This is a genomic window from Delftia sp. GW456-R20 (genome assembly GCF_001622915.1).
Taxonomy (GTDB): Bacteria; Pseudomonadota; Gammaproteobacteria; order Burkholderiales; family Burkholderiaceae_C; genus Comamonas; species Comamonas acidovorans.
In genome coordinates this window covers 2,638,096-3,091,687 of record NZ_LWCN01000004.1, presented here as the reverse complement: position 1 = coordinate 3,091,687, position 453,592 = coordinate 2,638,096, and the positions used below count along the sequence as shown (strand labels likewise).

Below are 453,592 nucleotides of genomic sequence, written 5' to 3'. Positions count from 1 at the left end.
CAACGAAAAAGAGAGCCGAAGCTCTCTTTTGCGGGGAAAGGCGCGCGGGGCCGGGCTACGGCAGGCCGTCAGGCCGTCAGGCGCTGCAGGGCTTCGCGGTACTTGGCGGCCGTCTTCTCGGTCACTTCCTGGGGCAGGCGCGGGGCCGGAGCCTTCTTGTCCCAGGGCTTGCCGTTGACCTGGGCCTGCTCCAGCCAGTCGCGCACGAACTGCTTGTCGTAGCTGGGCGGGTTCTCGCCATTGGCCAGTGCCTGGGCATAGCCCTCCACGGGCCAGTAGCGCGAGCTGTCGGGCGTGAGGACTTCGTCCATCAGCACCAGTTCGCCGTTCTCGTCCAGGCCGAATTCGAACTTGGTGTCGGCAATGATCATGCCCTTTTCGAGGGCGATGGCCGCAGCTTCCTTGTAGATGCGGATGGCCGTATCGCGGATCTGGGAGGCCAGCTTCTCGCCGACCATCTCCACCGTGCGCTCGTAGGTGATGTTCTCGTCATGGTCGCCCATCTCGGCCTTGGCGGCCGGGGTGTAGATGGGCTCGGGCAGCTTGGCGGCGTTGGTCAGGCCTTCGGGCAGGGGCACGCCGCAGACCGAACGCGATTCCTGGTATTCCTTCCAGCCGCTGCCGGCCAGGTAGCCGCGCACCACGGCCTCGATCAGCACGGGCTTGAGGCGCTTGACCAGCATGGAGCGGCCCGTGACCTGGGGCACTTCGGCGGGCGTGACCACGGACTCGGGCGCTTCGCCGGTCAGGTGGTTGGGGCAGATGTGGCCGAGCTTGTCGAACCAGAACAGCGCCATTTGCGTCAGCAGCTCGCCCTTGCCGGGGATGGGCTCGCCCATGATCACGTCGAAGGCCGACAGGCGGTCCGAAGCCACCATCAGGATGCGGTCATCGCCCACGGCATAGTTGTCGCGCACCTTGCCGCGCGCGAGCAGCGGCAGCGAGGCAATGTTGGAAGTGTGCAGGGCGGAGGGGCGGGACTGGGTGGTCATGTGAGGCAAGGGGCAATCTGGCAAAGAGGCTGCAGCGGCCGGATGGCTGCAAGCGGCACGCGCAGGAGCGCGATTCTAACCAACGGCGCCTCACGGTGACGGGCGGCCGTTGGCAAGCCCCACCCCAGGGGCGCAGCCTGGCAAACCCGCCGATTGTGCGCCCAATTGCATGGCGCGCAAAACCCGCCTCCAAGGCCCTGCACCGTCCTGCGCTATCGGCTTGCGGCGTTGCTTTTGGGCAGACCCCGGCGCATAGTGGATTCGCAAGCAAACGAATGCGCATTCCGGCCTGCAAGCACCTGTCCCTGCGGATCGTCTCCCTGTGGACCGGGCTGTTTTCATCCAGAGCAAGGAGTGTTTAGATATGAATCTGACGATTAGTGGGCATCACCTGGAGGTCACTCCCTCGCTGCGCAGTTACGTCATGGCCAAGCTCGAACGCATTCTTCGACACTTTGACCAGGTGGTGGATGTAAAGGTCTTGCTGACCGTTCATAACCAAAAGGAGAAGGAAAAGCGCCAACGTGCCGGTTGCACGCTGCGCGTCAAGGGCCAGGATCTTTTTGTCGAGACCTCTCACTTCGATCTCTACGCCGCCGTCGATGCGCTGGCTGACAAGCTGGACCGCGTGGTGGTGCGCTACAAGACCCGCCAGCAGGGCAGCCGCTATGGTTCGGCCAAGCGACTCGATGATGCTGGGCTGACCTTGGCGTCAGTCGGGTGACAGGTAAGGCGCCAGCCCTGTGCGGGCGCTTACAATACCTGCGCTTATGTGGCTGATGAGCCACGCACGACCACCGCCCTTCGGGGCGGTTTTTGATGGGGGTCAGGGTTTCCCCACGGTTTCCGGCACTGCGGTGCATAATTGTTTCCCGAACCATGAACCGTCTTGCCTCCATCCTGCCCGCCGCTCAAGTGCTCGTGAGCGTCGACGTCACCAGCAAAAAGCGCGCTTTCGAAGAAGCAGGTCTGCTCTTCGAGAGCCTGCATGGCCTGTCCCGCGCACTCATCACCGACAGCCTGTTTGCACGCGAACGCCTGGGCTCGACGGGGCTCGGCCACGGCGTGGCCATTCCCCATGGGCGCATCAAGGGCCTGACCGCTCCCATGGCGGCCGTGTTCCAACTGGACAATCCCATTGGTTTCGATGCCCCCGATGAGCAGCCCGTGGGCCTGCTGATCTTTCTGCTGGTGCCCGAAGCGGCCACCCAGAAGCATCTGGAAATCCTGTCCGAAATCGCCGAGCTTCTCAGCGACAGCCAGCTGCGCGAGCGCCTGAAGTCCTGCGCCGATGCGGCCCGGCTGCATGGAATGATTGCCGGCTGGCAGTCCTCCGCTGCGCCCCTGGTCTAGTCTTCCAGACTTTTTCCTTCCCCTTTTCACGGGCCTTGCCATGAGACCCAGTGCCATCAGCGCCGATGTCCTGTTCGAGGAGTTCCGCTCCAGCCTGCGCTGGGAGTGGGTGGCGGGCCTGGGAGCCTCGGAGCGCCGTTTCGACGAGATGGCCGTGCGCTCGGCGCGCTCCGGCGCGGACCTCGTCGGCTACCTGAACTACATCCATCCCTACCGGCTGCAGGTGCTGGGCGAGCGCGAGATCGCCTATCTGAGCAATGCCACGCCGCAGGACTGCCAGCGCCGCGTGGCACGCATCGTCACGCTGGAGCCGCCCGTGCTGGTGCTGGCCGACGGGCAGACGGCGCCCGAGGCGCTGCTGTCCATGTGCGAGCGCGCCCACATTCCCATGTTCTCCACGCGCGAGCAGTCGGCCTTCGTGATCGATGTGCTGCGCGCCTACCTGGCCAAGCATTTCGCCGACCGCACCACCATGCACGGCGTGTTCATGGACATCCTGGGCATGGGCGTGCTGATCACGGGCGAGTCGGGCCTGGGCAAGAGCGAGCTGGGACTGGAACTGGTGACGCGCGGCAACGGCCTGGTGGCCGATGACGCGGTGGACCTGTACCGCATCAACCAGACCACGATCGAGGGCAAGTGCCCCGAGCTGCTGCAGAACCTGCTGGAGGTGCGCGGCATCGGCCTGCTGGACATCCGCGCGATCTTTGGCGAGACGGCCGTGCGCCGCAAGATGCGCCTCAAGCTCATCGTGCACCTGGTGCGCAAGGAAACCATGGAGCGCGAGTACGAGCGCCTGCCGGCAGAGCCGCTGACGCAGGATGTGCTCGGCGTGCCCGTGCGCAAGGTGGTGATCCAGGTGGTGGCGGGCCGCAACATCGCCGTGCTGGTCGAGGCCGCCGTGCGCAATGCCATCTTGCAGCTGCGCGGCATCGACACCTACCAGGAATTCGTGCAGCGCCACCGCCGCGCCATGGAGCGCGGCGACACCTTCTAGCGGCCGCTGGCGTCGCCGAGGCCGGGCCGCCTGTTGCCTGGCCCCCACTGTTTTCAACGCGATTGTTTGCTGGCCGTGCGCCCATGTTTGCGCGCGGTGCGTTGTTGTTGCTTTCTTAATAAGAATAATTCTCATTTTCTATAATTCGGGCAGATGCCGTATCCGGCCTGTGTCCGAGTGGCTCCGGGCTGGATGCGGCGCATTTCCTTCCGTCTCGAAAGCCCTCCCGGATGCCTTCCCGTACCCGCATCGGCCTGCCGCGCACAGGCGCCGTCAGCCCCTTCACCCCTGTTTGCCCCCCTGTTTGCACGCTCCACCGCCTGGGCACCATTGCCCGTGTCTGCGCCATGGTGGCTGCCGCGGCGCTGCCCGCCGGCGCCTGGGCCGCTGACGCCGAGCTGGGCGAGGTCACGGTGCGCGGCACCACCGATCCCCAGACCCTTCCCGCGGTGGCCCCGGGCGGCCAGGTGGCCAAGGGTGCGGGCCTGGGCGTGCTGGGCCAGCGCGATGTGATGGACACGCCGTTCAACATTACCTCCTACACGGCCGAAGGCATTGCCAACCAGAACGCGGCCACGCTGATGTCGGTGCTGGAAAACGATCCTTCGGTGCGCTTCACCACCAACACCGGCCATGCCTACGAGAACTTCACCATCCGCGGCCTGGGTGTGAATGCCTCGGAGCTGGGCTTCAACGGCCTGTATGGACTGGCGCCCGACGGCCACGTGCCCGTCGAGATGATCGAGCGCGTGGAGGTGCTCAAGGGCCCCGGTGCGCTGATGAGCGGCATGACGCCCGGCGGCGCCGTGGGCGGCACCATCAACCTGGTGACCAAGCGCCCGCTGGCCCAGGATCTCACGCGCGTGACCACCATGTTCAGCAGCGGCTCGCAGCTGGGCCTGCAGGCCGATGTCTCGCGCCGCTTCGGCCCCGAGCGCCGCCTGGGCATACGCGTCAACGGCAGCACCTCGAGCGGCGACACCGAGATCGACGGCCAGAACCGCCGCCACGGCCTGGGCGCGCTGGCGCTGGACTACCAGGGCGACGGATTCACGCTCGGCCTGGATGCCTACAGCTACCGCTCCACCATCCGCGACGGCAGCCCGATGATGGTCAGCATGCAGAACCTCAAGCAGGTCATCGCGGCGCCCGACGCCACGACCAACCTGTTTCCCGGCATACACGCCAAGCAGCAAAGCGATGCGCTGATGCTGCGCGGCTCGGTGGACCTGGGCGCGGACTGGACGCTGTTCGGCTCCGCAGGCACGGCGCAGCATGCCTACGACGGCATGCTCAACGGCACGCGCGTGGTGCTGCGCGCCCAGGGCGACGGCTCGGCCGTGGGCCAGACCTACAACCAGTACGGCTATACCGACAGCACCGCGGCCGAGTTCGGCGTGCGCGGGCGCCTGCGCACGGGCGGCGTGAACCACCTGCTGGTGGCCTCCCTGAACTGGATGAACCAGAAGGGCGGACGCGCGGCCGTGGCCACCAGCGCCAGCTACATCACCAACATCTACAACCCCGCGCCCATCACGCTGGCCGGCCCCTACGGCGCCATCAAGCAGGAGCGCGACGACGTGCTCAGCAGCCTGGCCCTGGCCGACACGCTGAGCTGGGGTGGCGATGCCGTGCAACTGACCGTGGGCGCACGCCTGCAGCGCGTGAACCAGAAGATGGCGGGCTACAACGAGCAGGCCGTCTCGCCCGCGCTGGGCCTGGTGGTCAAGCCCTGGGGCGATGCGGTCTCGCTGTACGCCAACCATGTGCAGGGCCTGAGCGCGGGCTCCATCGTCGGCGCCACCTATGCCAATGCGGGCGAAGTGTTCGCGCCCTACAAGACCAAACAGTTCGAGATTGGCGCCAAGTGGCGCACGGGTGATTTCACGCAGACGGTCTCGCTGTTCCAGATCGAGCGGCCCTCGTCCGTGGTGGAGACCGCGACCAACCGCCTGCTGATGGATGGCGAGCAGCGCAACCGGGGCCTGGAGTGGAATGTGTTCGGCGAGCCGCTGCGCGGCACGCGCGTGCTGGGCGGCCTGGCCTACACCCAGGCCATCCAGAGCAAGACCCAGGGCGGCGCGCGCGATGGCTTCGGCGTCTACGGCGTGCCGCGCTGGACGGCCAACCTGGGCGGCGAATGGGACGTGCCCGCGCTGCCGGGCGCCACGCTCACCGGCCGCCTGATCTATACGGGCGCGCAATGGGTGAATTCGGCCAACACGCTGAAGATGCCCAGCTGGACCCGCGTGGACGTGGGCGCGCGCTATGCCACCCGCATCGCGGCCAAACCCGTCACCTTCCGCGCCACGGTGGAGAACCTGTTCGACAAGTCCTACTGGGCCGGCAGCTTCAACGACAACTTCGCCACCACGGGCGGCCCGCGCACGGTGCGTGTCTCGGCCACGGTGGACTTCTGACGCCATGGCGCAAGCTGCACGACAAGGCCTGTGCCTGGCCGCCTCGCTGCTGTGCCTGCTGGGCGCAGCCGTCCATGCCGGTGAAGACATGACGGCAGCCGCATCGCGGCAAGCCCTGGCCGCACGGCCGGGCACGCTGGCGCCGGGCCAGGCGGCCACAGGGGTCCTGGCTGCCGGTGGGCGCGAGTCCTGGCGCGTCGATCTGCCCGCCGGCCACGTGGTCCAGGGTGAATTCGAAGGGCAGGGCGTGGCCCTGGACCTGGAGGATGCCCAGGGCCGGCACCTGCGCCGCCTGGCGCGGCCCGATGGCGGCGCGCAGTCGCTGATGTGGGTCACGGAGGGAGCCGGCAGGCAAAGGCTGGTGGCGCGCCACATCGCAACGGACGCGCTGATGGCCGGCGAGGTGAAATCCGCAGCCGGCCGCTTTGCGCTGCGGTTGACCTCCAGTCTTGCGCCGTTGGGCGCCAAGGCTGTGCAGGCCCTGGAGCTGCCTGCGCTGGAAAGCCCTCGCCTGCAGGCCCTGGCGCAGGCCATCCAGCGCGGCGCGGGTTCGGGCGTGGCGGCAGACGCCTTCTGGCGGCGCGTGCAGGAGGAGGGCGCGCCGATGGTGGAGCCGCTGCCCGGCGGCCAGTCCCTGGTCACCTTCCTGTGGCGTGGCCAGCCGCGCGCCGGCATGCAGGGGGTTCGCCTGTTCGGCAGCCCGGCCGGCAACCATGATCCGCTGCAGCATTTGGCCGGCAGCGATGTCTGGTGGGCCAGCTTCCGCATGGCCGACAACGCGCGGCTCAGTTACCGCCTGGCGCCCGATGTGCCGCTGATCGCAGGCTCGGCCATGGAGCAGCGCCGCGCCCTGCTGGCCACGGCGCAGCGCGACCCGCTCAATCCCAAGGTGTTTCCGCAGCCCCCCGAGGGCGGCTTCATCGACGCCTTCCAGGGCGCCTCCGTGCTGGAGCTGCCCAAGGCACCGCCCCAGCCCTGGGTGGCGCCGCGCGCGGGCGTGGCCCAGGGGGCGCTGGTGCAGCACCGCCTGTCCAGCCGCGTGCTGGGCAACAGCCGCGATGTCTGGACCTACCGCCCGGCGGGCGGCCAGGCGCCCGAGGCGCTGCTGGTGCTGTTCGACGGCAACGCCTATGCGAAGCAGGTGTCCACGCCCACCCTCATCGACAACCTCATGGCCGACGGCCTGATCCCGCCCACGGCCGTGGTGCTGGTGGACAACGCCAGCCCGCAGGCGCGCGGCAGGGAGTTGCCGCCCAACACTGCTTTCGCACGCTTTCTGGATGAGGATCTGATGCCCTGGGTGGGTGAACAGGGCCTGGGCCAGCCTGCGGCGCGCACGGTGATCGGCGGCTCCAGCTTTGGCGGCCTGGCCTCGGCCTATGCAGGTCTGGTCAATGCGCGCTGGTTCGGCAACGTGCTGAGCATGTCGGGATCGTTCTGGTGGTCGCCGGCCGGCGAGGTGCCGGGCTGGGTGCAGCGCCGCTATGCCCATGAGCCACGCCAGCCCGTGCGCTTTTATCTGGATGCGGGCCGCTACGAGCGCGCACGCGGCGGGCAGGACGGCATCCTGGAAACCAACCGCCACCTGGCCGATGTGCTGCGCGCCAAGGGCTACGAGGTCACCCAGGCCGAGCACGAGACCAGCCATGACTACCTGCAGTGGCAGGGCTCGCTGGCCTGCGGCCTGGTGGCCCTGCTCAACCCCGGGCGCTTTGCCCAGGGCCTGCCGGCCTGCGAGCGCATGCCCGACGGCACGCCTGCACTTCCCTGATGCCGCAAAGGCCAATGTTTGAACTTCCTGGCAATACAGCAATCACTGTAAAGATGAACACCATGAATGCAAATCATTCCCGTCGCCGGATCCTGGCGAAGATGGGCCAGGGCCTGGGCGTGCTGGTCACGCTGCCGCTGGCGGCGCAGATGTCCCATGCCCAGACGGCAGCGGCTGGCAAGACCGTGACCGTGCCGCATGCCAAGGGCGAGATCCAGGTGCCCTTCAAGCCCGTGCGCGTGCTGGTGTTCGAGCTGGCGGCGCTGGACACGCTGCAGGCGCTGGGCGGCGAGGTGCGGGGAGTGCCCGAGTTCAAGATGCCGCCGCTGCTGGCCCGCTATGCCGATGCGAAATACGCACGCATCGGCAGCCTGTTCGAGCCTGACTACGAATCCATCAAGGCGCTGTCGCCCGACCTCATCATCGTGGGCGGCCGCTCCGAAGCCAAGTACAAGGAGCTGTCACGCTTCGCGCCCGTGCTGGACCTCAGTGTCAGCGACCAGCACCAGATGGCCGACATCTACCGCAACATCCGCACGCTGGGCGCCGTCTACGGCCTGCAGGACAAGGCCGAGGCCGAGGTCCGGTCGGTGGAGCAGGCCATCACCGCATTGCATGGCAAGGCGCAGGACGCCGGCAAGGGGCTGGTGCTGCTGACCTCGGGCGGCAAGCTCAGTGCCTATGGGCCGGGTTCGCGCTTCGGCATGCTGCACGATGTGTTCGGCGTGAAGCCGGCCATCGACAACCTCACGGTGGCGCGCCATGGGCAGGTGGTCTCCTTCGAGTTCCTGCTCAAGACCAATCCCGACTGGCTGTTCGTCATCGACCGCGACGTGGCCATCGGCCAGGATGGCAAGACCGCCCAGCAACTGCTGGACAACCCGCTGGTGCGTGCCACCAAGGCATGGCGCGGCAAGCAGGTGGTCTATCTGAATGCGGCCAACTGGTACACCCTGTCCAACGCCGGGCCGGGCGCGCTGAAGGCCAATATCCAGCAACTGTCGGATGCCTTTGCCCGCACATGACCTCAAAGCATTGAGCCCGCCTGTCACCACCGCGCACGCCGCGCCCATGTCACGCCCCTCTCGCCAGGCCCTTGCCTGGCTTTTCGCGCTGGGCCTGTTGCTGGCGCTGTCGCTGGCCAGCCTGATGGTGGGCGCGGGCGACATGCACTGGAGCGTGCTGTGGTCGCGCAGCGAGGACGACCTGGCCAGCCAGGTGCTGGTCTACAGCCGCGTGCCGCGCACGCTGGCCCTGGTGCTGGCCGGCGCATCAATGGCGGTCTGCGGACTGCTCATGCAGATGCTGGCGCGCAACCATTTCGTGGAGCCTTCCACCGTGGGCACGGTGGAGTCGGCCAGCCTGGGCATGCTGGCGGCGTTTGTCTGGGTACCGCATTGGCCGGTGATGGCCAAGATGGGGATTTCGGCCGTGGCGGCACTGCTGGGCACGGCGCTGTTCCTGGCCGTGCTCTCGCGCATCCGGCTGCGTTCGTCGTGGATGGTGCCCCTGGTCGGCCTGGTGCTGGCCGGCGTGCTGGAGGCAGCCGCCAGCTTTCTGGCGCTGCAGTTCGACATGATGCAGGCGCTCAAGTCCTGGTCCAACGGCGATTTCTCGCTGGTGGTCCAGGGCCGCTACGAGTTGCTGTGGCTGTCGCTGGGCGTCACGGCCCTGGCCTGCCTGGCGGCCGACCGTTTCACCGTGGCGGGCCTGGGCGAGAGCTTTGCCACCAACCTGGGCCTGAACTACCGGCGCCTGGTGTGGCAAGGGCTGGTGGTGGTGGCCGTGGCCACCTCGGCCGTGGTGGTCACGGCCGGCAGCCTGCCCTTTGTGGGCTTGATCGTGCCCAATGTGGTGCGCCTGGTTCTGGGCGACAACGTGCGCCGCAGCGTGCTGTGGGTGGCGCTGATCGGCGCGGGCCTGACCGTGCTGTGCGACCTGGTCGGGCGGCTGCTGATCGCTCCCTATGAAATCCCCGTGGGCACCGTGCTGGGCGTGCTGGGCAGTGCCCTGTTCCTGGCGCTGATCCTGCGCCGCCGCAAGGACCGTGCATGAGCAGCGTGCCGCAATCCGTTGCTTCCGATGGGCCTGCAGCTCGCAGCTGGGGCCATGGCGCGCGCCTGGCGCTGCTGGGCGCGCTGGCCCTGCTGTGCCTGCTGGCCTTCATGACCGTGGGCGTCAAGACCGACTGGGCCTTCGTGCTGGAGCACCGGGGCGCCAAGGTCCTGACCATGGCGCTGGTGGCCTGTGCCATCGGCCTGTCCACCGTGGTGTTCCAGACCGTGTCGCACAACACCATCCTCACGCCTTCCGTCATGGGGCTGGATGCGCTGTACCTGTTCGTGCAGGCGTCCATGGTGCTGATGCTGGGCGCGGCGGGCGTGTCCGCCATGGGCGAGGTCGGGCGCTATGCGCTCAACATCGTGCTGATGATGGGCTTCAGCGTGCTGCTGATGCGCTGGCTGTTCGTGGGCCATGCCAGCAGCCTGCACCTGATGCTGCTGGTGGGCATGGTGGGCGGCATCTTCTTTCGCAGCCTGGCCGGGCTGGCCATGCGCGTGCTCGATCCCAATGAGTTCACGGCGCTGCAGGACCGCATGTTCGCCAATTTCAACGCGGTGAACCTGCAGCTGCTGCTGCCGTCGCTGCTGCTGATCGCCCTGGGCAGCGCCTGGATCTGGCGCCAGCGCCGCGTGCTGGACGTGATCTCGCTGGGGCGCGATGCCGCCGTCAGCCTGGGCCTGGACTACGAGGGCCGCGTGCTGCGGCTGCTCGCCGTGGTGGCCTGCATGGTGGCCGTGTCCACGGCCCTGGTCGGCCCGGTGATCTTCTTCGGCCTGCTGGTCAGCAACATGGCCTATCACGCCATGGGCACGCGCCGCCATGCCTGGGTGCTGCCTGCGGCCGTGCTCTGGGGCTGCGTGCTGCTCATGGGTGGGCAGGTGCTGCTGGAGCAGCTTTTTCAATTCAATACCGTGCTGAGCATCGTGGTGGAGTTCCTGGGTGGAATCGTCTTCATCGTGCTGCTCATGCGCAAGGGGACCCAATGATCGAGGTGCGTGATCTGCTCAAGCGCCATGGCGGCACGGCAGTGCTGCAGGAGCTCAATTTCGATGTGCCCGAGCGGGCGCTGACGGCCATCATCGGGCCCAACGGTGCGGGCAAGTCCACGCTGCTGTCCCTGGTCAGCCGCCTCATGCCCATCACGGCGGGCAAGGTGCGGGTGGCCGGCCTCGACGTGGCCACCACGCCCACCGAGGCGCTGGCGCGCATCATGGCCATCCTGCGCCAGGACAACCAGAGCACGCTGCGCCTGACGGTGCGCGACCTGGTGGGCTTTGGCCGCTTTCCGCACAGCAAGGGCCGGCTGGGCCCCGAAGACCTGCGCCATGTGGACGAGGCGCTGGAGTACCTGCAGCTCACGCCGCTGGCCGAGCGATTTCTCGACGAACTGTCAGGCGGCCAGCGCCAGCGCGCCTACATCGCCATGGTGCTGTGCCAGGACACGCCCTTCATCCTGCTGGACGAGCCGCTGAACAACCTGGACATGGCCCACGCCGTCAGCATGATGGGCCTGCTGCGCCGCGCCGTCACCGAGCGCGGCAAGACCGTGGTCATGGTGCTGCACGACATCAACTTCGCCTCGTGCTACGCCGACCACATCATCGCGCTCAAGGACGGCCGCCTGGCCGTGGCGGGCACGCCGGCCGAGGTTGTGCAGGACGAGGTCCTCAGCAGCCTCTACGGCATCCCTGTCAGCGTGCATGAGGTCAAGGGCCGCAGGCTTTGCCATTACTTTGGTTGAACATGCGGCGTTTCGGGCTTGGCGCTTGAACCTGGCGCGGCCTGAGGCGAGGGACACCAAGCAAGGGCCTAAGCCGGCCGCGCCGCCCCGCCGCGAGGGTGTCGCCGGCTGACCGTATGCCCCCTCCCTCGCGAAGCGAGTAGAGAGGCGCCGTGCAACGGGGGAAGGCGCGAAGCGACTCAGGGGGTGCTTTTCTTCTTCAACAGCATGGAATCGCCGTAGCTGAAGAAGCGGTACTCCTGCGCAATCGCATGGCGGTACAGTGCCATCACCTGCTCATAGCCCGCGAAGGCGCTGACCAGCATCATCAGCGTGCTCTTGGGCAGGTGGAAGTTGGTGATCAGCAGATCGACCACCTGGTACTCGAAGCCGGGCGTGATGAAGATGCGCGTGTCGCCGGAGAACTGGCCCGTCTGGGCCCAGGACTCCAGCGTGCGCACCGTGGTCGTGCCCACGGCGACGACGCGGCCGCCGCGCTGGCGGCAGCGTTCCAGCGCAGCCAGCGTGGCCAGCGGGATCTCGTACCACTCGCTGTGCATCTGGTGGTCGGCCAGGTTCTCGGTCTTCACGGGCTGGAAGGTGCCGGCGCCCACGTGCAGCGTGACGCTGGCGCGCTCGATGCCGCGCTCGGCCAGGCGGGCCAGCACGGCGTCGTCAAAGTGCAGGGCGGCCGTGGGCGCGGCCACGGCGCCGGGACGGGCCGCGAAGACGGTCTGGTAGCGCTCGCTGTCTTCGGCGGCATCGGGGTCGTTGCCGGTGTCCTGGTGGCGCTCGATATAGGGCGGCAGCGGCAGGTGGCCGAAGCGCTCCATCAGCTCGTGCGGCGTCTCGCCGCGCGGGCCTTCGAAGCTCAGGTGGAACAGCGGGCCGTTCTCGTCGGGCCAGCGGCCGCGCAGCACGGCGTCGAAGCCGCCGCGGTTCTTGCCGCCGCACAGGTGGATGCGTGAGCCGGGCAGGGGCTTCTTGCTGACGCGCATGTGGGCCACGACATCGTTGCCTTCGAGCACGCGCTCGACCAGCAGCTCCAGCCGGCCGCCGCTGGCCTTCTCGCCGAAGATGCGCGCCTTGAGCACGCGCGTGTCGTTGAACACCAGCAGGTCGCCGGGCTGCAGCAGGTCGGGCAGCTCGTGGAAGATGCGGTCGGTGGGCGGGGTGGCATCGTCGCGGCCGTCGAGCAGGCGCGAGGCGCTGCGCTGGGCGGCAGGATGCTGGGCGATCAGGTTCTCAGGAAGCTCGAAGTCGAAATCGCTGAGCGAAAACACACGGGACAGGGAGGACATGCAGTGCTTGAGGGCCGGACATGGCCCGTTCCAAGTTCGTTGAACGGAAGTCCGCCATTGTCGCAAACCCTGGGGTCATCCCCGGAATTTCGCGGCGGTCACTTGGCCATCTGGGCCTGTGTCTGGGGCTGGCGCTCGAACTCCAGCCACAGCGTCTCCAGATCCGGGAAGTCCCAGTTCACCGGGTCCTCGCGCGCGATGATGCGGTCGTTGCCCTGGCTCTCGGACAGGTCCTCGATCTCGGGCGTGATGCGGCAGGCCTGGCGCAGCGAATAGAACACCTTGACGCGCGGCGCCAGCAGGCTGCCCGGCGAGGCATCGACCACGACGGCCAGGCGCTGCGAATGCAGGCGCACCAGCGAGCCCAGCGGATAGATGCCCACGGTCTGCACGAACTGCTCGAACAGCCGCTTGTCGAAATGGCGGGGGCTCCACTCGGCCATGCGCCGCAGCGCCTCCGAGGGCGGCCAGCCCTTCTTGTAGGGCCGGTCCGAGGTGATGGCGTCGTAGACATCGCAGATCGCCGTCATGCGCGCCAGCAGGCCGATGTCGCCCTGCTGCAGTCCGTCGGGGTAGCCGCTGCCGTCCACCTTTTCGTGGTGGTGCAGGCAGGCATCGATGACCTCGTCGTCCAGGCCCAGCGGGCGCAGCAGCTGCTCGCCATGGCGTGGGTGAGCACGCATCAGCGCCCATTCCGCATCGTCCAGCGGCCCGGGCTTGTTGAGCACGGCGACCGGGATCGCGGTCTTGCCCAGGTCATGCATGAGACCGGCCATGCCTGCCTTGCGCAGGCTGTGGTCGTCCAGGCCCATGCGCTTGGCCAGGGCCACCATCAGCGCGCACACGGCCAAGCTGTGCATGTAGGTGTAGTCGTCGGCCGTCTTCAGCCGTGCCAGGCCGATCAGGGCATGGGGATTGCGCGCCACGGAGGCCGTCACATCGTCCACCAGCTGCCCGGCGGCGGTGGCGTCCACGGGCCGGCCCAGCCGCGCGTCGCTGAACAGGCGGCTGAGCAATTGCTTGGCCTGCACGCAGGTCTGCGCGGCGCGGCGCAGCTCGGTGGCGGTGGAAATGGGGGCCGTGCTCTGCTCGGAGACAGGGCGGGCGCTGTCCGGGATCTGGTGGCGAAGCTCGTCCTGCGGGTCAAAGCGCAGGCAAGGCACCTGGACACCCACGTCCAGGCCCTTGCGCACGTCGATCCAGACCTCCTGGATGGAGGTGGAGCGCAGGCGCTGGAGGTCGGCCTCGGAGCGGAGCAGGAAACGGGTTCGCCAAAAAGGATGCTCCATCCAGGAGCCGCAGAACTCGTGCAGGAACATGCCCAGAGTGACATGCTGGACATTGATACGCTTCAACATGGCATTCGGTGGCGGGGTAACACTACGTAACGTCAGCGTGCATGGTAGCGGCTTCCCCAGAGACCCGGGGCCTCAAGGGTGCTTTGGGCAAGGGCATCCGGCATGAACGTGGCGTGTTGCCTACACCTGTATATTCATACACTATGCTGCATGCCCGCCCATGTCCATGCGCATGCTCTGAAACAGGATAGCCCATGCCCTTGAACGTCTCCTCTGCCTTCCCAGATCTGGGGCGCGACGCCCCCGGCGGCAAGGCCGCGCGTGCCGGCAAGGGAAAGGCCGCAGGCAAGGGCGGCAAGGCAGCGGGCAAGGCAGGAGACAAGCCCGCAGCGCCCGCCAAGCCCGCAGCCAGCGCCGCGCAGAAGGCGCTGCAGAAGATGGGCCTGGTGCGCGACATCGATCTGGCCCTGCACCTGCCGCTGCGCTATGAGGACGAGACGCGCATCACTGCGCTGCGCAATGCCCGCGAGGGCGACACGGTGCAAATCGAGGCCACGGTGACCCACAGCGAGGTGCAACTGCGCCCGCGCCGCATGCTCAAGGTCACGGTGGACGATGGCACGGCCGAGTGCGTGCTGACCTTCTTCAGCTTCTACCCCTCGCACCAGAAAACCCTGTCTGTGGGCGCGCGGCTGCGCATCCGCGGCGAGGTCAAGGGCGGCTTCTGGGGCCGGCAGATGCTGCACCCGGCGTTTCGCACGGCGGGCGGCGACCTGCCCACGGCGCTCACGCCCGTCTATCCCACGGTGGCGGGCCTGCCCCAGGCCTACATCCGCCGCGCGGCGGTCACCGCCATGCTGCGCGCCGATCTCTCCGATACCCTGCCCCAGGGCGAGCATCCGCCCGTGGCGCAGTTCCATGGCAACGGCGGGCTGCCGCCGCTGTTCAGCCTGCGCGATGCGCTGCAGTTCCTGCACCACCCCACGCCCGATGTGGCCCTGGCCACGCTGGAAGACCATTCGCACCCGGCCTGGCAGCGCCTGAAGGCTGAGGAGCTGCTGGCCCAGCAACTGTCCCAATACGAGGCCAAGCGCGAACGCGCGCGGCTCAGGGCACCCGTGCTGCGCGCCCAGCCCATGGACAGCGCCCAGGGCCTGGCGCGCCAGTTCCTGGACCAATTGCCCTTTGGCCTGACCGGCGCCCAGCAGCGCGTGGTGGCCGAGATCCTTGCCGACATGGAGCGCCGCATGCCCATGCACCGGCTGCTGCAGGGCGATGTGGGATCGGGCAAGACCGTGGTGGCGGCGCTGTCGGCCGTGGCCTGCATCGAGGCCGGCTGGCAGTGCGCGCTGATGGCGCCCACCGAAATCCTGGCCGAGCAGCATTTCGGCAAGCTGGTCGGCTGGCTGGAGCCGCTGCTGGCCCCGCTGGGCAAGCGCGTGGCCTGGCTGGCCGGCGCGCAGAAGAAGAAGGAACGCACCGCCATGCTGGAGCTGGTCCACAGCGGCGAGGCGGCCCTGGTCGTGGGCACGCACGCCGTCATCCAGGACCAAGTGCAGTTCAAGAACCTGGCGCTGGCCGTCATCGATGAGCAGCACCGCTTCGGCGTGGCCCAGCGGCTGGCGCTGCGCCAGAAGCTCGCGGCCTCGGGCATGGAGCCCCATCTGCTGATGATGAGCGCAACGCCCATCCCGCGCACCCTGGCCATGAGCTACTACGCCGACCTGGATGTGTCCACCATCGACGAGCTGCCGCCGGGCCGCACGCCCATCGTCACCAAGCTCATTGCCGACAGCCGCAAGGACGAGGTCATCGAGCGCATAGGCGCCCAGGTCGCGGAAGGGCGCCAGGTCTACTGGGTCTGCCCGCTGATCGAGGAAAGCGAGGCGCTGGACCTGTCCAACGCCACGGCCACCCATGCCTATCTGAGCGAGATGCTGCCCGACGTCATGGTCGGCCTGCTGCACTCGCGCATGCCCACGGCCGAGAAGAAGGCCGTGATGGAGCTGTTCTCCGCCGGGGTCATGGGCGTGCTGGTCTCCACCACGGTGATCGAAGTGGGCGTGGACGTGCCCAACGCCTCGCTCATGGTCATCGAGCATGCGGAGCGCTTTGGCCTGTCGCAGCTGCACCAGCTGCGCGGGCGCGTGGGGCGGGGTGCGGCGGCCTCGGCCTGCGTGCTGCTGTACTCGGTGGGAGACAGTGGGCGCCTGGGCGAGACGGCCAAGGACCGGCTGCGCGCCATGGCCGAGACCAATGACGGCTTCGAGATTGCGCGGCGCGACCTGGAGATCCGCGGCCCCGGCGAATTCCTGGGCGCGCGCCAGTCCGGCGCGCCTATGCTGCGCTTCGCCGACCTGGAGCAGGACCTGATGCTGCTCGACTGGGCCCGCGAACTGGCGCCGCGCATGCTGGAGCAGCACCCGCAACTGGCGCAGCGCCATGTGGGCCGCTGGCTGGGCGGCAAGGCCGAATTCCTCAAGGCCTGATCGGTTCGTTCCATTCCTGCCGGGTGGTTGTGTTACGTATTTTTACGAGTCCAGGCGCTGCCTGGCAACGTCATCTTCCGCAGGCCTGCAGCCCGCGCCAGACATGGTTTCCACGCGCGTTGTAGCCATCGAAATGGAGCGCTTCACGCCGTCCTGGCGGTGACAGTGCCGTCCCGTTACGGCATTGAATATTTGTGACCTTTTGGTACATTGAGTCACAAAAAACAGGGTAGCTCCATCCGGGAGGGGATGGCCTGCCAAGCCTCCCCCACGGGGAGGACGGCCGCGATCACTCTTGTGTTGTCCCATTTTTCTGCGAATGAGGAGCTGCCAACATGAATGAAGCCGTTCAAGCGAATGAGATCGTCGAGACCTCCTGGCGCATGGGCCTGGTGGTCCTGTCGTATGGCATTGCCGTATTGGGCTCCTTCGTGGCCCTGACTGCGGCGCAGCGCATCCGGGGACGCGAGGGCATCAGCTGGCTGAACCTGCTGGCGGCAGGCACGGCGCTGGGCGGCATCGGCGTGTGGTCCATGCATTTCACGGGCATGCTGGCGCTGAACCTGGGCATGGGTTCGGGCTACTCCATGGTCGAAACCCTGCTGTCCCTGTGCGCCGCCGTTGCCGCCACCTCGGTGGCGCTGGCCTTTGTCGCGCGGCGGCCCGAAAGCGGGGCGCGCGTGCTGGGCGCGGGCACCCTGCTGGGCCTGGGCGTGGCCTTCATGCATTACCTGGGCATGTATGGCATGCGCTTTCCGGGCTTCATCGTCTGGTCCGTTCCCACCGTGCTGCTGTCCGTGGGCATCGCCGTGGCGGCTGCCAGCGCCGCGCTGTGGCTGTCGTTTCGCACCAGCTCGCCGGGCATGCGTGCGCTGGCCGCCGCCGTCATGGGCGCGGCGGTCTGTTCCATGCACTACACCGGCATGGCCGCAGCGGACTTCGTATGCATTTCAGAGACACAGCGTTATGCTAGGCCGCAAGGCTTTGCCGTGATCAGCGCCCTGGACCTTCCGGTCTTTACCGTGATCGTGGCCATAGGCCTGGCTGCATTGATAGGCATGGACCAGCTCATGCAGCAACGCGACCGGATGCGCCGGCCGTTGCACTAGGTGGATAAATACAAAAAGCCGGCGGGTCGGGGAGCGCGCAGTGGTCATGCGCGGACGAGGACTGGCACAATCGAATTAGGACAAATCCTAGAACCTGTGCAGGAACTTTTGAGGGGAGCACCCCGGCAAGCCGGCCGCAAGGCCTGATTGCACAAAGGTTCCGGCACAGGTTCTTGGTGTAAGACCATCGTATTTTCCGAGGCTCCCTCCCAGACACAGCTCGCCAATGACACTTACCGAACTCAAATACATCGTGGCCGTGGCACGTGAAAAGCATTTTGGCCGCGCCGCCGAAGCCTGTTATGTGTCCCAGCCCACGTTGTCCGTGGCGATCAAGAAGCTGGAGGAGGAGCTCGATGTCAAGCTCTTCGAGCGCAGTGCCGGCGAAGTGTCGGTCACGTCGCTGGGCGAGGAGATCATCCGTCAGGCGCAAAGCGTGCTGGAGCAGGCCGCCGAGATCAAGGAAATCGCCAAGCGCGGCAAGGACCCGCTGTCCGGCGTGCTCACCCTGGGTGTGATCTACACCATCGGCCCCTACCTGCTGCCTGACCTGGTGCGCAACTCCATCATGCGCACGCCGCAGATGCCGCTGATGCTGCAGGAGAACTACACCATCAAGCTGCTGGAGATGCTGCGCACCGGCGAAATCGACTGCGCCATCGTCGCCGAGCCCTTCCCCGACACCGGCCTGGCGCTGGCGCCGCTGTACGACGAGCCCTTCATGGCCGCCGTTCCCAGCACCCATGCGCTGGCCCAGAAGGACCACGTCTCCACCAGCGATCTCAAGAACGAGACCATGCTGCTGCTGGGCTCGGGCCACTGCTTCCGCGACCATGTGCTCCAGGTCTGCCCCGAGTTCGCACGCTATGCCAGCAATGCCGAAGGCATTCGCCGCACCTTCGAAGGCTCGTCGCTGGAGACCATCAAGCACATGGTGGCCGCTGGCATGGGCGTGACCCTGGTGCCGCGCCTGTCCGTGCCCGCCGATGCGCTGGAGACCACGGCGCGCCGCCGCAAGACCGACGAGCCGCACATCCGCTACCTGCCCATCCTCGAGGACGACGGCTCGGCCCCGCCGACACGCCGCGTGGTCCTGGCCTGGCGCCGCAGCTTCACGCGCTACGAGGCCATCGCCGCCCTGCGCAACGCCGTCTACGCCTGCGCCTTGCCCGGCGTCAAACGCCTGTCCTGATGACCGCACCGGCGTGCGAGTCGGGCCTGTGGGGCCGCTGCGCTTGCGTTATCGTTGCAACTGGCTCCCGGGCGACCTGCCGGGAGCATCTTCCGTTTGTACGAAGCTGAAAGGGATCCCATGGCCAAAAATGCCAGCAAAGACAAGTCCGGTGCAAAGAAGCCAGAGGCCGTGCAGGCCGACAAGGCAGTGCAGCCTGCAAAGGCCGCACTGGCCGACGTGGCACCGGCGTCCGTGCGCTCCTCCGCCATCCATATCGGCATCAGCGACAAGGACCGCGCGGCCATCGCCAAGGGCCTGTCGGCCCTGCTGGCCGACACCTACACGCTGTATCTGACCACGCACAATTTCCACTGGAACGTCACCGGCCCGATGTTCAACACGCTGCACACCATGTTCATGGGGCAGTACACGGAGCTGTGGAACGCCGTCGACCCCATCGCCGAGCGCATCCGTGCGCTGGGCCATTTCGCGCCGGGCTCCTATGCCGACTTCGGCAAGCTCACCAGCCTGGCCGACGTGCCCCACGACCCGCCCAAGGCCCTGGAGATGGTGCGCATCCTGGTCGCCGGCCACGAGGCCGTGGCCCGCACGGCGCGCAGCCTGTTCCCCCTGGCCGACAAGGCCAGCGACGAACCCACGGCCGACCTGCTGACCCAGCGCCTGACCGTGCACGAGCAGACCGCCTGGATGCTGCGCGCCCTGCTCGAAGACTGATGCTGCGCAAACCCCAGTCTTCCCGCGTACCCACCCTGGCCCGGGAGTGATGCCACCGCATGCTCTGGACCTGGATTGACGCACACGCCGCCACGGGCGGCCTGTGCCTGGTACTGGCCGCCTTGGGCGGCCTTTTTTTCTATCTGCGCCTGCCTGCCACGGCCCGGCTGCGCCACGCAGGCCTGCCCATGCCGCGGTCCGCATGGCTGGGCCTGGCTGCCGCCGGCGTGCTGGCCTTGCTGGCACTGGCCGTGATGGTGCGCGACATGCTGGGCCTGGCCCAGCCCGCAGGCTGCGCCATCTGCACCGACTGGCCGGTGCTCGACGAGGCCCTGCACCTGTGGCTGGCCGGCCATGCCACCGATGCCTGGGTGCGCCCCGTGGTCGCCTTCACCCAACTGGGCAATGTGGCCTGGATGGTGTCGCTGTCGGCCGCCGTGCTGGCGCTGCTGCTGTGGCGGCGCGACTGGCTGCATGCGGCCGCCTGGGTGGTGGCCACGGCTGGCGTGGGCCTGTGGATACGCGCCATCAAGACCAGCGTGGGCCGTCCGCGCCCCGTGGGTGGCTGGGTGCCTGAAGGCGGCTTCAGTTTCCCCAGCGGCCACAGCGCGGGCACCTTCGTGCTCTATCTGATGCTGGCCTGGCTGCTGCTGCCGTACCTGCGCCCGGCCTGGCGCTGGCCCGTGGGCCTGGCGGCCCTGGCTGTCGCCCTGGGCGTGGGCGCCAGCCGCGTGGTGCTGCGCGTGCACTATGCCAGCGATGTGCTGGCCGGCTGGCTGCTGGGCCTGGCCTGGATGGCGCTGGTGATCTGTGCCGTGGAGTGGGCGCAAACCCGCGTTGCCGGCAGGCGCTGCTGAGGCGCGCCGCCGAGCCTGCCCGCCCAGCGGCGACAATGCGGGCATTTCGAATGTGATGCGTGCGATGGTCGGCCCACGGCCGCCATCGGCGCCCAGACGCCATGCCCACCACCTCCTCCACGCCCATGCCTGCGCCCCGGCGCAGCAAACTGTCGCTCTATCTGGACCTGGTCCGCTTCAACCGGCCGGCCGGCTGGCTGGTCCTGGTCTGGCCCACGCTGGCCGCACTGTGGGTGGCAGCGGGCGGGTTTCCGGGCTGGCATCTGCTGGTGGTCTTCGTGCTGGGAACGGTGCTGATGCGCAGCGCCGGCTGCTGCATCAACGACATCGCCGACCGCGATTTCGACCGCCACGTCAAGCGCACCACGCAGCGGCCCATCACCTCGGGGCAGGTCTCGGTCAAGGAGGCCGCGCTGCTGGGCGCGGCCCTGGCCCTGGTCTCGCTGGGCCTGGTGCTGACCACGCGCTGGGAGGCCGTGGCCTGGTCCGTGCCCGCCGTGCTGTTCACCATCCTCTACCCGTTCACCAAGCGCTTCTTCGCCATGCCCCAGGCCTTCCTGGGCATTGCCTTCAACTTCGGCATCGTCATCGCCTTCGCCGCCGTGCAGGGCCAGGTGCCGGCCACGGCCTGGATTCTGTGGCTCGCCAACATGTTCTTGGTGCTGGCCTATGACACCGAATACGCCATGGTGGACCGCGACGACGACCTCAGGATCGGCATGAAGACCTCGGCCATCACCCTGGGCCGCTTCGACGTGGTGGCCGTCATGGGCTTTTTCGTGCTCTGCGGCCTGCTCACCGTCTGGGCGCTGGCGCCCTATGGCCTGGCCTGGCCTTTCTGGCTGGGCCTGGCCGTGGCCGCGGCCCAGGTGATCTGGCACTTCACCCTGATCCGCCACCGCACGCGCGAGGGCTGCTTCGTCGCCTTCAGCAAGAGCCACTGGATCGGTGCCGCCCTGTTCGCAGGCGTGGCGCTGGGATTTGCCTTGCGCTGAAGACGCCACGCCGCCGCAGTGCGTGCGCACCGAAGCCTGCCGCCATGGCACCCAGCAGCGCCAGCGGCCAGGCGCCGAGTGCGGGAATGGGCGCCGGAGCGGGCGGCGGCACGGGTGGAGTCACAGGTGGGTCTACAGGTGGATCCACAGGAGGATCTACAGGAGGATCTACGGGGAGCGGCAGGGTAGGCGGCACCACCGCAGTCAGCGCGATGTCCTGCGCCACCTCGGTGGCCGGCATCCACCGCGCATCGCCGGGCTGGCTGGCGGTCACCGTGCAGATGCCTTCGCCCGCCATCGTGACCCTGTTGCCCGAGACCGTGCAGATGCCTGGGGTCGTGCTGGCGTATTCCACCGGCAGGCCGGAGCTGGCCGTGGCGGGCGGGTCGATTGTAAAGATCGTTCCCGCCTCGAAGGACCGGCTGGCCTGTGCCGGGAAGCGGATGGCCTGTGCTCTGCGGATGCGGACATCGGCGCTTGCGTCGGCGGGCAGCCAGTGGGCATTGCCCGCCTGGCGGGCCACCAGGGTGCAGATGCCGCCATCGATCATCGTGACCGTGGTGCCCGAGACGGTGCAGACGGCCGGGGTGGCGCTGCCGTAGTCCACCGGCAGGCCGGAGCTGGCCGTGGCGGGAGGGTCTATGGTGAAGGTGGAGCCAGGGCTGCCGAGGACCTGGCTGGCCTGTGGCCCAAAGGTGATGGTCTGGGGGGAGAGGGCGCGCAGGTCCACGGTCATGAGTGAGACAAAGGCATCAGGGTTCGTGAACAGTGCTCCGGAGTAGCCCCCGGCCAGAAGCTCGCCAGAAGCAGTGATGTGCAGCGCGGTGACACCATCCAGGCCCCTTGCGCCCAGGTAGGTGCTTTGCTCCAAGGTGCGCAGATCGTCCGACAGGCGTGCCACGTAGCCGGTTTGCAATCCGCCACCGTAGACAGGCTCAATGGCGCCCGCCATGCCGGGAAAATTGTCGGATGAGGTGTTGCCGGCCACCAGGATCTCGCCCGAAGGAGCGATGGCCAGGGCAGCGATCCAGTCTGGGTTTGCGCCGCCCAGATAGGTGCTCTGCAACAGGGTGCGCAGATCGGCGGACAGCCTTGTGATGTAGCCGGGGTAGTTGCCATTGCTGGCAGGCTGCGCACCACCGCTCGTGCCAGGAAAGGCAGAGGACGATGTTTGCCCGGCTGCCACGATCTCTCCCGAGGGGTGGAAGGCCAATGCCGAGAGTGTCTCCCAGCCGTTCCCCCCCAGGTAGGAGCTGCGCACCAGGGTGCGCAGATCGCCTGAAAGCAATGCGATGAAGCCGTCGGCATCGCCGCTGATGTCTGGCTGGGCTGCGTGCGCCGTGGCAGGCAGATCGGGGGACTGGGTCTGCCCGCCGGCGAGTATCTCTCCTGAAGGTCCGATGGCGATATTGGAGATACTCTCCGCTCCCGTCCCGCCCAGATAGGTGCTTTGCACCACGGTGCGCAGGTCGGCGGACAGGCGCATGACGAAGCCGTCACGATCGGCGCTGAGGGCGGGCTGGGCTCCGTTGGCCGCGCGGGGCAGGTCCTTGGCAAGGGTGTCCCCGGCCACCACGACCTCCCCCGAGGCAGGAAGGGCCAGGGCAGTGGCGACCACCCAGCCGTCTCCGGTCAGATAGGTGCTCTGCTCCAGGGTGCGCAGGTCGCCGGAAAGCCGGGCGACGAAGCCCGCAGGAACGCTGAGCGACACAGGCTGTGCTCCCCCGGCCGTGCCGGGAAAATCGCTGGTCATCGTCTCGCCGCTTACCACCACGTCACCCGACGCTGTGACGGCCAGTGCGTGGATCTGGCTGCCCCACGACCCGCTCAGGTAGGTGCTCTGTATCAGGCGGCTCAGATCACTGGACAGCCGGGCGACGAAGCCATGCAATGCAAATATGCCAGGGGGGCTCGCAGGCTGCGCTCCACCCGCAGTGCCGGGGAATCGGTTGGAAAGGGTAGTGCCGGCCAGCAGCACGTCGCCTGAAGGGGCGGCTGTGGCTATGGCCTCTATCCAGGAACTCTCGGGGCTGCCCAGATAGATGCTCTGCAGCAGTGGATCGATCACCAGCGGCAGCGCCCGGTCATACGCTCCCAGTGCGAACCCGTAGCCATCGCCCTGGCTGTTGAGGGCGTACTGCACAGGCACCTCCACGCGCTGCCCAGCAACTTCCTGGAAGGCCACGGGCGCGGTATAGGCCACATCGCCATGGCCTGTGGCGGCCACCAGTTCGCCGCCTTCGCCCAGGCGCAGGGACAGCGCGCCGTCCACGCGCACCTGGATCTGCCCGGGGTCGGCCTGCGGCGCCACGTGAAAGAGCTTTTCCACATTGGTGCCGCGCACGGCCAGCTCCACCTGCACGCCGGTCCAGGCCTGGCCCAGGTGGAGGTTGCGGTAGGTGGCCGGCTGGTAGCGGTGCGGGCCGCTGAAGCGGGTGATCTGGGTGCCGGCTGCCTCGCCGCCCGAGGGCGACAGCGGCAGCGCGCCGACCAGGGTTTCCGTGAGACTCCAGCCGGGCCGCAGGATGGGGGCGCTCTTGGGCGCACCGCCGGCCGCTTTGCTTCTTGCCCAGTCCGCCAGCCGTCCCGTGTCGGGCCCGGGCAGGCCGTACACGATCTGCCCCTGGTGCGTGACATGGACGGCGCCCGCGAAGGTCCGGCCCATGAAGGCCACGGCCGGGTCGAACTGGCCGCTGTTGGCTTCGAAGGGCATGGACAGGCCCTGCAGGGCCTGCTTCGCATGCTGCAACTGCGCCGCACCGGGTCTCTCACCCGGCGCTGCATGGGCGGTGCTGGCGGCCATGCATGCGGCTGCTGCCATGGCGAGCCAGAGGAGGGCTGTGCGGCTTGTGCTGCGCCACCGGAGCCAGGGCGCAGGCTGAAGAAAGATGCTCATGGGGTCTCCCTGAATGCGGCCGCCCCGAGGCAAGCCTGCCTCCGGGCGTGAGCCCCGCAGGCGGAGGCCTGGCGGGGCCGGGTTCCTGGGGCGTGACCGGCACGGGGGCTACCCCCTCCTGCCCGGCCACGCGTGCGTTGCTAGCGAGCGCTGCTATGGCGCGCCCGGCGGCGCAGCGAGATGGCGCCAAGGCCTGCCGCCAGCGTGCCCAGCCAGGCCAGGTCCCAGGGGCCCAGGGTGGGCACGGGCAAGGGGGACGCAGCGCCGGGTCCCGGGCCGGGTGCGGGAGGAGGAGGCGGCGGGAGTGGCGACGGAGGTGAAACGGTGCTGGCCACCAGTTCGATGTCCTGCGACACGTCAGTGGCCGCCAGCCACAGCGTGTTGCCCGGCTGGCTGGCTGTGACCCTGCAGATGCCTGCGCTGACCATGGTCACCGTGGCGCCCGAGACCGTGCAAACGCCGGGCGTGGTGCTGGCGTAGTCCACCGGCAGGTTCGAAGTGGCCGTGGCGGGCGGGCCGAGGTCGAAGCTGGCGCCGGCCGTGAAGGGCTGGTCGGCCTGGGCCGGGAAGGAGATCACCTGCGGCCTGCGGATCTGCAGGGTCACGAAGATGCCGTTGGCTGCCAGCCACTGGCCGGGCACGCTGGGCAGCCAGGCCTCCAGCATGCAGGGGCCCGCATCCACCATGGTGACCGTGGTGCCCGAGACGGTGCACACGGCCGGCGTATGGGCGGTGTAGTTCACGGCCAGGCCGGAATTGGCCGTGGCGATCGGGCTGATCTGGAAGGTGTCGCCGGTCGCGGTAAGCACCTGATCGGCCTGGGGCGGGAAGGTGATGGCCTGGGGGGAGACGGCGCGCAGGTCGGCGGACAGTCGTGTGATGAAGCCGTCTGCAGTGCCTGCATTGGTCTCCTGTGCGCCACCGGCCATGCCCGGCAGGTTGCGGGATTGGGTATAGCCGCCCACCACCACTTCCCCGGAGGGCGTGGTGGCCAATGCGGTGATGTGATCATCGGACTCGCCGCTCAGGAAGGTGCTTTGCTCCAGCGTGCGCAGGTCGGCAGACAGGCGTGTGACAAAGCCGCTCTGGAAGCCGAAGCTGACGCGAACCGGCTGTGCACCGCCTTCTGTGCCCGGAAAGCCGGAGAATCGGGTATGGCCGCCCACCACCACCTCCCCGGAGGGCGTGATGGCCAATGCGGTGATGGCGTCAGAGTCCGCGGCACCCAGGTAGGTGCTCTGCCCCAGCGTGCGCAGGTCTCCGGACAGAAGTGTGACGAAGCCGTCGCTGGGGTTGCCGCGGATGAAGTAGTAATCCGGCTGTGCGCCGCCTGCCGTGCCCGGCAGGTCGTTTGAACCGGTAAATCCGCCCACCACCACTTCCCCGGAGGGCGTGATGGCCAATGCTGTGATGGCGTCATTGGCCGCTCCACCCAGGTAGGTGCTCTGTTTCAGCGTGCGCAGATCGGCGGACAGGCGTGTGATGAAGCCGTCCTCCAGTCCGCGGAGGTTGTTGTCCGACCCAGGCTTGGGCTGGGCGCTGCCGGTGGTGGCAGGCAGGTTGGGGGAAGTTGTGGATCCGGCGACCAGTACGTGCCCTGAAGGCGTGACGGCCAGTGCCGTAGGCGAGTCTGCTCCGGTGATATAGGTGCTGCGCACCAGCGTGCGCAGGTCCGCCGAGAGCAGGGCTGCAAAGCCGTTGCGGGTATTTGGCGCTACGTCCGCAATGGCGCCCTGTGCCGTACCGGGGAAATCGGAGGACTCCGTAGATCCGCCCACCACGATGTCGCCCGAGGGGGCGATGACCAGGGCTGTCAGGTGGTCCTCATCGCCGCCCCCCAGATAGGTGCTCTGCACCAGGGTGCGCAGATCGGCCGACAGGCGGGTGACAAAGCCAGAGCCGCTTGCTGGCTTTGCCGGTTGCGCTCCGTTCTCCGTGCCAGGAAGATTTCCGCTCCAGATGGTGCCCCCCACCACCACATCGCCCGAGGGCAAGATGGCCATGCTGCGGGGGATGCCTCCATCGCCCAAATAAGTGCTTTGCTCCAGGGTGCGCAGGTCGCCGGACAAGCGTGCCACAAAGAGGTTGCTCGTGCCGCTGGAGGGCTGGGCACCGCCGGCGGTGCCTGGGAAATCGCTGGACTCGGTTCTGCCGGCCACCAGCACCTGCCCCGAAGGGGTCACGACCAGGGCGGTAATGACATCGTAGTTAGACCCGCCCAGGTAGGTGCTCTGCAGGAAGGGGTCGATTACCAGCGGCAGCGCCCGGTCATACGCCCCCAGTGCGAAACCGTAGCCATCGCCCTGGCTGTTGAGCGCGTACTGCACAGGCACCTCCACGCGCCGCCCCGCAACTTCCTGGAAGGCCACGGGCGCCGTATAGGCCACGTCGCCATGGCCTGTGGCGGCCACCAGTTCGCCACCTTCGCCCAGGCGCAGGGACAGCGCGCCGTCCACGCGCACCTGGATCTGCCCGGGGTCGGCCTGCGGGGCCACGTGGAAGAGCTTTTCCACATTGGCACCGCGCACGGCCAGCTCCACCTGCACGCCGGGCCAGGCCTGGCCCAGGTGCAGGTTGCGGTAGGTGGCTGGCTGGTAGCTGTGGGGGCCGCTGCAGCGGGTGATCTGGGTGGCGGCGGCCTCGCCGCCCGTGGGCGACAGCGGCAGCGCGCCGGCCAGGGTTTCGGTGAGGCTCCAGCCGGACAGGGGCTGGGTGGCCGGAGGGGTCTGGGGCGGTGCCTGGGGTTTGGTACCTGCGGGCGTCCTGGGCGGCTTCTTGGGAGGTGCTTGGGGAGGCATCTCGGGCGGGGGGGCCGAGGTCACGCCCTGCTGCTGCGTGGGCGCGGCCAGGCTGTAGACGATCTGGCCCTGGCGGGTGACGTGGATCGCGCCCGCGAAGGTGCGGCCCGTGAAGGCCACGGCAGGGTCGAATTGGCCGCTGTTGGCCTCGAACGGCACGGACAGGCCCTGCAGGGCCTGCTGCGCGTGCGGTATCTGCCGGGCCTGGGCGGAGCCATGTGCTGGGGCATGGGCTGGTGAGTGCGCTGGTGTGTGCGCGCGGTGGTGGGCAGGACTTTGGGAGGGGCCGGGTACTGCGTGGGCCAGGCCGGTCGATGCCCAGAGCAGGCATGCCGCCAAGGCCGGCTTGCTGCGGCGCCGCCTGGGCACGGAAGGGGGATGGAAACGCATGCTTTCTCCTTGAATGCAGCGAATCCAAGGCAAGCCATGGACAGGGGCGGGCAGGCGATGCACGTCCCGCCGAGGCGAATGCTTGGTGGAAACTGCGGTGGCAGGTCATGACCGGCGCGGGGCTTTCCGCGCTGCCGGTCAATTGCCGATTTCTACCGAGTGCCGCTTGCTTCCACCATCAGAACTATCTGGTTTTTGCAGGAATCTGGCGCACCGTCCCCTTGCCACCACAAAGAGGGGCGCGCGCGGGCGTGTCCTACCTGCCGAATTCGGCGGCCAGCTCCTTGGCCCGTGTTTCCGCTGCCCGCATGGCGGCCACGAAATGCTCGGGCACCTGTTGCGCCTGCATGTGGGTGATGGCGGCGTGGGTGGTGCCGCCCTTGCTGGTCACGCGCTGGCGCAGCACGTCGGCGCTTTCGGTGGAGCGGGCGGCCAGTTCCGATGCGCCCTGGAAGGTGGCCACGCCCAGGCGGTAGGACTGCTCGGCCGTGAGGCCCATGTCCACGCCGGCCTGTGTCATGGCTTCGAGGAACAGGAAGACATAGGCCGGGCCCGAGCCCGACAGGGCGGTCACGGCGTCCAGGTGCGCTTCCTGGTCGACCCAGACGAACTGGCCCGTGGTGGCCACCACCTGCTCGACGGCGCTCTTGCCTGCGGCATCGACCTGGGCGCGGGCGAACAGGCCCGTCATGCCCTTGCCCACCAGGGCCGGCGTGTTGGGCATGGCGCGCACGATGCGGCCCGTGCCCAGCCACTGGGCGATGGAGTCCGTGGGAATGCCGGCGGCAACGCTCAGGTGCAGGGCCTGGGCGGTGTGCGGCGCCACGGCCTGGGCGGCTTCCTTGAAGGTCTGGGGCTTGACGGCCCAGACCACGATGCTGGCACCGTCCAGCGCGCTGGCGGCGGCCGCGGCATCGGCATGCGCCGTGATGCCGAAGTTCGTGCGCAGCGCGTCGCGCGCAGCCTCGAAGGGTTCGACGACGACGATGCGGTCTGCGGATTGGCCCTGGCCGATCAGTCCGCCGATGATGGCGCTGGCCATGTTGCCGCCACCGATGAAGGCGATGACAGGGGAGGCTGTGGAAACGGTGTTCATGCTGGTGGCGGTGGAGAAGGAAAACGAAGAGTTTAGAGCGTGTTCCCACCGTGCCAGCGCATGTCCACGCCATGGCTGGCGGCCAGGTCCAGAGGCTGTGCCGGGGCGCCGGGCCGCTGGCGCAGGGTGAGTGCGCAAGGGCCCTCTCCGCGCGTGGCAAGGCGCTGGCGCAGTGCGTCGGAGGCCGCCAGTGCCTGCGCGCCTTGCAGCAGCAGATCGAACCCCGGCAATGCCAGCCGCGCGCCCTGGTCGTCCAGCCTCTCCAGCTGCAGGCCCGGGCCCAGCAGCGCCCGGTAGCGGTCCAGGCTGGCGTCCAGGTCGTGCACGGCGACGGTCAGCGAGGCCACGCCCAGCGCGCCGTTGGGATGCTCCCGCACGCTGCCTTCGGGCACGCGCAGGGCGCGCGGCGTGACGTCGCCGCACAGGAAGGGCAGGTCGGGCGTGGCGTGGCGCGCCGTCTGCCACAGCAGTTGCGCGCCATCGGGGCGCACGCGGCCTCCGTCCACGGGGCCGACCAGGGTATCCAGCCCCCGCCCGCGTGCCTCGGCCAGCGCCTGGGAGGTGCTTTGGGGCAGCAGGGCGAAGTCCACCAGCCCTTCGCCATGGTCGCGCAGTGTGCGGTACCAGCGCTCTTCGGGCGCCGGGGCGGTCCAGGCAATGATCTCCAGGTAGGCGCCGTCGGCAAACACGACCAGTGCGTTGTGCGAGGTGCGGCCCGGATGGCGGCCGCCGATGGCGACCTGAAAACCCAGCGCGCGGTAGTCCGCCACGGCGGCCTCGAGGTCCTGCACAGCGATGACGATGTGGTCCAGCGGAAGTGCCATGAATGCTCCTGTGTGGTGTAAGGGGGTGCCGTCCGGATTCTCAGTCTTCGAGCTGGACCTTGTTGTCGCGCACGAAGCGGCCCCAGCGCTCATATTCCTGGCGCACCCAGCGGTCGAGGGCGGGTCCGTCCGTGGCCATGACTTCAAAGCCCGACTGCACGAGCTTGCTGCGGATGTCGGGCGTGTTCAGCGTGGCCTGGAAGTCTTCGGTGAGCTTGTGCACCGTGGCTGCCGGCGTGGCGGAAGGTGCGAACACGCCGATCCACGAGTAGGCCTCGAAGCCCGGGAAGCCTGACTCGGCCACGGTGGGCACGTCGGGCAGCTCGGGCAGGCGCTTGAGGCCGGTCACCGCCAGCGGCTTGATCTTGCCTGCCGAAATCTGGCCGCGCAGCGCCGCGTAGCTGAGCAGGGTGAGGTCGGACACATTGCCGAGCACGGCCTGCACGGCCGGGCCGCCGCCGCCGTAGGGCACGTGCAGCACGTAGGTGCCCGAGCGGCGCTTGATGTCCTCCATCACCAGGTGGTTCATGGACCCCAGGCCGGTCGATGCGTAGCTGTATTTGCCCGGGTTGCGGCGCGCCAGTTCCAGGAAGCCGGCCAGGTCCCTGGCGGGCACCGAGGCCGAGGCGCCGATCACCAGCGGGAAGCGCAGCGCCAGCGACACGCCCGTGAAGTCCTTGAAGGTGTCGTAGGGCAGCCGGGACTTGGCGATGGGATTGATGGCATGGGTGTCGAAGCTGAACAGCAGGGTGTTGCCGTCCGGGGCGGACTTGGCCACGTACTGGGTGGCGATCTGGCTGGCGGCGCCGGGGCGGTTCTCCACGATCACCGGGCGCCCGGCCACCTCACCCAGGCGCGGCTGCAGTATGCGGGCGGCGATGTCGGTGCTGCCCCCCGGCGGGAAGGTGATGACCAGCTTGAGCGGGGCGGCGCCCTGCGCGGATGCCGTGCCGGCCGGCCCCAGCAGGCATGCGGCGGCCATGGCCAGCAGCAGCTGGCGGCGGGAGGGTGGATGGGGCATGGGAAGGCTCCTTTTCAAGCGCATTGGCGGGCAGGAATTCGGGAATCTGTGCGTGGGGCCTGGCGTCAACCCATCCACTGGCTCACCGGCACGGCCGTGTCCTGGAGCTCTTGCGAGATCACATCCACCAGCGCCGGGCCGTCGTGCATCAGCGCGGCCTTGAGCGCGGCTTCGAGATCTGCCGGGTCATGCACCTGCCAGGCCTTGACGCCGAAGGCCTCGGCCACGCGGGCATGGTGGGTGCGGTTGAAGTCGACTGAAAAGTAGCGTTCATCGTAGCCGGACTTCTGGCTGGCCTTGATCCAGCCGAACACGCTGTTGGAGAACACGATCATCTTCAGCGGCACGTTGCGGCGCACAATGGTTTCCAGCTCGCCGCAGGTGAAGCCGAAGCTGCCGTCGCCCATGACCGCGACCACCACGGAATCGGGCTGGCCGATGGCGGCGCCAAAGCCGGCGGACATGGCAAAGCCCAGCGCCCCGTGCGCGCGGTTGGTGATGAAGTGCCGGCCGGCCTGGGGCGCGTCGAAATAGGCCGTGAAGTAGGGGCAGGGCGTGCCGGGGTCGGCCACCACGATGGCGCGCGCGGGCAGCAGGCGGTTGAGCGTGTCCACCACGCGCTCGGGCTTGATGGGGCGCTCCAGCGAGGCCGCCAGCGGCGCGAAGAAGGCCTGCTTGGCGGCGCGCGCGGTGGCCGCCAGCGCGGCGCCGTCTGCGGCATCGGCGGGGCGGCGGGCGATGCGCTGCTGCACGGCCGCGTGCAGCGCCTGCAGGCCCAGCAGGGCGTCGCCCACCAGGGCCACGTCGGTGCGGTAGTTGGTGCCTATGGTCATGGCGTCCACGTCCAGATGGACGATCGTCACCTTGCGCGAGGGCATCTGCCAGTGCTCGGTGGTGGTGGAGCCGGCCCGGGCGCCGATGAACATCACCAGGTCCGCCTGCGCCACCACGGCGCGCGTGGCCTCGACGCCGCCATTGGTGCCCACCACGCCGGCATTGAGCGGATGGCTGCCCGCCAGGCTGCCCTGGCCGCTGACGCTGGAGCACACGGGCGCATTGAGCAAGGTGGCCAGCGCATCCAGTGCGGCGCTGGCGCCTGCGATCAGCACGCCGCCACCGCAGATCAGCACGGGGCAGCGTGCCGCCACCAGGCGGTCGGCAGCCTCGGCTACCGACGTCGGATCGGGCGCGGACCGGTAGGCCGGATAGTGGTCATGCCCTGGCTGGGCCCAGACATCGGCCGGATCCAGCGTGTGCTTTTGCACGTCATAGGGCAGGCAGATATGGGTGGCGCCGGGCCGGCCCGTGGTCATGGCGCGAAAGGCGCTGCGCACGGCGTGCGGAATCTGGTCCACGCGGTCGATGGTGGTATTCCACTTGGTCAGGGGCCTGTACAGCGCCTGCTGGTCCAGTTCGGTCAGCGGGAACTTGCCGCGCGCGCCCACGGAAACGTCCGAGGTGATGCCCAGCACGGGCACCGAGGATTCGTTGGCCTCGGCCAGGCCGGGCAGCAGGTAGGTGGCACCGCCGCCGCTGGGGCCTTCGCACACGCCCACCTTGCCGGTGACGCGCGCATAGGCGTCGGCCATGTAGCCGGCGCTGCGCTCGTCCCGCGTGAGGATGTGGTCCATGCCGTGGTCCAGCCGCGCCATGGCGTCGTAGAAGGGCAGGCTGGTGTCGCCGCACAGGCCGAAGATGTGCTTGACGCCATTGAGCTGCAGCATGCGGACCATGGCGTCGGCGCCATTGAAAGCGGTGGTCATGTCGGGAGTCTCCAGGCAGGTTGGGTGACGGGATTTTTAAGAATCCATTTCAGTATACTTAAAAGAATGCGCAGCGCCAAAGGGCACAATGGCGCCATGAAAATCTCCAACATCCGCCATGAACGGGGCTCCAGCGTCTACAGCACGCTGCGTGACATGGCCATCTCCTACGAATTCAAGCCGGGCGAGCGCCTGAGCGAAAGCGAACTGGCCTTGCGCCTGGGCGTGAGCCGCACGCCCGTGCGCGAGGCACTGACGCGGCTGGTGGCCGATGGCTTTTTGCTGCCGGCCAGCCGCGGCTACATGCGGCGCGAATTGGACGTGAAGGAGTCGCTGGACCTGTACGAGGCCCGCGTGGCCGTGGAGCGCGAATGCGTGCGCTTGGCCGTGGAGCGCGCCACCGATGCCCAGCTTGACGAGGCCCTGGCCTACCTGGAGCAGAGCCAGCGCGTGGCCTCCGATACGCCGATCCGGCAGCTGGTGGACCTGGACGAGGGATTCCACCTGCGCATTGCCGACATGGCCGGCAACGCCGAGCTGCGGCGCATGCTGGCGAGCCTGAACGAGCGCATCCGCTTCATCCGCTGGATCGACATGGAGAGCGTGGGGCGCGCCTCCACCCAGCACGAGCACCTGGAAATCCTGCGGGCCCTGCGCGCGCGCGACGCCCAGGCCAGCGAGCGCCTGATGGCCGAGCACATCGGCCTGCGGCGCGAACAGATCGTGGAGGCCATTGCGCGCGGGCTGACGCGCATCTACCTGCCGCAGGAGCAGGTGCAGGCCACGCCCTGAAGCGCCTTCAGGGTGCGCAGGGCGGCGAGGGCCGGTAGGCGGTGATCAGGATCTGGTTGGCCTGCGCCGGGTTGAAGTTGTCGTCGCTGGCGAACACCAGCACGCGGGTGCCATCGGGCAGTGGCGGGCCCCAGGACATGGCTTCCATGTTGTCCAGCCGGCCGGGTTGCACGGTGGACAGATCGGCCACCAGTTGCTTGACCGCCACTTGTGGCGGCGTTTGCGCGAAGCTGGCCAGGGCCAGCGTGTCAGGCGCATCCAGGCCGATGCGGTACAGCCGCGCGCCAAAGCCGTGGCCCGGGCTGTAGGAGCGCTCCAGCACCAGCAGGTGGCCGGGGCCGTCCAGCAGGATCTCGCTGATGCCGTTGACCTCGCGCTGGGGCAGGGCCCAACTGGCGGCCGGCACGGCATCGGGCTGGTAGGCGATCTGGCGCAGCAGCCGGCCATCGTCCAGGCTGACGAGGCTGATGCGCACGGGCGAGCCTGCCGTGGCGGCGCTGGCGCGCGGGCCGTCCTGGCGCAGCGGCGCCTCCAGGGCCAGCCAGGCCTGTTGGCCGTCCGGCGTCACGGCCAGCCCTTCGAAGCCGAAATTCGAGCGCAGGCCCGGCACGCCGGCCTCGTCCTTGAATGCGTAGAACCACCGCGCGATCTGGCGGCCCGTGGCGTCGGTCCTCACCAGCGAGGTGCCAAAGCCCCGGCCCGGGTCGCCTTCATCGGTCCACAGCAGGCCGCCGTCCGGCAGCAGGCGGATGGCTTCGGGGTCGGGCACGGGCTGGGTGGCGGGCGCGGCATGGCGCGGGCGCAGCCAGCGGCCCTCGGCATCCAGCAGCGGATGCACTTCGGTGACCTGCGCCTGCCAGGGGTTGGGGCCGGCCCGCTGGCCCGCGTCCAGCGGCTCTATGCGCAGGCGCATCCAGCGCGCGGGGCCGCGCGCCGCGCGGTCATCGCTGATGGCCACGTAGTCGCCGTGCCGCGCGTCGTAGTTCAGGCCCGAGATGCCGCCGGTGGTGGCGCCATGGATGGGTTCATCGCGCGCAATCGTGGTGCTGCCCAGCCATTGCAGGCGCGCACATGCCGTGGGCTGCGGGGCCGGCAGGGCCTGGGGCGGCGCGGCGCAGCCGGCCAGCAGCAGGCCGGAAAGCACCAGGCTGGCCGCCTTGAACAAGGCCGTGGGCCCGTTGTCAGGCCGCCAGCGCGGTCTGGGCCACCGCATGCTCCCAGCGCGCCATCAGCTCGTCGGCGCGGTGCTTGTCCAGCGTGGGCACGAAGCGCCGCTCGGCCTTCCACAGCGCCGACAGTTCCTCGGTGCTCTGGTACACGCCCGAGGACAGGCCTGCCAGGTAGGCAGCGCCCAGGGCCGTGGTCTCCACGCAGGCCGGGCGCACGACGGGAATGCCCAGCAGGTCGGCCTGGAACTGCATGAGCAGGTTGTTGACGCAGGCGCCGCCGTCCACGCGCAGTTCGCTGACCGGCGCGCCGCCGCTGGCCACCGCGTCGCGGCTCATGGCCAGCAGCAGGGCGGCGCTCTGGAAGGCGATGGATTCAAGCGCGGCCCGCGCGATGTGGGCGATGGTGGTGCCGCGCGTCAGGCCCGTGATGGTGCCGCGCGCATCGGGCTTCCAGTAGGGGGCGCCCAGTCCGGTGAAGGCCGGCACCATCATCACGCCGCCCGAATCGGGCACGCTCTCGGCCAGTTGCTGTACCTGGCCGCTGTGCTCGATGGCGCGCAGCCCGTCGCGCAGCCACTGGACCACGGCGCCGCCCACGAAGACGCTGCCTTCCAGCGCATAGGCCGGCGCAGCGGTGGGCTGTGCCGCAGCGGTGGTCAGCAGGCCGTTGGCGGAGGTCTGGAACACGCCGCCCGTGTGCATGAGCATGAAGCAGCCCGTGCCATAGGTGTTCTTGGCCATGCCGGCCGAAAAGCAGGCCTGGCCGAAGAGGGCGCTTTGCTGGTCGCCGGCCACGCCGCCGATGGCGATCTCGCCGCCCAGCACCTCGGCTGCCGTGCGGCCGAAATCGGCGGCGGAAGGCAGCACCTCGGGCATCAGCGCGCGCGGAATCTCCAGCAGCGCCAGCAGATCGTCGTCCCACTGGTTGGTGTGGACGTTGAACAGCATGGTGCGGCTGGCGTTGGAGACATCGGTCACATGGCGGCGTCCGCCCGTGAGCTGCCAGATCAGCCAGCTGTCCACGGTGCCGAAGGCCAGTTCGCCGCGCTCGGCGGCGGCGCGCGCGCCGTTGACGTTGTCCAGGATCCAGCGCAGCTTGGTGCCCGAGAAATAGGCGTCGATCAGCAGGCCGGTCTTGCGCTGGATGGTGTCGGCATGGCCGGCCTCGCGCAGCTGGGCGCACAGCGGCTCGGCGCGGCGGTCCTGCCAGACGATGGCGTGGTGTATGGGCTGGCCCGTGGCGCGGTTCCAGACCACGGTGGTCTCGCGCTGGTTGGTGATGCCCAGGGCGCGGATGTCGGCCGCCGCCAGCCCGGCCTTGGCCAGGGCCTCGCGCGCCGTGGCCAGCTGGGTGCGCCAGATCTCGCGCGGATCGTGCTCGACCCAGCCGGGCCGGGGATAGATCTGCGGCAGCTCCAGCTGGGCCGAGGCCACGATGCGGCCCTGGGTGTCGAAGACGATGCTGCGCGAGCTGGAGGTGCCCTGGTCCAGGGCAAGCAGATAGGTCATGGTGCGGTATCCAGGAAAAGCAGGGCCGGTGCGCGTGTCCTGTGCGGGCGGTGGCGCAGCGGCTGCGGAAAACTTATTGCGCCACCACGCATTGCACTTCTGCTTCGCGCAGAAGGGCATCGAACGGGGCCGGGGGCGCGGTATCGGTAAACAGGCGGTCGATCTGGTCCAGGCGTGCCAGCTCCACCATGGCCTGGCGGTGGAACTTGCTGTGGTCGGCGGCCAGCCAGACCTCGCGCGACTGGGCAATGATGGTCTGGGCCACCTTGACTTCGCGCATGTCGAAGTCGCGCAGGCTGCCATCGGGCTCGATGGCCGAGATGCCGATCAGGGCGATGTCCACCTTGAACTGGCGGATGAAGTCCACGGCCGCCTCGCCCACGATGCCCCGGTCGCGTGTGCGCACCACGCCGCCGGCCACGATGACTTCGCAGTCCGCGTTGGAGCTGAGGATGGCCGCCACGTTGAGGTTGTTGGTGATCACGCGCAGGCCCCGGTGCTTGAGCAGGGCCTGGGCCACGGCCTCGGTGGTGGTGCCGATGTTCAGGATCAGCGAGCAGCCGTTGGGAATGGCGTCGGCCACGGCGCGCGCAATGCGCGACTTGCCTTCGGCATGCAGCACCTGGCGCTGGGTGTGGCCCAGGTTCTCCACCGTGGCGCTGGGCACGCGCACGCCGCCGTGAAAGCGCACCATCAGGCCCGCATCGGCCAGCTTCTGTATGTCGCGGCGCACGGTCTGCAGGGTCACGCCCAGGATCTCGGCCAGCTGCTCCACCGAAGTGGACTGGCGGCTGCGCACTTCGTCGAGCAGCTGTAGTTGTCGGGGATTGGTGTTCACGGCGGCGATTCCAGATCTGGTGCGTTCTCAGGCAAACAAGGCGGGGCGACCGGGTTATAGCGCATTTGCCCCTGGTCGGCCGTGGGTTGGGGAACTTTAAAACGAAGAAAAAAGAACAGCACCTAGGGTATGTGTTGATGGGCTGCGATCTGGAAAGAACAAAAATGATCACGTTCTTGCTTTCGGATGGCGCGCAATCGCCGCCTTGAGCGAGATGTTTCTCCTTGTTCAATCGCTGCCCCCGAGGCGGCCTCGTCAGTGAGGGCGGTCGTGGAACTGGTGTTGGAGAGAATCAGCAAACGCGTGGGCGGCCAGACCTGGCTGCACCCCATGCACCTTGAACTGGAAAGCGGCGCGGTGACCGTGCTGCTGGGTGCCACGCAGGCCGGCAAGACCAGCCTGATGCGCATCATGGCCGGCCTGGACGTGCCCACCGAAGGCCGTGTGCGCGCCGATGGCGTCGATGTGACCGGCATGCCCGTGCGCGAGCGCAACGTGGCCATGGTCTACCAGCAATTCATCAACTATCCCTCGCTCACGGTGGCGGACAACATCGCCTCGCCGCTCAAGCTGCGCGGCGACCGCGACGTGGCGCAGCGCGTGCGTGCCCTGGCCGAGCGGCTGCACATCGAGATGTTCCTGGACCGCTACCCGGCCGAGCTGTCGGGCGGCCAGCAGCAGCGGGTGGCGCTGGCGCGCGCCCTGGCCAAGGGCGCTCCGCTGATGCTGCTGGACGAGCCCCTGGTCAACCTCGACTACAAGCTGCGCGAGGAACTGCGCGAGGAACTGACCCAGCTGTTCGCCACGGGCGACTCCACCGTGGTCTATGCCACCACCGAGCCCGGCGAGGCCCTGCTGCTGGGTGGCTACACGGCGGTGCTGCATGAGGGCGAACTGCTGCAGTACGGCCCCACGGCCGAGGTCTTCCATCAGCCGAATTCGCTGCGCGTGGCGCGCGCCTTCAGCGATCCGCCCATGAACCTGATCGCGGCCAGTGCCGTGGAGGGCGGGCTGCAACTGCCGGGCGGCGCGCGGCTGCCCGTGGCGCTGCCTGCGGACCTGGCCGCGTCCGGCCAACTGACCCTGGGCCTGCGCGCCAGCGCCCTGCGCCTGCAGTCCCGGCCCGGCGATCTGGCACTGCAGGGCGTGGTGGAACTGGCCGAGATTTCGGGCTCCGACACCTTCGTGCATGCCACCACGCCCTGGGGCGAGCTGGTGGCCCAGGTCACGGGCGTGCACCACCTGGACCTGGGCAGCGCGGTCACGCTGCACCTGGATCCGTCCCATGCCTATGTGTTCGGCGCGGACGGCGCGCTGCTGCTGGCGCCGGCGCGGCCCGGAGGACGATGAGATGGCCCGCATAGAACTCGATCTGGCCCACTCCTACAAGCCGAACCCGCAGCAGGACAGCGACTACGCGCTGCTGCCGCTGAGCATGGTCTTCGAGGACGGCGGCGCCTATGCGCTGCTCGGCCCCTCGGGCTGCGGCAAGACCACCATGCTCAACATCATGTCGGGCCTGCTGGTCCCCTCGCAGGGCAAGGTGCTGTTCGACGGCCGCGACATGACGCGCGCCACGCCCCAGGAACGCAACATCGCCCAGGTGTTCCAGTTCCCGGTGATCTACGACACCATGACCGTGGCCGAGAACCTGGCCTTCCCGCTGAAGAACCGCCGCATGCCCGAGGAGCGCATCCGCGCGCGGGTCGGCCAGATCGCCGAGATGCTGGAGATGAGCGGCCAGCTCGACCAGCGCGCGGCCGGCCTGTCGGCCGATGCCAAGCAGAAGATCTCGCTGGGCCGGGGCCTGGTGCGGCCCGATGTGTCGGCCGTGCTGTTCGACGAGCCGCTCACGGTGATCGACCCCCAGCTCAAGTGGCAGCTGCGCCGCAAGCTCAAGCAGATCCATCATGAACTGCGGCTCACGCTGATCTATGTGACGCACGACCAGGTGGAGGCCCTGACCTTTGCCGAGCACGTTGTGGTCATGACGCGCGGGCGCGCCGTGCAGGTGGGCACGCCCGCCCAGCTTTTCGAGCGGCCCAGCCACGCCTTCGTCGGCCACTTCATCGGCTCGCCGGGCATGAACTTCGTGCCGCTGCAGCAGGACGGCGGCCGGCTGCTGGCCGAGGGCCAGTACCTGCCCCTGCCCGAAGCGCTGGCCGGCGTGGCGCCCGGCCTGCCGCTGAGCCTGGGCATACGCCCCGAGTACCTGGCACTGGCCTCGGCCGACGCGCCCGGCGCCGTGGCCTGCACGGTGGAGCGCGTGCAGGACGTGGGCACGCACCAGTTGCTGGTGGCGCGCCTGGGCGAGCGGCTGCTCAAGCTGCGCTGCGGCGCCGATGCCTTCCTGCCCGCCGCGGGTGAAACGGTATGGGTACAGCTGCAGGGCCCCCACACCTGCTACTACGTCAACGAGGAGTTGGTATGAGGCTCCCCCTGAGCGGCTGCGCCGCTTCCCCCTCTCTCGCGACGCGGGAGGGGGACGACACCCTTGCGGCGGGGCGGCCCTTGCTCGGTGTCCCTGAGCTGGGTAGGTCCAGTCTCGTAGGCCGCGGTTTGTGCATTAGCGTGAGGGGGGCCTGAGATGAGTTCAATCAAGCCCGTCAACCAGAAGGCCTGGCTGCTGATCCTGCCGGTCATCATCTGCGTGGCCTTCTCGGCCATCATCCCGCTGATGACGGTGGTGAATTACTCGGTGCAGGACATCATCAGTCCCGACCGGCGCGTGTTCGTGGGCACGGAGTGGTTTGCCCAGGTCATGCGCGACGAGGAACTGCACTCGGCCCTGCTGCGCCAGATCGGCTTTTCGCTGGCCGTGCTGCTGGTGGAGATCCCGCTGGGCATCGCCCTGGCCCTGTCCATGCCGGCCCAGGGCTGGAAGGCCTCGGCCGTGCTGGTCGTGGTCTCGCTGTCGCTGCTGATTCCGTGGAACGTGGTCGGCACCATCTGGCAGATCTACGGCCGCGCCGACATCGGCTTGCTGGGCGCGGCGCTCAACGCGCTGGGCGTGGACTACAACTACACGGGCAATGCCACCCATGCCTGGCTCACCGTGCTGGTGATGGATGTCTGGCACTGGACGCCGCTGGTGGCCCTGCTGTGCTACGCGGGCCTGCGCTCCATTCCCGACGCCTACTACCAGGCCGCGCGCATCGACGGCGCCAGCAAGTTCGCGGTGTTCCGCTACATCCAGCTGCCCAAGATGCGCGGCGTGCTGATGATCGCCGTGCTGCTGCGCTTCATGGACAGCTTCATGATCTACACCGAGCCCTTCGTGCTCACGGGCGGCGGGCCCGGCAATGCGACCACCTTCCTGTCGCAGTACCTGACGCAAAAGGCCGTGGGCCAGTTCGACCTGGGGCCGGCGGCTGCCTTCTCGCTGATCTATTTCCTCATCATCCTGCTGCTGTGCTTCATCCTCTACAACTGGATGCAGCGCGTGGGCACGGCAGACAAGGAAGGGGCAAGAGAATGACCCCCACGCTCCCTTCGTTCACTGCCCCCCGAGGGGGCTCGGCCTGCCTTGGGGCGGCCCTGCGGGAGGCCGGACATGACTGAAGACCGCCGTTTCCACAAGCGCACGCTGTTCCTCGTCGCCTACCTGCTGTTCGCCGTGCTGCCCATCTACTGGATGGTCAACATGAGCTTCAAGACCAACGAGGAGATCCTGTCGAGCTTCTCGCTGTGGCCCCAGCATTTCACCTGGGCCAACTACCAAACCATCTTCACCGACGCCTCCTGGTATTCGGGCTACATCAACAGCCTGATCTACGTGGCCATCAACACCGTGATCTCGCTCACGGTGGCGCTGCCGGCGGCCTATGCGTTCTCGCGCTACCAGTTCCTGGGCGACAAGCATGTGTTCTTCTGGCTGCTGACCAACCGCATGACGCCGCCGGCCGTCTTCCTGCTGCCCTTCTTCCAGCTCTACACCACGGTGGGCCTGATGGACACGCACATCGCCGTGGCCCTGGCCCACCTGCTGTTCAACGTGCCGCTGGCCGTCTGGATCCTGGAGGGCTTCATGAGCGGCATCCCGCGCGAGATCGACGAGACGGCCTATATCGACGGCTACTCCTTCCCGCGCTTTTTCCTCACCATCTTCCTGCCGCTGATCAAGGCCGGCGTGGGCGTGGCGGCCTTCTTCTGCTTCATGTTCAGCTGGGTGGAGCTGCTGCTGGCGCGCACGCTGACCAGCGTGAACGCCAAGCCCATCGTGGCGACCATGACGCGCACCGTCTCGGCCTCGGGCATGGACTGGGCGACGCTGGCGGCGGCGGGCGTGCTGACCATCGTGCCGGGCGCCATCGTGATCTGGTTCGTGCGGCATTACATCGCCAAGGGGTTCGCAATGGGGAGAGTGTGAAGCACCCCCTGAGGCGCTTGCGCGCCTTCCCCCTCTCTACCCGCTTCGCGGGGAAGGGGGACGACAGCCTCGCGGCGGGGCGGCCCTTGCTTGCTGTCCCTCGCTTGGGGTCGCTCCAGTTTCGACGGGCAGTGGTTTTTGTTTCTGAAAGGACTCGTCAATGTTTTCCTGGATGGCCTGGACGCTGCCGGTGGCGGTGTTCTTCAGTTGCATCGTGCTGATGCTGGTGGGCATGACGCTGTGGGAGCTGCGCAGCCCGACCGTGATGCGCAAGGGCTGGCTGCCGATGGCGACGACGCGCGGGGACCGGCTGTTCATCGGGTTGCTGCTGGCGGCCTATGTCAATCTGGCCTGGGTGGGCCTGGGCGAGAGGATGGTGCAGTGGTTCTCGCTGGAGGCCGAGCCTTCGGTGTGGATCAGCCTGGTGCTGTCCATGCTCGTGCTGGCCGTCGTGATGCGCAAAGGCTGATCACTTCATTCCATTTATCGACAGCCGGGTCCGAAGCTCCCCCGGGGCCCGCTGGTGCATGTGCATGTCGGGGAGACAGCAAGAATCTAGGAGACGGCAGATGAAACAACGACTTCATACCATCGCCCTCGCGGCGGCCCTGCTGGCGGCGGGGCAGGCGTCCTGGGCCGGAGAGGCGGAAGCCAAGAAGTGGATCGACGCGGAGTTCCAGCCCAGCACGCTGTCCAAGGACCAGCAGATGGCCGAGATGAAGTGGTTCATCGAGGCGGCCAAGAAGCTGCAGGCCAAGGGCGTCAAGGAGATCGCCGTGGTCTCCGAGACCATCACCACGCACGAGTACGAGAGCAAGACGCTGGCCAAGGCCTTCACCGAGATCACGGGCATCACCGTCAAGCACGACCTGATCCAGGAAGGCGACGTGGTCGAGAAGCTGCAGACCTCGATGCAGTCGGGCAAGTCCATCTATGACGGCTGGATCTCCGACTCCGACCTGATCGGCACGCACTACCGCTACGGCCGCATCATGAGCCTGACCGACTACATGGCCGGCGCCGGCAAGGACTTCACCAATCCGGGCCTGGACATCAAGGACTTCATCGGCACCAGCTTCACCACCGCGCCCGACGGCAAGCTCTACCAGCTGCCCGACCAGCAGTTCGCCAACCTCTACTGGTTCCGCGCCGACCTGTTCGAGCGCAAGGACCTCAAGGACAAGTTCAAGGCCAAGTACGGCTACGAGCTGGGCGTGCCGCTGAACTGGAGCGCCTACGAGGACATCGCCGAGTTCTTCACCAACGACGTCAAGCAGATCGACGGCAAGCCCATCTACGGCCACATGGACTACGGCAAGAAGGACCCGTCGCTGGGCTGGCGCTTCACCGATGCCTGGCTGTCCATGGCCGGCGCGGCCGACAAGGGCATTCCCAACGGCATGCCCGTCGATGAATGGGGCATCCGCGTGGCCGACGACAAGTGCACGCCCGTGGGCGCATCGGTCTCGCGCGGGGGCGCCACCAACTCGCCAGCCGCCGTGTTCGCGCTCACCAAGTACGTGGACTGGATGAAGAAATACGCGCCCAAGGAAGCCATGGGCATGACCTTCGGCGAGTCCGGCCCCGTGCCGGCCCAGGGCCATATCGCGCAGCAGATCTTCTGGTACACCGCCTTCACGGCCGACATGACCAAGCCCGGCCTGCCCGTGGTCAATGCCGACGGCACGCCCAAATGGCGCATGGCGCCCGGCCCCAACGGCCCGTACTGGAAGGACGGCATGCAAAACGGCTACCAGGACGTGGGCAGCTGGACCTTCTTCAAGGACCATGACGCCAACCGCACGGCCGCCGCCTGGCTCTACGCGCAGTTCGTCACCGCCAAGACCACCAGCCTCAAGAAGACCATCGTCGGCCTGACGCCCATCCGCGAAAGCGACATCCGCTCCAAGGCCATGACCGACATGGCGCCCAAGCTCGGCGGCCTGGTCGAGTTCTACCGCAGCCCCGCCCGCGTGGCCTGGACGCCCACCGGCAACAACGTGCCCGACTACCCCAAGCTGGCCCAGCTGTGGTGGAAGAACGTGGCCCAGGCCGTCACCGGCGAGAAGACGCCCCAGGGCGCCATGGACAACTTGGCCGAGGAAATGGACCAGGTCATGTCCCGCCTGCAGCGTGCCGGCATGGCGCACTGCGCTCCCAAGCTCAACCCCAAGGGCGACCCGGCCAAGTGGCTCAGCGACAAGCAGGCGCCGTGGAAGAAGCTGGCCAATGAAAAGCCCAAGGGCGAGACGATTGCGTATGACACGCTGCTCAATGCCTGGAAAAACGGCAAGGTGAGGTGACACCCCCTGAGCCGCTGCGCGGCTTCCCCCCGTGGCACGGCGCCTCTCTACCCGCTTCGCGGGGGAGGGGGACGACGCCCTCGCCGCGAGGCGGCTCTTGCTCGGCGTCCCTGAGTTGGGCCGTGTCGGTTTTGGACGGCATGCGCTGTGCTGGCATCGCAGTCCATCGTTGGGGCTTCCTGGGTCGCCAAAAACACGAAACGAAAGATAGCGAAGAAAAAAATACAAAAACGAGCGAAAATAGCGGAAAACCCGATTCCGTCCCCTTCGCATTGGGCGCAGGCGTGGCGTCCCGGGTGCTGACATGGCGGCTACATGGCGCCCTGTTAACTTGCCCCACATTCCTTCGTCGAAGATCCATGTCCCTCGCTGCTTCCCCTCTGCCCACCGGCCGCGCCGCCCTGCTGGAACGCCTGGCCCAGCCTGAAACCTACGATCTGGCCATCATCGGCGGCGGTGCCACCGGCCTGGGCGTAGCCCTGGACGCGGCGGCGCGCGGGTTCAAGGTCGTGCTGGTGGAGTCGCATGACTTCGCCAAGGGCACGTCCTCGCGCGCAACCAAGCTGGTCCATGGTGGCGTGCGTTACCTGGCCCAGGGCAACATCGCCCTGGTTCGCGAAGCGCTGCATGAGCGCACCACGCTGCTGCACAACGCGCCCCACCTGGCGCAGCCGCTGGCCTTTGTCATGCCGTCCTACAAGCTGCTGGACACGCCGTTCTATGGCATCGGCCTCAAGATGTATGACGCGCTGGCCGGCAAGGCAGGCCTGGGCGCCACCGAATTCCTCTCGCGCTCCAGCACCGTCAAGTGTTTGCCCACCGTGCGCCAGCAAGGCCTCAAGGGCGGCGTCAAATACTGGGACGGCCAGTTCGACGATGCCCGCCTGGCGCTGGCGCTGGCCCGCACGGCCGCCGCCAAGGGCGCGCTGCTGGTCAACTACTGCCCCGCGCTTGAACTGCTGCATGAAGGCGGCAAGGTCGCCGGCCTGGTCTGCGAAGACACGGAATCGGGCCGGCGCTTCACGCTGCGCGCCAAGTGCGTGGTCAACGCCACCGGCCCCTGGGTGGACCTGTTCCGCCAGCAGGATGCCGAGGCCCAGGGCCGTCCCGTCAAGCCCATGGTCGCGCCCAGCCAGGGCGTGCACGTGGTGGTGGACCGCGACTTCCTGCCCAGCGACCACGCCCTGCTCGTGCCCAAGACGGCCGATGGCCGCGTGCTCTTTGCCGTGCCCTGGCTGGGCAAGGTCATCCTGGGCACCACCGACACCCCGCGCAACGACCTGGCACGCGAGCCCCTGCCGTTCCCCGAGGAGCTGGACTTCATCCTCACCGAGGCCGGACGCTACCTCACGCGCCAGCCCACGCTGGCCGACGTGCGCAGCATGTGGGTCGGCCTGCGCCCGCTGGTCAAGCCCCAGGACGACGACGGCGAGAACACCAAGAAGATCAGCCGCGAGCACACGGTCATGTCCAGCCGCACCGGCCTGGTCACCGTCACGGGCGGCAAATGGACCACCTACCGCGCCATGGCCGAAGACGTGCTCTCCGAGTGCTTTGCCATCGGCCGCCTGCCGCACCGCCCCGGTGGCGTCACGGCCCGCCTGCCGCTGGCCGGCGCCCCGGCCGAATCCGCCGTGCACCACCGCATGAACCAGGTCCAGGGCCTGCACTCCTATGGCACGGAAGCCCCGGCGGTGGAGGCGTTGCCGGGCAACGACGAATGGCTGGCAGACGGCCTGAACGAAGCCATGGTGCGCTTTGCCGCGCGCTTCGAATACGCGCGCACCGTGGAAGACGTGCTGGCGCGCCGCAGCCGCCTGCTGTTCCTCGATGCGCGCAAGGCCGCCGAGGTGGCGCCGCGCGTGGCAGCCATCCTCCAGGAGGAGCTGGGGCAGGACGCCGGCCTGGCGGACTTCATGCCGCTGGCGGCCCAGTACCTGCCGGCCTGATCGCGGCTGAAGCCCCTCTCAAGCAAAACGCCCTGCACTGCAGGGCGTTTTGCTTTTGGAGGCAGATGCAAGCCAAGGAAAGATTGTCAAAATTGATGGATATCTATCTTTGATTGTTTTTATGAATCAGAATGCTGCCCATGGCATCTCGTGACGGTGCCGGCGAACAGCAGCCAGCACAAGGCTGACGAGGGAGGGGGAATGATGAAGAAAGCGCTTGAAAGTCCGTTTTCCGCAGGGTCAGGGCCGTGCCCGAGCCCAACGCGGTGGCCCCAAGCCGCTGCGATGTCTGCGCCGCCGTAGTACGCGCGGCCAGCCCGCAGCAGACGATTGCGTTGAGTCTGCCACCCTTTGCCGAGCCCGCCAGGCTCGGCTTTTTTATGGGCGTTTCCGATGGTGTGCGGCCATCGGCAGGCCCAGCTTGCTCCTGGGTTGATAGCGCTCTTGTGGGGGTTGCGCAACGCTGCCGGCCAGGGGTGGAAAAGGCAGCTAAGGGTTTGACGCGCAAAGGAATTTCTGGGACAATCCCATGCTTCACGTGAAAATCGTGAAGTTATCTGCCCAGTGGAAGCGCCGAGAAATGGTTTTCGGCGTGGACGACGGGCCCAAGACTGACTGGCTGCTCGCGGCCCTTGAGAAGACTCTGGGGCTGTCGAGTGTTTGCTGGAGCAAGTTGGGAATATTGAAATGATCCAAACAGAATCTCGGTTAGAGGTTGCCGACAACACCGGCGCGAAGTCTGTTCAGTGCATCAAAGTGCTGGGCGGTTCTCATCGTCGCTATGCGAGTGTTGGTGACATCATCAAGGTGACCATCAAGGAAGCTGCACCGCGTGGACGCGTCAAAAAAGGCGAGGTCTACAGCGCGGTCGTGGTGCGTACGGCGAAGGGTATTCGCCGTGCTGATGGCTCGCTCGTCAAGTTCGACGGCAACGCCGCCGTTCTGCTGAACGCCAAGCTGGAGCCTATCGGCACCCGCATCTTTGGCCCCGTGACTCGTGAACTGCGCAACGAAAAGTTCATGAAGATCGTGTCCCTGGCACCTGAAGTTCTCTAAAGGAAGCACCATGAACAAGATTCGCAAGGGCGACCAAATCATCGTGCTGACCGGCCGTGACAAGGGCAAGCAAGGCGTGGTCTCGGCTCGCAAGGACGACTCCCACCTGTTGATCGATGGCATCAACATGGTGAAGAAGCACGTCAAGCCGAACCCCATGAAGGGCACCACCGGCGGTATCGTGGAAAAGGCCATGCCTATCCACCAATCCAACGTGGCCATCTTCAATGCAGCGACCGGCAAGGCTGATCGCGTGGGCATCAAGGTGCAGGCCGACGGCACACGCGTTCGCGTGTTCAAGTCCAGCGGCGCCGAAATCAAGGCGGCCTAAGGGGTAACACATGGCACGACTGCAAAAACTGTATCGCGAAAAGATCGCGGCTGAACTCAAGGAAAAGTTCGGCTACACCTCCTCCATGGAAGTGCCCCGTCTGACCAAGATCACCCTGAACATGGGTGTGAGCGAAGCCGTGGCCGACAAGAAGGTGATGGACAACGCCGTGGCTGACCTGACCAAGATTGCTGGTCAGAAGCCCGTGGTGACCAAGGCCAAGAAGGCTATCGCCGGCTTCAAGATCCGTGAAGGCCAGGCCATTGGCTGCATGGTGACCCTGCGTGGCGTTCAGATGTATGAATTCCTGGACCGTTTCGTCACCGTGGCTCTGCCCCGCGTGCGTGACTTCCGTGGTATCTCCGGCCGTTCTTTCGACGGTCGCGGCAACTACAACGTCGGCGTCAAGGAACAGATCATCTTCCCCGAAATCGAGTACGACAAGGTGGACGCTCTGCGTGGTCTGAACATCAGCATCACGACGACAGCTCGGACCGACGATGAGTGCAAGGCACTGCTCGCCGCTTTCCGTTTCCCCTTCAAGAACTGAGGTGGCGCATGGCTAAAGTTGCATTGATCCAGCGCGAACTCAAGCGCGAAAAGCTGGCAGCCAAGTACGCTGCCAAATACGCAGAACTGAAGGCAATCGCCGCTGACGCAAAGCGCAGCGACGAAGAGCGCGACGCCGCTCGCCTGGGCCTGCAGAAGCTGCCCCGTAACGCGAACCCCACTCGCCAGCGCAACCGCTGCGAGATCACGGGTCGTCCCCGTGGCACCTTCCGTCAATTCGGTCTGGGCCGCGCCAAGATCCGTGAACTGGCCTTCGCTGGCGACATCCCCGGTGTCACCAAGGCCAGCTGGTAAGCAAGCAGGAGAGATTAAACATGAGCATGAGTGATCCCATCGCTGACTTGCTGACCCGCATCCGCAATGCACAAATGGTCTCCAAGACCACCGTGACGGCTCCTTCCTCCAAGGTCAAGGTTGCCATCGCCCAGGTGCTGAAGGATGAAGGCTACATCGACGGCTTCCAAGTGAAGACCGACGCTGGCAAGTCCGAACTCGAAATTACCCTGAAGTACTACGCCGGCCGTCCGGTGATCGAGCGCATCGAGCGCGTGAGCCGTCCCGGCCTGCGCGTGTACAAGGGCCGTGACGCAATCCCCCAGGTCATGAACGGTATGGGCGTTGCCATCGTCACCACTCCCAAGGGCGTGATGACGGATCGCAAGGCACGCGCCACTGGCGTGGGCGGCGAAGTGCTGTGCTACGTGGCCTAACGGACATTAAGGAGAAATACTGAAATGTCTCGCGTAGCAAAGACTCCCGTGGCCATCCCCGCAGGCGTGGATGTGTCCATCAAAGACGACCAGATCAATGTGAAGGGCACCGGCGGCACGCTGTCGCAAGCCCAGAACGTTCTGGTGAAGATCTCCAACAACGAAGGCAAGCTGTCTTTCGAGCCCGTCAATGACTCGCGCGAAGCCAACGCCATGAGCGGCACCATGCGTCAGCTGGTGAACAACATGGTGGTGGGCGTGAGCAAGGGCTTCGAGAAGAAGCTGTCGCTGGTTGGCGTGGGTTTCAAGGCTTCGGCCTCGGGCTCCAAGCTGAACCTGGCGATCGGCTTTTCGCACCCGGTGAACTTCGAAATGCCGGCCGGCATCACTGTCACCACCCCCACACCGACCGAAATCTTGGTCAAGGGTGCTGACCGCCAGGCCGTTGGCCAAATGGCTGCTGAGATCCGTGCCGTTCGTCCTCCCGAGCCCTACAAGGGCAAGGGCATCCGTTACTCGGATGAGAAGGTCGTGATCAAAGAGACCAAGAAGAAGTAAGGAGCTGCATTATGTTGACCAAGAAAGAGCAGCGTCTCCGTCGTGCCCGCCAGACCCGCATCCGCATTGCACAGCAAGGCGTGGCACGTCTGAGCGTGAACCGTACGAACCTCCACATCTACGCAAGCGTGGTGTCGGAAGACGGCACCAAGGTGCTGGCTTCGGCCTCCACCGCCGAAGCCGAAGTGCGCACCCAACTGGGCGCCATCGGCAAGGGTGGCAACGTGGCTGCCGCTACGCTGATTGGCAAGCGCATTGCCGAGAAGGCGAAGGCTGCCGGCGTGGAGAAAGTGGCTTTCGATCGCGCTGGTTTCGCATACCACGGCCGCGTGAAGGCTTTGGCAGAAGCCGCTCGTGAAGCCGGCCTGCAGTTCTAAGCGGAGCGGATAGAAATGGCAAAGTTTTCTCCCAAGGTGCAAGACGAAGGTCGTGACGACGGTCTGCGCGAAAAAATGATCGCGGTGAACCGCGTCACCAAGGTTGTGAAGGGCGGTCGTATCCTCGGCTTCGCTGCACTGACCGTGGTTGGCGATGGTGATGGCCGCGTTGGCATGGGCAAGGGCAAGTCGAAGGAAGTGCCTGCAGCCGTGCAAAAGGCGATGGAAGAGTCCCGTCGCAACATGATCAAGGTGTCTTTGAAGCACGGCACGATCCATCACACCGTGATGGGTCAGCATGGCGCAGCATCCGTGATGCTGAACCCCGCTCCCAAGGGTACCGGCATCATCGCCGGCGGCCCGATGCGCGCCGTTTTCGAAGTGCTGGGCATCACCGACATCGTGGCCAAGAGCCATGGTTCGTCGAATCCCTACAACATGGTCCGCGCGACTTTTGACGCTCTGAAGCACTCCACGACCCCTTCGGAAGTGGCAGCCAAGCGCGGCAAGTCGGTTGAAGACATCTTCACCGCCTGATCGGAGTCAATCACATGACAACGCAACAAACCGTGAAGGTGCAACTGGTGCGCAGCCCCATTGGCACCAAGGAATCGCACCGCGCCACCGTCCGTGGCCTGGGCCTGCGCAAGCTGAACAGCATCAGCGAACTGCAGGACACGCCTGCCGTGCGCGGCATGATCAACAAGATCAGCTACCTGGTCAAAGTTCTCTGAAAGGATTGATGATGGAACTCAATAGCATCAAGCCTGCAGAGGGCTCCAAGCACGCCAAGCGCCGTGTCGGTCGCGGCATCGGCTCCGGCCTGGGCAAGACTGCCGGCCGTGGTCACAAGGGTCAGAAGTCGCGTTCGGGTGGCTACCACAAGGTGGGCTTCGAAGGCGGTCAAATGCCTCTGCAGCGCCGTCTGCCCAAGCGTGGCTTCAAGTCGCATCTGCTGAAGTTCAATGCAGAAGTGACCCTGTCCGCTCTGGAACAGCTGGGCCTGGCCGAAGTCGATCTGGCAGCTCTGAAGCAAGCCGGTCTGGTTGGTGAAATCGCAAAGGTGGTCAAGATCATCAAGAGCGGTGAAATCAGCAAGGCTGTCAAGCTCAACGGCATCGGCGCTACCGCCGGCGCCAAGGCTGCCATCGAAGCTGCCGGTGGCAGCATCGCCTGATTAATGATCTGAAAGAAGACATCCGTGGCTACTAGCGCAGCTCAAATTGCAAAAACCGGAAAATTCGGCGATCTTCGCCGCCGTCTGGTTTTTCTGTTGCTCGCGCTGGTCGTTTACCGGATCGGGGCTCATATCCCCGTGCCGGGCATCGATCCAGCGCAGCTGCAGCAGCTGTTCAATGGCCAGCAGGGCGGCATTCTCAATCTGTTCAACATGTTCTCGGGTGGGGCGCTCTCGCGCTTCACGGTGTTCGCACTGGGGATCATGCCGTACATCTCGGCATCGATCATCATGCAGCTCATGACCTACGTGGTCCCTACATTCGAGCAGCTGAAAAAGGAAGGTGAATCGGGTCGTCGCAAGATCACCCAGTACACCCGCTACGGCACATTGGGCCTGGCGATTTTTCAGTCCCTGGGAATTGCCGTGGCTCTGGAAAGCTCCGCAGGTCTGGTTCTGAGCCCTGGCTTCGGCTTCCGCCTCACGGCGGTGGTCAGCCTGACGGCCGGCACCATGTTCCTGATGTGGCTCGGTGAACAGATCACGGAACGTGGTCTGGGCAACGGCATCTCGATCCTCATCTTTGGAGGTATCGCCGCAGGTCTGCCGAGCTCCATCGGTGGTCTGCTGGAGCTGGTGCGCACCGGTGCCATGAGCATCCTGGCCGCGATCTTCATCGTTCTCGTGGTGGCAGCCGTGACGTACTTCGTCGTGTTTGTCGAGCGGGGACAACGCAAGATCCTGGTGAACTATGCGCGTCGTCAGGTGGGTAACAAGGTGTATGGTGGCCAGTCTTCGCACTTGCCGCTGAAGCTGAACATGGCGGGGGTCATTCCTCCCATCTTCGCTTCCTCGATCATCTTGCTGCCGGCGACCGTTGTGAACTGGTTCAGTGCAGGGGAATCCATGCGCTGGCTGAAGGACATTGCTAGCACGCTGACCCCCGGTCAGCCGATCTATGTGATGCTCTACGCCACTGCCATCATCTTCTTCTGCTTCTTCTACACGGCCCTGGTGTTCAACAGCCGGGAAACCGCCGACAACCTGAAGAAGAGTGGTGCCTTCATCCCCGGGATCCGTCCCGGTGACCAGACGGCCCGCTACATTGACAAGATCCTGGTTCGCCTGACCCTGGCTGGCGCGGTGTACATCACATTCGTGTGCTTGTTGCCCGAGTTCCTGATCCTGAAGTACAACGTTCCGTTCTACTTCGGTGGCACATCACTGCTGATTATTGTGGTGGTGACCATGGACTTCATGGCCCAGGTGCAGAACTACATGATGTCGCAACAGTACGAATCGCTCCTCAAAAAGGCGAACTTCAAAGCGACACTTGGCAATTGAACTAAGTGATGGGCCTGGCCGGCGGCGCCGGCGGGTCCAGTAAGAGTTAGTAGACGCCCACTCGATCTATCCATCGCGGGCATGTTTCCCGGTCGATAGGCCGTAACGGATGTAGAGTTTTAGGAGAATGAAATGAGAGTTTCGGCTTCGGTCAAAAAAATCTGCCGTAACTGCAAGATCATCCGCCGCAAAGGTGTGGTGCGAGTGATCTGCACGGACCAGCGCCACAAGCAGCGCCAGGGTTGATAGGAAAGTTTGAGGACGAATAATGGCACGTATCGCTGGCATTAACATCCCGCCGCATCAGCACGCTGAAATCGGCCTGACCGCTATCTATGGGATCGGTCGCACCACTGCACGCAAGATCTGCGAAGCCGCTGGCATCGCATATTCCAAGAAAATCAAGGAACTGACTGACGGTGATCTGGAAAAGATCCGTGATCAGCTGACTTCCCTGACTCTGGAAGGTGATCTGCGTCGCGAAACAACGATGAACATCAAGCGTTTGATGGACATCGGTTGCTATCGCGGTTTCCGTCATCGTCGTGGCCTGCCCATGCGTGGTCAACGTACCCGCACGAATGCACGTACCCGCAAGGGTCCGCGCAAGGGTGCCGCGGCTTTGAAGAAATAAAGAGATTGAAAGATCACTATGGCTAAGTCTCCCGCAAACAACGCTGCACAGCGCGTTCGCAAGAAAGTCCGTAAGAACATTTCGGACGGCATTGCCCACGTGCACGCTTCGTTCAACAACACGATCATCACCATCACCGACCGCCAAGGCAACGCTCTGTCGTGGGCCTCGTCGGGTGGCCAGGGCTTCAAGGGTTCGCGCAAGTCGACTCCCTTCGCTGCCCAGGTGGCTTCGGAAGTGGCTGGTCGTGCTGCCATCGAACAGGGCATCAAGAACCTGGACGTCGAAATCAAGGGTCCCGGTCCTGGCCGTGAATCCTCGGTTCGCGCCCTGGGCGCCCTGGGCATCCGCATCACTTCCATCGCGGACGTGACGCCGGTTCCCCACAACGGCTGCCGCCCTCAAAAGCGCCGTCGTATCTAAGCTTTTTCACCAAGCCCACCGCCGCCCAGATGTGTAACATCGCGGGCGGCTCCCGTGCTTGTGCACGGCAGATGACACAAAGGAAATCAAGTGGCACGCTATATCGGCCCCAAGGCCAAACTCTCCCGCCGTGAAGGCACTGACCTGTTCCTGAAGAGCGCACGTCGCTCGATCGCCGACAAGTCCAAGTTCGACACCAAGCCCGGCCAGCACGGCCGCACTTCCGGTCAGCGTACTTCCGACTTCGGCCTGCAGCTGCGTGAAAAGCAGAAGGTCAAGCGCATGTACGGCGTGCTGGAAAAGCAATTCCGCCGCTACTTCGAAGCCGCCGACAAGAAGAAGGGCAACACCGGTGCCAATCTGCTGTCGCTGCTGGAGTCGCGTCTGGACAACGTGGTGTACCGCATGGGCTTCGGCTCGACCCGCTCGGAAGCGCGTCAGCTGGTGTCGCACAAGGCCATCACGGTCAACGGCCAATCCGTCAACATCCCTTCCTACATGGTGAAGGTGGGTGACGTGGTCGCCGTGCGTGAAAAGTCCAAGAAGCAGGCCCGCATCGTCGAAGCCCTGCAACTGGCTGGTCAAGTCGGTTTCCCCGCATGGGTGGAAGTGTCTGCCGACAAGGCTGAAGGCACGTTCAAGAAGTCGCCTGACCGCGACGAGTTCGGTGCAGACATCAACGAATCCCTGATCGTTGAGTTGTACTCGCGTTAATTCCGCGCAGCGACATTTCTGTAAAACCGTCCCCCAGCCGCGAGGCATCGCGCTGGGGTGCTTCACCAGCCTTACCGGTGTAACGAGCCGGGGGTATTGAGAGGAAGTCTGCATGCAAACCAATTTGCTGAAGCCCAAGACGATCAATGTCGAGCAGCTTGGCCACAATCGCGCCAAAGTTGTTCTGGAGCCGTTTGAGCGTGGCTACGGCCATACGCTGGGCAACGCCCTGCGCCGTGTCCTGCTCTCGTCCATGGTGGGTTACGCAGCGACGGAAGTGACGATTGCTGGTGTGTTGCACGAGTACTCGTCCATCGACGGTGTCCAGGAAGATGTGGTCAACATCCTGCTGAACCTCAAGGGTGTGGTGTTCAAGCTGCACAACCGCGATGAGGTCACGCTCTCGCTGCGCAAGGATGGCGAAGGCGTCGTGACGGCGCGCGACATCCAGACGCCCCACGACGTGGAAATCATCAACCCTGATCATGTCATCGCCAACCTGTCGCAAGGCGGCAAGCTGGACATGCAGATCAAGGTGGAGAAGGGCCGCGGCTATGTGCCCGGCAACGTGCGCCGCTATGGCGACGAGTCCACGAAGTCGATCGGCCGCATTGTGCTGGACGCTTCGTTCTCGCCCGTCAAGCGCGTGAGCTACGCCGTCGAATCGGCCCGCGTTGAACAACGCACCGACCTCGACAAGCTGGTGGTGGAGATCGAAACCAATGGTGCGATCACTGCCGAGGACGCCGTGCGCGCATCCGCCAAGATCCTGGTGGAACAGCTCGCCGTGTTCGCTCAGCTGGACGGCGGCGATATCGCCAGCGTCTTCGATGCTCCGGCCGGTGGCCGTGGTGCCGCAACCGCCTTTGATCCCATCTTGCTGCGTCCCGTGGACGAGCTGGAACTCACCGTGCGTTCGGCCAACTGCCTCAAGGCAGAGAACATCTACTACATCGGCGACCTGATCCAGCGTACCGAAAACGAGCTGCTCAAGACCCCCAACCTGGGTCGCAAGTCGCTCAACGAGATCAAGGAAGTCCTGGCTTCCCGCGGTCTGACGCTGGGCATGAAGCTCGAGAACTGGCCGCCTGCTGGCCTGGAAAAGCGCTAAGCACTATAATTGCTGGCTCTCCTTTTTGGAGAGCCTCAGTGCCTCGGGCAGTACCTGATACGGCTGCTCGAATTAATCAACAACTTGCGCAAATTCGGTTGAGGCAAGCTGCAGATCCGGTAACGGGTCCAGGCTTGCATCCTTGTTTGCGCAAGCCCTAATTACATATTTTAGGAATAAAGCACCATGCGTCACGGTCACGGCCTCCGCAAACTCAATCGCACCTCTTCGCACCGCCTGGCGATGCTGAAGAACATGATGAATTCGCTCATCGAGCACGAAGCCATCAAGACCACCGTTCCCAAGGCCAAGGAACTGCGCCGCGTGATCGAGCCCATGATCACCCTGGCCAAGGTCGACACCGTTGCCAACCGCCGTCTGGCATTCGACCGCCTGCGCGACCGCGACAGCGTGACCAAGCTCTTCAACGAGCTGGGCCCCCGCTTCGCAAAGCGTCCTGGTGGCTACACCCGTATCCTGAAGATGGGCTTCCGCGTGGGCGACAACGCCCCCATGGCCTTCGTGGAACTGGTCGAGCGCGCTGAAGAAGGCGCCGCCGAAGCCAAGGCAGCTGAATAATCTGCTATAATTTTGGAATACCGCGCGATGGAGCAGTCTGGTAGCTCGTTGGGCTCATAACCCAAAGGTCGGAGGTTCAAATCCTTCTCGCGCAACCAAATTGAAAAGGGCTACGACAACTGTCGTAGCCCTTTTTCATGCCCTCGCGCCAGGGCAAAGGCCAGGCAGACAGCGCGGCATCAGCCGCCCAGCTGGTTGCCGATGCGCTGGCCCAGCCGCAGGCGCACGCGGTGGGCGATTTCCTGGGCGACCTCGGGGCTGAGCACTTCGCTGATGTGCAGCAGCTCGGTGTAGTGCATGTACAGAAGGCCGCGCAGGGTCTTGAATGCGGCCTCGTGCTCGGCGCCGCAGACGCTGGCGTCATTGGCCAGCACGCGCTCCACCACACCGGCCTGCAGCAGCGGGATCTTGCATATGACGGCGTGGCGGGCGATCTCCAGGTCGATCTCCTGGAGCCGGCATTCCCATTCCTCGGGCAAGAATCGGTTGGCTGGCATGTCGGCTTTTCTCCTTTTTTCACTGCATGGGTACACCGGGGCGAAAGGCACCCGGTCTGGGGATGCTGTCATGTGAGCGGGGCTCGGTGGCCTGGGTCGCCAGGTTTACTGGCCTGGCCTTGATGCCTGTCAAACTTCGGTGGCGCAGGCGCCCGCTGGAAGCCGGGCTCATGCTGCACTGCATCATGATGTCAGTCATGCGGCGCGGCCGCCAGTGCCCGTGCAGGCTGGTGGGCTTTTGCTCCCGGCAGGCCATGCTCTCTCGGCGCCGCTCCGGCAACGCAAAGGATCCACATGCTCGAGAAGATCGCCTCGCTGTTCCGCTATTTCAAGGCGGCCGTGCCGTTCCGGCTGGTGCCGGCACTGATTGCCACCGCCGTGCTGTTCGGCCTGCTGCTGATGCCCGTGCCCGAGGGGCTGACGCCCAAGGGCTGGCAGCTGGTCGCCATTTTCCTGACCACCATCGTGGCCATCATCCTCAAGGTCATGCCCATCGGCGTGATGGCCTTGATGGCCATCGTCATCGTCTCGCTGTCCCAGGTCACCTCCGGCTCGTCCAAGGGTGCCATCACCGATGCGCTGAGCAGCTTTTCCAGCCCGCTGATCTGGCTGATCGTGGTGGCCATCCTGATCTCGCGCGGCCTCAAGAAGACGGGGCTGGGCAGCCGCATCGGCCTGATGTTCATCGCCCTGCTGGGCAAGCGCACCATCGGCATCGGCTACGGCCTGGCGATCTGCGAGCTGGTGCTGGCACCGTTCACGCCCAGCAACACGGCGCGCGGCGGCGGCATCGTGCACCCGATCATGAAGTCCATCGCCAATGCCTTCGAGTCGGACCCGGCCAAGGGCACGCAGGGCAAGGTGGGCACCTACCTGGCCCTGGTCAACTACCACGCCAATCCCATCACCTCGGCCATGTTCCTGACCGCCACCGCGCCCAACCCGCTGGTGGTGGATTTCGTGGCCAAGGCCACGGGCCAGGCCCTGCACCTGAGCTGGACCACCTGGGCGCTGTACATGCTGCTGCCGGGCCTGCTGTGCCTGCTGCTGATGCCGCTGGTGATCTACCTGCTGTCGCCGCCCGAGCTCAAGGCCACGCCCAATGCCGTGGAGTACGCCCGCAGCGAGATGGCGCGCATGGGGCCGCTGTCGGGCAAGGAGCGCGTGATGCTGGGCACCTTCGGCCTGATGCTGCTGCTGTGGGCCAACGTGCCGCAGATGCTGTTCGGCCCGGCCTTCGTGCTGGACCCCACGGTGGTCGCCTTCCTGGGCCTGTTCGTGCTGATCATCACGGGCACCATCGACTGGGATGACGTGCTGTCCGAGAAAAGCGCCTGGGATACCCTGGTATGGTTCGGCGCCCTGGTCATGCTGGCCGAGCAGCTCAACAAGCTCGGCGTGGTGTCCTGGTTTGCCGTGGGCATGAAGAACGCCATCGTCGCCAGCGGCCTGGACTGGCTGCCGGTGGCGGCCATCCTGGTGGGCGTGTTCGTGTTCTCGCATTACCTGTTCGCCAGCACCACGGCCCACATCAGCGCGATGATGCTGGCCTTCCTGACCGTGGGTGCGCAGCTGATTCCGGCCGACTATGTCGTGCCCTTCATGCTGATGATGACGGCCGGCTCGGCCATCATGATGACGCTGACCCACTACGCCACCGGCACTTCGCCCATCATCTTCGGCAGCGGCTACGTCACGCTGGGCAACTGGTGGCGCGTGGGCGCGGCCATGTGCGTGATCGAGCTGCTGATCTTTGCCGTGGTCGGCAGTGTCTGGTGGAAGCTGCTGGGCCTGTGGTGAGGGCGGGCGCCCTCAAGCCGTGGTCCGTGGCTCGCCCAGCGACAGCATGAGCCGGTTGGCCCAGTTGAAGAAGGCCGTGCCGTGCAGCACATCGGAGATGGCGGCATCGTCCAGGCCTGCGGTGCGCAGCGCATCGATGTGGGCGGGCTCCAGCGCAGGCGGCGTCTGGGTCAGCGCCACGGCCGCCGTGACGATGGCATTCCAGCGCGGCCCCAGGTCCGTGCCCGGGCCTTCGTCGAGCAGGCGCTGCACGTCGCCGCCCCGGCGCGAGAAGTGCGTGGCAAAGCGTGCGTGCACCGAGGCGCAGTAGATGCAGCCATTGGCGCGCGAGGTGGCCGCAGCGGCCAGCTCGCGCTCGGCGCGCGGCAGGCCGGCGTCGGGGTTGTAGAAGATGTCCTTGTCGGTGCGCGTGCGTGCGCCCAGCGTGTCGGGGTCGCGCGCCAGCAGGCGGAAGTAGGGCGACTGCGCGCGTGAGGCATCGACCAGGCCTGCATGGTGGCGTTCGGTCAGCTCGCTTTCTTCCAGCGGCTCAATCCATGGCAGCCAGTCGAGTTGTTCCTGGGTGAAGACCTGGGGAGCGGCGGAGTTCGTTGAGGTCATGGCTGGGCTTGCAGGGTGGTGGGTTGATGGGCTGCCTGGGGCGCGGGGCGTGCAGCCAGCACGCGCAACCCCGCCACCACGCGGATCTGGAAGGACAGGAAGGACGCCAGCTGGGACAGGATGACGATGTCCGTCTCGCTCCAGCCCGCCTGTTGCAGCGCCCGCAGGGCCCCGGCGCTGGCGTCGCGCGGGTGGTAGGCCAGCAGGTGGGCATGGGCCAGCGCCGCGGACAGGCGCGGGCCCAGCAGTGCGGCGTGGGCCGGGTCCACGGCATAGGCGGGGCCGGGCTGGTCCTCGCGGCTCAGCGGGCCTGCCGGGTAGCTGCCGTAGGGGCCGTGCGGGCCGCTGCCGGCCTGCAGGCTCTGGGCGCGGCCACGCACCACTTCGGACGCCACCACGGCGGCCAGTTCCGCATCCTCGGTGGCCAGTGCGCGTGTATAGAAGACGGCGCTGCGCGGCTCGCCATGCAGCCCGGCCGTGAAGGCGGCCAGGGCCAGCCGCTCGGGCAGCGAGACCGTGCCGGGCACGGGCTCGGCGGGCGTGAACAGGGCGGCAAAGCTTTGCTGGGCCTGCGTGCGTGCCTCGGTGCGGTGGCGGCGCACGCGGTCCAGTGCGCTGCCGGGGGTGATGTCGGCGAGGTGGTCGATCACGTCGCCGGGAAAGCGGGGCGTTGCGGTGGTGTTCATGGTCATGCGGCTTGCAGCAGTCCGGCCCGGACTGCGGGGAGGGAAGAGGGCGCTGGGGTGGACGTGGATGTGGACTCATCGGCACGGCGCCAGCCCAGGGCCGGTGCCACATGGGCGGCCGTCAGCTCGATGGAGCGCAGGATGGCGTCGTGCGGAGGGTCGATGGAATGCACCTGGAAGACGATGTCGCTCACGTGCGCCAGCGCCGTGTCGGCGCGCAGCGAGGCAATGACCTCGTCGGGCGTGCCCACATGCACGTCGTAGGCGGCGATGAGATCGGCCAGCGGCGCCTGCGGATCGACGCGGGCCGCCCATTGCGAGGGCTGGGTCGCATGGCGCAGGGCCACGCGGCGCAGGCCGGCCTCGGCCCAGCGCAGCGCATCGTCTCGGCGGTCGGCCACGAACAGCGTGCGCGAGCCCAGGATGCGCGGCGCCCGCCCTGCGGGCAGGCGGGCGAGGTAGGCGTCGATGATGGGGTTCTGGATCTCGGACAGCGTGGCCTGCGGCGCGCCTTGGGGCCGTGGCTGGGTGCGCGACAGCATCAGGCCGTCGCCGTTGGCCCCGGCCCGCGCGCCGCCCTCGGCCGAGAACGTGGCCTGCCAGACGCGCTCCAGCAGCTGCGGCGCGGCCGGGTACAGGCGCACGCCGCCGGCCAGCGCACGCCCGGCCCAGGCGTCCTGCAGCACGCCGAAGTTGCGTGCGAAGACGGCGCCGCGCTCTGCGCCCTGCACGCCAAAGGCCTCGAAGGATTCGGCCGTGCCGCCCGTGCCCAGGCCCACCTCCAGGCGGCCGCCGGTCAGCAGGTCCAGCACGGCCGCGTCCTCGGCCACGCGCAGCGCGTTTTCCAGCGGCAGCGTGATCACGCCCGTGCCGATGCGGATGCGCCGCGTGCGCGCCGCCACATGGGCCAGGAAGACGAAGGGCGAGGGCAGGCCGCCCTCGCTTTCATGGAAATGGTGCTGGGCCACCCAGGCCGAGTCGAAGCCGTGGGCCTCGGCATGGGCGATCTGCTCGGCCACCAGGCGGTAGCGCTCGCCGGCCGGCGCGTCGTCGAGCAGGCGGCTGAAAAAGCCCAGGCGCGGGCCGCTGCGGGGGGCGGCGCCAGCGTGTGTGTCAGGCGGTATGAGGGACAAAATCAATGCTCCTTTTGCCGGGAATGGCGTCCATGAGTTCGCGCGTGTAGTCGCTGGTTGGGCGCTGGAACACCTCCTCCACGCTGCCCGCGTCCACCACCCGGCCCGCGCGCAGCACCGACACCGTGTCGGCGATCTGGCGCACCACGGCAAGGTCGTGCGAGATGAAGAGATAGGTCAGCCCCAGGTCCTGCTGCAGCTGGGCGAGCAGGGCCAGGATCTGCGCCTGCACGGTCACGTCCAGGGCCGATACGGCCTCGTCCAGCACCAGCACCTGCGGCTGCAGCACGAGGGCGCGCGCAATCGCCACGCGCTGGCGCTGGCCGCCCGACAGCGCATGCGGGCGCCGCTGCAGCACGCCGGGCGGCAGGCCCACGCGCTCCAGCATGTCGTGCACGCGCCGGCGGCGCTCATCGGCCGGCAGCGGGTCGAAGTTCAGCAGGGGCTCCTCGATGATGTCGAACACGCTCTGGCGCGGGTCCAGAGAGCTGAACGGGTTCTGGTAGACCAGCTGCACGCGGCGGCGCAGCTGGCGCAGGGCCTCGCCGCGCAGGCCCGTGACCTCGGTGCCTTCGATGCGGATGCGGCCCGCCGTGGGCCGGCCCAGGCCCACGATGGCGCGGATGGTGGTGGTCTTGCCCGAGCCCGACTCGCCCACGATGGCATGTGTGCTGCCCCGGCGCACGCGCAGCGACACGCCGTCCACGGCGCGGAAGATGCCGCGCCCGTGGGCCGAGGCATGGCCGGGCGCCGCGAACTCGTGCACCAGGTCCTCGACCTCGATGGCCCAGTCATCGGCCGTGGCGGGCCTGGGCGTGCGGCGCGGCGCGGGCGCCAGCGAAGGCGCATCGGCCAGCAGCCGCCGCGTATAGGCGCTTTGCGGATTGCGCAGCAGCTCCAGCGTGGGGCCCTGCTCCTGGATGCGGCCGCCCTGCATGACGACCAGGCGGTGCGAACGGTCGGCCGCCACGCCCAGGTCATGCGTGACCAGCAGCACGGCCGTGCCGGTCTCGCGGCGCAGCGCGTCGATCAGGTCCAGGATGCGCCGCTGCACGGTCACGTCCAGCGCGCTGGTGGGCTCGTCGGCAATGATGAGGGCGGGCCGCAGCGCAATCGCAATGGCGATCAGCACGCGCTGGCGCATGCCGCCCGACAGTTCGTGCGGATACTGGCGTGCGCGCAGCGCGGGCTGGGACAGGCCCACGCGGGCCAGCAGCTCCAGCACGCGCGCCTCCACGGCCGTGCGGTCGCGCAGTCCGTGGATGCGCAGGATCTCACCCACCTGGTCGCCCACCGTGCGCACGGGATTCAGCGACATGGTGGGGTCCTGCGGCACCAGGCTGACCACGCGGCCGCGGATGGCGTTCCAGCGTGCGGCCGGCCAGCCCGAGACCTCGGTGCCCTGCAGGCGGATGCTGCCGTGCTCGCGGTGGCCGTTGTCGGCCAAAAGGCCGATCACGGCCTGGGCCGTGGTGGTCTTGCCCGAGCCCGATTCGCCGACCAGGGCCACCACCTCGCCCGGCGCCACGGAAAACGACACGCCGTGCACCACGCGCTGCGCCTGGCCTGCGGCATCGCGGTAGGCCACGGCCAGGTCCTGCACTTCGAGCACGGGAGCGGTCGTTGCCACCGCTGGTGCGGCGTGGATGCGTTCCTCGATGGCGGCGCTCATGCAGGCCTCCGTGCGAAGGCCGTGGCGATGCGGTTGGCCGCCAGCACCACGGCCACCACGATCAGGCCCGGCGCCGTGGTCAGCCACCAGGCGGTGGCGATGTAGTTGCGGCCCTCGGCGATCAGCAGCCCCCATTCGGGCGTGGGCGGCGGCGCGCCGTAGCCCAGAAAACCCAGCGTGGAAATCGCAAGGATCGCCGAGCCGAACTGCAGCGCCGCCATGGCGATGACCGAGGTCAGCGAGTTGGGCAGCACATGGCGCCACAGCACGGCGGCAAAGCGCCCGCCGCTGCCAAAGGCGGCCTCCACGTAGTCGGAGCGGCGCACGCGCACCACCTCCGAGCGCACCAGGCGCGCGAAGCTGGCCACCGAGACCACGCCCACGGCAATGGCCGCGTTGATGGTGCCAAAGCCCAGCACGATGATGATGGTCAGCGACAGCAGCAGCGAAGGCACGGCCAGCAGCACATCGACCAGGCGCATCAGCGCATCTTCCGTGCGCCCGCCCGTGGCCCCGGCCAGCAGGCCGATCAGCGTGCCCACGGCCAGGCCCACGCCCACGGCCACGAAGGCGCCCGACAGAGAATGCACGGCGCCATGCACCACGCGCGCCCACAGGTCGCGCCCCAGCGCGTCCGTGCCCAGCCAGTGTGCGGCGCCGGGCGCCAGCAGCTGCTGGCCGGCCTGGCCCGCGAGCGGGTTCTGGTGGGCGAACCAGCCGGGCGCCAGTGCCCACAGCGCGGCCACGGCAATCACCAGCCAGGCCAGGGCTAGCGTGGGCGGCAGGCGTTTCAGGGATTGCAGGCGGGCCGGCAAGGCGAAGCTGCGGCGCGGGGCGGCTGGCGCAGGGGCCAGGGACGACGCTGGCAGCGCCGTGGGAATGGGAGTGGGAGTGGCGGGCGCGGCCTGGGCATCCAGGGCCGGGGAAAGAGCGCTTGAGACGGCAGTGTTCATGGCCGGTTCTCCACGGAATGGCGCAGGCGCGGATCAAGCAGCGGGTACAGCAGATCCACGGCGAGGTTGATGAGTACGAAGGCGGCGGCCGAGACGACCACCACGGCCTGGAGCACGGCCGTGTCCTGGTTGCCCACGGCCTGCTGGGTCAGCGTGCCCAGGCCATTGAGGCCGAACACGGCCTCCGTCACCACGGCGCCGGCCAGCAGCTCGCCGAACAGCACGCCGGCAATGGTCAGCGTGGGCAGCAGGGCATTGCGTGCCACATGGCGCAGCAGCACCCAGCGGCGCGAGGCGCCCTTGGCCCGTGCCACGGCCACGAAGGGCTGGGCCAGCACGGCGTCGATATTGCGCAGCAGCACCTGGGCCAGCGGCGCCGAGATCGGCACGGCCAGGGTCAGCGTGGGCAGCACCAGTCCTTCCCAGGGGCCGGGATTGATCACGGCGATCCAGCCCAGGCGGAACGACACCACTTGGATCAGCATGATCCCCAGCCAGAACACGGGCACCGAGACAAAGACCGAAGGCAGCGAATACAGCGCGTTGCGCAGCCAGGCAAAGGGCGCCAGGCTGGCAGCCGCCGCCAGCGCCACGGCCAGCAGCGCGGCTGCGGCAAAGCCCAGGGCCGCGAGCTTGAGCGTGGGTGGCAGGCTGGTGGCCAGGCCCTGGCTCACCGGCACGCCGGCCTGCAGCGAATAGCCGAAGTGGCCCGTGAGGAACTGGCCCAGCGTGTGCAGGTACTGCTGCCACACGGGCTGGTCCGAGCCGTAGGCGGCGCGGATGTCGGCGATCTCCTGCGGGCCCAGGCCCAGCTCGGGGTTCAGGAACTTGATCAGCACGGCGTCGCCCGGCAGCAGCTGCAGCAGGATGAACGAGACCGTGAAGGCCGCCCACAGCACCAGGGCGGCCTGGGCGATGCGGCTGAGCAGATAGCGGCGCGGCATGGGAGTGGTTCCTCAGAAAGCGTTCCGGTCAGCGCCTGGCCAGCCAGGTGCTGTAGAAGCTGGGCCGGCCCACGGCCTCGAAGCCCACGTCACGCACCCAGCCTGCGCCCGCAAAGGCCTGGGGTTCCTCGAAGATGGGGATCACATAGGCCTGGTCGATCAGGTAGTTCTGCACCTCGCCGGCCAGCGCCAGGCGCCTGGCGGCATCGGTCTCGGCCGCGATGGCGTCGAACAGGCCGTTGAGCTTGGTGTCCTCGAAGGACTTGACCTTCTGGCTCACGCCGCCCTTTTGCAGCAGCACGTTGCGGTTGGTCGGGTAGTAGTTGCTCTTGATCACGTCGGGATCGGCGCGGCCCACCATGCCGGGCAGCACGCCGGTCTTGTCGGGGTCCAGCGTGTCCACCGCGCGGCTGCCCGCGTCGCCCGACAACACGTTGAGCTTGACGCCGATGCGCGCCCACTGCTGGGCCACGAGCTGCAGCGTCTCCTTGTTCTGCGGCTGGGGCAGGGACTCGTAGGTGGAGAGCACGAAATCGCGGCCGTCCTTCTGGCGCAGGCCGTTGGCGCCCAGCGTCCAGCCGGCCTCGTCCAGCAGCTGTTTCGCCTTGGCCTCGTCATAGGCCAGCTTGGCCGACAGGTCCACGAAGCCGGCCGCCGTGGAGGCAATCACCGAGCGCGCCTGCGGATAGCGCGGCGAGAACAGCGTCTCCACGATCTCCTTGGCATTGGTGCCGTGCAGCAGGGCCTGGCGCACCTTGAGATCGGCCACCAGGGCGTTGTCCGGGCGGATGGCCACGCTGTTGTTCACGCCGCGCGTGGGCGGGGCGTAGATGCTGAACTTCTGGTCCTCGACGCGCTTTTCGTCGTAGGCCTGGATCTGGCGGATCAGCCCGGCCTGCCCGGCCAGCAGCGCGCCGATGCGCACGCTGTCCTCGGGCGTGACGATGAACTTCACCTCGTCCAGCCGCGCGCGGCCCTGGTGGGCCAGCTTGGCGGGACCCCAGGCATAGTCCTTGCGCACCTTGAGCACCAGCTCCTTGCCCAGCGTCTCGCTGGCCACCACGAAGGGGCCGGAGCCGATGATGCGCGTGGCGTCGCCCAGCTCCTCGAAGGGGCGGTCCAGCGTGGCCGGCGAGACCAGGCCCGAGCCGATCACCGAAGTGCCCTGCAGAAAGCCCGGCGAAGGCTTCCTGAAGAAGAACTTCACCGTCAGCGGGTCGACCACCTCGCTGCGCTCGTAGTTGTTGATCACCTCGGACACCGGCTGCTTGAGCGCCTTGTTGCCCAGGCCATAGGTGTCGAAGTTGCGCGCCACGGCCGCCGCGTCCAGCGGCGCGCCGTCGGAGAAGGTGACGCCGGGCCGCAGCTTGAAGCGGTACTCGGTGGCATCGGCATTCACGGTCCAGGACTCGGCGATCCAGGGCTGGATCTCCAGCGTCTTCGGGTCCTGGTAGGTCAGCTTGTCGGTGATCTGGTTGAGCACGCCGCCGTTGGGATAGAAGCCCCCGGCCGGCGGATAGAGGTTGGTATGGGCCTGCTGCTCCAGGTAGACCAGGGTGCCGCCTTCCACGGGGCCAGCAGCCGCGCCCGCCTGGGCCGTATCGGCCTGCTTGGAGCACGCCGCCAGCAGCAGGCTGCTGCCCGCCAATACCGCTATCGCGGCCTTCCATGCCACCTGACCCGCCTTCGATTGGGAAAACACGTTCGTACCTCGCCGCCGCTGGGGCGCTGAAAAACAAGACTGCCGGCCACAGGACCGGCTCCATGTTTTTCATGCTATCGATGCCAAATATTTGCGCTCATATATCGAGTTGCATCGTTATTTGGAAAACGACTAAGGGATGGGAGCCCCCGCATATCTGCCCAGTGCATAAGCGCAGACGGATTCGTTTGTTTGCCGCGCATGCGGCAGTCCCAACAATGGGCTGGTACTTCCTTCACCGAAAGCCCGTCCATGAGCCATCTCAACGAATACCTCGCCGAAAAGCGCGCCGCCGTGCTCGCACGCAGCGCCGCCGTCGCGGCCGGCACGGCACAGCCCGCCCACCTCAAGGCCCATGTGCGCGCCGAGGGCCGCAGCGGCGTGCGCCGCCTGCGCATCCGCGAGCACCAGGTCATCAGCGACAGCCCGCCCGACTTCGCGGGCTACAACCTCGGCCCCAGCTCGCCCGAGCTGCAGCTGGGCGTGCTGGGCACCTGCGTGACCCACATCTTTCTGATCCAGGCGGCCGAGCGCCAGGTGCCCGTGGAGAGCCTGGAGGTCGAGGTCACGGGCATCATCGATCCGCGCGGCGGCAAGCCCGGCCACGAGGCCACGCCCATCTGGCCGCATGAGATCGGCTACACCGTGCACATCGACTCGCCCGCCAGCCGCGCCGAGATCGATGCGCTGTTCGAGGCCGTGGAGCGCACCTGCCCCATCCTCAACCTGCTGCGCAATCCGCAGAACATCCGCGCCGAAGTGCGCCACACCGACTCCAGCGCCGCCGCGCGCCTGGCAGCCTGAACACCGTGCGGAAAGCACCCCTGCCATGACCCTGCCACTCGACCACATCGTCATCGCGGTCCAGGACCTGGAACGCACCATTGCCGACTACACCGCGCTGGGCTTCAACGTGCTGCGCGGCGGCGAGCATCCGGGCCGCTCCACGCACAACGCCCTGGTGGTGTTTGCGGACGGCGCCTATTTCGAACTCATCGCCTGGCGCGCACCCGCGCCCGAGGAGCGCTGGTGGCAGCAGCTGCAGCGCCATGGCGAGGGCATTGTCGATTTCGCGCTGCTGCCCACCGAGACCGGCGCCGTGGTTGCCGCCGCCCAGGCGCGCGGCCTGGACTACGAGGCGCCCTACGAAGGCGGCCGCCTGCGCCCCGACGGCGCGCAGCTGCGCTGGCGCAATGCACGCGCCCGCAGCCAGGACCTGCCCTTTCTCTGCGGCGACCTCACGCCGCGCGCCCTGCGTGTGCCCGAAGGGGAGGCGCGCGTGCACCCCAACGGCGCCACCGGCGTGGCCCGGCTGTACGTGGCCGTGCATGACCTGCGCGCCAGCCTGGCACGCTGGCGCGCGCTGCTGGGCGAGGGCGCCGACATTGGCGAGGCCCGGCTGTCGGACGACGGCAGCGCCTACCGCGCATCGCTGAGGCTGGGCGCTACCGAGCTGGGCGCCACTGCGCTGGTGCTGGCTGCGCCTGCCCAGGGCGTTGCCACGGGCACCCTGGGCCACCGTCTGGCCACGCGCGGTGAAGGCCCTTATGCCATCGAGCTGCAGGTACGCCAGCCCGCGTCTGCGCTGGCGCTGGACGAGACCGCCACGCATGGCGCGCGCATCGTGCTGGCCCAGGTTTCCCCGGCCAGGGAAACCGCCGCCGCCTAGGCGAAATGCGTGGGCGCTAGAATGGCGCCCCGCTGACACCCATGCCCACCCCGGTGGGCGTTTTCGTTGCGGCCGCGGCCTTCCTTGAGGGGCGCCGTGGCGCGGCGCTGCTTGCCATGACGACTGCTTCCACTCCTGCCACGCTGGGCATAGATTTCGGTACCTCCAACTCCGCCATGGCCTGGCGCGCCCCCGGCCAGACCGCACGCCTGCTGCCACTGGAGGGCGATGCCTGCGGCATGCCCACGGCGCTGTTCTTCCATACGGACGAGCACAGCACCCATTTCGGGCGCGACGCCATGGCCCAGTACCTGGACGGCGAGCCGGGCCGGCTCATGCGCTCCCTCAAAAGCCTGCTGGGCAGTGCGCTGCTGCAGGAAAAGACGGCGGTGCACGACCAGTTCGTGAGCTATCAGGACATCATCGGCCTATTCCTGCGCCGCGTGGCCGACCGGGCGCGTGCCTCGCTGGACGGCCGCCTGCCCGAGCGCGTGGTGCTGGGCCGGCCCGTGCATTTCGTGGACGACCATCCCGAGCGCGACCGCCAGGCCCAGCAGGCTCTGGCCGATGCCGCGCGCGCCGCAGGCCTGGGCGAAGTGGATTTCCAGATGGAGCCTATTGCCGCCGCGCTGGACTACGAGCAGCGCCTCACGCAGGAATCCGTGGTGCTGGTGGTGGACATCGGCGGCGGTACCTCCGACTTCACCGTCGTGCGCCTGGGCCCTGAGCAGGCCGGCCGCAGCGATCGCCGCGACGACATCCTGGCCACCAGCGGCGTGCACATCGGCGGCACGGACTTCGACCACCGGCTCAACCTGGCCCAGCTCATGCCGCTGCTGGGCTACCGGCACATCGGCCCCAGCGGCCGCGAAGTGCCCAGCCGCGTGTTCTTCGACCTCTCGACCTGGCACCTGATCCAGTGGCTGTACTCGCCCAAGGCCCTGGCCGAGGCGCGCAACCTGCGCACCGACTACAGCGACCAGCGCCTGCACAAGCGCCTGATGGAAGTGCTGGAACTGCGCGAAGGCCACCGCCTGGCCGCCGTGGTGGAGCAGGCCAAGATCGAGGCCTCCACGCGCCATGCCGAAGCGGCCATCGAGCTGGGCTGGCTGGAATCGGGCCTGTCCGCCGCCATCTCGCCCGAGGTGCTGCACGAGCAGCTGCAAGGCCCGCTGCAACAGGTCGTGGCCTGCGCCCAGGACTGCCTGCGCCTGGCCGGCGTGGCGCCCCAGGCGCTGGACGCCATCTACCTCACGGGCGGCTCATCGGCCCTGCGCACGCTGCGCGATGCGCTGCGCGAGGCCTTCCCGGGCGTGCCGCAGGTCGAAGGCGACCTGTTCGGTGGCGTGGCCACCGGCCTGGCGTATGCCTGATCAATCCGCGTCGCCGTCCTCCTCGGCGGCCTGCTTGATCGCCAGCGCGGCGTCATAGAGGCGGTTGCGTGGTGCGCCCGTGATCTCGGCGGCCAGGCGCACGGCGGTCTTGGTGGGCAGCTCGGCCAGCAGCAGGCGCAGCACGCGCAGGGCGTCGGCGTCGGCCTCATCGCCACCCAGGGCCACCGGGTGCAGCACCACGGCGAATTCGCCCTTGCTGCGCTGGGGTACGGCCTGCAGCCAGGCCGGCAGCGCGCTGGCGGGCATGGTGGCAATGTCCTCGAACTGCTTGGTGATCTCGCGTGCCAGCGTCACCGTGCGCTCGCCCAGCGTGGCCAGGGCGGCGGCCAGGTCGGCAATGCGGTGGGGCGCCTCCAGCAGCACGGTGCAGCGCGGCTGCAGGGCCAATTGCTGCACGGCGGCCAGGCGCTCGGCCGACTTGGTGGGCAGAAAGCCTGCGAAGACGAAACCTCCCTCGCCCTGTGAAGGGGTGACCGCGCCGGCCACGCTGATGGCGGCCGTGATGCTGCTGGCGCCGGGCAGCGGAATGCAGCGCAGGCCCGCGGCCTGCACGGCTGCGCACAGGCGTGCGCCGGGGTCGCTGACGCCGGGCGTGCCCGCATCGCTGACATAGGCGATGCGCTGGCCCTGCTGCAGCCGCGCCACGATCTGCTGGGCCGCCTCGGCCTCGTTGTGCTGGTGCACGGCCAGCAGCTGGCTGCCGGGCCGGTCCAGTCCATAGGAGCGCAGCAGGCCCTGAGTGTGGCGCGTGTCCTCGCAGGCCACGCAGTCCACCAGCTGCAGCACATGCAGGGCGCGCAGGCTGATGTCGGCCAGGTTGCCGATGGGAGTGGCCACCACGTAGAGGGCGCCCTGCGGATAATGCTGGGATGCCGCAGCATCCTTGGCTGCGCCCAGCGCGGTGGCGAAAGAGGTAGTCAATGGGTTTCCTTGCGAAAAAGCCGGCAGGCGCGGGGCCGTCTGCCCTCACGACCCGGCACCGGGGCCAGCAGGCCGAGGATGCGGCGCTGGCCCATCTGCAGGCGGCCGGCCTGCGTCTGGTCGAGCGCAATTATCGGACGCCGGGCCGCGGCGGCGGCGAGATCGACCTCATCGTGCAGGCGCGCGACGGCACCGTGGTCTTCGTCGAGGTGCGCAGCCGCGGCACGCGCGCCTTCGGCGGTGCCGGCGCCAGCATCGGTGCCACCAAGCAGCGGCGCATCGTATTTGCGGCGCGCCACTACCTGATGCGCTGGTCCGCGCCGCCGCCTTGCCGCTTCGACGTGGTGCTGGTCGAGCCCGGCGCCGGGTCCGCCGTGCAGTGGCTGCAGGCCGCCTTTGACGCCGAAGGCGCCTGATCCGTTACCGCTGCAGCACAAATAACGCCTGGCTACGAAAGACTTCAAGGGCGGCAGTTATCATCGGGCCTCCATGCTTGAGCAACGTATCCAACAGCATTTCATCGACAGCGCCGACCTGAAATACCAGGCCGCCCAGGCGCTGAGCCAGCCCATTGCGGCGGCAGTGCAGGCCATGCTGGCCTGCGTGACCAGTGGCGGCAAGGTTCTGGCCTGCGGCGCAGGCGCCTCTGCCAGCGATGCCCAACTCTTCGCCGCCCTGTGCGTGGCCGGCTTCGAACGCGACCGGCCCGAGCTGGCTGCCGTGGCCCTGGTCTCCGACGGCGGCCTGCTGGGCACCGTGGGCGCCACGGGCTCGGGCGGCAACGCCACCCAGTACCTGGCGCGCCAGATACGCGCCCTGGGCCAGCCCGGCGACCTGCTGCTGGTGCTGTCCGCCACGGGCAACGACGTGGCCGTGCTGGAGGCGTTGGATGCCGCCCATGAGCGCGACATGATGGCCGTGGTGCTGACCGGCCGCACGGGCGGCTCCCTGGCCGGCCGCGTGCGCGAGACCGATGTTCTGATCTGCGTGCCGCACGACCGTGCGGCGCGCGTGCGCGAAACCCATACGCTGGTGCTGCACTGCCTGTGCGACGGCGTGGATGCCCAGTTACTTGGTGAACAGGAGATGCCTCTATGAAGTTCCGTTGGTCCCGCGCCGCCTGCGGTGTGCTCGCCGTCGCGTCCCTGGGCGCCGCCCTGTCGGGCTGCGTCGCCCTGGTGGGCGGCAGCGCCGTGATGGCCGGCATGTCGGTGGCGGATCGCCGCACCACCGGCACCCAGGTGGAAGACCAGGGCATCGAGCTGCGCGCCAACAACCGCATCGCCGAAGTGCTGGGCGACAAGGCCCATGTCAACGTCACCAGCTACAACCGCCAGGTGCTGCTGACCGGCGAGGCCGGCAATGAGGCCGACCGCCAGACCATCGAGAAGCTCGTGCGCGAGCAGCCCACGGTGCGCAATGTCTTCAACGAAGTGGTGGTGGCTCCCTTCACCTCCACGCTGAGCCAGCGCTCCAAGGACACGCTGATCACCACCCAGGTCAAGGCCAGCCTGCTGGACGCCAAGGACATCCAGGCCTCGGCCTTCAAGGTCGTGACCGAGAACAAGGTCGTCTTCCTGATGGGCATCGTCACCCCGCGCGAAGCCAAGCGCGGCGCCGAGATTGCACGCGGCATCAACGACGTGACCAAGGTCGTGCGCGTGGTGGAAGTCATCTCCGAGGACGAACTGGCCCGCATGCAGCCCCAGTCCGCCCCCGTGGTCACCGACGACTCCGGCAAGGCCGCCGCAGCCAGCGCTCCCACCAGCCTCTCGGAAAGCAGCCTGTCCACCCCCGCAGGCGCCACCGCCACCCCGGTGAAGTGATCACCGCCGCCTGAAAGCAAAAGCCGGAACATGTTCCGGCTTTTTTCATTGCTTACTGAGTCAGCCACTGCAACCGACCTTTGAAACCGGCGCGACCAAAAAGCCAGGGACGCCGAGCAAGAGCCGCCTCGCGGCGGGGGCGCCTAGCCGAGGGCGTCGTCCCCCTCCCCCGCGAAGCGGGTAGAGAGGCGCCGTGCAACGAGGGGGAAGCGGCGTAAGCCGCTCAGGGGGTGAGCCTCTTGATCAGGCTGGAGGTATCCCAGCGCCTGCCGCCCATCTGCTGCACATCGGCATAGAACTGGTCCACCAGGGCCGTGACGGGCAAACGGGCGCCATTGCGCTGGGCTTCGGCCAGCACCAGGCCCAAGTCCTTGCGCATCCAGTCCACGGCAAAGCCGAAGTCGAACTTGCCTTCGGCCATGGTGCGGCCACGGTTGTCCATCTGCCAGCTCTGGGCGGCGCCCTTGCCGATGACATCGAGCACGCTGGGAATGTCCAGGCCCGCGCGCTGGCCGAAGGCGATGGCCTCGGACAGGCCCTGGACCAGGCCCGCGATGCAGATCTGGTTGACCATCTTGGTGAGCTGGCCGGCGCCGCTGTCGCCCATCAGCGTGCAGGCGCGCGAGAAGGCCATGGCCACGGGCTGCATGGTGGCGAAGGCGGCCTCGTCACCGCCGCACATCACGGTGAGCTGGCCGTTCTGGGCGCCGGCCTGGCCGCCCGAGACGGGTGCGTCGATGAACTGCAGGCCCAGCTCCAGCCCGGCCGCATGCAGCTCGCGCGCGACTTCGGCCGATGCCGTCGTGTGGTCGGCGAAGATGGCGCCGCGGCGCATGCCCGCGAAGGCGCCGTCCGGCCCCAGCACGACCGAGCGCAGGTCATCGTCATTGCCCACGCAGCTGAACACGATGTCGGCGCCGGCCACGGCCTCGCGCGGCGTGGCCGCATGGCCGCCGTTGAACTCCTCGCACCAGGCGCGGGCCTTGGCCGGCGTGCGGTTGTAGACCGTGACGCGGTGGCCCGCCGTGGCCAGGTGGCCGGCCATGGGGTAGCCCATGACGCCCAGCCCGAGGAAGGCCACGGAAAGAGGGGCGGTGTCCGCATAGCTGCGGGCGGCGATGGAGGAGTCGGACATGGAAGCAATCCTGAGAGGTGGTGGGAGGCGGGTGGCGCAGGGCCGCGTCCGGCGCGGCCCTGGAAGGAGCCGGCATGCCGGCTCAGCGCACTGAAGGCGCGGTCAGGGCGTGCATGGCACGCCCCTCAGACGATGGCGAAATGCTCGGTGCCCGCCGCCAGGTCCAGCGACTTGGCGCGCTGGCTGCCCAGCTTGATCTGCAGCCGCAGGTCGTTGACCGAGTCGGCATTGCGCAGTGCATCCTCGTAGGTGACCAGGTTGGACTCGAACAGGTCGAACAGCGCCTGGTCGAAGGTCTGCATGCCCAGGTTGCGGCTTTTCTTCATGATCTCCTTGATCTCGGTGACCTCGCCCTTGAAGATCAGGTCGGAGATCAGCGGCGAGTTGAGCATCACCTCGATGGCGGCCACGCGGCCCTTGCTGTCCTGCTTGGGCAGCAGGCGCTGGGAGACCATGGCGCGCAGGTTCAGCGACAGGTCCATCAACAGCTGCGGGCGGCGGTCCTCGGGGAAGAAGTTGACGATGCGGTCCAGCGCCTGGTTGGCGCTGTTGGCGTGCAGCGTGGCCAGACACAGGTGGCCGGTTTCCGAGAAGGCGATGGCGTGCTCCATGGTCTCGCGGTCGCGGATTTCGCCCATCAGGATCACGTCCGGCGCCTGGCGCAGGGAGTTCTTGAGCGCCGCGTCCCAGCTGTCCGTGTCCAGGCCCACTTCGCGCTGCGTGACCACGCAGTTCTTGTGCGGGTGCACGAATTCGATGGGATCCTCGATGGTCACGATGTGGCCGTAGGAGCTCTCGTTGCGCCAGTCCACCATGGCGGCCAGCGTGGTGGACTTGCCCGAGCCCGTGGCGCCGACCAGGATGCACAGGCCGCGCTTGGTCATGGCCACCTCCTTGAGCACCTGGGGCACGCCCAGGCTGTCGATGGTGGGCAGGGCCAGCGGAATCGTCCGCATCACCATGCCCACGCGGCCCTGCTGGATGAAGGCGTTGACGCGAAAGCGCCCTATGCCCGGCGGCGAGATGGCGAAGTTGCACTCCTTGGTGCGCTCGAAATCGGCGATCTGCTTGTCGCTCATGACCGAGCGCGCCAGCGTCAGCGTGTGCACGGGCGACAGCGGCTGCGGCGACACCTTGGTGATGCGCCCGTCGATCTTGATCGCCGGCGGGAATTCCGCCGTGATGAACAAGTCGCTGCCGTTGCGGCTGACCATGAGCTTGAGCAGGTCGTTGATGAACTTGGTGGCCTGATCTCTTTCCATTGCCGTATTCCCCCGGGCATTGCGCGCCGTTGTGGCGCACAGGTTGTTTTGTTATTTGCAGGTAGGCCGGTCCGGCCCGCAGGGGCCAGGCGTCCTCATATTCAACTCACTCACTCACTCACTGTCTATGTGTGCTGCTCTTCGCCCAGGCGCACGCTGATGGCGCGCAGCCGGAACGAGAGCTTGCGCGCCAGCAGCGCCATCAGCTTGGCGGCCAGCGCGGCGTCCTTGGCCATCATCTCGTCCAGCGCCTCGGCGCTGAGCACGCCGATCTCGCAGTCGGTCAGCGTGGTGCAGCTGGAAAAGCGCGGCCCGCCGTCCAGCAGGGACATCTCGCCCAGGATGTCGCCGGGCCGCGTCTGCGCCAGGCGCATGCGCTCGCCCCAGGGCTGCTGGCGCTCCACGGCGATCTGGCCGGACAGCACCACGGCCATGAAGCTGCCGTTCTCTTCCTGGCGGATCACGTCGCGTTGCGGTGCCACGGCCGCGTAGATGAAATATTCGCTCAGCCGCTGCAGACTGGCCGCATCCAGCTGGCCCAGGTAGCGGTCGCGCGACCACAGCTGCTCCAGCTGGCCCCCGCCGCCGCGCGGCAGCCGCGTGGCGCCGACCTCGATGGCGCGCGCCTCCCAGGGAACGGGAGGAGTGTGCGGGTCCATGAAGCCATGCGCCGCCAGCGTGGTCGTGAAGAAGGCCGACTCGGAGGCCGGGGCCGAAGGCTCCTGGCCGCTTCGCAGCTTGCGGAAAATGCTTTTCATGGCGCGTGGCGAGAGGCTGGGCGGGTGGCGGTCAGCCCGGGAAGTTGTCCGGTATCTTGGCCTTGGCGCGGGCTTCCGCGGGGCTGATCAGGTTGCGCCGCACCAGATCGGTCAGGTTCTGGTCCAGCGTCTGCATGCCCACATTCTGACTCGTCTGGATGGTGGAGTACATCTGGGCCACCTTGGCCTCGCGGATCAGGTTGCGGATGGCGCTGGTGCCCAGCATGATTTCGTGGGCGGCGATGCGGCCCTGGCCGTCCTTGGTCTTGCACAGCGTCTGCGAGATCACGGCCTGCAGCGATTCGGAGAGCATGGCGCGCACCATCTCCTTTTCCTCGGCGGGGAAGACGTCGATGATGCGGTCGATGGTCTTGGCGGCGCTGGAGGTGTGCAGGGTGCCGAAGACCAGGTGGCCCGTCTCGGCCGCGGTCATGGCCAGGCGGATGGTTTCCAGGTCACGCATTTCGCCCACCAGGATGGCGTCCGGGTCCTCGCGCAGCGCCGAGCGCAGTGCGGCCGAGAACGACTGCGTCATCGGCCCGACTTCGCGCTGGTTGATCAGGCACTTCTTGGAGTCGTGCACGAATTCGATGGGGTCCTCCACCGTCAGGATGTGCCCGTACTCGGTCTCGTTGAGGTGGTTGACCATGCCGGCCAGCGTGGTGGACTTGCCCGAGCCCGTGGGGCCGGTCACCAGCACCAGGCCGCGCGGCTTCAGGGCCAGGTCGCCGAAGATGCGCGGCGCGTTGAGCTGCTCCAGCGTCAGGATCTTGCTGGGAATGGTCCGGAAGACGGCGGCCGCGCCCCGGTACTGGTTGAAGGCGTTGACACGAAAGCGCGCCAGGCCCTCGATCTCGAACGAGAAGTCCACCTCCAGGAACTCCTCGTAGGCCTTGCGCTGGGAGTCGCTCATGATGTCGTAGACCATGGCGTGGACCGTCTTGTGGTCCAGCGGATCGACATTGATGCGGCGCACATCGCCGTGCACACGGATCATCGGCGGCAGCCCCGCGGACAGGTGCAGGTCGGAGGCCTTGTTCTTGACGCTGAATGCCAGCAATTGGGTGATGTCCACGGAGTTCGCTCCCTCGTTTGGTACGCTGGCGGCAATTATGACGACGATTGAAAACAAGCTTCAACAGATTCACGAACGGATTGCCTCGGCCTGCGCGCAGGCGGGCAGGGCGTCCGGCTCGGTGCAATTGCTGTCCGTCTCCAAGACCTTCGGCGCCGACGCCGTGCGCGAGGCCGTGCTGGCCGGCGAGCGCAGCTTCGGCGAGAACTACATCCAGGAGGGCGTGGAAAAGATCGCCGCCGTGCGCGCCATGGGCCTGCCGGGCGGCGAGGCCCTGCAATGGCATTGCATAGGCCCCATACAGAGCAACAAGACGCGCCTGGTGGCCGAGCATTTCGATTGGGCCCAGACCGTGGACCGCCTGAAGATCGCCGAGCGCCTGTCGGCCCAGCGCCCCGAGGGCCTGGCGCCGCTGCAGGTCTGCATCCAGCTGAACGTGGATGGCGGCGAGACCAAGGCCGGCGTGGCGCCGCAGCAGGCGCTGGAGCTGGCCGCCGCCATCGTGCAGCTGCCGCGCCTGGCGCTGCGCGGCGTGATGAGCATTCCCGACGATGCGGCGGGCTTCGAGGCCCAGCGCGAGGTGCATGCCCGCGCCACCGCCGTCTTCGAACAGATCCGCGCCAGCGGCCTGCCGGGGCTGGAGCGCTTCGACACGGTTTCCATGGGAATGACCGGCGACCTGGAAGCGGCCGTGGCCGCAGGCAGCACGATGGTGCGCGTGGGCAGCGGCATCTTTGGCCAACGAAACTACGCCCCGCATTGAGCGAGGCGTAGCTGGCTTGGCTGGCGGGGCAGGCCGCCTCAGCGCCCGCCAGGGCGCTTCATCTGGCAGTCCGTGGGCAATTCCACCTGCTCGGGCGTGTAGACGGCATCGGTGCGAAAGCCGTAGTTCGTGCCTTCCCAACCGGCCTTGACCAGCTTGCCGTCCACGGGCGCGATGGTGTTGACCACCTGGGGCAGCAGCAGCTGGTGGTCCTTGCCGCGCATGCGCACGGGGCCGACCACGGTGTCCATCTGCAAATCCTCCATGGCCAGCGCGATCTTCACGGGTTCGGTGGACTGTGCCTTGGCCATGGCGGCGGCCAGCATGCGCGGCACCAGGTCCATGCGCGGTGCCAGGAAGTCCTTGCCCATGCGGGCCTTGTATTCCTGGGCGCGGGCGTCGGCCAGCGGGCGGCCGGTCTGGCCCGGGTGCCATTCGGCCACCCAGGTCAGCTGGCCGATGCGGGTCTGGGCGAAGGATGTCACCGTGCCCGGCATGCCGCCCGCGCTGTGGTTGAAGTAGCGCAGGTCATAGCCCGAGTCGGCGGCCGACTTGAGCAGCAGGGTCAGGTCCTGGCCCCAGTTGCCCGTGATCACCGAGTCCGCGCCCGTTTCCTTGATCTTGGCCACATAGGGCGCGAAGTCCTTGACCCGGCCTATGGGGTGGAGCATCTCGCCCGTGAACTGGATGTCGGGCCGGGCCGCGCTCACCATCTGGCGCCCGTAGGCCGCCCACTGCTTGCCGTGGGCGTAGTCCTGGTTGAGCAGGTAGACCTTGCGGATGCCCGGCTGGGTCTTGATGTAGCTGGCAATCGCCTGCATGCGCATGGCGGTGTTGGCATCGAACATGAAGTGCCAGAAGCTGCAGGCCTTGCCCGTCAGCTCGGGGTCGATGGAGGAGTGGTTGAGCACCAGCACCTCCTTGCCCGGATTGCGCTGGTTGTGGCGCGATGCCGCCTGCACCAGGGCCGCCACCACCGAAGAGCCCGATCCTCCCGTCACCACCACGCGCGCGCCCTGGTCGATGGCCGCCTGCAGCGCGGCCTGGCTTTCCTGGGCCGAGAGCTTGCTGTCGAACTGCAGCAGCTGCAGCTTCGCGCCGTTGAACAGCCCGCCCTTGGCGTTCACATCCTCGACCGCGTACTGCACGTGGTCGCGCATCAGCTCGCCCGTGCTGACGAAGGGGCCGGACAGCGGGTCGATGAAGGCGATCTTGAAGGTCTCGCCGCCCTGGGCGTGGGCGGCCGTGGCGCACAGCAGGGCGGCGGCGAGAACGATGGATGGCCGGGAAAAGCGGCGTACGGGCATGTCTTGTCTCCTCGAAGGAATGGTCGTCAGTCCTTGCCGGGCGGCTCGGCGCGGGGCCGGCTGCGCCGTGCAGGCGTCTTTTTCGCGGGGGATGCGGCAATGGCTTCGGGCGCGGTGGCTGGCGCCGTGCGCAGGCCCAGCACGCGGCTGGCCAGCTCGGTCAGCTCGGCCACCATCTCGGCCGTGCCCAGGCGGCCGCCGGGGCGGTACCAGTTGTAGAGAAAGCCCGGCAGGCTGCAGGCGGCCTGGGCGGTGATGCGTGTCTCGCGGAAATCGAGATGGCCGCTGGCGCGGCCATCTTCGAGCAGCGCGCAGAACTGGCGGTAGAACTGGCGCGCCAGCGTGCGCGAGGCCTTCATGTACGCAGGGCTGAAGGCCTGGGGCTCGCGGTAGGGAAAGAAGGCCGCCGGATAGTGGGCAATGGTGGCCGCAATCAGGCGCTGCAGGCCGTCCACGGCCTTCTCGTGCGCGGCGCGCGGATCGTCGGCCGCGAAGTCCAGCACCGTGAAGCAGGCCTCGGTGGGCGCCCAGCACAGGGTCTCGAAGATCTCCTGCTTGTTGCGAAAGTAGTAGTAGACGAAGGGCTTGGTCACGCCCAGGGCCTGGACGATCTGCTCCATCGTGGTGTTGGCGTAGCCGTTGCGGTCGAACAGGGCCTCGGCCGCCTTGAGGATGCGTTCGCGCTTTTCATCGGAGCCAGCCGTGGGAAGGCGCTGGCGGCCGCGCGGGGTGACAGGGGGCTTGGGCATGCGGGAAATATCGTGTCGCGTCGGTGGCTGCGATGGTTATACCGATGGGTAGCAATGTTCTACCAGCGGGTATATATTGGCAAGCCGCTGGACCCCAAAACAAATCAAGGCTATCCCTTAGGACTGGTTCCGGGATGGCCAGACACCCAGGAGACAAGCATGGCGGATTCCGAGACCCTCATTCCCCTGCATGAGGCCCTGCGCCGCAATGCGCGCAACCACCCCGGCCGCGACGCCTACATCTGGTATGGCCGCCACATCAGCTGGGCCGAGGTGGATGCGGCCAGCGACGCCTTTGCCGCGCGGCTGCAGGCGCTGGGCGTGGGCCGGGGCGAGCCCGTGGCGCTGTTCATGAACAACTGCCCGCAGTACATCGTGGCGCACTACGGCATCCAGAAGGTCGGCGCCATCGTCTGCCCCTGCGGGCCGCTGAACAAGGAGCATGAGCTGCAGTACCAGCTCGATGACCCCAAGGCCCGCGTGATCGTCGCGGCCGATGTGCTGCTGCCCGTGGTGGACAAGGTGCGCGCCAGCACGGCGCTCAGGCATGTGCTGGCCGTGCGTTATGGCGACTGGCTTCCTGAATCGGCCACGCTGGCGCTGCCGCCCGAACTGCAGGTCCCCGTGCAGCCGCTGCCCGAGGGCGTGGAATCGTTCTGGGATGTCATGCACAGCGGCGCCAAGCCCGTGCCCGTCGATGTCGCCATGGACGATGTCTCGCTGATGACCTATACCTCGGGCACCACGGGCCTGCCCAAGGGCGCCATGCTCAGCTACGGCAACGCGGCCAGCAAGACGGCCGGCGCCTCCAGCGCCACGGGCGTGAACGCCGGGGACATGCTGCTGGCCGTGGCGCCGCTCTATCACATTGCCGGCATGTCCATGGGCGTGAACATGCCCGTGCACAGCGGCGCCACCTGCGTGCTGCTGCACCGCTTCGACCCGCTGGCCGTGGCCCAGGCGCTGGAGCGCTACCGCGTGACCTGGTGGTACAGCATCGCGCCCATGAACGTGGCCGTGATGCAGCTGCCGGGCGTGGAGACCATGGACTTTTCCGCGCTGCGCCGCAACACGGTGACCAGCTTCGGCATTGCCTACACCGAGGAGCTGGCGCGGCAGTGGAAGCGCTTCACCCCGAACTGCATCTCCAGCGAGGCGGCCTATGGCCTGAGCGAGACCCACACCATGGACACCTCCATGCCGGGCGACGCCATCCGCTGGGGCACGCACGGCAAGCCGCTGCCCGGCAACGAGGTGCGCATCATCGACCCCGAGACCGGCGAGCCGCTGCCGGCAGGCGAAGTGGGCGAGATCACCATCCGCGGCCCCGGCAACTTCAAGGGCTACTGGAACAAGCCCGAGGCCACGGCCAGGACCCTGAAGAACGGCTGGGTGCACACGGGCGACATGGGCCGCATCGACGCCGATGGCTACCTGACCTTCATCGGCCGCTTCAAGGAAATGATCAAGGTCTCTGGCTACAGCGTCTTCCCCGAGGAGGTGGAAGCCATCCTCATCAAGCATCCGGCCGTGGCCCAGGCCGCCGTGATCGGTGTGCCCGACCCGCAAAAGGGCGAGGTCGTGCGCGCCTTCATCGTCACGCGGCCGGGCCAGCAGATCGCGGCCGAGGACCTGGTGCAGTGGTCGCGCGAGAACATGGCCAGCTACAAGGCGCCGCGCGAGGTGCGTTTCATCGAGGCGCTGCCCGCCACCGGCGCGGGCAAAGTGCTGCGCAGGATGTTGAAAGACACCCCCTGAGTCGCTTCGCGCCTTCCCCCTCTCTACCCGCTTCGCGGTGGAGGGGGACGACACCTTCGGTGCGGGGCGGCCCTTCCTCGGTGCCCCTTGCATTTGAGGGCGCCAGTTGCAAACGCTGTTGACCATTGATACCGGACCTTTTACCCATGTTCCAGAAGATCCTGATTGCCAACCGCGGCGAGATCGCGCTGCGCATCGTGCGTGCGCTGCGCGAGCTGGATGTGCCGAGCCTGGCCGTCTTTGCCGCAGACGATGCGCAGGCGCCCCATGTATCCGCTGCCGATGCAGCCGTGCCCCTGGACGCCAGCGGTCCCTCGGCCTACCTGGACGGCGCCCACCTGCTGCGCATTGCGCGCGAGCACGGCTGCGACGGCATCCATCCGGGCTACGGCTTTCTCAGCGAGAACGCGGGCTTTGCGCAGGCCTGCGCCGATGCGGGACTGCGCTTCATCGGCCCTGCACCCGCCCATCTGGCGCTGCTGGGCGACAAGGCCCGCGCGCGCGATCTGGCACGCCGCTGCGGCGTGCCGCTGATGCCGGGCAGCAGCGAGGCTGTCACGCTGGAACAGGCCCAGGCCTTCTTCGAGGCGCAGCAGGCCGGGGGCGCCAGCGGCATCATGGTCAAGGCCATCGGCGGCGGCGGCGGGCGCGGCATGCGTGCCGTGGCGCGCGCCGAGGACCTGCCTGCCGCCTATGAGCGCTGCCGCAGCGAGGCGCGCGCCGCCTTCGGCGTGGACGGCGTCTATGTGGAGCGGCTGATGACGGGCGCACGCCATATCGAGGTGCAGATCCTGGGCGACGGCGGCGCAGGCCCCATCGCGCTGGGCGAACGGGAATGCACGCTGCAGCGGCGCTTCCAGAAGCTGGTCGAGATCGCGCCCAGCCCCTGCCTGGCGCAGCCGCTGCGCGAGCGCATCACGCGCGACGCGCTGCGCATGGCCGCCGAGATCGGCTACGAGAGCCTGGGCACCTTCGAATTCCTGGTCGATGCCGCCTCCGACTCCCTGCCCTATGTCTTCATCGAGGCCAACCCGCGCCTGCAGGTGGAGCACACCATCACCGAGGAAGTCTTCGGCATCGACCTGGTGCAGGCCCAGATCCGCATTGCGGCCGGCGATCACCTGGGCGAGCTGGGCCTGGATGCCAGGACACCGCCCGCGCCGCGCGGCTATGCCATGCAGTGGCGCATCAATGCCGAGACGCTGGATGCCGCAGGCCAGTCGCGCCCCGGCAGCGGGCGCATAGGAGCACTGCAGTGGCCGGCCGGGCCCGGCATCCGCATCGACACGCATGCAGTGGCGGGCGCCAGCCCCTCGCCGCACTACGACACGCTGCTGGCCAAGCTCATCGTGCACAGCAGCGGGCCGCGCTTTGAAGACGTGCTTCGCCGCGCACGTCGCGCACTGGACGAATGCCGCATCGACGGGCTGGCCACCAACCTGCCGCTGCTGCAGGCGCTGGCCCGGCGGCCCGAGATGGCATCGCAGGCCGTGCACACACGCTGGCTTGAAGAGGCACTTCCCGAATTGGTGGCGGACGCCCAGGCGCTGGCCGAAGGCGCGCGCCGCACGGCTGTGGCCGCCGATGTGCCGATGTCGGCCGAGGCTACTGGCGCGCCCGTCCCCCAAGGCGCCATCACGGCCCCCATGCCTGCACGCATCGTGCAGTGGAGCGTGGCCGTGGGCGATGCCGTGGCTGCAGGCGCCGAGCTGGGCGTGCTCGAAGCCATGAAGATGGAGCATGTTCTGCTGGCGCCGCAGGCCGGCACCATCACCCGACTGCTGGCCGAGGCTGGTGCCTATGTGGCCCAGGACCAACCCCTGCTGGTGCTGGCCGCCGCCGAAGGCGTGCAGGCCGGCGCACGCGCGCAGCAGATCGCCCAGGACCCGGACCACATCCGCGCCGACCTGCAGCGCGTCATCGACCGCCATGCCTTCACGCGCGATGCTGCCCGGCCCGAGGCCATGGCCAAACGCCATGCCCAGGGCAGCCGCAGCGCGCGCGAGAACATCGCCGATCTTTGCGATGAGGGCAGCTTCATCGAATACGGTGCGCTGGCCATTGCCGCGCAGACGCGCCGGCGCAGCATGGACGACCTGATCGCCAACACGCCGGCCGACGGCATGGTCACGGGCATGGGCTCCATCAACGGCGCGCAGTTCGGCCAGGAGCGCTCGCGCGCCGTCGTCATGTCTTACGACGCCACCGTGCTGGCGGGCACCCAGGGCGCGCGCAACCATGCCAAGACCGACCGCATGCTGGGCATTGCGCTGGCCCAGAAGCTGCCCGTGGTGCTGTTCGCCGAAGGCGGCGGCGGGCGGCCCGGCGACACCGACACGCCCGTGGTCGCGGGCCTGCATGTGCACACCTTTGCGGCCTATGCGGCGCTGTCGGGCCAGGTGCCCGTGATCGGCATCACCCATGGCCGCTGCTTCGCGGGCAACGCGGCCTTGCTGGGCTGCAGCGACGTGATCATCGCCACGCGCGCCAGCTGCATCGGCATGGGAGGGCCGGCCATGATCGAGGGCGGCGGGCTGGGCGTCTTCCGGCCCGAGCAGATCGGTTCCAGCAGCGTGCAGCATGCCAATGGCGTGATCGACGTGCTGGTCGAGGACGAGGCCGAAGCCGTGGCCGCCGCGCGCCACTACCTGTCCTTCTTCCAGGGCCGCACCACGGAGTGGACCGCGCCCGACACGCGCGCCCTGCGCCATGTGGTGCCCGAGAACCGGCTGCGTGCCTACGACACGCGTGCGGCCATGGCTCATCTGGTGGACGAAGGCAGCCTGCTGATGCTGCGCACGGGCTTTGGCGCAGGCATCCACACGGCGCTGGCGCGCATCGAAGGCCGGCCCGTGGGGCTGATGGCCAACAACCCCTCCCACCTGGGCGGCGCCATCGACGCCGATGCGGCCGACAAGGCCGCGCGCTTCATGCAGCTGTGCAATGCCCATGGCCTGCCCATCGTGAGCCTGGTGGACACGCCCGGCTTCATGGTCGGCCCCGAGATCGAGAAGACGGCCCAGGTGCGCCATGTCAGCCGCCTGTTCGTCACGGCGGCCAAGCTGCGCGTGCCGTATTTCAGCGTGGTGCTGCGCAAGGGCTACGGCCTGGGGGCCATGGGCATGACGGCCGGCAGCTTCCATGCGCCGGTGTTCAACGTGGCCTGGCCCACGGGCGAGTTCGGTGCCATGGGCCTGGAAGGCGCCGTGCGCCTGGGCTTTCGCAAGGAACTGGAGGCCCTGCCCGAGGGCGCCGAACGCAACGCCCTGTTCGACCGGCTGCTGGCCCAGCAGTACGCCCACGGCGAGGCCATGCACATGGCCGGCACGCTGGAGATCGACGCCGTCATCGACCCCGCCGACACGCGCGCCTGGCTGTCGCGCGGCCTGGCAGGGGCGCGCGTTGCGCCTGCCCAAGCCGGCTTCGTGGACACCTGGTAGGCCCTGAAAACGCCACGGACGGCATGCTAAGCTGGCCGCCTTTCCGACGAACATGATGGCGGGCCTGCCGTGCAGGCCCCGCTGCCTCTGGAGACTCCCCATGCCCGGACTTCTGCCCGATATCGATCCCGACGGCCTGCTCGAATTCTCGGTGGTCTACACCGACCGCGCGCTCAACCACATGTCCAAGCGCTTCGCGGGCGTGATGCAGGACATCCTCACCACGCTGCAGGAGGTCTACCACGCCCACACGGCCGTGCTGGTGCCGGGCAGCGGCACCTTCGGCATGGAGGCCGTGGCGCGCCAGTTCGCCAACCGCGAAAAGGTGCTCATCGTGCGCAACGGCTGGTTCAGCTACCGCTGGACCCAGATCTTCGAGGAAGGCGGCCTGGGCGGTGGCGCCGTGGTCTGCAAGGCGCGTCGCCAGGGACCGGGCAGCCAGGACCCCTGGGCGCCCTGCGCGGCCGAGGACGTGGCCGCCGCCATCCGCACTGAAAAACCCAAGGTCGTGTTCGCGCCCCATGTGGAGACGGCCAGCGGCATCATCCTCAGCGACAGCTACCTGCGCGCCGTGGCCGATGCCGCGCACGAGGTGGGCGCGCTCTTCGTGCTGGACTGCGTGGCCTCGGGCGCCATGTGGGTGGACATGGAAAAGACCGGCGTGGACGTACTGATCAGCGCGCCGCAAAAGGGCTGGAGCAGCTCGCCGTGCTGCGCCATGGTCATGCTCTCGCAGCGTGCGCGCGAAGCCATCGAGCACACGCAAAGCTCCAGCTTCTCCTGCGACCTCAAGAAGTGGATGCAGATCGCCGAGGGCTACGAAAAAGGCCAGCACGCCTACCACACCACCATGCCCACCGACGCCCTGGTCCGCCTGCGCGACGTGATGCTGGAGACGCGTGCCTACGGCTTCGCCAAGGTGCGCGACGAGCAGATCGCCCTGGGCGCCAAGGTGCGCGCCCTGCTGGAGTCGCGCGGCTTTCCCAGCGTGGCGGCCGAAGGCTGGAAGGCCCCCGGCGTGGTCGTCAGCTACACCACCGACCCTGGCATCCAGAGCGGCAAGAAGTTCATGGAGGCCGGCCTGCAGACCGCCTCGGGCGTGCCCCTGCAGTGCGACGAAGGCCCGGACTTCAAGACCTTCCGCATCGGCCTGTTCGGCCTGGAAAAATGGCACAACGTGGACCGCACCGTCGGCCACATCGCCAAGGCCCTTGACGACATTGGTGTCCCCGCCAAGGCGTGAACCCGCTGCAAACATTGCATTGAAAGAACCCTCATGAACAAGACCCTCACCACCCTGGCCGCCTCCTGCGGCCTGATGCTCGCCGCACTGACCGGCGTGGCGGCCCATGCGGCCGAGCCCGTCACCACGGCCAGCGGCCTGGTCTATGAAAGCCTCAAGGAAGGCACGGGCGCCAGCCCCAAGGCCAGCGACACGGTGCGCGTGCACTACCGCGGCTACTTCCCCGACACGGGCAAGGACTTCGACAGCTCCATCACGCGCGGCCAGCCCATCGAGTTCCCCTTGACCGGCGTGATTCCCTGCTGGACCGAAGGCGTGCAGAAGATGAAGGTCGGCGGCAAGGCCAAGCTGACCTGCCCGCCCTCCATCGCCTACGGCAGCCGTGGCGCGGGCAGCGTGATCCCGCCCAACGCCACGCTGAATTTCGAGGTGGAACTGCTGGGCATCAAGTGATGGCCGGCCCGCTGGCCGGGCCAGCCCCCGCTTGATGCAAAGCCGGCCTGCGGGCCGGCTTTTTTACGGTCGTTGAAAGGGATATGCCGTGGATTCACGCAAACCGCTGGACGCGCGCGCCGCCGCGCTGATGCTCATGCTGTGCTTGATCTGGAGCCTGCAGCAGATCCTGCTCAAGGCCACGGCCGATGCCATTGCGCCCACGCTGCAGATCGCGCTGCGCTCGGGCGTGGGCGCCGTGCTGGTGTGGCTGTTCATGCGCTGGCGCGGCATGCGCGTGCAGTGGGGCGACGGCAGCTGGCGCCCGGGCCTGGCCGTGGGCACGCTGTTTGCGCTGGAATTCCTGCTGGTGGGCGAGAGCATCAACCACACCTCGGCCGCCCATGTGGTGGTCTTCCTGTATTCCGCTCCCGTGTTCGCGGCGCTGGGCCTGCACTGGAAGCTGCCCTCGGAGCGCCTGGCGCCGCTGCAATGGCTGGGCATCGCACTGGCCTTTGCCGGCATAGCGCTGGCCTTCCTGGGCGGCGGCAAGCCTTCGAAGGCAGCAGGCGCCGCCATGCTGCTGGGCGACCTGCTGGCGCTGGCCGCCGGCGTGGCCTGGGGCGCCACCACGGTGGCCATCCGCACCACGCGGCTGGCATCGCTGCCCGCCGCGCAGACCCTGCTCTACCAACTGGCCACCGGCTTTGCGCTGCTGCTGCCCGCCGCCTTCCTGCTGGGCCAGACCCGCTTCGAGCCCACGCCGCTGGCCTGGGCCGGCCTGGCCTTCCAGTCCGTGCTGGTCTGCTTCGTTAGCTTCCTGGTCTGGTTCTGGCTGCTCACGCAATACCTGGCCTCGCGCCTGGGCGTGTTCTCCTTCATGACGCCCATCTTCGGCGTGGTCTTCGGTGCCTGGCTGCTCAGCGAGCCCATCGAGCCCAACTTCCTGGCCGGGGCACTGATGGTGCTGGCCGGGGTGTTGCTGGTGAGCGGGTATGGGTGGCTGATGTCGCTCAGGCGTCCTGCCTGACCAGTCCCAGCCGCCGCGCCAGCCGCTGCAGGTTGGCGCGGTCCATCTGCAGCTCGCGTGCGGCGGCGGCCCAGCTGCCGTGGTGGCGCTGCAGGCTGGCGTCGATCAGATGGCGCTCGTAGCTCTCCACGGCTTCGCGCAGGCCTTGGGGGCTGGCGCCGGGCGATGCGGCCTGTGGGACAGTCAGGGACGGGGTGGCCGTCGCCGGGGGCTGCGCGTCATCCCGGAGATCGGCCTGGCCCAGCGTGACCATGCGAGCCCGGCCACCGGCTGGAGCGGCGGAGGGCGCACGGCTCAGCGCCCGCAGCACGCCGCGGCTGATGAGGTGCTCCAGCTCCCGGACATTGCCGGGCCAGTCCTGGGCCAGCAAGGCCGATTGCGCGGCCGGGTGCAGGCGTAGGCCGCCAAGGCCCAGGCGCGAACGGTTTTCCTCGAGGAAGAAGCCGGCCAGCATCAGCACGTCGCTGTCGCGCTCGCGCAGCGCGGGCACGCGCAGCGGGTAGACGCTCAGGCGGTGGAAGAAATCGGCGCGCATGCGGCCCGCCGCCACCTCGGCGGCCAGGTCGCGGTTGGTGGCGGCGATCACGCGCACGTCCACATGGTGCTCGCGGTCCGAGCCCAGGCGCTGCAGCTGGCCGCTTTGCAGCACGCGCAGCAGCTTGGCCTGCACGGGCAGGGACAGCTCGCCCACCTCGTCCAGGAACAGCGTGCCCTGGTCGGCCTGCTCGAACTTGCCGCTGCGCTCGGACAGCGCACCCGTGAAGGCGCCGCGCACATGGCCGAACAGCTCGCTTTCGACCAGGTTGTCGGGCAGGGCCGCGCAGTTGATGCTGACCAGCGCCCGGCCTGCACGCGCCGACTGCGCATGCACGGCCTGGGCCACCAGTTCCTTGCCCGTGCCGGTCTCGCCCGTGATCAGCACATTGAGGTCGCTGGCCGCGACCAGGGCGATGTCCTTTTGCAGCGCGCGCATGGCCGGGCTCTGGCCGATCAGCGGACGCGATGAATCGCCCCCCGGGGCGGCGCCGGACGCGGGCAGGGCGCGCGCACTGCGTGCCAACCGGCGCAGCCGCTCGGCCGTGGTCACGGTGGCCGCCGCCAGGTTGCTGAAGGCCTGCAGCGCCGCCAGCGCGGCCGGGTCGGCAAAGCGCCCGGGGTCCAGCGCGTCCAGCGTGAGAAGGCCCCAGGGCAGGCCGCCCGTCTGCAGCACGCAGCCCATGCAGTCGTGGACCTCCAGCGGCCCGTGGCCCTGGGCCACCAGGCCGTCATAGGGATCGGGCAGCGGGCTGTCGGGCGCAAAGCGCATGGCCTGGCCCGCCGCCAGCAGCTGGGCGAAGCGCGGGTGCTCGGCAATGCGAAAGCGCCGGCCCAGCGCATCGGGCACCAGGCCATCGATGGCCACGGGCCGCAGCCACTCGCCCTCCAGCCGCAGCAGGGCGGCGGCATCGGCCGGCAGCACGGCGCGCAGCGCTGCCAGCAGGCGGCGAAAGCGCTCGCGCTCGGGCAGGTCCTGGGCCAGGTCGGCCACCAGAGGGGTCAGGGCATGCAGGGCGGTGGAGGTGGTCATAAAGACTGCGATCGCTGTCAAAAAGACTCGTTTTGACGAAGGTCATATTGACGCATGAAACGCCAAACCCTTGTTCTGAAAGGGCTGCAGCCCTGGCACGGCACTTGCCTTTGTCAAGGCATGCCCAGCATCGCACCGGGCATGCCCGTCCCCGTACCCAAGGAGTTTCCCGTGCTGACCGACCGCCAACGTGCCATCGTCCAATCCACCGTCCCGCTGCTTGAAACCGGCGGCGAGGCTTTGATCACCCACTTCTACCAGACCATGCTGGGCGAGTACCCGGAGGTGCGCGCCCTGTTCAACATGGCCCACCAGCAAAGCGGTGCCCAGCCGCGTGCCCTGGCCTATAGCGTGCTGATGTATGCCAAGCACATCGACCGGCTCGAAGCCCTGGGCGATCTGCCCGCGCAGATCATCAACAAGCATGTTGCGCTGCAGGTGCAGCCCGAGCACTACCCCATCGTCGGCACCTGCCTGCTGCGCGCCATCCGCGAAGTGCTGGGCGCCGAGATCGCCACCGACGAGGTCATCGATGCCTGGGGCGCCGCCTACCAGCAGCTGGCCGACATCCTGATCGGCGCCGAACGCCAGGCCTATGACCGCACGGCGGCGACCGAAGGCGGCTGGCGCGGCGAGCGTGCCTTCGTGGTCGAGGACAAGGTGGCGGAAAGCGCCGAGATCACCTCGTTCTACCTGGTGCCGGCCGATGGCGGCCCCGTGATCGCCCACCAGCCCGGCCAGTACATCGGCCTGCGCCTGGTGGTAGACGGCCAGGAGCAGCGGCGCAACTACTCGCTGTCCGCGCCCGCCGATGGCCGCAGCCTGCGCATCAGCGTCAAGCGCGAGGCAGGTGGCAAGGTCTCCAGCTTCCTGCACGACCGGGTCCGCGTCGGCGACACGCTGCAGCTGTTCCCGCCCGCAGGCCACTTCACGCTGCAGCCCGGCGAGCGTCCGCTGGTGCTGATCAGCGGCGGCGTGGGCATCACGCCGACCCTGCCCATGCTGGATGCGGCCTTGCCCAGCAAGCGTCCCGTGGTCTTCATCCACTGCGCGCGTGAGCGCGGTGTTCATGCCTTCCGTGAACGTGTGGATGCGCTGGCCGCAGTGCATCCGCAGCTCAGCCGGTACTACTGCTATGACCGGGTGGAGGAGGGCGATGAGGCCGATGCGCAGGGACTGCTGACCGCCCGGCAGTTGGGTGAGTGGCTGCCTTCAGTGGATGCCGATGTGTATTTCCTGGGACCGCGGCCGTTCATGCGGTCGGTGAAGGAGTCGCTGCGGGTGTTGGGGGTGCCGGAAGGGCAGGTCCGCTATGAATTCTTTGGGCCGGCGGAGGCGTTGGCCTGAGTTGCCGTCGATCCGCCCGGGTCCCCTGGCCTGAGTGGTGGAGCAGGGGCCGGGCCTTGGCCCGCCGTGCATCGGGCGATCAGCCCTGCACGGCCCACATGCCCTGGTTGTCCGACACCCACTCCCCAAACGCCTGTGCGGGCAAGGGCTTGCTGCACAGATAGCCCTGGAAGAAGTCGCACCCCTTGCCGCGCAGGAATGCCAGTTGCTCGGCCGTCTCCACGCCCTCGGCCAGAACCTTGAGCCCCATGGCATGCCCCAGCGCGATCACCGATCCGCTGATGGCCATGTCGTCCGCGCTGTGCGGGATATCGCGGATGAAGCCCTGGTCGATCTTGAGCAGGTCCAGCGGAAAGCGCTTGAGGTGGGCCAGCGAGGAATAGCCGGTGCCGAAGTCGTCGATGGCCAGCCGCAGGCCCTGGGCGCGCAGGCGGCGCATGACGGCCAGGGCCTCCTCGGGGCGCTCGGCCAGGGCGCTTTCGGTGATCTCCAGTTCCAGGCAGTGCGGGGCGAAGCCCGTGGCGGCCAGTGCGTCGGCGGTGGCGCCGGCAATGTCGGTCAGCAGGAACTGGTGCAGCGAGACATTGACCGCGATGGTCATCTCGGGCAGGCCCTGATCGCGCCAGCGCTGGCCCTGGGCGCAGGCCTCGCGCAGCACCCACAGGCCCAGCGCGCCGATGACGCCCGAGCTTTCGGCCACGGGAATGAAGCGTGCCGGGGAGATGAGGCCCTCGTCCGGGTCCAGCCAGCGCACCAGGGCCTCGGCGCCCACCAGGCGGCCCGTGGCCAGGTCGATCTGGGGCTGGAAGTACAGGCGCAGGTGGCCCAGGTCTATGGCCTGCCGCAGCCGTGCCTCCATGGCCAGCCGCTCGCGCGCGGCCGAGGTCATGTCTTCCTCGAAGAAGCACCAGGCACGGCCGCTGCGCGACTTGGCGCCGTAGACGGCGGCATGCGCGCCCTGCAGCAGGTCCTGGGCATTGCCGGCGTGGGAGGGATACATGCAGATGCCCACGCTGACACCGGCCATGACGGACAGGCCGTCCGGCGAGCTCCAGGGCTGGCCGGCCGCCGCGATCAGTTGCCGTGCGCGGGCGATGGCGTCGCCGCGCTCGCTCATGCCCTTGCACAGCACGGCCAGTTCGTCACCGGCCATGCGGCCTATGAGGTCCTGGGGTCCCAGGGAGTCGTGCACGCGGGCGGCGATGTGGCGCAGCACCTGGTCGCCAATGGCGTGGCCGTAGCTGTCGTTGACGTCCTTGAAGCGATCGATGTTCAGCAGCATCACGGCCAGCGTGCCCTGCTCGGCGGCCGCCTCGGCCACGGCGTCTTCCAGCAGCGCTGTGAAGCGCACGCTGTTGGGCAGGCCGGTGAGCATGTCGCGGTGGGCCAGGAATTCGAGCTGGGCCTCGCGCGCCTTCTCGGCCGAGATGTCGGTGAACATGCACACGTAGTGCGTGACCTTGCCCTGTGCGTCCTTGACGGCGCTGAGCGACATGCGCTCGGGGAAGACCTCGCCGTTCTTGCGGCGGTTCCAGATCTCGCCCTGCCAGTGGCCCGTGGCCTGCATGCTGTCCCACATGGCCTCGTAGAAGGCCTTGTCATGGCGGCCGGACTTGAACATGCGCGGGGTCTTGCCCAGCATCTCCTGCTCGGTATAGCCCAGCAGCCGCGTGAAGGCGCTGTTGACCGAGAGGATGCGGCTGCGCGCGTCGGTGACGACCACGCCCTCCATGGTGTTGTCCACCACGGCGGTGGCCAGGCGCTGGCGTTCGTCGGCCTCCCGCCCGGCGGCCATCGCGGCATGGGCAGTGCGCTCTCCACGGCGCATGCGCCACAGCAGCCAGCCGCCGCCCACTGCCGTGACCAGCACCAGGGTCACCGAGGACAGCATGCGCCGCTGCGCCGCCGCCTCGGGCGGAATCTGCAGGTGCGCCAGCAGCCATTCCACGCCCCAGAGCCACAGCAGACCTGCGCACACGTACAGGGTCATTGCGCCCCAGAGCGGTATTCGGGGCTGCTCTCCCTGATCTTGCATGTGGTTCCTCAGAACGTTCCCAGAACGTGTGACTTGCGCAGGGTCGTGTCCATGCTGCGACAATTGCGCCGCTATGACCCAAGCCTATATTCTTACCCTTTCGTGCCCCGACCGGCTCGGTCTGGTACATGCCGTCTCGGGCTTTCTGCTCGAGCAAGGCGGCAACATCGAAGAGGCCGCGCAGTATAACGACCCGGCCACCGGACTGTTCTTCATGCGCGTGCAATTTGCCTGCAACGGCTGCGATCCCGCGGCTCTGAGGGCGGCCCTGGCCGACCTGGGCGGCCAGTACCAGATGAAGTGGCGCCTGCACACCAAGGCCGAAGCCATGAAGACCGTGCTCATGGTCAGCAAGGAAGGCCACTGCCTCAACGACCTGCTGTTTCGCTGGAAGAGCGGCCTGCTGCCGGTGGACATCCGCGCCATCATCAGCAACCACCGCGAGTTCTACCAGCTGGCGGCCAGCTACAACATCCCCTTCCACCACATCCCCGTCACGGCTGCCACCAAGGCCCAGGCCGAGGCAAAGCAGTTCGAGATCATCGAGGCCGAAGGCGCCGAGCTCGTGGTGCTGGCGCGCTACATGCAGGTGCTGTCCAACGACCTGTGCACCAAGCTGGCGGGCCGCGCGATCAATATCCACCACAGCTTCCTGCCCAGCTTCAAGGGCGCCAAGCCCTACTACCAGGCCCATGACCGCGGCGTGAAGCTGATCGGCGCCACGGCCCACTATGTGACGGCCGACCTGGACGAAGGCCCGATCATCGAGCAGGACGTGGCCCGCGCCGACCACACCGACACCGTGGAGGACCTCACGGCCCGCGGCCGCGACACCGAGAGCCAGGTGCTGGCCCGCGCCGTCAAGTGGCACAGCGAGCACCGCGTCATCCTCAACGGTCACAAGACCGTGGTCTTCCGCTGAAGCCGGCTCCCGGCCGCCCATGGCGAACGTGACCCTTGCCGCCGGCAGCGGCTTTGCCCCGCCCGGCAGCGGCGCCCGCCGCATCCCGCCCATACAGTGCCTGCTCACTTTCGAGGCGCTGGCGCGGCTGCGCAGCGTGACGCAGACGGCCGAGGAGCTGTGCGTCACGCCCAGCGCCGTCAGCCACCGCGTGCGCCAGCTCGAGCAGATCCTGGGCACGCGGCTGTTTGGCCGCTCGGACTTTTCGCTCACCACCGAAGGCAGCGCCTATCTGTCCCACGTGCGCGAGGGCCTGGGCGCGCTGCAGCGCTTTCCGGGCGAGGTGACGGCGCCGGGCCGTCGCAGGCTCAAGCTCGCCGTCACGCCCACGTTTGCGCGCGTGATCCTGATCCCGCGCCTGCGCCAGTTCACGGAAACCTATCCCGAGATCGACATCGCCCTGCAGGTCTCCATCCCGCTGCTGGACGTGGTGGCCGAGGATGCCGACCTGATGGTGCGCTTCGGCCCCGGCCACTATGCCGATGTGGAGCACATCGAGCTGGCGCGCGACGTGGTCACGCCGCTGGCCTCGCCGGCCTTCATCCGCGAGCACGGCCCCTTCGAGCAGCCCCAGGACCTGGAAGGCATGCCCCTGCTGCGCAGCCCGCTGGAGCCCTGGCGCACCTGGTTCGGCGCCACCGGCCTGGACTGGCCCGAGCCGCACGAGGGCTCGCAGTTCAACGACATCGGCCTGATGTGCGACGCGGCCTCGGCCGGCATGGGCATCGCCCTGGTGCGCCACAAGCTGGGCGCGCCCTGGCTGGACAACGGCACCCTGGTGCGTCTGTTCGACGTGGACACGGCCAGCCCCCATGCCCACTACCTGTGCTGGCGCACCGGAACGATGGACCGCTGGGAATGCGCGGCCTTTGCTGAATGGTTGAAGAGGGCGATGGCCTGCTGAGGCGCCCATAACTGATTTCGCGGATTTCACGGATTTCACGCGCCGTTGCAATAAACATCAGCGCAGCCCCGCTGCACAAAGACGGCGGCATCGCCTAAAGTCAGGCTCCATGACTCCCGCCAGCTCCCCAGCCAGCCCCGCTCCCGGCGCCATGGCGTCGGCCGCCGCCGATGCCGCCCATCGACAGCCTGCAACCTCCGAGCGCGCACGGCGCCAGGCCGAGGTCGTGGCCGCGCTGGCCCGCCATGTGCCCGCCCACGCCCTGCTGTGGAATGCCGAGGACACCACACCCTATGAATGCGACGGCCTCACGGCCTACCGCCAGCGCCCGCTGGTGGTCTGCCTGCCCGAGACCGAGGTCCAGGTCCAGGCCGTGCTGCGAGCCTGCCACGCCATCCAGGTGCCCGTGATCGCGCGTGGCGCGGGCACCGGGCTGTCGGGCGGTGCCTTGCCCCATCCCATGGGCGTGACGCTGTCGCTGGCCAAGTTCAACAAGATCCTGCAGGTCGATGCGGCCAGCCGGACGGCCGTGGTGCAGTGCGGCGTGCGCAACCTGGCCATCAGCGAAGCCGCCGCGCCCTTCGGCCTGTACTACGCGCCCGATCCCAGCAGCCAGATCGCCTGCACCATCGGCGGCAACGTGGCCGAGAACTCGGGCGGCGTGCACTGCCTCAAGTACGGGCTGACGGTGCACAACGTGCTCAAGGTGCGCGGCTTCACCGTGGAGGGCGAGCCGGTGGAGTTCGGCTCCACGGCGCTGGACACGCCGGGCTTCGACCTGCTGGCCATCCTGGTCGGCAGCGAGGGCATGCTGGCCGTGACCACCGAAGTCACCGTGCGCCTGATCCCCAAGCCCCAGCTGGCGCGCTGCATCATGGCCAGCTTCGACGACGTGCGCAAGGCCGGCGACGCCGTGGCCGCCGTGATCGCGGCCGGCATCATCCCGGCCGGGCTGGAGATGATGGACAAGCCCATGACGGCCGCCGTCGAGGACTTCGTCAAGGCCGGCTACGACCTCACGGCCGAGGCCATCCTGCTGTGCGAGAGCGACGGCACGCCCGAGGAAGTCGAGGAAGAGATCGCCCACATGAGCGAGGTGCTGCGCGGCGCCGGGGCCACGGCCATCACGGTGAGCGAAAGCGAGGCCGAGCGCCTGCGCTTCTGGAGCGGGCGCAAGAACGCCTTTCCCGCCAGCGGGCGCATCAGCCCCGACTACATGTGCATGGACTCCACCATCCCGCGCAAGCGCCTGGCCGACATCCTGCTGGCCATCCAGGAGATGGAAAAGAAATACGGCCTGCGCTGCGCCAACGTCTTCCACGCGGGCGACGGCAACCTGCACCCGCTGATCCTGTTCGATGCCAACGACCCCGACGAGCTGCACCGCTGCGAGCTGTTCGGCGCCGACATCCTGGAGACCAGCGTGGCCATGGGCGGCACGGTCACGGGCGAGCATGGCGTGGGCGTGGAAAAGCTCAACTCCATGTGCACCCAGTTCACCACGGCCGAGAACGACCAGATGTTCGCGCTCAAGGCCGCCTTCGACCCGCAGGCCCTGCTCAACCCCGGCAAGGTGATTCCCACGCTCAACCGCTGCGCCGAGTACGGAAAGATGCTGGTGCGCGGCGGCCAGATCTCACACCCGGAACTGCCGAGATTCTGAGGCGCCGTGCAACGGGCGACGTGCAACGGGCGCGGTGCAACCCGCTGGTCACGGCTGCTGCAGGCAGCGCAGCCACAGCCCATCGAGCGCGCGGGCCAGCGCAGCCTCCTGCCGGGGCACGGCCAGGTCCTCCGCCAGGTCTTCGATCATGGCCTCCAGTGGTACGGCATGGGACAGGGTGCGCATGCCGCATTCCATCGCCAAGGCGGTGTCCAGGTAGGCCACGCGCGCGCCGGCCACGCCCCAGCGCGTGAGTTCGCGCACACGGCCGACCTGGTTCAGCCGCAGGCGCATTGCCTCCAGCCGCTCGGCCAGGGATCTGCGGATGCGCTCCCCTGTCTCGGGCCGGTCCTCCTCCAGTCTGCGCAGCGCCGCCTCCTGCTGCTCTAGCGTGCGCTCCAGTGCCCGCAGAGCCGCCTCGCGCCCCAGCCGGGCTTCGTCGTAGCGCGGCAGGGCTGCGCGCATGCGCTCCAGCGTCTGCTTGCGTTCGCGTGCGTAGACCGGCTCGGCGGGGCGCCCGGAACGCACGCAAGCGTCGGCGGCCAGCACCAGCCGCTGCGGAGCTGCTTCGGCGCCCAGCCCTTGCGGACGGAAGCTGCGGCAGTCTGTCATTTCCTCCAGCATGCGCAGGTCTTCCAGGTGCAGGCGCATGCGTTCCGTGTCCTTCTGCGCCTCAAGCCGATGGCGGCCCAGCATCTCCTGGCGCTGGCGCTCCAGCATCAGCAATTCGCGCCAGCCGCCGCGCAGCCGGGCCTCGAACCGCGCCTGCTCGCCATCGGCCGCTTGCTGCAGCTGCTCGGCATCCTGGCGCAGACGCAGCTGCAGGTATCCATGCGTGCCTGATCTCTCGCAGGTGTACTCGACGATGCGCCCGCCGCTTCCATCGCCCACGCTGCGCCATGCACTGCGCGCGCATGCGTTCCTCTCCTGCAGCACCTGGCCTATCGAGACCCCCGATGCACCGCCCCAGGATGCGGCCTGGACCGCCAGCACATCACCGTCGTCACCGCCGCAACCGCCCAGCACCAGTACAAGGCTCGAGGGCAGCAGCCACACTCGTTGCCAACGCATTTGCTCCCCCGTGCATGTGATTTCCAGATCGATGGTTGATATTAACTATCAATCAAAAAGAGATGTGATTTTTATCAATACTCACATCTCAATCAGACCAATCCCATAGCGTTCGCGCATGCAGGATGCAAAGCAGCGGTTTGCTCAAAAATTACGTGATTCAATGCAGGCCCAGGGCTATGAAGCCAGGCCTGCCGTGCTGGAGCACGAGTTCAATTCCCGTTTCTGGGGCAAGCCCATGTCCCAGCACGGCGTGCGCCTTTGGCTGGTCGGCAAGACCATGCCCAACGCCAAGAAACTCGCTGCGCTGGCCGACTGGCTGCAGGTGCCGCTGGAGGAGTTCCTGCGCTCGCCGCAGCAGGTTCGCGAGGTGCGCGAACCCAAGAGCACCTGGTCCGCAGGCCTGGGCTACGAGGACAACGAGCTGTTCAAGATCTACCTGCGCCTTCCCGTGCCCAAGCGCCGGCTGGCGCGCGACGTGATCCTGGCCATTGCGCGCGCCCATGATGCCGAGGAAGCGGAACGCGCCGCAGGCTCGTAGCCAGGCGGCGCGTCGGGTTTGCATTGATCCGGCACCTGCGGGGCACGGGCCCCGCCTGCGCATCAGCCACCCATGGCGCGCTGGCGTGCATCGCGCTGGGCGGGCGTTTCGTTGATCAGTTCATTGATCACTTCCTGGCGTGTCTTGCCCGCGCCGGTCTGCGGTGCGGGAGCCGGATAGACGCTGGCATTGAAGCGCGAGGTGCCGCCCTGGCGCACGGCTGCCTCGGCGTCGGCAATCACCTGGGCGCGTGTCTTGCTGCTCTTGAAATGCTCGGGGTGGACGACGGCGCCCGCCTCGTTGTTGGCCGGGTGGATGTATCCGGCCGCCGATGCCATGCCGGGCAGCAGCAGCGCTGCCGATGCGGCCAGGCCGGCGATGAGGGTGGCGGGGGTGAAGCGGCGTTGCGACATGATGTGATTCCTTTCAGGCACGTTGGTAATTCGTTCTCCCCACGCCCCGCGATGCGGAACGCCGAGGAGAGGACTCCAATGTAGAAATCACGTGCCCACACCAGCCCCACAGGATGGTGACATTGCTGTCATACAACCGACACAGATGACCGCGATGACCGAGACACTGCGGCGCCTCGGCGCTCGTCACCCCTGGTACTGCGCACGCGCGCGGCCGGGCGCCAGAGGGTCCAGGCGCACGTCCAGCAGGCCCTCGGCATCGCCCGCGATGCGCGCCAGCGTCTGGCCGAAGGGATCGGCGAACTGGCTTTCGCCGCAGAAGGCGTAGCTGTCGCCGGGACCGGCGCGGTTGGCCATGGCGATGTAGCACTGGTTGTCCATGGCGCGCACGGGCACGGCGTGGCGATGGATGTGGCCGTAGGGGTGCATCATCCCGTCCATCAGCACGATCAGGTCCACGCCCTGCACGCCCAGGGCGCGGGCCGGCACCGGAAACTCGATGTCGAAGCAGATCAGCAGTCCTACTCGCAGGCCGCGCCATGTGCAGACGGGCTGGCGATCCCCGGCCTCGAAGACCCCGTGGTCCGAGTCGTAGAGCATGGTCTTGCGGTAGTGCAGCAGCACCTGGCCATCGGCATCGATCAGCAGGCCTGCGTTGAAGTGACGGCCCTGGTCCGCTTCGGCCAGGCCGATGGCGACGGCCACGCCGGCTTGCCGCGCGGCCTCGCGCAGCGCGGTGGCCGAGGGGCCGTCCAGCGGCTCGGCCAGCTGCGCCACGTTGTCGGGCCGGGGAAATCCGCTGATGCAGGTTTCGGGAAAGACCAGCAGGTCGGCCTGACCCGCGCTGGCCCTGATCGTCTTCAGCGTCATCGCCAGGTTGCCGGCAATGTCGCCGTCGCGCAGACGGGGCTGGATGATGCGGATGCGGTGCTCCGTCATGGTGTGCGCTCCTTGAGATGCAAAGGGTGGCTGTCCTGCCGCGGCTGGCAACTGGCGGCCTCCTCGGCCTGCAGATCCAGGTTGCGGGCCAGCACCCAGTAAAGGCTGCCGGCCACGAGAATGCCCGGCAGCCAGGCGAAGTCCACGCCGCCGAGCCGCTGCGCAGCCCAGCCAACGAAGACCGCATGGCCGTCCGTGGCGTCGTGGACGTGGAAGAAAGGCACCATGGCCGCAAAGCCGCCCAGATAGGCGCAGATGCCGCGCCAGCCCCAGGCGCCGTAGATGCCTTGTGGCGTGAAGAAATCGGCGATGGCGTAGCGGCCCTTGCGCACCAGGAAATAGTCCACGAGGTTGACCGCCGTCCATGGCACCAGGAAATACAGCAGCAGCGCCAGGAAGGAGTGCAGCAATGCCACGCCGCTGCCCTGGATGGACAGCACGCACGCGAGGATGGTGGCGCTGATGGCGGCGATGGCGCCGATGCGTGCACCGAGTGTACTGCGTGCGCTGCGTGTGGGGCGCAGGCCGCCCAGCGAATCCGCCGCCGTGAGCACGGTCAGCGCCGCGCTGTAGGTGTTGAGGGCGATGATGGGCACGAAGGCCACGACGGCCAGGGCAGGCAGCAGCCGGTCCGCGCCCGGGAACATGCCGGTGCCGATCCGTCCCAGCGCCGCCAGCGCGTCGCCGGCCTGCAGCCGCTGCGCCATCCACGCGCCCAGCCCGATCATCCAGGCCCCGGACAGCGAGGCGCCCAGGAAGATGGCCGCGATCAGGCGCCGGGGCGCGGTATGGCCCGGCAGGTAGCGCGAATAGTCGGACACATAGGGCGCATAGGAGATGTTGTAGCTGGCCGCGATGGTGAACTGCGCGGCAAAGGCGCTCCATGCGAATCCTGGCAATGGCTCCGGCCGAACGTGCAAGGCGGGCTCGCCCACGCCTGCCAGCAACGCCAGCGTGGCCAGCGCATACAGCGGCAGCGCCAGCATCAGCGCGCAGCGGAAGGCCCTGTGCATCACATCGTGGCCGCAGACCGCCAGCAAGGCGCCTACCGCCACGGCCACGCAGGCCGTGGGCGCTGGCGGCAGGCCGAACACGGCCTGCATGCCCTGCATGATGAGCGAGACGTTGACGACGTTGAACCCCGTGAACACCAGCAGCGTGGCGCACAGCGGCAGGGTGACGCCGCGAAAGCCGAACTGCGCGCGCGACTGGATCATCTGCGGCAGCCCCAGCTGCGGCCCCTGCGCGCCGTGCAGCGCCATGAACAGCGTGCCGAACATGATGCCCAGCGTCCCGGCCAGGGCGCTCCAGGGCGCCGAAAGCCCCAGCGACGGGCCGACGAAGCCGATGGAAAGCGTGAAGAAGTGGAAGTTGCCCAGGAACCAGAACGGCCCCTGGTCGGCGAGCCGCGCATGGCGCTCGCTGTCGGGAATGCAGTCGATGGACCGGCTCTCCACGGCGATGCGGGCACGGCCGTGCTGTCCGCTGGCGGGGCTGTTCATGGCCTTGTCTCCCTCCCGTTGTCCTTGCTGTTGTGGGACAAATTCTAGGCAGGAGCCTGCCGCCGCTCCATGCCTGATGCGCGACGTTCACATCGACTGGAAAAGATGTTTGGCCAGCCGGCCAGCCCCTGGTGCCGAGGCGGCCGGGCATGAAGAAAACCCCGCGCCGCCTGGCTGCCACAGGGCCTGCCAGGCGGCTTGGGGGGGCGTGGGTGGCGTGGGTGGCGTGCTAAGCGGCTGGTGCCGATGCCGTGGGCACTGCGCCTGCGGCGTCCGCTTCCGACGGGTCGTTGCGGTGTACCAGCCGGTACAGCAGCGGCAGCACCAGCAAGGTCAGCAGCGTGGACGACAGGATGCCGCCGATCACCACCGTGGCCAGCGGACGCTGCACCTCGGCGCCCGTGCCCGTGGCAATGGCCATGGGAACGAAGCCCAGCGAGGCGACAAGGGCCGTCATCAGCACGGGGCGCAGCCGGGTGAGCGCGCCCTCGGTCACGGCGTCGGGCACGCTGGCACCCTGTTCGCGCAAGGTTCTGATCCAGGAGATCATGACCAGGCCGTTGAGCACGGCCACGCCCGACAGCGCGATGAAGCCCACCGCCGCCGAGATGGACAGCGGTATGTCGCGCAGCCACAGCGCCAGGATGCCGCCCGTGAGCGCGAACGGAATGCCCGTGAAGACCACCAGCCCGTCGCGCACATTGCCGAACATGGCGAACAGCAGCACGAAGACCATGAGCAGGGCCACGGGCACCACGATCTGCAGGCGGCGCGTGGCCGACTCCAGGTTCTCGAAGGTGCCGCCCCAGCGCGTCCAGTAGCCGGGCGGCAGCGTCAGGCCTTGCAGCTTTTGCTGTGCCTCGCCCACGAAGGAGCCCATGTCGCGCCCGCGCACATTGGCGCTGACCACGATGCGGCGCTTGCCGTCTTCGCGGCTGACCTGGTTGGGGCCGGGCGCGGTCTCGAACGTGGCCACGGCCGACAGCGGCACGAAGCCGATGCGCCCGTCCGCCCCGCGCGGCAGGGCGATGGGCAGGCGGCTCAGGGCCTGCAGGTCGTTGCGCACGGCGTCCGGCAGGCGCACCTGGATGTCGAAGCGCCGGTCGCCCTGGAATACCGTGCCCGCCTCGGTGCCGCCCATGGCGGTGCTGATGGCGTCCTGCACATCGCCCATGTTCAGGCCGTAGCGCGAGGCCTTTTCGCGGTCGATCTGCACGGTGAGCATGGGCAGGCCCGTGGTCTGCTCGACCTTGACCTCGGAGGCGCCCGCAATCTGCTGCAGCATGCCGGCCACGGTCTGGGCGCTTTTCTCCAGCACGGCCATGTCGTCGCCGAAGATCTTCACGGCCACGTCGCTGCGCACGCCCGAGATCAGCTCGTTGAAGCGCAGCTGGATGGGCTGGGAGAACTCGTAGTTGTTGCCCGGGATGCGGTCCACCGACGCCTGCACGGCGGCCAGCAGCTCATCGCGCGGGCGCGCCGGGTCGGGCCACTCGCTGCGGGCTTTCAGCATGATGTAGCCGTCGGAGATGTTGGGCGGCATGGGGTCGGAGGCGATCTCGGCCGTGCCGGTGCGCGCGAACACGCGGTCGATCTCGGGGAACTCCTTCTTGAGCGCCTTCTCGATCTGCATCTGCATTTCCAGCGACTGCGTAAGGCTGGTGCCGGGGATGCGCAGCGCCTGGATGGCGAAGTCCCCCTCGTTGAGGTTGGGCGCGAACTCGCTGCCCAGGCGCGTGGCCAGCAGCAGGCTCAGCGCCACGGCCACGGCGGCGGCCGTGAGCACCACGGCGGGCGCGGCCATGACGCGCGCCAGCACGGGCGCATAGCCGCGGCGTGCCCAGCCCATGAGGCGGTTTTCCTTCTCGGCCACCTTGTCGCCCATGAACAGCGCAATCGCCGCCGGGATGAAGGTGATGGACAGCAGCATGGCGCCGGCCAGCGCGATGACCACCGTGAGCGCCATGGGATGGAACATCTTCCCCTCCACGCCCGTGAGCGCGAAGATGGGCAGGTAGACCACCATGATGATGAGCTGGCCGAACAGCAGCGGGCGGCGCGCTTCCTTCGCGGCGGCGAAGACTTCATGGAAGCGTTCGCTGCGCGTCAGCGACCGTCCTCGCGCCTCCTGCGCATGGGCCAGGCGGCGCACGCAGTTCTCCACGATGACCACGGCCCCGTCGATGATGATGCCGAAGTCCAGCGCCCCCAGGCTCATGAGGTTGGCGCTGACCTTGTAGTGCACCATGCCCGTGAAGGTGAACAGCATGGACAGCGGGATGATCAACGCCGTGATCAGCGCCGCGCGCAGATTGCCCAGGAACAGGAAGAGGATGACCACCACCAGGGCCGCGCCCTCCACCAGGTTCTTCTTGACCGTGGCGATGGCCTTGTCCACCAGGTTGGTGCGGTCGTAGACGGTGATGGCCTTGACGCCCGGGGGCAGGCCCCGGTTGATCTCGGCCATGCGCTGGTCCACGGCGCGCGAGACGGTGCGGCTGTTCTCGCCGATCAGCATGAACACCGTGCCCAGCACCACCTCGCGGCCGTTGTCGGTGGCCGCGCCCGTGCGCAGCTCCTGGCCCAGCCCCACCTCGGCCAGGTCGCGGATGCGGATGGGCTGGCCCTGGGCCGAGCCCACGATGACCTCGCGGATGTCGGCGATGCCGCCGACCTGGCCCGGCGCGCGGATCAGGTACTGCTCGCCCTGGCGCTCGATATAGCCCGCACCCACGTTGCTGTTGTTGCGCTGCAGGGCGGTGACGATGTCGGCCAGCGTGAAGCCGTAGGCCGCCAGCTTCTCGGGCGCGGGCGCCACCAGGTACTCCTTGGCGTAGCCGCCGATGGAGTTGATCTCGGTGACGCCGGGCACGTTGCGCAGCTGCGGCTTGATGACCCAGTCCTGGATCTCGCGCAGGTCCATGGGCGTGTAGGGCGTGCCGTCGGGCTTTTTCGCATCGTCCTCGGCCTCCACGGTCCACAGGTAGATCTCGCCCAGGCCCGTGGAGATGGGGCCCAGCGTGGGCGTGATGCCGGCAGGCAGGCTGTCGCGCGCCTGCTGTATGCGCTCGCCCACCAGCTGCCGTGCGAAGTAGATGTCCGTGCCGTCCTTGAACACCACGGTGACCTGGGACAGGCCGTAGCGCGACAGCGAGCGCGTCTGCTCCAGGTGGGGCAGGCCGGCCATCACCGTCTCTATGGGATAGGTGACGCGCTGCTCGGTCTCCAGCGGCGAGTAGCCGCTGGCCTGGGTGTTGATCTGCACCTGGACATTGGTGATGTCGGGCACGGCGTCGATGGGCAGGCGCTGGTAGTTGTAGATGCCCAGGCCCGCCATGGCCAGCACGGCCAGCAGGACCAGCCAGCGCTGCTCTATGGCGAATCGGATGATGCGTTCAAACATGGAGTTCTCCGTTCATGCCCGCATCAATGGGAGTGCTCGGCCGTGGCCTTGCCCAGCTCGGCCTTGAGCATGAAACTGCCCTCGGCCACGTAGGATTGGCCGGGTTTCAGGCCTTCCAGCACCTCGGTGGTCTTGCCGTCGGCGCGGCCCACGCGCACCGGCTGGGCGCGGAAACCCCCCTGCACGGGCACGAAGACCACGGTCTGCTGCTCCATCTTCTGCAGTGCCTGCGTGGCCACGGCCAGCGGCGCCTGCCGGGACGATGCCGTCAGCTCCACGTTCACGAACAGGCCCGGGCGCCACACGCCGTCGGGGTTGGGCAGGGTGATGCGCGCGGGGGCGGTGCGCGTGTCCTGGCCGATCAGTGCGCCCACATAGGCCACCTCGCCCGTGGCCGAGGAGTCGAAGGCCGTGGCGCGCACCGTGGCCTTCTCGCCCACGCGCACGGCGGGCAGGTCGGGCGCGGCCACGCGCATCTCGGCCCAGACGCTGCGCAGGTCGGAGATGGTGAAGACCTGGGTGGTGTCCTGCACGGCCTCGCCCACGGACAGGTGCTTTTCCACGATCACGCCGTCAAATGGCGCGCGCAGCTCGAAGCGGTTGAGCCCGCCCGCACCACCGCCGGCACCGGCGCCCGTGGCGGCCAGCTTCTGCTGGGCGTTGGAGACGGCGATCTCGGCCTCGCGCAGCGCCTGGCGCGCCTGCAGGTAGTCCTGCTCGGCCGAGACCTTCTCCTCCCACAGCTGCTTTTCACGCGCGTAGGTGGTGCGTGCCAGCTCCAGGCGCTTGCTGGCGGCCAGCAGTTCGCTGCGCTGCTCGGACACGGCGGCGCTGCTGAGCACGGCCAGCAGCTGGCCCTTCTTCACGTTCTGGCCCAGGTTGGCGGGAACGCTCTCGGCAATGCCGGCCACGCGCGGCACGACGTGGGCCGTGCGGTCTTCGTTGAAGCGGATCTCCCCGGGCAGCTGCAGCACGGAGCGCACGGTGGCCGGACCGGCCTCGGCCAGGCGCACGCCGGCCGCCTGCATGCGCTGGGCGTCCATGGCGATCAGGCCTTCGTCGTCGCCGTGGCCGGCTTCTGCAGCCGGTTTGGCGGCAGTTTGGGCCGCAGGTTGGGCGGCAGGCTTGGCCTCGGCTTTTTCCGCCTTGGAGTCTTCATGGTGTTCATCGTCGGCATGGCCTTCATCGTGCTTGTGGCCATCGGCTGCGGCTGCTGCGGCGCCGTGGTGCTCGCCATCGGCATGGCCTGCGGCCTCGCTGTGGCCGTGGCCATGGCTGTCGGCCTTGGCAGCGCCCGGCGTGCCGCTGCGCAGGATCAGCGTGGCGGCCAGCGCGCCCAGGGCCAGGATGACGGCAATGGCCACGAGGGTGCGGCGCGGTCCGAGGGGGGAGGAGGAGGGCTTGGTGTTCATGGTCTGGATGCAATCAGGTTGCTATCGGAATCAGAGGCCGGATTCGGTGCCCAGCAGGCGGTCGATGTCGGCGGCGGCGCGGTGGGTGGCCAGCAGCTGGTCCAGGTACTGGCTGCGCGCCTCGGACCAGGTGCGTTGTGCGTCCAGCACGTCGAGGTAGCCGAACTTGCCCAGCGCAAAACCGCGCGAGGCCAGCTCGTAGGCCGTGCGCGCCGTGGGCAGCACCTCCTCGGCCAACTGGCGCGCCTGCTCGCGGCTGGCCTGCAGCAGCTCGCGCGCCTCGAACAGCTGGGCCTGCAGCTGAACGCGCGTGGCCAGCAACTGCTCCTCGGCCTGGTCGGCCAGGCGCAGGGCCTGCAGCTGGTTGCCCCGGTTGCTGTCGAGCACGGGCAGGGGCACGGAGACGCCGACCACGAGCTGGTTGCGCCCGACCTCGGTGGCGCGCTTGACGCCCAGGCTGACGGTGGGATCGGGCAGGCGCCGCGCACGCTCCAGGTCGGCCGTGGCGCGGCTTTGCTCCAGCGCCTGGCGCGCACGCAGCACGGCGGGAGCCTGTTCGATGCGCTGCTGCAGGGCTGCCAGCTCAGGCAGCTGGGGCAGGGCGTCCACCGCGCCCTCGGCCTGGCCGAAGGGGCGCACTCGCTCGCCCCACAGCGCCTGCAGCTGGCCGCGCGCCACGCGCAGGCCCGAGCGGGCCTGGGCCTGCTCCAGGCGGGCGCCGGATTCGGCCACGCGGGCCCGGGTTTCCTCCAGCGGCGCCACCTTGCCGGCGGCCACGCGGCGGGCTGCGGCCTCGCGCGCGCTGCTGGCGATCTCCAGCGTCTGCCCGGCCAGGACCACGCGCTGCTGCGCAGCCAGCACGCCGAAGAAGGCCGTGCCCACGTCGGCGCGCAGCGCAGCCTCGGCCCCCGCCAGCTCGGCCTGCGCCAGGTCGCGCCCGCGCTCGGCCACGCGCATGCGGGCCTCGCGCTTGCCGCCCACTTCCAGGGTCTGGTTCAGCTGCACGGTCAGTGTGCGGGTGCTGCGGCGCGTGTCCTCCTGCGACCAGGCCAGCTCGGGGTTGGGCCGGGCACGGCTTTGGAGCACGGCGCCATCGCTGGCCTCCAGCGCACGGCGGGCCGCACGCAGGCCGGGGTTGCCGTCCAGCGCCAGGGCCAGGGCCTGCTGCAGGTCCAGCGGCGGGCCGGCCGGTGGGGACTCGGTAACAGCGGCTGCAGATGGCGCAGCCGCATCGGCAGGCTCGCCCGCCTGCACGGCGCCGCAAGCGGTCAGCACGGCCATCACCAGCAGGGCGCGCGGCCCGGGCCAGGCGCTCCATGGTGCGTGGGAAGCCGTCCTCGACGGAAAGGACGAAGGGAAAGACATACACGGACTCCTTGCCCGCGCGCAGGTCAGGCCTGATCGTTCATCAGCCGGTCAGGCCGCTGCGGCGGGCGCGCACGGCCCATGGCCGCTGAGCGCGAGGGGATTTCAGGGGAATGCCGGTCCGGGGCAGAAACAGGGCCATGCCCGGCCGGCGGCTGCAGGGGGCGTCAGCCCTGCCAGCGGGGCCGATCGGGGCGCAGCAGCACGGCCGAGGCATGGCGGCGCAGCGGCTCGGCGAATGGCATGGGGGGAGGCGCCACCGGCGCGGCCTTGGCGTAGTGGGTGGCGACGGCCACCCAGGCATGGCACATGGAGCAATCGACGCTGAGCGACGACGGCTGGCCCTGGTCTGCCTTCTTTGCCGGTTGCCCCGGTTCGGCGCCAGCGCCCGGATCTGCGTTGGCATGGCGCTCGGCGCCCATGCCATGCAGGCTCACGCCGTGGACATGGTGGCCGAAGTGCCGGGTCTCATGCCCGTCATGCCGGCACAGCGCAGCGGCCGCCATCCAGCTCCACTGGAACAGCAGCGCGATCACGAGGACGGCGAGGGCGGCGAGACGGGGCCGGGTCATGGAGGAGGGCATGGGGCAGGTGGGGATTGTCGTGCATGGCGTTTGCCCACAACCACGACTCCCCCAAGCCGGCGAGTCTAGGGCCGTGCGGCGACCTGGGGCTGTCGGGCACATGACAAATTTGTCATCTTGGCAAACCATGCCCTTCCCCGACAATGCTCGGCATGAAAGTCCTGGTCATCGAAGACGAAATCAAGCTGGCCGACTACCTCCGCAAGGGCCTGACCGAGGAGGGGTTCGTGGTCGATGTCGCGCACGACGGCATCGACGGCCTGCACCTGGCCACGGAGCTGGCCTACGACCTCATCGTGCTCGACGGCATGCTGCCCGGCATCGACGGCCTGGCCGTGCTGGCGGCGCTGCGCCAGTCGCGCCAGACGCCGGTGCTGATGCTGACGGCGCGCGGCCAGGTGGAGGACCGCGTGCGCGGCCTGCAGGGCGGCGCCGACGACTACCTGGTCAAGCCCTTTGCCTTCTCCGAACTGGTGGCGCGCATGCATGTGCTGCTGCGCCGCAGTGTCGGCACGGCGCATCCGGCGGCCGAGGCCACCATGCTGCGCATGGCCGACCTGGAGCTGGACCTGATCCGCCGACGCGCCACGCGCGCCGGCCAGCGCCTGGACCTCACGGCCAAGGAATTCAACCTGCTGAGCCTGCTGCTGCGCCGCCAGGGCGAGGTGCTGTCGCGCACCGAGCTGGCCTCCCAGGTCTGGGACATGAACTTCGACAGCGAGACCAACGTGGTCGAGGTCGCCGTGCGCCGCCTGCGCCTGAAGCTGGACCAACCCTTCGAGCAGCCGCTGCTGCACACGGTGCGCGGCATGGGCTATGTGCTGGAGTCGCGCGCACCGTGAACGCCAAGGCCCCCGCCGACATTCCCCACCTGGGCCGGCGCCTGTCGCGCTGGCTGGCGCTGCAGACCATGCTGGGCCTGGGCCTGGTGTGCGCGGCCGTCTACGGGGTGGCCTCGATGACGCTGGAGCAGCACCAGCACGAGACGCTGGACCTCAAGCAGCAGGCCGTGCTGCACCTGATGACGGAAAGCCGCAGCGCCCACAACGAGGCCGGTCTGGCCCACATGCTGGACGACTTTCTCACGGGCCTGGACGAGATGTCGCTGCGCATCACCGACCTGCAGGGCCGCGTGATCTACGAGCGCCTGCGCATTCCCAAGACGCCGGGCCGCACGCTGCAGCGCAGCTTCGAGGTGGTGCTGGCCGACAGTGGCCAGCATGCACAGGCCCAGCTCACCCTGGACCGCGCCGACGATGACCGGCAGCTGTCCCTGCTGGCCTGGACGCTGGCCCTGGCCGCCGTGGGCGGCGCGCTGCTGGTGTCGTTGACCGGCATCTGGCTGGTGCGCCTGGGCCTGGCGCCGCTGCGCGAACTGACCGAGCAGACGCGCAAGCTGTCGGCCCAGGACCTGCAGCGGCGCCTGGACGACAGCGGACAGCCGCAGGAGTTGCGCCCGCTGATCGCGCAATTCAACGCCCTGCTGGAACGGCTGGCCGTGGCCTACCGGCAGATGGAGGCCTTCAACGCCGACGTGGCCCATGAGCTGAACACGCCGCTGACCACGCTGATCAGCAGCTGCGAGCTGGCCCTGCGCAAGCCGCGCAGCGAGGCCGAGCTGCGCGAGGTGCTGGCTTCCAACCTGGAGGACCTGCGGCGCATGGCCGGCATCGTGGCCGACATGCTGTTTCTCTCGCAGGCCGACCGGGGCCAGGGCGCGCGCCTGGCGCCCTGGGCCAGCCTGGCCGCGCTGGCCCATGAGGTCATCGACTTCCACGAGGCCGCGCTGCAGGAGGCCGACCTGCAGGTCGTCGTCCAGGGCGACGCGGCCGCCGAGGTCGATGCGCGGCTGCTGCGCCGGGCGCTGTCCAACCTGCTGGGCAATGCCACACGCTATGCACAGCGCGGCTCCACCATCACCGTGCAGATAGGCGCACGGCCCTGTGCCCACCACGGCGGCGCCGGTGATGTGGCGCTGGCGGTGCTCAACCGGGGCCCGACCATAGCTCCCGCCGACCTGCCGCGCCTGTTCGACCGCTTCTACCGGGCCGACGCCGCGCGCAGCCAGGCCGACCGCAACCATGGCCTGGGCCTGGCCATCGTGGCCGCCATCGCGCGCATGCATGGCGGGCGCTGCTTTGCCGAGTCCGAAGGCGGCTTCACGCGCATCGGCCTGGAACTGCCCGACAGCCCGAGCCCGCCGCGCGATTCCCCGGCCTGAACACAGGCACCGGAGCGGCGGCACAATGGCGCCCCATGACGCAAGACGCCCCCTCCTCCTACGCAACGCTGCTGGCCGAAGGCAATGCCCTGGTGGCCCAGGCACAGCGGGCCGCCACCCAGGATTTCGCCCAGGCCCGGGCGCTGTGGCAGCAGGCCGGCAAGCAGTTCTACCTGGCCCACAAGGCCGACCCCGACCAGGCCGAGGGCGCGTTTCGCCTGGCCCAGGCCTGGATGGCCGAAGCCCATGCGCTGCAAAAGGAAGAATCGCCAGACGCCGTGGTGATGTGGCGCAACGCCGCCGCGCAATGCGAGCTGGCGTTCGACCTGGAACCCGAAAACGGCCGCCTGGCCATGACGGCCGCCAGCTGCCACATGTTCGGCGGCCAGCATGACGCGGCCAAGGCCTGGCAGCAGATCGGCCAGCACCTGCTGCCGCCGGCGCCCGAAGGCGACGGCGCCTGAGGCCAGGCTACAGCGCGATCAGCTTGAACACGGCCCGCGCCGTGCACACGGCCTGGCCCGCGCTGTCCAGCACATTGCCCTCGCAGAACACGGTGCGCGCGCCTGCGCGCAGCACGCGCGCCTCGATCAGCAGGTCGGTGGTGGCCGAGGCGAGGAAATGCGTGCTCATCTCGATGGTCACCACGCCCAGCCCCAGCGGGTTGGACGAGCGCGCGGCCGCGCTCAGCGTGAAGTCCAGCGCGCTCATCAGCGCGCCGCCATGGCCATGCCCCCGGCTGTTGGCCAGGTGCGGGCGCATGGGCAGCCGCGTGCGCGCCAGGCCGGGCGCCAGGCTCACGGGCTCCAGGCCGATATGGGACATGAAGGGCACGTCGATGCCGAAGTAGCCGCGCGCCAGCGCGGCGGCCTCCAGGTCCGGGGCGGTGGAGATTCCAACGGCGTTCATCCGATCTCCGCAATCGCCTGGCCTTCGGCCACCGGCTCGCCCACGGCCACGAGCATGCGGCGCACGACGCCTGCCACCTCGCTTTCCACGGGAATCTCCATCTTCATGGACTCCACGATGATGAGGGTGTCGCCCAGGGCGACGGTGCCGCCTTCGGCGGCTTCCACAGCGGCCACGAGGCCGGCGATGGGGCTTGTGATCATGTTCGGGGTGGTGGTCATGGGTAGGGCTTTCAAAGGTGGGACAGCACGCGCTGGGCGATGCCGGTGTCGATGCACAGGTCCAGGAAATCGGCGTGACCCAGGATGCGTTCGATGAAGGGGATATTGGTCTTCACGCCCTCGATGCGGGTCTGCGCCAGTGCCTGGCGCAGCCGTGCGATGGCCTGGGCGCGGTCGCTGCCATGGGCCACGAGCTTGGCGACCATGGGGTCGTAGAAGGGCGTGACGCTGCAGCCCTGGGCATAGCCGGTCTCCACGCGCAGGCCTTCGCCCTGGGGCATCTCGAAGCGGTCCAGGCGCCCTGGCGAGGGCAGGAAGCGCACGGGGTCTTCGGCATAGATGCGCGCCTCGATGGCATGGCCGCTGGCCACGGGTTCGGCGGGCAGCACATCCCGCATGCGCTCGCCGGCGGCCAGGCGGATCTGGGCCTCGACGATGTCGATGCCCGTGATCTCCTCGGTCACCGCATGCTCGACCTGCAGCCGCGTGTTCATCTCCAGGAAGACAAAGCCGTGCTGCGGCGTGTAGAGCATCTCCACGGTGCCGATCACGTCATAGCCCGTGCGCGCCAGCAGGCCGGCCAGCAGTTGCCGCATGTCGGCCAGGGCCTGCGCGGGAATGCCTGCGGGGCGGGCCTCTTCCACCACCTTCTGGTGGCGGCGCTGCACCGAGCAGTCGCGCTCGAACAGCACGCGCACCTCGCCATGGCGGTCGGCCAGCACCTGGAACTCGATGTGGCGCGGCGCCTCGATCAGCTTTTCCAGGTACAGCTCGGCCGTGCCGAAGTACTTGGCGGCAATGCCGCTGGCCTTGGACCAGGCGGCCTCCAGCTGCGGTGCATCGTGCGCGGGCAGCATGCCGATGCCGCCGCCCCCGCCTGCGGGTTTGACCAGCACGGGAAAGCCGATGCGCGCCGCCTCCGCCTGCGCCTCCTGCAGGCTGTGCAGCACGGCCGAGCTGGCCGCCTGCGGCATGCCCTGGGCGGCCATGAAGGCCCGTGCCTGGGTCTTGTGGCCCAGCGTGCGTATCCAGTGCGGCGAGGGGCCGATGAAGCACAGGCCCTGGCGCTGCACGGCCTCGGCGAACTCCGCGTTCTCGGAGAGAAAGCCGTAGCCCGGGTGCACGGCATCGGCCCCCGTCTCGCGCGCCACCTGCAGCAGCCGCGCCTGGTCCAGATAGCTTTGCGCGGCGGGCGCAGGGCCTATGCACACGGCCTGGTCGGCAGCGCGCACATAGGGCAGGCCGGCATCGGCCTCGGAGTACACGGCCACGGATTCAAGGCCCATGCGCCGCAGCGTGCGGATCACGCGCGCGGCCACGGCGCCCCGGTTGGCGACCAGCACGCGGCGGATGGGGTGCGGGGCGCCGCTCATGCCGCCTCCGAGGACGCCGTTGGCGCGGCGGCCACGGCCACCACCGCATCGACGATGACCGGCGCCTGCGCGCCGCGCGCCACAAGCACGGGATTGGCATCGACCGACTGCACGCGCCCGCCCTGGGCCAGCATCCAGTCGCCCAGCCGCACCATCATGGCGGCCACGGCGTCCAGCTCCACGGCCGGCATGCCGCGCACGGCCGCAAAGGCCGGGGCGATGGACAGGCGCGCAAGGGCATCCTGCGCCTGCCGCGCACTGAAGGGAGCCACGAGGAATTGCACGTCCCTGAGCGCCTCCACCAGCACGCCGCCCTGGCCGACCATGACCACCACGCCGAATTCGGCATCCACATGGGCACCCAGCGCCAGCTCGAAGTCGGCCCTGTGCTGGGCGCCCAGCAGCAGGCCGCCATCGGCCGCGCCCAGGCGGGCCAGCGTGGCGGCGAAGTCGCCAAAGGCCTGCAGCGCCTGCTCCGCCTCGCGGATGTTCAGCCGCACCAGGCCATGCTCGGACTTGTGCGAGAGATCGGCGGACACGCCCTTGGCCACCAGGGGCCGTGGCAGGGACTCGATGGCGGCGCGCACCTCGTCCTCGTTCCTGCAGACCAGATGGCGCATCACCGGCAGGCCGGCGCGGGCCAGCTCGGACAGGCTGGAGGGCTCGTCAAGCGTGAGGGAGCGGGAGGCCGCCACCGGCACCGATGCCTCGGCAGACGGCGCCTGTGCCTGCCTGCCACCGGCCTGCTCGGCCAGCAGCGCCAGGCCGCGCATGGCGGCGCGTTCGCTCCAGAAGGTGGGCACGCCCTGGTCCTGGAAGGCCTGGGCCACCCAGTCCTGGTTGACGCTGACCGCAATGGGCACGCCGGTGTCGCGCGCAAAGCGGCTGGCCTGGCCCGCGAAGTCGGCGAAGTCATAGCCCTCGCCGCCGATCGGGAAGCCCACGTGCACCAGATCGGCGGCACCGCTGCCCGACAAGGCCCGCAGCGTGTCGCCAAAGGTCTGCGGCCTGCCCAGCAGGGCCGTGGTCATGTCGATGGGATTGCGCGCCGTGACATAGGACGGCAGGGCCTGGGACAGGCCGTCCAGCGTGGCGGCATCGAACGGCTCCAGGGCCAGGCCGTATTCCTCGGCCGCGTCGGCCGACAGCACGCAGGTGGCGCCCGAATTGCTGATGCTGACCACGCGGCGACCGCGCGGCGCGGGCTGGGACAGGAACAGCGGCGCGTAGTCGATCAACTCGCGGAAGTCGGCCAGGCGCGGTATGCCGTGCTGGCGCAGGAAGGCATCGGCCAGCGCGTCCTCGGCCGCCAGCGCGCCCGTGTGCGAGCTGGCCGTGGCCTGGCCTGCGCGCGTGCGGCCGGCCTTCACGGCCAGGATGGTGACGCCGCGCGCATGCGCCAGGCGCGCGGCCTCGGCCAGCCAGGCGCTTTGCCTGAGCGTCTCGATGTAGAGCACGACCAGGCGGATGCCTTCGTCCTCGACCACGGCGCGCACGGCTTCGGCTGCGCAGACATCGGCCTCGTTGCCCGTGGACAGCATGTAGCGCACGCCGATGCCCGCGCGGCGCAGGCCGCCGTAGAGAATGGCCGCGCCCGCACCGCTCTGGCTGACGATGGCCACGGGGCCGTCGGCCGGCGCGTTCTCGTTGATCATGGTCGAGAAGTTGAGGATGGCGCCCGTGGCGAAGTTGGCCACGCCCTGGCAGTTGGGGCCGAACAGGCGCAGCCCGCCGCCTGGCGCCCGGCGCGCCCGCGCCACCAGGTCGGCCTGCTGCCGGCGACCCTCCTCGCCCAGCTCCGCAAAGCCCGAGGAATAGATCACGGCCAGGCGCGCGCCCACGGCCACGCAGTCGTCGATGGCGGCGGCCACATCCTCGCCGGGCAGGCTGATGACCACGGCATCGGGCGCCTCGGGCAGCGCGCGCAGCGAGGGGTAGGCGGCCAGGCCCTGGACCTCGGCGCGCTTGGGATTGACGGGCAGGATGCGGCCTGCGAAACCATGGCGCCGCAGGTAGTCGATGGGCCGGCCACCGGCCTTGATGGGGTTGTCGGATGCGCCGAGGATGGCGACGGAGCGGGGGTTCAGTGCTTGCAACAGAGACATGCGTACCTCATCAATCCAAAGACAAGGCTTCGCGCTGGATGACTTGGCCCCAGTCGGCCACTTCCTTGGCGATGCGCTGGCCGAACGGCGCGGGCGGCATCATCACGGGCTCGCCCTGGCTGCTGAGCACGGCGCGGATGCGGGCGTCCTGCAGCACGCCCCTGGAGGCCTCGTAGAGCCGGTTGACGATGGCCGGCGGCGTGCCCGCAGGCGCCAGCAGACCGGCCCAGAAGGTGACGTCGAAATCGGCATAGCCGGCCTCGGCCATGGTGGGCACCTCGGGCAGCTGCTGCATGCGCCGGGGCGCGGTGACGGCCAGCGCCACGAGCTTGCCGCTGGCGATGTGGGGCAGCGCGCTCCAGGTGTCGAACTGCGTGTCCAGCTCGCCGCTGAGCACGGCCATCTGGGCCTGCGATGCGCTCTTGTAGGGCACATGCGTGGTCTTCACGCCCGTGCGGTTGCTCCAGGCCGCATAGGCCAGGTGGGCGATGTTGCCGGGGCCGGCAGAGCCGTAGCTGAGCTTGTCGGGATGGCCCTTGGCGAAGGCGATCACATCCTTGGCCGAGCGGATCTGGTGCTTCTGCGCCCACTCGGGGTTGACGGTGAGGATGAAGGGCGCATCCAGCACCATGGTGATGGGCGCGAAGTCCTTGGCGCGGTAGGTGATCTTCTTGTAGATCTGGGGGTTGATGGTGATGCTGCTGGAGTTGGTGACCAGCAGGGTATAGCCGTCGGGCGCGGCGCGGGCCACCTCGCCCACGCCGATGGCGCCGTTGGCGCCGGGCTTGTTCTCCACCACCACGGGCTGGCCCAGCGACTTGCTCAGCGGCTCGGACAGCGCGCGTGCAATGGTGTCGGTGAACGAGCCTGCAGGAAAGCCGACCACGATGCGCACGGGGCGCGTGGGCCATTTGTCCTCCTGGGGGGCCTGGGCCTGGGCCGCCGTCGCGGCGCACAGGGTCAGGCACGGCGCCAGGCACAGGGCCAGGGCGGTGCGGCGCGAGGGCGCGCGCGGTTGTCTGGTTGCCATTGCTTTGTCTCCTTGGGTTTTTATGCGTTCAGGGCCGCAGGCCGAACTGCGGCGCTCCGGCCTCGCGCAGCGGCGCGGCCAGTTCCACGAATTCGCTGAGCAGGGCGCGCGTGTCGCGCGGATCGATCACCTCGTCGATGCCGAAGGCCTCGGCCGTGCGGAAGGGCGAGGTCAGGCTGCGCACGCGCTGCTCGATCTCGGCGCGCTTTTGCACGGGGTCGTCGGCGCCTTCGATCTCGGCCTTGTAGGCCACCTCCAGCCCGCCCTCGATGGGCAGCGAGCCCCAGTTGGCCGAGGGCCAGGCATAGCGGAAGTTGAAGCGGCCCATGTGCTGGTGGCCGGCCGCCGCCACGCCGTAGGCGCGGCGGATGAGGATGCTGCACCAGGGCACGGTGGCCTGGTAGACGGCGGCCAGGGCGCGCACGCCGTAGCGCATGACGCCGGCCTTCTCGGCCTCCACGCCGATCTGGAAGCCCGCGATGTCCACCAGGTTGACCACGGGCAGGTGGAAGGTCTGGGCCATGTCCACGAAGCGCGTGAACTTCTCGGCCGAGGGGCCGTCCCAGCCGCCGCCGTAGAAGTACGGGTCGCTGGCCACCACGGCCACGGGCCAGCCGTCGATGCGCGCCAGCCCGGTGACGATGGCCCGGCCCCAGTGGCGGCCCGTCTCCAGGAAGGAGCCCTCATCGACCAGGCATTCGACGATGGGCCGGATCTTGTAGACCTTGCGGCCATCACGCGGAATGGCCGACAGCAGCCATTCGTCGCGCCGCCGCGGATCGTCCTGTGGCGCGGTGCGCGCAGGCAGCTCGTACACCGACGATGGCAGGTAGGACAGGAAGCGGCGCACGCGCTCGAAGGCCTCCTGCTCGGTGGCCACCTCGTCATCGACCACGCCGTTGCGCGTGTGCACCTGGCTGCCGCCCAGCTCGTTCTTGGTCACGTTCTGGCCGATGCGCGCCACCACGGGCGGGCCGGCATTGAACAGCTGGGCGGTCTCCTTGACCATCACCGAGTAATGGCTGGAGGCCACGCGCGCCGCGCCCATGCCGGCCACCGAGCCCAGGGCCAGCGAGACCACGGGCACGGTGGACAGGTTCTGCACCACCTGGCTCCAGACCTTCATGGTGGGCACGCTGGTGTAGCCCTTGGTCTCGATGTTGCGCACCGAGCCGCCGCCGCCCGTGCCATCCACCAGGCGCACCATGGGCAGGCGCAGGTCGTGCGCCATCTTCTCGGCAAAGATCAGCTTGTCGCCCACGGCGCCGTCGTTGGCGCCGCCGCGCACCGTGAAATCGTCGCCCACCACGACCACGGGCCGCCCGCCCACGCGCGCCCGCCCCATGATGAGGTTGGAGGGCGTGAAGTCCGTCAGCCTGCCCAGGCTGTCGTACTGGCCCGAGCCGGTGAGCGAGCCCACCTCCACGAAGGACTGCGCGTCCGTGCAGGCATCGATGCGCTCGCGCACCGTGAGCTTGCCCGCGGCCTTGTGCCGCGCCACCTTGTCCTCTCCGCCCAGTTTGGCCGCCAGTGCGCGGCGGTATGCGATCTCGTCCACTTCGGGTTGCCAGCTCATGTCGTCGTGTCTCCTTGTGCCTGTAGAGATGCACAAGGCGTGCCAGAACGCAGCGCGTTGAATTCAAAGGATTTTTTCCACAGTCGACCTGCGCGTGTCCACATCAAGGACAACCTCGAAGACACGGGTTGGGCACTGTCTTTCATGGAGACACCACGGGGACAGACCCGTGGCCTGCGCGCCGCTAGAGTGCGTTCACCCCAGCCACTGCCCGCCATGCCCATGCCCAGCTCCCCCGACCACCGATTCGGCGTTCTCGTGTGGCGACGCGACTCGCCCGAGCCCGTGGCGCGGCTGGGCCTGGCGCAGGAGCCGCTGCTGCATGCAGCCGTCACCGAGGCCCTGGCCCGCGCGCACGGCGACGGGCACAACCCCATCGGCCATGGCCAGCTGCTGCACGTGGAAACACCGGGCCCGCGCGGCACGGTGGCCCGCCATGTGGCCGTGGTGCTGGCCGATGCCGAGGGCGAGGTCGCCCTGCTGCGCCCGGCCGACGAGGCGGCGGCGCTGTTCGACATGGTGGCCAGCGTGCCCTTCGCCTTCGCCATCCTCAACATGTTCCTGACCAACCCGTACCAGGCGATCACGGTGGCCGACCATGAAGGGCTGATGCGCTACATCAGCCCAGTGCACGAGAAGTTCTTCGGCCTGGCGCCCGGCACGGCCGCAGGCCGGCGCGCGGAGGACGTGATCCCCAACTCGCGCCTGCCCCATGTGGTGCGCAGCGGCCGGGCCGAGATCGGCGACCTGCAGCAGCTGGGGCCGGGCGTGAGCCGCATCGTCAACCGCATGCCGGTCTACGAGGGCGGCGCCGTGGTGGGTGCCGTGGGCCAGGTCAGCTTCAGCGGCGTGGAGGCGCTCAACCGCATGCAGCAGCGGCTGAACCAGCTGCATGACGAGGTGCAGCACTACAAGCGCGAACTGAGCCAGTTGCGCGGCGGCACGCCCACGGCGCAGATGGTGGGCGCCAGCGCCCCCATGCAAAGGCTGGCCCGCGAGATCGACGCCGTGGCGCGGCTGGACGTGCCCGTGCTCATCCTGGGCGAGAGCGGCAGCGGCAAGGAACTGGTGGCCCAGGCCCTGCATGCGCGCGGGCGCGATGCCGACGCGCCCCTGGTCAGCCTCAACCTCGCGGCGCTGCCGGCCACGCTGATCGAGTCCGAGCTTTTCGGCTACGAGGCCGGCGCCTTCACGGGCGGGCGCAGGCAGGGCCAGCCCGGCAAGCTGGAGCAGGCCGAGGGCGGCACGCTCTTCCTCGACGAAGTGGCCGACATTCCCATGGAAATCCAGGTCAAGCTGCTGCGCGTGCTGGAGGACCGCCAAGTGCAGCGCCTGGGCGCGCACAGCGGCCGGCAGGTGAACTTCCGCATCGTGGCCGCCACGCACCGCGACCTGCGCGGCCTCATCGACAGCGGGCGCTTCCGGCTGGACCTGTTCTACCGCCTCAGCGGCGTGGTGCTGCATGTGCCGGCCCTGCGCCAGCGCCTGGAGGACATCCCGGCCCTGGTTCAGCGCTTTGCCCAGTCGTTCTGCGAGCGCAACGGCATTGCGCTGCCGCGCATCGCGCCTGGCGTCATGCCCTACCTGGCCCGCCAGGCCTGGCCCGGCAATGTGCGCCAGCTGCGCCAGCGCGTGGAAGAGGCCCTGGTGTTCTGCGACGGCCACCTGCTGGGCGTGGACAACTTCGCGCGCCACGAGGACCCGCTGGCCGGCGCACGGCCTTTGCCCGTTGCAGAGGCAGACATGCCCTCCACCGGCGCCGTGGCCCCGCTCAAGGACCAGGAGCGCAACGCCATCCTCGACGCCATCGCACGCTGCGGCGGCAACAAGAAGCTGGCCGCGCAGGAGCTGGGCATCTCGCGCTCCTACCTCTACAAGGTGCTGGGCGCGGCATCGCCCGGCTGAGCCTGTCGTGCCGAAGGCAGGGAATTCGAGACAGCGGCTGGCCGCACCGTTGCCATACTAGGCACCCCGTACCCCCTGCCGTCCCTGCCGCCTCTGCCGCACCCGGCGCCCCGAATGCAAGACACCCGAGACGCGCTCGAACAGCGCCAGATCCCCATCTACTTCGCCGCCGTGGCCCTGGCCGCGGCCGCCGCCTGGGCGCTGCCCGGCACGGGCGTGCTGGAGCGTGCCATCAACCCCGCGCTGGCGCTGATGCTCTATGTGACCTTCTTGCAGGTGCCCGTGGCCGAGCTGCGGCGCGCCTTTGGCCAGGTGCGCTTCCTGGCCGCGCTGATGGTGACCAACTTCATCGTGGTGCCGGTGCTGGTCTGGGCCCTGCTGCAGTTCCTGCCCGCCGACCCCCTGCTGCGCCTGGGCGCGCTGCTGGTGCTGCTGGCGCCCTGCATCGACTACGTGGTCACCTTCTCCCACCTGGGACGTGCCGACGCGCGCCTGCTGCTGGCAGCCACGCCGGCCCTGCTGATCGCGCAGATGCTGGCCCTGCCCGGCTACCTGGGCCTGTTCCTGGGAGACGATGCGGCGCGGCTGGTGCAGGCGGGGCCTTTCCTGCATGCGTTCGTGTGGCTGATCGCCGTGCCGCTGGCCCTGGCCGCTGCCACGCAGCTGTGGGCGGCCCGCGGCCGGCGCGGCGCCAGCGCCTCGGCATGGCTGGGCCTGCTGCCCGTGCCGGCCACCGCGCTGGTGCTGTTCGTGGTGATCGCCTCCGTGCTGCCCCAGCTGGGCCCGGCCACGCACACGGCCTGGAGCGTGGTGCCCGTCTATGCGGCCTTTGCGGTGGCGGCGCCCGCACTGGGCTGGCTGGTGGCACGTGCCTTCCGGCTTCCAGCGCCCGCAGGCCGTGCGGTCGCGTTCAGCGCGGGCACGCGCAATTCGCTGGTCGTGCTGCCGCTGGCCCTGGCCGTGCCTGGCGCCATTCCCGTGCTGCCGGCCGTCATCGTCACGCAGACGCTGGTGGAGCTGCTGGCCGAGCTGGCCTATGTGCGCGTGATTGCGCTGTGGGGCCGGGACCGGGAGCTGGCCCTGGCCCGCGGTCAACGCGATGACGCCGCGCCATAGGCCTGGCGCAGCTGCGCCATGTTGTCCAGCAGCGCTGTCGGCCCGGCGCTGCCCATCAGGTACCAGCCCTTGGGATCGAGGAAGACGACCTGCCCCTTGCGGCCGGCCGCCGTGGCGTGGATCTGCGCGTTGTCGAACACCTTGCGCGAAGCCATGATCTCGCCGCCGCCTGCCGCCTGGCCCGTGGCCGTGTTGCGGTCGATGACGTAGATCCACTCGGGGTCCAGCCGCGCCACATCATCGAAGCCGTAGGCGGTGCCGCGGGCTGGCAGTTGCGCAGCCGATAGCGCCGAGCGCGCGCCGAACACATCGAACAGAAAGCCGAAACGCGATCCCGGCGCCTGCGGCAGGAGCTTGTCGTTCACGGCCATCAGCAGCAGGCCCGGCGCGGCCTGCGAGGCCTGGGCACGCAGGCCCTGCAGCTCGGCCTGGATGCGCTGCACCAGCGCACGGCCCTGCGCCTGGCGGCCGAACAGCAGCGCCAGCGTGGCGATGTTGCGTTCGATATCGGCCAGCATGTGCTTGCCGCTGACGCTCAGGTCCAGCGTGGGCGCGATGCGTCCCAGCACCTCGGCCTTGCCGGCCGAGCGCCCGCCCACGATGATCAGGTCGGGCGCCAGCCGGCTCAGCGCCTCGTAGTCGGGCTCGAACAGCCCGCCCGCCGCAGGCCGCTGCGCGAAGCTGTCCAGATACCGGGGCAGCTGCGCCCGGGGCACGCCTGCGACCGCCGACGCGGGCACGCCCAGCGCATGCAGTGCATCCAGCGCCCCCAGGTCATAAACCACCGCGCGCCGGGGTGCGCCGGGCAGGCTGGTCATTCCCCCGGCATGCCGCACGGACAGCGGGGCCGCCATCGCAGTCCCCAGGAACAAGGCCGGCAGGGCCAGCGCCGCCGCGCGGCGCGTGATATCGAAGGTCATGGCAAAGAATCCCAGGAAAAAATGAATGGAGTTCCGGCCTCCGGAGGCGGGTGCCGCGCCGGGAAGCGGCGCGGCCTGATCCGCAGGCCACGGGCAGCGGCCGCCCTTGCGGCCGGGATGCCTAGAACTTCACGTTCATGCCGATCCAGTAGCGCCGGCCGTCCTGCACCGTGGCGTAGTCCTCGTAGTACACGTCCTTGTCGAACAGGTTGTAGATGCCTGCGTAGAAGGTCACGTCCTTGCTGTAGTTGTAGGAGCCGCCCATGTCGAACATGGCATAGCTGCCGGCCACCCAGGTGCGCGCCGAACGGCCGCCCGTGGGCTGGCTTTCCTTGCCCCGGTAGGACAGCTTGGCCCAGCCCGCCCATTGCTGCGACGGCTTCCAGTTCAGCGCCAGGTTGAGCATGTGGCGCGGCAGCTGGCTCAGCGGCTGCCCCGCGAACTCGCCGCTCTTTTGCTCGGACTTGGTGAAGGTGTAGCTGCTGCTCAGGTCCAGCGTGCGCGCCAGCGGGGCCTTGAACGTGGCTTCGATGCCGCGCGTGATGGCCTTGTCGATATTGACGTTGGTGGTGGGCGTGTTGCCCGAGGAATTGGCAGGCCCGCACTCGGGACAGGCGATGCGCGTGATCTTGTCGTTGAACTCGTTGTCGAACACCGTCAGGCCTGCCGACAGGCCGGCGCCGTTGTTGTAGAGCACGCCCAGTTCCTTGCTCAGCGAGGTTTCGGGCTTCAGGTCGGGGTTGCCGTAGATGTTGCCGCCGCGGCTGGACTGGCCCCAGTCGCCCAGGGTCTGGCGCAACGAGGGCGCGCGAAAGCCGGTGGACACGCCGCCCTTGACGGTCCATTGCGCGTCGAGGTTCCACACGCCATACAGGCGCGGGCTCCATTGCGATCCGCCCTTGCTGTCGTGGTCGTAGCGCAGGCCGCCGGTCAGGGCGAAGTTCTCGCGCAGGCGCCACTCGTCCTCGGCGAACCAGGCGTACTGCGTGCGATCGGCCGTGGTGCGCGCCGAGCCCGGCAGCGTATTGGTCGTCGTGTCGCGCAGGTCCTGCTGGTTGTAGTACACGCCCGTGGTCAGCAGGTGCTGGCGGCCCAGCGGCGCCACCCAGCTGGTGTTGAACACCGTGTTCCTGATGGTCATGTCACGCGACAGGTTGCGCGTTTCCTCGCGCTGCAGATAGGTGTCGGAGGAAGCCCAGCCCCAGCGGCCCTTGTGCTGCAGCGAGTAGTTCTCGCGCTCGAACTTGCGGTCGCTGGGCGCATCGGTGGGCAGCAGGGTCATGCCAGGCGACGAAACGAAGTGCTGGCGCGAAGTGCCGATCTCGGCGATCAGGTCGTGGTCCTTGCTGGGGGTCAGCGCCAGGCGCAGGTTCAGCGAACGGTTGTCGCTCTTGTTGTAGCCCTGGTAGATGCGGTCCTGGTCGCGCTTGCCGTAGTTGCCGTACAGGCTCAGGCCCAGCAGGTCGGTCTTGATCGGGCCTGACAGGTAGAAGTTGGTCTGGTAGGCATCGCCCGAGGTGGAGCGCTCCTGCAGCGTGGCGTCGGCACGCACCGAGCCATGCCAGTTCTTCGCCACCTTGCGCGTGATGACGTTGATCACGCCGCCCATGGCGTCCGAGCCGTACAGCGAGGACATGGGGCCGCGCACCACCTCGATGCGCTCGATGGCCTCCAGCGGCGGAATCCAGCTCTGGTCCGTGCCGGTGCTGCCGTTGGTCTGGGTCTCGCGCGTGCTCATGCGCTTGCCGTCCACCAGGATCAGGGTGTAGTTGGCGCCCATGCCGCGCAACGAGATGTCGTTGGAGTTGTTGTCCGAGGGCGTGAGGATCACGCCGGGCACATCGCGCAGGGCATCGTGCAGGTTGCGGTAGGCGCCCTGCTCCAGTTCCTGGCGCGTGATCACCGAGATCGAGGCCGGCGCCTGGCTGATCTCCTGCTCGAAGCCGCTGGCCGTCACGACCAGGGTTTCCAGCGTCGCCCCGCCTGCTGCCTGGGCCAGCGCGCTGCCCGAGGCCAGCAGGCCCAGGCAGGCGCCCAGCGCGGTGCGGCGCAGGGGAACGACGGTGGAGGGAAACGAAGCACGCAGGGAGGTGCAAAGGGCGGACAGGGCAAAGCCACGGCCCGCCGCGGGGGCTGTGCAGTTGTGCATGGGAAAGCTCGCAAGAAGAATCACGGACGGTCGAACGACCGGGGTGCGCATCCGCTCTGTTGTTTTTGATGAGTGCGAATCGTTCTTATTTTATTTTCCCGTCGACAACGGCCTGGCCGACGGCAGCGCAGCTGCTGTTTTTCTTTACAAGCGGGCCGATCTGTGAGCAATTCATTCAGGATGCTGAATGTTGCCTTGTTCATCAATGACATGCAGGGCCGCCAGTGCCTGGGCGCGTGCAGCGCCCGGCACGATTCACGGCGTTCCGGCGAGCACGGCGGCTTTGTAAAGTTGGCCCGATGTGGCCCGCAGGCAACATCCTGATACGAGGATCAGGCCCACAGCCGCCCCGCATTGGAGACCAGGAACAGCACCAGCCCCACGGCACCGCCGACCACGGTGCCGTTGATGCGGATGTACTGCAGGTCCTTGCCGATGTGCAGCTCGATCAGCTCGGACAGCTCGCGCGCATCCCAGCGCCGCACGGTATCGGCGATGTGCTGGGCCAGGAACTGCGAGACATCGGGCGCCAGCGCCTGGGCCCAGCGCTTGAGGCGCTCGTTCATGGAGCTGCGCAGCGCCTCGTCGTGCGCCAGCGACTGGCCCAGCCAGCGGCCCATGGCGGCGGTCTTGCGCGCCACCTGCGAATGCTCGTTGGCCAGATCCGCCTGCAGCTTGGCGCGCAGGCCCAGCCACAGCGCCCGCAGGTAGCCGGCCAGCTTTTCATCGTGCAGCAGGTAATGGCGCAGCCGCTCGGCGCGCTCGGACATGGCGGGGTCGGACTGCAGCCGCGTGACCAGCCGGTCCACGGAGGCGTCGAAGGCCTTGCGCATGTGGTGCTCGGGATTGCTGGCGATGTCCTGCAGCAGGCTGTCGAGCGCGCCCGCAATGGCGCTGGCGCCCTTGTCGCTGAGCCAGTCCGTGGGCAGCATCTTTTCCTTGAGCGGATGCTCGCGCTTGAGCCACAGCACGATGGTCTGGGCGATCAGCACATGGGTCTCGGCCTCGCGCAGCACGCCGCTGACGCGGGCCAGCACATCGTCCAGCACGGCCTGGTGGCGGCCGTCCTTGGTCAGGCCCGACAACAGATCCGCCGCCGCGCGGGGCAGGTCCACCTGGGCCAGCAAGGCCTTGAATGCCTGTGTTAGAAAGCGCTCCACCTGCCGGTCCTGCACCATCTCCAGCGCCGCCAGCGCCAGCCGCGCCACCTGCCGCCCCAGCAGGGTGCTGTTGGCCGGCGTGGTCAGCCAGCCGGCCAGCACGCGGGCGGGATCATGGCGCTCGATCAGTGCCACCAGCGAAGGGCCGTCCAGGAACTTGTCGCGCACGAAATTCGCCAGGTTCTCGCCGATGCGGTCCTTGTTGCGCGGGATGATGGCCGTATGGCGCCCGACCAGGGGCAGCGGAATGCGCCGGAACAGCGCCGACACTGCAAACCAGTCGGCCAGCGCGCCGACCAGCGAGGCCTCGGTCACGGCCTTGATGCAGGCCAGCCACAGCGGCACCTGCTGCCAGTGCCCCGCCGCCACGGACGAGGCCACGAAGCCCAGCGCCACGAACAGCAGCAGCGCCAGCGGCAGGCGCTTGGCCGACTTCAGTGTTTGACGTTGCTCTGGCGACAGCATGGAGCGCAGCATACGACGCCCGTCCGCCATCCGCATGACGATGCCTGCCGCCAAAGCCTGTCAGCCAGCGCCTGCCTGCGAATTGCGCGGACAATACCGGCTTTCTTCAGAACCCTCTTGCGAGAACAAGACCATGACCGACGCCAACGCACCCGCCGATCGCCCCGCACTGCCCGACCACCTGTCCATCGACCCGCGCAGCCCGCACCATGTGGCCGCCGTGTTCGAGCACGACATCGGCATCCGCTTCAACGGCAACGAGCGCTTCGATGTGGAGGAATACTGCGTGAGCGAGGGATGGATCAAGGTGCCGGCCGGCAAGACGGTGGACCGCAAGGGAAGGCCCCTGCTGATCAAGCTCAAGGGCGCCGTGGAAGCTTTCTACCGCTGATTTCCGGCCGGTCGCAAGGCCGGCCGCAACCTCTTCAGGAATCAGCGGGCTTCAGCCCGCATCGGCCCGCGGCGCCGGCGGATTCCTGAACTTCTCCCGCAGCTCGGCGCAGTGGTCCTTGGCGGGCAGGGCATCCGTCTTCTGCAGCCAATCCACATCCGAGGCCTGCGCCACCGATGTCTCCCCCGCCTGCGCCACGGCCACCTTGGCGCCTGCGGCCTCGGGCAGCCAGCTGGGAATGCCCACGCCGCGCAGCACGTGGCCGCGCCCGGCCACCAGCAGCACGGTCTTGCCGGGCTTGACAGCGGCCCTGGCCACCTCGGCCATGCTGGCGTCGCGGGCCAGCTGGATGCGGGCCATGGGCGCCAGCTGGGTGTCGGGCAGCAGGCCGCAGTGGCCTTCGCGGATGGCGTCGAGCTGGCGCTGCCAGCCCTCGGGCGGCAAATGGGTGTCCAGGTTTTCGTTGCGCATGGCCTGCTTCATGTCGGCGCGCGGCAGGTTGCCGCCCAGCACGGGCACGCCCGCGCGCACGGCGGCCATGACCACGCCGCGGTAGCGCGGCCAGGGCCAGGCCGCGTCCTGCCATTGCAGGGCCTGCTGCACCGCGTCCTCGGAGGCATCGCGCGCCAGGCTGGCCGTGGAGCCCGTGCGCGGCGCCATCTCGATCACCAGCGCGGCCAGGCGCTCCTGTTTTGCCAACTGCTCCACCGTGGCCTGCTGCCAGGCCTGGTGGGCGACCGCATCGTGCTGCTCGCCCAGCAGCACGATGGGCGCGTCGGACCAGCGCTGCAACTGCTGCGTCCAGTCCCGCGCCGGGGCGGAGGAGCTGGCGCAGCCGGCAAGGGCTGCCGCCAGCAATGCGGCCGCAGCCAGGCCGGCAAGGCGCGGGGTGCGGATGAAGGGGCGGGGGATGGAGCGGACTTGCATGGCCCCATGCTAAACACTGGCCTCGCCCGGGGACGCCATAGGCCCTGTGGGCGTTGGGGGCAGTTGAAAGGATCCTAGGAATCGGGGCGGGGGCACGGCGCAAACGGGTGGCGCTTGATTCAGGTCAAGACGCGCAAATGTGCCGTGGCTACAGTGCAACCATGCATGGCAAGCCCTCGCTTTCGACCAAGCTGCTGCTCATGGGCGCAGCCTGCCTGCTCGCGGCCGTGGCCTCCATTGGTTTCACGCTGTGGGTGGCCTGGCAGCTGGAAGGCGGCGCGGCGGCGGTGAACGAGGCCGGGCGGCTGCGCATGAGCATGGTGCGCATGGCCATGGCGCGCCAGAACGAGGCGCCAGCGCAGTGGCAGGAGCGCGCACGGCAGTTCGACGCCAGCCTGGACCTGCTGCGCAGCGGCGACATGTCGCGGCCGCTGTTCGTGCCCTGGAGCGATGCGGTCAGCGCGCGCTACGAGCGCATACGCGGCGACTGGAGTGCGCTGCGCACGCAGTGGCAGGCCGAGGACCATGTCGATGCGCAGGCCATCATGGGCAGTGCCGATGCCTTCGTGCGCGAGGTGGACGGCTTTGTCGAGGCCATCGAGGACCGGCTCTCGCGCTGGACGGCCATCCTGCACCTGTTTCAGATGTGTCTGATGGCGCTGGCCATCATCGCGGCCGTGAGCTTCATGGCCACCAGCTACTGGCTGGTGCTGCATCCCGTGGGCCAGCTGCGCTCGGCGCTGGAGCGCATGCGCCGCGGACACCTGGACACGCGCATGAGCGTGGAGGTGGACGACGAGTTCGGCCAGCTGGCGGCCGGCTTCAACCTCATGGCCCAGTCGCTGCAGAGCTCGCACGCCGAGCTGGAGGACAAGGTGCGCGAGAAGACCGCCAGCCTCAACGTGCAGCACCAGCAGCTGCAGGCGCTGTACGCGGTCAGCGTGCAGGCGTCGGAGGCCGCCAGCCTGCAGTCCCTGGCCGAAGGCTTTGTGCGCCAGGTCCGCCTGGCGGCCCAGGCCGATGCGGCCACGGTGCGCTGGTCCGACGAGGCCAACGAGCGCTACGTGCTGCTGGCCGGCGACGGCCTGCCCCAGTCCATGTCGGTGCAGGAGCACTGCCTGCACACGGGCGCCTGCCTGTGCGGCCAGCCGCGCGAGCAGGCGCGGCTGCGCGTGATCCCCATCACGCCGGCCAGCGACCTGCAGCTGCCCCACTGCCGCGAGGCCGGCTTCCAGACCGTGGTCAGCATCCCCGTGCAACTGCAGCAGCGCCTGCTGGGCGAGGTCAACCTGTTCTTTCGCTCCACCGTGGTGCTCACGGACGACATGCGCGACCTGCTGTCCGCCATGGCGCGCCACCTGGCCAGCGCCATGGAAAGCCTGCGCGCCACGGCGCTGGAGCGCGAGGCCGCCGTGGCCGAGGAGCGCGGCCTGATCGCGCGCGAGCTGCATGACTCCATTGCCCAGTCGCTGGCCTTTCTCAAGATACAGACCCAGCTGCTGCGCGACGCCGTGGCCAAGGGCCGCGACGAGGCGCGCGACCGCAGCCTGGGCGAGCTGGAAGTGGGCGTGCGCGAATGCTATGCCGACGTGCGCGAGCTGCTGGTGCATTTCCGCACGCGCACCAGCGCCGAGGACATCGAGGCCGCGCTGCGCGCCACGCTGTCCAAGTTCGAGCACCAGACGGGCATTGCCACCTCGCTGAGCATGTCGGGCCAGGGCCTGCCGCTGGCGCCCGACGTGCAGATCCAGGTGCTGCACATGGTGCAGGAGGCGCTGTCCAACGTGCGCAAGCACGCGGGTGCCAGGCATGTGGAGCTGCGCGTGGGGCGCCACCCCTGGCGCCTCGAAGTCTGCGACGACGGCTGCGGCTTCGTCCCCGCCGCCGTTGCGCCGGACTCGCTGCATGTGGGCCTGGGCATCATGCGCGAGCGCGCCCTGCTGGCGCAGGCGCTGGTCCATGTCCACTCCCGCCCCGGCGAGGGCACGCGCGTGCTGATCGAGCTGCCGCCGTCGGCCTCGGCCGGCGCGTCAGCGCAGGCCCTCCCCTCGAACGCGTGACACGCTCCCGCCAGAAAAAGACCGCCCCATGTCCTTCTCCAGCCCCATCTCCGTCTTCGTCATCGACGACCACACGCTGTTCCGCCGCGGCCTGATCGCCCTCATCGCCCAGGACGCAGGCCTGCGCGTGGTCGGCGAGGCCGGCGACGCGGGCGAGGCCCTGCGCCTGGTGCCCGCGCTGGCGCCCCAGGTCATCCTGCTGGACAACCACCTGCCCGGCGTGCTGGGCGTCGATGCCATCGCGGGCCTGCGGGCCGCATCGCCCGGCAGCCGCGTCGTCATGCTCACCGTGAGCGAGGACGGCCAGGACCTGGCGGCCGCGCTGCGCAACGGCGCCCAGGGCTATCTGCTCAAGACCATCGACGGCGACCTGCTGTCCGAGGCCCTGCGCCGCGCCGCGCGCGGCGAGCCCGTGGTCAGCCCCGAGATGATGGGCAAGCTGGTGGCCGCCTTCCAGTCCCAGGGCGCGCCCGAGCCCCAGGCGCCCGAGCCGGACGAGGCCCCGGCCTCGCCGCTGTCCCCGCGCGAGGAAGAGGTGCTGGTCCAGATCGCCCGAGGCGCCAGCAACAAGGAAATCGCCCGCACGCTGGACATTGCCGAGACCACGGTCAAGATCCATGTGCAACACATTCTGCGCAAGCTCGGCCTGAGCTCGCGCGTGCAGGCGGCGGTGTATGCGTCGGAGCGGCAGCGGGATTAGCGGCCTACGCTGTGGCTGAAGCCCAACCATCCCCAGCACACCGCAGCGCCCAGACCCAGGCCAGCGCGGCCGCCACGGTCAGCCCGGTGAGCATGGCTGCCGCGCCCATGGCGTCCAGCGCCACGCCGGCCGCCAGCGGCACCAGCATGCGGCTGGCGGCGAACAGGCTGGCCTGCAGGCCGTAGTCGAAGGCCTGCCAGCGCGGGCGGGCGAATTGCATCATCAGTCCGAAGACGCAGGCCGAGGAGGCGCCCATGGCTGCTGCCACGCAGGCCACGGCCGCGACCAGGCCCGGGGGCGGGGCGCCGGCTGCGATGACGGCGGCCAGCAGTGCCAGCGCCGCCACGTTGCAGCCCGCATACAGGGGCAGGGCGCGCCGGGTGCCCAGGCGGCGCGTCAGCAGGGGCGAGGCCGCGCCCGCCAGCGCAGCCACCACGCCGCCGCCCATGCCGGCCAGCAGGGCGGCCTGGGCGGGCGCGAAGCCGTGGTCCAGCATCAGCGGCTTGAGGTAGAACCAGGCCGCGCCGATGAAGGGGAAGTAGCTGACCAGCACCAGGGTCCAGCGCCAGGCGCCGGGCTGGGCGCCATAGCCGCGGACCATGGCGGCCAGTCCAGCTTTGGGCGCAGGCAGCAGCACAGGCGAGGGCGCATCCCCGGGCTCATGGCGCACCACCCAGGCCAGCAGCAGGGCGCCCAGCGCCAGCGCGCCGGCCAGGCAGAGGAAGGGCGCGCGCCAGCCCCATTTCGCCTGCATGAGCAGCATCATCCCGCCGCCCACGATGGCGCCCAGCGACAGCGCGGCCGCGCGCACGCCCCCGGCGCGCATGCGCTCGGACGCGGGCAGCAGGCGGATGGCCAGGGCGCTGACGGGAATGTCGGCCCAGGTGGCGGCCAGCGCGGCCGCGAAGGCCAGGCCGAACAGCCACAGGCGCTCGGCCAGCAACTGCTGCCAGCCCAGGGCCAGCAGCACGGCCGCATAAGCCAGGCACAGGGCCAGCGCCCAGGCGCGGTAGCGCGGCTGGCCGTTCGCGCTGCGCGCTTCCACGGGCGCGGCCAGCGCGAACTTGATCAGCGCGGGCAGCCCCGCCAGCTGGAACAGGCCGATGGCCGTGCCCGACCAGCCATGCTGGCGCATGACCAGGGGCAGGCCCAGCCAGAGGTAGACGCTGGGGGCGGTGAGCGCCAGGTGCAGCCAGCCGAAAAGTGCCTGGAGCAGCCAGACCGGGCGGGGAGCTGCGGCCTTCATGGCGCGGCCTTGCGGGCAATGAGCACGGCCAGTGGCGCCATCGGAAACTCGCGCGACTCGATGCGTTCGATGCGCTCGAACCCGGCCTGCGCCAGCAGCGCCTGCAGCTCGCCGCGCCGCGTCACGCTGCGGCCCAGCAGGCGCATGGGCAGGTAGTAGGGCAGGGTGCGCAGGGCGGCTTCGGGCGTCTCATCCACCTCGGCATGGGCGCAGACGAAGACGCCGCCGGGCGCCAGCGCGTCAAACACCTTGGCCACCACGGCTGCCGCATCGGGCACGAAGTGCAGCACGGACGAGCACCAGACCAGGTCGTAGCCGCTGCCTATGCCGTCCGTGGCCAGGTTGCCGCCCAGCGCGGTGAAGCGGTCGGACAGGCGGGACTGGCGGGCGTTGTCCGCCGCCACGGCCACGGCCTCGGGCCAGTCGAAGACGCTGGCCTGCAGCGCGGGCTGCTGGCACAGCAGGGCCAGCGCGATCCAGCCGGGGCCGCCGCCCAGGTCCAGCATGCGGCGCGCGGCACCTGCACCCGCACCCGCACCGGCAGCGACCTCGGGCACCTGGTCCAGCACCTGCAGCGCGGCAGGCACGCTGACGGCGCGCTGCTCCTGGCCGATCTGGGCGCGCGCGGCGGCGGCCCAGCCTTCGGCATTGCCCGTGGCCAAGGGGGCGCTGCAGGCCGAGCCGTCCCCGGCAGGGCCGTGCTCGACCAGGCCGCGCAGCAGCGTGGCGGAGTGGCGCAGCGAGCGCAGGCGGAACAGCCAGGCCGCGCCGCAGGACTCGGGCGATGCGCTGTGCAGGTAGCGCAGCGCATCGGTGGCCAACAGGTAGCTCACGGGCTCGTGCTGGCCGCGCCGCAGGAGGCCCATGCTCCACAGCAATTCCAGCCAATGGGAGGTATTGGCCTCATTCCAGCCCTGGGCCTGGGCCAGCTCGGCCGGCGTCTGGGGCGTGGCCAGCCGGTCCAGCGCCCCCGATTCGAGGGCCAGCACCAGGGCCTCGGCCTGCACCTGGGCGGCGGCCAGGTCCCACAGCGGTTGCAGGGCGTGAGAGGGGGCGTGGGGAGGGGATTCACGGCGGGGTGTATTCATCGGAAGGTCCTTTTCACGAAAGGGAGTCACATGCGCCAGGTCAGGCGCACGCCGAACTCGCGCGGCGGGCTGTAGACCACGACCTGACCATTCAGGTAGCCCACGGCGTCGTAGCGGCGGTTGGCGGCATTGCGCAGGTAGGCGGCGATTTCCCAGGACCCCTGGGCATAGCCGGCCGACAGGTTGAGCAGCCCGTAGCCGGGGCGGCGGTAGGCGTTGGCGGCGTCCAGGTAGACCTTGCCCGTGCCCTGCACGGCGGCCTGCGCCCACCAGCGGCCGGGCGCGTCGTACCGCAGCGCCACATGGGCCGTCATGTCGGGCGCAAACGGGTTGCGGTGGCCGTCGTAGACGGCGGCGCCGTCGCGGAAGCTGCCGAAGCGCGTGCGGTTCAGGCCCAGGGCGGTCTGCAGCTGCCAGCCGCCGCCGAACACATAGTCCAGCTCGAAGTCCGCACCCGTGGAGCGTGCCCGCGCCGCATTGGTGATGTAGACCACGCCCGGCAGGCCCATCTGCTGCACCTGCATGTCGCGCACCTGCTGGGTGTAGACCGAGGCCGCATAGCGCAGGCGCTGCCCCAGCAGCCGGCCCTTGGCGCCGATCTCCCAGGCGCGCACGGTCTCTGGCTCGTAGGCCGCATAGCCCATGGCCGGAGAGAACACGTTGAAGCCGCCCGCGCGGTAGCCCTCGCTGAGGCTGGTGTAGATCTGGCCCTGGGGCGACCACTGGTATTGCAGCGAGAGTTTGGGACTCAAGCGCGACCAGTCGTCGCTGCGCGCCGCCGCGCCCACGGGGGCCAGTTCCACGCGGTTGCGCTCCACGCGCGCGCCGGCCGCCAGCGTCCAGCGCTCGGACAGCGGGACGGTCCAATGCGTGAACAGCGCCGCCGTGCTGCCCATGAGCCCGGCCGTGGGCCGCATCAGTGCGGCGGGCAGCTTTTGCTCGTAGCGCAGGTCATGGTCGTCGCGGTCCAGGTACAGGCCGGCCAGCCAGCGCGCGTTCCACAGGCCTGCGGCCTCGCCCTCCAGGCGCAGTTCCTGCGAGGTCGTGGCCAGGCGGTAGTCGCGCCGCACGTGGAGCAGGTCGGCGCGCTGGAAGTCCGTGTCCTGCAGCACGCGGTCATCGAAGACATTGCGCGCGGTGATGGAGCGCAGCCGCAGCCCCGAGGCAAAGCGATGCGAGACATCGAGCGACAGCGTCTGCCCGCGCGAGCGGTTCCAGCTGTCCGTGCCCGAGTTCACCGTGGCGCGCGGCGCGGCAATGCTGCCCCATTGCGCGGCGCCGTCGTTCCAGCGCTGCTGGGCGTAGCGCAGCGTGGCCTCGGTCTCGGCCGTGGGCGTCCAGCGCAGGGCCAGGCGGCCGCTGGCGCGCTCGCGGTCGTCCACGCGCGCTCCCGTCGCCTGCTGGCGTATGAAACCGTCCTGCGCGTGCCACTCGCCCGACAGGCCGATGTAGAGCTGGCCCGGCACCAGGGCGCGGCCCAGCTCGAAGCTGCCTGCGCGCTGGCCGTGGTGGCCGGCCTCGGCGCTGATCGATGCATACGGCGTGTCGCCGGGCTGGCGCGTGACGATGCTGACCACGCCCGCTTCGGCATTGCGGCCGTACAGCGTCGATTGCGGGCCGCGCAGCACCTCCACGCGGTCCACGCCCTGCAGGTTGTGCTCGAAGCCCTGGGCCATCAGCGTGGGCACGCCATCGACCAGCAGCAGCGTGGACGAGGAGAACGACACGAAGTTGGCCGTCAGCCCGCGCATCACGGGCGGCTGCACGCCCGACTGGCCGAAGGCCTGGAACACAAAGCCCGGCACCTGGGCGGACAGCGCGTCCAGCCCGCGCACGCCGGCCGCCTCCAGCGCCGCGCCGTCGAAGACGGAGACGCTGGCGGGCACGGCGTCCAGGCTCTCGGCCTGCTTGTTCACCGTGACCGTGATCTCGGGCAGGGTGGCTTCGGGCGCCTGGCCCTGGGCCGCCACCGTGAAGGGGGCCAGGGCCAGCGCGGCCGGCCAGCGAAGGGGGAATGCCATGGTTTTCTCGTCCTCTCCAAAAAGGAATCTCGTTGGAGACCGATGCTAGGGAAGATGAGAATCGCTATCATTTGAAAACGTATGCGCGCCGGAGCATTTCCTATGCGAAGCGCGCCTCCATTCCTCGCACATGACCTCCCGCATCCCTTCCTCGCTTGCCTTGCCCCAGCCCTGTGCACCGGGCTGGACGCGGCATGCCCTGCCCGCCGAGCTGGGCGACTGCCATGCGGAGCGCTTCACGCTGGGCGACGGCATCGTGCTGGCGCGCTCGCACTACTGCCCGCTGCGCGATCTGGCGGAGGACAGCGTGCAGGCCGATGCCTCGGACCAGGGCCGCACCCTGGTCATCACGCTGGGGCTGGCCGGGCAATCGGGCTTTGTGGCGCGTACGGGTGCGGCGCTGCGCTTCGGCGCGGGGCAGACCACGCTGGCAGCCTTTCGCGGCAGCCAGGGCGAGCGCCGCTATGCGGCCGGGCAGACCGTGCGCCAGTTGCGCCTGCTGCTGTCGGGCGCGGCGCTGGACCGCTATCTGGGGGCCGAGCTTTCGTGGCGGCTGACGCAGGTGGACGGCGCGGCCGGCGTGCGGCCCTTGGACCACCGTGCCAGCCTGCCGGCCAGTCTGGCGCTGGCGCGGCGCCTGGCCCAGCCGCCCGGGCACCAGCCCACCGATGCGCTGGACCGCCACATCGCCATGCTGAGCCTGGCCGCGCTGGAGCTGCGCCACCTCGCTCCTGCGCCGCAGCCGGCCAAGGCGGCACTGCGCTGGTCGGCCGACGAACTGGCCCGGCTGGAGCAGGCGCGCGAACTGCTGTCCACCCAGATGGACCGCGCGCTGACCCTGGCCTACCTGAGCGCCGCCGTGGGCCTGGGCGAGCACCGGCTCAAGCAGGGCTTTCGCGCCGTCTTCGGCACCACGCCCCAGGCCCTGCTGCTGGAGCTGCGCATGCGCCGCGCCTGGGCGCTGCTGGAGACCGGCTGCCAGGTCGCCCAGGCCGGCTGGCAGGTGGGCTATGCCCATCCGTCGAACTTCAGTGCGGCATTTGCGCGGTTCTACGGGCGCAGCCCGAAGTCCGTGTTTGGCCGCCGCTCCTGATCTGCGTCAAGCCTTTTTGTCCCCGATAGTTCTTTGGAACTAGGCCCGCCTGCGCGCTCCTAGTTCTTCCGCCTTGTCCGAGCGTACGGCTGGCGGATGTGCGGCGCGGCCCTCGCGCGGGACCATGGAAGCCATAGCCCCCACGAGGAAAACAAAATGGCAAACACAGCGCCCACCGCACAGGGCGACCCCCGAAAGAGCACCAGCACAGGCACACGCCACGACCGCCAGGCCTGGTCGGTCCTGGCCGTCAGCACCCTGGCCTTCACCGTCTGCTTCATGGTCTGGATGATGTTCGGCATCATCGGCATCCCCATCAAGAAGATGCTGGATCTGAACGCCACGCAGTTCGGCCTGCTCACGGCCATGCCCGTGCTCACGGGCTCGCTGGTGCGCGTGCCGCTGGGCATCTGGACCGACCGCTTCGGCGGGCGCATCGTGATGGCGGTGCTGATGGCCGTCACCGTGCCCGCGATCTGGGTGATGGGCTATGCCACCGAGTACTGGCACTTCCTGACCATCGGCCTGTTCGTGGGCCTGGCGGGCGGCTCGTTCTCGGTGGGCACGCCCTATGTGGCGCGCTGGTTTCCCAAGGAGCGCCAGGGCATGGCCATGGGCATCTACGGCGCGGGCAACTCGGGTGCGGCGGTCAACAAGTTCGTGGCGCCGGTGATCCTGGTGGCCTTCGGCTGGGCCGCCGTGCCGCATGCCTATGCGGCCATCATGCTGGGCGCGCTGGTGCTGTTCTGGCTGTTCAGCCACAGCGACCCGGCCCACCTGGTGCCCAGCAACGTGCGCTTCAGCGACCAGTTGAAGGCGCTCAAGGACCCGCGCGTGCTCAAGTACTGCCAGTACTACAGCATCGTCTTCGGCGGCTATGTGGCGCTGAGCCTGTGGATGGTGCAGTACTACGTGGGCGAGTACGGCCTGGACATCCGCGTGGCGGCCCTGCTGGCGGCCTGCTTTTCGCTGCCGGGCGGCGTGCTGCGCGCCATCGGCGGCTGGCTGTCAGACAAGTACGGCGCGCACAGCGTGACCTGGTGGGTGCTCTGGGTGTGCTGGATCTGCCTGTTCCTGCTGTCCTATCCGCAGACCGATTTCACGGTGCTCACCACCGAGGGCAGCACCCGCTTTCACCTGGGCCTGAACGTCTATGCCTTCACCGCGCTGATGTTCGTGCTGGGCATTGCCATGGCCTTCGGCAAGGCCAGCGTCTTCAAGTACATCAGCGACGACTACCCCGGAAACATCGGCGCCATCAGCGGCATCGTGGGCCTGGCCGGCGGCATGGGCGGCTTCATCCTGCCCATCCTGTTCGGCGTGCTGCTGGACTGGACGGGCATCCGCTCCAGCGCCTTCATGCTGCTGTACGGCGTGGTCTGGGTGTCGCTGATCTGGATGTATTTCACCGAGGTGCGCCGCACCGACGTGCTCAACAGCCACGGCGGCCACAGCGATGTGCAGCCGGCCGCGCGCTGAACCGCAGGAGTTGCACATGCATGCGAACACCAAGACCGCCGCAAAGGCATCCGCGCGCAGCCGCCCCGGCAGCGTGCTGACCCTCTGGCGCCCCGAGGACAGGCAGTTCTGGGAGCGCGAGGGCGAGGCCATCGCCAGGATCAACCTCTGGATTTCGGTGCCCGCCCTGTTCCTGGCCTTTGCCATCTGGCAGGTCTGGAGCGTGGTGGCCGTGAACCTGCCCGCGCTGGGCTTCACCTACTCCACCAACCAGCTGTTCTGGCTGGCGGCCGCGCCCGCGCTGTCGGGCGCCACGCTGCGCATCTTCTATTCCTTCATGGTGCCGCTGATGGGCGGGCGCCGCTGGACGGCGCTGTCCACGGCCTCGCTGCTGATCCCGGCCATCGGCATCGGCTACGCCGTGCAGGACGCCAGCACCGGCTATCCGACCATGCTGATCCTGGCCCTGCTGTGCGGCCTGGGCGGGGGCAACTTCAGCTCCAGCATGGCCAACATCAGCTTCTTCTTTCCCAAGGAGCGCAAGGGCTCGGCCCTGGGCGTGAACGCGGGCCTGGGCAACCTGGGCGTGTCGGTGGTGCAGTTCCTGAGCCCGCTGGTGATCACGGCCGGCATCTTCGGCGTCTTCGGCGGCGATGCGCAGACCATCACCAAGGCCGGCGAGACCACCCGGGTGTGGGCGCAGAACGCGGCCTTCATCTGGGTGCCGTGGATCGCCATCGCCTCGCTGGCCGCCTGGTTCGGCATGAACGACATCGCCGACGCCAAGGCCAGCTTCGCGGCCCAGGCCGCCATCTTCCGGCGCAAGCACAACTGGGTGATGTGCCTGCTGTACCTGGGCACCTTCGGCTCGTTCATCGGCTTTGCAGCCGGCTTTCCGCTGCTGATCAAGAGCCAGTTCCCGGCGGTCAACCCGCTGGCCTATGCCTGGCTGGGCCCGCTGTTGGGCGCGCTGTCGCGGCCCTTTGGCGGCTGGCTGGCCGACAAGGCGGGCGGCGCGCGCGTGACGTTCTGGAACTTCCTCGTCATGGCCGTGGCCGTGGTGGGCGTGCTGTATTTCCTGCCCAAGGGCAGCGGCGGCTACGCGCTGGGCTTCGGCCCTGCCGAGGGCAGCTTCATGGGCTTCTTCCTGATGTTCCTGGTGCTGTTCCTGACCACGGGCATCGGCAACGGATCGACCTTCAGCATGATCCCGGCGATTTTCCTGGCCCTCAAGCAGCGCGAGCTCGGCGCCCATCCCAGCGAGGAAGCGCAGGCCCATGCTCTCAAGGAGGGCAATACCGAAGGCGCGGCCGCCCTGGGCTTTGCGGGCGCGCTGGGAGCCTACGGCGGCTTCTTCATCCCCAAGAGCTACGGCAGCTCCATCGCCGCCACGGGCGGGCCCGAGCTGGCGCTGTGGGTGTTTGCCGCCTTCTATGTGCTGTGCGTGGGTGTGACCTGGTGGTACTACGCGCGCAGGAACGCCGAGATGCCCTGCTGAGTCCTGGGCCGCAGACCGCACCGCAACGAACAACAAGGAGTCCCGCGATGAGCCATTTTCTGGACAAGCTTTCCTACTTCTCCCTGCCCCGGCAGGAATTCTCCAACGGCCATGGCCAGGTGACGGGCGAGGACCGCACCTGGGAAGACGCCTACCGCGACCGCTGGGCGCATGACAAGGTGGTGCGCTCCACGCACGGCGTGAACTGCACGGGCTCGTGCTCGTGGAAGATCTACGTCAAGGGCGGCATCGTGACCTGGGAGACCCAGCAGACCGACTACCCGCGCACGCGCGCCGACCTGCCCAACCACGAGCCGCGCGGCTGCGCGCGCGGCGCCAGCTACAGCTGGTACCTGTACAGCGCCAACCGCGTCAAATACCCCATGGTGCGCGGCCGGCTGCTCAAGCATTGGCGTGCTGCCCTGGCCGTGGCCAGGAGCCCGGTCGATGCCTGGGCCGCCATCGTCGAGAACGCGGATGCGCGCAGCGAGTGGCAAAAGCAGCGCGGCCTGGGCGGCTTCGTGCGCAGCAGCTGGGACGAGGTCAACCGCATGATCGCGGCGGCCAACGTCTACACCATCAAGAAGCACGGGCCGGACCGCATCATCGGCTTCTCGCCGATTCCGGCCATGTCCATGATCTCGTATGCCGCAGGCAGCCGCTACCTGAGCCTGATCGGCGGCGTGTGCATGAGCTTCTACGACTGGTACTGCGACCTGCCGCCGGCCAGCCCCCAGACCTGGGGCGAGCAGACCGACGTGCCGGAGAGCGCCGACTGGTACAACTCCAACTTCATCATCGCCTGGGGCTCCAACGTGCCCCAGACGCGCACCCCCGACGCCCACTTCTTCACCGAGGTCCGCTACAAGGGCGCCAAGGTCGTGGCCGTCACGCCCGACTACTCCGAGGTCGCCAAGCTGGCCGACCTGTGGATGCACCCCAAGCAGGGCACGGATGCCGCCGTGGCCATGGCCATGGGCCACGTCATCCTCAAGGAGTTCTACTTTGGCGAGCGCGGCCGCCCGGCCTATTTCGAGGACTATGCGCGCCGCTACACCGACCTGCCGCTGCTGATCCGCCTCAAGCGCCAGCAACTGCCCGACGGCCGCACGGCCCTGGTGCCCGAGCGCTATGTGCGCGCCAGCGACTTCGACGGCCACCTGGGCCAGGACAGCAACCCCGAATGGAAGACCGTGGCCTACGGCGAGGACGGCGGCGTGGCCCTGCCCAACGGCTCCATCGGCTTTCGCTGGGGCGAGGCCGGCCGCGCCGACGAGGGCCTGTGGAACCTCGAATCCAAGGAGGCGCGCACGGGCAACGACGTGCAGCTCAAGCTCTCGGTGCTGGACGGCCAGGGCGTGGACAGTGAAGTGGCCGACGTGGCCTTCCCCTACTTCGGCGGCCTGCAGTCGCCGGGCTTCGACGCCAACGAGCAGGGCACGGATGTGCTGCTGCGCCGCGTGCCCGTCTCGCGCATGATGCTGGACGGCGAGGAGGCCATCGTGGCCACCGTGTTCGACCTACTGGCGGGCAACTACGGCATCCACCGCGGTCTGGAAGGCGAGGGCGCTGATGGCGGCTATGACGCCGATGCGCCCTACACCCCGGCCTGGCAGGAAAAGATCACCGGCGTGCCGCGTGACCAGGTGATCGCCATTGCGCGCCAGTTCGCCGACAACGCCGAGAAGACGCGCGGCAAGTCCATGGTCATCATCGGCGCGGCCATGAACCACTGGTACCACTGCGACATGAACTACCGCGGCATCATCAACATGCTGATGCTGTGCGGCTGCATAGGCCAGAGCGGCGGCGGCTGGGCGCACTACGTGGGCCAGGAAAAGCTGCGCCCGCAGACCGGCTGGACCGCGCTGGCCTTTGCGCTGGACTGGCTGCGCCCGCCGCGCCAGATGAACTCCACCAGCTTCTTCTACGCCCACACCGACCAGTGGCGCTACGAGAAGCTGGGCGTGGAAGAGGTGCTGTCCCCGCTGGCCGACCGCAGCCAGTACGGTGGCGCCATGATCGACTACAACGTGCGCGCCGAGCGCATGGGCTGGCTGCCCAGCGCACCGCAGCTGCAGGCCAACCCGCTGCAGCTGGTGCGCGACGCCCAGGCCCAGGGCCTGGACGTGAAGGACCACGTGGTGCAGTCCCTGCAGGACGGCTCGCTGTCCATGAGCTGCGAGGACCCCGACCACCCGGCCAACTGGCCGCGCAACATGTTCGTGTGGCGCTCCAACATCCTGGGCAGCTCGGGCAAGGGCCATGAGTACTTCCTCAAGCACCTGCTGGGCACCACCCATGGCGTGCAAGGAAAAGACCTTGGAGAACAAGACCCCCCCGATGCGCTGCGCGCCTCCCCCCAGGGGGCGGCCGGCTTGGGGCGGCCCGGCGCCGGCCATTCGGCCAAGCCGCAGGAAGTGCGCTGGCACGACAGGGCGCCCGAAGGCAAGCTGGACCTGCTGGTCACGCTGGACTTCCGCATGAGCACCACCTGCCTGTACTCGGACATCGTCCTGCCCACGGCCACCTGGTATGAGAAGAACGACCTCAACACCAGCGACATGCACCCCTTCATCCACCCGCTGTCGGCGGCCGTGGACCCGGCCTGGCAGGCCAGGAGCGACTGGGAGATCTACAAGGGCTTCGCCAAGTCCTTCAGCGAGGTCTGCGTGGGCCACCTGGGCGTGGAAAAGGATGTGGTGCTGACGCCGCTGATGCACGACACCCCCGCCGAGCTGGCCCAGCCCGATGGCGTGCGCGACTGGAAGAAGGGCGAGTGCGCCCTGATCCCCGGCAAGACCGCGCCGCAGATTGCCGTGGTCGAGCGCGACTATCCCAACCTCTACAAGCGCTTCACGGCCCTGGGCCCGCTGATGGACAGGCTGGGCAACGGCGGCAAGGGCATTGGCTGGAACACCGAGACCGAGGTGGAGCAGCTGGGCGAGCTCAACGGCCTGGTGCGCGAGGAAGGCGTGAGCCAGGGCCGCCCGCGCATCGTCACCGACATCGACGCCACCGAGGTGGTGATGATGCTGGCGCCCGAGACCAACGGCCACGTGGCCGTCAAGGCCTGGGAGGCGCTGTCGAAGCAGACGGGGCGCGAGCACGCCCACCTGGCCCTGCACCGCGAGGACGAGAAGATCCGCTTTCGCGACATCCAGGCCCAGCCGCGCAAGATCATCAGCTCGCCCACCTGGTCGGGCCTGGAAAGCGAGAAGGTCAGCTACAACGCCTGCTACACCAACGTGCATGAACTGATCCCATGGCGCACCCTCACCGGCCGCCAGCAGTTCTACCAGGACCATCCGTGGATGCGCGACTTCGGCGAGGGCTTCGTCAGCTACCGCCCGCCCGTGCACATGAAGGCGCTGCAGGAAGTGCAGGGCCAAAAGCCCAACGGCCACCCCGAGATCGCGCTGAACTTCATCACGCCGCACCAGAAGTGGGGCATCCACTCCACCTATGGCGACAACCTGATGATGCTCACGCTGGCGCGTGGCGGCCCCATCGTCTGGCTCAGCGAGGACGACGCCAAGAGCGCCGGCATCGCCGACAACGACTGGGTGGAGCTGTACAACGCCAACGGCGCCATCGCGGCGCGGGCCGTGGTCAGCCAGCGCGTCAAGCCGGGCATGGTGATGATGTACCACGCGCAGGAGAAGACCATCAACACGCCGGGCTCGGAGATCACCGGCACGCGCGGCGGCATCCACAACTCGGTCACGCGCATCGTGCTCAAGCCCACCCACATGATCGGCGGCTACGCGCAGTACAGCTACGGCTTCAACTACTACGGAACCATCGGCACCAACCGCGACGAGTTCGTCCTGGTCCGAAAGATGCGCCGCATAGATTGGCTGGATGAAGAGGTGAACACCCCCTGAGTCGCTACGCGCCTTCCCCCTCTCTCGCTACGCGGGAGGGGGACGACAGCCTCGCTGCGGGGCGGCCCTTGCTTGCTGTCCCCGATATGGGACCGCTACTCCGCAAAGCCTGCGGTTTCAAGGTGCCACGCGCACCCCTCGAAGAAAACGTGCACACACGTTGAAAGGACAAACACGATGAAAATCCGCGCACAGATCGGCATGGTGCTGAACCTGGACAAGTGCATCGGCTGCCACACCTGCTCCGTCACCTGCAAGAACGTCTGGACCAGCCGCCCGGGCGTCGAATACGCCTGGTTCAACAACGTCGAGACCAAGCCCGGCATCGGCTACCCGCGCGAGTGGGAAAACCAGGCCAAGTGGAACGGCGGCTGGATGCGCCGCACGGACGGCTCCATCGCGCCCCGCCAGGGCGGCAAGTGGAGCCTGTTGATGCGCATCTTCGCCAACCCCAACCTGCCCCAGATCGACGACTACTACGAACCCTTCACCTACGACTACGAGCACCTGCAGTCGGCCAGGGAAAGCAAGGCCGCGCCCACGGCGCGCGCGCGCAGCCTGATCTCGGGCCAGCGCATGGAGAAGATCGAATGGGGTCCGAACTGGGAGGAAATCCTGGGCGGCGAATTCAGCAAGCGCAGCCATGACGTGAACTTCGAGCAGATCCAGAAGGACATCTACGGCCAGTTCGAGAACACCTTCATGATGTACCTGCCGCGCCTGTGCGAGCACTGCCTGAACCCGGCCTGCGTGGCGTCCTGCCCCTCGGGCTCGATCTACAAGCGTGAGGAGGACGGCATCGTCCTCATCGACCAGGACAAGTGCCGCGGCTGGCGCATGTGCGTCTCGGGCTGCCCCTACAAGAAGATCTACTACAACTGGCAAAGCGGCAAGGCCGAAAAATGCATCTTCTGCTACCCGCGCATCGAGGCCGGCCAGCCCACCGTCTGCTCCGAAACCTGCGTGGGCCGCATCCGCTACCTGGGCGTGCTGCTGTACGACGCCGACCGCATCGAGGAAGCGGCCAGCGTGGAGCGCGACCGCGACCTCTACCAGGCGCAGCTGGACATCTTCCTGGACCCCAATGACCCCGAGGTCATCCGCCAGGCCCGCATCGACGGCATCCCCGACGCCTGGATCGAGGCCGCACAGTCCAGCCCCGTCTACAAGATGGCCGTGGACTGGAAGGTGGCCCTGCCGCTGCACCCCGAGTACCGCACCCTGCCCATGGTCTGGTATGTGCCGCCGCTGTCGCCCATCACCTCGGCGGCGAACGCCGGGCATCTCGACAGTGTCGGCCGCAGCCCCATCAATGGCGACCTGCCCGATGTCTCGCAGCTGCGCATCCCCGTGCAGTACCTGGCCAACCTGCTCACCGCCGGCGACACCACGCCCGTGGTGCGCGCGCTGGAGCGCATGCTGGCCATGCGCGCGTACCAGCGCAGCAAGCACGTGGACCAGGAACAGAACCTGGCCGTGCTCCAGTACGCGGGACTGACGGTGCACGAGGTCGAGGACATGTACCAGACCATGGCAATCGCCAACTACGAGGACCGCTTCGTCATCCCCTCGGCCCACCGCGAATACGCCGAAAGCGCGTTCGATTTGCGCGGCGGCTGCGGCTTCTCGTTCGGCAACGGCTGCTCCGACGGCAACACCGACGCCAGCCTGTTCGGCGGCAAGAAGCCGCGCACCATCCCCATCCGCGCGCAAATGTGAGGACTGCCGCCATGTTCAATCACAACACCTCCACCCCCGTGCGCCTGACGCTGCGCGCGCTGGCCTGCCTCATCGGCTACCCGGGCGCCGAGCTGCGCGCCCTGCTGCCGGGCCTGATCGACGCCCTGCGCCTGGAGCAATCCGTGGCGCCCGCGCGGCTGCGCGAGTTGCAGCAGCTGGCCGAGCAGCTGCAGTCCATGGACCCCTTCGAGGCCGAGGCCCGCTACGTGGACACCTTCGACCGGGGCCACCAGACCTCGCTGCACCTGTTCGAGCATGTGCACGGCGACTCGGCCGACCGGGGTCCGGCGCTGATCGACCTGCAGCAGACCTACGAGCGCGCGGGCCTGGCCTTCGAGGCCGACGAACTGCCCGACCACCTGGCCGTGGTGCTGGAGTTCGCCTCCACCCAGCCGCCCGCCATCGCCCGTGAATTCCTGGGCGAGATGGCCCACATCCTCAACGCCCTGTTCACGGCGCTGGCGCGGCGCGACAGCCCCTACGCCAGCGTGATCGCGGCCGTGCTGGAGATCACCGGCCACCGGGCCGAGCGCGTGGAAATCCGCCCCGAGCCCGCCATGGACGAGGCCTGGGCCGAACCCGCCGCCTTCGACGGCTGCAGCAGCCAGGGCAAATCCCGCCCCGGCGCCGAGCAGCCCGTGCATTTCGTGCGCCGCACGGCGGCGCCCCAAGCCCAAGGACCCCGCCAAAGGAGCCTGACATGACCCCCTCCTGGATAGACCACCTGCTCTTCGGCCTCTACCCCTACATCTGCCTGGCCGTGTTCTTCATCGGCAGCTGGCTGCGCTTCGACCGCGACCAGTACACCTGGAAGAGCGATTCATCGCAGCTGCTGCGCAGCGGCAGCCTGCGCTGGGGCAGCAACCTGTTCCACATCGGCGTGCTGTTCCTGTTCTTCGGCCATACCGTGGGCATGCTCACGCCGCACTTCGTCTACGAGCCCTTCATGGCCGCAGGCGCCAAGCAGCTGCTGGCCATGGTCAGCGGCGGCATCGCGGGCACGCTGGGCTTCATCGGCCTCACCATCTTGCTGCGCCGCCGGCTGTCGGACGTGCGCATCCGCGCCAACTCCAGGTTCAGCGACATCGCCATCCTCTGGCTGCTGTGGCTGCAGCTGCTGCTGGGCCTGGCCACCATACCGCTGTCGGCAAAGCACATGGACGGCTCCATGATGATGGCCCTGGCCGAATGGGCGCAGCGCATCGTCACCTTCCGTGGCGGCGCGGCCGAACTGCTGGCCGAGGCCGGCTGGGTGTTCAAGGCCCACATGTTCCTGGGCATGAGCATCTTCCTGGTCTTCCCCTTCACGCGCCTGGTCCACGTCTGGAGCGGCTTCGGCACCCTGGTCTACCTGCTGCGCCCCTACCAGCTGGTGCGCTCGCGCCGCCTGGGCCTGCCCGCATCAGCGGCACGCCGTGATGCCAAGCCCGGCCATTGAGGAGATCGACATGGAACATGGATGCAACGGATCGGGCGGCGGCCACTGCGGCTGCGCGTCTCCAACCCCTTCTTCTTCTTCTTCTTCTTCTTCTTCTGCACCGATGGGGGATCTCCCGGCGATTCCCGAAGTGCCGGCCTTCCAGCCCGTGGGCGAGGCCGGTGCCGAGGTGGCCCGCATCAACGCCACGCCGCTGCACGCACCCGGACAGCGCCCGCCCGAGCGCGAACTGCGCCAGCGCGCCTGCACCGAGCTGCTGCGCCAGGCGGCCCAGCGCGAAGGCCTGCTGGGTGCCGATGATGCGGCCGGCGACGACGGCGTCATCAGCGAGCGCGCCTCCCAGGCCATAGAGCAGCTGCTGGAGCAATCGCTGCACCTGCCCGAGCCCGGCGAGGACGCCTGCCGCCGCCACTTCGATGCCAACCCCACGCGCTTCGCCCAGGGCGAGCGCGTGCGCCTGCGCCACGTGCTGTTTGCCGTCACGCCCGGCGTGGACGTGCGTGCCCTCACCCAGCGGGCCGAGGCCCTGCTGATCGAGCTGCGCTGTGCCGACGACGCCGGCCTGCGCTTTGCCGAGGCCGCGCGCCAATGGTCCAACTGCCCCAGCGGCCAGCATGGCGGCGAACTGGGCTGGCTGGGCCGCAGCGACTGCGCGCCCGAATTTGCGCGCGATGTCTTTGCCTCCCAGGAAATCGGCGTGCTGCCGCGCCTGGTGCACAGCCGCTTCGGCCTGCACGTGGTTGAGGTCTGCGCGCGCGAGGCGGGCGTTCTGCCCGACTGGCAGCAGGCGCGCCCGGCCGTCGCCCAGGCCCTGCACCAGCAGACCTGGGTGAGCGCGCTCCACCAGTACCTGCAACTGCTGGCCGGCCAGTCCGAGGTGGTGGGCGTGCGCATCGCTGCGGCCGACTCGCCGCTGGTGCAATAGCCGGGGACGTGCCCATGCCCGATGACGAACTGCTGCTGCGCCTGCGGCGCTTCCACGAGCACGCCTTCCCGCAGTACCGCGCGCAGTTCCGCACCCTGGTCGAAGAGGGCCAGCATCCCACTACGCTGTTCATCGGCTGCTCGGACTCGCGCCTGGTGCCCTACCTGCTCACGGGGGCGCCGCCGGGCGAGCTGTTCCTGGTGCGCAACGTGGGCGCCTTCGTGCCGCCGTACGACGGATCGCACGGCCACCACGGCACGGCGGCGGCCATCGAATTCGCCGTGCTCAACCTGCAGGTCAGCCGCATCGTGGTCTGCGGCCACAGCCACTGCGGGGCCATCAAGGCCCTGTATGGAGAGGTCTCGCCCGAGGCGCGCAACCTGCAGCGCTGGCTGGACCTGGGCCGCGAGGCCGTGCTGCCCGTGCAGGCCGGCCCCGAGGCGCTGCGCCGCACCGAGCAGCGCGCCGTCGTGCTGCAGCTCGAACGGTTAATGGACTATCCCATGGTGCGATCGCGGGTAGAGGCCGGGCAGCTCAGCCTGCACGGATGGCACTATGTCATCGAAGACGGCGAAGTCCATGTCTTCGATGTCCAGACCGGCCGCTTTGTTGCGGCATCTCAAGCTCCGCACAGCGGCACCGGGCCGTACCCGCCCTACGTGGAGCATGATGGACAAGTGCTTGTCGACTGAGGCCCGAGCAAGTGCCAGGGACGGCGGCAGGCAAGTCAACACGGGAGCCATGCCAATGCATCGCGAAAACCTGGGCCGCGCGCAGGACGCGGCGGATCTGCAGCCCATCAGCCTCGATGTGCTGCGCGAAAAATACCTCAAGGACGGCGAGACCGGCGTGGGCGAGCTCTACGCCCGCGTGGCCCGCGCCCTGGCCTCGGTCGAGCCCGAAGCGCGCCGCGCCGAATGCGAGGCCCTGTTCCTGGCCAACCTGCAGGCCGGCGCCATAGGCGCGGGGCGCATCATGAGCGCGGCCGGCACCGACCTGCAGGCCACGCTGATCAACTGCTTCGTGCAGCCCGTGGGCGACTGCATCCAGGGCGTGGACGACGGCGGCTACCCCGGCATCTACGAAGCCCTGCGCGAAGCCGCCGAAACCATGCGCCGCGGCGGCGGCGTGGGCTACGACTTCTCGCGCATCCGCCCCCGCGGCGCCGAGGTGCGCGCCACCGCCTCGCTGGCCTCGGGCCCGTGCAGCTACATCAACGTCTTCGACCAGTCCTGCGCCACCGTGGAAAGCGCGGGCGCGCGGCGCGGCGCCCAGATGGGCGTGCTGCGCATCGACCACCCCGACGTGCTCGAATTCATCACCGCCAAGCGCACGCCGGGCCGCTGGAACAACTTCAACGTCTCGGTCGGCGTCAGCGACGCCTTCATGCAGGCCGTGGCCGAAGACCAGCCCTGGCACCTGGTGCACCGCGCCCGCCCCGGCACCGCCCTGCTGGAGCAGGGTGCCCACCAGCGCGCCGACGGCCAGTGGGTCTACCAGACCCTGCCCGCCCGCACGCTGTGGGACACCATCATGCGCTCGGCCTACGACTTCGCAGAGCCCGGCATCCTCTTCCTGGACCACATCAACGACGACAACAACCTGCGCTACTGCGAGGAGATCGCGGCGACGAATCCTTGCGGCGAACAGCCGCTTCCCTCCTACGGCTGCTGCGACCTCGGCCCCGTCATCCTCACGCGCTTCGTGCGCCATCCGTTCGGCTTCGCGGGCGAGCCTGTGTTCGACTTCGAGGCCTTCGAGCGCGCCGTGGCCGTGCAGGTGCGTGCGCTGGACAACGTGCTGGAGCTGACCTGGTGGCCGCTGCCGCAGCAGCGCGAGGAAAGCGAGGCCAAGCGGCGCATCGGCGTGGGCTTCACGGGCATGGGCAATGCGCTGGCCATGCTGCGCCTGCGCTACGACGCGCCCGAGGGCCGGGCCATGGCCGCGCGCATTGCCGAGCGCATGCGAGATGCGGCCTATGGCGCCTCGGTGGAGCTGGCGCGCGAGAAGGGGGCCTTCCCCAAGTTCGACGCCGATGGCTATCTGGCCGAAGGCACCTTCGCCAGCCGCCTGCCCGAGGCGCTGCGCCAGCGCATACGCCAGCACGGCATACGCAACAGCCACCTGCTGTCCATCGCGCCCACGGGCACGGTCAGCCTGGCCTTTGCCGACAACGCCTCCAACGGCATAGAGCCGCCGTTCTCCTGGACCTACAAGCGCAAGAAACGCACGGCCGATGGCGGCAGCGCCGAGTACGCGGTCGAAGACCATGCCTGGCGCCTGTACCGCTCGCTGGGCGGCGACGTGCAGCAGCTGCCCGACTACTTCGTCAGCGCGCTGCAGATGCCTGCGGCCGGCCACATCGCCATGATGCAGGCCGTGCAACCCTTCGTGGACACGGCGATCTCCAAGACCGTCAACGTGGCGGCCGACTATCCCTACGAGGACTTCAAGGACCTGTACCGCCAGGCCTGGAAGGCCGGCCTCAAGGGCCTGGCCACCTACCGGCCCAACACCATCCTGGGTGCCGTGCTCGAAACCCATGCGCCCGAATCTGCTGAAAAGCCGGCCTCCCCCGCGCCGGCAGGGGCCGCGGCTTCCGGACCCGACCCGCTGCGCACCGTGATAGAAAGCCGCCCGCAGGGCGCGCTGGACGCCGTGGCCGAGAAGATCGAGTACTGGACCCAGCAAGGCCCCAAGCGCCTGTACCTGGTCGTCTCCTTCCTGCCCGTGGTGCTGCCCGATGGCCGCACGGTGGACCGCGCCATCGAATTCTTCATGCCCGTGGGCCAGAGCGGCGAGTCCCAGCAATGGGTGACCTCCAGCATGCGCCTGCTGTCACTGGCCGCGCGCGGCGGCTTCCTGGAGCGCGCCCTCAGCGATATGCGCAAGGTGGCCTGGGACCGGGGCCCCGTGCGCCTGGGCACCCACCAGCGCGAAGACGGCGCGCGCGTGCCCATGTGGCACGACTCCGAGGTGGCCGCCATCGCCTATGCGGTGCAGAACATCCTGGCCCGGCGCGGCAGCGGCGCACCGCCCGCGCCATCGCCGCTGCCCGAGCCCGAAGCTCTGGCCACCGACCCCATGGTCATGGCCGGCCGCAAATGCGAGGAATGCGGCGCCCATGCCGTGATCCGCAAGGACGGCTGCGAGTACTGCACGGCCTGCGGCCATCTGGGGAGTTGCGGGTGAAAGTTACCGTGGCCCCGTGCCCGCAGGGCGATGCCGTGCCCGGCTGGCGCGCGCCCGGCACGGGCTTCGACCAGCCCTTCGAAATGCTCGAAGCCTGCCACGAGCGCGTGCTGCGCATGCTGGCGCTGCTGGACCGGCTGCGCGTGTATCTCCGGACCAAAGGTTGCGACGACAGCGCACGCCAGGCGGCGCACGACATCCTGCGCTACTTCGACCAGGCGGCGCCGCTGCACCATGAGGACGAAGAGTTGCATGTCTTCCCGCCGCTGCTGGAGCAGGGCGATGCGCAGACCGTGGCCCTGGTGCAGCGCATGCAGCGTGAGCACGGCCTGATGAGCGCCGACTGGGCGCTGGCGCGCCCGCCGCTGCTGGACATGGCCGAGGGGCGGACCCAGGGTTTTGGCGCGGCTGACGAGGAGGTGTTCGAACGCTTCGCGGCCTGCTATGCCAGCCATGTCGAGAATGAAGAGCGGCTGGCCTACCCCCAGGCACGCGGCCTTCTGCCAGAGGCAACGCAGGCGGCCATGGGCCGTGAGATGGCCGTGCGGCGCGGCGCAGACCTGTCGCGCCGGTAGCGCTTCGGTAGTGCCGCCTGCAGCGCGCGGGCGCAGGCGCGGCGATACTCGCAGGCTTCCGGCCTTGCCCTGCCTTTCGCCCACGAGCCCACGCCCTCATGTCCGCGCGCCGCCCCATCCCCCTGCTTCGCATTTCGCTGACCCTGCTGGGCGCCTTTGCCGCCGCCCAGCTGTGCCTGTGGCTGCGCACGCCGCTGCCCTGGATGCTGGGGCCGCTGATCGCTACCTCGCTGGCCTCCATCCTGGGCGCGCCCACGGCCAGTGCGGGCCGGCTGCGCAACGGCGGGCAGTGGATCATCGGCGCCTCGCTGGGCCTGTATTTCACGCCGGCCGTGGTGCAGTTGATTGCGGGGCTGTGGTGGGCGATTGCCGTGGCCATCGTCTGGGCGCTGCTGCTGGGCTGGGGCTTCGGCGCCTGGTTGTACCGCGTGCATGCGCCGCGCATGCCGCAGATACCGGCTGGCGAGATGCGCGCCACCACCTACTTCGCGGGCGCCATTGGCGCGGCCTCTGAAATGACGCTACTGGCCGAGCGCGAGAACGCGCGCACCGACCTGGTGGCGGCCAGCCACAGCCTGCGCCTGGTCATCGTCACCGTGAGCATTCCGTTTGCGCTGCAGTGGAGCGGCCTGCACGGGCTGGAGGGGCTGACGCCGCCCAGCATCCGCATCGTCGAATGGCCGGGGCTGGCGCTGCTGGCCGTGCTCACGGGCCTGGGCGCCTGGGCCATGGACCGGCTCAAGCGGGCCAACCCCTGGTTCCTGGGCGCGCTGCTGGTGTCCATGCTGCTGACCATGTGCGGCCAGGAACTGTCGGCCGTGCCCCAGGCCCTGGTCAATGCGGCGCAGCTGGTGATCGGCATCAGCCTGGGCGTGCGCTTCAAGCGCGAATTCCTGCACACCGCGCCGCGCTGGCTGGGCTCCGTGGCCGTGGGCACCGTGGGGCTCATGGCGATCTGCGCGGGCTTTGCCTGGCTGCTGCACCTGGCCGTGGACCTGCCCTGGGTCACGCTGCTGCTGGGCACCTCGCCGGGCGGCATCACCGAGATGGCCATCACCGCCAAGGTGCTGCAGCTGGGCGTGCCCGTGGTCACGGCCTTCCAGGTCTGCCGGCTGATCGCCGTGCTGCTGCTGGTGGCGCCGCTGTTCCGCTGGGTGGAGGCGCGCGGGCCGGCCGCGTCGCGCACGGCCTAGGGCCCACCTCACCACAGCCCACTGTCGCTGGTAGACACCGCAATCGCACCACCGGCCAGCGCCTGCTGGACCTGGTCCTGGCTGCAGACGAAGCCCGAAGCCACCAGGGGCGGCAGGATGCGGCGCTCGGCCTCGGTGATGTGGGCCAGCATGGGGGCGGGCATGATCTGCACGAGGTTGGGGTCGCTCTGCTCCACGGCCTTGATGCTGCGCGGCCAGGTGGAGCGGTCGGTGACGAAGACCTTTTGCATGGTCAGCAGCCCGGCCTTGTTGGCGCGCTGGATGGTGGCCACGCGCGTGGACAGCAGGCTGCTGGCGCCCAGGTCCACAAGGTAGTCCACGCCGCTCTTGTCGGGCGAGATGCCGTCGCAGCTGTCGATGTTGACGATGGCGATCTTGCCCGCCCCGGTGATGGTGGAGATCACAGAGCGCAGGCGGCGCAGTTCGATGTTGGCGACGATGGCGACTTCGGCCTGGCTGGCCAGCAGCGCGTCCATCTGCTCGGCCCCGTACAGGGTGGCGATGACGGGGCGGCGCGCCAGCCGCGCGCCCAGGGAGTTGTCCGGGCGGCCCATGTCAGAGGTCCAGCCCCAGCTTGCCGGGGTTGAGCAGGTTCTTGGGGTCCAGCATGCGCTTGGTTGCCTCCAGCAGCGCAAAGGCCGGGCCCAGCGACTGCCGCATGTAGGGCGCGCGCAGCAGGCCCACGCCGTGGTGGTGGCTGAGCGTGGCGCCGTGGCGCAGCAGCACGGCGTTGGCCGCGTCCCAGGCCGCGCGGTACCACTGGGCGCGCTGGTCCACGGCCACCTCGCCGCGCAGCGAAAAGTACAGGCAGGCGCCATCCACATAGGCATGCGACTGGTGGGCCGAGCCGGCCAGGGTGCCGGGGATGGCCTGCAGCGCGGCGACCACTTCCTCGTAGATGGCCGGCAGGTCTTTCCAGGGGCCGCACATCTCCAGCGTGTCGGCGACGAAGCCCGGGCCTTTCTTGAAGCCCTCGGCGCTCTTGCCGGTCAGGTAGCGCGTGTCCAGCCAGCGCTCCAGGGTGGCGGCGCCGTCCAGCCGTTCACCCAAGGGTGCACACACACGCTCGCAGATGGCCATGACGGCATCGACAATCTCGGGCGCGCCTTCGTCGGCGATCAGCAGCACGTTGAGGTCGCTGCGGCCGAATTGCACGCCGCTTTCCAGCGCGTCATACAGCCGCAGCGCGGCGGGGTTGGCGCCTTGCTGCAGGATCTGGCGGCAGGCCTCCAGGCCCTGGGCAAAGCTGGCGAAGCCATAGGCGATGGCGCGGCCGTGGTCGGGCAGGCGGTGCAGCTTGAAGCGGATGCGCACGATCACGCCCAGCGTGCCTTCCGAGCCGATGAACAGCTGCTGCAGGTCCGGCCCGATGGCCGCGCGCGCGTAGCCGCCCACGGTGACGAGGCGGCCATCGGCCAGCACCACATCCATGCCGTGGACCATGTCCTCGATCTTTCCGTAGCGCGTGGACAGCTGGCCTGCGCCCCGGCAGGCCACCCAGCCGCCCACGGTGCTGATGCCGAAGGACGAGGGCCAGTGGCCCATGGTCATGCCGTGGCGGCGCTGGATGGTTTCCTCGAACACGTCGCCGAACATGCCGGCCTCGACCTCGACGATCTGGCTTTGCTCGTCCATGGCGATGAAGCGATTGAGTTCGCACAGGTCCAGCACGATGCCGCCGCGCAGGGGCAGGGCCGCGCCCGTGACGTTGCTGCGCCCGGCCGAGACGGTGACGGGAATGGCGTGCGCGTCGGCAATGCGCATCACGGCCTGCACCTGCTCCACGGTGGATGCATGGGCGATGACGGCCTGCGGCGTGGCCGGGTGGCCCGAGGTCTCGGCCACCATGGTGCGGGCCCACCAGTCGCGCGTGCCGGCGACGATCTCGGCGCGCTCGGTCTGCACGCGGTCGCAGGCGGTGCGCAGTGCGGCGAGCGCGGCCTCGGGCACGGCCACGGGTTCGTGCTGCAGGCCGCAGGCAGGACCTTCGGAGGCAGGGCGGTCGGCTGCAGGTGCGGCCTGCGCCGCCCAGCCCGGTGTCGTGGGGGCGCCCACCACGTAGTTGCGGCGGTTGTAGCCGCGGGCGATTGCGTCTTTGCTCAGCATTGGATGTCTCCCATCAAAATCTGTTTTTCGCGCTCCACGGCGCGGCGGTAGTCGTGGACCTGTTGCGCCACCTGCGCGGGTGCCAGTCCCAGTTCATCGGCCAGGATGTCGCCCACGCGCTGCGCGGCGTGGGCCGAGGCATCGCGCGCCATGAGGCGGGCGCGCAGGCGGCGCGAGAGCACGTCGTCCACGCTGGCCGCCATTTCGTGGCGCACGGCGTAGAGGACCTCAGCCTCGGTATGGGGCAGGCCCTGCACGATGGGCCGGGCCAGTTCGGGCCGTGCGGCCAGCAGGTCGCTGACGAAGCGCGCCTCCGTGCCGTAGCGCTCGCCCAGGTGGGCCGAGAGGCCGCCCGTGGCCGTGATGGCCTGGGCGTCGTAGCCGGCCGCGCCCAGCACAAAGGCCGAGGTGGTGGTGCAGCGCGTGCGCCGGCCCAGCAGTTTCTCGACGGCGTCCACGGTCTGCTCGGCCATGTGGCGCGAGGTGGTGAGCTTGCCGCCGACGATGGTGACCAGGCCGTCGGCTGCCACATGGATTTCGTGGTTGCGCTTCATCTCCACGGTCTTGCCGCCGGGCGGGCCGACCAGGGGGCGGCAGCCGGCGATGGAGCCGACCACGTCCTCGGGCGAGAGGTCCACCTTGAGTGCGGAGCGCGCGCCTTCCAGCAGGAAGTCCAGCTCGGTGCGCGTGCAGTGCACATCGTCCAGGCCACCTGCGTAGTCCTCGTCGGTGGTGCCCAGGTAGGAGACATCGCCCCAGCGCGTGATGGTGGCGCGCCGGCTGCGGCCCGGCACGGGAATGGTGACGGTGCAGTCGTTGCGTATGCGCAGCCAGGGAATGGCCACGTGCACGCCCTTGGCGGGGCGCACGTGCAGCCGGGGCTCCTGGCCGGGCTTGCGGCCATCCCAGTCGCGCAGCCACACGCCCGTGGCCATGACCACGCTGCGCGCGCGCACCGTGATCTCGCGGCCATCGGCCTGGACGATGGCGCCATCCACGCGGCCGTGGGCGTTGCGCGTGACAGCGGTGGCCTGGCAGTGGTTGAGCACGGCCGCGCCGTGGAAGGCCGCGGTGCGCGCCACGGCCAGCGTGAGCCGCGCATCGTCCACGCGCGCGTCGAAGTACATGTAGCCGCCCAGGAGCTGCTCTTCGCGAAAGCTCGGGCAGTGCGACAGCACCTCGGCCTTGCCGAGCTTGCGGTGCAGGATGCCTTCGCGCCAGCCGCCGGCCAGGTCGTAGGTCCACAGCAGGCTGCCGAAGGCCTTGGCCAGGCGGGCGTCGAAGACGCCGTCGCGCTCCATCACGGGAAACAGGAAGGGCAGGCGCTGCACCAGGTGCCGCGCATTGCGGCGCAGGCGCTGGCGCTCCAGCAGCGAGTGCCGCACCAGCCCCAGGTTGCCCTGCTCGATGTAGCGCAGGCCGCCGTGCACCATCTTGGAGGACTTGGACGAGGTGCCCGAGGCGAAGTCGTCCTTCTCCACCAGCGCCACGCGCAGGCCGCGCAGGCTGGCGTCCAGCGCCGCATAGGCGCCCGTGATGCCGCCGCCGATGACCAGCAGGTCGAAGGCCTCGTCGCCCAGCCGCGCGAGCTGGTCCGCGCGCTGCAGCTGCAGCGGCGCGGTCTGGGTCAGTGCGGCGCTATCCCTGCGTTCCTTGCCAAAGGGCCATTGCATCATGCGCAGCCCTCCAGGGCGGCGCTGCGGCCGGGGGCCCGGGCGCGGGCCAGTTCGTCGCCCACGCGGGCGCGCCAGATGCGGCGGCGCTCGCCGCGCTCGTCGGCCGCCATGCGCGGGGTGAAGACCGCTTCGGTGCGCAGCGTGGCGCAGGCCTGCTCCAGCCCGTCCCACAGCAGGCCCGCGCTGCCGGCCATGAAGGCGATGCCGCGCAGGCTGGCCTTGTCGGTATCGGCCAGACGGCGCACGGGCAGGCCGCCCAGGTCGGCCTGGATCTGCAGCAGGGCATCGCTGCCCGACAGGCCGCCGCCCACCAGCAGCTCGCCCACCTCGGTGCCCGAGGCCGCCTCGTCCGCCTGCACGCAGGAGGCCACGGAATGCGCAATGCCTTCGAGGATGGAGCGCGCCAGCTGCGGCCGCGAGGTGGCCATGGACACGCCCGAGATCGAGGCCCGCGCGCCCGGCTCCATGGCCGGCAGGCGCAGGCCGGTGAGCGCGGGGATGAAGACCAGGTCGGCCGGCGTCTCGGCCTCGCGGGCCAGGGCGCTGATCTGCTGCGGGTTGTCGAACCACTGCAGCTTCTCGCAGATCCAGTTGAGCGCCGAGCCCGTGGTGGGCACATAGGTCTCGATGGCATAGCGCGAGACACCGCCCATGCGCCGCGCCGTCATGGTCAGCGAGCTTTCATGGGCCGCGTCATGCGCGGGCAGCTTTGTTCCCGTGAGCACATCGACGAAGCTGCCCGTGCCATGCACGCACAGCGCCTGGCCCCGCTCCAGGCAGCCCAGGCCCACGGCGGCCGCATGCTGGTCGCCCGCGCAGGCCAGGATGGGCACGGCCAGGCCCAGCAGCTCGGTGCGCGTGCGGCCGAAGTCCTGCACGTCCTCGCACAGGCGGGGCAGCAGCTCGGCGGGAAACTCCAGCGCGTCCAGCCAGTCCTGCAGGTAGCGGTGATCGCCCAATGCATAGGCGTTGCCCGAGGTCACATTGGTGGGCGTGGTGACCACGGCGCGCGCATCCGACAGATGCCACAGCAGCCAGGAGTCGATGGTGCCGAAGGCCAGGCGGCGCTGCTGCCAGGCACGGGCCACGGCCGCATCCTCACGCAGCTTGCGCGCGGCCCACAGGTAGGGCGAACGCACGCCCACGGGCCGGCCCGCGTGGCGGATCAGCCGCGCATCCCAGTCGCCGGCCAGCAGGGCCAGTTCGTCGCGGTGGCGCGAGTCCTGCCAGACCATGATGGGCGCCAGCGACCGGCCCGTGGCCGTATCCCAGAGCACGGCCGAGCAGCGCTGGTTGGCAATGGCCAGGGCCACGATCTGCTGGCCGCAGCCCTGGGCGCGGGCGATGGCGCGGCGGCACACGTCCAGCGTGCGCTCCAGCAGCAGGTCGGCGTCCTGCTCGACCACGCCGGGGCGCGGGCAGTGGATTTCCAGCGGCAGATAGTCCTGGGCGGACACCTGCCCGTCGCGTCCCACGACGGCGGCGCGCGTGCCCGAGGTGCCTTCGTCTATGCAAAGGATCACGGCTTCATGGTGCATGGGGTGGTCTCTTTCAGGCGGTGGTTTGAGCGACCTTGGCGGGCGGGGCGGCATCGTCCGCGAACTGGGGCGCGCCGGGCTCGTCGTCGGGATTCACCGTGGTGCGCGTGGGGTCCCAGCGGATGGAAAAGCAGACGATGCTGGCCAGCAGCGGCACCACGGACAGGATGAGGAAGGTGTTCTCCAGCCCGTACTGCTGGCGGAACAGCGGGAACACCAGCAGCCCCAGCGCCGCGCCCATGGCGCCCAGCGCGCCGATCACGCCGTTGGCGCCCGCGCGCAGCTCGCTGCGGAACGACAGCGTGGACAGGCTCTTGCCGTTGGCGCCGGGCCCGCCCGAGTGAAAGAGGATGAACAGCGAGGGCACGGCCACGGCCAGCCAGATGGGCATGCGGCCGTTGAACAGGCCCAGCACCAGCAGCATCAGGAACACCAGCGCAAAGCCGAAGGCCGAGGCCCGCCGCAGGCCCAGCCGGCGCCCGATGACGGGCGACAGGAAGCCGCCGACGATGCCGAACACGTTGAACACCAGCGCGCCCAGCGTGGCCTCGCGGAAGTCCTTGCCGAACAGCGAGGCGCTGATCAGCGGCAGGTACCAGCCCACGGCAAAGTACTGGATGGACTGGCCTATCTGCACCGTGGCCGCCAGCAGCGTGCGCGGCAGGTAGATGCCGCGAAAGATCAGCAGCACATTGGCCAGGCCGCGCCGGGCCGGGTTGAGCACGGGCAGGCGCTCGGCAAGGGGCGCTGCCCTGAAGGTCTGGCCATAGATGCGCGTCATGGCGCGGGCCGCGTCGTCCAGCCGCTCCTTGCGTGCCAGCCAGGTCGGGCTTTCCACCAGCAGCGCGGCCTGCATGCCCAGGATGAACACGCCGAACACGGCCGTGGCCGCGACCGAGTAGCGCCACAGCGAATCGCCCACGTCCCAGGAGTGGAACCACAGCGCCAGCACCAAGTTGCTGCACACGGCCATGTACCACATGCCTTGCCAGACATTGAGCCGGCTCTTGAGGCGTGCGGGCGTGAATTCGGCCAGCACCGCCATGGCGATGGCGAAGTCGATGCCATAGGCCGCGCCCACGAAGAAGCGGCCGAAGAGGATGGTGGCGTAGTCGGGCGCCATGCTGACCAGCAGCGCACCGGCCACGGCCAGCACCTTGGCGATGACCAGCGGGCGCATGCGGCCCCAGCGGTCGGCCATCCAGCCGCCGATGGGGTTGAAGGCGATGGACACCCAGGAAGCCAGCGACGTCATCCAGGCCACCTCGGCCGGCGTGAGCTGCTGGTCGCGCGTCATGGGCCCCAGGCCCACGCTGAGCGCGGAGTTGGAAAAGGCGTCGAGGAAAAGGCCGCCGAGTGCCAGCCACCAGATGGTGCCGGCGCGGCCTGAAATGCCCTGGCGTGCGTCGATGTACGAGATGACATCCTGAACGCCACGAATGCTGTGGCCTGTGGTTTGCATCGCTGCCTCCTGGTTGTCTGCAAGAGGCCGGCGCACACCACACAGGCGTGACAAGACCATCTCACAGATGGTCTTCAAATCTTGAACCTGCGCTCAGGATTCTAGGCAGGAGGCGCGGGCTGCGGATCGGTGAAAGCACCAGGGTCCGTGCAATGGCCGCGCCCAAAGAAAAAGCCCGCCGCAGAGAACCTGCGGCGGGCTTGGCACGCGGCCCCTTCAGGGGGCCGTGCGCTGTGTGCTGTTGTCAGTGGACCACGACGGGCTGCTGGGCCAGGCCGGCGTAGCGATCCAGCGCGTCTTCCACCTCTTCCTCGGTGGGGGCGTCGAGCTGCCAGGCAATGATCTGCTTTTGGAACATCTCGGCCCAGGAACCGTCCAGGTAGACCTCCTTGCCCGAGCGCTTGTCCACGATCTCGAAGCCGTGGCGTGGCAGTTGGCGGGCGGTGTCGACTGCCTCATTGCCAGCCGTTGCATCCGGATCCATGTCGGGACGCAGATGGAGCACCACAAAAGATTCGGAGTCGTAAAGCATTTGCATGGTGTTCCCTTTCTGGCCCGTTGCCGGGCGTCGCACAGCCTACATGGCTGCGAAGCGCCGGATTTCAAGAACCGTGGGGGTCCCGATCTATCACAGGCACTTGCATGCAGTATTCCACGGATTGGCATGCGCGGCGGCGTGCGCCGCAGGCCGCGCTGTGGTAGGCGGGCGGCAGCGGTGCCTGCAAGTGCCGGCCTACCCGCGATCAGGGCGCCTGGCGGCCCTTGAGCTGCAGGTCGGCGAAGTCGCCGTTGTCCTGCGCCAGCCGGATGCGCACGGGCAGGTATTGCATGGATGGCGCCAGCCACAGCGAGGCCTGCTGGTCATCGCCGGCCGCCGCGATCTTGTCCAGCCGCAGCGCCTGCGTGCTGCCCGAGGGCAGGTGCAGCGTCTCGGTCTCACCCACGCGGAAGGTCCAGCGGTCGGCGCGCCGTGCGCTGACGGTGATGAAGCTGATCTGCGTGCCCGCCGGGTAGCGCTGCGGCGCCGCCGCCAGCAGGGCCGACAGCTGCAGGAACACGCTGAGCCGGTCCTGCGCGCCGGGCGCGATGGCGGCATCGGGCGCGCCCGTGCTGAAGTGCGCCAGGTTCTGGTCGAACGCCAGCTGCGCCGATTGCTCCTTGCGTGCCTTGTCGTTGAAGCGGCTGGGCTCCAGGCCCCTGTCCGTGATGCGGCCTTCACTGGTTTGCGAGCGTGAGCCCAGCAGGAACAGGCTGACTTCCTGGCTGGCCTGGTACTGGCCGTTGGCATGGCGCCAGACCAGCTCGGCACTGGCCGAGTAGTTGAAGCGCTTGGCCTGGCCGGTGACTGCGAACGACAGCCGCGCGGGATCGGGCAGTTGCACGGGAACGGGGGCGTCGGAGGCCAGCGGCGTGCCATCGGGCGAGGTGATGGCCATGCCCTGGGCCGGGCCGGCCGAGGGAGTGGGCGGTGTTTCGGGTTCGGGCTTGGGAGCGGGCGGCGCCGGCGGTGTGGTCGGGGTTGCCCCGCTGCCGGCATCGGCGGTTTCAGAGGCTTCCGATGCGGCAGGCTCCGGCGCTGCGGCCATCGGCAAGGGTTCGACGGTTTCGCGGATGGGCGTGTCCAGCGGCTCGGGCGTGGGCGCGGCGGGTGCCGGGCGCTGGACCTTGGGGCGAGGCTGCTGCGGCTTGGGCGCAGGCGCCTTCGGTGCGGGTACGGGCGCTGCAGGCGGGGGGGCGGGTGGCTCGGGCAGGGACAGCGCCCGCGTCTGCATGGCTGCCACCTCGGTGTGCGGCGCTGACACCTGGCTCCACAGCGGCAGGCCCAGCAGGGCCAGGGCGTGCACGCCCAGCACCACGGCGGTGAGGGCGGGCAGGGCGCGCTGGCGTAGGTGCATTTCAGGCATTCCAGCCCAGGTCCTGGGACAGCTGGACGCAGGCCTCGCGCAGGGGGGCATCGATGGCGCCGCCGTATTCGGGGTCGAAGGTGGCAATCGAGCCCAGCGTGGTCAGGCCCAGCACGATATGGCCCGAGGATTCGAAGACCGGCGTGCAAAAGGCCACGATGCCGGGCAGCACGGTATCGACCACGCGGGCGGTGCCGCGCTCGCGCACCTCGGCCAGCATGGCGTCTATGGCCTCGGGCGTGAGCGGCAGGTCCTTGCGCTGGATGCGGCGGGCCTTGTCCAATTCGGGCTCCAGCAGCGGGGCCGTGACCTCGCGCGGCAGCCAGGCCGCGAAGCAGCGCCCGGTGGCCGAGGCCAGCATGGGCATGACGTCGCCCAGGCGCAGGTTGGCGGTGACCGACTGGGCGCTTTCCTCCCAGTGCACGATGGTCGGCCCGTGGTTGCCCCAAACGGCGATGGCCGCCGTGTGGTGGATGCGCTCCATGAGTGCGGGCATGCGTTCGCGCGCCAGCCGCACGGGGTCCAGCCGCGCCAGCGAGGCCAGGCCCAGCTTGAGCGAGGCCGGGCCCAGGTCGTAGCGGGAGGTGCGCGCGTCCTGGGTGACCAGGCCGATGCGCTGGAAGCTCACGAGGTAGCGGTGCGCCTTGGCGGCGCTCATGCCGGCGTCGGATGCCAGGTCCTTGAGCATCTGCGGGCCCCGGGCGCGCGTCAGCGCCTCCAGCAATGTAAAACCGACCTCGACCGATTGAATCCCTGCGCGTTCCTTGTCCATTGCAATAGAATTTGGTTTTGTTTAGTTAAATCAATTTAACTTATCGTAATTCGTGGCTGCGTCGCCATGGGTATCCAGGCCGCTGCCCGGATGCCGTGGCGCGCGGCGGCGGCACGGGGGAGCAGCATGAAACTTGCCACATACAAGGACGGATCGCGGGACGGGCAACTGGTCGTGGTGTCACGCGACCTGAGCCAGGCCCATTATGCGACCGGCATAGCGAGCCGCCTGCAGCAGGTGCTCGACGACTGGAGCTACATGGCGCCCCAGCTGCAGGACCTGTACCACCTGCTCAACAGCGGCAAGGCGGTCCATGCCTTTGCCTTCGATCCGCGCCAGTGCATGGCGCCGCTGCCGCGCGCCTACCAATGGGCCGACGGCTCGGCCTACATCAACCATGTGGAGCTGGTGCGCCAGGCGCGCGGCGCCGAGGTGCCCGCCAATTTCTACACCGACCCGCTGATGTACCAGGGCGGCAGCGACGATTTCCTGGGCCCCTGCGACGATGTGGTGGTGCCCAGCGAGTCCATGGGCATCGACTTCGAGGCCGAGATCGCCGTCATCACCGCCGACGTGCCCATGGGCGCCACGCCCGAGCGTGCGCTGGGCGGCGTGCGCCTGGTCATGCTGGCCAACGACGTGAGCCTGCGCAACCTGATCCCCAATGAGCTGTCCAAGGGCTTCGGCTTCTTCCAGTCCAAGCCTGCCACCTCCTTCAGCCCCGTGGCCGTGACGCTGGACGAGCTGGGCGACGCCTGGAAGGGCGGGCGCCTGCACCTGACGCTGCAGTCCACCTGGAACGGCCGCAAGGTCGGCATGTGCGATGCGGGCGAGGACATGAGCTTTCACTTCGGCCAGCTCATCGCCCATATCTGCAAGACGCGCAATGTGCGCGCCGGCTCCATCGTGGGCAGCGGCACCGTGAGCAACAAGGGCGTGGAAAGCGGCAAGGGCAAGAACCGGCGCATGGAGTGGCCCAAGGGCTACAGCTGCATCGCGGAAAAGCGTTGCATAGAGACCATCCAGGACGGCGCGCCCAAGACCGAGTTCATGCGCTTCGGCGACACCATCCGCATCGAGATGAAGGGCAAGGACGGCCAGAGCATCTTCGGCGCCATCGACCAGAACATCGTCGAGCCTGCCGAATGAGCCGCGTCTGCGCACCCTGGTGGCGCCTGGCGGGCAGGTCGCTGCGCGCCGGCCTGGCCGCGCTGGCGCTGTCGCCGCTGGCCGCGGCATTCGCGGCGCCCCCGGCCGCGGACCCCGTCACCTGCCCGCCCGAGGCGCGCATGCCCGACCCGGACGAGATCCGCGCCCTGCAGCGCAAGGCGCAGGACCGTGGGCTGCTGTGGCGCATCGAGCACCGGGGCCGCACCAGCTGGCTCTACGGGACCATGCATGCGGCCAAGCTTGACTGGAGCGTGCCCGGCCCCACGGTGGCGGACGCGCTGCGCGCCTCCGACAGCCTGGCGCTGGAGCTGAACATCCTCGATCCCGATGTCATGAAGGTCCTGTTCGCAGGCATGCAGGCCCGGCCCGATGCGCCGCCGCTGCGCGGCGATCTCCAGCGCCGGCTTGAGGAGCAAAGGCGCCTGGCCTGCGCCGGCCCCGAGCTGGCCCTGCTGCGCCCCGACGCCCAGGTGATCTCCCTGTTGTCGCTGGCCGGCCGCAGCGAGGGGCTGGACGCGTCCTATGGCATCGATTTCTCGCTGGCCGGCGTGGCGCTGGCCCTGGGCAAGCCCGTGCTGTCGCTGGAGACGCCCGAGCTGCAACTGCGCGAGCTGGTCTCGGACGACCCCGCGCGCGTGGCCGAGACGGTGGAGTCCGGCCTGCGCCAGCTGGAAAGCGGCATCGCCTCCCAGAAGCTGGGACTGATCGCACGCGTCTGGGCCGATGGCCGCATCCACCTGCTGGAGAGCCTGCCCGACTGGTGCGACTGCATGGCCGATGCCGCCGAGCGCGCCGACTACGACCGCATGGTCTATGGCCGCAACCCCGGCCTGGCGCGCGAAGTGGCGCGGCAGATCCGTTCCGGCCGCAGCGTGTTCGCCGCCGTGGGCGCCCTGCACATGGTGGGCACGCGCGGCCTGCCGGCGCTGCTGGCGGCCCAGGGCTTCAAGGTGCAGCACGTGGAGTTCCCCGCAGCCAGCTCGCCCTGAAACACACGGCCGCTGCCTCCATGAACAAGAGCTACAGGGCGCGGCCAGGACCCATCCACACCCATCCCACAGGAGACAACAATGGACCGTAGACAATTCCTGGCCGCCGTGGCGGCCTCATCCGTCGGCATGGCCGCGCCTTTTGCACAGGCGCAGGACTGGCCCGCCAGCAACATCCGCTGGGTCGTGCCCTATCCGCCCGGCGGCGGCACCGACGTGCTGGCGCGCACCGTGGCCGAGGCCATGCGCCAGACGCTGAACCAGACCATCGTGGTGGACAACCGCCCCGGCGCCTCCACCAACATCGGCGCCCAGATCGTGGCCACGGCCAAGCCCGACGGCTACACCATCATGTCGGCCGACAACGCCGTGCTGGCCTACAACGAGCACCTGTTCAGCAAGCTGTCCTTCAATCCTGAAAAGGACTTCACCTACATCGGCGGCATCAGCCGCTTCCCGATGGCGCTGGTGGTGAACCCGAACTTCGAGGCCAAGACCTTCAAGGAATTCCTGGCCTACGTGAAGGCGCATCCGGGCCAGGTCAACTACGCCTCGCCCGGCAACGGCTCGCCCCACCACCTGGCCATGGAGATGTTCAAGAACCGCACGGGCACCTTCCTGACGCACATCCCCTATCGCGGCGCGGCGCCTGCGCTGGCCGACGTGATGGGCGGCCAGGTGCCCTGCATGTTCCTGGACCTGGCCTCTGGCCTGCCCGTGATCCAGTCGGGCAAGGTGCGCGCCCTGGCCATCGGCACGGGCAAGCGCGTGCCCAGCCTGCCCGAGCTGCCCACGCTGGCCGAGGTCGGCGTGCCCGACACCGAGGTCTATGCCTTCCAGGGCATCCTGGGCCCGGCCAAGATGCCCCCCGCCGTGGTGCAGCGCCTGAACGCCGAACTCAACAAGGCGCTGGCCAACCCCGCCGTGGTCAAGCGCATGCAGGACTTCGGCATGGAGGCGCTGCCGGGCACGCCCGAGCAGTTCCTGGCCATGTCGCGCGCGGAGTCCAAGCGCTGGGGGGCGATCATCAAGAGCGCGGGCGTCAAATTGGACTGACCCCCTGAGCGGCTGCGCCGCTTCCCCCTTCTCGCTTCGCGGAGGGGGACGACACCCTCGGTGCGGGGCGGCCCTTCCTCGGTGTCTCTGGGTTGGGCCGTGGCGGTTTTGGGGGCGGCGCCAGGCTTTGATCTGATGCGCTGGTGCTGCTTTTTTTGGCGTTCCTGATCGCCAATCCAGCGATCAATCCAGCCATCAATCCAGCCATCAATCCAGCCATCAATCCAGCGCCTTCTGCCTGCGCATGGTGATGAAAAGAACGGCTAGGCTGGCGGCGGCGCCGGCCACGCCCAGGGCGGCGAAGAGGGGGATGCCCCACAGGCGCGGGCCCATGGTCAGCAGGCCGGGGGCCAGGCCCAGGATGAAGGCGCCGGAGACCACGGCCAGGGCCAGGCGGGTGGCGGCGCGTTCCAGTGCCAGTGAAAGCCGGTCGATGTGGCGTATGTCCAGGTCGGCCTGCAGCCGGCCCGAGCGCAGTCTTTGCATCACCAGCCGCAGGGTGTGCGGCGCGTCGTCGGCCAGTTCCAGCCACTGCGCCATGGCGGCGCGGCGCTGGCGCGCGAGGCTGCGCAGGGAGTAGCGCTGCAGCAGCTGGGCCTTGACCAGGGGCGTTGCCGTCTGCACCACGTCGAATTGCGGGTCCAACTGCAGCAGCACCTGGTCGGCCGTGATCAGGGCCTTGAGCAGCAGCGCCATGTCGGCGGGCAGGGCCACGCCGGTTTCGCGGGCCAGGGCCATGAAGTCCTGCAGTGCGCGGGACATGACCAGGCGGCCGTTGCTGGCGCCGGGGCCATGGCGGGTCACGAAGCGGTCCACGGCGGCCTCGATGCGCGCGGCCGAGGGCGGGGCGCGGCCGGGCATTTCGCTTTCGGCAGCCCATTCCAGCAGCACGCCCGAGAGGCTGCGGCCCTGGCCCTCGACCAGGGCGCGCATCAGGCCCAGCACCTGGCGGCGGCGCTGGGGCGACAGCCGCCCGACCATGCCGAAGTCGATGAAGCCCACGCGGTTGCCGGGCAGGGCCAGCAGGTTGCCGGGGTGCGGGTCGGCGTGGAACAGGCCGTCGCGCAGCACCATCTGCAGGAACGCGCAGGCGCCACGGCGCGCCAGCAGCGGGCCGTCCAGCGCGGGGTCCGCACCCACGGCCGAGGCTGGCACGCCCGGCACGAAGTCCTGCACCAGCAGGCGCGGCCCGCTCAATGCCCAGTGGATGGCCGGCACGACGATCTCGGGCTGGGCCGCGAAGTGCCGCGCCACGGCGTCGCCGTTGTGGGCTTCGACGGTGAAATCCAGTTCCTCGCGCAGCGCCTGGCCCAGCTGGCGCGTGACCTCGCGCGGGCGGTAGCGTGCCAGCTGCGGCCATTGTTCCTGGGCCAGCAGCGCCAGGTGCTCGAGCAGGCGCAGGTCGGCTTCGATCTGGGGGCGCAGCCCGGGGCGCTGGACCTTGACCACGACTTCGATGTCGGCAGCGCTGGCCGCAGGGGTGCTGTCGCTGTCGCGGCCGTCTTTCTGGTCTTCCCGGTCATCCCGGTCATCCCGGTCATCCCGGTCTTCGGCCGCAGGCAGCCGCGCGCGGTACACCTGGGCCATGGAGGCCGAGGCCAGCGGCACGGGATCGAAATGCGTGAACACCTGCTCCACGGGCAGGCCCAGCGACTGTTCGATCAACGGCTGGGCCGTCTCCCAGGGCAGCGGGGCGGCGTGGCTGTGCAGTTGCTGCAGGGCGGCCGTCCATTCGGGCGCGAGCAGGTCCGAGCGCGTGGCCATGATCTGGCCCAGCTTGACGAAGCTGGGACCCAGGTGTTCGAGGGCCATGCGCAGGCGCTCGGGGCGGCTGGCATCCAGCGGATGCTCGGGATGGGGCTGGCTGCCGCGTGGCGCGAAGCGGGCCAGGCCCAGCGTGTCGACCAGGTCAGCCAGCCCGAAGCGCAGCAGCACGCCGACGATTTCCTGCAGCCGGGCACGGTCGCGCACGGCGACCACGGCGGTTTGCAGCATGGGCATCTCCTGTCAGTGGTGGCAATGCGGTCCATTGTGCCGATGCGCCAGACGCCATTGAGCAGGAATCGCCCGCCTCCGGGGCGGGGCTCAGGCCAGCCGCTGCACCTGCACCGCGCAGTCGTAGAAGCTGGGCGCGCGGCCCAGGTCGGTCAGGCGCTGGTGGGTGAGCTCGTTGACGTTGGTGCCGTTGTCGCCATGCTTGCGCCACCAGATGCCCAGGCCGTTGACCACGCCACGGCGCGCGCGGCCGTTGAGGGTGGCGTGGCATTCGTAGCTGCCCCGGTCGTTGAAGACGCGGACGCGGTCGCCCTCGGCCACGCCGCGCGGGGCGGCGTCGTCGGGGTGCAGCTCCACCAGCGGGCGGCCTTCCATGGTGCGCAGGCTCTTGACGTTGACGAAGCTGCTGTTGAGAAAGTTGCGTGCCGGCGGCGAGATCATGGCCAGCGGGTAGCGCGCATCCGTTTCGGCGGTTTCGTAGTTGGGCAGGTAGTCGGGCAGCGGGTCCATGCCGCGCCGCGCCAGCTCGGCGATGGTGAATTCGCAGCGGCCCGAGGGCGTGGCGAAGCCGCCCTCGGCAAAGGGGGCCTCGGGCAGGGCCAGGGTGGCAAAGCCCTTGTCCATCAGCTCGTTGAAGTCCACGCCGCGGCCCTCGAAGGCTTCGCGGCACAGTTGCTCGTCTCCCGTCTGGAAATGGGCGGCGGCAAAGGCGTCGTCATGCCGCGCCATGTGCGCGGCCAGGTCGCGGAAGATCTGGCCGTTGCTGCGCGCCTGGCCCAGCGGTGCGATGGCGGGGCGGTTGAGCAGCACGTCGGTATGGCCGTAGCTGCCGTGGATGTCCCAGTGCTCGATCTGCGTGGTGGCCGGCAGCACGTAGTCGGCCAGGTCGGCCGTGTCGGTCATGAACTGCTCAAGCACCACGGTGAACAGGTTCTCGCGCGCAAAGCCGGCCACGACCTTGGCCGACTCGGGCGCCACGGCCACGGGATTGCTGTTGTAGACCACGATGGCGTCCACGCGCGGGCCGAAGCCGTTGCCGCCTTCGTGCAGCAAGGCGTCGCCGATGGTGCTCATGTTGATGGTGCGCGGGCGGCGTTCGCCCAGCAGGTGCGGCATCTGCAGTCGGGCGCGCTGCGCGGGCAGGGCGCCCGAGGCGGACAGCAGCAGGCCGCCCGCACGGTGGCGCCAGGCGCCCACCAGGGCCGGCAGGCAGGCGATGGCGCGCACGGCATTGCCGCCGCCGCGCGCGCGCTGCACGCCGTAGTTCAGGCGGATGGCGGCGGGCGTGGTGGTGCCGTAGTCGCGCGCCAGCTGGCGGATCTGCTCCACGGGCAGGCCGCAGACCTGGGCCGCGCGCTCGGGCGGCCACTGCAGGGCGCGGGCCTTGAGTTCCTCCCAGCCCAGCGTGTGGCGCGCAATGTAGTCATGGTCCAGCCAGCCGTGCGTGATCAGCTCGTGCATCAGGGCCAGCGCCAGGGCGGCATCGGTGCCCGGCAGCAGCTGCAGGTGCTCGTGGCATTTGTCGGCGGTCTCGGTCTTGCGCGGGTCTATGCACACCAGGCGTGCGCCGTTGCGCTTGGCCTCCAGCGCATAGCGCCAGAAATGCAGGCTGCTGCCGATGCTGTTGCTGCCCCAGATGACGATGAGCCGGCTTTCGGTGAAATGCTCCACGCGCATGCCCAGCTTGCCGCCATAGGTCAGGTTCAGGGCCTCGCCCCCGGCGCTGGAGCAGATGGTGCGGTCCAGCAGCGAGGCGCCGAGCTGGTGGAAGAAGCGCCGGTCCATGCTCTCGCCCTGCACCAGGCCCATGGTGCCTGCGTAGCTGTAGGGCAGGATGGTTTCGGGATCGCGCGCCGCCAGGGACTGCAGGCGCGCGGCGATGTCGGCCAGCGCCTCGTCCCAGCCCACGGGCTCGAACTGCCCGGAACCCTTGGGCCCCACGCGGCGCAGCGGGGTGAGCACGCGCTCGGGGTGGTAGCTGCGCTCGGTGTACTTGCTGACCTTGGCGCAGAGCACGCCGCCCGTGTGCGGATGGGCGGGGTTGCCCTGGACTCTTTTGGCGATGCCGTCTTCGACCGTGGTCACCAGCGAGCAGGTATCGGGGCAGTCATGGGGGCAGGCGCCCAGCACCTGTGAGGTGGCCTGGAGTGGGGACGAGGCGGAGGACATGGTGGCAGCGGTCTCGGACAGGGTGGGTACTTTGCGAAAAAACCGTGAAAAGCCGGGAAAACGGGAAAAGGCCGTCACGGGCAAGGGGCGGTGCCGGTCTTGCATGCCGCAATCGCCGCTTGTCTTTATTATGCGGACCCTTGCAGCCGGCTGCACGCAGCAACGGCGCCGATTCCAGTGACAAAAACAGGCAAGTTCATGCTCCGACCCAAGACGGCGTTCAGCCGCAGACAGTTCATCGCAGCCAGCACGGCTGCTGCCGCCACCTGGACCGGCGCAGTGCGCGCCCAGGACGCGGGTGGCACCATCGTGCTGGGCCAGTCCTGCCCGTTGACCGGGTCTGCAGCGCAGATCGGCCAGCCCTTCCATGAAGGCGCCAAGCTGTACTTCGAACAGCTCAACGCGCAGGGGGGCATTGCCCGGCGCAACATCGAACTGCGCGTGATGGACGACGGCTACGAGCCCGAGCGCTGCGCGGCCAATACCCAGCGCTTCCTGTCCGACGACGTGTTCGCCCTGTTCGGCTACGTGGGCACCTCCACCAGCATGGCCGCGCTGCCGCTGCTGCAAAAGGCGCGCGTGCCCCTGTTCGCACCGCTGACGGGCGCCGACGCGCTGCGCCAGCCCCAGCTGGCCCACCTGGTCTTCAATGTGCGCGCCTCCTATGCCGACGAGACGGCGCTGATGGTGCGCCACCTCACGGGCCTGGGCCTCAAGAAGGTGGCCGTGCTGCACCAGAACGATGCCTATGGCGAGTCGGGCCTGGCCGGTGTCAAGGCGGCGCTGGCCGCCAAGGGGCTGGAGCCCGTGGGCGCGGCCACGGTGGAGCGCAACTCGAACAATGTGGCGGCGGCCGTCAAGACGCTGGTGCCGCTGGGCGCCGATGTGATCGTGCAGATCGTCACCTACTCGGCCAGCGCGGCCTTTGTGCGCGCGGCGCGCCAGGCAGGCTTTGGCGGGCAGTTCTACAACGTGTCCTTCGTGGGTGCCCAGGCGCTGTCGGAGACGCTGGGCAAGGATGCCGAAGGCGTGGTGGTCACCCAGGTCGTGCCCTCGCCCTTCCAGACCTCGCGCCAGATCACGCGCGATTTCCTGGCGGCCATCCAGAAGGGCGGCGGCAAGCTGACGCCCAACTATTCCAGCATGGAAGGCTATCTGGCGGCGCGCGTGTTCGCCGATGCGCTGCGCCAGGCATCGGCCTCGGGCAAGCCCACGCGCGACGGCCTGGTGGCCGCGCTCGACGCCATGCACGGCCAGCAGGTGGCCGGCTTCCCGCTGGTCTTCAAGCCGCAGTCCGGCAAGCCGCGCTTCGTGGAGTTGTCCATGCTGACCGGCGACGGCAAGGTCCGGGTGTAGGCTTGCAGCATTGGAGCGTGTTATGCACTTTTAAGTGCCCGCGAAAGCCGGGAAAGGGGCCCGGAACGAGGCGTAGCCCGCGCCGCGGTTGCCACACCGCAAGCGGGCTGCAACGAAGGGCCGGGCCCCTTTCCCGGCTTTCCCGGAGGGTTGGCTCTGCGCGCAGGCGCTCGCGGCGTTGCAGCGCTTGCCAAGGCTTCAGCCTTGGCGGCGCACTGCGCCTTGCGATCACCAGCGCGCAGAGCCAACGCGGGTACTTAAAAGTGCATAACACGCTCTAGAGGAGAACCCCATGGCCTTGCTGCAGGAACTGCTGGACCGCGCACCCGAGATCACCGCGCTGCGCCGCGACATACATGCCCATCCCGAACTGTGTTTCGAGGAGATCCGCACTGCCGACCTCGTGGCCCGGCAATTGGAGGGATGGGGCATCGCCGTGCACCGCGGCCTGGGCCGCACGGGCGTGGTGGGCACCATCCACGGCCGTGACGGCGGCGCCAGCGGCCGCGCCGTCGGCCTGCGCGCCGACATGGACGCCCTGCCCATGCAGGAGTTCAACACCTTCGAGCACGCCAGCCGCCACGCCGGAAAAATGCATGCCTGCGGACATGACGGCCATGTCGCCATGCTGCTGGCCGCCGCGCAGTACCTGGCCGCGCACCGCGACAGCTTCGAGGGCACGGTGCACCTGATCTTCCAGCCGGCCGAAGAGGGCGGTGGCGGCGCGCGCGAGATGGTCGAGGACGGCCTGTTCACCCAGTTCCCCATGCAGGCCGTCTTCGGCATGCACAACTGGCCGGGCATGAAGGCCGGCACCATGGCCGTGGGCCCGGGCCCGGCCATGGCGTCCAGCAACGAATTCCGCATCGTCGTGCGCGGCAAGGGCGGCCACGCGGCCATGCCGCACATGGTGATCGACCCGCTGCCCGTGGCGGCCCAGCTGATCCTGGGCCTGCAGACCATCGTCAGCCGCAACGTCAAGCCCATCGAGGCGGGCGTGGTCTCGGTCACCATGGTCCACGCGGGCGAGGCCACGAACGTGGTGCCCGACAGCGTGGAGCTGCAGGGCACGGTGCGCACCTTCACGCTGGAGGTGCTGGACCTGATCGAGCGGCGCATGAAGACCCTGGCCGAGAGCATCTGCGCCGCGCATGACACGCGCTGCGAGTTCGAGTTCGTGCGCAACTACCCGCCCACCATCAACTCCGCCCCCGAGGCCGAGTTCGCGCGCCGCGTCATGGCCGAGGTCGTGGGCGAGGCCAATGTGCTGCCTCAGGAGCCGTCCATGGGCGCCGAGGACTTCGCCTTCATGCTGCTGGAAAAGCCCGGCGCCTACTGCTTCATCGCCAATGGCGACGGCGACCACCGCGCCATCGGCCACGGCGGCGGTCCCTGCACGCTGCACAACCCCAGCTACGACTTCAACGACCAGCTGATTCCGCAGGGCGCCACGTTCTGGGTGAAGCTGGCCCAGCGCTGGCTGAGCGAGCCCACGCGCTGAGGCCCTTGCAGGGTCCGGCCGACACCGGCATGTCACACACCGCACCTAGCATGCGGTCCCTGTGACCTCCATCGAATCCTCCACGGCCGCCGCGCAGGGCGTGGCCGTCCAAGCCCGGCAGCTCAAGCGCATCCACGGCGAGCGCGCCGTGCTCCAGGACATCAGCCTGCAGATCGCCCCCGGCGAGGTGCTGGCCCTGCTGGGTCCTTCGGGCTGCGGCAAGACCACCCTGCTCAAGATCCTGGCCGGGCTGGAGCAGCCCAGCCGCGGCGAAGTCTGGATGGGCGGGCAGTGCGCGGCCAGCGCCTCGCAGTCCCTGCCGCCCGAGCGGCGCGAGCTGGGCCTGGTGCTCCAGGACCATGCGCTCTGGCCCCATATGAGCCTGCAGGCCAACGTGGCCTTCGCGCTGGAAATGCGCGGCCTGCCTCGCGCGCAGATCCACGAGCGGGTGCAGCAGACCTTGGGCCTGGTCGGGCTGCAGGGCATGGGCGAGCGTCTTCCCGGCAGCCTGTCGGGCGGCCAGCAGCAGCGTGCAGCGCTGGCCTGCGCCGTGGTGGAGCGCCCGCGCCTGGTGCTGCTTGACGAACCCCTGTCCGGCCTCGACTGCAACCTGCGCGAGCGCCTGTGCGAGGAAATTCCCCGGCTGCTGCGCAGCCTGGGTTGTACGGCCGTCTATGCGACCCAGGACCGCCAGCAGGCCTTGGCCGTCGCCGACCGCGTGGTCGTGATGGAGCACGGCCGCATCCTGCAACCGGGCAGCGCCCGGGGCCAGGCGCCGGCCCCCGCGCCTTGCGGGGCCGACCGATGGCCCATGGCCGGGCACCTGTGCAGCGCAGCGTAGGAGGGGCGTAGCCGGTCTCGGTTCGGATAACGGTGAAAAAAGCACGGTCGTTCTAAATTTCTGCTTTTTTGGCTACACTGTGCCGCTACACGAACCGCCCACCAGGAGACCCGCCATGTCCGATCTGAATGCCGCCTTCGAGGCCGCCGTCAAGAACTCCACCTCGATCAGCGAGCGCCCCGACAACGCCACGCTGCTCAAGCTCTACGCGCTGTACAAGCAGGCCACCGAAGGCGACAACGAGGCCAAGAAGCCCAGCTTCACCGACATGGTCGGCCGCGCCAAGTGGGACGCCTGGGAAAAGCTCAAGGACACCTCGGCCGATGACGCCAAGCAGCAGTACATCGACCTGATCGAGTCGCTGCGCTGATCAACACCACCACCGATCGCAGACACAGACAAGGCCCCGGACTCCGGGGCCTTGTCGTTTCCGGCCAGGCCACACCACACTATGTCAAAGAGTGGAGCGCTGGAAACTGGCGCGGCCCAACTCAGGGACGCCGAGCAAGAGCCACCTCGCGGCGGGGGCGCCCAGCCGAAGGCGTCGTCCCCCTCCGCGAAGCGAGAAGGGGGAAGCGGCGCAGCCGCTCAGGGGGATCAATATTTGTTCGAGAAGTTGGCGCTGATGCGCTGGCGCAGGTACTCCGCGCCCGTGATGGGCGGGTACTTCTTTTGCGGACCTTCGATCACCGCGTCCTCGTTGGCCTGGCAGAAGAAGGCCAGGCTGTAGCGCGCGCCCTGGTATTCATGGGGCAGGGGATTGCGCACGCGGTGGAAGTTGCTGGGCAGCTGGTCGTCGCTCCAGCGCGTGAGCATGTCGCCGATGTTGCAGGTGATCACGCCTTCCACGGGGTCCACGGGCGTCCATTGCTGGCCTTCCATCTCCTTGCCCGGCAGCACCTGCAGGCCGCCCTGGCCCGCGCGCTGGAACAGCAGGGTCAGGCAGTCGAAGTCGGTGTGGGCGCCTGCGCGCCACAGGCCCAGCTCGTCCTTGAGCGCGGGATCGACCGCGAAGTAATGCAGCATGCGCAGCGTGCTCTGGTAGGCGGGCACCGAAGGGTCGTGGGCGCGCGTGAAGAAGTCCGCATCAAAGCCCAGCTTGTGCGCAAAGCACGACAGCAGCCGCATGCCCACCTGCCAGCACTGGCGCTCGAAGCCCAGTGTGGCCTGCTGAAAGCCCGGCAGCTCCTGCTCCGTGGGCCACAGGCCGGCCATGCGCGGGCGCGTCATCTGGTAGGACTCCTTCTGGTCGGGCGTGCGCGTGGAAGGCCGGATCTGCGCCTTGTGCTCCCAGCCCGCATTGCGCGACAGCGGCCACTGCGCCTTCACCTCGCGCGGCAGGGCGAACAGCTGCTCGGCACGCCCGAAGGCCGCATCGATATCGGGCTGGGGAATGCCGTGGCCCGACACCTGGAAGAAGCCGATCTCCACCGAGGCCTGCCAGATCGCATCGGCAATCTCGGCCTTGCGGCGGTCAAAGTCGGAGATGTCGATCACCCGCACCTCCCGTGCGCGCGTCTCCTGCCCCTGGCCGCCCATGCGGGCCTCCTTGGCGAGTTCACCCAAGGCGTAATCTGAAGCCGGTGCCGAAGTCAGGGTGGGGTTGGCAAGCATGTTCATGGTCTGTTTCCTTTGCCGCAAAGGCAGTGGCAAGGCACGCAGCGGCCGGCGCAAAAAGACACCCATCCCGCCCGTCGCTCTTGAAGTGGCTGACAAGGCACAGGTCGCAGCCACGCCGCTCCCGCACCCGCTTCAAGAGCAATGACCCGCGCCGGCACAGACCGGCAAGCTGAACGCTTCTACTCTTGCCAACCACCCAAGCAAACAGCGCGCCAGCCCGCGCAGGCCTGTTCAAGGCCACCTGCGTTCCATCGTGGTGCAAGAGGGCCGGGCAGCTTGGTGCACGCGCCGCATCGGAACCGTCTGGCACCAATCTGATGCATGCCCGCCGCGTCGAAAACCGGCGCGGCCCAGCCCAGTGACGCCGAGGAAGGGCCGCCCCGCACCGAGGGTGTCGTCCCCCTCCCGCGCAGCGAGAGAGGGGGGAAGGCGCGAAGCGACTCAGGGGGTGGTACGCACTTTGCATACAAGGACGAACGAGTAGAAGCGTTCAGCACGCGCCCAGTGCGCGTTGCCCGGAAATTGCTCATGTCACGCCAGCCGCCCGGCCCCATGCCAGCGGCCGGTCCCCATGTTGATAGCGACTGAGAGTTCCACCATGCAACGCCGCCATTTCCTTGCCGCCGCCGCCCTTCCCGCTGCCAGTGCCGTGATGCCCGGTGCCTTCGCCCAGGGCAAGGCGCTGACACCGCTGAAGTTCACGCTGGACTTTCGCGTGACCTCGCAGACCGCGCCCTTTTTCGTGGCGCTGCAAAAGGGCTACTACCGCGACGAGGGGCTGGACGTGAGCATCGACGTGGGCTCGGGCTCGGTGGCATCCATCACGCGGGTGGCCAGTGGCGCCTACCAGCTGGGCCTGGGCGACATCAGCTCGCTGATCGAGTTCCAGGCGCAGAACGCGGGTGCCGCGCGCGTGCAGGCCGTCTACCAGTACTACAACCGCGCGCCGTTCGCCATCATCGGCCGCAAGGACCGGGGCATCACGGGCGAGTTCGCCAGCCTCAAGGGCAAGAAGGTGGCCGCCGCCGCCGTGGAGTCCACGCGCCGCGTCTGGCCCCTGGTCGCGCAGCGACAGAACCTGCCGGCCGACCTGTTCGCCTGGACCACGACGGAGTTCTCGGCGCGCGACAACGTGGTGGTGCGCGGCGATGTGGATGCGGCCACCTATTTCCATGACTCGGCCGTGTCGCTGTTCGCACGCATCAAGCCCGAGGAGCTGTCGGTGCTGCGCTATACCGATGCGGGCGTGCAGCTGTATGGCAACGCCATCCTGGCTTCCAGCGCGCTGGTGGCCGAGCAGCCGGCGCTGGTGGCGGGATTCCTGCGCGCCAGCAACCGCGCCCTCATCGAATGCCTGGCCCAGCCCGCGCTGGCCGTGGCCGCCGTGCGCCAGCGCGAGCCCATCCTGGATGAGAAGCTGGAACTGGCGCGCTGGGCCATCACCTCGCAGTACCTGGCCGCGCCCGATACGCAGCGCCACGGCCTGGGCGACATCGACCCGCAGCTGCTGGCCCGCCAGGCCGAGCAGGTCAGCCAGGCCTTCGGCCTCAAGGCACCCGTGTCGGCCGATGCGCTGTTCAACCGCAGCCTGCTGCCGCCGCTGGCCGCGCGCATGGCCAAGGCCTGAGGGATCGCACATGGACCACGCCACCGTTTCACTGCCCCTTGAGGCCTCGCTCGACGAGCGCGACGGCCTGTACCTGCGCCGCGCCATCGCCATGGCCGACCGCGCGCGTAAACGCGGCAACCGCCCTTTCGGCGCGCTCATCGTGGCCGCCGATGGCCGCGTGCTCGCCGAGGCCTCCAACGCCAATGGCGAGAGCGGCGACTGCACGGCCCATGCCGAGCTGTCGGCCATCCGCCTGGCCAGCCCGCTGCATGACCGCGAGGCGCTGTCCGCAGCCACCTTGTATTCATCGGCCGAGCCCTGCGTGATGTGCGCGGGCGCCATCTTCTGGTCGGCCATAGGCCGTGTGGTCTACGGCATAGATGCCGTGCGCCTGCGCGAATTCCGCGGCGAGCGCCTGGACCAGAAGGATGCCGAGCTGTCCTGCCGCGATGTGTTCGCCGCCTCGTCCCACGCCATCGAATGCATAGGCCCGGCGCTGATCGGCGAGGCCGCCGCATCGCACCAGGGCGCCTGGAAAAGCTGATCCGGCCCCGTTCCGTCCCCACCGTTTCTTTTGACCATCAGAGAGGAAGCCCACCATGCAAAAACGACTGTTCCTGCACACCGTCCTGGCCCTGTCCGCCAGCGCGGGCCTGGCAACGGCCCATACACAGGCCCACGCGGCCACGCCGCTGAAGTTCCAGCTGGACTGGCGCTTCGAGGGGCCGGCCGCCTTCTTCCTGCAGCCGGTGGCCAAGGGCTACTTCAAGGACGCGGGCCTGGATGTCACGGTCGATGCCGGCAGCGGCTCGGGCGGCGTGGTGCAGCGCGTGGCCTCGGGCGCCTATGACCTGGGCTTTGCCGACATCGCGGCGCTGATGGAGTTCCAGGCCAACAACCCGGACATGCCCAACAAACCCGTGGCCGTGATGATGGTCTACAACAACACGCCGGCCTCGGTGATGGCGCTCAAGAAAAGCGGCATCGCCAAGACGGCCGACCTCACCGGCAAGAAGCTGGGCGCGCCCGTGTTCGATGCGGGCCGCCGCGCCTTCCCGCTGTTCGCCAAGGCCAACCAGGTCGGCACCGTGCAGTGGACGGCCATGGACCCGCCGCTGCGCGAGACCATGCTGGTGCGCGGCGATGTGGATGCCATCACGGGCTTCACCTTCACCTCGCTGCTGAACCTGGAGGCGCGCGGCATCAAGGCCGCCGATGTGGTGGTCATGCCCTATGCGGACTTCGGCGTGAAGCTGTACGGCAACGCCATCATCGCCAGCCCGAAGCTGATCAAGGAGAACCCGGCCGCCATCAAGGCCTTCCTGCAGGCCTTCGCCAAGGGGGCCAAGGAAGTCATCGCCAACCCGGGCGCGGCCATTGCCTACGTGAAGGAGCGCGACGGCATCGTCAACACCCAGCTGGAGACGCGCCGCCTGCAGCTGGCCATCGACACCGTGGTCAACAGCGCCGACGCGCGTGCCGAGGGCTTTGGCCAGGTCGTGCCCACACGCCTGTCGCTGATGGCGTCGCAGGTCTCCGATGTCTACGCCACCAAGACGCGCGTGAACCCGGCCGAGGTCTGGAACGGCAGCTTCCTGCCGTCTGCGGCCGAGCTGAACATCCTGCCCAAGAAGTGACGACAAAGTGATTGACACCGTGCGCGTGCGCCAGCGGGTGGCGCGCACGGCCCTTGCCTGCTGCCTGCCATGAATTCCTCCACATCCCACGGCGATGACGACGCCTTCTTCGTCGAGTTCCGCGACGTCTGGCTTGCCTACAACGAGGAGCTGCTGCGCGCCAACCACTTCGCGGTCGAGGCCATCGACCTGCAGGTGCGGCGCGGCGAGTTCATCGCCATCGTCGGCCCCTCGGGCTGCGGCAAGTCCACCTTCATGAAGCTGACCACGGGGCTGAAGATGCCGTCCATGGGCCGCGTCATGGTCAACGGCGAGCGCGTGACCGGGCCGCTGAAGATCTCGGGCATGGCCTTCCAGGCGCCGTCGCTGCTGCCCTGGCGCACCACGGTGGACAACGTGCTGCTGCCGCTGGAGATCGTGGAGCCGCACCGCTCGCTGTTCCGCCAAAAGCGCAAGGAGTACGAGGCGCGTGCGCGCGCCCTGCTGCAGAAGGTGGGCCTGGGCGGCTACGAGGACAAGTACCCCTGGCAGCTGTCGGGCGGCATGCAGCAGCGCGCCAGCATCTGCCGCGCGCTGATCCACGAGCCCCAGATGCTGCTGCTGGACGAGCCCTTCGGCGCGCTCGACGCCTTCACGCGCGAGGAGCTGTGGTGCGTGCTGCGCGACCTGCAGGCCGAGCAGCGCTTCAACGTCATCCTGGTCACGCACGACCTGCGCGAGAGCGTCTTCCTGGCCGACACCGTGTACGTGATGAGCAAGAGCCCGGGCCGTTTCGTGGTGCGCCGCGACATCGAGCTGCCGCGCCCGCGCGAGCTGGAGCTGACCTACACGCGCGAATTCACCGACATCGTGCACGAGCTGCGCGGCCACATCGGCGCCATGCGCAAGACCGGCGCGGCCATCCAACAATAGAACGGGGGAGATTCACATGCACAAGAAATACGCGGAACGCTGGGCGCCCTGGGTGCTGCTGCTGGCGGTCATCCTGCTGTGGCAGGTCATCTGCTCGGCCTTCGAGGTCTCGGAATTCATCTTCCCCAGCCCCTGGGCCATCGGCCGGCAGCTGGCCGAGTTCAGCGGCATCATCGCCGCCCATGCCTGGCGCACCTACTGGGTGACGATGGCGGGCTTTGGCATCGCCATCGTGGTGGGCGTGCTGCTGGGCTTTCTGATCGGCTCCTCGCGCCTGGCCTATGCGGCGTTCTATCCGCTGATGACGGCCTTCAACGCGCTGCCCAAGGCGGCCTTCGTGCCCATCCTGGTGGTCTGGTTCGGCATCGGCGCGGGACCGGCCATCCTCACGGCCTTCCTGATCAGCTTCTTTCCCATCATGGTCAACATCGCCACCGGCCTGGCCACGCTGGAGCCCGAGCTGGAGGATGTGCTGCGCGTGCTGGGCGCCCGGCGCTGGGACGTGCTGATCAAGGTCGGCCTGCCGCGCTCCATGCCCTACTTCTACGGCTCGCTGAAGGTGGCGATCACGCTGGCCTTCGTGGGCACCACGGTCAGCGAGATGACGGCGGCCAACGAAGGCATCGGCTACCTGCTGGTGTCGGCCGGCTCGTCCATGCAGATGGGCCTGGCCTTTGCCGGCCTGATCGTGGTGGGCGCCATGGCCATGGTGATGTACGAGCTGTTCAGCGCCATCGAAAAGCGCACCACCGGCTGGGCCCGGCGCGGCTCGCAGGGCGAGTGAGAATCCGGCCATGATGCCCGCACCCACGACGACATCGCCCATGACGCCCATGACGCCCCTGACCGACGAACAGGTGGCCCGCCAGCTGCGCCGTGCAGGCGCCGTGGCCGGGCGGGCCATGGCCATGGGCCGCCACCCCTTTGGCGCGCTGCTGCTGGCGCCAGACGGCGAGACCGTGCTGGCGGAGCAGGGCAACATCGACACGGTGAACCATGCGGAGTCCACCCTGGCGCGCACGGCGGCCGCCAACTATCCGGGCGCCTACCTGGCGCAGTGCACCCTGGTGACCACCTTCGAGCCCTGCGCCATGTGCGCCGGAACCATCTACTGGGCCGGCATAGGCCGCGTGCTCTACGGCGCCGAGGAAACGGCGCTGCTGGCGCTGACGGGCGACCATCCCGAAAATCCCACGCTGTCCCTGCCTTGCCGCGAGGTCTTCGCGCGCGGGCAGCGCGCCGTGCAGGTCATCGGTCCGGTGCCTGCGCTGCACGAGGAGATGCTGGAGCCGCACCGGGGCTTCTGGCAGCAGCGCTGAACGGCGGCTGCGCCCCGCGCCCGCTCAACTGCGGCAGCCGGCCAGCGCGTCCAGGGGCTTCTGGTAGGTGGGGCTGGTCACGTCCAGCAGGCCCAGGGTGGTGTGGTAGAGGTTGTCGTGCGACAGCGGCGCGTCCAGCTGGCCGCGCACGCAGCGCTCGGACACGCCGGTGCGCTCGCCCAGGTTGCCCAGCCAGGCAATCATGGGAATGTGCTTTTGCTCGTCGGGCGCCATGGCGTAGGGCATGCCGTGCAGGTAGATGCCCATCTCGCCCAGCGACTCGCCATGGTCCGACATGTAGACCATGCCGGTCTGGTAGCGCGACTGCTGGCTTGCCAGCCAGTCGATGGTCTGCGACAGGAAGTGGTCGTTGTAGCGGATGGAGTTGTCGTAGACATTGACCACCTGCTCGCGCGTGCAGCTGGACAGCGCGTTGGTCAGGCATTCGGGCTGGAAGACCTTGGTCTCTGGCGTGGAGCGCTTGTAGTAGGCCGGGCCGTGGCTGCCCATCTCGTGCATGACCAGCACCACGCCGCGCTCGCGGCGCTCGCGCGGCAGGGCGGCGATGCGTTCGTCGATGCCGCTGAGCAGGATGCCGTCCAGGCATTCGCCGTCGCTGGAGCACAGGGCCTTGCCGTCGGGCGTGTTCAGGCGGTCGGCCGTGCTGGCGTTGGGAATGCGTTCGCACACGCCCTTGCAGCCAGCCTGGTTGTCCACCCACAGCACGGCCAGGCCGGCGTTGTACAGCACGTCCACCAGGTTGTCGTAGTCCACCTTGCTCTTGTAGAAGCCCGTGCGGCCCAGGTGCGAGAACATGCAGGGCACGGATTCGCGCGTGCTGGTGCCGCAGGAGGTCACGTTGCTCCAGTTGAGCACCTTGCGCCTGGCCAGCTCGGGCGTGGTGTCGCGGGCATAGCCGTTCAGGCCCCAGTTGGCGGCGCGCGCCGTCTCGCCCACCACGATGACGAACAGCGGCGGCTTGCGCTCGGCCGCGTAGGTGGCGCCCAGCGTGGCGCCGGCCGCAATGCTGGCAAACGGGCGCTTGGGCCGCAGGATGGGCTTGAGCACCGCGTCCAGCGAGGCCAGCACGGGGCTCACGGGGTTGAGCATGTGGCGCATCCACAGGTTGTTGCGGATCACGGGGGCCAGCTCGCGGTACGAGACAAAGACCGAGGCCGCCAGCAGCACCACCGAGGCGGCCAGCAGCCCCAGCGTGCGCAGCACCGTCTGCGTGCTGCGGCGCGGGCGGATGATGCGCAGCCGCAGCAGCCAGGCCGTGGGCAGGCCGGCCACCAGCAGCAGCTGCAGCAGCAGCTGGGGGTTGAACAGGTCGCTGCTTTCGCGCAGGTCGGTCTGCAGGATGTTGTTGATCATGCCGCCGTCCATGACCGTGCCGTAGGCGGTCATGAAGTACTGGGCCGAGCCGGCAATCCAGGGCAGGGCGATCCACAGCGGCTTCATGCCGCGCGGCCAGGCCGTCAGCGACAGCAGCAGCAGGATGCCGCCCAGGCCCAGCGGCAGCAGGCGCAGCACCAGGGTGGCCAGGCTGCCGTCATAGCCTTCGAGGTGGGGCAGGCGCAGCCACAGCGCCCAGTTCGCGGTGGCCAGCAGCCACAGCGCCAGCACCAGGGCCACGGCCTGGGGCGAGCGCGGGGCGCTCCAGGCCGTGCGCAGCCGTGCCGGGAGGCTGGCGGGGGCAGGCTGGGCAGAGGATGGGGCCGGGGCTTGGCCGGTGCCGGAGGAGCCGGCAAAGGGGGGGCGGGCGAGCAGGCGTTCTGACATGGCCGCGAGCGTAGAATTCGCAGCTTAAGAACATCTGAACCCCGCGTTCAGACTCCGTTCAGCTTGAACCCCTCCCGTCCCCTCTGTTGCGCCCGTACCCGGTGCACACCCTGATGTGCGAAGGCCCAGCCTCCCATGCGAATCCTGCTGGTCGAAGACGATGAGGCACTGGCCCAGGCGGTGGGCAGCTATCTGCGCTCCAAGGCCTTTCTGATCGACAGCGTGCCTTCTTTGGCCCAGGCGCGCGGCTGCCTGGCCGGTGCCAGCTACGCGGCCGTGCTGCTGGATCTGCACCTGTCCGACGGCGACGGCCTGGCGCTCATGCCCACGCTGCGCCGGCTGGAGCAGCCTCCCGTCACCATCGTGCTGACGGCACGCGACCAGGTCAGCGACCGCATCCGCGGGCTGGACGCGGGGGCCGACGACTATCTGGTCAAGCCCTACGACCCCGAGGAACTGCTGGCCCGCCTGCGCGCCGTGAGCCGGCGCGGCGGCGGCATGCAGGCCGGACAGGACGCCGTGCTGCGCATGGGCACGCTGGAGATCGACCTGGCCCGCGAAATGGTGCGCGATGCGGGCCGCACGCTGCTGCTCACGCCCAAGGAATGGGCGCTGCTGCGCGTGCTCACGGCCCAGCCGCAGCGTGTGCACGCGCGCGAGCATCTGCTCGATGCGCTCTACGGCTTCGATGCCGAGGCCGACAGCAACACGCTGGAAGTGTTCATCAGCCGGCTGCGCCGCAAGCTCGGGCGCGACCGCATCCTGACCGTGCGCGGTACCGGCTACCGCCTGGCCCTCGAGCATGGATGAGCCGCAGCGCTACAGCCTGGCGCTGCCGCCCCGTCTGGCCGACCAGCTGGCCCGCGAGCTGACACTGGCCCTGGCCGCCGTCTGGCTGGCCTGCGTGCTGGCGCTGGCCTGGTATGTCAGCCACATCGTGCACCACAACTTCGACCAGGAAATGATCGACAGCGGCCATCGCCTGCTGGAGGTGGCCGTGCACCAGCTGGAACAGGAGGACCACTCGCGCGAGGGCGTGCAGCGCCCGCATGTGGCCTCGCAGCCGGGCGACGAGGCCGAGGATCTGGTCTACCAGCTGCAGGACGGCCGCGGCAACGTGCTGCTGCGCACCCAGGCCGCCCCCGTGGCAGCCTTTGCCGTGCCCATGCGCGAGGGCTTCTACGAGCGCGAGGGCTGGCGCATCTATGTGGTGGCCCATCCCCGGCAGCCGCTGTTCCTGATGCTGGCCGATCCCATGGTCGAGCGCAGCGAGGCGCTGCAGCGGGCGCTGCTGGCGCTGGGCGCGGTGATGCTGGTCATGCTCGCCCTCATGGGCTGGGCGCTGCGCGTGACCGCGCGGCGGCGCCTGCGCGTGCTGCGCGACATGCAGCTGCAGCTGAGTGAGCGCGGCGGCTCCAACCTGGAGCCGCTGGACCTGGACGCCATGCCGCGCGAGCTGTGGCGGCTGGGCCGGGGCATCAACCACCTGATGCAGCGCCTGTCGCATGCGCTGCAGGTGGAGCGCTCCATGGCTGCCAATGCGGCCCACGAGCTGCGCACGCCGCTGGCCGTGGCCACGCTGCGCCTGCAGACGGCCCTGGACAGGGGCGTGGACAACACCGATGTGCGCGCGGCCTATGAGGCGCTGGAGCGGCTGCGCCAGCGCACGGAAAAGCTGCTGCAGCTGTCGCGCGCGGCCTCGGGCTCGGCGCTGGCGCAGGACGAGGTGCGGCTGGACGCGCTGGCCAGCATGGTGGCCTCCGAGTTCTGGCAGCAGGACGAATCCACCCAGCTGCGGCTGGACGTGGTGCTGCCCGAGCAGCCCTGCGGTCCGGTGGCGGGCGATGTGGACACGCTGGCCATCGCCTTGCGCAACCTGGTGGAGAACGCGCTGCGCTACAGCGATGGCTCGGAGGTGCTGCTCGAAGTCTGCGACAGCCACACCGTCCAGGTGCGCGACGAGGGGCCGGGCATGGATGCGGCGGCGCTGAGCACCGCGCGCGAGCGCCATGTGCGCCATGTGGACGACCTGCGCCTGCCCCAGGGCACCGTGCGGGAGCTGGCGTCGCCGGGCTACGGCCTGGGCCTGTCCATCGTGTCCATGATCGTGGCCCAGCATGGCGGCAGCCTGGAGCTGCAGTCGCCGCTGCCCGGCAGTTCCAACGGCCTGCTGGCCCGCATTCAGTTGCCGGGATGCGACCCGTCCGTGGATACCGACGCACGGTCCTGATCCGGGGCGCAGGCAGGCGGCAGGAGCGCATCGGCGGGCATGAGACCGCACAGCCTTGTGTTGCGCTGCAAGGCAGGCAGGGCGGCCAGTTTCTCTACCTCGGCATAGAAACGCTGCCAGCCCTGGGCGGCCTCGCCGCCGGCCTGGGCCGGCACCTGGGTCTGCGCCTGCCTCCACAGCGCAGTGAAGGCCGGCACCCAGTCGTCGTAGGCGGCCAGCGCGCCAAAGCTGGCGTTGTTGGCATCGGCCACCCACTGGTCCAGCCGCGCCTGGTTGCGGTCGTAGAGCTGGCGCTGTGCATCGGTGGTCAGCAGAGCGGCATCGGCGCTGCGCCATTGCGCGCGCAGCGCAGCGTAGTCGCTGCGGAACTGCTGGTAGATCTGCGCCTTGGCCTGCGGCATGGCGGGGCCGCGCTGCTGCGGATCCTGGTAGAGCTGCTGCAGCGCCTGGCGCGTGTGGCCGGTCAGCGCCCGCCACTGCGCGCGCCGCAGCTGGCCTGCATCCCAGCGTGCGCGGGCGGCGGGGCCGGCCTCGGTGGCCAGCCACAGCGGCGTGCCCAGGCGCTCCACGGTGGTGGCAAAGGATTCGTTGAAGGCCGTGTCGCCGGCCACATAGACCACCTGGTGGGCCAGTTCGTGGAACAGCAGGCCGGCGAACTCGCCCTCGCCCCAGCCGATGAAGGTGTTGAGCAGCGGATCGCCGCCCAGCCAGTTCAGGTAGCCCAGCGTGGAATAGGCGGGCACGCCGTAGCTGCCGGACTCCAGGCCCTGGTCGGCCAGTTGCCGTGCCTGGGCCATGGCGTCGGCCTCGGCAAAGTAGCCCCGGTAGCCTACGCAGCCGGCCACCGGAAAGCACCAGCGGTGCAGCTCCAGGCTGTCGGGCGGCGCGGCCACCACGTTCCATACGGCAAACGGCCGCTGCAGATCGGCATAGCGGCGGTAGCTGGCGTTGTCGGGCAGGCCCAGGCGCTCCACGGCAAAGGCGCGCATGCGCCGGGCCGACAGCAGGCGCTCGCGCAGTGCGGGCGCAAGGCTCTCGTCCTGCAGCCAGTCGTCAATCGGGCGGCTGGCCTGCAGCAGGTGCATTTGCCCGCGCAGGCTTTGCCAGTAATAGCCCAGCCCGTCGCCACCGGCCCCCCGGCTGGCACAGCCGCCCAGCAGCAGGCCTATGCCCACCAAAATCGCGGGCAGGCCGCGCCTGACTACACTCAAGCCTTCTCGCACCCTTGGCCCCCTTGCTGCTTTCATGGACTTCTTCACGCTGGCGATCATTGTCTTCATCGCAATCTACCTGCTCAAGACGCAGCAACAGCGCCGGCATACCCTGCTGCTGGCCCAGTATCTGGGACGATTCCAGATCGAGAAGCTGATGGGCGGCCTGATCGAAGGCTATCTGCGCGCCCTGGGTGAGAACGACGAGCAGCGCCGTGCCCAGATCTGGACCGTGCTGGACAACACCGAGGCCAACCTGGCCGAGCAGTTCCAGCGCTTTGCCAAGGAGATGGCCACGGCCGATCCGCAGCTCACGCGCGTGAGCACGCTGCCCGTGGCGCTCCCCTATCTGGACCGGCTCTTTCCCTCGTCATCCTTCGATCTGCGCGACGCCATGCAGCTGCATGCGCGCGGCATTGCCTCCGTGCGCGTGGCCGACAGCGCCAACGAGGACGAACGCCGTGCGCGTGCCTTCACGATGACGGCCGAGCTGTTGCTCATGCAGTACACCTGTCATTGGTTTTGCAAATCGCGTGCCGTGGCATCCCTGCGGCTGGTCGCACGGCACAAGACGCCCTTCGAGCAAGTGCTTGCTTCGGTGACGGATCAGACACGGCGCGACTACAGGCAGCTGATCGCCTGATTCCCCCCCCGCTGTGGCGGGGCGCCATGCCCCGCCATGCACAGCCCAGGCTGCGATTGACGCAGTGCGCCTTGCTGTCAAAAATGAACGCCATGACACAAGTGCTGAGCTCCATCGAGGCGCGGCTGGCGTCTCTCCCTGTCCCCGTGGCCGTGATCCTGCCGTCCGGCCAGCGCGCTGGTCCTGCGGATGCGCAGGTGGTGCTGCATTTCCAGACCATGTCGGCCATCGCCAGCCTGGCGGCCGGGCAGATAGGGACACTGGGCAGTGCCATCGTGGAAGGGCTGGTGCGCATCGACGGCCGCATGCGCGACGTGATGGCGGTGGCCGCCAGCCTGCTGCAGTCCGATCCGGTGCGCGGCACATCGCACTGGTGGGGGCATGCCATGGCCCGCATGCGCTCCATGGCCGCGCACACGCTGGCGCGCGATGCCCAGCAGATCCAGTTCCACTACGACATCTCCGACGACTTCTACGGCCTGTGGCTGGACCCGCGCCGCGTCTATTCCTGCGCCTACTTCCGCGATCCGCAGATGACGCTGGCCCAGGCCCAGGAGGCCAAGCTGGAGCACATCTGCCGCAAGCTGGACCTGCGGCCCGGCGAGCGCTTCCTGGACATCGGCGCGGGCTGGGGCGCGCTGCTGCTGTGGGCGGCCGAGCACTACGGCGTCACGGCCACGGGCATCACGCTCTCGCACAACCAGCACCGCTACGTGCAGCAGCTGATTGCCGAGCGCGGCCTGCAGGGCAAGGTGGACATGCAACTGCTGGACTACCGCGCGCTGGCGCCCGGCCAGCCCTTCGACAAGATAGGCTCGGTGGGCATGTTCGAGCATGTGGGCCAGGCCCAGCTGCCCGAGTACTTCCAGACCGTGCACCGCCTGCTGCGCCCGGGCGGCATGGCGCTGATCCACGGCATCACGGCGGGCGGCGTGGACAACACCGAGCTGGGCGCGGGCATGGGCGAGTTCATCGACCGCTACATCTTCCCCGGCGGCGAGCTGATGCATGTGAGCCGCGTGCTGCACGACATGGGCCACAGCGGGCTGGAAATGGTGGACACGGAGAACCTGCGGCCCCACTACGCACGCACGCTGTGGAACTGGTCCGACGCACTGGAAGCCCGGCTGCCGCAGGCACAGCGTATCCTTGAGCAGCATGCCGATGCCGAAGGTGCCGCCAAGGTGCTGCGCGCCTACCGGCTCTATCTGGCGGGTTGCGCCATGGGATTCGAGCGCGGCTGGATCGCCCTGCACCAGATGCTGTGCACGCATCCCGATGGACGGCTGCAGTCGGGACCCATGGTGGGGGCTCAATCGGACTATGCTTTCAACCGCGAGTACATGTACCGCTGAGTGCATGACACGCCACACAGAAAAAGGATAGCCATGCTCTACAAGTTCAAGTCCCGTGCCACGGCCGACGTCATCATGCTCGAATCCAACGGCCGCCAGGTCCTGGAGATCGTCGGCAAGACGCCCGGCGCCAGCGGCATCATCACGGTGCAGCAGATTCCCGCCGCCATAGAGGCGCTGGAGGCCGCCGTCGCCGACGACGACGCCCGCCGCAAGGCCAGCCATGAAGACGAGTCCCAGGACGGCGAGCAGGACAGCGCCGCAGCGGGCGCGCGCGACGCCGTCAGCCTGAGCCAGCGCGCCGCGCCCATGATCGACATGCTGCGACGCAGCGCCGCCGAGAACAGCGACGTCACCTGGTAAGCCGGCGGCCCCACCGGCCCCTTCAGGCGTTGATGCCCTTCATGCCTTCCTCCGTATAGCGCTGCCCGGCCACGGGCAGCTCGTCGCTGGCGCGCCGCAGCTCGTCCAGCTCGGCGGGGGTCAGTGCCACGGACAGCGCGCCCAGGTTGTCCTGCAGATGGGCGATGCGCCGGGTTCCCGGAATGGGCACCACGTCAGGGCCCTGGGCCAGCAGCCAGGCCAGGGCGATCTGCGCGGGCGTGCTGCCCTTGCGCTGCGCCAGGGCCGATACGGCGCCCACCAGGGCCTGGTTGGTGTCGATGTTGCCGGGCTGAAAGCGCGGCAGGCTGGCGCGGAAATCGCCCTGCTCGAAGGCCGTGCCGCCATGAAAGCGCCCCGTGAGAAAGCCGCGCCCCAGCGGCGAATAGGCCACCAGCCCCACGCCCAGCTCGCGGCAGGCGGGCAGCACCTCTTCCTCCACCTCGCGCGTCCACAGCGAATACTCGGTCTGCACGGCCGTCACCGGGTGCACGGCATGGGCGCGGCGCAGCGTGGCCGCGCTGACCTCGCACAGGCCGATGCGGGCGATCTTGCCCTCCTGCACCAGCTGCGCCAGGCCTTGCATGGTCTCTTCGATGGGGCGCATGGCATCGACGCGGTGCACGTAGTACAGGTCGATGCGCTCCACGCCCAGGCGCCGCAGCGAGTCCTCGCAGCTTTGCCGTGCGTACTGCGCGCTGTTGTCGATGCTGCGCCGGTACTCCCCGGCCTTGCGCACGATGCCGAACTTGGTGGCGATCTTCACGCGCGGGCGGCGCGTGGCCAGGAAGCGGCCGATCAGCTCCTCGTTGTGGTGCGGCCCGTAGACATCGGCCGTGTCCAGGAAGTCGATGCCGGACTCCACGGCATGGTCCAGCGCCTGCAGCGCCAGGGCGTCGTCGCGCGGACCATAGAACTCGCTCATGCCCATGCAGCCCAGGCCCAGGGCGGATACCTGCAGATCGTGGCCAAGTTTGCGTTGTTGCATTGCATATCCTCTTGCTGAAACAAGGGGCCAGTATGGTTTTCCGAAGCGGCCTTGCCTACTGACAAAATCGCGCTTTGATCTTCCATTTTCGGAAAGCATTCCCGAAAAAATTCCCGAAAAACATTCCCGAAAACAAAGGAGCATTCCATTGCAGTGGGACGACGCCCGCATCTTCCTGGCCATTGCCCGCGCCGGCAGCCTGAGCGGTGCCTCGGCCGCGCTGGGGCTGGGCGTGGCCACGGTCTCGCGCCGGCTGGACCGGCTGGAGTCCGCGCTGGCCATGCCGCTGTTCAGCCGCCACCAGAGCGGCTATCGGCTCACGGCCGACGGCCAGGCGCTGCTGGCCCCGGCCGAGGCGCTGGAGCAGGCGGCCCAGGCCCTGGGCGATGCCGCGCAAAGCCAGGCGCAGGTCGCCGGCGTGGTGCGGCTGGCCACGGCGGAGAACCTGGCCAACCCGCTGATCGCGCCCTCGCTGGTCCCTCTGTTCGCCCGCCACCCGGGTCTGCGCGTGCAGCTGGTCAGCGGAGTGCAGACGCTGAACCTGCACCGGCGCGACGCCGACCTGGCCGTGCGCATGACCCAGCCCGAGGCCGGCCACCTCACGATACGGCGCCTGGGCACGCTGGGCTTCGGCCTGTATGGATCGGCCGGCTACGTGCAAGGCCGCGCAGGCGGCAACGGAAGCGCGGGCACCCACGGCTCGGACCCGTTCGAGGGCGATGCCTTCATCGGCTGGGACGACAGCCATGCCCACCTGCCCGCCGCACGCTGGATGGCGCGCGCCCTGCACGGGCGTCCCTGCCGGCTGGAGACCAATACCCTGTCCGCGCAGCTGGCCGCGGCCCAGGCCGGCCTGGGCCTGGCCGTGCTGCCGCATTTCCTGGCGCGGCAGGCGGGGCTGGTCTGCGTGGAGCCGCAGCTGGGCGCCGACCAGCCGATCTGGCTTGCCATGCATGCCGACCTTGCCCATTCGCGGCGTGTGCGTGCCGTGGCCGACCACCTCATTGAACTGTTCGAGCGGCGGCATGCCGAACTCGAAGGCCCGGCCTGAGCCGCAGCAGGGGCCGCGCGCCGTGTTAAACACGCACGCAGATTGCGAGAAAGAAAGGACTTCCATGCACCGCCTCCGTCATTCCTCCCGATTCCTGCCCTGGCTGGGCGCGCTGGCCGCCACACTGGCACTGGCCGCCTGTGCCGACAGGCCCAAGGCGCCCACCGGCCCGCAGGCGCCCCCGGGAGCGGCGGCTGCCGTGTATTCGCTGCTGTTTCTGGACAACGCCTCCAACCTCGGCCCCAAGGCGGCGGCCTACTGCATAGGCAACGGCCGGGGCTGGGCGCTGCTGGACCCCGATGCGGGCACGCTGGCCCTGCTCAGCGGCCAGAGCCAGGTGCGGCCGGCTTCGGCCTGCGACGTTGGAAAAGGCGGCGAGCAGGTGCTGGACCGGGCCAGCGGCCGGCCGGCGCTGATGTTCGGCGTCGAGCTCGTGCACTGCACGGCCTCGGGATCGCAATGCCTGATGCGCGGCAGCTATTACGAAGGTCCCGGCAACACGCAGAGCAACCTCTACAACGCAAGCCAGCGCGGCGGCAGCTGGCAGGCCGTGATGGCGCTGCGCGGGCCGGCGCCCTGAGACTGCACCGCTGCTGTCGCGCGGCTCCCGCCAACGAAAAAGCCCGGCCGAAGCCGGGCTTGATCGTGGTTGCAACCGGGCGATCCGTCGCGGTGGTGGTCCTCGGGATCAGTCGGCGTAGGTGCCGGCTGCCTTGATGACCTTGCCCCACTTCTCGATCTCGGCCTGGACGAACTTCTTGTGGCCTTCGGGCTCGATGCGGCCGTCGCTGGCGATCACGGCGCCCAGGGCTTCCTGGCGCTTGATGAACTCGGGGTCCTTCAGGGCGGCCTTCATGGCCTCGTTGACCTTCTTGACGATGTCGGCCGGCGTGCCCTTGGGTGCGTACAGGCCGTGCCAGATGGTGACCTGGAAGTCGGGCACGCCCACTTCGGCCAGCGTCGGCAGGTCCTTGAGCGCGGGCATGGTCAGGCGCTTGGGCGTGGTGACGGCATAGGCCTGCACCTTCTTGGCCGTGATCTGGCCCGTGGTGTTGGTGGTCTGGTCGCACAGCAGGTCCACCTGGTTGCCGATCAGGTCGGCAATCGCGGGGGCGGCGCCCTTGTAGGGCACGGGCGTCATTTCCGTCTTCATGGACGCCTGCAGCATCAGGCCGCACAGGTGGGAGGCGGAACCGATGCCGGCATTGGCCAGGTTGACCTTGCCCTGGTTCTTGCCGATCCAGTCCTTGACCTCGGCGAAGTTCTTGGCCGGCAGGCTGGGGCGGCCGATCAGGGTCATGGGCACGTCGTTGATGATGCCGGCGTACTCGAAGTCGTTGAGCACGTTGAACGACAGCTTGCGGTACAGCGACGGGATCGTGGACATGCCGATGTGGTTGATCAGCAGCGTGTAGCCGTCAGGACGGGCACGTGCGGCCTTGGCCGTGCCGATGGTGCTGCCGGCGCCGTCGGCGTTGTCCACCACGATGGTGGCATTGTTCAACTGCTTGCGCATGGACTCGGCCAGATCGCGGGCCACCTTGTCGGTCGGGCCGCCTGCGGTGAACGGCACGATGAGGGTGATCGTCTTGCCTGCGGCAGGATAGTCCTGCGCGTGGGCGCCAAGGGCTGCACCGGCTGCCAGCGCAATGGCTGCGATCTTGAACAATGCTTTCATAGTGTCTCCAAGTAAATAGCGTGCAAATGATAGGGGGCGATGCGCATTTGCCTTCGAGGGCAAACACGCAAAAGAAACCGAATGCACGAGGAGACGGATTTTAAGAATTGTTTCTATTGCGCCGCAGCAGATTCCCTTGCCATTGATCTAGTGCAAACCCTGGGAGTCTTGACAGGCGTCATGTTTTCAGGGTCTGCGAACGCTGCTCGGCGGCGAGGCCGCCGTACCCGCGCCACGGTGGCTACTTGTACGACCTCGCGTCTTCAATGACCTTCCCGTCATTGGGCAGGGTGCCCGGCAGCACCATCTGCACATCGCCGCGCAGCTTGGTGACTTCGCGCACGGCATCGGACAGTTGCTGGGCCAGGCCCGGTGAGGTTTCGCGGGTTTCGACCAGCAGCTGCATCTGGTCGTTGGCCATCTCGCCCGTGACCACCAGCCGCGCGCGCCCCACCTGGGGGAAGCGGCGCACGACGTCGGCAATCTGGCCCGGGTGCACGAACATGCCGCGCACCTTGGTGGTCTGGTCGGCGCGTCCCATCCAGCCCTTGATGCGCGCATTGGTGCGGCCCGTGGGGCACTGGCCGGGCAGCACGGCAGAGAGGTCGCCCGTGCCGAACCGGATCAGCGGGTAGTCGGGATTGAACGTGGTGATCACCAGCTCGCCCACCTCGCCGGGGGCCACCGGGTCGCCCGTGCCGGGGCGCACGATCTCGACGATGACCTGCTCGTCCAGCACCAGGCCTTCGCGGGCCTCGGTCTCGTAGGCGATCAGGCCCAGGTCGGCCGTGGCGTAGCACTGGTAGCCCGCGATGCCGCGCTCGGCCAGCCAGTCGCGCAGCGAGGGCGGGAAGGCCTCGCCCGAGACCATGGCCTTGGTCACGGAGGGGATGGGCAGGCCCATCTCCAGGGACTTTTCCACAATGATCTTGAGGAAGCTGGGCGTGCCCACGTAGCCGGCGGGCCGCAGGTCGGCCATGGCCTGCACCTGCTGCTCGGTCTGGCCCGTGCCGCCTGCGAACACCGTGCAGCCCAGCGCATGGGCGCCGCTTTCCATCATCGAGCCCGCGGGCACGAAGTGGTAGCTGAAGCAGTTGTGCACCAGCTCGCCGGGCCGAAAGCCCGAGGCATGCAGCGCGCGCGCCATGCGCCAGTAGTCTGGGCGGCGGCTTTCGGGCTCGTAGATGGGGCCGGGGCTGCAGAACAGGCGCGGCATGGGCTGGCCCAGGCCAATGGCGTTGAAGCCGCCGAAGATCTGCGCGGGCCGCTGCTCGGCCTGGCGCTGCAGCAGCTCGTACTTGCGCGTCACCGGCAGGCGGGCCAGGGCCTCGCGGCTGGTGATCTGCGTGGCGTCGACGCCGTCCAGGATCTGGGCGAAGGCGGCAGAGTGTTGCTGCGCATGGGCGATCTGCCGGGGCAGGGCGGACAGCAGCGCCGCTTCGCGTTCGTCAGGGGTGCGCGTCTCCAGCGCGTCGTAGAAGGCACTCATGGCTAGTCCTGTGGAAGAAGGGTCTGGGGCAGGGGCTGGAAAATGTCCGCCGGTCAGGCCAGCCAACGTTTTCTGCGCTTGTAGCTCTTGACGTCCTTGAAGCTTTTCCGCTCGCCGCCGCCCACGCCCAGGTAGAACTCCTTGACGTCCTCGTTGCTGGCCAAGTCCGAGGCCGCGCCGTCCATGACGATGCGGCCGCTTTCCATGATGTAGCCGTAGTCCGAGTACTTGAGCGCCATGTTGGTGTTCTGCTCGGCCAGCAGGAAGGTGACCTTTTCCTTGCTGTTGAGGTCGCGGACGATGTTGAACACCTCCTCGACGATCTGCGGGGCCAGGCCCATCGAGGGTTCGTCCAGGAGCACCATGCGCGGATTGGCCATCAGCGCGCGGCCGATGGCGCACATCTGCTGCTCGCCGCCCGAGGTGTAGGCGGCCTGGGAGGTACGGCGCGTCTTCAGGCGCGGAAAGTAGTTGTAGACCTTCTCGAGGTTGGCTGCTATCTCGCCCTTGTCAGTGCGCGTGTAGCTGCCGGTCATGAGGTTTTCCTCGATGGTCAGGTGGGCGAAGCAGTGCCGCCCCTCCATGACCTGGACCACGCCGCGCTGCACCAGCTCGGAGGGCGTGAGGCTTTCGATGCGCTCGCCCTCCAGCTCGATCGTGCCCTTGGTCACCTCGCCGCGCTCGCCCTTGAGCAGGTTGGAGATGGCGCGCAGCGTCGTGGTCTTGCCCGCGCCGTTGCCGCCCAGAATGGCCACGATGCTCTCGCGCGGCACCTGGAGCGAAACGCCCTTGAGCACCAGGATCACATGGTTGTAGATGACTTCGATGCCATTGACCACGAGCAGCGGATCGCTGGCGGCCGGGGCGGAGGTGGGTGCGGTGGTCATGGCGTCGTCCATGGGCGTTGATACGAAAGCGGAGTGCGGGGCCGCAACTCTCGGAGCATCTCTGCGCGGGGCATGCCCCAACTCAGGGACACCGAGGAAGGGCCGCCCCGCACCGAGGGTGTCGTCCCCCTCCCGCGAAGCGAGAGAGGGGGAAGGCGCGTCAGCGCCTCAGGGGGTGCAGGTCCGAGTCTTTACGTTCTTTTCCTTGGCGTACTTGTCCGCGTACTCCTTGACCAGCGGTTCGACCATGGACTTGTCGGCCTGGTACCAGTCGGAGACCACCTTCCACTTGGCGCCATCCCACTGGGCAATGCGCGACCAGTCGGTGCCCAGGTGGTTGTCGCAGCTGGTCTTGACGGGGCGGATGATCTTGCCGAAGCCCAGCTCGTTGAGGCGCTCCTGCGTGAGGTTCAGGTTCTCCAGGCCCCAGCGCACCTGCTCGGAGGTCATGACCTTGCCCTTGCCGTACTTTTCCTGTGCCGTGCGTATGGCCTCCACCTGCAGCATGGAGATCACCATGCCGCGCGTGTGGGCCATGGCGCCCAGCTCCTTGGCGTCGGTGGCCGTGCCCTGGCCCTTGTCGTAGACCATGGACTTGACCTCGTCGTGCACCTTGTCGTGCTCGGCCGTGTTGTGGATGGTCACGGTGTTGTAGCCCTTGGCGCCGGCGCCGATGTCCTTCACGTCATGGTCCGAGCCGGCCCACCAGATGGCGTACATCTTCTCGCGCGGGTAGCCGGTGGCCTGCGCCTCGCGCACGGCCGTGGGCGTCATCACGCCGGCCGACCACAGCAGCACGTAGTCGGGGCGCTGCTGGCGGATCTGCAGCCAGGTGGATTTCTGCTCCACGCCGGGCGCCGTCACGGGCAGCAGCGTCAGGTCGAAGCCTTCCTTGGCGGCGCGCTTTTGCAGCAGCGGAATGGGTTCCTTGCCATAGGGCGAGTCGTGGTAGACCAGGGCGATCTTCTTGCCCTTGAGGCTGCCCTTTTCCTTCTTGAGGATGTCCTGGATGATGGAATCAGCCGCCGTCCAGTAGTTGCCCAGCAGCGGGAAGTTCCACTCGAAGACCTTGCCGTCGGCCGACTGCGACAGGCCATAGCCCGTGGTGATGATGGGCATCTTGTCGCCGGGCGCCTTGTCCGTCACGGCGAACGTGATGCCGGTGGACTGCGGATCGAAACCGGCAGCGCCGCCGCCCTTGCCCTTCAGGCGCTCATAGCACTCCACGCCCTTGGCCGTGTCGTAGGCCGTCTCGCATTCCTCGTAGGCGATCTTCACGCCATTGATGCCGCCCTTGGCGTTGACCAGCTTGATGTAGTCCTGCTTGCCATCGGCCCATGGAATGCCCAGCGGCGCGAACTGGCCCGTGCGGTAGACCAGCAGCGGCACGAACTGGTCCTGGGCCTGTGCGGCAGGGGTGGCCACGAGAGCGCCGATTCCAGCAGCGACCGTGGCGGCGGCGATGGCGACTTTCTTGAACATCATGACGTTGTCTCCTAGTTGGCTGGGGAAGATTCCCCGGTTATCCGGCACTCTGTGGCGCCCTGTCTCGATACAGATCAACTCAATGCGGGAAGGGCCAGACGCGCAGCTTCTGGCGGGCCGTGGCCCACAACTTGGCGAGGCCATGCGGCTCCACGATCAGGAAGAACACGATCAGCGCACCGAAGATCATGTGCTCCAGGTAGGTCGCCGTGGCCGTGGACAGCGGCAGGCCCATCCAGTGCGGCACCTGGGTGAGCAGCAGCGGCAGCAGCACGAAGAAGGCCGCGCCGAAGATGCTTCCCACCACGGAACCCAGGCCGCCGATGATGATCATGAACAGCAGTTGCAGCGAGCGGTCCAGGCTGAAGGCCGCGGGCTCCCAGGCGCCCAGGTGAACGAAGCCCCACAGCGCGCCGGCCACGCCGACGATGAAGCTGCTCACGGCAAAGGCGCTGAGCTTGGCGTAGGTCGGGCGGATGCCGATCACGCTGGCGGCCACGTCCATGTCGCGCATGGCCATCCACTCGCGGCCGATGGCGCCGCGCACCAGGTTCTTGGCGGCCAGGCCCAGCACGCACAGGATGCCCAGGCACAGCAGGTACTTCTCCATGGGCGTGTCGATCTTCCAGCCCATGATGGACAGCGGGCCTGCGCTCACCGAGCCCGAGGAAGAGTTGTTCGTCACCCAGGCCGCGCGGCTGGCCAGCCAGTCCACGAAGAACTGGGCGGCCAGCGTGGCCACGGCCAGGTACAGGCCCCGGATGCGCAGGCTGGGCAGGCCGAAGATCACGCCGAAGACCATGGCCAGCACGCCGCCGCCGATCAGGGCCACCAGCAGCGGCATGCCCTCGAAGCGCACCTGCAGGTTGTAGGCCGCGTAGGCGCCCACGGCCATGAAGGCGCCGGTGCCCAGAGAGATCTGGCCGCAGTAGCCGACCAGGATGTTCAGCCCCAGCGCCGCCAGCGACATGATCAGGAAGGGGATCAGCACGGCCTGGAAGGTGTAGTCGCTGACGCTGAAGGGAATCACCAGGAAGGCGACGGCCAGCAGCGCCACGATGGCCCAGCGGTCCTGGGCGACGCCGAAGATCTGCTGGTCGGATGCGTAGGTCGTCTTGAATTGACCGTTCTCACGATAAAACATGGTGCAAGTTCTCCGTAACGGTCAAACGCGATCAATGATTTTGTCGCCGAACAGCCCTTGGGGCCGCACGAGCAGGAAGCACAGGGCCAGACCGTAGGCGAACCAGGTCTCGATGCCGCCGCCGACCATGGGGCCCAGGTAGACCTCGGAGAGCTTCTCGCCCACGCCGATGATCAGGCCGCCGATGATGGCGCCGGGCAGCGAGGTCAGGCCGCCCAGGATCACCACGGGCAGGGCCTTCAGGGCCACCAGCGACAGCGAGTACTGCACGCCCAGCTTGGAGCCCCAGATGATGCCCACCACCAGGGCCACGCCGCCGGCCACCGACCAGACGATGACCCAGATGCGCGACAGCGGGATGCCGATGGACTGGGCCGCCTGGTGGTCGTCGGCCACGGCGCGCAGCGCGCGGCCGGTCTTGGTCTTCTGGAAGAACACGCTGAGCGCGGCCACCAGCAGCGCGGCGATGCAGGCCGCGTACAGGTCTTCCTGGCTCAGCAGCACGCCGCCCTGGAACAGGCCCTCGAGGATGAACATGGGGTCCTTGGGCATGCCCACGTTGATGCTGTAGACGGCGCTGCCGAAGATCATCGGGCCCAGGCCGTCCAGCAGGTAGGCGATGCCCAGCGTGGCCATCAAGAGCGTGATGGGCTCCTGGTTGACCAGGTGGCGCAGCGCCAGCCGCTCGATCACCCAGGCCACGACCACCATGATGGCCAGCGACACGCAGATGGCCAGCAGGTTGGTGAACCAGCCCGGCTCCATGCCGATCCACTTCGGGATCCACTCGGAAAAGCGCGCCATGGCCAGGGCCGAGAACAGCACCATCGCGCCCTGGGCGAAGTTGAACACGCCCGAGGCCTTGAAGATCAGCACGAAGCCGATGGCGATCAGCGCGTACAGCGTGCCCACCATGAGGCCGCCGAACAAGGTTTCCAGAAAAAATCCCATGTCAGTCCCCTCAATGGCCTGTGCCAAGGTAAGCGCGGATCACGTCTTCGTTCTGGCGCACCTCGTCGGGTGCGCCGTCGCCGATCTTCTTGCCGTAGTCCAGCACCACGACGCGGTCGCTGATGTCCATGACCACGCCCATGTCGTGCTCGATCAGCACGATGGTGGAGCCGAACTCGTCGTTGACATCGAGGATGAAGCGGCACATGTCCTGCTTTTCCTCCACGTTCATGCCGGCCATGGGCTCGTCCAGCAGCAGCACCTGCGGCTGCATGGCCAGTGCGCGGCCCAGGTCCACGCGCTTTTGCAGGCCGTAGGGCAGCTGGCCCACGGGGGTCTTGCGGTAGGCCTGGATCTCCAGGAAGTCGATGATGTGCTCGACGAACTCGCGGTGGCGGATCTCCTCGCGCTGGGCCGGGCCCAGGCGCAGGGCCTGCATCAGGATGCCGCTTTTGATCTGCAGGTTGCGGCCGGTCATGATGTTGTCGATCACGCTCATGCCCTTGAACAGCGCCAGGTTCTGGAAGGTGCGCGCCACGCCCATCTCGGCCACCTGGCGGCTGTTCATGTGGCTGAAGGTCTTGCCCCGGAAGGTGATCGATCCCTCGGAAGGGGTGTACACGCCGTTGATGCAGTTGAGCATGGAGCTCTTGCCCGCGCCGTTGGGGCCGATGATGGAGCGGATCTCGTGCTCGCGCACATCGAACGAGATGTCCGTCAGCGCCTTCACCCCGCCGAAGCGCAGGCTGATGTTCTTGATGTCGAGGATGACATCGCCGATCTTCTTGTGGGTCATGTCAGCGGCTCCGGTCAGGCCCTGGCGGTGGCAGCCACCGAATGGGTTTTGGCATCGATGATGGACAGCGTGGCGCTGACGCTGCCGGTGCGGCCGTCCTCGAACTTGACCTGGGTCTCGATGAACTGCTCACGCTTGCCCGTGTACAGCGCATCGACCAGCACGCCGTACTTGTCGGCAATGAAGCCGCGGCGCACCTTGCGCGTGCGGGTCAGCTCGTCGTCGTCGGGGTCCAGCTCCTTGTGCAGCACCAGGAAGCGCGCCACCTGCGTGTCGGCCATGCCGGCTTCGGCGGCCAGGTCGGCGTTCACCTGGGCCACGCAGTCTGCCACCATCTCCAGCACCTTGGCCTTCGATGCCAGGTCCACATAGCCGCCATAGGGCAGGCCCTGGCGCTCGGCCCAGTTGCCCACGGCCTCGTAGTCGATGTTGATGAAGGCGCAGACCTGGTCGCGGCCGTGGCCGAAGCACACCGCCTCCTTGATCTGGGGGAAGAACTTGAGCTTGTTCTCGATGTAGTTGGGCGCGAACATGGCGCCCCGGCTGGTCTTGCCCACGTCCTTGGCGCGGTCGATGATGCGCAGCTGGCCGCTGGCGTCGATCACGCCGGCATCGCCCGTGTGGAACCAGCCATCGGCATCCACCACCTCGGCCGTGGCGTCGGGGCGCTTGTAGTACTCCTTGAGCACGGACACGCCCTTGAGCAGCACCTCGCCGTTGTCGGCGATCTTCAGCTCGATGCCCGGTGCGGCCTGGCCCACGCTGCTCAGCTCCACCTGCCCGTCGCGCTGTATGCACACATAGGCGCAGGTCTCGGTCTGGCCATAGAGCTGCTTGAGGTTGATGCCGATGGAACGGAAGAAGCGGAACAGCTCGGGCCCGATGGCCGCACCCGCCGTATAGGCCACGCGGATGCGCGACAGGCCCATGGCATTGCGCAGCGGCCCGTAGATGCACAGGTCGCCCAGCGCGTACTTCAGGCGGTCCAGCGTGCCCACCTTCTTGCCGTCCAGGATGTCCGAGCCCACGCGGCGCGCCACGGCCATGGCGCGGCCGTACATCCATTGCTTGAAGGGCGCGGCATCCTCCATGCGGATGGACACCGAGGTCAGCATGCCCTCGAAGATGCGCGGTGGCGCGAAGTAGTAGCTGGGGCCGATCTCGCGCAGGTCGATGGACACGGTCGAGGCCGACTCCGGGCAGTTGATGGTGAAGCCCGCCACCAGCCACTGCGCGAAGGAAAACAGGTGGTCGCCCACCCAGGCCGGGGGCAGGTAGGAGATCACGTTGTCGCCGGGTCCCAGGCGGTCCACCTGCACGCCGCCGCGTGCCGACTCGCCAAAGCTGCGGTGCGTCTGGCACACGCCCTTGGGCTTGCCGGTCGTGCCCGAGGTGTAGAGGATGACCGAGACATCGTCGGGCGACAGCGCGGCCAGCATCGCATCCCAGGCGCCCGGGTGTGCGGCATCCCACTCCTGGCCCTTTTGCAGCAGCGCCTCGGTGCTGATCAGCCCGGGCTGGTCGTAGTGGCGCAGGCCGCGCGGGTCGTCATAGATGATGTGGCCGAGGCCGGAGACGCTCTCGCGCACCTCCAGCAGCTTGTCGACCTGCTCCTGGTTCTCGGCAAAGGCGAAGTCGATCTCGGCATCCTCGATGACGAAGCGCATCTCGGCGGCCACGGCATCCTGGTACAGCGGGATCGGTACGCCGCCCAGCGCCTGCACGGCAATGAAGCCCATGTAGACATGGGGCCGGTTGTCGCTGATGAAGGCCAGATTCTGGCCGCGTGCCAGGCCCAGCGCCGCCAGGCCGCAGGCCATATGGCGCACGGTCTCGGCGGCCTCGCTCCAGCTCCAGGTCTGCCAGATGCCGTATTCCTTTTCGCGCAGCGCCGGCGCCTGGGGGCGCTGGGCGGCATGCTGGAGCAGCAGGTGCGGGAACGTGGTCGTCATTCCATGTCCTTGGATGTTCGTGAATGGTGGTCGCATGGTGCAGATGCCCAGGCTGTGACCTACCGGCTTGGACTGCATCCTAGGACTGGCTTTGACGCCGTGGTGTCTGTTTGACGACAATCCGCGGGAAACTCATCATCGGGAAAACGCGCCGTAACAAAAGGTGCCAAAACGGTCTCATGTCTCGCTTGGGGGCTTGCGCATCCGGGAATGTGCGCGCGCCGCGGTCCTTCTGGAAATCCCGCTCACGCCAGCCACCGGGCTCGGGCAATGCTTGGGTGGTTTTGATGATTGATCCGCGCACCCTCGCCGCGACTCCATGAGCCAAGAACTGTCACTGCACCAGCGCCGCCGCGCGCCCCGGCCCGAGGAACTCGAAGGCATTCCCTGGCTGGCCGTACTCCAGCCCGCCGAGCGCGAACGGGCCCAGAAGGCGCTGGTCGTCGGCGACGCCCAGCCCGGCGACTATGTCTGCCGCACCGGCCGCGCGCCCACCTACTGGTTCGGCGTGGTCGAAGGCCTGCTCAAGATGAACACCGACGGCGCCGATGGCGCCAGCATGACCCTGGCCGGCCTGCCCCCGGGCGGCTGGTTCGGCGAAGGCACGGCCGTCAAGCGCGAGCCCTACCGCTACAACGTGCAGGCCATACGCCGCAGCGTGGTCGGCGGCCTGCCCATAGAAACCTTCCACTGGCTGCTGGACCACTCCATCGGTTTCAACCGCTTCGTCATGAGCCAGCTCAACGAGCGCCTGGGCCAGTTCATCTCGGCCCGCGAAATCGACCGCCTCACCAACCCCGATCTGCGCGTGGCCCGCAGCCTGGCCGCGCTCTTTCACCCGCTGCTGTACCCGGGCGTGGGCGAGGTGCTGCGCATCACCCAGCAGGAACTGGCCTACCTGGTGGGCCTGTCACGCCAGCGGGTCAACGAGGCGCTGTCCGTGCTGCAGCGCGAAAACGCCATCGTCGTGGAGTACGGCGGCCTGCGCGTGCTCGACCTGGAAGCGCTGCGCAGCGGGCTGTTTGCGGCGGCGCGGCGGGCGGCTTGACGCTGCCCACTGCCACCCACTTGCGGCCTCAGATCACGCCTTCGCGCCGCAGCCTCTCCTGCTGCTGTGCATCCAGCCCCAACGCCGCATAGATGCATGCATTGTCCTGGCCGGTGGCCGGGCCGCTGCGGGGCGAAGGGGCCTGGCGGCCGGTGAAGCGTGGCACGGGCGCGGGGGCGGTGAGGGGGCCCAGGTCGGGGTCGGGCAGGGTGATGAAGCTGCCGCGCTCCACGAAATGCGGGTCCTGCAGCGCGTCCTCGGCCGAGCAGACCTTGCTGAACGGAATGTCGTGCGCGGCCAGCGCGGCCGTGGCCTGGGCGCAGTCCAGGCCTGCGCACCATTGCACGATCTGCGCATCCAGCGCCTGCAGGTGGCGGATGCGCGCGGCGTTGTCCGCAAAGCGCGGGTCGGCGGCCAGGTCGGCGCGGTCCATGGCCTGGCACAGGCGCGCGAAGATGGCGTCGCCCGTGGCGACCACGGTGAGCCAGGCGCCGTCGCGCGTGCGGTAGACGTTGGAGGGCGCCGTGTAGCCCGCGCACGATCCCGTGCGGCTGCGCGCCTGTCCGCCCAGCTGGTACTCGGCCGCCAGCGGGTCCAGCAGGCGTAGCATGGCTTCGGTGGCCGACAGGTCGATCTCCATGCCGCGCCGTTCACCGGGCGGCTGCGCGTTGCGCTCGGCCAGTGCGGCCGCGATGGAGAAGGCGCCGAACAGGCCGGCCACGGCATCGCCCAGCGGGTAGTTCATGTGCTGGGGCGGGCCGTCCGCCTCGCCCGTGAGGTGGGCGAAGCCGCTCATGGCCTCGAAGATGCGCGCAAAGCCCGGCCGGCGCGCATAGGGACCTGTCTGGCCGAAGCCCGTCAGGCGCAGCACGATGAGGCGCGGGTTGCGGGCATGCAAGGTGGCCAGGTCCAGCCCCCAGCGGTCCAGCGTGCCGGTGCGGAAGTTCTCCACGAGCACGTCGAAATCCTCGATCAGCCGCAGGAACAGCGTGCGGCCCTCGGCCTTGCGCACATCCAGCGAGATGCCCTGCTTGCCCCGGTTGGCGGTTTTCCAGAACACGGCGTGGCCGTCGTGCACGGGGGCCAGGCTGCGCAGCGTGTCGCCGCCGCCGGGCAGCTCCAGCTTGACGACATCGGCGCCCAGGTCGCCGCACAGCGTGGCCGAGAAGGGGGCGGCCAGCACCGTGGCCATGTCGAGGATGCGCACACCCTCCAGCGGATAGCCTTGGCGCTGCATCAGTTGCCTTTCAGGTCCACGTTCTTCAGCACGGGCTCCCAGGCGCGGCGGTCTTCGGCCACGCGCTTGTGGAAGTCCGCCGTCTGCGTGGGCAGCGGCGTGGCACCCAGGCGCGCCAGCTTGTCGCGCGTCTCGGGCAAGGCCATGGCCTTGGCCAGCGCCTGGTTGAGCGTGGCCACGATCTGCTGCGGCGTGCCCTTGGGCGCGGCCAGGCCCACCCACAGGCCGGTGTCCAGCCCGGCCACGCCCAGCTCGGCAAAGGTGGGAATGTCGGGCGCTGCGGGCGAGCGGCTCTTGCCGGTCTGCGCCAGGATGCGGATCTGCCCGCCTTGCATGTAGGGCAGGGTGCCGCCCAGGTTGTTGCACATCACCGGGATGTGGCCGGCCATGAGGTCGTTGACGGCCGGGGCGTTGCCCTTGTAGGGCAGGTGCTGCATCTTGGTGCCGAGCCGGTGGTTGACCATCTCGCAGACCAGGTGCGAGGGCGTGGCCGTGCCGGCCGAGCCGAAGGACAGCGTGCCGGGCCTGGCCTTGTCGGCCGCCACCAGTTCGGCCAGCGTGCGGTAGGGGGTCTTGGCGTTGACGGCGATGACGTTGGGCAGGTCGGCCACCAGGCCGATGTACTCGTAGTCGGTCAGCGGGTTCCACTTGAGGTTGGCGTGCACATGGGGCAGGAAGACATTGCTCAGGCCTGCCATGAGCAGGGTGTAGCCGTCGGGCGCGGCGCGGGCCACGAGTTCCGAGCCGACCAGGCTGCCTGCGCCCGGCTTGTTCTCCACCACCACCGGCTGGCCCAGGGCCTGGCCCAGTTCCACCGACAGCGCGCGGGCCACGAGGTCGGTGCTGCCGCCTGCGGGAAAGGGAACGATCACGCGCACGGGCCGATCGGGAAAAGCCGCTTGGGCCGTTTGGGCAGCCTGCGCGCAGGCACACAGCGCGGCCAGCAGGCCCAGGGTGGCCAGGTGCTTCGAGGTGAGGGGATGTGTCATGGGGGCCTCCGGTGTCAGGCGCTCTCGCGCAGCATGAGCTTGGCGATGTTGAGCTGGTGGATCTGGCTGGTTCCTTCGTAGAGGCGGAACAGGCGCACGTCGCGGAAGTAGCGCTCGATGGGGCTGAAGTCGGCCACATAGCCTGCGCCGCCGAACATCTGCACCGCGCGGTCGGCCACGCGGCCGCACATCTCGGAGGCGAAGTACTTGCACATGGAGGCGGACAGCGCCACGTCCTCGCCCCGGTCACGGGCGCGGGCGGCCTCCAGGATCATGGATTGCGCCGCGAAGATCTCGGTGCGGCTGTCGGCCAGCATGGCCTGCACCAGCTGGAAGTTCGCCACCGGCTGGCCGAACTGCTCGCGCTGGCGCACATGGGCCAGCGCCAGGTCCAGCATGCGGATCGCCGGCCCCGTGCACAGCGCTGCCAGGTGCAGGCGCTGCTTGTTGAGCACCTTCATCACGGTCTTGAAGCCCTGGCCCTCGCGCCCGCCGATGATCTGGTCGGCTGGCACGCGGCAGTCCTGGAAATGCACGTCGGACACGGGCGAGCCCGCCTGGCCCATCTTGCGATAGGGCTGGCCCGTCACCAGGCCTGGCGAGCGCTCCACGAAGAAGGCCGTCAGCCCTTCGCTGCCCGTGCTGCCTTCGCCGGTGCGGGCGATGACGGTGAAGACATCGGCCAGCGGCGCATTGGTGATGAAGCGCTTGCTGCCGTTGAGCACGTAGTGGTCGCCCTCGCGGCGCGCCGTGGTCTGGATGTTGCTCGCTTCCGAGCCCGCGTCCGGCTCGGTCAGCGCCAGGCAACCCGTGAGCTCGCCGCGCGCCATGCGCGGCAGCCAGCGCTGCTTTTGCGCCTCGGTGCCGTCGGCCACCAGGGCTTCCGAGCCAATGCCGGTGTTGGTGCCCACGCGGGCCCGCAGCGCCACCGAGGCCTGGGACAGCTCGAAGGCGCAGCGCACCAGCTCCTCGGTGCTCAGGCCCAGGCCGCCGTAGGCCTGGGGAATGCTCCAGCCGAAATAGCCCTTGTCGCGCAGCTCCTGGACCACGGCGGGCGGAATGCTGTCGTCGCGCTCGATCTGCTCCTCCAGCGGATGCCAGCGGTGGCGCACGAAATGGCGGATGTCTGCGATCAACGCCTGCAGGCGGGCGTCGGCGGGAAGGGGGATGGGGGCTTGGCTCATGGGCCGCACTGTAGGAAGCGCGGGCACCAGGGCTGCAATGCAGTTTCAAATATTGAAATGCAGTTGCGGCTTTGCGGCCGTGGTCCGCACAATCGCCACGTGCCCCATACCCCCATTGCCCACCAACCCAGGGACTCGCAGGATGTCTGCCGCATCCGCGAGCAGGACCCGTATTTCGCGGGCACGCTGGCCAAGGGGCTGATGATTCTCCAGTGCTTCGTCAGCGACCCGCGCCCGCATGCCAACAGCGAGCTGGCCCGCCGCCTGGGCCTGCCGCGCCCCACCGTGTCCAGGCTGTGCCGCAGCCTGCAGACCATGGGCTACCTGGACCATGACGAGCGGCTGGACCGCTACTTCGTCGGCCCGGCCGCCGTCGCCCTGGGCTACCCCTATGTGATCAATACGCCCTTGCTCGGCCCGCTGCGCCTGCCCATGCAGGCGCTGGCCGACCGTGTGAAGGGGGCGGTGTCGGTGGGCGTGGTCATGGACCTGGATGTGGTCTATCTGGATACCTGCGCCTGGGAGGGCGGCACGCTCAAGCGACCCGGCGTGGGCGCCGTGCGCGGCGTGCTGGAAACGGCCATGGGCCGGGCAGGGCTGGCCCAGCTCGATGCCGGGGAACTGCAGCGCTTCCTGGACCGCGTGCGCAGCCAGCGGCCCGAGGAATATGCGCGCTGCATGGACAACGCCAGCGAAAGCCTGGCGCACTATGCCGCCCGGGGCTTCGCGGTCAACATGGGCGACTCCGGCCTGGGCGTGTGCGCCGTGGGTGCGGCCTCGCGCATCCGCTACGGGTCGCGCCGGCTGCTGTTCAACTGCGCCGTGCCGGGCCTGCGAATGCCGGCCCGCACGCTGATCCGGGATGTGGGCCCCCAGTTGGCGCAGTTGGTGGCCCTGTGCGACCGGCTGCCCGTGGACCGCTGATCTGCGGGCCTGGCGCTTCAGAAAGCGGCCAGCACGATGCCGATGGCCAGCAGCACGCCGAAGGAGATCCAGCCGTTCTTCTGGTCCAGGCCGCCGATCTGGCGCAGCGCCTCTTCGCGCGCAGCGCCCACCAGGCCCCTCTGGTTGATCTGCTGTATGCGCGTGACCAGCCATTGCAGGTAGGTGCGCTTGACCGTGAACGAGATGGCCACCGCGATGCCGAGCACGCGCCCGGCGCCGCCCGTGCCGGGCATCAGCAGATTGATGATCAACAGGGTGATGAAGGCCACCACGGCATAGGCGTAGACGCGGCGCGCAATGGCCCAGGAAACGCCCATGAAGGGAATGGCGGTCCAGCAGGGACTCATGGATGCGAAAAAGCCCTTTTTCCCGCTGACCATGCGCTCCCACAGTGGCCGGTATTTTTCAGCATTCGGGCCGATGGCGGTCTCCATATCGGACCACTCGATTCCAGTCAAGTCCGGCTTGGTGATAAGCAGCGCCTTGAATTGTTCTTTCAATGGAGTGGAATTCGATAGGTTGGGTGTATCGCTCATGGTTTTCCTTGTTGAATGAGGCGGGAGTCCGGGCGGGATGGTCTGGATACCGCAGCAGGCGCTGCGCGAAGGGCTGTTGTCTCGAAAGAGCCCCCCGTTTCTGGACGGGCGCCATTCTATGGGGAGATGTATGGGCAATGGCAAGCCCAATGGGTTGATTTGCAATCGCCAATGAATGAAATCGCCCAAATAAAATACAGTTTTTTACATATCGCATGCCGTGCATTGGAAGATCCCAATCGGCCGGATTGAAGATGTTTTGCCGATGTGATTCGCTTCTTGTCGATTTTTCATTGAGGATTCATCCGGTTGTGCATATCGCGCCGGATACAGCGATTGGGATGGGTCGGCCGCCAGGCGCATTGCATGGGGCATGAATGTGTGGTGCGGAACATGGCGAGCCCGCCGGGGCGCAGGGCCGGGCGGCGGGGCTGGCAAGGGGGCCCTGGCGGCCTGCCCGCAGGCCGCCCGATAGCCGCCCGATAGCCGAGCGCAATGCCCGTATTGGCCGCAGGGCGCAGCCGCTGCGGGCCTTGCCGCGCGACAATGGCGGTCTAATGTCATCCCCTACTTCTTCCAAACCGTCCCGGCCCGGCGCCGACGAGGCGGCAGCGCCCTCCGCGCGCCCTGTGCTGCGCCGCCCCGAAAAGCCACAGGCCGAGCCGGCTGGCGATGCCCGCCGCCCTTCGGGTGGCGCGGGCAAATCTGCGGGCGCACGCGGCGGCCCGCGCAGTGACCGCAACGACCGCAATGAACGTGGCGGCGACCGTGGTGGCCGCAATGATCGCTACGAGCGCTCCGACCGCCGTGATGCCCCCCCTCGCGGCGATGCCCGCGGTGCGGCTCCCCGAGGCGATGCCCCCCGCGGTGCAGCACCCCGCGACGACGCCCGTGACCAGCGCCCGCGCAGCAGCGGTTTCGGCCGTGCCGAGGACCTGGACCGTTCCCAGCCGCGTGGCGACTGGCGCGAACAGGGCGGCGGCGAAAACCGTGCCCCGCGCGAGCAGCGCGACATGCGCGATGCCCGTGATACGCGCGATGCCCGCCCCCCGCGCCCGCCCCGCCCGGACGATCGCCGCGACCGGCCCTATGGCCAGCGCGATGAGCGTCCGCGTGATGGTCAGCGCGATGGCCAACGTGACGGCCAGCGCGATGGACCCCGTGACGGCCCGCGTGAAGGTGGTTTCCGCGACCGTCCCCGTGACGACGCCCGTGGCCCCCGCCGTGACGATGCGCGCGGACCGCGCCGCGACGACGCCCGTGGTCCCCGCCGTGATGACGCCCGTGGCCCGCGCCGCGACGAGGCGCCCCAGGCCGAGCCCGCCTACCGTCCGCTCAGCGGCATCCGCACCTACCGTCCCGCCGACGGTGGAGCCAGCCGCGAAATCCCCGTCAAGCGTGCTCCCGAGCCGCTGCAGGAGCAGGTTCCCGGTGGCGTGCGCATCAACAAGCGCCTGGCCGACATGGGCCTGTGCTCGCGCCGCGAGGCCGACGAGTGGGTGGACAAGGGCTGGGTCCGCGTCAACGGCGAACTCGCCGTGATGGGCCAGAACGTGGTGGCGGCCGACCGCATCACCGTCGAGCGCGAGGCGCGCGAGCGCCAGGACCAGCAGGTCACCATCCTGATCCACAAGCCCATGGGCTATGTCAGCGGCCAGGCCGAGGACGGGCACGAGCCCGCCGTGGTCCTGGTCACGCCCCAGAACCACTGGAACCAGGACACCAGCCGCACGCGCTTCAACTTCGCGCAGCTCAAGGGCCTGGCTCCCTGCGGCCGGCTGGACATCGACTCCGTGGGCCTGCTGGTCATGACCCAGGATGGCCGCGTGGCGCGCCAGATCATTGGCGAAGACTCGGAGATGGACAAGGAGTACCTGGTGCGCGTGACCTACGGCGACCGCGACATCGACGTGCAATCCGTGTTCCCGGCCGAACAGCTGGCACGCCTGTGCCATGGCCTGTCGCTCGATGGCGAGGCACTCAAGCCCGCCAAGGTGGACTGGCAGAACCCCGAGCAGCTGCGCTTTGTGCTGACCGAAGGCAAGAAGCGCCAGATCCGCCGCATGTGCGAACTGGTGGGCCTGCGCGTGGTGGGCCTCAAGCGCATCCGCATCGGACGCGTGACGCTGGGCAACCTGCCTGTGGGCCAGTGGCGCTACCTGGGTGCACACGAAGGCTTTTAGCACCCCCTGAGCGGCTTGCGCCGCTTCCCCCTCTCTACCCGCTTCGCGGGGGAGGGGGACGACACCCTCGCGGCGGGGCGGCCCTTGCTTGGTGTCTCTGGTCTTGGGCCGCGCCGGTTTCAGTGAGCGCACGGCTCGTGTTTAGAATGCGAACCATTCTCAAACGAGCTTCAGCGCTGCGGCACGCCAGTCCGGGGCGCGTCCGTCTTTTCATGCGCGCACCGGCCGATCCCGTACACACCCTCTATGTCGAACACCACGGCTGGCTGCAAGGCTGGCTGCGCCGCAAGCTGGGCAATGTGTTCGAGGCTTCCGATATCGCGCACGACACTTTCGTCAACGTGATCACCTCGGGCATGGCCGGCCGCATCGAGCAGCCGCGCCCCTTTCTGGCCACCGTGGCCCGCCATCTTGTGATCCGCCAGCACCGGCGCCGGCTGCTGGAGCGCGCCTATCTCGACACCCTGGCCCTGTTGCCCGCTGAACTTGCCCCTTCGCCCGAAGAGCGGCTGATCGCCCTCGAATCGCTGCAGGCCGTGGACCAGGCGCTGGACGCGCTGGCGCCCAAGGTGCGCGAGGCCTTCCTGCTGGCCCACCTCGAAGGCCTGAGCTATGCGGACATCGCCACGCGCCTGGGCGTGTCCATGACCAGCGTCAAGCGCTATCTGGCCCAGGGCTATGAGCGCTGCTTCGTGCTGGCGTTGTCCTGATGGCGCCGGTGCCTCCTTCCGATCCTCGGCGCCTGTCCAGCGCCGCGCCGCTACCCGGCAGCAGTATCCAGGCGCCCCAGGCGCTGGGCCGGCCCTTGCCGGCCGGCGTGGCGCGGGCGGCGGCCGGCTGGTTTGCGCTGCTGCAATCGGGCCAGGCCTCGGCCGCCGACCGCGCGCGCTGGCAGCGCTGGCTCGATGAAGACGCCGACCATGGCCGCGCCTGGGCCCATCTGCAGGCCGTCACGGGCGCGCTGACGGGGCTCAACGCCGGTGGCGCGGGCTATCGCAGCCTGTCCGCCGCTCCCCGGGCTGCGCGGCGGCGCCTGCTGGGCCTGTTCGTGGGGGTGGGCACGGCGGCGGGCGCGGGCTGGCTGGCCAGCCGCACGCCGCAGTGGCAGCAGATGGCGGCCGACTACGCCTCGGGCACGCAGCGCCGCCGCTGGACCCTGCCCGACGGCACGGACATGCTGCTGGGCCCCGGCAGCGCCGTGGCCTTGCAGTTCGACGGCAGCGAACGCCGGCTGCGCCTGCTGGCCGGCGAGGCGCTGTTCACCACCGGCCATCCCGCAGGAACGTTGGGCGATCTGCCCTTTGTGGTGGAGACCGTCCACGGCCGCGTGCGCGCCCTGGGCACGCGCTTCATGGTGCGCAGCAGCCATGCAGGTGCGCGCGTGGCGGTGTTCGAGCGCGCCGTGGAGCTGCGCACGGCCGGCACAGGCGCATCCGCACGGCGTCTGCAGGCGGGCGAGGCCATGGACTTCACGCGCACGGGCTGGAGCACGGTGCAGCCGGCCGGCCCTGCGGACGACGCCTGGAGCCGGGGCCAATTGTGGGTGGACAACCAGCGCCTGGACGACTTCCTGGCCGAGCTCAACCGCTACCGCCCCGGCTGGCTGCACGCCGATCCGGCCGTGGCCGGGCTGCGGTTCTCGGGTGTGTTCCCGCTGGACGAAGGCGGCATCGATGGCACGGACGCCGTGCTGGCCATGCTGCCCGGTGCGCTGCCCGTGCAACTGCGCTGGCGCACGCGCTGGTGGGTGGTGGTGGAGCCTGTGCAGGCGCGCGGCTGAGGCTTTTTCTTCCTTTTCGCATTTTTTTGCGCCGGGGGTGACCCGATTTCCCGCGCCGCGCTTCCTTGTTTCCGAGAGCTTTGATTTTCGACATCGGAACACAGGGAGAACCCAGGACCATGCAACCCCTTTTCATGCCCCGCCCCGCGCTGGCGCTGGCCATCGCGCTCATGCCCGCCGCCGTGCTGGCCCAGGCCCAGCGCAGCTATGACGTCGCTGCCGGCCCGCTGGATGCCGCCTTGCGCAGCACGGCCGCCCAGGCCGGCGTGGCCCTGATCTTCACGGCCGATCAGACGGCCGGACAGCGCAGCGCGGGCCTGCGCGGCAGCTACACGGTGGAGGCTGCCTTCGAGGCCCTGCTGGCCGGCACCGCCTGGCAGGCCGTGCGCCAGGCCAGCGGCGCCTATGCGCTGCGGCGGGTGGAGCAGGTGGTGCCCGCTGCCGCTGCAGGCGCCACGCTGGCCACGGTCAACGTGACGGCGGCTGCCGAGCGCAGCGCGGTCTCCGAAGGCACGGGCTCCTACGCCACGCGCCAGTCCAGCACGGCCACACGGCTGGGCCTGTCGCAGCGCGAGACGCCGCAGTCCGTCAGCGTGGTCACGCGCCAGCTCATGGACGACCAGGGCCTGACCAGCCTGCCGGAGGTGCTGGAGAAGACACCCGGCATCACCGTGGGCCGCAACGACAGCGAGCGCACCACCTTCTACTCGCGCGGCTATGCCATCGAGAATTTCCAGTTCGACGGCGTGCCCAACACCATGGACTCGGCCAACCAGTACACCACCTCGCTGGCCGACAGTGCCATCTATGACCGCGTGGAAGTGGTCAAGGGCGCCACAGGCCTGCTCACGGGCGCGGGCTATCCGTCGGCCGTGGTCAATCTGGTGCGCAAGCGGCCCACCAAGACCTTCCAGGCCTCGGCCGAGGCGGCCATCGGCAGCCATGACCGGTTGCGCGGCGTGGGCGACATCTCCGCTCCCCTGACAGAGGACGGCCGCGTGCGCGCCCGCGTGGTGGCCGTGGCGCAGAACGCCAGGTCCCATGTGGACGACTACAGCCGCAACGTGCGCAGCCTGTACGGCATCATCGAGGCCGACCTGGGTCCGGGCACGGTGGCCAGCCTGGGCATTGACCACATGCAGACGCGCGCCAACGGGGCCAGCTTCGGCCACATCCCGCTGTTCTTCAAGGATGGCAGCCGCACGCATTTCCCGACCTCGCTGAACCCGGCCGCGCGCTGGTCGTACTGGGACAACGACAGCACCAACCTGTTTGCCGAACTCAAGCACAGCTTCGGCAATGGCTGGAAGGCGGACCTGTCGGCCAGCCGGCTGCGCCAGTCGCGCGACGTGGAGGTCGGCGTGGCCGCCCACGGCATGGTGGACCCGGTCAGCGGCCTGGGCATCAACATGCTGTCCAACAAGATTCCCACCGATGCCACCACGCAGGCCGTGAATGCGGCGCTGTCCGGGCCGTTGCAGCTGTTCGGGCGCGAGCACGAGCTGTCGTTCGGCGCCAGCTGGTCGCGCCAGCGCCGGCATGCGCCCGGCTACACCAACGCCTACGGCCCCGTGGGCAACTACTTCGAGTGGGACGGCCAGGTGCCCCGGCCCGATTTCCAGCTGCGCGACCACCGCATGACGCGCATCGTGGAGAAGGGCGCCTTCGGTGCAGCACGCCTGCGGCCCACGGACGACCTGTCCGTGATCCTGGGTGCGCGCGTGAGCTGGTACGACATGCTGGACGACACCACGGGCCTGGACGGCAGCTACGGCGTGAACAACGCGCTGCGCGTGGCGCACAAGACCGTGCCCTATGCAGGCGTGGTCTATGACCTGAGCCGCCAGCTGTCGCTGTACGCCAGCCAGACCGATATCTTCAATCCGCAGACCTACTACAAGGACGCAGCCGGCAGCCCGCTGCCGCCGCTCACCGGCCGCAGCCGCGAAGTGGGCGTGAAGGGCGAGTTCCTGGACGGCCGGCTCAACGCCTCGCTGGCGCTGTTCCACATCCAGCAGCGCAATGCCGCGCAGTACGTCAGCGCCAATCCGGAAACCGGGGAAGAGGTCTATGCGGCCATCGACGGCGTGACCAGCAAGGGCGTGGAGATGGAGGTGTCGGGCAGCATCACGCCGGCCTGGAACATCTACGGCGGCTACACCTACCGTACCTCGCGCGCGCCGGCCCAGCCCGATGTGATCCTCAGCGCCGTCAACACCAACCAGCCGCGCCACCTGTTCAAGCTCAGCACCAGCTACCGTCTCAACCCGCAGTGGACCGTGGGCGGGTCGCTGGCCTGGCAGAGCCTGACCTACTACCAGCAGTCCTCCGCCCCCTATGCACGCGCCGACCAGCGCGCCTATGCGCTGGTGGGCCTGATGGCGCGCTACGACGTGGACCGCCAGTGGTCGGTGACGCTGAACGTCAACAACCTGTTCGACAAGACCTATATGCCGGGCCTGGGCTCCTATGGCACGGGCGTGTATGGCGATCCGCGCAATGTGCTGCTGACTGCGCGGTACAGGTTCTGATGCGGCTGCCGGCCCGCTTTGTCGTCAGGCCTGCGACCACATCCGCAACAGGTTGTGGTACGTGCCGGACAGCGCGGAAAGCGCGGGGTCGCCCGGGTGGCGCACCGTCAGTTGCTGGATCTGCTGGTCCAGGTCGAACAGGATGCGGCGCTTCTCGTCCGAGGCCACGAGGCTGTGCGTCCAGAAGAAGCTGGCGTAGCGCGTGCCGCGCGTGACGGGGTTGACGCGGTGCAGGCTGGTGCCGGGGTAGACGATGGCGTCGCCCGCGGCCAGCTTCACGCTCTGGTGGCCGAAGGTGTCCTCCACGATCAGCTCGCCGCCTTCGTACTCGTCGGGCTCGCTGAAGAACACGGTGGTGGAGACATCGCTGCGCACCTTGATGGCCGTGCCGGGGATGGTGAAGATGGCGTTGTCTATATGGTTGCCGTAGGTGCCGCCGCCCTCGTAGCGGTTGAAGCGCGGCGGCAGCACCTTCAGCGGCAGGGTGGCCGACATGAACAGCGCGCTGGCCCCCAGCTTGTCGAGGATGAGGTTGCCTATCGCCTGGCCGGCCTGGCTGTCCAGCGGCAGCTGCAGGTTGGCCTTGACCTGGGCCGCCAGAGGGCCGGCCGTGGCGCGGCCGTCCTGCCACGGGGCCTGCTCCAGCGCCTGGCGGCACTGGCGCACTTCGTCGGGGCTGAGCAGGGCGGGTATGCGGAGCATCATGGCAGGCGGTCCTCAGGGGGGAATCAGCGAGTGTCCCGCAAAAAAGCCCCGCAGGCGGCGATGGCCTGCGGGGCTTTGCGGTGATCTGCGCAGCGTCAAGCCGCTGCGCGTTCGCGCGGGGCGATCAGCAGATCAGTACGTCCACTTGAGCGAGGCCACGGCCGAGCGGCCTGCGGCCATGGTCGCGTAGTGGGGCGAGCGGATGCCGCTGTAGTAGACCTTGTCGCCCAGGTTGTACAGGTTCAGCTGCACGGTCAGGTTGCGGTCGATCTGGTAGGCCACCATGGCGTCGTAGCGCGCATAGCCGCTGGCACCCTTGGTGACGATGCCGCCATCCACCGTGGACAGGATGTAGCTCTGGTTCACGCTGCTCTGGGCGTAGATGCCCAGGCCCACGGTCAGCTTTGCCATGGGCTTGTAGCTGGTCCACAGGCTGAAGCTGTGCTTGGGCGTGTTGGGGAAGGGCTGGCCATTGGCCACGCTGCCCGCGCCTGCGTTCTTCTGCTCGCTGTCCATGTAGGTGTAGCCGCCGAAGACGCTCAGGCCCGGCAGCACGCTGCCCGTGAAGCCCAGCTCCACACCGTTGACCACCTTGTTGCCGCCCATGTAGGTGACGCCGTTTTCGGTGATGCGCGCATTGGTCACGTCGTTGCGGAACAGGGCTGCCGTCAGCGCCAGGCGCTTTTCCATCAGGTCCCACTTGGTGCCCAGCTCGAGCGAGCGGGTCTTCTCGGGAGCGAGGTTGGCCAGCTGGTCGGTGGAGATGCCCAGGTCCTCGTTGCCGTTGCCCAGCATGGAGCCGCCGGGGCGCGAGGAGGTGCCGATGCTGGCGTAGATGCTGCCGTTGGTGGCCGGCTTGTAGACCAGGCCCAGCTGGTAGTTGAAAAGCGTGTCCGAACGGCTCAGGTCATAGGCGGGCGTGTTGCGGCCGGCGGGGCCGGAGGAGCTGATCTTGTAGTGGTCCATGCGCAGGCCGGCATTGAGCAACCACTGGTCGTTGAACTTCAGCGTGTCGAAGCCGTACAGCGCCACGGTGTCGATCTGGTTGTGGCTGGGGTCGCCCAGCGTCACGGGCAGGTTCCACAGCGGGCTGCTGTCGGGGTTGTTCAGCGAGGCGCACCACAGGCTGGCGGCCGTGCAGGTGGTGTTGGTGGTCTGCAGCGCGGCGGTGCGGGATTCAGCCTTTTCCTTGGACAGTTCCAGGCCGAACGAGTAGCTGTGGCCCACGCTGCCGGTCTGGGCCTTGCCCGTGAATTCCGAGAGGTTCTGCAGCGTCTTGATGTCGGCCACGCGTGCATTGCCGCGGCGGAACACATAGCCGTTGACGACATTGCCCTTGCTGTCGTCGGGCTGGGTCCACAGGTAGTCCTGTTCGGTCTTGCTGTAGCGCAGGCTGTTGCGGAACTTCTGGGTGTCGGTGAACTTGTGCTCCACGGTGGCCGTGAACAGGTCGCTCTTTTCCTTTTCGTAGTCGCGGCTGGTCAGGCCGTACCAGTTGTCGCGGTTGTTGCCGTAGGTGGGACGCACCACGCTGCCGCCGCGCAGGCCGGCCGCAGCCGTGCTGCTGTACAGGTAGGGCACGCCGCCATCGGGAATGTTGTCGGTCTGCAGGTGCTGCCAGGACAGCGAGACCTCGGTGGGCGTGCCCATGCCGAAGGTCACCGTGGGGGCAATGCCCCAGCGCTTGTTCTCGGGGCCGCTGCGGCCGGGAACGTCGGCGTCGTGCACCATGGCGTTCAGGCGCAGGCCCACGCCTTCGCCCAGCACGCGGTTGGCGTCGATGGTGGCGCGCCGGTAGCTGTCCGTGCCCAGGCCCACGTCGCCGCTGATGAAGTTCTCGTTCCTGGCCTTTTTGGTCACCAGGTTGATGGAGCCGCCAGCACCGCCACGGCCTGCATAGGCCGAATCGGCGCCCTTGATGACTTCCACGGCTTCCAGGTTGAACACCTCGCGCGTGCCGGCCGCAATGTCGCGCATGCCGTCCACGAAGGTGCTGGCCTGGGCATCCATGCCGCGGATGAAGGGCTGGTCACCCGAGGGGTTGCCGCCTTCGCCGTTGCCGAAGGTGATGCCGGGCGTGGACCGCAGGGCTTCCTGCAGGCTGGTCGCGCCGGTCTGCTTGATGATTTCCTCGTTGATGACCTGCACCGTCTTGGGCGTGTCCACCAGCGGGGCCGTGAACTTGGCCGAGGAGGCGTTGTCGGTCTTGACGGGCGCTTCGGTCGAAGACGTCACGTTCACGGTGCCCAGCGTGGTGCTGGTCTGCGCGAAGGCCGGGGTGCCCGCGAGGCACAGGGCAGCGGCAAGGGCCAGCTGCGTGACGTTCGCGGGGGGGAGGATTTGTTGGATTTTGCTCATGTTCACTCCGATGAAAGCCCGCGAATTGTTATTGCGAATCACTAGCGTTCGGTTTCTGTTTCGTAAAGTTGGCCGGTTTGTGCCGGGTGAAAGTCCTTCGCGTTGCCGCCATGCAACAAACGAAAACCGTGTTTCACCAAAGATTCAATGAAAAAAGCGGCTGTCGCCAGCCGCTTGAGTCTGCTGCGGGGCGCCTGCAGCGCCCGTCCCTGGCCTTATTCGTTGGCCGGGTTGGCCAGCAGGGCCTTGTAGATCACGGCGCCGATCAGCGCACCCACGATGGGGGCCACCCAGAACAGCCACAGTTGCGAGATCGCGATCTCGGGGCCGAACAGGGCCGGGCCCGTGCTGCGCGCGGGATTGACCGAGGTGTTGGTCACGGGAATCGAGATCAGGTGGATCAGCGTCAGGCACAGGCCGATGGCCAGCCCGCCAAAGCCGGCTGCCGCGCGCTTGGCCGTGGCGCCCAGGATGACCAGGATGAAGAAGGCCGTCATCACCACTTCGGTGACCAGGGCTGCCGTCATGCCGTAGCCGCCCGGCGAATGCGCGCCGTAGCCGTTGGTGGCAAAGCCGCCGATGTCGGCACCGGCCTTGCCCGTGGCGATCACATAGAGGATGGCCGCGCCCGTGATGGCGCCCAGCACCTGCGAGACGATGTAGCCCGGCAGTTCGCTCCAGGCAAAGCGCCCGCCCATGGCCAGGCCCACGGAGACGGCCGGGTTGAAGTGCCCGCCTGAGATGGGCCCGAAGGCATAGGCGCCCGTGAGCACCGTCAGGCCGAAGGCCAGCGAGACGCCGACCAGGCCGATGCCCACCTGCGGGAAGGCGGCGGCCAGCACGGCCGCACCGCAGCCGCCCAGGGTCAGCCACAGGGTCCCGAGGAATTCGGCGGACCATTTTTGAACAGAGCTGTGCATGGAAAATCTCCTGAAGCAGGCCCGCCATTGCGCCCGGGCCCTGCGCGCACCGTCCGCCGCACAGCGGAAAGTGGCGCAGTTATAGCCCTGCGCCAGCCCCGCCGTGAGGGCAAGAAAGTGAACAATCGTCCAGAGCCTGCGTCGCCACAGGGGCGGCGGGGTCTTGATAATGCGCTCGCCGGCCCGAGATGAGGGCTGATTTTTTCCCTGTTGTGAACCCATAGGACATAGGACACTGTCTGCATGAGCAAGCAAACCCATTCTTTTCAGGCCGAAGTTGCACAACTGCTGCACCTGGTCACGCATTCGCTGTATTCCAACCCCGAGATCTTCCTGCGCGAGCTGGTCTCCAACGCCTCCGACGCCTGCGACAAGCTGCGCTTCGAGGCGCTGAACGATGCCTCCCTCTATGAGGACCAGCCCAACCTGGAAGTGCGCGTGTCCTTCGACGCCGCCGCCAAGACGCTGACCATTGCCGACACCGGCATCGGCATGAGCGAGCAGGAAGCCATCGACAACCTGGGCACCATCGCCAAGAGCGGCACCAAGGCCTTCATGGACAAGCTGTCGGGCGACCAGAAGTCGGACTCGCAGCTGATCGGCCAGTTCGGCGTGGGCTTTTACTCGGGCTACATCGTGGCCGACAAGATCACCGTGGAAACACGCCGCGCGGGCCTGCCGGCCTCCGAAGGCGTGCGCTGGACCAGCGGCGGCACGGGCGAGTTCGAGGTCGAGCAGATCGAGCGCCCCCAGCGCGGCACCAGCATCACGCTGCACCTGCGCCCCGAGGCCGAGGAGTTCCTCAACGCCTGGAAGATCAAGCAGGTCATCGGCAAGTACTCCGACCACATCAGCCTGCCCATCCTCATGGAAAAAGAGGAGTGGAAGGACGGCGAGAACGACCAGCCCGGCACCATGGAGAAGACGGGCGAGTGGGAGACCATCAACAAGGCCAGCGCGCTGTGGACGCGTCCCAAGAAGGACATCACGGCCGAGCAGTACCAGGACTTCTACAAGGCCATCAGCCACGACTTCGAGAACCCGCTGACCTGGAGCCACAACCGCGTCGAGGGCAACACCGAGTACACGCAGCTGCTGTTCATCCCGGCCAAGGCGCCGTTCGACCTCTACAACCGCGACAAGAAGGCCGGCGTCAAGCTCTACGTCAAGCGCGTCTTCATCATGGATGACGCCGAGGCGCTGATGCCCGGCTACCTGCGCTTCGTCAAGGGCGTGATCGACTCGGCCGACCTGCCGCTGAACGTCAGCCGCGAGCTGCTGCAGGAAAGCCGCGACGTGCGCCTGATCCGCGACGGCTCGACCAAGCGCGTGCTGTCCATGCTGGAAGACCTGGCCAAGCACGATCGCCACGACGCTGCCGCTGACGCGGCGGCCGACGGCGTCACCGACGTGGTCAGCGAAGAGGACAAGGCCAAGGAAGGCAAGTACAGCCAGTTCTACGCCGAGTTCGGCCCCGTGCTCAAGGAAGGCCTGGGCGAGGACTTTGCCAACAAGGAACGCATCGCCAAGCTGCTGCGCTTTTCCTCCACCAGCCAGGACGAGGCCATCGTCTCGCTGGCCGACTACAAGGCCCGCATGAAGGAAGGCCAGGACGCGATCTACTACATCACGGCCGACTCCCTGACCGCAGCCCGCAACAGCCCGCAGCTCGAAGTCTTCCGCAAGAAGGGCATCGAAGTGCTGCTGATGGCCGACCGCGTGGACGAATGGGCCATGGGCTACCTGACCGAATTCGACGGCACGCCGCTGCAGTCCGTGGCCAAGGGCGCCGTGGACCTTGGCAAGCTGCAGGACGAAGAGGAAAAGAAGGCCGCCGAGGAAGCTGCCGAGACCTTCAAGCCCCTGCTGGCCAAGCTCAAGGAAGCGCTCAAGGACAAGGCCGAGGACGTGCGCGTGACCACGCGCCTGGTGGACTCGCCTGCCTGCCTGGTGGTGCAGGACGGCGGCATGAGCCTGCAGCTGGCGCGCCTGCTCAAGCAGGCCGGCCAGCAGGCGCCGGACGCCCGCCCCGTGCTGGAGGTCAACCCCGAGCATCCGCTGGTCAAGAAGCTGGACGGATCGGTGCATTTCCATGACCTGGCCAACATCCTGTTCGACCAGGCCGTGTTGGCCGAAGGCGGCATGCCCGAAGACCCGGCTGCCTACGTCAGGCGCGTGAACGCGCTGCTGGCGTGAGTTCCTCACAAGGATTGCCTCGCCGCATTCCCTAGGCCTTAGTGCCTGCTCACTGCCGCGCCAGCGCGCGGCAGATCAGCATTGCAAGCCGGTGCCAGCCATGCTGCCACCGGCTTTTTCACGTCTGCGTTCCGTGAGGAAAACCGGCCGGAAAAGGTCGACTCACGAAAAACTCACAAATACCTCTAAATACTCACTTTTGTTAAAAATTCCAGATCATATTTACTTTTGGTAATAAAGAACCATCATGCCTCCTTTTGGTGCGTCCGGTAGTCGGCTTTCTGACAGAGCTGTTCCAGCCGGGCACCTCGTGCGTCCGTGCCTGCGGCATTCGGCGCTGTCAACGAAGCAAAAGAGAGGTTTGTATGGCTTTCACGAGAAAGGGCTGGCTGGCGCGTGCGCTGCTGTCCGGCGGCTTGCTGGCAACAGCGGCTGCCGTGGCGGCGCCGGCCGACACCGACATCCTGGTCAACCAGGACGGTCTCTATGACGGACAGGACGCATCGGCAGGCCCTGCCGGCGGCACCTTCACCTATGTGGCCAAGGTCAGGCACAACAACATCGGTCCCGACGCCGTAGGCGTCACCCTGACCGAGGTGCTGCCCGTGGGAGCCGTGTTCCAGGGCTACAGCAGCAGCCCGGGCGGCATCACCTGCACGGCACCGGCTGCCGGCACGGTGCTCACCGCAGGCAACAACACGCTGGTCTGCAACATCGGCAACCTGGCGCCCGCCGACGGCTTCAAGTCCGTGGGCTTCGAGGTCATCCTGCCGACCGTCGGCACCAACTGGCGCGCCGTGGCCAGCGCGCGCATGGCCTCGCCCGACTACGACAACGACCAGAACAACACGCAGCTCGATCGCAACTTCACCACCACCGAGGCCGCCGATCTGGCTATCGCGATGGCGGCTCCCGCCAGCGTCGCCAACGGCGGCGCCTTCCAGTACACCATCGACGTGCAGAACAAGGGCCCGTCCGAGGTGCCCGCCGGTGGCCGTACCGTGGTGCGTTTCCCCGTGCCCAACGGCGCCGTGGTCACGGGCGTGCCCTCAGGCAGCGGCTGGAGCTGCACGCCGGCCTCGGGCTATCCGCTGATCTCGGGCGAACTCAGCTGCACGCGCAGCGGCCCCGTGCTGCCGGGCGCCGTGCTGCCTTCCATCTCCGTGCCGGCCATCGCCAACATGAGCGGCACCATTGCCGGCGCTGCCAGCGTCAAGGGCTACAAGGACGCCAGCACGGAGATGCCTGACGGCCAGTCCGGCAACAACACCGCCAGCGCCGCCGTGGTCTCCAGCGGCAGCGAGTTCGTGGATGTCTCGCTGCGCAAGCAGGTGGCGCCCACGGTGCTGGATGCGCTGCAGGTGACCGAGGTCACCTACACGCTGCAGCCGCGCCGCGAAGGCGGCTCGCTCGTGCCGCGCGATCTCACCATCACCGACACGTTGCCGGCCGGCGTGACCTTCACGGGCTTCGACGGCAGCACGGCGCCCTGGAACTGCGGCCACAGCAGCGGCACCATCACCTGCACCCATGCGGGCGAGTACCCGGTGGCCGGCTACGCCAACATGCAGGCCATCCGCTTCAAGGCCAGCGTGGCTGCGGGTGGAACGCCGGGTGCGCAACTGGTCAATCAGGGCGTGATCGGGGTTCCACCCGAACTCAACGAGCCCAACAAGACCAACAACACCGATAGCGCGGCGGTGAGCTTCAGCAACGATGCGCGGCTGAGGCTGGCCAAGGCAGGCCCTGGCCGCCCGGTGCTGGCAGGCCAGGAGTTCGAGTACACGATCACCGTGACCAACACCGGCCCCATGCCCGTGCTGCCGAATCAGCAGATCACCGTGACCGACAACCCCGCAGACGGCCGCATGGCCATCGTCAGCATGTCCGGTGCGGGCACCGGCGCGGGGGACTGGACCTGCTCCACCCTGAGCTGCACCTCGACAGCGGGCCTGGCCGTGGGCGCCAGCCGCCAGATCAAGGTCAGGGCCAAGGTCACGCTGGCTTCGGGCCATCTGGACTTCACCAACAACGCCTCCGCTGGCGTGATCGGCCGGGACAATGCATCGGCCACCACCTCCGCGACTGTCACCGTGTCTGCCGACAAGGTGGATGTGGGCATCGTCAAGAGCGTGGTCAGCCCTGTGCCGCCGGCCTCCATCAAGAGCGGTGAAGAGGTCACCTACCAGCTGGTGGTGAAGAACCACTCGGCCAGCACGACGGTGACGAATGTCCGCGTGCGCGACGCGCTGCAGTCCCTGGTCAAGCAAATTGACGGCGTGCGCATCGTGGGCGGCAACCCGGTGGACGAGGCCGGCAATCCCGTGCCGTACACCTACCCGGGCGGCGGCTTTGTCTCCAGCCGCATCGTCTCCGGCGCCAACGCCAGCTGCGGCACCCCTTCGGGCGGGGTCAACAGCGAGACGCGCGATCTGACCTGCGACATCTCCTCCATGGCCCCGGAGGCCGAGGTGGTGATCGAGGTCAAGATCCGCCCCAAGCGCGCCACCACCGGCACCTATGCCAACGCGGCCTCGGCCCAGTCGCTGGACATCCATGACGCCGATCCCGGCAACGATTCCTCTACGGCCAGCATCACCGTGCAGGCCATCGCGGAAATCGCGGCGCAAAAGCAGGTCTCGCCCAAGGTGGCGGCTGCGGGCGAGCCGCTGACCTATACGGTCACGGTGCCCAACTACGGCCCCTCGTCGGCCGCCAATGTCACGCTCAAGGACGTGCTGCCTGCAGACGCCATCTTCATCGGCACGCCCACGGTCACCGGCGGCGGCACCTGTACTCCGGCGGCCACCGATGGCGTGCAGGGCGGCACGCTGGAATGCGCCTGGACCAATCCGCTGGCTGCAGGCGCGCAGTACACCGTGAGCTACAAGATGCGCTCGCGCGGCGATCTGGCGGCCGATACGGAGATCTCCAACACCGTGGCGGTGGACACCACCACCGAGGAGCTGACCAAGGCCAACAACCAGGCCGAGGCCAAGGCCCGGCTCAAGCGCGCCGAGCTGGATGTGAACATCAGTATGCGCCACACGGCGGACGGCCTGGTGCTGGGTGAGGACACCGAATACACCATCACGGTGACCAACTCCGGCCCCTCCTACGCCACCCAGGTGGTCGTGACCGACAAGTTCCCCGCATCGGGCTCCACGGCCACCTTCAGCTACCAGAACGGCCTGGCGCTGGCCGGCATTCCCGGCGCCTCCGCATCCTGGTGCGGCGTGCAGCCGGCGCTGAACGCGACCAGCGGGCCGCTGCAGTGCACCATCCCGGCGCTGGCTCCGGGCCAGAGCATGACCATCAAGTTCAAGATGCGCGCACAGACCCTGCCCGACAAGGCATCGGGCGGCACCATCTACCACGAGGCCTCGGTCAAGCCCTTCGAGACGGAATGGCTGAGCAATGGCGGCGATGTGATCGTCAACAACACCACTACCGACCGGACCTCCACCAGCCGCCAGGGCAATGCCGTGGACCTGGGGATCGGCAAGCAGGGCCCCGCCGGCCCGCTGGACGATGGCGACACGGCCAGCTACACGCTGACCGTCACCAACTACGGCCGCGATCCGCAGTCGCCCGCGGGCGGCTCGGTGACCGACGTGCTGCCCGCCGGGCTGGAGTTCGTCTCGGCCTCGGCAGGCTGCAGCTACGCCAGCGGCACGCGCACCGTGACCTGCAGCGTGCCGCAGCTGGCCCAGGGCGGCACGGCGGTCTTCACGCTGGAGACAAAGCTGGACAAGCCCTACAAGGGCGCCCGCCCGCTGGTCAACTCGGCCACGGTCTCGGTGCCCGGTGACGGCAATCCCGACAACGACAAGGGCACGACCACCACGCCGCTCAAGCCGGGCCCGGACACCACGGCCAGCATCCCCACGCTGTCGCAGTGGGGCCTGATGCTGATGTCGTCCCTGCTGGCGCTGATGGCGCTGGGGACCATGCGCAGGCGCGAGCGTCGGTGATGCGCCCGTGACGGCAAGGGCCGGTGGCGTGATTCACGCACCGGCCTTTGTCGTCTTTGAGCGGTCCGAAGATAATGCGAGCCTATAGAGGGACACTGTTTCGCAACTGCCAGGTCGCAAGCCCGGCAACCAACACTCCAAGACCTGCCATGCTGCGCTTCTTTCTGATCTTTCTGGCCATCCAGCTGACGATGTTCGGGCTGAACCTGCTCAGTTGGGTGCAGCAGCACATCGTGCTGCCCTGGACGTCCTTTCTGGCGCACATCTGCGCCTCGCTGGTGACCTGGTTCGACAGCACGGCCTCGGCTACGGGCAAGGTGCTGTGGAACACGGCCACGGGCTTCGGCGTCTCCATCGAGGCCGGCTGCAACGGCCTGGAGGCCTACATCGTGCTGTTTGCCGCCGTGATGGCCTTCCCCTCGTCATGGCGCCAGAAGCTGGTGGGCCTGCTGGCCGGCTTCGTGGCCGTGCAGGCCATCAACGTGCTGCGCGTCATCAGCCTGTTCTACCTGGGCCAGTGGAGCACCACGGCCTTCAACTTCGCGCACGAGTACCTCTGGCAGGCGCTGATTATGCTGGACGTGCTGGTGTTCTGGCTGCTGTGGGTGCGCTGGAGCGGCCGCAAGGCGCCGTCGCAGGATGACGGCGGCCAGCCGCCGCTGCCGCCTGCCGCTGCAGCTTCCGCCGCCGTGGCCGCCTGAGGAGCAGGCCATGATCGGACGCAATCCCATCTCGCGCTTCGCGGCCCTGGCCATGGGCGGCATCGTGGTGCTGACCCTGGCCTGGACGCTGGCGGCCGGCTGGCTGGCCGTGCCGGTGTCCGGCATGAGCAAGTGGGTGCTGGAGAACGCCGCCAACGGCTGGGTGCAGCGCGTGGACCTGGAGACGCCCCGCAGCCTGGTTGTCAATTCCTCGGTCCAGGTCTCCAACGAGCAGACCGGCTGGCGCCGCGCCGAGGCCATCGTCGAGGTCGATCCCGCCCGCTACGGCTACGGCCTGCCGGTGCTGGTGGCCATGCTGCTGGCGGCCTGGGGTCCGGGCCGGTGGTGGCGCATCCTGGTGGGGTATGTGGCGCTGCTGCCGCTGCAGACCTTCAGCGTGGTAACGCAGGTGTTGATGCAGTTGTGCCTGGCCGCCAAGCTGGACCTCAATGTGCTGGGTCTCCAGGGATGGCAGCTCAATGCCATTGTCTACGGCTACCAGATGGGGGGCCTGATGGTGCCCACGCTGGCGCCTGTTCTGCTGTGGCTGGTGCTGGACATGGGCTTTGTGCGCCGCGTGCTGCTGCCGGCCTGGAACCGCAGCCGTGCTGCCGCCGCACCGCAGCCCGTGGTGGCGCCCAAGCCCTCGGCATGGCGCCAGACCGATGGCGCGGCCACCTCCACCGGCAACCCGCTGGTGTCCTCCAGCAGCGCAGCCACCCTGCCACGGGCCAAGGCCAAGACCACGGGGCCGACGCAGTAGGCCTGCACTTCCCGGCTGGCGGGCAGGCGCTGTTTTCTCAGCCCTGCGCGGGCATGGGCGGCAGCAGGCCGCGCTCGGTGATGAAGTCGATCACCTCGCGCAGGCCCTTGCCGCTTTTCACGCTGCCCATCACATAGGGCTTGTGGGCGCGCATGCGCTGCGTGTCGGCTTCCATGATGGACAGGTTGGCGCCCACATAGGGCGCCAGGTCGGTCTTGTTGACCACGAGCAGATCGCTCTTGGTGATGCCGGGGCCGCCCTTGCGCGGAATCTTCTCGCCACCGGCCACGTCGATCACGTAGATGGTCAGGTCCGACAGCTCGGGGCTGAAGGTGGCGGCCAGGTTGTCGCCGCCGCTTTCGATGAAGACGATGTCCGCCTCGGGGAACTGGCGCAGCATGCGGTCCACGGCTTCAAGGTTGATGGAGGCGTCCTCGCGGATGGCCGTGTGCGGGCAGCCGCCGGTCTCCACGCCCATGATGCGTTCCGGCGGCAGGGCCTCGGCCACCGTCAGCAGGCGCTGGTCTTCCTTGGTGTAGATGTCGTTGGTGATGACCACCAGGTCGTAGTGTGCGCGCATGGCCTTGCACAGCATCTCCAGCAGCGTGGTCTTGCCGGAGCCGACCGGGCCGCCGATGCCGACGCGCAGCGGGGGGAGTTTCTTGGTGCGGGTGTTCATGGTGGACTTGGGGTGAGTGATCAGGACCGGAAGAGCCGGGAGTACTGGTGTTCGTGCCGCGCCTGCAGCACGCTCCATTGGGGCAGCATGGTGTCCAGCTGGGGCGGCGCCTCGCTGGCGCGGCGGCGTGCCTCGCCCACTGCCTGCTCCAGCAGCGGATGCAGGGCCAGCAGCAGGCTCTGGCCCGCCACCTGGCCCAGCGGCACGGCCTTGATGGCGGCGGCCACCTGGTTCTCCAGCCAGGCAAAGCCATAGGCCAGCAGGGCGTGGTCCTCATCGGCATCCACGGCGGCGCAGGCGCAGGCAAAGGCCGTGGGATAGGCCAGGCCCGGTCCTTCCACAAGGGCGCCCAGTTGTGCGATGCGGGGCGCAAAGGCCTCGCCGCCCCAGGGCACGGAGCGCAGCAGGCTGTGCAGCGACCAGCCCATCTGCAGCGTCTCGGCACGGGCCTCGCGGCTGTCGCGGCTGGCAATGAACCACTGGTTCCATTCGTGCACCGCCCCCTCGTCGCCTGCGCTCCAGGCCCGGCGCAGCAGCAGCCACAGCGGCGCCTCGCAGCGTGCAAAGCCGTGTGCCAGCGCATCGGCAATCCAGGTGCGCGCCGTGCCGGCATCCGTGACCAGGCCGTGCTCGATGGCGGCCTCCAGCCCCTGCGAATAGCTGAAGCCGCCCACGGGCAGCTGGGGCGATGCCAGGTGCAGCAGGGCGCACAGCCCCTGTATCGACAGGTCAGCCATGCGGATGGTCGTGGCCGTGCCCGTGTCCGCAGCAGCCTTTGTGATCATGGTCATGGCTGTGGTCGTGGCCATGTTCATGCCCGTGGGAATGATCGTGGGAATGGTCGTGTGCGTGCCCATGGTCATGCAGCGCATACACGCTCTGCGCCAGCGCCTGGTCCTCGGCAAAGCTGGCGTCATGGCCGTGGCGGTGGCCGCCGCCATAGGCACCGGCCTCGGGCTCGAAGGGCGCATCCACCAGGGCCACCTGCGCGCCCAGGCGCAGCAGCATGTCGTGGAGCACGGGGTCGTTTTCCAGGTGCAGGTGCGTGGGCGTGACCTCCACCGGGATATGCCGGTTGCCCAAGTGGTAGGCCGCACGCAGCAGGCCCAGCGGCGTGGCCGCCGTCACGCGCAACACCGCCTGGGGCGCCGCGCGCACGGCGACCAGGCTGCCATCCTCGGCCACCAGCACGTCGCCGCCGCGCAGCACGCTGCCGCGCGCCAGCACCACGGCCAGCTCGCGCCCCGTGGAGTCTGTTGCCGCAAAGCGGCTCTTCTGGCGCATGTCCCAGTCCAGCTCCAGCGTGGCGGCGCGCCTGACCAGCACGGCGGCAAGGCCGCCGCCCTGGGGCATGTGTTTGTTGACGGTGAGCATGGATTGTTTCGTATTAACGGTCGTTATAACATTGCGAGGTCAATGACTTCCCTGGAGATTCCACCATGACCACTCTCAAACTCACCCAGGTCGGCAATTCCGTGGGCTTGATCCTGCCCAAGGAGATTCTGGCGAAGCTGAACCTGGGCAAAGGCGACACGGTGTATCTGACCGAGGTTGCCGACGGCGGCATCAAGCTTTCTCCGTATGACGAGGACTTCGGGCAGCAGATGGATGCAGCGCGCCTGATCATGAAAAAGCGGCGTGGTGTTTTGCGTGAGCTGGCGAAATGACCGGGAACATGCAGGTTTGGGTCTGGCTCAGCGAGGCCGTCATGCTGGCTGTTCACGAAGAGCAACTGACCGAGCATGGTGGCCCGGCGGGCGTGCGTGATGCCGGGTTGCTGGCATCTGCCCTGGCCAGGCCGCGCCATCTGGCCGCTTATGGGGCGCCTGATGCGGCCGAGCTGGCAGCCAGCTATGGCTTTGGCATCGCGCGCAACCATCCCTTTGTGGATGGCAACAAACGCACAGCCTTTGTGGCGACCGAGCTGTTTCTCCATCTCAATGGCTGGGAATTGACGGCGGGTGACGAGTCCTGTGTGCTGACCATGGTGGCCTTGGCCGCAGGCGAACTGGACGAGGCCGGGTTCGCCCTCTGGATACGTGAGCACGGTGCGCCCTTGCCCCGCTGACCCCATTGCTCCCCCTTAAAAAAGAAAATACCGCTGCGCCATCGGCAGCTCGGTGGCGGGCTCGCAGGTCAGCAGTTGGCCGTCGGCCACGACCTGGTAGGTCTCGGGATCGACGCTGATGTCGGGCTGCCAGTCGTTGTGCACCATGTCGCGCTTGCTGACGCTGCGGCAGTTTTCCACGGCCACGGTGCGCTTGCGCAGGCCGTAGCGGTCTGCCACGCCGGCCTGCTGGGCGGCCTGCGAGACGAAGGTCAGGCTGGCCGCCGCCACGCCGCTGCCCTGGCCCGCGAACATGGGCCGGTAGTGCACGGGCTGCGGCGTGGGGATGCTGGCGTTGGGGTCGCCCATGGCGGCGCTGGCGATGCTGCCGCCCTTGAGGATGAGGCTGGGCTTGACACCGAAGAACGCCGGCCGCCACAGCACCAGGTCGGCCAGCTTGCCGACCTCGACCGAGCCCACGACATGGGCGATGCCATGCGTGCGTGCGGGGTTGATGGTGTACTTGGCCACGTAGCGCTTGACACGGAAGTTGTCGTGGCGCGCGTTGTCGCCCGGCAGGCTGCCGCGCTGGACCTTCATCTTGTGCGCGGTCTGCCAGGTGCGCAGCACGACCTCGCCCACGCGGCCCATGGCCTGGCTGTCGCTGGAGATCATGGAGAAGGCGCCCAGGTCGTGCAGCACGTCCTCGGCGGCGATGGTCTCGCGGCGGATGCGGCTTTCGGCAAAGGCGATGTCCTCGGCAATCGACGCATCCAGGTGGTGGCAGACCATGAGCATGTCCAGGTGCTCGTCCAGCGTGTTCACCGTGTAGGGCCGCGTGGGGTTGGTGGACGAGGGCAGCACGTTGGCCTCGCCGCAGACCTTGATGATGTCGGGCGCGTGGCCGCCGCCCGCGCCTTCGGTGTGGTAGGTGTGGATGGTGCGGCCCTTGAAGGCGGCCACCGTGGCCTCGACGAAGCCGCCCTCGTTGAGCGTGTCGGTGTGGATGGCGACCTGGGTGTCGGTCTCGTCGGCCACGCCCAGGCAGCAGTCGATGGCGGCGGGCGTCGATCCCCAGTCCTCGTGCAGCTTCAGGCCGATGGCGCCTGCCGCGATCTGCTCGCGCAGCGGCGCGGCCTGGCTGGCGTTGCCCTTGCCCAGCAGGCCGATGTTCATGGGGTAGCCGTCCACGGCCTGCAGCATGCGCTCCATGTGCCAGGGGCCGGGCGTGACCGTGGTGGCGAAGGTGCCCGTGGCCGGGCCCGTGCCGCCGCCGATCATGGTGGTCACGCCGCTGGTCAGCGCCTCGTCGATCTGCTGCGGGCAGATGAAGTGGATGTGCGTGTCGATGCCGCCGGCCGTGACGATCATGCCCTCGCCCGCAATGATTTCCGTGCCGGGGCCGATGACGATGGTCACGCCCGGCTGCATGTCCGGGTTGCCGGCCTTGCCTATGCCTGCGATCAGCCCGTTCTTGATGGCGATGTCGGCCTTGACGATGCCCCAGTGGTCGATGATCACGGCATTGGTGATGACGGTGTCGGCGCAGTCGGCGGCCATGCGCTGGCTCTGGCCCATGCCGTCGCGGATGACCTTGCCGCCGCCGAACTTGACCTCTTCGCCGTAGATCGTGTGGTCCTTCTCGATCTCGATGACCAGGGCCGTGTCGGCCAGCCGCAGGCGGTCGCCCACGGTGGGGCCGAACATCTCGGCATAGGCCTGGCGCGTGATGCTTGCCATAGCATTCCCTTTCTGTTGTCTACGACGCTATGCGTTGCTCGTTGTACTTAAAACCGGCGTGGTCCAACCCGGGGACACCGAGGAAGGGCCGCCCCGCACCGAGGGTGTCGTCCCCCTCCCGCGAAGCGAGAGAGGGGGAAGCGGCGTAGCCGCTCAGGGGGTACTTCAAAGCCTGCCCATCACCTTGGCGTTGAAGCCATAGATGATGCGGTCGCCGGAGATTTCCACCAGTTCCACCGTGCGCTCCTGCCCGGGCTCGAAGCGCACGGCCGTGCCGGCCGCGATGTTCAGCCGCCAGCCGCGTGCGGCGGCGCGGTCGAAGTGCAGGGCCTCGTTGACCTCGAAGAAATGAAAGTGCGAGCCCACCTGCACGGGCCGGTCGCCGGTGTTGGTGACCGTGAGGGTCTGCACGGGCCGGCCTGCGTTCAGCAGGATCTCGCCGGGCTCGGCGAGCAGCTCGCCGGGGATGATGCGCTCGGTCATGTGCGGCTCCCGCGATCAGCCTGCCAGCGCCACGGCACCGTAGCCCATGGCGGCCACACCTGCCAGGCGTGCGGCCCAGGCCGAAGCCGTGCCGCCGCGCATGGCCCGGCCAAAGGCCACGCCCAGCGCATGCAGCACCAGCGTGGTGGCGACCATGCCCGCCATGTAGGCCCAGAACACGGCTGCGGGCAGCGCGTGGGGGAAGACCTCGCCATGCGCGTATCCGTGGAACAGCGCGAAGGCGCCGGCCAGCGCCATGGCCAGGGCCACGGGCAGGCGGCGCTGGGCCACCAGCAGCAGGCCGAAGGCCAGCAGCGAGGCGGCCACCATGGGCTCCACGGCCGGCAGCTCCAGCGGGGTCTGCGTCAGCGCCAGGCCCAGCGCCATGCAGGCCGCAAAGGCCACGGGCGGCAGCCACTGGCGCTGGAGCATCAGCCCGCACCACAGGCCCAGCGCCAGCATGGCCAGCAGATGGTCCAGGCCCGCGATGGGGTGGGACAGCCCGGCCATCAGGGCCTGCATGGCGCCGTCACCGGCGTGCAGGTGGGCGCCGGCCCCCGTATGGGCGCTGGCGGCCGTGGCGGCGGCCAGCAGGGCCGGGGCGAGCAGGTAGTTGAAAGTGTTGCGGAATCTGAACATGGAGATCTCCTTGATCGCTATCGAGACTGGATCTGCCCACGGCACAAGCGGATGCAGCGGGCTGGTTGGGGGTGCCCAGCAAGGGCCGCCCCGCAGCGATGGCGCCGTCCCCCTTGGGGGAAGCGGCGTAGCCGCTCAGGGGGTCAAACTATTGGGTGATGAACGGTGACCAGCTTGGTGCCGTCCGGGAAAGTGGCTTCGACCTGGATGTCCGGGATCATTTCTGGAATGCCCTCCATCACATCGGCGCGCGTCAGCACCGTGGTGCCCAGGTGCATGAGCTCGGCCACGGTCCTGCCGTCGCGCGCCCACTCCAGCACGGCGGCGCTGATCAGCGCCACGGCCTCGGGGTAGTTGAGCTTCAGGCCGCGCGCCTTGCGCCGCTCGGCCACCAGGGCTGCGGTGAACAGCAGCAGCTTGTCTTTTTCACGGGGCGTGAGTTCCATCGATGAGTCTCCGTTGATCAGGTGGCCCACAGGCGCGGGGGGCGGGCTTGTTGATTGAGCAGGGCCGGGCGCAGCAGGCGCCAGCCTTCATGCAGCACGGCCCGTGCCGCCTCCATGCGCCGGGCCAGCACGCGCAGCAGCAGCACCGAGGGCGCGCCGCCCTGGCCGGCCAGCAGGCTGGCGCCGGCGCGCACTTCATCGCTCCAGGGCAGGCTGGCGGCCAGTTGCTCGCTCAAGGGCTCCATGGCCGCCAAGGGTTCGGGGGCCACGGCCCAGAGGCTGGCCTGTATGGGGAAGCCTGCCCAGGCAACGGGGCTGGACAGCAGGGCATGGCCGGCGTGCAGTTCACCTTGCTCCAGCCACAGCGGCCGTCCGCCACATGCGAGCCGGTTGTGAAGCTGCAGGCGCGCGGCAGCGGTGGGGGAGGCGCCAGTGTGGTTCCAGTGCTCGCCCGCGCCATAGCGGCCCAGCACCACGGCGTCCCAGCCGATGGCGCGCGCGCCCGGCGCAAGATCCAGGTCCAGCGCCATGGTGGCGTCGGCACCGGCGAACAGCATGTTTTCCTGTGGCAGCCATTCCAGGATGGCGCCTTCTTCCACGCGCAGCCGCACGCGCTGCGCGGCCGGGCGGCCCTGGGACTTGTACCAGCGCGTGGCGCCCGGCGTGGTCAGCAGGGCGTGGGCGCCGGGCTCCACGGTCACATCGATCTGCAACTGGTCGCCGCCGGCCACGCCGCCGGGCGGGTGCAGCAGCACGGCATGGCAGATGCCGGGGCCTTCGGGGTGCAGCGGTTTTTGCACGCGCAGCGGGCCGCTGTGGCGTGCGTGGGAAAGCACGCTGCCCTGGCCGGCGCGGTGCCCGAAGCGCAGGTCCAGCATGGCCTGCCAGCCCGAGGCGCAAGCGGGCACGGCGGTGATCGGTAGCGCTGCGGACATGGGCGTGACGGGCGGTACAGGGCGTGGTGGTTGTAACGGCCTTTGTCATGCATTTAGCGTGCCAATCCGGTGCAGTGGCGGTTGCGCCATGCTGGTGCGTTGGCGCATCGGATTGGTGCGTTTCCTGCATGGCAAGGCGCGCAAGACGGCACGTTTGCAGTGCATTCTTGCGCAGCGTGCCGCAGGCTGGTGCTCTTTCTTACGCGCGGCCCTGTTGTCGATCTGCCTGGCCTGCCTGGCGCGCGAGGGACCTGTCCCAGGCCACGACGGCCAGCGTGGCCAGGCTCAGAATCAGGCCCGCCACGCTGGCACCTGTCCATCCCCAGTGCAGCCAGACCGCCGAGCCCACGGCCGAGCCTGCCGAGGCGCCGATGAAATAGCCCGTCATATAGACCGCATTGATGCGCGAGCGCGCCAAGGGTGCCAGCGCATAGATCACGTTCTGGTTGCTGATGTGCAGGGCCTGCAGCGCGGCATCGACGATGAGCAATCCCGCCAGAAACCACCACAGGCTGGTGCCGCCCAGCCACAGCGCCCCCCAGCCCGCCAGCATGAGGAGGCCGCCGGCCAGCGTGGTGCGCTGCTCCAGCCCCCGGTCTGCCAGCCGGCCGGCCATGTTGGCCATGAGGGCGCCGGCCACGCCGACCAGGCCGATGAGGCCGATCTGCGCGTCGCCAAACCCGTAGCCCGGCCCGGCCAGCAGCAGTGCCATGGTCGAGAACAGCACGCTCACCGTGGCAAAGCCCATGCCGCCGATCAGCGCCCGGCTGCGCAGGCGCGGCTGCTCGCGCGCCAGCGTGAGCAGGGAGCGCATCACCGCGCCATAGCCTATGGGCTGGGCCGGCTGCGCCAGGGGCAGCGCGCGCCGCAGCAGCAGGGCCACGCCGGCCGTGGCCAGGGCGCCCACCCAGTAGACGGCATTCCAGCCGCCCAGCTCCGACAACAGGCCCGCCACGCTGCGCGCCGCCAGGATGCCGATCAGCAGCCCGCTCATGACCAGGCCCACGGCGCGCCCGCTGGCGCCGGGCGCCGCAAAGCTGGCCGCCATGGGCACCAGCACCTGGGCCGCGACCGAGAACAGCCCCGTCATCAGCGTGCCCGCCGCCAGCAGCGCAAAGCTGTGCGCCATGCCGCTGGCCAGCATGCCCAGCGCGGCCAGCAGCATCAGGCCCAGCACCAGGCGGCGGCGTTCCAGCATGTCGCCCAGGGGCACGAGCAGCAGCAGTCCCAGCGCATAGGAGACCTGGGCCATGGTCACCGTCAGCGAGGCACGCGCCTCGCTGATGCCCAGGTCGATGGCGATGGAGTGCAGCAGCGGCTGGTTGAAGTAATTGGCGCCCGCGCACAGGCCGCAGGCCGTGGCCATGAGCAGCAGGGTGCTCTGGGGCAGCACGGGCGTGGCGGTGGCCTGCATGGGCGGCGAGGGCAGGGCGGGGGCCGGGGAGGATCTGTTCATCGGACGAATGCCTGTGTTATCTGCTTATGGGTGGCAAACGGATGGCTCAGACCCACAGCGGCGGCCGTGCGGGCTGGGCGTGGGCGGGCAGTGCGGCCACGGCATCGACCTCGATCAGCATGCCGGGCAGGGCCAGCCGGGGCACGGGGATCAGGGTGCAGGCCGGAAAGCGCGGCAGGGTATTGCCGGGGGCACCATCGCCGGGGGCACCGTCGCTCCAATGCAGGCGCACGGCGGCCTGCCAGTCGTTGAAGCGGGCCTCCGAGTGGTCGACGATGAGCAGGGTCAGCTTGACCACCTGGCCCATGTCCGCGCCCGCCGCCTGCAGCGCCAGTTTGAGGTTGGACAGGGCCTGCTGCGCCTGCACCGCGAAGCTGTCGGGCAGGTCGCCCGCCTGGTTCTCGCCCCCCTGGCCCGAGACGAAGGCCCATTGCGCCGGCCCGTGCACAGTGACCACATGGGTGTAGCCGTTGGGCGTGGCGTCGTAGAGGCCTGCGGGCTGCAGATGGTGCAGTTGCGGGGCCGTGGAAGCGGCGGGCTGCGCCGAGGAGGTGGCAAGTGCGTCGTGTGGCATGTATGGCTTGGAGTCTGAGAGTGGGCCGGACCGGGCGGCGAGGCTTGCCAGTGTGAAACCTCAACCAAAGTTGAGGTCAAATGCAGGCCTGCTTGGACCTATTTTTCCTGCGCCTATTTTCCTGCTGCCATGAATCTGTCTTCTGCCGGTGTCACCGCGTCCGACCATGACGGGCCGGCCATCCTCTCCGTGGGCGAAGTCGCCCGGCGCAGCGGCATCACCGTCTCGGCCCTGCATTTCTACGAGCGCCAGGGACTGATCGAGAGCCTGCGCACGCCCGGCAACCAGCGCCGCTATGCGCGTGCCGTGCTGCGGCGCGTGGCGGTCATCAGGGTGGCCCAGCGCATGGGCGTGCCGCTGGCCGAGATTGCCGAGGCGCTGCAGGACCTGCCCAGCGGCCGCACGCCCACGCAGGCCGACTGGGCCGCGCTGTCCGCGCGCTGGCGCCACGCGCTGGATGCGCGCATCCAGGGCCTGACCCAGCTGCGCGACCAGATCGACGGCTGCATTGGCTGCGGCTGCCTGTCCCTCAAGGTCTGCCCGCTGCGCAATGACGGCGACTGCCTGGCCGAAGACGGGCCGGGGCCGCACTTTCGCTGAACAGGCATGCGCCCTTGGCGGAACTAGTGCTTGGGCATGGGCAGCGTGGGCGTGCGCGTGCACATCCAGCACAGCCAGCCGGCCAGCGCGCCCATGACGATGCAGTAGGCGACCAGGGCCTCGGTGATGCCGATATGGTCCGAGAGCCAGCCCAGGCCCAGGATGGGCACGATGGTGCCCAGGTAGCCGACCACCAGGTACGTGGACAGCAGGCCCGTGCGCGTGGCCGGCGTGGAGACCTTGTTGACGATGGACATGCCCGCCAGATTGCACAGGCCGTGGCCCGCCGCCGTGGTGATCACGCTGAGCGCGAACAGCAGGGCCGAGCCCGCGAAGCTGTTGACCAGCAGCAGGAGGTTGCAGGCCACCAGGCAGGCAAAACCCACAATGGCCGAGCCCTTGGTCGGGCGCGGGCGCGCCAGGTACTGGAAGCCCGCCGAGAGGAACAGGATCACGCCGATGGACAGGCCCGAGACAGCCGGCCCGTGCCAGGGCACCATGCGCTGCATGAAGCTGGGCGCCAGCGATGCGAACAGGCTGAACATGCCGAAGGCGCAGAACGCGCACATGCCGCCCAGTGCGTAGTGGCGCGCAAAGCGGCGCTCCGGCAGCGTGATGGTGGGCATGAAATCGCGCCAGTGCAGCGCGCGTGCCTGGGTGGAGGCCAGCTCGGCCGGCTCGGCGATGCGCACCTGGTACAGCGCATAGATGGCCAGCAGCCCCAGCCCCAGCGAGGGGATGTAGGCCGTGACCAGCGGCCAGGGCAGCCACTGCGCGATCAGCCCGCCCACCACGGGGCCCAGCCCGAAGCCGAAGGCAATGGTCAGGCTGGTCGTGGCCGCGGCTCGCTGCAGGTCGCCCCGGTTGTTGAGCCGGGTCATGCCCACCGAGGCCGAGGTGGTGATCAGCCCAGAAGCCACGCCGATCACCACGCGCCCCAGCGCAAAGCTGGGCACGTTCCAGGCCACGGCGGAGGCCAGCACGCCCAGCGTCATCAGGATCAGCCCGGCGCGCAGCACGGTGACAAAGCCGAATCGGTCGGTCAGCCGGCCCAGGAACAGCAGGCTGGCCAGCGCGCCGAACATATAGGCCACGAAGATCTGCGTGATGTGACTGGGCTGCAGCCCCCAGGCCTGCTGGTACAGCGGGTACAGCGGGCTGGCCAGGGCGGTGCCCATGACACCCACGCACATGGAAAAACACACCCACGCATAGGGTGGCCAACGGATTTGCATAGAAAAGGGAGCGAAAAGGGAGCGCGAAGAAAGCGAAGGGGAAAGCGGCGCCGCGCAGGCCTGGCGCCACCGGGGCGCCACGGCACTGTCCGGGAGCGCATGGAATCTGGAATGACCCGCAGGCCAATGGGTGAATTCTAAGAAACCCGCGTGTCCTGAGTGTTTCGCCGCCTCCGAGCCCCTGGCATGGACCCGGGCATACCGCTGGCATCGTGCACCGGGCGGGCGGGTGTACCCTGTGGCCGTCCCTGTGTTTTCCCTTGTCCAGAGAGTCCGGCATGCCAGTTCCATCCTCCGCCTTCATGACCTCCCAGCCATCCCGCAAGGCAGCGTGGACCGCGCTTGGCGCCTGCGCGCTGCTGCTGGCCGGCTGCGGCTCGGTGGGCGGCGGCGTGGGCATCGGAATTCCGGTCGGCCCCGTGTCGGTGGGCGTGGGGCTGGGCAGCGGCGGGCTGAGTGCCGGAGTCGGCACGGGCGTGGGCCCGGTCGGCGTTGGCGTCGGCGTCAACCAGAGCGGCCAGGTGCTGGGCAGCGCAGGCGTGGGCGCCTCCACGGGTGTGGGCGGCGCGCGGGTCGGCGTGGGCGTGGGTTCATCCACCGTGCTGCACGATCCGCAGCGCTCCAACGTTCAACCGGCCCAGGAGCCAGCGCCTACAGCCCCGCCTCAGACCCCGGCCGGCCAGGTGCAATGGCGTGATGCCAGCGGTCAGGTCGTGCCGACCTGCCGCGTCGATGGACGTTGCTGAGGTGCGAGAGAGGGGAATGGCGCGTAGCGCCTCAGGGGGTGTTTCCTGTCACCCAGCCCAGACGATGCGGTCGCGACCAGCGTTTTTTGCGAGATAAAGGCGCCGATCGGCATCGGCCAGCAGTTGCTGGGCACTGTTGGTGGGCGAAGGCGCAATGCAGGCCACGCCCAGGCTCACGGTCAGCGCCTGGCCCAGGGGCGATGCGGCATGCGGCAGGTCCAGCAGCCTGAGCGCATCGACGATGCCCTGCGCCACCAGCACCGCGCCATCCAGCGCCGTATGGGGCAGCAGGCAGACGAATTCCTCCCCCCCATAGCGCGCCAGCAGGTCGCCCGGCCGGTGCAGTGCGCCCTGAATGGCCTGGGAGATCTGGCTCAGGCATTCATCGCCGACCAGATGGCCGTAGTGGTCGTTGTAGGCCTTGAAGTGGTCCACGTCCATCATCACCAGCGACAGCGGCTCGCCCAGGCGCTGCAGGCGCATGAACTCGCGCTCCAGCTGGGCACTGAAGAAACGCCGGTTGGCCACGCCCGTCAGCCCGTCGCTGTGCGACAGCAGTTGCAGCATCTGGCGCTGCTGCGCAATCTCCAGATGCGTGCGCACGCGTGCCTTGAGCACGGCCGGGCGAAAGGGCTTGGTCACGAAATCCACGGCGCCCAGGTTCAGGCCCAGTTCCTCGCAATGGGGCTCTGTCAGCGCGGTGAGGAAGATGATGGGGATATGCGCGGTCTGCAGGTCGGCCTTGAGGCGGCGGCAGACCTCGAAGCCGTCCATCTCCGGCATGCGGATGTCCAGCAGGATGAGGTCGGGCTGGTGTTGGTGGGCCAGGGCCAGCGCCTCCTCGCCGGTGTAGGCCACAAGCGGGCCGCACAGATCCTTGATCACCTGGCAGATGATGGTGGCGTTGTCCGGAACGTCGTCCACCACCAGCACCTTTTGCGCGGCAGGCAAGGGCTGTAGCGGGTCGGGCAGCGATGGTGGGAAGGCGGAGTAGGGCATGGCCGATAGGATTTCGGGCCGAGAATACCCCGGAACCCGCAGCCCTGGATAGGGCGCCGCGGGCCTGGACAATTTGTAAAGATATCTGTCTTCGGGAGGCAGGCAGCCCGGTGGCCTCAGGCGTATAGAGGCTCTTCCTGCATGGCCTCGATCTGCTCGTTGAGCATGTCCACCTGCCCGCGCCAGTAGTCGGGCGTGCCGAACCAGGGGAAGTTGATGGCAAAGATCGGGTCGTCCTGGCGCCGCGCCAGCCAGGCGCTGTAGTGGATCAGGCGCAGCGTGCGCAGCGGCTCGATCAGGGCCAGCTCGCGGCGGTCGAAGGGCCGGAACTGTTCGTACCCATCCAGCAGGGCGCCCAGCTGGCGCGTGCGCTGGCCCCTGTCGCCCGACAGCAGCATCCACAGGTCCTGCACGGCCGGGCCGGTGCGCGCATCGTCCAGGTCCACGAAATGCGGGCCGCCGCGGCCTTCGTCGTCCAGCGGCGTCCACAGCACGTTGCCGGGATGGCAGTCGCCATGCAGGCGCAGCGTGCGCGCGCTGTGCAGGCCGAAGTGGCCGGCTGCGCTCAGGCCGTCGGCGGCGGGTGCCATCAGGTCCAGGGCGCGCTGGCAGGCGGCTTTCCAGGTGGATTCCACCTCCAGCGGAATCATTTGCCGGTCCAGCAGCCACTGCATGGAGTCGTGGCCAAAGCTGGCCAGGTCCAGCGCCGGCCGGTGTGCAAAGGGCCGGGCCGCGCCCACGGTGTGGATGCGTGCCAGGAAGCGCCCGGTCCACTCCAGCACCTCGAAGTCGTCCAGCTCGGGCGGACGGCCTCCGCGCCAGGGGCTGACCGAGAAATCAAAGCCCGCGTGGCTGTGCAGCGTGGCGCCTTCCAGCACCAGCGGGGGCACGGCGGGCACTTCGGCGGCCGTCAGCTCGGCGCTGAAGGCGTGCTCCTCCAGGATCTGATCGCGGCTCCAGCGGCCCGGGCGGTAGAACTTGAGCACGACGCGATCGCCGTCTTCCAGTACGGCCTGGTAGACGCGGTTTTCGTAGGAGGCCAGGGCCGTGAGCCGGCCGTCGCCCCACAGGCCGACCGAGGCCAGGGCGTCGAGCACCACGTCGGGCGTGAGGCGGGCATAGGCGTGCGAGTCGTCGTCGGGGACGACATTCAGATCAGGATCGTGCGGTGTGGCGGACATGGGCCGATTGTCGCCGGGCTGGCTTAAGCTGTGCGGCTGCCTAGCCTTCGCCGATTCGCCCGCCGTGCCGCTGCTGCCCCATTTCCTGCAATCCCATGCCATAGCGAGCGCCAGCGCCAGCTCCAGCTCCAGTGCGGCAGGCGCATCCGACGACTGGAGCGGCTGGCACCTGGGCCGGCGCCGCTATGCGGTCTGGGTGCTGGAGCTCCATGCGCTGGGCCCTGCCAAGGGCGAAGCCGTGCGCCGCGCCTGTGCGCAGGCGCGCCAGGCCTTGGCCGCTGCGCTGGTTCCGCGGTACGAGCGGCAGCTGCATGTGACCCTGGCCACGGCTGGTTTTCTGGATGGCGACGCTGCCCTGCCGGATGCCTACGGCGCGGCGGAACTATCGCGCGACTTGCACGCGCTGCAGGACCTGCCGGCCGCACCGCTGCAACTGGAATTCGGCGGCTGGGGCAGTTTCGAGATGGCGCCCTATCTGCAGGTGCGCGACCGCAGCCAGGGCGGGCCCACGCTGGGCATGCTGCATGGTGCACTCAGGCCGGCAAGGCCCGAACTGGCGCTGACCGAGGCGCTGCGCCCCTACGTGCCCCATGTGACGCTGGGCGCCTGGAACGCCGCCTGGCCACGCGCCCAGGTGCTGCAATGGATAAGAGGCCTGCCGGTGCTGGAGCACTGGCAGGCCGCCGTGGGCGAGATCGCGCTGGTCAGCTATGCGGCCGACGCCTTGCACGGCCCGTTGACCTGCCATGCACGCTACGACCTCCGGGGTCGCAGGCTGCAATGGCGGGAGCGGCCGGGCTGGGCCTGATCAGACCAGGGTGATCTGCACGTCGATGTTGCCGCGCGTGGCGTTGGAGTAGGGGCAGACCTGGTGGGCTGCGTCCACCAGGGCCTGGGCGGCGGCCTTGTCCATGCCGGGCAGGCTGACCTTCAGGCGGGCAGCGATGCCGTAGGCGTTGGGGATGGTGCCCAGGTCCACTTCTGCGTCGATGGACAGGTCCTGCGGCAGGCTGATCTTCTGCTTGCCGGCCACGGCCTTGATGGCGCCGATGAAGCAGGCCGAGTAGCCTGCGGCGAACAGTTGCTCGGGATTGGTGCCCGTGCCGCTGGTGCCTGGCGAGGAAAGGGTCACGTCCAGGCGTCCGTCATCGGTGCGCGAGGCGCCGTCGCGGCCGCCGGTGGTGTGGGCACGTGCGGTGTACAGGACTTTTTCGAGCTGGGCCATGGTGTCTTCCTTTTGCAAAGTTGTCCGGCTGTGCGGACGGGTGGAGGAAATCGGCAATCCGTTGTCAGTCGCTGCGGCGCGGCGCCAGCCGCTCGCGCAGTGCGCCGAGTTGCTGCGTCAGCGCCTGCAACTCGGGCAGCGTGCACTGCGTGCTTTGCAGCACGCAGGCGGGAATCTTTTCAGCCGCATCGCGCAGTGCCCGGCCTTGCGGGGTGAGCGTGATGCGCACGCGGCGCTCGTCCTGCGCATCGCGCACCCGCTCCAGCAGATTCGCGCCTTCGAGCCGCTTGAGCAGCGGCGTCAGCGTGCCCGAATCCAGGGTCAGTTGCTCGCCGATCTCCGACACGGTCAGGCCGTCGCGCTCCCACAGCACCAGCATCACCAAGTACTGCGGATAGGTCAGGCCGATGCCGTCGAGCAAGGGCTTGTAAAGCTTGGTCATGGCCAGCGACGCCGAGTACAGCGCAAAGCAGACCTGGTTGTCCAGGCGCAGAAGCTCGGGGGTGTCGGTGGGCAGGGCGATGCGTGGCATGGGTTGAATTATTGCTGTCAATTAAATTGCGTACAACTTAATTGAGGAAATCCCTCCAGATCGGAGGGGGAAGATCGGGAGAGCGAGAAAGGCCTATCGGCCCGTGAAGCGCGCGGGGCGTTTCTCGATGAAGGAGCGCACGCCTTCGGCGGCATCCTCGCTGCTGGCCAGGCGCTGCTGCACGGGAATGAAGTCGGCCACGGCGGCGGCCTGGCCCAGCTCGATGGCCTTGAGCACATTGAGCCGCGTGGCCACCACGGCCTGCGGGGCCTGGGCGGCAATCCGCTCGGCAATGCGCAGGGCCTCGGCCAGTTCCTGGCCCGCCGGCACCACCTTCTGCACGAAGTTCAGGCGATAGGCCTCGGCGCTGTCGAACTCATCGGCCGTGAGCAGGTGCAGCATGGCATTGCCCACGCCCGCACGCTCGGCCATGCGCAGCGTGGCGCCGCCCGTGGGCATGATGCAGCGCTGCACTTCCAGCTGGGAAAAACGGCAGTCATCGGCCGCGACCACGATGTCGGCGCCCAGCATCAGCTCGATGCCCACCGTGAAGCAAATGCCCTTGACCGCCACCACCATGGGCTTGGCGCGGCGCCGGTAGCCGACCAGGCCGTAGTCGTGCGGCTCCACCAGGCCTTGCGGGATGGCCTTCCTGCCCGAGCGCAGGTACTCCGCCATCACCGGCAGGTCCAGCCCCGCCGTGAAATGGCTGCCAAACGCATGCAGCACGCCCACGCGCAACTCGGGATCGTCGTCCAGGCGCGTATAGGCCTCGGCCAGCTGCTGGAACATGGGCGGCGTCCAGCCGTTGCGCTTGGCGGGGCGGTTGATCCCGATCAGCAGCACATGGCCGCGCACTTCGCAGCTGATGCAGCCTTCGGGCGGCGGGGTGGGGGTGTTGATGTCCATGGTTGTCTCCTGCGCATGGACCTTAGAGCAGGCCAGGGATGGGTGCAGTCGCGCAGAGGACGGTTGAAAACGAAATGAATATCTAAGCAATGCTTTCGTTTTCTGAGGTTTGGGAAGCTGCTCGATAGAAAATCGATAAGATCGTTTCGATTCATTGCCAGCGCCGTTGCCGATCGATAAGATCGAAACCATGCTTTCGATTTCATTGAAGCCATGAAGATCTCCATCGACTCTGTGGATGCACTGGGTGACGCGGTATGGGCCGTTCGCAAGGCGCGGCGCTTGCGCCAGGACGATGCAGCAGGCGCCGCAGGCGTGAGCCATGTCTTTGTGCGGGACGTGGAGCGCGGCAAGCCCACGGTCCAGTTCGGGCGCGTGCTGCAACTGCTGTCCGAACTGGGAATCGAGGTGCTCATCGACCTTCCCGAGGGAACCGAGCAGGCCTATCTGCAGCGCCGCCAGGCCAGGCTGCCACCTGAGTCCCACGGTTCCCACGAGTACCGAACGCGCCAGGGCGCACCGGACGGAGGGCCAGCCGCTGAAGTCAGGGAGGAGCCCGGTGCCCGTGACTCGGACGATGCGTTCTTCCGCACTGCCTTCGAAAAGAACAGGCCGTGACCGCACGCATCCTGGACGTATTCATCAACGGCCGGCTTGCCGGAAAGCTGGTCGAAAACAGGGATGTCTGGGGCTTTGCCTATGAGGAGGAGTGGATGGGCGACCCTCGCGCCTTCCCATTGGCGCCCGGCATTTCCTTGGCAAAGCGCAGGCACATCGACGGATCTACGCACCGCAGCGTCCAATGGTTCTTCGACAACCTGCTGCCCGAGGAAGCACTGCGCAGTGCGATCAGCAAAGAGCTGGAGGTGAATGAGCACGATGCCTTCGGCCTTTTGCAGGCCCTTGGCGCGGAATCGGCCGGATCCCTGGTCCTGCTGCCGCCTGGGGCGGGCGCAGCGGAGCGCGGCGCAAGGAAGCTGGAGTTCGGCGAACTGTCGCTGAGATTCAGGAACTTGCCGCGCACGTCCTTGCATGCCGGATCACCCAAGCGCATGTCCCTGGCGGGAGCGCAGCACAAAATGGTGGTGCTGTACGACGAGAAAACCGATCGCCTGCAGGAACCCTTCCAAGGGACGGCTTCTAGCCATATCCTCAAGCCGGACTCCACGGCCGAAGGCTATCCGCACTCAACCGTCAACGAGGCCTTCACCATGAAGCTTGCCGGGCGCCTGGGGCTTGATGTGCCGCCGGTACACCTGCTGTACACGCCCGAGCCGGCCTATGTCATCAACCGCTTTGACCGCGTGTTTGATGAAGCGTCCCAGGAGTGGCTGCGACTGCATGTGGTGGATGCCTGCCAACTGCTCGACCTGGCCCGGACTTTCAAATATCAAGGAGCCAGCATCCAGACACTGGCGTCGTTGATGGACCGCTGCCGCGAAAAGGCGCAAGCCCGGATGGGCATCTATCAGTGGCTGCTGTTCAACACCCTGGTGGGCAACAGCGACAGTCATCTGAAGAATCTGTCGTTCCTGGTGGACCGGGGCGGCGTCAGGCTGGCGCCGTTCTACGATCTCCTGAGCACCGCCGTCTATCACACGCGGGCTTACGCCGATGAACATGCGGTATGGCCACAGGAGCGGCTGACGGTTCCGCTTGCGGGTGCGGCCTTCTTTGCCGACGTGACCTACGGAAAGCTGCTGGCCGCAGGTACGGCCTTGGGCCTGACCCAGAGCACAAGCGGACGTGTGCTCGACAGGATGCTTGGCATGCTGGCTCCGCAGGCCGATGCGTTGATCGCAGAATTCGAGGCTGGCCAGTTCCACCAGCCTGCCCACTCTGCAATGGACCATTCCACAAGAAGTGCCCACCTGAGAATGCTCAGGTCGATACGTCACATCGTCATCGAGGACATGCTGGCGCTGGTGCGCAAAACCAAGTAGCGCACTGCCACCAAAACAAAAGGCGAAGGCCAGCCTGAGCTGCCTTCGCCTTCGCTTGGCCTTGGGGGCGGTGTATCAGTAGCTGTACACGCCGCGGCCCGTCTTGCGGCCCAGGCGGCCGGCGGCCACCATTTCCTTGAGCAGGGGGCAGGCGCGGTACTTGCTGTCGCCGAATTCCTTGAGGTAGACCTCCATCACGGCCAGGCACACGTCCAGGCCGATCATGTCGGCCAGGGCCAGCGGGCCGATGGGCTGGTTGCAGCCCAGCTTCATGCCGGCGTCGATGTCCTCGGCCGATGCCAGGCCTTCGGCCAGCACGAAGAAAGCCTCGTTGATCATGGGCACCAGGATGCGGTTGACCACGAAGCCGGGGGCGTTCTTCACGGTGATGGGGCTCTTGCCCAGGCGCTCGGACAGTTCCTTGACCGTGGCGTGCGTCTCGTCGCTGGTCTGCAGGCCGACGATGATCTCCACCAGCGCCATCATGGGCACGGGGTTGAAGAAGTGCATGCCGATGAACTTGTCGGCACGGCCCGTCACGGCGGCCAGCTGGGTGATGGAGATGGACGAGGTGTTGGTGGCGACGATGACGTCGGCATCCAGCAGCGCGTCCAGCTGCTTGAGGATCTTGACCTTGAGCTCGTAGTTCTCGGTGGCGGCCTCGATGACCAGTTGCGCGCCCTTGAGCGCCGCGTAGTCGGTCGATGTCTTGATGCGGGCCAGGGCGGCGGTCTTCTCTGCCTCGGTCAGCTTTTCCTTCTTGATCAGGCGGTCCAGGCTGCCCGAGACGGTGGCCACGCCCTTTTGGACGGCGGCCTCCGAGATGTCCACCATGACCACGTCGATGCCCGATACCGCGCAGGCCTGCGCGATGCCGTTGCCCATGGTGCCTGCGCCGATGATGCCTACGGTTTGAATTGCCATGACTGTCAGTCTCCTCAAACGAACAAAGTGAATGCGAACGTGAATGCGATCCGGCGATCGTAGCGGGATTCGGAGCATCCACCGGGTTTGCCCCGGCTTGCGGCGCCGCGCAGGCGACTGCAACAGTGGATGGCTACACCGCAGGGGAGGGGAGACATGCTGGACTACATCGTGATCGGAGGGGGATCGGCGGGCTCGGTGCTGGCCGGGCGGCTCAGCGAGGATGCCGAGACGCAGGTGGCGCTGCTGGAGGCCGGGCCCCCCGACTCCAGCGTGCTCATCCACTGTCCGGCGGGCATGGCCGCCATGGCCAAGGGCGGGCGCCACAGCTGGGGCCTGTCCACCGTGCCCCAGCCGGGCCTGGGCGGGCGGCGTGGCCACCAGCCGCGCGGCAAGGTGCTGGGCGGCTCCAGCGCGGTCAATGCCATGGTCTATGTGCGCGGCCAGCCGGCCGACTACGACCACTGGGCGGCCCAGGGCAACCCTGGCTGGAGCTGGAGCGAGGTGCTGCCCTATTTCCTGCGCGCCGAACACAACGAACGCGGCGCCGATGCCTGGCATGGCGCGGGCGGGCCGCTGAACGTGGCCGACCTGCGCGATCCCAACCCGCTGTCGCGGGCCTTCGTGCAGGCGGGCGTGCAGGCCGGCCATGCGCACAACGCGGATTTCAACGGCCAGGCGCAGGAGGGCGTGGGCCTGTACCAGGTCACCCAGCGCAACGGCGAGCGCCACCACGTCGCCAAGGCCTATCTGGCGCCGCACCGTGCCAGGCCCAATCTGCGTGTGGAAACGGCTGCCCAGGTGCTGCGCATTCTGTTCGAGGGCCGGCGCGCCGTGGGCGTGGAGTACCTGCAGGGCGGTACGGTGCAGCAACTGCACTGCCGGCGCGAGGTGCTGCTTTGCGGCGGCGCACTGCTGTCGCCGCAGCTGCTGATGCTGTCTGGCGTGGGGCCGGGCGATCACCTGCGTTCGCTGGGCATCGATGTGGTCCACCATCTGCCCGGCGTGGGCGCCCATCTGCATGACCACCCGGATGTGGTGCTGGTGGTCGATGGCGCGCAGCTGACCGACAGCTTCGGCCTTTCACTGGGCGGTGCGCGCAGATTGCTGGCCGCCGTGGGCCAATGGCGCAGCCAGCGGCGCGGTATGCTGACCACCAACTTTGCCGAGGCGGGCGGCTTCATCCGCAGCAGCCCTGGCGAGCCTGCGCCCGATCTGCAACTGCACTTCGTCGTCGCCAAGCTGGTGGACCACGGGCGCAAGACGGTCTGGGGCCATGGCTATTCGCTGCATGTCTGCGTGCTGCAGCCGGCCAGCCGTGGCAGCCTGCGCCTGGCCAGTGCCGACCCGCTGGCCCTGCCGCTGGTGGACCCGGCCTTTTTCTCCGATGCGCAGGACCTGCGGCGCATGGTGAACGGCGTGCGCCGCGCCCACGAGATCCTGGCCCAGCCGGCGCTGGCGGCCCTGGGCGGGCGCGAGATGCCGGCCTCGGCCGGCGCGCAGGACGATGCAGGCATCGAGGCCTTCATTCGCAGCCATGCCGACACCATCTACCACCCCGTGGGCAGCTGCCGCATGGGGCCGGGGCCCATGGACGTGGTCGATGCGCAGCTGCGTGTCTACGGCATCAAGGGCCTGCGCGTGGTCGATGCCTCGGTCATGCCGCGCATCGTCAGCGGCAACACCAATGCGCCCACGGTGATGATCGCGGAGAAGGCGGTGGACATGATCCGCCACGGCGCGCGCTAGGTGCCTGGCGTGCGCCTGTGCGCCATGGCCTGCTCAGGGATGGAGGCCGACGGCTGCGGCCCCTGCTCCTCGGACGCGGCAACCGGACTCAGCCGCACCTGCGTCCAGCAGTCGCGCCCGCGGCGCTTGGCGGCGTAGAGGGCTGCGTCTGCGGGGGCCAGCATCAGTTCCAGGCACAGGCCGTTCCAGGCCTGGGGTGCGTGGGCGCAGCCGGCGCTGAAGCGCACTTCGAAGCCCAGCACCTTGCGCGAGGCCTGCAGCAGCGCGGACTGCAGGCGGGTGCACAGGGTGTCCACGCCGTCGTCCGTGGTGTAGAGCAGCAGGCAGAACTCCTCGCCGCCCCAGCGCGCGGCGATTTCGTCGCTGCGCAGCTGCTGCTGCAGCAGGCGGGCGAACAGGCACAGCGTCTGGTCGCCCACGGCGTGGCCATGCTCGTCGTTGACATGCTTGAAGTGGTCCAGGTCCAGCATCACCAGGGCCAGGGCCTGGCGGTGGCGCTGGGCATGGGCCAGCATGGCGGGTGCGCGCTCCAGCAGGGCGCGGCGGTTGGGCAGCCCGGTGAGCATGTCCTGCAAGGCCAGGTCGCGCAGTTGCTGGCTGGTCTCGTCGCGCCAGGCCACGAGCACGGCCACCATGAGCAGCGTGCTGCTCAGCGTGGTCAGCAGGGCGAAGATCTGGTTGGCGCCGCTGTCTGCGGTGAAGCTGGGCAGGAAGGGCGTGGCCAGGGCCAGGTAGCTGCGCACGAACAGCATCAGCCCCATGAAGGCGGCCACGCCGCACATCAGATAGCGCCAGCTGCGCGCCACGGGCCGCTGTGGGTCCAGGCACAGGCCGGCCAGCGCCATCAGGCACAGGCCATGGACGGCGCTGAACCAGCCGGTGCGCAGGGCCGCCTGGGGCAGCAGCAGCGCAAAGCCCAGCGGCCCCAGCACGCACAGCGCGATCAGGCCGCGTTCCAGCAGCATCGGGCGCGGCCCCAGCCATTCGCGCAGGGCGCGCGCCATCTGCCACTGGGCGGTGGCGGCCAACGCCGCCGCGCCCAGCGACAGCAGGTCACGTCCCATCAGGCCGTGGGGCAGACGGCTGGCGATCAGGATGAGGGTCCAGGCCACGGCCTGCATCAGGAAGAAGTGCTGCGCATGGCGCGCCGCACCGCTGACGCGCCGCCCCATGGCCAGCGGCAGGGCGGCCGACATGGCCATCATGTTGATGGCCACGACGGCGGTCATGGAGAAAAAGTCCAGGGTGGGCAGCGTGGATGGCATGTGCGTCCCTGGATGGCGGTGCGAAGCGTGGCCCGAGGCAGGAGGTGGCCGGTGGCGGGGCGCTACTGGAACGCCACCTCCGCGAAGCTGCGCAGCTTGCGGCTGTGCAGGCGCTGGGTGCCGCCTTCGCGCAGGATGTCGATGGCGCGCATGCCGATGCGCAGATGCTGGTCCACGCGCTCGCGGTAGAAATGGTTGGCCATGCCGGGCAGCTTGATCTCGCCGTGCAGCGGCTTGTCGGACACGCACAGCAGCGTTCCATAGGGCACGCGGAAGCGGAAGCCGTTGGCCGCGATGGTGGCGCTTTCCATGTCCAGCGCCACGGCGCGGCTCTGGCTGAAACGCAGCTGGGGCAGGTTGTTGGGCAGCAGTTCCCAGTTGCGATTGTCGGTGCTGGCCACGGTGCCGGTGCGCATGATGCGCTTGAGGTCGGGCCCGTCCATCTGCGTGACGTCGGCCACGGCCTGCTGCAGTGCCAGCTGGATTTCGGCCAGCGCGGGAATGGGCACCCACAGCGGCAGCTCCTCGTCCAGCACATGGTCCTCGCGCACATAGGCGTGGGCCAGCACGTAGTCGCCCAGTTGCTGGCTGTTGCGCAGGCCCGCGCAGTGGCCCAGCATCATCCAGGCGTGCGGGCGCAGCACGGCAATGTGGTCGGTGATGGTCTTGGCATTGGCCGGGCCCACGCCGATGTTGACCATGGTGATGCCGCTGTGGTCGGCGCGCACCAGGTGGTAGGCCGGCATCTGCGGCAGGCGCGGCGGCGGCGTGCCCAGCTCGTCATTGGGCTGGGCCGGCAGGCCGGTGCGGCGCGTGACCACGTTGCCGGGCTCGATGAAGGCCACGTACTCGCTGTCCTCCCTGGCCATCTCGGCGTGGCCCAGGCGGATGAATTCGTCGATGTAGAACTGGTAGTTGGTGAACAGCACGAAGTTCTGGAACCACTCGGGCTGGGTGCCCGTGTAGTGGCGCAGGCGGTGCAGCGAGTAGTCCACGCGCGGGGCGGTGAACAGGGACAGCGGCAGGGCCTCGCCGGGATGCGGGCGCCAGGTGCCGTTGGCAATGCCGTCGTCCATGGCTTCGAGGTCGGGCAGGTCGAACACGTCGCGCATCAGCTGGCGCCGCTCGCGCGTGAGCGTTCCCTCGATGTGGTCGTTCTCGGCGAACGAGAAGTGGATGGGAATGGGCTTGTCGCTCAGCCCCACCTCCAGCGGCACACCGTGGCTCTTGATCAGCAGGCGGAACTGCTCGGCGTAGTAGCGCGAGAACAGGTCGGGCCGCGTGAGCGTGGCCTCGTGCGTGCCCGGGCCCTCGACGAAGCCGTAGGCCAGCTGCGTGTCGGCGCGCGCCACGGTGCTCGTGTGCATGCGAACGAAGGGGTAGTAGGCGTGGACGGGAGCGGCCGGGGTTTCGCCGGAGACGAAGCGCTGCATGTTCGAGCGAAGGTGCTCTATCTGCTCCCGGTAGATCTGCTGTACGTGCTCCAGGGCCCGCTGGGGGTCGGTGTGCAAGGTGGCTGCGGCCCTGGAGGCCTGCGAGGGGTTGTGAAGCAAAACCATGGGCTATTGTCGTTGGACTGGATGACTGTTGTGCAATTGCCAGGCGCGCGCCCTCTCGGCCGGCAGGGGGGGCGCCACAAGGTATCCCTGCATCATGCCGCAGCCCAGCTCGCGCAAAAGCGCCAATTGGGCAGGTGTTTCCACGCCTTCCGCCACGATGTCCAGGTGCAGGCTGTGGCCCATCTGCACGATGGCGGTGACGATGGCCGTGTCGTCCTCGCTATCGGGGACGTCGGCGATGAAGGAGCGGTCTATCTTGAGCTGGTTGATCGGGTGGCGGCGCAGGTAGGCCAGGGAGGAGTAGCCGGTGCCGAAGTCGTCGATGGCCAGGCCCACGCCCAGGGCCTGCAGCGCCTGCAAGGTGTCCTGCACCTGCCCGCTGGTGTGCATCAGCGTGGACTCGGTCAGCTCGATGTGCAGCCAGCGCGCCTCCAGCCCCGTTTCCTCCAGCACCTGTGCCACCTCGCGCGCCATGTCGCGCTGGCGGAATTCCAACGCCGAGAGGTTCACGGACAGCGGCACCGGCGCCAGTCCCTCGTCCTGCCACTGGCGCGCCTGGCGGCAGGCCTCGCGCAGCACCCAGTGGTCTATGGCCGAGATCAGGCCGCGCGCCTCGGCAAAGCCGATGAACTCGCCGGGCAGCACCAGGCCGCGCTGCGGGTGGCGCCAGCGCACCAGGGCCTCGAAGCCCGCCAGCCGGCCATCGGCCGTGAAGGTCTGGGGCTGGTAGTACAGCTCGAACTCGCCGCGCTCCAGCGCGCCGCGCAACTGCTGCTCCTGCATCAGCATCTGGGCCTGGGTGGCCTGGCCGTCCTGGGCGGGTGCATAGAACTGCAGGTTGCGGCGGCCGCTGTCCTTGGCCATGTGCATGGCGCTTTCGGCGCGGTTGAGCAGCTCTTCGGCGTTTTTCCCGTCGCCGGGGTACATGGCGATGCCCATGCACGGCGAGATCACCAGCGGCGTGCCATCGATGGCGCAAGGCGCCTCGATGATGCGCTGCAGGTGGCTGGCCTGTGTCTCGGTTTCCTGCGGATCGGGGTCGTCGGTGAGCACGACCACGAACTCGTCGCCGCCCACGCGCGCCACCAGGTCGTGGGCGCGCACGCTGCCGCGCAGGCGCTGGGCGACCTCGCACAGCAGCAGGTCGCCGGCCTGGTGGCCCAGCGAGTCGTTGATGGTCTTGAAATGGTCCAGGTCGATGAGGAGCACGGCCAGCGTGCGCTGCTTGACCGAAGCCAGCGACAGCGCCTGGCGCAGCATCTGGATCAGGCGCACGCGGTTGGGCAGCTGGGTGAGCTGGTCGTGCTGGGCCAGGAAGTCCATGCGCTCCTGCGCCAGCTGGCGCAGCGTGATGTCGCGCACCAGCACGATGCGGTAGGGCCCGCCCTCTGCCGGCATGGTCTTGGCCTCTATCTCCACGGGGATGCGGTGGCCGTCCTTGTGCTGGATGGCGCCGTCGAAGCGGTCCTCGCGGCCGCTGCGCATGTACTGCAGTGCGTAGAGGCGGAACTCGGGGCAGATGTAGTCGAGGATGGGGCGGCCGGTCAGCTCGTCCAGCGTGTAGCCGGCCAGGCGGGACAGGGCCTCGTTGCCGTCGATGATCAGGCCGTCGCGGTGCATGACGATGGCCTCGGTCGTGACCTCGGTGAACTTGCGCATGCGCTCTTCGCTGTCGCGCACCTTCTGCGCCACATGGTGGTGGTGGCTCACGTCGGTGATCTGCACCACGGCGCCCTGCAGCTGCCCGTGCTCGAAGTGCGGCATCAGCAGCGATTCGATATGGCGAGGCGGTCCATCCGGCTGGGGCACCTCGCGCTCGTAGCGCACATGTTCGCCGCGCAGGCCTCGCTCCACATGCTCGGCGATGAGCTGCCACACGGCTTCGCCCACGATTTCGCGCACGGTCTTGCCGACCGCCTCGGCGGGCGTCAATCCGAAATTGCGTGCGTAGTTGATGTTGGCGAAGCGGCAGCGCAGCGTGCGCGCATCGAAGTAGGCCAGCATGGCCGGAGCCGTATCTGCTATCAGCCGCAACAGCGCATCGTCGGGCCCCGTGTCTTGCGCATCGATGTTCTCTGGCATGCGTCCCCCTCGCTGGGGATTTATAGCGGAATCGCCGAGATTTTGATAGCGCTCTTGTGCGAGGGTGAGCGGCCGCTGACGCGTGGGAGCGCGTGCGGCTGTCGGGCATCGGGGGCCGCCATGGCGGCCTGTCTTTTTTTTGCAGCGCCGCATCACGTGCGGCGCGGCTTCTTTACTTGAGCAGGTCCTGCACCTGGCCCAGTGCAGTCTGGGCGCACTTGTCGTCCAGGTGGCCGCCGGGCGCGCCGCCGATGCCCACGGCGCCGATCACCTCGTTGCCCACCTTCACCGGCAGGCCGCCGCCCAGCAGCAGGTAGCCGGGAATGTTCACCAGGTTGGCGGCGCCGGGGTTCTTCTGCGCGCCTTCCATGATGGCCAGCGTGCTGTTCTTGGCCGATGCGGCCGTATAGGCCTTCAGGCGGCTGGCCTCCAGCGTGTGGGGGCCGGCATTGTCGGCACGCTGCACGGCGCGCACGGTGCCGGCACGGTCCACCACGGTGGCGGTGACGGCATAGCCGTCGGCGGCGCAGGCGGCCACGCTGCGTGCGGCGATCTGGTTGGCCAGCTCCAGCGACATGTTCTTTTCCGTGCGCACGGCCTCGGCCTGGGCGGCGGTGGTGATCAGGCCCAGGGTCAGGGCAGCGAGGGTGGCGAGCTTGGTGGCGTGGCGTTGCATGGTCTTCTCCTTGGGGGTCAGGACGGCCCGGGCCACAAGCCCGGACGGCATGCATGCACTGTAGAAAATGCCGCCGCCGCGCACCATTCGGACGGCTACGCGCGGCGCTGCGTAGAAATACGGAGAAGCCAGGCGCGCTGCTGGGCGAGGAGGTGGCGCTTCAGGCGCCTGCCGCCGTGTCTGCCAGGCTGGCGTAGCGGCGTATGAGCTGGGCCAGGCTGGGCGCCTCCAGCTTGGCGAAGAGGTTGGCCCGGTGCGTTTCCACCGTGCGCGGCGACAGCTCCAGGCTGCGGCCTATCTCCTTGTTGGTCAGGCCCTGCACGATCAGCGCCAGCACCTCGCGCTCGCGTGCCGAGAGCTGGGCGAAGCGCTGCTGCGCATCGCGGTCGGCCTGCTGGCGTTCGCGCGACTGCACATGCTGGCGCACGGCGCCTTGCAGCGCGTCGATCAGCACTTCGTCGTCCACGGGCTTTTCCAGGAACTCGGCTGCGCCGGCCTTGAAGGCGCGCCGGCACATGTCCACCGTGCCATGGCCGGTGAGCATGATCACGGGCTGGTCCACGCCCTGCTCCACCAGCCGGCCCAGCAGGGCCAGTCCGCCGATGCCGGGCATGCGCACGTCCATCACGATGGCGCCTATGCCCTGGCGGTCCAGCCCTTCGAGAAAGGCCAGCGGATCGGCCCAGCACTGCACGCGCAGGCCCACGGTGCCGATCAGCAGTGCCAGGCTGTCGCGCACGGCCTCGTCGTCATCGACCAGATGGATCAGCGGGGACAGGTCTTGGGCAGGCGCGGCAGTCATGGGTTCGGTGGTGGTGGTGTGGATGCGGTGGGGGCGGCGCGTGCCGTGGATGTATTGGCGCATGCACTGGCGCACGCCGCAGGCAGCAGCAGCTCGAAGCGGGCTCCGCTGCCCGGTCCCGAGGCGGCCAGCTCCAGGCTGCCGCCCATGGATTCGGCCAGGCTCTGGCTCAACGTCAGGCCCAAGCCCAGCCCCTGGGCGCGGCCCGTGGCAAACGGGGTGAACAGGCGCTGGCGCATCTCGGGCGCCACGCCGGGTCCGCTGTCCTGCACCGCCACCAGCAGGCGGGTGTCGCGTCGTTCCAGCTCCACCCGCAGATGGCGGGCTGCGGGCGGCTGCTCGTCCATGGCCTGCAATGCATTGACCAGCAGGTTGTGCAGTATCTGCTGCACGGCCACGGGGTCGGCCTGGGCGGCGGGCAGATCGGCGGCCTGCACTTTCATCTGCACCTTGACCTGGACCTGGCGGCGCCGCAGCTCGGGCTCCAGCAGATAAAGCGCTTCGGCAACGGCCTGGTTCAGATCCAGCGGCTCGGCCTGGGGCGCAAGTCCCGGTTGCTCCACCAGGCGGCGCAGCCGGCCTACCACGGCGGACGCACGCTTGGCCTGCTCGGCCGCCTGCGTCATGGCCTGGCGGGCGGCGTCCATCTCGGGCGGGTCCTCGGCCAGCAGGCGGCGCGCGGCCTGGCTGCTGGACAGCACGGCCGTCAGCGGCTGGTTCAGCTCATGCGCCATGCCGGCGGCCAGTTCGCCCAGCGTATTGAGCCGTGCCACCTGGCCCAGCTGCAGCAATTGCTCGGCGCGGCGGCGGGCCACGCGCTGGCGCAGCAGGGCGCGCAGCGCGGCCACGGCCAGCGCGCAGCCCAGGGCCCAGCCCAGCATGGCCGTCCAGGGCAGCACCGAGGCGTCCAGCGGCTGGCGCAGGTACAGCACCAGCGGCTGGCTGGGTGAGGCCAGGGTCTTGCTCACCTCCCAGGACCATGTGTTCCAGCCTGGCGAGCCGGTGCTGCCTGGCTGGATCAGGAATTCCTGCCCGCCCAGCGCCAGCCAGGCGCGCACCGGGCTGGTGGCCGGTGGCATGGGCCATTCGTCGGCGGGGATGGTGGAGCGCAGGTCCAGCAGCAATGCATAGCTGGCCGGCAGCCCGGCCTGCACCAGGTACAGGCGGCCCCGGGCCAGATCGGCCAGGGCCAGTTCGGCATGGCCGCTGGCCTGGGAGCGGCGCTCGGCCTCGGCCATGCCGTGCGGCCAGGGCGCGGGCCAGGACTCGCCTGCGGCGGCCGAGCGGCGCGCCACATCCAGCACCTGCGGATACAGGCGCGGCAACTGCTTCCATGAGGCCTGGTCTGGCGCGGGCTGGCGCGGCTGCAGCAGCGCCAGCGTGCCCAGGATGGCATCGTGCTGCACCATGCGCTGGCTCAGCAGCCGGTGGGCAATGCGGGCATCGGTATCGAAGACCTCGCGCAGCGACTGCAGGCGAGCGTGCGCCAGCCAGGCCGCGCCGCAGCCTGCGGCCACGGCCCAGGCCAGCACCCACCCCGCTGATCGCTGCCATCCATTCATGGCGCGGATTCTGGCATGCGGCCCGCGCAGGCAGTGGTCTAATCCGCAGCACCCCCACCTATCGCAGCGCAGCATGGCCGAGTCCACTCCATCTACCGCCAACGCACCCGACTGGATGGCGCCGCACAGCCTGCTGCGCATCTCGGTGGTCGTGGCGCTGCTGACCATCGTGCTCAAGACCCTGGCCTGGTGGCTCACGGGTTCGGTGGGCCTGCTGTCGGACGCGCTCGAATCCTTCGTCAACCTGGCCGGTGCCGTGTTCGCGCTGACCATGGTCACCATCGCCAAGCGGCCGGCGGACACCGACCATCCCTATGGGCACCACAAGGCCGAGTACTTCTCTGCTGGCTTCGAGGGCATCCTGGTCATCGGCGCCAGCCTGGCCATCGCCTGGGCGGCGCTGGCGCGGCTGTGGAACCCGCAGCCGCTGGAGCAACTGGGCTGGGGCCTGGCGCTGTCCGTGGTCAGCTCGGCCCTCAACGGCCTGCTGGCCGTGGCCATGCTGCGCTCGGCGCGCCAGCACCGCTCCATGGCGCTGGAGGGGGATGCCCGCCACCTGCTCACCGATGTCTGGACCTCGGCCGGCGTCGTCATCGGCCTGATCGGCGCATCGCTCACAGGCTGGCTGTGGCTGGACGCGGCCGTGGCCATAGGCGTGGCGCTCAACATCTGCGTGCAGGGCGCGCAACTGGTCTGGCAATCTTCCCAGGGCCTGATGGACCAGGCGCTGGACGCGCCCGAGCGCCTGCGCATCGACGCCGTTCTGGACCGCCATGCGCACCGCGAGCATGGCGTGGTCTTTGACAACATCTCCAGCCGGCGCGCCGGCGAGCGCAGCTTTGCCGACCTGCACATGCATGTGCCCGGCGACTGGAGCGTGGCCCGCGCCGCGCGGCTGCGCACCGAGATCGAGGCCGAACTGCTGCAGGCCGTGCCCGGCCTGTACGCGCGCATCGAGCTGCTGCCGCTGGGCATGCAGACCGCGATGGAAGCCGCCATCGAGGCGGCAGGCCAGGCGGACACTCCTTCCCCATCCACCGACAAGAACCCGAACTCCGAACAATGATCAGCATCCTGCAGCGCGTGAAACAGGCCCGCGTGGAAATCGACGGCCAGGTCGCCGGCAGCATAGGCCCCGGCCTGCTGGCCCTGGTCTGCGCAGAGCGCGGCGACACCGAGGCCGAAGCCGACAAGCTGCTGGCCAAGATGCTCAAGCTGCGCATCTTTGCCGATGACGCGGGCAAGATGAACCGCAGCGTGCAGGACCTGGACGGGCAGGGCGCCTGCGGGGGCCTGCTCATCGTCAGCCAGTTCACGCTGGCGGCCGACACCGGCGGCGGCAACCGCCCCAGCTTCACGCGCGCCGCGCCACCGGCCGAGGGAGAGCGCCTGTACGACTACATCGTGCAGCGGGCGCGCGCCCTGCATCCCGACGTGGCCACGGGCCGCTTCGGCGCCGACATGCAGGTGCACCTGCTCAACGACGGCCCCGTGACCATCCCGCTGTCGATAGCTCCGGCCACCGCGGCATAGCCTGCCGCAGACCTGCTGTTCTGGGGCGGATTCTGGCGCGATCTGCGAGCACGTCCTGACCGGAAAAGGGCTGCAAAGCCCGTATTCTTGCGGCCTCAGCATTCATCGACAGACCGACGACCATGAAGAACCATCCGTTCAAAGCCTCCACCCTGGCCCTTGCCATGAGCATGGCCCTGGCGTGGAGCGGCGCGGCCGGCGCCGACACCCTCAGGAAGCCCGCGCTGGACGCGCTGGCCCAGGCGCAGCCGGCACCCACCGACTTCGCCAGCTTCCTGAAGCAGGCTGCGGCCGCGCAGCCTGCCATCGCCCAGGCCGTGCAGCGACATGCGGCAGGCCAGGCGCTTGCGGGGGAGGACCTCGACCACATCGCCCGCCTGCTGGGCCTGTACACGCGGCTCACGCAGGAGCAGGCCGTGCTGGCCAGCATCGAGCGCATGGTCGCCCTGCCCACCGTGCGCGATGCCAAGGTGCCGCCCCATGAAAGCCCGGCCATCCTGGCTTTTGGCGAACTGGTGCAGCAGATGGCCAGGGACTTCGGCCTGCAGTACCGCAACGTGGACAACCGCATCTTCGAGGTCACCCTGCCTGCGAACACCGCGAGCGCCTCGAACTCGGGCACCGATGAATTCGGCATCCTCACCCATGCCGACGTCGTGCCCGTCGTCCCCGCCGAATGGGTGCTGGATGGCCAGGCCATCGACCCCTTCAAGGTCACGCGCGTGGGCGACAAGCTCTACGGGCGCGGCACCATCGACGACAAGGGCTCCATCGCCACCGTGCTGTTCGCCATGAAGGCCGTCAAGGACAGCGGCCTGCCCCTGTCGCGCGGCATACGCCTCATGATCGAGACCACCGAGGAAACCGGCGGCGACGCCATGAAGTACTACCAGGGCAAGACCACGCTGCCCGCCTACAACATCGTGCTGGACAGCAAGTACCCAGCCGTCGTCGCGGAAAAAGGCTCGGGCGCGCTCAAGGCCGTATTCGACGACGTGAAGGCCGACCCCGCTCAGCCCGCCATCACCGCCATGGCCGGCGCCGCCTCGGCCAACGCCATTGCCCAGACCGCCACCGCCACCATCACGGCTGGCGACGAAGCCGCCATTGCCGCCATCGCCGCACGCCTGCAGGCGGCCAAGGGTGACTTCACCACCAGCTATGCAGGGCAGGGCGGGCCGTTCACCATCGACATCCAGCGCAGCGGCACTGCAGCCACCGTCAAGGTCACGGGCACCTCGGCCCACGGCTCGCGCCCTGAGGAAGGCGTCAACCCCGTGCCGCGCCTGACGCTGTTCCTGCAGCAGGTGCTCATGCCCACCGATGGCGTGGCCCTGGTCCAGCCCAATGCCTACAGCAACGCCCTGCGCTACATCAACGGCGCCTTCGGCCTCGACTACTTCGGCAAGCAGCTGGGCGTTGCCTATGCCGACGACTTCATGGGCCCGCTGACCCTGTCGCCCAACCTCATCAAGGCGGCAGACGGCAAGCTCGAAGTCACCACCAACGTGCGCATGCCGCGCGGCAAGACGCCCGAGCAACTGCGCACCGAAGTCGAGCAACGCATCACCCGCTGGAGCGCGGCCGCCAAGGTCCCCCTGACCCTGCAATACACCCAGGGCAACTGGATGGCGCGCGACCCCAAGGGCGCCTGGCTGTCCACCCTGCTCAACATCTTCGGCGACACCACGGGCCTGGACGCCAAGCCCGTGCCCACGGCCGGCAGCACCACGGCCAAGCTCATGCCCAACGCCATCAACTTCGGCCCTGCCATGCCCGGCAAGAAGTACACGGCGCACAACGCGCTCGAATACAAGGAACTGCCCGACCTGCGCGCCGACATGCAGATGTTCACGGAAATGCTGGTGCGCATCGGGAATCTGAAGCAGATGCAGTGACACTCTCCGGTTATTGAAATGCGAAAGCGCCTTGTGAGAGCAAGGCGCTTTTTTTCATCCACTTCCGCCCAGTCATTCGACACATGAAAGCCGACCGCCCTGGATGCGGCACAGGCCTGCCTGCCCTCAACCTTCCGGACCATGCTCCGCGTATTCCACAAAGGACGGTGCTTCATCAAACAGTTGCAAGAGCAGTTTCAGGCGCCGGGCGTAGAGGCTCTGTGGCCGGTCGAAGGCCTGGGCGGCCAGGGCGATGGCTGCGCGGGCGAGGTACCACTCGTTGTCGAATTCGCTGGCGTCCTCGAATACCTTGTGCCGAATTTGCCGGATGTGGTTCAGCGCCAGGTCTGCGGCCAGGTCCACCTCTACATCCGCGTCATGCCAGTCCATGTCGGCACAGCGTGTTTCGATCAGGGCAACCAGCCCCATCTCTGCGCGGGCAATGGACAGGGCGATCATTTGCTGCATGGTGGGCCAGGCAGCGGTGTCCATCGTGCAGGGCTTGTTCGTTGAGTGCCGTGACGCAGTCATATCGATTCCTTTGTCGTCGCTTCAATGACTCGGGCTTTCTATGCACGATCTATGCACTCAATATTCTATGTACTGTGCATAGAAAATGGCAAGCGTGTTCCATGGCAAAGTGCGCGGATGGCACGCGACGACCCAACCATCTACATGCGTATCCCTCAGGAGTTGAAGGATCTGCTGGATGCCGCTTCTGAAGAGAACCGGCGCTCAATGACTGCCGAGGTCGTGTCTCGGCTACAGCAGACCTTTGCGGCGCCGCGCGTTTCGGGCATGGACAGCGGTAGTTTGCAAATGAATCTGGATACCCGCGTCGGTGACGAAACGCTGGAAACCGTGAAGCGTATCGAAGAGCGGTTGCAATCGCTTGCGCAAGCCTTGGCCCTGCCACAGCGCGGCCCTCAGCCAGACACGGATGCGGCGACGCCGGAAAAATCCACAGGCAAGCGCGTATCGAAGTCAGCGCAGAGTGCGGCGCCGAAGAAGTAGCTTTCTTGCCTCACTGCCGCCAGAAAAACACCCCCGCCATCACCAGCCCCGTCAGCACGATGCCCGCGCGCAGCCATTCGGGCGGGATGCGGCGCGCCAGGCGGGCGCCGCCGTAGCCGCCTGCGGTGGCGGCAATCATCATGACCAGGGCCTGCTCCCACTGCACGACGCCGCCGGCCGCATAGATGGCGACGGCAATGGCCGTGAGCAGGGCGGAGACCAGGTTCTTCATGCCGTTCATGGCATGCAGCCTGGTCTGGCCCAGCAGGCCGAACAGGGCCAGCAGCAGGATGCCCAGGCCGCCGTTGAAGTAGCCGCCGTAGATGGCCACGGCCAGCATGCCGGCGCCGGCCTTCAGGGGCGATGCATGGGCGGCATGCTCGGCGCTGCCGCGCGACGCCATGCGCCTGAGCTGGGGCGCGAAGGCGAACATGGCGGTGGCGGCCAGCAGCAGCCAGGGGACGACCTTGCGGAACAGGTGGTCGGGCGTGACCAGCAGCAGGGCCGCGCCCAGCGAGCCGCCGATGAGCGACAGCACGATCACGCCGCGCATGCCCAGGCCGGGCGGCGGCTCCATGTCCTGGCGAAAGCCCCAGGCACCGGCCATGTAGCCGGGCAGCAGGGCGACGGTGCCGGTGGCGTTGGCGGCCACGGGCGGCACGCCGGTGAAGACCAGGGCGGGCAGGGTGAGGAAGCTGCCGCCCCCGGCGACGGCATTGAGCGCGCCGGCCACGAAGGCGGCGCTCATGAGCAGTGCGATGTCCCACATGGGTGTTGTCTCCTCCTGGGGCCGGGCATCGGCAGGCCGCCGTGGCCTTGCGCGGCCAGGCCGGTGTTATAGGTCGAGGCCGATCTTAGTGCCGGACCATCGGGCGGGCTGTCGCACCGGCATGGCGGCTGGGTCAGGGCTGCTTTGCGCAAAAGGACAGGATCGCGCCGGCGTAGTGGCCACCTGGCGACTAGGGCGGCTCCACCGCCGGGCCGGGCAGGCCCAGCGTGGCGCGCAGCAGTGCGACGCGTGGGTTGGCGACGGCGCTGCGGTAGATCAGCGCCACGGGGCCCATGGAGATGGCGGGTGTGACATGCACCCTGCGCACCCCCAGCGACCGGGGCGAGGCCTGCAGCGTGGAGTCGGGCACGGCGCTGAGCCCCAGGCCGGCCCGGACCAGTTGCAGGTTGGTGAAGGGGCTGGTGGATTCGATGACGGGCGTGGGCGCGATCACGCCTTCGCGGCGGAACACCTCTTCCATCATGCGGCGCAGCATGGAGCTGCGCGTGGGCAGGATCCATCGCTGGCGCGCCAGCTCCTCCCAGCGGTTGCTGCGCGCGTGGCCTGCAGGGTGGTCCGGCGGGGCGATGACGGTGAAGCCGGTGTCGAACAGTTTTTCGTAGCGCAGCGGCTGGCCTGCAGCCTCGGGCAGCTCGGTGGGGTAGCTGGTGATGAGGGCATCGAGCTGGCCGTCCAGCAGGCATCGCACAAGCAAAGGCACGCGTTCTTCCTTGAGCTGTACCCGGACATGGGGCTGCTGTGCGGCCAGGTCCGCCAGTACGCCGGGCAGGTAGCCCTGTGCCACGAAGGGCGGGGTGCCGATACGCAGCAAGGTGATGGCGGGTTGCTGGGCGGTCTCGCTGCCCAGATGGCGCAGCTCGGCCAGCAGCATGGCCGCGCCGCGTATGGCGATCTCGCCCTGGGCCGTGGGTTCGAGCCCGCGCGCATTGCGCAGGAACAGCGTCACGCCGAAGGCCGCCTCGATCTCGCTCAGGGCCTTGCTCAGCGCGGGCTGGGTCAAATGCATGAGGCCGGCGGCGGCGCGCAGGCTGCCTCCCTGGTGCAGGGCCAGCAGGAGCTGCAGGTGCTTGAAGCGCAGCCGCGACAGCAGGCGTTGCGGGTCGAAGTCGTGCATGTTCCCGGGGGTGGAGTGATTACCGGAGGTTTGCCATCCATCCAAACATATCACTATTGGAAATGGGCCTGCCGTTCTATCGTGACCCCACGACGACAAGCGACAAGGAGACAGGACCATGGACAGACGCGTCTTTCTGGCAGGCAGCCTGGCGGCTGCCGCGCTTCCGCTGGTGCGGGCCAGCGATTTTCCGAGCCGGCCGGTGCGGGTGATTTCCCCGTATGCGGCGGGCGGGGGGCCTGATGTGCAATTGCGCCAGGCCGGCCCGGTGCTGGGGGAGATCCTGGGGCAGTCCATCGTGATCGAGAACAAGGTGGGCGCGGCCGGCGTGCTGGCCGCGCAGTATGTGGCGCAGCAGCCCGCCGATGGCTACACCTGCCTGATGGGCTCCAACACCCATCTGATCCAGAAGCTGCTGCAACCGGGCCTGCGCTTCGACCCCATCGGCGACTTCACGCCCGTCAGCAACCTGGCCTCGTCGCCCACGGTGCTGGTGGTGCGTGCCGATGCGCCCTGGCGCACGGCCCGGGAGCTGATCGCGGGGCTGAAGGCCCAGCCGGCGCAGGCCAATTACGGCTCGGGCGGCATAGGCACTTCGGCCCATCTGGCGGGCGCCACGCTGGCCTCGCTGGCGGGCCTGCAGGTCACGCACATACCGCTCAAGGGATCGGTGGAGATTGCGGCATCGCTGATCCGCGGCGATACGCAGTATGCGTTTCCGGTGGCGGGCACCGGCATTCCCCAGGTGCAGGGCGGCAAGCTGCGGGCCCTGGCGGTGACCAGCCGCAAGCGCCTGGCGCAGCTGCCCGAGGTGCCCACGCTGCAGGAGGTGCTGGGCAGCGAGCTGGCGGTGCAGGAGTCCTGGTTCGGGCTGTGGGCTCCGGCCAGGACGCCCCCTGCCGTGGTCGAGCGCCTGCACGCCGCCGTGCGCCAGGCCGCCGCCCAGCCAGCGCTGCGCGCCTCGTTCGAGGCTGTCGGCAACGAGGCCACGGCCAGCGCTTCGCCGCAGGCCTTCGCTGATTTCGTGCGCAGCGAGAACCGCAAGTGGGCCGCCATCATCGAGCTGGCCGGCATCACCGCCAACAGTTGAACCAGGGAAAGGCAAGACGGGTATGGACAAGCCGCTGCAAGGAGTGCGCGTCATCGATATGTCGCATGTGATCGCGGGGCCGCTGGCCTCGCACTACCTGGCCCAGCTCGGGGCCGAGGTCATCAAGGTCGAGCCCACGCGTGGCGAGGTCATGCGCAACAGCCGGGCGCCCGGCGAGCCCGGGGGCGGCATGCCTTCGGGCTTCGTGGCGCTCAATGCGGGAAAGCGTTCGCTGGCGGTGGACATCCGCCAGCCCGAGGGCGCGGACATCGTGCGTGCCCTGGCGCGCACGGCCGATGTGTTTATCGAGAACTTCCGCCCCGGCGTGGTGGCGCGCCACGGCCTGGGCTACGAGGACATCCGGGCGGTGCGTCCCGACGTGGTGTATTGCTCCATCTCGGGCTTTGGCCAGCAGGGCGAGTGGGCCGGGCGGGGCGCCTATGACCATGTGGTGCAGGCGCTCACGGGCATGATGATGATGGCGGGGGGCGACGAGGAAGCGCCGCCCGTGAAGGTGGGCTTTCCTGTGATCGACGTGGCGGTGGGCATGCTGGGGGCGCTGTCGGTCACGGCGGCCCTGCACCAGCGCAATGCCTGGGCGCCTGGCGAGCGGCGCAGCCAGCACATCGATGCCTCCATGCTGCAGGCCTCGCTGATGCTGATGTACCCGCATGCCTGTACCTATCTCACCCATGGCGTGGAGCCGCGGCGCGTGGGCAACCGGGGCTATACGGGGAGCCCGGCGGCCGACACCTACCGGTGCGCCGACGGCTGGCTGTCCACGGCCGCCAACACGCCGCAGCAGTTCCGCAGGCTTGCCAGCGTGCTGGGGCTCGATGCCCTGTGCGAGGACGCCACGCTGCTGGACCTCGATGCCTTCAACGCGCCCGAGGGCGGCTTTGTCGCCGCGCGTGATGCGTCCGCGCTGCAGCGACTGCAGGCATGTCTGGCCGAGGCCTTCGCCGCACGCAACGCACGGGACATGGAAGCCCGGCTCAACGCCGTGGGCGTGCCTGCCGCCAGGGTGCGGCGCCTGGGTGAATTCCTGGGCGAGGCCCGCGCCGTCGGCACCGTGTCACCTGTGAGCTATGGCGCCGGCGGCGCTGCGGTGGACACTCCGGGACTGGGGTTCCGGTGGATGGATGCCGAGCCCCTGCCGGGTGCGCCGGCCCCCGCCCTGGGCGATGGCAATCTCGCGCTGCTGCGGGAACTGGGGATGGCGGACGAGGCCATTGCCCGCCTGTGCCGCAGCGGCGTGCTGGGCGCGCCGCAGTCCTGATTGCCTTTGGATTCCTTTGCCACTGCCTTGCTGGAGACCCCATGTTCAAAGCCTTGCTGCTGACCCAACCCGTACCGCGTGAAACCCGTGCCGAGTGTGTGGAGCTGGACGAAGCCAGCCTGCCCGCCGGCGCGGTGCGCGTGGCCGTCTCGCATTCCACGCTCAACTACAAGGATGCACTGGCCATCACGGGGCGCTCGCCCGTGGTGCGCCAGTTCCCCATGGTGCCGGGCATCGACCTGGCCGGCACGGTGCTGGACAGCGAGGACGCGCGTTTCCAGCCCGGCGATGCCGTGCTGCTCAACGGCTGGGGCGTGGGCGAGACCCACTGGGGCGGGCTCGCCCAGCAGGCGCGCGTGAACGGCGACTGGCTGATCCGCCGGCCCGAGGCCTTCAGCGCACGGGATGCCATGGCCATAGGCACGGCAGGCTATACGGCCATGCTGTGCGTGATGGCGCTGCAGGCGCATGGCATCACGCCTTCCAGCGGCCCGGTGCTGGTGACGGGGGCCAATGGCGGCGTGGGCAGCATTGCCGTGGCCCTGCTGTCGCGCCTGGGTTTCGAGGTGCACGCCGGCACCGGGCGGCCCGAACAGGCCGAGCACCTGAAGGCGCTGGGCGCGGCGCGGATCGTGGAGCGCAGCAGCCTGGATGCGCCCGGCAAGCCGCTGCAAAAGGAGGTCTGGGCGGCGGCCGTGGACAGCGTGGGCAGCCATACGCTGGCCAATGTGTGCGCCAGCCTGCGCTACGGCGGCTGCGTGGCGGCCTGCGGACTGGCCCAGGGGCTGGACCTGCCGGCTTCCGTGGCGCCGTTCATCCTGCGCGGCGTGTCGCTGCTGGGCATCGACAGCGTCTATGCGCCGCAGGCGCGGCGTGAGCAGGCCTGGGCGCGGCTGGCTGCCGAACTGCCGCGCGAGGTGCTGGAGCGCAATACCGAAGAGGCGGGCCTGGCCGATGCGGTTGCGCTGGCGCCCAGGCTGCTTGCCGGCCAGGTGCGCGGCCGGGTCGTCATCGATACGGCGCGCTGAGGCCCGCGCGGGGCCTACTTGGCGTAGGGGTCGGCAAAGCCCAGCTCGACCATGATCTCGGTCTCGTAGGCTTCCATTTCCTCGGCGTCCTGCTCGCTGGTCTCATGGTCCCAGCCCTGGGCATGCAGCGTGCCGTGCACCAGCAGGTGGGCGTAGTGCTCCTCCAGCGTCTTGTTCTGCTCGCGCGCCTCGCGCTCGACCACGGGGGCGCACAGCACCAGGTCGGCCATGGCCGTGGGCTCCTGCTGGTAGTCGAAGGTCAGGACGTTGGTGGCGTAGTCCTTCTGGCGGTATTCGCGGTTGAGCTGCTGGCCTTCATCGGCGTCGACGATGCGCACGGTGATTTCGGCATCGACGGCCAGGGCGTGGCGTATCCAGCGCGTGACCTTGCTGCGGGACAGCACGGCGCGGTGGACAGGTGCCTCGGCAAAGCGCGCGAATTGCAGGGACAGTTGCAGTTGGTTCAGGGACATGGGAGGAGGCGTGGGCGTGAGCTTGGGCGTGTGCTTTGGGGCGCCCGTGGGCGGGCGTCTGCTGTGGCTGTCGGGATCAATGCGCGGCAAGGCGCGGTGCGGCACGGCGCGCAGGGGCCTGGCCGCGTGCGTCGTAGGCGTCCACGATGCGTGCCACCAGCGGGTGGCGCACCACGTCGGCGCTGGTGAAGTGGTTGATGGCGATGCCCTTGACGCGCTTCAAGACGCGCTCGGCATCGATCAGGCCGCTCAGGGCGCCCTTGGGCAGGTCGATCTGGCTGACGTCGCCCGTGACCACGGCGCGGGCGCCGAAGCCGATGCGCGTGAGGAACATCTTCATCTGCTCGGGCGTGGTGTTCTGCGCCTCGTCCAAGATGACGAAGGCGTTGTTCAGCGTGCGCCCGCGCATGAAGGCCAGCGGCGCGATCTCCAGCACATTGCGCTCGAAGGCCTTTTGCACCTTCTCGTAGCCCATGAGGTCGTAGAGCGCGTCGTACAGCGGGCGCAGGTAGGGGTCGACCTTCTGCGTGAGGTCGCCGGGCAGAAAGCCCAGGCGCTCGCCCGCTTCCACGGCCGGGCGCGTGAGCACGATGCGCTGCACGGCGCTGCGCTCCAGCGCATCCACGGCGCAGGCCACGGCCAGGTAGGTCTTGCCGGTGCCCGCCGGGCCGATGCCGAAGGTGATGTCGTGGCGGGCGATGTTCTCCAGGTAGGCCGACTGGTTGGCCGTGCGCGCGCGCAGGTCGGGGCGGCGCGTGGACAGCTGGATGGCGTCCTGGGGCTGCTCGATGAGTTCGGTATCACCGGCCAGCATCAGTTGCAGGGAGTCGTCCAGGATGGGGTCGTCGGCCATCTCGTAGAGGGCCTGCAGCAGCTCCAGGGCGTCGTTGGCCTTGGCCTTGGGGCCGTCGATCTTGAATTGCTCGTGGCGGTGGGCGATCTTGACGCCCATTGCGATCTCGATGGTGCGCAGGTGCGCGTCGGCCGGGCCGCAGACGTGGCTCAACCGGTTGTTGTCGTGGGGTGTGAAGGTGTGGCGCAGGATCACGCGGATAATTCCAGAGATTCCGGGCGGCGGCCAGCGCGAGGGCGTGGTGCCATACCCTGTGAATGGGCCGGCGTTCGGTTGCGGACGGGCATGAAAAGCCGCCCCCAGGGCGGCAAAGGACACCAATGATAGGCAAATTGACAGGAACGCTGCTGGAAAAAAACCCGCCCGAGGTGCTGGTGGACTGCGGCGGCGTGGGCTACGAGGTGCAGGTGCCCATGAGCACCTTCTACAACCTGCCCGCCAGTGGGGCCAAGGTCAGCCTGCTGACGCACTTCGTGGTGCGCGAGGATGCGCAGCTTCTGTACGGCTTTGGCACGCACAGCGAGCGCCAGGCGTTCCGCGAGCTGATCAAGATCACCGGCATCGGCCCGCGCATGGCGCTGTCGGTGCTCAGCGGCATGAGCGTGGAGGACCTGGCGCAGGCCGTGACGCTGCAGGAGGTGGGCCGCTTGGTCAAGGTGCCGGGCATCGGCAAGAAGACGGCCGAGCGCCTGCTGCTGGAGCTCAAGGGCAAGATCGGCGCCGATACGGGCGCGCAGTCGCTGTTCGTGAACAACGATCAGAACGACATCGTGCAGGCGCTGATGGCGCTGGGCTATTCCGACAAGGATGCGGCCGCCGCGCTCAAGAAGCTGCCGCCCGACGTGGGCGTGACCGAAGGCATCAAGCTGGCGCTGAAGGCGCTGGCCAAGTGAGCGGCGCATGAGCATCCATACCGACGATTTCGGGCAGGGCGGCTTTGCGCAGGGCGGCTTCCCGCCAGACAAGGCACCGGACAAGCCGCGCATGATTTCGGCAGCGCCGGTCTCGCGCGGGGAAGAGGCCATGGAGCGCGCCCTGCGCCCCAAGCTGCTGCAGGAGTACGTGGGCCAGGCCAAGGCGCGCGAGCAGCTGGAGATCTTCATCGGCGCGGCCCGAAAGCGCAATGAGGCGCTGGACCATGTGCTGCTGTTCGGCCCGCCGGGCCTGGGCAAGACCACGCTGTCGCACATCATCGCGGCCGAGTTGGGCGTGAATCTGCGCCAGACCAGCGGCCCCGTGCTGGAAAAGCCCAAGGACCTGGCGGCGCTGCTGACCAACCTCGAAGCCAACGATGTGCTGTTCATCGACGAGATCCACCGCCTGTCGCCCGTGGTCGAGGAAATCCTCTACCCGGCGCTGGAGGACTACCAGATCGACATCATGATCGGCGAGGGCCCGGCCGCACGCTCCATCAAGCTGGACCTGCAGCCGTTCACGCTGGTGGGCGCCACCACGCGCGCGGGCATGCTGACCAACCCGCTGCGCGACCGCTTCGGCATCGTGGCGCGGCTGGAGTTCTATACGGCCGAGGAGCTGGCGCGCATCGTGCGGCGCAGTGCAGGCCTGTTGAACGCGCCCATCGATGACGAGGGCGCCTTCGAGATCGCGCGCCGCTCGCGCGGCACGCCGCGCATTGCCAACCGCCTGCTGCGCCGCGTGCGCGACTATGCCGATGTGCGCGGCGACGGCAGCATCACGCGCGAGCTGGCCGACCGTGCGCTGGCCATGCTCGATGTCGATCCCCAGGGCTTCGACATCATGGACCGCAAGCTGCTGGAGGCCGTGGTGCACCGCTTCGACGGCGGCCCCGTGGGCCTGGACAACATCGCGGCCAGCATCGGCGAGGAAGCGGGCACCATCGAGGATGTGATCGAGCCCTACCTGATCCAGCAGGGCTTTTTGCAGCGCACGCCGCGCGGGCGCATGGCGACCCAGGCGGCGTACCGCCACCTGGGCCTTCCCGTGCCAGGCGACGACGCCAGCTGACGCAGGCTCACTCCTCCGTGCCGGCGTTCCAGAAGGCCTGCAGCACGCCGGGCAGGGCCTCGATGGCGGCGATCACGCGGTCGAGCTCGTCGGAGTCCACCGAGGTGGCGTAGAGCATGGCCTCGATCTCCGTGTCCTGCGGGCCGAAGGCGTGGGTTTCCACGCCGCGCACGGGGTAGCTGGCGTTCTCCAGCAGCTCCAGCATCTGCTCGCGCACATCGCCCTGGGCGCCGCGGTGGCAGATGGCGTAGACGTAGTAGGTCGACTCCGTGGATTCGTCATCCACCGGGCGGCGGTTGATGCGGTTGACCACGGGGCGCAGCAAGGTGTTGCTGGCCAGCACGAACAGCGTGGCCAGGCCGGCCTCGGCCACCAGGCTGGCGCCCGCGCAGGCGCCCACGGCGGCCGAGCCCCACAGCGTGGCCGCCGTGTTCAGCCCGGTGATGTTGGCCCCTTCCTTCATGATGGCGCCCGCGCCCAGGAAGCCCACGCCCGAGACCACGTAGGCCACCACGCGCGTGGCGCCCTCGGCCCCGCCCAGGCGCACGGCCAGGTCCACGAAGACGGCCGCGCCCACGGCGACCAGGGTGTTGGTGCGCAGCCCCGCCGTGCGCTGGCGCACCTGGCGCTCCAGGCCGATGAGGGCGCCGAACACGAAGGCCGTGGTCAGGCTGACGAAGGTGTCCAGCATGGCGCCGGGGTTGAGGTTCTGCAGGGCCTGCATGGGGTTCCGGGCTTTCCTGGTGAATGGGTTGAAGGAGCGTTGAAGGGTGCGTCACTGCCAGCCGTAGCGGCGGATGTAGACACGCTTGAGCAGCGTGGCCAGGCAAGCGTAGCCCAGCAATATGGCAATCATCCACGGGAAGTAGGCCGCCGGCAGCGCCTGCAGCTTGAAGTAGCCGGCCAGCGGCCCCATCGGCAGGAAGATGCCGGCCGCCATCACGGCCGCCGTGGCCAGCAGCAGCGGCCAGGACGGGCGGCTTTGCAGGAAGGGGATCTTGGGCGTGCGGATCATGTGCACGATCAGCGTCTGCGTGAGCAGCCCGATGACGAACCAGCCCGACTGGAACAGCGTCTGCTGCTCGGGCGTGTTGGCGGCGAAGACGAACCACATCAGCGCGAAGGTCAGGATGTCGAACAGCGAGCTGATGGGCCCGAAGAACACCATGAAGCGGCCCAGGTCGGCCGGGTTCCAGCGCAGCGGCTGGCGCACCAGTTCGTCGTCCACGTTGTCGAAGGGGATGGCGATCTGCGAGAGGTCGTACAGCAGGTTCTGCACCAGCAGGTGCAGCGGCAGCATGGGCAGGAAGGGGATGAAGGCCGAGGCCACCATCACCGAGAACACGTTGCCGAAGTTGGAGCTGGCCGTCATGCGGATGTACTTCAGCATGTTGCTGAAGGTGCGCCGGCCCTCGATCACGCCCTGCTCCAGCACCATCAGGCTTTTTTCCAGCAGGATGATGTCGGCCGCTTCCTTGGCGATGTCCACGGCGCTGTCCACGCTGATGCCGATGTCGGCCGCGCGCAGGGCCGGGGCGTCGTTGATGCCGTCGCCCATGAAGCCGGTGATGTGGCCGTTGGCGCGCAGCGCATGCACGATGCGCTCCTTGTGCAGCGGCGTGAGCCGGGCGAACAGCTGGTGCCGCTCCACCGTCTGGCGCAGCATCTCGTCGTTCATGTGCTCGATCTGCGTGCCCAGGATGATGTGGTCTGCGGACAGCCCCACATCGCGGCAGACCTTGGCGGCCACCAGTTCGTTGTCGCCGGTCAGCAGCTTGACGGCCACGCCGTGCGCGGCCAGGGCGGCCAGCGCCTCGGCCGTGGTTTCCTTCGGTGGGTCCAGGAAGGCGATGTAGCCGATCAGGGTCAGCTCCGACTCGTCGGCCACGCCGTAGTCGCTCTTGTGCGGCGGCACTTCCTTCATGGCCACGGCGACCACGCGCAGGCCCTCGCGGTTGAGCTCGCGCGTCACGCGGCGCACGCGGGCCAGTTGCTCCTCGTCCAGCGGGCGCGTGCCGTCGCCTTCGCGCAGGCGGGTGCAGGCGCCCAGGATCTCCTCGACCGCGCCCTTGCAGATCAGCTCGTGGTGGTGGTTGCGCTCGGCCACCACCACGGACATGCGGCGGCGCTCGAAGTCGAAGGGGATCTCATCGACCTTACGGTAGTCCTCGGCCAGGCGCATCTGGGTGTGCAGCTCCACGTGTTCCAGCACGGCATGGTCGAGCAGGTTCTTCAGGCCCGTCTGGTAGTGGCTGTTGAGGTAGGCGAAGCGCAGCGTCTCGTCGCAGGGCTGGCCGAAGGCGTCGGTGTGGCGCTCCAGCACGATGCGGTCCTGGGTCAGCGTGCCGGTCTTGTCGGTGCACAGCACGTCCATGGCACCGAAGTTCTGGATGGCGTCCAGCCGCTTGACCACGACCTTGCGCCGCGACAGCACCACGGCGCCCTTGGCCAGGGTGGAGGTCACGATCATGGGCAGCATCTCGGGCGTCAGGCCCACGGCCACGGACAGCGCGAACAGGAAGGCCTCGGCCCAGTCGCCCTTGGTGTAGCCATTGATGAACAGCACCACGGGCACCATCACGGCCGCAAAGCGGATCAGCAGCCAGCTGACGCTGTTGACCCCGGTCTCGAAGGCCGTGGGCGCGCGGTCGTTGGAGGTCACCCGCGTGGCAATGGTGCCGAAGTAGCTGCGGTTGCCCGTGGCCAGCACCACGGCCAGCGCCGTGCCCGAGACCACGTTGGTGCCCATGAACAGCAGGTTGCTGGCGTCCAGCACGCCGGTGCCATTCGATGCACTGGCGTCGGCGCGCTTTTCCACGGGCAGGGATTCGCCGGTCATGGCGGACTGGCTCACGAACAGGTCCTTGGCGCTGAGCACGCGGCAGTCGGCAGGAATCATGTCCCCGGCCGACAGCACCACGAAATCGCCAGGCACGACCTCGCGCAGTGGCACCTCGTAGCGGCGCGCCTGCTGGCCGAAGCCGCTGTGCGGGGCGTCTGCGGAGTCGGCATCTGCCGGCGCCGTGGGGCCGCCATTGCGGCGCAGCACCGTGGCCGTGCTGCTGACCATGGCCTTGAGCCGTGCGGCGGCGCGGTTGGAGCGGCCTTCCTGCACAAAGCGCAGCAGCGTGGACAGCAGCACCATGGAGGCGATGACGACCGTGGCCTTCATGTCCTCGGTGGCGTAGGAGACCACGGCCAGCAGCGTCAGCAGCAGGTTGAAGGGATTGCGGTAGCAGTACCACAGGTGCAGCCAGCCGGGCAGCGGCTTTTCGTGCTCGACCTCGTTGGGGCCCAGACGCGTGAGCGCGGCGCGGGCCTGCTCGCGGGTCAGGCCGTCTTCGCTGGAGCCGGTGCGCGCCAGCACGGCGGCAATGTCATCGCGCGAGGCGCGCAGCAGCTCGCGCGTGAGGGTCGGCGATACCGAGCGCGAGTGGTGCACGGCCGTGCCCGAGGGCAGGGCATTGCGCCGGAACAGCCCCAGGGCGTGGCGGCTGCGCAGAAACGCCTGGAACAGGTGCTTGAGGCTTTTCATGGGGACCTCCCTGGCGGCTCAGGCCTGGCTCGAACGAAGGGTGGCGCGCAGCCAGTGCCAGTTGCGCTGGCAGGCGCACAGCAGGCGGCGGCGCAGCGGCGGGCGGGCCACGGTGGCCGACTGCAGCCATTGGCGCCGCGCATGGGCAGGCAGGTGGCGGTAGACCTCGGCGCGCTCCTGCGCCGCCAGCAGTGACAGAACGTCGGCCTGCTGGCGCTGCGTGAGCGCCACGAGTGCGTGAGCGAAGAGATCAGGACCGTGTTGCTGCAGCAGGGCGTGCAGTTGTCCGGTGTGGCGTGCCGCAATGGCGGCTTGCAGGGCCAGCTGCAGGGTGCTGGCGCGGGAGGTGTGGCTGGCGCGTGCGGAGACGGGTGCTGTGGCGGGCGTGGTTGCCGGCGTGGTGCGCAGCGCGGTGATGACGTGTTGCATGGCGGGCTTCTTTCGTTGCGGCCGAAAGAAGCCCGGCACCTATCCGTCAATGGACGTGCGCGGGTCTCCCGGCCGGGGCCTTGGGATGAGGCGGAAGGGCCGCAGGCATGTGCGGCCGGACCGTATCGGAGGGGTCAGGGCAAGATCGACTCGGATCGGGGTCCATGGGGGAGCTCCTTTCTGACGAGGGGACGGACAAGGCGGGCGGCGCGCTCAGCGCGGCTGCAGGCTCAGAAAGCTGCGGATGCGGTGCGTGGGCCAGTGGGTCTGCAGGTCCAGGTGCATGGCGTGCTCCATGGCCGAAGGGGCCTGGGCTTGCATCTGTGCCTGTGCCTTGGCCTGCATTGCTGCCTGGGAGGCAGCCACGCGCGTGCCGGTGGCGCCAGGGCAGGGCGCGGCAGTGGCAGGCTGCAGGCGTTGCATTGCGGGGCGGACGAACGGTGTGGACATGGCTTTCTCCTTGGCGAACCAGGAAGACCGCCGTAGGCAGGGCCGTCAAGCAGCGTGGGCCGGGCGCTGCTCGATGGCAGCCACACGGGCACGCGGTCAGTGATCAACAGCCATTGGAATCTTCGGTGCAGGAGCGGCGTGCCTGATGCAGGCCAAGCGCCACTGCAGCGCCAGGCGGCGCGAAGATCCAAGGGGAAACGCAGCAATGGATGGAAGCCGACCGACATGGCCGCTCCCATCACAGGAGTCGGTCAGTCAGCCAGCAGCGAAGCCATTGCGGCGCGCTGTTTGTCACTGGTTGAACTGGCACTGTCCACGGAGGACTCCTGAAAATGCGATCCCTCGATTGTGCCTTGCGAGCTGCTTCGGGTCAACCCTGATGTCGATGCGCGACGGGCCAGCCAGCCCTGCACGATCAGCAGTTGTGCCGCGTAGTAGGTGGACAGCACGCCGGCTTGCGCACCGTCGAAGGGCTGCACAAATCGGTTGATGGCCAGCAGCGAGTCGCTGGCCATGAAGAAGCAGGCACCCATGGCCACCTGCCAGGCCGCCTTGCCGCCCAGATGCCGCGCGCGGCCCAGGGCCTGGGCCGCCATCAGCGCAATGACCAGCACATAGGCGGCCACGGGCAGGCGCAGCGCGGCGGGCAGGCCGCCCTGCCAGAGCACGGCATACATGCCCGCGCCCAGGGCCAGCGTGGCGGCCAGCGAGGGCCGGTGTGCAAACCAGGGTGCGTCCTGGCGCAGCAGCACGATATAGGCCAGGTGGGCCAGCAGGAAGCTGGCAAGGCCCGGGATGAACAGATCGGGCAGCATCAGGAACACGTCGCCCGCCAGGGATGCCGCCAGTGCCGCGGCCAGCCAGCAGGCGCCGCGCGCGGGTTTCGCCAGTGCCGAGAAGGCCGTGCTGCCGCGCCACAGCTGCATGACGGCGATCAGCGCCAAGACCATGGCCAGCGGCTTGAACAGCCAGTGCCAGTGCAGCATGTCCAGCACGCTGGTGGCGGTGGCCAGCGCGCCGGCCTCGATGGCCAGGGCCACCCATAGGCTGATGCGCCCCTGCATGGCCGCGCCCAGTGCCCATTGGCAGGCCAGCAGCACGCCAAACCACAGCGCATTGCGCGCCGTCGAGGACTGGTCGGCATGCCACAGAAACAGCGACACCCCGGCGATTAGCGCCACGAACTGCAGGCCCGCAAACCAGCGCAGGCTGCGCTGCATGTCGGGTGCGTAGAGCACGCGGTGCGCGTCCAGGTCGAAGGCCGGCCTGGGAAAGCGCTGCGCCACATCGGCAGGGCGCCACCCGGGCGGCTTGAGCCAGACGCGCAGCTTGTCGCCCCAGCGCCGCGCATGCCAGCTGTCATGGATGAGTTGCCGGTACACCACGGCGTTGGCCCACAGCGGATCCCAGCTTTGCAGCAGGCCGCGCGTGCCGTAGACGCAGGGCTCGCTGTCGTCCTCGGGCTTGAAGGTGCCGAACATGCGGTCCCAGACGATGAGTATGCCGCCGTAGTTCCTGTCCAGGTAGCAGTCATTGACGGCGTGGTGCACGCGGTGGTTGCTGGGTGCGCAGAACCAGCGGTCGAACCAGCCCAGGCGCCGCACCTGCTCGGTATGGACCCAGAACTGGTAGAGCAGATCGATCAGGCCCACGATGGCAAACACCAGCGGCGGCACGCCGGCCAGCGCCATGGGCAGGTAGAACAGCCAGCCCAGCAGCGCGCCCGAGCTGGTCTGGCGCAGCGCCGTCGACAGGTTGTAGTCCTGGCTCTGGTGGTGCACGGCGTGGGCTGCCCACAGCACGGCCACCTCATGGCCCATGCGGTGCAGCCAGTAGTAGCAGAAGTCATAGAGCAGCAGGGCCAGCAGCCAGCCGGGAATGCTGGTCCAGAAGGCGTCGTTGCGCCACAGCGCCACATGATCGAAGGCCAGTGTGTACAGACCTATGCGCAGCAGCTGGGTGAAGACGGCGCTGGTCTGGCTGAGCATGCCCAGGCTGATGGAGCTGACGGCATCGGCCAGCCGGTAGGCATTGCGCCCGCGCCACAGGCTCACGCCCCATTCCAGCGCGATCAGCAGCAAAAAGGCCGGCGTGGCGAAGACGATGATTTGGCTGGGTGAGGGCATCATGGCCCGTCAATTCTGGACAGGGCCGTTGTGCGGCGCCTTAGGCGTGAACCCTAGGACACGGAATCACAAGGGTTGAAACGGATTGCAATAAATGGGGCTTCATGGCAAGCACGTGGCAGGAAAATTGCGCCCTATGGCAGAATCGCCCGCTTTCCACGCGCTGGACGTGCTTGCCCTGCAGGCCATCGCCAGCCCGCACCGCCTTTGCCGGCATGCGCCTTGCATGCCCAAGCCCCATGCCCTTGTCCCGCCGCTCCCTGCTATCGGCTGCCGCCTCACTGGCTGCGGCCCTTGCCGCTGCACCCGCCGCCCATGCCGCGCCGGGCGCGGGCAAGCCCTGGCCGGCAGCCGGGCCCATCACCCTGATCGTGCCCTTTGGCGCGGGCAGCGATGTGGACGCCACGGCGCGGCTGATCGCCGAAAAGCTGGGTGCGCGGCTGCATCAGTCGGTGGTGGTGGACAACGTGCCGGCCTCCGGCGGCGTGCTGGGCGTGAGCAAGGTGGCGCGCTCGCACGCCGATGGCTATACGCTGCTGCTGGGCTTTGACGGGCCGGTGAGCATTGCGCAACTGGTGAACTCTTCGGTGCGGTATGACGCCGAGCGCGATCTGGCGCCCGTGGGCCTGGTCACCGCAGCGCCCATGGTGATCGTGGCCCGCCCGGGCCTGCCGGTGCACAACCTCAACGAGCTGATCAGCATGGCCCGCGCCCGGCCCGGCGCGCTGACCTATGCCACGCCGGGTGTGGGCACGGTGCTGCACCTGGCCATGGAACGGCTGCAGGAGCGCGCCCGCATCCGCCTGGTCCATGTGCCCTATCGCGGCGTGGCCCAGGTGACCAGCGAGGTCATGGGCGGCCAGGTCGATCTGGGCATTCTGATGACCACCGGCGCCACGCCGCTGGTGCAGCAGAAAAAGCTGGAAGGCGTGGGCGTGACCTCGGCACAGCGCATCGACGTGATTCCCGAGGTCATGAGCTTTGCGGAGGCGCCTGATTTGAAGGGCTTCGAGCTGGAAGCCTGGACCGGCCTGTTCGCCCCCGCCCGCACGCCCGAACCCGTGGTCAGCCGCCTGGCCGCCGAACTGGCCGAGGTGCTGAAGCTGCCCGAGGTCCGCAAGCGCCTGCAGGACAGTGGCGCCACGCCCGGCTCGGGCACGCCGGCCACGTTCGCCCAGTTCCTGAAAAAGGAAAAGGCGAGCTACACGCAGATCGTCAAGTCCGCCAATATCCAGGTGGAATAGGCCGCGCTGGCGGTCAGCGGGTGACCGCTTTTTTCCATTGAATGAAGACAGGGCCGGTGAAATCGGCGGCATTGTCTGCAGTCGCCTTTGTGCGCCGAGTGCCACGTATTGGTGTGTGAAATCTGTTACCCTCCGCTTACATTTTTAAGGGGGCGGTGTGGGGGTGGAGAAAATCATGCGCCGGGCCATGGCATGGCTCTGGCTTTTTGCGCTTGCAGCGTCGGGAGCTGCAATGGCCGAGGACCGGCCCACTGTCACTTTTGCGGGAGTCGCCTATTCGGGCGACGCCAGTTCGCAGCAGCAGCGATTCCCTTATTCAAAGCAGTATGAGAGCCGCCTGAAGGCCGCCGGGCACAGTGCCTATGCGCGGGCACTGGCATTCGTGCAGCAGGCGCCTGCACAGCATCTGCAGATATCCACCAATCCCATCGATGAGCTCAAGGGGCGCGACCAGGCCCTGGTGGTTTCTCTGGTGCTCAATTCCGAGACGGTCTCCGTGGAAAGCTTTGGCGGCGTGCGCAAGCTGTTCATCCTGATTCGTGGACAGGCCCTGTTTTTCGACTTCAAGTCCATGACGGCGGTGCGTTCGTATCCACTGAGCTTTGCCTTCATCGACAACCTGCGCCACGAGCCGTCGCAAGAGGAAATCATGGAGCGCGTGACCAAGGTATACGAAGGCACGGGAGGCAAGCCCGGCATCTTCGGCCGTTTTGCCCAGGTGCTGGCCACGGCCACCGTGCCCTCGCAGACTCCGCGTTTCCTGCAGGTCACCGATATCCAGATTCCCGCCGCCATGGCCGAGATGCTGCCCGGCTATCTGCAGGACCCGCAGGTGCACAAGACCTGGGCCGCCGATATCGTGGGCGAGGCCATTTCCAGCCGCATTGGTGTGCCCATCATTCCTTTTGCCATGGGCTATGCCGTGGGCAATGTGATGCGCATGCAGGTGCTTGACGGAGAGGTCTACACGCTGCAGCTGCCCAGTGCCGACTACGCCATCAGCGTCGATTTCAAGGGATTCAAGAAGCTCAAGTTCAAGGAATCCAGCGCCGGCACCAGCTATGTCTACGGCACCTTTGCCGATATGCGCATCCAGCAACCCAATGGGCCGGTGTTTCTCGGTGCCTCGCTGAAGAATGCGGAAGTGAAGGTGGTGCCTTCCACGCAAACCCATGTCGATGATTTTCCGGCGTTCTATGACTCGCTCAACGGCCTTTTCGTGAAGCTGGCCGAGACGGTGGCGGCTGGACGGGGCAATGACTGGCTCAAGTCGGCTGCTGCCGAGAGCGACATCGAAGCGCAAATTGTCAAAACAAAAGACCTGATGAATCTATGCAAGTAATCCAGAAAATCCTCCTGTGCCTTTCCATGGCGCTGTTCGCGGCCGGTGCGGGCGCGCAGGTGCAGCAGGCACGCGGCAAGGCCTCGGTCAGCTACCAGGATTCAAAGGTCAGCCCGCAGGACAAGGAGCGTGCGCTGATGGCGGCCCAGCTCAAGGCCGTGGAGTTCTACTACGCCGAAGCCGGCCAGTCGGAGGCCGAGAATTTCGACGCCGTGCGCGACAAGATCCTGGCCAATCCCGATCGCTATATCCTTGAGCACACCGTGCTCAGCGAAGAGGACAACGCCGACAGAAAGCAGTACACGGTCTCCGTGCGCGTGGCGCTGAACGTGGCCAATCTGCGCAATGCCGTCAAGGCCAACTCGGCCGTGGCCAGGGGCGGTCCCGCAGGCCGGTCGCCGCTGGCCTTCATGTTCGTCTCGCGCCAGGTGGCCACGACCAAGTCCTTCGATGACCGCGTCTACAAGCGCGTGGACGAGACCGAGGACGTCAAGGCCCAGGTCAGCGCTTCCGAAAAGGGCAGCGAGGGTGAATCCATCCGTGGCGGACGCATCAGCACGAATGCCTCCACGGCGACCTCGGGCACCGCCTCGGTCAAGAGCAGCCGCACTTCCGAGACCGGCGGCAGCACGACGCGACGCTCGGCCGAGTCCACCTGGCGCGTGATCCCCAGCGCCAACCTGTCCCAGGTCTTTTCCTCCAACTTCGCCAAGGCCGGCTTCAAGGTGTCAGAGGCTGCCATGGTGGAGCCCTACACCGGCGGCCACTTCAAGGTCGCGGCCGTGGAGAACGACTACAAGAGCGGCATGGACCTGCAGCCCTCGACGCTGGCGGCCATGGTGGCCGGCATGCGCACGGCGCAGATTCCCTACATCGCCCTGGGCACGCTGGATGTGGGCATGGGCGAACCCGATCCCCAGACCGGCCTGATGCGCGTGAGCGTGACGGTCAACGCCAAGATCCTGGACATCGCCCAGACCATTCCCGACACGATTGCCGCCGTCGGCCCCGTGCTGTACGCGGGCATGGGTCCGTCCGAGGATGAGGCGCGCAACAACGCGCTGAAGCTGGCCGCCAACAACGCGGCCCGCGATCTCACCAGCCAAGTCACCAATCTGGGCCTGCGCTGAGCGCTGCGGCTTCCAAGGTCCGGCTGCCATGCAGCCGGACCTTTTTTCCGTTCTTTCGCTTTCCTCGCTTTCCACGTTTTCCACGCTTTCCTCGTTTTTATCTTCGCCGTCCGCGTTCACGGACTGCTGCAACCCGAGTCCATCTCCATGAAAAAGCTCTTCACCACCGTCGCCGTTGCCGCCGCCATGTGCAGCCCCGCCCTGACACAGGCACAGTTCTCCATGCCCTCCATCCCGGGTGTCGGCAAGCTCATGGGCGGCAGCGGCTCTGCCGACGTGGCCGGCCAGGGCGACGCCCTGGTGCGCAGCTATGTGGGCGCCAGCAAGGAGGTGCTCAGCGCCAATGCCAAGATGGCCACGGCCCTGGGCCTGAAGGAGCAGGCTGCCAGCGCCGCCAGCACGGCGGACAGCCTGGGCGATGGCGCCACCATCGGCGCGCTGGGCGATGGCAACAAGGTGGTCTCGGACACCAGCGGCGCGATTGCCGAGTCCATGGCGAAGAAGCCCGTGCTTGATGCCGCGTCCAAGGCCACCTTCGCCGAGGGGCTGGTGCACCTGGTCAACGGCAGCGTGAAGTACGCCGGCATGGGCAAGGATGTGTCGGTCATGGGCAAGAGCCTGCAAAGCGCCAACCCCATGCAGCTGACCAAGCTCACCTCCGCGGCCTGGGTGGTGTCCAAGTTCCCCGGCTCGGCCTCCGACCTGTTCAGCACCGTGCAGACGGCCATCGCCTTCGCGCGGGCCAACGACATCGAGGTGCCGGCCAATGCGGCTGACGCCACGGCCGCGCTGGGCACGCTCAAGCTGTGATCCGGTACAGGCAAGGAGCACTTTCTATGCGTACCCGCATCATTGCGGCCGTCGTGGCTGCCTGCGCCGCCATGTCCGGCTGTGGCGACAAGCCATCCGAGCAGCCCAGGACCGACGCGCCTGAACAACCCCAAAGCGTCGCCCCACCCGTGCCCGACGTGGGCAGGCTGGAGACCGTCGAGGTCCAGGTCATCGGCCTGGGCCAGTCCCCTGGCGAAGCCATGGCGCAGGCGCTGCAGATGGCGCTGCTGCAGGTCAATGGCGCCGTGATCCAGTCCGCCTCGGTCACGGCCAAGTACGGCCTCGACGTGGCGCTGGGGCAGGACGCCGCCTCGCTGCGTGCCAGCGCCTTCGCCGAGGTGGTCAAGCAAAAGTCCGGTGGCGTCATCCAGTCGGTCCAGGTGGTGGATCTGGAAGAACCCAAGCCCTGGGCCAAGCGCTACAAGTACACCATCAAGGCCAACATTTCCAAGTTCAAGCCTTCGGCCGAGATGCAGAAGATCAAGGTCGTTGTGGGGCCGGTGCGCTTCGAGCAGGCCTCGCTGCCCATGGGCGACCGCAGCGTTTCCGCCGCCGAGGTGGGTGCAACGCTGAGGCAACGCATCAGCGACGCCCTGGTGCAGACAGGCCGCTTTGCCGTACTGGACCGCGAATTCAGCCCCGAGATCGAGCAGGAACTGGCCATCATCGCCACGGGCCAGGCGCCCAGCGCCGAGCTGGCCAAGCTGTCCCAGGCCGCCAGCGCCGATCTGGTGTGGAGCGCCCGCGTCAGCAGCTTTGCCTACAACCGCCATGCCCGCCAGCTCAAGACCAGCGACCGCCAACTGGTGAGCTACTCGGGCGGCTGGGCCCTGTCGCAGAAGCTGGTGAACGTGGCCACGCGCCAGGTCACGGCCTCGGATTCGCTGCGCGGCTCCGCCCCTTCCACGGCACCGACCACGCTGGGCGCGGGCGTGGATGGCAACAAGGTCATGACCGACATGAGCGATGCGCTGGTCGCCGGCGTGGTCAGCTCCATCCTGCAGCGCACCTTTCCGCTGACCGTGGTCGCCCGCGATGGCGAAAGCGTGGTGCTGAGCCAGGGCGGCCAGGCCGTGAAGGAGGGCGCGCGCTACCAGGTGGTGGCCATGGGCAAGGAAATGAAGGACCCGCAGACCGGGCAAAGCCTGGGGCGCCTGGAGTCACCGTGCTGCGAACTGGTGGTCGATCGCGTGACCCCCAACCTCTCCTATGGCCACCTGGAGAACATGCGCGGCGGCATGGAAGACCTGCCACCGGGCGGGCTGCAGGTGCGTGAAGTACTGAAAGCATCCGCTGCGCCCGTGCTGGCCGCACAGGCTGCATCAGGTGATACGGCCGCGGCCGGTGAGCTCCAGGCCGCACCGGCCCGTGCCGCACAACCGCCCGCAGCACGCCGCGCGGCATCGCCCGCCAAGGAGGCCGATGCCCCGGTCGGCAAGAAGGACGACGACAACTGGTAAGCGACAAGCGGCGGGGAGGTGCGCTGCGGCGCCCTTCCCCGTGCGGGTGCTTAGCTGAAAACCTCGTCGCGCGCACCGCCTTCCAGGTGCTGCACATCGCCCCAGCCGACCAGGCCCAGGCCCTGGGGCGTCCACAGCAGGCGGTTGATGGCCGCGTTGCCCAGCGCCCAGGTGCGGGGCGCCTGCACTTCCTGGTGCGTGGCCAGGCGGTAGAGCACATCCATCACGCCGCCATGCGCCACGATCACGATCTGCTCGCCGGGATGGCCACTGGCCAGCCGGTTCACCGTGGCCGAGATGCGGTCGCGCAGCATCAGCAGCGACTCGCCTCCGCCTGCGGGCACGAACTCGGGATCGCGCTTGCGCCAGCGCAGCGCATCCTCCGGGTGGGACGCCTCGATATCGTTGAAGGTCTGGCCCTCGAAGCTGCCGAAGCAGCGCTCGCGCAGGCCCTTGTCGGCCGTCAGCGATGCGCCCGTGCTTGCGGCCACGGCTTCGGCCGTGACATAGGCACGCAGAAGGTCGCTGCTGTAGATGGCGGCTACCGGCTCGCCCGCCAGGGCCTTGCCGGCCTGGGCGGCCTGCCAAAGTCCCATGTCGTTCAGAGGAATGTCCAGATGGCCCTGGATGCGGGCGTCCACATTCCAGGCGGTTTCTCCGTGGCGGATGGCAATGATGCGCGTGGCTTGCATGAGGGGCTGGCGTGGGGTGCTGCAAAAAGAGCAGGCATTGTCCCGCAAGCCAGGCAAGCCTGCATCGCGCGCCACCGTTGAAACTGGCGCGGCCCAACTCAGGGACGCCGAGCAAGAGCCGCCTCGCGGCGGGGGCTCCCAGCCGAAGGCGTCGTCCCCCTCCGCGAAGCGAGAAGGGGAAGCGGCGCAGCCGCTCAGGGGGTCAGATCAGCGATTTTGCGTTGTTCAGCACGAAGTCGCAGGCCTTTTCCTTGAGGTCGCCCTTGAGCTTGTCGATGCTGAAGCTCTTGCCGTTGGAGCCGGTGACCAGGCCGCCCAGGCCGTTCTGGAATCCCGTGTCCTTGGGCTCTTCCTGCTTTTGCATGCCCAGCTTGCCCAGCAACTGGTCCTTGACCTGGGCCGCCTTGTCGGCATTGAGGTAGTTGTTCTTCATGCAGTAGGAGATGACGCCTGCCGCATTGCCGGCCGTGGCCGAGGGGCTCAGGCCCAGGGTGGACAGCGCACCCGCACCGCCCGCCCCCGCACCCGCACCCAGCATGCCGCCGAGGCCGGAGCCGGCGCCTTCGCTGCTGGCGGCGGCCTTGTCACCGCCAAGGCCCGAGGCCTGGCGCAGCGAGTCGCCCAGGCCCGACGCCTGGGCGGGCAGGGCGCCCAGGCCCAGCATGGCGCACAGCAGTGCGCTGGCAATGGATGTCTTCATGGATGCTTCCTTTCCGCGGCAACCCGCAGGCTCGATACAGGGCCTGAAATTAGCACGCCGTGCGGCGCAGACCTGTGCCCGATTGCAAACCTTTGCCAGAGTGGGCCGTGGCGGTCTTTCGCGTTTTCACTAGCTGTCAAAGCCGTTGGCCTGTCCATGATGGCCGCACGCCAATGGCGGGCCGCAGGCGGCGGTCTTGTTATTTGGAAATGGCTTTTAAGTATAAAAATCAATTCAACAAGCTGTAAAAGTTATTTACAGTGGGGCGCACCTATATGGCCCGCTTCTTGCGGCGCCCGGGCTGCTGCGTCGCATGACCGCCGCCCTTCCAATCAATCCACAGGGGAGCAGACAAATGATCATGAAGATTCTGGGCAGTTCTTTGCTGGCCGCAGGCCTGTTGACCTCGGCCGCGCTGGCCCAGGCCGAGACCGTGCGCTGGGCGCGCGGCTCCGATCCGACTTCGCTGGACCCGCATGCCTTCAACGTGGGCACCAATTTCGTGCTGCTGCACCAGATCTACGAAACCCTGGTCATCCGCTCGGCCGACGGCAAGCTGGTGCCCACGCTGGCCACCTCGTGGAAGATGACCTCCGACCCGTCGGTCTGGGAGTTCAAGCTGCGTCCCAACGTCAAGTTCCATGACGGCACGCCGTTCACGGCGCGCGACGTGGTCTTCTCGCTGAACCGCGCCAAGGGCGAGAACGCCCAGGTCAAGTCCCTGCTGTCCTCGATGGAGGAGGCCAAGGCTGTGGACGATCTCACGGTGCAGGTGAAGACCAAGGGCCCGAACCTGATCTTCCCCGACAACCTGACCAACCTCTTCATCATGAGCGAGAAGTGGTCCAAGGCCAACGGCGCCGAGACCACGCAGGACACGGCCAGCAAGACCGAGAACGGCGCTACGCGCGCGGCCAACGGCACGGGCGCCTATGTGCTGGCCAGCCGCGAGGTCGATTCGAAGACGGTGATGAAGCTCAACCCCGACTACTGGGGCAAGGGCCAGTTCCCGCTGCAGGTGACCGAGCTGATCTACCTGCCCATCAAGTCCCCGGCCACGCGCGTGGCGGCCCTGCTGTCGGGCGAGGTGGACTTCGCCCAGGACATTCCCGCGCAGGACGTGGCGCGCCTGAAGCAGGACAAGCGCCTGCGCATCAATGAAGGCCCCGAGAACCGCTCCATCTTCCTGGGACTGAACGTGGGTGCGGCAGAGCTCAAGAGCAGCAACGTCAAGGGCAAGAATCCGCTGGCCGATCCCAAGGTGCGCCAGGCCATCGAGCTGGCCATCGACCGCGATGCGATCAAGCGCTCGGTGATGCGCGGCCTGTCGATTCCCACAGGCGTGATCGCGCCGTCGTTCGTCAATGGCTACGACAAGGCCTTCGCGGCCTATCCCAAGGCGGATGCCGCCAAGGCCAAACAGCTGCTGGCCGAGGCGGGATACCCCAACGGCTTCACCATCACGCTGAACACGCCCAATGACCGCTATGTGAACGACGAGGCCATTGCCACGGCGGTGGCCGGTTTCCTGGGCCGCATCGGCATCAAGACCGAAGTCTCGGCCCGGCCCATTGCCATGCACAGCGTGTCGCTGACCAAGGCGGACAGCGACTTCTACCTGTACGGCTGGGGCGTGCCCACCTATGACTCGGCCTACATCTTCGACTTCCTGGTGCACACGCGCGGCAAGGACAGCCGTGGCGCGCAGAACGCGACGCACTACAGCAATGCCGATGTGGATGCCAAGATCCTGTCCCTGTCCTCGGAGAGCGACAAGGCAAAGCGCGATGCCACCATCAAGAGCATCTGGGAGACCGTGCAAAAGGAGCGCTTCTACATTGCGCTGCATGACCAGGTGATCCACTTCGCGTCCGTGCCCCGGATCAATGTGCCCGTGCACCCGGACAACGCGCTGCACTTCAAGTTCGTCAAGTTCGAGAAGAAGTAAGCACCGATGCTGGTCCATCTGCTGCGCCGGCTGGGCCAGTCCGCCCTGGTCCTGCTGGCCGTTTCCTTTGTCTCGTTCATGGTGTTCCGCCATATCGGCGATCCCACGATCAGCCTGCTGGGCGAGGACGCGACGGTTGCCGAGCGCGAGGCGCTGACGGAAAGCCTGGGCTTCAACAAGCCCGTGCCCCTGCAGTACCTGGGCTACGTGGGCAAGGTGCTGCAGGGCGACCTGGGCATCTCCTACCGGCTCAAGCGCCCCGTGACCGAGATCATTGCCGAGCGCCTGCCCGCCACGCTGGAGCTGGCGATGACGGCGGCGCTGTTCGCCCTGGTCATCGGCGTGGCGCTGGGCGTGTATACGGCCATACGGCGCGAGGGCTGGCTGAGCCGCTCGATCATGACGGTGTCGCTGGTGGGCGTGTCCCTGCCCACCTTCCTGATCGGCATCGCCCTGATCTACCTGTTTGCCGTGGAGCTGCGCTGGCTGCCGTCCTTCGGGCGCGGCGAGACGGTGAAGCTGGGCGGCTGGGAGACCGGGTTGCTGACGGCTTCGGGCTGGTCGGCGCTGATCCTGCCGGCCATCACGCTGGGCTTCTACAACATGACGCTGATCATGCGCCTGGTGCGCGCCGAGATGCTGGAGGTGCTGCGCGCCGACTACATGCGTTTCGGCCGCGCGCGCGGGCTGCGCGAGCGCGACCTGTACTTTGGCCATGCGCTGCGCAATACCCTGATTCCCGTGATCACCATCGCGGGCCTGCAGATCGGCTCGCTGATCGCCTTTGCCATCGTCACCGAGACCGTGTTCCAGTGGCCCGGCGTGGGCCTGCTGTTCATCTCCTCCATCCAGGGCGTGGACGTGCCGCTGATCGCCGCCTACCTGATGTTCATCGCGCTGCTGTACGTGGGCATCAACCTGCTCGTCGATTTCCTGTACGTGATCGTGGACCCCCGCTTGAGAAACCGATGACCGATTCCGCCAAACAAGCAATCCCTCCCACGGGCTGGCGCGCCAGCGACTCGCCGGTCAAGCGCGCCTTTGCACGCTCGCGCCTGGTGCAGGCGGCGGCGCTGGTGCTGGCGCTGATCGTGGCGGCCACGCTGCTGTCGCCCTGGCTGGCCTGGCAGAACCCCTTCGATCCGGCCAATCTGGACCTGATGGATGCCTTCACGCCCCCGGGCCAGGCGGGCACCAGCGGCACGCTGTACGCGCTGGGATCGGACGACCAGGGCCGCGATGTGTGGAGCGCCATCCTCTACGGGCTGCGCATGTCGGTGCTGGTGGGCGTGTCGGCCGTGGGGCTGTCCCTGCTGATCGGCGTGCCGCTGGGCCTGGTCTGCGGCTATGCGGGCGGCTGGTTCGACACGCTGATGATGCGCATCGCCGATGTGCAGCTGACCTTTCCCGTGATCCTGGTGGCGCTGCTGGTCTTCGGCATCGCACGCGGCCTGCTGCCCGAGGGCTACCGCGACGACATGGCGGTCTTCGTGATCATCGTGGCCATCGGCCTGTCCGACTGGGTGCAGTACGCACGCACCGTGCGCGGCGCGGTGATGGTGGAAAAGCACAAGGACTACGTGCTGGCGGCCCAGCTCATAGGCCGCAGCCGCGTGGCCATCCTGGTGCGCCACATCCTGCCCAACCTGCTGGCGCCCATCCTGGTGATCGCCACCATCAGCTTCGCGCATGCCATCGTGGCCGAGTCCACGCTGTCCTACCTGGGCGTGGGCCTGCCGCCCACCCAGCCTTCGCTGGGCACGCTGATCCGCATCGGCCAGGGCTTCCTGTTCTCGGGCGAGTGGTGGATATTGCTGTTCCCCTCGCTGGTGCTGCTGGCGCTGGCGCTGTCCGTCAACCTCGTCGGCGACTGGCTGCGCGACGCACTGAACCCCAAGCTGCAATGAGCACGACACAAGAATCCGGGCAGCCCCCTGCACAGCCTGCGGTGCTGAGCGTTCGCGGCCTGTCCGTCACCTTCGACACCTACAAGGGCCCCGTGCAGGTGCTGGACGATGTGTCCTTCGACATCGCGCCCGGCGAGATCCTGGGCGTGGTCGGCGAGTCTGGCGCGGGCAAGTCCATGACGGGCGCCGCCGTGATCGGCCTGATCGAGCCGCCGGGCCGCATCTCGGCCGGCACGGTGCAGCTGCGCGGCGAGCGCATCGACACGCTGCGCGGCGAGGACCTGCGGCGCATACGCGGCCGGCGCATAGGCTCCATCTTCCAGGACCCGCTGACCAGCCTGAACCCGGTCTATACCGTGGGCCGGCACCTGGTGGAGACCATCCGCACGCACCTGCCCGTCTCCGAGAAGGAGGCCGAGGCCCGCGCGCTGGCCCTGCTCGAAGAGGTGGAGATCCCGCAGGCGCGCGAGCGCATGGCCCAGTATCCGCACCAGTTCTCGGGCGGCATGCGCCAGCGCGTGGCCATCGCCCTGGCGCTGTGCGCCGAGCCCGAGCTCATCATTGCCGACGAGCCCACCACGGCGCTGGACGTGTCCGTGCAGGCGCAGATCATTGCCCTGCTGCGCCGCGTGTGCAAGGAGCGCGGCGCGGCCGCCATGCTGATCACGCACGACATGGGCGTCATCGCCGAGACGGCCGACCGCGTCATGGTCATGTACCAGGGCCGCGTGCTGGAAACCGGCCCCGTGCGCCAGGTGCTGGACGCACCGCAGCAGCCCTACACCCAGGTGCTGATGGGCGCCATTCCCAGCGTGCACCACCGCGTGCAGCGCCTGCCCGTGCCCGAGGTGGGCGGCGGCCCGGCCGCGCCCGCCGTGCCCTGGCAGCCCAGGGCCGGTGCGCAGGAGCCTGCGGCTGCCCTGCTGGAGGTCAGGGATCTGTGCAAGGAGTTCGACCTGTCCAGCGGCTGGCTGGCCCGGCTGCTGGCGCGCGAGGACAAAAAGATTCTCAAGGCCGTGGACGGCGTCGGCTTTTCGATCCGCAGGGGCTCCACCTTCGGCCTGGTCGGCGAGTCCGGCTCGGGCAAATCCACGGTGGCGCGCATGGTGGCCGGGCTGACGCCGCCCACCAGCGGCACCGTGCTGTTCGACGGCGTGGACAAGTGGAGCCCGGCCGCCCAGACCGTGGCCATGCGTCGGCGCTTCCAGATGATCTTCCAGGACCCGTATGCCAGCCTGAACCCGCGCTGGACCGTGCAGGAACTGATTGCCGAGCCCCTGCAGGTGCTGGCCCTCACGGCTGGCAAGGACGAGACGGCCGAGCGCGTGCAGGAGGCGCTGCGCCGCGTGCGCATGAAGCCCGACGATGCGCGCAAGTATCCGCACCAGTTCTCGGGCGGGCAGCGCCAGCGCATCGCCATCGCGCGCGCCCTGGCCAGCCGGCCCGAATTCATCATCTGCGACGAGCCCACCTCGGCGCTGGACGTCTCGGTCCAGGCCCAGGTGCTCAACCTCATGCGCGACCTGCAGGAGGAGTTCGGCCTGACCTATCTGCTCATCAGCCACAATCTGGCCGTGATCCGCCACATGTGCGACGACATCGGCGTCATGCAGCGCGGCCGCCTGGTCGAGGCCGGCGAGGCCGGCGCCGTGCTCGATGCGCCGCAGCATGCATACACGCGCGCGCTGATGGCTGCCGTGCCGGATATGGAGCATGTGCACTGAGGCAAGTGCACTGCCATGGCCTGGCGTTCAGGTCGCGGCAACGACCCGCACGTCGAACCGGACCTGAAGCCAGTTCTTGATGGCGGCAAAGATCGCGGCAAGATTGTCCATGCTGGGGTTGCCTTTCGGCGAGAGCATGCGGTGCAGGCTCTTGCTCGGCTTGTGCGTGAGGTCGGCCAGCGTCTCGAATCCCACCGTTGCGTTGACGAGATCGCGCAGGACGAGGCGTGCCGTTTCTGGCTCACCACTCAGAAAAAGAGTGGCCGCCTCATCAAGCAGCGCCTGTGCGAAAGCAGGGTCGCGCTCAATGCGCTGAATGACCGTTTGTTTGAAATCGCGGGTGAGCGTCATGCCTTCGTTCCTTTTTTGGCATTGTCCGAGGGGCGTTGCCTCTTGCGAGCCTTGTATTCGCTGTGCAGGGCCACGGCTTCGTCGATGGCCTTCTGCTGGCCCTTTTTCGTGCTGCCCCCGAACAGGATGATCAATCTTTCCCCGTCCTTGGCGAGATAGATGCGGTAGCCCGGGCCCCAGTCGATCTTGTATTCGCCAATACCCCGGAACCATTCGATATTGGAGGTGTTGCCCAACTCCATGCGGGCCATGGCGACGGCCACCCTGGCGGCCGCCTGGCCATCCAGCCCGTTGAACCATGTCTGGTACGCGCTGCTGCCGTCTTCGCGGATGTACTCCTGGAGCTGGATTCGCATGGACTGGATGGTAACTTATGAGTTACCAACTCTGCAAAGCGCTGTCCACATGACCTACAGCGTTCTCATGTTCCCAGGAACGAATGACAGCGATGGACCCAAAAAAGGCCTGCGGATGCAGGCCTTTGCTTCTGAGACACGATGGCTTACCGGGCGGGTGCTGACGTGGCCGGTGCTGCCTGCGCCGCAGGTGCCGCCTGGGCCGGCGGCTGCGCCGGCGCGCCACCCTGCTGCACCGGTCCGATGGTGGTGCGCACCACGCGAGAGCCCTTGGGCGGGTTGGGGAAGCCGGTCAGGGCGGCGTCGAACAGGATGCCGAAGATGGCCGGATCGTCGGTCCACACATCCTGGCGCTGGGCCGAGGTCTCGTAGACGATCTGCTGCGTGGTGGCGTTGCGCATCACGATGCTGACGGCGCGGTAGTACTCCAGCGGCGGGCCGTCGAACATGAAGCTGCCGCCAAAGCCCATGCCCCAGCCGCGCCCGTAGCCCACGCCCCAACCCCAGCGCGGGCCGCCCCAGCGGTCGTAGTAGGGCCAGGCGGCGTAGTCGCGCGCATAGCGTGCGTCGGCACCGATCTGCACGATCAGGCTGGCCCGGGAGTCGTCGCGCTGCAGGCCCACGCGGCCCAGGGCCTGCTGGGCCTGGGACTCGATGGCCGCGAAATGCGTCTGCGCCTCGCGTTGCGATGGCAGCACTTCCAGGCGGTAGGTGGGCGGCGCGGGCAGGGCGCCCAGCGTGGAATAGCTCTGGACGGTGCTCTGGACTTCGCGCACGCTGGCGCAGCCCGTGAGCAAGGCCGTGGCCACGATGGCCAGGACATGGATGCAGCGCAGCTTCATGGTGTACTCCTTGGTCGAAAAAAGGCCCGTTTGCACGGGCCTTGGTTGGAGTGGGGCGATTGTTATAGGTTCAGCCGTCAGGACGACAGTTGTACCACCTGCAGGCCGGGCAGTGATGCGGAGACGGGCATCTCTTCATGGTCGAAGGCCATGTCGCCGTTGGGGTCGGCAATGCCGGTGGCCTTGGCGTTCTTGAAGTCGTGCAGCTCGGGGTCCATCATGTGCGTGGTCACGATGTGGCCCATGGCGCGGAACATGCTTTCCACGCGGCCCGGGAATTTCTTGTCCCACTCGCGCAGCAGCTCGCCCACGGCCACGCGCTGCAGGCCGTCCTGGCTGCCGCAGAGGTTGCAGGGGATGATGGGGAAGTTCTGGTACTGGGCCCAGCGGACGGTGTCCTTCTCGGGCACGTAGCACAGCGGACGGATCACCACATGCTTGCCGTCGTCCGAGACCAGCTTCGGGGGCATGCCCTTCATGCGGCCGCCGTAGAACATGTTGAGCATCAGCGTCTGCACGATGTCGTCGCGGTGATGGCCCAGGGCCACCTTGGTGCAGCCCAGCTCGTCGGCCACCTTGTACAGGATGGCGCGGCGCAGGCGCGAGCACAGGCCGCAGGTGGTCTTGCCCTCGGGCACGACGCGCTTGACCACGCTGTAGGTGTCCTGCGTTTCGATGTGGTAGTCCACGCCGATGCTCTTGAAGTACTCGGGCAGCACATGGTCGGGAAAACCGGGCTGCTTCTGGTCGAGGTTCACAGCCACCAGCTCGAACTTCACGGGCGCGCGCTTTTGCAGCTTGCGCAGCACGTCCAGCATCGTGTAGCTGTCCTTGCCGCCCGACATGCAGACCATGATCTTGTCGCCTTCCTCGATCATGTTGAAGTCGGTGATGGCGCGGCCCACCTCGCGGCACAGGCGCTTTTCCAGCTTGACCTGTTCGCGCTCGATCTTGATGCGGTTGCCGTTCGCGGTATTGGCTTGGGCATCCGCATCGGCGGCGGCGGTTTCGGGGGCGGCTTCTTCGGCCAGCCAGGGGTTGTCGGTCACTGCATTCATGGGGTTCACCATTGTCCGGTTTCTATGCGAATGGCCACTTCGCAGTCTTCAAAGATTTCCAGCTTGGCGATTTTCACGCGCACGCCCAGCACGCCGGGCAGCTGCATCAGGCGCTGGGCCAGCTTGCCGATCAGGCTCTCCAGCAGGTTCACATGCTCGGCCGTGCATTCATCGATGATGATCTGGCGCACCTTGCGGTAGTCCAGCACATGCAGGATGTCGTCGTCGCGCGGCGCCAGCGGTTGGGTGCCCAGGCTCAGCTCGGCATCGACCTGGATGGGCTGGGGCATCTGTTTTTCGTGGGCGAGGATGCCCAGGTTGGCGTCGAAGCGCAAACCCGTGAGCGTCAGGATCTGTTGTCCGGTGGCGGAGTGCATGGGGAAAAGCCGTGGAGTGTTTGGGGTGGCGCGCGCAGGCGCCTACATCATGGAAAAGTCGCGCTCGAAGCGCTGCAGGTGCTGGCCGCCATCGACCAGCAAGGTGGTGCCGGTGATGGACTGGTTGTCCAGCGCAAAGCACACGGTGGCTGCCACGTCGGCCGCGCTGGACGAGCGGCCCAGCGGGCTGAGGCGGTGCAGCGACTCGAAGCGCTCCTGGCTCAGCATGTGGCTGGTCAGCGTCAGGCCCGGGGCCACGCCGACGACGCGCACGCGCGGGGCCAGTGCCAGCGCCAGCATGGTGCCGGCGGCCTCGAGAGCCGCCTTGGACAGCGTGTAGCTGAGGAAATCGGGGTTCTGGTTCCAGAGCTTCTGGTCCAGCATGTTGATCACGGCACCGCTGGCATGCTCCTCGCCGGACGCCACGCGGTCCTCGATATGGGCATGCAGCGCCTGGGCCAGCAGGATGGGCGCGCCGGTGTTGCTGCGCAGGTGGGCTTCCAGGGCCACGTAGCTGAAGCTGCCTGCATCGTCATGCTCGAACAGCGAGGCGTTGTTGACCACGGCATCCAGGTGGCCGAAGTGCGCCACGGCGCGCGGCACCAGGGAGCGCACCGAATCCTCGTTGAAGAAATCGGCATCCAGGGCGGCGCTGTCGCCGGCCAGTTCAGCGCAGGCGGCGGCCGTCTCCAGCGCCTCGTCGTGCGAGTCGCGGTAGTGCACGGCCACTTGCCAGCCGGCGCTGGCAAGCGCGAGCGCGATGTCGCGCCCCAGGCGGCGGGCCGCGCCGGTCACCAAAACGGTGCGTGTTCGGGCAGGTGTGGACATTCGAGGACAATGTACGGATCGTGACGACAGAACCCTCAATTTTAACGGCCGCCCTGCAATCCCGTGTTGCGCAAGAGATTGCGTCCTCTGGAGGCTGGCTGGCTTTCGACCGTTTCATGGCCCTGGCACTGTACGAGCCGGGCCTGGGCTACTACGCCAATGACACCGCCAAGTTCGGGCTGATGCCATCGTCGGGCAGCGATTTCGTGACCGCGCCCGAGATGTCTCCGGTCTTCGGCCAGTTGCTGGCCGCCCAGGTGGCCGAGGCGCTGCAGCGCACGCACACCCGCGAAGTCTGGGAATTTGGTGCCGGCACGGGCGCGCTCGCACTGCAGGTGCTGGACGAGCTGGCCGCCCTGGGCGTGCGGCCGGACCGCTACACCATCGTCGATCTGTCGGGTACGCTGCGTGCGCGCCAGCAGCTCAGGCTGGTGAAGTACGAAGGACTGGTGCACTGGGCCGATGCCCTGCCCGAGCGGCTCGAAGGCGTGGTCATCGGCAACGAGGTGCTGGATGCCATGCCCGTGCAGTTGCTGGTGCGCAAGGCAGGTGTCTGGCACGAGCGCGGGGTGGTGCTGCAGCCGGACGGCAGCCTGGGCTGGGAAGACCGGCCCACGCAGCTGCGCCCGCCCATGGAGATCGAGGGCGAGCACGACTACCTGACCGAGATCCATCTGCAGGGAGAGGCCTTCATCCGCACGCTGGGCGAGCGCATGGCGCGGGGCGCTGCCTTCTTCATCGACTACGGCTTCGGCGAGTCCGAGTACTTCCATCCGCAGCGCCACATGGGCACCCTGGTGTGCCACCGCCTGCACAAGGTGGACGACGACCCGCTGGCCGAGGTCGGCCTCAAGGACATCACGGCCCACGTGAACTTCACGGGCACGGCCGTGGCCGCGCAGGAGGCGGGCTTCGAGGTGCTGGGCTATACCTCGCAGGCCCACTTCCTCATCAACTGCGGCCTGGGACCCAAGCTCGACGCCCTGGCCCAGGGCCCGCGCGCCATGGCCACCAAGCTGATGATGGAGCACGAGATGGGCGAGCTGTTCAAGGTCATCGGCCTGGCCAAGGGCGTGGAGCCCTGGGACGCCATGGGCTTTGTGCGCGGCGACCGCACGCACCGCCTGTAGCCGCCGGCCAGAGCTCCGCCCCGGTCTCAGCGCTGGACGCTGCGGCCGTTGCTCACCTCGTAGGCCGTCTGGTCCTTGAGGTTGATGCGGTAGATCTCGCGCGTGACGTTGCCCGAGAAACCCAGCTCCACGATGGACAGGTTCTCGAACGTGGTCGTGAAGCCGCCGGGCAGGATGCGGTTCAGGCGCGCGGCGGTCTCGCCCATGGCGCGCTCGATCTCGGGCGTGAAGGTGGCTTCGCTGTAGACCAGGGTGTTGTGCGGGTTGTGGCTGCGCACCTCCTTGCCGGCCTGCACCTGGTTGATGCCGCTGACGCCCACGCTTTGCACCATGGTCTTGGCCGAATCGTTCATGCGGGCATAGACGGGCCCCGTCACGCGCGGCAGCGGGCCGTCGCGCAGCGGTGCCATGGCGGTGGTGGCGCGGGTGTTGAAGTCCATCATGGCCTCGTAGGCCGGGCCGGACTTGACGATGCCCAGGTCCAGCCACCACGGCTTGCCGGCGCCCTTGGCGGCCTCGGTGGTGTAGAAATTCTTCAGGTGCACGTCCTGCAGCACGGGCGGCAATGCCGGCAGGGCGGCCAGCATCTTGCGCGGCGTGGACGGGTCGGCGCTGTGGATATGCACCACGGTGACATGGGGCAGGTTGAAGGTGTTGGCCTCGGCCACCAGCTTCAGGCGCAGCAACTGCTCGTGCACCACGGGCGTGACCTGGCTGTCCATGATGGCCGTGGCATCGGCCGGCAGGCGATATACCAGGCCATAGGTGGCCTGATGGGTGCGGAAATCGCTGCGCTGCAGGGCGCTGTTGTCGATGGCGCCCGACGCTGCGGCTGCCGTGGTGGGGGCCGGAGCGCTGGCGCAGGCCGCCAGCAGAGCGGCAGGCAGGATGGCGAGAAGAAGGCGCCTGGATGTGTGTTGCATGGTGGGGTTGTCTTGTTGCGGCATGGAGCCATGGAAGAAGGGGGCGTGTCGCGAATGGTCCCGAAGCCTCCCGCCACGGGACTTTCCCAATGTAGGACGCCCATGTGTCCCGCCCATGACGCGCCGCCGCCGTACACTCGGCGCCATGATCCGCTGGCTCCTCGTCATCTTCCTGGCCCTGCTGCTGTTCAATGGCCTGCACGCCTGGCTGGAGCGCATAGGCCTGGGCCGCCTGCCGGGCGACTTCCGCTTTCGCCTGTTCGGCCGCGTGATTTTTCTGCCCATTGCCAGCACCGTGTTGCTCAGCGTGATTGCCGCCCTGATCGCCAAGCTGGTCTGAGCATGGCTTGAAGCACGGGCGCGCCGCCCGTATATGCAGGCATTGCCCCATGACTTCCGAACAAGAGGCCGCCCATGTCCGACAAGCTGCATTTCGTCTGCCCCCATTGCCACACCACCAACCGCATTGCGGCCGACCAGCTCGGCAGCGCGCCTGACTGCGGCAGCTGCCACCAGCCGCTGGTCACCGGCCAGCCCGTGGCGCTGGATGCGCAGAGCTTTGCCAAGCATGTGGGGCGCAGCCAGGCGCCGGTGGTGGTGGACTTCTGGGCGCCCTGGTGCGGCCCCTGCCGCATGATGGCGCCGGCCTTCGAGCAGGCGGCGCAGGCGCTGGCGCCCGGCGTGCAGCTGGCCAAGCTCGATACCGAAGCCCATCCCCAGGCCGCTGCGCCCTACAACATCCGCAGCATCCCGACCATGGTGGTGTTCAAGGAAGGGCGCGAGATCGCCCGTGTCTCCGGCGCTTTGCCGGCCGGCGAGATCGTGCGCTGGGTGCGTTCGGTCGTCTGATTTCTCTGCGGGTCCCCAAGGCCGGGCGCCTTCAGGCCCGTCCTCAGGCCTGCACTTCGCCCGGCTGGTAGAAGCAATAGCCGCTGTTGCGCAGCGTCTTGACGGGTAGTTGCTGGCCGCTGGCCTCCTCCACCTTGCGGCGCAGCCGGCGCATCTGGGTGTCCAGGCGGCGCTGGTCGTAGACCAGGTAGTCGCCGCCCAGGGCCTGCACGATCTTTCGGCGGCTTACCTCGGTGCCTGCCTGGCCCATGAGGCACTGCAGCACCAGCAGGTCCTGCTGGGAGAGCGCGACCGGCGGGGCCGATGGGGGCAGCAGGCGGCTCGGACCCAGCTGCAACAGCCAGCGCGCCTGGCGCTGCTGCAGGCCCAGGCGGCGCACCAGCGCGGCCAGCGTGGCCTCCAGCTCGTCCAGATCACAGCCTTTGCCCAGGTAATGGTCGGCTCCGTTTTCCAGGCCGTCGATGCGGTTGGCGCTGGTGTTGTGCGCGCTGAACACGATGATGCCCAGTTGCTGGCCCTGCTGGCGCAGGCGCTGGATCAGGGCCAGGCCGCTGCCATCGGGCAGGCCGATGTCGATGATGGCCAGGCGGTGGCGCCGGGCGTCGAAGTGGCGGTCGAACTCCTGCAGGCTGGCAACGCATTGCGGCGCGTAGCCCAGGCCCTCCAGGAATTCACCCAGTTCATGGCGCAGCACGGGCTCGTCTTCGAGCAGGATCACATCAAGCATGGGGAGGAAGGGGGCGGAGCGGCGAGGCCGGGAGGCTGGTGTACGCTGGCGGCCCTGTGGTGGACCTCCGATGCGATATTACCGTGCAACCCTCCTGCTGCTGGCCTGGCTGCTGTGTCCGCTGCTGACCCAGGCCCAGGCGCTCCTGCTGAACCCCGATGTGCCCATGCTGGAGACCGCCGGTCAGTGGCAGCGGCTCGATGACGCCGCTGGCCTGCTCGACGCCGGGCAGGCCGACGCGGCCCCTGGATGGCAGCCGCTGCCCGGTCACCTGAACGCCAGCTTCACGCAGGCAGCGGTCTGGCTGCGCATGCCGCTGCAGGTGGAGCAGCCCGGCAGCTGGATGCTGCTGCTGGGCAATGCCCTGCTGGACGAGGTGGAGGTCCACGTGCGCAGATCCGGTGGCCCCTGGCAGCTGCTGGGGCGCAGCGGCGAAGAAGTGCCGCGCCACGCCTGGCCGGTGGACTACCGCAGTCCGGCATTCCAGTTCGAGCCCCCCGTCGCCGGGTCTTACGAGTTGCTGGTGCGCCTGCGCGCGCGCAACGCGCTCGTCACCCGCATCGATCTGTGGCAGCGACTGGCGTTCGACAACCACACGCGGCGCGAGGCCCTGTCGTTCGGCCTGTATTTCGGGCTGTACCTGCTGTTGATCGGCGTGCAGCTGGTGTTCTGGCTGGGCACGCGGGCCCCCTTGAGCGGCCTGTTCCTGGCCTATCTCAGCGTCTGCGTGCTCAATGAGGTGGTATCGCTGGGGCTGGTGCAGCAGCTGACGGGCCTGCCCGGGTTCTGGAGCGACCGTCTGCTGGGATGCGGCATTGCCGCCGCCCTGGCGATCTCCATACAACTGGCCTGCAGGCAGCTGGACCTGGCGTCGCTGTATCCGCGGCTGGTGCGCCAGATCGTGCCGCTGCTGTGGCTGTTCAGCCTGTGCTGCATGCTGCTGGTGGTGTCGGGGCACTACTCGGCGGGCATGGTCCCGGTGCAGGCCATGACCCTGCCGCTGACCCTGGGCTTTCTCGCGTTCGCCCTTTGGCTGTGGCGGCGCGGCCATGCCCCGGCGCGGTTCTTCATGCTGGCGTTCGGCATCTTCTATGCCGGCGTGCTGATCTCCTTTCTGCGCAACCTGGGCTGGCTGCCCATGAATGCGCTGACTGCGCTGGTGTCCACGCATGCGTCCGCGCTGGGCACCATGGCGCACATGCTGCTGCTCAGCGGCTGGATCATCGGCGGATACGAGCACAGGCGCCGCGTTCGGGAGCGGGAGCAGGTGCTGCTGGAGGCCGAGCTTGTGCAGCGCCAGTTACGCGAGAGTGAACTCAGCGAGGCGCTGGTGCTGGAGCGCAGGGTCCGCCAGGAGCAGCGCGACTTTGTCGCCATGGTCTCGCACGAACTGCGCACACCGCTGGCCATCATCCTGACCAGTGCGCAGCAACTGGCGCGCAATCTGGCGGCACCGCCCGACAAGACGCTGGCACGCAGCCGCAACATCCGCGAAGCCGCCCATCGCCTGCTGGCCCTGGTGGACGACTGCCTGGCCGACGACCGCATGGCCGACCCCCAGCCCCATGCCGAGCCACGCCTGCAGCCCTGCGACCTGCATGCGCTGGTGGATGGCTTGTGCCTGGACTTTGCGCCCGGCCGCATCGTCTGCCACCTGGGCGGGGGCACGCAGCAACTGATCACCGATGCCGGCCTGCTGCGCATCGCGCTGCGCAATCTGCTGGCCAATGCAGACCGCCACACGCCCGAAGGCGAATCGGTCCGCCTGGACGTGACGAGGCAGGGCGAGGGTCTGGAGATCCAGGTCTCGAACCCGGCAGAGCCCATTGCCCAGTCGGACCAGGACCAGTTGTTCGAAAGGTATTACCGTGGCCGCAACGCCCAGCACCGGCCCGGCGCCGGGCTGGGGCTGTACCTGGTGCGGCGCATCGCCGAGCGGCTGGGCGGCAGCGTGGCCTTGTTGACGGCAGGAGGCGAGCAGCCCGTGTGCCTGCGACTGGTCCTGCCCGTGGCGCGAGCCTGATTCCCGTGTGTGGCGGCCTTTGCGCTCAGGCCGCCTGCGCCAGCCAATCGGCCACGGCCTGCGCGCGTGCCGCCTGCACGGCCTCGCCTATGGCCTTGCCCTGTTTGCCGCGCGCGGCGGCCTGGGCCGCGATGTCCGAGGTGGAGATGGACAGCGCGGCAGCCAGCGCATCGCGCAGGCGGGCGCGCTGGGGGTAGGGCCGGTCCTCGAAACCCAGGCGCCCCCGCGCGTCGCATTCACAGGCCGCAAGGGCCTGTTCGAAGCGCGCGGGCTTGCGGATGGCGTCGCAGCGCTCCAGCAGGCGCACGATGGCGGCGCCGTTGAGCTCGCCGCTGCGGTGGATGTTGCCGTGCTCGCGCGCCACCACGTCGCCCAGTTCGCGGCAGTCGGTGGGCACGCGCAGCCGCTCGCCCACCTTTTCGGCCAGGCGGGCGCTGCGGTGCTCGTGTCCTATGTGGCGCGGCAGCACATCGGCCGGGGTCGTGCCCTTGCCCAGGTCGTGCACCAGGCAGGCGTAGCGCACGGGCAGCGGGGTGTCCAGCTGCGCGGCCATGTCCAGCACCATCATGGCGTGCACGCCGGTATCGACCTCGGGGTGGTATTCGGCGCGCTGGGGCACCCCCCACAGGCGCTCCAGCTCGGGCAGCAGCACGGCCAGCGCACCGCATTCGCGCAGCAGCTCGAACATGCGCGAGGGCTGGCGCTCCATCAGGCCCCGGCTGATCTCCTGCCAGACGCGTTCGGGCACCAGGGCATCCACCTCACCGGCGGCCACCATCTCTTGCATCAGGGCCATGGTTTCCGGTGCCACCGTGAATTCGTGGAACCGTGCCGCAAAGCGCGCCACGCGCAGGATGCGCACCGGGTCTTCGCGAAAGGCATCGGTCACATGGCGCAGCACCCGGGCCTGCAGGTCGGCCTGGCCGCCGTAGGGATCGTCGATGGCGCCTTTGCCATCCCAGTCCGGCGGGGCGGCCATGGCGTTGATGGTCAGGTCGCGCCGGGCCAGGTCCTGCTCCAGCGTGACGTCGGGCGCCGCCTGGACGACGAAGCCGCGGTAGCCCGGCCCGCTCTTGCGCTCGGTGCGCGCCAGGGCGTACTCCTCGTGGGTTTCGGGGTGCAGGAAGACGGGGAAGTCCCGCCCCACGGGCATGAAGCCGCGCTCGGCCATCTGCTCGGGCGTGGCGCCGACCACGACCCAATCGCGGTCATGCACGGCCCGCCCCAGAAGGCGGTCGCGCACCGCGCCGCCCACCATGTACAGCTGAAATTCGCTCATCCCGCAATGGTACGGCCTGCGCGGTGACATGATGGCGGGCTGCACCGGGCGCCGAGTGGCGCCGCATGCCCATTTTCCATTTGGAGACAAAACCATGGCTTGGTCCTTTCGACCGCGTGTTCCCGCCCTGATCCTGGGCCTGGCGGCTGCCGGCCTGCTGTCCGCAGCCAGCGCCGCACCGCTGGCCGACACCACCCGGCAGGCGGCCCGTGCCAGCCTGCATGAATGGGTCGAGGTGCTGGCCCTGCCCAACGACGCCAATGTGCCCGCCGATATCCAGAAGAACGTGGCCTGGTTTGCCAAGGCCTTCGAGCGGCGGGGCTTCGAGGTGCGGCAACTGGCCAATGGCGACAAGCCCATGCTGATGGCCACGTTGCCGTCGGCTGGGCCCGGGCGCAAGACCGTGCTGTTCTACGCCCACCTGGACGGTCAGGCCGTCAAGCCCGAGGAGTGGCAGCAGGCCAGCCCCTGGCAGGCCACGCTCAAGCAGCGCCAGCCGGACGGCCGCTGGGCCGCGCTGCCGCTGGAGCAGCTGTACGGCGAGCAGCCCGATCCGCAGTGGCGCCTGTTTGCGCGCTCGTCCTCGGACGACAAGGCGCCCATCGTCATGCTGCTGGCGGCGCTGGATGCGCTCAAGGCCCAGGGCAAGCAGCCGGGCGTGGACATCAAGGTGCTGCTGGATTCCGAAGAGGAAAAGGGCTCTCCCACGCTGGGCCGCGTGATCGGCGAGAACCTGGCTGCGCTGAAGTCCGACGCCATGGTGGTGCTCGACGGTCCCATGCACGCCAGCAACCGGCCCACCCTGGTGTTCGGCAACCGGGGCATTGCCCAGGCCACGCTCACTGTCTATGGCGCCAGCCAGGAACTGCATAGCGGCCACTACGGCAACTACGCGGCCAATCCGGCCCAGACCCTGGCGCGCCTGCTGGCCAGCATGAAGGGCGATGACGGCAAGGTGCTGATCCAGGGCTACTACGACGGCATCGAGTTCGATGCGCAGGCACGCGAGGTGATGCAGGCCGTGCCCGACGACGAGGCTGCGCTGCGCAAGCGCCTGGGCATTGCAAAGGCCGAGACCGTGGGACGCAACTACCAGGAGTCCATGCAGTACCCCTCGCTGAACGTGCGCGGCCTGCAAAGCGCCGAGGTGGGCAGCAAGGCGCGCACCGTCGTGCCCTCCGTGGCCGTGGCCGAGATCGACATGCGCACCGTGCCCGAGACGCCTCCCGAGCGGCTGGAGAAACTGTTGCGCACCCATATCGAGGCCCAGGGCTTCCATCTGGTCGATGGCCCGCCCACGGCCGAGCAGCGTGCCAGCCACCCCAGGCTCGCCACCCTCAAGCTGGGCGGTGTATCAGCCTCCGGCTCTGCCGTTCGCACACCGCTGGACGCCCCTGTCGGCCAGTGGCTGCGCAAGGGCATGAACAAGGCCTGGGACAGCGACCCGGTGCAGATCCGCATGATGGGCGGCACCGTGCCCACGGGCGCGGCCGTGAAGGCGCTGAAGATTCCCTTCGTCATCGTGCCCCTGGTCAATGCCGACAACAACCAGCACAGCTTTGACGAGAACATGCGCCTGGGCAACTACTTCGATGGCGTGCACAGCCTGGTGCATCTGCTGGCCGAGCCGTTCTGACAGGCGGCAGACTGGCAGCAGGCAGGAGGCACTCAGCCCGCTGCAGCCGTGCGGTACGGCTCCTCGAACGGCCGGAAATCATGCTCGGCCAGTGCGCCCTGCACCCAGTCCTGCACGCCCGGCAGGGCGCGCACGCGGCGCACATAGGCGTCGATGGCCGGTGCCACGGGCAGCTCATAGGTCGCCAGGCGCATGCACACGGGGGCGAAGAAGGCATCGACGATGCTGAACTGGTCGTACAGCATGGGGCCGCTGGCCGTGGACAGCAGCGGTTGCCACAGTTCGGACAGGTGCTGCACATCGTCGCGCAGTGCGACGTTCTCTGCCCATAGCCGCGCGCCGACCTCGGGCAGCTGGGCCTCGATGTTCATCGGGCACAGCGAGCGCAGGGCGCCGAAGCCACTGTGCATCTCGGCGCAGAGGCTGCGCGCGCGGGCGCGGTTCAGCGCCAGCGTGGGCCACAGGTGCTTTTCAGGGAATTTCTCGGCCAGGTACTCGCAGATGGCCAGGCTGTCCCAGATGGCCATGCCTTCATCCATGAGCACGGGCACGCGGCCCGAGGGCGAGAGCGCGCGGGCGCGCTGCTTGAAGGCGGACTGCTCGTCGAAGCTGTCAAAGCGCAGCATGACCTCTTCGAAAGCAATGCCGGCCTGGCGCATCAGCACCCAGGGGCGCATGGACCAGGACGAATAATTCTTGTTGCCGATATAGAGCGTGAGCATGGCCGCAACCTCCGCGATAGGCCCTACAGCTTAGCAAGCATGGCAGGAAAACCCATGTAGGAGCCGGGCGCTGCCTGGACGCGCTCTAATGCGTGCCATGCAAAACGATAGCTCTTCTCCCCAGGCGCCAGCGGCGCGCCACACGGCTGCGCTGGTCCTGTTTTCCGGCGGCCAGGATTCGACCACCTGCCTGGCGCAGGCGCTGTCCCTGTACGAGCGCGTCGAGACCCTCGGTTTTGACTACGGCCAGCGCCACAGCGTGGAAATGCAGGTGCGCCAGCAGGTGCGCGAGCGGCTGTCCAGGGACTTTCCCCAATGGGCACCGCGCCTGGGCGATGACCATGTCCTCTCGCTGGACGTGCTGCAACAGATCGGCGGCTCCTCCCTGACCGAGGACGTGGCCTTCTCCATGCAGGCCGACGGCCTGCCCAACACCTTCGTGCCCGGCCGCAACCTGCTGTTCCTGACCCTGGCCGGCGCGCTGGCCTACCGGCGCGGTCTGTCGGTGATCGTCACCGGCGTCTGCGAGACCGACTACTCCGGCTACCCCGACTGCCGAGACGACACCATGAAGGCCATGCAGCTCGCCCTGAACCTGGGCCTGGAGCGGCGCCTGCGCATCGAAACGCCCCTGATGTGGATAGACAAGGCCCAAACCTGGCAAATGGCCCACGACCTGGGTGGCGACACCCTGGTGGACCTCATCCAGCGCGACACCCACACCTGCTACCAGGGTACGCGCGAGACGCTGCACGACTGGGGCTACGGCTGCGGCACCTGCCCCGCCTGCGACCTGCGAGCCCGCGGCTGGCATCAATGGCAGGCGCAGCGCGAGACAGCAAACTAAAGAAGCACAGCGCTAAAAACCGGCGCGGCCAAAAGCGAGGGACACCGAGCAAGGGCCGCCCCGCAGTGAGGGTGTCGTCCCCCTCCCCCGCGAAGCGGGCAGAGAGGGGGAAGGCGCGCAGCGCCTCAGGGGGTGCTTGTTCTACACCGGCCAGACGACTCCGTGGTCGTTCAAGATGGCATCCAGCGGCAGGTCATGCGGCTCGGGCTCGAACTCGTCCACATAGCCGCAGCCGTAGCCCAGGCCCACGGTGAAGGGCTTGGGCTGCAGTTCGGCCAGGGTGCGGTCGTAGAAACCCCCGCCATAGCCCAGGCGGTAGCCGCCGGCCGCGTAGCCCACGCAGGGCACGAACAGCAGGGTGGGGGTCAGGGTTTCGGTGTCCTTGGGCTTGGGAATGCCGTAGGCATCCTCTTCCATGGGACAGCCCGGGTACCAGGCGTGAAAGCTGAGTGTCTTACGCTGCTTGTCAATCACCGGCAGTCCGATTCGGCGCCTTTGTGGGGTACCCTGTAGCTCGCCATCTTCCTTCCAGCGGTGAAGCGCGGGCAGCGGATCGAACTCTCCCTTGATCGGCCAATAGGCGCCGATCACGGTGTCGGGCCGCTGTATCAGCCAAAAGCGCATGACCTGTTGCAGCGCGTCGGCGCGCTGCAGTCGGTCAGGAAGATTGAGGCGCTGGTCTATCAAGCTGCGGCGCAGGGCTGCTTTGTCCATCAGATAATTTCCTCCATGCACTGGCTGAAGATTTTGACACCGCTTTTGGCGGCTTCCCTCTGGACCACCGCAGCCACGCCTGCGCTGGCGCAAAACCGTGGCGACGATGTCTTGCTGGAAATGCAGCAGGCCTTCCGCAAAGGCGACAAGGCCAAGCTCACGCAGCTGCTGCCTTCTGCGCGTGGCCATGTGCTCGAACCTTGGGCCGCGTACTGGGAACTCAAGGCCCGGCTGGATGAAGCCAGTGCCGATGAGATTCTGGGGTTTTTCAAGCGCTGGCCCGGCACCTACCAGGAAGACCGGCTGCGCAACGACTGGCTGCTGCTGCTGGGGCAGCGCCGCGACTGGGGCATGTTCGACCAGGTGCATGGTGCGTTTCGCATGCGCGATGACCGCTCCGTGAGCTGCTACGCCCTGCTGATCGACAGCATCAAGGGCCAGCCTGCTGCCAACCTGGGCCAGCAGGTGCGCGACCTGTGGTGGGCCCAGCGCGACGCCGACGACGGCTGCACCTACGCCGCCGGCGAGCTGTACGCGGCCAAGCAGATCAGCGAACCCGAAGTCTGGCGCAAGGCGCGCCAGGCGGCCGAGGCCAATCGCCAGAAGGCCACGCGCGATGCCGTGGCCATCGTCGCTCCCGAGGCCTTGCCCCAGGTGGCACAGGTCTTTGCCTCGCCCGCCAAGTACCTGGCCGGGCAGACGCGCGTGCGCGGTGCCGTGCCCAAGGAGCTGGCGCTGCTGGCGTTGATCCGCATGGCCTCCAGCGACCCGGCGGCGGCGGCCACCCAGCTGGAAGGCGGCTGGGGTGCCCGGCTGACGGCCGAGGAGAACAACTGGGCCTGGGGCGTGATCGGCAAGCAGGCCGCACTCAAGCTGCAGCCCGAGGCGGCGACCTATTTCGGCAAGGTGCGCAAGGACGGCGACCTCAGCGATGAACTGCTGGGCTGGAAGGTGCGCGCCGCGCTGCGCGCCGGCGACTGGCGCACGGTGCGCCGCGCCATCGACGCCATGGGTCCCGAGCGCACCGAACACACATGGACCTACTGGAAGGCGCGCGCCCTGCTGTCCGGCCGACCGAGCGAGCAGGAACGCTCCGAGGCGCGCCAACTGCTGGAGGACATGGCCGGCCCCGGCAGTTTCTACGAGCAATTGGCGCTGGAGGACATCGGCCAGCGCGTGACGGCGCCCCCCCAGCCGGCGCCGCCCACGGCGCCCGAAAAGGCTGCCGCCCGCGCCAATCCCAGCCTGGTGCGCGGTCTCTACGCCATCCAGAACGGCCTGCGCAGCGAAGGCGTGCGCGAATGGAACTACGCCACCAACCTGCACCAGGCCGGCGGCATGAGCGACCGCGAACTGCTGGCCGCCGCCGACCTGGCCTGCCAGCAGCAGGTCTGGGACCGCTGCATCAACACCAGCGAGCGCACCCGCAGCTTTGCCGACTGGAGCCAGCGCTTTCCCATGCCCTTCCACGACACGGTGCTGGCGCGCTCGCGCTCCATCGGCCTGGACCCGGCCTACGTCTATGGCCTGATCCGCCAGGAAAGCCGCTTCATCATGGATGCCCGCTCGGGCGTGGGCGCCTCGGGCCTGATGCAGGTCATGCCGGCCACGGCCCGCTGGACGGCGCGCAAGATCGGCATGACGGACTTTTCCCCGTCCATGATCAATGACCGCGAGGTGAACATCACCATCGGCACCGCCTATCTGAAGCTGGCGCTGGACGATTTCGACGGTTCCATGGCGCTGGCTGCGGCCGGCTACAACGCCGGTCCCGGCCGCCCGCGCAACTGGCGCAACGGCCCGGTGCTCGACGCCGCCATCTGGGCCGAGAACGTGCCCTTCACCGAGACGCGCGACTACGTGAAGAAGGTGCTGTCCAACACCACCAACTACGCGGCGCTCATCACGGGCCAGCCCCAGTCGCTCAAGAGCCGCCTGGGCACCATCGGCCCCCGCGATGCAGCCACGCCCGACCCCAGCAAGGACCTGCCCTGAGCCGCACTTGACATTCCTGCGGGGTGCAGCGTCATCTGGCGTTGCTACACTTGGTTACCGACAGGCGGGCCGCATGCCGCGGCCCGGATACCGCAGGGGTTTCAACAATGACAACAACATGGAGCCGCGCGGCCTGGGCCGCGCTGGGTCTTGCATGGGCGTGCACGGCGGCGTCGCAGCCGGTCTACAAATGGGTGGACGCGGAAGGGCGCACGCATTACGGATCGCAGCTGCCCACCGACCAGGCCGATGCCGGCCAGATCAAGGTATCGCCCAATGGCAGCTCGGGCGCAGGCTCGGGCCGGTTTGGCGAGGAGCGCAACCCCGACGGCACGAAGAAGCTGCCCAAGCAGGTGCGCGAGATGGCGGACGGCGTGGCCAAGGGCCTGAGCAAGGTCGATTCGAAGGGGGTGCCGCTGAACTGCACCGCCGCCGTGGACAACATCCGCAGCCAAGTGGACACCATGGTCGAGAACGGGCAGAAGAACGTCAAGGGCGGCTACATCACCCAGGCGCAGTTCGATGCAACCGCCGGCAAGTTTCGCGAGGCGCGCACCCATGCCACGGTGGCCGACTGCCAGGCCGCCACGGGCCGCTCCAAGGCCATGTACCAGTGCATGTCCAACAGCTACAACCACCTGATCGGCTGCGCGGAAAAGCACAAGCCCTGAAGCGATCCGATTCCTCAGGTCTCCGCCCACATGCGCAGCAGGTTGTGATATTGGCCCGCGAGGCTGAGGGTTTCGTCGGTCTCGCCCAGTTTTTCGCGCAGGCGCTGGATGGTCTGGTCCATCTCGAACAGCATGGCCCGGCGTGTGTCGTCGCGCACCATGCTCTGTGCCCAGAAGAAGGCGCACACGCGCTCGCCCCGGGTGACGGGCTCCACGCGGTGCAGGCTGGTGGAGGGATAGAGGATCAGGTCGCCGGCCGGCAGCTTGACCTCGTGCGTGCCGTAGGTGTCCACCACGACCAGCTCGCCGCCGTCGTAGTCCTCGGGATCGCAGAGGAAGAGGGTGCAGGACACATCGGTGCGCATCCACTGCTGCGCGCCTGACAGGCGCCGCGCCGCACCGTCCACGTGCAGGCCATAGGTTTCACTGTCCGCATAGCGGTTGAACAGCGGCGACATGGTGCGTGCGGGCAGGGCGGCACTGAAGTACAGCGCATTGGCCGCCAGCGCCTGCTCGATGATGCGGCCCTGCTCCAGTGCCACGGGCGAGTCTTCGGGCAACTGGCGGTTGCGCTTGACCCGGCCGCCCTGGCTGCCTGCCGTGGCACGGCCATCCACCCAGTCGGCGGCGTCGATGGCTGTGCGGATGGCAGTGACCTGCTGGCGCGTGAGCACGTCGGGAATGTGCAGCATCATGGTGCGGGTCCTCCTCGCATGGAAAAAGCCCCGGCGGGGCCGGGGCGGTACAGAGATTGTCGGCGCTCTGCGCGCGGCAAGGCCGGCGCAGCGGCCCGTCTTGCATCCACTCAGAAGCGGAAGTTCGCGGACACGCGCACGGAGCGCGGCGTGCCCGGGAAATAGCGGTAGCCGCTCTTGTTGATGGCGCCCACGTATTCCTTGTCGAACAGGTTGTAGAAGTTCAGCTGGATGTCGGCATTCTTGTTGATGCGGTAGCTGGCCATGGCATCGAAGACCCAGTAGGCATCGGTGAAGTTGGGCGTGCCCACGGCGCCGTCGGTGCCACGCTTGAGTCCGCCCGAGTAGCGCGCCCCGCCAGCCAGCGTCAGGCCGAACGGGAACTGGTAGCTGGTCCACAGCGAGAAGGCGTTCTTGGGCGTGTAGGTCAGGCCGCTGGAGCCGTCCTGCGCCACGGTGGCACCCGTGTCCACCTTGGTGTTCTGGATGGTGTAGCCCGCCGTCACGCCCCAGGCCGGGCTGATCTGGCCCGTGGCGCCCAGCTCCAGACCCTGCACGATCTTCTTGCCGGTCTGTCCCACGGTGCCGTCAGGGTTGGTGACGATCTCGTTGGTGATCTCGGTGCGGAACAGCGCGCCTGTCAGCAGCAGGCGCTTGTCCATCAGCTCCCACTTGGTTCCCAGCTCGGCGGTCTTGGCCTTTTGCGGGTCCATGTTGGGGTTGTTGGCGTTGTTGGCGGCCGTGGACAGCGTGAAGTTGGCACCGCCTGGTGGCTGCTGCGACAGGGCGTAGTTCACGTACACGCTGCCATTGGGCGCAGGCTTGTAGAGGCCGCCGATCTTCCAGCTCAGCAGGGTGTCGGAGGCCTCCAGGCCCACGGCGCTGGGCAGCACGGTGCCTGCAGGATTGCTGCCGCAGGCCGGGCCGCTGCGGCCGCCGCAGACGGCGCGTGCGTCGTACTGCGTCTTGTAGCGGTCCAGGCGCAGGCCTGCGTTGGCCTGCCATTGCTCATTGAACTTGAGCGTGTCGAAGGCGTACAGCGCGAAGGTGTCGGTCGAGCCTTTGCTGTCGGCGCCGTTGCGCGACCAGTTCAGGCCGGAGCTGGGCACCTGCGGGTCATAGAGATTGGCATCGGGCCAGGCGCCTGTGGTGCCCGTGCCGTAGTTGCTCTGCTTCTCGCGCGTGATCTCCACCCCGGTGCTCAGCTCGTGCCGCACGCTGCCTGTCGCCAGCTTGGCCGTCAGGTTGGTCTGGTTGGTGACGATGTCGTTGACCTGGTTCTTGAAGGTCGGCAGGCTGCGCGCCACGGTCCAGTTGGCGGGGTTGCTGCTGTTGTTGGCGGACAGCGTCATGAAGGCCGTGAGCAGGTAGTCCTGCTTGGTGCGGCCCCAGCGCGTGGTGTTGCGCAGCGTGGTGTCGGGCGTGAAGTCGTGTTCCACGCGCAGCGTGACCATGTCGGCCGTCACGTCGTCGTGGTCGGCGCTGGTGCCGTAGAAGCGGCTGGGGTCCACGGGGCGGCCCGCGTTCAGGCGCGCGTCGGTGTTGCTGTAGCCGGGCAGGCCGATGGTGGGCACGCCGCCGTCCGGCACATTGCTTTGCTTGACGTGCAGCACGTTCAGGTAGGTGCGCGTGTCGGTGTTCAGTCCGAAGGCGAACGACGGTGCGATGCCCCAGCGGTCGTTGGCCACGCGGTCGCGGCCGGCGACGCCGGCGTCCTGCACCATGGCGTTGAGCCGGAAGGCCGCGCCGCCCATGCCGGTCAGGCTCTTGTTCCAGTCCACGGTGGAGCGCTTGTAGCTGCCCGAGCCCGCACCCAGCGAGGCGCCGAAGCTGTCGGTCAGGCTGGGCTGCTTGGTGACCATGTTGATGGCACCGGTGGGGGCACTGCGGCCGTAGTCGGTGCTGGCCGGGCCCTTGGTGACTTCCACCTGCTCGGTGTTGAACACGTCGCGCGAGATGGAGCCCACATCGCGCACGCCATCCACATAGATGCTGTTGGAGGTGTCGAAGCCGCGCATGTAGATGGCATCGCCCGTGCTGGTGTTGCCGTTCTCGCCCGCGTAGAAGGTGCCTGCGCCGGGCACGTTGCGCAGCGCCTCGGTCAGCGTGGTGGCGCCTTGTTCCTGCAGCACCTGCTCCTTGATGACGGAGATGGTCTGCGTTGTGTCCACCAGCGGCTGGGTGAATTTGGGGGAGGAGACCTGCGCGGGCTCGTAGCCGGTGCTGCGTGCGCTTTCTACCGTCACTTCCTTGAGGCTGGGCGCGGCATTGGTGCCAGGGGAAGAAGTCTGGGCCATTGCGGGCAGGCCCAGGGTGGCCAGGGCTGCGGCAGCAGCGATGAGACCGGCCGACGACGGGCGGCCAGCACCATGGTGTTTGCGGCTTTTGATGTATGTGTTGGAGTTCGCCATGTTGGAGGAGGGCGCAATGCCCGGCGCACGGGAGGGCGCCGTGGGCGGTGAATGTGCTGGCTTGCTGGTCGGATGGCGTGCAGGACGGCTCCGGTGCTGGCTGTAACAGAGGTCTATGTCTGTAGTGAAAATGATAGTGATTCTTAATAAAAATATAAGAACTATCTGATATCGCCTTGTCTGTTCGTTGCCGCTCGGCAACACCTCGCTGGCATCAGAACTTCAGCGTGGCCACGAGCCGGGCCGAGCGTGCTGGGCCCGGCATGTAGCGTGCGCCGTTGTTGTTGAGGCTGGCCACATATTTTTTGTCGGCCAGGTTGTAGACGTTCAGTTGAAGGCGCAGGTGCTTGCTGACCTCATAGGCCATGAAGGCGTCGTAGACCCAGTAGTCGCGTGTGCTGGGCATGTTGGTGGTGTCCGGCACGGCGGAATTGCTGACCAGGCGCGCCATCCTGGCCATGTAGCGTGCGCCACCACCCAGCGTCAGTCCGTTGCCGAAGCGGTACGTGGTCCAGCTGGTGAAACTGAGCTTGGGTGACCAGTTCAGGTGTGCGCCGGTCTGTGAAGACGTGCCCTGCTCAATCTTGGTGTTCATGCGTGCCAGGCCGGCCGTGACGTTCCAGGCCGGCGTAATCTGGCCGACGGCGCCCAGCTCGATCCCCTTGACCTGCTTCTTGCCATACTGGGTCACGGCACCCGTGACGTTGTCGATGGTGCCCAGGTCGTTGCGCACCGTGGTTTGGAACAGGGCGGCCGTCAGCAGCAGGCGGCGATCCAGGATGTCCCACTTGGTGCCCACTTCCAGGTTGGCGGCCTTGGAGGGGTCCATGCTGGAGTGGTTGATGTTGCCCTCCGTAGCACTGAGCGAGAAGTTGCTGCCGCCCGGCGGCTGCTGCGACGTCGAGATGCCGGCGTAGATGCTGCCGTAGTCCACCGGCTTGAATACCAGCCCCAGTTTTGTGCTTAGCAGGCTGCCGCTGCTGCTTAGTTGGCTGGTGGTCTGCGCACCCGTGGCGGCATTGGGTGCGGTGGTGTTGTCGTTGGCGCTGCGGTAGCGGTCCCAGCGCAGGCCGCCGTTGAGCTGCCACTGCGGACTGAACTCGATGCTGTCGAAGGCATACAGCGCGACGGTTCTGGTGTTGCCTTCGCTGATCTGGCCTGTGTAGCGGATGTCCTGGCCCGTGATTGGATCGTTGACGTTGGGGTCATAGAGGTTGGCGGGCGCCATGGTGCCGGCGCCCGTGCGTCCCCTGGAGGTCTGCTTCTCGTAGATCAGTTCCAGGCCCGCGCTCAGCGCGTGCTGCAGTCCGCCGGTCTTGAAACTCGATGAAAGATTGCTCTGGTTGGTGAGCAGTTGGTTGGATTGCCAGCGCAACTGGCGCGAGCGCGAGGCAGTCCAGGTGGCGGGGTCCGGGCGACCCACGGCGCTTGCGCCGCTTCCGTCGCTGACGATGCCCGAGGTGCCCGTGAGCAACTGGTCGATCTTGCTGCGTCCCACGCGCGTGATGTTGCGCACCGTGGTGCCGGGTGACAGGTCGTGCTCGAAGCGCACGGTGGCCTGGTTCAGCTCGGTCTTGCTGAAGTCGTCCAGGCTGCCGTAGAAGTTGGACGGGTCCACGGGCTGTATGTCTTTGATGCCCAGTATGGACAATGCGCGGTTGTAGAAGCCTGGAAGTCCCACGGTGGGCACGCCGCCATCGGGACGGTTGTCGTATTGCAGCAGTTGCATGTCGGCGATGAGGCGCGTGGGCGTGCCCAGCCCCAGGGCCAGCGATGGCGCCATGCCCATGCCCTGGTCGCGCACGAAGTCGCGGCCTGCGACACCACTGCTCTGGACCATGGCGTTCAGACGCAGGGCGGCGGTGTCGCCGAGCTGCCGGTTCAGGTCTGCAGTGGCGCGGTTGGTGTCGGCGGTGCCGGTGCCAAGGCGTATCTGCGACAGATCGCCCAGCATCGGCAGCTTGGTGCGCATGTTGATGCTGCCGGAAGGCGCGCCGCGCCCGTACTCGGAACCCGAGGCGCCCTTGACGATCTCGATGTCCTCGAGGTTGAAGGTGTCGCGCACCGAGCTGCCCAGGTTGCGCACGCCGTCGATGAAGATGCTGCCTGTGGTGTCGAAGCCGCGCATGAAGATGTTGTCCTTGCTGTTGGAGTTGCCGCCTTCTCCCAGCAACAGGGTCACGCCGGGCGTGTTGCGCAAGGCTTCCTGCAAGGTGGTTGCTTCCTGTTCCTCCATGACTTCCCGGCGTATCACCGACAGGGTCTGGGGCGTGTCCACCAGCGGGCGGGTGAACTTGGGGGATGCTGCCTTTTGCGCCTTGTAGCCGCCGTCATGGCGGTCGCGGACCTGGACTTCCCCGAGTGTCTGGTCCAGCGGAGCTGGCGTGGCGGGCTGCGCCTGGATCTGCATCGGCAGGCTCAGTGCCATCAGCGTGGCGGCGATGCCCACGGCATGCGGCCGTGTCGCAGCCGCGCAGTGCTTGCGGCCGGTGATGTGATTGGTGTGGTGAGCCATGCCCGCCTCCCTCGCTGTGCATGATTGGATGCTGGCTGGCGGGGCGGCTGGACGCGGAGCGCGTCATGTGGCAGGCCTGAGGCTCGCTCTGATCAGCGCAGGCACTTGGCCTGCAGTGCGATTCCCGTGGACGTCAGGAGCGCCTTTTTGCTGATCAGCGAATGCTAGTCATTGCCATTTGTGAAATCTATCAGAGCATTCTTAATTTCTTTTACGTCTATCGCAGATCTGTTTCGTTCAGGCGTTGTGAACCCATTCGCCCTCGCGCTGTGCCGCGCCCGATTGCACCAGCGCATCCACCAGCGTGCGGCTCCAGTGCTCGGCGGTTTCGTGGCTGAAATAGCCTGCATGCAGCATGCCGAAGTAGGGCGTGGCGGCCAGCCAGGCCAGCAGATCGGTGGTGCGTATGCGCTGCCAGTCCAGCAGCCGGTACTTGAGCAGCACCTTGGCCGCGTAGAGCGCGTGGCGCTCGGGTGCGCGCACAAAGCCGTCCAGGCGGCGGCGCGCCGTGTCCAGCGCGGCGGCCACGCCCGTGAAAACGCCGCCGTGGCCGGGGACGATGGTGAGCGGTGCCAGGCCTTCGATCACGTCGAGCGTGGCGGCCACCTCGTCGAAGGCGCTCAGGCCCTCGATCTCGGGGAAGACCACGCCGAAGCCGTTTTCCCAGAGCGCGTCGGCCGAGATCAGGGTGCGGCTGGCGGGCTCGAACAGGATGATGGAGTGCGGATCGTGCCCGGGCGCGGCATGGATCTGCCAGTCGCGTCCCGACAGCCGCACGCTGGTGCCGGGCTGCAGCACACCGGTCAGCGCAAATTGCGGGCATTCCTGGCCGGTGGGCGTGTAGCTCAGTGCAGCAGGGTTCCAGTCGCGCACGAAGGCGGCCTGGCCCGGTGCGGCGTAGGTTCTGGCCTGCGGCCAGTGCGCCTGCAAGGCAGCATTGCCGCCGCAGTGATCGCTGTGCAGATGGGTGTTGAGGATGCGTGCCAGCGGTTGGCCGGCCAGCGTCTGCTCGACCAGCAGCACGGTCTGCCCGGCATGGCTGACGTAGCCGGTATCGACCACGGCAGCGCCGTCGTCCTGCGGGTCGTCCACAGGGACATCGGCATCGGCGGCGAAGACGATGTTGTTGGCCGACAGCCAGCCGCGCTCCAGCACGGTCATGCCGGGGGGCAGCGCGGCGCTGTCGCTGGTTGGGGCGGAGGTTGTCATGAGGAGGCGGGGCGGTTTTTGCCCGAGGCTAACAGCCGCAGGCAGCCACGGCTGACGCGTGGGCTACAGCTGCGGCCGTGCGGGTTTCAGGCGGGATCGCGCAGGGCGCGCCTGAGGATCTTGCCTACGTTGGTCTTGGGCAGTTCGTCGCGGAACTCCACCGTGCGCGGGCGCTTGTAGCCGGTGAGCTGGTCATGGCAAAAGCGCATCACCTGGTCCTCGGTCAGTGCCGGGTCGCTGCGCACCACGTAGACCTTGATGGCCTCGCCCTGGCGCTCGTCGGCCACGCCCACGGCTGCGCATTCGAGCACGCCGGGGCACATGGAGATCACGTTCTCCAGCTCGTTCGGATAGACGTTGAAGCCGCTGACCACCATCATGTCCTTCTTGCGGTCGATGATGCGGGTGAAGCCCTCCTGGTCCATCACGCCGATGTCGCCGGTGCGCATGTAGCCGTCGGCCGTGAAGGCCTTGGCGGTTTCGTCGGGCTGGTTGTAGTAGCCGCGCATGACGTTGGGGCCCTTGATGCACAGCTCGCCGGCCTCTCCCATGGGCAGGTCGCGGCCTTCGTCGTCCTTGATGGCGATGGAGATGCCCGGCAGCGGCAGGCCGATGGTGCCGCTGAAGGAGGTGGTGATGACGGGGTTGTTGGTGCCGATGGCGCAGGTCTCGCTCATGCCCCAGCCTTCGATCATCACGCTGCCCGTGACCTGCTGCCACTGGCGCGCCGTGCCCTCGCTGGCGGCCATGCCCCCGGCCTGCGACACGCGCAGTTGCGAGAAGTCCAGTTCGCGGAACTGGGCGTTGTTGAGCAGGGCGTTGAACAGGGTGTTGACGGCCGGCAGGATGTGGAAGGGCCGTTTTTGCAGCACCTTGACGAACTTGGGGATGTCGCGCGGATTGGGGATCAGGCTCAGGCTGGCGCCCATGCGCATGGCAAACAGGCTCACCGTGAGCGCGAAGATGTGGTACAGCGGCAGCGCCGCGATGATGTGCGTGTCCTGGGCCTTTACGCGGCCATGCAGCGCGGGCGTGAACCAGGCATGGGCCTGCAGTGTGGCGGCCACGATGCAGCGGTGGGTGAGCACGGCGCCCTTGGACAGGCCCGTGGTGCCGCCCGTGTACTGCAGAAAGGCCACCGAATCCAGCCCCGCCTGGCTGGGCCGCAGCTCTTTCTGGGCGCCGCGCGCCAGCGCCTGGGAAAAGGTCGTGACCTCGCGCACCGTGCCGCCCGCGCCGTCCAGCGGCAGGCTGTAGGCCGGCACCATCTTGGCCAGGTGGCGCACGGCGAAGGTGATCCAGCTGCCGTACATGCCGCCCAGCAGATCGCCCATGGCCGTGACGCAGACATGGCGTATGGCGCTGCGCTCGATCACGTCGGCCAGGGTGTGGGCGAAGTTCTCCAGGATGATGATGGCCGTGGCGCCCGAGTCCTTGAGCTGGTGCTCCAGCTCGCGCGGGGTGTACAGCGGATTGACGTTGACGCAGGTGTAGCCGGCGCGCAGCACGGCCGCCATGCTCACGGCGAACTGCGGCACATTGGGCAGCATGATGGCCACGCGCGCATCGGGCTCCAGGCCCAGCCCCTGCAGCCAGGCGCCCAGGCGGGTGGACAGCTGGTCCAGCTCGCGGTAGCTCATCCAGCGGTCCATGCAGACCGAAAAGGGCAGGTCCGCATGCTGGGTGAAGGCCTCCTCCAGCAGGTGTGTGAGCGAGCGGTATTGCTCGGGATGCACCTCGTGAGGCACATCGGCGGGATAGTTCTTGAGCCAGGGCGCAGCGTCCATGCAGGGTACCTTGGGTTGCTGGGAAGACAGGGGGACAGCGAAGTTGCAGGCGCCGGTCGGGCGGCCACCGCTGCGGCCGATTCTGGTCAGGCGGGTGCTTTGCGGTCTACACGGGGTTGTCCTAGGGCCTGTGCTACGTTGGCTTCTTTTTTCATTGGGGACGGGCTGCCGTGAACGCACGCATTCTGCAAATGGTGTCGCTGGGCACGCTGGCGGGCGCCGCGGCCTGGCTGGCATGGTGGTGGCCGCGGTCACCCGAGCTGGCGCTGGCGGGGGCGCTGCTGGGCCTGTGCTGGCCGGGCCTGCACCTGGGCCTGCAGATGCTGCTGATGCGACGCGTGGTGCGCAAGGCGGGTGCGCCCGTGCCGTCATGGCGCACGGTGGCGGCGGCCTGGCTGGCCGAGTGGCGGTTGGCCGTGCAGGTGTTTGGCTGGCGGCTGCCGTTTCGCGCCCGTGCCCAGGCCGATGGCTGGCCTGAGGGCGGCACCACCGGCCAAGTGGGTGCGATGGGCCAGGTGGGCGTGGTGCTGGTCCACGGGTTCTTCTGCAACCGCGCGGTCTGGGCGCCCTGGCTGCGGCGGCTCAAGAAAGGCGGCATTGCCTGCGCTGCCATGACGCTGGAGCCGGCGCATGGCGCATCCATCGACGCCATGGTGGCCGACCTTGACGCCTGCGCGCGCCGCATGGCCCAGGCCACGGGGCGCGCTCCGCTGATCGTGGCGCACAGCATGGGTGGACTGGTGGTGCGGGCCTGGCTGGGGCAACTGTCGACGCAGGAGCGCCCGCAACTGGCGGCCCATGTGGTGACGCTGGCCACGCCGCACCGTGGCACCTGGATGGCGCGCTTCGCCCATGGCCTGCCGGCGCTGCAGATGCGCACGGACAGCCCCTGGTTGCAGCGCCTGGGGCCGCCGCCCTCGGACGTGCCCTTCAGCTGCTGGTGGAGCTGCTGCGACAACATCGTCTTTCCATTCCCCGTGGCCACGCTGCCGGGGCAGGATGCGCACCGCCTGGACGATGTGGCCCACGTGCAGCTGGTGTTCGACGAGCGCGTCTGGCGCTTTTGCCTGGCGCTGCGCGAGCGGCTTCAGGCTGCAGATTCCTGCAGCGCCGATTCCTACAGAGCGACCTCGCCCGGCAGCAGCGCATCTGCCGCGACGGTGGGCTGATCGCGCAACTGGCGGTACAGCGGCTCGAAATCGGCGGCCGTGAGGTCGAACAGCTGCTGCAGGTCGTCGATCACGAAGTAGGTGTGCTGGTAGCTGTCGATCTTGTAGAGCGTGCGCATGGCGCGCTCCAGCGACAGCGGCAGGCGCTGCGGCTCGGGGCTGCGCACCGAGTAGTTGAGTTCGCCCGATGAACTGAGAATGCCCGCGCCATAGGCGCGCAGGCCGCCCTGTTCGCGGATCAGGCCGAATTCGATGGTGTACCAGTACAGGCGCGACAGCATCTCGCAGGCGCCCAGCTCGGCCGCCTTGAGCCCGCCCTGGCCGTAGGCCTGGATGTAGTCGGCGATGACGGGGTTGAACAGCAGCGGCACATGGCCGAAGAGGTCGTGGAAGACATCGGGCTCGACGATGTACTCGAACTCCTCGGGCTTGCGGATCCAGTCCGTGACCGGGAATTTGCGGTTGGCCAGCAGCGAGAAGAAGGGCACTTCGGGAATCAGCCCGGGCACGCCGACGATCTCCCAGCCCGTGGCGCGGCGCAGGCGCTCGTTGACTTCCTCGAAGCGCGGAATGCGGTCCTTGGCGCCCAGCGAGGGCAGGGCGTCGATGAAGTGCTGGCTTGCCAGGCCCGGCAGCAGGGCGGACTGGCGCTCGTACAGGCGCCGGTAGGTGTCGTGGTCGGCCTCGGTGTAGGCGTCGTAGTCCTGCGCGCAGGTGTAGTCGTCGCTGGCGCGGCTGTAGTCGCCGCGCGGGGGGCGGTCGGCCTGGCCGTAGACCACGGGTGCCACACCGGGGGCGTGGGCGGGGGCGTGGGACGAGGTGGGGGTCGCTGCGGTGCTCATCATGGTGCTCTCCAAGGATCTTGTCATTGCCGCCCCGGGCCGGGGGCAGGCAAGGCACCTGCGCGGCTCAGAGCTGGCGGATTCGGGCGGCCTGTACCAGCAGGCCGTATTTGCTGTGCTCGGAACGCACAAAGCGCGCGAACTCCTGCAGTTGCAGCTCTTCGGGCAGCACGCCCATGGCGGACAGGGTGTCCTGCACCGGGCGGCTGCGCATGGCCTGCGAGAACGCGGCGGCATGGCGCTGCGCCTGTTCCGCGGGCCAGCTGGCCGGCGCAAACAGGCCGAACCAGTTGGCCATGTTGAAGCCCTGCACCGTGTCGTTGAGGCTGGGCACCTCGGGCAGCAGGGGCGCGCGCTCCAGCGTCGTCACGGCCAGGGCCTGCAGCCGCCCTGCGCGGATATGCGGCAGCGAAGACGCCAGGCTGTCGAACAGCAGGTCGGCCGAGCCGTCGAGCAGGGCCGACAGTGCCGGCTGCGTGCCGCCGAAGGGCAGGTGCAGCAGCGGCAGCCGCGTGAGCATCTGGTACATCTCGCCCGACAGGTGGCCGCTGCTGCCCGGCCCGCCCGAGGCATAGCGCAGCGGCTGGCGGTGCTTGGCAAGAAAGCGCTGCAGGTCCAGCGGCGTGCGTATGCGCCACTGGCGTGCCAGATCGCTGCGCATGACCAGCACATTGGGCATGCGCGCCACCAGCACCAGCGGCTGGAAGTCGCGCAGCGGGTCGTAGCCCAGCTGGGGCTGAAGCCAGGGCAGCACGGCATGGGTGGCGGCCGCGCCCATCAGCAGCAAGCGGTCCTGGGCGGTGGCCTGGGCGACCATGTTGGAGCCCTTGGCGCCGCCGTCGCCCGGCACATAGAGGATTTGGATGGCTCCCAGCTTCGCGGTGCTGGCCTCGACCAGCGGCCGTGCCGTGCGGTCCAGCGGGCCGCCGGCCGCATAGGGAACGATCAGGGTCAGGGAGTCGGACTTCGCATCGCGCGTCTGGGCGGCGGATGGCTGCTGGGCCTGCGCCGCCGCAGGCAGCCAGGGCAGGGCGGCCAGTGCTGCCAGCAGGCTGCGCCGCGCCAACCGGGCCGACGGCTGCGGGCCGGCTGGCGCAGGCGCACGGGCATGGCGTGACATGGCGCGGTTGGCGTCGTGGCGGGGCGTCATGGCGTGAAGCGAAATGGAGGCGATCCCCGCAGTATAGGCAGCGTGGGCAGGCCGGAAGGCGTGGACGATGCATGTCCCGTTGGCGCTTGACTGTTTGCGCGCAGGCCTGGGCGGCAGCCTGGTTCAGCGGGGCATTCATGGGGATCTCCGGCCAGTTCAGTGCAGGACAGTCGGACGGGCGCCATGGCCGGCGCCTGCGTCTTCTCGATCGGTGCTGTCACTGTAGGCGGGAGGGGCTTCAGCTTTTTGCCGTTTGCCCGTGGAGGGAAAATGCGAAATGCATGAAAATTGCGGAATTCTTTCGTTTATCGCAATTTAACTGGTTAATTCGGGTTAACCCTGAAGAAATCCGTACTTATTTACGAGTCCACCGCCATGAGCGCCACGCACAACATCGACAAACTGGATCGGGCCATTTTGCGCCGCCTGCAGGCCAACGGCCGGGAAACCTATGACGTCATCGGGGAGCAGGTCGGCCTGTCTCCCAGCGCCGTGCTGCGCCGGGTCAAGCGCCTGGAAGACGGCGGTGTGATCGATCGCTACGTGGCCCTGGTCCAGCCCGAGACGGTGGGCCTGGGGCTGACCGCCTATCTCAACGTGCGCCTGGAAAAGTACACCGAGACCAGCAAGCGCAACCCCATGGACGTGTTCCGCGCCAGCGTGCAGACTTGGCCCGAGGTGGTGGAATGCGTGTCACTGACCGGCGAAATGGACTACCTGATGCGCGTGGTCGTGGCCGATATGCAGCACTACACGCGCTTCGTCATGGACACCTTGCTCAAGCACCCCAGCGTGCAGGACTGCAAGACCAGCTTCGTGATGGACCGGGTGAAGGTGACCACGGCGGTGCCTCTGTAGCCACGAAGGCTCGGACAGGGGCCTGGCCGTCGAGAGGTGCAGGGAGGGAAAATTGGTTTGCATGCCAAAACCTTACGGTTTTGTTGCATTGCAATATCTCCGTTGCTCGACATCGGGTTTTTACCTATATTTGAGCCATGAATGCATCCAAAGACTGGTTGAAGGCGTCCTGGCAGGCCGGCCGGGACATGTTGCGTGCGAGCGCAGGCCAGCCGCACCGTCCCGATGGGCGCTCCGCGTCCATGGTGCCCATTCGTTCGCTGGGCCCGTCCCACCGCGAGCGCGTGGTGGCGCATTTGCTCAAGCTCGATGAAGGCGACCGCTACCTGCGCTTCGGCTATGCCGCCAGCGACGAGCAGGTCCGCCGCTATGCCATGCAGCTCGACTTCGAGCGCGATGACATCTTCGGCATCTACAACCGCCGTCTCGAACTGATCGCCATGGCGCACCTGGCCTTTGCCTCGCATCCCGAGCACAAGAGCTGCGCCGAATTCGGCGTCTCCGTGCTCAAGCAGGCACGTGGCCGTGGCTATGGCGGGCGCCTGTTCAACCGCGCCGTGATCCATGCACGCACCAAGGGCGTGTCCATGATGTTCATCCACGCGCTGTCGGAGAACACGGCCATGCTCAGGATTGCGCGCAAGGCCGGCGCCACCATCAAGCGCGATGGCTCCGAATCCGAGGCCTACCTGCAACTGCCGCCCGCCGGCATCGACACGCACATGGCGTCTCTGATGACCGAGCACATCGGCGAGGTGGACTACCAGTTCAAGAAGCAGGCCAAGCAGTTTTGGGATTTCCTGGCCGACGTGCAGGAAATCCGCCGTGGCGTGCAGGATGGCCGCCACCAGGCCGGCGAATAAGCGCAAAACGCCGCAAGGGAATTGGCGCAGCGCATGCAGGGGTGACGGAGCAATCCGCTATCCTTGCAGCTTGTTTCACTACCGCACGTCCTGCACTCCAAGACAGTGTCCGACCCCCATCCTGCGCGCTCTTCCGAGAAGGAAAGCAAGCGAAGCTTCCTGCAAAAGGTGGCCGAGTTCATTCACCCGGCCCCCGACTCTCCCGACGAGCTGATCGAGACCCTGGCCGACGCCGAGGACAATCAGGTCATCGGCCCCGAGTCGCGCGTCATGCTCGAACGCGTGATCCGCATGGCCGACATGACGGCCGGCGACGTCATGGTCGCAGCCCCTCGCATGGACCTGGTCAACATCGACGCGCCGTTCGATGAATTGCTGCACCAGGTCATCACCACGGCCCATTCGCGCTTCCCGGTCTACCAGGGCGAGCGCGAGAACATCATCGGCATCCTGCTGGCCAAGGACCTGCTCAAGCTGCAGCGTTCGCCGGACCTGAACATCCGCGCCCTGCTGCGCCCCGCCGCCTTCGTGCCGGAGAGCAAGGGCCTGAACGATCTGCTGCGCGAATTCCGGGGCAACCGCAACCACCTCGCCGTGGTCATCGACGAGTTCGGCCGCGTGGCGGGCCTTGTGACCATCGAGGACGTGCTGGAGGAAATCGTCGGCGAGATCGAGGACGAGTTCGACATCCCCGAGGACGAGGGCGACATCTTCGCCCTGGCCGACAACAGCTACCGCGTGGCGGGCGACACCACCATCGAGCATGTCAACGAGACCTTCGAGGTCGCCCTGCATGCCCGCGATCCCGACGATGAGTTCGACACCATCGGCGGCCTGATCGCCCACGAAATGGGCCATGTGCCCAAGCGCGGCGAGCAGATCCATCTGGCGGGTCTGGAATTCACCGTGCTGCACACCAAGGGCGGCGCCGTGCGCTGGTTCAAGGTGGTGCGCGATCCCGCCGCCGACAGCCTGCTGCGCAGCTGAGGCTGCGCCTGAACCTGCCCTTGGCTGGACCTCTCTCACCCGAGACCTACCTCTTTTTGCGCACAACCGGCCGATGCCCCTGTCCAGTTCTTCCGCTTTCTCGCAAGACGGCCGGCGCATGGGCCGGTTCGCCCAGGGCATGCTGCTGCTTGTCGCGGGTGCGGCACAGGCCCTGTCACTGGCCTGGCCCTGGGCGCGCGGGCAAGGTGACGGGCCGCTGAGCCTCATCGGCGGCTATGGCCGCCCGCTGTGGTGGCTGCAGATTCTGTCGCTGGCCGTGCTGGCGCGCGCCCTGCAGACGGCGCAGCGTCCGGCCCAGGCGGCAGGGCGTGCCATGCTGTTCGCCACGGCCTGGCTGGTGGCCACCTTCTGGTGGCTGTTCATCTCCATGCATGTCTATGGCGGCCTGCCTGCGCCGCTGGCCGTTGCCGCCGTGCTGGCGCTTGCGGCGTTTCTGGGCAGCTACTACGCGGTGGCAGCCTGGGGCTGGCAAAGGCTGCGCCCTGCTGGTGCGGCGGGTGGCGCGCTGCTGTTTTCCGCCGTCTGGTTGCTGGCCGAACTGGCGCGTGGCTGGCTGTGGACCGGCTTTCCCTGGGGCGCGGGCGGTTATGCCCATGTGGAAGGTCCCTTGTCCGTGCTGCCGCGCTGGATTGGCGTCTATGGCACGGGGGCCGTGGCGGCCTGGCTGGCATATGGGCTGTCGTATGGGTTGGCTGCCTTGCTGGACAGACAGGGTCTCCGGCCCGTCCGCCTGGTGGCCACTGCAGTGGCGCTGGTCCTGGCCTGGGGCGGGCTGTGGTGGCTTCGCGATGCCGCCATCAATGCACCGTCGGCCGAACGGTCGGCGCTGAGCGTGGCCTTGCTGCAGGGCAATATCCCGCAGGATGAGAAATTCGAGGCCGGCAGCGGCATTCCTCTGGCGCTGGGCTGGTACGGGCGCGAGCTGCGCGCGGCCACCGCGCAACTGGTGGTGGCGCCTGAGACGGCCGTACCCCTGCTGCCCCAGCAACTGCCCGAGGAATACCTGGACCTGCTGCGCGAACCGTATCTGAAGAAGGACGGCCGGCAGGCAGCGCTGCTGGGAATTCCCCTGGGGTCGGAAGAGGCCGGTTACACGAACTCGGTCGTGGGCTGGCAGCCCGGCCAGATCCAGGACTACCAATACGACAAGCACCATCTGGTGCCCTTCGGGGAGTTCATCCCGCCGCTGTTCCGCTGGTTCACGCAGATGATGAACATACCGCTGGGCGACTTCAACCGCGGCGCGCTGGGCCAGCCCTCCATGGCCTGGGCCGGCGAGCGTCTGTCGCCCAACATCTGTTACGAGGATTTGTTTGGCGAGGAGCTGGGTGCGCATTTTGGCAACGCGGCGACGGCGCCGACGGTGCTGGTGAATTTCAGCAACATCGGATGGTTTGGCGACAGCGTGGCCATCGACCAGCATCTGGCCATCAGCCGCATGCGCGCGCTGGAATTCGAGCGCCCCATGCTGCGCGCCACCAACACCGGCGCCACAGTTGCCATCGACCACCGGGGTGTGGTCACGCAGGCGCTGGTGCCTTACGAGCGCGCCGTGCTGCAGGCCAGCGTGCAGGGGCGCGAGGCCTTGACGCCATTCGCGCGCTGGGTGCACGCGGCAGGTCTGGTGCCGCTGTGTCTGGCTGCTTTGGCGGTGCTGGCGGTGGCGTGGATCAGGCGCCGCAAGCGGCCGGTCCAGGGGCTGTAGCCAAGGCCCGCGACCTGGGTCGGCGTGGCTTTTGTGGCAGAGTTTTGATGCGGCCTCGGGGTTTTGTTGCAGTCTGGCAACGTTCAACCCCGATAATGCGCGGCTGCATGGTCCGCTGCGGGCCGCACCCATTCAGAGATAGAGGTGGCGTCAGTGCCGCCGTGGAGCAAGTTAGACAATGGCCGATTCTTTTTCGTATGAGCAACTGATCGCTTCGGGCGAAGGCAAGCTGTTTTCCGCAGACAGCGGACGTCTTCCCCTGCCTCCCATGTTGATGTTCGACCGCATCACGCACATCGACACCGATGGTGGCGCCCACGGCCTGGGCAAGATCGTCGCCGAACTCGACATCAAGCCTGATCTCTGGTTCTTCGACTGCCATTTCCGGGGCGATCCCGTCATGCCCGGCTGCCTGGGCCTGGACGCCATGTGGCAGTTGATCGGCTTTTACCTGACCTGGCTGCGCCTTCCCGGCCGCGGCCGCGCCCTGGGCGCCGGCGAGGTCAAGTTCACGGGCGAAGTGGGTCCTGACGTCAAGCTGGTGACCTACGAAATCAACATCAAGCGCGTGATCAAGCGCAAGCTCAACATGGCCATCGGCGATGCACGCCTGCTGGCCGATGGCAAGGAAATCTACGTGGCCAATGACCTGCGCGTGGGTCTGTTCCTGCGCGAGGGTGAAGGCCAGGGAACGGCAGCATGACCAAACGTCGCGTAGTCATCACCGGCGCGGGCATTGTCTCGTGCATCGGCAACGACCTCGATACCGTGGAGACCTCGCTGCGCGAGGGCCGCACGGGCATCAAGGCCATGCCGAAGTTCACCGAACTGGGCATGCGCAGCCAGGTGGCCGGTGTGCCGGAGATCGACGTCGAGGCACGGATCGATCGCAAGCAGCTGCGCTTCATGGGCGATGCGGCAGCCTATGCGCAGATCGCGCTGGAAGATGCCATCGCCCAGGCCGGCCTCATGCCCGAGCAGGTCAGCCATCCGCGCACGGGCCTGATCATGGGCTCGGGCGGCGGCTCGCCGGCCAACCAGATCGAGGCGGCTGACACATTGCGCGAGAAGGGCATTCGCCGCGTCGGTCCCTACCAGGTCACGCGCTGCATGAGCTCCACGGTGTCGGCCTGCCTGGCGACCAATTTCAAGGTCAAGGGCATCAACTACTCCATCACCTCGGCCTGCTCCACCTCGGCGCACTGCATCGGTGCGGCAGCACAGCAGATTGCCTGGGGCATGCAGGACGTGATGTTTGCCGGTGGCGGCGAAGAGCTGTCCTGGGGCATGGCCCTGCTGTTCGACGGCATGGGCGCCATGTCCAGCAAGCACAACGACCAGCCGGAAAAGGCTTCGCGCGCCTATGACGCCAACCGCGACGGTTTCGTGATCGCAGGCGGCGGCGGTGCCGTGGTGCTGGAAAGCCTGGAGCACGCCCAGGCCCGGGGTGCGAACATCCTGGCCGAAGTCGTGGGCTTTGGCGCCACCAGCGATGGCGAGGACATGGTCGCGCCCTCGGGCGACGGAGCCATCGCCTGCATGCAGCAGGCCCTTGAAGGCATCGAAGGCGGCGTGGACTACATCAACACCCACGGCACCTCCACGCCCGTGGGCGACATGCAGGAAGTGCGCGCCATGCGCGCGCTGTTCGGCGACCAGGTGCCGCCGTTCTCCTCCACCAAGTCGCTGACCGGCCACTCGCTGGGCGCGACCGGCGTGCAGGAAGCCATCTACTGCATGATCATGATGAACAAGGGCTTCATCGCAGGCTCGGTCAACGTGGACACGCCCGATCCGGCACTGGGCGACATGCCCCTGGTCACCCGCACGCGCGATGCCCGACTGAACACCGTGCTGTCCAACAGCTTCGGCTTCGGTGGCACGAACGCCTCGCTGGTGCTGCGCCGCTGGCAGGGCCAGTGAACACGCCCTGGTGTGTAAAAGGCGTGTCCTGAAGGAAAAAGCCCGCCTCCTGCGGGCTTTTTTACTGGTGAGCGCCGACAATGCCCAGGCCGGGCGGGAGGCTGCACCCCATGCTGCTGCAGGATCCTCGCCCCAAGAACAATGAAATTTTTGCAAGGTTGAACCATGATTCTTGTCACAGGCGGCGCCGGCTTCATCGGTGCCAATTTCGTGCTGGACTGGCTGGCTGCCGGCGATGAGCCGGTACTCAACGTGGACAAGCTCACCTACGCCGGCAACCTCAAAAGCCTGGAGAGCCTGCAAGGCGATGCGCGCCATGTCTTCGTGCAGGCCGACATCGGCGACGGCCAGACCCTGGCCCGCCTGCTGGCCGAGCACAGGCCGCGCGCCGTGGTCAACTTCGCGGCCGAGAGCCATGTGGACCGCTCCATCCATGGCCCCGAGGACTTCATCCAGACCAACGTGGTCGGCACCTTCCGCCTGCTCGAAGCCGTGCGTGGCTACTGGAGCGCGCTGGATGCCGAGGCCAGGGCGGCCTTCCGTTTCCTGCATGTGTCCACTGACGAGGTCTACGGCAGCCTGGCGCCTGCGGCACCGGCCTTCACCGAAGACCACCTCTATGAGCCCAACAGCCCGTACTCGGCCAGCAAGGCCGCCAGCGACCACCTGGTGCGCGCCTGGCATCACACCTACGGCCTGCCCGTGCTGACGACCAACTGCAGCAACAACTACGGCCCGCTGCACTTCCCCGAGAAGCTGATCCCGCTGATGATCGTCAACGCCCTGGCCGGCAAGCCGCTGCCCATCTATGGCGACGGCATGCAGGTACGCGACTGGCTCTATGTGCGCGACCACTGCAGCGCCATCCGCCGCGTGCTGGAGGCCGGCAGGCTGGGCGACACCTACAACGTGGGCGGCTGGAACGAGAAGCCCAACGTCGAGATCGTGAACACGGTCTGCGCGCTGCTCGACGAGCTGCGCCCCAAGGCCGATGGCACCAGCTACAGCGCACAGATCACCTATGTGAAGGACCGCCCCGGCCATGACCGGCGCTATGCCATCGACGCGCGCAAGCTCGAGCGTGAACTGGGCTGGAAGCCTGCCGAGACCTTCGAGACCGGCATCCGCAAGACCGTGCAGTGGTACCTGGACAACCCCGAATGGGTGGCCGATGTGCAGTCCGGCGCCTACCGCGAATGGGTCAGCCGCCAGTACACGGAGGGAGCCGGCGCATGAAGCTGCTGCTGCTGGGCCGCAATGGCCAGGTGGGCTGGGAGCTGCAGCGCAGCCTGGCGCCACTGGGCGAGCTGATTGCGCTGGACCGCCAGGGCGACGCTGGTGGCCAGGGCCTGTGCGGCGATCTCTCGCGCCTCGATGAGCTTGCACGCACCGTGCGCGCTCTGCGCCCCGATGTCATCGTCAATGCTGCGGCCCACACGGCCGTGGACAAGGCTGAAAGCGAGCCTGACCAGGCGCGGCTGCTCAACGCGCTGGCACCCCAGGTGCTGGCCCGGGAGGCGGCGCAGACCGGTGCGCTGCTGGTGCACTACAGCACGGACTATGTCTTCGACGGCAGCGGCAGCGCCGCACGCACGGAGACCGAGGCAACGGCGCCGCTGTCCGTCTATGGCAGCAGCAAGCTCGAAGGCGAGCAACTGATCCAGGCTTCGGGCTGCCGCCACCTGATCTTTCGCACCAGCTGGGTCTATGCGGCGCGCGGCGGCAACTTCGCCAAGACCATGCTGCGCCTGGCCCAGGAGCGCGAGGCGCTGAGCGTGATCGACGACCAATGGGGCGCACCGACGGGCGCGGACCTCATCGCCGACGTCACGGCCCATGCCATCCGCCAGCTGCAGCGCCAACCCGGCGACCAGGGCCTGTACCACCTGGTGGCCGGTGGAGAGACCACCTGGCACGCCTACGCCAGCCATGTGATCGCCAAGGCGCGCGAACTCGCGCCCGAACGCCCCTGGAAGGTGCAGCGCATAGCTGCCGTGCCCACCAGCGCCTTTCCCACCCCGGCGCAGCGCCCGCACAATTCCCGGCTGAACACCGACCGGCTGCAGCAGACCTTCGGCCTGCGCCTGCCGCACTGGCAAGCCGGCGTGGACCGCATGCTGCAGGAAATCATCTGAGCGCGGCTGCGCGCTCCCGTAAGAACCCCAGGATCCAGGACATGAACCAGACACGCAAAGGCATCATCCTCGCGGGCGGCTCCGGCACCCGCCTGCACCCGGCCACGCTGGCCATCAGCAAGCAACTGCTGCCGGTCTACGACAAGCCGATGATCTACTACCCGCTGAGCGCCCTCATGCTCGCGGGCATCCGCGAGATCCTCGTGATCAGCACGCCGCAGGACACGCCGCGCTTCGAGCAGTTGCTGGGCGATGGTTCGCAGTGGGGCCTGAAGCTCGAATATGCAGTCCAGCCCAGCCCGGACGGCCTGGCACAGGCCTTTCTGATTGCCGAGGATTTCCTGGCAGGTGCACCCAGCGCCCTGGTGCTGGGCGACAACATCTACTACGGTCACGACTTTGCCAAGCTGCTCGAGCGTGCCGACCAGCGCAGCGAAGGCGCCACGGTGTTTGCCTACCATGTGCAGGACCCGGAACGCTATGGCGTGGCCGAGTTCGATGCCCAGGGCCGGGTTCTTTCCCTGGAGGAAAAGCCCAAGCAGCCCAGGAGCAACTACGCGGTCACGGGCCTGTATTTCTACGACAACCAGGTGGTGGAACTGGCCAAGTCCATCAAGCCCTCGGCGCGCGGCGAGCTGGAAATCACCGACCTCAACCGCCTGTACCTGGACAAGGGCCAGCTCAATGTGGAGCTCATGGGCCGTGGCTATGCCTGGCTGGACACGGGCACGCACGACAGCCTGCTGGAAGCCGGCCAGTTCATCGCCACCTTGCAGCAGCGCCAGGGCCTGAAGGTTTCCTGCCCCGAGGAGATCGCCTTTCGCCAGGGCTGGATAGATCAGGCACAGCTGGAGACACTGGGCCAAGCCTTGGCCAAGAATGGCTACGGCCAGTACCTGCTGCAGATCCTCAAGGAAAAGGCGCACGCATGAAGGCAACACCCCTGGCCATTCCCGAGGTGATGCTGATCGAGCCCAAGGTCTTTGGCGACGATCGCGGCTTCTTCCTGGAAAGCTTCAACCAGCAGGCCTTCAACCAGGCCACGGGCACGGACCACCAGTTCGTGCAGGACAACCACAGCCGCAGCAAGAAAGGCGTGCTGCGCGGCCTGCACTACCAGCTGCCGCCCCATGCCCAGGGCAAGCTCGTGCGCGTGGTGCGCGGCGCCGTGTTCGACGTGGCCGTGGACATCCGCAAGGGCTCGCCGACCTTCGGCCAATGGGTGGGAACCGAACTGACGGAAGACAACCACCGCCAGCTGTGGGTGCCCCCAGGCTTTGCCCACGGCTTCATGGTGCTCAGCGACAGCGCCGACTTCCTCTACAAGGCCACGGCCTTTTACGCGCCCCAGGCCGATCGCGGCATTGCCTGGGACGACCCGGCCATCGGTGTGCAGTGGCCGCAGCTCGATGTGGAGCTGTCGCTGTCGGACAAGGATCTCAAGCAGCCGCTGCTGGCGGATGCCGAGCTGGCCTGAGCCGGTTCACATCTGGTCCGGCAGCACCCCGCCCGGCACGGCTTCCTCCAGAAAGCCGGCGATCAGCCGGGCCTGGCGGCGTTCGCGCAGGCAGTACAGGTATTCGGGCAGGCGCGGCACGGGGCCTGCGAAGGGCAGGACGACGATGTCGGGGTGGGCCGAGGCTTCATGCCGGGCGAAGACGCTGATGCCCATGTCGCGGATCACGGCCTCGCGGATGGCTTCGCGGCTGGCGATTTCCATGATGTGGCGCGGTGCCAGGCCGGCGGCGGCCAGCATCTGTTCGGTGAGCTGGCGCGTCATGGAGCCGCGCTCGCGCAGGATCAGCGTGTCGTGCACCAGATCGGACGCCTGCACCATGGTGCGCTGCGCCAGCCGGTGGCTGCGGTGCACCAGCAGGGCCAGCGGGTCCTGGCCCAGCTCCACTCGCAGCAGGCGCGGATCGCTCTCCAGGTGTGACGAGGTCGCCAGGTCCACCTGGTAGTCCACCAGCGCCTGCACCATCTGGCGCGAGTTGCCGCCCACGATGGCCACTTCCACCCGCTCGAAGCGCCGTTGGTAGCGCTTGACGATGTCCAGCACGTAGTAGGGCGCCGTCGCGCCTATGCGCAGCTGGCCCTGGCTGGCATCGCCCGAATGGCGCAGCGCCGACTCCAGCTGAATGGTCTGCAGCAGCAATTGCTCGACCTGGGGCAGCAGGCGCAAGCCGGCATCGGTGATGGACAGCCGTCCGCCCTGGCGATGGAACAGCTCCACGCCGTAGTGCTCTTCCAGCGCGCGGATCTGGGTGGTCACGGTGGGCTGGCTCAGTGCGAGCTGGCGCGCGGCTTGCGTGATGCTGCCAAGGCGGGCGACCCAGAAAAAGGACTTGAGCTGCGTGAGGAACATGGCGGGGTTGGAAGCAGGGGGGGCGGCTCCATATTTCACCATGTCGCCGCAGCCCGAAGGCCTGCGGTGGCCGGGTATGTCCCGGGAAAAAACTCCTGCGCCCAAAGGCACACTTCTTGCATACCAGTTTGCGTGCCAGTTTGTGTGCCAGCTGATCATGGGTTTCGGCTGGTCTTGTGTCAGTGATTACTCGTGGTCAAGGAGCGCATCAATGGACATCCGCAACCCCTCGCCAGGTCTCTACAACGAAGATCTGGCGCCCACCAGGGACCGCCGCTGGGGCGCCTTCAGCATCTTCAACGTCTGGACTTCGGACGTGCACAGCCTCTGGGGCTACTACCTGGCGGCTAGCCTGTTTCTGCTGTGCGGTAGCTTCGTCAATTTTCTGATCGCCATCGGCATCAGTTCCCTGGTCATCTTTTTTCTGATGAACCTGGTGGGCTATGCGGGCGAGAAGACCGGCGTGCCCTACCCGGTGCTGGCGCGTGCCTCGTTCGGGGTTTGGGGTGCGAATCTGGCGGCGCTTGTGCGCGCCGTCGTGGCCTGCTTCTGGTATGGCGCGCAGACGGCGGCCGCCTCGGGCGCCATGGTGGCGCTGCTGGTGCGCAATGAAGCCCTGCTGTCCTTCCACCAGACCACGCACTGGCTGGGCCATTCGGGGCTGGAGGTGATCTGCTACGTGGTCATCTGGGCCTTGCAGCTGCTGATCATCCAAAGGGGCATGGAGACCGTGCGGCGATTCCAGGACTGGGCCGGGCCTGCCGTGTGGATCGCCATGCTGGTGCTGGCCATCGGCCTATGCGTGAAGGCCGGCGGCTTCAGCTTCGACCACGGCATTCCCATGGATGTGCTGCTGGACAAGACCAAGGATGCGGGGGTGAGCGGCGCGCCGGGCAGCTTCTGGGCGCTGATGGCCGTGGGCGCGACCTGGATCACCTACTTTGCGGCGCTGTACCTGAACTTCTGCGACTTCTCGCGCTATGCGAAGAACAAGGAAGCGGTCGCCAAGGGCAACCTCTGGGGCCTGCCCGTGAACCTGATCGCTTTCTCGCTGGTGGCCGGCATCACCACGATTGCGGCCTTCAAGGTCTATGGCGAGGTGCTGCTGCACCCCGAGCAGATCTCGGCCAAGTTCGACAGCTGGGTGCTGGCCCTGCTGGCCGCCGTCACCTTTGCCGTGGCCACGCTGGGCATCAACGTGGTGGCCAACTTCGTCTCGGCGGCCTTCGATATTTCCAACGTGTTTCCCAAGCGCATCGACTTCAAGCGCGGTGGATACATCGCCGCACTGATCGCCCTGGCTCTCTACCCCTTTGCACCATGGGAGGGCGGGGCTGCCCACTTCGTGAACGCCATCGGCGCCACCATGGGGCCGCTGCTGGGCATCATTCTGGTGGACTACTACCTGGTGGCCAAGGGCAACATCAACGTGGCCGCGCTGTATGACGAACATGGCGAATACCGCTACGAGGGCGGCTGGAACGTCAACGCGCTCATCGCCACTGGCATCGGCAGCGTGTTCTCCACCATCCTGCCCAACTTCACCAGCCTGCTGCCGGTCTGGTGGGGCACCTACGGCTGGTTCTTCGGCGTGCTGATCGGCGGCGGCGTGTACTGGGTGATGGCCACGCTGCGCCCGCGCCGCATTCCGGCCGCGGCCTGAGGAGGCTGCCATGTCCGAGCCGCAGGATGCGCCGGCCACCGGGCCGGCCTTGATCGCCGAGCGCGTCATGCGCTCCATCGTCGAGCGCAAGCTGCGCCCTGGCGAACGCCTGGGCGAAAAGGAACTGGCCGAGGTCTTCGGCGTGAGCCGCACCATGGTGCGCGAGGCGCTGATGCAGCTGCAGGCGCGCGGCTTCGTCGAGGTGCGCTCGCGCCAGGGCTGGTACGTGGTCGAGCCCTCGTTCGAGGAAGCCCAGGAAACCTATGCCGCGCGCCGCGTGCTGGAGTCCGGCATGCTGCGCGACGCGGGCCGGCCGCTGCAGGCGGCCATACGCACGCTGCGCGAGCATGTGGCACAGGAGCGGGGCGCCATCGCCGAGGCCGACAACGCCGGCCAGCGCAGCGTGCTGCTGGCCGACTTCCACGTCTGCCTGGCCGAGCAGATGGGCAACCGCTTTCTCACGGCCATGATGGCCGACCTCTCGGCGCGCACCACCCTGGTGTCTGCGCTGTACCAGTCGCAGACCGAGGCCCAGCACTCCAATGCCGACCACGAGGCCATCGTCGATGCGCTGGCGGCCGGCGACATGGCGCGCGCCGAGCAACTGATGCGCGAGCACATCGACGCGCTGGCCGCGCGGCTGGATGAGAACCTCGCCCACCGCTCGCGCCTGCAGGACCGGCTGCTGGATGCACTGCAGCCCCAGGCGGCCCAGGCCGCCCAGGCAACGCGCACAGGCAGGGGCAAGCCGCGCGGCTGAAGAGGCGGGGTGGGCGATGGGTGGGACTCCCAAATCCGCCAATACCCGCTTCGCCAAATTTCCGTTGTGTGACACGGGCGTTTCACCTGCGCTTCCTAAAGTGGGTGTCAGAGGTGGTGAACCTGCCACCTGTCCACGAACCCACAACGGAACTGCCACGCCATGCGCCACACCCTTGCCTCCCTGGGCCGCCGCCTCGCCATTGCCTCTGCGGCGCTGACCGTCGCCTCCTTCGCCACCCTTGCCCACGCGGCCAAGACCGAGCTGCTGGTCTACAGCGCGCTGGAGGCCGACCAGATCAAGGCCTACAAGAGCGGCTTCGAGAAGGTCCATCCCGAGATCGAACTCAAGTTCGTGCGTGACAGCACGGGCATCATCACGGCCCGCCTGCTGGCCGAGAAGGCCAATCCCCAGGCCGACGTGATCTGGGGCGTGGCCGCCACCTCGCTGATGCTGCTGGACAAGCAGGGCATGCTCCAGCCCTACGCGCCCAAGGGCCTGGACAAGGTGCGCGCCAACATGCGCGATCCGCGCGCCCAGCCGACCTGGGTGGGCATGGACCTGTGGTCTTCGGCCATCTGCTTCAACACCGTGGAGGCCGGCAAGCGCAAGCTGCCGGTGCCCGCCAGCTGGGCCGACCTGGTCAGGCCCGAGTTCAAGGGCACGATCACCATGCCCCACCCGGCCTCCAGCGGCACGGGCTACCTGATGGTCGCGGCCTGGCTGCAGATCATGGGCGAGGAAAAGGGCTGGGCCTACATGGACGGCCTGCACCAGAACATGGGCGTGTACACGCACAGCGGCTCCAAGCCCTGCCGACAGGCGGGGGCCGGCGAGTTTCCCGTGGGCCTGAGCTTCGAGTACCGCGCCAGCAAGACCAAGAAGGACGGTGCGCCCATCGACATCGTCTTCCCGCAGGAAGGCCTGGGCTGGGACGTGGAGGCCACGGCCATCCTCAAGACCAGCAAGAAGCAGGAAGCCGCCAAGGCGCTGGCCGACTGGGCCGTCACGCCAGAGGCCAACAAGCTGTATGCCGCCAACTTCGCCGTGCTGGCCCTGCCCGAGGCGCAGGAGAAGCTGGAGTTCATTCCCGCCGATCTGGAAAAGCGGTTGGCGAAGAACGATTTCAACTGGGCCGCCGATAACCGCGACCGCATCCTGGCCGAGTGGAGCCGCCGCTACGAAGCCAAGGCAGAGAAAAAGTAAGCCGGAGCCACGCCATGCTGCGCATAGACCATATCGCCAAGCGCTACCGCGAGCAGCAGGTGCTGCGCGGCATTGACCTGAACGTGGAGGCGGGCGAGTTCGTCAGCCTGCTCGGCCCTTCGGGCTGCGGCAAGACCACGCTGCTGCGCATCGTCTGCGGCATCGACATGCCTGACGAGGGCAGGGTGCTGTTCCAGGGCGATGACATCACGCGCTGGCCGGCCGCACGCCGTGGCTTTGGCGTGGTGTTCCAGAGCTATGCGCTGTTTCCCAATCTCACGGCCGCGCAGAACGTGGCCTTCGGGCTGAACGGGCAGCCTGCGGCGCAGGCGCGCGAGCGTGTGGCCGAGATGCTGTCCCTGGTGGGCCTGGGCGCGCAGGCCCAGCGCTACCCGGCCCAGCTGTCGGGCGGCCAGCAGCAGCGCGTGGCGCTGGCCCGCGCGCTGGCACCCCGGCCGCGCCTGCTGCTGCTCGACGAGCCGCTGTCCGCGCTCGATGCCCAGGTGCGCACCGAGCTGCGCAGCGAGATCCGCCAGCTGCAGCGCCAGCTGGGCATTGCCTCCATCATGGTCACGCACGACCAGGAAGAGGCATTGTCCATGGCCGACCGCGTGGTGCTCATGCACCAGGGCCGCATCGAGCAGCAGGGCTCGCCCGAGCAGCTCTATGCCCGGCCCGTGAGCCAGTTCGCGGCCGGCTTCGTGGGCCGCATGAACCTGCTGCCGGCCACGGCCGAATCGGCGGACCAGGTGCGCATCGGCGAGGCCAGCCTGCGCTGCGCGCTGGCCGGTTTCGAGCCTGGCGCTGCCCTGCTGGTGGGCGTGCGGCCCGAGAGCGTGGTGCTGCACCCGGCCCAGCCCACGGCATTGGCCAACCTGTTCCGCGCCCGCGTGGTGGAGACCTCGTTCCTGGGATCGATGGCCCTGGTGCGCCTGTTCAGCCCCACGCTGCAATGCCAGGTTGACGCCCAGTGGCCCCTGCGCCACGACGTGGGCCTGCCCGACTGGCTGCAGGGCGAGGTGCTGATGGAGCTGCCCGCCGCTGCGCTGCAGCCGTTGGCGGCGCCCGATGCGAGGAAGGCCGCATGAGCGCGCATCCCATGGACACGGCCATTTCCGTGCCCGTCCCCGTCCCCGTACCGGTGGACCGCTCCGTTCCCGCCCGCCGCAGCGTGCCTGCAGGGCCCGTGCGTCCGCGGGGGCGCAGCGCAGGCTGGGAGCGCTGGTGGCTGGGCGCCCTGGTGCTGGGCGCACTGGCCTGGCTGCTGGCCACCATCGCCCTGCCGGTCGCCAGCCTGCTGGGCAGGAGTTTCTGGGACGATGCGGGCCGCTTCACGGGCCTGGCCCAGTTCATCACCTATGCGCGCATGCCGGGCGTGGCGCAATCGCTGTTCAACAGCCTGTGGCTGTCGGCCGTGAGCAGCACGGTCTGCGTGCTGCTGGCCTATGTCTACGCCTATGGCGTGGTGCGCAGCTGCATGCCGCTGGCGCGCTGGTTCCGGGGCCTGGCCCTGGTGCCGCTGCTGGCGCCTTCGCTGCTCATGGCCATCAGCCTGATCTACCTGTTCGGCAGCCAGGGCCTGCTCAAGGGCTGGCTGCAGGGGGGCTCGGCCTACGGGCCCTTCGGCATCATCGTGGGCTCGGTGCTCTGGACCTTTCCGCATGCGCTGATGATCCTGTGCACCACGCTGGCCTCGGGCGATGCGCGCCTGTACGAGGCGGCCGCCACGCTGGGCGCCAGCCGCTGGCGCAGCTTCCGCCAGGTCACGCTGCCAGCCAGCCGCTACGGGCTGATGATTTCCTGGATCGTGGTCTTCGTGCTCGTGGTGACCGACTTCGGCGTGCCCAAGGTCATTGGCGGCAACACGGCCATGCTGGCCACCGATATCTACAAGCAGGTCATAGGCCAGCAAAAGCTGTCCATGGGTGCCGTGGTGGCCATGCTGCTGCTGGTGCCTGCGGGCCTGGCCTTTGCGGCAGAGCGCCATTTGCGTGCGCGCCAGGCGGCGACCATGGGCGTGCGCTCCGTGCCGCTGGTGCCCCAGCCCCATGCACCGCTGGACCGCGCGCTGCTTGCGTACTGCGCGCTGGTGGCGCTGGCGCTGCTGGCCGTCATGGGCACGGCCGTGCTGGCCTCCCTGGTCAGCTACTGGCCCTACAACCTCACGCTGACGTTCAAGAACTACCGCTTCGACATGATGGACGGCGGCGGCTGGGCCAGCTATGGCAACTCGCTGTCCATGGCGCTGGCCACGGCGGTGGTGGGGGCGGTGCTGAGTTTTGTGACCGCCTATTTGGTGGCCAAGCCCCAGCGCTGGGCACGCACGCGCCAGTGGCTGCATGCCGTGGCCACGCTGCCCATGGCCGTGCCGGGGCTGGCGCTGGGCCTGGGCTACATCCTGTTCTTCAATGCCCAGGGCAATCCGCTGCATTTTCTGTACGGCAGCATGGCCATCCTGGTGCTGTGTTCGGTGGCGCATTTCTTCTCGGTGGCGCACATCACGCAACTGGCCGCGCTGCAGCAGCTCGATGCCGAATACGAGCGCGTGGCCGATTCCCTGGGCGTGGCCTTCTGGACGCTGCTGTGGCGCGTGCACCTGCCGGTGTGCATGCCCGTAGTGATGCAGGTGGCCGGTTACTTCTTCGTCAACGCCATGACCACGGTGTCGGCCGTGGTGTTCCTCTACTCGCCCGAGACCACGCTGGCCTCGGTGGCCGTGCTGGCCATGGACGACGCGGGCGACACCGCGCCCGCCGCCGCCATGGCCACGCTGATCTTTGCCACCGCCGCCACGGGCCGGCTGCTGATCGCGGCGCTGGATGCCTGGGTGCAGCGGCGCACGCAGCGCTGGCGCCAGCGCTGATTCCTTCTCTCTTCCTCCCTCCGTTTTTTTCTTATGAAGAACTACGACCTGATCGTGGTGGGGGCCGGCATTGTCGGCCTGGCCCACGCCTATGCGGCTGCGCGCCGTGGCCGCAGCGTGCTTGTCATCGAGCGCGACGCGGCCTGCATCTCCGCCTCCATCCGCAATTTTGGCTTTGTGACCGTCACGGGGCAGCAGGCCGGTGCCCACTGGCGGCGTGCCATGCGCTCGCGCGACACCTGGGCCGAGATCGCGCCGCAGGCCGGCATCGAGGTCGTGCACCGTGGCCTGTGGCTGACGGCGCGCCGCCCCAGCGCCGAGGCCGTGCTCCACGCCTTTCTGAGCACCTCCATGGGCGAGCGCTGCGAGCTGCTCACGCCGGCCCAGGCCGCCGAGCGCCATCCTGCACTGCGTACCGAGGATTTGTCCGCCGTGCTCTACAGCCCGCATGAACTGCGCGTGGAGTCGCGCACGGCCATTCCCAGGTTGGCGCAGTGGCTGGAGCAGGCCATGGGCGTGGATTTCCGCTTTGGCGAGGCCGTGCTCGAGGTGGCCGCGCCCCGGGTGCGCAGCACGCGCGCCAGCTACCACGGCGAACGCGTGGTGGTCTGCAACAACGCCGACCCGGGCGGCCTGTTCGCCGGCCTGTGGGCGCCGCACCGCATCCAGCTGTGCCAGCTGCAGATGCTGCGCGTGCGGCCGCAGCCGGGCTTTCGGCTCAAGGGCTCGGTCATGGGTGATCTGAGCATGGTCAGATACGAGGGCTACAGCGCCCTGCCCGAAGCCGCCGCGCTGCGCGCCGAACTGGAGCGGGAGGAGGGCGAGAGCCTGGCCCACGGCATCCACCTGATTGCCGTGCAAAGCGCCGACGGCAGCCTGGTGGTGGGCGACTCCCACCACTACGGCGCAGCGCCCCCGCCTTTTGCCAGCGAAGCCGTGGACCGGCTGATGCTGCGCCACATGAACGAGGCCCTGCACCTGCGCGATGCGCAGGTGGTGGAGCGCTGGGTGGGCGTCTACCCGAGTGCGCAGGACGCGCCCTGCGTGGTGCATGCGCCCGACGAGGCCACGCGCGTGGTCGCTGTCACGGGCGGGTCCGGCGCCAGCACGGCGTTCGGTCTGGCCGAGGAGGTCTGGAGCGCGTGGTGAGCAGCAGCCGGCCTACTTGCCGAACATCACCCACAGCAGCGCCAGCACCATGATCGTGGCCAGCACGGCCAGCGTGATCTTGAGGGCGCTGTAGGGGCGCTCGCCCGCGATCTGGCCCGTGTAGCCGTTGGCGATGATCTGGAAGGTCTTGCTGCCGTAGGTGTAGCCCACCAGCCAGACCGGCACGAGGATGTGCTTGAAGGTGCGGCCCTGGTACTCGCGCTGCATCTGTAGGTTGCGGTAGGTGTCGCCGGGCACCTGGCGCGCGCACAGGGCGCGCAGCTGCTCGTCCATGTCCTGCACGTTGACCTGGGCGGCCTTGCCCAGGTCGATCTGGTAGCGCTCCACGGTCCATCCGCGCACGAACTCGGGCGTGTAGGGCTTGAGGTCGGTGGTGGTGGGGAAGGGCTCCACCTGGCGCAGCAGGTTGGGGTGCACGCCCACGGTGCCGGGCACCAGCTCGTCGTCGAAGAAATGGGCGAGGCTGCCCGAGGCCGGCTCCCAGCGCACATGGCGCACCTGGCGCGTCTGCACGTTGCCGTTGCTGTCGCGGTAGGACTCGGTGGTGTAGTAGTAGAAGCCCGCCTCGGCCTGCCAGTCGGCGCTGGCGTGGGCGTCGAAGGTCCAGTAGGGCAGGTAGATGCCGTGCAGCGTGTCGGTCAGCGCGGCGGACTTCAGGCGGTTGGGCGCGAACCAGCGGCTGCCATACCACTGGCGGATGCGGTCGCGGATCTGGCCGTCGCTGATCTTGAAGGGCAGGATGCTCTGCGGTGTGATGGCATCGCCCTGGTCCTCATGGGCGACGATGGAGGGCGAGCCGCAGAAGTCGCAGCGCTGGGCCACGGTGCGGTTCACGAAGACCGAGATCGCGCGGCAGTTCTGGCACTGGACCTCGTAGCGGTCCTCCGTGCCCCAGCCCCGGCCGGACTTTGGGTTGCGCAGCGCCTCGGCCAGGTCCTGCTCGACCACATCGCGGCCCAGTTCCTCGCGCGTTTCCTCGCTCCAGGGCACCGTGGTGCCGCAGTACGGGCACTTGAGCGCCTGGGCCTGGGCATTCCATTCGAGGTTGGCGCCGCATTCGGGGCAGGGGTGCTTGCGCACCATGGCCGGCGCGGCGGCTGCGGCCTCCCAGGAGCCGGAGGCGGGAGTGGAAGAAGAACGGGGGGAGGGCGCGCTCACGGCATCGGTCCTGGAAAGCGTACGGCGCCAGGCAGGGCCTGGCGCCGGGAAGGTTCAAGCCAACAGAAAGCGAGGGCGCTCAGCCCTTGAGGAACTCGTCCAGAGCGCTTTGCGCAATGCGCCACTGGCTGCCGATCTGGCGCGCCTTGAGGTTGCCGGCCTGGATCTCGGCCAGCACATCGGCCTCGCTCACACCCAGCACCTGGGCCGCCTGCGCCGGGGTCAGCACCTGCAGTCCACCGGCGGCGGGCGCTGCGGGGGCCTGGGCCGCCTGTGCGGCAGCGGGCGAGAACGGATCGGACGCCTGGCCCTGGCCGGCCGGTGCGCCACCGCCACCGCCGTTTTGCATGCTCTTCATCATCTCCTGCGCCATGCCGAAGCCCATGGCCATGGTGGCGGGCAGGGTGGCTGCGGCAGCGCCTTCGCCGCCCGTGGTCATGGCCTGGCCCATCTGGTATTTGACGTAGTCGTTGAGGTTGCCGATGGCCGTCATGCTGGAGCGCTTGTCGATGGCCTGCTCCACCTCGGGCGGCACGGACACGTTCTCCAGCACGAAGCTGGTGATCTCCAGGCCGTACTTGTCCGTCATGGCCGGGTTGATCAGCGGCAGCAGCGCATCGCCCAGCTCGCCATAGCGCTGGGCCACGTCCAGCACGGGCACCTGGGCCTTGGCCAGCGACTCGGTGAACACGCTGATGATGCGCGAGCGCATGGTATCGGCGAACTCGTCGATGCGGAAGTTCTGGTCCGTGCCCGCCACTTCCTTGAGGAACTTGGCCGGCTCGACGATGCGGAAGTCGTAGGTGCCGAAGGCGCGCAGGCGCACGGCGCCGAAGTCCTTGTCGCGCACCATCACGGGGTTGGAGGTGCCCCACTTGTTGCCCGTGAACAGGCGCGTGTTGATGAAGTAGACATCGCACTTGAACGGCGAGTTGAAGCCGTACTTCCAGCCCTGGATGGTGGACAGGATGGGAATGTTCTGCGTGGTCAGCGTGTGCTTGCCGGGGCTGAACAGGTCGGCGTACTGGCCGGCCGAGACGAACTGCACCTGCTGCGACTCGCGCACGATGAGCTGGGCGCCGTTCTTGATTTCCTTGTCGTCGTCGGGCCAGCGGTAGGAGAGCGTGTCGCGCGAGTCATCGGTCCACTCGATGATCTCTATCAGTTGCTTGGTGATGATGTTCATCAGGTTCATGGCAGGCTCCGGGGCGGTGGTGGTCCACGACAAAAAAGGTCAGTGGGCCATTCTAGGGGGCGTGCATGGCGGCGTGGCGAACGGTCACCGGCCGCTGCCCTGGTGAATTGTCAAAAAATGATCCGGATGCGTCGTGCAAGGCGGGCTTTCGGGTCTTCGCGCGCCACGGCCTTTGCCGGCATGTGTTGCCTGCTCCGTTTTTTGATGCAGATCGCCCTGTGGAGCGTCTGCCGTGGGGCCGCAGGCCCGCGCCACGGCGCAGGGCCGGGCGGCGCCTTAAAATCGTTGTTTGCGCGGCGCGAGCCGCCTCTCATTCACCGGCGCGGCCCCGGCCTGCGTGCGACGCCTGAAACAAGTCATGCTCACTTTCCAACAAATCATCCTCAAGCTGCAGTCCTACTGGGCCGACCAGGGCTGCGCGCTGCTCCAGCCCTATGACATGGAAGTGGGCGCGGGCACCTCGCACACCGCCACCTTCCTGCGCGCCCTGGGCCCCGAGCCCTGGAAGGCCGCCTACGTGCAGCCCAGCCGCCGCCCCAAGGACGGCCGCTATGGCGACAACCCCAACCGCCTGCAGCACTATTACCAGTTCCAGGTGGTGCTCAAGCCCGCGCCCGACAACATCCTGGAGCTGTACCTGGGCTCGCTCGAAGCCCTGGGCTTCGATCTGAAGAAGAACGACATCCGCTTCGTCGAGGACGACTGGGAGAACCCCACGCTGGGCGCCTGGGGCCTGGGCTGGGAAGTCTGGCTCAACGGCATGGAGGTGACGCAGTTCACCTACTTCCAGCAGGTCGGCGGCATCGACTGCAAGCCCGCCACGGGCGAGATCACGTACGGCCTGGAGCGTCTGGCCATGTACCTGCAGGGCGTGGACAACGTCTACAACCTGACCTGGACCGACGGCCTGAGCTACGGCGACGTCTACCACCAAAACGAGGTGGAGCAGTCCACCTACAACTTCGAGCACTCGGACGCCGACTTCCTGTTCACCGCCTTCGGCGCCTACGAAAAGCAGGCCAACCACCTGATCGGCGAACAGCTGGCGCTGCCGGCCTACGAGCAGGTGCTCAAGGCCGCCCACACCTTCAACCTGCTCGATGCGCGCGGCGCCATCAGCGTGACGGAGCGTGCCGCCTACATCGGCCGCATCCGCAACCTGGCCCGCGCCGTGGCCAAGGCCTATATGGACAGCCGTGCGCGCCTGGGCTTCCCCATGGCGCCCAAGGCCCATGCCGACGAAGTGCTGGCCGAGCTGGCCAAGGCCGCCGAACAACAGGGCAAGAAGGCCGCCTGAGGCGGACACCGCTGCACCGAGAGAACACCAGACCATGAACGCATCGAATCTTCTTGTTGAACTGTTTGTCGAAGAGCTGCCCCCAAAGGCGCTGCAAAAGCTGGGCGACGCCTTTGCCGGCGTGCTGTTCGAGCAGCTCAAGGCCCAGGGCCTGCTGGCCTCCAGCGAAGCGCGCCTGACGGCCTATGCCTCGCCGCGCCGCCTGGCCGCCCACATCACCGAAGTCCTGCCCCAGGCCGAGGACAAGGCCGTATCGCAAAAGCTCATGCCCGTCTCCGTGGGCCTGGACGCCGACGGCAAGCCCACGCCCGCCCTGATCAAGAAGCTGGCCGCCCTGGGTGCCGGCGAAGAAGCCGTTGCCGGCCTGACCCGCCAGGGCGAAGGCAAGGCCGAGGCCCTGTTCCACGCCTCCACCGTGCGCGGCGTGATGCTGGCCGACGGCGTGCAAAAGGCGCTGGACGAAGCCATTGCCAAGCTGCCCATCCCCAAGGTCATGCGCTACCAGCTGGCCGACGGCTGGAGCAGCGTCCATTTCGTGCGCCCGGCCCACGGCCTGGTGGTGCTGCACGGCACCGAGGTGCTGATCGGCGTCAAGGCCCTGGGCCTGACGGCCGGCACGGCCACGCATGGCCACCGCTTCGAGGCGGCGGTCGATCCCGTGGTCATCCGCTCCGCCGATGACTACGCCGCGCAGCTGCGCGAGGAAGGTGCCGTCATCGCCAGCTTCGCCGAGCGCCGTGCCGAGATCGCGCGCCAGCTGCAGGCCGCTGCCGAGCGCGTGGGCGGCGGTGTCCGTCCCATCGAGGACGAGGCCCTGCTGGACGAGGTCACGGCCCTGGTCGAGCGCCCCAATGTGCTGGTCTGCGAGTTCGAGAAGGAATTCCTCGACGTGCCGCAGGAATGCCTGATCCTCACCATGAAGGCCAACCAGAAGTACTTCCCGCTGCTGGACGCCGCCGGCAAGCTGACCCACCAGTTCCTGGTGGTCAGCAACATCAGCCCCCAGGATGCCAGCGCCGTCATCGGCGGCAACGAACGCGTGGTGCGCCCGCGCCTGGCCGACGCCAAGTTCTTCTTCGACCAGGACCGCAAGAAGACCCTGGCCTCGCGCGTGGAAGGGCTGGGCAAGGTGGTCTACCACAACAAGCTCGGCACCCAGGGCGAGCGCGTGGAGCGCGTGCGCTCCATCGCCAAGAGCATTGCCCGCCAGCTGGGCGACACGGGCCTGGCCCAGCAGGCCGACCTGGCCGCGCAACTGGCCAAGACCGACCTCGTGACCGACATGGTGGGCGAGTTCCCCGAGCTGCAGGGCACCATGGGCCGTTACTACGCGCTCAACGACGGCCTGGACGTGGCCGTGGCCGATGCCATCGAGGACCACTACAAGCCCCGCTTTGCGGGCGACGAACTGCCGCGCGGCAACGCCGGCGTGGTCGTGGCCCTGGCCGACAAGCTGGAAACCCTGGTCGGCATGTTCGGCATCGGCAACCTGCCCACGGGCGACCGCGACCCGTTCGCGCTGCGCCGCCATGCGCTGGGCGTGATCCGCATGCTGGTCGAGAAGGACCTGGCACTGGACCTGGAAACCCTGCTGGTCAGCGTGCTGCCTGCCTTCGGGGACAAGATCGAGGACGCCACGCCCCAGCTGGCCGACTTCATCTACGACCGCCTGGCCGGCAACCTGCGCGAGCAGGGCTTCTCGGCCCAGGAAGTGGATTCCGTGCTGGCCCTGCGCCCGCAGCGCCTGTCCGACGTACAAAAGCGCCTGGAAGCCGTGCGCGCCTTCGGCGAGCTGCCCGAGGCACCGGCCCTGGCCGCCGCCAACAAGCGCGTGGGCAACATCCTCAAGAAGGCCGACCAGGCCGTGCAGGCCCAGGTCGACGCGGCCGTGCTGGCCGAGGTAGCAGAGAAGGACCTGTACGCAGCCCTGCAATCGGTGGCGCCCAAGGCGCAGCAGCAGTTTGCTGCCGGCGACTACACGGCCAGCCTGCAGACCCTGGCCGCGCTGCGCGCCCCGGTCGATGCCTTCTTCGAGCATGTGATGGTCAACGCCGAAGACCCGGCGCTCAAGGCCAACCGCCTGGGCCTGCTGGCGACTTTGCATGAAGCGATGAACCGGGTCGCCGACCTGTCTCGTCTGGCGTAAATGGAGCACCCCCTGAGGCGCTTCGCGCCTTCCCCCCGTGGCACGGCGCCTCTCTACTTGCTTCGCAAGGGAGGGGGACGACACCCTCGGTGCGGGGCGGCCCTTCCTCGGTGTCCCTCGTCTTGGGACGCGCGCAATTGAGTTCTGACATTCTTGGGACCCGACCATGAAAATTGCGATCCTGGACCGTGACGGAACCCTCAACCAGATCGGTGAGGAGGGCTTCATTGGCTCTGCCGAGGCCTGGAAGGCCCAGCGCGGGGCGCTGGAAGCCGTGGCGCGCCTGAACCGGGCCGGCTGGCATGTGGTGGTCGCCACCAACCAGCCGGGCCTGGGCCGGGGCCTGTTCGACGTGACCGAGCTCAATGCCGTGCACGCGCGCATGCACCGCGAAATGGCGGCGGCAGGCGCGCGCGTCGATGCGGTTTTCTACTGCCCCCATGCCCCGGACGAGGAATGCCATTGCCGCAAGCCCGGCACGGCGCTGTTCGAGCAAATTGCCGAGCGCTTCGGCGTCGAGGGGCACCAGCTGTGGGTGGTCGGCTCCTGCGTGGCCCATCTGCAGGCCGGCGCCGCCATGGGCGCGCGCCTGCACCTGGTCTGCACGGGCGCCAGCGCCGGAGTGTCTCTGGATGGGGCGCTGCCGCCCGGACTGCCGCCCGGCACCCAGCGCCATGCCAGCCTGGCCGCGCTGGCCGATGCGCTGGTTCCGGCAGATGCCGCACCCGCTCCCTGAACGCCTGAACGCCCGAATGGCGCTTTGCCCATGCGCCGCCGGCCTGCCGTCCTGCGCACAATGCTATCTTTGTGAATTCCGATTCCTGAGGGCGCAAGGCCCGGGCCTGCCGCCCGGCCCCTGCGCCGCTTTCTGCACCACACTGCCGCCATGTCCCTGATCCGCTCCACCCTCCACATGCTCTGGATGGGCATCACCGTGATCCCCTACACCCTGGCCGTGCTGCTCACGCGCTGGCTGGGCGGCGGGCCGCGCCGCGTCTATGCCGTGGCGCGCGCCTGGCTCAAGCTGTCGGTGGACAGCGCCCGCGTCATCATGGGCGTGCGCCACCGCGTGCAGGGCATGGAGAACCTGCCCACCGACCCCAAGCAGGGCGTGGTGCTGCTGGTCAAGCACCAGTCCACCTACGAGACCTTCCTCATGCCGGCGATCATGCCGCGCCCGCTGGCCTATGTGTTCAAGAAGGAGCTGCTCATGGTGCCCTTCTTCGGCTGGTCCATCGGCAGCATGGACATGATCCACATCGACCGCAAGCACGGCTCGCGCGCTTTCCACAAGGTGGTGGAGCAGGGCAAGCGCCTGTTGGGCCAGGGCACCTGGGTGATCATGTTTCCCGAAGGCACGCGCATCCCGCGCGGCCAAAGGGGCGAGTACAAGACCGGCGCCACGCGCCTGGCCATCATGACCGGCGTGCCGGTCGTGCCCGTGGCCGTCACCTCGGCCAAGTGCTGGCCGCGCAAGGCCTTCATCAAGACGCCGGGCGTGGTGGATGTCTCCATCGGCAAGCCCATTCCTTCCGTGGGCCGCAAGCACGAGGAGCTGATGGTGGAAGTCGAAAACTGGATCGAGGCCGAAATGCAGCGCCTCGACCCCGAGGCCTACCGCGCCTGAGGCGCCGGAGAGCGGCATGGCGGACCCGGCACAGCGCAGTTGGGATTGGCTGCTGCCACCTGCCGTGCAAACGCAGGACGGCGGGCTGAAGCCGCGCCGTGACGGGGCTGCTGCCCCCGCCCAGCCTTCGTCCGCGCCTCTTCCTCCTTCTCCTCCTTCTCCTACATCTCTCCCATCTCCATCCGCCATCCCCGAGCCCAGTCCCCGCGTCCACCCGGAGGCCAACCAGCAGGCGGTCCTCCAGGGGCAGGTGCTGCACTACCGGCTGCAGCGCTCGCGCCGGCGCACCATAGGCTTCACCATCGGCGCGCAGGGGCTGGTGGTCAGCGCGCCTGCCTGGGTCAACATGGCTGCCATCGCGCAGGCGCTGGAGGCGAAATCGGGCTGGATACTGCGCAAGCTGCACGAGGCCGGCCAGCGCCAGCAAGCCCAGCATGCGGCACGCATCCGCTGGGAGCACGGCGCAGAGATCGGCTATCTGGGCCGCCCCTTGCAGCTGTGCCTGACCGGCGGTGAAACCCAGCCGCTGCGCACGCGCCAGGTACACCGTGAACAGGCGGCCGACGGCAGCCAGTCCCTGCACCTGCCGCTGGCGCCTGGGGCATCGGCCGCCGAGGTGCGCGCCTGCGTGCAGGCCTGGATGCTGCGCGAGGCGCGCTCCTGGTTCACGGCCAGCCTGCAGCGCCACGCGCCGCTCCTGGGCGTGCAGTGGACCAGCCTGAGACTGACCAGCGCAAGCACGCGCTGGGGCAGTGCCAACACGGCCGGCGCCATCCGGCTGAACTGGCGGCTCATGCAGCACGCGCCCGAGGTCATCGACTACGTGGTCGTGCACGAGCTGTCCCACCTGCGGTACATGGACCACAGTCCGCGCTTCTGGGCCACGGTGGCCAGCGTGATGCCGGGCTGGGAGGCGCAGCGTCAGGTGCTGCGTGACAGGCTGCTGCCTCCCTGGGAATAGGCGATCCGGGCACCGGCGAGCCGGCGCCAGTCGGGCTGGACGGTTATTCTTGCCGGGCACACAACCGCGTCCTATCAAGAAAGCCCATCCATGTCCGCAAGCGCTTCCGTTCCCGCAGCCATTCCCCTGACCGTCCAGCCCGCACCGGGCTATGCAGGCGACATTCCTCCCGAACTCGCCTGGCAATGGCTGCAATCCGGCGAAGCCGTGCTCGTCGATGTGCGCACCGATGCAGAGCGCGACTGGGTGGGCCGCGTACCGGGTGCCGTGGCCGTGGCCTGGAAGCAGTGGCCGTCCATGGCGATGAACCCCGATTTCGACAGCCAGCTGCGCGCCGCCGTGCCTGAAGGCGGCAAGGTGGTCCTGCTGTGCCGCAGCGGCGTGCGCTCGGTGGCCGCTGCCCAGCGCGCGGCGCAACTGGGCATCGAGGCCTACAACATCCTCGAAGGCTTCGAGGGCGATGTGGACGCCAACGGCCAGCGCGGCCATGTCGGCGGCTGGCGCCTGCGCGGCCTGCCCTGGCGCCAGTAAGCCGGCGCGGACCTGGCGTCGTTCAGAGCGGCGGCTCCGCGAATCCCAGCGCCACCGCCCGGGCGGCCACCATGTCCACCAGGGCCTGGGCCGGTCCTGACAGCGTGGCCTGCGAGCGCATGGCCAGCAGCAGCCGGCGCCGGGTGTTGAGCGCCCCCAGCGGGCGCAGCCGCAGTGCCCGCGCGGCCAGGTGCGGCGCGGTGGCCGCGCGCGGCAGGATGGCGAGCCCCAGACCCACCGAGACCATGTGGCACATGGCGTCGAAGCTGCGCACCTGGATGCGGATCCGCACGGGCCGGTTGATGGATTCGGCCTCGGCCGCAATGCGCCGCATCAGCGAGGTGGAGCGGGCCAGGCTCACGAAGTCGTGGTCCAGCACGGTGGCCAGGGGCACGGGGGAGGCGTCGTCCGTGTCCAGCGCATGGCCGCGCGGCATGACCAGCACCAGCTCGTCCACATCGCAGACCTGGGTGCTCAGCCCTTCCAGGGGCGTGTTCTCCCCGATGATGGCCAGCTCGGCCACGCCGCTGAGCACGGCGCGCACGGATTCCTCGCTGAGCGCGTCTTCCAGGTCCACCGAGACACCCGGGTGGGCGGCCATGAAGTCGGCCAGCAGCCGGGGCAGAAAGCCTGCAAATGCGGAGTTGTTGGCCCACAGGCGCAACTGGCCCGTGGCGCCGCTGCGAAAGTCGTCCATGGCCAGGGCCAGATGTTCCAGCCGGGCCACCACGTCCACGGCATGGTGGTACATGCTCTGACCGGCGGGCGTGGGCGTGACGCCGCGCTTGCTGCGCACCAGCAGGGTCACGCCGCAGTGCTGCTCCAGCTCGGCCACGCGCTTGCTGGCGGCTGCCAACGACAGCCCCAGCGTGCGCGAGCCGGCCGTCAGGCTGCCGGCATCGACCACGGCCACATACAGGCGCAGCGTCAGCAGATCGAAGCGGTGCAGGTTGATCATTCCCATCCTCCACCGCAGACGAAGGATGGATCAACGAGATACGGCTGTTCGGCCGCGTGCAGGCCCGCAAGAATGCGCCGGTACAAAGAGAACATGGAGACAAGCATGAATCGACGCATTGTGCTGCAGGCCGCCGGCCTGGCAGCGGCAGCCCTGCTGGGCGCAGGAACCGTCCAGGCCCAGGCCTTTCCAACCAAGTCCATCACCCTCGTGGTCCCCAACCCGCCCGGTGGCGTGGTGGACACGGCGGCGCGCCTGGCGTCCGACCCGCTGTCGCGCCTGCTGGGGCAGTCGGTCGTGGTGGACAACCGGGGCGGCGCCAGCGGCAACATCGCCTACCAGATGGTGGCCCGGTCGCCCAAGGACGGCTACACGCTGCTGGCCTCGTATTCGGCCTACCACGTGGGCAATCCGGCACTGTTCCCCAAGCTGCCCTGGGCGCAGTCCGAGCTGGCGCCCGTGGGGCTGATCGTGGCCGCCACCAATGTGATCGCCGTTCATCCTTCGGTGCCGGCGAACAATCTGCAGGAGTTCATTGCCTATCTGCGCAAGAACCCGGGCAAGGTCAATTACGCGTCGCAGGGCAATGGCTCGCTGTCCCATGTGGGCACGGCCGTGTTCGCCCAGGTGACCCAGACCCAGATCACGCATGTGCCCTACAAGGGGTCCGGCCCGGCCATCCAGGACGTGCTGGGCGGCCAGGTGCAGATGTTCATCACCACGCCGCCTTCGGTGCTGGGCCATGTGCAGACGGGCAAGCTCAGGGCCCTGGCCGTGACCAGCAAGACGCGCCATCCCATGCTGCCCGATGTGCCCACCACGGCCGAAGCGGGCCTGCCGGGTTTCGAGCTGGAAGCCTGGGTCGGCCTGTTCGCACCTGCGGGCACGCCGCCCGAGGCCATCGCCAGGCTGTCGGACGCGCTCAAGACCTCCTTGGAGTCGCCCGACGTGCAAAAGCGCGCGGCCCTGCAGGGCGTGGAGCCGCGATTCCTTGGCCCGCAGGCGCTGGCCGCCCTGGTCCAGCGCGAGACGGACCACTGGGGCAAGGTCATCAAGGCCAACCACATCACGATGGATTGACATGACAGCCAAAACCCATTTCCGCATCGGGCAGATCGTGCCCAGCTCCAACACCACGATGGAGACCGAGATCCCCGCCATCCTGCGCGCCCGCGAGGCCCTGGCGCCCGAGCGTTTCACCGTCCACTCCAGCCGCATGCGCATGAAGCATGTGACCAAGGAGGAACTGGCCGCCATGGACGGCGACAGCGATCGCTGCGCGCTGGAACTGTCGGATGCGCGTGTCGATGTGCTCGGCTATGCCTGCCTGGTGGCCATCATGAGCATGGGGCGCGGCTACCACCGTGTCTCGGAAGCGCGCCTGCACCAGCGCACCGTGGACAACGGCGGTCCCGCACCCGTGGTCACCAGCGCCGGCGCCCTGGTCGATGGCCTGCATGCCATCGGCGCGAAGAAAGTGGCGCTGCTGGCGCCCTACATGAAGCCGCTGACGCAACTGGTCATCGACTACATAGAGAACGAGGGCATCGAAGTGGTGGACAGCATCTCGCTGGAGATTGCCGACAACCTGCAGGTGGGTGCCCAGGATGCGCGCGCACCCATCGAGATCACGCGGCGCCTGAACACGGCCAACGCCGATGCGGTCATCGCCTCGGCCTGCGTGCAGATGCCCTCGCTGGCCTCGGTGCAGCCCATTGAGGACCGCGTGGGCCTGCCGGTACTGTCTTCCTCGGTGGCCACGACGTTCATGATGCTCAAGCGCCTGGGCTTGCCGACAGCCGTTCCGGGATTCGGTGCGCTGTTGAGCGGTAAATACTGACTACTGACTGAGCCCACGAAAAAACCGCCCGAAGGCGGTTTTTTCACGGAGGCAAGAGATCACAGCGCCGGGATGCGCAGCTTCTGGCCGGGGTAGATCTTGTCGGGGTGGCTCAGCATGGGCTTGTTGGCCTCGAAGATCACCGGGTACTTGTTGGCATCGCCATAGAACTTCTTGGCAATGGCCGACAGCGTGTCGCCGCGCACCACGTCGTGGTACTGGGCCTCGGGCTCGGGGTTGGTCACCGTCATCTGGTTGTCCACCGACTGCACGCTGGAGACGTTGCCGCAGCACAGCGTTACCTTTTCCTTGACCGCCTGGGTGGGGGCCGTGCCCAGCACCGTGACCTTGCCCTGCGAGCCGTCGAACTGCACCTTCACGTCGCTGACGCCCAGGTTCTGCGTGCCGATATAGGTCTCGATGGCCTTGGCGGCCTTGGCATTCAGGTCTTGCGCAGGCTCGGCTGCCTGTGCGGCGCTGCCGCCGAACAGCTTTTCGCCGGCTTCCTTGATGAAACTGAAAAGTCCCATGGGTGACTCCTGTTGGTGGGTGGAAAAACGGAAAGGCCAATGTAACGCCTAACAGTGGCAGCGCGCGCTGCCGGGCAGGAGCGCTCCCGGATTTTTGACATTTGCGCCATTCTTGCGTTCACGTCCTCACTCAGTTGTCGTCCATGGCTGACGCTATCCTCCGGAAAACTCCGATAATCGCGCCCATGACTTTTTTGGCCATAGACATCGGCAACACCCGCTTGAAATGGGCGATGTACGACGCGCATCGGCCTGGCGCCGCATTGCTGGCGCACGGCGCGGAGTTCCTGGAGCACATCGAGCACCTGGCCGAAGGGCCGTGGAGCGACCTGCCCACGCCTACGCGCATGCTGGGCTGCGTGGTCGCCGGCGACACGGCGCGCCGGCGCGTGCACGACCAGATCGACATGATGCTGGGCTGGGATTTCGAGCCGCAGTGGGCCGTGCCCGGCGCGGCCGAGGCCGGAGTCACCAATGGCTACGACTTCCCCTCGCGCCTGGGGGCGGACCGCTGGGTGGCCATGATCGGCGCGCGCCAGCACATCCTGCAGCGCGGGCCAGAGCGGCCCCTGATCGTGGTCATGATCGGCACCGCCGTCACCGTGGATGCGCTGGACCAGCACGGCCACTTCATGGGCGGTCTGATCCTGCCGGGGCACGGCATCATGCTGCGCGCCCTGGAAAGCGGCACGGCCGGCCTGCACGTGCCCACGGGTGCAGTCACGCCATTCCCCACCAACACCAGCGACGCGCTGACCAGTGGCGGCACCTACGCCATCGCCGGGGCCGTGGAGCGCATGTACCAGCATCTGTACATGCATTGCAGCATGGAGCCCGCCTGCGTCATGGCCGGCGGTGCAGGCTGGAAGATGGTGCCCAGCATGACGCGCCCCTTCGAGCTGGTGGATAACCTCATCTTCGAAGGCCTGCTGGTCATGGCGCAGCGCCGCTGGGGCGATGCCAGCGGCCTGCCTGCCGACGCGGTCAAAGCGGCCTGAAGCCACTTCGATCGTGCGGCGCAGCATCGCGCCGTTATATCCGTTGCGTAACAGTTGATGACAGCGCTGGTGCCGGGTGCAGGGGCGGCCGTGGACCCCGCATCCGGAGCCTTTCGCGGGGGATGCGGCGACAGTGGATAATCCGCGGCAATGTCTTCCACCAATCACGTCATGGAACCGATTGCCGGTGTCGAAGCCCCGATCAAGGGGCGGCTGGGCGAACGCCTGCTTTCCGCCGGCAAGCTGAACGAGCGCGATCTGCAAAACGCCCTGCAGGCGCAGCAGGAGCTGGGCGGCTACCTGGGCCAGGTGCTGGTCCAGCTGGGCGTGGTGGCGGAAGCCGACGTGGCCCAGGCGCTGTCCGAGCAGCTGCACATGCGCTGGCTGCGCGCGGAAGAGTTTCCCGACCTGCTGCCCGATGTGCCGGGCCTGCTGGCCAGCTTTCTGGATGCGCAGTGCGTCTGCCCCATTTCGCTGCAGGACGGCGTGCTCGAAGTGGCCATGTCCGTGCCGCAGGACCCCTTCATCACCAAGGCGCTGCGCCTGGCCACCGGGTTGCAGATCAAGCCCGTGCTGGCGCTGGAAGCCGACATCCGCAAGGCCCTGTCCGAAGCCGGCCAGGAACCCGAAGGCGAAGAAGGCCAGGACTGGGAGTCGGACGCCACGGGTGGCGACTTCGTCGAGCATCTGAAGGACCTGGCCAGCGAGGCGCCGGTCATCCGCCTGGTCACGGGCATCATTTCCCGCGCCATCGAGCTGCACGCCTCCGACATCCACCTGGAGCCCTTCGAGGCCGGCCTGCAGGTGCGCTACCGCATGGACGGCGTGATCCATGCGGCCGAACTCGTGCCGCCACGGCTGAGCGCGGCCGTGGGCTCGCGCGTCAAACTGCTGGCCCATCTGGACATTGCCGAGCGGCGACTGCCGCAGGACGGCCGAATCAAGACCCGCGCCAAGGGCCGCGAACTGGACCTGCGTGTCTCCACCGCACCCACGGTGCATGGCGAGAGCATCGTCATGCGGGTGCTGGACCGCGCCAACGTGCGCCTGCGCCTGGAAAGCATGGGCTTCGAGGTCGATACGCTGGAGCGCTTCAACACCTTGCTGGCCAAGCCGCACGGCATCGTGCTGGTCACGGGGCCCACGGGCTCGGGCAAGACCACCACGCTGTACGCGGCCCTGTCCAAGATCGACGCGGTTTCCAACAAGATCATCACCGTCGAGGACCCGGTCGAGTACCAGCTCGACGGCATCAACCAGATCCAGGTCCATCCGCAGATCGACCTCACCTTTGCCAACGCTCTGCGCTCCATCCTGCGCCAGGACCCGGACATCATCATGATCGGCGAAATGCGTGACGGAGAAACCGCACAGATCGCCGTGCAGTCCGCACTGACAGGTCACTTGGTGCTGTCCACGCTGCACACCAACACGGCCGCAGGCGCCGTCACCCGCATGCGCGACATGGGGGTGGAAAGCTACCTGATCACGTCCTCGGTCAACGGCGTGCTGGCCCAACGCCTGGTGCGCACGCTGTGCTCGCACTGCAAGCAGCCCGACACGCTGCCGGCCGCCGCCGTCGAGGGCAGCGGCCTCAAGCGTTTTTTGCGCGAAGGCTCGCCCATCTACCGCGCCGTCGGCTGCGAGCATTGCCGGGGCACGGGCTACAAGGGCCGTACCGGCATCCATGAACTCATGGTCATCGACGAGCCGCTGCGCCGCGCCATCATCGAAGGCCAGGACGCCAACGCCCTGCATGCCATGGCGGCCAAGAGCGGCATGCTGAGCCTCTACGACGACGGCCTGCGCAAGGTGGCCTCGGGCGCCACCACGCTGGACGAAGTGCTGCGCGTGACCCAGGACCAAAGCGATGCCTGATTACAGCTGGGAGGCCGTGGACAGCCGCGGTCAGATGGTCAAGGGCACCTATTCCGCCGCAGCCGTGGCCGAGGTGGTGGTGCACCTGCGCAAGAGCCGCCTGTCCCCCATCAAGGTCGAGGAAGCCGCAAGCCTGGGCAACGTGCCGCTGGCGGCGCGTGCGCTCAAGAAAGGCCGCATCAAGGCCGACGACATCCAGGGCATGACCACCGAGCTGGCCATCATGATGCGTGCCGGCCTGTCGCTGGACAACGCGCTCAAGGTCCTGGTCGAGATGAGCCACAAGGTGCAGATGCAGGCCATGCTCCAGTCCGTGCTCGACAGCGTCAAGGCCGGCATGCCGCTGAGCCAGGCACTGGGCAAGCACCACGACCTGTTCGGCGACTTCTATATCAACATGGTGCGATCGGGCGAAGCCAGCGGCCAGATGTCGGGCGTGCTCAACCGGCTGGTGGAACACATGGCGCGCCAGCGTGCCCTGCGCGACAGCGTGGTCTCGGCCACGATCTATCCGGCCATCCTGCTGGGTGTGGCCGTGCTGTCCCTGGTGGCCATGCTGGGCTTCGTGGTGCCGCAGTTCGAGCAGCTTTTCAACGACATGGGTGACGCGCTGCCCCTTCCCACGCAGTTCGTGATGGGGCTGGGCCATGCGTTTCGCAGCTACGGCTGGGCGGTGTTCATCGTGCTGGGCGCGCTGGGCTGGGTCTTAGCCCGCTGGGCCAAGAGCCCCAAGGGCCGCCAGACCTGGCAATCGTGGCTGCTGGGCCTGCCGGGCCTGGGTGGCGTAGTGCGCAAGTACCAGCTCACCCTATTCAGCCGCTCGCTTGGCACGCTGCTGGGCAACGGCGTCACGCTGCTGACCGCCCTGCGCATTGCCAGCGACACGGTCTCCAACGTCGCCATCCGCGAGCGCCTGGAAAAAATGGGTCCCATGGTCAAGGAGGGCCATCGCATGGCCCATGCCGCCCAGAAAACCGGAGAATTCGAGCCCCTGGCCCTGAATCTGGTGCGGGTCGGCGAGGAAACCGGCCGCCTGGGCGACATGATGCTGGAGCTGTCCAACATATTGAACCGCGAGGTCGAAAACGCGATCAAACGCCTCCTGACCATGTTGGAGCCGGCGCTGATCCTGGTCCTCGGTATCCTTATCGCCTCCATCATCGTGTCGATCCTGCTCGGAATCCTGTCCGTCAACGATCTGGCCGTCTGATGAATCTGAATTGACTGAAAGGTATGTAGAAGATGATGCGCATGCAAAAGCAACTGTCCTCCCGCGCCCGCAAGCGTGGCTTCACGCTGATCGAACTGCTGGTCGTGCTGGCCATCCTGACCCTGCTGGCAGGCCTGGTAGGCCCCAAGGTGCTGAACCAGTTGGGTGGAGCAAAGACCAAGACGGCCGGCGTGCAGATCGCCGACATCGAAAAGGCGCTGGAGCTGTACAAGCTCGACGTGGGCCGCTATCCCACCTCGCAGCAGGGCCTGGATGCGCTGGTCAAGCAGCCTGCCGGCGTTGCCGGCTGGGCGGGCCCCTACCTCAAGGGCGGCGTGCCCAATGATCCCTGGAACAACCCTTACCGCTACACCTACCCGGCTGCCAATGGCGACCTCGAGATCCTCTCGCTGGGTTCCGATGGCACACCCGGTGGCGACGGCGAGGCCTCCGATATCCGCAACACCAAGTAAGTTGCTGGTCTGACGCCGTAGTGCAACGCTGCCTCCGTGCCGGGAATATGTCTTGAAGCGCGCCCATGGTTTCACGCTGATCGAGTTGCTGGTGGTCTTCGGCATCCTTGCCGCGATCATCGGCATCGTGCCGCCCGCCATGGGCAAGCTGCGGGATGCCGTCGCCTACCGCCAGACCGTGCAGGACGTCACGGCCCTGCTGCGCAAGGCGCGGCAGCAGGCGACGCTGCAGGGCATGCCCGTGGCGTTTGCCGTCAACACCAATAGCCGCCAGTACGGCATTGCCGGGCAGGCGACTGCCAAATTGCCAGACACCCTGACAGTGCAATTGACCACGGCTGCTGGCACGGCCCTGGCCGATGGCAGCCAGACCATTGTGTTCCTGCCGGAAGGTGGCGCCACTGGGGGCAGCATCTCGCTGATTCGCGGCGAGGGCAGCGGTGTACGCCTTCGCGTGGACTGGCTGTCCGGCCTGGTCACCAAAGAGGGCTTGTGATGCGCCGCCGCACTGCAGCCCGCGGCTTCGCGGGAGGCATGACCCTGCTGGAGTTACTGGTGGCATTGACCATCATGGCCATCTCCGTCGCTCTGATATATCGCGCTGTCGGTGGATCAGCCCGGGGCGTGACGCAGTTGGAGCGTAACCAGGGCGCTGCCATGCTGGCAGAGTCGCTGATGGATGCTTTTTCCATGGTCGATCCAGGCGGAACCCAGGCCTCGGGGCAAGATGGGTTTTATACGTGGCAAGTTGCGTCAGCGCCTTTTCCTGTGGGTGATCTGCCAGAAACGGCCGTCCCGCTGCATGCCCTGCACATCACGATTGTTTCCGAGGGGCGCAGCTGGGTGTTCGAGACCCTTCGTCCGCAGCGGCCACTGCAACAAGGTGAGGTGTCGCGGTGACAAGACAGTTGCGACCTGCTCGGCCGTACCAGTCAGGCTTCACCCTGGTGGAGTTGCTGGTTGCGATGGTGCTGCTTTCCATGCTGACATTGGGGCTGGCCTCGGTGATGTCCACCGTGTCGCAGACTCAGGAGAGAGTCGATGTTCGACTGGACCGCATGGATCATCAGCGCGTGGCGATTGGGTTTTTGCGGTCCACTCTCGGACAGATATCGGCGGTGAGGCGCCAGGCTGGGATGCGCAAGCAGGGCGAGAGTGAGTTCTTTTTTCAAGGCGGCCCGCGTGGCATGCAATGGCTGGGCACCATGCCGGCGCGGTTCGGGATGGGGGGGCGCACGCATTTCAGGCTGGCGGTCGAGGGCGATGCTCTGACGCTTTACTTCGCACCGTGGAAGGGTGCGGATGTCGCGCCGGATTGGGGACAAGGCCAGTCCTATGTGATCGACCGTGGTGTCACGGCTTTTGCCCTGAGTTACCAGAATGCCAAGGCTGGCGTCTCTCAGTGGACTCACCAATGGGAAAATGAGAAGGAATTGCCGACTGCAGTGCAGATGCAGCTGCAGAGCGCTTCAGGCAGTTGGCCTTTGATTGCAGTGGAGTTTCATACACCTGCGGCAACAAATCGCTCTACCAGCGGCGGAGCCGTCTTTGGGGGCGGTCAGCGATGATGAAGCTGCGATGCGGGCCGATGGCTGCTTCAAAGAGGGGGATGGCGCTAGTTCTGGTGCTGTGGATAGTGGCCGCGCTCGCCATATTTGCTAACAGCCTTGGCGGCGTGGTTCGCAGGGAAGCGGCGATGGCCAGCGTGGTACGTGGCTCCGCCTATGGCCGAGGGGCTGGTGAAGCCGCCATTTTTCGGCTGCTGCAGAAAATGGCACTTCAGCCCTCGGATTTTGCGGAACGCAAGGTAGAGGCTGTTCCTTGGGCGGGGCAGATGATAGAGGTTGAAATCACCCCGTGGAGCGGCTTGATCAATATCAATGCTGCCTCCCAAAACCTGCTGGCGGTGGTGTTGTCGCGGATGGGGGTGCCGCAGTCCGAAGCTTTGGCACAGGCGTTGGTTGAGACACGCCAGTTGGTCAGAGCGGGTCCTGCAGGCGTGGCCTGGGAAGCTCCTGAAGATTTGCTCCAGGTGCCAGGGATAACCTATGGCATTTATGCACAAATACGGCCCCTGATCGTCGCAGATACAGGTGGCAGATCCGGCATCAATCTGAAGGCGGCTCCGGAGCCGCTGCTTAGGCTGCTTGAAGGAGCGGAGGACGGAGCGATTCGTGGAAATGTCACCAGTACGCGTTATCGGCTGACGGCCAGAGTGATCATCGAGGGGCAGGGTGCCGTGCTGGTCATCAGAGATGTGGATGTGTCCAGGACACGTCAGAATTCGTTGCCCTGGGTGGTGCTGTCGGCTTCCCAGGTGTGGGCTGGACGTATATGAAGTACTCAATCGGATGTGGCACTGAAATTGTGGGAGCCCTGCTCTGCTGCTGCCGGAAGGAAAGAAAGTGAAAGTAATAACATTGAATGGTTGTGGCGTCATATGACATTGATGACCTCTGATGCCAAACTGTTCGGCTTGGATTTGCGAGGGCTTTCGTCGGAGCTTCGTGAGGCATGGAGTGCACTCCAGCGTCTGCCGTTGCTCAGCCGGTTGCTTCCGGCGTCGATGGTGCAGGTCTGGGGGGGTGCCCAGGCTCCCGTCGTTGCAAGGGCGCAAGGCTCCAACATCAAATGGCTTGATGGCTCGACCGGTCTCTTGCAGCAAGCTCAGTACGCGGCAGTTTTGCTGGAGGACGATCAGGTCTTGCAGCGGGTTCTGAAGCTTCCGCAAATGAGTCCGTCTGCAATGAAAGGCGCCATTGAGTTGGATGTGCAGACCATGACGCCGTTCGCTTCGCCGGACACTCTATGGGCTTATGCGGTCCGGCCGGCGGCGCGGGGAGGTGGGCTGCTGCACGTTGAAGTGGTGCTTGCCTCGCGTGCTCAAGTCGAGCGAGTGCTGCGCCAGCGGGTATCGAGCTTGCCGGAGGGCGTCTATCCGGAGGTTTGGGCTCCCGCCAGTGAAAGGCCCGTCGTGTTGCCGGGATTCGGCGAAACATCGCGGTCGCGCAGCGAAGCAAAGCGAGGCGGCTGGCTCTTGTTGGGCTCGTTCGGAGTGCTTGTCATGGCCTTGGCTCTGGCAGTTACTCCCACTGCGCAGTTGAGGCTGCGAGCAGTCGATGCCAGCCAGCAATTCTCCCGGCTGACCAAATCTACATCCGAGGTCATGGCGCAGCGCCAAGCCTTGGCTGAAGGGGGTCAAGATCTGGGCAAATTGCAGGAGCGTGTGCAGCAGCAAATCAATCACCTGCAGGTGCTGGCCACCCTGACCAAGGTATTGCCCGACGACACAGCGGCTCAGCGCGTGGTGTTCAGAGGAAGCAAGCTTACCGTCCAGGGGTTGACCAACAATGCTTCTAACGTTGTGGCATTGCTGGCAAAGACCCCTGGCTTCCAGGAGGTGAGACTGCCAACTGCAGTGACGCGCGTCCCCGGCTCTGGCAAGGAGAGCTTTACGTTGGAAGCCAACATCGATCCGCAGGTATTGGGCATGCTTGCCAAGACGGAAGAGGACAAGCCGTCACCTGAAGGCGAGGCGGCTGCCAAGGAGGCTCAATGACAGCAGGTGCACAGAAGCTGACCTTGCGTCAGTGGGCACTTCTTGGGGGGATCGCCATCCTTCTGGTTGTTCCACTGTTACTTCTAGGAAGCTGGATATATGCCAAGCACCAATGGGCCCAGGAGCAACTGGACACCTTGGAGCCGCGCTACGCGCGGCTTGCCGGCATGCAGGGGCAGACGGAGGAAATTCAGGAAGCGCTGAGGAAAATTGAGTCCACCAAGGCTCTGCACATCTATCCGGCAGAACAGGACAGCACCCAAACTGGTAATGCAATTCAGCAAAGGCTGCGTACCGTCTTGGACAAGGCGGGACTTTCCGTAGTCAGTAGCCAGGTGCGTCCCGCATCGGAATCCAGCGAGACTGACCAAGGGCCTTATGAACGCATTTCCGTGTCGATGACGGCTGAAGGCGAATGGTCGGCCATCCAATTGGCCATCATGTCCTTGCCTGAAGTCACACCTACCGTGTGGCTGGATGATCTGCAACTGAATCTGCTGGGCAATCTAGAAAGCAATAACCTCAGAGTGCCGCCCAAGATCAGCGCACAGTTTGTTTTCAGCATTCTTCGGAGCAAGCCGTGAATCAGCGCATTCTTTGGACCGCAGGGCTGGCTTTGCCCGTAGCGTTGTTGGGGGGGGGGCTTGCCTGGATGTGGTTGACACCGCAGTTGCAACTCAAAAACACTGCTTGGGAGGCGCCGGGCCCGATCAAGGCAGATATTCAATCGCTTGTGCCTGCCGAGCAAGCTCTGTCTGACAAAAAGCCGCAGGGTGAGAGGCAGTTGCTGGAGATGCACGAACGGCCGTTGTTCGTGATGAACCGCAGGCCTCCTCCCCCTCCCCCGCCGCCAGAGCCAGAGAAAAAAGTCGAGGAAATCCCTGACGCCTGGGTGCAGGCGCGTGTCACAGGTATTTTCGAAGGGCCCGTCACAGGGATCATTGTCCATATCGATGGCAAGGAGCGACGACTCATGCTCAACCAGAGCTTTGCGGGCTGGAAGCTGCAAGGCATAGAGCAGCGCAGCATTCTTTTGGAGCGCGGTGGCCAGATACGTTCGTTGCAATTGGCGAAGGCTGTCCTCGATAAAGGTCCTAGCATTCCGGCAAGCATGCGCGTGCCTTCGTCCGGTGCGGCACCTTCGCCGGGCAGTAACTCCGGCGAGTCGGCGTCTGAACGCGCAGAAGGTGAAGCAGGCGCTACCCCAGCCCGGCCAGCACCGCGTGCGGTATTCGGTGGAACCTCGAGCCGTAAATGAAACAGTTTTTAAGAAAACCATGAAATTGCAAAACAGACATTTTCATACGGCGCTGTCGCTGGCGGTTTGCCAGCTTCTGGTGGCCTGTGCACAGCCCCAGCAAAACAACTATGTCAGCCATTTCGGCGCGGGTCAGCAATCCGAAGGCTATGTGTTCACCGACGATGAACAAAGTACGGGCAAGAAAGCCTCCGTAAAATCATCGACCCCCGAGCCGCGCATTCTCGAAGGAACAGGTAAGTTGCTGGCCGATGCCAAGCCGTCAAAGGCATTGAAAGATGCGCAGGTCAAGCTCAGCTTCGAGGACGCTCCCCTTGCACAGGTGGTGCGGACGGTGCTTGGCGACATCCTGTCCGTCGACTATGTGTTGCACCCTCCGATTTCTGGAACCGTGACTCTGAGCACGCAGCAGAATGTCTCGGGAGACAGCGCGTTGTATCTGCTGGAAGCCGCCTTGCAGGCCAACGGCATGGGCATAGCACGTGATGCCCGCGGCACCTACCACGTTGGCCGTCTTGACGCGCTCAAGGGTTTGGGTGCTCCAGTTCGTCAGGCGTCGCCCACTCAGCCATTGGCTCCAGGATACGGAGCCATTGTCGTGCCGCTGAACTATATAGGCGCCAATGAAATGGCGGCCATCTTGCGTCCCATGGTGCCGGGTGATGCCATTCTCCGTGTTGACAATGTACGCAACATGCTGGTGATGGCTGGATCCCGTGCACAGGCGGAGGGTTGGCTGGAGATGGTTCGTACTTTCGACGTGAATGTTCTGGAAGGCATGTCGGTGGGCGTTTTCCCTCTTAAATATGTCTCTATCCAGGAAGTCAGTGCCGCTTTGCAAATGATGAGCGGAGGCGGTGCCCCCGGCGCTGCGGCACCGGGGGCGGGTGTGGCACCTGCTGTAACTACGGCAAGGCCAGGGGTGGGGGCGGCTGCAGCGCCTGGAGCTTCCATGGCGGCTCTTGGCGAAAGCAATCCACTATTCGGCGCCTTGCGCATCATTCCTATCGAGCGGCTCAACAGCATTCTGGTCATCACGCCTCGCGCTTCCTATCTGGAGGAGGCGCGCCGTTGGATTGCCAAGCTCGACCAGGCTGGCACTGGAGGCGCGCAGCCGCAGCTCAATATATACAAGGTGCAAAACGGCAATGCTCGACACCTGGCAAGTGTTCTGTCCGGTATTTTTGGCGGGTCCGCCGGAGGCATGCCTACCAACAGCGGTGTGGCGCCAGGACTGGGTACCTCCACGACGAGCATGGGTGGGGGCAGTTTCGGCAACGGCGGCTTGGGCAACAGCAGCTTTGGCGGCGGTGGTTTTGGCGGTGGTGGTTTCGGTGGCGGCAGTTTGAGCAATGGCGGTTTTGGTGGGGGCAGTTTTGGCGGTGGCGGATTTGGCGGTGGCGGATTCGGTGGGGCGCGCAGCTTTGGGCAGACCGGGAGCACAGGCCAGTTGGGAGGACTGACTGGCACCAGCACTGCGGCCACCAGCCTGGGCAGCGTTCGCGTCATGGCGGATGAGCTCAACAACTCTGTGCTGGTTTGGGGCACACCTGCAGAGTACGAGCGTATAGAGTCCGCGCTCAAGAAGCTGGACCTGCCTCCAACGCAAGTGCTGATCGAGGCGAGCATCGTGGAGGTGACGCTGAACGACACATTGCGCTACGGTTTGCAATGGGCCTTCAGTGGTGATGTCGGCAATAAGGGTTATAGCGGCACGGGGAGTGTTCTGGGCTCCTCGGACACTCCAGGTTCATCCGGATTTGCAGATACTGGCGGACTGGCGGCAACTCTTGGCTCGGGTTTCAACTACACGGTCAAGAACTCGCTGGGCAACATCAAGGCCGTGCTCACGGCCCTCTCGGGTAAGACCAATGTCAAGGTGGTGGCCAGCCCCACGGTGATGGTGCTGGACAACCATACGGCGGGCATCATGGTGGGCACGCAGCAGCCCTATTCGGCGGGGTCCACCACATCGACCACTACGGGCACCACCACAAATATCCAGTACAAGGATACTGGAGTCATGTTGCAGGTCACTCCATCTGTCAATTCCGGCAACATCGTCACCATGAATGTTGACCAGACCGTCTCGGCACTGGGCGGAACTGTGACAGTAGGGACTTCCACCAGCAATCCCACCTTTTCCCAGCGACAGATCTCCAGCAGGGTGGCTGTGCGCTCCGGAGAGTCCATCGTCATGGGTGGTCTCATCCAGGAAAGGTCTACCAACGGTCGCAGTGGGATCCCGATCCTGCATGACCTTCCTGTTGTTGGTAACCTGTTCGGACAGACATCGAACGTAGGGGATCGCACGGAGTTGCTCATCGTCATCACGCCAAGAGTTGTACGCACGGACATTGATGTGCGGGTGGTCAGCGACGACCTGCGGGAACAAATGCGTTCATTGACTCCTTTGTTGAAGTCGTACAACACAACTCCTGCGGCCGACGAAGCCGGGGTCGGCGGGGCTTCGGTGGAAGTGGGGCCCTTATCGCAGGAACGGCGCTAGGCGTTCAGTTTTCCGGAACATTCCTCTTCTGAGGTGTTCCAAGTTCTTTCTTTGAATCAAGATGCATATGAACAAGTTGACGAAGATCTCTGTGACAACACGCAAGCGCTGGCAGCAATGTGGAGCTGGCCTTGCTGCTGCCATGGTCCTGGCTGGTTGCTCCACGTTGGGGGGCAATCAAGGTCCGGAAGGGCAAGTGACCCAGCGCTCCAACGAATTTTGGAAAGTCCGTATGGCGGGAGAAGTCGGCAAGGCCTATGCATTCACGACGCCGGGCTACCGAGCCGTCAACAGCCAGGAAAAGTACCGTCTCAACTATGGCGCCGTACCAATCCTCAAGGGCGGGGACATCGCCTCAATCAAGTGTGAAGAACTGCGTTGCGAAGTGCGCAAGAGCTTCACAACCTCGAGTCCCATGATGGGCGACACTGAGATCCCGATCGCGATCAGCGAAGTGTGGGTCAAGGAAGATGGCCAGTGGTGGCTCTTCATGGAGTGAGCATCTGCTGGAGGGGGTCAAGTTGATGGTCGTCGGCCAGAGGGCAAGAAACCTCGGCTAGGCGGCTCCAGAATCGGAGGGGGTAGGCGGGCGTGCCAATGTTTGCAATAATCCGCCGTCCCCGCTCCGGTGCTCGCTAGGGAAGTGTTGTTTTTTTTCAAAACAAGGCTTGGGCGCCTCCGAAAAGCGGTATGGGGGCATGACCGGCTGTGCTACGATTCCCTGGCGATCAATCGTGGTGGTTGCAACTACCTTATCTTTTTACTGGAGATAGTTCTTATGAAGAAAAATGTTCTGGCCCTGAGCATTGCTGCCATGGTTGGTGGCCTGGGCTTCGCTGGCGCTGCGTCCGCACAATCGTTCCAAGTGAACGAAAGCGGCACGGGCCACATCCTGGTGGTGCCCTACTACACCGCCCAGAACGGCAACATGTCCGTGTTCCACCTGACCAACACCGATACCAAGAATGGTAAGGCTGTGAAGGTGCGTTTCCGCGGCGCTTCCAACTCTGACGACGTGCTTGACTTCCAAGTCTTCATGTCGCCTGGTGACGTCTGGACCGCAGCCGTGACGGCTGACGCTGACGGCCTGGCCCAGCTGGTGACTGCAGACAACACCTGCACGCTGCCCGCTATCGGCAAGAATGCGCCCGTCAAGTTCGTGACGGACCGTCTGGCCAAGAAGAACTGGACCGATGCAGACAAGGCTCAGCAAACCCGTGAAGGCTATGTTGAAATCCTCAACATGGCTGACATCAAGCGTGACACCACCATTGATGCGGATCAGTCGCTGTACGTTGCTACCAAGCACGTGAACGGCGTTGCACCTTGCACCTCCGCTGTTCTGGACGCAACTCTGAGCCTGAGCGGTGGTCAAAGCACGACCGAACTGGTGGCGCCTACGGGTCAGCTGACCGGCCAGTGGTACGCCATCAACGTGGCACAATCCACGACCTTCTCGGGTGCTACTCCCGCGATTGTGGCTAACGGTACTCCTGTGAACGTCTTCTCTCCCCAGAAGACTGGTACTGCCGACCTGAAGACTGCCGACCCGCTGATGCAAGGTACTTCGCCTGCCATCGAGCCCCAGCACTACGACGTGCCTGACCTGTCGACGCCCTACTTCACGGCTGCTGCCACTGCTACGCCTGCTGACGCTGCTGCACAAGCCAAGGCTCTGACGGACGCCATCGGTCGCCTGTCGGTGATCAACCAGTACGCAACGGCTCCCGCGATCTCCGCGAAGACCGACTGGGTGTTCTCGATGCCTACTCGCCGCTACTCCGTGGCTGCCAACTACGCTGCAGGTTCGTCCACAGCTCCCTCGAACAGCGCCGCATGGAATGCTGCTACTAACGCAGCGCTGACCACTGGTGCTACGGCTGCTGGCTCCTATCGCTACTTCAACCAACTGGTGACTGGCAACGTCTTCACTGACAATGTTACTAACACCTCGGTGAACAGCGCTGGTCAGATCTGCGTGCAAGCCAAGAGCCAGACGTTCTACGATCGCGAAGAAATGTTCAAGGAAGACGGCGCCATCTTCTCGCCCGGCACCCAGTCCAAGACTGAACTGTGCGGTGAAGTCAGCGTTCTGTCTTTCGCAGCAGCTGCTGACAAGTCTGCTCTGGGCGCAGAAGTTGCTCGTCAGAACGTGAATGCTCCTTACACCAATGGTTGGGGCGTTGTGAACTTCAAGGCTGCAACCCCTGTTCTGGGTGCTGCGTTCCTGAAGCTGACCAACCCTCAAGCAGCTGCTGGTACGGTCGGTACCTACGGCATCACATGGCCCCACGCTTACGGCCGTGCTGCTCAGTAATAGGGCACTTTCACACGCGAGTGTGATCTAAGGAAGGCGGGAGGAAACTCCCGCCTTTTTTGCTTTTATCTACGACTAAGGACTTATGAAGGTTTCCATTCGACGTTTTGGCGCCATTCCTCTGGCGTTGGTCGCCTCCATGGCGGTACAGGGTGTGCATTCTGCCGAATTGGCGGATGCCGGAGGCAAGTCTGCTCAGGTGCTGGCAAAAGGCAATGGCATCACCATCACACTCCAGGATCTAGAGGTCGAGGCGCAGCGCATTCCGCCGGAAGTGCGTCCTATGATCCTGTCGCGAGTCGATAACGTAAAGCGGATGGCGTCCGATCTTTATATTTTTCGCAGCATGGCGCAGATGGCGCAGCAGCAGGGTTGGGATCGCAAGCCTGAGGTCGTTGCTGCCTTGCAGGCTGCGCGTGACAAGGTTCTGAGCGATGCTTGGCTTGATGAGCTTGATGCCAAGAACATGCCTAGCATTGAGGCGGCGCAAAAGCAGGCGCGCAGTGTCTATCTAGCCCAGCCACAGCGCTTTCAGACCGACGAGCAGGTGCGGGCGAGGCACATCTTGATCGCCGGCAAAGGCGCGGAGGCCCGTGCACAGGCTGAGCAGATACTTGAAGAACTGAAAAAAGGCGCCGATTTTTCGAGCCTTGCGAAGGAGCGTTCGGCCGACAAGGGTAGTGCTGCGCGTGGTGGAGATCTTGGCTTTTTCAGCCACGGTCGCATGGTTCCCGAGTTCGACAAGGCGGCGTTCGCCCTGCAAAAAACCGGTGACCTGAGCGGTGTGGTGGAGTCACAGTTTGGCTTGCACATCATTCGCCTGGAAGAGCGCCGTCCACCAGGTGTCAAGCCCTTTGAAGAAGTGCGTGACGAACTGGTCAAGGAGATACGTGCTTCGGCCGCCAAGGACGCCCGTGTCTCTGCTGCGGACAAGATTCGACAAGATGTCGTGGTCGATGAGGGCGCCGCAGAGGCTTTTGCAGCCAAGAACTCTCCCAAACCTTGATGCTTGAGCTGGGTGACACCCTGTCACCCCCTGTCGGAAATGCTTCTGCCGGCTTACTTGGCGCTGTCTGTGCGCTTTGTTGCATGCCTTTGCAAGCTTTAGGCTTGCTGGGTGGTTCCAAGTCCGGGATGTGCGCCAAAATACGAGGTTTGTAGTAGAACCAAGTGCTGTCATGCGCGAGATATACCCGCGCATGACAGCACTTGTCGCATAGCAACGCATGTACTCTTTACTCGGCGAATGCCGCGCGCTGTGGCAGGCCCGCAGCCTGCTGTGGGTGATGACCCGGCGCGAGGTGGCGGCTCGCCACGCAGGCACGGCCGCTGGCGTGCTCTGGCCCTATCTGCAGCCGCTGCTCACGGTGGCTGCCTACTATCTTGTCTTCGACGTGGTGTTCTCCATGCGCCTGGGGGACAACGCGCCCACGCATGCGGTGGGTGCGTTCCTGGTCGTGGGCGCCCTGCCCTGGATGGCGTTCTGTGATGCCACGTCGCGCGGCATGAACAGTCTTGTCGAGGCGGGCGGCATCCTGCAGAAGAACCCTTTGCCGCCTGTGCTGTTCCCCCTGCGAGCCGTCTTGGCCAGCAGCGTGATCTTCGGGCCGTTGCTCGTGCTGGTGGCTCTGGCCTATCTGCCGCAGCATGGATTGAACGCATCGATGCTGGCCTTGTTACCGCTGCTGCTGGGGCAGTTGCTGCTGTGTGCGTTGCTGGCCTATGCACTGGCCATCCTGACGGCGGCGCTGCGTGACGTAGGCCAGCTGGTGACCTTCCTTTTGTCGGTGGGGATTTATCTGTCGCCCATTCTGTTTCCCTTGGCCTTGTTCCCCGAGCGGTGGCGCTGGGTGCTCTGGGCCAACCCCATGACGGCGCTGGTGCTGGGTTACCAGAACGTGTTGCTTCAGGGGCTGTGGCCCCAGATCTCCGTGTGGGTGGCGCTTGCCGCATGGCTATTGGTGCTGGCCGTACTGCTCAACGGCCTGGTGCGGCGCAGCCGCGATCAATTGGTGGACTGGCTATGAACGCCAAGCATGTCGAGCTGCCCGAAGATCTGGTCCTGCGCGTGCGTGACCTGGGCAAGGAATACAAGCTTTACCCGTCGCCGCGTGCACGGTTCAAGGCGCTGCTGACGGGCGCTGCCACGCACCGCAGCCATTGGGCGCTGCGTGATGTGTCGTTCGAGCTGCATCGTGGCCAGTGCATTGGCGTGATCGGCGATAACGGTGCGGGCAAGAGCTCGCTGCTGAAGCTGCTGGCAGGCACCTTGCAGCCCAGTTGCGGAACGATCGAGCGGGTGGGCCGGGTGACGGCCATCCTTGAGTTGGGCGCGGGCTTCCATCCTGATTTCAGCGGCCGGGACAATCTGTATTTCGGCGGTAGCCTGATCGGCATCAGTCCCGAACGCATGCGCGAGCTGGAGCCTGAGATTGCTGCCTTTGCAGAGCTGGGCGAGGCGATGGAGCGCCCGGTCAAGACCTATTCGTCAGGTATGATCGTTCGGTTGGCGTTTGCGTTGGTGACGGCGGTGCAGCCGGATGTGCTGATCATCGACGAGGCTCTTGCTGTGGGCGACCAGCATTTCCAGAAGAAGTGCATAGAGCGCATCATGGCGTTCCGCAACAGCGGCTGCACCATCCTGTTCTGCTCCCACAGTCCGTATCACATTCGCCATCTCTGTGATGCTGCGCTGTGGCTGCGCGGTGGACAGGTGGCACAGTTCGGCGATACCGAGCCGGTGCTGGCCGCCTACGATCTGCATACCCGCGAACGCCAGGAGCGTGAGCAGCTGGCACTGGAGGGCGCGGTTGCGCCGCAGGTGCCGGGCCATGAGGAGGAAAAGGCATGCGAGGCCGCGGCGTCTCCTGCAAGCCCTGTGGCTGCGGTGGACAGCGGCACGGCCTGCATCCTGTCGGTGGATGTGAAGGACCTTGCGGAGCCTGTGGGCGATCAACCTGGACTGCTGCAGAGCCAGGATCTGGTGGTTACCATCACGGCGCGAGGACGTGGCAATGAGCGGCCGCACATCGGGTTCATGATCGAACAGTCCAAGGGCGTGGGAATCACCTCGCTGGCCACTCATGAGGACAATGCGTTCCCGCGTCAACTGCCAGATGGAAGCTGGCAGACGGTGCTGACCTTTCCCGAGCTGCCTTTGCACAGCGGGGACTATGTGATCAGTGCCTTCCTGTTCGATGAGACGGGGCTGGCTGTCTACGATGAATGGTTTCAGTTTCTGCACCTTCGCTTCATCTTTCCGAAGCCACTGCCGGGGCTGGTGCGCCTGCCCCATCACTGGAGTTGATGCATGGCGCAGGCACAGAACGGATTGCCGCGGGCGGCGGTGGCAGAGGGCGCTGCGAATGGGGGCACCAAAAGCGGTGTGGATCCGCGTCTGAGCTTGCTCAAGGTGCTGGCATCCTTCGCCGTGATCATGGTGCACACGGCGGCTCTGCGGGTCTCCCATGTGGATGCGCACAGCCTGGGCTGGTGGGTGGCCAATGTGGGCGATGCGGCAGGGCGTTTTGGTAGTTCGATGTTCGTGATGGTCGGGGGCGCCGTATTGCTGGCGCGTCCCGCCGAGCGTGATCCCTGGGGGTTTGTGGGCCAGCGACTGTCCCGCTTGCTGCCCGCGCTGCTGTTCTGGTCGGTGTTCTATTTCACCTGGCGTGAATGGATGTGGGGTGGCATTACTTGGCCCGGTATCGTGCAGGATGTCGTGCTGGGCAGCCCCTGGTACCACCTGTGGTTCATGTACATGATGCTGGGCCTGTATCTGATGATGCCGGCCATGCGTTACGCAGTCCTGGGCGTGGGTGAGGGGCCAGGCTGGAGCCACCTTTTGATGGTGGCGGCAGGAATGACCTGGTTTGCCTCCATCGCTCAGACGCTGCAAAAGACATCACATGCCAGTTTCATCGGTCTGGCACCCTTGTTTGTGGTCTATTTCCTGGGTGGCTACTATCTGCTGCGGCGTCCGGTGCGCGTTGCCACTTGGCAGCTTGTGGCCGGTGTAGTGCTGGCCATTGCGGGCATGGCGGTTGGCGTGGCGGTGGCCTATCCGGTGCTCAAGGATTGGGCCTTCGTGCTTTTCTACAGCAACCGCAGCCCCTTTGCGATGCTGCTGACTTTCTCGGTGTTTTTGCTGGCATTGCGCCTGCCGCCTCAAGCCGTGCCCGCCTGGGTCAACCACCTGGGCAAGGCGACCCTGGGCATCTATGCCATCCACCCATTCTGGATCGACATGCTGGCGCGCTGGGGCTATGGCCTGCCGCAGGCAGGCGGATACTGGCCAGTGCTGACGCTGGTGGTGTTTGCCTTGTCTGCCCTGACCTCGCTGACTCTTTTTTCGATTCCCGGGCTGAGGCGCCTGGTGAGCTGAGGCCGGCGGCAAAGCCGATCTCGCGCAATTCTTGAGATACCGATGAATACAACGAATTCTTCCCCCGCGATAACCAGTGAAGGACAGCGCCTGTTGCTCGAGGCGCAGCAATTGTTGGTGCAAGGAGAGTTGGCTGGAGCAGCGCAGGTCCTGGTGCGGGCCCGCAGCGAGCGCGATACGCTGCTTCAGGCGCATGAACTGATCGAGGCCCATGGCCTTGTGGGCTCGTTCTCCAACATCATGGGGCTGGAGTGCCGGATTTCGCCCCAGGATGATATTTTCGGATTTTTCTGCGGCCACCCCTCCAGCCTGAATCCCCTGCGCGACTACTTCGCCGACGGTTGGCGCACGCTGTCGGAACTGATGCTGCTGCTGGAGGCTGTGGACAAGCCTTTGCTGCGCACGGCCAGCGTCCTGGAGTTCGCGAGTGGTCACGGCCGCTTTACGCGGCACTTGGTCAAGGCGCTGGGGGCGGAACGGGTCACGGTCTCGGACATCGTGGTCGATGCTGTGGATTTTTCGCAGCAGACCTTCGGCGTGAAGGGCTTTGCGTCGGCCAGCGTGCCGGAGCAGGTACGCTGGCCGCAGCAGTACGAACTGGTGTTCGTGCTCTCGCTGTTCAGCCATCTGCCGCGCTCGACCTGGACGCGCTGGCTGCAGGTGTTGCGCGATGCGGTGGCTCCTGGCGGGTTGCTGGTTTTCAGCACGCACGGCATGAAGGCCGCAGATTTCGACAGCGTGAAGCTGGATGACGAGGGATTTTTCTTTGCCCCGTCCAGCGAGTCGAATGCCATTGATGCCAATGAGTATGGAACGGCGTTCACTTCCGAGCAATTCGTCTTGGACCGCATTGCCGAAACCTGGGGGGGCGATGCCCTGCGCCATCGATCACTTGTGCATTTCTGGAACCACCAGGATGCCTATGTGCTTCAGCGGCTGTGAGCGTGTTGACAGGGTTATAGACAGAACAGAGAGGACGATTGCATGAGTTGGATGCTGCGTTTGCAGGAACGGCTGTTGGGCCTGGCGCCATGGGACGCAGGCAAGATCACCGATGAGTGGTTTCGTGCGCATTTCAACTATGCAGCGGATCTGGCCCATGACTGGCTGGGACAGTCATTGGATTTGTCCAAGGCCAGGTTGCTGAATTTCGGTTGCGGCGATGGCATCACCGATCTGGCTTTGGTGCTGCGCCATGGCGCAACCTCCATCCATGGCATCGATATCCGCCAGGAGTACGCCAAGCTTCCGCGCATTGCACGCGAGCAGTTGGGCATGTCGCGTATTCCCGCTGCGCTGAGCTTCGAGACCATCGAACCGAATTCGCCATTGGCCGGCCGGCATGCGAACTATGACGGATTGCTCAGCTGGTCTACCTTCGAGCATGTGCAGCGCGACAAGGTGCTGCCGATCCTGTCCGACCTGCATGCCTGCCTGCGCCCGGGAGGCGTGTTCTTCCTGCAGATCGAGCCCTTGTTTCATTCTCCCTGGGGCTCGCACCTGCGCCGCTACGACGATGTGCCCTGGCACCACTTGCTGGCGTCGGAGGAGGAACTGTGGAGCATCATCGAAAAGCATGAAGGTCCGCTGGACGCCGCCGAGGTGGACTTCGGCTTTGCCGATTTCGGTGTCGATGGCTACAAGCGCTTTGTCTTCAAGGAGTACCAGGCGCTGAACCGGTTGACGGCAGACGAGCTCGTAGATATCGCTCGTCAGGCCGGCTTTGAGGTGTTGCGCGAGGAGCGGCGCCAGGTGGACATGGCCATTCCCGAGACGCTGGTGGGGCGCTACCCCGAGGAGTGGCTGCGCAACAACGAGATTTTGCTGCTGTTGGGCAAGACCTGACGAAGCCATGCAGGAGCCGGCCCCCACGATCTCTTCACCCGTGCGGCCTGCATATTCCAATGGCTTTGATGCACTGCGTATGGCCGCTGCATCTGCAGTCATTTACAGCCATCATTTCCATATCACGGGCACCAGACCGCCATCGTGGCTGCATGCGGACATGGTGGGCGGCGTGGCAGTGATGACTTTCTTCACGATCAGCGGCTTTCTTGTCACGCTGAGCTGGCTGCATGATCCTCGGGCGGCGGCCTTCATGGCCAAGCGTCTGTTGCGGTTGTGGCCGGGCATGCTGGTGGCTGTTGTGGCTGGCGTGCTGCTTTTCGGCCCGGCATTTACTTCATTGCCGCTGAAGGAGTTCTGGCTTCATCCGCAGACCCTGGATCACTGGCGCAATCTGCTGCTGATCAAGGACTACGCCTTCATGCCGGGCGTGTTTTCTTCCAATCCGCTGCCAGGGCTGATGAACGGCCCTTTGTGGACCATCCCCATCGAGCTGATGTGCTACGTGGTGCTTGCTGCACTGGGCATATTGGGCGTGCTGCGGTCCAGGCTTCTTGCCAGCCTGGCCGCAGCCGGATATCTGGTCTTTTTCCTGACACAGCGCAATGCCGATTTGGCTGGAACCATGTTTCATTGGTTCGAGTATCCGGCCTATTTCGCCTATGGCTCGCTGATCGCGCTATTGCAGCCTGCCTTTGCTGCCCATGGTCGAAACTTGCTGTTGATCCTGGCACCTGTGGCTGCGGTGCTTTTCTTTGGCTTGACGCTGGAGCACTCTGCCGGCCTGCTGCTGCTGCCGCCGCTGCTCATCTATTTGGGTTCCATGCGTTCTAGGGTGTTTTCCGGGTTGCATCGACTCGGAGATCCTTCTTATGGTGTCTACGTGCTGGGTTGTCCCATCCAGCAGGCAGTTCAGGCACTGTGGCCTCAGCTGCCATTCCACTCCAGTCTGGCGCTTGCATGGCTGCTTGCGCTGGCTGCTGGTTATGCCTCCTGGCACTTGGTCGAGTCGCCGATGCTGCGGCTCAAACACTTGGTGTTCCGCACCTAGAAGGGAGTGTCATGCGCAGCGTTGAAGAGAGGGGGAACCGCTTTGACATGCTGCGCTTGACGGCGGCGCTTGCAGTGTTTGTTGCGCACGGAGAGTTTCTTTACCGCCTGCGTCTTGCCGAACCCTTTGCCGGCCACAGCCTGGGGTCGCTTGCGGTCTATGTATTCTTCTTCATGAGCGGGTATCTGGTATGCCAGAGTTGGATGCGCGAGCCGGTCTGGCATGCCTTCTGGCTGAGGCGGCTGATGCGGATTTTTCCGGGCCTGATCATGGCCGTGGTTTTCTCGGTTTTCGTCATCGGCTGGGCGATGACCTCGCTTGATTCGCTGCAGTACTGGCAGTCACCGCAAACCTGGAGTCATCTGATCAACAACATGACAGGGCAGGCCACGGTTCAGATACTGCCGGGCGTATTCGAATCCAATCCCTTTGCCTATACGGTCAACGGGTCCCTGTGGACGTTGCGGTATGAGCTGGCGATGTACCTTGTGCTGGCCACTTTGGCATGGCTTGCAAGAGGCAAGCGCTGGATCCATCCCCTCATGGCTGGCGTACTGGCGATCCTGTGGCAGATGTCCAGAGTCAAGGGGTGGGACCAGGGCCTGGATGCCATCCACACCCCGCTGGTCGATATGTTCCGCTGGCGGGACTTCTGCGGATTTGGTGTTCCCTTCTTTCTGGGAAGCACGATGGCTGCGTATGGCATACGCCATCGCACATGGATGGCTGCAGCCGCGCTGGTGCTGGCTGTATGCGCATTGCTCACCGCCAGCACCTGGATGCGCCAAGTGGCAGTATGGGGATTGGTGGCCTGCGCAAGTTTTTATCTTGCCCATGCAGGCCATGTGGCCGCAAGCCACCGTTGGCGCACCGATCTTTCTTATGGCGTCTACATCTACGCCTTCCCCGTCCAGCAGGCCATGACGGCCATTTGCCTGCGTGAGGGCTGGTCATTGGGCATCTGCATGCTGCTGTCGCTTGCCTTGACATTGGGCCTGGCCTTGATGTCATGGTATGGCGTGGAGCGGCCCTGCATCCGGATGGCGCAGCGATGGCTGGCGTTGCCTGGGCGGCGCCTAGGCCTGCAGCCAATTCTTGACCCGGCGCTGCCAGTGCGCGGGAATGCGTCTGGCCACGCCGCGCAGGATGGGTAGCGAGCGCAGATGGGCCAGCAGGATCAAGGCCCCCGATCTTGCAGCATGGTCCTGGCGTTGCAGGCGATGTGTGGCAAGGAAGGCCGCATCCAGTGGCTGGAGCAGGGCCTGATCGCGCGGCTGCAGCCCCTGGAGATAACCGTCGCCATAGAAAGTGGCTCCCGGCTGGGCAGCCGCACTCCCTGTCGCGGTGGGTTGCTGCGGTGGCTGCCCTTCAATGAAGTGGCGTTCGCGTATTTGCGCGAAGAAGTCCAGCCATTGGGCGGTGCTGGTGTCCCAGGGCATGACCCAGGACCAGTCGCGGCCCGCCAGCCTTTCGGGAAAGGCCCCTATGTCGGGCGCGACGATCGGCAGCCCGGCGGCCAGGCAGGCGCTCAGGGTGTAGCTGTAGGTCTCCGGCCATTGGGCGGGGAACCAGGCCAGGTCGGGCTGCAACCACTGCAGCAGAGCAGGCAGTTCTTCTTCCTTGTAGCCGCCGTGCACGGTCAGACGTGCGCGCGGCTGGGTCTGCAGGCTGCGGTAGCCATAGCCGAGCAGATGGAATTCCACAGGAGCTCCCCGCTTGGCGGCTTCGATCGCCACGGCTTCCAGTACGTCTGCGCCCTTGATGGCGCTCATGGCTCCCAGTACGACGATCTTGAGCGGGGCCGTGGCAGTCAGCGGGTGTGCCACCGGGGCCGGCAGCTGTGCTGGCAGGTCGGTGTGGGCAACTGCCTGGACGCGTGCACCGGGCACGAAACCGGCAATCCGGTTGGCCGTGTCCTGGCTGGGGGCCAGCACATGGCGAGCGTTGTTCAGCAGCAGCGCATTGCGATGGCGCCACTGGGCCACGGTGCCGGCATAGAGGGCTGTGTCCGTGGGTTCGCAGCAGTCGCACTCGCCCGCGCGGGGCGGCACGACGTAGCGGTTGTCTATGCCGGTCAGCGAGATGTTCTTGCAGTAGGTATAGAAATCATGGGCCGTGAAGTCATGGGCCGCACCCAGACGGGCGGGAAGGTCCAGGATGGCTTCGCTGTGGCCCAGGAGATGCTGGTAGTGCACGTGCACCACGCCCAGTTGGCGCAGGGCCTGCACCAGCTCCTCCATCTGGTCGGCGACGCGGAAGGCGAGCTCGAATGCTTCCTTTTCCTCGGCACGGCGCAATACCACGGTGCCACCTGCGGCTGGCGAGAGCATGAGGAACAGCGCCTTGCCTTGCAGGAACTGCGCCAGTTCGCGCACATGGCGCACGGTGCCGCCCGCCCGATCGTGGAGCACGGCCAGCACCACAGGCTGGTGTGCGGCCTCTGCCTGCAGGCGTGCCACATCCAGCGCAAGGCGTGCGGTGCGCGCAGGGTCGGCCTGGACGAAGGCCATGACATCGGCTTCGTAGCGCGGATGCAGCCTGCGCAGGGTTTCCATGGCGGCACGTTCACGCGGGCTCTTGCTTTCTCCGAAGCTCACGCCGCCTGTGTGCAGCACAAAGGTGTCTAGCAGATGCAGGTTGCGCCAGCCAGCGGCTGCGGCACGCTGGCAGAAGTCGTTTTCTTCGCCATAGCCCTTGCCGAAGTGCTCGGTGTCGAACAGGCCGACGGCGTTCAGGCTGTCGCGGCGGATGTACATGCAAAAGCCCACGCCGGTCGGCACGTCCACCACCTGGCCGGGATTGGTGCGCGCGCACAGTGCGTCGATGGCGGCCGTATCCATGCCGGGCGGCAGGTCGTTGCCCTCGCAAAAGCGCGGGTAGCTGCAGATGGTGGCGTTGTTGGAAAACGGCGTGACGGAGGCGATGCGTGCATCGCCGTAGGCAGCCTTGCGGATGCGGTCCAGCCAGTCATTGGCAACCACGGTGTCGCTGTTGAGCAGCAGCACGTCATGGGCGGTGTTCAGCGCCATGCCCCGGTTGACGGTACCGACGAAGCCGAGGTTCTCCTCGTTCTCCAGCAGAGTGATGCGGGGCTCCTGTGCCGCCTTCTCGCGCAGCCAGGCCGTGACTTGGGGCTCCGGGCTGGCATCGTTGATGACCACCAGTTGCCAGTGCGTGCGGCAGGGGCTGGCCAGCACGGATTCGATGCAGTTGCGCGTGTCATCCAGGCCGCGGTACACGGGCACGATCACATCGACGGGCTGCTGGGGCATCGGCTGGGGTACGGGCGTATGGAGGACGGGGGCAGGCACTGGCGTGCGGCCCAGCAGGCGGTCAATGCGCATCTTGGCGTGGACGAGGGGGCGCGTGGCCCGGAAGACGGTGGAGTTCTCGATGTCGCGCAGGTGTTGTTCCAGCCGTGCGAAGTCCCGCTGTACGCGGGTGGCTTCCTGTTGCCAGATGGCGCGCTCCTTGCTCTGTGACTGGTGGCTGTCTTCCAACAAGGCATTGCGGTGCTGCAGGCGCTGGATCGAAGCACTGCGTTCCTCCAACTGCTGGACATCCTGCGCATGCTGCTGCTCGAGCAGCATGCGCTGTGTGTGCCATTGGTCCTGCAGATCATTGGCCCTGCTGCGTTCCTGCGCGATCTGCCGCTCAAGCGGCTGCACGGCCCCGGCCAGCGCCAGATAGTCGGCCGACATGGGCCATCCCATCTCGATCTCCAGCGAGGCGCCACGCAGGGGGGCCAGGGTTTCTGCGGGAATGGGAAGTTCGAACCAGGGGTCATCGCCGGTCAGCAGCAGCATCAGCGCGAATGCGCCTGCCGGATGGGGCCCGTTCCACACCAGTTGATGGTGGGGGCGTTGCCCCAGCAAGGCGGCATCCGAATCCTCGGGACGCCATTGCCAGACGACGGCGCCTTGCGCATCGAGCAAGGCCAGCCGGTACAGGTGCACGAAGCCCGGCCGGTCGGCCAAGTCCAGGCGCAGATGGCTCAGCGAAGTGTTGTGGTCGGGCAGTGCAAAGCGCAATGTCTGACGTGCCTGGCCAATGATGCCGGTGGTGGAGAGCTTGCTCTCTTCCTCATAGCGGCCAGCGCGTGCCATGTAGAGCTGGGCCGTGAACAGCGCATGCCCTTGGGGGTAGTTCAGCGGCGGCTCGATGGGCAGCGCCTGGGCGGCGGGCGCTGCACTGGCGATGAACTGGTAGGCCAGTGCATCGGGCGTGGCCAGCAGGTGGCGGGCAACGGCAGGGGGCAGGCTGTCGTAGGCGACGCGGAATTCGGATTCGGGTAGCGCCCGCTCGATGGTGTCGATGTCGTCCACCTGCCAGCCTTGCTCGGCCAGAAAGCGCGACAGCGAGCGCCGCGTGAAAAAGCGCAGGTGGGTGCGGTCCAGCAGGCCTTCTTCGCGGTAGCGGAATTCGCCGTGCAGCAGTTCTGCCACCAGACCGCTGTAGCCTGCATTGGGCACGGAGATCAGCAGCCGGCCTTCAGGCGTCAGCCGCTTGCGGCAGGCAGCCAGAATGCGCTCGGGCTGGCGCAGGTGCTCGAGCACGTCGGCGCAGACGATGTAGTCATAGCGCGTGTCGCCGAAGAGCCGGTCCAGGTCGCAGTCCTCCAGGTCGGCCACATGGACATGGCGGTAGAAGGGCGCGGCATGGCGAGCCTCTTCCTGGCTCAGGGTGACGCCGTCGCAGACGCATTGCTTGTGCTCGGCGAGAAAGGCGCCCAGCGCGCCGCTGCCGCAGCCCAGATCCAGTATGTGCGCCTGGGCCCGGACATGGCCGGCCAGCACGGACAGCGACGTGCGCTCGTTCAGATCGACGGTGCGCAGGTAGACGTGGGGATCGGGAATGGGTGTGGTCATAGGAAATGAGGTGCCAGGCGCGGTCCGGGCAGGGATCGATCGCCCGTCATATTCATCTGCGCCAGTCGACCGTGGCCGGTCTGCAGAGAGCAGCAGGGCATGCCCACGCCAGGCGCAAAAAATCCCGGAAGTCCGGGCGGCAGATTGTCGCGCATCATAATCCCGGCCACCGCAGTGATTGCATGGCATGGCGGGTTAATGACATTTTGTGCGGCTGTTGCATTTCCTTGCATCACGGCATACCCGCTGACGCCTTCCGGGCGCCTTCCGCTGAATACTCGGAGCCGCCGTTTTTTCGGCGCAGGTATGCGGGTTGGAATTTGAAGATCTGAAGGGCGGCATTGATGGGTTCATCGTTGGTCGTGTCGGTGGTGAGCCACGGACATGGCGCTCATATACAGAGGCTGCTTGAATGCCTGGGTTCGGCGCGCCTTGCGCCGATGTCCCGCGTGGTGCTGACGCTCAATATTCCCGAACCGGAGCCCCTGGCTCCAGCGACCGGCTGGCCTTTTGTCCTGGAGATCCGGCGCAATGCGCAACCCCTGGGTTTTGGCTGCAATCACAACCGGGCGCTGGCAAATGCCCGGGAGGCGTTTGTCTGCGTGATCAATCCTGACGTGTACTGGGGAGCGCAGGAAGAGCCGCTGCAAGAGCTTCTGGCGCTGGCGGCCCGGCCGGGCTTGGCCCTGGCCTATCCCCCGCAGATCGGCGAAGACGGCAAACTGCAGGATTTCGAGCGGGAGCTGCCATCTTTCTGGAATTTGCTGCGACGCAAGCTGCACGGGCGTGTGGAGCAGCGTGTGGAATGGGTCAATGCAGCCTGCCTGGTGCTGGGCCGGGATAGCTGGATGCGGCTGCGTGGGTTTGACGAAGGTTTCTATATGTATTGTGAGGATGTGGATCTGTGCCTTCGCCTGCGGGTGCTGGGCGGAGAGCTTCGGCGCGGTGGGTTGCCTGTCGTCCATGCGGGTCAGAGGGCGAGCCGACGCAGCCTGCGCCATGGCGCATGGCACGTGGCCAGCCTGCTGCGGCTGTGGAGCCGTCCGGCCTACCGCAAGGCCCGAGCCCTGCCGCAGGCAGCGCCCTCGCTGCGCAGTCTGCACGGGGAGTCATCGTGATCTGGATGGCGGTATTGGCCTTCATGGTGTCTTGCACCGGCTGTGCACTGCTGGTGCGCTGGGCCGGGCGGTACGCGAAGAGTTCCTACGGTTACGACAAGCCGCAGCGTTTCCATGTGGGCGAGGTGCCCCGGCTGGGCGGCGTGCCCATGTACCTCGGACTGGCTGTCTCCTGGGGGGTGGGCACCTGGCTGAGCATGCGCGGAGATCCTTCCTCGCTGCGCATGCAGCTGTGGGTTGTCGTGTGCCTGGCCGCCATGCTGCCGGCCGTGGTCGGGGGGATCATCGAGGATGTATCGCAGCGCTTGAGCGTGCGTTACCGGCTGGTGCTCACCCTGCTGAGCGCCGTGCTGGCGGTTTTGCTGTGCGGCCTCACTGTGCCCCGGCTCGGCTGGCCCTGGCTGGAACAGGCACTGGGTCCGGCCATGCCCTGGCTGGGCATGGGCCTGGCCGTGCTGGCCCTGACGGGGCTGCCCCATGCCTTCAACATCATCGACGGCTACAACGGGCTGGCCGGCATGGTGGCCACCATCATCTGCCTGGCGCTGGCCCACGTGGCCCTGCAGGTGGGGGACCGGACCCTGGCCGCCATGCTGGTGACGCTGGCCGCCGCCACCTGCGGCTTCCTGGTCTGGAACTACCCGCGCGGCATGATGTTTGCAGGCGATGGCGGGGCCTATGTCTGGGGGCTGGCGATTGCCCTGGCCAGCATTGCCCTGGTGCAGCGCAATTCCGCAGTCTCGCCATGGTTTCCCATGCTGCTGCTGATCTATCCGGTCTGGGAGACGGTGTTTTCCATTTACCGCAAGCTGATGCGCGGCATGTCGCCGGGCATGGCGGATGCCCTGCATTTCCACCAGTTGATCTACCGGCGCATCGTGCGCGGCGTGTTCGACGACGATCTGGCACGGCGCATGCTGCGTCGCAATAACCGGACTTCGCCCTACCTGTGGGCGTTCACGCTGCTGACCGTGGTGCCGGCATTGCTGTTCTGGAGCAACACGCCCGTTCTGGTGGGTTTTTGCCTGCTGTTTGTGGTCAGCTATGTGATCGCCTATCTGGCCATCGTGCGCTTCAAGCTGCCGGGCTGGATGCAGAACAATGGATGATGGTCGGGCGCCAGTGGGCGTTCCGTCATCCGGGCATGCAACACTGCCGCGCAGTTGCGGCACAATGCCCGCCTTGTTGTTGACTACTTCCACGCCCCAGGGCTAGCACCATGAACGATATCCTCTCGATTGCCCCCCGCGACAAGGCCGAAATCCTCGCCCAGGCCCTGCCCTACATCCGCAAGTTCCATGGCAAGACCATGGTCATCAAGTATGGCGGCAACGCCATGACCGATCCGGCCCTGCAGGCCGACTTCGCGGAAGACGTGGTGCTGCTGAAGTTGGTGGGCATGAATCCGGTGGTGGTGCATGGCGGCGGGCCGCAGATCGAGACGGCCCTCAACCGCCTGGGCAAGAAGGGCGAGTTCATCCAGGGCATGCGCGTGACCGACGCGGAAACCATGGAAGTCGTGGAATGGGTGCTGGCCGGCGAGGTGCAGCAGGACATCGTGGGCCTGATCCACCAGGCCGGTGGCAAGGCCGTGGGCCTGACAGGGCGCGATGGTGGCCTGATCCGCGCACGCAAGCTCAAGATGGTCGACAACAAGGATCCGAACATCGAGTACGACGTGGGCCAGGTGGGCGATATCGTCTCCATCGACCCCAGCGTGGTGCGCGCGCTGCAGGATGACGCCTTCATCCCCGTGATCAGCCCCATCGGCTTTGGCGAGGAAAACGAGAGCTACAACATCAATGCCGACGTGGTCGCCAGCAAGCTGGCCACCGTGCTGCAGGCCGAAAAGCTCGTGCTGCTGACCAACACCCCCGGCGTGCTGGACAAGGCGGGCAGCCTGCTGACCGACCTCACGGCGCGCGAGATCGACGCCCTGTTCGCAGACGGCACCATCTCGGGCGGCATGCTGCCCAAGATCAGCGGCGCCCTGGATGCCGCCAAGGCCGGCGTCAACGCCGTGCACATCATCGATGGCCGCGTGCCGCATGCCATGCTGCTGGAAATCCTGACCGACCAGGCCTACGGCACCATGATCCGCAGCCATTGAGGCCCGATGGCGCGGACTTTGCGGTTCGCGTTACCATCGCGCATGGCCCGGGCGTGGTCTGACGGCCTGGGCCGGTTTGCTGCAAGCCGCCTTTGGGCGGCTTTTGTTTTTTAGGTTTGATATGCGTTTGCTTCTTGTGGAAGACGATGTGATGGTGGCCAGCGGCATCAAGCTGGGGCTGTCCGATGCGGGGTATGCCGTGGACTGGGTCGGCAGTGCCGAGCGCGCCCTGGAGGTGCTGGCCCAGGAAGCCTTCGACCTGGCCGTGATCGACATCGGCCTGCCGGGCATCGACGGGCTGGAACTCACACGCCGCCTGCGCAGCAGCGCGGTGGAGAGCTCGGCCATGCCCGTGCTGATCCTGACGGCGCGCGATGCGCTGCAGGACCGAGTGCAGGGCCTGGACCAGGGCGCCGACGACTACATGGTCAAGCCCTTCGAGCTTCCCGAACTGCTGGCCCGGCTGCGCGCGCTGCTGCGCCGCTCGCAGGCAGCCACATCGGCCGTCCTGAGCTTTGGTCCCATCGAGCTGGACACGGCAGGCCGCCGCGCTGGCGCGCGCCAGCCTGCGCAAGACGATGAGAGCGAGGGCAAACTGCTGCCCATCGACCTGGGCCCGCGCGAGTGGACCGTGCTGGAATACCTGCTGATCCACGCGCCCAAGCCCGCCAGCAAGGACAAGCTGCTGCAGGCGCTCACGGGCTGGGACCGCGAGATCACGCCCAATGCGGTCGAGGTCTATGTCTCTCGCCTGCGCAGCAAGCTGGAGCCGCATGGCGTGGCGCTTCGTTCCATCCGGGGCTTCGGCTATCGGCTGGAACTCTCGCATACCGCCGCCTGATGCGGACATGGCGCATGGTCCCAGGCGCTGACCGCCCATGACAGCCAATCTGCGCCTTCGCCTGCTGGTGCTGCTGGTGGTGCCGCTGACGCTGCTGGCACTGATGGGCGGCTGGTTCGGCTATCGCTCGGCAGACGAAGCCTCCACCCAGCATGACCAGCGCTTGCTGCGCCTGCTGCCTGCGCTGGCCGATTCGGTGTTGGCGCCGTCGATCGCCGAGGGAACGCCGCCCCTGGTGGCGCTGACGCCCGCCATCGAGGACGTCTTGCGCCAGCGCGGCGACGACGTCGGATACGCCATAGGTGACCTGCAGGGCCATGTCGTTGCCGGCGACACCTGGATCCGCTTCGACGTGCCTTCCACGCCGCTGGCCGAGTTCCACAGCCAGGAGCATGACGGCCTGACCTACCGCGTGGCCGTCATGCGCGCCGAAACCTATGGCGCCGGTGAAATGGTGCTGGTGCTGGCCGACGGTGGCGATGTGCGCCAGCAATGGGTGCGCCAGTTGCTGCTGCATGTACTGCTGCCCAGCGTGCTGCTGATTGCGGGTGCCGGCATCGCCATCTACTGGTCGGTCAGCCGGGCTTTCCGGCCGCTTCTGACCCTGACCCAGGCGGTGGAACGGCGCTCGCCGCGCGACCTCAGCCCCATCTCGGAGCACAGCTCGCCGGCCGAAGTCCGTCCGCTGGTGCGCTCGCTCAACCGATTGTTTGCACTGGTCAACGCCCAGGCCGAAGGCCAGCGGCGCTTTGTGGCCGATGCGGCCCATCAACTGCGCACGCCGCTGGCGGCCTTACAGGCCCAGGTCGAGGCCTGGGCACTGAGCGCGCAGGCTGCCCAGGCCGAGGCGCGGCGCAAGGGCACCGAGGCTCAGGTGGTGCTCAGCGTGACGCAGATCGAGCAGTTGCGCGACGCCACTCGGCGCACCTCGCAGCTGGCACGCCAGTTGCTGGCGCTGTCACGTGCCGACGCCCGCAATGCCGAAGTCCAGCCGCTGCAGAAGGTGGACCTCAAGGACCTGTGCGAAAGCATGCTGGAAATGTTCTTCGACCAGGCCAGCGCCAAGGGGCTGGACTTCGGGCTTGACGTTGCTCCGGCCAGTGTTTGGGGCCACAGCTGGCTGCTGCGCGAACTGGTGTCCAATCTCGTGGACAACGCCATCAAGTACACGCCGCCCGGCGGCAGCGTCACGCTGCGCTGCGGCATGTACCATGGCGCGGGGCAGTCTGCGGATGAGCCGCCAGGGTGGGCCTTCCTGGAGATCGAGGACGATGGCCCCGGCGTGCCCGAGGCCGAGCGCTCGCAGATCACGCAGCGCTTTTACCGCGCCCAGGGTGCGTCCGGCGATGGAACGGGGCTGGGATTGGCGATTGCCGATGAAATCGCCCTGTTGCACCAGGGCACTCTGGCCTTTGGCGCCGGCGCGCAGGGCAAGGGCCTGCTGGTACGCTTGGAGCTTCCATTGCAAATGCCGGCCGTGCTCTCGGAAACAGTAGCAGCGCAGCCAACAGGGACGCGATCCTGACGGTTGCGCTCATGGGGACAGCTTTGTGCGGAGTTGCCGCCGAGGGCTGTGAGAGAATTACTTACAAATAGTTGATCTGCTTATGTCCGAGTCTGAAGTCCTGTCGCCTTTATCCGCTCCTGGCGCTGATGTCGTTTCCGACGAAGCCGCCTCCGCTTCCGCCCCCACGCCTGCGCGCAAACGCCCCAAACCCGGGGAGCGGCGCGAGCAGATCCTGCAGGCGCTTGCGGCCATGCTGGAGAAGCCGGGCGCAGAACGCATCACCACGGCAGCGCTGGCAGCCCATCTGGGCGTCAGCGAGGCAGCCCTGTACCGCCACTTCGCCAGCAAGGCCCAGATGTTCGAAGGACTGATCGAGTTCATCGAGCAATCCGTCTTCACGCTGGTGCAGCAGATCGTCGGGCGGGATGTGCCGGAGGAAGAGCGGCCCGCAGTGGATGGAATGCGCCAGGCCAGCCGCGTGATCTCCCTGGTGCTGCAGTTCGGCGAGCGCAACCCCGGCATGGTGCGCGTCATGGTGGGCGATGCCATCGTCTTCGAGCACGAGCGCCTGCAGGCCCGCATGAACCAGTTCTTCGACCGCATCGAATCCACGCTGCGCCAGTGCCTGCGCCCCGCCGCCGGTGCCCTGGGCTCCTCCGCCCCGACGGTCGATGCACAGGTGGCCGCCAGCGTGCTGACATCGTTCGCGCTGGGCCGCCTGCAGCGCTACGCGCGCTCGGGTTTCCGCCGCCTGCCGACCGAGCATCTGGAAGCCAGCCTGGCCTTGATGGTCTGAACATGGCCCAGCGGACCCCAGGGTCCGCTTTGCAGCAAAGCCACCCGCTTGCGCCGGTGGCTTTTTTGCGACCAGGGCCTTGCTTCTTCGCGGTGGCAGTGCTCAGCCGGCAAGATTGCGCCGTCGCCTGGCCGGAGCCGTCACGCCCAGCGCCGCAACGATGCGCCCCACCTGGCCTTCCGTAATCCCATGCTCGGCAGCCAGCTGCCGGGCCGTTTTGTCCGTGGCGTAGTCTGCAGCGATGCGCTGGTTGCGCAGTGCCTGCAGTGCACGCGCTGCCCTGGGCAGCTGGAAGTGGGGCAGGCCTCCATACTCACGAGCGAGCTGGAGCAAGGCTGGCACGCCGATGGTGGCTGCATAGGGATGCTCGGGTGTGACCTTGTCCGGCGTGGGAACGTAGATGCGCAGTCCACCCCAGCGCTGCACCAGGGCCATCGTGGGCTGCAGTCCGATCAGGCGCTCGAAGTCCTGCAGCAGGGGCGGAAGCAGATCGCTGCAAGTGCCATGGTGCGGGTGCGAGGCGGCTGACCCGGGCGTGTGCATGCCGATGGTGGGGGGCAGGGCAGCAGGCCGAAAGCCCTGGAAGACAGGTGCCGGATGGTGTTCGGAATGCATTTTGGCTGTACGCTCTTGGTTCAAAAGGAAACGGTTCAATTTGAACCATATTCTTGGTCCATAACGAACCACTGTCAAGATTCGCCATGCCTGCAAAACCTGTGACTGATGCGCTTACATCCAACGTTGATGAGGTACTGGCGCGCATGGCTGAAGCCTTGGGACCCGACTGGATGGCGGGCATGGAGGTTCAGCCTGAAACGGTGCGGACATGGCGCAAGCGCGGGGAAGTGCCAGCACGGCAACTGCTGCGGGCCTCGCAGCGAGCGGGCCGGCCGCTGGAGTATTTCAACGGCACGGGCGCGGCGAAGCCTGTCGCTCGGCGTGGTGGGGCGGCCGAAGACGAGTTCACGCAGATCGAGATGCTCGATGCGCACGTCAGCGCAGGGCATGGGGCCGTCAACGGCCCCGACGAGGTGATAGGCCGCTTCGCCTTCCGTTCGTCCTGGCTGCAGTCCAAGGGACTGGGCAGGCACAACGCCAAGATTGTGCGTGCCCGTGGAAGATCCATGGCGGACCGCATCAACGACGGCGACATCCTGCTGGTCAACACCTCGGTCGATACGCTGACCCAGGATGGTGTCTATGTGATCGAGCTGGAGGGTGAGAACTACGTCAAGCTGCTGGAGCGTGACTTCAGCACGGGCGGTGTGCGCATCGTCAGCTACAACCCCGCCTATCCGCCCCAGGTACTGGAAGGCGAAGCGGCCAACCGGCTGCGCATCTGCGGCCGGGTCCTCTGGCACGGCGGAGAACTCTAGCCCCCGGGCCGTGCCGCCCGGCACCGCTCCAGAGACTTTGCCGCAGGCCTGAGGCGAGCCTGGGCGTTTCCGTCTTCTCCCAGCCTTTCATGTCCTCCTCTTTCTTGCATCCGTGCCTGCCCGAGCGGCAGGACGTTTGCGCTTGCCTGGCCGTTGGGATGTGCCGGGCCAAGGCACATGTGCCTGGCATCCAGATCTGCTGCGCCTGAGGAGGCTCGCTCCTGTAGACGCTGAAATCGGGCCTGCATATGCAGGCCTTATTCATTTTTGCCTGCCTCGGCACAGTCACTCCATCGCAACGACGCATCTTTTTCTGCGTCCCCCCACGGAGTGACCCATGTACGCCATCGCACAACTGTTCCTGCTCTTTGCCGCTCATCTGCGGCCCATCGTGGCCGAGGCTGCGGCGAGCGTGACGGTGGCCTTTTCGGTGCTGCGCCCATGAGTGCACTGGCCCAGCATCGCAACGCCATCGTGGCCGTCCTGGCCTCGGTGCCGCAGATCGGCGTTGTGCAGGACCGCGAACGCCATGCCGCCAGCGATGCCGAACTGGCAGCCCTGTTCACATACACGCCGCCTGCAGCAGGCACGGCCCATGTTCGCGGCTGGTGGCTGCGCAGAAGCAGCACGGCCGAGTACGGCAGCAGCACGGCCCGCACGGTGAGCGTGCACCAGTGGACGCTGCATGGCTACCTGGCCATCGCGGACACCCAGGCCAGCGAACTGCTGCTGGACGACCTGGTCGAGCAGTTTCGCGCCCTGGTGCGAGCCGATCCGACCCTGGGCGGCGCGTGCCAGCCCGGTCCCCTGGCAGGCAGCGACGACAGCACCGATGGCGTGCAGCTCGTGCGTGCCGAGCCTGTGGATTTCGCGGGAGTGCGTTGCCACTCCGTTGTCCTGCAACTCAGAACCTGGAGCTACCTGTGACCTGCACACCACCGAACCGGGCCTAGACCGGACACCTCGCACCTTTCCCGCAACCACTGTGGCCCGCGGCGCTGGAGAACGGCGCCCAAGGCCGCGAAACCTCTCTTCATCTCTTCAAAGGATTTTCCAAATGGCAGCAAAGATCATGCGCAAGATGGCCCTCCTGGCCCTGGTTGAAACCGTTGTCGGCACGGCCGTCGTACCGCTGGCGGCCAATGCCATGTTGGTCAGCGACGTGACCCTCACCCCCATCGAGGGCGACGTGGTCGAGCGCAACAACATCCGTCCCTTCTTCGGCTCCAGCGGCAGCACCCTGGTCACCGAATACCAGAAGGTGGCGTTCTCCGTGGAATTCGCGGGTGTGGCCGCAGCGGGCGAGCGTCCCGGCGTGACCGACCTGTTGCGTGCGTGTGCCGCCAGCGCCAGCACCGAGACTGGCGTGAAGACGGTCTTCGCTCCCGTGACCGACGGCATCCAGAGCGTGACCATCTACGGCAACGTGGACGGCACCCTCTACAAGATGCATGGCGCACGCGGCGAGGTGGAGTTCAGCACCGATGCCAAGGCCATTCCCAAGTGGAAGTTCGAGTTCACGGGCTCCTTCGTCCCCGCCGTGGATGAGGCCCTGCCGGCAGTGGACTACAGCGACTTCGTCGCTCCCCTGGGCGTCAACAAGACCAACACCCAACTGACCCTCGACGGCCTGGCGGTGGCCTGCAGCGCCTTCAGCTTCAAGTGCGGCAACCAGGTGGTCAAGCGCGACCTGATGAACGTGGACACCGTGGAAATCACGGACCGCAAGTCCACGGGCAGCGTCACCTTCGAGAACACCAGCGTGGCCACCAAGGACTGGATCGGCCTGGCGCGCGCCAGCGCCATCGTGCCCGTCACGCTCAAGCATGGCCCCGGCGCCACCAACACCGTCAGTTTCAAGAGCGCGCGCGCCCAGATCGGCAAGCCGACCTACAGCGACAGCGATGGCGTGCAGATGATCACGATCCCCCTGTCGTTCATTCCCTCCGACGCGGGCAACGACGAGTGGTCCATCGAGATCTGACGCGTCACCTCCCTGCCTGACAACTACACATCCAAGGATCACCATGGCCGTCAAGATTTCCGGGCTCAAGCCCACCATCTCCGTTCCCGCAACGCTGTACCTGCCCGTCGATGAGGGCAGGTTCGGAGCCCATCACTTTGCCGTCGTGTTCAAGCGCCTGGGCAAGGCGCGGCGTGACGAGATCAATGAACTCATCGTCGTCGGCAAGCCCGCCACGCAGCCCGATGGCTCGCAGGAGGTACGGCGCATGACCATCCCTGAACTGCTCGACGAAGTGGTTGTGGGCTGGGAGGGGATGCTGGGCGACGAAGGAACACCCGTGCCCTACAGCCGCGAAGAACGCCTGGCGGCCGAGGAGGCCTACCCGGGACTGGAGCAGGCCATGGCCGTGGCCTGGTTCGACGGACTCAACGTGCACCAGCGGGATGCCGCCACAAAAAACTCCGTGGCGCTGTCCGGCATCACCTCGGCCTCGACGGCGCAGACCGCTATCTCGTAGACGACGAGCTGCGCGCCCAGTGCGCGCAGATGGGGATCGACCCCGACCGGATGGTGCCCGGCGATCTGCAACGGCAGCACCCCGAGGACTACGAACTGTGGCCGGAGCATGCGATGGCCTGGAGCGTGTACCTCGGCTGCTCCACCCAGTGGCGCAGGACGGCCACGCCCTGGGGCCAGTGGCACTGGGACGGGCTGGACTACGCCGGGGCCGAGATCGTGATGCGCCGCTACGCGGTGCCCGCCGCGCAGCGCGGCGAGGTATTCGCGCAGTTGCAGGTACTGGAGGCGCAGGCGCTGCGCCAGCTCAACCGGGGCTGAGGCATAGGGGCCTCGGCTCCGGCCTTTCAAGACAAACACAAGCGGTCAAGCATACCGAACAGAGATCAGCATGAGTACAGCCGTCACAAGCATTGGTCCTGCCAAATTGCAGACCATTGCAGATCTGAAAACACTCACTGGACAGCTTCAGCAGGCTGGTGCAGCTGCGGAGAGTCTGCGCGCGCGTCTTGACCTGGCTACAGGTGGCAAGGGTGCGCAGGAAATGGCCTATGTCACGGCGCTTGCGGACCGGCTTGGCCTCCAGCTGGAATCCACGGGCCAAGCCTATGCCGACTTTCTCACCAAGGCGCGTGGCACGGCACTCGAGGGGGAGCCTGTGCGAGCCCTGTTCACTGGCATAGCCAAAGCCAACGTGGCCATGCATTTGTCGGCAGAACAGAGCAGCGTTTCACTTGCAGGCGTGCTTGATCTGATGGGACGAGGTGCAATCAGCGTTGCCGATTTCAACGAGAAGCTGACCCGCATTCCTGCATCGGCACAGATCGGTGCCCAGGCACTCGGCGTGACGAAGGATCGTTTCACGGCGATGCTGCAGGCGGGACAGGTGCTTGCCGATGACTTCCTGCCGCGCTTTGCCGTCGCTCTGCAGCAAACCTTGGGCAATAGCGCCGAGCGCACAGCGGACCGGGTGGGTGCCGGGGCCACGCGCATGGAAAATGCCTGGGGCAAGTTCAAGGCGGCGGTCGGTGATTCTGGTGTGAACCGGGTGATCTCCGTCGGCATGAATGGCATCGCTTATGACATGAATGCCGTTTCCGAGGCGATGTCCAGGGCACGGGACAATGGGTCCGGATTCTTCGGCAAGGTCAACCAGGGCTTGGCCATCCTGATGGGGCGGGCGGTAGGGCTCAACTACGTCAGCATGGCCTTCCAGTCCAACGGGGAAAGGGCCGCCTACCTTACCAAGGAGCTGCCAAAGGCCGCCGCTGAACTGGAGGCGCTGCAGGCCAGAGGCGCAGCCACCTCGGAAAACATCTATCTGCGCAGTTCGTACTTCGATTTGCTGAAGTACGTTGCCAAACTCAAGCAGGCGCAGCAGGAGCAACTGGCACTGGAAGGCAGACGTGACGCAGGCGGTGGCCGGGGATTCATCAATCCGCCTTTTGCGGGCCCTGCTACCCCTTCCGAAGTGATCCCCCGTACGTGGGAAGAACCTCCTAGGGTCAAGGCTGCTCCGGTGGGCAAGGCCACGATTTTGCGGCCACCGCAGGGGGCAGGTAAATCTTCTGGTCAAGACCTTGAATCCTTGGATTTTGCTAAGGCCTCCGCCGATCTCGAAAAGCTGATAGAGACCCATGAGAGCAAAGCTCGCGCCATTCAGGAGAGCATTCGACTGGCGCAGCGTGAAACCGAGGAAATCGGACTGACGGGAGCGGCTCTCGAAGAGTTACGTCAAAAACGAGTGGAAGAAGCCGCCAGCCAGCTGGAGGCTCAAGCCATGGTGATGCAAGGCATCGACCTTTCCGGAAGGGCGACCCAGGCATTGTTGGAAGAGGCCAAGGCCATTCGTGATCAGGCCAAGGTCAAAGGCTACAACGAGTCTGCGCGCATGGTGGCTGAGTACGCGAAAAACGTGCAGGTGGCCAACGATGAAGTGCAGTTTGAGCAGTCGCTCGCCGCCATGTCGCAGCGCGACCGCACGATTGCGATCGAGCAGCGAAAGATCGAACTTGATTTGCAGACCAAGCTGGCGGAGATCAACGCCAGGAACAGGGCCGACCCCGAAGAGGCCCGACGGCTGAGGGAAGAGGCCACGGCCACAGCCAATCAGGCCAAGGCGAATGTCGCCGAGCGCACCCGCGTAAAGGAGACCCAGGCGTCGGTCGACCAGATGGACGAGATGTTCCGCAAGGGCTTCACAGACATGCTGGCCAACGGTACCGAGGGCTGGCGCACGTTCACGAAGAACCTGAGCGCAACGTTCAAGGCTTCGGTTGCCGATGAAATGTACAAGGCGTTTGCGCGGCCATTTATCGTGCCTGTGCTTGCACAGGTACGAGGCATGCTTGGTAACGTAACAGCCAATCTCGGGGTGGGCGGATCTGGCGCTGCCAATGGTGGAGGTTTTCTGAGTCAGGCCGGCAGCGCTTCCGGAGTGCTGGGGCTCGGTGGCGGTACCTTTGGCATGGGCCTGAACGCGGGCGTAGCTGGCATCTTTGGTGAGGCGGGCATTCTGGGGACGCTGGATGCAGGAATCACAGCACTCGGGGCAGGCAACCTGCTGGGGGGGCTCGGAACCTTGATGGGTGCGGCAAGCCCGTTTGTGCTGGGTGCGATTGCCATCAGCTCCCTGTTTGGAGGCTTCGGCTCCCGCGGCCCCAACCACGGCGGCGCCGCCTACAGCACCGCTGGCGTCGGCAACGACAAGGCTGCCGAACAGCTGTTCGGCCGTGCGGCCGGAGACTGGTATGACGATCTGACGCAGCGCCACAGCGATGCCATCGAAAAGCAGCTCAAGACCAGCCTGGACGGCCTGGCCTCGGTCTATGGGTCCCTCAGCAAATACGCGACGGGTAGCGCGCGCGGCATTGACTTGGTCGGCGGCTTTGCTGCCAACGGAAAGTACACCGACGAGGACGCCTACGGCTACGCCAAGATCATCGACAAGACGACCGGCATGATCCTGGCCGGCTTCGAAAACCGCTCGCTGGGCAACAACCCGGAAGAGGCCTACAAGGCCTTCCTGGGCCAGACCGGTTCACTGCTGGTGTCCGAACTCAAGAAGGCGGACCTGCCCAGTTGGATGCGCACCACGCTGGACTCGCTGGGCGAAGCACCCAATGTCGAGGCGTTGCAGGCCGCCTTCCAGACCATCGACCTGATCGGCCGCTCCTTCGAGGAACTGGGCAAGAAGATCACGGGCTTTGCCAGCCTGACCGACCTGGCCTTCGAGTCCCTGATCAAGGCCTCGGGCGGCATCGAGGCGCTGAATGCCAACGCCGGCAGCTTCTACCAGAATTTCTACAGCGAGGACGAGCGCAAGACCATCGCCAAGCGCGAGATGGGCAGCAAGCTCAAGGACTTGGGCGTGGACATCGACCTGGATGCCGACGACGCCCAGGCCCGGTTCCGCACGCTGGTGGAGGACAAGCTCAAGGCAGCCAACTCCGAGGAGGCGAATGCCAAGGTATTGAAGGACGCCATCTCGAAGGTCCAGGGCACGCAAGGCCTCAAGGACATGGCCAAGACTGGCGCCTTCAAGGACTGGGCCAGCACCACCCTGGGAGAAGGTTCGGGCGATATCGGAAAACTCGCGGCCGATCTTGAAAATCTGGCAAACACCAGCGCGTCGCTGGCCGACTTCACTGCCGGCGTGGACAAGCTGGTCGGCACCCTTGGCGGTACCGGCAAGTCCTCGGCCGAGACCGTTGCCGAACTGCTCAAGCTCAACGACACGTTCAAGGCCGTTACCAAGACATCCGAGGATGCTGCGGCGGCTTCGGCCAAACAGGCGGAGGAAGCCAAGCGCAAGCAGGAGGAGCAGGCGCAGGAGGCGAGGAAGAAGAACGAGGCCGATACGGATGCGGCGTGGAGCCTGCTGCAGCGTTCCGTCGATGCGGAGCGCTCGGCCATACAGGCGCGCATCGATGTCGCGCAGGAGCGCGTGGATACCGAGCGCGCCCTCATGGACACCTTGCGCGGGCATGTCGTCGAACTGCGCGGCCAGATCGAGAGCACCCAGGCCATGGCCTTGGCCAGAGCCAACGAGGTCATTGACCAGGCACTGGCTGCGTACCGGCGCACGGGCTATCTGCCCGAATCGGCTGACATCGGCGAGGCCGTCTCGGCTGCGCGCGGCGGTATTTCCTCGGGCAACTTCCGCTCGCGCCTGGACTATGAGGCCGCGCAGTTGATCCTGGCCAACAAGCTTGAAGTGCTGCATGACGCGGCGGGCGAGCAGTTGTCTGCCGATGAATTGATTCTGGAGCAGGAAAAAAGCCAGGTCGATGCGTTGGAGCGGCTGCTCAAGACCGAGAAGGAGGCGCTGGACATAGCGCGTGGCATCGACACGCGGCTGCTGTCGTCCGATCTCGCATGGGCGGAATTCCGCGCGGCACTGCTCAAGGAAGGAGCTGGTACCGGAGGTGGTGCTGGTTCTGGCGGAAGCGGTTCCGGTGGCGGCAGCGGGGGCGCGGAACTTGGTCCGGGGCCAGGTCCTGGGGGTGGAGGTGGCAGCTCCACCGTGTATAGCAAGTACAAGATGCCTATTGCCGTGCTCGGTGATGGCTTCGCGATCTACGACTACGAAACGGATCCCGAGCGAGTCAAGAAGCTCGATGCGCTCTCGCCAACCTTCCATAAGTACGACGGCACCGGAGACCTGGTGGGACTGGCCAATGACATCAAGGCCCAGGGTGGCACGGCGCTGGATCTTGCCTATCTGTATGGCTACTCGGAGCGCGACGTGCTGGCGGCGTTGGACCAGTTCGGCATTCCGCGCTTCGCCTCGGGTGGCGAGCACTTCGGCGGCCTGCGCTTGGTCGGGGAAAACGGCCCCGAGCTCGAGTTCACCGGACCTTCACGGATCCACAGCGCCCAGCAGACGCGGCGCCTGCTGGAGGGCATGCAGGGCGGCGACCTGCACAGGGCCCTCGAGTCCCTGCAGCGTCTGACCTATGACCTGGGGCGCCAGCAGATCGTGCTGCTGCAAAGCCTCGAAAAGATGGCTCGCAAGAGCGACGCCATCGGCGTCAAGCAAAGGGAGACCGCATGAACGATGAATTCACACGCGGCATGGGATTTGTGCCGCCCCTGCCTATCACGTTGGACAACATGAGCACGAACGTCGCCGCAAGCGGCCTGCAGCCCTGGTCCGCCAGCAAGGCCTATGCGCTCAACGACGAGATCATCGACGCCTCGCGCGTGATCTGGCGCAGCATGGCCGGCAGCAATACCGGCAATGACCCCGCCAGTTCGGAAGGCAAGTGGCAAAGGCGCGGTGTGGAAAACCGGCTGCGCATGTTCGATGCCAGCCTGGGTTCGTACACCGAGGCCGATGACCTCATCGAGGTCACCATCAAGCCCGGCCGCGTGGTCACGGACATCGAGCTGCTGGGCCTGCAGGCGCACACGGTCGAGGTGGTGATGACCGACCCCGTGGCCGGCGAGGTGTTCCACAGCGGGCAGCGCCTGGTGCTGCGCCCTTCGGGCAATTCGCACTGGGGCTACTTCTTCAACCCCATAGAGCGCGAACGAAAGCTGTCCATCTCGGGACTGCCGGCCTACACGCAAGCCAGCATCACGATACGCATCGCCAACCTGGGGGCCAAGGCGCGCTGCGCCGAAGTCGTCATCGGCCGTGCCGTCTGGCTGGGCAACACGCAGTGGCGGCCCTCGGTCAGCTTCGACGACTGGAGCATCAAGAAGCGCGACGACTGGGGCGGCTGGATGGCCGAGCCCGGCGCCTACAGCGACCGCTTGAAGCTGCAGGTCCTCGTTCACGGCACGCAGTACGAGCGCGTGCGCAACGAAATCCTGGCGTATCGCGCCAGACCGGTCGTCTGGATAGGTGCGCGCGGCTACGGCGTGCTCACCACCTACGGCTACATCACGGGCTTCGACCAGGTTCTGGTGGCCCATGGCTTCTCCGATTGCAACCTAACCATTGAAGGACTGGAAGACGATGAACTTCACACCCCCACCTAGTGCACCCGAGGAATCGGTGGCGATCCCGAATCGTCGCACGGACCCGCAGGACGTCTTCGACGTCAAGACGGATGTCTATCTGAACTGGCTGACGGGCTTTCGTAACTGGACGGCGGGCCTGGTGACGTGGCTCACGACGTTTCTGACGGAAATGGCCCAGGCCATGCTGACGGTCGAGGGCAACAAGAACGCTGCGCAGGCCGCCGCCTCCGCCGCCGCGACCAGCGCCCAGAACGCAGCCATTGTCGCCGGTGCCTCCCGATGGGCGCCGGGCAGCTACGCCCAGGGCGACGCCGTGTGGTCGCCCCAGTCGCTGCTGACCTATCGGCGCGTACCAGCCGGCACCACGGCCAGCGCGCTCGACCCGGCCCAGGATCCCGCGGGCTGGCGGCTGTCCGGTTCACCGCAGTCCATGCCGCAGCAGGAGCTGACAACGGCAGGGCCCCATCACCTGATCGTCGGCATGCACTACATCGTCCTGCACCCGCAGTGCGAATGCCTGATGCCGGCCGGGTCCGCGCCGCAGGAGCAACTGCGCGTCACCAACCGCTCCGGTGCGCTGACGCCCGTGCTCAGACGCAACGGGGGCAAGTTTTCCGGAATCGAGGACGACCTGGCGCTGGACTCGCGCTATGCCGACCGCGTATTTACTCAAACCGCAACCCTGGGGTGGATCTGATGCTTTCCTTCAACAATATCTATGGCCAACCTGCCGCGCTGATGCGTCGGCGTATTTGGAGCGGGGAGGAGCGCAAGATTTCTGGTGTCTCTGCGCATATTGCCAATGCATTCAAGCCAGTTCGCAGTGTTTCTCCTGCAAATTTTTCTGCAAGCATGGGTTTATACAATGGGCGCCTGTATTTTTTGGCTAAAGGTGGAAATGTTTATACCACTCCAGATTTGAAAACTTTCACCCACCGTTTGTTGGCTGGTGGAGAGAATTCAATTATTACATCCATTGCTCAACTGGGCGGGGTTGTGATCGTTGGTACGCAATATCGATCAGGTATGTACACCTCATATGGGGGGTATGTCAGTGTTGATGACGGTTTGACATTCAGAAATGCACTTGCGACGCCAAGGTTTGTAAGAGCAGGAGACTATTTTTACGCCTTGTCTTCGAGCATGGTTCGTTCGAAGACGGGCCTGGATACGGCATGGAGTGCCACGTCCATGCCATCAGGGGAGGTATGGAGTCATGTGCTGCACAATGGTGAAATTTATTTCACATTGAGTATTATTAACAATGTATTTTACAACGCAGCTTACTCATTGGATGGGGTGTCGTTCATTTTGTCAAATAAATTTGCAAACGAGCGATCAAAGTTTCCATCTGGTGCTTATATGCAAAGTGCAGCAGTCATTGGGAAAAAGTTTGTAATGGTGGGCGTTCAGGGGGGGCAGATATACACCGTGATGACTGAGAATGGTATTGATTTTGAGCAATTTAGCCAGTCGCTAGAAAGCGGCGTAGAGGGGGAAGAATTTAGGAGCTGGATCATCCAGGTCGTTGCGGCAGATGGGGTGATGTATATGCGAGCCGCTACTAGCGATACGGCCGGTATTATTCGTACTCGAATTTTCTCGTCCATTGATGGCATTTCCTGGCGCGCTTTGCCTGCCATCGCAACTCGTAGTAGCTTGATAGACCCGTCCAACGGGATGTTTGAGCTCGCCCCTGGCCAGGGGATCTATGCCATCCCCTGGGCAGATGCAGACCATGCACTCATCTCCGACACCGTCAACGACCGCGACTTCTATTACGAACTGGGTGCCGCATGAACTACGAATTCAACCTCTGGGGCTGGTACGCAGGCATGTCCACTACGCCCGGCTCGCGCACGACGACACTGCCGCCCGACAACATGCAGACGCACGAGACAGCGGGCCGGCCGCGCAGCAACTTCACGGGGCTGGCCTGGGTCGAGCTGCCCTATGAGGCGCCACCCGAGCCGGTGCCCGAACCCGCGCTGCCGGAGATCGTCATCACCGGTATCGCGGCCGACAGGGAGGGCTTCGTGCACACCCCGGACTTCACCGATGCGACGGTGCCGGTGGGTGCTACGCTGGCCTTCGCTGCCGAACTGCGGGCCGGCGATCAGGTGCTGACGCTGGACGACAGCTTCCGGCTGCCCATCCGGTCGCGCGATGGCCGCGAGCGCGTGGTGCTGGCCTCCATGGCCAAGGGCTTCATCCGCTTCTCTGTCCACTTCGAGGACAGTCGGGTCTGGGAAGTGACCGAAGCCATGATCAACGCCGACCTGCCACCCGAACGCCACATGCGCTTCAAGGGCATCAAGGTATTTGCCGTGGAGGCATGACTTGCTCTGAGGCGTGACAAACAACCAAGCCGGCACCTGCCGGCTTTTTTGCGCCTGCCCGCTGGCTAGGTGTTTTCCCCCGCATGTCTTCGCCGCGACAAGCTTTCCATGCAAAATAGCACGAACGTTCGTTTTAACAAGAATTTCGCATGTCCAGCGTTTCCGCCCCACGCCGCACCACCCGTTTGACCGCTGACGCCACGGCCGATCCCAAGGCGGGCTCTTCCGTGCACGAAGCCGCTGCGCCCGCGCCGCGCCGCGCGCTGCACAAGGGGCAGCAGACCAAGGCCACCATTGTGGAGGCTGCCCTCAACCTGGCCACGCACATCGGGCTTGAGGGCCTGTCCATCGGTGCTCTGGCCGAGCTGACGGGCATGAGCAAGTCGGGCGTGTTCGCGCATTTTGGCTCGCGTGAGGAGCTGCAGATTTCCGTGGTGCATGAGTACCACGACCGTTTCGAGCAGGAAGTGTTCTTTCCCGCGCTTCAGGCGCCGCGCGGCGTGGCGCGTCTGCGGGCGCTGTTCGACAACTGGATGAAGCGCACTTCGATCGAGCTGGACTCGGGCTGCATCTATATCAGCGGCGCCGTGGAGTTCGACGACCGCACGGGGCCGGTGCGCGACGCGCTGACGGCCTCGGTCCAGACCTGGCACGCGGCCATGCGCCGCACCATCGTGCAGTGCCGCGAAAGCGGCGACCTGCGTGCCGACCTGGACGAGAACCAGCTGCTGTTCGAGATCCACGGCCTGATCCTGGCCCTGCATTACGAGGCGCGCTTTCTGCGCAACGAAGGCTCGATGCAGCGCGCCATCGACGGCTTCGAGAGCATTCTGGCGCGCTACGCCAGCCCGGCCTGATTTTTTCGCTTCCACCGTTTTCACCGCATCCACTGCAAACCCCGCCATCACAGGAGAAGACAAATGCCCAGCTACAACCCGCCCCTGCGCGACATGCAATTCCTCATGCACGAGGTGTTCAAGGTCACGGACGACTACCAGCAGATGACGGCGCATGCCGAGGTCGATGCCGACACCATCAATGCCGTGCTCGAAGAGGCGGGCAAGTTTGCGGCCAATGTGACGTTTCCGCTGAACATCAGCGGCGATGCAGAGGGCTGCGTGCTGAACAAGGAAACCCACGAGGTCACCACGCCCAAGGGCTTCAAGGAGGCCTACCAGAAGTATGTGGAAGGCGGCTGGCCTTCGCTGTCCTGCGATACGGCCTACGGCGGCCAGGGCCTGCCCTTTGCGGTGAACTCGGCGGTGTACGAGATGCTCAACAGCGCCAACCAGGCCTGGACCATGTACCCGGGCCTGTCGCACGGCGCCTATGAAGCCCTGCATGTGCACGGCACGGAAGAGCAAAAGAAGCTGTACTTGCCCAAGCTGACCAGCGGCGAGTGGACCGGCACCATGTGCCTGACCGAGCCCCATTGCGGCACCGACCTGGGCCTGCTGCGCACCAAGGCCGAGCCCGTGGCCGGCGCGCCCGAGGGCACCTACAAGATCACCGGCAACAAGATCTTCATCAGCGCGGGCGAGCACGACTTCACCGACAACATCGTTCACCTGGTGCTGGCCCGCCTGCCCGATGCGCCGGTCGGCTCCAAGGGCATCAGCCTGTTCGTGGTGCCCAAGTTCGTGGTCAAGGCCGATGGTTCGCTGGGCGAGCGCAACCCCATCTTCTGCGGCGCGCTGGAGCACAAGATGGGCATCCATGGCAATGCCACGGCACAGATCAATATCGACGGCGCCATCGGCACCCTGGTGGGCCAGCCGAACAAGGGCCTGCAAGCCATGTTCGTGATGATGAATGCCGCCCGCCTGGGCGTGGGCAACCAGTCGCTGGGCCTGACCGAGGTGGCCTACCAGAACGCCCTGGCCTATGCCAAGGACCGCCTGCAGATGCGCAGCCTGTCGGGCACCAAGGCCAAGGACAAGCCGGCCGACCCCATCATCGTCCACCCCGACGTGCGCCGCATGCTGCTGACGGCCAAGGCCTATGCCGAAGGCGGCCGCGCGCTGGTGACCTATTGCGCCTTCCTGATCGACAAGGAGTTCAACCACCCAGACGAAAAGGTGCGCAAGGACAGCGCCGAGCTGGTGGCGCTGCTGACGCCCATCGTCAAGGCCTTCATCACCGACAACGGCTGGACGGCCACCACCATGAGCCAGCAGGTCTATGGCGGCCATGGCTTCATCACCGAATGGGGCATGGAGCAGTTCGTGCGCGATGCGCGCATCAACATGATCTATGAAGGCACGAACGGCATCCAGGCGCTGGACCTGCTGGGCCGCAAGGTGCTGGGCAACCAGGGCGCCTCGCTCAAGAAGTTCGGCAAGCTGGTGGCGCAACTGGTGGAGGAAGAGGGCGTCAACGAGAAGATGGCCGAGTTCATCAACCCCATCGCCTACCTGGGCGACCAGATGACCAAGTTCACCACCGAGATCGGCTTCAAGGGCATGCAAAACCCCGACGAGGTGGGTGCCGCGTCCGTGGACTACCTGCGTGTGGCGGGCCACCTGGTGTTCGGCTACTTCTTCGCCCGCATGGCCCAGGTGGCGCTGCGCGAAATCGCCAAGGGCAACACCGACCCGTTCTACCAGGCCAAGCTGCAGACCGCGCGTTTCTACTTCGCCAAGCTGCTGCCCGAGACCGCCACGCTGATGCGCACGGCCCGCGCGGGCAGCAAGTCCCTGATGGACACGGACGCGGCGCTGGCCTGAACGGCTTCACTCCAACATGGGAGCGCGGGCTGTGCGCATCAGCGTGGCCTGCGCGCCTTTCTAGGCGAAAGGGGTTTGAAATGAAGGCATATCAAGCACTGGCAGCAATGGTCCTGGGCCTCACGGCTGCCGCAGCGCAGGCGCAGATGACGCCCGTGGGCCTGTGGAAGAGCGTCGACGACAAGAGCGGCGAGGCCAAGTCCGAGATCCGTGTGGCCGAGAACGACGGCGTGGTCACGGGCCGCATCGAGCAGATCCTGCGCAAGGGCGCCGATCCGGCCGCCACCTGCACCGAATGCTCGGACGACCGCAAGGGCCAGCCGCTCAAGGGGCTGGAGATCATCCGCGGCGCCAAGAAGGCCGAGGGCAAGGACGTCTGGGAAGGCGGCAAGATCCTCGACCCTGAAAACGGCAAGACCTACACGCTGCGCCTGACGCCCATCGAAGGCGGCGCCAAGCTCGAGGTGCGTGGCTCCATCGGCCCCTTCGGCCGCACCCAGACCTGGGTGCGCGTGCAGTAACCATTCCGGAGGGCGGCCGCAGCGGCCGCCTTCCTCCCACTTGTGGAACATCCATGTCCCGATTCAATGTGAAGAAAGTCGCCGTGCTCGGCGCTGGCGTGATGGGAGCGCAGATCGCGGCCCATCTGGTCAATGTCAAGGTGCCCGTGGTGCTGTTCGACCTGCCTGCCAAGGAAGGCCCGAAAAGCGGCATCGCCGAGCGCGCCATCGCTAACCTCAAGAAGCTCAAGCCTTCGCCCATCGGCGTGGCCGAGGACGCGGACCTGATCCAGCCCGCCAACTACGAGGAGCACCTCAAGCTGCTCAAGGGCTGCGACCTGATCATCGAGGCCATTGCCGAGCGCATGGACTGGAAGCTCGACCTGTACACCAAGATCGCGCCCCATGTGGCCAAGCACGCCATCGTGGCGTCCAACACCTCGGGCCTGTCCATCACCAAGCTGTCCGAGGCGCTGCCCGACGCGATCAAGCCGCGCTTTTGCGGCATCCACTTCTTCAACCCGCCGCGCTACATGCCGCTGGTGGAGCTGATCGCCACGCCGACCACGCAGCCCGTGGTGCTGGACCAGCTCGAAGCCTTCGTCACCAGCGGCCTGGGCAAGGGCGTGGTGCGCGCCAAGGACACGCCCAACTTCATCGCCAACCGCATCGGCATCGCCGGCATGCTGGCCACGATGAAGGAGGTCGAGAACTTCGGACTGACCTTCGACGTGGTCGATGACCTCACCGGCAAGAAGCTGGGCCGCGCATCCAGCGGCACCTTCCGCACGGCCGACGTGGTGGGCCTGGACACCATGGCCCATGTGATCAAGACGCTGCAGGACAACCTCAGCGCCGAGACCGATCCCTTCTACGGCAGCTTCGGCACGCCGCCCGTGCTGGCCAAGCTGATCGAGCTGGGCAACCTGGGCCAGAAGGCGAAGAAGGGCTTCTACAAGAAGGTCGGCCGCGACATCCTGCAGTTCGAGCTGGACAGCGAGGACTACGTGCCCGCCGGCGGCAAGGCCGACGAGGTCTATGGCCGCATGCTCAAGAAGCCCGCGGCCGAGCGCCTGAAGCTGCTGCGCAATGCCGAGGGCGCACAGGGCCGCTTCCTGTGGGCCATCCTGCGCAACAGCTTCCACTACGCGGCCATCCACCTGGAGAGCATTGCGGAGTCCGCCCGCGACGTGGACCAGGCCATGCGCTGGGGCTTCGGCATGAAGCAGGGCCCGTTCGAGCTGTGGCAGGAAGCGGGCTGGCTGGAAGTGGCGAAGATGGTCCAGGAGGACATCGATGCCGGCAAGGCATTGAGCAAGGCGCCTCTGCCCAAGTGGGTCTTCGAAGGCCCGGTGGCCGAGGCCGGCGGCGTGCACACGGCGCAGGGCTCGTGGAGCCCCGCCAAGGGCCAATTCGTGCCCCGCCGCGTGCTGCCCGTCTACGAGCGCCAGATCTTCCCCGAGAAGCTGCTGGGCGAAGACAGCCTGCCCGACTGGAAGACGGCCGGCACCACGATCGCCGAATCCAAGGCGCTGCGCACCTGGACGCTGGACGGCCAGATCCTGATCGCCAGCATCAAGAACAAGATGCACGCCATCAGCCCCGAAGTCATGGAAGCGCTGATGGAAGCCGTGGACGTGGCCGAGACCGACTTCCAGGGCATGGTCATCTGGTCGGGCGATGCGCCGTTCAGCGTGGGCGCCGACCTGGAAGCCACCATGCCGGCCTTCGTGATCGGTGGCGCCGACGCCATCGAAAGCGTGGAGCAGGAGCTGCAAAACCTCATGCTGCGCATCCGCTACGCCCAGGTGCCCGTGGTTGCGGCCATCCATGGCATGGCGCTGGGCGGCGGCTGCGAGCTGGCCGTCTACAGCGCGCGCCGCGTGGCGCACATGGAAAGCTACATCGGCCTGGTGGAAGTCGGCGTGGGCCTGGTGCCCGGCGCGGGCGGCCTGACCTACATCGCGCGCCGCGCGGCAGAGAACGCCGCCACCAGCACGGGCAAGGACCTGCTGCCCTTCCTGACCGAAGGCTTCACGGCCGCGGCCATGGCCAAGGTGGGCACCAGTGCCATCGAGTCGCGCAAGCTGGGCTACCTGCTGGACAGCGACCTCATCGTGCCGCACAAGGACGAGCTGCTCTTCGTGGCCATCAACGAGGCCAAGTCCATGGCCGCAGGCGGCTGGCGCGCGCCGCTGCCGCGCAGCTTCCCCGTGGCGGGACGCAGCGGCGTGGCCACCATCAAGGGCTCGCTGGTCAACATGCGTGACGGCGGCTTCATCAGCGAGTTCGACCAGCATGTGGCCAGCCTGATCGCCAACGTGGTCTGCGGCGGCGACGTGGATGCGGGCACCCTGGTGGACGAGGCCTATCTGATGAAGCTCGAACGCAAGGCGTTCTGCCACCTGATCGGCCATCCGAAGACCCATGAACGCATTCTCGGAATGCTGAACACCGGCAAGCCCGTCCGGAATTGATATGTCCCCCCTGAGTCGCTTCGCGCCTTCCCCCCAAGGGGGACGACAGCCTCGCGGCGGGGCGGCCCTTGCTCGCTGTCCCTGGTCTGGAGCACGCCAGTTGTCTGGGGCGCGCCCTTTTCGGGGGCTGCGGGGGTGATGAATAACTGAGATCGAGGAGCAACCTCCATGAAACAAATCCAAGACGCCTACATCGTCGCCGCCACGCGCACGCCCATCGGCAAGTCGCACAAGGGCTTTTTCCGCAACTACCGTCCCGACGACCTGCTGGCGACCACGCTGAAGGCCGCGCTGGCCCAGGTGCCGGGGCTGGACCCGGCTGCCATCGAGGACATCATCTGCGGCTGCGCCATCCCCGAGGCCCAGCAGGGCCTGAACGTGGCGCGCATCAGCGCCGTGCTGGCGGGGCTGCCCACCAGCGTGGGCGGCATCACCTTGAACCGCTTCTGCGCCTCGGGCCTGTCGGCCGTGGCCATGGCGGCGGACCGCATCCGCGTGGGCGAGGCCGACGTGATGATCGCGGCCGGCGTCGAGAGCATGAGCATGGTGCCCATGATGGGCAACGCGCCCTCGCTGTCGCCGTCCATCTTCGAGCGTGATGGCGACGTGGGCATTGCCTATGGCATGGGCCTGACGGCCGAGAAGGTGGCCCAGCAGTGGAAGGTCTCGCGCGATGCGCAGGACGCCTTTGCGCTGGAGTCGCACCGCCGTGCCCTGGCCGCGCAGCAGGCCGGCGAGTTCAAGGACGAGATCACGCCCATCGAGGTCACCGACCGGGGCCTGGACCTGGCCAAGGGCGAACCCGTGTTGCGCACGCGCACCGTGGAGCTGGACGAGGGCGCACGCCCCGACACCAGCCTGGAAGGCCTGGGCAAGCTGCGCACCGTGTTCGCGGCGCGCGGCTCGGTGACGGCCGGCAACAGCTCGCAGACCAGCGATGGCGCAGGCGCGCTGATCCTGGCCAGCGGCGCCGCCGTGCAGCGCTTCGGCCTCACGCCGCTGGCGCGCTTCGTGAGCTATGCCAGCAAGGGCGTGCCGCCGGCCATCATGGGCATCGGCCCCATCGAGGCCATTCCGGCCGCGCTGCGCTATGCGGGCCTCAAGCAGGACGACATCGACTGGTTCGAACTCAACGAGGCCTTTGCCGCCCAGTCGCTGGCCGTGGTCAACACGCTGGGCCTGGACCCCGCCAAGGTCAACCCCATGGGCGGCGCGATTGCCCTGGGCCACCCGCTGGGTGCCACGGGCGCCATCCGCTCGGCCACCGTGGTGCATGCGCTGCGCCGCAAGCAATTGCGCTACGGCATGGTGACGATGTGCGTCGGAATGGGCCAGGGCGCCGCCGGCATCTTCGAGCGGGTCTGACCGTTGCTCAAGGCCCCGTTCGCGGGGCTTTGTCTTTTTCGCTCATCCCATCCTTTCCCATCCATGCGAGCCGGCACAGAAACGGCACCGACCAGGAGACAGCCATGGAACAACATCAACTCAGCAGCGATGGCGCCACGCTGGCGCTGCGCGTCTATACGCCCGCTGGCCCGCCGCGCGCCAGCGTGGTCATCGGCGGGGCCATGGGGGTGCGCCAGGCCTTCTACGAGGCCTTTGCCACCTGGCTTGCTGGCCAGGGCTATCGGGTGACCAGCTTTGACTACCGGGGCCATGGCGATTCCCTGCAAGGCTCTTTGCGCCAGGTGCGTGCCGACCTGTGCGACTGGGCGCGTGATTACGAGGCAGTCATCGCCCATGCCAAGGCGCAGCTGCCGGACCAGCCGCTGTTCCTGATCGGCCACAGCCTGGGCGCCCAGCTGCCGGGCCTGCTGCGCTCCCCGCAGCTGGTGGACGGCCTTTTGAGCATTGCGGCCGGCAGCGGCTACTGGCGTGACAATGCGCCTCGCCTCAAGCGCATGGTTCCCTATTTCTGGCATGTGCTGGTGCCCGTGGCCACGCGCCTGTGCGGCTACTTTCCGGGCCGGCGCCTGCGCAAGGTGGGCGACCTGCCGGCCGGCGTCATGCTGCAGTGGCGCCGCTGGTGCCTGAACCCGCGCTACAGCGTGGGTGCCGAGGGCGAGGCCGCCGCGCGCAGCTACGCCGCCGTGCGCTTTCCGGTGATGGCGCTGTCCATGAGCGACGACGAACTCATGACCTGGCGCGGCACCGAGCACCTGTTCGCGCTCTACGCCAATGCCCCCAGCCGCATCGAGCGCATCGAGCCCAAGGCCCTGCAGTTGCGGCGCATAGGGCATTTCGGCTTCTTCCGCGCCGATATGCGCGACGCGCTCTGGGGCCGGGCCGTGGACGTGTTCTCGGGCTGGACCAAGGCGCCGGCCGCCGCGGCCCACCCGCGCTTTCCCTCACCCGCAGAGTCGCCGGCTTGACGGACGCGGGCCCCGCTTGCCATCACACTCGTTTGCCATGAGCACAGACATCCATCCTCTCGACCAGGCCGTGGCGCTCACGCCCACCGGCGCCGTTGGCCACTACCAGGGCCAGACCACGCAGGACTACTGGAACATGGTGGGCCCGTACGGCGGCATCACCGCCGCCGCGCTGGTGCAGGCCATCCAGCAGCATCCGCTGTGCCTGGGCGATCCGCTGTCCATCACCGTCAACTACGCGGCCGCGCTGGGCGCGGGGCGCTTCGACATCGAAGCCCGCCCCGTGCGCACCAACCGCTCCACCCAGCACTGGCTGCTGACCATCACCCAGCCCGACCAGGATGGTGATGCCCAGGTCGTCACCACGGCCACGGCCGTCACGGCCGTGCGGCGCAGCACCTGGGGCGGCACCGACCTGTCCATGCCCGAGGTGCCGTCGCCCGCCACCGTGCCGCGCGTGCCGCCGCTGGGCGGCGTGGAATGGCTCAACCGCTACGACATGCGCTTTCTCGACGGCATCATTCCCCAGACCTGGGATGGCCGCGAGACCGACAGCCTCACGCGCCTGTGGGTGCGCGACGAGCCGCCGCGCGCACTGGATTTTTGCGCGCTGGCCGGCCTGGCTGACGTATTCTTCCCGCGCGTGTGGCTGCGCCGCGCACAGCGCACCCCGGCGGGCACGGTGTCCATCACCGTCTACTTCCATGCGGGGCGTGAGGAACTGGCGGCGGCAGGCACGGGCCACCTGCTGGCCCAAGCGCGCGGCCAGGAATTTCGCAACGGCTTCTTCGACCAGAGCGCCCAGCTGTGGAGCGAGGCCGGCGTGATGCTGGCGAGCAGCCACCAGATCGTGTATTTCAAGGAATAAGCAAGGCAAGACCATCATGAGCGAAACCACCCAGGACATCCTCGTGCACACCGAAGCCGGTGTCTGCACCATCACCTTCAACCGCGCAGACAAGAAGAACTCCATCACCGAGGCCATGTACGCCAGCATGGCCGATGCGCTGGCCCAGGCCGGCGAAGACGCCGCCGTGCGCTGCGTGGTCTTCCAGGGCGACATGGCCATCTTCAGCGCGGGCAACGACATTGCCGACTTCCTCAAGCAGTCGGCCGGCGGCGCCGCCAGGCCGGAAGGCGAGCAGCGCCCCGTCTGGCGCTTCCTGCACAACATCGCCGCCTTTCCCAAGCCCGTGATCGCCGCCGTCTGCGGCCCGGCCGTGGGCATCGGCACCACCTTGCTGCTGCACTGCGACCTGGTCTATGCGGGCGACAACGCGGCCTTCTCGCTGCCCTTCGTGAACCTGGGCCTGTGCCCCGAAGCGGCCTCCAGCCTGCTGCTGCCCCAGATGCTCGGCTACCACCGCGCGGCCGAGGCCCTGCTGCTGGGCGAGCCCTTCCTGGCCGAAGCCGCCCTGGAAGTGGGCCTGGTCAACCGCGTCGTGCCGCCCAGCGAATGCAATGCGCTGGCCCAGGCCCAGGCCAGGAAGCTGGCCGCCAAGCCGCTGTCGGCCCTGATCGAGACCAAGCGCCTCATGAAGGCCGGCCAGTCCGGCCTGGTGCGCGAGCGCATGGCCGAGGAGGGCGCGAGCTTCGGCAAGCTGATGGGCGGGCCTGCTGCCAAGGAGGCGTTCACCGCGTTCATGGAGAAGCGCAAGCCGGACTTCAGCCAGTGCTGAAATCCACGAAGGCCTCCGAGGCCTCCGAGGCGCCCGTGCAGTTCGAGCCCGAGTTCATCGCCGGGCTGCGCGAAGTGTTCGAGCGCCAGATCGCCTTCAACCAGGTGCTGGGCCTGCGCATCACCGAAGTGCTGCCCGAGCGGGTTGAAGGCCGCATCACCATGCGGCCCGAGCTCATAGGCCACGCCGCCTACCAGCGCATCCACGGCGGCGTGATCAGCGCCGGCCTGGACTCCATGGGCGGCCTGGCCGTCATGGCTGCCATCGGCGCCAAGCACATGGACGATGCGCCGCTGCAGCGCCTGCACCGCTTCTCGCGCCTGGGCACCATCGACCTGCGCGTGGACTACCTGCGCCCCGGCATAGGCGGCGAATTCATCCTGCGCGCCGAGGTGCTGCGGCTGGGTTCGCGCGTGGCCAACACGCGCATGGAATTCCTGGGGGCCGATGGCAGCTTGCTGTCCACGGGGACGGCGGCGTACATCGTTTCTTGAAGCATGGCCCGCTGACTGCGGGCCTTCTTTTTTGCGTGTCTTCACCCCCAGCGCGCGCGCCACACGGCCCAGGCCGTGCCCGCGCCATAGGCGGCCATGGCCACGGCGACCAGGATGAACAGCGACTGGGCGCTGCCCAGGCCGCTGGACATGAGCCAGCCGCCGCCCACCACCACGATCAGCAGGCGCACCGTGCCGGCCAGCACAGGAGCCCAGACGCGGCCTGCGCCCAGGGAGGCGAAGTAGAGCACCAGTCCCAGGCCGAACAGCCCGAAGGCCGGGCCCACGGTGCGCAGGTAGAGGTCGGCGTAGGCGCGCACGGCCGGGTCGCCGGTGAAGATGCCTGACCACAGCTGCGGCCAGACCATGACCACCAGCCCCAGCACGCCCAGCAGGGCCGCGGCCATGGCGCCGCCCGACCAGGCCACGCGGCGCGCGCGTGCCACCTGGCCTGCACCCATGGCCATGCCCACCATGGGCACGGCGGCCATGCCCACGCCGAAGGCCATGGGGATCAGCAGGAACTCCAGCCGCTGGCCTATGCCGTAGCCGGCCAGGGCCAGCGGGCCCAGGCGGGCGACCATGCCTGTCAGCAGCAGCGCGGCCAGCGCGGTTTGCACGGGGGACAGGCAGGCCAGGGCGCCCACGCGCAGGATGTCGCGGAACATGGGCCAGGCCAGGCGCGGCGTGCGCCAGTCCAGCTGCAGGCGCTGCTGGCCCCATTGCAGGTAGGCCAGAAAGGCCGCCACGGCCAGCACCATGGCCACGATGTTGCCCACGGCCACGCCCGGCATGCCCCAGCGCGGCATGGGCCCCAGGCCCAGCCCCAGCGTGCCGCCGACGGCGATCTGCACCAGCGAGGCCGCAAAGATCACGGCCGACGGCATGCGCATATTGCCCGTGCCCCGCACCACCGAGGCCAGCGTATTGCACAGCCACACCAGGATGGCGCCGCTGAACAGCACGGCGCCAAAGCCCGTGGCCGCTGCCAGCACCTCGCCGCGCCCGCCCAGCCAGCCGTAGAAGGTGGCGCCGCACAGCACGAAGATGAGCGAGTACAGCAGGCCTGCGATGGCGCCGATCACGATGGCGTGCAGGGCCAGTGCCGAGGCACGCGCGCCGTCGCCCGCACCCAGCGCGCGGCTGATGGCCGAGGACACGCCGCTGCCCATGGCACCGTTGCTCATCATCTGCGTGAGCATGGCCAGCGGAAACACCAGGGCCATGGCCGCCAGCGATACGGTTCCCAACTGCCCCACGTAGTAGGTCTCGGCCACGGCGACCAGCACCGACATGCTCAGCGCCACCATGTTGGGCACGGCCAGGCGCACCAGGGTGGAGGCGATGGGGCCGCTGACCAACGGATGCGCGGACCCGCTGGCCGCAGCGCCAGGGGCTGCGGAGGGCAGGGCGGCGCTCATTCCGCGCTCTCCTGCGTGGCGGTTTCCAGCACGGGCAGCATGCCCAGCACCAGGCTTTCCAGCGCGCCGATCTGCTCGCTGCCGCACAGCTCGCGTACGCGCTGCTGGGCCTGGCGCCACAGGGCGGCAGCCTCGCGGATGCGGGCGCGGCCTTCGGGCGTGACCACCACGCAGCGGCTGCGCGCATCCGCGCCGGGAACCAGGTCGATGAAGCCGGCCTGCTGCAGCGTGCGCAGGTTGCGCGTCATCGTCGTGCGGTCGGTGTGCAACTGCTCGGCCAGGGCCGAGACCGTGGGCGGGCCGTCGGGCGCATTGCGTGCCTGCACCAGCAGGCTGAACTGCGTGCCGCGCAGGCCGCTGGGCGCCAGCGTGTCGTCATAGAGCTGGGAGATCTTGCGCGACAGGCTGCGCACCATGAAGCAGGTGCAGACCGGACTGGCGGCGCTTGAGGTGGAGGAGGTCATGGGGCGTGGGGCAGGTGGCCTGGAATGGAAATGAGTGTAGATGCACCTATTGATTTGCGCATGTCCGCTGCGCGACCTGCGTATGCGCGGTGTGTGATCGAGAAAGGCTTGCAAGCACATGAAACGGGAGAACCATCTCGTTACCGTTCTTGCGAGATGCCGGCATTTGTTGCCAGTTCGTGTGCGTAGCATCGGATTTTTCCGAAGGAGACCCACCCATGGCTGTTCAGAACCCGTTCTTTGGCAAGCGCGACAACGATGCTTTCACCTCCCGCAACACCCTGGGCAGCGGCACAGGCGCCGCCAGCACGGGCGGCAGCCCTTCGGGAGCCGTCATGCCCAGCTCCAGCGTGACCAGCCCGGCATCCACCCAGCGCCAGGCCTCGCCTGTGTCGCAGGACTCTCCGGGCAGCAAGCTCACCGTGGGCCCCAACATCAAGCTCAAGGGCGTTGAGATCACCGATTGCGACACGCTGGTGGTCGAAGGCACGGTGGAGGCCACCATGGACTCGCGCGTGATCCAGATCGCCGAGCAGGGCGCCTTCCATGGCACGGCAGAGATCGACATCGCCGAGATCCATGGCGTGTTCGACGGCACGCTGACCGTGCGCGAGAAGCTGGTCATCTACGGCACGGGCAAGGTCAGCGGCAAGATCCGCTACGGCAAGGTGGTGATCGAAGAGGGCGGCGAGCTCACGGGCCAGATCGAGGCCGGCTCCTCGCCGCGTTCATCTTCGGGTTCGGCCGTGGCGTCCAGCGCCCCCAGCCTGTCCTCTTCCTCGTCGGCCGCCTCCAGCGACAGCGCCGCCAGCAGTTCCGCTGCCCTGGCTGCGGCCACCGCAGCGGCTTCGCTGCAGCCGCGCGTCACGCCGTCGCTGGCATGAGCGATCTCTGCTGCCGGAAATGAAAAAGCGACCTGCGAAGGTCGCTTTTTTCATGGCTGCAGAAGGGCTGGTTCAGCCGGCCTGCTGCTGCTTGCGTTCTGCATTGCGCTCGGCCGCTGCGCGCCAGGAGCGCACCTGATCGTTGTCCGGCAGCGACTGGGGCTTGCCCTGGCCGTCGATGGCCACGTAGGTCAGCAGGGCCTCGGTCACCTTGACGAAGCGGCCCTGGTCGGCAAAGCGCTCGGCATAGACCTCGACATCGACCGTGACCGAGGTGCGGCCCACGCGCTGCACGCTGGAGTAGAACGACAGGATGTCGCCCACGCGCACGGGCTGCTTGAAGATGAACTCGTTCACGGCCACGGTGACCATGCGGCTCTGGCCCAGGCGCGAGGGCAGCACGGAACCTGCCAGGTCGACCTGCGCCATGACCCAGCCGCCGAAGATGTCGCCATTGGCGTTGACATCGGCGGGCATGGGAATGACCTTGAGAACCAGCTCCTTGTCTGCGGGCAAGGGATGGGGCGGGAGGTCGGGGCGGGGTGGCATGGGCACAATCGGGTCAATATAACAACCGAGAATTGTCTTTCATGCGACGCGAGAGCGCTTCCCCTACGGATTTACCCTTAGTCCCAACCCCGGCACCGTCGCGGGACTGGAACGCGCTGCGGCGCCTGCTGCCCTACCTGTGGCAATACAAGTGGCGCGTGCTGGCGGCGCTGGGCTTCATGATCGGGGCCAAGCTCGCCAACGTGGGCGTGCCGGTGCTGCTCAAGCACCTGGTCGATGCGCTGGATCTGAAGGCCGGCGACGCCCGCGCGGTGCTCGTCGTGCCCGTGGCCCTGTTGCTGGCCTACGGGCTGCTGCGCTTTTCCAGTTCGCTGTTCACCGAGCTGCGCGACCTGGTCTTTGCCAAGGCCACGCAGGGCGCCTCGCGGGCGATTGCGCTGTCCACCTTCGAGCACCTGCATGCGCTGAGCCTGCGCTTTCACCTGGAGCGCCAGACCGGCGGCATGACGCGCGACATCGAGCGCGGCGTGCGCAGCACCGAGTCGCTGATCTCGTATTCGCTCTACAGCATCCTGCCCACCTTCATCGAAATGGCGCTGGTGCTGGGCATCCTGGCGCTGCGCTTCGACATCTGGTTCGCGGTCATCACGCTGGCGGCGCTGGTGTTCTACATCACGTTCACGGTCACGGTGACCGAGTGGCGCACGCGCTTTCGGCGCGAGGCCAATGCCCAGGAGTCGGCGGCGCACACCAAGGCCATCGACTCGCTGCTGAACTACGAGACCGTCAAGTACTTCGGCAACGAGGGCTTCGAGGCGCGGCGCTATGACGAGAACCTGGAGGCGCTGCGCCGCGTGCGCCTCAAGAGCCAGACCACGCTGAGCATGCTCAACTGCGGGCAGCAGCTGATCATCGCCACGGCCCTGGTCGCCATCCTCTGGCGCGCCACGCAGGGCGTGGTGGACGGGCGGCTGTCGCTGGGCGACCTGGTCATGGTCAATGCCTTCATGATCCAGCTCTACATCCCACTGGGCTTTCTGGGCGTGATCTACCGCGAGATCAAACAGAGCCTGACCGACCTGGAGCGCATGTTCACCCTCATGGACAAGGAGCGCGAGGTGGCCGATGCGCCCGGCGCCCGGCCCCTGCCGGCCGACGGCGCACCGCCCGAGCTGCGCTTCGAGCATGTGGACTTTGCCTATGACCCCGAGCGGCCCATCCTCAAGGACGTGAGCTTCACCATTCCGGCCGGCAAGACCGTGGCCGTGGTCGGCCCTTCGGGCTCGGGCAAGAGCACGCTGGCGCGGCTGATCTTCCGCTTCTACGACGTGCAGTCCGGCCATGTGCGCATCGCCGGGCACGACCTGCGCGAGCTGACCCAGGACAGCGTGCGCGGCGCCGTGGGCATCGTGCCGCAGGACACGGTGCTGTTCAACGACACGGTGGAATACAACATCGCCTACGGCCGTCCCGGCGCCAGCCGCGACCAGGTGGTGGCGGCCGCACGCGCCGCGCGCATCCACGACTTCATCGAGGCCACGCCCCAGGGCTATGCCACGCGCGTGGGCGAGCGCGGCCTCAAGCTGTCTGGCGGCGAAAAGCAGCGGGTGGCGATTGCGCGCACCCTGCTCAAGGACCCGCCCATCCTGATCTTTGACGAGGCGACTTCGGCGCTGGACTCGGCCAACGAGCGCGCCATCCAGGCCGAGCTGCAAAGCGCCGCGCGCAACAAGACGGCGCTGGTGATTGCCCACCGCCTGTCCACCGTGGTCGATGCGCACGAGATCCTGGTCATGGACGCGGGCCGCATCGTCGAGCGCGGCACCCACGCCCAGCTGGTCGCGGCGGGCGGGCGCTATGCGGACATGTGGGCGCTGCAGCAAAGCGGGGAGCCCGCCGTGCTGTAGCGCGGGGCGGCCGAGGGACCGGGCGGCCGGGTGGCCGGGCGCCTGGACGGCTTCAGGGCTTGAGGTGCGTGACCAGGAACTGCTCCATGGCTTCGTAGAACTCGAACTTGTTCTCGTCGTTGTGAAAGCCGTGGCCCTCGTTGTCCTTGACCATGTACTGCACCTCGACGCCGCGCTCGCGCAGCGCCTTCACCACCTGGTCGCTCTCGTCCTTGTTCACGCGCGGATCGCGCGCGCCCTGGGCGATGAACAGCGGCGCCTTGATGCGGTCCACATGCAGGGCCGGCGAGGTGGCGGCCAGGCGCTCCCTGTCGCGCTCGGGATCGCCCACCATGGCGTGCATCTGGTCCAGCAGCGGCTTCCAGTAGGGCGGAATGGTCTTCATGAAGGTGAACAGGTTGGACACGCCCACATAGTCCACGGCCGCCGCATACAGGTCGGGCGTGAAGGCCACGCCGGCCAACGTGGCATAGCCGCCATAGCTGCCGCCGTAGATGCCGATGCGCGCAGGGTCGGCAATGCCCTGGTCGATCAGCCAGTGCACGCCATCGGTGATGTCGTCCTGCATCTTCAGGCCCCATTGGCCGAATCCCGCTTCCCAGAACGCGCGGCCATAGCCCGTGGAGCCCCGGAAGTTCACCTGCAGCACGCAGAACCCACGGTTGGCGAGGAACTGCACCTCGGGGTTGTAGCCCCAGCCGTCGCGGGCCCAGGGGCCGCCGTGCGGGTTGATGATGCAGGCCAGGTTCCTGGGCTCGCGGCCGGCCGGCAAGGTCAGGTAGCCGTGGATGGTCAGTCCGTCGCGGCTGGTGTAGCTGACGGGCTGCACACGCGACATGGCGGACTCGGGAATGGCCGGGTTGATGTCGGCCAGCTTGGTCAGCGCATCGGCGGCCGCGTCGTAGATGTAGCGCGCGCCCGGCGTGCGGTCGTTGAAGGCGGCAACGATGAACTTGTCCTCGGCGCGGTTGGCGCCCTGGATGGCGAAGTCGTAGCCCGGCAGCTGCGCAGCCAGCCGGCCGTAGAGGGCTTCGGTCTCGGCATCGAAGAAGCGGTACTGCGGCTTGTCGGTCTGGTAGGCGGCCAGGGTCAGCACGCGGCGCTTGCGCGAATAGGCCGCCGCGCCCAGATCGACTTCTTCGGGCACGAAGATTTCCGCTTCCTCGTCGGGCCGGGCCGGGTCGATGACCACCAGGGCCAGCTTGTCGCGGCCCCGGTTGGACAGGGCGTAGAGCTTGCGGTCATCGAAGGTGAAGAAGGCAGGGCTTACGCTGGTGCGGTAGTCGGTGGTGATCAGGGTCTGGAACTCGCCGGCCTCGTCGTCGCGGTAGAGCAGGGCGCTGTTCAGGCCGTCGCTGGCGACGGCGGCCCGCACGCGGCCCGCATGGTCGGTCTGCCAGCCGACGATGTTGCCGGGGTTCTGCGCCACCAGTTGCGCCGCGCCTGTGTGCACATTCACGCGGTACACGTCGAAGACCTCGGCATCGCGCTGGTTGTGGCTGATCAGCACATGGTCGGGGTCGTCTTCCAGGTCGTCCTCGATGCTGGCGCGCACGCCGTCCCAGGGCGTCAGGTCGGTGGCTTCGCCGCTGCGCGCGTTGACCGCCAGCACATGGAAGTTCTCGTCGCCGCCGAAGTCCTTCTGGTAGAGCACCACATCCGAGCCCTTCCAGAAGAAGTTGCTGATGTCGCGCTCGGTCTCGGCCGTGATGCGGCGCGGCTCGCCCACAGGGGTGCTGCCCGCAAGCGCCTGCACATGGATGTTCATGCGCGCCGGATGGCCGTCCACGCTGACGGGCTGCATGAAGCCCAGCATGCTTCCGTCATCGGCCAGGCGGAAGAAGCCGCGCTCCGGATTGCGGAAGAAGTCCTTGATCGGATAGGCCTGCGGAGCCTGCGCATCGGCGCTGGCATCCCGTGCCAGGTTGAGGATGTGGGCGGCCATGGCGGGGTGTCGGGAAAACGTCGGCAAGGGTGACCTCCTGGGTTGCAGCGGCAGGGGAAAAAGGGAGCCGGCCATGATGCCATGGCGCTGTATACAAACAGGCGGGTCACTGTCTTTGCCGGGATTGGTTGTATACATTTGATTGGTGTTTTCCCGTGTTTTTGCGGAAAAATACACCATGAATCGCCTTGGATGTATACATTCACGCCATTCCATCCAGACAAAGCCCCATGAGCCCCCAGCTTGCCCCCGCCGCCTCCGAAGCAGAAAGCCACTCCCAGGTCATCAAGGCCCAGCTGCAACTGCGCGAGATGATTCTTGCGGGCGAACTGCCCGCAGGCGAGCGCATCGCCGAGCTCACCGTGGTGCAGCGCCTGGGCATCTCCCGCACGCCGGTGCGCGCCGCGCTGATGCGGCTGGAGCAGGAAGGCCTGCTCGAAGCCATGGCCGGCGGGCGCGGCTACCGCGTGCGGCTGTTCTCCGAGGCCGATGTGGCCGATGCCATCGAGCTGCGCGGCACGCTGGAAGGCCTGGCCGCGCGCTGGGCGGCCGAGCGCGGCGTGGCCGAGCCGCTGCTGGCCCAGGCCGGCCGCTGCCTGGATGCCATCGACCGTGTGCTGGAGACGCCTGACTGGGGCGATGAGGCCTTCTCGCGCTATGTGGCGCTGAACTCCGAATTTCACGACCTGCTGCACTCCATGGCCGGCAGCAGCGTCATGCAGCGCGAGCTGGAGCGCGTGGTGCGCATGCCCTTCGCCTCGCCCTCGGGCTTTGTGCTGGCGCGGGCCGAATCGCCGCGTGCGCGCCACAGCCTGATGGTGGCCCAGGACCAGCACCGCCAGGTGCTGGACGCCATTGCCGCGCGCGAGGGCGCCCGGGCCGAGGCGCTGATGAAAGAGCACTCGCGCATTGCGCGCCGCAACCTGCGCGAGGCCGTGAGCGAGCCCGGCAGCCATGCGGTTCCTGGCGTGCAGTTGATCCGCGCTTGATCTGCGATTGATACGTGCCGGCGGCCTCGGCCGCCCGTGCCCCAGCCACCGCAGCGCCAAGGACTGCGGACCCCACCCATAAAGGAGACCCCCCATGAGCACATTCCCCAAGAACACCTGGTACGTGGCGGCCACGTCCGACGAGATCCAGGACAAGCCGCTGGGCCGTCGCATCTGCGGCGAGCGCATTGCGTTCTACCGCGCGCAGCACGGCATTGCCGCCGTGGAGGATTTCTGCCCGCACCGCGGCGCGCCCCTGTCGCTGGGCTTTGTCTGCGAGGGCAAGCTGGTCTGCGGCTACCACGGGCTGGAGATGGGCTGCGACGGCAAGACCATTGCCATGCCGGGCCAGCGCGTGCGCGGCTTCCCCGAGATCCGCAGCTATCCCGTCGAGGAACGCCACGGCTTCATCTGGGTCTGGCCCGGCGACAAGGCGCTGGCCGATGCCGCCCTGATTCCGAAGCTGCCCTGGCACGACAACCCCGAATGGGCCTACGGCGGCGGCATGTTCCACATCCAGGCCGACTACCGGCTGATGATCGACAACCTCATGGACCTGACGCACGAGACCTATGTGCACGCCAGCTCCATCGGCCAGGCCGAGATCGACGAGACGCCCTGCAAGACCGAGACGCGCGGCGAGGGCGCCGATGTCGAGGTCGTCACCAGCCGCTTCATGAACGACATCCCCGCCCCCCCGTTCTGGAAGATGGCGCTGCGCAGCAACGGCCTGGCCGACGAGGTGCCCGTGGACCGCTGGCAGGTCTGCCGCTTCACCCCGCCCAGCCATGTGCTGATCGAGGTCGGCGTGGCCCATGCAGGCCACGGCGGCTACGACGCGCCCGACGAACACAAGGTCTACAGCATGGTGGTGGACTTCATCACGCCCGAGACCGAGGAATCCATGTGGTACTTCTGGGGCATGGCGCGCCGCTTCAATCCGGGCGACGCCGAAGTCACCGACCGCATCCGCGAGGGCCAGCACAAGATCTTCAGCGAAGACCTGCAGATGCTGGAGCTGCAGCAGCGCAACCTCAGTGCCCACCCCGACCGCAAGCTGCTCAAGCTCAACATCGATGCGGGCGGCGTGCAGTCGCGCAAGGTCATCGACAAATGGATTGCGCAGGAGCAGCAGGCGGCGGCGGTGACCGCAGCAGCGGCCCAGCCTGCCGCCGCCGTGGCCTGAGGCTGCCGGCATGGCCAGGCCAGCAGGCGCGGGCGCCGGGGATGGGGTAACCTCGGCGGGCTTCAACCCCAGGGCCGCAAGGCCTGCCGCCACCGATGGTCCACTCCGCCTCCGATCCGCTTTCCATCGACCTCTACGACCAGCCGGGCCACCTGATCCGGCGCGCGCAGCAGATCGCGGCGCAGCTGTTCCGCGACGTGCTGGGGCCGGACGTGACGCCCGTGCAGTACGCCATCCTGCGCATGCTGCAGGAAAAGCCGGGCATCGACCAGGTGACGCTGGCGCGGCTGGTGGCGCTGGACAACTCCACCACGGCCGACATCGCGGCGCGCCTGGAGGCCAAGGGCTGGGTGCTGCGCGAGATCCTGCCCCGGCGCCAGCGGCGCCTGACGCTCACGGCCGAGGGCGAGACCATGCTGGCCGGCTTCGTGCCCAATGTCCACGAACTGCACGAGCGCATGCTGGCCGCGCTCGAACCCCAAGAGCAGGCCGAGTTCAAGCGCCTGCTGCGCAAGTTCGTGCAACTGCACGACGTGCGCGAATCCACGGAAACATCGTCCGCCGACTGAGGGCGGCCTGGCCGCCTGCGCGCATGGCGAGCCGACCGTGATCGGGGAAACCCGGTATTTGACGTACATCATCATTCAGTAAACTGAATCACATTCAGCATACTTAATGAACGACTGAAAACGGCTGAAAACACAAGAAAGCTCGGCCAGAGCTTCCACCCCAAGGAGACCCACGATGACTGCCTGCCTGCTTGCCCCTCGCCTGCAGCGGCCCCGCGCCGCCGCATCTTCCATCCCCTTTTCGCAGGAGCTGCGGCCATGAGCGCCGACCTGCGTGCAAGCGTCGACCAGCGGCCCATGACGCGCTTCCAGTGGTCGGTCATAGCCCTGTGCATGGTGCTCAACATGATCGACGGCTTCGACGTGCTGGTCATGGCCTTCACGGCCTCGGCCGTGTCGGCGCACTGGCAGCTCAGCGGCGCCCAGCTGGGCTTTCTGCTCAGTGTGGGCCTGTTCGGCATGGCGGGCGGATCGCTGCTGATCGCGCCCTGGGCCGACCGGCTGGGCCGCCGGCCGCTGATCCTGGCCTGCCTGGCCCTCTCGGGCGTGGGCATGCTGGGCTCGGCCTTCAGCCACAGTGCCATCCAGCTTGCGGCGCTGCGCGTGCTCACGGGTCTGGGCGTGGGCGGCATCCTGGCCTGCAGCAACGTGATTGCCAGCGAATACGCCTCGCAGCGCTGGCGCAGCCTGGCCGTCACCCTGCAGTCCACGGGCTATGCGTTGGGCGCCAGCATTGGCGGCTCCATCGCGGTGTGGCTGCTGGGGCGCCATGACTGGCGCGCCGTCTTCCTGTTCGGCGGCTGCGTGACGCTGGGTGTTCTGCTGCTGGCCTGGTGGCGCCTGCCGGAATCCATGGACTTTTTGCTGGCGCGGCGCCCGGCCGGCGCGCTGCAGCGGCTCAATGCCCTGGTGGTCCGCCTGGACCTGCCCACGCTGGCGGCGCTGCCGCCTGCCGCGCCCGCATCGGCGGGACCGGCGCGGCGGGGCCCGCTGCAGCTGTTTGCGCCGGGCCTGCGCCGGCCCACGCTGCTGGTCTGGCTGTCGTTCTTCGCGGTGATGTTCGGCTTTTACTTCGTCATGAGCTGGACGCCCAAGCTGCTGGCCGCCTCGGGCCTCACGCCCGAGCAGGGCGTGACCGGCGGCGTGCTGCTGAGCCTGGGCGGCATCCTGGGTGCCACTTTGCTGGGCCTGCTGGCGGCGCGCTATCCCGTGCACCGCGCACTGGCCGGCTTCATGCTGGCTACGGCCGTGCTGCTGTGCTTCATCGTGAGCAATCCGGGCTCGCTGTTGCTGTCGTACGCGCTGGCCTTCCTGATCGGCGTCTTCGTCAACGGCTGCGTGGCCGGGCTCTATGCCATCGCGCCCATGGTCTATGGCGGCGAGGTGCGCGTGACCGGCGTGGGCTGGGGCATAGGCATAGGGCGCATCGGCGCCATCGTCTCGCCCATGGTCGCGGGCTCGCTGCTCGACGCCTCCTGGTCGGCCAGCCAGCTGTACGTGGGCTATGGCGCGGCCTTCGTGTTCGCGGCCTGCATCGTGTCGCTGCACCGGCTGCAAGGGCCCGAAGCCGGCAGGCCCGCAGCTGCAGGCCGCGCGCTGTCGGCGCATTGACCACGAACCGCAGACAGGAAAGAGAAACCCATGACCGAATGCACCACCGCACCCTCACCTGTGCCCGCCTTTCCGCTGGACCAGTGGTATGTCGCCGGCTTTGCCTGGGAGCTGCAGGACGCGCCACTGGCCCGCACCCTGCTGGGCCGGCCCGTCGTGCTGTTTCGCACGCCCGATGGCAGCGTCGCCGCGCTGGAAGACCGCTGCTGCCACCGCGAGCTGCCGCTGTCCTGCGGCACGGTGGAGGCGCGCGGCCTGCGCTGCGGCTACCACGGCCTGCTGTTCGACCGCGCCGGGCAGTGCCTGGAGATTCCGGGCCAGCAGCGCATACCGCCCAAGGCCTGCGTCAAGTCCTTCGACCTGCGCGAGCGTGATCAGATCCTCTGGATCTGGATGGGCGCCACGCCCGATTCCGTGCCCGCGCAGGAGCCGCCCGCCTATCCCGTGCACGGCGATGCGCGCTACCGCTTCGGCGGCGATGTCTACCACTACGACGCGCCCTACCAGCTCATCCACGACAACCTGCTGGACCTCAGCCACCTGGGCTATGTGCACCTCAAGACCATCGGCGGCAATGCCGGCGTCCACATGAATGCCGAGCTCAAGGTCCGCCAGGAGGGCGACAGCGTCACCGTGCTGCGCTGGATGCCCGACTCCGACCCGCCGCCCACCTATGCGGCGGCCTGGCCGTTCGCGGGCCGCATCGACCGCTGGCAGGAGGTGGAGTTCCACCCCTCGCACGTGTGCATCTGGACCGGCGCCATGGACGCAGGCAGCGGGCAGCTGGACGACCCGCAGCGCGAAGGCTTTCACATGCGGGGATTTCACGGCGTGACGCCGGAGACCGAGCATTCGGCCCACTACTTCTGGACCATTGCCACCAACCCGCATCCGGACATGCAGGACACCACGCGCCTGGTGATCGACCAGACGGCCGCCACCTTCGAGGAGGACAAGGTCGTCATCGAGGCCCAGTTCCGCAACCAGCAGCGCTTTGGCGCGCGCCCCGTCATCGACATCCATGTGGACGCCGGCCCCAACCGCGCGCGCCGCGTGATCAGCCGGCTGCGCGAGGCCAGCGCCCGTGCGCTGGCGGCGGCCTGATTTTTCCGAACCCCTCCATTCCCACGTTTTTCCCATGCAAGCCAACCCCATCCTCCAGGTGCGCGTCGCGCGCAAATGCGCCGAGGCGCAGGACATCTGCAGCCTTGAACTCGTGCCGCTGGACGGCCAGAGCCTGCCCGCCTTCACGGCCGGCTCGCACATCGACCTGCACCTGCCCGGCGGCCTGGTGCGCCAGTACTCGCTGTGCAACGACCCGCAGGACACGGGTCGCTACGTGGTCGGCGTGCTGCGCGAAGCCGCCTCGCGCGGCGGTTCGGCCGCCGTGCACGAACAGGTGCAGGAAGGCCAGCAGATCGCCATCGGCGCGCCGCGCAACCATTTCGCGCTGCATGCGGGCGGGCCTGCACGTCATCTGCTGCTGGCCGGTGGCATAGGCATCACGCCCGTGTTGGCCATGGCGCGCCAGCTGGCGCGCGAGGGTGCCGATTTCGAACTGCACTACTGCGCGCGTTCGCGCGAGCGCATGGCCTTCACGGCCCTGCTGCAGTCCATGCCCTGGGCCGACCGCGTGCATCTGCATGTGGATGGCGAGGGGGCGCTCGACATGGCGCAGCTGCTCGGCGCCCCGCAGGCGGGCCTGCACCTGTATGTCTGCGGCCCGCGCGGCTTCATGGACGCGGCGCTGGGCATGGCTCGCACGTCGGGCTGGGGCGAGGACAGTCTGCACTACGAGTTCTTCGCGGGCGAGGCCGTGCAGCGCGAGGGCGATGCCGGGTTCGAGATCGAGATCGCCAGCACCGGCCAGGTGGTGCGCGTGGCGCCCGAGCAGACCGTGGTCCAGGCGCTGGCCGGCATCGGCGTGGAGGTGCAGACCTCTTGCGAGCAGGGCGTGTGCGGCACCTGCCTCACGCGTGTGCTCTCGGGCGAGCCCGAGCACCGCGACATGTACCTGACCGAAGACGAGCAGGCCGCCTGCGACCAGTTCCTGCCCTGCTGCTCGCGCGCGAAATCCGCCCGGCTGGTGCTGGACCTGTAGGGCGGCACCGCGCAGGGCCCCTGGCGGGTGGACAATGGGTTTCCCCTTGCCCACAGCCCGTTGAAGCCGCTGATTTCCCCGCGGCAGCGGGCGCCGCTCTTTCGCCATGCAACCTGCCCTGCTTGTCCTGAACTTCAACGCCGAAGGCCATCTGCGCCAGATGGCCCAGGCCTTTCCCTCCTTCGACCTGCTCTACGCGCCCGACGCCAGCCAATGCGAGGCGGCTCTCGCCGAGCACGGCGCACGCATCCAGGCCGTGCTGACCATCGGCTCCATTGGCCTGTCGGCCGCGCAGATGCAGCGCATGCCTGCGTTTCGGCTGGTCTGCGCGCTGGGCGCGGGCTACGAGAACATCGATGTCGCCCATGCGCAGGCCCATGGCATTGCCGTGGGCAATGGCGCGGGCACCAATGACGACTGCGTGGCCGACCACGCCATGGGCCTGCTGATCGCCTCCGTGCGCGGCCTGGTGCGCCTGGACCGCGCCACGCGCGACGGCGTCTGGCGCACCGCCATGCCGCTGCCGCCCAATGTCTCGCACAAGCGCCTGGGCATCCTGGGCATGGGCGCCATCGGCGCCAAGATCGCCCAGCGCGCGCTGGGCTTCGAGATGGAGATCGGCTACCACAACCGCAGCCAGCGCAGCGAGCTGCCACACCGCTACTTCGGCGATCTGCTGTCCCTGGCGCAATGGGCCGATGTGCTGCTGGTCGCCACGCCGGGCGGCCCGGGCACGCGCCACCTCATCAACACGCAGGTGCTGGATGCGCTGGGCCCGCAGGGCCATCTGGTCAATATCGCGCGCGGCAGCGTGGTCGATACCGCCGCCCTGGCCGCCGCCGTGCGCGAAGGCCGCCTTGCCGGCGCGGGCCTGGATGTCTACGAAAGCGAACCCGCGCCCCCGGCTGAACTGCTGGACCTGGACGCCGTGGTGCTCACCCCCCATGTGGGCGGCTGGTCGCCCGAAGCCGTGCAGGCCTCGGTGGACCGCTTCATCGCCAACATGCGCTGCCACCTGGAAGGCCGCCCGCTGGTCTCGCCCGTCACGGCCTGAGGCCGGATTCAGCCCTTTATCTCCCAAGGGCTGCGGCCAGGTGCAGCAGTCCCATGACCAGGCAGATGGCCGAGGACACATGCCAGAAGCGGTCGCTGTTGTCCGGAAAGCGTGGTTTCAGCCACGGAAAGGCCGCGGCCCGCGCCACCAGCACCAGGCCGGCCCCGGCCAGCACCAGGCGCATGAAGGGCAGGGGACTCAGCAGGCCCGCGCCTGCCAGCGCATACCCCGCCAGCAGCGACAGCACCACGCCGATGGCCGCCGACACCAGTGGCGGATACCAGTGCCCCGCCTCGGCCATGCGCGCCATGCGCTCGCCGGCCCCCATGAGCCGCAGCCCACGTCCCCCCCAGACGATGCAGGCGAAGTGGGCCAGCGCGGCCGCCGTGTCGAACAGGGCGGCGGCCAGGGCCAGCAGTTGCACGCCCTTCACGCCAGGGCTTCCCACGCGCCGGTGTGCTGATGCTTCTTCATGGTGTATTCCTTGGGATTTGCTGCAATGGCCGGCCACTGTAGTGCTTAAACTCCGGGCAGAAAACTCGCCTTGTGCTCAGGTTTTGCCGCATGCCCTCCCATACCTCCGCTACCACTGAATCCCAGAGAAGAAGACAGCCCGTACAGGCCCGTGCGCAGCGCACGCTGCAGGCCATTCTTCAGGCAGCAGCTCAGATTCTGGTCAAGGAGGGCGAAGCCGCGCTCACCACCAATCGCATTGCCGAGCGCGCAGGCGTCTCCATCGGCACGCTCTACCAGTACTTCCCCGACAAGCAGGCTGTCTTCCGCGCCATGGTCGATGGCCAGCGCCGTGCGGCCGTCGCGGCCATCGAGGCCTGGCTGGAGCAGGCGTCGGAACAGGGCTTGCCGCGCGAGGCCGTGGCGCGCGGCGTGGTCGCCTGCATCGTCGAGGGCTTTGCGGGCCGCACGCCCGCGCGGCGCAAGCTGGCGCGCTTTGCCTGGCGCCAGGATGGTGACGAGCGCATTGCCCTGTCCATGCGCGAGACCGCCGAGCGCATGGCCGCCCACCTGCAGCGCTGGGGCGGCCCCTCGCTGTCCTATGCGCGCCTTTACGTGGCCACGCGGGCCGTGCTGGGCACGGTGCGCTTCGCCTCGCTGGAGGCCTCGCCGCTGATTGCCTCGGGCGCACTGGAGGAGCTGCTGTGCGAGATGGGGACAGACATGTTGCTGGGTGGCGCGACGGGTGCGGGAGCCGCTGCCCCCTAGGCAGCAGGGGCTGTGCCATTGCACTGGACCAGCTTCGCAGCAAGGCGTGCCTTGATGGGCCGGCTGAAGTCCTGGTCGCCCTTGCGCAGCAGGATGGCGAAAAAAAAGGCCCCGCAGAGCGGGGCCTTTTGCTTCTACCGGAGTGTGCGATCAACCGATAGCATTCTAACGAGTTCGCGCGGCAATGGCTTTCTCCGCCACGTCCACCAGGTCGGTGCCGACCTGCTGCTTCCACTTGTCGTAGACGGGGCGCGTGGCCTTGACGAAGGCTTCGCGCTCGGCCGGCGTGAGTTGGGTCACGGTCACGCCGTTGGCGGCCAGGTCCTTGAGCAGGGGCTTGTCGGCCTCGATCATGCCCTTGCGCGCGATCACGATCTGCTCCTTGGCGGCGTCCACGGCGGCCTGGCGCACGATGTCCTGGTCTTCCTTGGTCCAGGTGGCCCAGATGTCCTTGTTGACCACGAAGATCAGCGGATCGTTGATGTAGCCCCACAGCGTCAGATGCTTCTGGCCCACGGACTGCAGCTTGGCGGCCATGTAGACCGAGACGGGGTTTTCCTGGCCGTCCACGGCGCCACTGGCCATGGCGGGCTGGGCATCGGCCCAGCTCATCTGCGTGGGGTTGGCGCCCAGCGCGGTGAAGGTGTCCAGGAACAGCGGCGAGCCCACGACGCGGATCTTCAGGCCCTTGAGGTCGGCAGGGGTCTTGATGGGGTGCTTGGAGTTGCTGATCTCGCGGTAGCCGTTCTCGCCCCAGGCCAGCGGCACCACGCCGGCCTTTTCCAGTCGCTGGAACAGGCGCTTGCCGGGCTCGCCATGCGTGAGCGCGTCGGCGGCGGCGTAGTCGGGCATGAGGAAGGGCAGGGCGAACAGGTTCAGCTCCTTGATCTGGGGCGACCAGTTCAGCGTGGAGCCCACGGCCATGTCGATCACGCCCTGGCGCAGCGCGCTGAATTCGCGCGTCTGGTCGCCCTGGATCAGGGACACACCCGGGTAGAGCTTGATGTTGATGCGGCCGTTGGTGCGCTCGCGCACCTTGTTGGCCCAGATCTCGCCGCCCTTGCCCCAGGGAAAGGCCGTGCCCAGCACCAGCGACATGCGGTACTCGCTCTTGTACTTGGCCGGAGTCTGCGCCACTGCGGGAGCGGACGAAAGGGCCAGGGCCGCAGCCGCGGCCAGGCCGCTGGCGAGGAAAGTGCGAAGTTTCATTGCGAAGGTCTCCTTGTTGAATTCTTGGGAAATCAGTAGCCCAGACGGGCGGGCAGCCACAGGGCGAGCTGCGGGAAGGCGATCACGGCGATCATCACCAGGAACATGGCCAGCAGCATGGGGCCGACCCAGCGCACGGTGGACTCCATGCGCACGCCCGCGATGCGGCAGGACACCATCAGGTTCACGGCCAGCGGCGGCGTGAACTGGCCCAGCGCCACCTTGAGCGTGAGGATGACGCCGAACCACACCGGGTCCCAGTTGTAGTGCTGCATGATCGGCAGCAGCAGCGGCACGAAGATCAGGAAGATGGAGATGCCGTCCAGGAACATGCCCACGGTGATCAGCAGCAGGATCAGCAGCGCCATCACGCCGTACTCGCCCAGGCCCGAGTCCACGATGGCCTTGGCCACCGGATCGATCACGCCCAGCGTGGACAGCGAGAACGCGAAGATGCCGGCCAGCGATACCACCAGCAGGATCACGGCCGACAGCTCGCCGGCCTCGCGCAGGATGGGGTAGAGGTCGCGCAGTGTGATGGTGCGGTGGATCACCATGCCCACGAACAGGCCGTAGAACACGGCCACCACGGCGGCCTCGGTAGGGGTGAACCAGCCGGCGCGCATGCCGCCCAGGATCAGCACCGGAGCGGCCAGGCCCCAGGAGGCCTCGCGCAGGCTGCGCCAGAACGGCGGGCGCGGCATGGACGATTCCAGCGCACCCATCTTGTGCTTGCGCGACATCCACACGGCGGGAATGATCAACGCCACGCCGGCCAGGATGCCGGGGATCATGCCGGCCGCAAACAGCGCCGGCACCGAGGCGCCGGGCACCAGCACCGAGTAGATGATGAAGGCCACGGACGGCGGGATCAGGATGTCGGTGGCCGCAGCCGCGCCCACCACGCTGGCCGAGAAGCTGCCCGGATAGCCGGCGCGGCTCATGGCCGCGATCATCACGCCGCCCACGGCGGCGGCATTGGCCGGACCCGAGCCCGAGATGCCGCCCAGGAACATGGCCACGGCAATCGCCACCAGGGGCAGCATGCCGGGGCCGCGGCCCACGATGGCCACGGCGAAGTTCACCAGGCGCAGCGCCACGCCAGAGCGGTCGAAGATCGAGCCCACGAGCACGAACATCGGAATCGCCAGCAGCGGGTACTTGCCCAGGCCCGCATAGAAGTTCTGCGGCACGGCCAGCAGGCCGAACCACTGCGTGTCGGGGCTGGCCAGCGCGATGGCGGCGGCGCCCGCCAGGCCCAGGGCCGCGCCGATCGGCACGCCCAGGAACATCAGGCCCAGGAAGGCGATGAAGAGCAGGGTTGCGATCATGGTGCCTTCTCCCCGGTGCTGTCATCGAAGGCGCCAGGGCGGCCCTGGCGCTGGAACAGCTGCAGCGCGCGCACCGTGATCAGGGCCGAGCAAATCGGCAGCCACATCGAATACCACCACTGCGGCACGCCGATGCCGGGCGAGGTTTCCTCGAACCGGTAGTCGTCCCAGACCACGCGCACGCTCAGTGCGGCGATCACGGCGAACAGCAGAGCCACCATCAGCGTGCCGAAGCGCGCCAGGCGCTTCCTGCGCAGGGCGCTGCCGCCTTCGGCGAAGTACTCGATGCGGATATGGGCGTTGCGCGCCACGGCCGCCGAGCCCGCGACCATGGCCAGCAGGATCATCAGGAAGACCGAGATTTCCTCGGTCCAGGCGAAGGAGGAGGAGGTGAAGTAGCGCACCAGCACATTGGCGAAGGTGATCAGGGCCAGCAGGGCCATGATCACCACGGTGAGCCAGTCCTCGATGCGCAGCGAACGCGGCTCGTCCGGCTGCGAAGGCGTCTCAGCGGCGCCGTTTTCGGTGGGAGGGGATGACATGGACGCGGGGAGTCAGAAAATTACACATGGCGGGGCAGATGCAGTCACTGAGCTTCCTCGGCGTCGTGTGCCGGGGGCCGTGAGGAAAAAATGTCACATTGGGTAAATGCGGCGCAGCGCCATTATGTGCGCATCCATGCGGTGTGCCAGAGGGACCATCCCTGCCCTGTCAGGCACCCGTCACGGCCCGGCGGATAATGAGGCCCATGGAAACCAAATGGCTAGAAGATTTCGTCAGCCTGGCTGAAACACGCAGTTTCAGCCGCTCCGCCCAACTGCGGCACGTGACGCAACCTGCGTTCTCGCGCCGCATCCAGGCACTGGAGGCCTGGGCCGGCACCGACCTTGTGGACCGCAGCTCCTACCCGACCCGGCTCACGCCGGCCGGCAAGACCATGTATGACCAGGCGCTGGAGATGCTGCAGTCGCTGCAGAGCACGCGCACCATGCTGCGTGCCCACGTCAGCGCGGGCAAGGGCATGGTGGGGTTTGCGGTGCCGCACACGCTGGCCTTCACTTTCTTCCCGAACTGGGTCTCCAGCGTGCAGGCCAAGTTCGGGCCGTTCCGCAGCCGGCTGTTCGCGCTCAACGTGCATGACGCCGTGATGCGCCTGGTCGAAGGCGGCTGCGACCTGCTGATCGCCTACTTCCATCCGTCCCAGCCTTTCCAGCTTGACCCGGCGCGCTACGAGATGGTCAGCCTGGGCCATGAGGTGCTCGCCCCCTACGCCAAGCCCGACGCCGATGGCCTGCCGCTGCACCAGCTGCCGGGCCGCCAGGGCCAGCCGCTGCCTTATCTGGGCTATGCGCCCGGCGCCTACCTGGGCCGGGTGACGGAGCTCATCCTCAAGGAAGCGGCCGAGGCCGTGCACCTGGAACGCGTCTACGAGACCGACATGGCCGAAGGCCTCAAGGCCATGGCGCTGGAAGGCCATGGCGTCGCGTTCTTGCCGTTCAGCGCCGTGCGCAACGAGCTGGAGGCCGGGCGCCTTGTCAGCGCCGCGCCTGCGGGCGACAACGGTTTTCGCATGGACATGGAAGTGCGCGCCTACCGTGAAAAACCCGCCAGCAAGGACGCGCCCCAGGGCGTGGCCGGCGCGCTGTGGAACTTCCTGCTGGAGCAGGGCGAGACCATCGGCTGACACGCCAAACGGCACGCATCAGGAAAAAAGGGGCTCTCGCAGCCCCTTTTTGCTGCACGTTGGTGCATGCGGGTGCCCGGCAAGAGCCCGACTTGGTGCACGGGTTATGCCTAGGGTAAACACCTATTATGCATAGCATGCATAAGGGCTTTTGCAAACGGCATTGGCTGTGCCACCGGCCCTGGCATTAGAGTGCGCGCACAGCAACCACGCCGTGTGCAGGACCGCCGGTGCGCTGGATCGGGCAAAAAACGCGTGCCATGGCACGGCAGTTGCTTACCTGAATCCGGCTGACGTGCTGGAAAGCCCTAGCACGTGTCGGTGCTCCAGCACCGTGCGTGATTGCACAATATGTGTCACATCGTTGATAGTTCGAGCAAGCCCACAAGGCGACTCGACCGTTCTCATCAAGACCGTTTTCGTTCTCATCTCAGGAGACCCGTATGAAGAAGCATTTGTTGGCCATCGCCGTGACCGCCCTGGCTGCAGGCAGCGCTTTCGCGCAGGCTGGTGACACCCTGGCCAAGATCAAGTCCTCCGGCGCCGTGACGCTGGGCGTGCGTGAATCCTCCGGCCTGGGCTACACGCTGGGCAATGGCAAGTACGTGGGCTTCCACACCGAGATGGGCGAGCGCGTGCTGGCCGACATCCAGAAGGAACTGGGCCTGGCCAAGCTGGACATCAAGTACCAGCCCGTCACCTCGCAAAACCGCATCCCCCTGGTGACCAATGGCACCGTGGACATCGAGTGCGGCTCCACCACCAACAGCCAGGCCCGCCAAAAGGATGTGGCCTTCGCCGTGACCACCTACGTGGAAGAAGTGCGCATCGCCGTCAAGGGCAACTCCGGCATCACCGGCATCAAGGACCTGAACGGCAAGACCATCGTCACGACGACGGGCACCACCTCGGTGCAGACCCTGCGCAAGAACAAGCGCGCCGACGGCCTGACCTTCAAGGAAGTCATGGGCAAGGACCACGCCGACAGCTTCCTGATGCTGGAAACCGGCCGTGCCGATGCCTTCATCATGGACGGCTCCATCCTGGCCGCCAACATCTCCAAGTCCAAGGCACCTGCCGAGTACAAGATCGTCGGCGAAACCCTGTCGGTCGAGCCCATCGCCTGCATGCTGCGCAAGGACGACCCCGCCTTCAAGAAGGCCGTGGACGATTCCATCAAGCGCCAGATCGCCGACGGCTCGCTGGCCAAGCTCTATGACAAGTGGTTCATGCAGCCGATTCCCCCGGCCAACGTGAAGGTCGGCCTGCCACTGTCCGACGCCACCAAGGACGCATGGGCCCACCCCAACGACAAGCCCATGGAGTCGTACGAAGTCAAGTAAGCACCAGCTGAATGCCGCCCCTTCTGCCATGCGGTTGGAAGGGGCGTTTTTTGTTGCGTCGCCGGTTTTTCTGCCGGCACGCATTTCGTGTTTTGAATGAAGGGGTGCTCCTATGAGTTGGGATTGGCAGGTGTTCTGCCAGGACACCATTACCCAAGAGGTCGGTCAAAGCTGCTTCGGCAAGAACGGCGATATCACCTACCTGGACTGGATGCTGTCGGCCTGGGGCTGGACCATTTCCGTGTCGCTGCTGTCGCTGGTGATCGCACTGGTCGTCGGATCGCTGATCGGCACGCTGCGCACTTTGGAGGGCCGGCCGTGGATCGTGCGGCTGGGCAATGCCTGGGTGGAGCTGTTTCGCAATATTCCGCTGCTGGTCCACATCTTCATGTGGTACCACGTGGTTCCGTCCTTTGTTCCTGCGCTGAAGTCGCTGCCGGGCTTCGTGCTCGTGGTGCTGGCGCTGGGTTTCTTCACCTCGGCGCGTATCGCCGAGCAGGTGCGTTCGGGCATCCAGGCACTGCCGCGCGGCCAGCGCTATGCGGGCATGGCGATGGGTTTCACCACGTTCCAGTACTACCGCTACGTGCTGCTGCCCATGGCGTTCCGCATCATCATCCCGCCGCTGACCAGCGAGACCATGAACGTGTTCAAGAACTCGTCCGTGGCCTTCGCCGTGTCCGTGGCCGAGCTGACCATGTTCGCCATGCAGGCGCAGGAAGAGACTTCGCGCGGCATCGAGATCTATCTGGCCGTCACCGGCCTGTATGTGATTTCCGCCTTTGCCATCAACCGCATCATGGCCTTCATCGAGAAGCGTTCGCGCGTCCCGGGCCTGATCGCTGCCAGCGGCGGAGGACACTGACATGAACCTGCAAATCGACTGGTCGTTCTTCACCTGGGACCTGTTCAGCAACTTCGTGCTGAAGGGCCTGTACTTCAGCCTGACGCTGACCGTCATCGCCACCATCGGCGGTGTGCTCTTCGGCACCGTGCTGGCGCTGATGCGCCTGTCCGGCAAGAAGTGGCTTGATGTGCCCGCCACGCTCTACGTCAACGGCATGCGCTCCGTGCCGCTGGTGATGGTGATCCTGTGGTTCTTCCTGCTGATGCCGCTGATCATCGGTCGGCCCATCGGCGCCGAGGTCTCGGCCATCATCACCTTCATCGCCTTCGAGGCGGCCTACTTCAGCGAGATCATGCGCGCGGGCATCCAGTCCATCCCGCGCGGCCAGGTCTCCGCGGGCCAGGCCATGGGCATGACCTACGGCCAGAACATGCGCCTCGTGGTCCTGCCCCAGGCCTTCCGCAACATGCTGCCGGTGCTGCTCACGCAGACCATCATCCTGTTCCAGGACACCTCGCTGGTCTATGCCATCGGTGCCTACGACATGCTCAAGGGCTTCGAAGTGGCGGGCAAGAACTATGGCCGTCCCATCGAATCCTATCTGGCCGCTGGCGTGACCTACTTCGTGCTGTGCTACTCGCTCTCGTGGGCAGTCAAGCGCCTGCACAAAAAGATTGCCATCATTCGATGACACACCACCCCCTGAGTCGCTTCGCGCCTTCCCCCTTGAAGGGGGACGACGGCCTTGGCTGCGGGGCGGCCCTTGCTGGCCGTCCCGCCCCCATGACCGCGCCCCTTGTCGGCGCGGCGATGGACAACTGACACGAGTCGGAGTGAACCAATGATTGAACTCAAGAACGTTTCCAAGTGGTACGGCAGCTTCCAGGTGCTGACCGACTGCTCCACCAACATCCAGAAGGGTGAGGTCGTGGTGGTCTGCGGCCCTTCGGGCTCGGGCAAGTCCACGCTGATCAAGACCATCAACGCGCTGGAGCCCTTCCAGAAGGGCGAGATCTTCGTGGACGGCGTGGCCGTGCACGATCCCAAGACCAACCTGCCCCAGCTGCGCAGCCGCGTGGGCATGGTGTTCCAGCACTTCGAGCTGTTCCCGCACCTGTCGGTGACCGAGAACCTGACCATCGCCCAGATCAAGGTGCTCGGTCGCAGCCCGGACGACGCCAAGAAGCGCGGCCTCAAGATGCTGGACCGCGTGGGCCTGACGGCGCACAAGGACAAGTTCCCGGGCCAGCTGTCGGGTGGCCAGCAGCAGCGCGTGGCCATTGCGCGCGCGCTGTCCATGGACCCCATCGTGATGCTGTTCGACGAACCCACCTCCGCGCTGGACCCCGAAATGGTCGGCGAAGTGCTGGACGTGATGATCGGCCTGGCCAACGAAGGCATGACCATGATGTGCGTGACCCACGAAATGGGCTTCGCACGCAAGGTGGCCAGCCGCGTGATCTTCATGGACGTGGGCGGCAAGATCCTGGAGGACTGCTCCAAGGACGAATTCTTCGGCAACCCGGAAGCGCGCCAGCCCCGGACCAAGGAATTCCTCAACAAGATCCTGCAGCACTGATCGGCTGCTGCCGGCAGGCAGCAGGCCATCTCAAGACAAGGGCGCTTCGGCGCCCTTAGTCTTTTGCCGCTCTGGAGCGGCCGGGGCTGCGCCGTGCGGCGGCACGCGGCTCAGCCGTCCTGATCAACTGGTGGTTGAACTCCTTCCACAGCGCGTCGCGCCGGGCCAGGGCCTCGGACACATCCTGGTGGCGCAGCTGGGCCACGGCCGAGACCAGGGCGTTGCACAGGTAAAAGGCCGCCGTGTAGGAGTGAAAGGGCGAGGCATTGGCCGTGCGCACCTGCAGCCAGTGGTGGGCCACGGTGGCCAGCGGCGCGGCGGGGCTGTCGGTGAGGGCCAGCACCTGGGCGCCGGCGTCGGCAAAGCGCTGCGCTATCTCGAAGGTGCCGCGCGAATACTGGCTGACGCTGAAGGCCAGCAGCGTGTCCGAGGGGCCGATCCACAGCAGCTGGTCGGCCGGCGCGATGGCTCCGGCATCCAGCTCCTGCACGCCGGGGCGGCACATGTTCAGGTGCAGGGCCAGCCAGGCGGATACCGGCGAGCTGTTGAGCTGGGCCAGCACGAACACGCGGCCCTCGCCCTGGGCCAGCTTGCGGGCCATGGCCTCGAAGGCCGCCATGTCCAGCCCCTCGCGCGTGGCCTGGATGTTGTGCTGGTCGTGCAGCAGCGCATCGTCCACGCACTCGCTCAGGCTGCGCTGCGCGCCCAGCAGCACGGGTGCGCGCTGGGCGGCCGTCTGCAGCAGTGCCGTCACCTCGCCGCGCGCCTCGCGCTGGGCTTCGGCATAGCTGGCATAGCCGAGCTTGGCGAACAGCCGCACCACGGTCGAGGCGCTGGTGCCCGTGTGCGCGGCCAGCGCCGTGGCCGACTCCAGCAGCGCATGCGGGTAGTTGCTGCCCAGGGTCTGGGCCAGCGTCAACTCGCTGGCCGTCAGCTCCGCGCCCTGCTGCGCCAGGCGCTGTGGCAGCAGCAGTGTGGCTTTTTGCAATGGTGATTTCATGTTTTTCTTGTATATGCAACGTGTGTTGCAAAATAGGGGGTCGCGTGCAACACTGCATGCACTCTGGAGATTCCACCATGCACGATACCCTCGAACAAAGCCGCGTGCAGCAGCGCGCGAGACTGCTGGACTGGCTGGGCGGTCAGCAGCAGGCCATGCAAGACCTGTTGCACAGGATTGTCGATATCGACAGCGGCAGCCGCGATGAAGCCGGCATCCTGGCCGTGGCCCAGGCGCTGCGCGAGCGGCTGGAGGCGGCCGGCGTGGCCGTGCGTTTCGAGGACGTGCCCGGCTACGGCGTGCTGCTGCATGCCGATGTCGCCGGTCCCGACGGGGACGGCCCGGCCGAAGGCGCACCCATCTATCTGATGGGCCATATGGACACGGTCTTTCCGGCGGGCACCGTGGCGCGCCGTCCCTTCCGCGTGGAAGACGGCAGGGCCTACGGTCCCGGCGTGGCCGACATGAAGTCTGGCCTGGTGCTCAACGTCTTCGTGGCCGAGGCCTTTGCGCGCTGCGGCGGCCTGAAGGCGCCGCTCAAGCTGTTCTTCTCGTGCGATGAGGAGATAGGCTCGCCCGCCACGCGCCAGACCATCATGGACACGGTGCGCGGTGCGCGCGCCGTCTTCAATGCCGAGCCCGGCCGCGTCAGTGGCAACCTGGTGACCAGCCGCAAGGGCTCCATGGCCGTGGAGTTCGAGGTGCAGGGCGTGGCCGCCCATGCGGGCATCAACCACGCGGCCGGCGCCAGCGCGCTGGAGGCCATGGCGCGCAAGCTGCTGGCCCTGCATGCGCTGACCGATCCCGCCACGGGCACGACCACCAATGTGGGCGTGCTGCAGGGTGGCATCGTGCCGAACATGGTGGCGCCCCACGCCAAGGCCGAGCTCGATGTGCGCTACACGGCCCAGACCGATCCCGATGCGCTGATGGAGCGCATCCGCGCCATCGTGGAGGAAGAATCCGTGCCCCGCACCCAGGGCCGCGTCACCGCCGTGCGCCGCACCCTGCCCATGGCGCCCACGCCTGATGCGTTGCTGCAGCTGTACCGGCGCGGCGCGCAGTCGCTGGACTTTGATGTGCAGGGCGAGTTCACGGGCGGCGCGGCCGACAGCGGCCTGACCGCCTCGGTGGGCGTGCCAACGCTGTGCGCCACCGGCCCCGTGGGCGGCCATCCCCATACCGAGCGCGAGTACTGCGAGCTGGCCACCTTCGTGCCGCGTGCGCAGGCCGTGGCCCTCGCCATCTTTGATCACCCCTGATTGCGCTGATACCCATGAAAAACCTGTCCGTGAACCCCTCCCTGAACACCCGCCGCAAGCTGCTGGGCGCAGGCCTTGGCCTGGCGGGCCTGTCCGCGCTGGCGCCGCTGGCCGCACGCGCCGATGACAAGTACCCCTCGCGCCCGATCACGCTGGTCGTGCCGTTTCCGCCCGGCGGTTCGGTGGACATCATGGGCCGCCAGTACGCCGAGCCCCTGTCGCGCATCCTGGGCGTGCCCATCGTGGTGGAGAACCGGCCCGGCGCGGGCGGCTCGGTGGCCACGCAGTACGTGTCGCGCGCCAAGCCGGACGGCTACACCCTGGTCGTGTCCTCGCAGAGCAGCCACCTGGCCAATCCTCTGACCCAGCCCAAGGTGGGCTACGACCCCATCAAGGACTTCGAGAACATTGCCATCCTGGGCCGCCAGCCCAATGCGCTGATGGTGCATTCCAGCCTGCCCGTGAAGAACTTCCAGGAGTTCATCGAGTACGTGAAAAAGCGCCCCGGCCAGGTCAACTACGGCAGCGCCGGCATCGGCAGCATGGGCCAGCTCAATGTGGAAATGCTCAAGGCCGCCACGGGCATCTTTGCCACGCACATCCCCTACCGTGGCGGCTCGCCGCTGGTCACGGCCGCCATCGGCAACGAGGTGCAGTTCATCCTCGACAACCTGGTCTTCATGCTGCCCCACGTGCAGTCGGGCAAGGTGCGCGCCCTGGTCGTGGCCTCGGAGCAGCGCCTGCCCATGCTGCCCGACGTGCCCACCATGGCCGAGGTCGGCTATCCCCAGCTCAACATGAGTTCCTGGACCGGCATTGCGGCGCCTGCGGGCACGCCCGACGCCATCGTCCAGACGCTGTACAAGGCCATCCGCCAGGCGGCCACGGCGCCGGCCATGGTGGCCAGCCTCAAGGAGCGCGGCGTGGTCGCCCCCGAGGAGATGAGCCCCGCCGCCTTCGAGAAGATGATGGCCGAGCGCCTGAAGCTCTTCGGCGAGGTGGTGCGCAAGGCCCATATCGTGGCCGAGTAAGCAGGGCACGCCCAGGGTGCCCCCAGGGCGCTCCGGATGGCCGGGCGCAGCCGACGTATTTCCATAAGGAGGAGACATGAGCATGACCCCTATCGCCCGCCAGGCTGCCAGCCACCCTTCCCGCCGCCGCGTGCTCGGCGCGGGGCTGGGCCTGGGTGTGCTGGCGCCGCTTGCGGCGCTGGCCGCCGAAGGCAGGGCCGCCGGCTACCCCACGCGCCAGATCAGCTTCATCGTGCCGTTTCCGGCCGGTGGCTCGGTGGACGCCATGGCGCGCCAGTATGCCGAGCCCATGGCGCGCATCCTGGGCGTGCCCATCGTGGTGGAGAACCGGCCCGGCGCGGGCGGCTCGGTGGCTGCGCTGGCCGTGGCGCGCGCCAAGCCGGACGGCTACACCCTGGTCGTGTCCTCGCAGAGCAGCCACCTGGCCAATCCTCTGACCCAGCCCAAGGTGGGCTACGACCCCATCAAGGACTTCGAGAACATTGCCATCCTGGGCCGCCTGCCCAATGTGCTGGTCGTGCCCGCGAGCCTGCCCATCCGCAGCTTCGCGGAGTTCATCGCCTATGCCAAAAAGCACCCTGGCCAGCTCAACTACGGCAGCGGCGGCACGGGCAGCATGGGCCAGCTCAACATGGAGATGTTCAAGGCCGATGCGGGCCTGGACATCACCCATGTTCCCTACCGGGGCGGCACGCTGCTGGTCACCTCGGTGCTGGCGGGCGAGGTGCAGGTGTTCTTCGACAACCTCATCTCCATGCTGCCCCATATCCAGGCGGGCAAGGTGCGCGCCCTGGCCGTGGCCTCCGAGCAGCGCGTGGCACAAATTCCCGATGTGCCCACGCTGGCCGAGGTCGGCTACCCGCAGCTGAACATGAGCTCCTGGACCGGCCTGGCCGCGCCGGCCGGCACGCCCGCGCCCGTGGTGCAGGCCCTCTTCAAGGCCGTGCGCCAGGCCGCCTCGGCGCCGGCCATGGTGGCCAGCCTGCAGGACCGTGGCGTGACCCCGCCCGAGGAAATGAGCCCTGCCGCCTTCGAGGCCATGATGTCCGAGCGCCTGAAGCGCTTTGGCGAGGTGGTGCGCAGGACGGGCATCGTGGCCGAGTGAGCCTGGCCCGCCAAAGGCCTGCGCCTCAGTCCAGCTGCACGCCCACCTCGCGCACCAGCCGCCCCCAGTCCGCCAGGTCCTGGCGCAGCGTGTCGGCGAATTGCGCGGGCGTGGTCCGGGGCAGATCGGTCAGGTTGAGCTCGCCCAGCTTTTTGGCCGTGGCCGGGTCCTGCAGCAACTGGTTGATGGCGGCGTTGAGCTTGTCCACGATGGGCTGCGGCGTTTTGGCGGGCGCGAAGACGCCGTACCAGGAATAGTTGTGGAACGGGTAGCCCGCCTCGGTCAGGCTGGGCAGGTCCGGCTGGCTGGGAATGCGCTTGTCGCCGCTGTGGGCGATGGCGCGCACGCGGCCCGCACGCACCAGCTCCACGGTGGAAGAGGTGTCTGCAAACGCCGCCTGCACCTGCCCGCCCAGCAGGCCCTGCACGCAGGGGCTGCTGCCCTTGTAGGGCACATGCTGCATCTGCAGGCCGGCCTGCTTGAGCAGGAATTCCATGGTCAGGTGCCCGCCTGAGCCCTGGCCCCAGGAGCAGTAGCTGAGCTGGCCGGGCCGGGCGCGCACATGCTCCACGAACTCCTTGAGCGAATGCACGGGCAGGTCGCGCGAGACCAGCAGCAGATTGCCGGCGCGGCCGATCTGCGCAATGGGCGCAAAGTCCTTGATCGGGTCATACGGAACCTTGCGGTAGAGGCTGGGGTTCACGGCCATCGACGCCGTGTAGGTGAACAGCAGCCGGTAGCCGTCCGGCGCACTGCGCGCGGCCTGCTCCACGCCGACCAGGCCGTTGGCGCCGGGCCGGTTGTCCACCACGAAGGGCTGCTTGAGCAGCCGGGTCAGGCCTTCGGCAAACACCCGCGCGATGGTGTCCGTGCCGCCGGCGGCGGCCGTGGGCACGATCAGCGTGACGGGGCGGGCGGGGTAGTTGCCGGCATCCTGTGCCGGCTGGGCGTGGCCTGTGCAGGCCATGGCCAGCAGCAGTGCCAGGGCCATGCCGTGCTTCTTCATCGTCTTCATGCACTTGTCTCCTTGTGTCGCCTTGTGACGCCTTTCCTGTGCGCGGCCCCGTCAGCGTAGTCCCAGGCGCGCATGCGTGCCCTGCTCGATCATGTCGGCCCCCACGCGGTAGAGGTTGCGCGAGACATAGCTGTCCACCTCGCGCGCACGCTCGCGCAGCCAGGCGGCCTTCAGGCTGCGGGCCTGGCCGATCTCGGGCGCGTCGCCGGTCGCCGTGGCCAGCACGTCGATCACATGCAGGGCCAGCTGCCACTGGCCCGCGTCGGCCAGCGCCTGGGCGCTGGCCACCAGGCCGGGCTTGTCGGTGATGGCATCGGCGATGGCGGCGCCTGCGGCCTCGGGCGGGGCCGGGTGCAGCGTGGTCGGGTTGCGGTCCCACCAGCCGTTTTCCGAGCGGTAGATGTCGCGCACGATGTAGCTGGGATCGCCATAGGTGGGCTTCATCCACTCCACGCCGAACAGTGCCTGCGGATAATCCATGGCCGCGAGCACCTGCTGCTCGTTCAGGCCCTCGTTCATCAGGCGCACGACTTCGGCGCGCAGCCAGCGCAGCGCCTGTGCGGTGTGCAGCAGCACCTGCTGCACGGCCTGCTCGCCCTCGATCACGGGACCGAACTCGCGCACGGCCTTGAGCGGGCGCAGCGCGGCCATGGCCTGCAGCGTGTCGGCCCAGCGCACGGTGTCGCGCAGCGTGCGAAACGGCGTGCCGATGTTGGGGATGGAGTCCAGCAGCGCCGCGCCGCCGTACAGCACGCGCTGGCCGGGGCTCCACAGCGCGATGGCGTCGTCGGTCTCGGACGGCGCCCAGAACAGCTCGATGCGGCCGTCCCCGCTGCCTATCTCCAGCCGCGTGTCGAAGGTTTCGGTGGGCTCGTGCATGTCCAGCCGGTGCTCGAAAAAGCCCGCGCTGCGGTTGAACTGGATCTCGGCCATGCGGTGCTGCAGCGCCCGGGTCTCGCGGTAGCGAGCCTGGCGGCGCGGCAGGTTGCGGTGCGCGATCAGGCGCGGCACAGGCTCTCCGCGCGCGGCCGCATGCTCCAGCCAGGCGGGCACGCCCGCGTTGTAGCCGATGTGGCCGTGGCTGTAGCACAGCGCATGCACGGGCGCGTCGCTGAGCTGGCGCAGGCTGGCGATCATGTCCTGGCTGACCTTGCCGCCGGGGCCGGCGTCGATCACCACCAGGCCCGCGTCGGTCTCGGCCACGAAGGACTGGCCCTGGCCGCGCAGTATGTGCAGGCCCGGCGCCACGGTTTCGCTGCCGGTGCCCACCAGCAAGAAGGGCTTGTCGTCGTCTCTGGCGTTCATGGGGTCTCCGGGTCTGGTTCGATGGGGGGCAGGGCATAGCGGCCGTCCAGCAGTTCGGGCCGGGGCATGTAGGCGCGCAGGCACAGGTAAAAGCCTTCGCGCGGCGCGGGCAGCCAGTTGGCGCGGTGGTCTTCGCTGGCCGGCGGCGCGTGGCTGATGTGGATAGTCAACCCGCCATCGCCATCAGCGTCGGGGCGCAGGCCCGGCGTGCGGTCGCCGATGGCATGGCGGTCGATGGGGTTGTCCACCAGCATGCAGTCGTGGGCGCCGTAGAGGGTCAGAGACCAGAAGGCCTGCACGGGTGGCAGCGCGCCTGGTGCAAAGCGAAGCCGGTAGCGGCGGCTGCCATGCAGGGGCCGGCCCTGGGCGTCATGCCAGGCCAGCGGGTAGATGGCCTCGCGGCTTTCCAGCATGCCGATGTACTTGAGCGCAATTTCGGCGCGGGCCTGGAAGTCGTCGCCAAAACTGCCTTCGACCAGGGCGGGGAGTTCCCAGCCCGAGTCCAGGCGCCGGCCCGTGCTGGCCGCGCGCAGCCGGGGCAGCACGCTGTCCAGGGCGCGCTGCAGTGCGGCTTGCTGTTGCGCATCGGGTGCGCCCAGCCCGGCGCCCAGGCCCACGGCCGCAAAGCGCGCGACCCGTGCGGCATGCCCTGCTGGCGGCGGGTTGTCGCGCAAGGCGGCATTCACCTGGGCTGCATAGTGCTCGGCATTTGGCGGGGCCTGGGGATCGCAGTCCGGGTCGAAGGCGCGGGCCTGCGAGGGCGTGCCCGCCTGCCAGTCGGCCAGCGGGCGCACCGCAAAGCCGTCCTGCAGCGCGTGCACGGCGGGCAGGTCGTGCTCGCCATCGACCAGGATGCGGCCTATCACCCACAGCCAGGGCGTGGGCGCGGCAATGTGTGCGCCGGGCGCATCGAACGGTGGCGGCAGCGTCCCCTGCCAGCCGGGCGGCGTGACAAGGAAGGAGCGCGCCGCCGTGCCCGTCAGGCGCTGGCCCAGGTGGGCGAAGGGGTTGGTGAAGAAGTCCAGCAGGCCCAGCACGTAGTAGCGGCCCGCCGTGTCGGGCACGTCGATCACCAGCGGCCCGGCGCCCAGGTCCAGCCAGGCGTTGGTGTAGAGCGTGTCGTTGTTGGGCGTGACCACGCGGCTGGTGCCGGCGCGCAGCAGCTGGCGCGCATGAACGAACTGGTTGCACCAGCGCAGCGGTGCGGTCGCGGCCTCGCCGGCCGCATTGCGCCGGGGCGAGGTGGCCGCGCGCATGCGGCGCATCTCGTACAGCGGGCAGGTGTGGATGACGGCCTCTTCGGCCAGGGTGCTCAGGTCCATGGCGTGTCTCATGCGGCCACGGGCTGCAGGGGTGGAACAGGCCATTGGTGCGCGCCTGCCTGCGGGTGGTACATGCGCAGGATGAGGTAGAAGCGCCCGTGCGGCGTGGGCAGCCAGTTGGCGGCGCCCTGTGCCGGCCGGGCATGGCCCAGGTCGATCTGCAGGCTGCCGTCGGCCTCGCGCAGCAGTCCCGGCGTGCGGTCGCCGATGGAGTGGCGGCCGATCTCGTTGCCGTAGAGAAAGCGGTCGGCGTCATACAGGGTGACCGACCAGAAGGCATCGGCCGGCGGCATGTCGGCGGCATTGAAGCGCAGCACATAGCGCTGGCTGCCGTCCAGCGGCTGCAGGCCTGCGTCGTGGTGGGCGGCGGCGTAGATGGCCTCGCTGGTGGCCAGCGCGCCCAGGCCCAGGTAGGCGGTGCGTGCGCGGCCCAGGTACTCGCTGCCGTAGCGGCCGGTGGACGGCGTCATGGTCCAGGGACGGGGACGGCGGTTGCGCCCCATGGCGGCCACGGTGCGCACGCCGTCGGCAAAGCCCTCGGTCAGGCCTTCGCGCACGGGCTCCTCCAGCTGCTCCCACGCCATGTGGGCGCTGGCCACCAGGCCGGCCTGGCCGAACCAGGCCAGCAGCCCCTGGTCCTCCTTGCGGCCAGGCGCCTCGGCCAGCGCATGGCAGAGGTTGGCAAAAAAGCGCGGTGCAACCTCGGCCGCAGGCTCCTGGTTCTCGAAGGCGGCCGCCATGGCGTCCACGGGCGGGCCGACCCAGTTCGTGACGGCGGCCGGGCGGCCTCCTTTCGGCGTGCCCGGCGCGGGCTCCAGCCGGATGTCGGCCTGCAGTGCGCGGGCCGCAGGCCAGTCGGGCGCATCGCCCACCACGGTGCGGCCGATCAGCCAGACCAGGTTGCTGGGGCAGTGCACCAGACGGTGGCCGGCCAGGTGTTCCGGCACCTGGCCGCCCGGCCCGACCAGGACCACGGTCTCGCCTTCGGGCGCGCAGTTGCGCGGTCCCAGGTTCTCGAAATTCTCGGTATAGGCGTCGTACAGGGCCAGCACGAAATAGCGGCCCGGATGTGCGGCGCTGGAGGGCACGGTCAGCAGGCGCGGGCCGTCGGCCAGGTGGATCCAGGCCAGCGAGTACAGCAGGTCGTTGGCGGGCGTGACCACATCGCGGTCCTCATGGGTGGAGGGGCGCTGGCTGTGGTGCAGCGTGTCGAAGTCGCCGCGCATGTCCAGGCCCAGGCCCACACTCAGACCGGTAGCGCGCGCGGCGCCGGCGTCGGTCTGCAGGCGGCAGGTGCGGTAGGTCTCTATCAGCGGATAGCCGTAGACAAAGGCGGCCAGGCCGATGGAGCGCGCCAGGGCGCGGCGGACTTCGGGCAGGGAGGGAGGGGTCGGGTTCATGTCCATTGTTTTCTTCAGGGCAGGAGGGGGGTCAGTCGAGGGTCACGCCCGTGGAGCGCGCCAGGTCCAGCGCCACGGGCAAAAAGGCGGCGTAGGCGGCGCTGGCCTCGGCCGGGCTGTTGCCCTGGGCCTCCAGGCCCAGCGCCTCGACACGCTGGCGCACCTGGGGCTCGCGCATCACGGCGGCCACCTCGCGGCCCAGGCGTTCGACGATGGCGTCGGGCGTGCGCGCGGGCGCCATCAGCGAGATCGATCCCGTGATGGCATACACGGGCTCGCGGTAGCCCTGCTCGGCAAAGGTGGGCACATCGGGCAGGGCCTTGCTGCGGCGCGGTCCGGCCACGGCCAGGGCGCGCAGCTTGCCGGCGTCGATGAAGGGCTTGAGCGTGGCGGCCGAGCCCAGCGTCATCTGGATCACGCCGCTGATCAGGTCGATGGACATGGGCCCCTCGCCCTTGTAGGCCACGTGCAGCGACTGCAGGCCGTAGGCCTTGTCCATGAAGACCTGGACTTGGTGCGGCTGCGTGCCCGCCCCCCAGGAACCCATGGCGTACTTGCCCGGCGACTGGCGCACGGCCTCGACCAGGCCCTTGAAGTCCTTGGCCGGCACGGCCGGGTTGACCGCCATCACCATGGAGGGCGAGACCACGTCCGAGACCATGCGCAGCTCGGTGCGCGGGTCGTAGGGCAGCTTCTTGTAGAGCACCAGGTTGGCCGTGATGGGCCCGGGCACGGTCAGCAGCAGGGTGTGGCCGTCGGGCACGCTCTTGGCCACATGCTCGGTGCCGATGATGCCGCCCGCGCCACTGCGGTTGTCCACCACCACGGGCTGGCCCAGGCGCTTGGCCAGGCCCTCGGCCAGGATGCGCGCCACGGTGTCGGTGGAGCCGCCGGCCTGGTATTGCACGACGATGCGCACGGGCCGGGCGGGATAGCCGTCCTGGGCCAGCGCGGCGCTGCAGGCCAGTGCAAGGCAGGTCAGTGCGGCGGTGCGCAGCAGGGGTGTGTTCATGGTGGCCTCCGGGCGGGAGATGGAATGGGCATTGGCTTTCATGCAGCCTCCCTGCCGATGACCAGCGCATCGACGGCCACGCAGCCGCCGTCCTCGCGCGGGCGGACGATCAGGGGGTTGATCTCGGCGCTTTCCAGCGTGGCGCCTGCGCGCTGCGCAAAGCCGGCCAGGGCGCACAGCGTGTCGGCAATGCTGTCCAGGTCCACGCGGGGGCGGCCGCGCGCGCCGTCCAGCACGGCGAAGGCCCGCAGCTCGCGCACCATGGCCAGCGCGTCGTCGCGCGTGATGGGCAGCAGGCGCAGCGAGACATCGCGCAGGATCTCGGCATGGATGCCGCCCAGCCCGAACATCAGCACCGGGCCGAATACCGGGTCGCGGTGCACGCCGGCGATGCACTCCACGCCGCCCTGCACCATGGGCGCGGCCAGCGCGCCGTCGATGTGCGCATCGGGCCGGGCCTGGCGCGCATTGGCCAGGATGCGGTCGAAGGCGGCCTGGGCGCCGGCCGCATCCGTCAGGTTCAGTGCCACGCCGCCCACGTCGGACTTGTGGGCGATGGCATCGCTGCAGACCTTGAGGACAATGCGTCCGCCCATCTCCTGCGCGGCCTGCACGGCCTGCGCTGCCTCGGCCGCCGTGCGCACCAGCCGGTGCGGCACCACGGGCACGCCGGCCTCGGCCAGCAGGGCCATGCTGCGCTGCTCCGACAGCGTGCCCGCCGGCAGGTGCAGTGCGCTGCCTGCATCGGCCATCGCGGGCAGCGCCTGCGGTGTTTCATGCAGGCGGGCCAGTGCGCCAATGCAGCGTATGGCCGCGCCCGGGTCGGCGAACACCAGGCAGCCCAGCGCCTCCAGCGCATCGCGGCGCTCGGGCGGGCACAGCGTGCTGACGGCCAGCAGGGTGTCGGGATGGTGGGTGCGCAGCGTCTGCACCAGGCTTTGCAGCACGGGCCAGAAGGCGTCGGACAGGCCGCCTGCCGCGAAGAAGCCCAGCCAGCTGTCGAACTGCCGGTCGGCCAGCATCAGGCGGGCGCTGCGCTCCAGCAGCGTCATGTCGTTGGTGACCTGGCCCGTGATGTCCACGGGGTTGCGCGGCGCGGCAAACGGCACCCATTCGCGCAGCTGGCGCTGGGCCGCATCGGACAGCGGTGCCACGTCCAGGCCGGCTGCGCTGGCGTCGTCGGCCATCATGGCGCCCACGCCGCCCGAGACCGTGAACAGTCCGATGGACCGCCCCTTGGGGGCCCGCGCGATGGAGGCGCTGGCCGCCAGCGCGAAGAAGTCGGTGATGGAATGCGCGCGCAGCACGCCGTAGCGGCGGAACACCGCGTCATAGACGGCATCGTTGCCCGCCAGCGAGGCCGTGTGCGATGCGGCGGCGGCCGCGCCCAGGGCGCTGGTGCCCACCTTGCACATGACCACGGGCTTGCCGCGCTCCTGCGCCAGGGCCAGGGCCGCGCGCAGCCGGGGGCCGTCGCGGCAGCCCTCCATGTAGGCCATGATCACGTCGGTCTCGGGGTCCCGGGCCAGCCAGGCCAGGCCATCGGCCAGCTGCACATCGGCCTCGTTGCCCGTGGTGGCCCACAGCGACAGGCCCAGCCCGCGCTCGCGCGCCAGGCTGTAGGCATAGGCCCCGAAGGCGCCCGACTGGCTGACCATGCCGATGCGCCCGGGCCGTACCAGCCCGCCGCCCGGCGCGGGCGAGAACGTGGCATAGACCTGGTGGCCGGGGCGCATGAAGCCCAGGCAGTTCGGGCCGATGAGGCGTATGCCCGCCTCCTGCGCGCGCCGCGCCAGCGCCTGCTGGGCGGCCGTGCCTTCGGAGCCGGTCTCGGCATAGCCCGAGGAAAACAGCACCATGGACTGCACGCGCGCGGCGGCCGCATCCTCCAGCACGCCGGCCACCTGCGACTGCGGCACGGCGACGATGGCCAGGTCCACCGGCGCGCCGATGGCGGCCAGCCGCTCGTGCGCGGGCAGGCCCTGCACGCGGCTGGCGCGCGGGTTCACCGCATACAGCGCGCCGCCGTAGCCGAAGCGCAGCAGGTAGTCCAGCGGAATGCCGCCGATCTTGCTGGCCTGGTCCGAGGCGCCGACCACGGCGATGGAGCGCGGCGCGAACAGCGCGTCGAGCCGGGAGGTGTCAAAGCAATGGCTGTCGGTCATGTGTGTCCCTCAGAAGTTGTGGCGCACACCCAGCGCCAGGGACCGCACGCCGTCGCCGCTGTTGGCGGCCACCGGCACGTTGGCAATGGCGGCCGAGGCATTGGCCGCATTGCCCAGCTGCAGCCAGCGCGCGTAGAGCACGGTGCGCTTGCTCAGCGCGTAGTCGTAGCCCAGCGTCCAGGTGTTCTGGGCGCGGTCCGTGCCGCCCACCTCGCGCCGCGCCACCGAGACCAGCAGCTTGGAGCGCGCATCCACGCTCCAATCGGCGCCCAGCTGGGCCAGCTTCGCCTTGGGTGTGCCGGCACGGTCCACGCGGTTGATGACGTAGTTGCCCGTCAGGCGCAGGCCGTCCAGGGCCTCCCAGCTGGCCGACAGTGCCTGGTATTGGCTGGTGGCGGGCGCGGCCACGGGCGCGGCGGCGCTGCCTTCCACGGACTTCTGGAAGCTGTAGGCCAGGAACCAGGGCTTCTGGTTCCAGCCCAGCGTGGCGCCATAGAGGCGGCCGTTGCTGCTGTTCGGCGAAGCCGCTTCGCCAAAGGAATAGGCCAGGTCCGCCAGCCAGGGCTGGCTTGCCGGCGTGCGGTAGCGCACCAGGTTGTTGGCCCGCGCTGCAAACGGCCGCAGGCCGGCCTGGGCATCGGTGGCCGACACCAGGTTCAGCGAGGAAAACAGCGCGTTCATGCCCAGCGGATCGGCCCGGAACAGCGCGCCGAACATGGGCGTATACATGCGGCCCATCTCCACGGCGCCCCAGCCGCTGTTCAGTCCCACCCAGGCCTGCCGCGTGAAGGCCAGGCCCGGGCCGGGAATGGTGCCCAGGCCCGTGTCCGGCGCCACGCCGGCCTCCAGCATGAACTGGGCGCGCAGGCCGCCACCCAGGTCCTCGCTGCCGCGAAAGCCGATGCGCGATGCCGCGCTGCCCCCGTCCTCCAGCCGGCTCAGGCGCGTGGCGCCCGACCTTGCGCTGTTGATGTGGACATCGACGATGCCGAACATCTCCACGCTGCTCTGGGCCCACGCGGACGTGCCCAGGGCCGCCATGCCGCCGGCGGCCAGCCAATGCTTGTGCTTCACGAACTTGTCTCCTTGGTAGCGCCCCGGATGCTTTGCCCGGTGGCTTGCTTGCTACTATCCCGAGCGACAGGGGATGCACTCTGTCAAGCCATTGACAAATGGCGGTACATGGGCACCGGACTAACCCGGGGCCTTCGACATCGTGAGAGAACCATGCGCTCCAAGCCTGCTCCCGTGGCCGACCCTTCGGCGCTGATCCGCCGCGCCCTGGGCCTGTGCCGCATGCTGCGCAACTGGCCGCCCGAGGTGCTGGATGAGCTGACGGCGCTGTCCCGCCTGGGCCGCTACGAGCGCCACCAGCAGGTGCGCGCCGCCGACCCCAAGCGGCGCGAGGTGCTGGTGGTGGCTTCGGGCTGCGTGGAGGTGGGCGGCGTGGACGCCACGGGCTCGCGCTTCGTGCTGTCCATGCACAGCGCGGGCGACATCGTCGGCCTGGCGCGGCTGCTGGAGCACACGCAATTCGTCTACGACTACCACGCGCACCAGCCCACGGTGCTGGTGGAGATTCCCGGCGAGTCCTTCCTGGCCCTGCTCGATGCCCATCCGCCGCTGTGGAAGGACATCTGCCTGCTGGTGCTGGCGCGCATGCACGAGCTGATCGTCGTCCAGCAGCGCCACGCCTTCAGCAACATCGACAACCGCGTGGCCGAGCTGCTGGCGCGGCTGGCCCCCACGCATGGCCAGCCCGCGCCCGACGGGCAGGGCGTGGTGCTGCGCATCTCGCAGAGCGACCTGGCCGCCATGCTGTCGGTCTCGCGCCAGACCATCAACAAGGAGCTGCGCCTGCTGGAGCAGCGCGGCCTGCTGCAGGCCGCCTATGGCCGGCTGACCATCGTCGACCTGGCGGGCCTGCTGCGCCTGGCCGATGCGGGCGCGCGGCCGGGGCCCTAGCCCCGGTCCGCTGGAATCAGTCCTCGTCCAGAGGCGAGGCATCCTCGCCGAACAGGGCCTGGCCGTCGGCGCGCAGCAGCTCCAGCATGTGCCGGGCCGCGGGCGACAGATAGCCGTCGCGCCGGCAGGTCACGCCCAGGTGGCGGCGCAGCGTGGTGGCTGGCAGGCGCACTTCCCTGAGCGTGCGGCTGCGCTCCAGCCGCAGCGTGTGGCGCGAGACGAAGGTCAGCAGATCGGTCTTGGCCACCATGCGCGGCAGCAGCGGGATGGAGCCCGCCTCCACCTGCACCGTGGGCGCCGGCATGCCGCGCGAGGTGAAGGCCTGGTCCAGCCATTGCCGGCTGGGAATGTTGGCGCTGGGCAGGGCCCAGGGATGGCGCAGCAGCGCGGCCATGGTGATGCGCTGGCGCTCGAAGACGGGATGGTCCTGGCGCGCCGCGACCACCACCACATCCTCGGCAATCGGGTGGGAGACCAGCTCCGGATCGCCCTCGGCCGTGAGGCCGATCAGCAGGTCCAGCTGGCCCTCGCGCAGGCGGTCGCGCAGTTCCCAGCTGGGGCCGATCACGATGCTGATGGTGATGCGCCGCCCGTCGGCCAGGGCCTTGCTGCACAGCTCGGGCAGCAGGTGGTCGGCGGCCACCGGCCCGCTGCCGATGCGCACATGGCCGGCATGGCCTTCGTTGAAGTCGCGCACCTCGCGCAGCGCCTCCTGGCTGGCATTGCGCAGCATGCGCGCGCGGGCCAGCAGCACATCGCCCAGCGGCGTGAGGCGTATGCCGCGCCCGGCACGCTCGAACAGCGCGCCGCCCACGGTCAGTTCCAGGCGCTGTATGCATTTGCTCAGCGCGGGCTGGGTGCGCCCCAGCTGTTCTGCGGCCCGGCCCAGGTGCCCGAGGTCGGCCACGATCTCGAAGAAGCGCAGGTCGCGCAGGTGCAGGTCCATCGATGAATAAAAGTGATGTTTGAATGAACATTATCGAATGGACGGAATGGGTGGCGCTCACAAGAATGCGGTGCATCGACAAAGCGGATTGCCCGTTCCCATGACCGCCACTACCCACCCGCCCACCGTTTTCGTGACCGCGCCACGCCTGGCGCCCGCCGGGCTGCAGCGCCTGCAGGCGGCGCACTGCCGCGTGCTGTACCTGCAAGACGGCGGCGGCGAGGCCGAGGTTGCCGCCGTGCTGGCACGCGAGAGCGTCGATGCGGTGATCTCGCGCACGGCCACGCTGTCGGCCGCTGCCATCGCAGCCTGTCCCACGCTCAAGGTCATCTCCAAGCACGGCGTGGGCGTGAGCAATATCGATGTGGCCGCGGCCAGCCAGCGGGGCATTCCGGTCTATGTGACGCCGGGCGCCAATGCCCAGTCCGTGGCCGAGATGACGCTGGGCCTGATGTTCGCGGCCGCCCGCCGCATCGCCTGGATGGATGCCGAGCTGCGCGCCGGCCGCTGGTCCCGCGCCCAGGACGGCCTGGAGCTGAGCGGCCGCACCCTGGGCCTGCTGGGCTTTGGCCAGGTGGGCCAGCGCGTGGCGCGCGTGGCGCTGGCGCTGGGCATGCAGGTGGTGGCCTTCGACCCTGCGTTCGATCCGGCCTGCGCCCCAGGGCCCGGCACCGTGGCGGGCGTGCGCATGCTGGGCTCGGTGGACGAGCTGCTGCCCCTGTCCGATGTGCTCAGCCTGCACGTGCCCCTGAATGCCCGCACGCGCCATCTGCTCGATGCCGGCCGCATCGCCCAGTTGCCGCGCGGCGCCCTGCTGGTCAACACCGCGCGGGGCGAGGTGGTGGACGAGGCGGCGCTGATCGATGCCCTGCGCAGCGGCCACCTGGCCGCCGCCGGCCTGGACACCATGGCCGAGGAGCCCCTGCCTGTAGGCCACGCCCTGGCCGCGCTGGACAACGTGGTGCTGACGCCCCATGTGGGCGGCTCCACGCCCGCCGCGCTGGCGGCCATGGCCGGCATGGCCGCCGCCAATGTGCTGGGCTGGTTGCAGGGCAGCCCCGCCGATCCGTCCCACTGCGTGAACCCCGAGGTTCTGCGCTGAGCTGTTTTTCCCGGAGATTTGCCATGACCACCCCATCCAGCCAATGGCCTGCGGGCTACCGCATCCATCCGCGCGCCGCAGGCCCCGAGGCCGGCGTCGTCCAGGCCTTCAAGGCCATTCCCGTGGCCGCCATCGGCGACGCCATGAGCCGCAATGTCGGCGCCATCGGCCTGCGCCAGTACCACGCGCGGCTGGAGGCCGTTCTCTGCGGCCCCGCCGTCACCGTGCGCGTGCGGCCCGGCGACAACCTCATGATCCACAAGGCGCTGATGATGGTGCAGCCCGGCGATGTGCTGGTCATCGACGGCGGTGGCGATGTCTCGCAGGCCCTGGTCGGCGGCCTGATGCGCACCACCTGCCTGGCGCGCGGCCTGGGCGGCCTGGTCATCGACGGTGCCATCCGCGACCTGTGCGAATGGGCGCAGGACGGCATGCCCATCTTTGCGCGCGGCCACACGCACCGCGGGCCCAGCAAGGACGGCCCGGGCGAGATCAATGTGCCCGTGGCCTGCGCCGGCCTGGCCGTGCTGCCCGGCGACCTGATCGTGGGCGATGCCGACGGCGTGATCGCCGTGCCCGCGGCCGAGGCCGCCGAGGTGCTGCGCCGCAGCCAGGCCCACCTGGCCCGCGAGGCCGTCATCCGCGAGACCAACCGCAGCGGCACGGCCGACCCCGAGCGCTTCGACGCCGTGCTGCGCGCCAAGGGCCTGCCGGTCTAGCGTCTAGCGCGCAGGCCGCGCCCGACTTTTCCCGCCATAACGATCCCAAGGAGACAAACAATGACAATGCGCAGACGGCATCTTCTGGGCGGCGCTGCCGCCGCCCTGGCCACGGCCTTCCCTGCACTGGCGCTGGCCCAGGGCGAATGGCCGCAGCGGCCCGTGCGCCTGGTCGTGCCGTTTCCGCCCGGCGGCGGCACGGATGCCACCTCGCGCCTGGTGGCCGACCGGCTCAACCTCGCCATGGGCTGGACCATGGTCATAGACAACAAGCCCGGCGCGGGCGGCAACATCGGCCTGGATGCCGTGGCCAAGGCCGCGCCGGACGGCTACACCATCGGCATGGGGCAGGCCGCCAACCTGGCCATCAATCCCAGCCTCTACGCCAAGATGCCCTTCGATGCGCTCAAGGACTTCACGCCCATCGCCAGCGTGGCCCTGCAGCCCGTGGTGCTGACCGTGCGGCGCGACTCGCCCTTCAAGAACCTGCAGGACTTCATCAAGGCGGCCAAGGCCAGGCCCGGCACCTACGGCATCGCCCAGGCCGGCAATGGCACGGTAGGCCACCTGGCCGGGGAAATGCTGGCCCGCCGCGCGGGCATCGAGGTGCTGCAGGTGCCCTACAAGGGCGCCAATACCGCGCTCACCGACCTGATGGGCGGGCAGGTGGACCTGTACTTCGGCAACACGGTGTCGGTGATGTCGCAACTGGCCACGGGCAAGATCCGTGCGCTGGCCGTCACCTCGGCCCAGCGCGTGCCGTCCCTGCCCGATGTGCCCACGGTGGCCGAGCAGGGCTATCCGGGCTTCGAGGCCTCCACCTGGCTGGGCCTGGTGGGGCCGGCCAACCTGCCCGCCCCCATCGCCGAGCGCATTGCCGACGCGACCATGAAGCTGCTGGCCACCAAGGAGGTCAAAGAGAAGCTGGCCCAGGAAGGCAGCATGGCCACGCCTGCCAATGGCGCGCAGTTCGGCGAGTGGATTCGCAGCGAGCACGCCAAATGGGGCAAGCTGATCCGCGAGGGCAAGTTCCAGATCAACTGACCATGGCAGCCCCAATCGAGGTCGACCGGCTCGACACCCCCAGTTCCTCCGCACCTCCACCCGCACTCTTGGGCGCGGGCCAGGCCTCCTCCACGCCGCGCAGGCTCAGGCGCATCCTGTCGCTCGATGATTTCGAGCGGGCGGCGCGCCACCACCTGCCTGCGCCGATCTTCGCCTACGTCAGCGGCGGCTGCGAGACCGACAAATCCCTGCGCGCCAACCGCGAGGCCTTCGATGCCCACCGCTGGGTGACGCGCGTGCTCACCGACACTTCGCGGCGCACGCTGGCCACACCGCTGCTGGGCCAGACCTGGGCTGCGCCCTTCGGCATCGCGCCCATGGGCATCAGCGCGCTGTCGGCCTACCGGGGCGACCTGGTGCAAACGCGCGCGGCGGCGGCCGCCCGCATCCCGGCCATCCTGAGCGGCACCTCGCTGATCCGCATGGAGGAGGTGGTTCAGGCCAATCCCCAGGCCTGGTTCCAGGCCTATGTGCCGGGCGAGACCGAACGCATCGTGCAGTTGCTGGGGCGCGTGGAAGCCGCAGGCTTCGCCACCCTGGTCGTCACCGTGGACACGCCCGTGTCGGGCAACCGCGAGAACAACATCCGCGCGGGCTTCTCGACGCCGCTGCGGCCCGGCCTGCGCCTGGCGTGGGAGGGCATCACCCATCCGCGCTGGCTGCTGGGCACGGCGCTGCGCACCCTGGTGCGGCACGGCATGCCGCACTTCGAGAACTCGCAGGCCACGCGCGGCGCGCCCATTCTCTCGTCCACCGTCACGCGCGACTTCGGCGCGCGCGACCACCTGAGCTGGGAACACCTGGCCCTGATACGCCGGCGCTGGAAGGGCCGCCTCATGGTCAAGGGCATCCTCAGCCCGCAGGACGCGCTGGCCGCGCGCGATGCCGGGGCCGACGCCATCATCCTGTCCAACCACGGCGGCCGCCAGCTCGATGGCGCGGTCTCGCCCCTGCACATGCTGCCCCTGGTGGTGGAGGCGCTGGGGCCGGACTACCCGGTGATGATTGACAGCGGCTTTCGCAGGGGCAACGACGTGCTGGTGGCGCTGGCCCTGGGCGCACACTTCGTCTTCGTGGGCCGGCCCTTCAACTATGCGGGCGCCGTGGGCGGCGAGGCCGGCGTGCTGCACGCCATCGCCATCCTGGCGGCCGAGATGCGGCGCAACATGGCCCTGATCGGCTTGCAAAACCTGCAGCAGCTGGGGCCGCAGCACCTGCGACCGCGTTAGCCACGCGCCAGTCCCGAGGGTGGCGTGCCCCGCAATTGGCCCGCGGTTTCGCGGCGATGGGAAAATGGCGGAATGACCGCCTCCACCAACACCCTCACGATCACCCGTCCCGATGACTGGCACCTGCACGTGCGCGATGGCGAAGCCATGCGCAGCGTGGTGCCGCATACGGCCGCGCAGTTTGCGCGCGCCATCATCATGCCCAACCTCAAGCCGCCGGTGACCACCGCCGAGCAGGCGCTGGAGTACAAGCAGCGCATCCTCTCGGCCGTGCCCGAGGGCATGGCCTTCGAGCCGCTGATGACGCTGTACCTCACCGACAACCTGCCGCCCGAGGAAATCGTGCGCGCCAAGGCGGCCGGCGTCGTGGCCTGCAAGCTCTACCCGGCAGGCGCCACCACCAACAGCGACCACGGCGTCACCGACCTGCGCAAGATCTACCCCACTTTGGAAGCCATGCAGCGCGAAGGCCTGCTGCTGCTGGTGCACGGCGAAGTCACCAGCAGCGACATCGACCTGTTCGACCGCGAGGCCGCCTTCATCGACCAGCACCTGATCCCGCTGCGCCGCGACTTCCCCGAACTCAAGATCGTCTTCGAACACATCACCACGCGCGAAGCCGCCCAGTACGTGACCGAGGCCGACCGCTTCGTGGGCGCCACCATCACGCCCCAGCATCTGCTGTTCAACCGCAACGCCATCTTCACGGGCGGCATCCGTCCGCACTACTACTGCCTGCCCGTGCTCAAGCGCGAGACGCACCGCCTGGCCCTGGTCGAGGCGGCCACCAGCGGCCTGCCCAAGTTCTTCCTGGGCACGGACAGCGCGCCGCACGCGGCCCATCTGAAGGAACACGCCACCGGCTGCGCGGGCTGCTACAGCGCCCATGCCGCCATCGAGATGTATGCCGAGGCCTTCGACAATGCCGGCGCGCTGGACAAGCTCGAAGCCTTCGCCAGCTTCAACGGCCCGGACTTCTACAGCCTGCCGCGCAACACCGGCAAGATCACCCTGGTGCGCGAAAGCTGGACGCCGCCGGACAGCTTCGCCTTCGGCGAGGCGCAACTGAAGCCGCTGCGTTCGGGCGAAGCCTTGCCCTGGAAGCTGGTTTAAGCTGGCGGGACTGCCACCCGCCAGAGGATTGCCATGCCTGAGCCGCAACCGCGCATCGCCCTGCTGATCGACGCCGACAACGCGCCGGCCGAGATGATCGACGAGATCCTGACCGAGCTGTCGACCTTCGGCGTCATCGACATCCGCCGCGCCTACGGCAACTGGACCAAGCATTCGCTCAGCGGCTGGCAGCGCAAGCTGCTCGATTTCGCACTGCGGCCCATGCAGCAGTTCGACTACTCCAAGCACAAGAACGCCACCGACATGGCGATGACCGTGGACGCCATGGAGCTGCTCTACACCGAGCGGCCCGACGCCTTCGGCATCGTCTCCTCCGACGCCGACTTCACCCCGCTGGTGATGCACCTGCGCTCCAAGGGCGCGGCCGTCTACGGCTTCGGCATGGCGCAGACGCCCCAGCCCTTCGTCAATGCCTGCTCGCGCTTCCTGTACCTGGAAGCGCTGGGCGAGGCGGCGCCAGCCAACGGCAATGGCCAGGACGCCGCGCATGAGGCGGGCCAGGCGGCGGTGCCGCCCGTGGCTGCAGCCGCAGTGGCTACCGCTCCCCAGCCGCCGAACGGCGCTGGAAAGGAGCGTGCGCCGGCCCAGGCCGAGAACGAACCCTCGGCAGAACCCCAAGCCCAGCCCCAGCGTCCCTGCCTGCGCGTTCCCAGCCAGGAACTGCGCCAGGACAAGCGGCTGCTGGCCATGCTGCGCAGCGCCGTCAACGCCACGCAGGATGAAAGCGGCTGGGCCCATGTGGGCGCCGTGGGCGCGCAGATCGGCAACAAGGCCTCGTTCGATGCGCGCAACTACGGCTACGCCACGCTCACCAAGCTGCTGGCGGCCACGCAGGCGTTCGAGATGCGCGACGAGGGCACCTCGCGCGTGGCCGTGCGCGACAAGCGCCTGGCCAAGGCGCAGTCCAGGCCGTCCGGCAATTGACGTTTCCCATCGACTGGAATGCGCCCTGGCTGCAGGGGCTGCAAACGCAGGGCAGGGCGGCCTGCCTGCAGGTGGCGCAGGGCCGGCCGGTCTGGCAGGCCCTGCAGTCGCTGGCCGATGCGCAGGCGCTGCCCTGGCGCTTTGTGCCCCAGCACGATCTGCCCGAAGGCAAGGCCTACGAGCAATTCATCTTCGAGACGCGCTGCATTCCCACGCGCGACAACCTGCATGACTTCTTCAACGGCCTGATCTGGCTGCGCTGGCCCGCGCTCAAGCAGCGCTGCAATGCCCTGCAGGCCCGCGCCATTGCCCAGGCGGGCGTGGGCGCGCAGCGCGGGCCGCTGCGCGATGCCGTCACCGTGCTGGACGAGAACGGCGCGCTGCTGCTGGCGCCGGCCGCGCTGTGCGAGGCGCTGCGGCACCGGCGCTGGCACCAGCTCTTCGTGGAGCAGCGCGCGCTGTGGCGCCAGGCCAGGCTGCTGCCCATAGGCCATGCGCTGCTGGAAAAGCTGGTGCAGCCGCGCAAGCCCATCACGGCCCATGTGCTGTGCGTGCACACGGATGGTGCAGGCGCCACGGCAGGCCCCGCCACGGCGGACATCGACGACTGGCTGGCCGGCAGCATCTGGCTGGAGGCCGACACCCTGGCGTGCAAGCCTTTTGCACCCTTGCCCGTGCTGGGCGTGCCCGGCTGGTGCCACGAGAACGAGAACTTTTCCTTCTATGATGACTCTCTCGTGTTCCGGGCGCCCCGTTCCGCACAAGCATCACAACAAGGAATGGCAACGGCGCAGGACCCGGCTTGAAAACAGCCGGTGGGGCCCTCACTTTTCAACGCTGCAGGGCCCAGATCCTTCCCCCCTTTCCCCACTTTGTGGAGAACCCACTGATGAAACGCATCGCACTTTTTCTTTTGACCAACGTCGCCGTCGTGGTGGTGCTGGGCATCGTCGCCAGCCTGCTGGGCGTCAACCGCTTCCTGACCTCCAATGGCCTGAACCTCGGGGCCCTGCTGGGCTTCGCCTTCATCATGGGCTTTGGCGGCGCCATCATCTCGCTGCTGATCTCCAAGCCGCTGGCCAAGTGGAGCTCGGGCGTGCACGTGATCAACGAGCCGCGCAACGCCGATGAGGCCTGGATCGTCAACACCGTGCGCGGCTTCGCCGACCGTGCCGGCATCGGCATGCCCGAAGTCGGCATCTACGAGGGCGAGCCCAATGCCTTCGCCACCGGCGCCTTCAAGAACTCGGCCCTGGTGGCCGTGTCCACGGGTCTGCTGGAAGGCATGACGCGCGAAGAGGTGGAGGCCGTGATCGGCCACGAGGTCGCCCACATCGCCAATGGCGACATGGTGACCATGACCCTGATCCAGGGCGTGATGAACACCTTCGTGGTCTTCCTGTCGCGCGTCATCGGCTATGCCGTGGACAGCTTCCTGCGCAAGAACGACGAAAGCAGCTCGGGCCCCGGCATCGGCTACTACGTGACCACCATCGTGCTGGACATCGTGCTGGGCTTCCTGGCCGCCATCATCGTGGCCTGGTTCTCGCGCCAGCGCGAATTCCGCGCCGACGCGGGCGCCGCCCAGCTCATGGGCCGCAAGCAGCCCATGATGAATGCCCTGGCCCGCCTGGGCGGCATGCACCCCGGCGAGCTGCCCAAGAGCGTGGCCGCCATGGGCATTGCCGGTGGCATCGGCAAGCTGTTCTCTACCCACCCGCCGATCGAAGAGCGTATTGCCGCGCTGCAGAACGCGCAGAACCTCTGATTCAGGATCAGGTTCGACACGCTGGAGCCTGCCCGGTGGGGCCCGGTCATCGACTGGGCTCCGCTTCCCGAAGCCCCATCAGAAATGCTTGTCCGGTGCTGCATTTATGCGAATGTAGTAACGTACAAGCATTTTCTTTGACGGAGGTGCGTCATGCAGATTTCGACCTTCAGCAGCCGTGAATTCAACCAGCATGTTTCCGCTGCCAAGAAAGCGGCCAGCGGTGATGACGTGGTCTACATCCTGGACCGGGGGCAACCTGCCCACGTGCTGATGAGCATTGAGAAATTCCGTGAACTGTCGGGGCAGACCCGGAACATTCTTCAATTGCTGGCCATGCCCGAGGCCGCCGATATCGATTTCGACATTGAGCGCACGAAGGATTTGCCGCGCGCCGTGGACCTGTCCTGATGTATCTGGTGGACTCCAACATCGTTTCCGAACTGCGCAAGGCATCGTCGGGCCGCGCGAACGATGGCGTTGTGGCCTGGGCGCAATCGGTCGCGGCCGAGTCCCTTTTCATCAGCGCGATCACGCTGATGGAGCTGGAGAAAGGCGTGCAGTTGAAAGCCCGGCAAGACCCGATTGCCGGGCAGGTGCTGCGCCGCTGGCTGGTGGAACGCGTGTTCACGGCCTTTCAGGGGCGTGTGCTGCCAGTGGATGCGATGGTTGCCATGGAAAACGCGGCCTACCACGTGCCTGCGCCGCGGCCGCTGGCCGACAGCCTGATCGCGGCCACGGCGAAGGTGCATGGCTTGTGCGTGGTCACCCGCAACATCAAGGATTTCGAGCCGTTCCATGTTCATGGAGTGCGCGTCTTGAACCCTTGGATGTAGGGCCCGTCTCAACCTCAGGTACAGCCAGACTTGATCTTTACCCAGGCTTCACAAGCCCCTGTCAACAACCGGCAGGGGCTTTTTCGTTGTATCTGCATGGCCGCCCGAAGTGCGGCCAGGAGTGCATCGTGAAGTCTGTATCGATTCAAACGCCGGGCCGTCGCCTGGTTCCGGCCCTGGTCCTGGCTGCCGCCACCGTGGCATTGACCGGCTGCGTGGTGGCGCCTGCCTATCCCGTAGGTCCTTCGGGCGAGGTGGTCTACGCGCCCATGGCGCCGCCGCCCCTGCAGACCGAGGTCATTCCGGTCGCTCCCTCGCCCGTCCATGTCTGGATCGGCGGCTCCTGGGGCTGGGGTGGCGGCCGCTATGCCTGGCGCCCCGGCTACTGGGCCGCGCCGCCGCATCCCGGCTATGCCTGGCGTCCGCACGGCTGGGACCATGGCCCGCGTGGCTGGTACCAGCGTCCGGGCGGCTGGTATCGCCGCTGAGTCAGGTGGCGGCAGCGTCGCCGCTGCCGCTGCCACCCTGGCCGGCCTTGGCCAGCAGGAAGTCGATGCAGGTGCGCACGGCCCGTGTCTGATGACGGTCGGGCAGGTACAGCAGGTACATGTGGGTGCCGAAGATGCTCAGGCGGTACTCCTGCAGGGTCAGCACCACCTCGCCGCTGGCCACCTTGTCCTGCACCACGTAGTCGGGCACCAGGCCCACGCCCAGGCCCGCCAGAATGCCCTGGCGCAGGAACGGGAAGTGCTCGGAGATCATGGTCGGCGCCAGCAGCACCTCCTGGCGGTCCGTTCCCTGGTAGGCCGACAGGCGCAGCTGGCGGCCCATCACGCCGGCCGTGATCAGCGGGCTGTTGCGCAGCTCGTACAGCGTGGTGGGCAGGCCGTGCTGCTGCGCATACTCGCGTGAGGCGCAGGCCACGTAGTGCACATTGCCCAGGCTGCGCGCAATCACCGACAGCGGCGGCTCCTGGATCACGCGGATGGCGATGTCCACCTCGTCGCGCAAATGGTCGGCCCGGTTCTCGAACAGCACATCCAGCACGATGGCCGGATACAGCCGCTTGAACTCGATCAGCCAGTCGCTCATCACGATCTGCCCATAGCCGCTGGGCACGCTCAGCCCCACGCGGCCTGCCATCCCCTGGCCCAGCGACGTGATCGTCTCGCGCGCCGACATCATCTCGTTCTGGATCGCGCGGCCATGCTCGTACATCCGCATCCCCACCTCGGTCGGCTCCACGCGCCGCGTGGTGCGCCGCACCAGCTGCACCCCCACCGATTTTTCCAGCTGCGTCAGGTGATAGCTCACATTGGCCCGCGTCATCTTCAGCTTGCGCGCCGCCTGGCTCAGATTGCCGCTATCGATGATTTCCACCAGCAGGGTCAGCGAGTTCAGATCCATGGATATGTCCAGATACTTTGCTTCGCCCACAGCCTATGAAACTGGCGCGCTCCAAAGCCAGGGGCAGCGAGGAAGGGCCTACGCCGGCCGCGCCGCCCCGCACCGAGGCTGTCGTCCCCCTCCCTTGCGAAGCAAGCAGAGAGGGGGAAGGCGCGCAAGCGCCTCAGGGGGGTGTTCAACACTGTCAAATACGTTTTTACAGTCTGTCAATCATTCATGGGATTGTAAAGAACCATTGTCGTGGCAAGAATGGATGTTTTGAGTGGAAAACCCAAGTTCGGAGACATACAGATGAGCGAACAAGCCCAGGCTTCCGTGGTCCAGACCCGCCTTGATGGTGCCGTGCTGGTGGTCAGCATCAACAATCCCCCCGTGAATGCCCTGGGCCAGGCCGTGCGCGCCGGCCTGCTGGCTGCCGTGGAGCAGGCCGAATCGGATGCCGCCGTGAAGGCCGTGCTCATCGTGGGTGAGGGCAAGGCCTTCATCGCCGGAGCAGACATCCGCGAATTCGGCAAGCCCGCCATGCCGCCCTCGCTGCCCGAGGTGCTCAATCGCCTCGAAGCCTCCGACAAGATCGTGGTCGCCGCCATCCATGGCCCGGCCCTGGGCGGCGGCCTGGAAGTGGCCATGTCGGCCCACTACCGCCTGGCTTTGCCGGCTGCCAAGCTCGGCCTGCCCGAAGTCAACCTGGGCCTGCTGCCCGGCGCTGGCGGCACGCAGCGCGCACCGCGCCTGATGGGCGTGAAGGCGGCCGCCGACCTCATGCTCAGCGGCAAGCACCTGTCGGCCAAGGCCGCGCTGGCCGCCGGCCTGGTGGACAAGCTGGTGGACGGCACCGACGCCACGGCCGCAGGCCTGGTCTACGCCAACGAGCTGCTGGCAACCAATACCGCGCCGCGCCGCACGCGTGACATCGAGATTGCCGACAAGGCCGCCGCCCTGGCCGAACTCGACGCGCTGGCCGCCGACACCGCCAAGAAGAGCCGCGGCCTGTTCTCGCCGCTGAAGATCGTGGAATGCGTGCGCGCCGCCGTGGAGCTGCCCTTCGACGAAGGCATCGCCAAGGAGCGTGCCCTGTTCGTGGAATGTCTGAACAGCCCGCAGCGCGCCGGCCTGATCCACGCCTTCTTCGCCGAGCGCGAAACCGCCAAGATTCCCGAAGCCAAGGCCGCTGCGCCGCGCCACTTTGCCAAGATCGCCGTCATCGGCGGCGGCACCATGGGCGCCGGCATCACGGTGTCCGCGCTGGACGCGGGCCTTGTGGTGACCATGATCGAGCGCGACGCCGAGTCCATCGCGCGCGGCCAGGCCAATGTGGAGAAGGTCTACAACGGCCTGATCGCCAAGGGCCGCATGACCGAGGAGGCCAAGGCCGCCGTCATGGCGCGCTACACGCCCAGCACCTCCTATGACGACATCAAGGATGTGGACCTGGTGATCGAGGCCGTGTTCGAGGACCTCGAAGTCAAGAAGGCCGTGTTCAAGGAACTGGACCGCGTCTGCAAGCCCGGCGCCGTGCTGGCCACCAACACCTCCTACCTGGACATCGACGCCATTGCCGCCGCCACCTCGCGCCCGCAGGACGTGATCGGCCTGCACTTCTTCAGCCCCGCCAACATCATGAAGCTGCTGGAGATCGTGGTGCCCGCCAAGGTGGCGCCCGATGTGGTGACCACGGCCTTCGAGCTGGCCAAGCGCATGAAGAAGGTGCCCGTGCGTGCCGGCGTCTGCGACGGCTTCATCGGCAACCGCATCCTGGCCGTCTACAAGCAGGCTGCCGACTACATCATGGAAGACGGCGCCAGCCCCTACGAGATCGACGAGGCCGTGCGCGGCTTCGGCTACCCGATGGGCCCGTTCCAGGTCACCGACCTGGCCGGCGGCGACATCGGCTGGGCCACGCGCAAGCGGCGCGCTGCCACGCGCGATCCCAAGGCCCGCTACGTCGAAGTGGCCGACCGCGTCTGCGAGCGCGGCTGGTTCGGCCAGAAGACGGGCCGTGGCTTCTACCTCTACCCGCAGGGCGCGCGCGTCGGCCAGCCCGACCCCGAAGTGCTGGCCATCGTCGATGCCGAGCGCGTCAAGAAGGGCGTGACGCCGCGCAAGTTCACCCCTGAGGAAATCATGCGCCGCTACATGGCCGCCATGGTCAACGAAGGTGCCAAGGTGGTGGAGGAGGGCATTGCCCTGCGCCCGCTGGATGTGGACGTGACCTTCCTGTCCGGCTACGGCTTCCCGCGCTTTCGTGGCGGCCCCATGAAGTGGGCCGACATGCAAGGTCTGGACAAGGTGCTGGCCGACATCCGCGAATTCGCCAAGGAAGACGCGCTGTTCTGGAAGCCTGCTCCCCTGCTCGAAAAGCTGGTCGCCGAAGGCCGCGATTTCGAAAGCTTGAACAAGGCAGCGTAAGCCGCCCCCGCGTTTCCCCGCCATGCCCTTGACCCGCTCCGTCCAACGCAGAGCGGGCAGGGCCGTGCACAACCACAACAATTTTCCAGAGACAAGCAAGGACCGACCATGCGCGAAGCCGTCATCGTTTCCACTGCCCGCACGCCCCTGACCAAGTCGCACCGCGGCGAGTTCAACGTCACGCCCGCCGCCCAGCTGGCGGCCTTCTCGGTCAAGGCCGCGGTCGAGCGCTCGGGCATCGACCCGGCCATGATCGAGGACCTGATCCTGGGCTGCGGCAACCCCGACGGCTTCCAGGGCCGCAACCTGGGCCGCCAGACCGTGCTGCGCGCCGAGCTGCCCCTGTCCATCGCGGGCACGACCATCACGCGCTTTTGCGCCTCGGGCCTGCAGTCCATCGCCATCGCGGCGGGCCGCATCGTGGCCGAGGGCGTGGACGCCATGCTGGCCGGCGGCATCGAGACCATCTCGGGCATCCGCCCCGGCAACAACCTGCCCACCGACATGGACCCCTGGCTGGTCGAGCACAAGCCCGCGCTGTACATGGCCATGATCGACACGGCCGACATCGTGGCGCGCCGCTACGGCATCAGCCGCGAGGACCAGGACGCCTTCTCGCTGCAAAGCCAGCAGCGCACGGCCGCCGCCCAGGCCGCCGACCTGTTCAAGGACGAAATCATTGCCTGCGCCACGCGCATGGCCGAGAAGAACAAGGACACGGGCGAGATCACCTACCGCGACGTGGTCGCCACCAAGGACAACTGCAACCGCGCCTCCACCACGTTGGAAGGCCTGGCCAAGCTGGAACCCGTCAAGGGCCCGGACCAGTTCATCACGGCCGGCAATGCCTCGCAGCTGTCCGATGGATCGTCGGCATGCGTGCTGATGGAAGCCAGGCAGGCCGAGCGCCTGGGCCTGTCCCCGCTGGGCGCCTTCCGCGGCTTTGCCGTGGCCGGCTGCGAGCCTGACGAAATGGGCATCGGCCCCGTCTTCGCGGTCCCCAAGCTGCTGGCGCGCCACGGTCTCAAGGTCGAGGACATCGACCTGTGGGAACTCAACGAGGCCTTCGCCTCCCAGGCCCTGTACTGCCAGCGCAAGCTGGGCATTCCCAACGAGCGCCTGAACGTCAACGGCGGCGCCATCTCCATCGGCCACCCCTTCGGCATGACGGGTGCGCGCCTGGCGGGCCACATCCTGCTGGAAGGCCGGCGCCGCAAGGCCAAGTGGGGCGTGGTCACCATGTGCATCGCAGGTGGCATGGGCGCCGCAGGCCTGTTCGAGATTTATTGAATAAGCACCCCCTGAGCGGCTGGCGCCGCTTCCCCCTCTCTCGCTTCGCGGGAGGGGAACGACGCCCTTGCTGCGGGGCGGCCCTTGCTCGGCGTCCCTCGCTTGGGGCACGCCAATTTCAGGGCTGCAAACGGCTTACAACGCCACGGATTACTGGGGAATAGCAATGGATTTGCAATTTACGACTGAAGAACTGGCCTTCCGCGACGAGGTTCGCGGCTTCCTCAAGGACAAGCTGCCCGAGGACCTGTCGCACAAGGTCAAGAACGGCCTGCAGCTGACCAAGCAGGACATGGAGCGCTGGCACGCCATCCTCAACGAGCGCGGCTGGCTGGCCAACCACTGGCCCGAGCAGCACGGCGGCCCGGGCTGGAGCGCGGTGCAGAAATTCATCTTCGAGCATGAATGCGCACTGGCGGGCACGCCGCGCATCGTGCCCTTCGGGCTGAGCATGCTGGGCCCCGTCCTGATCAAGTACGGCAACGAGGCGCAGAAGGCCCACTGGCTGCCGCGCATCCTCAATGGCGCCGACTGGTGGTGCCAGGGCTATTCGGAGCCGGGTTCGGGCTCGGACCTGGCCTCGGTCAAGACGTCTGCCGTGCGCGATGGAGATCACTACATCGTCAACGGCCAGAAGACCTGGACCACGCTGGGCCAGCACGCAAACATGATCTTCTGCCTGGTGCGCACCAATCGCGAAGCCAAGGCGCAGCAGGGCATCAGCTTCCTGCTGGTGGACATGAACTCGCCCGGCGTGGAAGTGCGCCCCATCATCACGCTGGACGGCGAGCACGAGGTCAACGAAGTCTTCTTCACCGACGTCAGGGTGCCCGTGGAGAATCTGGTCGGCGAGGAGAACAAGGGCTGGACCTACGCCAAGTACCTGCTGACCTACGAGCGCACCAACATCGCGGGCGTGGGCTTCTCGGTGGCCGGCCTGGAAAAGCTCAAGGCCGTCGCCGGCCGCATGCTGCGCAACGGCAAGCCGCTGACGCAGGACCCGCTGTTCGCGGCCCGCCTGGCCAAGGTCGAGATCGACCTGGAGAACATGAAGACCACCAACCTGCGCGTGATCGCCGCCGTGGCCGGCGGCGGCGTGCCGGGCGCCGAAAGCTCCATGCTCAAGATCCGCGGCACCGAGATCCGCCAGGAAATCCTGTCCCTGGTGCGCCGCGCCATGGGCCCCTACGCCGCGCCCTTCATCGAAGAGGCCCTGCAGGCCGGCTACGACCAGCCCGCCATCGGCGACGCGGCTGCCGCCACGGCCGCCGCCGCGTACTTCAACTACCGCAAGCTGTCGATCTTCGGCGGCTCCAACGAAATCCAGAAGAACATCATCTCCAAGATGATCCTCGGCCTCTGATCCGGCAAGGAAAACGGAACATGAACTTCGAACACACCGAAGACCGCCGCATGCTGGCGGACAGCCTCAACCGCTTCGTCTCCGAGCAGTACGCCATCGAGGCGCGCAACCACGTCGCCTATGGCGAGGAAGGCCACAGCCCGCTGCTGTACGGGCAGTTCGCGGACATCGGCGCCATCGGCGCGCTGTTCCCCGAGGATGCTGGCGGCTTCGGCGGCCAGGGCTTCGACATCAGCGTGGTCTTCGAATGCCTGGGCCGCGGCCTGGTGGCCGAGCCGCTGCTGGGCGCCCTGGTCGTGGGCCAGGCCCTGATCGCGGCTGGCAGCGATGCGCAAAAGGAACAGCTGGCAGCCATCATCGGCGGCACGTCCATCGCGGCCCTGGCCCATGACGAGCCCGGCAGCCACTACGAGCTCAACAACGTCGCCACCACGGCCGTGCGCAGCGGCGACGGCTGGGTGCTGAACGGTGCCAAGGGCGTGGTCGCCTTCGGCGAGAAGGCCGACCTGCTGCTGGTCTCGGCCCGCACCTCGGGCAGCCAGTACGACGAGGCCGGCATCAGCCTGTTCCTGGTCCCCGGCAATGCCGCAGGCATCGCCAAGCGCGGCTACAACCGCATCGAGGGCGGCCGCGCGGCCGAGCTGGTGCTGGACAAGGTGCAGGTCGGCGCAGACGCACTGCTGGGCGAAGAAGGCCGGGGCCTGTCCCTGCTGGAACGTATCAGCGGCTACGCCGTGCTGGCGCTGACCGCCGAGGCCGTGGGCGCCATGGACGTGGCCAAGGACCAGACGCTGGAGTACCTGCGCACGCGCAAGCAGTTCGGCGTGCCCATCGGCAGCTTCCAGGCCCTGCAGCACCGCATGGCCGACCTGCTGCTGGAAGTGGAGCAGGCGCGCTCGGCCGTGATCAACGCGGCCGCCGCCATTGCGGACGAAGACCGCGTGGCGCGCGAGAAGGCCCTGTCGGCCGCCAAGTACAGCATCGGCCGCATCGGCACCCTGGTGGCCGAGGAAAGCATCCAGATGCATGGCGGCATCGGCATGACCTGGGAACTGCCCCTGGCCCACTATGCCAAGCGCCTGGTCATGATCGACCACCAGTTCGGCGACGAGGACCACCACCTCTCCCGCTACATCGCCCTGGGCGCCCAGCACTGAGCCAAGGAAAGCCGCCATGACCGAAGCGAACCAAGTCCTGCTGACCCGCCGCGAAGGCGCCGTGCTGGTGCTGTCCAACAACAACGTGGCCGCGCGCAACGCGCTGTCGCCCGAGTTCTACGCGGCCGTCTCGGCGGCGCTCAAGAGCGCGGCGACCGACCCCACCGTGGGCGCCGTGGTGCTCACGGGCGAGGGCGGCCACTTCTGCGCGGGCGGCGACCTGCGCCAGCTGGCCAAGCGCCGCGAGCTGCCTGTGCAGGAGCGACGTGCCAAGCTCGAAGGCCTGCATGACCTGATCCGCAGCGTGCGCGACTTTCCCAAGCCCGTGATCGCCGCCGTCGAAGGCGCGGCGGCCGGCGCGGGCCTGTCGCTGGCCCTGGCCTGCGACATGCTGGTGGCGGCGAAGAACGCCGTGTTCTCGGTCGCCTACGTCAAGGTCGGCCTCACGCCCGATGGCGGCGCCACCGCCTTCCTGGCCGAGTTCGTCTCGCGCCAGGTGCTGACCGAGCTGTGCCTGACCGGCGAGCGCATCAGCGGCGAGCGCCTGCACGCCCTGGGCCCCGTCAACCGCCTGTCCGAACCGGGCCAGGCCCAGGCCGACGCCGTGGCGCTGGCCGCCCAGGTGGCCACCGGCCCCGACCAGGCCATGGCCCTGATCAAGGACCTGTGCCGCCAGGCGCCGCGCAACACGCTGGAAGAGCAGCTGGAGCTGGAGGCGCAGTACATGGTGCGCTCGCAGGAGAGCGAGGAATCGCGCGAAGGCATTGGCGCCTTCCTCGAAAAGCGCAGCGCCGACTTCACCAAGCTGCGCGGCTGAAACCGCTCAAGACCTAAAAGACTTTCCAAGGAGACAACGCACATGGCCGACAGCCACAACGATCAGAACCAGGACATCGACTTCCCGCTGGAGGGTGTGCGCGTGCTCGACCTCTCGCGCGTGTTCGCGGGGCCGCTGTGCGGCATGGTGCTGGCCGACTTCGGCGCCGAAGTGGTCAAGGTCGAGCACCCGGGCCGCGGCGACGACACGCGCGACTGGGGCCTGCGCATCGGCAAGACCGAGACCACCTACTACAACAGCATGAACCGCAACAAGCGGTCCATCACGCTGGACCTGCAGACCCCCGAGGGCGTGAAGATCGTCCACGACCTGCTGCCCCAGTTCGACGTGGTCATCCACAACTTCAAGACCGGCGGCGCCGAGAAGCTGGGCCTGGGCTACGAACAGCTCAAGGCCATCAAGCCCGGCATCATCTACTGCGCCGTGGCCGGCTATGACAGCAGCGGCCCCGAGGCCAAGCGCCCCGGCTACGACCTGGTCATCCAGGGCGAGGCTGGCCTCATGGCGCTCAACGGCGAGGCCGGCACGCCGCCGCTCAAGTTCGGCGTGGCCGTGGTCGATCTCATGACCGGCATGTACGCGGCCCAGGCCATCCTGGCCGCGCTGTTCCGCCGCGAGCGCACGGGCAAGGGCCGCCTCATCGAGATGGCGCTGTACGACAGCGGCATCATGATCACCGGCTACTACGGCCTGGACGCCATGCAGCTCGGCCATGACCCCGAGCGCTACGGCAATGCCCACCCCTCCATCGTTCCCTACGGCATGTACGAGGCCGCTGACGGCCCGCTGATCATCGCCGTGGGCAACAACGCCCAGTTCGACAAGTTCTGCCGCCAGGTGGTGATGCGCCCCGACATCGTCGAGGACGAGCGTTTCTCCACCAACGTCAACCGCGCCAAGAACCGCCTGGAGCTGGGCCCCATGCTCAAGGAACTGATCCGCTCCTTCCCGCGCGATCTGCTGCTGGAGCGCCTGACGGCCGCCGGCATCCCCTGCGGCCGCGTGGCCGGTCTGCACGAAGCCCTGACCAGCGAGCGCACGCGCCGTGGCGGCCTGCTG

408 protein-coding genes and 1 tRNA gene (1 of these 409 cut by a window edge) are annotated in these 453,592 nt (G+C 67.7%); 252 read left to right on the top strand and 157 right to left on the bottom strand.

Going from position 1 to position 453,592, the window contains the following annotated elements; all coding sequences use genetic code 11:
- Positions 1–68: 68 nt before the first annotated feature.
- Positions 69–992, bottom strand: coding sequence for a phosphoribosylaminoimidazolesuccinocarboxamide synthase (locus tag A4F85_RS19105; RefSeq protein WP_012202931.1), 924 nt, complete (start codon positions 990–992; stop codon positions 69–71).
- Between the two features lie 364 nt (positions 993–1,356).
- Between A4F85_RS19105 and hpf the strand changes: the two genes are divergently transcribed.
- The 9 genes from hpf to A4F85_RS19060 all read left to right on the top strand — a co-directional run bounded on the left by hpf (position 1,357) and on the right by A4F85_RS19060 (position 11,338).
- Entirely contained in the window at positions 1,357–1,716 is a 360-nt protein-coding gene (gene hpf / locus A4F85_RS19100; RefSeq protein WP_012202932.1) for a ribosome hibernation-promoting factor, HPF/YfiA family, read from the top strand.
- Between the two features lie 155 nt (positions 1,717–1,871).
- The gene (locus A4F85_RS19095) at positions 1,872–2,345 is read left to right on the top strand and encodes a PTS sugar transporter subunit IIA (RefSeq protein WP_013804474.1); all 474 of its coding nucleotides are present in this window, start codon (positions 1,872–1,874) and stop codon (positions 2,343–2,345) included.
- A gap of 40 nt (positions 2,346–2,385) precedes the next feature.
- A complete protein-coding gene (hprK, locus tag A4F85_RS19090) occupies positions 2,386–3,342 on the top strand; it encodes an HPr(Ser) kinase/phosphatase (protein WP_012202934.1) in 957 nt (318 codons plus the stop codon).
- Positions 3,343–3,572: 230 nt separating this feature from the next.
- On the top strand, positions 3,573–5,762 hold the full coding sequence (locus A4F85_RS19085; protein WP_063327446.1) for a TonB-dependent receptor: 2,190 nt from the start codon (positions 3,573–3,575) through the stop codon (positions 5,760–5,762).
- A 4-nt stretch (positions 5,763–5,766) separates the two neighbouring features.
- Entirely contained in the window at positions 5,767–7,533 is a 1,767-nt protein-coding gene (locus tag A4F85_RS19080; RefSeq protein WP_063327445.1) for an enterochelin esterase domain-containing protein, read from the top strand.
- A 14-nt stretch (positions 7,534–7,547) separates the two neighbouring features.
- Positions 7,548–8,558, top strand: a complete 1,011-nt coding sequence (locus A4F85_RS19075; protein ID WP_063327444.1) for a siderophore ABC transporter substrate-binding protein — start codon at positions 7,548–7,550, stop codon at positions 8,556–8,558.
- A gap of 46 nt (positions 8,559–8,604) precedes the next feature.
- Positions 8,605–9,588 carry an ABC transporter permease gene (locus tag A4F85_RS19070; RefSeq protein ID WP_063328031.1) on the top strand — a complete coding sequence of 328 codons (984 nt, stop codon included), beginning with the start codon at positions 8,605–8,607 and terminating at the stop codon, positions 9,586–9,588.
- Positions 9,585–10,583: an iron chelate uptake ABC transporter family permease subunit gene (locus A4F85_RS19065; RefSeq protein ID WP_063327443.1), complete on the top strand. Its 999-nt coding sequence runs from the start codon at positions 9,585–9,587 to the stop codon at positions 10,581–10,583. Before A4F85_RS19070 ends, A4F85_RS19065 begins: the two co-directional genes overlap by 4 nt.
- Positions 10,580–11,338, top strand: a complete 759-nt coding sequence (locus tag A4F85_RS19060; RefSeq protein ID WP_013804468.1) for an iron ABC transporter ATP-binding protein — start codon at positions 10,580–10,582, stop codon at positions 11,336–11,338. The genes A4F85_RS19065 and A4F85_RS19060 overlap by 4 nt, the downstream gene beginning before the upstream one ends.
- 179 nt (positions 11,339–11,517) lie before the next feature.
- Here the strand turns inward: A4F85_RS19060 and queA are convergent, their stop codons facing one another.
- Positions 11,518–12,618, bottom strand: coding sequence for a tRNA preQ1(34) S-adenosylmethionine ribosyltransferase-isomerase QueA (queA, locus tag A4F85_RS19055; RefSeq protein WP_034389929.1), 1,101 nt, complete (start codon positions 12,616–12,618; stop codon positions 11,518–11,520).
- A 98-nt stretch (positions 12,619–12,716) separates the two neighbouring features.
- On the bottom strand, positions 12,717–13,976 hold the full coding sequence (locus A4F85_RS19050; protein WP_013804466.1) for an HD-GYP domain-containing protein: 1,260 nt from the start codon (positions 13,974–13,976) through the stop codon (positions 12,717–12,719).
- Positions 13,977–14,170: 194 nt separating this feature from the next.
- Here A4F85_RS19050 and recG point away from each other — a divergent pair, with 194 nt between their 5' ends.
- The 6 genes from recG (at position 14,171) to ubiA (ending at position 21,275) form a co-directional block, all read left to right on the top strand.
- Positions 14,171–16,405: an ATP-dependent DNA helicase RecG gene (gene recG / locus A4F85_RS19045; protein ID WP_063327442.1), complete on the top strand. Its 2,235-nt coding sequence runs from the start codon at positions 14,171–14,173 to the stop codon at positions 16,403–16,405.
- A 335-nt stretch (positions 16,406–16,740) separates the two neighbouring features.
- Positions 16,741–17,514, top strand: a complete 774-nt coding sequence (locus A4F85_RS19040) for an MHYT domain-containing protein (protein ID WP_013804464.1) — start codon at positions 16,741–16,743, stop codon at positions 17,512–17,514.
- 226 nt (positions 17,515–17,740) lie between these two features.
- Positions 17,741–18,706, top strand: coding sequence for a LysR substrate-binding domain-containing protein (locus A4F85_RS19035; RefSeq protein WP_013804463.1), 966 nt, complete (start codon positions 17,741–17,743; stop codon positions 18,704–18,706).
- A 120-nt stretch (positions 18,707–18,826) separates the two neighbouring features.
- On the top strand, positions 18,827–19,423 hold the full coding sequence (locus A4F85_RS19030; RefSeq protein ID WP_034389936.1) for a Dps family protein: 597 nt from the start codon (positions 18,827–18,829) through the stop codon (positions 19,421–19,423).
- Positions 19,424–19,482: 59 nt separating this feature from the next.
- On the top strand, positions 19,483–20,280 hold the full coding sequence (locus tag A4F85_RS19025; RefSeq protein ID WP_063327441.1) for a phosphatase PAP2 family protein: 798 nt from the start codon (positions 19,483–19,485) through the stop codon (positions 20,278–20,280).
- A 125-nt stretch (positions 20,281–20,405) separates the two neighbouring features.
- Positions 20,406–21,275 (top strand): 4-hydroxybenzoate octaprenyltransferase, encoded by an 870-nt coding sequence (ubiA, locus tag A4F85_RS19020; protein WP_063328030.1) that lies wholly within the window; start codon positions 20,406–20,408, stop codon positions 21,273–21,275.
- On the opposite strand, the gene A4F85_RS30920 is transcribed toward ubiA, so the two are convergent.
- The 6 genes from A4F85_RS30920 to A4F85_RS18990 form a co-directional block, all read right to left on the bottom strand.
- Positions 21,208–24,078, bottom strand: a complete 2,871-nt coding sequence (locus tag A4F85_RS30920) for an IPTL-CTERM sorting domain-containing protein (protein WP_063327440.1) — start codon at positions 24,076–24,078, stop codon at positions 21,208–21,210. The two genes, ubiA and A4F85_RS30920, sit on opposite strands and share 68 nt — an antisense overlap.
- Before the next feature lie 233 nt (positions 24,079–24,311).
- Entirely contained in the window at positions 24,312–27,359 is a 3,048-nt protein-coding gene (locus tag A4F85_RS19010) for a DUF7948 domain-containing protein (RefSeq protein ID WP_156517037.1), read from the bottom strand.
- Between the two features lie 256 nt (positions 27,360–27,615).
- Positions 27,616–28,455, bottom strand: coding sequence for a pyrroline-5-carboxylate reductase (gene proC / locus A4F85_RS19005; RefSeq protein WP_063327438.1), 840 nt, complete (start codon positions 28,453–28,455; stop codon positions 27,616–27,618).
- A 32-nt stretch (positions 28,456–28,487) separates the two neighbouring features.
- The gene (locus A4F85_RS19000) at positions 28,488–29,279 is read right to left on the bottom strand and encodes a VOC family protein (protein ID WP_063327437.1); all 792 of its coding nucleotides are present in this window, start codon (positions 29,277–29,279) and stop codon (positions 28,488–28,490) included.
- Between the two features lie 40 nt (positions 29,280–29,319).
- Complete coding sequence (locus A4F85_RS18995) at positions 29,320–30,300, bottom strand: tripartite tricarboxylate transporter substrate binding protein (protein WP_197485500.1); 981 nt, start codon at positions 30,298–30,300, stop codon at positions 29,320–29,322.
- 65 nt (positions 30,301–30,365) lie between these two features.
- A complete protein-coding gene (locus tag A4F85_RS18990) occupies positions 30,366–32,063 on the bottom strand; it encodes a thiamine pyrophosphate-binding protein (protein ID WP_063327435.1) in 1,698 nt (565 codons plus the stop codon).
- 96 nt (positions 32,064–32,159) lie between these two features.
- On the opposite strand from A4F85_RS18990, the gene A4F85_RS18985 reads away from it, so the two are divergent.
- Positions 32,160–32,855, top strand: coding sequence for a GntR family transcriptional regulator (locus tag A4F85_RS18985; protein ID WP_063328029.1), 696 nt, complete (start codon positions 32,160–32,162; stop codon positions 32,853–32,855).
- A 7-nt stretch (positions 32,856–32,862) separates the two neighbouring features.
- Here the strand turns inward: A4F85_RS18985 and A4F85_RS18980 are convergent, their stop codons facing one another.
- The 3 genes from A4F85_RS18980 to A4F85_RS18970 all read right to left on the bottom strand — a co-directional run bounded on the left by A4F85_RS18980 (position 32,863) and on the right by A4F85_RS18970 (position 36,371).
- The gene (locus A4F85_RS18980) at positions 32,863–34,068 is read right to left on the bottom strand and encodes an esterase-like activity of phytase family protein (RefSeq protein ID WP_197485499.1); all 1,206 of its coding nucleotides are present in this window, start codon (positions 34,066–34,068) and stop codon (positions 32,863–32,865) included.
- A complete protein-coding gene (glpK, locus tag A4F85_RS18975; protein WP_012202955.1) occupies positions 34,037–35,533 on the bottom strand; it encodes a glycerol kinase GlpK in 1,497 nt (498 codons plus the stop codon). The genes A4F85_RS18980 and glpK overlap by 32 nt, the downstream gene beginning before the upstream one ends.
- Before the next feature lie 73 nt (positions 35,534–35,606).
- Complete coding sequence (locus A4F85_RS18970) at positions 35,607–36,371, bottom strand: DeoR/GlpR family DNA-binding transcription regulator (RefSeq protein WP_013804452.1); 765 nt, start codon at positions 36,369–36,371, stop codon at positions 35,607–35,609.
- A gap of 270 nt (positions 36,372–36,641) precedes the next feature.
- Between A4F85_RS18970 and A4F85_RS18965 the strand changes: the two genes are divergently transcribed.
- The 25 genes from A4F85_RS18965 (at position 36,642) to A4F85_RS18850 (ending at position 54,674) form a co-directional block, all read left to right on the top strand.
- Entirely contained in the window at positions 36,642–37,721 is a 1,080-nt protein-coding gene (locus A4F85_RS18965) for an ABC transporter ATP-binding protein (protein WP_063327434.1), read from the top strand.
- 1 nt (position 37,722) lies between these two features.
- Positions 37,723–38,802, top strand: a complete 1,080-nt coding sequence (locus A4F85_RS18960; protein ID WP_063328027.1) for an ABC transporter ATP-binding protein — start codon at positions 37,723–37,725, stop codon at positions 38,800–38,802.
- A 156-nt stretch (positions 38,803–38,958) separates the two neighbouring features.
- Positions 38,959–39,849, top strand: a complete 891-nt coding sequence (locus A4F85_RS18955; protein WP_043822477.1) for a carbohydrate ABC transporter permease — start codon at positions 38,959–38,961, stop codon at positions 39,847–39,849.
- 75 nt (positions 39,850–39,924) lie between these two features.
- Positions 39,925–40,740, top strand: a complete 816-nt coding sequence (locus A4F85_RS18950; protein ID WP_013804448.1) for a carbohydrate ABC transporter permease — start codon at positions 39,925–39,927, stop codon at positions 40,738–40,740.
- Between the two features lie 160 nt (positions 40,741–40,900).
- Positions 40,901–41,209 (top strand): DUF2160 domain-containing protein, encoded by a 309-nt coding sequence (locus A4F85_RS18945; RefSeq protein WP_043820414.1) that lies wholly within the window; start codon positions 40,901–40,903, stop codon positions 41,207–41,209.
- A 100-nt stretch (positions 41,210–41,309) separates the two neighbouring features.
- A complete protein-coding gene (locus A4F85_RS18940) occupies positions 41,310–43,043 on the top strand; it encodes an ABC transporter substrate-binding protein (RefSeq protein WP_012202962.1) in 1,734 nt (577 codons plus the stop codon).
- Between the two features lie 359 nt (positions 43,044–43,402).
- Positions 43,403–44,992: a glycerol-3-phosphate dehydrogenase/oxidase gene (locus tag A4F85_RS18935; RefSeq protein ID WP_063327433.1), complete on the top strand. Its 1,590-nt coding sequence runs from the start codon at positions 43,403–43,405 to the stop codon at positions 44,990–44,992.
- 687 nt (positions 44,993–45,679) lie between these two features.
- Positions 45,680–46,048 carry a 50S ribosomal protein L14 gene (rplN, locus tag A4F85_RS18930; protein ID WP_012202964.1) on the top strand — a complete coding sequence of 123 codons (369 nt, stop codon included), beginning with the start codon at positions 45,680–45,682 and terminating at the stop codon, positions 46,046–46,048.
- Positions 46,049–46,058: 10 nt separating this feature from the next.
- Positions 46,059–46,379: a 50S ribosomal protein L24 gene (gene rplX / locus A4F85_RS18925; RefSeq protein WP_012202965.1), complete on the top strand. Its 321-nt coding sequence runs from the start codon at positions 46,059–46,061 to the stop codon at positions 46,377–46,379.
- Positions 46,380–46,389: 10 nt separating this feature from the next.
- Positions 46,390–46,929: a 50S ribosomal protein L5 gene (rplE, locus tag A4F85_RS18920; protein ID WP_012202966.1), complete on the top strand. Its 540-nt coding sequence runs from the start codon at positions 46,390–46,392 to the stop codon at positions 46,927–46,929.
- Positions 46,930–46,937: 8 nt separating this feature from the next.
- Positions 46,938–47,243, top strand: a complete 306-nt coding sequence (rpsN, locus tag A4F85_RS18915; protein WP_012202967.1) for a 30S ribosomal protein S14 — start codon at positions 46,938–46,940, stop codon at positions 47,241–47,243.
- Between the two features lie 20 nt (positions 47,244–47,263).
- Positions 47,264–47,659 (top strand): 30S ribosomal protein S8, encoded by a 396-nt coding sequence (gene rpsH, locus A4F85_RS18910; protein ID WP_012202968.1) that lies wholly within the window; start codon positions 47,264–47,266, stop codon positions 47,657–47,659.
- A 24-nt stretch (positions 47,660–47,683) separates the two neighbouring features.
- Positions 47,684–48,217 (top strand): 50S ribosomal protein L6, encoded by a 534-nt coding sequence (rplF, locus tag A4F85_RS18905; RefSeq protein WP_013804444.1) that lies wholly within the window; start codon positions 47,684–47,686, stop codon positions 48,215–48,217.
- An 11-nt stretch (positions 48,218–48,228) separates the two neighbouring features.
- The gene (rplR, locus tag A4F85_RS18900) at positions 48,229–48,594 is read left to right on the top strand and encodes a 50S ribosomal protein L18 (protein ID WP_012202970.1); all 366 of its coding nucleotides are present in this window, start codon (positions 48,229–48,231) and stop codon (positions 48,592–48,594) included.
- Positions 48,595–48,609: 15 nt separating this feature from the next.
- Positions 48,610–49,131: a 30S ribosomal protein S5 gene (gene rpsE / locus A4F85_RS18895; protein ID WP_012202971.1), complete on the top strand. Its 522-nt coding sequence runs from the start codon at positions 48,610–48,612 to the stop codon at positions 49,129–49,131.
- A 14-nt stretch (positions 49,132–49,145) separates the two neighbouring features.
- Positions 49,146–49,328 (top strand): 50S ribosomal protein L30, encoded by a 183-nt coding sequence (gene rpmD / locus A4F85_RS18890; RefSeq protein WP_012202972.1) that lies wholly within the window; start codon positions 49,146–49,148, stop codon positions 49,326–49,328.
- Positions 49,329–49,339: 11 nt separating this feature from the next.
- Positions 49,340–49,771 carry a 50S ribosomal protein L15 gene (rplO, locus tag A4F85_RS18885; protein WP_012202973.1) on the top strand — a complete coding sequence of 144 codons (432 nt, stop codon included), beginning with the start codon at positions 49,340–49,342 and terminating at the stop codon, positions 49,769–49,771.
- A gap of 24 nt (positions 49,772–49,795) precedes the next feature.
- Positions 49,796–51,115, top strand: coding sequence for a preprotein translocase subunit SecY (gene secY / locus A4F85_RS18880; protein WP_012202974.1), 1,320 nt, complete (start codon positions 49,796–49,798; stop codon positions 51,113–51,115).
- 132 nt (positions 51,116–51,247) lie between these two features.
- Positions 51,248–51,361 carry a 50S ribosomal protein L36 gene (gene rpmJ / locus A4F85_RS29795; RefSeq protein ID WP_003050535.1) on the top strand — a complete coding sequence of 38 codons (114 nt, stop codon included), beginning with the start codon at positions 51,248–51,250 and terminating at the stop codon, positions 51,359–51,361.
- A gap of 22 nt (positions 51,362–51,383) precedes the next feature.
- Positions 51,384–51,749, top strand: a complete 366-nt coding sequence (gene rpsM / locus A4F85_RS18875; RefSeq protein ID WP_012202975.1) for a 30S ribosomal protein S13 — start codon at positions 51,384–51,386, stop codon at positions 51,747–51,749.
- 18 nt (positions 51,750–51,767) lie between these two features.
- On the top strand, positions 51,768–52,172 hold the full coding sequence (gene rpsK, locus A4F85_RS18870; protein ID WP_012202976.1) for a 30S ribosomal protein S11: 405 nt from the start codon (positions 51,768–51,770) through the stop codon (positions 52,170–52,172).
- Positions 52,173–52,262: 90 nt separating this feature from the next.
- Positions 52,263–52,886 (top strand): 30S ribosomal protein S4, encoded by a 624-nt coding sequence (rpsD, locus tag A4F85_RS18865; RefSeq protein WP_012202977.1) that lies wholly within the window; start codon positions 52,263–52,265, stop codon positions 52,884–52,886.
- 112 nt (positions 52,887–52,998) lie between these two features.
- Positions 52,999–53,997, top strand: coding sequence for a DNA-directed RNA polymerase subunit alpha (locus tag A4F85_RS18860; RefSeq protein ID WP_012202978.1), 999 nt, complete (start codon positions 52,999–53,001; stop codon positions 53,995–53,997).
- Between the two features lie 186 nt (positions 53,998–54,183).
- Positions 54,184–54,576, top strand: a complete 393-nt coding sequence (gene rplQ, locus A4F85_RS18855) for a 50S ribosomal protein L17 (RefSeq protein WP_012202979.1) — start codon at positions 54,184–54,186, stop codon at positions 54,574–54,576.
- A gap of 21 nt (positions 54,577–54,597) precedes the next feature.
- Positions 54,598–54,674, top strand: a tRNA-Met gene (locus A4F85_RS18850).
- An 81-nt stretch (positions 54,675–54,755) separates the two neighbouring features.
- Here A4F85_RS18850 and A4F85_RS18845 read toward each other — a convergent pair.
- Positions 54,756–55,073, bottom strand: a complete 318-nt coding sequence (locus A4F85_RS18845) for a hypothetical protein (protein WP_012202980.1) — start codon at positions 55,071–55,073, stop codon at positions 54,756–54,758.
- 294 nt (positions 55,074–55,367) lie between these two features.
- Here A4F85_RS18845 and A4F85_RS18840 point away from each other — a divergent pair, with 294 nt between their 5' ends.
- On the top strand, positions 55,368–56,873 hold the full coding sequence (locus A4F85_RS18840; RefSeq protein ID WP_034389959.1) for a DASS family sodium-coupled anion symporter: 1,506 nt from the start codon (positions 55,368–55,370) through the stop codon (positions 56,871–56,873).
- 12 nt (positions 56,874–56,885) lie between these two features.
- Here the strand turns inward: A4F85_RS18840 and A4F85_RS18835 are convergent, their stop codons facing one another.
- Genes A4F85_RS18835 through A4F85_RS18805 form a run of 7 tightly spaced genes read right to left on the bottom strand, consistent with a single transcriptional unit; the run spans position 56,886 to position 64,563 of the window.
- Complete coding sequence (locus tag A4F85_RS18835; RefSeq protein ID WP_013804442.1) at positions 56,886–57,473, bottom strand: alkylhydroperoxidase domain protein; 588 nt, start codon at positions 57,471–57,473, stop codon at positions 56,886–56,888.
- Positions 57,470–58,165, bottom strand: coding sequence for a CMD domain protein (locus A4F85_RS18830; protein WP_063327432.1), 696 nt, complete (start codon positions 58,163–58,165; stop codon positions 57,470–57,472). The genes A4F85_RS18835 and A4F85_RS18830 overlap by 4 nt, the downstream gene beginning before the upstream one ends.
- Positions 58,162–59,292: a putative FMN-dependent luciferase-like monooxygenase gene (locus tag A4F85_RS18825; protein WP_063327431.1), complete on the bottom strand. Its 1,131-nt coding sequence runs from the start codon at positions 59,290–59,292 to the stop codon at positions 58,162–58,164. Before A4F85_RS18825 ends, A4F85_RS18830 begins: the two co-directional genes overlap by 4 nt.
- On the bottom strand, positions 59,273–60,964 hold the full coding sequence (locus A4F85_RS18820; protein WP_063327430.1) for a dipeptide ABC transporter ATP-binding protein: 1,692 nt from the start codon (positions 60,962–60,964) through the stop codon (positions 59,273–59,275). Before A4F85_RS18820 ends, A4F85_RS18825 begins: the two co-directional genes overlap by 20 nt.
- A complete protein-coding gene (locus tag A4F85_RS18815) occupies positions 60,961–61,917 on the bottom strand; it encodes an ABC transporter permease (RefSeq protein ID WP_063327429.1) in 957 nt (318 codons plus the stop codon). Before A4F85_RS18815 ends, A4F85_RS18820 begins: the two co-directional genes overlap by 4 nt.
- Positions 61,914–62,861 carry an ABC transporter permease gene (locus A4F85_RS18810; protein ID WP_012202987.1) on the bottom strand — a complete coding sequence of 316 codons (948 nt, stop codon included), beginning with the start codon at positions 62,859–62,861 and terminating at the stop codon, positions 61,914–61,916. Before A4F85_RS18810 ends, A4F85_RS18815 begins: the two co-directional genes overlap by 4 nt.
- Before the next feature lie 28 nt (positions 62,862–62,889).
- Positions 62,890–64,563 carry a TIGR04028 family ABC transporter substrate-binding protein gene (locus A4F85_RS18805; protein WP_063327428.1) on the bottom strand — a complete coding sequence of 558 codons (1,674 nt, stop codon included), beginning with the start codon at positions 64,561–64,563 and terminating at the stop codon, positions 62,890–62,892.
- Positions 64,564–64,815: 252 nt separating this feature from the next.
- Between A4F85_RS18805 and A4F85_RS18800 the strand changes: the two genes are divergently transcribed.
- From A4F85_RS18800 to A4F85_RS18790, 3 genes are all read left to right on the top strand, one after another.
- The gene (locus tag A4F85_RS18800) at positions 64,816–65,367 is read left to right on the top strand and encodes an OsmC family protein (RefSeq protein ID WP_013804436.1); all 552 of its coding nucleotides are present in this window, start codon (positions 64,816–64,818) and stop codon (positions 65,365–65,367) included.
- 25 nt (positions 65,368–65,392) lie between these two features.
- On the top strand, positions 65,393–66,232 hold the full coding sequence (locus A4F85_RS18795) for a VOC family protein (RefSeq protein WP_063327427.1): 840 nt from the start codon (positions 65,393–65,395) through the stop codon (positions 66,230–66,232).
- A gap of 116 nt (positions 66,233–66,348) precedes the next feature.
- Entirely contained in the window at positions 66,349–67,605 is a 1,257-nt protein-coding gene (locus A4F85_RS18790; RefSeq protein ID WP_043783186.1) for an Hsp70 family protein, read from the top strand.
- On the opposite strand, the gene rsmI is transcribed toward A4F85_RS18790, so the two are convergent.
- Positions 67,606–68,547 carry a 16S rRNA (cytidine(1402)-2'-O)-methyltransferase gene (rsmI, locus tag A4F85_RS18785; RefSeq protein WP_063327426.1) on the bottom strand — a complete coding sequence of 314 codons (942 nt, stop codon included), beginning with the start codon at positions 68,545–68,547 and terminating at the stop codon, positions 67,606–67,608.
- On the opposite strand from rsmI, the gene A4F85_RS18780 reads away from it, so the two are divergent.
- From A4F85_RS18780 to A4F85_RS18770, 3 genes are all read left to right on the top strand, one after another.
- A complete protein-coding gene (locus A4F85_RS18780) occupies positions 68,547–68,963 on the top strand; it encodes a YraN family protein (protein WP_013804432.1) in 417 nt (138 codons plus the stop codon). The genes rsmI and A4F85_RS18780 overlap by 1 nt on opposite strands.
- A 73-nt stretch (positions 68,964–69,036) precedes the next feature.
- Positions 69,037–69,645 (top strand): SIS domain-containing protein, encoded by a 609-nt coding sequence (locus tag A4F85_RS18775; protein WP_012202994.1) that lies wholly within the window; start codon positions 69,037–69,039, stop codon positions 69,643–69,645.
- On the top strand, positions 69,642–70,373 hold the full coding sequence (locus A4F85_RS18770; RefSeq protein WP_063327425.1) for a BON domain-containing protein: 732 nt from the start codon (positions 69,642–69,644) through the stop codon (positions 70,371–70,373). The genes A4F85_RS18775 and A4F85_RS18770 overlap by 4 nt, the downstream gene beginning before the upstream one ends.
- A gap of 223 nt (positions 70,374–70,596) precedes the next feature.
- Here the strand turns inward: A4F85_RS18770 and A4F85_RS18765 are convergent, their stop codons facing one another.
- The 4 genes from A4F85_RS18765 to A4F85_RS18750 form a co-directional block, all read right to left on the bottom strand.
- Positions 70,597–71,508, bottom strand: coding sequence for an NAD(P)-dependent oxidoreductase (locus tag A4F85_RS18765; RefSeq protein ID WP_012202996.1), 912 nt, complete (start codon positions 71,506–71,508; stop codon positions 70,597–70,599).
- 125 nt (positions 71,509–71,633) lie between these two features.
- Positions 71,634–72,770: a PilT/PilU family type 4a pilus ATPase gene (locus tag A4F85_RS18760; protein WP_012202997.1), complete on the bottom strand. Its 1,137-nt coding sequence runs from the start codon at positions 72,768–72,770 to the stop codon at positions 71,634–71,636.
- Positions 72,771–72,895: 125 nt separating this feature from the next.
- Complete coding sequence (locus tag A4F85_RS18755; protein WP_012202998.1) at positions 72,896–73,528, bottom strand: cyclic nucleotide-binding domain-containing protein; 633 nt, start codon at positions 73,526–73,528, stop codon at positions 72,896–72,898.
- A gap of 31 nt (positions 73,529–73,559) precedes the next feature.
- The gene (locus A4F85_RS18750; RefSeq protein ID WP_012202999.1) at positions 73,560–74,603 is read right to left on the bottom strand and encodes a type IV pilus twitching motility protein PilT; all 1,044 of its coding nucleotides are present in this window, start codon (positions 74,601–74,603) and stop codon (positions 73,560–73,562) included.
- A 37-nt stretch (positions 74,604–74,640) separates the two neighbouring features.
- Here A4F85_RS18750 and A4F85_RS18745 point away from each other — a divergent pair, with 37 nt between their 5' ends.
- Entirely contained in the window at positions 74,641–75,366 is a 726-nt protein-coding gene (locus A4F85_RS18745) for a YggS family pyridoxal phosphate-dependent enzyme (RefSeq protein WP_063327424.1), read from the top strand.
- Between the two features lie 38 nt (positions 75,367–75,404).
- Here the strand turns inward: A4F85_RS18745 and A4F85_RS18740 are convergent, their stop codons facing one another.
- Both A4F85_RS18740 and A4F85_RS18735 read right to left on the bottom strand, forming a co-directional pair.
- The gene (locus A4F85_RS18740; protein WP_063327423.1) at positions 75,405–76,673 is read right to left on the bottom strand and encodes a branched-chain amino acid ABC transporter substrate-binding protein; all 1,269 of its coding nucleotides are present in this window, start codon (positions 76,671–76,673) and stop codon (positions 75,405–75,407) included.
- A gap of 26 nt (positions 76,674–76,699) precedes the next feature.
- Entirely contained in the window at positions 76,700–77,422 is a 723-nt protein-coding gene (locus tag A4F85_RS18735; RefSeq protein WP_063327422.1) for a TetR/AcrR family transcriptional regulator, read from the bottom strand.
- A 159-nt stretch (positions 77,423–77,581) separates the two neighbouring features.
- Here A4F85_RS18735 and A4F85_RS18730 point away from each other — a divergent pair, with 159 nt between their 5' ends.
- From A4F85_RS18730 to A4F85_RS18710, 5 genes are all read left to right on the top strand, one after another.
- A complete protein-coding gene (locus A4F85_RS18730) occupies positions 77,582–79,180 on the top strand; it encodes an AMP-binding protein (RefSeq protein ID WP_063327421.1) in 1,599 nt (532 codons plus the stop codon).
- Positions 79,181–79,326: 146 nt separating this feature from the next.
- Positions 79,327–82,620: a carboxyl transferase domain-containing protein gene (locus tag A4F85_RS18725; RefSeq protein ID WP_063327420.1), complete on the top strand. Its 3,294-nt coding sequence runs from the start codon at positions 79,327–79,329 to the stop codon at positions 82,618–82,620.
- A 100-nt stretch (positions 82,621–82,720) separates the two neighbouring features.
- Complete coding sequence (locus A4F85_RS18720) at positions 82,721–83,863, top strand: pyridoxal-phosphate-dependent aminotransferase family protein (RefSeq protein WP_012203005.1); 1,143 nt, start codon at positions 82,721–82,723, stop codon at positions 83,861–83,863.
- Positions 83,864–83,896: 33 nt separating this feature from the next.
- Positions 83,897–84,316 carry an FKBP-type peptidyl-prolyl cis-trans isomerase gene (locus A4F85_RS18715; protein ID WP_016446675.1) on the top strand — a complete coding sequence of 140 codons (420 nt, stop codon included), beginning with the start codon at positions 83,897–83,899 and terminating at the stop codon, positions 84,314–84,316.
- Positions 84,317–84,404: 88 nt separating this feature from the next.
- A complete protein-coding gene (locus tag A4F85_RS18710; protein WP_013804422.1) occupies positions 84,405–85,325 on the top strand; it encodes a DMT family transporter in 921 nt (306 codons plus the stop codon).
- Here A4F85_RS18710 and norR read toward each other — a convergent pair.
- Positions 85,309–86,892: a nitric oxide reductase transcriptional regulator NorR gene (norR, locus tag A4F85_RS18705; protein WP_063327419.1), complete on the bottom strand. Its 1,584-nt coding sequence runs from the start codon at positions 86,890–86,892 to the stop codon at positions 85,309–85,311. The two genes, A4F85_RS18710 and norR, sit on opposite strands and share 17 nt — an antisense overlap.
- Before the next feature lie 120 nt (positions 86,893–87,012).
- Between norR and hmpA the strand changes: the two genes are divergently transcribed.
- Positions 87,013–88,239, top strand: coding sequence for an NO-inducible flavohemoprotein (hmpA, locus tag A4F85_RS18700; RefSeq protein WP_063327418.1), 1,227 nt, complete (start codon positions 87,013–87,015; stop codon positions 88,237–88,239).
- Between the two features lie 79 nt (positions 88,240–88,318).
- Here the strand turns inward: hmpA and A4F85_RS18695 are convergent, their stop codons facing one another.
- Positions 88,319–90,274: a putative bifunctional diguanylate cyclase/phosphodiesterase gene (locus A4F85_RS18695; protein ID WP_180318231.1), complete on the bottom strand. Its 1,956-nt coding sequence runs from the start codon at positions 90,272–90,274 to the stop codon at positions 88,319–88,321.
- Positions 90,275–90,347: 73 nt separating this feature from the next.
- Here A4F85_RS18695 and purU point away from each other — a divergent pair, with 73 nt between their 5' ends.
- From purU to A4F85_RS18680, 3 genes are all read left to right on the top strand, one after another.
- Positions 90,348–91,196: a formyltetrahydrofolate deformylase gene (gene purU / locus A4F85_RS18690; protein WP_013804418.1), complete on the top strand. Its 849-nt coding sequence runs from the start codon at positions 90,348–90,350 to the stop codon at positions 91,194–91,196.
- A gap of 19 nt (positions 91,197–91,215) precedes the next feature.
- Positions 91,216–92,139, top strand: coding sequence for a LysR substrate-binding domain-containing protein (locus A4F85_RS18685; protein ID WP_012203013.1), 924 nt, complete (start codon positions 91,216–91,218; stop codon positions 92,137–92,139).
- A 151-nt stretch (positions 92,140–92,290) separates the two neighbouring features.
- Positions 92,291–93,802 carry an FAD-linked oxidase C-terminal domain-containing protein gene (locus A4F85_RS18680; protein WP_063327416.1) on the top strand — a complete coding sequence of 504 codons (1,512 nt, stop codon included), beginning with the start codon at positions 92,291–92,293 and terminating at the stop codon, positions 93,800–93,802.
- A 48-nt stretch (positions 93,803–93,850) separates the two neighbouring features.
- Here the strand turns inward: A4F85_RS18680 and A4F85_RS18675 are convergent, their stop codons facing one another.
- Positions 93,851–94,873, bottom strand: a complete 1,023-nt coding sequence (locus A4F85_RS18675) for a hypothetical protein (RefSeq protein ID WP_063327415.1) — start codon at positions 94,871–94,873, stop codon at positions 93,851–93,853.
- 118 nt (positions 94,874–94,991) lie between these two features.
- Between A4F85_RS18675 and A4F85_RS18670 the strand changes: the two genes are divergently transcribed.
- Complete coding sequence (locus tag A4F85_RS18670) at positions 94,992–95,414, top strand: hypothetical protein (RefSeq protein ID WP_063327414.1); 423 nt, start codon at positions 94,992–94,994, stop codon at positions 95,412–95,414.
- A gap of 62 nt (positions 95,415–95,476) precedes the next feature.
- Here A4F85_RS18670 and A4F85_RS18665 read toward each other — a convergent pair whose 3' ends face one another.
- From A4F85_RS18665 to A4F85_RS18635, 7 genes are all read right to left on the bottom strand, one after another.
- The gene (locus tag A4F85_RS18665; RefSeq protein ID WP_012203017.1) at positions 95,477–95,827 is read right to left on the bottom strand and encodes a DUF4148 domain-containing protein; all 351 of its coding nucleotides are present in this window, start codon (positions 95,825–95,827) and stop codon (positions 95,477–95,479) included.
- 186 nt (positions 95,828–96,013) lie between these two features.
- Positions 96,014–96,766 carry a carbon-nitrogen hydrolase family protein gene (locus tag A4F85_RS18660; protein ID WP_063327413.1) on the bottom strand — a complete coding sequence of 251 codons (753 nt, stop codon included), beginning with the start codon at positions 96,764–96,766 and terminating at the stop codon, positions 96,014–96,016.
- On the bottom strand, positions 96,763–98,268 hold the full coding sequence (locus A4F85_RS18655; RefSeq protein WP_063327412.1) for a purine-cytosine permease family protein: 1,506 nt from the start codon (positions 98,266–98,268) through the stop codon (positions 96,763–96,765). Before A4F85_RS18655 ends, A4F85_RS18660 begins: the two co-directional genes overlap by 4 nt.
- 229 nt (positions 98,269–98,497) lie before the next feature.
- Positions 98,498–101,671: an efflux RND transporter permease subunit gene (locus tag A4F85_RS18650; RefSeq protein ID WP_063327411.1), complete on the bottom strand. Its 3,174-nt coding sequence runs from the start codon at positions 101,669–101,671 to the stop codon at positions 98,498–98,500.
- A gap of 23 nt (positions 101,672–101,694) precedes the next feature.
- Positions 101,695–103,083: an efflux RND transporter periplasmic adaptor subunit gene (locus tag A4F85_RS18645; RefSeq protein ID WP_063327410.1), complete on the bottom strand. Its 1,389-nt coding sequence runs from the start codon at positions 103,081–103,083 to the stop codon at positions 101,695–101,697.
- 30 nt (positions 103,084–103,113) lie between these two features.
- Positions 103,114–104,448 (bottom strand): TolC family protein, encoded by a 1,335-nt coding sequence (locus tag A4F85_RS18640; RefSeq protein ID WP_063327409.1) that lies wholly within the window; start codon positions 104,446–104,448, stop codon positions 103,114–103,116.
- Between the two features lie 167 nt (positions 104,449–104,615).
- Positions 104,616–105,020 carry a hypothetical protein gene (locus A4F85_RS18635; RefSeq protein WP_063328026.1) on the bottom strand — a complete coding sequence of 135 codons (405 nt, stop codon included), beginning with the start codon at positions 105,018–105,020 and terminating at the stop codon, positions 104,616–104,618.
- A 164-nt stretch (positions 105,021–105,184) separates the two neighbouring features.
- On the opposite strand from A4F85_RS18635, the gene A4F85_RS18630 reads away from it, so the two are divergent.
- The 3 genes from A4F85_RS18630 to A4F85_RS18620 are packed head-to-tail and all read left to right on the top strand — an operon-like array spanning position 105,185 to position 107,717.
- On the top strand, positions 105,185–105,874 hold the full coding sequence (locus tag A4F85_RS18630) for a heavy metal response regulator transcription factor (RefSeq protein WP_169807217.1): 690 nt from the start codon (positions 105,185–105,187) through the stop codon (positions 105,872–105,874).
- Positions 105,871–107,253 carry a heavy metal sensor histidine kinase gene (locus A4F85_RS18625; RefSeq protein ID WP_063327408.1) on the top strand — a complete coding sequence of 461 codons (1,383 nt, stop codon included), beginning with the start codon at positions 105,871–105,873 and terminating at the stop codon, positions 107,251–107,253. The genes A4F85_RS18630 and A4F85_RS18625 overlap by 4 nt, the downstream gene beginning before the upstream one ends.
- Positions 107,254–107,288: 35 nt before the next feature.
- A complete protein-coding gene (locus A4F85_RS18620) occupies positions 107,289–107,717 on the top strand; it encodes a hypothetical protein (protein WP_013804407.1) in 429 nt (142 codons plus the stop codon).
- Positions 107,718–107,724: 7 nt separating this feature from the next.
- Here the strand turns inward: A4F85_RS18620 and A4F85_RS18615 are convergent, their stop codons facing one another.
- The 6 genes from A4F85_RS18615 to A4F85_RS18590 are packed head-to-tail and all read right to left on the bottom strand — an operon-like array spanning position 107,725 to position 114,467.
- Positions 107,725–108,162, bottom strand: a complete 438-nt coding sequence (locus A4F85_RS18615) for a PaaI family thioesterase (RefSeq protein WP_012203025.1) — start codon at positions 108,160–108,162, stop codon at positions 107,725–107,727.
- Positions 108,159–108,383 (bottom strand): acetyl-CoA carboxylase biotin carboxyl carrier protein subunit, encoded by a 225-nt coding sequence (locus tag A4F85_RS18610; protein ID WP_012203026.1) that lies wholly within the window; start codon positions 108,381–108,383, stop codon positions 108,159–108,161. Before A4F85_RS18610 ends, A4F85_RS18615 begins: the two co-directional genes overlap by 4 nt.
- Before the next feature lie 11 nt (positions 108,384–108,394).
- Entirely contained in the window at positions 108,395–109,756 is a 1,362-nt protein-coding gene (locus A4F85_RS18605; RefSeq protein ID WP_063327407.1) for an acetyl-CoA carboxylase biotin carboxylase subunit, read from the bottom strand.
- Complete coding sequence (locus A4F85_RS18600) at positions 109,753–111,861, bottom strand: acetate--CoA ligase family protein (RefSeq protein ID WP_063327406.1); 2,109 nt, start codon at positions 111,859–111,861, stop codon at positions 109,753–109,755. Before A4F85_RS18600 ends, A4F85_RS18605 begins: the two co-directional genes overlap by 4 nt.
- A 10-nt stretch (positions 111,862–111,871) precedes the next feature.
- On the bottom strand, positions 111,872–112,891 hold the full coding sequence (locus A4F85_RS18595; RefSeq protein WP_063327405.1) for a tripartite tricarboxylate transporter substrate binding protein: 1,020 nt from the start codon (positions 112,889–112,891) through the stop codon (positions 111,872–111,874).
- Between the two features lie 28 nt (positions 112,892–112,919).
- The gene (locus tag A4F85_RS18590) at positions 112,920–114,467 is read right to left on the bottom strand and encodes an acyl-CoA carboxylase subunit beta (protein ID WP_046241328.1); all 1,548 of its coding nucleotides are present in this window, start codon (positions 114,465–114,467) and stop codon (positions 112,920–112,922) included.
- 222 nt (positions 114,468–114,689) lie between these two features.
- On the opposite strand from A4F85_RS18590, the gene A4F85_RS18585 reads away from it, so the two are divergent.
- Positions 114,690–116,372, top strand: a complete 1,683-nt coding sequence (locus tag A4F85_RS18585) for a sigma-54 interaction domain-containing protein (RefSeq protein WP_034390017.1) — start codon at positions 114,690–114,692, stop codon at positions 116,370–116,372.
- Positions 116,373–116,486: 114 nt separating this feature from the next.
- Positions 116,487–117,488 carry an arsenic resistance protein gene (locus A4F85_RS18580; protein ID WP_063327404.1) on the top strand — a complete coding sequence of 334 codons (1,002 nt, stop codon included), beginning with the start codon at positions 116,487–116,489 and terminating at the stop codon, positions 117,486–117,488.
- Here A4F85_RS18580 and A4F85_RS18575 read toward each other — a convergent pair.
- Entirely contained in the window at positions 117,464–118,408 is a 945-nt protein-coding gene (locus A4F85_RS18575) for a siderophore ABC transporter substrate-binding protein (RefSeq protein ID WP_063327403.1), read from the bottom strand. The two genes, A4F85_RS18580 and A4F85_RS18575, sit on opposite strands and share 25 nt — an antisense overlap.
- A gap of 121 nt (positions 118,409–118,529) precedes the next feature.
- Positions 118,530–120,557 (bottom strand): ligand-gated channel protein, encoded by a 2,028-nt coding sequence (locus A4F85_RS18570; protein WP_063327402.1) that lies wholly within the window; start codon positions 120,555–120,557, stop codon positions 118,530–118,532.
- On the opposite strand from A4F85_RS18570, the gene A4F85_RS30685 reads away from it, so the two are divergent.
- Complete coding sequence (locus tag A4F85_RS30685; protein ID WP_156517036.1) at positions 120,556–120,723, top strand: hypothetical protein; 168 nt, start codon at positions 120,556–120,558, stop codon at positions 120,721–120,723. The genes A4F85_RS18570 and A4F85_RS30685 overlap by 2 nt on opposite strands.
- A gap of 166 nt (positions 120,724–120,889) precedes the next feature.
- Here the strand turns inward: A4F85_RS30685 and A4F85_RS18565 are convergent, their stop codons facing one another.
- Complete coding sequence (locus A4F85_RS18565; RefSeq protein ID WP_080736788.1) at positions 120,890–122,194, bottom strand: DUF445 domain-containing protein; 1,305 nt, start codon at positions 122,192–122,194, stop codon at positions 120,890–120,892.
- Positions 122,195–122,315: 121 nt separating this feature from the next.
- On the opposite strand from A4F85_RS18565, the gene A4F85_RS18560 reads away from it, so the two are divergent.
- Positions 122,316–122,573 (top strand): DUF3297 family protein, encoded by a 258-nt coding sequence (locus tag A4F85_RS18560; protein WP_012203034.1) that lies wholly within the window; start codon positions 122,316–122,318, stop codon positions 122,571–122,573.
- A gap of 51 nt (positions 122,574–122,624) precedes the next feature.
- On the opposite strand, the gene A4F85_RS18555 is transcribed toward A4F85_RS18560, so the two are convergent.
- Positions 122,625–123,500 carry a ChaN family lipoprotein gene (locus A4F85_RS18555; protein WP_063327401.1) on the bottom strand — a complete coding sequence of 292 codons (876 nt, stop codon included), beginning with the start codon at positions 123,498–123,500 and terminating at the stop codon, positions 122,625–122,627.
- Between the two features lie 161 nt (positions 123,501–123,661).
- On the opposite strand from A4F85_RS18555, the gene A4F85_RS18550 reads away from it, so the two are divergent.
- Complete coding sequence (locus A4F85_RS18550) at positions 123,662–125,560, top strand: type IV pili methyl-accepting chemotaxis transducer N-terminal domain-containing protein (protein WP_063328025.1); 1,899 nt, start codon at positions 123,662–123,664, stop codon at positions 125,558–125,560.
- 28 nt (positions 125,561–125,588) lie between these two features.
- A complete protein-coding gene (locus tag A4F85_RS18545; RefSeq protein WP_012203037.1) occupies positions 125,589–126,260 on the top strand; it encodes a response regulator in 672 nt (223 codons plus the stop codon).
- Between the two features lie 4 nt (positions 126,261–126,264).
- Here the strand turns inward: A4F85_RS18545 and A4F85_RS18540 are convergent, their stop codons facing one another.
- From A4F85_RS18540 to A4F85_RS18530, 3 genes are read right to left on the bottom strand one after another with little or no spacing between them, the layout of a single operon-like run.
- On the bottom strand, positions 126,265–127,506 hold the full coding sequence (locus A4F85_RS18540) for an MFS transporter (protein ID WP_063327400.1): 1,242 nt from the start codon (positions 127,504–127,506) through the stop codon (positions 126,265–126,267).
- Entirely contained in the window at positions 127,503–128,594 is a 1,092-nt protein-coding gene (locus A4F85_RS18535; RefSeq protein ID WP_063327399.1) for a class I SAM-dependent methyltransferase, read from the bottom strand. The genes A4F85_RS18540 and A4F85_RS18535 overlap by 4 nt, the downstream gene beginning before the upstream one ends.
- A 26-nt stretch (positions 128,595–128,620) precedes the next feature.
- Positions 128,621–130,615 carry a TonB-dependent receptor gene (locus A4F85_RS18530; protein WP_063327398.1) on the bottom strand — a complete coding sequence of 665 codons (1,995 nt, stop codon included), beginning with the start codon at positions 130,613–130,615 and terminating at the stop codon, positions 128,621–128,623.
- A gap of 130 nt (positions 130,616–130,745) precedes the next feature.
- Between A4F85_RS18530 and A4F85_RS18525 the strand changes: the two genes are divergently transcribed.
- The 12 genes from A4F85_RS18525 to A4F85_RS18470 all read left to right on the top strand — a co-directional run bounded on the left by A4F85_RS18525 (position 130,746) and on the right by A4F85_RS18470 (position 147,614).
- Complete coding sequence (locus tag A4F85_RS18525) at positions 130,746–131,708, top strand: helix-turn-helix transcriptional regulator (protein WP_063327397.1); 963 nt, start codon at positions 130,746–130,748, stop codon at positions 131,706–131,708.
- A 156-nt stretch (positions 131,709–131,864) separates the two neighbouring features.
- On the top strand, positions 131,865–133,187 hold the full coding sequence (locus A4F85_RS18520) for an MFS transporter (protein WP_012203038.1): 1,323 nt from the start codon (positions 131,865–131,867) through the stop codon (positions 133,185–133,187).
- A 16-nt stretch (positions 133,188–133,203) separates the two neighbouring features.
- Positions 133,204–134,664 (top strand): MFS transporter, encoded by a 1,461-nt coding sequence (locus A4F85_RS18515; RefSeq protein ID WP_063328024.1) that lies wholly within the window; start codon positions 133,204–133,206, stop codon positions 134,662–134,664.
- Between the two features lie 47 nt (positions 134,665–134,711).
- On the top strand, positions 134,712–138,551 hold the full coding sequence (locus A4F85_RS18510; protein ID WP_063327396.1) for a nitrate reductase subunit alpha: 3,840 nt from the start codon (positions 134,712–134,714) through the stop codon (positions 138,549–138,551).
- 177 nt (positions 138,552–138,728) lie between these two features.
- The gene (narH, locus tag A4F85_RS18505; protein WP_043820333.1) at positions 138,729–140,270 is read left to right on the top strand and encodes a nitrate reductase subunit beta; all 1,542 of its coding nucleotides are present in this window, start codon (positions 138,729–138,731) and stop codon (positions 140,268–140,270) included.
- 11 nt (positions 140,271–140,281) lie between these two features.
- Positions 140,282–140,995, top strand: coding sequence for a nitrate reductase molybdenum cofactor assembly chaperone (narJ, locus tag A4F85_RS18500; protein WP_063327395.1), 714 nt, complete (start codon positions 140,282–140,284; stop codon positions 140,993–140,995).
- A complete protein-coding gene (gene narI, locus A4F85_RS18495; RefSeq protein WP_063327394.1) occupies positions 140,992–141,729 on the top strand; it encodes a respiratory nitrate reductase subunit gamma in 738 nt (245 codons plus the stop codon). The genes narJ and narI overlap by 4 nt, the downstream gene beginning before the upstream one ends.
- A gap of 103 nt (positions 141,730–141,832) precedes the next feature.
- A complete protein-coding gene (locus A4F85_RS18490) occupies positions 141,833–142,654 on the top strand; it encodes a peptidylprolyl isomerase (RefSeq protein ID WP_063327393.1) in 822 nt (273 codons plus the stop codon).
- Between the two features lie 14 nt (positions 142,655–142,668).
- Positions 142,669–143,346 (top strand): carbonic anhydrase, encoded by a 678-nt coding sequence (locus A4F85_RS18485; protein WP_034390039.1) that lies wholly within the window; start codon positions 142,669–142,671, stop codon positions 143,344–143,346.
- A gap of 55 nt (positions 143,347–143,401) precedes the next feature.
- A complete protein-coding gene (locus tag A4F85_RS18480; RefSeq protein ID WP_063327392.1) occupies positions 143,402–145,846 on the top strand; it encodes an adenosylcobalamin-dependent ribonucleoside-diphosphate reductase in 2,445 nt (814 codons plus the stop codon).
- Complete coding sequence (locus A4F85_RS18475) at positions 145,843–146,421, top strand: hemerythrin domain-containing protein (protein ID WP_063327391.1); 579 nt, start codon at positions 145,843–145,845, stop codon at positions 146,419–146,421. The genes A4F85_RS18480 and A4F85_RS18475 overlap by 4 nt, the downstream gene beginning before the upstream one ends.
- A 98-nt stretch (positions 146,422–146,519) precedes the next feature.
- Positions 146,520–147,614: an AbrB family transcriptional regulator gene (locus A4F85_RS18470; protein ID WP_063327390.1), complete on the top strand. Its 1,095-nt coding sequence runs from the start codon at positions 146,520–146,522 to the stop codon at positions 147,612–147,614.
- An 8-nt stretch (positions 147,615–147,622) separates the two neighbouring features.
- Here A4F85_RS18470 and A4F85_RS18465 read toward each other — a convergent pair whose 3' ends face one another.
- From A4F85_RS18465 to A4F85_RS18430, 8 genes are all read right to left on the bottom strand, one after another.
- Positions 147,623–148,189: a glycerol-3-phosphate responsive antiterminator gene (locus tag A4F85_RS18465; protein WP_063327389.1), complete on the bottom strand. Its 567-nt coding sequence runs from the start codon at positions 148,187–148,189 to the stop codon at positions 147,623–147,625.
- Position 148,190: 1 nt separating this feature from the next.
- A complete protein-coding gene (locus A4F85_RS18460) occupies positions 148,191–149,741 on the bottom strand; it encodes an FAD-binding oxidoreductase (protein WP_043820319.1) in 1,551 nt (516 codons plus the stop codon).
- On the bottom strand, positions 149,735–151,417 hold the full coding sequence (locus tag A4F85_RS18455; RefSeq protein WP_043820317.1) for a glycerol-3-phosphate dehydrogenase/oxidase: 1,683 nt from the start codon (positions 151,415–151,417) through the stop codon (positions 149,735–149,737). The genes A4F85_RS18460 and A4F85_RS18455 overlap by 7 nt, the downstream gene beginning before the upstream one ends.
- The gene (locus A4F85_RS18450) at positions 151,414–152,955 is read right to left on the bottom strand and encodes an FGGY family carbohydrate kinase (protein WP_063327388.1); all 1,542 of its coding nucleotides are present in this window, start codon (positions 152,953–152,955) and stop codon (positions 151,414–151,416) included. Before A4F85_RS18450 ends, A4F85_RS18455 begins: the two co-directional genes overlap by 4 nt.
- A gap of 13 nt (positions 152,956–152,968) precedes the next feature.
- On the bottom strand, positions 152,969–154,417 hold the full coding sequence (locus A4F85_RS18445) for an MFS transporter (RefSeq protein ID WP_034390051.1): 1,449 nt from the start codon (positions 154,415–154,417) through the stop codon (positions 152,969–152,971).
- Between the two features lie 244 nt (positions 154,418–154,661).
- Complete coding sequence (locus A4F85_RS18440; protein WP_012203054.1) at positions 154,662–154,955, bottom strand: BTH_I0359 family protein; 294 nt, start codon at positions 154,953–154,955, stop codon at positions 154,662–154,664.
- A 205-nt stretch (positions 154,956–155,160) separates the two neighbouring features.
- The gene (locus tag A4F85_RS18435; RefSeq protein ID WP_063327387.1) at positions 155,161–156,321 is read right to left on the bottom strand and encodes a DUF3108 domain-containing protein; all 1,161 of its coding nucleotides are present in this window, start codon (positions 156,319–156,321) and stop codon (positions 155,161–155,163) included.
- A complete protein-coding gene (locus A4F85_RS18430; protein WP_063327386.1) occupies positions 156,314–157,093 on the bottom strand; it encodes an IclR family transcriptional regulator in 780 nt (259 codons plus the stop codon). Before A4F85_RS18430 ends, A4F85_RS18435 begins: the two co-directional genes overlap by 8 nt.
- Before the next feature lie 126 nt (positions 157,094–157,219).
- Here A4F85_RS18430 and A4F85_RS18425 point away from each other — a divergent pair, with 126 nt between their 5' ends.
- The 3 genes from A4F85_RS18425 (at position 157,220) to A4F85_RS18415 (ending at position 160,308) form a co-directional block, all read left to right on the top strand.
- Positions 157,220–158,242, top strand: a complete 1,023-nt coding sequence (locus tag A4F85_RS18425) for a fumarylacetoacetate hydrolase family protein (protein WP_034390060.1) — start codon at positions 157,220–157,222, stop codon at positions 158,240–158,242.
- Positions 158,239–159,252 carry a TraB/GumN family protein gene (locus A4F85_RS18420; RefSeq protein ID WP_063327385.1) on the top strand — a complete coding sequence of 338 codons (1,014 nt, stop codon included), beginning with the start codon at positions 158,239–158,241 and terminating at the stop codon, positions 159,250–159,252. The genes A4F85_RS18425 and A4F85_RS18420 overlap by 4 nt, the downstream gene beginning before the upstream one ends.
- An 81-nt stretch (positions 159,253–159,333) precedes the next feature.
- Positions 159,334–160,308 carry a Bug family tripartite tricarboxylate transporter substrate binding protein gene (locus tag A4F85_RS18415; RefSeq protein ID WP_063327384.1) on the top strand — a complete coding sequence of 325 codons (975 nt, stop codon included), beginning with the start codon at positions 159,334–159,336 and terminating at the stop codon, positions 160,306–160,308.
- A 219-nt stretch (positions 160,309–160,527) separates the two neighbouring features.
- Here the strand turns inward: A4F85_RS18415 and A4F85_RS18410 are convergent, their stop codons facing one another.
- Positions 160,528–162,303, bottom strand: coding sequence for an ABC1 kinase family protein (locus A4F85_RS18410; protein WP_063328023.1), 1,776 nt, complete (start codon positions 162,301–162,303; stop codon positions 160,528–160,530).
- 90 nt (positions 162,304–162,393) lie between these two features.
- Positions 162,394–164,472, bottom strand: a complete 2,079-nt coding sequence (locus A4F85_RS18405) for a molybdopterin-containing oxidoreductase family protein (protein ID WP_063328022.1) — start codon at positions 164,470–164,472, stop codon at positions 162,394–162,396.
- A gap of 198 nt (positions 164,473–164,670) precedes the next feature.
- Here A4F85_RS18405 and A4F85_RS18400 point away from each other — a divergent pair, with 198 nt between their 5' ends.
- The 4 genes from A4F85_RS18400 to A4F85_RS18385 all read left to right on the top strand — a co-directional run bounded on the left by A4F85_RS18400 (position 164,671) and on the right by A4F85_RS18385 (position 168,540).
- Positions 164,671–165,828: an ABC transporter substrate-binding protein gene (locus A4F85_RS18400; protein ID WP_013804370.1), complete on the top strand. Its 1,158-nt coding sequence runs from the start codon at positions 164,671–164,673 to the stop codon at positions 165,826–165,828.
- A 292-nt stretch (positions 165,829–166,120) separates the two neighbouring features.
- Positions 166,121–167,329 carry a M20 aminoacylase family protein gene (locus A4F85_RS18395; protein ID WP_043825815.1) on the top strand — a complete coding sequence of 403 codons (1,209 nt, stop codon included), beginning with the start codon at positions 166,121–166,123 and terminating at the stop codon, positions 167,327–167,329.
- Between the two features lie 61 nt (positions 167,330–167,390).
- The gene (locus tag A4F85_RS18390; RefSeq protein ID WP_063327383.1) at positions 167,391–168,170 is read left to right on the top strand and encodes an ABC transporter ATP-binding protein; all 780 of its coding nucleotides are present in this window, start codon (positions 167,391–167,393) and stop codon (positions 168,168–168,170) included.
- 115 nt (positions 168,171–168,285) lie between these two features.
- Positions 168,286–168,540 carry an acyl-CoA-binding protein gene (locus A4F85_RS18385; protein WP_012203065.1) on the top strand — a complete coding sequence of 85 codons (255 nt, stop codon included), beginning with the start codon at positions 168,286–168,288 and terminating at the stop codon, positions 168,538–168,540.
- 227 nt (positions 168,541–168,767) lie between these two features.
- Here the strand turns inward: A4F85_RS18385 and A4F85_RS18380 are convergent, their stop codons facing one another.
- Entirely contained in the window at positions 168,768–169,790 is a 1,023-nt protein-coding gene (locus tag A4F85_RS18380; RefSeq protein ID WP_063327382.1) for an isopenicillin N synthase family dioxygenase, read from the bottom strand.
- Between the two features lie 598 nt (positions 169,791–170,388).
- Here A4F85_RS18380 and A4F85_RS18375 point away from each other — a divergent pair.
- The 6 genes from A4F85_RS18375 (at position 170,389) to A4F85_RS18350 (ending at position 175,267) form a co-directional block, all read left to right on the top strand.
- Positions 170,389–171,417, top strand: coding sequence for an ABC transporter substrate-binding protein (locus A4F85_RS18375; RefSeq protein WP_043780730.1), 1,029 nt, complete (start codon positions 170,389–170,391; stop codon positions 171,415–171,417).
- Between the two features lie 10 nt (positions 171,418–171,427).
- The gene (locus A4F85_RS18370) at positions 171,428–171,943 is read left to right on the top strand and encodes a nucleoside deaminase (RefSeq protein ID WP_034390074.1); all 516 of its coding nucleotides are present in this window, start codon (positions 171,428–171,430) and stop codon (positions 171,941–171,943) included.
- Positions 171,944–171,998: 55 nt separating this feature from the next.
- Positions 171,999–173,036, top strand: coding sequence for an ABC transporter substrate-binding protein (locus A4F85_RS18365; protein ID WP_043825805.1), 1,038 nt, complete (start codon positions 171,999–172,001; stop codon positions 173,034–173,036).
- 69 nt (positions 173,037–173,105) lie between these two features.
- A complete protein-coding gene (locus A4F85_RS18360) occupies positions 173,106–173,948 on the top strand; it encodes an ABC transporter ATP-binding protein (protein ID WP_012203070.1) in 843 nt (280 codons plus the stop codon).
- A 16-nt stretch (positions 173,949–173,964) separates the two neighbouring features.
- Entirely contained in the window at positions 173,965–174,732 is a 768-nt protein-coding gene (locus tag A4F85_RS18355; protein ID WP_012203071.1) for an ABC transporter permease, read from the top strand.
- A gap of 10 nt (positions 174,733–174,742) precedes the next feature.
- Positions 174,743–175,267, top strand: coding sequence for a nucleoside deaminase (locus tag A4F85_RS18350; RefSeq protein ID WP_082848233.1), 525 nt, complete (start codon positions 174,743–174,745; stop codon positions 175,265–175,267).
- 24 nt (positions 175,268–175,291) lie between these two features.
- On the opposite strand, the gene A4F85_RS18345 is transcribed toward A4F85_RS18350, so the two are convergent.
- Entirely contained in the window at positions 175,292–177,049 is a 1,758-nt protein-coding gene (locus tag A4F85_RS18345) for a phosphoethanolamine transferase (protein ID WP_063327381.1), read from the bottom strand.
- Positions 177,050–177,184: 135 nt separating this feature from the next.
- Here A4F85_RS18345 and A4F85_RS18340 point away from each other — a divergent pair, with 135 nt between their 5' ends.
- Both A4F85_RS18340 and A4F85_RS18335 read left to right on the top strand, forming a co-directional pair.
- Complete coding sequence (locus A4F85_RS18340; protein ID WP_063327380.1) at positions 177,185–177,859, top strand: response regulator; 675 nt, start codon at positions 177,185–177,187, stop codon at positions 177,857–177,859.
- Positions 177,852–179,279, top strand: coding sequence for an ATP-binding protein (locus A4F85_RS18335; RefSeq protein WP_063327379.1), 1,428 nt, complete (start codon positions 177,852–177,854; stop codon positions 179,277–179,279). Before A4F85_RS18340 ends, A4F85_RS18335 begins: the two co-directional genes overlap by 8 nt.
- Here A4F85_RS18335 and A4F85_RS18330 read toward each other — a convergent pair.
- On the bottom strand, positions 179,231–180,502 hold the full coding sequence (locus A4F85_RS18330; RefSeq protein ID WP_082848232.1) for an aminopeptidase: 1,272 nt from the start codon (positions 180,500–180,502) through the stop codon (positions 179,231–179,233). The genes A4F85_RS18335 and A4F85_RS18330 overlap by 49 nt on opposite strands.
- A gap of 22 nt (positions 180,503–180,524) precedes the next feature.
- On the opposite strand from A4F85_RS18330, the gene A4F85_RS18325 reads away from it, so the two are divergent.
- From A4F85_RS18325 to A4F85_RS18315, 3 genes are read left to right on the top strand one after another with little or no spacing between them, the layout of a single operon-like run.
- Positions 180,525–181,133, top strand: a complete 609-nt coding sequence (locus A4F85_RS18325) for a hypothetical protein (RefSeq protein ID WP_063327377.1) — start codon at positions 180,525–180,527, stop codon at positions 181,131–181,133.
- A 26-nt stretch (positions 181,134–181,159) separates the two neighbouring features.
- Positions 181,160–182,488 carry a class I SAM-dependent methyltransferase gene (locus A4F85_RS18320; protein WP_063327376.1) on the top strand — a complete coding sequence of 443 codons (1,329 nt, stop codon included), beginning with the start codon at positions 181,160–181,162 and terminating at the stop codon, positions 182,486–182,488.
- Positions 182,489–182,521: 33 nt separating this feature from the next.
- Positions 182,522–182,851, top strand: coding sequence for a DUF1840 domain-containing protein (locus A4F85_RS18315; protein ID WP_063327375.1), 330 nt, complete (start codon positions 182,522–182,524; stop codon positions 182,849–182,851).
- A gap of 22 nt (positions 182,852–182,873) precedes the next feature.
- On the opposite strand, the gene A4F85_RS18310 is transcribed toward A4F85_RS18315, so the two are convergent.
- Positions 182,874–183,857: an aldo/keto reductase gene (locus A4F85_RS18310; RefSeq protein WP_063327374.1), complete on the bottom strand. Its 984-nt coding sequence runs from the start codon at positions 183,855–183,857 to the stop codon at positions 182,874–182,876.
- A 148-nt stretch (positions 183,858–184,005) separates the two neighbouring features.
- Between A4F85_RS18310 and A4F85_RS18305 the strand changes: the two genes are divergently transcribed.
- Positions 184,006–184,908 carry a LysR family transcriptional regulator gene (locus A4F85_RS18305; protein WP_063327373.1) on the top strand — a complete coding sequence of 301 codons (903 nt, stop codon included), beginning with the start codon at positions 184,006–184,008 and terminating at the stop codon, positions 184,906–184,908.
- 64 nt (positions 184,909–184,972) lie between these two features.
- Positions 184,973–185,488, top strand: a complete 516-nt coding sequence (locus tag A4F85_RS18300) for a hypothetical protein (RefSeq protein WP_016446600.1) — start codon at positions 184,973–184,975, stop codon at positions 185,486–185,488.
- 108 nt (positions 185,489–185,596) lie between these two features.
- Here A4F85_RS18300 and A4F85_RS18295 read toward each other — a convergent pair whose 3' ends face one another.
- The 8 genes from A4F85_RS18295 to A4F85_RS18260 form a co-directional block, all read right to left on the bottom strand.
- Positions 185,597–186,586: a tripartite tricarboxylate transporter substrate-binding protein gene (locus tag A4F85_RS18295; RefSeq protein WP_012203083.1), complete on the bottom strand. Its 990-nt coding sequence runs from the start codon at positions 186,584–186,586 to the stop codon at positions 185,597–185,599.
- 241 nt (positions 186,587–186,827) lie between these two features.
- The gene (locus tag A4F85_RS18290) at positions 186,828–188,075 is read right to left on the bottom strand and encodes a phenylacetate--CoA ligase family protein (protein ID WP_063327372.1); all 1,248 of its coding nucleotides are present in this window, start codon (positions 188,073–188,075) and stop codon (positions 186,828–186,830) included.
- Between the two features lie 53 nt (positions 188,076–188,128).
- Entirely contained in the window at positions 188,129–188,962 is an 834-nt protein-coding gene (locus A4F85_RS18285) for an ABC transporter ATP-binding protein (protein ID WP_016446597.1), read from the bottom strand.
- Positions 188,963–189,130: 168 nt separating this feature from the next.
- Complete coding sequence (locus A4F85_RS18280) at positions 189,131–190,447, bottom strand: ABC transporter substrate-binding protein (protein WP_063327371.1); 1,317 nt, start codon at positions 190,445–190,447, stop codon at positions 189,131–189,133.
- A 79-nt stretch (positions 190,448–190,526) separates the two neighbouring features.
- Positions 190,527–191,591, bottom strand: a complete 1,065-nt coding sequence (locus A4F85_RS18275; protein WP_012203087.1) for a branched-chain amino acid ABC transporter permease — start codon at positions 191,589–191,591, stop codon at positions 190,527–190,529.
- A gap of 21 nt (positions 191,592–191,612) precedes the next feature.
- Entirely contained in the window at positions 191,613–192,542 is a 930-nt protein-coding gene (locus A4F85_RS18270) for a branched-chain amino acid ABC transporter permease (RefSeq protein WP_012203088.1), read from the bottom strand.
- 10 nt (positions 192,543–192,552) lie between these two features.
- Entirely contained in the window at positions 192,553–193,338 is a 786-nt protein-coding gene (locus tag A4F85_RS18265; RefSeq protein WP_012203089.1) for an ABC transporter ATP-binding protein, read from the bottom strand.
- Between the two features lie 14 nt (positions 193,339–193,352).
- Positions 193,353–195,290, bottom strand: a complete 1,938-nt coding sequence (locus tag A4F85_RS18260) for an AMP-dependent synthetase/ligase (protein WP_013804349.1) — start codon at positions 195,288–195,290, stop codon at positions 193,353–193,355.
- Between the two features lie 319 nt (positions 195,291–195,609).
- On the opposite strand from A4F85_RS18260, the gene A4F85_RS18255 reads away from it, so the two are divergent.
- Positions 195,610–196,338 carry a Crp/Fnr family transcriptional regulator gene (locus A4F85_RS18255; protein ID WP_012203091.1) on the top strand — a complete coding sequence of 243 codons (729 nt, stop codon included), beginning with the start codon at positions 195,610–195,612 and terminating at the stop codon, positions 196,336–196,338.
- A 28-nt stretch (positions 196,339–196,366) separates the two neighbouring features.
- Here the strand turns inward: A4F85_RS18255 and A4F85_RS18250 are convergent, their stop codons facing one another.
- From A4F85_RS18250 to A4F85_RS18240, 3 genes are read right to left on the bottom strand one after another with little or no spacing between them, the layout of a single operon-like run.
- Complete coding sequence (locus tag A4F85_RS18250; protein ID WP_063327370.1) at positions 196,367–197,575, bottom strand: CaiB/BaiF CoA transferase family protein; 1,209 nt, start codon at positions 197,573–197,575, stop codon at positions 196,367–196,369.
- The gene (locus A4F85_RS18245; protein ID WP_063327369.1) at positions 197,575–198,564 is read right to left on the bottom strand and encodes a Bug family tripartite tricarboxylate transporter substrate binding protein; all 990 of its coding nucleotides are present in this window, start codon (positions 198,562–198,564) and stop codon (positions 197,575–197,577) included. Before A4F85_RS18245 ends, A4F85_RS18250 begins: the two co-directional genes overlap by 1 nt.
- Before the next feature lie 14 nt (positions 198,565–198,578).
- On the bottom strand, positions 198,579–199,748 hold the full coding sequence (locus tag A4F85_RS18240; protein ID WP_063327368.1) for an acyl-CoA dehydrogenase family protein: 1,170 nt from the start codon (positions 199,746–199,748) through the stop codon (positions 198,579–198,581).
- A gap of 57 nt (positions 199,749–199,805) precedes the next feature.
- On the opposite strand from A4F85_RS18240, the gene A4F85_RS18235 reads away from it, so the two are divergent.
- Positions 199,806–200,672 (top strand): IclR family transcriptional regulator, encoded by an 867-nt coding sequence (locus A4F85_RS18235; protein WP_013804345.1) that lies wholly within the window; start codon positions 199,806–199,808, stop codon positions 200,670–200,672.
- A 17-nt stretch (positions 200,673–200,689) separates the two neighbouring features.
- Here the strand turns inward: A4F85_RS18235 and A4F85_RS18230 are convergent, their stop codons facing one another.
- Positions 200,690–201,229: a hypothetical protein gene (locus A4F85_RS18230; RefSeq protein WP_013804344.1), complete on the bottom strand. Its 540-nt coding sequence runs from the start codon at positions 201,227–201,229 to the stop codon at positions 200,690–200,692.
- A 557-nt stretch (positions 201,230–201,786) separates the two neighbouring features.
- Between A4F85_RS18230 and A4F85_RS30915 the strand changes: the two genes are divergently transcribed.
- From A4F85_RS30915 to A4F85_RS18210, 4 genes are all read left to right on the top strand, one after another.
- Positions 201,787–203,412, top strand: a complete 1,626-nt coding sequence (locus A4F85_RS30915) for a pseudouridine synthase (protein WP_231890576.1) — start codon at positions 201,787–201,789, stop codon at positions 203,410–203,412.
- A 212-nt stretch (positions 203,413–203,624) separates the two neighbouring features.
- Positions 203,625–204,122, top strand: coding sequence for a sigma-70 family RNA polymerase sigma factor (locus A4F85_RS18220; RefSeq protein ID WP_013804342.1), 498 nt, complete (start codon positions 203,625–203,627; stop codon positions 204,120–204,122).
- Complete coding sequence (locus tag A4F85_RS18215; RefSeq protein ID WP_063327367.1) at positions 204,122–205,192, top strand: FecR domain-containing protein; 1,071 nt, start codon at positions 204,122–204,124, stop codon at positions 205,190–205,192. Before A4F85_RS18220 ends, A4F85_RS18215 begins: the two co-directional genes overlap by 1 nt.
- A gap of 119 nt (positions 205,193–205,311) precedes the next feature.
- Positions 205,312–207,723 carry a TonB-dependent siderophore receptor gene (locus tag A4F85_RS18210; RefSeq protein WP_063327366.1) on the top strand — a complete coding sequence of 804 codons (2,412 nt, stop codon included), beginning with the start codon at positions 205,312–205,314 and terminating at the stop codon, positions 207,721–207,723.
- 24 nt (positions 207,724–207,747) lie between these two features.
- Here A4F85_RS18210 and A4F85_RS18205 read toward each other — a convergent pair whose 3' ends face one another.
- From A4F85_RS18205 to aqpZ, 3 genes are all read right to left on the bottom strand, one after another.
- Complete coding sequence (locus A4F85_RS18205; protein WP_012203103.1) at positions 207,748–208,428, bottom strand: Fe2+-dependent dioxygenase; 681 nt, start codon at positions 208,426–208,428, stop codon at positions 207,748–207,750.
- A gap of 132 nt (positions 208,429–208,560) precedes the next feature.
- Positions 208,561–210,786, bottom strand: coding sequence for a TonB-dependent receptor (locus A4F85_RS18200; protein ID WP_063327365.1), 2,226 nt, complete (start codon positions 210,784–210,786; stop codon positions 208,561–208,563).
- Positions 210,787–211,001: 215 nt separating this feature from the next.
- On the bottom strand, positions 211,002–211,706 hold the full coding sequence (gene aqpZ / locus A4F85_RS18195) for an aquaporin Z (protein ID WP_012203105.1): 705 nt from the start codon (positions 211,704–211,706) through the stop codon (positions 211,002–211,004).
- 243 nt (positions 211,707–211,949) lie between these two features.
- Between aqpZ and htpG the strand changes: the two genes are divergently transcribed.
- The 4 genes from htpG to A4F85_RS18175 all read left to right on the top strand — a co-directional run bounded on the left by htpG (position 211,950) and on the right by A4F85_RS18175 (position 219,340).
- Positions 211,950–213,902 (top strand): molecular chaperone HtpG, encoded by a 1,953-nt coding sequence (gene htpG, locus A4F85_RS18190; protein ID WP_012203106.1) that lies wholly within the window; start codon positions 211,950–211,952, stop codon positions 213,900–213,902.
- 365 nt (positions 213,903–214,267) lie between these two features.
- Entirely contained in the window at positions 214,268–217,876 is a 3,609-nt protein-coding gene (locus tag A4F85_RS18185; RefSeq protein ID WP_063327364.1) for a DUF11 domain-containing protein, read from the top strand.
- A gap of 149 nt (positions 217,877–218,025) precedes the next feature.
- Positions 218,026–218,577, top strand: coding sequence for an exosortase H (xrtH, locus tag A4F85_RS18180; RefSeq protein ID WP_063327363.1), 552 nt, complete (start codon positions 218,026–218,028; stop codon positions 218,575–218,577).
- Positions 218,578–218,587: 10 nt separating this feature from the next.
- Positions 218,588–219,340: an exosortase H-associated membrane protein gene (locus A4F85_RS18175; RefSeq protein WP_063328020.1), complete on the top strand. Its 753-nt coding sequence runs from the start codon at positions 218,588–218,590 to the stop codon at positions 219,338–219,340.
- Between the two features lie 37 nt (positions 219,341–219,377).
- On the opposite strand, the gene ureG is transcribed toward A4F85_RS18175, so the two are convergent.
- From ureG to ureE, 3 genes are read right to left on the bottom strand one after another with little or no spacing between them, the layout of a single operon-like run.
- Positions 219,378–220,019 carry an urease accessory protein UreG gene (gene ureG, locus A4F85_RS18170; RefSeq protein ID WP_012203110.1) on the bottom strand — a complete coding sequence of 214 codons (642 nt, stop codon included), beginning with the start codon at positions 220,017–220,019 and terminating at the stop codon, positions 219,378–219,380.
- 20 nt (positions 220,020–220,039) lie between these two features.
- Complete coding sequence (locus tag A4F85_RS18165; protein ID WP_063328019.1) at positions 220,040–220,756, bottom strand: urease accessory protein UreF; 717 nt, start codon at positions 220,754–220,756, stop codon at positions 220,040–220,042.
- Positions 220,749–221,393, bottom strand: a complete 645-nt coding sequence (gene ureE, locus A4F85_RS18160; RefSeq protein WP_063327362.1) for an urease accessory protein UreE — start codon at positions 221,391–221,393, stop codon at positions 220,749–220,751. The genes A4F85_RS18165 and ureE overlap by 8 nt, the downstream gene beginning before the upstream one ends.
- A 65-nt stretch (positions 221,394–221,458) precedes the next feature.
- Between ureE and A4F85_RS18155 the strand changes: the two genes are divergently transcribed.
- Complete coding sequence (locus A4F85_RS18155) at positions 221,459–221,686, top strand: AbrB/MazE/SpoVT family DNA-binding domain-containing protein (protein ID WP_016446570.1); 228 nt, start codon at positions 221,459–221,461, stop codon at positions 221,684–221,686.
- Positions 221,683–222,087, top strand: a complete 405-nt coding sequence (locus A4F85_RS18150) for a type II toxin-antitoxin system death-on-curing family toxin (RefSeq protein WP_043789307.1) — start codon at positions 221,683–221,685, stop codon at positions 222,085–222,087. Before A4F85_RS18155 ends, A4F85_RS18150 begins: the two co-directional genes overlap by 4 nt.
- 15 nt (positions 222,088–222,102) lie before the next feature.
- Here A4F85_RS18150 and ureC read toward each other — a convergent pair whose 3' ends face one another.
- From ureC to A4F85_RS18115, 7 genes are all read right to left on the bottom strand, one after another.
- Positions 222,103–223,806, bottom strand: a complete 1,704-nt coding sequence (gene ureC, locus A4F85_RS18145) for an urease subunit alpha (protein ID WP_012203113.1) — start codon at positions 223,804–223,806, stop codon at positions 222,103–222,105.
- 165 nt (positions 223,807–223,971) lie between these two features.
- Positions 223,972–224,277, bottom strand: coding sequence for an urease subunit beta (locus A4F85_RS18140; protein ID WP_170962150.1), 306 nt, complete (start codon positions 224,275–224,277; stop codon positions 223,972–223,974).
- A gap of 27 nt (positions 224,278–224,304) precedes the next feature.
- Positions 224,305–224,928: a HupE/UreJ family protein gene (locus A4F85_RS18135; RefSeq protein WP_063327361.1), complete on the bottom strand. Its 624-nt coding sequence runs from the start codon at positions 224,926–224,928 to the stop codon at positions 224,305–224,307.
- Positions 224,929–225,071: 143 nt separating this feature from the next.
- The gene (locus A4F85_RS18130) at positions 225,072–225,374 is read right to left on the bottom strand and encodes an urease subunit gamma (RefSeq protein WP_012203116.1); all 303 of its coding nucleotides are present in this window, start codon (positions 225,372–225,374) and stop codon (positions 225,072–225,074) included.
- Positions 225,375–225,391: 17 nt separating this feature from the next.
- Positions 225,392–226,309: an urease accessory protein UreD gene (locus tag A4F85_RS18125; RefSeq protein WP_063327360.1), complete on the bottom strand. Its 918-nt coding sequence runs from the start codon at positions 226,307–226,309 to the stop codon at positions 225,392–225,394.
- 199 nt (positions 226,310–226,508) lie between these two features.
- Complete coding sequence (locus A4F85_RS18120) at positions 226,509–227,765, bottom strand: MFS transporter (RefSeq protein ID WP_063327359.1); 1,257 nt, start codon at positions 227,763–227,765, stop codon at positions 226,509–226,511.
- A gap of 46 nt (positions 227,766–227,811) precedes the next feature.
- Positions 227,812–228,339 carry a RidA family protein gene (locus A4F85_RS18115; RefSeq protein WP_063327358.1) on the bottom strand — a complete coding sequence of 176 codons (528 nt, stop codon included), beginning with the start codon at positions 228,337–228,339 and terminating at the stop codon, positions 227,812–227,814.
- Between the two features lie 129 nt (positions 228,340–228,468).
- Here A4F85_RS18115 and soxR point away from each other — a divergent pair, with 129 nt between their 5' ends.
- Positions 228,469–228,939, top strand: a complete 471-nt coding sequence (gene soxR, locus A4F85_RS18110; RefSeq protein ID WP_013804325.1) for a redox-sensitive transcriptional activator SoxR — start codon at positions 228,469–228,471, stop codon at positions 228,937–228,939.
- A gap of 23 nt (positions 228,940–228,962) precedes the next feature.
- Here the strand turns inward: soxR and A4F85_RS18105 are convergent, their stop codons facing one another.
- On the bottom strand, positions 228,963–230,174 hold the full coding sequence (locus A4F85_RS18105; RefSeq protein ID WP_331710730.1) for an MFS transporter: 1,212 nt from the start codon (positions 230,172–230,174) through the stop codon (positions 228,963–228,965).
- Between the two features lie 278 nt (positions 230,175–230,452).
- On the opposite strand from A4F85_RS18105, the gene A4F85_RS18100 reads away from it, so the two are divergent.
- On the top strand, positions 230,453–230,920 hold the full coding sequence (locus A4F85_RS18100; protein ID WP_063327357.1) for a hypothetical protein: 468 nt from the start codon (positions 230,453–230,455) through the stop codon (positions 230,918–230,920).
- 48 nt (positions 230,921–230,968) lie between these two features.
- On the opposite strand, the gene A4F85_RS18095 is transcribed toward A4F85_RS18100, so the two are convergent.
- Entirely contained in the window at positions 230,969–231,919 is a 951-nt protein-coding gene (locus A4F85_RS18095; RefSeq protein WP_063327356.1) for a diguanylate cyclase, read from the bottom strand.
- 116 nt (positions 231,920–232,035) lie between these two features.
- Positions 232,036–233,100 carry a serine/threonine protein kinase gene (locus A4F85_RS18090; RefSeq protein ID WP_063327355.1) on the bottom strand — a complete coding sequence of 355 codons (1,065 nt, stop codon included), beginning with the start codon at positions 233,098–233,100 and terminating at the stop codon, positions 232,036–232,038.
- Between A4F85_RS18090 and A4F85_RS18085 the strand changes: the two genes are divergently transcribed.
- The gene (locus A4F85_RS18085; RefSeq protein WP_063327354.1) at positions 233,099–233,908 is read left to right on the top strand and encodes a 2'-5' RNA ligase family protein; all 810 of its coding nucleotides are present in this window, start codon (positions 233,099–233,101) and stop codon (positions 233,906–233,908) included. The genes A4F85_RS18090 and A4F85_RS18085 overlap by 2 nt on opposite strands.
- On the opposite strand, the gene A4F85_RS18080 is transcribed toward A4F85_RS18085, so the two are convergent.
- The 3 genes from A4F85_RS18080 to A4F85_RS18070 all read right to left on the bottom strand — a co-directional run bounded on the left by A4F85_RS18080 (position 233,909) and on the right by A4F85_RS18070 (position 235,766).
- A complete protein-coding gene (locus A4F85_RS18080) occupies positions 233,909–234,325 on the bottom strand; it encodes an organic hydroperoxide resistance protein (protein WP_012203126.1) in 417 nt (138 codons plus the stop codon).
- Positions 234,326–234,389: 64 nt separating this feature from the next.
- Complete coding sequence (locus A4F85_RS18075) at positions 234,390–234,857, bottom strand: MarR family winged helix-turn-helix transcriptional regulator (protein WP_063327353.1); 468 nt, start codon at positions 234,855–234,857, stop codon at positions 234,390–234,392.
- 93 nt (positions 234,858–234,950) lie between these two features.
- Positions 234,951–235,766: a crotonase/enoyl-CoA hydratase family protein gene (locus A4F85_RS18070; protein WP_012203128.1), complete on the bottom strand. Its 816-nt coding sequence runs from the start codon at positions 235,764–235,766 to the stop codon at positions 234,951–234,953.
- Between the two features lie 213 nt (positions 235,767–235,979).
- On the opposite strand from A4F85_RS18070, the gene A4F85_RS18065 reads away from it, so the two are divergent.
- Positions 235,980–236,384 (top strand): helix-turn-helix domain-containing protein, encoded by a 405-nt coding sequence (locus A4F85_RS18065; RefSeq protein WP_016446553.1) that lies wholly within the window; start codon positions 235,980–235,982, stop codon positions 236,382–236,384.
- The gene (locus tag A4F85_RS18060; protein WP_063327352.1) at positions 236,381–237,709 is read left to right on the top strand and encodes a HipA domain-containing protein; all 1,329 of its coding nucleotides are present in this window, start codon (positions 236,381–236,383) and stop codon (positions 237,707–237,709) included. The genes A4F85_RS18065 and A4F85_RS18060 overlap by 4 nt, the downstream gene beginning before the upstream one ends.
- A 75-nt stretch (positions 237,710–237,784) precedes the next feature.
- On the opposite strand, the gene A4F85_RS18055 is transcribed toward A4F85_RS18060, so the two are convergent.
- Complete coding sequence (locus tag A4F85_RS18055; protein WP_012203129.1) at positions 237,785–238,633, bottom strand: 3-hydroxybutyryl-CoA dehydrogenase; 849 nt, start codon at positions 238,631–238,633, stop codon at positions 237,785–237,787.
- A gap of 156 nt (positions 238,634–238,789) precedes the next feature.
- Here A4F85_RS18055 and A4F85_RS18050 point away from each other — a divergent pair, with 156 nt between their 5' ends.
- Entirely contained in the window at positions 238,790–240,382 is a 1,593-nt protein-coding gene (locus A4F85_RS18050; protein ID WP_063327351.1) for a GMC family oxidoreductase, read from the top strand.
- Here the strand turns inward: A4F85_RS18050 and A4F85_RS18045 are convergent.
- The 6 genes from A4F85_RS18045 to A4F85_RS18020 all read right to left on the bottom strand — a co-directional run bounded on the left by A4F85_RS18045 (position 240,379) and on the right by A4F85_RS18020 (position 248,328).
- Positions 240,379–241,647 carry a GGDEF domain-containing protein gene (locus A4F85_RS18045; RefSeq protein ID WP_063327350.1) on the bottom strand — a complete coding sequence of 423 codons (1,269 nt, stop codon included), beginning with the start codon at positions 241,645–241,647 and terminating at the stop codon, positions 240,379–240,381. The genes A4F85_RS18050 and A4F85_RS18045 overlap by 4 nt on opposite strands.
- A gap of 62 nt (positions 241,648–241,709) precedes the next feature.
- A complete protein-coding gene (locus tag A4F85_RS18040) occupies positions 241,710–243,206 on the bottom strand; it encodes an AMP nucleosidase (protein WP_012203132.1) in 1,497 nt (498 codons plus the stop codon).
- A 3-nt stretch (positions 243,207–243,209) separates the two neighbouring features.
- Positions 243,210–245,288 (bottom strand): putative bifunctional diguanylate cyclase/phosphodiesterase, encoded by a 2,079-nt coding sequence (locus A4F85_RS18035; RefSeq protein ID WP_034390137.1) that lies wholly within the window; start codon positions 245,286–245,288, stop codon positions 243,210–243,212.
- A 172-nt stretch (positions 245,289–245,460) separates the two neighbouring features.
- On the bottom strand, positions 245,461–245,964 hold the full coding sequence (locus tag A4F85_RS18030; RefSeq protein ID WP_013804315.1) for a GlcG/HbpS family heme-binding protein: 504 nt from the start codon (positions 245,962–245,964) through the stop codon (positions 245,461–245,463).
- Positions 245,965–246,124: 160 nt separating this feature from the next.
- A complete protein-coding gene (locus A4F85_RS18025) occupies positions 246,125–246,766 on the bottom strand; it encodes a response regulator transcription factor (protein ID WP_013804314.1) in 642 nt (213 codons plus the stop codon).
- On the bottom strand, positions 246,763–248,328 hold the full coding sequence (locus tag A4F85_RS18020; protein WP_063327349.1) for a sensor histidine kinase: 1,566 nt from the start codon (positions 248,326–248,328) through the stop codon (positions 246,763–246,765). Before A4F85_RS18020 ends, A4F85_RS18025 begins: the two co-directional genes overlap by 4 nt.
- A gap of 73 nt (positions 248,329–248,401) precedes the next feature.
- Here A4F85_RS18020 and A4F85_RS18015 point away from each other — a divergent pair, with 73 nt between their 5' ends.
- From A4F85_RS18015 to A4F85_RS18005, 3 genes are all read left to right on the top strand, one after another.
- Positions 248,402–249,394 (top strand): cation diffusion facilitator family transporter, encoded by a 993-nt coding sequence (locus A4F85_RS18015; protein ID WP_063327348.1) that lies wholly within the window; start codon positions 248,402–248,404, stop codon positions 249,392–249,394.
- The gene (gene dtd, locus A4F85_RS18010; RefSeq protein ID WP_016451888.1) at positions 249,391–249,861 is read left to right on the top strand and encodes a D-aminoacyl-tRNA deacylase; all 471 of its coding nucleotides are present in this window, start codon (positions 249,391–249,393) and stop codon (positions 249,859–249,861) included. The genes A4F85_RS18015 and dtd overlap by 4 nt, the downstream gene beginning before the upstream one ends.
- A 122-nt stretch (positions 249,862–249,983) precedes the next feature.
- Entirely contained in the window at positions 249,984–251,759 is a 1,776-nt protein-coding gene (locus tag A4F85_RS18005; RefSeq protein ID WP_063327347.1) for a dipeptidase, read from the top strand.
- Between the two features lie 126 nt (positions 251,760–251,885).
- Here the strand turns inward: A4F85_RS18005 and A4F85_RS18000 are convergent, their stop codons facing one another.
- Positions 251,886–252,251, bottom strand: coding sequence for a hypothetical protein (locus A4F85_RS18000; RefSeq protein ID WP_231890575.1), 366 nt, complete (start codon positions 252,249–252,251; stop codon positions 251,886–251,888).
- A 156-nt stretch (positions 252,252–252,407) separates the two neighbouring features.
- Between A4F85_RS18000 and A4F85_RS17995 the strand changes: the two genes are divergently transcribed.
- Positions 252,408–252,773: an Arc family DNA-binding protein gene (locus tag A4F85_RS17995; protein ID WP_063327345.1), complete on the top strand. Its 366-nt coding sequence runs from the start codon at positions 252,408–252,410 to the stop codon at positions 252,771–252,773.
- Between the two features lie 10 nt (positions 252,774–252,783).
- Here the strand turns inward: A4F85_RS17995 and A4F85_RS17990 are convergent, their stop codons facing one another.
- Both A4F85_RS17990 and A4F85_RS17985 read right to left on the bottom strand, forming a co-directional pair.
- The gene (locus tag A4F85_RS17990; RefSeq protein ID WP_012203149.1) at positions 252,784–253,542 is read right to left on the bottom strand and encodes a sulfite exporter TauE/SafE family protein; all 759 of its coding nucleotides are present in this window, start codon (positions 253,540–253,542) and stop codon (positions 252,784–252,786) included.
- Positions 253,543–253,732: 190 nt separating this feature from the next.
- Complete coding sequence (locus A4F85_RS17985) at positions 253,733–254,677, bottom strand: LysR family transcriptional regulator (protein ID WP_063327344.1); 945 nt, start codon at positions 254,675–254,677, stop codon at positions 253,733–253,735.
- 118 nt (positions 254,678–254,795) lie between these two features.
- Between A4F85_RS17985 and A4F85_RS17980 the strand changes: the two genes are divergently transcribed.
- Genes A4F85_RS17980 through acuI form a run of 3 tightly spaced genes read left to right on the top strand, consistent with a single transcriptional unit; the run spans position 254,796 to position 258,074 of the window.
- Positions 254,796–255,767, top strand: coding sequence for a tripartite tricarboxylate transporter substrate binding protein (locus A4F85_RS17980; RefSeq protein WP_013804299.1), 972 nt, complete (start codon positions 254,796–254,798; stop codon positions 255,765–255,767).
- A 22-nt stretch (positions 255,768–255,789) separates the two neighbouring features.
- Positions 255,790–257,046, top strand: coding sequence for a CaiB/BaiF CoA transferase family protein (locus tag A4F85_RS17975; protein WP_063327343.1), 1,257 nt, complete (start codon positions 255,790–255,792; stop codon positions 257,044–257,046).
- Positions 257,047–257,087: 41 nt separating this feature from the next.
- On the top strand, positions 257,088–258,074 hold the full coding sequence (gene acuI / locus A4F85_RS17970) for an acrylyl-CoA reductase (NADPH) (RefSeq protein ID WP_012203153.1): 987 nt from the start codon (positions 257,088–257,090) through the stop codon (positions 258,072–258,074).
- Between the two features lie 14 nt (positions 258,075–258,088).
- Here the strand turns inward: acuI and ybeY are convergent, their stop codons facing one another.
- A complete protein-coding gene (gene ybeY / locus A4F85_RS17965) occupies positions 258,089–258,547 on the bottom strand; it encodes an rRNA maturation RNase YbeY (protein ID WP_063328018.1) in 459 nt (152 codons plus the stop codon).
- A 76-nt stretch (positions 258,548–258,623) separates the two neighbouring features.
- The gene (locus A4F85_RS17960) at positions 258,624–259,595 is read right to left on the bottom strand and encodes a PhoH family protein (protein WP_012203155.1); all 972 of its coding nucleotides are present in this window, start codon (positions 259,593–259,595) and stop codon (positions 258,624–258,626) included.
- A gap of 125 nt (positions 259,596–259,720) precedes the next feature.
- Between A4F85_RS17960 and ruvA the strand changes: the two genes are divergently transcribed.
- On the top strand, positions 259,721–260,293 hold the full coding sequence (gene ruvA, locus A4F85_RS17955) for a Holliday junction branch migration protein RuvA (protein WP_012203156.1): 573 nt from the start codon (positions 259,721–259,723) through the stop codon (positions 260,291–260,293).
- 7 nt (positions 260,294–260,300) lie between these two features.
- Complete coding sequence (ruvB, locus tag A4F85_RS17950) at positions 260,301–261,386, top strand: Holliday junction branch migration DNA helicase RuvB (protein ID WP_063327342.1); 1,086 nt, start codon at positions 260,301–260,303, stop codon at positions 261,384–261,386.
- A gap of 7 nt (positions 261,387–261,393) precedes the next feature.
- Here the strand turns inward: ruvB and A4F85_RS17945 are convergent, their stop codons facing one another.
- From A4F85_RS17945 to A4F85_RS17925, 5 genes are all read right to left on the bottom strand, one after another.
- A complete protein-coding gene (locus A4F85_RS17945) occupies positions 261,394–262,110 on the bottom strand; it encodes an MgtC/SapB family protein (protein WP_012203158.1) in 717 nt (238 codons plus the stop codon).
- Positions 262,111–262,161: 51 nt separating this feature from the next.
- Positions 262,162–264,921 carry a magnesium-translocating P-type ATPase gene (mgtA, locus tag A4F85_RS17940; RefSeq protein WP_063327341.1) on the bottom strand — a complete coding sequence of 920 codons (2,760 nt, stop codon included), beginning with the start codon at positions 264,919–264,921 and terminating at the stop codon, positions 262,162–262,164.
- 18 nt (positions 264,922–264,939) lie between these two features.
- The gene (locus tag A4F85_RS17935; RefSeq protein ID WP_063327340.1) at positions 264,940–265,350 is read right to left on the bottom strand and encodes a hypothetical protein; all 411 of its coding nucleotides are present in this window, start codon (positions 265,348–265,350) and stop codon (positions 264,940–264,942) included.
- A gap of 213 nt (positions 265,351–265,563) precedes the next feature.
- Entirely contained in the window at positions 265,564–265,800 is a 237-nt protein-coding gene (locus A4F85_RS17930) for a hypothetical protein (protein ID WP_012203161.1), read from the bottom strand.
- A 251-nt stretch (positions 265,801–266,051) separates the two neighbouring features.
- Complete coding sequence (locus A4F85_RS17925; RefSeq protein ID WP_063328017.1) at positions 266,052–267,926, bottom strand: lysoplasmalogenase family protein; 1,875 nt, start codon at positions 267,924–267,926, stop codon at positions 266,052–266,054.
- Positions 267,927–268,165: 239 nt separating this feature from the next.
- On the opposite strand from A4F85_RS17925, the gene A4F85_RS17920 reads away from it, so the two are divergent.
- The 5 genes from A4F85_RS17920 to A4F85_RS17900 all read left to right on the top strand — a co-directional run bounded on the left by A4F85_RS17920 (position 268,166) and on the right by A4F85_RS17900 (position 273,933).
- The gene (locus tag A4F85_RS17920; RefSeq protein WP_043825721.1) at positions 268,166–269,170 is read left to right on the top strand and encodes a Bug family tripartite tricarboxylate transporter substrate binding protein; all 1,005 of its coding nucleotides are present in this window, start codon (positions 268,166–268,168) and stop codon (positions 269,168–269,170) included.
- Between the two features lie 232 nt (positions 269,171–269,402).
- The gene (locus A4F85_RS17915) at positions 269,403–270,512 is read left to right on the top strand and encodes a hypothetical protein (RefSeq protein ID WP_231890574.1); all 1,110 of its coding nucleotides are present in this window, start codon (positions 269,403–269,405) and stop codon (positions 270,510–270,512) included.
- Positions 270,503–271,642, top strand: coding sequence for a hypothetical protein (locus A4F85_RS17910; RefSeq protein WP_012203165.1), 1,140 nt, complete (start codon positions 270,503–270,505; stop codon positions 271,640–271,642). Before A4F85_RS17915 ends, A4F85_RS17910 begins: the two co-directional genes overlap by 10 nt.
- 147 nt (positions 271,643–271,789) lie before the next feature.
- On the top strand, positions 271,790–272,452 hold the full coding sequence (locus A4F85_RS17905) for a hypothetical protein (RefSeq protein WP_063327338.1): 663 nt from the start codon (positions 271,790–271,792) through the stop codon (positions 272,450–272,452).
- 26 nt (positions 272,453–272,478) lie between these two features.
- Positions 272,479–273,933: a CsgG/HfaB family protein gene (locus A4F85_RS17900; protein WP_063327337.1), complete on the top strand. Its 1,455-nt coding sequence runs from the start codon at positions 272,479–272,481 to the stop codon at positions 273,931–273,933.
- A gap of 50 nt (positions 273,934–273,983) precedes the next feature.
- On the opposite strand, the gene A4F85_RS17895 is transcribed toward A4F85_RS17900, so the two are convergent.
- A complete protein-coding gene (locus tag A4F85_RS17895; protein WP_063327336.1) occupies positions 273,984–274,625 on the bottom strand; it encodes a histidine phosphatase family protein in 642 nt (213 codons plus the stop codon).
- Positions 274,626–274,827: 202 nt separating this feature from the next.
- Positions 274,828–275,325 (bottom strand): DUF2501 domain-containing protein, encoded by a 498-nt coding sequence (locus A4F85_RS17890; RefSeq protein WP_063327335.1) that lies wholly within the window; start codon positions 275,323–275,325, stop codon positions 274,828–274,830.
- 355 nt (positions 275,326–275,680) lie between these two features.
- On the opposite strand from A4F85_RS17890, the gene A4F85_RS17885 reads away from it, so the two are divergent.
- The 4 genes from A4F85_RS17885 to A4F85_RS17870 are packed head-to-tail and all read left to right on the top strand — an operon-like array spanning position 275,681 to position 280,904.
- Positions 275,681–277,273 carry an ABC transporter substrate-binding protein gene (locus tag A4F85_RS17885; protein WP_012203170.1) on the top strand — a complete coding sequence of 531 codons (1,593 nt, stop codon included), beginning with the start codon at positions 275,681–275,683 and terminating at the stop codon, positions 277,271–277,273.
- Between the two features lie 6 nt (positions 277,274–277,279).
- A complete protein-coding gene (locus A4F85_RS17880; RefSeq protein WP_012203171.1) occupies positions 277,280–278,245 on the top strand; it encodes an ABC transporter permease in 966 nt (321 codons plus the stop codon).
- Positions 278,242–279,180, top strand: a complete 939-nt coding sequence (locus A4F85_RS17875; RefSeq protein ID WP_012203172.1) for an ABC transporter permease — start codon at positions 278,242–278,244, stop codon at positions 279,178–279,180. The genes A4F85_RS17880 and A4F85_RS17875 overlap by 4 nt, the downstream gene beginning before the upstream one ends.
- Positions 279,177–280,904, top strand: coding sequence for a dipeptide ABC transporter ATP-binding protein (locus A4F85_RS17870; RefSeq protein ID WP_063327334.1), 1,728 nt, complete (start codon positions 279,177–279,179; stop codon positions 280,902–280,904). The genes A4F85_RS17875 and A4F85_RS17870 overlap by 4 nt, the downstream gene beginning before the upstream one ends.
- Before the next feature lie 27 nt (positions 280,905–280,931).
- Here A4F85_RS17870 and A4F85_RS17865 read toward each other — a convergent pair whose 3' ends face one another.
- From A4F85_RS17865 to A4F85_RS17840, 6 genes are all read right to left on the bottom strand, one after another.
- Positions 280,932–281,255, bottom strand: coding sequence for a helix-turn-helix domain-containing transcriptional regulator (locus tag A4F85_RS17865; RefSeq protein WP_012203174.1), 324 nt, complete (start codon positions 281,253–281,255; stop codon positions 280,932–280,934).
- On the bottom strand, positions 281,252–281,611 hold the full coding sequence (locus tag A4F85_RS17860; RefSeq protein WP_063327333.1) for a type II toxin-antitoxin system RelE/ParE family toxin: 360 nt from the start codon (positions 281,609–281,611) through the stop codon (positions 281,252–281,254). Before A4F85_RS17860 ends, A4F85_RS17865 begins: the two co-directional genes overlap by 4 nt.
- Before the next feature lie 146 nt (positions 281,612–281,757).
- Positions 281,758–282,453: a DUF4136 domain-containing protein gene (locus A4F85_RS17855; RefSeq protein WP_063327332.1), complete on the bottom strand. Its 696-nt coding sequence runs from the start codon at positions 282,451–282,453 to the stop codon at positions 281,758–281,760.
- Between the two features lie 77 nt (positions 282,454–282,530).
- Positions 282,531–283,523 carry a tRNA 2-thiocytidine(32) synthetase TtcA gene (ttcA, locus tag A4F85_RS17850; RefSeq protein WP_043825704.1) on the bottom strand — a complete coding sequence of 331 codons (993 nt, stop codon included), beginning with the start codon at positions 283,521–283,523 and terminating at the stop codon, positions 282,531–282,533.
- The gene (locus tag A4F85_RS17845) at positions 283,517–283,888 is read right to left on the bottom strand and encodes a dihydroneopterin aldolase (protein WP_013804281.1); all 372 of its coding nucleotides are present in this window, start codon (positions 283,886–283,888) and stop codon (positions 283,517–283,519) included. The genes ttcA and A4F85_RS17845 overlap by 7 nt, the downstream gene beginning before the upstream one ends.
- A gap of 42 nt (positions 283,889–283,930) precedes the next feature.
- Positions 283,931–284,716: an SDR family oxidoreductase gene (locus A4F85_RS17840; protein ID WP_063327331.1), complete on the bottom strand. Its 786-nt coding sequence runs from the start codon at positions 284,714–284,716 to the stop codon at positions 283,931–283,933.
- Between the two features lie 116 nt (positions 284,717–284,832).
- Between A4F85_RS17840 and A4F85_RS17835 the strand changes: the two genes are divergently transcribed.
- On the top strand, positions 284,833–285,846 hold the full coding sequence (locus tag A4F85_RS17835) for a class I SAM-dependent methyltransferase (protein ID WP_012203181.1): 1,014 nt from the start codon (positions 284,833–284,835) through the stop codon (positions 285,844–285,846).
- Between the two features lie 26 nt (positions 285,847–285,872).
- Here A4F85_RS17835 and A4F85_RS17830 read toward each other — a convergent pair whose 3' ends face one another.
- Entirely contained in the window at positions 285,873–286,769 is an 897-nt protein-coding gene (locus tag A4F85_RS17830; protein WP_063328016.1) for a hypothetical protein, read from the bottom strand.
- Between the two features lie 145 nt (positions 286,770–286,914).
- Here A4F85_RS17830 and A4F85_RS17825 point away from each other — a divergent pair, with 145 nt between their 5' ends.
- Both A4F85_RS17825 and trxC read left to right on the top strand, forming a co-directional pair.
- Positions 286,915–287,109, top strand: a complete 195-nt coding sequence (locus tag A4F85_RS17825) for a DUF2905 domain-containing protein (protein WP_012203183.1) — start codon at positions 286,915–286,917, stop codon at positions 287,107–287,109.
- Between the two features lie 74 nt (positions 287,110–287,183).
- Complete coding sequence (gene trxC, locus A4F85_RS17820) at positions 287,184–287,618, top strand: thioredoxin TrxC (RefSeq protein ID WP_063327330.1); 435 nt, start codon at positions 287,184–287,186, stop codon at positions 287,616–287,618.
- 43 nt (positions 287,619–287,661) lie between these two features.
- Here trxC and A4F85_RS17815 read toward each other — a convergent pair whose 3' ends face one another.
- Complete coding sequence (locus tag A4F85_RS17815) at positions 287,662–288,345, bottom strand: response regulator transcription factor (protein ID WP_012203185.1); 684 nt, start codon at positions 288,343–288,345, stop codon at positions 287,662–287,664.
- 70 nt (positions 288,346–288,415) lie between these two features.
- On the opposite strand from A4F85_RS17815, the gene A4F85_RS17810 reads away from it, so the two are divergent.
- Positions 288,416–290,368: a sensor histidine kinase gene (locus A4F85_RS17810; RefSeq protein WP_063327329.1), complete on the top strand. Its 1,953-nt coding sequence runs from the start codon at positions 288,416–288,418 to the stop codon at positions 290,366–290,368.
- A 25-nt stretch (positions 290,369–290,393) separates the two neighbouring features.
- Here A4F85_RS17810 and A4F85_RS17805 read toward each other — a convergent pair whose 3' ends face one another.
- A complete protein-coding gene (locus tag A4F85_RS17805) occupies positions 290,394–291,647 on the bottom strand; it encodes a multifunctional CCA addition/repair protein (protein WP_063327328.1) in 1,254 nt (417 codons plus the stop codon).
- Between the two features lie 94 nt (positions 291,648–291,741).
- Here A4F85_RS17805 and A4F85_RS17800 point away from each other — a divergent pair, with 94 nt between their 5' ends.
- Positions 291,742–293,283, top strand: a complete 1,542-nt coding sequence (locus tag A4F85_RS17800; RefSeq protein WP_063327327.1) for a M20/M25/M40 family metallo-hydrolase — start codon at positions 291,742–291,744, stop codon at positions 293,281–293,283.
- Between the two features lie 32 nt (positions 293,284–293,315).
- On the opposite strand, the gene A4F85_RS17795 is transcribed toward A4F85_RS17800, so the two are convergent.
- Positions 293,316–294,005, bottom strand: a complete 690-nt coding sequence (locus A4F85_RS17795; RefSeq protein ID WP_013804272.1) for a glutathione S-transferase family protein — start codon at positions 294,003–294,005, stop codon at positions 293,316–293,318.
- Positions 294,006–294,102: 97 nt separating this feature from the next.
- Between A4F85_RS17795 and queC the strand changes: the two genes are divergently transcribed.
- Complete coding sequence (gene queC / locus A4F85_RS17790; RefSeq protein WP_185070625.1) at positions 294,103–294,852, top strand: 7-cyano-7-deazaguanine synthase QueC; 750 nt, start codon at positions 294,103–294,105, stop codon at positions 294,850–294,852.
- Positions 294,853–294,993: 141 nt separating this feature from the next.
- Here queC and A4F85_RS17785 read toward each other — a convergent pair whose 3' ends face one another.
- Complete coding sequence (locus tag A4F85_RS17785; RefSeq protein WP_012203191.1) at positions 294,994–295,566, bottom strand: 5-formyltetrahydrofolate cyclo-ligase; 573 nt, start codon at positions 295,564–295,566, stop codon at positions 294,994–294,996.
- A 15-nt stretch (positions 295,567–295,581) separates the two neighbouring features.
- Here A4F85_RS17785 and A4F85_RS17780 point away from each other — a divergent pair, with 15 nt between their 5' ends.
- Both A4F85_RS17780 and A4F85_RS17775 read left to right on the top strand, forming a co-directional pair.
- Positions 295,582–297,561, top strand: a complete 1,980-nt coding sequence (locus tag A4F85_RS17780; RefSeq protein ID WP_063327325.1) for a lytic transglycosylase domain-containing protein — start codon at positions 295,582–295,584, stop codon at positions 297,559–297,561.
- A gap of 107 nt (positions 297,562–297,668) precedes the next feature.
- Complete coding sequence (locus A4F85_RS17775) at positions 297,669–298,232, top strand: DUF4124 domain-containing protein (RefSeq protein WP_063327324.1); 564 nt, start codon at positions 297,669–297,671, stop codon at positions 298,230–298,232.
- Positions 298,233–298,246: 14 nt separating this feature from the next.
- Here the strand turns inward: A4F85_RS17775 and A4F85_RS17770 are convergent, their stop codons facing one another.
- The 5 genes from A4F85_RS17770 to A4F85_RS17750 all read right to left on the bottom strand — a co-directional run bounded on the left by A4F85_RS17770 (position 298,247) and on the right by A4F85_RS17750 (position 306,849).
- A complete protein-coding gene (locus tag A4F85_RS17770; RefSeq protein WP_063327323.1) occupies positions 298,247–298,927 on the bottom strand; it encodes a Fe2+-dependent dioxygenase in 681 nt (226 codons plus the stop codon).
- Between the two features lie 110 nt (positions 298,928–299,037).
- Positions 299,038–301,338 (bottom strand): catecholate siderophore receptor Fiu, encoded by a 2,301-nt coding sequence (locus A4F85_RS17765; protein WP_063327322.1) that lies wholly within the window; start codon positions 301,336–301,338, stop codon positions 299,038–299,040.
- A 214-nt stretch (positions 301,339–301,552) separates the two neighbouring features.
- A complete protein-coding gene (locus A4F85_RS17760) occupies positions 301,553–303,853 on the bottom strand; it encodes a catecholate siderophore receptor Fiu (protein ID WP_063327321.1) in 2,301 nt (766 codons plus the stop codon).
- 237 nt (positions 303,854–304,090) lie between these two features.
- Complete coding sequence (locus A4F85_RS17755) at positions 304,091–305,062, bottom strand: MBL fold metallo-hydrolase (RefSeq protein ID WP_063327320.1); 972 nt, start codon at positions 305,060–305,062, stop codon at positions 304,091–304,093.
- 86 nt (positions 305,063–305,148) lie between these two features.
- Positions 305,149–306,849, bottom strand: a complete 1,701-nt coding sequence (locus tag A4F85_RS17750; protein ID WP_034390222.1) for an AMP-binding protein — start codon at positions 306,847–306,849, stop codon at positions 305,149–305,151.
- 170 nt (positions 306,850–307,019) lie between these two features.
- Between A4F85_RS17750 and A4F85_RS17745 the strand changes: the two genes are divergently transcribed.
- Positions 307,020–308,018 (top strand): esterase/lipase family protein, encoded by a 999-nt coding sequence (locus A4F85_RS17745; RefSeq protein ID WP_063327319.1) that lies wholly within the window; start codon positions 307,020–307,022, stop codon positions 308,016–308,018.
- Here the strand turns inward: A4F85_RS17745 and phhA are convergent.
- Positions 307,967–308,863 carry a phenylalanine 4-monooxygenase gene (gene phhA / locus A4F85_RS17740; RefSeq protein ID WP_063327318.1) on the bottom strand — a complete coding sequence of 299 codons (897 nt, stop codon included), beginning with the start codon at positions 308,861–308,863 and terminating at the stop codon, positions 307,967–307,969. The genes A4F85_RS17745 and phhA overlap by 52 nt on opposite strands.
- Positions 308,864–308,927: 64 nt before the next feature.
- Positions 308,928–310,010: a Bug family tripartite tricarboxylate transporter substrate binding protein gene (locus tag A4F85_RS17735; RefSeq protein WP_081816118.1), complete on the bottom strand. Its 1,083-nt coding sequence runs from the start codon at positions 310,008–310,010 to the stop codon at positions 308,928–308,930.
- Positions 310,011–310,385: 375 nt separating this feature from the next.
- On the opposite strand from A4F85_RS17735, the gene A4F85_RS17730 reads away from it, so the two are divergent.
- From A4F85_RS17730 to rfbC, 10 genes are all read left to right on the top strand, one after another.
- Positions 310,386–310,868, top strand: coding sequence for an Lrp/AsnC family transcriptional regulator (locus A4F85_RS17730; protein WP_012203199.1), 483 nt, complete (start codon positions 310,386–310,388; stop codon positions 310,866–310,868).
- A gap of 137 nt (positions 310,869–311,005) precedes the next feature.
- Positions 311,006–311,731: a GNAT family N-acetyltransferase gene (locus A4F85_RS17725; RefSeq protein ID WP_013804260.1), complete on the top strand. Its 726-nt coding sequence runs from the start codon at positions 311,006–311,008 to the stop codon at positions 311,729–311,731.
- Between the two features lie 105 nt (positions 311,732–311,836).
- On the top strand, positions 311,837–312,718 hold the full coding sequence (locus A4F85_RS17720) for an HlyC/CorC family transporter (protein ID WP_013804259.1): 882 nt from the start codon (positions 311,837–311,839) through the stop codon (positions 312,716–312,718).
- Positions 312,719–312,791: 73 nt separating this feature from the next.
- Positions 312,792–314,444 (top strand): apolipoprotein N-acyltransferase, encoded by a 1,653-nt coding sequence (lnt, locus tag A4F85_RS17715; protein ID WP_082848231.1) that lies wholly within the window; start codon positions 312,792–312,794, stop codon positions 314,442–314,444.
- Positions 314,445–314,622: 178 nt separating this feature from the next.
- On the top strand, positions 314,623–315,147 hold the full coding sequence (gene fabA / locus A4F85_RS17710; RefSeq protein ID WP_012203203.1) for a bifunctional 3-hydroxydecanoyl-ACP dehydratase/trans-2-decenoyl-ACP isomerase: 525 nt from the start codon (positions 314,623–314,625) through the stop codon (positions 315,145–315,147).
- Positions 315,144–316,367 carry a beta-ketoacyl-ACP synthase I gene (gene fabB, locus A4F85_RS17705; protein WP_063327316.1) on the top strand — a complete coding sequence of 408 codons (1,224 nt, stop codon included), beginning with the start codon at positions 315,144–315,146 and terminating at the stop codon, positions 316,365–316,367. Before fabA ends, fabB begins: the two co-directional genes overlap by 4 nt.
- A gap of 165 nt (positions 316,368–316,532) precedes the next feature.
- Positions 316,533–317,603 (top strand): dTDP-glucose 4,6-dehydratase, encoded by a 1,071-nt coding sequence (gene rfbB, locus A4F85_RS17700; protein ID WP_063327315.1) that lies wholly within the window; start codon positions 316,533–316,535, stop codon positions 317,601–317,603.
- Entirely contained in the window at positions 317,600–318,502 is a 903-nt protein-coding gene (rfbD, locus tag A4F85_RS17695; protein WP_063327314.1) for a dTDP-4-dehydrorhamnose reductase, read from the top strand. The genes rfbB and rfbD overlap by 4 nt, the downstream gene beginning before the upstream one ends.
- Before the next feature lie 41 nt (positions 318,503–318,543).
- Entirely contained in the window at positions 318,544–319,434 is an 891-nt protein-coding gene (gene rfbA, locus A4F85_RS17690; RefSeq protein ID WP_043819827.1) for a glucose-1-phosphate thymidylyltransferase RfbA, read from the top strand.
- Entirely contained in the window at positions 319,431–319,979 is a 549-nt protein-coding gene (gene rfbC, locus A4F85_RS17685; protein ID WP_043819830.1) for a dTDP-4-dehydrorhamnose 3,5-epimerase, read from the top strand. Before rfbA ends, rfbC begins: the two co-directional genes overlap by 4 nt.
- 6 nt (positions 319,980–319,985) lie before the next feature.
- On the opposite strand, the gene A4F85_RS17680 is transcribed toward rfbC, so the two are convergent.
- The gene (locus tag A4F85_RS17680) at positions 319,986–320,867 is read right to left on the bottom strand and encodes a LysR substrate-binding domain-containing protein (RefSeq protein ID WP_063327313.1); all 882 of its coding nucleotides are present in this window, start codon (positions 320,865–320,867) and stop codon (positions 319,986–319,988) included.
- Positions 320,868–321,078: 211 nt separating this feature from the next.
- On the opposite strand from A4F85_RS17680, the gene A4F85_RS17675 reads away from it, so the two are divergent.
- From A4F85_RS17675 to A4F85_RS17650, 6 genes are all read left to right on the top strand, one after another.
- Positions 321,079–322,530 (top strand): NCS1 family nucleobase:cation symporter-1, encoded by a 1,452-nt coding sequence (locus tag A4F85_RS17675; protein WP_063327312.1) that lies wholly within the window; start codon positions 321,079–321,081, stop codon positions 322,528–322,530.
- Between the two features lie 10 nt (positions 322,531–322,540).
- Entirely contained in the window at positions 322,541–323,290 is a 750-nt protein-coding gene (locus A4F85_RS17670; protein WP_063327311.1) for a GntR family transcriptional regulator, read from the top strand.
- A 162-nt stretch (positions 323,291–323,452) separates the two neighbouring features.
- A complete protein-coding gene (locus A4F85_RS17665) occupies positions 323,453–324,496 on the top strand; it encodes a putative 2-aminoethylphosphonate ABC transporter substrate-binding protein (protein ID WP_063327310.1) in 1,044 nt (347 codons plus the stop codon).
- Between the two features lie 14 nt (positions 324,497–324,510).
- Complete coding sequence (locus tag A4F85_RS17660; protein WP_063327309.1) at positions 324,511–325,584, top strand: ABC transporter ATP-binding protein; 1,074 nt, start codon at positions 324,511–324,513, stop codon at positions 325,582–325,584.
- Entirely contained in the window at positions 325,581–327,359 is a 1,779-nt protein-coding gene (locus tag A4F85_RS17655) for a putative 2-aminoethylphosphonate ABC transporter permease subunit (RefSeq protein WP_063327308.1), read from the top strand. Before A4F85_RS17660 ends, A4F85_RS17655 begins: the two co-directional genes overlap by 4 nt.
- A 33-nt stretch (positions 327,360–327,392) precedes the next feature.
- Positions 327,393–328,508 (top strand): TIGR03364 family FAD-dependent oxidoreductase, encoded by a 1,116-nt coding sequence (locus A4F85_RS17650; RefSeq protein ID WP_063327307.1) that lies wholly within the window; start codon positions 327,393–327,395, stop codon positions 328,506–328,508.
- A 12-nt stretch (positions 328,509–328,520) separates the two neighbouring features.
- On the opposite strand, the gene A4F85_RS17645 is transcribed toward A4F85_RS17650, so the two are convergent.
- Positions 328,521–329,687, bottom strand: coding sequence for a zinc ribbon domain-containing protein (locus tag A4F85_RS17645; RefSeq protein ID WP_063327306.1), 1,167 nt, complete (start codon positions 329,685–329,687; stop codon positions 328,521–328,523).
- Between the two features lie 79 nt (positions 329,688–329,766).
- A complete protein-coding gene (locus A4F85_RS17640) occupies positions 329,767–330,882 on the bottom strand; it encodes an SPFH and helix-turn-helix domain-containing protein (protein ID WP_012203217.1) in 1,116 nt (371 codons plus the stop codon).
- 358 nt (positions 330,883–331,240) lie between these two features.
- On the opposite strand from A4F85_RS17640, the gene glyQ reads away from it, so the two are divergent.
- From glyQ to A4F85_RS17610, 6 genes are all read left to right on the top strand, one after another.
- Positions 331,241–332,179 (top strand): glycine--tRNA ligase subunit alpha, encoded by a 939-nt coding sequence (gene glyQ, locus A4F85_RS17635; protein WP_012203218.1) that lies wholly within the window; start codon positions 331,241–331,243, stop codon positions 332,177–332,179.
- Between the two features lie 34 nt (positions 332,180–332,213).
- Complete coding sequence (gene glyS, locus A4F85_RS17630) at positions 332,214–334,325, top strand: glycine--tRNA ligase subunit beta (RefSeq protein ID WP_063327305.1); 2,112 nt, start codon at positions 332,214–332,216, stop codon at positions 334,323–334,325.
- A gap of 166 nt (positions 334,326–334,491) precedes the next feature.
- On the top strand, positions 334,492–335,061 hold the full coding sequence (locus A4F85_RS17625) for a D-glycero-alpha-D-manno-heptose-1,7-bisphosphate 7-phosphatase (RefSeq protein WP_013804243.1): 570 nt from the start codon (positions 334,492–334,494) through the stop codon (positions 335,059–335,061).
- A 150-nt stretch (positions 335,062–335,211) separates the two neighbouring features.
- Positions 335,212–335,952, top strand: a complete 741-nt coding sequence (locus A4F85_RS17620) for a lysophospholipid acyltransferase family protein (RefSeq protein WP_013804242.1) — start codon at positions 335,212–335,214, stop codon at positions 335,950–335,952.
- 16 nt (positions 335,953–335,968) lie between these two features.
- Positions 335,969–336,913, top strand: a complete 945-nt coding sequence (locus A4F85_RS17615) for a M48 family metallopeptidase (RefSeq protein ID WP_063327304.1) — start codon at positions 335,969–335,971, stop codon at positions 336,911–336,913.
- A gap of 90 nt (positions 336,914–337,003) precedes the next feature.
- Complete coding sequence (locus A4F85_RS17610; RefSeq protein WP_063327303.1) at positions 337,004–337,444, top strand: rhodanese-like domain-containing protein; 441 nt, start codon at positions 337,004–337,006, stop codon at positions 337,442–337,444.
- Between the two features lie 22 nt (positions 337,445–337,466).
- Here the strand turns inward: A4F85_RS17610 and A4F85_RS17605 are convergent, their stop codons facing one another.
- The gene (locus A4F85_RS17605) at positions 337,467–338,402 is read right to left on the bottom strand and encodes a LysR family transcriptional regulator (protein ID WP_063327302.1); all 936 of its coding nucleotides are present in this window, start codon (positions 338,400–338,402) and stop codon (positions 337,467–337,469) included.
- Positions 338,403–338,507: 105 nt separating this feature from the next.
- On the opposite strand from A4F85_RS17605, the gene A4F85_RS17600 reads away from it, so the two are divergent.
- Both A4F85_RS17600 and A4F85_RS17595 read left to right on the top strand, forming a co-directional pair.
- Positions 338,508–339,482 (top strand): Bug family tripartite tricarboxylate transporter substrate binding protein, encoded by a 975-nt coding sequence (locus tag A4F85_RS17600; RefSeq protein WP_012203225.1) that lies wholly within the window; start codon positions 338,508–338,510, stop codon positions 339,480–339,482.
- A gap of 1 nt (position 339,483) precedes the next feature.
- A complete protein-coding gene (locus A4F85_RS17595) occupies positions 339,484–340,242 on the top strand; it encodes a maleate cis-trans isomerase family protein (RefSeq protein ID WP_063327301.1) in 759 nt (252 codons plus the stop codon).
- A 59-nt stretch (positions 340,243–340,301) separates the two neighbouring features.
- On the opposite strand, the gene lysM is transcribed toward A4F85_RS17595, so the two are convergent.
- On the bottom strand, positions 340,302–340,772 hold the full coding sequence (gene lysM, locus A4F85_RS17590; RefSeq protein ID WP_013804236.1) for a peptidoglycan-binding protein LysM: 471 nt from the start codon (positions 340,770–340,772) through the stop codon (positions 340,302–340,304).
- Between the two features lie 185 nt (positions 340,773–340,957).
- On the opposite strand from lysM, the gene A4F85_RS17585 reads away from it, so the two are divergent.
- The 22 genes from A4F85_RS17585 (at position 340,958) to A4F85_RS17485 (ending at position 363,408) form a co-directional block, all read left to right on the top strand.
- Positions 340,958–341,770 carry a type III pantothenate kinase gene (locus A4F85_RS17585; RefSeq protein WP_034390266.1) on the top strand — a complete coding sequence of 271 codons (813 nt, stop codon included), beginning with the start codon at positions 340,958–340,960 and terminating at the stop codon, positions 341,768–341,770.
- Between the two features lie 171 nt (positions 341,771–341,941).
- The gene (gene gspE / locus A4F85_RS17580; protein ID WP_043819858.1) at positions 341,942–343,648 is read left to right on the top strand and encodes a type II secretion system ATPase GspE; all 1,707 of its coding nucleotides are present in this window, start codon (positions 341,942–341,944) and stop codon (positions 343,646–343,648) included.
- Positions 343,641–344,858 carry a type II secretion system F family protein gene (locus A4F85_RS17575; RefSeq protein ID WP_063327300.1) on the top strand — a complete coding sequence of 406 codons (1,218 nt, stop codon included), beginning with the start codon at positions 343,641–343,643 and terminating at the stop codon, positions 344,856–344,858. The genes gspE and A4F85_RS17575 overlap by 8 nt, the downstream gene beginning before the upstream one ends.
- Before the next feature lie 32 nt (positions 344,859–344,890).
- The gene (gspG, locus tag A4F85_RS17570; protein ID WP_043819862.1) at positions 344,891–345,331 is read left to right on the top strand and encodes a type II secretion system major pseudopilin GspG; all 441 of its coding nucleotides are present in this window, start codon (positions 344,891–344,893) and stop codon (positions 345,329–345,331) included.
- A 52-nt stretch (positions 345,332–345,383) separates the two neighbouring features.
- Entirely contained in the window at positions 345,384–345,827 is a 444-nt protein-coding gene (locus A4F85_RS17565) for a GspH/FimT family pseudopilin (RefSeq protein ID WP_034390271.1), read from the top strand.
- Complete coding sequence (locus tag A4F85_RS17560; RefSeq protein WP_063327299.1) at positions 345,827–346,231, top strand: type II secretion system protein; 405 nt, start codon at positions 345,827–345,829, stop codon at positions 346,229–346,231. Before A4F85_RS17565 ends, A4F85_RS17560 begins: the two co-directional genes overlap by 1 nt.
- A complete protein-coding gene (locus A4F85_RS17555) occupies positions 346,228–346,899 on the top strand; it encodes a prepilin-type N-terminal cleavage/methylation domain-containing protein (protein ID WP_063327298.1) in 672 nt (223 codons plus the stop codon). The genes A4F85_RS17560 and A4F85_RS17555 overlap by 4 nt, the downstream gene beginning before the upstream one ends.
- Positions 346,896–347,669, top strand: a complete 774-nt coding sequence (locus A4F85_RS17550) for a type II secretion system protein GspK (RefSeq protein ID WP_063327297.1) — start codon at positions 346,896–346,898, stop codon at positions 347,667–347,669. The genes A4F85_RS17555 and A4F85_RS17550 overlap by 4 nt, the downstream gene beginning before the upstream one ends.
- Positions 347,670–347,771: 102 nt before the next feature.
- A complete protein-coding gene (locus A4F85_RS17545) occupies positions 347,772–348,890 on the top strand; it encodes a PilN domain-containing protein (protein ID WP_063327296.1) in 1,119 nt (372 codons plus the stop codon).
- Positions 348,887–349,474 carry a type II secretion system protein GspM gene (gene gspM, locus A4F85_RS17540; RefSeq protein ID WP_063327295.1) on the top strand — a complete coding sequence of 196 codons (588 nt, stop codon included), beginning with the start codon at positions 348,887–348,889 and terminating at the stop codon, positions 349,472–349,474. The genes A4F85_RS17545 and gspM overlap by 4 nt, the downstream gene beginning before the upstream one ends.
- Positions 349,471–350,148 carry a hypothetical protein gene (locus A4F85_RS29785; protein ID WP_156517035.1) on the top strand — a complete coding sequence of 226 codons (678 nt, stop codon included), beginning with the start codon at positions 349,471–349,473 and terminating at the stop codon, positions 350,146–350,148. The genes gspM and A4F85_RS29785 overlap by 4 nt, the downstream gene beginning before the upstream one ends.
- A gap of 19 nt (positions 350,149–350,167) precedes the next feature.
- Positions 350,168–352,657 carry a type II secretion system secretin GspD gene (gene gspD / locus A4F85_RS17535; RefSeq protein WP_063327294.1) on the top strand — a complete coding sequence of 830 codons (2,490 nt, stop codon included), beginning with the start codon at positions 350,168–350,170 and terminating at the stop codon, positions 352,655–352,657.
- A 67-nt stretch (positions 352,658–352,724) separates the two neighbouring features.
- Positions 352,725–353,156, top strand: a complete 432-nt coding sequence (locus A4F85_RS17530) for a hypothetical protein (RefSeq protein ID WP_063328015.1) — start codon at positions 352,725–352,727, stop codon at positions 353,154–353,156.
- Positions 353,157–353,435: 279 nt separating this feature from the next.
- Complete coding sequence (locus tag A4F85_RS17525; protein WP_063327293.1) at positions 353,436–354,974, top strand: hypothetical protein; 1,539 nt, start codon at positions 353,436–353,438, stop codon at positions 354,972–354,974.
- 85 nt (positions 354,975–355,059) lie between these two features.
- The gene (locus tag A4F85_RS17520) at positions 355,060–355,980 is read left to right on the top strand and encodes a peptidylprolyl isomerase (protein WP_082848229.1); all 921 of its coding nucleotides are present in this window, start codon (positions 355,060–355,062) and stop codon (positions 355,978–355,980) included.
- Positions 355,981–356,200: 220 nt separating this feature from the next.
- Entirely contained in the window at positions 356,201–357,001 is an 801-nt protein-coding gene (locus tag A4F85_RS17515; protein WP_063327292.1) for an ABC transporter permease, read from the top strand.
- A complete protein-coding gene (locus tag A4F85_RS17510) occupies positions 356,998–358,281 on the top strand; it encodes an ABC transporter ATP-binding protein (RefSeq protein WP_063327291.1) in 1,284 nt (427 codons plus the stop codon). Before A4F85_RS17515 ends, A4F85_RS17510 begins: the two co-directional genes overlap by 4 nt.
- Before the next feature lie 3 nt (positions 358,282–358,284).
- Entirely contained in the window at positions 358,285–359,358 is a 1,074-nt protein-coding gene (locus tag A4F85_RS17505) for an acyltransferase (protein ID WP_063327290.1), read from the top strand.
- A 42-nt stretch (positions 359,359–359,400) separates the two neighbouring features.
- The gene (locus tag A4F85_RS17500; RefSeq protein ID WP_063327289.1) at positions 359,401–360,300 is read left to right on the top strand and encodes a class I SAM-dependent methyltransferase; all 900 of its coding nucleotides are present in this window, start codon (positions 359,401–359,403) and stop codon (positions 360,298–360,300) included.
- Between the two features lie 42 nt (positions 360,301–360,342).
- Positions 360,343–361,203: an SAM-dependent methyltransferase gene (locus A4F85_RS17495; protein ID WP_063327288.1), complete on the top strand. Its 861-nt coding sequence runs from the start codon at positions 360,343–360,345 to the stop codon at positions 361,201–361,203.
- 7 nt (positions 361,204–361,210) lie between these two features.
- On the top strand, positions 361,211–362,254 hold the full coding sequence (locus A4F85_RS17490) for an acyltransferase family protein (RefSeq protein ID WP_231890572.1): 1,044 nt from the start codon (positions 361,211–361,213) through the stop codon (positions 362,252–362,254).
- 11 nt (positions 362,255–362,265) lie between these two features.
- Complete coding sequence (locus A4F85_RS17485; protein ID WP_063327287.1) at positions 362,266–363,408, top strand: acyltransferase family protein; 1,143 nt, start codon at positions 362,266–362,268, stop codon at positions 363,406–363,408.
- Here the strand turns inward: A4F85_RS17485 and A4F85_RS17480 are convergent.
- Positions 363,331–367,122: a methyltransferase domain-containing protein gene (locus A4F85_RS17480; RefSeq protein ID WP_063327286.1), complete on the bottom strand. Its 3,792-nt coding sequence runs from the start codon at positions 367,120–367,122 to the stop codon at positions 363,331–363,333. The two genes, A4F85_RS17485 and A4F85_RS17480, sit on opposite strands and share 78 nt — an antisense overlap.
- Before the next feature lie 344 nt (positions 367,123–367,466).
- Here A4F85_RS17480 and A4F85_RS17475 point away from each other — a divergent pair, with 344 nt between their 5' ends.
- The 6 genes from A4F85_RS17475 to slmA all read left to right on the top strand — a co-directional run bounded on the left by A4F85_RS17475 (position 367,467) and on the right by slmA (position 373,494).
- The gene (locus A4F85_RS17475) at positions 367,467–368,240 is read left to right on the top strand and encodes a glycosyltransferase family 2 protein (RefSeq protein ID WP_063327285.1); all 774 of its coding nucleotides are present in this window, start codon (positions 367,467–367,469) and stop codon (positions 368,238–368,240) included.
- A 5-nt stretch (positions 368,241–368,245) separates the two neighbouring features.
- A complete protein-coding gene (locus A4F85_RS17470) occupies positions 368,246–369,349 on the top strand; it encodes a glycosyltransferase family 4 protein (protein WP_081816121.1) in 1,104 nt (367 codons plus the stop codon).
- A gap of 110 nt (positions 369,350–369,459) precedes the next feature.
- A complete protein-coding gene (gene argB / locus A4F85_RS17465; protein WP_012203251.1) occupies positions 369,460–370,350 on the top strand; it encodes an acetylglutamate kinase in 891 nt (296 codons plus the stop codon).
- A 121-nt stretch (positions 370,351–370,471) separates the two neighbouring features.
- Entirely contained in the window at positions 370,472–371,191 is a 720-nt protein-coding gene (locus tag A4F85_RS17460; RefSeq protein ID WP_012203252.1) for a response regulator transcription factor, read from the top strand.
- A gap of 37 nt (positions 371,192–371,228) precedes the next feature.
- Positions 371,229–372,716: a sensor histidine kinase gene (locus A4F85_RS17455; RefSeq protein WP_063327284.1), complete on the top strand. Its 1,488-nt coding sequence runs from the start codon at positions 371,229–371,231 to the stop codon at positions 372,714–372,716.
- A gap of 82 nt (positions 372,717–372,798) precedes the next feature.
- Positions 372,799–373,494: a nucleoid occlusion factor SlmA gene (slmA, locus tag A4F85_RS17450; RefSeq protein ID WP_012203254.1), complete on the top strand. Its 696-nt coding sequence runs from the start codon at positions 372,799–372,801 to the stop codon at positions 373,492–373,494.
- Between the two features lie 102 nt (positions 373,495–373,596).
- Here slmA and A4F85_RS17445 read toward each other — a convergent pair whose 3' ends face one another.
- Positions 373,597–374,109 carry a Mor transcription activator family protein gene (locus A4F85_RS17445; RefSeq protein WP_063327283.1) on the bottom strand — a complete coding sequence of 171 codons (513 nt, stop codon included), beginning with the start codon at positions 374,107–374,109 and terminating at the stop codon, positions 373,597–373,599.
- 146 nt (positions 374,110–374,255) lie between these two features.
- Here A4F85_RS17445 and A4F85_RS17440 point away from each other — a divergent pair, with 146 nt between their 5' ends.
- From A4F85_RS17440 to A4F85_RS17350, 19 genes are all read left to right on the top strand, one after another.
- Entirely contained in the window at positions 374,256–374,870 is a 615-nt protein-coding gene (locus A4F85_RS17440) for a S24 family peptidase (RefSeq protein ID WP_063327282.1), read from the top strand.
- Between the two features lie 441 nt (positions 374,871–375,311).
- Positions 375,312–375,797 (top strand): hypothetical protein, encoded by a 486-nt coding sequence (locus tag A4F85_RS17435; RefSeq protein ID WP_063327281.1) that lies wholly within the window; start codon positions 375,312–375,314, stop codon positions 375,795–375,797.
- 130 nt (positions 375,798–375,927) lie between these two features.
- Entirely contained in the window at positions 375,928–376,854 is a 927-nt protein-coding gene (locus A4F85_RS17430) for a phage tail tube protein (RefSeq protein ID WP_034390302.1), read from the top strand.
- Positions 376,855–376,897: 43 nt separating this feature from the next.
- Complete coding sequence (locus A4F85_RS17425; protein WP_063327280.1) at positions 376,898–377,353, top strand: hypothetical protein; 456 nt, start codon at positions 376,898–376,900, stop codon at positions 377,351–377,353.
- Positions 377,354–377,382: 29 nt separating this feature from the next.
- A complete protein-coding gene (locus A4F85_RS17420; RefSeq protein WP_012203260.1) occupies positions 377,383–377,673 on the top strand; it encodes a DUF1799 domain-containing protein in 291 nt (96 codons plus the stop codon).
- A 70-nt stretch (positions 377,674–377,743) separates the two neighbouring features.
- Positions 377,744–382,408 (top strand): tape measure protein, encoded by a 4,665-nt coding sequence (locus A4F85_RS17415; RefSeq protein WP_082848228.1) that lies wholly within the window; start codon positions 377,744–377,746, stop codon positions 382,406–382,408.
- Positions 382,405–383,340, top strand: coding sequence for a hypothetical protein (locus tag A4F85_RS17410; protein ID WP_063327279.1), 936 nt, complete (start codon positions 382,405–382,407; stop codon positions 383,338–383,340). Before A4F85_RS17415 ends, A4F85_RS17410 begins: the two co-directional genes overlap by 4 nt.
- Positions 383,318–384,019, top strand: coding sequence for a hypothetical protein (locus A4F85_RS17405; protein ID WP_013804202.1), 702 nt, complete (start codon positions 383,318–383,320; stop codon positions 384,017–384,019). The genes A4F85_RS17410 and A4F85_RS17405 overlap by 23 nt, the downstream gene beginning before the upstream one ends.
- Positions 384,019–385,122, top strand: coding sequence for a hypothetical protein (locus A4F85_RS30680; RefSeq protein ID WP_156517034.1), 1,104 nt, complete (start codon positions 384,019–384,021; stop codon positions 385,120–385,122). Before A4F85_RS17405 ends, A4F85_RS30680 begins: the two co-directional genes overlap by 1 nt.
- Complete coding sequence (locus A4F85_RS17395) at positions 385,119–385,661, top strand: hypothetical protein (RefSeq protein ID WP_063327277.1); 543 nt, start codon at positions 385,119–385,121, stop codon at positions 385,659–385,661. The genes A4F85_RS30680 and A4F85_RS17395 overlap by 4 nt, the downstream gene beginning before the upstream one ends.
- A gap of 149 nt (positions 385,662–385,810) precedes the next feature.
- A complete protein-coding gene (locus A4F85_RS17390) occupies positions 385,811–386,518 on the top strand; it encodes a TetR/AcrR family transcriptional regulator (RefSeq protein ID WP_012203266.1) in 708 nt (235 codons plus the stop codon).
- A gap of 63 nt (positions 386,519–386,581) precedes the next feature.
- Positions 386,582–388,387 (top strand): acyl-CoA dehydrogenase C-terminal domain-containing protein, encoded by a 1,806-nt coding sequence (locus A4F85_RS17385; protein WP_012203267.1) that lies wholly within the window; start codon positions 386,582–386,584, stop codon positions 388,385–388,387.
- An 80-nt stretch (positions 388,388–388,467) separates the two neighbouring features.
- A complete protein-coding gene (locus A4F85_RS17380; RefSeq protein ID WP_012203268.1) occupies positions 388,468–388,908 on the top strand; it encodes a DUF2147 domain-containing protein in 441 nt (146 codons plus the stop codon).
- Between the two features lie 53 nt (positions 388,909–388,961).
- Positions 388,962–391,364, top strand: coding sequence for a 3-hydroxyacyl-CoA dehydrogenase/enoyl-CoA hydratase family protein (locus tag A4F85_RS17375; protein ID WP_012203269.1), 2,403 nt, complete (start codon positions 388,962–388,964; stop codon positions 391,362–391,364).
- Positions 391,365–391,532: 168 nt separating this feature from the next.
- The gene (locus A4F85_RS17370) at positions 391,533–392,729 is read left to right on the top strand and encodes an acetyl-CoA C-acyltransferase (protein WP_063327276.1); all 1,197 of its coding nucleotides are present in this window, start codon (positions 391,533–391,535) and stop codon (positions 392,727–392,729) included.
- Between the two features lie 104 nt (positions 392,730–392,833).
- Positions 392,834–393,736 carry an alpha/beta hydrolase family protein gene (locus A4F85_RS17365; RefSeq protein ID WP_016451807.1) on the top strand — a complete coding sequence of 301 codons (903 nt, stop codon included), beginning with the start codon at positions 392,834–392,836 and terminating at the stop codon, positions 393,734–393,736.
- A 37-nt stretch (positions 393,737–393,773) separates the two neighbouring features.
- Entirely contained in the window at positions 393,774–394,604 is an 831-nt protein-coding gene (locus A4F85_RS17360; RefSeq protein ID WP_013804195.1) for an acyl-CoA thioesterase, read from the top strand.
- A 16-nt stretch (positions 394,605–394,620) separates the two neighbouring features.
- Complete coding sequence (locus A4F85_RS17355) at positions 394,621–395,415, top strand: enoyl-CoA hydratase (protein WP_013804194.1); 795 nt, start codon at positions 394,621–394,623, stop codon at positions 395,413–395,415.
- Entirely contained in the window at positions 395,409–395,909 is a 501-nt protein-coding gene (locus A4F85_RS17350; protein WP_013804193.1) for a thioesterase family protein, read from the top strand. Before A4F85_RS17355 ends, A4F85_RS17350 begins: the two co-directional genes overlap by 7 nt.
- 41 nt (positions 395,910–395,950) lie before the next feature.
- Here the strand turns inward: A4F85_RS17350 and A4F85_RS17345 are convergent, their stop codons facing one another.
- On the bottom strand, positions 395,951–397,330 hold the full coding sequence (locus A4F85_RS17345; RefSeq protein ID WP_063327275.1) for an MATE family efflux transporter: 1,380 nt from the start codon (positions 397,328–397,330) through the stop codon (positions 395,951–395,953).
- Positions 397,327–397,794 (bottom strand): MarR family winged helix-turn-helix transcriptional regulator, encoded by a 468-nt coding sequence (locus A4F85_RS17340; RefSeq protein WP_013804191.1) that lies wholly within the window; start codon positions 397,792–397,794, stop codon positions 397,327–397,329. Before A4F85_RS17340 ends, A4F85_RS17345 begins: the two co-directional genes overlap by 4 nt.
- Positions 397,795–398,012: 218 nt before the next feature.
- Here A4F85_RS17340 and A4F85_RS17335 point away from each other — a divergent pair, with 218 nt between their 5' ends.
- Positions 398,013–398,678 (top strand): bactofilin family protein, encoded by a 666-nt coding sequence (locus A4F85_RS17335; protein WP_063327274.1) that lies wholly within the window; start codon positions 398,013–398,015, stop codon positions 398,676–398,678.
- A 72-nt stretch (positions 398,679–398,750) separates the two neighbouring features.
- Here the strand turns inward: A4F85_RS17335 and A4F85_RS17330 are convergent, their stop codons facing one another.
- Positions 398,751–399,227 (bottom strand): acyl-CoA thioesterase, encoded by a 477-nt coding sequence (locus A4F85_RS17330; protein ID WP_012203278.1) that lies wholly within the window; start codon positions 399,225–399,227, stop codon positions 398,751–398,753.
- Between the two features lie 41 nt (positions 399,228–399,268).
- Between A4F85_RS17330 and A4F85_RS17325 the strand changes: the two genes are divergently transcribed.
- Positions 399,269–401,095 carry an ABCB family ABC transporter ATP-binding protein/permease gene (locus tag A4F85_RS17325; RefSeq protein ID WP_012203279.1) on the top strand — a complete coding sequence of 609 codons (1,827 nt, stop codon included), beginning with the start codon at positions 399,269–399,271 and terminating at the stop codon, positions 401,093–401,095.
- A 52-nt stretch (positions 401,096–401,147) separates the two neighbouring features.
- On the opposite strand, the gene A4F85_RS17320 is transcribed toward A4F85_RS17325, so the two are convergent.
- Positions 401,148–403,040 carry a S9 family peptidase gene (locus A4F85_RS17320; protein WP_156517051.1) on the bottom strand — a complete coding sequence of 631 codons (1,893 nt, stop codon included), beginning with the start codon at positions 403,038–403,040 and terminating at the stop codon, positions 401,148–401,150.
- A gap of 230 nt (positions 403,041–403,270) precedes the next feature.
- On the opposite strand from A4F85_RS17320, the gene A4F85_RS17315 reads away from it, so the two are divergent.
- The 7 genes from A4F85_RS17315 to A4F85_RS17285 all read left to right on the top strand — a co-directional run bounded on the left by A4F85_RS17315 (position 403,271) and on the right by A4F85_RS17285 (position 410,550).
- Positions 403,271–404,029, top strand: a complete 759-nt coding sequence (locus A4F85_RS17315) for a GntR family transcriptional regulator (RefSeq protein WP_016451803.1) — start codon at positions 403,271–403,273, stop codon at positions 404,027–404,029.
- Between the two features lie 94 nt (positions 404,030–404,123).
- Positions 404,124–405,215: an aromatic ring-hydroxylating oxygenase subunit alpha gene (locus tag A4F85_RS17310; RefSeq protein WP_063327272.1), complete on the top strand. Its 1,092-nt coding sequence runs from the start codon at positions 404,124–404,126 to the stop codon at positions 405,213–405,215.
- Between the two features lie 95 nt (positions 405,216–405,310).
- Positions 405,311–405,784, top strand: a complete 474-nt coding sequence (locus tag A4F85_RS17305) for a MarR family winged helix-turn-helix transcriptional regulator (RefSeq protein WP_047326188.1) — start codon at positions 405,311–405,313, stop codon at positions 405,782–405,784.
- A 258-nt stretch (positions 405,785–406,042) separates the two neighbouring features.
- Positions 406,043–407,395: an MFS transporter gene (locus A4F85_RS17300; protein WP_063327271.1), complete on the top strand. Its 1,353-nt coding sequence runs from the start codon at positions 406,043–406,045 to the stop codon at positions 407,393–407,395.
- 30 nt (positions 407,396–407,425) lie between these two features.
- On the top strand, positions 407,426–408,499 hold the full coding sequence (locus A4F85_RS17295; protein WP_063327270.1) for an aromatic ring-hydroxylating dioxygenase subunit alpha: 1,074 nt from the start codon (positions 407,426–407,428) through the stop codon (positions 408,497–408,499).
- Positions 408,500–408,533: 34 nt separating this feature from the next.
- Positions 408,534–409,496 (top strand): PDR/VanB family oxidoreductase, encoded by a 963-nt coding sequence (locus tag A4F85_RS17290; RefSeq protein ID WP_063327269.1) that lies wholly within the window; start codon positions 408,534–408,536, stop codon positions 409,494–409,496.
- A gap of 106 nt (positions 409,497–409,602) precedes the next feature.
- Complete coding sequence (locus tag A4F85_RS17285; protein ID WP_063327268.1) at positions 409,603–410,550, top strand: 2-hydroxyacid dehydrogenase; 948 nt, start codon at positions 409,603–409,605, stop codon at positions 410,548–410,550.
- A 16-nt stretch (positions 410,551–410,566) separates the two neighbouring features.
- Here A4F85_RS17285 and A4F85_RS17280 read toward each other — a convergent pair whose 3' ends face one another.
- On the bottom strand, positions 410,567–410,998 hold the full coding sequence (locus tag A4F85_RS17280; protein ID WP_231890571.1) for a hypothetical protein: 432 nt from the start codon (positions 410,996–410,998) through the stop codon (positions 410,567–410,569).
- Positions 410,999–411,114: 116 nt separating this feature from the next.
- Between A4F85_RS17280 and A4F85_RS17275 the strand changes: the two genes are divergently transcribed.
- Entirely contained in the window at positions 411,115–411,771 is a 657-nt protein-coding gene (locus A4F85_RS17275; RefSeq protein WP_063327266.1) for a TetR/AcrR family transcriptional regulator, read from the top strand.
- A gap of 165 nt (positions 411,772–411,936) precedes the next feature.
- Here A4F85_RS17275 and A4F85_RS17270 read toward each other — a convergent pair whose 3' ends face one another.
- The 3 genes from A4F85_RS17270 to A4F85_RS17260 are packed head-to-tail and all read right to left on the bottom strand — an operon-like array spanning position 411,937 to position 414,853.
- Positions 411,937–412,980: a DctP family TRAP transporter solute-binding subunit gene (locus A4F85_RS17270; RefSeq protein WP_063327265.1), complete on the bottom strand. Its 1,044-nt coding sequence runs from the start codon at positions 412,978–412,980 to the stop codon at positions 411,937–411,939.
- Between the two features lie 32 nt (positions 412,981–413,012).
- Positions 413,013–414,311, bottom strand: coding sequence for a TRAP transporter large permease (locus tag A4F85_RS17265; protein WP_043819923.1), 1,299 nt, complete (start codon positions 414,309–414,311; stop codon positions 413,013–413,015).
- The gene (locus A4F85_RS17260) at positions 414,308–414,853 is read right to left on the bottom strand and encodes a TRAP transporter small permease (protein WP_063327264.1); all 546 of its coding nucleotides are present in this window, start codon (positions 414,851–414,853) and stop codon (positions 414,308–414,310) included. The genes A4F85_RS17265 and A4F85_RS17260 overlap by 4 nt, the downstream gene beginning before the upstream one ends.
- 206 nt (positions 414,854–415,059) lie before the next feature.
- Here A4F85_RS17260 and A4F85_RS17255 point away from each other — a divergent pair, with 206 nt between their 5' ends.
- The 5 genes from A4F85_RS17255 to A4F85_RS17235 all read left to right on the top strand — a co-directional run bounded on the left by A4F85_RS17255 (position 415,060) and on the right by A4F85_RS17235 (position 419,764).
- On the top strand, positions 415,060–415,995 hold the full coding sequence (locus A4F85_RS17255; protein WP_170962088.1) for a LysR substrate-binding domain-containing protein: 936 nt from the start codon (positions 415,060–415,062) through the stop codon (positions 415,993–415,995).
- A 443-nt stretch (positions 415,996–416,438) separates the two neighbouring features.
- Positions 416,439–417,338, top strand: coding sequence for a transporter substrate-binding domain-containing protein (locus tag A4F85_RS17250; protein ID WP_063327262.1), 900 nt, complete (start codon positions 416,439–416,441; stop codon positions 417,336–417,338).
- 112 nt (positions 417,339–417,450) lie between these two features.
- Positions 417,451–418,203 (top strand): amino acid ABC transporter permease, encoded by a 753-nt coding sequence (locus tag A4F85_RS17245; RefSeq protein ID WP_043819928.1) that lies wholly within the window; start codon positions 417,451–417,453, stop codon positions 418,201–418,203.
- Between the two features lies 1 nt (position 418,204).
- A complete protein-coding gene (locus A4F85_RS17240) occupies positions 418,205–418,876 on the top strand; it encodes an amino acid ABC transporter permease (RefSeq protein ID WP_012203296.1) in 672 nt (223 codons plus the stop codon).
- Between the two features lie 150 nt (positions 418,877–419,026).
- Complete coding sequence (locus tag A4F85_RS17235) at positions 419,027–419,764, top strand: amino acid ABC transporter ATP-binding protein (RefSeq protein ID WP_012203297.1); 738 nt, start codon at positions 419,027–419,029, stop codon at positions 419,762–419,764.
- A 55-nt stretch (positions 419,765–419,819) separates the two neighbouring features.
- Here the strand turns inward: A4F85_RS17235 and A4F85_RS17230 are convergent, their stop codons facing one another.
- Positions 419,820–420,764 carry a MurR/RpiR family transcriptional regulator gene (locus A4F85_RS17230; protein ID WP_063327261.1) on the bottom strand — a complete coding sequence of 315 codons (945 nt, stop codon included), beginning with the start codon at positions 420,762–420,764 and terminating at the stop codon, positions 419,820–419,822.
- Positions 420,765–420,841: 77 nt separating this feature from the next.
- On the opposite strand from A4F85_RS17230, the gene A4F85_RS17225 reads away from it, so the two are divergent.
- The 3 genes from A4F85_RS17225 (at position 420,842) to A4F85_RS17215 (ending at position 424,162) form a co-directional block, all read left to right on the top strand.
- The gene (locus A4F85_RS17225) at positions 420,842–422,026 is read left to right on the top strand and encodes a M20 family metallopeptidase (protein ID WP_063327260.1); all 1,185 of its coding nucleotides are present in this window, start codon (positions 420,842–420,844) and stop codon (positions 422,024–422,026) included.
- Between the two features lie 14 nt (positions 422,027–422,040).
- A complete protein-coding gene (locus A4F85_RS17220) occupies positions 422,041–423,057 on the top strand; it encodes a Bug family tripartite tricarboxylate transporter substrate binding protein (RefSeq protein WP_013804170.1) in 1,017 nt (338 codons plus the stop codon).
- 76 nt (positions 423,058–423,133) lie between these two features.
- Positions 423,134–424,162 (top strand): Bug family tripartite tricarboxylate transporter substrate binding protein, encoded by a 1,029-nt coding sequence (locus tag A4F85_RS17215; RefSeq protein ID WP_063327259.1) that lies wholly within the window; start codon positions 423,134–423,136, stop codon positions 424,160–424,162.
- A gap of 25 nt (positions 424,163–424,187) precedes the next feature.
- Here the strand turns inward: A4F85_RS17215 and A4F85_RS17210 are convergent, their stop codons facing one another.
- From A4F85_RS17210 to A4F85_RS17180, 7 genes are read right to left on the bottom strand one after another with little or no spacing between them, the layout of a single operon-like run.
- Positions 424,188–425,177: a Bug family tripartite tricarboxylate transporter substrate binding protein gene (locus A4F85_RS17210; RefSeq protein ID WP_063327258.1), complete on the bottom strand. Its 990-nt coding sequence runs from the start codon at positions 425,175–425,177 to the stop codon at positions 424,188–424,190.
- A gap of 51 nt (positions 425,178–425,228) precedes the next feature.
- A complete protein-coding gene (locus tag A4F85_RS17205) occupies positions 425,229–426,482 on the bottom strand; it encodes an alkyl sulfatase dimerization domain-containing protein (protein ID WP_063327257.1) in 1,254 nt (417 codons plus the stop codon).
- Positions 426,479–427,804, bottom strand: coding sequence for a DUF1254 domain-containing protein (locus A4F85_RS17200; protein WP_063327256.1), 1,326 nt, complete (start codon positions 427,802–427,804; stop codon positions 426,479–426,481). The genes A4F85_RS17205 and A4F85_RS17200 overlap by 4 nt, the downstream gene beginning before the upstream one ends.
- Before the next feature lie 8 nt (positions 427,805–427,812).
- A complete protein-coding gene (locus A4F85_RS17195) occupies positions 427,813–429,210 on the bottom strand; it encodes a DUF1254 domain-containing protein (protein WP_063327255.1) in 1,398 nt (465 codons plus the stop codon).
- 25 nt (positions 429,211–429,235) lie between these two features.
- A complete protein-coding gene (locus A4F85_RS17190) occupies positions 429,236–430,258 on the bottom strand; it encodes a Bug family tripartite tricarboxylate transporter substrate binding protein (protein ID WP_063327254.1) in 1,023 nt (340 codons plus the stop codon).
- A complete protein-coding gene (locus A4F85_RS17185) occupies positions 430,255–432,381 on the bottom strand; it encodes an acetate--CoA ligase family protein (RefSeq protein ID WP_063327253.1) in 2,127 nt (708 codons plus the stop codon). The genes A4F85_RS17190 and A4F85_RS17185 overlap by 4 nt, the downstream gene beginning before the upstream one ends.
- A 9-nt stretch (positions 432,382–432,390) precedes the next feature.
- Entirely contained in the window at positions 432,391–433,455 is a 1,065-nt protein-coding gene (locus A4F85_RS17180) for a porin (RefSeq protein ID WP_063327252.1), read from the bottom strand.
- Between the two features lie 153 nt (positions 433,456–433,608).
- Between A4F85_RS17180 and A4F85_RS17175 the strand changes: the two genes are divergently transcribed.
- Positions 433,609–434,346 carry a Crp/Fnr family transcriptional regulator gene (locus A4F85_RS17175; RefSeq protein ID WP_013804161.1) on the top strand — a complete coding sequence of 246 codons (738 nt, stop codon included), beginning with the start codon at positions 433,609–433,611 and terminating at the stop codon, positions 434,344–434,346.
- Between the two features lie 16 nt (positions 434,347–434,362).
- Here the strand turns inward: A4F85_RS17175 and A4F85_RS17170 are convergent, their stop codons facing one another.
- Positions 434,363–435,292: a LysR family transcriptional regulator gene (locus tag A4F85_RS17170; RefSeq protein ID WP_013804160.1), complete on the bottom strand. Its 930-nt coding sequence runs from the start codon at positions 435,290–435,292 to the stop codon at positions 434,363–434,365.
- A gap of 100 nt (positions 435,293–435,392) precedes the next feature.
- On the opposite strand from A4F85_RS17170, the gene A4F85_RS17165 reads away from it, so the two are divergent.
- The 11 genes from A4F85_RS17165 (at position 435,393) to A4F85_RS17115 (ending at position 444,557) form a co-directional block, all read left to right on the top strand.
- Entirely contained in the window at positions 435,393–436,394 is a 1,002-nt protein-coding gene (locus tag A4F85_RS17165; RefSeq protein ID WP_063327251.1) for a hydroxyacid dehydrogenase, read from the top strand.
- A 23-nt stretch (positions 436,395–436,417) separates the two neighbouring features.
- Positions 436,418–437,113, top strand: a complete 696-nt coding sequence (locus A4F85_RS17160; RefSeq protein ID WP_012203312.1) for an RraA family protein — start codon at positions 436,418–436,420, stop codon at positions 437,111–437,113.
- A 60-nt stretch (positions 437,114–437,173) separates the two neighbouring features.
- Positions 437,174–438,157 carry a Bug family tripartite tricarboxylate transporter substrate binding protein gene (locus tag A4F85_RS17155; protein WP_013804158.1) on the top strand — a complete coding sequence of 328 codons (984 nt, stop codon included), beginning with the start codon at positions 437,174–437,176 and terminating at the stop codon, positions 438,155–438,157.
- A 2-nt stretch (positions 438,158–438,159) separates the two neighbouring features.
- A complete protein-coding gene (locus A4F85_RS17150; RefSeq protein ID WP_082848227.1) occupies positions 438,160–439,407 on the top strand; it encodes an alpha-hydroxy acid oxidase in 1,248 nt (415 codons plus the stop codon).
- A gap of 72 nt (positions 439,408–439,479) precedes the next feature.
- A complete protein-coding gene (gene pyrC / locus A4F85_RS17145) occupies positions 439,480–440,520 on the top strand; it encodes a dihydroorotase (protein WP_012203315.1) in 1,041 nt (346 codons plus the stop codon).
- A gap of 33 nt (positions 440,521–440,553) precedes the next feature.
- Positions 440,554–441,465, top strand: a complete 912-nt coding sequence (locus A4F85_RS17140) for an NYN domain-containing protein (protein WP_012203316.1) — start codon at positions 440,554–440,556, stop codon at positions 441,463–441,465.
- Positions 441,462–442,271, top strand: a complete 810-nt coding sequence (locus A4F85_RS17135) for a DUF3025 domain-containing protein (RefSeq protein ID WP_063327249.1) — start codon at positions 441,462–441,464, stop codon at positions 442,269–442,271. The genes A4F85_RS17140 and A4F85_RS17135 overlap by 4 nt, the downstream gene beginning before the upstream one ends.
- A gap of 83 nt (positions 442,272–442,354) precedes the next feature.
- Positions 442,355–443,233: a protease HtpX gene (gene htpX / locus A4F85_RS17130; protein WP_013804154.1), complete on the top strand. Its 879-nt coding sequence runs from the start codon at positions 442,355–442,357 to the stop codon at positions 443,231–443,233.
- Positions 443,234–443,386: 153 nt separating this feature from the next.
- On the top strand, positions 443,387–443,644 hold the full coding sequence (locus A4F85_RS17125) for a type II toxin-antitoxin system Phd/YefM family antitoxin (protein ID WP_012203319.1): 258 nt from the start codon (positions 443,387–443,389) through the stop codon (positions 443,642–443,644).
- The gene (locus A4F85_RS17120) at positions 443,644–444,069 is read left to right on the top strand and encodes a type II toxin-antitoxin system VapC family toxin (protein WP_063327248.1); all 426 of its coding nucleotides are present in this window, start codon (positions 443,644–443,646) and stop codon (positions 444,067–444,069) included. The genes A4F85_RS17125 and A4F85_RS17120 overlap by 1 nt, the downstream gene beginning before the upstream one ends.
- 128 nt (positions 444,070–444,197) lie before the next feature.
- Positions 444,198–444,557 (top strand): YXWGXW repeat-containing protein, encoded by a 360-nt coding sequence (locus tag A4F85_RS17115; RefSeq protein WP_012203321.1) that lies wholly within the window; start codon positions 444,198–444,200, stop codon positions 444,555–444,557.
- A 1-nt stretch (position 444,558) separates the two neighbouring features.
- Here A4F85_RS17115 and A4F85_RS17110 read toward each other — a convergent pair whose 3' ends face one another.
- On the bottom strand, positions 444,559–445,476 hold the full coding sequence (locus A4F85_RS17110) for a LysR family transcriptional regulator (RefSeq protein WP_063328012.1): 918 nt from the start codon (positions 445,474–445,476) through the stop codon (positions 444,559–444,561).
- 291 nt (positions 445,477–445,767) lie between these two features.
- Here A4F85_RS17110 and A4F85_RS17105 point away from each other — a divergent pair, with 291 nt between their 5' ends.
- From A4F85_RS17105 to A4F85_RS17080, 6 genes are all read left to right on the top strand, one after another.
- Complete coding sequence (locus A4F85_RS17105; protein ID WP_063327247.1) at positions 445,768–447,885, top strand: 3-hydroxyacyl-CoA dehydrogenase NAD-binding domain-containing protein; 2,118 nt, start codon at positions 445,768–445,770, stop codon at positions 447,883–447,885.
- Positions 447,886–447,993: 108 nt separating this feature from the next.
- The gene (locus tag A4F85_RS17100) at positions 447,994–449,175 is read left to right on the top strand and encodes an acetyl-CoA C-acyltransferase (protein ID WP_063327246.1); all 1,182 of its coding nucleotides are present in this window, start codon (positions 447,994–447,996) and stop codon (positions 449,173–449,175) included.
- 166 nt (positions 449,176–449,341) lie between these two features.
- Positions 449,342–450,538, top strand: coding sequence for an acyl-CoA dehydrogenase family protein (locus tag A4F85_RS17095; protein WP_016450299.1), 1,197 nt, complete (start codon positions 449,342–449,344; stop codon positions 450,536–450,538).
- A gap of 20 nt (positions 450,539–450,558) precedes the next feature.
- Positions 450,559–451,695 carry an acyl-CoA dehydrogenase family protein gene (locus tag A4F85_RS17090; RefSeq protein WP_063327245.1) on the top strand — a complete coding sequence of 379 codons (1,137 nt, stop codon included), beginning with the start codon at positions 450,559–450,561 and terminating at the stop codon, positions 451,693–451,695.
- 16 nt (positions 451,696–451,711) lie between these two features.
- Positions 451,712–452,512: an oxepin-CoA hydrolase, alternative type gene (locus A4F85_RS17085; protein ID WP_047326166.1), complete on the top strand. Its 801-nt coding sequence runs from the start codon at positions 451,712–451,714 to the stop codon at positions 452,510–452,512.
- A gap of 42 nt (positions 452,513–452,554) precedes the next feature.
- A protein-coding gene (locus tag A4F85_RS17080) for a CaiB/BaiF CoA transferase family protein (RefSeq protein WP_034390422.1) crosses the window boundary here: on the top strand, positions 452,555–453,592 show its 5' portion. It continues 219 nt past the right edge of the window; the window shows 1,038 of its 1,257 coding nt (coding positions 1–1,038); it begins with the start codon at positions 452,555–452,557; the stop codon falls past the right edge of the window.

Coding starts and splice junctions, on each gene's coding strand:
- A4F85_RS19105 (WP_012202931.1), bottom strand. CDS start 992: ATGACCACCCAGTCCCGCCCCTCCGCCCTGCACACTTCCAACATTGCC.
- hpf (WP_012202932.1), top strand. CDS start 1,357: ATGAATCTGACGATTAGTGGGCATCACCTGGAGGTCACTCCCTCGCTG.
- A4F85_RS19095 (WP_013804474.1), top strand. CDS start 1,872: ATGAACCGTCTTGCCTCCATCCTGCCCGCCGCTCAAGTGCTCGTGAGC.
- hprK (WP_012202934.1), top strand. CDS start 2,386: ATGAGACCCAGTGCCATCAGCGCCGATGTCCTGTTCGAGGAGTTCCGC.
- A4F85_RS19085 (WP_063327446.1), top strand. CDS start 3,573: ATGCCTTCCCGTACCCGCATCGGCCTGCCGCGCACAGGCGCCGTCAGC.
- A4F85_RS19080 (WP_063327445.1), top strand. CDS start 5,767: ATGGCGCAAGCTGCACGACAAGGCCTGTGCCTGGCCGCCTCGCTGCTG.
- A4F85_RS19075 (WP_063327444.1), top strand. CDS start 7,548: ATGTTTGAACTTCCTGGCAATACAGCAATCACTGTAAAGATGAACACC.
- A4F85_RS19070 (WP_063328031.1), top strand. CDS start 8,605: ATGTCACGCCCCTCTCGCCAGGCCCTTGCCTGGCTTTTCGCGCTGGGC.
- A4F85_RS19065 (WP_063327443.1), top strand. CDS start 9,585: ATGAGCAGCGTGCCGCAATCCGTTGCTTCCGATGGGCCTGCAGCTCGC.
- A4F85_RS19060 (WP_013804468.1), top strand. CDS start 10,580: ATGATCGAGGTGCGTGATCTGCTCAAGCGCCATGGCGGCACGGCAGTG.
- queA (WP_034389929.1), bottom strand. CDS start 12,618: ATGTCCTCCCTGTCCCGTGTGTTTTCGCTCAGCGATTTCGACTTCGAG.
- A4F85_RS19050 (WP_013804466.1), bottom strand. CDS start 13,976: ATGTTGAAGCGTATCAATGTCCAGCATGTCACTCTGGGCATGTTCCTG.
- recG (WP_063327442.1), top strand. CDS start 14,171: ATGCCCTTGAACGTCTCCTCTGCCTTCCCAGATCTGGGGCGCGACGCC.
- A4F85_RS19040 (WP_013804464.1), top strand. CDS start 16,741: ATGAATGAAGCCGTTCAAGCGAATGAGATCGTCGAGACCTCCTGGCGC.
- A4F85_RS19035 (WP_013804463.1), top strand. CDS start 17,741: ATGACACTTACCGAACTCAAATACATCGTGGCCGTGGCACGTGAAAAG.
- A4F85_RS19030 (WP_034389936.1), top strand. CDS start 18,827: ATGGCCAAAAATGCCAGCAAAGACAAGTCCGGTGCAAAGAAGCCAGAG.
- A4F85_RS19025 (WP_063327441.1), top strand. CDS start 19,483: ATGCTCTGGACCTGGATTGACGCACACGCCGCCACGGGCGGCCTGTGC.
- ubiA (WP_063328030.1), top strand. CDS start 20,406: ATGCCTGCGCCCCGGCGCAGCAAACTGTCGCTCTATCTGGACCTGGTC.
- A4F85_RS30920 (WP_063327440.1), bottom strand. CDS start 24,078: ATGGCCGCCAGCACCGCCCATGCAGCGCCGGGTGAGAGACCCGGTGCG.
- A4F85_RS19010 (WP_156517037.1), bottom strand. CDS start 27,359: ATGCGTTTCCATCCCCCTTCCGTGCCCAGGCGGCGCCGCAGCAAGCCG.
- proC (WP_063327438.1), bottom strand. CDS start 28,455: ATGAACACCGTTTCCACAGCCTCCCCTGTCATCGCCTTCATCGGTGGC.
- A4F85_RS19000 (WP_063327437.1), bottom strand. CDS start 29,279: ATGGCACTTCCGCTGGACCACATCGTCATCGCTGTGCAGGACCTCGAG.
- A4F85_RS18995 (WP_197485500.1), bottom strand. CDS start 30,300: ATGCCCCATCCACCCTCCCGCCGCCAGCTGCTGCTGGCCATGGCCGCC.
- A4F85_RS18990 (WP_063327435.1), bottom strand. CDS start 32,063: ATGACCACCGCTTTCAATGGCGCCGACGCCATGGTCCGCATGCTGCAG.
- A4F85_RS18985 (WP_063328029.1), top strand. CDS start 32,160: ATGAAAATCTCCAACATCCGCCATGAACGGGGCTCCAGCGTCTACAGC.
- A4F85_RS18980 (WP_197485499.1), bottom strand. CDS start 34,068: ATGCGGTGGCCCAGACCGCGCTGGCGGCCTGACAACGGGCCCACGGCC.
- glpK (WP_012202955.1), bottom strand. CDS start 35,533: ATGACCTATCTGCTTGCCCTGGACCAGGGCACCTCCAGCTCGCGCAGC.
- A4F85_RS18960 (WP_063328027.1), top strand. CDS start 37,723: ATGGCCCGCATAGAACTCGATCTGGCCCACTCCTACAAGCCGAACCCG.
- A4F85_RS18955 (WP_043822477.1), top strand. CDS start 38,959: ATGAGTTCAATCAAGCCCGTCAACCAGAAGGCCTGGCTGCTGATCCTG.
- A4F85_RS18950 (WP_013804448.1), top strand. CDS start 39,925: ATGACTGAAGACCGCCGTTTCCACAAGCGCACGCTGTTCCTCGTCGCC.
- A4F85_RS18945 (WP_043820414.1), top strand. CDS start 40,901: ATGTTTTCCTGGATGGCCTGGACGCTGCCGGTGGCGGTGTTCTTCAGT.
- A4F85_RS18940 (WP_012202962.1), top strand. CDS start 41,310: ATGAAACAACGACTTCATACCATCGCCCTCGCGGCGGCCCTGCTGGCG.
- A4F85_RS18935 (WP_063327433.1), top strand. CDS start 43,403: ATGTCCCTCGCTGCTTCCCCTCTGCCCACCGGCCGCGCCGCCCTGCTG.
- rplN (WP_012202964.1), top strand. CDS start 45,680: ATGATCCAAACAGAATCTCGGTTAGAGGTTGCCGACAACACCGGCGCG.
- rplX (WP_012202965.1), top strand. CDS start 46,059: ATGAACAAGATTCGCAAGGGCGACCAAATCATCGTGCTGACCGGCCGT.
- rplE (WP_012202966.1), top strand. CDS start 46,390: ATGGCACGACTGCAAAAACTGTATCGCGAAAAGATCGCGGCTGAACTC.
- rpsN (WP_012202967.1), top strand. CDS start 46,938: ATGGCTAAAGTTGCATTGATCCAGCGCGAACTCAAGCGCGAAAAGCTG.
- rpsH (WP_012202968.1), top strand. CDS start 47,264: ATGAGCATGAGTGATCCCATCGCTGACTTGCTGACCCGCATCCGCAAT.
- rplF (WP_013804444.1), top strand. CDS start 47,684: ATGTCTCGCGTAGCAAAGACTCCCGTGGCCATCCCCGCAGGCGTGGAT.
- rplR (WP_012202970.1), top strand. CDS start 48,229: ATGTTGACCAAGAAAGAGCAGCGTCTCCGTCGTGCCCGCCAGACCCGC.
- rpsE (WP_012202971.1), top strand. CDS start 48,610: ATGGCAAAGTTTTCTCCCAAGGTGCAAGACGAAGGTCGTGACGACGGT.
- rpmD (WP_012202972.1), top strand. CDS start 49,146: ATGACAACGCAACAAACCGTGAAGGTGCAACTGGTGCGCAGCCCCATT.
- rplO (WP_012202973.1), top strand. CDS start 49,340: ATGGAACTCAATAGCATCAAGCCTGCAGAGGGCTCCAAGCACGCCAAG.
- rpmJ (WP_003050535.1), top strand. CDS start 51,248: ATGAGAGTTTCGGCTTCGGTCAAAAAAATCTGCCGTAACTGCAAGATC.
- rpsM (WP_012202975.1), top strand. CDS start 51,384: ATGGCACGTATCGCTGGCATTAACATCCCGCCGCATCAGCACGCTGAA.
- rpsK (WP_012202976.1), top strand. CDS start 51,768: ATGGCTAAGTCTCCCGCAAACAACGCTGCACAGCGCGTTCGCAAGAAA.
- A4F85_RS18860 (WP_012202978.1), top strand. CDS start 52,999: ATGCAAACCAATTTGCTGAAGCCCAAGACGATCAATGTCGAGCAGCTT.
- rplQ (WP_012202979.1), top strand. CDS start 54,184: ATGCGTCACGGTCACGGCCTCCGCAAACTCAATCGCACCTCTTCGCAC.
- A4F85_RS18845 (WP_012202980.1), bottom strand. CDS start 55,073: ATGCCAGCCAACCGATTCTTGCCCGAGGAATGGGAATGCCGGCTCCAG.
- A4F85_RS18840 (WP_034389959.1), top strand. CDS start 55,368: ATGCTCGAGAAGATCGCCTCGCTGTTCCGCTATTTCAAGGCGGCCGTG.
- A4F85_RS18835 (WP_013804442.1), bottom strand. CDS start 57,473: ATGACCTCAACGAACTCCGCCGCTCCCCAGGTCTTCACCCAGGAACAA.
- A4F85_RS18830 (WP_063327432.1), bottom strand. CDS start 58,165: ATGACCATGAACACCACCGCAACGCCCCGCTTTCCCGGCGACGTGATC.
- A4F85_RS18820 (WP_063327430.1), bottom strand. CDS start 60,964: ATGAGCGCCGCCATCGAGGAACGCATCCACGCCGCACCAGCGGTGGCA.
- A4F85_RS18815 (WP_063327429.1), bottom strand. CDS start 61,917: ATGAACACTGCCGTCTCAAGCGCTCTTTCCCCGGCCCTGGATGCCCAG.
- A4F85_RS18810 (WP_012202987.1), bottom strand. CDS start 62,861: ATGCCGCGCCGCTATCTGCTCAGCCGCATCGCCCAGGCCGCCCTGGTG.
- A4F85_RS18800 (WP_013804436.1), top strand. CDS start 64,816: ATGAGCCATCTCAACGAATACCTCGCCGAAAAGCGCGCCGCCGTGCTC.
- A4F85_RS18795 (WP_063327427.1), top strand. CDS start 65,393: ATGACCCTGCCACTCGACCACATCGTCATCGCGGTCCAGGACCTGGAA.
- A4F85_RS18790 (WP_043783186.1), top strand. CDS start 66,349: ATGACGACTGCTTCCACTCCTGCCACGCTGGGCATAGATTTCGGTACC.
- A4F85_RS18780 (WP_013804432.1), top strand. CDS start 68,547: ATGGGTTTCCTTGCGAAAAAGCCGGCAGGCGCGGGGCCGTCTGCCCTC.
- A4F85_RS18775 (WP_012202994.1), top strand. CDS start 69,037: ATGCTTGAGCAACGTATCCAACAGCATTTCATCGACAGCGCCGACCTG.
- A4F85_RS18770 (WP_063327425.1), top strand. CDS start 69,642: ATGAAGTTCCGTTGGTCCCGCGCCGCCTGCGGTGTGCTCGCCGTCGCG.
- A4F85_RS18765 (WP_012202996.1), bottom strand. CDS start 71,508: ATGTCCGACTCCTCCATCGCCGCCCGCAGCTATGCGGACACCGCCCCT.
- A4F85_RS18760 (WP_012202997.1), bottom strand. CDS start 72,770: ATGGAAAGAGATCAGGCCACCAAGTTCATCAACGACCTGCTCAAGCTC.
- A4F85_RS18755 (WP_012202998.1), bottom strand. CDS start 73,528: ATGAAAAGCATTTTCCGCAAGCTGCGAAGCGGCCAGGAGCCTTCGGCC.
- A4F85_RS18745 (WP_063327424.1), top strand. CDS start 74,641: ATGACGACGATTGAAAACAAGCTTCAACAGATTCACGAACGGATTGCC.
- A4F85_RS18740 (WP_063327423.1), bottom strand. CDS start 76,673: ATGCCCGTACGCCGCTTTTCCCGGCCATCCATCGTTCTCGCCGCCGCC.
- A4F85_RS18735 (WP_063327422.1), bottom strand. CDS start 77,422: ATGCCCAAGCCCCCTGTCACCCCGCGCGGCCGCCAGCGCCTTCCCACG.
- A4F85_RS18730 (WP_063327421.1), top strand. CDS start 77,582: ATGGCGGATTCCGAGACCCTCATTCCCCTGCATGAGGCCCTGCGCCGC.
- A4F85_RS18725 (WP_063327420.1), top strand. CDS start 79,327: ATGTTCCAGAAGATCCTGATTGCCAACCGCGGCGAGATCGCGCTGCGC.
- A4F85_RS18720 (WP_012203005.1), top strand. CDS start 82,721: ATGCCCGGACTTCTGCCCGATATCGATCCCGACGGCCTGCTCGAATTC.
- A4F85_RS18715 (WP_016446675.1), top strand. CDS start 83,897: ATGAACAAGACCCTCACCACCCTGGCCGCCTCCTGCGGCCTGATGCTC.
- norR (WP_063327419.1), bottom strand. CDS start 86,892: ATGACCACCTCCACCGCCCTGCATGCCCTGACCCCTCTGGTGGCCGAC.
- hmpA (WP_063327418.1), top strand. CDS start 87,013: ATGCCCAGCATCGCACCGGGCATGCCCGTCCCCGTACCCAAGGAGTTT.
- A4F85_RS18695 (WP_180318231.1), bottom strand. CDS start 90,274: ATGCAAGATCAGGGAGAGCAGCCCCGAATACCGCTCTGGGGCGCAATG.
- purU (WP_013804418.1), top strand. CDS start 90,348: ATGACCCAAGCCTATATTCTTACCCTTTCGTGCCCCGACCGGCTCGGT.
- A4F85_RS18685 (WP_012203013.1), top strand. CDS start 91,216: ATGGCGAACGTGACCCTTGCCGCCGGCAGCGGCTTTGCCCCGCCCGGC.
- A4F85_RS18680 (WP_063327416.1), top strand. CDS start 92,291: ATGGCGTCGGCCGCCGCCGATGCCGCCCATCGACAGCCTGCAACCTCC.
- A4F85_RS18675 (WP_063327415.1), bottom strand. CDS start 94,873: ATGCGTTGGCAACGAGTGTGGCTGCTGCCCTCGAGCCTTGTACTGGTG.
- A4F85_RS18670 (WP_063327414.1), top strand. CDS start 94,992: ATGCAGGATGCAAAGCAGCGGTTTGCTCAAAAATTACGTGATTCAATG.
- A4F85_RS18665 (WP_012203017.1), bottom strand. CDS start 95,827: ATGTCGCAACGCCGCTTCACCCCCGCCACCCTCATCGCCGGCCTGGCC.
- A4F85_RS18660 (WP_063327413.1), bottom strand. CDS start 96,766: ATGACGGAGCACCGCATCCGCATCATCCAGCCCCGTCTGCGCGACGGC.
- A4F85_RS18655 (WP_063327412.1), bottom strand. CDS start 98,268: ATGAACAGCCCCGCCAGCGGACAGCACGGCCGTGCCCGCATCGCCGTG.
- A4F85_RS18650 (WP_063327411.1), bottom strand. CDS start 101,671: ATGTTTGAACGCATCATCCGATTCGCCATAGAGCAGCGCTGGCTGGTC.
- A4F85_RS18645 (WP_063327410.1), bottom strand. CDS start 103,083: ATGAACACCAAGCCCTCCTCCTCCCCCCTCGGACCGCGCCGCACCCTC.
- A4F85_RS18640 (WP_063327409.1), bottom strand. CDS start 104,448: ATGTCTTTCCCTTCGTCCTTTCCGTCGAGGACGGCTTCCCACGCACCA.
- A4F85_RS18635 (WP_063328026.1), bottom strand. CDS start 105,020: ATGACCCGGCCCCGTCTCGCCGCCCTCGCCGTCCTCGTGATCGCGCTG.
- A4F85_RS18630 (WP_169807217.1), top strand. CDS start 105,185: ATGAAAGTCCTGGTCATCGAAGACGAAATCAAGCTGGCCGACTACCTC.
- A4F85_RS18620 (WP_013804407.1), top strand. CDS start 107,289: ATGACGCAAGACGCCCCCTCCTCCTACGCAACGCTGCTGGCCGAAGGC.
- A4F85_RS18615 (WP_012203025.1), bottom strand. CDS start 108,162: ATGAACGCCGTTGGAATCTCCACCGCCCCGGACCTGGAGGCCGCCGCG.
- A4F85_RS18610 (WP_012203026.1), bottom strand. CDS start 108,383: ATGACCACCACCCCGAACATGATCACAAGCCCCATCGCCGGCCTCGTG.
- A4F85_RS18605 (WP_063327407.1), bottom strand. CDS start 109,756: ATGAGCGGCGCCCCGCACCCCATCCGCCGCGTGCTGGTCGCCAACCGG.
- A4F85_RS18600 (WP_063327406.1), bottom strand. CDS start 111,861: ATGTCTCTGTTGCAAGCACTGAACCCCCGCTCCGTCGCCATCCTCGGC.
- A4F85_RS18595 (WP_063327405.1), bottom strand. CDS start 112,891: ATGGCAACCAGACAACCGCGCGCGCCCTCGCGCCGCACCGCCCTGGCC.
- A4F85_RS18590 (WP_046241328.1), bottom strand. CDS start 114,467: ATGAGCTGGCAACCCGAAGTGGACGAGATCGCATACCGCCGCGCACTG.
- A4F85_RS18585 (WP_034390017.1), top strand. CDS start 114,690: ATGCCCAGCTCCCCCGACCACCGATTCGGCGTTCTCGTGTGGCGACGC.
- A4F85_RS18580 (WP_063327404.1), top strand. CDS start 116,487: ATGCAAGACACCCGAGACGCGCTCGAACAGCGCCAGATCCCCATCTAC.
- A4F85_RS18575 (WP_063327403.1), bottom strand. CDS start 118,408: ATGACCTTCGATATCACGCGCCGCGCGGCGGCGCTGGCCCTGCCGGCC.
- A4F85_RS30685 (WP_156517036.1), top strand. CDS start 120,556: ATGGGAAAGCTCGCAAGAAGAATCACGGACGGTCGAACGACCGGGGTG.
- A4F85_RS18570 (WP_063327402.1), bottom strand. CDS start 120,557: ATGCACAACTGCACAGCCCCCGCGGCGGGCCGTGGCTTTGCCCTGTCC.
- A4F85_RS18565 (WP_080736788.1), bottom strand. CDS start 122,194: ATGCTGCGCTCCATGCTGTCGCCAGAGCAACGTCAAACACTGAAGTCG.
- A4F85_RS18560 (WP_012203034.1), top strand. CDS start 122,316: ATGACCGACGCCAACGCACCCGCCGATCGCCCCGCACTGCCCGACCAC.
- A4F85_RS18555 (WP_063327401.1), bottom strand. CDS start 123,500: ATGCAAGTCCGCTCCATCCCCCGCCCCTTCATCCGCACCCCGCGCCTT.
- A4F85_RS18550 (WP_063328025.1), top strand. CDS start 123,662: ATGCATGGCAAGCCCTCGCTTTCGACCAAGCTGCTGCTCATGGGCGCA.
- A4F85_RS18545 (WP_012203037.1), top strand. CDS start 125,589: ATGTCCTTCTCCAGCCCCATCTCCGTCTTCGTCATCGACGACCACACG.
- A4F85_RS18540 (WP_063327400.1), bottom strand. CDS start 127,506: ATGAAGGCCGCAGCTCCCCGCCCGGTCTGGCTGCTCCAGGCACTTTTC.
- A4F85_RS18535 (WP_063327399.1), bottom strand. CDS start 128,594: ATGAATACACCCCGCCGTGAATCCCCTCCCCACGCCCCCTCTCACGCC.
- A4F85_RS18530 (WP_063327398.1), bottom strand. CDS start 130,615: ATGGCATTCCCCCTTCGCTGGCCGGCCGCGCTGGCCCTGGCCCCCTTC.
- A4F85_RS18525 (WP_063327397.1), top strand. CDS start 130,746: ATGACCTCCCGCATCCCTTCCTCGCTTGCCTTGCCCCAGCCCTGTGCA.
- A4F85_RS18520 (WP_012203038.1), top strand. CDS start 131,865: ATGGCAAACACAGCGCCCACCGCACAGGGCGACCCCCGAAAGAGCACC.
- A4F85_RS18515 (WP_063328024.1), top strand. CDS start 133,204: ATGCATGCGAACACCAAGACCGCCGCAAAGGCATCCGCGCGCAGCCGC.
- A4F85_RS18510 (WP_063327396.1), top strand. CDS start 134,712: ATGAGCCATTTTCTGGACAAGCTTTCCTACTTCTCCCTGCCCCGGCAG.
- narH (WP_043820333.1), top strand. CDS start 138,729: ATGAAAATCCGCGCACAGATCGGCATGGTGCTGAACCTGGACAAGTGC.
- narJ (WP_063327395.1), top strand. CDS start 140,282: ATGTTCAATCACAACACCTCCACCCCCGTGCGCCTGACGCTGCGCGCG.
- narI (WP_063327394.1), top strand. CDS start 140,992: ATGACCCCCTCCTGGATAGACCACCTGCTCTTCGGCCTCTACCCCTAC.
- A4F85_RS18490 (WP_063327393.1), top strand. CDS start 141,833: ATGGGGGATCTCCCGGCGATTCCCGAAGTGCCGGCCTTCCAGCCCGTG.
- A4F85_RS18485 (WP_034390039.1), top strand. CDS start 142,669: ATGCCCGATGACGAACTGCTGCTGCGCCTGCGGCGCTTCCACGAGCAC.
- A4F85_RS18480 (WP_063327392.1), top strand. CDS start 143,402: ATGCATCGCGAAAACCTGGGCCGCGCGCAGGACGCGGCGGATCTGCAG.
- A4F85_RS18470 (WP_063327390.1), top strand. CDS start 146,520: ATGTCCGCGCGCCGCCCCATCCCCCTGCTTCGCATTTCGCTGACCCTG.
- A4F85_RS18465 (WP_063327389.1), bottom strand. CDS start 148,189: ATGGGCCGCCCGGACAACTCCCTGGGCGCGCGGCTGGCGCGCCGCCCC.
- A4F85_RS18460 (WP_043820319.1), bottom strand. CDS start 149,741: ATGCTGAGCAAAGACGCAATCGCCCGCGGCTACAACCGCCGCAACTAC.
- A4F85_RS18455 (WP_043820317.1), bottom strand. CDS start 151,417: ATGATGCAATGGCCCTTTGGCAAGGAACGCAGGGATAGCGCCGCACTG.
- A4F85_RS18450 (WP_063327388.1), bottom strand. CDS start 152,955: ATGCACCATGAAGCCGTGATCCTTTGCATAGACGAAGGCACCTCGGGC.
- A4F85_RS18445 (WP_034390051.1), bottom strand. CDS start 154,417: ATGCAAACCACAGGCCACAGCATTCGTGGCGTTCAGGATGTCATCTCG.
- A4F85_RS18440 (WP_012203054.1), bottom strand. CDS start 154,955: ATGCAAATGCTTTACGACTCCGAATCTTTTGTGGTGCTCCATCTGCGT.
- A4F85_RS18435 (WP_063327387.1), bottom strand. CDS start 156,321: ATGCCTGAAATGCACCTACGCCAGCGCGCCCTGCCCGCCCTCACCGCC.
- A4F85_RS18430 (WP_063327386.1), bottom strand. CDS start 157,093: ATGGACAAGGAACGCGCAGGGATTCAATCGGTCGAGGTCGGTTTTACA.
- A4F85_RS18425 (WP_034390060.1), top strand. CDS start 157,220: ATGAAACTTGCCACATACAAGGACGGATCGCGGGACGGGCAACTGGTC.
- A4F85_RS18420 (WP_063327385.1), top strand. CDS start 158,239: ATGAGCCGCGTCTGCGCACCCTGGTGGCGCCTGGCGGGCAGGTCGCTG.
- A4F85_RS18415 (WP_063327384.1), top strand. CDS start 159,334: ATGGACCGTAGACAATTCCTGGCCGCCGTGGCGGCCTCATCCGTCGGC.
- A4F85_RS18410 (WP_063328023.1), bottom strand. CDS start 162,303: ATGCTGCAAACCGCCGTGGTCGCCGTGCGCGACCGTGCCCGGCTGCAG.
- A4F85_RS18405 (WP_063328022.1), bottom strand. CDS start 164,472: ATGTCCTCCGCCTCGTCCCCACTCCAGGCCACCTCACAGGTGCTGGGC.
- A4F85_RS18400 (WP_013804370.1), top strand. CDS start 164,671: ATGCTCCGACCCAAGACGGCGTTCAGCCGCAGACAGTTCATCGCAGCC.
- A4F85_RS18395 (WP_043825815.1), top strand. CDS start 166,121: ATGGCCTTGCTGCAGGAACTGCTGGACCGCGCACCCGAGATCACCGCG.
- A4F85_RS18385 (WP_012203065.1), top strand. CDS start 168,286: ATGTCCGATCTGAATGCCGCCTTCGAGGCCGCCGTCAAGAACTCCACC.
- A4F85_RS18380 (WP_063327382.1), bottom strand. CDS start 169,790: ATGAACATGCTTGCCAACCCCACCCTGACTTCGGCACCGGCTTCAGAT.
- A4F85_RS18375 (WP_043780730.1), top strand. CDS start 170,389: ATGCAACGCCGCCATTTCCTTGCCGCCGCCGCCCTTCCCGCTGCCAGT.
- A4F85_RS18370 (WP_034390074.1), top strand. CDS start 171,428: ATGGACCACGCCACCGTTTCACTGCCCCTTGAGGCCTCGCTCGACGAG.
- A4F85_RS18365 (WP_043825805.1), top strand. CDS start 171,999: ATGCAAAAACGACTGTTCCTGCACACCGTCCTGGCCCTGTCCGCCAGC.
- A4F85_RS18360 (WP_012203070.1), top strand. CDS start 173,106: ATGAATTCCTCCACATCCCACGGCGATGACGACGCCTTCTTCGTCGAG.
- A4F85_RS18355 (WP_012203071.1), top strand. CDS start 173,965: ATGCACAAGAAATACGCGGAACGCTGGGCGCCCTGGGTGCTGCTGCTG.
- A4F85_RS18350 (WP_082848233.1), top strand. CDS start 174,743: ATGATGCCCGCACCCACGACGACATCGCCCATGACGCCCATGACGCCC.
- A4F85_RS18345 (WP_063327381.1), bottom strand. CDS start 177,049: ATGTCAGAACGCCTGCTCGCCCGCCCCCCCTTTGCCGGCTCCTCCGGC.
- A4F85_RS18340 (WP_063327380.1), top strand. CDS start 177,185: ATGCGAATCCTGCTGGTCGAAGACGATGAGGCACTGGCCCAGGCGGTG.
- A4F85_RS18335 (WP_063327379.1), top strand. CDS start 177,852: ATGGATGAGCCGCAGCGCTACAGCCTGGCGCTGCCGCCCCGTCTGGCC.
- A4F85_RS18325 (WP_063327377.1), top strand. CDS start 180,525: ATGGACTTCTTCACGCTGGCGATCATTGTCTTCATCGCAATCTACCTG.
- A4F85_RS18320 (WP_063327376.1), top strand. CDS start 181,160: ATGCCCCGCCATGCACAGCCCAGGCTGCGATTGACGCAGTGCGCCTTG.
- A4F85_RS18315 (WP_063327375.1), top strand. CDS start 182,522: ATGCTCTACAAGTTCAAGTCCCGTGCCACGGCCGACGTCATCATGCTC.
- A4F85_RS18310 (WP_063327374.1), bottom strand. CDS start 183,857: ATGCAACAACGCAAACTTGGCCACGATCTGCAGGTATCCGCCCTGGGC.
- A4F85_RS18300 (WP_016446600.1), top strand. CDS start 184,973: ATGCACCGCCTCCGTCATTCCTCCCGATTCCTGCCCTGGCTGGGCGCG.
- A4F85_RS18295 (WP_012203083.1), bottom strand. CDS start 186,586: ATGAAAGCATTGTTCAAGATCGCAGCCATTGCGCTGGCAGCCGGTGCA.
- A4F85_RS18290 (WP_063327372.1), bottom strand. CDS start 188,075: ATGAGTGCCTTCTACGACGCGCTGGAGACGCGCACCCCTGACGAACGC.
- A4F85_RS18285 (WP_016446597.1), bottom strand. CDS start 188,962: ATGACCACCGCACCCACCTCCGCCCCGGCCGCCAGCGATCCGCTGCTC.
- A4F85_RS18280 (WP_063327371.1), bottom strand. CDS start 190,447: ATGATGTTCAAGAAAGTCGCCATCGCCGCCGCCACGGTCGCTGCTGGA.
- A4F85_RS18275 (WP_012203087.1), bottom strand. CDS start 191,591: ATGTTTTATCGTGAGAACGGTCAATTCAAGACGACCTACGCATCCGAC.
- A4F85_RS18270 (WP_012203088.1), bottom strand. CDS start 192,542: ATGGGATTTTTTCTGGAAACCTTGTTCGGCGGCCTCATGGTGGGCACG.
- A4F85_RS18265 (WP_012203089.1), bottom strand. CDS start 193,338: ATGACCCACAAGAAGATCGGCGATGTCATCCTCGACATCAAGAACATC.
- A4F85_RS18260 (WP_013804349.1), bottom strand. CDS start 195,290: ATGACGACCACGTTCCCGCACCTGCTGCTCCAGCATGCCGCCCAGCGC.
- A4F85_RS18255 (WP_012203091.1), top strand. CDS start 195,610: ATGAGCCAAGAACTGTCACTGCACCAGCGCCGCCGCGCGCCCCGGCCC.
- A4F85_RS18250 (WP_063327370.1), bottom strand. CDS start 197,575: ATGCAGCGCCAAGGCTATCCGCTGGAGGGTGTGCGCATCCTCGACATG.
- A4F85_RS18245 (WP_063327369.1), bottom strand. CDS start 198,564: ATGACACATCCCCTCACCTCGAAGCACCTGGCCACCCTGGGCCTGCTG.
- A4F85_RS18240 (WP_063327368.1), bottom strand. CDS start 199,748: ATGAGCCAAGCCCCCATCCCCCTTCCCGCCGACGCCCGCCTGCAGGCG.
- A4F85_RS18235 (WP_013804345.1), top strand. CDS start 199,806: ATGCAGTTGCGGCTTTGCGGCCGTGGTCCGCACAATCGCCACGTGCCC.
- A4F85_RS18230 (WP_013804344.1), bottom strand. CDS start 201,229: ATGAGCGATACACCCAACCTATCGAATTCCACTCCATTGAAAGAACAA.
- A4F85_RS30915 (WP_231890576.1), top strand. CDS start 201,787: ATGTCATCCCCTACTTCTTCCAAACCGTCCCGGCCCGGCGCCGACGAG.
- A4F85_RS18220 (WP_013804342.1), top strand. CDS start 203,625: ATGCGCGCACCGGCCGATCCCGTACACACCCTCTATGTCGAACACCAC.
- A4F85_RS18215 (WP_063327367.1), top strand. CDS start 204,122: ATGGCGCCGGTGCCTCCTTCCGATCCTCGGCGCCTGTCCAGCGCCGCG.
- A4F85_RS18210 (WP_063327366.1), top strand. CDS start 205,312: ATGCAACCCCTTTTCATGCCCCGCCCCGCGCTGGCGCTGGCCATCGCG.
- A4F85_RS18205 (WP_012203103.1), bottom strand. CDS start 208,428: ATGATGCTCCGCATACCCGCCCTGCTCAGCCCCGACGAAGTGCGCCAG.
- A4F85_RS18200 (WP_063327365.1), bottom strand. CDS start 210,786: ATGAGCAAAATCCAACAAATCCTCCCCCCCGCGAACGTCACGCAGCTG.
- aqpZ (WP_012203105.1), bottom strand. CDS start 211,706: ATGCACAGCTCTGTTCAAAAATGGTCCGCCGAATTCCTCGGGACCCTG.
- htpG (WP_012203106.1), top strand. CDS start 211,950: ATGAGCAAGCAAACCCATTCTTTTCAGGCCGAAGTTGCACAACTGCTG.
- A4F85_RS18185 (WP_063327364.1), top strand. CDS start 214,268: ATGGCTTTCACGAGAAAGGGCTGGCTGGCGCGTGCGCTGCTGTCCGGC.
- xrtH (WP_063327363.1), top strand. CDS start 218,026: ATGCTGCGCTTCTTTCTGATCTTTCTGGCCATCCAGCTGACGATGTTC.
- A4F85_RS18175 (WP_063328020.1), top strand. CDS start 218,588: ATGATCGGACGCAATCCCATCTCGCGCTTCGCGGCCCTGGCCATGGGC.
- ureG (WP_012203110.1), bottom strand. CDS start 220,019: ATGAACACCCGCACCAAGAAACTCCCCCCGCTGCGCGTCGGCATCGGC.
- A4F85_RS18165 (WP_063328019.1), bottom strand. CDS start 220,756: ATGGCTGACCTGTCGATACAGGGGCTGTGCGCCCTGCTGCACCTGGCA.
- ureE (WP_063327362.1), bottom strand. CDS start 221,393: ATGCTCACCGTCAACAAACACATGCCCCAGGGCGGCGGCCTTGCCGCC.
- A4F85_RS18155 (WP_016446570.1), top strand. CDS start 221,459: ATGACCACTCTCAAACTCACCCAGGTCGGCAATTCCGTGGGCTTGATC.
- A4F85_RS18150 (WP_043789307.1), top strand. CDS start 221,683: ATGACCGGGAACATGCAGGTTTGGGTCTGGCTCAGCGAGGCCGTCATG.
- ureC (WP_012203113.1), bottom strand. CDS start 223,806: ATGGCAAGCATCACGCGCCAGGCCTATGCCGAGATGTTCGGCCCCACC.
- A4F85_RS18135 (WP_063327361.1), bottom strand. CDS start 224,928: ATGTTCAGATTCCGCAACACTTTCAACTACCTGCTCGCCCCGGCCCTG.
- A4F85_RS18130 (WP_012203116.1), bottom strand. CDS start 225,374: ATGGAACTCACGCCCCGTGAAAAAGACAAGCTGCTGCTGTTCACCGCA.
- A4F85_RS18125 (WP_063327360.1), bottom strand. CDS start 226,309: ATGTCCGCAGCGCTACCGATCACCGCCGTGCCCGCTTGCGCCTCGGGC.
- A4F85_RS18120 (WP_063327359.1), bottom strand. CDS start 227,765: ATGAACAGATCCTCCCCGGCCCCCGCCCTGCCCTCGCCGCCCATGCAG.
- A4F85_RS18115 (WP_063327358.1), bottom strand. CDS start 228,339: ATGCCACACGACGCACTTGCCACCTCCTCGGCGCAGCCCGCCGCTTCC.
- soxR (WP_013804325.1), top strand. CDS start 228,469: ATGAATCTGTCTTCTGCCGGTGTCACCGCGTCCGACCATGACGGGCCG.
- A4F85_RS18105 (WP_331710730.1), bottom strand. CDS start 230,174: ATGCAAATCCGTTGGCCACCCTATGCGTGGGTGTGTTTTTCCATGTGC.
- A4F85_RS18100 (WP_063327357.1), top strand. CDS start 230,453: ATGCCAGTTCCATCCTCCGCCTTCATGACCTCCCAGCCATCCCGCAAG.
- A4F85_RS18095 (WP_063327356.1), bottom strand. CDS start 231,919: ATGCCCTACTCCGCCTTCCCACCATCGCTGCCCGACCCGCTACAGCCC.
- A4F85_RS18085 (WP_063327354.1), top strand. CDS start 233,099: ATGGGCCGATTGTCGCCGGGCTGGCTTAAGCTGTGCGGCTGCCTAGCC.
- A4F85_RS18090 (WP_063327355.1), bottom strand. CDS start 233,100: ATGTCCGCCACACCGCACGATCCTGATCTGAATGTCGTCCCCGACGAC.
- A4F85_RS18080 (WP_012203126.1), bottom strand. CDS start 234,325: ATGGCCCAGCTCGAAAAAGTCCTGTACACCGCACGTGCCCACACCACC.
- A4F85_RS18075 (WP_063327353.1), bottom strand. CDS start 234,857: ATGCCACGCATCGCCCTGCCCACCGACACCCCCGAGCTTCTGCGCCTG.
- A4F85_RS18070 (WP_012203128.1), bottom strand. CDS start 235,766: ATGGACATCAACACCCCCACCCCGCCGCCCGAAGGCTGCATCAGCTGC.
- A4F85_RS18065 (WP_016446553.1), top strand. CDS start 235,980: ATGAAGATCTCCATCGACTCTGTGGATGCACTGGGTGACGCGGTATGG.
- A4F85_RS18055 (WP_012203129.1), bottom strand. CDS start 238,633: ATGGCAATTCAAACCGTAGGCATCATCGGCGCAGGCACCATGGGCAAC.
- A4F85_RS18050 (WP_063327351.1), top strand. CDS start 238,790: ATGCTGGACTACATCGTGATCGGAGGGGGATCGGCGGGCTCGGTGCTG.
- A4F85_RS18045 (WP_063327350.1), bottom strand. CDS start 241,647: ATGCCATCCACGCTGCCCACCCTGGACTTTTTCTCCATGACCGCCGTC.
- A4F85_RS18040 (WP_012203132.1), bottom strand. CDS start 243,206: ATGGTTTTGCTTCACAACCCCTCGCAGGCCTCCAGGGCCGCAGCCACC.
- A4F85_RS18035 (WP_034390137.1), bottom strand. CDS start 245,288: ATGCCAGAGAACATCGATGCGCAAGACACGGGGCCCGACGATGCGCTG.
- A4F85_RS18030 (WP_013804315.1), bottom strand. CDS start 245,964: ATGCAACGCCACGCCACCAAGCTCGCCACCCTCGCTGCCCTGACCCTG.
- A4F85_RS18025 (WP_013804314.1), bottom strand. CDS start 246,766: ATGACTGCCGCGCCTGCCCAAGACCTGTCCCCGCTGATCCATCTGGTC.
- A4F85_RS18020 (WP_063327349.1), bottom strand. CDS start 248,328: ATGAATGGATGGCAGCGATCAGCGGGGTGGGTGCTGGCCTGGGCCGTG.
- A4F85_RS18015 (WP_063327348.1), top strand. CDS start 248,402: ATGGCCGAGTCCACTCCATCTACCGCCAACGCACCCGACTGGATGGCG.
- dtd (WP_016451888.1), top strand. CDS start 249,391: ATGATCAGCATCCTGCAGCGCGTGAAACAGGCCCGCGTGGAAATCGAC.
- A4F85_RS18005 (WP_063327347.1), top strand. CDS start 249,984: ATGAAGAACCATCCGTTCAAAGCCTCCACCCTGGCCCTTGCCATGAGC.
- A4F85_RS18000 (WP_231890575.1), bottom strand. CDS start 252,251: ATGGACACCGCTGCCTGGCCCACCATGCAGCAAATGATCGCCCTGTCC.
- A4F85_RS17995 (WP_063327345.1), top strand. CDS start 252,408: ATGGCACGCGACGACCCAACCATCTACATGCGTATCCCTCAGGAGTTG.
- A4F85_RS17990 (WP_012203149.1), bottom strand. CDS start 253,542: ATGTGGGACATCGCACTGCTCATGAGCGCCGCCTTCGTGGCCGGCGCG.
- A4F85_RS17985 (WP_063327344.1), bottom strand. CDS start 254,677: ATGCACGACTTCGACCCGCAACGCCTGCTGTCGCGGCTGCGCTTCAAG.
- A4F85_RS17980 (WP_013804299.1), top strand. CDS start 254,796: ATGGACAGACGCGTCTTTCTGGCAGGCAGCCTGGCGGCTGCCGCGCTT.
- A4F85_RS17975 (WP_063327343.1), top strand. CDS start 255,790: ATGGACAAGCCGCTGCAAGGAGTGCGCGTCATCGATATGTCGCATGTG.
- acuI (WP_012203153.1), top strand. CDS start 257,088: ATGTTCAAAGCCTTGCTGCTGACCCAACCCGTACCGCGTGAAACCCGT.
- ybeY (WP_063328018.1), bottom strand. CDS start 258,547: ATGTCCCTGAACCAACTGCAACTGTCCCTGCAATTCGCGCGCTTTGCC.
- ruvA (WP_012203156.1), top strand. CDS start 259,721: ATGATAGGCAAATTGACAGGAACGCTGCTGGAAAAAAACCCGCCCGAG.
- ruvB (WP_063327342.1), top strand. CDS start 260,301: ATGAGCATCCATACCGACGATTTCGGGCAGGGCGGCTTTGCGCAGGGC.
- A4F85_RS17945 (WP_012203158.1), bottom strand. CDS start 262,110: ATGCAGGCCCTGCAGAACCTCAACCCCGGCGCCATGCTGGACACCTTC.
- mgtA (WP_063327341.1), bottom strand. CDS start 264,921: ATGAAAAGCCTCAAGCACCTGTTCCAGGCGTTTCTGCGCAGCCGCCAC.
- A4F85_RS17935 (WP_063327340.1), bottom strand. CDS start 265,350: ATGCAACACGTCATCACCGCGCTGCGCACCACGCCGGCAACCACGCCC.
- A4F85_RS17930 (WP_012203161.1), bottom strand. CDS start 265,800: ATGTCCACACCGTTCGTCCGCCCCGCAATGCAACGCCTGCAGCCTGCC.
- A4F85_RS17925 (WP_063328017.1), bottom strand. CDS start 267,926: ATGCCCTCACCCAGCCAAATCATCGTCTTCGCCACGCCGGCCTTTTTG.
- A4F85_RS17920 (WP_043825721.1), top strand. CDS start 268,166: ATGCCCTTGTCCCGCCGCTCCCTGCTATCGGCTGCCGCCTCACTGGCT.
- A4F85_RS17915 (WP_231890574.1), top strand. CDS start 269,403: ATGGCCGAGGACCGGCCCACTGTCACTTTTGCGGGAGTCGCCTATTCG.
- A4F85_RS17910 (WP_012203165.1), top strand. CDS start 270,503: ATGCAAGTAATCCAGAAAATCCTCCTGTGCCTTTCCATGGCGCTGTTC.
- A4F85_RS17905 (WP_063327338.1), top strand. CDS start 271,790: ATGAAAAAGCTCTTCACCACCGTCGCCGTTGCCGCCGCCATGTGCAGC.
- A4F85_RS17900 (WP_063327337.1), top strand. CDS start 272,479: ATGCGTACCCGCATCATTGCGGCCGTCGTGGCTGCCTGCGCCGCCATG.
- A4F85_RS17895 (WP_063327336.1), bottom strand. CDS start 274,625: ATGCAAGCCACGCGCATCATTGCCATCCGCCACGGAGAAACCGCCTGG.
- A4F85_RS17890 (WP_063327335.1), bottom strand. CDS start 275,325: ATGAAGACATCCATTGCCAGCGCACTGCTGTGCGCCATGCTGGGCCTG.
- A4F85_RS17885 (WP_012203170.1), top strand. CDS start 275,681: ATGATCATGAAGATTCTGGGCAGTTCTTTGCTGGCCGCAGGCCTGTTG.
- A4F85_RS17880 (WP_012203171.1), top strand. CDS start 277,280: ATGCTGGTCCATCTGCTGCGCCGGCTGGGCCAGTCCGCCCTGGTCCTG.
- A4F85_RS17875 (WP_012203172.1), top strand. CDS start 278,242: ATGACCGATTCCGCCAAACAAGCAATCCCTCCCACGGGCTGGCGCGCC.
- A4F85_RS17870 (WP_063327334.1), top strand. CDS start 279,177: ATGAGCACGACACAAGAATCCGGGCAGCCCCCTGCACAGCCTGCGGTG.
- A4F85_RS17865 (WP_012203174.1), bottom strand. CDS start 281,255: ATGACGCTCACCCGCGATTTCAAACAAACGGTCATTCAGCGCATTGAG.
- A4F85_RS17860 (WP_063327333.1), bottom strand. CDS start 281,611: ATGCGAATCCAGCTCCAGGAGTACATCCGCGAAGACGGCAGCAGCGCG.
- A4F85_RS17855 (WP_063327332.1), bottom strand. CDS start 282,453: ATGAAGCTGCGCTGCATCCATGTCCTGGCCATCGTGGCCACGGCCTTG.
- ttcA (WP_043825704.1), bottom strand. CDS start 283,523: ATGGTGAACCCCATGAATGCAGTGACCGACAACCCCTGGCTGGCCGAA.
- A4F85_RS17845 (WP_013804281.1), bottom strand. CDS start 283,888: ATGCACTCCGCCACCGGACAACAGATCCTGACGCTCACGGGTTTGCGC.
- A4F85_RS17840 (WP_063327331.1), bottom strand. CDS start 284,716: ATGTCCACACCTGCCCGAACACGCACCGTTTTGGTGACCGGCGCGGCC.
- A4F85_RS17835 (WP_012203181.1), top strand. CDS start 284,833: ATGGCCCTGGCACTGTACGAGCCGGGCCTGGGCTACTACGCCAATGAC.
- A4F85_RS17830 (WP_063328016.1), bottom strand. CDS start 286,769: ATGCAACACACATCCAGGCGCCTTCTTCTCGCCATCCTGCCTGCCGCT.
- A4F85_RS17825 (WP_012203183.1), top strand. CDS start 286,915: ATGATCCGCTGGCTCCTCGTCATCTTCCTGGCCCTGCTGCTGTTCAAT.
- trxC (WP_063327330.1), top strand. CDS start 287,184: ATGTCCGACAAGCTGCATTTCGTCTGCCCCCATTGCCACACCACCAAC.
- A4F85_RS17815 (WP_012203185.1), bottom strand. CDS start 288,345: ATGCTTGATGTGATCCTGCTCGAAGACGAGCCCGTGCTGCGCCATGAA.
- A4F85_RS17810 (WP_063327329.1), top strand. CDS start 288,416: ATGCGATATTACCGTGCAACCCTCCTGCTGCTGGCCTGGCTGCTGTGT.
- A4F85_RS17805 (WP_063327328.1), bottom strand. CDS start 291,647: ATGAGCGAATTTCAGCTGTACATGGTGGGCGGCGCGGTGCGCGACCGC.
- A4F85_RS17800 (WP_063327327.1), top strand. CDS start 291,742: ATGGCTTGGTCCTTTCGACCGCGTGTTCCCGCCCTGATCCTGGGCCTG.
- A4F85_RS17795 (WP_013804272.1), bottom strand. CDS start 294,005: ATGCTCACGCTCTATATCGGCAACAAGAATTATTCGTCCTGGTCCATG.
- queC (WP_185070625.1), top strand. CDS start 294,103: ATGCAAAACGATAGCTCTTCTCCCCAGGCGCCAGCGGCGCGCCACACG.
- A4F85_RS17785 (WP_012203191.1), bottom strand. CDS start 295,566: ATGGACAAAGCAGCCCTGCGCCGCAGCTTGATAGACCAGCGCCTCAAT.
- A4F85_RS17780 (WP_063327325.1), top strand. CDS start 295,582: ATGCACTGGCTGAAGATTTTGACACCGCTTTTGGCGGCTTCCCTCTGG.
- A4F85_RS17775 (WP_063327324.1), top strand. CDS start 297,669: ATGACAACAACATGGAGCCGCGCGGCCTGGGCCGCGCTGGGTCTTGCA.
- A4F85_RS17770 (WP_063327323.1), bottom strand. CDS start 298,927: ATGATGCTGCACATTCCCGACGTGCTCACGCGCCAGCAGGTCACTGCC.
- A4F85_RS17765 (WP_063327322.1), bottom strand. CDS start 301,338: ATGGCGAACTCCAACACATACATCAAAAGCCGCAAACACCATGGTGCT.
- A4F85_RS17760 (WP_063327321.1), bottom strand. CDS start 303,853: ATGGCTCACCACACCAATCACATCACCGGCCGCAAGCACTGCGCGGCT.
- A4F85_RS17755 (WP_063327320.1), bottom strand. CDS start 305,062: ATGACAACCTCCGCCCCAACCAGCGACAGCGCCGCGCTGCCCCCCGGC.
- A4F85_RS17750 (WP_034390222.1), bottom strand. CDS start 306,849: ATGGACGCTGCGCCCTGGCTCAAGAACTATCCCGCCGATGTGCCTCAC.
- phhA (WP_063327318.1), bottom strand. CDS start 308,863: ATGATGAGCACCGCAGCGACCCCCACCTCGTCCCACGCCCCCGCCCAC.
- A4F85_RS17735 (WP_081816118.1), bottom strand. CDS start 310,010: ATGACGCCCCGCCACGACGCCAACCGCGCCATGTCACGCCATGCCCGT.
- A4F85_RS17730 (WP_012203199.1), top strand. CDS start 310,386: ATGAGCGCCACGCACAACATCGACAAACTGGATCGGGCCATTTTGCGC.
- A4F85_RS17725 (WP_013804260.1), top strand. CDS start 311,006: ATGAATGCATCCAAAGACTGGTTGAAGGCGTCCTGGCAGGCCGGCCGG.
- lnt (WP_082848231.1), top strand. CDS start 312,792: ATGCCCCTGTCCAGTTCTTCCGCTTTCTCGCAAGACGGCCGGCGCATG.
- fabA (WP_012203203.1), top strand. CDS start 314,623: ATGGCCGATTCTTTTTCGTATGAGCAACTGATCGCTTCGGGCGAAGGC.
- fabB (WP_063327316.1), top strand. CDS start 315,144: ATGACCAAACGTCGCGTAGTCATCACCGGCGCGGGCATTGTCTCGTGC.
- rfbB (WP_063327315.1), top strand. CDS start 316,533: ATGATTCTTGTCACAGGCGGCGCCGGCTTCATCGGTGCCAATTTCGTG.
- rfbD (WP_063327314.1), top strand. CDS start 317,600: ATGAAGCTGCTGCTGCTGGGCCGCAATGGCCAGGTGGGCTGGGAGCTG.
- rfbA (WP_043819827.1), top strand. CDS start 318,544: ATGAACCAGACACGCAAAGGCATCATCCTCGCGGGCGGCTCCGGCACC.
- rfbC (WP_043819830.1), top strand. CDS start 319,431: ATGAAGGCAACACCCCTGGCCATTCCCGAGGTGATGCTGATCGAGCCC.
- A4F85_RS17680 (WP_063327313.1), bottom strand. CDS start 320,867: ATGTTCCTCACGCAGCTCAAGTCCTTTTTCTGGGTCGCCCGCCTTGGC.
- A4F85_RS17675 (WP_063327312.1), top strand. CDS start 321,079: ATGGACATCCGCAACCCCTCGCCAGGTCTCTACAACGAAGATCTGGCG.
- A4F85_RS17670 (WP_063327311.1), top strand. CDS start 322,541: ATGTCCGAGCCGCAGGATGCGCCGGCCACCGGGCCGGCCTTGATCGCC.
- A4F85_RS17665 (WP_063327310.1), top strand. CDS start 323,453: ATGCGCCACACCCTTGCCTCCCTGGGCCGCCGCCTCGCCATTGCCTCT.
- A4F85_RS17660 (WP_063327309.1), top strand. CDS start 324,511: ATGCTGCGCATAGACCATATCGCCAAGCGCTACCGCGAGCAGCAGGTG.
- A4F85_RS17655 (WP_063327308.1), top strand. CDS start 325,581: ATGAGCGCGCATCCCATGGACACGGCCATTTCCGTGCCCGTCCCCGTC.
- A4F85_RS17650 (WP_063327307.1), top strand. CDS start 327,393: ATGAAGAACTACGACCTGATCGTGGTGGGGGCCGGCATTGTCGGCCTG.
- A4F85_RS17640 (WP_012203217.1), bottom strand. CDS start 330,882: ATGAACCTGATGAACATCATCACCAAGCAACTGATAGAGATCATCGAG.
- glyQ (WP_012203218.1), top strand. CDS start 331,241: ATGCTCACTTTCCAACAAATCATCCTCAAGCTGCAGTCCTACTGGGCC.
- glyS (WP_063327305.1), top strand. CDS start 332,214: ATGAACGCATCGAATCTTCTTGTTGAACTGTTTGTCGAAGAGCTGCCC.
- A4F85_RS17625 (WP_013804243.1), top strand. CDS start 334,492: ATGAAAATTGCGATCCTGGACCGTGACGGAACCCTCAACCAGATCGGT.
- A4F85_RS17620 (WP_013804242.1), top strand. CDS start 335,212: ATGTCCCTGATCCGCTCCACCCTCCACATGCTCTGGATGGGCATCACC.
- A4F85_RS17615 (WP_063327304.1), top strand. CDS start 335,969: ATGGCGGACCCGGCACAGCGCAGTTGGGATTGGCTGCTGCCACCTGCC.
- A4F85_RS17610 (WP_063327303.1), top strand. CDS start 337,004: ATGTCCGCAAGCGCTTCCGTTCCCGCAGCCATTCCCCTGACCGTCCAG.
- A4F85_RS17605 (WP_063327302.1), bottom strand. CDS start 338,402: ATGATCAACCTGCACCGCTTCGATCTGCTGACGCTGCGCCTGTATGTG.
- A4F85_RS17600 (WP_012203225.1), top strand. CDS start 338,508: ATGAATCGACGCATTGTGCTGCAGGCCGCCGGCCTGGCAGCGGCAGCC.
- A4F85_RS17595 (WP_063327301.1), top strand. CDS start 339,484: ATGACAGCCAAAACCCATTTCCGCATCGGGCAGATCGTGCCCAGCTCC.
- lysM (WP_013804236.1), bottom strand. CDS start 340,772: ATGGGACTTTTCAGTTTCATCAAGGAAGCCGGCGAAAAGCTGTTCGGC.
- A4F85_RS17585 (WP_034390266.1), top strand. CDS start 340,958: ATGACTTTTTTGGCCATAGACATCGGCAACACCCGCTTGAAATGGGCG.
- gspE (WP_043819858.1), top strand. CDS start 341,942: ATGGAACCGATTGCCGGTGTCGAAGCCCCGATCAAGGGGCGGCTGGGC.
- A4F85_RS17575 (WP_063327300.1), top strand. CDS start 343,641: ATGCCTGATTACAGCTGGGAGGCCGTGGACAGCCGCGGTCAGATGGTC.
- gspG (WP_043819862.1), top strand. CDS start 344,891: ATGATGCGCATGCAAAAGCAACTGTCCTCCCGCGCCCGCAAGCGTGGC.
- A4F85_RS17560 (WP_063327299.1), top strand. CDS start 345,827: ATGCGCCGCCGCACTGCAGCCCGCGGCTTCGCGGGAGGCATGACCCTG.
- A4F85_RS17550 (WP_063327297.1), top strand. CDS start 346,896: ATGATGAAGCTGCGATGCGGGCCGATGGCTGCTTCAAAGAGGGGGATG.
- A4F85_RS17545 (WP_063327296.1), top strand. CDS start 347,772: ATGACATTGATGACCTCTGATGCCAAACTGTTCGGCTTGGATTTGCGA.
- gspM (WP_063327295.1), top strand. CDS start 348,887: ATGACAGCAGGTGCACAGAAGCTGACCTTGCGTCAGTGGGCACTTCTT.
- gspD (WP_063327294.1), top strand. CDS start 350,168: ATGAAATTGCAAAACAGACATTTTCATACGGCGCTGTCGCTGGCGGTT.
- A4F85_RS17530 (WP_063328015.1), top strand. CDS start 352,725: ATGAACAAGTTGACGAAGATCTCTGTGACAACACGCAAGCGCTGGCAG.
- A4F85_RS17525 (WP_063327293.1), top strand. CDS start 353,436: ATGAAGAAAAATGTTCTGGCCCTGAGCATTGCTGCCATGGTTGGTGGC.
- A4F85_RS17520 (WP_082848229.1), top strand. CDS start 355,060: ATGAAGGTTTCCATTCGACGTTTTGGCGCCATTCCTCTGGCGTTGGTC.
- A4F85_RS17515 (WP_063327292.1), top strand. CDS start 356,201: ATGTACTCTTTACTCGGCGAATGCCGCGCGCTGTGGCAGGCCCGCAGC.
- A4F85_RS17510 (WP_063327291.1), top strand. CDS start 356,998: ATGAACGCCAAGCATGTCGAGCTGCCCGAAGATCTGGTCCTGCGCGTG.
- A4F85_RS17505 (WP_063327290.1), top strand. CDS start 358,285: ATGGCGCAGGCACAGAACGGATTGCCGCGGGCGGCGGTGGCAGAGGGC.
- A4F85_RS17500 (WP_063327289.1), top strand. CDS start 359,401: ATGAATACAACGAATTCTTCCCCCGCGATAACCAGTGAAGGACAGCGC.
- A4F85_RS17495 (WP_063327288.1), top strand. CDS start 360,343: ATGAGTTGGATGCTGCGTTTGCAGGAACGGCTGTTGGGCCTGGCGCCA.
- A4F85_RS17490 (WP_231890572.1), top strand. CDS start 361,211: ATGCAGGAGCCGGCCCCCACGATCTCTTCACCCGTGCGGCCTGCATAT.
- A4F85_RS17485 (WP_063327287.1), top strand. CDS start 362,266: ATGCGCAGCGTTGAAGAGAGGGGGAACCGCTTTGACATGCTGCGCTTG.
- A4F85_RS17480 (WP_063327286.1), bottom strand. CDS start 367,122: ATGACCACACCCATTCCCGATCCCCACGTCTACCTGCGCACCGTCGAT.
- A4F85_RS17475 (WP_063327285.1), top strand. CDS start 367,467: ATGGGTTCATCGTTGGTCGTGTCGGTGGTGAGCCACGGACATGGCGCT.
- A4F85_RS17470 (WP_081816121.1), top strand. CDS start 368,246: ATGGCGGTATTGGCCTTCATGGTGTCTTGCACCGGCTGTGCACTGCTG.
- argB (WP_012203251.1), top strand. CDS start 369,460: ATGAACGATATCCTCTCGATTGCCCCCCGCGACAAGGCCGAAATCCTC.
- A4F85_RS17460 (WP_012203252.1), top strand. CDS start 370,472: ATGCGTTTGCTTCTTGTGGAAGACGATGTGATGGTGGCCAGCGGCATC.
- A4F85_RS17455 (WP_063327284.1), top strand. CDS start 371,229: ATGACAGCCAATCTGCGCCTTCGCCTGCTGGTGCTGCTGGTGGTGCCG.
- slmA (WP_012203254.1), top strand. CDS start 372,799: ATGTCCGAGTCTGAAGTCCTGTCGCCTTTATCCGCTCCTGGCGCTGAT.
- A4F85_RS17445 (WP_063327283.1), bottom strand. CDS start 374,109: ATGCATTCCGAACACCATCCGGCACCTGTCTTCCAGGGCTTTCGGCCT.
- A4F85_RS17440 (WP_063327282.1), top strand. CDS start 374,256: ATGGCTGAAGCCTTGGGACCCGACTGGATGGCGGGCATGGAGGTTCAG.
- A4F85_RS17435 (WP_063327281.1), top strand. CDS start 375,312: ATGAGTGCACTGGCCCAGCATCGCAACGCCATCGTGGCCGTCCTGGCC.
- A4F85_RS17430 (WP_034390302.1), top strand. CDS start 375,928: ATGGCAGCAAAGATCATGCGCAAGATGGCCCTCCTGGCCCTGGTTGAA.
- A4F85_RS17425 (WP_063327280.1), top strand. CDS start 376,898: ATGGCCGTCAAGATTTCCGGGCTCAAGCCCACCATCTCCGTTCCCGCA.
- A4F85_RS17420 (WP_012203260.1), top strand. CDS start 377,383: ATGGGGATCGACCCCGACCGGATGGTGCCCGGCGATCTGCAACGGCAG.
- A4F85_RS17415 (WP_082848228.1), top strand. CDS start 377,744: ATGAGTACAGCCGTCACAAGCATTGGTCCTGCCAAATTGCAGACCATT.
- A4F85_RS17410 (WP_063327279.1), top strand. CDS start 382,405: ATGAACGATGAATTCACACGCGGCATGGGATTTGTGCCGCCCCTGCCT.
- A4F85_RS17405 (WP_013804202.1), top strand. CDS start 383,318: ATGAACTTCACACCCCCACCTAGTGCACCCGAGGAATCGGTGGCGATC.
- A4F85_RS30680 (WP_156517034.1), top strand. CDS start 384,019: ATGCTTTCCTTCAACAATATCTATGGCCAACCTGCCGCGCTGATGCGT.
- A4F85_RS17395 (WP_063327277.1), top strand. CDS start 385,119: ATGAACTACGAATTCAACCTCTGGGGCTGGTACGCAGGCATGTCCACT.
- A4F85_RS17390 (WP_012203266.1), top strand. CDS start 385,811: ATGTCCAGCGTTTCCGCCCCACGCCGCACCACCCGTTTGACCGCTGAC.
- A4F85_RS17385 (WP_012203267.1), top strand. CDS start 386,582: ATGCCCAGCTACAACCCGCCCCTGCGCGACATGCAATTCCTCATGCAC.
- A4F85_RS17380 (WP_012203268.1), top strand. CDS start 388,468: ATGAAGGCATATCAAGCACTGGCAGCAATGGTCCTGGGCCTCACGGCT.
- A4F85_RS17375 (WP_012203269.1), top strand. CDS start 388,962: ATGTCCCGATTCAATGTGAAGAAAGTCGCCGTGCTCGGCGCTGGCGTG.
- A4F85_RS17370 (WP_063327276.1), top strand. CDS start 391,533: ATGAAACAAATCCAAGACGCCTACATCGTCGCCGCCACGCGCACGCCC.
- A4F85_RS17365 (WP_016451807.1), top strand. CDS start 392,834: ATGGAACAACATCAACTCAGCAGCGATGGCGCCACGCTGGCGCTGCGC.
- A4F85_RS17360 (WP_013804195.1), top strand. CDS start 393,774: ATGAGCACAGACATCCATCCTCTCGACCAGGCCGTGGCGCTCACGCCC.
- A4F85_RS17355 (WP_013804194.1), top strand. CDS start 394,621: ATGAGCGAAACCACCCAGGACATCCTCGTGCACACCGAAGCCGGTGTC.
- A4F85_RS17345 (WP_063327275.1), bottom strand. CDS start 397,330: ATGAGCGCCGCCCTGCCCTCCGCAGCCCCTGGCGCTGCGGCCAGCGGG.
- A4F85_RS17340 (WP_013804191.1), bottom strand. CDS start 397,794: ATGACCTCCTCCACCTCAAGCGCCGCCAGTCCGGTCTGCACCTGCTTC.
- A4F85_RS17335 (WP_063327274.1), top strand. CDS start 398,013: ATGGCTGTTCAGAACCCGTTCTTTGGCAAGCGCGACAACGATGCTTTC.
- A4F85_RS17330 (WP_012203278.1), bottom strand. CDS start 399,227: ATGCCACCCCGCCCCGACCTCCCGCCCCATCCCTTGCCCGCAGACAAG.
- A4F85_RS17325 (WP_012203279.1), top strand. CDS start 399,269: ATGCGACGCGAGAGCGCTTCCCCTACGGATTTACCCTTAGTCCCAACC.
- A4F85_RS17320 (WP_156517051.1), bottom strand. CDS start 403,040: ATGGCCGCCCACATCCTCAACCTGGCACGGGATGCCAGCGCCGATGCG.
- A4F85_RS17315 (WP_016451803.1), top strand. CDS start 403,271: ATGAGCCCCCAGCTTGCCCCCGCCGCCTCCGAAGCAGAAAGCCACTCC.
- A4F85_RS17310 (WP_063327272.1), top strand. CDS start 404,124: ATGAGCACATTCCCCAAGAACACCTGGTACGTGGCGGCCACGTCCGAC.
- A4F85_RS17305 (WP_047326188.1), top strand. CDS start 405,311: ATGGTCCACTCCGCCTCCGATCCGCTTTCCATCGACCTCTACGACCAG.
- A4F85_RS17300 (WP_063327271.1), top strand. CDS start 406,043: ATGAGCGCCGACCTGCGTGCAAGCGTCGACCAGCGGCCCATGACGCGC.
- A4F85_RS17295 (WP_063327270.1), top strand. CDS start 407,426: ATGACCGAATGCACCACCGCACCCTCACCTGTGCCCGCCTTTCCGCTG.
- A4F85_RS17290 (WP_063327269.1), top strand. CDS start 408,534: ATGCAAGCCAACCCCATCCTCCAGGTGCGCGTCGCGCGCAAATGCGCC.
- A4F85_RS17285 (WP_063327268.1), top strand. CDS start 409,603: ATGCAACCTGCCCTGCTTGTCCTGAACTTCAACGCCGAAGGCCATCTG.
- A4F85_RS17275 (WP_063327266.1), top strand. CDS start 411,115: ATGCCCTCCCATACCTCCGCTACCACTGAATCCCAGAGAAGAAGACAG.
- A4F85_RS17270 (WP_063327265.1), bottom strand. CDS start 412,980: ATGAAACTTCGCACTTTCCTCGCCAGCGGCCTGGCCGCGGCTGCGGCC.
- A4F85_RS17265 (WP_043819923.1), bottom strand. CDS start 414,311: ATGATCGCAACCCTGCTCTTCATCGCCTTCCTGGGCCTGATGTTCCTG.
- A4F85_RS17260 (WP_063327264.1), bottom strand. CDS start 414,853: ATGTCATCCCCTCCCACCGAAAACGGCGCCGCTGAGACGCCTTCGCAG.
- A4F85_RS17255 (WP_170962088.1), top strand. CDS start 415,060: ATGGAAACCAAATGGCTAGAAGATTTCGTCAGCCTGGCTGAAACACGC.
- A4F85_RS17250 (WP_063327262.1), top strand. CDS start 416,439: ATGAAGAAGCATTTGTTGGCCATCGCCGTGACCGCCCTGGCTGCAGGC.
- A4F85_RS17245 (WP_043819928.1), top strand. CDS start 417,451: ATGAGTTGGGATTGGCAGGTGTTCTGCCAGGACACCATTACCCAAGAG.
- A4F85_RS17240 (WP_012203296.1), top strand. CDS start 418,205: ATGAACCTGCAAATCGACTGGTCGTTCTTCACCTGGGACCTGTTCAGC.
- A4F85_RS17235 (WP_012203297.1), top strand. CDS start 419,027: ATGATTGAACTCAAGAACGTTTCCAAGTGGTACGGCAGCTTCCAGGTG.
- A4F85_RS17230 (WP_063327261.1), bottom strand. CDS start 420,764: ATGAAATCACCATTGCAAAAAGCCACACTGCTGCTGCCACAGCGCCTG.
- A4F85_RS17225 (WP_063327260.1), top strand. CDS start 420,842: ATGCACGATACCCTCGAACAAAGCCGCGTGCAGCAGCGCGCGAGACTG.
- A4F85_RS17220 (WP_013804170.1), top strand. CDS start 422,041: ATGAAAAACCTGTCCGTGAACCCCTCCCTGAACACCCGCCGCAAGCTG.
- A4F85_RS17215 (WP_063327259.1), top strand. CDS start 423,134: ATGAGCATGACCCCTATCGCCCGCCAGGCTGCCAGCCACCCTTCCCGC.
- A4F85_RS17210 (WP_063327258.1), bottom strand. CDS start 425,177: ATGAAGACGATGAAGAAGCACGGCATGGCCCTGGCACTGCTGCTGGCC.
- A4F85_RS17205 (WP_063327257.1), bottom strand. CDS start 426,482: ATGAACGCCAGAGACGACGACAAGCCCTTCTTGCTGGTGGGCACCGGC.
- A4F85_RS17200 (WP_063327256.1), bottom strand. CDS start 427,804: ATGGACCTGAGCACCCTGGCCGAAGAGGCCGTCATCCACACCTGCCCG.
- A4F85_RS17195 (WP_063327255.1), bottom strand. CDS start 429,210: ATGGACATGAACCCGACCCCTCCCTCCCTGCCCGAAGTCCGCCGCGCC.
- A4F85_RS17190 (WP_063327254.1), bottom strand. CDS start 430,258: ATGAAAGCCAATGCCCATTCCATCTCCCGCCCGGAGGCCACCATGAAC.
- A4F85_RS17185 (WP_063327253.1), bottom strand. CDS start 432,381: ATGACCGACAGCCATTGCTTTGACACCTCCCGGCTCGACGCGCTGTTC.
- A4F85_RS17175 (WP_013804161.1), top strand. CDS start 433,609: ATGCGCTCCAAGCCTGCTCCCGTGGCCGACCCTTCGGCGCTGATCCGC.
- A4F85_RS17170 (WP_013804160.1), bottom strand. CDS start 435,292: ATGGACCTGCACCTGCGCGACCTGCGCTTCTTCGAGATCGTGGCCGAC.
- A4F85_RS17165 (WP_063327251.1), top strand. CDS start 435,393: ATGACCGCCACTACCCACCCGCCCACCGTTTTCGTGACCGCGCCACGC.
- A4F85_RS17160 (WP_012203312.1), top strand. CDS start 436,418: ATGACCACCCCATCCAGCCAATGGCCTGCGGGCTACCGCATCCATCCG.
- A4F85_RS17155 (WP_013804158.1), top strand. CDS start 437,174: ATGACAATGCGCAGACGGCATCTTCTGGGCGGCGCTGCCGCCGCCCTG.
- A4F85_RS17150 (WP_082848227.1), top strand. CDS start 438,160: ATGGCAGCCCCAATCGAGGTCGACCGGCTCGACACCCCCAGTTCCTCC.
- pyrC (WP_012203315.1), top strand. CDS start 439,480: ATGACCGCCTCCACCAACACCCTCACGATCACCCGTCCCGATGACTGG.
- A4F85_RS17140 (WP_012203316.1), top strand. CDS start 440,554: ATGCCTGAGCCGCAACCGCGCATCGCCCTGCTGATCGACGCCGACAAC.
- htpX (WP_013804154.1), top strand. CDS start 442,355: ATGAAACGCATCGCACTTTTTCTTTTGACCAACGTCGCCGTCGTGGTG.
- A4F85_RS17125 (WP_012203319.1), top strand. CDS start 443,387: ATGCAGATTTCGACCTTCAGCAGCCGTGAATTCAACCAGCATGTTTCC.
- A4F85_RS17120 (WP_063327248.1), top strand. CDS start 443,644: ATGTATCTGGTGGACTCCAACATCGTTTCCGAACTGCGCAAGGCATCG.
- A4F85_RS17110 (WP_063328012.1), bottom strand. CDS start 445,476: ATGGATCTGAACTCGCTGACCCTGCTGGTGGAAATCATCGATAGCGGC.
- A4F85_RS17105 (WP_063327247.1), top strand. CDS start 445,768: ATGAGCGAACAAGCCCAGGCTTCCGTGGTCCAGACCCGCCTTGATGGT.
- A4F85_RS17100 (WP_063327246.1), top strand. CDS start 447,994: ATGCGCGAAGCCGTCATCGTTTCCACTGCCCGCACGCCCCTGACCAAG.
- A4F85_RS17095 (WP_016450299.1), top strand. CDS start 449,342: ATGGATTTGCAATTTACGACTGAAGAACTGGCCTTCCGCGACGAGGTT.
- A4F85_RS17090 (WP_063327245.1), top strand. CDS start 450,559: ATGAACTTCGAACACACCGAAGACCGCCGCATGCTGGCGGACAGCCTC.
- A4F85_RS17085 (WP_047326166.1), top strand. CDS start 451,712: ATGACCGAAGCGAACCAAGTCCTGCTGACCCGCCGCGAAGGCGCCGTG.